The sequence below is a fragment of the Bifidobacterium dentium JCM 1195 = DSM 20436 genome (assembly GCF_001042595.1).
GTDB classification, from domain to species: Bacteria; Actinomycetota; Actinomycetes; order Actinomycetales; family Bifidobacteriaceae; genus Bifidobacterium; species Bifidobacterium dentium.
Map to the genome: position 1 here is coordinate 2,304,940 of NZ_AP012326.1, position 330,730 is coordinate 2,635,669.

Consider the following 330,730-nt stretch of genomic DNA (forward strand, 5'->3'; position numbering starts at 1 on the left):
AATCAAAACGAACAACAGGTGCATCAACATGATAAAAATCTTGTTTGGCATTATCCAAACAGTACAAAGTCACATCTTTTCCATGCCTATATAACGCATTTACAATTACTGATGTCACACGTTGTATGCCACCTAAGCTCAGCGTCTCAGTTGTAAAGAGAATGCGTTTACTCACGCCCTGTCCTCCAAGTCAAGAACATGCCACCTCAGCTACGAAATGACAACTATTAATTCCTCAACGGTTTCAGAAAATTCTTAGGATCCTTTATCTAAAATACCGTATTCTATATGTATATAGAATACTGTCTACTGCTGCTCTACTAATATACATATGTGGGGCAGCAGCAGACATTCAGTATGAGTTCCATATAAATTCTCCGAAATTATGCCGTTAATCTCTCCGGAATAAATCGCGGGTGTAGACTTTGGCTTCCACATCCTTGAGCTCTGCATTCCAACGATTGGCGACAATCACGTCTACCCGTTCTTTAAACGATTCTAGATCATGCGTTACTTCAGAGCCATAAAATTCTGGATCTTCCAATGTAGGCTCATACACCAATACAGTGACACCTTTAGCCTTGACTCTTTTCATCACGCCTTGAATTGACGACTGCCGAAAATTATCAGAGCCCGACTTCATGGTCAATCGATATATACCAACTATAGGTTTCTTCCTGCCAGAAACCAATACACGTTCCATCACTTCCGAAGCAATAAAATCTTTTCGAGTACGATTGGCATCCACAATGGCACCGATGAGATTCTGCGGAACTTTGTCATAATTCGCAAGTAATTGCTTTGTATCTTTCGGGAGACAATATCCACCATAACCAAAACTCGGATTATTGTAGTGTGCCCCAATACGTGGATCCAATCCCACTCCATGAATGATCTCTTCTGCATTCAAGCAACGGGTTTGCGCATATGTGTCTAATTCATTAAAATATGCTACGCGTAATGCAAGATATGTATTGGCAAATAGTTTAATGGCCTCTGCCTCGGTTGGCCCTACAATCAGACGTGGTACGCCCTTCGAACCATCCGGGTTTGAACGATTTCGCTCCTCCTGTGCAGTCCCCTCATCGAGTAATTGCGCAAAATTTTCTGCGGCCGCAATAGCCTGTGAATCATCCGCCGGTGCACCAACAACAATTCGACTTGGATGAAGGTTATCGTACAGAGCCTTCCCCTCACGTAAAAATTCTGGACTAAAAATAATACGATCATCATTACGTGATTTACGCAGATTCATCGTGTAGCCAACGGGTACAGTAGATTTTATGACCACCCAAGCAGCTGAATTTACCTTGCGAACTGCATCAATGGCATTCTCAACACTAGAAGTATCGAAATAATTTTTCATTGGGTCATAATTTGTCGGTGTCGCGATTACCACATAATCTGCGTCTTCATACGCTTCAGATTGATTCAGTGTTGCACGAAAATTAAGAGGGCATTCCCCCGTTGTATTCTTATAAAGAAATTCAGTAATCTTTTCATCTACAATGGGACTCTCACCCCGATTCAATGCTTCCACCTTCGAAGGCACGATATCCACTGCACAAACTTCATTATTTTGAGCGAGCAACAGTGAAACGGACAAACCAACGTAGCCAGTACCAGCAACTGCAATTTTCATCATTGACATCCTTCCGGCGGAAGCAGTTTATATTCTCCAATAATTTACAACGCATTATTACGAATCCATGTCAGCTCATCAATTAGATAAACTGTTCTAGACATATCGCAATATGCGACTATGGCATTACAAAGATATGAGACTTTGTATTGCTCGCAATAGACTTTTCAAGTTAGGATTCATTTTAAAACTATTCATGAAAAGTGCCGCTTCCTCATATCTAGTCAACCCGGATTTGCAAATTTGAGCTTTCGTATACATAAACAGAGAATACGAATCTCTATGTGAAGATAATTCATCAGAATATTTTTTCTCAATTAATGAATACGCCTCAAGTGCCTTATGAACATTTTGGGAGATAGAATCTGCAGAAATATAGCGTTCAACAAGTACTTCGTCAGTGTAAGACAGTTTGTAGTCACGTAGCAAACGAAGCATAAGATCCCAATCCTGGAAACGAGGAATCTTTACATCGAACAAATTATCTTCAAAGAGCTCATGCCTCGCGAGAATCATCTGAGTACTCACAAAATTACGCCCAAGCAAATATTCATACGAAAAATTTGCTTCTATCGCTTGGCGACAGGGTTCATATTCATCTTTGGGCAGCCCCGCAGAATGCATCTTGCATATATCTATCTTCGAATCATGAAGGCTGATATTCTGAAGTTGCCTTTCAAGTTTTCGGGGCATCCAATAATCGTCGCTATCTTGGAACGCAATGTATTCACCATTTGCGTGTCGGATTCCATTGTTACGAGCAGCGCATGCTCCTGCGTTATCCTGCATAATATATTTAATTCGAGAATCCCCAAATGCGGCAACGACTGATTCAGTGCCGTCTGTGGAACCATCATCGACAACTATTACTTCAAAGTCCTTGAATGTCTGTTCTAGGACACTCTTAATGGAATCACCTATAGTATCTGCACGATTGAAAGTAGGAATGACTACGCTTACTTTAGGCATTGGAACTCCTAGCATGAGTAAAACCCATTAAACGATAATGTTTCCCATTCCCCCAAGGGATAACCGAGGTTAGGAGGAAAAGAAAAGTGTTATGTTGAAAGGACATCAGTTGAGCATCAAACATTGAATGTACTGCGATAACTCCCAACAAAAATAACAGAAGCCATTCATCATCAGCAAGCAGTTTCTTTTGAAGGACTGTCAAGAAGAATAAGAGCAACAGTAAAACAATCAATCCATGATCGTATATGATTCTCATATACGATGAATCAATATATAATCCTTTATTCACCAGCACATCTTTTGTTCCTCCTAGGAAAGGCAAACCAAAATGCTGAAGAGCATAAGAGGTATACGTGAGTCTAGAAGAAAAGATTTTATCCATCTCTTTCATAACTGATATATTAGAAAAGAAAATGAATAGTAGAGATATAGACAAGAAAAAAATAGCACAAATTATATAATCATATTGGATAAAGAAATCAATTCCTTTTTTATGAATCAATTTGTCATTATATCGATTAATGATGAAGGAAACAACAAGAACAAGATATATCAAGCAACATCCATTACGGGCATCCGTATAGTAGAATATTACAGTATCACATATCCCCAAAAGAAGATATTCACTAAACCGTATGCTTTTATTGCGTAACCAGATCCAAAGTAACACAATATTAAGAAATATGTACGACAAAAAGGTCACATATGCAAATCCTAATGAGATACGCGTCGTCCCATCAGCTCGTATATTGCTTACATTATCAATTAATCCCAAACTAGAAAGCGTTACAATCAAAATGGTTGTAACTGTTTGAAGTATAACTGTAACTTTTGCGATTTCTGAGAAGGCAACTCTACGTCCGCAAAATAAAAGCATTGAAAATGCGAACAAGTCGTTGTTGCCAAAAAGGAAAGTTTGAAGATTTAAAAAAATTAGAATGACAGCAAATACTAATTCACCTGTCGCATGCTCCCTGACCGTAAAAATCTCATGCAAAAGAAAAAAAACTGGGACAATAGCATACAGTATATTTACATGTCCAAAATATGCCGATAGTGTTGTTGTATTCAAAATAGCAACAATTAACCATATAGCATATCCTGCAAAGAAATAAGGAGCTTCAAAAACTGTAAGACCCTTATTTTCCTTTGCTGTAAGAATTTGCTCATTGTACGGCATCTTTCACCGCCTGCAACCAACCATATTGATCAGATTCCGTCGGTTCAAGTATAGCCCCTTCACCCCATTCATTCCAAGCATTAATCACAGTGAAATCCATGTAATCTTGCCGATTTGAATGAATCAATTGATTCAAATAATCCGCAAATTTTGTGTAGCTCGATCCTTGGGTAATAAAGGCACGCGTTCCTTTTCTTGGAGAATTATCGAAATTGGTAAAAGCAGATCTTACAATTTGTCTCGTTCCATATTTTCGCTGTTTATTTAAAATCCGATTCCACAGATAGTCATAATCCAGACAATCAAGTCTTTTCATTTTTTTATCAATGAAACGATCAGCTTGTTTTAAAAATGAAATCTCGTAATGCGCCGAATACAATGGTTCAAATTCAAATACTGCTTTAGAGTAATCACTAAATGCTTTTGGATTAAATGAACTTATATATTCGATAAGATATATTTTCTCTTCCCCACATCTTTCAAGATACGAATCCCAAAATTCAATCATATTATCAAAATTAGGAATATTCTTTGGAGAATAGACGAAGAACACAGGACGTCCTTGTATTCTCAAATAACGTTCATCTTTAAAAAACGAGATTAAATACCTGATGTGATTTAACCAGTCTTCTTGTCCTCCAAATGTCTGAGGCATCAAGATTTCCTTATTTTTGCCATCCCATGCTCGAGTCCAGGGCTCATTTGCCCAACATAGACAGTACTGTTGTTTAGCTTCTTTATTTGTCAGTAAATCTTCTACTGGTTTTTCCATCAATTTTTTACCATTAAACCAATAATGATAGTATACGAATCCATCAATACCGTATTGCGCAGCAAGACGATGCTGTCTTGTCATCTCTTCCGGATTAGATAGATCGTAATAATGAGAGTTAATCGGTATGAGAGGCTGAGAATGCCCTTCGTATAAAGGCTTTGCCTTTTTTACATTTGTCCATTCTGTAAAGCCTTTCCCCCACCAGCGATCATTTTCAGGAAAAGTATGAAATTGTGGAAGATGAATTGCAAAGGTTTTCATTTCACTCCTTAACCATTTCATTATTTCTCATCAAGACCGACATGCATTGTCCTATACGTTTCAACGGTTCTCGCTTTAACAACCGATTTGTTCGTAAAATTTTCAGTGCAGAAAATTTATTAACATACATCGTCGAAATGAAAGCAGCGACAATATCTTTTTTTTCATAAGGCATGAATTCATTAATTTTGTTATAAAGCAATTCCGCCTGCTTACAACTAGCCCAATATTTTCTTGCGTTTTCTTTTTGATCTCTAATCTTATTAAAGACATTATATCGCTCAGCACCAATGGAATTAGTATCATGTTGCCTATATAAAACTGTTGGAGTATGGATTCCAAGTACATGTCCACAACAAGCTGCGACCAGCAGGGTCCACCAATCATGCATTAGGATTTTCTCGTCAAAAACATTATCGGTCGCTTTAACGATGACTTTCCGTAGCTCAGCATTTCCCATTATTGTGCAACCTGCTGCAACACTAGTCATAAGTAATTCTTGTACAGAATCACTTACCTTCCCTTTTCCTGAACTTTCCAAAAAAGACAAAGCCGTAATTTTAAGATTACTATCCGTAACAGACATGTCAGTATAAACCATTAGAGGGCTTTTTTTACCGTATTTTTTCTCAAGACTACGCAAATATTTAAGGCAAAGCGTCAATTTCTCTGGAAGCCAATAGTCATCTTGATCAGAGAAAGCGAAATATTCATTTTGAGAATATCTCAATATGTCCAAAAAATGACTTTGTGGGGTACCATGCCGTATCCCTGTATCTAAAATTTCTATTCGCGAATCTTGATTAGACCAATTCTCTAAAATATCTATAGTGGCGTCAAAAGATCCATCATCAGAAATGAGCAAATCCCAATCAGAATAGTTTTGATTAACGATAGACTGAATCTGATCATTGAGATAATCGGCTCCATTATACGTTGCCATCAATATATCTACAGTCATTGTTAACCTCTTCACTCTGACTTATCCGAATACATCTATATTTTGAGAATCAGCTGCAAAATAAGCCTTAGTTTTGGAGTTGGCAAGCTTTAGTATCGTAAGATACACCAGTATTCGTCCAACCCATCGGCGTCTGGTCGAGTTTGAGATCTTCCTTGGCCTTGGGTGAGGTGGTCACATCGAAGTCGAATGTTGCATTCTGCCCATAGGCGATGTTCGCAACGGTATAGATCATGCCATTGCCGTTGAGATTACCCTGCTGAGGGTCATCGATCTGGGCACTGCCACCGACGGTAAGGTTAGAGATGGAACCGCCAGCAGGCGCATAGAGCAGCATCTTATCGACGATATGGCCACGCAAATCACCGCCACCGAGAATGTAGGTAGGACCGTTCACGTAATCCTCATAAGACAGAGCATTCTCCAGAGTAACCGTCACATGATAGGTCTGGGAACCGTCCTGATTGCATGAGGTACGGGTAATCTGCGTATTGCGGTGCAGGTACCAGTCCATCTTCGAAGCGTTGAGCTGGTTGAAGTACATGCCGAATTCCGGCTTCTCCTCATCGGAAGGAATACCGTTCGTCAGACCCATATCGGAGAAGGCCTTATTCTCATCCTCATGGAAGCTCACAAAGCTCACATGGCGGCCTTCCGCCATTGGAGAGATGAGCTTGGCTATGGACACAAGCTTGTTGATGCTCAGGTCCTTGAACGTGGCATCCATCACATTGGAAGCCACATACTGGAAGTACTCGTCCTGGTAAGCGGTGTACACATCCTTGTAGATGTCGTTAAGCAGGAACTGGGCCGTATTGTCGCCGGTCAGCAGTGGACCATTCGGAATCTGCACATTGCCATTCAGCTTTACCAACTCCTGAATGAACACCGGATCGATGGCCATCACACCATCCACATTGGTGGAATGGCTGGATTGCTGCCAGATGGTGGCTACGTTCTTCGCCACATTGTTGAAGTCCGGATCCGCCTCCTGGTCTCGAATATCGAAAGAGAACGGGAACACTGCCTTATCGGAATCCGTATAGACCTCGGAATTCTCGCCTTCGAACTCGGTATTCGGGTAGAAGTCACCCATCTGGAACGAACCGTTATTGGTAGTCATGCTGCCCAGCGAGCCGCCCAAACCGCCCGAAGAGCGAGATTCCGAAGTGGTGGCCGCCAGAACCAGATAGGTACGCTGGCCATCCTGGCCTAAGAACTTCGGCAGAATAGAGAGCATCTCGTTGCCTTGGTTCAATTTGTCGGCAATATCGGCAAACTGGTCCAACGCCTGATCGTACGCATTCTTCACCAGCCCGATATGCGGGGTCGGCAGGTTCTTCATCTTCTTATACTGTTGCTGGACTTGTGTGTTCGCCGTGTTCACGGCGTTCTTGAGATCCAGCACCGGTTGCATGTTGATTTGGCCGTTGCCGGCGCTCAAGTCAGAGCTCATCACCGTGGTCAACGTATCGGAAACTTCCGGCAACGTCTTCGAAGCGAGGTCATCCACCACTTCCGTCATGCCCTGCACGGCGCGAATGTCATCACCATACACCGGCACCATGGCTGCCAACTTCCACAGGCCGCCATGCGCGATGGTGCGAGCGGCGCTGGTGTGCTGCTGCATCGGTTTGATGACCTTCTGCAGTGTAGCCGGGTCCATCGTATTCTTGATATCTTTGACCTGCTTCACCGTTTCCACGGCGGCCATCTCGTGGTCTTTAACCTGCAGTGCCTGCTTGTAGAACTTGTAGCCGGTCACACCAAGGGCCGCACCCAAGGCAACGAGCAGTACGAAAATGCCGAGCAACACCCAAGGCCATTTTTTACGCTGATTGGGCCGTGCCGTGGCGTGATTTGCGTTGTGTTTCATGATCGACAACTCCGATTCGTTCGTCTGCAGTTCCTCGTGCGGTTTCGACACCCTATTCGGGAGCCGTCAGTACGCCCCATCGCCGTGTAACACTACGCCCACGGTTTTAATCAAAATGGCGATATCCGTCATTAGAGACCAGTTCTCCACATAGCTCACATCAAGGAATTCGGTCTCCTCCTGCGAAAGATTATTGCGCCCCGAAATCTGCCATGGGCCGGTAATGCCCGGGCGTACCAGCAGACGTGTGGAATACAGGGTAGAGTACTGATCCACCTCATATTGGCGCTGCGGGCGAGGGCCCACCAATGACATATCACCCTTCAACACGTTGATGAACTGAGGGATCTCATCAATGGACGTTTTGCGAATGATCTTACCCACCTTGGTGATGCGTGGGTCATCCTTGGCTTTGAACGCCACGCCAAGCTTCACGCCGGCGGCTTCGGCCACCTCGGCATCATGCTTGTCGGCATCCACACGCATGGAACGCATCTTCAGTACATGGAACGGCTCGCCATACTGGCCAATGCGCTCCTGCTTATAGAATACCGGGCCACCGTCTTCCTTTTTGATGAAAATCGCGGTGACCAGCATAATGATGGAACCCGGAATCAATGCGATCAGCGAGCCAAGAATGTCGAGTGCGCGCTTCATAAAACGAGTCGGCCACGAGTATTGCGGCAGTGAGGCCGACAGAATCAGCAGCGCGGAATTGTTGCGCATATTCACACGGCCGCCGCCGATATCCGCCACGGATGCAGTCACGGCCAATTCCATATTCAATGATTCGACCGCCAAGGAAAGCGTACGCAAGGTTTCGGAATCACGGGTGAGCACATCGGCGATGAGCACGGTACGAGTACCAAGATTACGAGCCGTTTGCGGCAAGTGAGAATTCAATGCCAGCACACGTAGCTTCTTTTCGTTCTCATTCTGCGGCTGGAATGGCACTGGAATCAGGTGTTGTGGAGAATCCGGATCGGATTCCTCACATACCTCTTCCACCGGGCACACCGCAATCGGCATATAGCCGACAGCCACCCCTATTTCGGAGGTGAGCTTGTCAATGGTGTCTCGAATGCCCTGCGGGGATCCGATGATCACCGTCGGATAATTGAATTCGCCTTTACGACGGTTCGCATGCAGCAGTCGGCGCATCAGCCAGCGCTCGACCATGGTGAGCATACCAGCGATGAAAGCGGAAGGCCCCACCAGCCAACGGGGGTATTGTGCATCGAACAGGTACGATAGCGAACACATGGCGAAAAAGTCGAATACCCCCGCGCTCAGCACCTTTGCATACAACGCATAACCTTCACCCATAACATGGCGGGCATAGCCTTGGCACACGGCCAAGCTCAGCAGCCACACCACGCACAGCACCACCAAGGTCCGTGGAACGCCTCCGGAGATCTCCTGCTGCACCGTATGGAGCACGTTCCCACTGATAAGAAACACGAGGCCACAGGCAATAAGCATCATCACAGCATCAAGCACCAATAGCGCGGAATTGTACAGATACCGCCATGCCGGGGCAGGATGCAACTGGGCTTTCGGCTTTCTACTGCCCGCCGCAGCCTCTGGATGATAAGTGCCATCGAAAAAGGTCGGAATGGGTCCCGTCGACATGGTACCGGTGACCTGTCGTCGGACTCGGTTCGCAGAGCCTCCGAATTGGCTAGCTGGCATTACTTCTCCTCTGGCTTCCCCGCCCCCCTCTACCGACCTTGTACGTCAGAAGAGTCGGAGCGTTGACCCTACGGGTGTATGCTTCTCTTCAACTGCCCCATAATACCGCAATTCGCACCCTTGCCCCAATCGCCAGCTGCAGCCGCTCCCGTTGAAAACCCGGGTCACTTCATCAGAAACAGCCATTTAGCGGCAAGGGGGTATCGAGACGCCAACCATACCACTGCGTACGAGATGATAAACGCAACAGCCATGATGCACGCATACAGCGCCCATCCATGCACAGGCAGTGGCGCATACTTCATGAACAGCACTATAGGGTAATGCAACACATACATGCCATACGAACATACGGCCACACTGCGCACAGGCCGATACAGGGTATTCGGAATACGCCTACCGCGCAACGCCCGTACCACGGCAAGGAACAGCATGCACCCACCCAACACCACCGGTGTGAACGCCAAACTGGACTGGAAACCGTCTGCATGCAGATTCGACCATGCGGCGGAAACGCACAATACCGCGAGCGCCGCCACCATACCCGCATACACCGCAACCGGTGCGGTTCGCATGCCGAAGCCTTGACGCACCATGTAGCCGAACACCATATAGAACAGGAATCGCGGTTCCGTAATGCCGAACATATCCAAAGCGCTGACGACCTGGAACGCATTGCCTTGCAATGCCATGATCTGATTCACGCTCGGCAACACCGAGTAGCACACGAACAGGCAGGCCAGTACCGCATAGGCATACGGTTCCAGGCCGCGTTCCCGAACGGCGTGCAGCAGCAACGCCAGCAACGGTACTAGCAGGTACGCGCCTACGATGGCCTGCATGTACCAGAGATGACCCATTGGCGCAGGTCCTATGAACAGCGCCGATTTCACGTAGTCGGCAACGGTCACGCCGCCCGCGCCAATGTATTGCACTATCGCGAGCGCAAGATCGAATATCTCATATGAGACGATCAGCGGCAGCAGATTGCGTTTGAAGAAGATGAGGGTCCGCTCTTTCGTATAGTCACGGTCCAACAGCAGGTAGCCGCTGATCATCAGGAACAGCGGCACGCCCAGCGTGGACAGTCCTATGGCGCAGGAGGCGGCGATCTGGTTGCCGGTGAGACCGGACAGGTCTTGGCCGTTGACCTGCGCAATGGCGGCGCGTAGCGAATGGATGCTCAGTACGCAGAGCAAGGCCAGCGTGCGCAGCACGTCGATGCTTTGCACCCGACTCGTCTCGTTTGCAGCCATTCAAGCTCCTTCATGCAACTTCACGGTCATGATTTACGATAGCGTAGTGACCATTCAACAGCATGACCAGCTTCCGCAGTTCTCCCTGCTTATGTCAGTGTATGCCAATGATTCGCTGCCGCAGGTCGAGAGGGCGATTGCCTCCGCCACGGTCGAGCAGTCGCTGCCGCCTACGCAGATCGTGATCATACGGGATGGCCGGGTGCCGGATGATATCGCACGATTCCTGCAGGGATTGCCCGAAACCGTTGCCGATTGGTTCAGCCGTTCCGGTGTCTCCTTGAGGCCTCGCCCCGAAGTGACCGTGGTGCCGCTGGAAGTCAATCAGGGTCTTGCTCATGCGTTGAATGAAGGTTTGCGGCGCTGCCGTTACGATGTGGTGGCCCGTGCCGATAGCGATGACATCTCCTTGCCTGAACGTTTCGCTACGATGATGCCGTTGTTCGCCGCCGACCGTGCGCCGGCCATCGATATTGCCGGCAGTGCCATTCAGGAGTTCACCGGCGAAGAAAATCGTAACGGTCAGGTGCGTACACTCCCCCGTGAGGGCGCGGAACTGGAACGTTTCGCCCGCATGCAGTCGCCATTGCACCACCCGAGTGTGGTGTTCCGCAAGTCCGTGGTGCTGGCCGCCGGCGGATATCCGGAGCATGTCGGCCGTTTCGAGGATTACATGCTGTGGGAGCAACTCATGCTGCGCCATGCTCGCTTCTACAACGTACCGGAGGCGTTGGTGCTGTACCGCGTGGACGCCGGCGCATACCAGCGTCGTGGCGGTTTGGGCATGTTCCGTGACGAACTGCAATTGCAGCTGAAGTTCCTGCATGACGATTTCGTGAGTCTTCCGCAGTTCCTGCGCAATGTGCTGGTGCGAGCCGTCTACCGGCTGCTGCCGACCAGCTTCAGAAAATCCTGCTATCACCTGCTGGTCGCCGTACGCAACAGGTTGACCGGTAATCGCAAGTAGACTTCTGTAATGTTCAGCCTTCGATTGCCGTGATGCGCCGCGCGATCCGCGGCACGTCGGCGAAGAGTTCGGCGTTGGTTTGCGGATCGGTATGCCAACCGTCATGCCAGCCGCGTTTGAAGCAGTCGACGATTACCCCCCTGTTGCCGGAACGCAGATAGGTGAGCGCCCAGCGACGGACGGTTTTCAGCAGGAATTCGGCGAGTTCCACCGCCGTGAAGTTGCTGCGGGACAGGCGGAACAGCCATAGTTTGTTGCGCACCTCATTGTAGAAGCGTTGGCCCGGATCGGCGTCGCTGGAACCGAACACCTTGGTCTTGTGCACCACCTCACTGGTGGGCACGTAGTAGCCGAGGCCATGCTTGAGCAGGGCCGTGGTGAATTCGAAGTCGTCATTCCACAGAAAATAGGCGCTGCGTGGCAGCTTGTTGAGTCCCACGATCGCACCAGCGTTGATCAGGCAGGAGACGAACGACAGCGAACGTGCCTGGTAGACGCCCTCCCCCGCCATGCCGTCAAGCGTCTTCGCGCCCTTGCGCACCCATGTGCGCGGCCGCGGCTTGTTCATCAGGTGCTCACGGCCGTCGACCCACAGCGCTTTGGACCCAAGTATGGTGGGTAGGGCATGATTCACGTCCAGTGACTCCTGAGCCGCTTGGAGCAGGTTCTCCAGTGCGGTGGGCGTCGGTATGGTGTCATCGTCCATGATCCACACGTAGTGGGCGGTGCCATGGTCGGCGGCGACGGCTTTCGGGTCGACCGCTTCGGCCATGCCCGCGCAGAATCCACCGGCTCCGCCGACATTATGCGGCAGGGCAATCACATCGGCGTCGATCGGATGTTCGCGCGCCACCTGGAGCGCATGGTCGGTGCTGGCGTTGTCGACCACGATCACGCGGTCGGCCGGACGGGTCTGGACCGCAAGGCCATCAAGACATTCGCCCAGCAATTGTTCACGGTTATAAGACACCACCACGGCGGTAACGTTGAATCGCATGGGTTTCATTATACGGTGAGGGAATGCGATGGCCGCATGGATGCGGTGGTCTCATGGCGATGGGCACTTTATATAATGAATCCATGCTGAATATGAATGCTTCCGCAACCGACCATGCCGAGGATTGGGAGACCGTCAATCGTGTGGTCTATCCGATCAAGGATCAGGACCTCACCCTTCCCCTGTATGTCATCGAATGGACCCGCCCGCACCTGACCGACGCAGTGTTCGATCCGCGCGTGGATATGAAGAAGGTCGACTTCGGCGGTCTGAACAAAACCAGCTACCATCATCTGGTCAACGAGGGCATCAACCAGCATTCCAACACCAGCGCACGAGACATCTTCACCGTTGATTCACGTAATGAGCTGACCGTGCAATCCGGCAAACATGTGTCGCTATGCACGTTCTTCAACGCATTCCCGGCCAGCTATTGGAAACGCTGGACCAACATCAGCAAAGTCCGTTTCACGGCCGAAGTGCAGGGCAAGGGCGAAGTGGTATTGTTCAAATCCACCGGTCGCGGACTGTTCTCGCCGGTGAACACCATGCCCGTGGATAGCGAAGACGCTTGCCAAACCGTTGAGGCCATACTCCCCATGACCAACCTGCTCGACGGCGGTTACTTCTGGTTCGACGCGAAAGCCGACGACCAGACCAGCCTCACCGTGTCGAACGCCTGTTGGTCAGTGCCAGGCAGCGAGCGCACGATGCGGCAGCGGACCACGATGTCCATCGCCATCACCACGTTCAATCGCCCTTCCTACTGCCATAACCAACTGAAGACCATTGCGGCCGAGCAGAGCCTGCGCGAACGTCTCGACACCATCTACTGCACCGATCAGGGCACCGATCTGGTCAAGGCCCAGCCCGGCTTCGCCGAAACGGCCGCGGATCTCGGCAGCCAGCTGACCTATCTGCGCCAAGACAATATGGGCGGCTCGGGCGGATTCTCCCGCGGCATGTACGAGACGTTGAAGGCGGGTGCCAGCTCATACACCCTGCTGCTCGACGACGATGCCATCAGCGAGCCGGAAGCCATCCTGCGTTCCATGCAGTTCGCCGACTACACCAAGAAGCCGACCATCGTCGGCGGCGGCATGCTGCATTTGGACAACCGCACCGTACTGTATACGCAGGGAGAGCGCTTCACCCGCAACAATGTGTGGATGGTGCCTTCGCAGGGCCTAGGATACAATCATGATTTCGCCGCGTTCCCCCTACGCGATTCGCCGGAACGTCACCGCCGTATCGACTCCGATTTCAACGGCTGGTGGATGTGTCTGATTCCAACGGCAATCATGCGAGAGATCGGTCTGTCGCTGCCGATCTTCATCAAATTCGACGATACCGAGTATGCGGTGCGCGCCTTGGAGCACGGCTACCATACCGTATGCCTGCCGGGCGTGGCCGTATGGCATCAGGCCTGGCATGACAAGGATCCGTCACGCACATGGGAAGAGTACTTCTTCCAACGCAACCGCTGGATCTGCGGCCTGTTGCACTGCCCGAAGCCCGGCAAGCGGTTCGCATTCGAAATGTTGTACGGCGATGTCAATGTCGGCCTGAAATTCGTCTATTCCGCACTGAAACTACGCCATATGGGCCTGCGGGACATCATGCGCGGACCGCAGTACATCGTCGATTCCATGCCAGGCAAACTCGCCGAAGTGCGCAAGGCCCGCGAAGGTTTCGCCGACACCACCATGGTGAAGGATATCGACGAATTCCCGGAGCCGAAACGTGAGTTCTTCGCCGACCCGACGCCGGATACGCCGAAGAACATCAAGAAGGCCGGCATCAAAGCCATTCTCAAGGCGCTTACCTCGCGTGGTGACGGCACGAAGGACGTTCAGCCGGATATCGCCATTCCGGCCAAGGACGCCATCTGGAAGTCATTCAACGGCATCAATTCCGCCATTGTGACCTCGCCGGACGGCAATACCGCCGCCTGGTGCCGCCGTAACAGCAAGTATTTCCGCAAGCAGATTCGTGAAGGTCTGCGGCTGTCCCATGCGCTGATCACACGTTGGGAACGGCTTTCCGAGGAGTATCGCGAATACGACATGGCCAGCGTGGACGTCTGGAAGAACATCTTCGAAGGCTGATCGCGATGCATTGAGGACTGCGGTTCCAGCGGAATCCGTGACACTCTATCAGGGCGAATCCGTCAACAGGTCCCATCTTGCGTTGATGCAGTCGGATGATGGCGCAATCCTTCGACCAGATCGATGAACGCCTTCTCCTCCTGCTCGACGCAATCGAGCACGGCAGTGCAGAAAGGTATGGGATCGCCGTCCACCTGCCACGATTCGAGACTACGCGCATAGACGCGTCCCGCATCGTGTTTGATCGCCACAGGACGATAGCCGGCCGCCAGCAGCATGTAGTTGAGCAACTGACGGCCGGTCCGACCGTTGCCGTCCATGAAGGGATGGATGTTCTCGAACATCGCATGGAAGGCGGCCGCCTTGAGCAGAGGATGTACGCCGCCGTCACGCAAACCATCGATCAACGCCTGCAGGTCGTCCTGAATGTCCAGCGGGTCGGCGGTCTTGACCTTGGTCGCGGTGATCCTCGCCTGATATCCGTAGGGGCGAAACGCGCCACGGGCGAACGGTTGCAGGTCCAATGCCGTCACTTCATGGATTCGCCGTATCAGGTCCAGATCCAGCTCGCGGCCCTCACCGACGTATCTGCGCACGTAGGCCATGCCGTCGGCGACCCCTCGCGCGGCGAATACGAACCGGGCCGGAGAATCCGAGGGCACGAATTCACCTTCCAATACGAGGGATGTATCCTGGAGCGTCAACGTAGACCCCTCGATGGCGTTCGAATTATAGGTATAACGAACGAGCCAATCGCGGTCGTAATCGGACAGGGCCATGCCCTCGACACCATCCAACGGCTCCAATGAGCGCGCGTGGTCTCGCATCGTCTCGACGCGCTTCAGGCATCCGGAAACTTCCGGGCTGGTTTCAAGATTGAGCAGATCATCAGGAAGACCGTCGATACGATGGCGTAATTGCGTATTGGGCATCATGCCTCCTTCTCCGCATCATTCTACCGATGCATGCCATTCTTTGAACAGCCGGCATCATTGGGAACGGCTTTCCAAGGAGTATCGCGAATACGACATGGCCAGCGTGAACGTCTGGAAGAAAATCTTCGAGAGCTGAATCACAAAGCGCAATGGTTGCAATTCCAACGAAATCCGCAATCACTATCCTTCCCCACCCATGAGGGGACTATCCTGAATCGTGATGGCGTTCCAAAGACGAAATGCCATGTATGAGAAGAAGGAGCAGTATGAAAAAATCACTGGCAACAACCATCGTCGCAGGTGCTCTCGCACTGTCGATGGCCTTCGCAACCGCCGCGTTCGCGGATCCGGCAGGAGCCGTCGATCCACCATCCACCGACTATACCGGCTGGGTGAACGCGAATGGAAACAAATACTGGTTCGACAGCGGAGTCATGGCCCGGAGCAAGGAGATCTTCGATCCGGGAAGCGATGCATGGTACTGGCTTGACGCCGATGGCACCATGGCGCATGACAAAGACGTGTACCAGCATTCCAATGGCGGCAAATGGGTACGCTACGACGCCAATGGCCACATGATCAAGGGCGAGCAATACTCCACCAAGGCCGGCCATGTCGGCTGGTACTATTTCGATCCGATCACCGGAGCCATGGCCAAGGGCATGCGGTACGTGCCGTCAAACGGCGGCAAGTGGGTGTACTACGACTGGATCACCGGCATCATGGCCCACGGCGAGCAGTTCGTGAACTACGACGGGGATCATACCGGCTGGTATCTGTTCGATCAGGTTACCGGCGCGATGTACCACGGCGACACCTACATCCGCTCCAACGGCGGCAAGTGGGTACGCTACGACCGCGTAACCGGCAAGATGGTCAAGGGCCTGCACCATCAGGACGGTTCGTACTACTACTTCGACCAGACCACTGGTGCAATGGCGCACAGCCGCGTATGGGTACCGGAATGGAACGCCTACGCAACATTCGATTCGGTCACCGGACGCCTTGTGAACAATAATTCAAATTCCGGCAACACCGGCGGCAACACCGGCGGAACCGGCAGGAACATTCGCGGCCAGTGGTGCAAATCCAGAGAGCAAGGTACGCAGAAGCTAGACGGAGACGGCACCCCGATCGTCTGCGAATGCCGCAATGGCAACAAACGTCCTCACTGGTACGCCAGGTAGTCCGCAGCTCATCTGCTGACTAGGGAACACGAGTGGAGTTGAATTTTCGACTCCACTTTTTTCTTTGCCTACTTCCAATCGATAAGGAACGAAATCGCGATGCCGAAATAAGAGAATGCCGTCAGCGCGATTACCGTCGCAAACACGGTTCTGTTCCGCGCGCCGGAGACCAGTCGCGGAACCAGCAGGAACAGCAATGGCAGTATCGGCACGAAATAACGATTCTGTATGCCCGAAGCGTATCCGCTGGATTTGCCGGCCCACGCGATCAGCATGGCCGTGCAGGTCGCCGCGAAGTACGCGCAACTCACCAATGCGGGAACGGCGATCTCCTTCCAGCCCTGCAGATGCCGTTGCGAAGCGCCGACGATCACCAGGATGGCGATGGCGAGCAGTACGGGAATGACGACGGCGTTGGCTAACTGCACGGCTTCGGTACCCGCGAAGAACTGTAGGTTGCGGCCGGCGTTGACCAATCGTCCGTCGATTTTCTCCGTATCCACAGTCAACGGTTCGAAGAACGTCTGGAACCAAGAACCAATCAGCGAGAACGGATCGGCCATCATCTGTTTTTTCAGCTGGCTGATCTGCTCGATACTGACATGGCTTGGAGCGGTGGCGATGTGAGCAACCTTGCGGTTCCACATCGCCATGGAGGCGATCGAAGCCATAACAGGCACGACCAGAGCCATCTTCAACGGTATTTTCTTCGCCTTGCCAAGTAGCACGAACACAAAGAACGAAACCAAAATGCAGGTGATTTTGACCTGCCCCAGCATCGCCGCCAGCACCGACAGTATGCCGATATGCAGCCACCCGAACCGAGTGCTTTGATAACAGCACAGCACCACGGCGATGAACAGCAACGATATGCTGTTGATCATCGCATCGGCCGTCGGGAACGTCAATGAGAAGAACGTCATCGGCAGAATGGCCGTGGCAAGAATCGCATATCGAAACTCGCGGGCAAGCCATATCGCCAAGGCGATGATGCCGGAAGTAATCAGCAACGTGGCAATGCTCGATGCCTTGTAATCACCTTGAATAATCAGGCTTGGCAGATACGCGAACGGCGAGTTCACCGCAGTGTTGTTGAACGGCTTGATGATCCCATTGTCATTCTTGACCACCCATTCGGGAAAATCCTGGGACAGCTGCGGCACGATGGTCCCTGCGCGCAACTGTTCCACACGAAGCCAGTGGGCCGTTGAATCATTCTGATATGAGTACTTCCCCGTGGAAATGACGGTCAACCCCGTCACCACGGTCAGTAACCAGTACAGTATGGCACTGACCGCCGCGAGTCTTGGCACGGTTCCACCTGCCGAATTCTCAATCGACGGTTGTTTGCCGGAACCGTGCCGTGCGCTCATAGGGCATGCCTTACTACTAACTCTTCGCGGTAATTATAATCAGGCCGTCTCCCGCTCCACCTGCGAATCATCTAACGGCTCAATTGTCAAGGCTCTGTCGCTGAGGAGCGCATACTCACGATTACGATCGTCACGAATCACAAAGCTGCAGGCGTTGTCATCAAGGGCGACGCCGACGGCGTCCGTGGCTTTCGGATCGCTTGGGCTTGGCGTGCGCAGCGACGTAATCAGACGGAATTCACCGTTATTGAACAGGTTCAACGGCATTTCGAAGTGCACGGTCTGATGGCCGCGCCGTGTCATCCTGAACACCTTGGAACCGGTGTCGTACGTGATGCCGCCGCGGCGAATGTCATGCAGCGCGATGGCCAGGTAGAAGTCTCCCGGCTCGTCATACTGATACTCCACGTCGAATTTGAACGTATCCGCACTGGAGCAGACCTTCGGGGAGATCGCAGTCGTCTTGAGCAATGGGCAACGTTCGTTCAGGCCGTTCGGGTAGCCTCCACGCTCCTCCTGACGCTTGCGTTCGGCTTTCTCCTCGGCTTCCAAGTTGGCCAACGTATACTGCTGCGACACGGTTTCCGGATCGCCGATGGCCTCCACTTCGCCATCTGCGATCATCATGGCGCGGGAGCAGTACTTCTTTACGGAATTCATGTCGTGGGTCACGAGAATGACCGTTTTGGACGGGTCTTTTTTGATTTCGGTGAAGAAGTCATCGCACTTGCGCTGGAACGCCTCATCACCGACCGCGAGCACCTCGTCAAGCACCAGAATGTCGCCTTGGGCCTTGATGGCCACGGAGAACGCCAGACGAACCTGCATGCCGGAGGAATAGTTCTTCAGCTTCTGGTCCATGAATTCCTCAAGCTCCGCGAATTTGACGATGTCGTCATACATCGCATCGACTTCCTCATGGGTGAAGCCGAGCAGGGAACCGTTCAGGTACACGTTCTCACGTCCGGTGAGCTCCGGATTGAAGCCCACGCCAAGTTCGATGAACGGCACCAATTTGCCCGTAACGGTAATCGAACCGTTCTCCGGGTAGTAGATCTGAGAAATCAGTTTCAGCAACGTGGACTTGCCGCCGCCGTTACGGCCGACGATGCCGAAGAACTCGCCCTGATGCACCTCGAAGCTGATGTCTTTGAGCACTTCCTGCTTCTTGTAGCCCTTGATGCCCTTGGTCCAGTTGATGAACGCCTGCTTCAGACCGGTGGCCTGCTCCGTCGGCAGCTTGAAGCATTTGGATACGTGGCTTGCCGAGAGCACCACCGGATTTTTCGTATAGTCGATCTTCTCGATCATTTCCTCATCGGGCATCACATGACCTCCGCGAACTTGCGGCTGTTGCGGCGGAATAGGCAGACGCCAAGCCACAGCAGCACAACGGTAAGGACCAGCGGGAACAGACGAATGCCCCAATTGCCGAACTGATTCCAGATGGTCGGTTGGGTATCGGGGGCGATGAAGTTGTGACGAATATCCTGAATCGTCTGCGCGAACGGGTTCAGCAGCTCCAAACGGGCCAGGTCGGCGAGTATTCCGCCTCGGTTGGTCACATAGGTGAGCGGATAGATGATAGGCATGCCGTAGAACACCAACTGCTGCAGGACTTCCCAAATATGGGCGATATCACGGAAGTACACGTACATGGTCGCCATCAGCAGGGTCAGTGCCAGGGTGATGGCGTACAGCTCGATGATATTCAGCGGCAGCAGCACCACACGCCAGGTGAACTGCACGCGGGCCACGAGCGCGAAAATCAGCACGACCACCAGATTGATGGCGAAGCTGATCAGTGCGCCGATGGTGGCGGACACCACCACGATGTAGTTCGGGAAATGGATCTTACGCAGCAGATCGCCACGGTCCACGACCGAACGCAGGCCGATGTTGGTCGATTCGGTGACGAACTGCCAGGAGCTGATGCCCAGCAGCAGCACCACCGGATAGGTCGGAGTGCCGTCCGACATGCGCAGGAACTTGCCGAACACCACATACATCACGCAGAACATCATCAACGGCTTGAGTACCGACCATGCGATGCCGAGGAACGACCCCTGATAGCGGAGCCTGAAGTCGGTCTTGACCAGACCTTGCAGAACGGTCCATGCATAACCGTATCTGTCTTGAATATTCTTCACCAGCTGTTTCACAAGTTGTATCCTATCAGTGCCCGTTCTTAAGCGACTTTGCGCGGCGGAATGCCCCGCATTTCCTTACATCATCCTGCGTTCCGCATCATGTGCAGGGTGCGTTCGATGCCTTGCCGAATCGGATACTTCGCCTTCCAGCCCAAACCGGCGAGCTTGCCGCCATCCATCAACGCGAGCGTCGCTTTGGAATAGCCTTTGGATTCCACCTCGTCAGGAAGCTCGAAACGAACCTCGACCCCGCAATATTCGGCCACTAGGGCAGCCAGATCGCGCAGTCGGCAGTCGGACGCGGAATCGGCGATGTTGTAGGCCTCACCTGCCTTGCCCTGCATCATGCAATACAGCAGTCCCGTCACGGTATCGCCCACGTAGGCGTAGGAATACCGTTGCGTGCCTTCGCTTTTCAGGATGATGTCTTCGCCGGCAAGCCCCCGATGGATGAATTGCGACAACGCCTTGCTGTCGTCCGCGTGCAACGTGGGACCATACGTGCGCGCGATGCGGGGTATGACCGGACGCACACCATACTGTTCACGGTAGGCCTGGCACAGGGATTCGCCCAAACGCTTGGCCTCCGGATAGCCGGCACGCAACGTATTGGCGTCGATATATCCGCAGTACCGTTCGTCGAACCGTTCGACATCGCCGCGATTCTGTCCGTAGACTTCCACGGATGATGCGAAGACGAAGTCGATGCCGTCGCCATGCCGCGAGGCGTCGTTGCCGCAAGCGTAGTCCAGCAGATTCTTCAGTCCGATGATGTTGGAGGTGATGGTGGCGACCGGTTCCGTGGCATAGGCCCTGGGATGCGTGGTGCTGGCCAGATGCACTACGATATCGGCTGGAAGTTCGGGGCAGGCACCCGGTACGGACACATCCATCTGCGCGACATGGAAATGTTCGCCGCCGACATATGGGAAGCGAGCGCGAATCCGCTCGGCATTCCGCCCGATGGCGATGACATCGCACCGGAAATCCGCTTCCGCATTCTTGCGCATCAATACATCGATGAGGAAAGTGCCGATCATGCCGGTCGCACCGGATACCGCGATGGTCTTGCCGTTCAGTCGGGACCAGTCGATGGGCAGGGCCGCGCAATATGACAGGTCGTCTTGGTAGAGCCGTGATTGCAGACGCTGGTCGGGCAATGCCGTTCCTTTCGATGTTCGGTATGTTATTTCAGCCAGGTGTCCTCATCCGCCGTGATGTAGGCCTTGAACAATTCCAGATCGCCTTTGGTGGTGAGCTTGATGTTCTTGTCCGAACCTTTGGCGAAATGCAGGGTTTCGCCCAAATCGACCATCATGGTATTGATGTAGCTGGAACCGTGGATGCCGATGTTCTCCTTGAACGCCTTGCGATAGGCGGCCAGAAGCTTGCCGTAACGGTAGGCCTGCGGCGTGGAGACGCGGCGAAGCTGTTCGCGCGGCACATACTGTACGGTGGTCGATGGGTCATCCTGATTGATCACGAAGATCTGTTCGTTGTATGGAAGCGAGGTTACGGCATTGCCATACCGTTCGCATACTTGGATCACGTCGGTGAGTACGTCGGCGTCGATCAGCGGTCGGATGCCGTCATGGATGATGACGATGTCTTCCGGATCGAGTTCATGCTCCAGATGTTCCACACCGTTGCAGATGGATTCCTGCACGCTGCCGCCACCGGGCACGATCCACTGGAGCTTGTCGATGTTGAACTGCTTGGCATAGGCGTCAACCATGGTCTGCCAGCCGTCGATGCACACCACCGCGATGGCGTCGACGTCGGGGTGGCGTTGGAAGCTCTCCAGCGTGTAGATGAGCACGGGCTTGTCGAACACGTTGATGAACTGCTTCGGAATATCCTGCCCCATTCGGGTTCCAGAACCGCCCGCTACCACTACCGCTACATTCTTCATGGAGTTCACTCTATACCTCTCGGCGGGCCATGCTGAAATTCATCGTTCGATGTATTCGCGAATGATGTTCGCATCCGCCTCCGCCAAGGCGTGGCGATCGACGTGTTCGAAATGCAGACCGATATCGTCGGGCAAGGAGAAGATGTCGCCATAGGCATGGCTCAGCAGATACATGTGATTCGCCGGAACCGGATACGCACGGTTTTCGAAGTGCATCAGCGGCAGTGGGAAGATGTCGTCGATGGCGCTGATCCATTCGAATCCACTGGGGTGGTCCATATTGTCGTAGGCACGGACGATGCCGCCGCCTCCTGCCGGGAGCAGACCACGCCGGTCTCACGCATCTTGGCCAGCTGGTCGTCAAACGCCTTTGTGATCAGCGTTCCGGCTTCCGAATCGGCGGGAACATATACGTTTTCGTCCCAGGCCGCACGGATGTGCTCATCGGCTTCCGATGCTTCGATGGCGGCCCGTCTATACTCCTGCACCTTCAGGAACGTGTCATGGTCGGGCGTGCGCACCCAATCGAACGGGAACAGGTCCACGAATCCCGGAACACGGGGATCACGCGGGGCGAAACGCACCTGACGGCAATGCACGATGCGATCCCAGACCACGGTGACCTGATAATCCGGATTCGACGCAAGCACCTGCTCAAGACGCTCCAGGTCGTCACGCATGATGCCGAGATCAAGATCGTCATCCCACGGAATGAAACCGTGATGGCGTACCGCACCGAGCAACGTGCCGCCGACCAGCCAGTATTGGGTGATGTCGTTGGCATTGCAGATGTCTGCGAAATCGTTGAGCATCCTGTTCAGCGCCGCCTGCAGCAGACCGATGTCGCCTTCCGCCTTCGGCAGGTCGAGAAAGAAGCGTTTGCGTGCGTCCAGACTGGTTTCGTCCGGTCTACGGTACTGTGCCCAGAAACGAATGTCGGCCTTCGACTTTTCGGCTATCTGCATCCGATGCACGGTGTCGACCAGGTTGCGAGTGTCCTCACCCAAGCCGCGGACACCGTATATGACGTCACGAAGTTCACACAGCATCGATTCCTGCTGTTTCAGCGCCTCGCCAAGACTGTTGTTCTCCCTTTCCAAATCATCGACCCTATCCATGAGCCTTTGCATGGAACGTTCTGATGGCCAAAAGAGCTTTTCGCGCATTCGTCTCACTACAGATGCCATAATCGTTCCTTACTTCGCACGGGCCGGTAAAGAAAAATACTACCGCATGCACCCCTATCGGGGCACATGCGGCATACTGTCAATAGCCTGTGAGATCAGTCCATCTTCAGGTAGTGCTTCCAATACGCCACCGAAGTCAATTCGGCGCGCGCATCGGCGTATTCCTTACGCAAACGTTCAATGTTGGCCTTGTAGTACTTAAGATCCCTCGCATAACGCTTCTTGATCTGCGCATAGCGGTTCACATCCTTGGTACGGATAGCCCCCTTGCGGTTATACCAATCCAAGACCACCAACTTGTGCTTACCACGAATGACACCGGCCGGATACAACCAACCCTGCAACGGGATAACGGCATATCCGGAACCGCCCTTCCTGAGGTAACGCTGGTTGTTGTCGGTAATCAGATCCTCCAGACGCTCTTTCAGACTACGCGGCTTGTCGCCGTCGATCAGCTGACGATCGACATCTTCGACACGGAAACCGGACAGCTCCGGATCCTTGTCAGCCTGTTCCTGAAGGGTCTCGAAATCGACGAGTTGCTCCTTGTTGCGATTCGCCGCCATAAAACTCTGTTCGGACTGCCCGGGCTTCTTGATGAACGCCGGCCCCTTCAGGAAATCCTCGAAGGCATCCAAGCACAGCTCCGCATTCTCATACCCGAATTTCTTGAGTTCCAAACGAATGTTGTTATGCAGTTCGCGCATAAAATCAGCATCCGGCGCCATACCGCACGTCGCTTGGGCAATCATGGTGTTGCGCGTGGTCTGATAGCGTTCCACGGCGGCGTTGTAGCGTTCGAAGAACGACATGTGCCACACGCACAGACTGTTCATGGTGATGAAACCGGTCTTGCAACGGATACCGTATTCGGCGTCGTCGCAACGCACGAACACCGGCAGTGGCAAACCGTTCCTCTCGATGACGGAAATCGGAATGCAGCAGTACCACCAAGCGGCATACATGTTATCTTTCTGCCACTTGGTCGGCGTGTACATCTCGTTGTAGATCAGATCATCGAACAGGGTCAAACGCAGACCCGGCTTGCAGCCGGCGAACGTGCCCTGCGGGGTCATGTTGCCGATGTCTTCCCACTGATCCTCACCGATCTCGTAGTTCAGCATGGCACCGCTGATCATGTCTTCGCGATGCTCGTCCTTGAGAATGCGGAGCAAATTGTAAGTGCGCTTGATGCTTTCCGGTGATACCGCGACATCGTCATCCATCAGCAGGATATTGGTGGCCTTCGGATCCTGTTCCATTGCGGTGATCATGCCACGGGTAAAGCCGCCTGCGCCACCGACGTTATCGTTCGGCACCACCGTGACACGGTCGCCGCTGAGCTTGTCGGCATCCAGAGTGCGGCCGTTATCCATTACGTACATGTGGAAATGTTCGGCAATCGGGTCATCGGAGCCGATGATCTGATCCTTGACCAAGCCGATATTGCGTTCTATGAACGCTTCCTTCTTGAACGTGGTGGTGGACAGGACGAGCTCGACATCATTGAGTTCGCCATCGATATCCAGCTCATAGTAGCCATTGCGAATGGCGACGGTTCCTTCGGTCTTAATGAGGAAGCCGATGATGACCATATCATCGGTGACGTTCAGAGCAAGGTCGACGGTCTGCCATTCATCGGACGCCTCCTGCTTGCAGGAAACACCTTCGACGGGAATCGGATCGTGGGCAAAGGCGTCACCCATGGTCTGCTGCACTTCGCAAGCGGCGCCCTTGAGCTCGAGATGCAGGGTGAAGCTGGTCGCACGCGTATAGCGCTTCAGCTTCATCACGGATAGCGAGTTAAAATACGTGCTGAAATCAAAGGTTCCGGCGGTGAACATCTTCCACTCGCCGAGTTGTTCGTCAAAAACGACCGGCTGATCGGAACGGCAGTACAGTGCCGGATAGGCGACAGAGCGAGGATTCGTCTCCAACAGTATGTTCGCGAATTTCATCGAAGTCATACGTCATAGGATACTGGTAGGCCCTGAAGAGCGCATGCGGGGTGTGCATCCCTAAGAATGCACACCCCGCATATCCATGCATCACCCTCGGCCGGTCACCTTGTCGAAATGATGCCAGGCATGCCATTCGGGGACCCAACTGCGACCATGGGCCATCTTGCCGGTGTACTGGTCGAAGTAATACCAGGCACCGTTACGGCGGTCGAGTCCGTGCACCATGATGCCGGTCACCGGGTCGTAACGCACCCACTTGCCGCCGTTCGAGCGGATGTAGGTGTCGCCGTGGTACATCGCGCCGGTGGTCTTATCGAACAGATACCAGCCTGTATGCGCCTTGTCATAGTTCACGAACTGCTCGCCGTGGGCCATGATGCCGGTGATCCAGTCGTAATACACCCACTTGCCGCCGTTGGACGACACATATTTCATGCCCTTGGCCATCTCGCCGGTGACCGGATCGAAGTAGTACCAGCCGACATGATTGGCCTTGGTGGAGTACTGCTCGCCCTTGACCATATGCGAGTTCGCATCGAAACGCACCCACTTGCCGCCCTTGGCACGGTTGGATTCATCCTTCGGGATGAACACGTCCTTGTCGCAGGCGATGGTGCCGTCGGCATCGGCCCAGTACCAAGCGTTGCTGTCCGGATCATAGAAGGCATGACTGCGTGCCATACGCCCGTTGTCGTACCAGTGACGTACGCGGCCATCCATCACCCAGCCGTTCTTCGTTTCGGGAGTCGTCTTCGTACTGATGACCTCCTTGAACGCCTTCAGCGACTGCAGCGGATTGCCATGATCGTCGAACACGGCCTGATTGTCCCAGCCCGAAGCGCTCCACGCATCGTATTCGGTGCTGCTCGGATCATTGTTCTTGGCATAGGAACTTGCCCAGCCAGTGGCCGCATCGTTGGCATAGGCCTTGTTGACGGCCCAATGGTTGGTTCCCGGCACCACGGCAATCCATGCCGGCTCCCAGTAGAAGGCGCCGAGGCCAAGACCCGTGCCGCCGTCGGCGGAAGTGACCGTCTCCAACGTATCGTGGATCACGTCGGCCTGCCCCTGCACGCTTACCTGATACGGATATTTGTTGTTCTTGTCGGTGTTCGGGCCGGAAAGATTGTTCGAGCCGCCGTCACTATCGTTCTCGGTGAACGGATAGCTGAATTCGACGACCGCGAATTCCTTCTTGTACTTTTCGGTGACGACCTGCTCCAGCTTGATGAGCGCACCCATCGGATCCTGGTTGGCATCGGTACCGTCCGATCCGGAGCTCCAGAACGGATAGTACGTGCTGCCGTACACGTCGTAGTCCAGCTTGTATTTCTTGAAGTAGTTCAACGCAAAGTCGGCGGAACCCGAATCCGTGTACATGAAGTGCACGGCCACCTTGGTGCCTTTCGGGGCATACTGGCGAATGGCCTTGGAACCTTCGTTCATCAGGTCCACGAAGTTCTTCCACTCCTGGTCCTTGGCGTTGTCCCAGTAGCTCACCGTCACGCCGCACAGACCGCTGTTCGACTCATTGCCAAGCTGCACCATGCCAAGATCCACGCCGTTGTTCACCATCGTCTGCATCACGTTCTTGGTGAAGTCATACACGTCGGTCTTCAGCTGGCTGAGATTGTGTCCCTTCCATGCTTTCGGCGTACGCCACGAAGAGGCATAGAAATCGTTGTAATGCAGGTCGAGCAGCACTTTCATGCCATACTGCGTGGCTTCCTTGGCCATGCGGGTCACGGTGTCGAGATCGTCGGTGCCGCTGCCGTAGCTGTTGCCGTTCTCATCATATGGATCGTTGAACAAGCGCAGACGCACCCAGTTCACGCCGTTGTCATGCAGGATCTTGAACAGCGATTCCTCTTGGCCGTCGAAGTTCTTGAACCGCACTCCGGCCTTATACAGCGCCTCATAACTGGACACATCGGCACCGCGTATGGTGTCTTCGGTCACCGTAGGCACCTGCTCCACCGAAGCGGTTTGTTGTGCCGCGCCGGTGTCGGCGCCCGTCTTGTACGGATCTTCGGCGGTCGGCACCATGTCGGCATCTTCCGGGTTCGCCGCCGTCAGCTGGCCGAACACCTTCAGCGACTGCAATGGCTGGCCTAGATCATCAAACAGGGCCGCATCATCTTGCTGGCTGGCTCCACCGTTGTCGGCATAGTCGACATAGTCCGCCGCATACTTGCTGGCCCAACCAGTGCCGTATTTATTGGCGGAGTTCCAGTTGTCATCGGCGTTCCACAGGCCGCCCTTCACTGCGATCCAAGTGGCATCGCCATAGAACACGCCGGCGCCGCCGGCATTGTTCTTCGCAGACACCATAGCCTTGTACAGGCTGCGGATATAGTCCGCCTGGCCTTGCGGGCTAAGCGTCTTGCCGCTCTGTTTAAGGTCACTGGCTCCGCTGGTGTTACCCTGCCCATCGCTGTCGTATTCGGTGAACGGATACAGTACGTCAAGCACCGCCATGGATTTGCCGTACTCTTCGGAAATCATCCGGCGGGATTGTGCCAAGCTGTTCAGATCGTCATAGGCTGCATACACTTTGGTGCCGATCACGTCGTAATCGACCTTGTAGTACTTGAGCATGTCGACGTACGTGGTGGTCAGCGTCTGGTCCACCGACGAGCAGCCGACCGCGATCCTGGTGCCGGCATTGTTGGCGCGGATCGCCTTGCTGGCGGCACTGATCAGCTGTGACATGCCCTTCCAATCGTCCTGCCCCAGAAAGCTGCCCTGCAGATCCTTCTTGTTCTCGCTGTCCGCATAGTACGGTGAGCTGATCTCACTGCCGATGGTCACCATGTTCGGCGTTACGCCGGCAGCCTTGAGCTTGGAAAGGGAATCGGCGGTGTAATCGCTCACCTGACTGGTCAGCTTGGCCAGATTCGTAGGCCAGCCCTTCGGCAACTTCTGCACGGTCTTCGACGTGTAGAAATCGGAATACAGGAATTGGATGTTGACGTTCAGGCCATTGGCCTGAGCCGCTTTGGCCGTGGCAATGGCGTTATCGAGCGTCGGATTGCCGCCACCGTACGTGTTGCCGTTGCCGTCCGTAGGATTCACCGCGACCTTCAGCAGCACATAGTTGATTCCCGAGGCCTTCAACAGCTGCATCATGCCGTTGTCATCCAAATTATTGCCGTCGAAATCCTTGAAGGCATAGCCGTTCTTGGCGGTTCGCGCGGCTTTCATGGCCTGATACGAGGTGAGGTTCACACCGCGCACGGTATCGTCCTGCATGGAGGAGACGCCCGCCACCTGTGCGGGCTGATCCTTGACTCCCGTGTCCGTTCCTTCATTCCATGGAGCCGGATACGAAGAGTCCTCCGCAAGAGGGACGATGTCGGATTCGTTCTGCGTGGATTCCTCCAGCAGCTGCCGTTCCTGATCGGCATTCTGTTCGGCTGCCTCAGCACGCAGCTGAGCGCTGGTATGGATGTCATCATCGTTCGATTGCGCATCCTGAGCGAATGCTCCGGTGGGCATGCACATCATTAGAGACACCGTTGTACCAATAAGCGCAACGATAGCCCTTCTTCTTCTCATCTGATTTCCCCTCTGTTTTTTCGCGGCTGCCCCTTGCAGCCTCATTCACGCGGCGGCTTGCCTGCGTTTCGCCAACTGCGGGTAGAACCACTCGTTGACCACTGGTACATAATACAGCAGTGCCGCAAACGCCAGATCAATCGGCAAACGCACCACAAAACTCGTCACAGTCAGCGGGATATGTGGCAACAGGTTGTGCAACACCCCCAAATACATCTGCCACGGCAACACATCATCCTCAACAAGATGCACACATAAAATGGCGAGGCTCGACTGCCCAGTCCAGCTCAGCGCCCTTCCCAAAGCGGGCACATGGTCGAGCAGCTTCGAAATGCCGACCACGCACAACGTTCCCGCGAGGCTGCCGATCACCGCCTGCACCGGGCGGGTGCCGTAGTTGTTGATGGCCATGCTCATGCCTCCGAATCGGACGATGGCGACGACCCAGATCACGCCGGCAACGCCCCACAGCCACGGGAAGCGCTTTACATGGCCCATCAGGTCATACCGTTTCGCCAAGTAGCCGACATATACGAACGCGACCGCGCACATACCCGACTGCAAGCTCCAAGGCAACCACACGTATCGGGCGGAAATATAACCGATCGCAAAGCTGGACACCACCCAGACCGGCGTATACGGCAATTTGGCGAAGGCATGCAGCAACAGATGCGCCCAGAACAAAGCCAACAGGAACCAGATCGCACCGATGCGCAGCTCCACAGGCCATAATGTACGGTCGGAGATGTCACCGCTACCATACAGTACCGCCTCGCCCCAGCGGCGTAGCATGTAAGCCCGGCCTTCATGGTTGACGGTGGCCATGCACGTCACACCGACCAACACCGCCACGCCCGTCACCGCGTATGTGCACAGCAACTGCCTGGCTTCCTTCGCCCAGCGGAAGCTACGTTCCGGATGCATGAAATAGCCGGACAGTATGAAGAACAACGGCATGTGGAAGGAGAAGCAGACCGCCACCACCAGCTGCGCGGTGTGATGAGGGATGAATACGTTCGCCTCAATGGCGCTGTGCCCCAGAATCACGGCAAGAATGGCAATGCCTTTGGCTATGTCGAAGAAACGGATTCGTTGCATAGTGTATTCGGTCTTCTCCCTGCTCGGTCTACCGGTTTAGATTCCCTCACCCTATAGACCGAGCAGCTGGCGCATGGCCCGCCACATCACTTCCTGACCCATGCGATTCGGATGAATGCCGTCGGTATACAGCGCCTGCTGCGGCATGCCGGTGGTGCGGCCGACCGTCTGGAACGCCGAATACAGCGAGGCATACTGCCATCCATGCCGTCTGCAGATCTGCTGCAGTGCCGCATTCTCCTGATTCATGGTCAGGCTCCGAGGATCCGACAACGTATCGATATTCGCGATCACATACACGTTCTGCGAGCCGTAACGAGCTGCGACCCTGTTCAGATACGATTCCGCCGCGGCCGTGAAATCGTTGACGTTCGACAGTCTCAGCCGGTCGTTTGCGCCGAGCATCACGATGGCCGCATCCTCATGGCCGAGCGTATCGTCACCGATGGAGTTGTACGCCGAATACGAGCCCTTGCCCGGAGCGCTGGCGTTGGTCACCGACACGCCTCGAGATTCCAGATAGTGCCTCAGATCGTTGACCGCCATGCGAGATTGCGACGACGGCTCATAATACGTAGTCCCTTCCAGACGGAACAGCTCACGGGAAGTATACGGGTACGTCTCATCGGAGCCGACACCTGCTGCGATGCTATCGCCCAAGATGCGCACCGAATGGTACTTTCCCTGCCGGATACGTGCGCCAAAACCGCCTGCGGAAGCCTGTACGGTATCTTGCGGTATTGCTGCCGAACGGCGGGTATCAAGCGCACCGGTGACGGTATTGAAATAGTAGTTCGCACCATTCACGCTGTGCCAGCCATACAGCATCTTCCCGCTGGGCCAGTCGTAGCACACATGCTTGCCACCAACCCACTGCCAGCCATACCGGACGGCTCCGGTATTGGCGTCCAACAGATACCAGGCTCCGTCAATCGGTTGTTCGCCATACAGCATCCAGCCCATGCGGCGGTCGTAGAACACCCATTTCTGCTGCTTGGCATGGTAGACAAAGCCGTATTTGACCGCACCGGTCGTATCATCGAAGTCATACCAATGACCATTCACCGCATGCTGTCCATGGAGCATCTGACCGGAAACCGGATCATAGCAGACCCACTTGTGCTGGGACGCGTTGTAGTAGAAGCCATGGGTCATGGCACCGGTATGTTCGTCGAAATGGTACCAGCCGGTATGTGCGGCATCATAGTTCACCAGTCGTTCGCCGTATGCCATCTTGCCGGTAATCCAGTCGTAATAGACCCATTTGCCGCCGTTTGAAGGCACGAAGGTCATGCCCTTGGCCATGGCGCCGGTATGGCGGTCGAAGTAATACCATCCGCCATAGCGATAGTCCTCGCCTTTGATCATGTGGCCGTTGGCATCGTAGCGCACCCACTTGCCACCGTTCGAATGCAGGTAGACGTCTTTGTTACGGGCCACGGTGCCATCGCCATCGATCCAGTACCAGTTGCCGTCCTGCCGGTCATAGATTTCCCGGGAGCGGACCATTTCACCGTTCTCGTAGTAATGCTGCCTACCCTGATCCCAACCGTTCTTCGATTCGGCGGATACGGCCGGAACCTGAGTCGTTTCGGCATCGGCCTGCGCGACACTCGCACACAGACCAAGCACACCTATCGACATCGAAAAAAGAACGGCTCCAAGCGCCATTGCCTGTTTGCCATGCATGCCGCACCTCCCAATCATGCGATTTTTTCCGTTATCACTGTACCGCAACAGGTCTTGCGGCAAGACGACGCCGTTGATGGACGCTTTTACCCCAGGCCACCGCCGTTTGGATGCCATAGGCCGCCATGGGTACCAGCAACAGGTAGAACGGCAATGTATAGATGCCCTTGGCCTCCCACAGCACGTAACATAGGAAGCCACCAAGGAATGAGGCGCACAGCAGCACCTGCACGAATACCTTGTCGGCATTGCCTTCCTCATTACGGTTCCTGAACACCGCGCGGGTCAGTGCGATGAGTCCGATGAATGCCAGCAGATACATCACCGTCTGGGCTACGTTCTCATATCGCAGCAGGATGTTCGATCCACGCCCCACCAGCAGGAAGGAGGCCAATCCGGAAAAATGATTCGACGAATCACCAAGCTCGGAATACAGCGACGTCATGAACGTGGGCTCAGCCCATTCCGACGCCAGTTTGGCGGTGAAGAAACGCAGTCCCTCACCCGGATCGCCTAAGAGTTCGGCGAGGCGGCTCTTGACGAAATCCGTGGAAATCTGCGACTGCTGCGCATAATCATTGCCGGTTTTCTCGAATGCGTCCAACGCGAACCTGCTCCACCAACCGGCAGGTACGTTATCCGGCTCCCCCATGCCAAGTGCAATCCAGGAAATCATCGGCATGCCCTTGCCGAAATCCTGTCCGGTCCAATGCTGCACCAAACTGACGGGCAGTTTGGAAATCACAAAGGCCCCGCCTGCGGACACGAAGGCGACAATCAGCTGCCAGAAACGGCGATTGCGCCATACCGCGAAGATCACGGCGAGGATTGCGGCCAGAATCACGATCTGATACGTGGATTTGAACACGATGCCGATGCCGCAGATCAGGAAGCCGGCCACGATCGTGAGCCCGCTGGTCCAGACCTTCTTCATATGGAACGCTTCGGCCACCGCCGCGGCCCCCGCGATGGTGATGAAGAAGCCCACGGCGTTCGGGTATACGAATGCGGCGAACATCAACAACGGCACACAGGTCGCCACCAGCACGGTGAACGCGCCATGGCCCACCGCATCAAGCCCCAGATGGGTGCCGAAACGCCAGAGCACCGCCACCAGAGCGGTGACCGCGAGCGCGCTGACGATCTGGAAGGCGAAGACGTTCTTCGCGCCGAACAGGGCGAACACCAGCAGATACCAGAGCATCGGTCCGCTTTGGAACGGATAGTACGAGAAGTACGTGTATGCGCTCGGGATGCCCCTGTTTACGCATGCCGCCTCAGTGCTGCCATGCGGGCAGAAATCCGGGCTGAACTGGTTCAGGTTTCCCTTGAGAAGGGTATCGGCGGCATCCATCAGGCTTCGGGAATCCGGATATCCGTAGGTGGTCAGACCCAATGAGGTTATCCAGATGATTTGCACGACGGTTACGTAGACCAGCAACGCGACCAGCACCCAACGTTTCGGGAGGCGTGCGATGCCGACCGCCAACAATGCCAGCGCCGCGAACAACGCCACGATTCCCAGCACGAAGGGTATGGAGGGCAGCCCCAGATGGTAGTGCACCCGTTCCGTGACATTGCCAGGTTCCGGCGCGCTTCGTTCGAATATGACGGTGAAGCAGATCGACAGCACCAGCAATACGGCGACGACCGCGGCCTGAAATCCCAGTGCCAGCACCGTCAGCCAGCGAGGCACAGTCCGCCAGAATACCGACTGACGTTCAGATACGGCATGTATGTTCCGCTCGTTCACTCAATCATCCCATCTTGCCCGGAAAATGCGAGAACGGCCCATCATCGGCCGCTTATAGCGATTCTTCAATGATATAGCGCGGGCGCGCCTTCACTTCCAGATAAATCTTGGCGATGTACTCGCCCGTCACGCCCAGCGACAGCAGAATGAAACCGCCCAGAATCCACAGCGAGCACATCATGGAACCCCAACCTGCCACGGCATGCCCGGAAAACACCGAAATCAGCGTGTACACCAGCATGATGACGCCCACGAACACGGAGAATACGCCAAGCCCGGTAATCATGGTCAATGGTTTGGTGGAGAACGACGTAACGCCTTCGATGGCGAAGGAGACCATTTTTTTCAGCGGATACTTCGATTCGCCGGCCACGCGGGTGCCGCGCTTGTAGAACACCTTTGCGGTCTTGAATCCGAGGGATGGCACCAGACCGCGCAGGAACAGATTCGATTCCCTGTACTGCGACAGGGCCTGCAGGGCCGCACGGCTCATCAATCGATAGTCGGCATGGTCGGGAACGGTTTCGGTGCCCAGCCACTTCATCATCGAATAGAAGGCGTGAGCGGTTCCCCGCTTGAATACGGTGTCGGTATCGCGGTTATCGCGTACGCCGTACACGATTTCGGCGCCTTCACGGTAAGCGGCGACCATGCCGTCGACGGCATTCGGATCATCCTGCAAGTCGGCATCCATGGAGACCGCGGCATCGACGTTCAAGTGCAGCGCATGCATCAGCCCCGCGAACAGCGCATTCTGATGCCCTCGATTATGGGCGAGCTTCACCCCGTGGAACATGTCAGGGCACTCGTTATGCAGGGACGTGATCACATCCCATGTCTTGTCAGCGGAGCCGTCATCCACGAAAACGACCGAACTATCGGAAGCGATCTGACCGGCATCCTTCAAATCCTGAAGTTTGCTCTTCAGAACCCCTGCGGTGACGTGCAGTGCGGCCTCCTCGTTGTAGCAGGGAATCACAAACACCATTGCCGGCGCTTCACGCAACCGGGCACACGTATCGTAAGCATTCTCTTCGTTCGTCATGCTTAATAGTGTATGACAGGCGGCCAACCCATGCGCCGGGAATCCCCCTCCCGTTGTCATGCGACCGTTATAGCATGCCCCCTAAGGGAACACAGAGGGGGATTCACCACCAATGCATAAACGAACATTGATCATGGCCGGATTCATCGCCGTCACAGTACTTCAGGGAATCAGCTATCCCGCAATCGCACTGGCCGATGCCCCGACCGCAACGCAATCATACTCAACATCACAACCGGCCGGAGAGACCCAGTCCTCAAGTAGCACCGAGAACGATGCCACTTCGGACGCATCACATGACGCGGCCTCTTCCCAAACCCCCATGTCAAGCCCGAAGACGGCCCAGTCCGGCGCCACCGCACAGTCCGGAACCGAAGCGCAGTCGGATGCCGAAGCGCAGTCGGATGCCGAAGCGCAGTCCGAGGAGGCTTCCGGCAAATCGGTCGATCCCGGTACGACGGCCGACCCGAACAAGACGACCGAGCCCGCTCAGCCATCCGAGCCGGCCAAACCGGAAAACGGCTGGGATCAGAACAAGCAGCACTACTACGAGAACGGCGTCATGGCCGTCAGCAAGGATGTGTTCATCCCCAACGACCCGAACAACCGCAAGGAAGGCATATGGGTTCGTTTTGATCAGAGCGGCAACCTGGTCAAGGGCGAGAACTACCACAACGGCGGCTGGTACTACTTCGATACGACCACCGGCGCCATGGTCAAGGGCGTCAAACACATCTCCTCCAATGGCGGCAAGTGGGTGTATTACGACGTGGTGACCGGCAGGATGGCCCACGGCGAAGCCTATCTGCACTACGACAAGGAACATACCGGCTGGTACTACTTCGATCAGTACACCGGCAAGATGGCCCATGATTTCGTATACATCCGACAGACCAACAAGTGGGTGTACTACGACAAGATCACCGGCAAAATGCAGTACGGCGAGCGCTACATCAACGGCGGCTGGTACTACATGAAGCCGGTCACCGGCGCTCTGGCCAAGGGCAGAACCTGGATGGCGAGCGGCAACAAGTGGGTGTATTACGACAAGATCACCGGCCGCATGGTTCACGGCGGTGCCATCATCGACGGTCACCACTACTTCTTCGACCCGTACACCGGCGCGCAGTACAGCAAGCAGCAGATCGCCAATCGCCTGGCATCATACGCACGCACCTATTCCAGCCAGCACCCCGATTGCCCGGGCGCATTGGCGGCGAACGGCGGCCTCATCTGCCCGTTCGGCCCGTGCATGTCGTTTGTCTGGTACGTCTTCCATGCCGCAGGCCTGGACGTATTCCTTTGCGATGGAGCCAAGACCGGTTGGCCTCACCACAACTTCGACTGGTACAACTCCCGCGGCCGCGTCAGCAGCACCCCGCAGGTGGGCGATGTCGCCTTCTGGAAGTTCAGCGACTCCTGGGCCAGCAATTACAGCGCCAGCCATGCCGGCATCGTAATCGAGGTGAACGGCGGCAATGTGGTGATCGTCGACGCAGCCTACGGCAACATCGGCGTACGTTCGGCTTACAGCGGCGCACGCTACGCCCATCCGTATTACGACGAGTGATCTTCCGGATCCGGTCCCGTAACCGATTCGCATGGACCTTCACATATCACAATAAGGCGGTGGCATATGAAACGAGGCGTTCGCGCCTGCACATTGGCAATGACCGTGGTTCTGTCGCTCTCCCTAACGGCATGCTCCACCCATGGCAGTGAGGCATCGCGAACGCCCTCCCCCACCTCCACTCCGACGACGTTGGATGACACCAAAACCGATGCGTCGGTCGCCACGAGTTTCTCCAAAGTCGTACCAGACAAGACGTTGGCCTCCTGCCTTGCGTCCATTCTCGACGCATCCGGCAAGGCCTTCCCCTCAACCAAGGCCGCACAACTCACATCCTTGGCCTTCACGCAGTACGCAACCCAATACCAGCCTTGCGGCAAAAGCGATCTCAAGCACGTCACCACGCTGGAGGGGCTGCAACGTTTCACCGGTGTCACCGACTTGGATCTCAGCGAATTCAGCGCGTTGAAGAGCATCACGCCGGTCGAATCAATGGCCTCGCTGACGCAGATCAATCTGCAGGACACCGCCATCTCCGACATTTCATCGCTTGCCAAGCTCACATCCCTGAACAACGTTTCCCTGCCGGACCACGCCTGCGATCTGCAAGCCCTCGCCGACCTGCCGCTGACCGCAGTGAACCTGCAGTGCCCGACCGCCGACATCACGCCGTTGGACGGCAAGAAGGCACAGATCTATGTTCCCGAAGCATTCGACCGCAATGCGGCGGTGGCATCGGCGCAGACCGGCAACATCATCGGCATCAGTCAGGAAGACGGATCATTCGAAATCCTCCAGCTGGGCGATGACGGTACGGTGACGTCCCAGAAAATCTGAGCTTTCCGTAGCTTCTCAGCCGCGACCGGTAATCGTATCGAACGTGTGCCATTCCTCCCATTCCGGCACCCACGTGCGGCCATGGGCCATGGCACCGGTGGTTTCATCGAAGTAATACCACGCACCGTTCTGCTTATGCAGTCCCTTGACCATCTTGCCGGTGGAACGGTCGTAGCGCACCCATTTGCCACCGTTCGAACGCAGATAGACGTCCCCGTACACCATGGCTCCGGTGGTCTTGTCGAACAGATACCAGCCGGTATGCGTCTTGTCGTAATTCAGGTAGACCTCGCCATGGGCCATCTTGCCGGTGATGACGTCGTAATAGACCTTTTTGCCGCCGTTGGAGGAGATGTACTTGACGCCTTTGGCCATGGCCCCGGTGGTCGTGTCGAAATAGTACCAGCCGCCATAGCGGTAATCCTCGCCCTTGACCATATGGCCGTTGGAGTCATAGCGAACCCATTTGCCACCGTTCGAACGCAGATAGACATCTTTGTTGCACGCCATGACCCCGTTCGAGTCAATCCAATACCAGGCGTTGCTGTCGGGGTCGAAGATCTCCTTGCCGCGAGCATAGGTGCCGTCGGCATCCTGCCAGTATTTCTGACCGTTGCGCGTAACCCAATGGGCCGCAGGGTTCACGTATTCCCTGTTGCCGAACGCATTCATGTCGACGTTGCCGCTGATGCCGTTCACATGGCCGACGCTCGTATATTGCCAGCCACGATTGTTCGCCGAATAGGAGAAGTTGGTGCGGGGACCGTAACTGGCCACCCACTTGGCCTTGGACCGAATGTTGCCATGGTTGAGCGGACCGTTCAGATAGCTCGTATACGAGTACACGCCCAGATTGTTGTACCCGGCCGCCTGCAGACGACCCCACCACGCATTCACGATGCCGTTATATACATTCGGATCGGTCGGTACCTGATGGCCCGTCCACGTCCATTGTTCCAAATCGTAATATACCGGGAAGGACAGGTCGTTCGGCGAAACGCCGGCCTTCTTGAGCAGTCCGACCAGATCATTGCCCTCTGCGGTGGCCGTGGCCGCATCATACGAATATGAATACGTGTATATGCCGAAGGGGATGCCAAGCCGCTTGCATTCGCTGATATTGCGCAGCGCCGTCTTGTCGAATCCGTTATCCCAACCGTAGGAGATGCGGATGATCGCACCCTCCACGCCATCGGCCTTCGCCTTGGCCCAGTCGATGTTGCCCTGCCATTGCGAAACGTCGATCACGCCCTTCGCCTGCTGCACGAACAGATTGCCACCTGATTCGAAGAACGCCTTCGTATTGTTGTAGGAGCCCCAATACGCACCGTATTCGTTCGACGTGAATTGCGCCGGCGTCACCTTGCCGTCAGTGTCCGTCGAGGATTGTTCCTGCGATTGCTCCGCAGAGGCATCGGCTTCGTCGACCGCCTCCTTCACATCGGCGGCGGCAACCGGAATGAAGGTCTCCCCGTCGGTTTTCGCCAACGGATCGGGAGCCTGCTCTTCGGTACCGACCAGTTCCGGATCGGTCACCGTTTCGCCGGTCTCGACGTCTTTGACGTCACCTTCGGCGGTGACCGCCAGATTCTCGGATACCACGGTGGCACTGTCCGGAATGCTTTCACTCACCGAATCCGGCAATTGCGCCTGCGGATTATCAGGCATGACGGTCTGCGACGACTCGTCCTGATCAGCCTGAACGACATCGGCATTCGCATCGTTGCCGGCAACGGCATCAACCGAATGGTCCATCAGCGCACTGGCCGGAACAGCGCCCATCAACATCAAGGCCACGGCGGCAAACGCAGCCGCCACCATTGAAAAGGCTTTCTTCAGTGAATTCACCGGCAGATCCTCTCTCCACACTCATCCCTGCAGGTCTCTTTTCATTCAACCATCTCGCATCGTTTTCCGCATCACATCTTCACTCCATCCACAGCATCACCGCATAATCCGGCCGTCGCACGGCCCCATCGCGATGATTTTGAGGCTCGTCGGCTATGCTCTACGATGTGAACTTCACGATTCATGAAAAGCGGAACCTCCACACAGTGAAGCCACACCATACCAAAGGGGAAGTTGTGAACAGGAAGCGGCCAATGCGTATACCGATTGCGGTGGCGGCCGCCGTCGCCATCATCGTATCAATCGTCTCCGGCTGCGGGAACGCCGCGAAATCCGCGGAGCCGACCACGCAATCCTCGGCACAGCGCATATCCGTGACCCTGCCGTCATACTATGCCGAAAACATGGTCTTCCAACGTGGCAAGCCACTGGTCATCCAAGGCACCGCCACCGCTGCAAACGATGACTCCGGCAGCGATGCCATCGACCAATCCAAACTGTCCGCAACGCTCACGCAAGGCAAGACGACCGTCTCCGCAGCCGTGACCGTCAGGAACAGCGGGGCGTTCACTTGCACGATGAAATCGTTGCAGGGCGGGCTCAAACCATACCGTCTCACCATCGCATACAACGGCGAGACCGTGTTCAGCCTGGCGAAAGTGTATGTGGGAGACGTGTTCGTAGCGGCCGGACAGTCGAATATGGAACTCAACTACACGCAGTACTACTCGTCCGGTGACGACTCCAACTGGAATTGGGGCGGCGGACTCATCTCGCGCGGCGATCTGCCGAAACTGCTCACCGATGCGAACGTGCATTTCGTGGTGGCCGACCATAACGTCGACAACACCGACTTCCCGCTGATCGACGCCAACAAGACCTCCGGCTGGCTTACTGCGGATAGCACCAATTCGCAACATCTCAGTTACCTGGCACAGCAGTTCGCAATGCAGTTGCGCGCCAAAAGAACCAACATACCGATCGGCATCATCCAGACCTCATGGGGTGGTACCGCAATCAGCCGCCACGTACAGGGCGGCGACATCTACGCGAACCACATCGCGCCGCTGACCGGCTTCCGCGTGGCGGGCGTGCTGTGGTATCAAGGCTGCAATGACGCCTCGACGCTCAGCACCTCCCTGGACTACGAATCGCAGATGACCGCGCTGATCAACCAGTATCGCAAGGTGTTCGACGAAAGCACCCTGCCCTTCCTGTATGTGCAACTTGCGCGATGGTCAGGCTATCAATACACGCAGAACGTGCGTCAGGGGCAGTTGCGTACGCTTGACAACGCGAATCTGCGCAACAGTGCGAACGTGGCCATGACGGTTTCCATCGACACCGACAAGGGCACATCGAAAGTGATTCATCCGCTCGGCAAAGACATTCTCGGCGCACGCATGGCCGCACAGTACGAAGCGATGGTCGCCGGCAAGAGCGTACCGTCCGGACCGATCATCGAATCGGCGACACGCAGCGCCGACAAGTCCGCCATCACCCTGTCATTCAAGGACGGCACCGCCGACAAGCTGCAGTCCATGAAGCCGAATTATGCTAAAAGCGCCATGGCAAGCGTACCGGACTATGCCAAAACCCCGAATGCCACGCCACTGGACGGCATTGCGAACGTGGCCTCCCCCACCGGCGATGCACTGCAAGGCTTCGAAGTGGCCGACAACAGCGGCAACTGGACGTCGGCCACGGCCACGATCAAAGGCAATCAGGTGTCGCTCACCTCCACCACGGCAGCCATGGCCGACATGACGCAGGTGCGCTATCTGTGGAGCGGCAATCCCGACTGCTCGAGCATCCTCTACAACGGCGACACCCTCCCGGCCAGCCCGTTCACGGTCGCGGTGCGCAATTAGTCCGTAATTAGTCATTTGCCGCACTCCCATCGGTTTTGCGGCGAGGAAAATGCTCCTAGTATGTCGCAAGGGGAGCATTGCGCCGTTTGTTGTGCGCGAACAGGTCCGTAACCGTATAGAGAGGCACCAATGAAGAAAAGCATCGCAGCAATCGCAGTCGCGGGCATGCTGACAATCGGCATGGTTTCGCTGCCGTCCGCAGCCATGGCAGACGAAATCGGCACCTCCGGAGCGACCACGGAAATCGGCCCGAACATGACCACCTGCGACACGGACAGGCTCTGCGACACGTTGCAGCATGTGCATCAGACCGGCCAGCAGCTCAAGACCGACCTCGACACCGCCAAGCAGCATGCCGAGCAATTGCATCAGAATGCGCATGATGACGCCGATGCGTTGCGCCAGTACAGCGAGCAGGCTTGGAAGAACTATCAGGAAGATCGCGAAGACATCAAGACCGCGCTCGATGGTGCCTCCAAACGCGGTCAGGAGGTGCACGATACCCTGCATCAGGATGCGCAGGATACGCAGGCCCATCTCAACCAGCTGCATACCGATCTGCAGGAAGATCACGCCGCATTGAAAACCCAGCATGATTCGCTCGTCGCCGCACGCCAGGAATGGCACAAGTCGTTCATTCAGGCGCTGAAGGATACGCAGAATGGCTTGTCCGGAACCGGTACCACGTCCGGAGCCAACTCCGCCGCAAGCAACGGCACAGCGGTTCAGACGGTTTCCGGCAACGATTCCGTCACCACCGCACCAAGCTCCGCCGCCGGCAACGGCAGCACGGCCAAGTCCGGCACCGCCGCGAGCGCGTCATCCGCGAATCAGACCAGCGCGGTCTCCGGTGCCGTGACCAAGTCGGAGTACAGCCAGTTGGCGCAGACCGGTATCGGCATCTCCGTTGCCTGTGCGATCATCCTCGCGCTGAGCGGCCTTGCCTACGCCGTCAAGATGTTCGTGCAGTACAAGCGCGAAACCGCCGAGTAATCCAAGCGATCCGGACATTTCGGCGGCCATGCACCAACCCGCCCCATTGCCTTGCGAATACGTTGCAATGATGATAGCCCGATTGTTCTGTTGTACAGGCCGAGACGGTAACATGCTTCATATGCTGCGGCGATCGGAGTAGGAAGGTACTTGCGGAGCCTGCGGCACACAGCCTAACAGCGTAGTGGCACAGAAGGGTGATATGGCAGCACGGCACAGCAAAAAGCATGGCAGGCACAAAGCTCGGCATGCCGTTCCCAGCTCGAAGCCTGCCATCATCAAATCCATGTTCGTGCCCAAGGACCGCTTCTATACGGCAGTGATGCAAGGCGTGCACGACAGCATGGAACGGGAACGCAAACGCACGAGACAAGCCATGCACACGGCTGTGGCCGCCTTGGCGATTATCGTGCTCATCGGCAGCATCTGTTTTGGATGGATGGGAGCGCGCGCATCGCTACGAACGCACGAGCTGGTCCGAGTATCCACCTGTCAACAAGCCGTCATCGATATGAACAACTCATATTTCAAGGCCTCCCAGCTCAAAACGCAGGTGGATTCCGCTTTCACCAGCATGGATGCCAACTACAATCTTGACCAATTGTCGAATCTGTATGGCGAAAAAGTTGACATTCCAAGCACACTGCAGTGCTCCAACAACCCTTCCAACACCGCCGATACCGCCACAAAAGCCAAGGCTGCCTACGACAAACAGGCAACGGCATTTCAAAATGCGTTGAAGAAAACGCAATAGCAAGGCCGATTTCGCCATCCGTGAACTTCCGTCAATCCGATCGAGCCAAGCAATCCGGTCAATCCAAGCAATCCGGTCAATCCAAGCAATCCAATCGGTCTAAGCAACGGGGCGAGGATCACTGGAGACCCTACGCGGAACCGACGCGGCGGAAGACTCGATCGCGATGGGTTCGGTGCGACGCAACGAGATATTGGAAGATGACTGTACGGAACGCGCCTCGCGGGAAGAGGTGGCCGCATCAGCCTGCACAGGCGGAAAAGCGCCGGTTACGGGGCGAACCCGACCGGTCGCCGTAGGAATGAAACTGGGTGGAAGCGGCTGCGTGGCGGCAGTGTCTTCAGAAGAATCCTGAGAGACGGTCCGCATGGAAACTCGAGAAGCCATCGCGGCAAGGGAATCGCGCGTATCCGGCTCCTGCTGCAGGCGATCATACTCCGTCATCACGCCTCCCCTCATTGACTCACCTCTCACTGTACCGAGGGTAACGCAGCCATAATGACTTCCACATTACGAATGCGCGATATGCGCAACTCCCTTACTCAACAGCAACTTAAGCGTTCACAGTGAACGAAATCGAATCATCGTCCCTCCGAAAAACGACCTTGGACCGGTAGGATTTCAGATATGGCTGAAAGTTCCCATCCGCCCGCAGACCATTCGGCCCATTATCTTTTTCTCATCGTCGGCGCCCCGCTGGCCGCCTTCCTCATCGCGGCATCACGCGCATTCGAGACGCATGGCCTGACCATTCCGCTGGTTCGCATCACGACCGGCATCGCGGGACTGATACTGCAAGCCATCCCGTTCATGATGCTGGGGGCGTTGATGTCGGCGGCCGTCACCACATTCGTCAGCGAATCGCTGATCCGCCGCCATATTCCACACTCGACATTCGGCGGCCTCGCAATCGGCCTGCTCACAGGATTATGCCTGCCAGTATGCGACTGCATGGTAGTGCCCACCTTCGCAAGCATCGTACGCAAACGCATGCCATTGCCCTGCGCAGTCACGTTTCTGACCGCCGTACCGGTCACGAATCCCATAGCGATATGGTCCACCTGGTATGCGTTTCCCGACAAACCATGGATGGTGCTCTGGCGAACGGGACTGGGCATGATAATAGCCGTGACGGTCGGCGCATCGTTCGCGCTATGCCCGCCGAAAGGCTCCGCCACCGCCACGAATTACGCGAATCGCACGGATTACGCGGATTATGCGATAAAGAATCGCACCGCATGCACGCGGCATGCAGATGACGCCTGCTGCAGCACCGGCCTCGGCGACGATGCCCGTAAGATGACGGACGACCCGCCGATCATCCGTTTTCTACGCTGCACACACCACGATTTTCTACACATGATGCCAATCCTGCTGTTCAGCGCCATCATCGCCTCCCTGGCGCGCACATATATACGTCCATCGGCAAACGGTCTCAACACATCCACACTGGCAAGCATCCTCGCGATCATCCTGGCGATGGGGCTGGCGTTTCTCTGCTCACTATGCTCATCCTCCGACGCCGTGATCGCCTCGAGCATGGTAGGCGTACTACCGCAATCGGCATTGATCGCATTCCTGACATTCGGCCCGGTGCTGGATCTGAAGAACACGCTGATGCTCATTTCGGCATGCCGGCCACGTTTCGTCATCAGATTCATCGGCACGTTCGCCATTGCCTGCTTCACCGCCGTCTGCATCGCGCAGCATTGGATGCCCGGAGCCTGACATGCGCAGCCGGCCATCACTCCCCAATCGAATCGAAGGACTCTGCTTTGCGACGCTCGCATCGGCCATCGCATACAGCGTGGCCAGCGGCGCATACGTTTCGCTGGCCACGCCACGTTCGAAACCGTATCTGATCATCGCCGTCATCGCATTGTCGATTCTGGCTGCCGCCGCATGGCTGGGCCTGTTCCATGCCACCGAACGGTCGGCATTCCGCTGGCTGGTCGCGTTGATCATCCCGGCACTGCTAATCACCATACCGTTCCAGCAGGCGGGCGGCAGCACCGGTTTCGACATCTACGCAGGCGGACGGGCCATCGCCATTCCCCGCAACGTGTATGCGGCGGACGGCGCACGGCATCTGCACGGATTGGATGACACCCGTAGAACCATCACCGTACGCAACGACGAATTCGGCTCATGGTTCGAACACATCGACCACAATCCGCAATCCTACGTCGGTTACCGTATCCGCATCACCGGTTTCGTCAGCAAACCGTCCACGCTCGGCACCGACGAATTCCAGATCTCCCGCCAGTTCATGAGCTGCTGCATCTTGGACATGACACCATTCGGATTCACCGCCGTCACCACAACAGCCGCCAAACTGCACGAATATGACTGGGTGACCATCGACGCCACGATCGAACAGGGCACGTACGGCACCAGTGGGCATGAACGGCAGGGTCTGATATTGCAGGTCTCCTCATTGCGGCAGGCCGCGAATGCCCCTACCGGCTATTTTTACTGGCAATGAGTCCGGAGGATGGCCCCTCACTCAGACTTATGCTTCGACTCGTTATCTTTGACGTTCCAATCCCTAATCGCATTGAATGCGCAATATCCGGAGACGAACACCAGACATAGGGAGAGAATGATCGTCGCATAGGAGAACAATGTTCCATCCTCGTTTGCTTCGATTACGGACTGAACCAGCCAAATAATGCAGGAAGCACTGGTAATCGCATAGAGACGTGCGCGGCCGGAGGTGGTGAGTTTCATCATGGTTTCCTTTTTCAAGATATGCGTTCTTCCGAAAGCCGATGTTTTTTCAGGACGTTGCAGGACAGGCGAGATATGGGAAAGTCGGATCCGCCTTGCACACGGACGGATCCGACAGATTCTTCGGCACTATGACTTCAGCTCTTCTTGCGCTTCGACATGATGTCGACCGCGACGGCTCCCAGGAGCACCAGACCCTTGATGGTCTTCACGATTGCGGTATCGACACCCATGATGGACAGACCCTGGTTGATGACGCCCATCACGAAGGCGCCGACAACGGCACCGGGGATGGTGCCGATGCCACCGGTTACCGCAGTACCGCCAATGAAGCAGGCCGCGATGGCGTCCATCTCGAATTCCATACCGGCCTGCGCGGTCGCGGAAGCCAGTCTGGAGAGCATGCACACTGCCGCGACCGCGGATAGGAAGCCCATATGAACGAACAGGGTGAAATCCACACGCTTGGTATTGATGCCGGACAGCTCAGCCGCCTTACGATTGCCACCGACCGCATACACATGACGACCGAACACGGTCTTGGTCAAGATGAAGTTGTAAATCAACACCAGTACGCCGACGATGACGAGCATAACCGGAGTGCCACCCTGGTCCGCATTTCCGGAGGAGGAAAGCAGGTAGGTGACGAAGCCGATGGCAAGAGCCGCGATGACGATCTTGATGATGGTCAGGCTCATCGGTTCGGCCACAAGACCGACCCTCTCCGCACGAGCGCGTTTGCGCAATTGGCTCCACGCGAACGCCGCAATGCACAGGATGCCCAAGACGATGGTCAGACCATCAAACGGCCCCCACCATCCGAGTACGTTCGGCAGGTAATTACGTGCGATGCCACGGAAGGATTCAGAGGTGATCGGCACGGATTCGCCGACGATGACGGTGGCGAGGCCTCGGAAAATCAGCATGCCGGCCAATGTGGTGATGAAGCCCGGAATACCGACATAGGCGACCCAGAAACCCTGCCAGACGCCGACGATGAGGCCCACGGCAAGGGAGATGACGATGGCCAGACCCCAATTGACCCCCTGTCGTTCCATCAGCAACGCACAGACGCCGCCGATGAAAGCCACGAGCGAACCGACCGAAAGATCGATGTGGGTCGCAATAATGACCATTACCATGCCTATGGCCAGAATGATCACATATGCGTTCTGTTGAATCAGCGATACGAAACTGTTCGGTTTAAGCAGGACGCCACCTGTCAGAATCTGGAATACGATGACGATAACGAGCAATGCCCCTACAATGCCGTATTGTCGTGCGTTGTTGGCGATGGTGGCGAGCAGGCCGCCGGTTTTGTTCTTCGTCGCTGCTGGTGTCGCGGTCCTTGCGCTCATCGTGCAGCCACCTCCCTTTCTTTGGTCATGCCCCGCATGAGATACTCCTGTGTGAATCCTTGTTTTCCGACGTTATCGGTCACAACGCCTTGGCTGACCGTGTAAATGCGGTCGCAGATGCCAATCAGCTCGGGCAATTCTGATGAAATGACGATTATCGCCTTGCCGGCATCGGCCAACTGGTCGATGATTTCGTAGATTTCGTATTTCGCACCGACGTCGATGCCTCGCGTAGGCTCGTCGAGAATCAGGATGTCGGGATCTGCGATCACCCATTTCGCGAGCACTACTTTCTGTTGGTTTCCACCTGAGAGAGTGGATACCTGGACGTCGATGTCATGGCATTTGATGTTGAAATCCCTGCGGTACTGGCTGACTTCCTTACGTTCGATGTTGTCATCCATGATGCCGTGTCTGCTCAGCTTCCGCAGCGATGCGAGGGATGCGTTCTCTCGGATGTTCTGCAGAAGGTTGAGTCCGTACACCTTGCGATCCTCAGTGGCATATGCCAGTCCTGCATCAATCGCCGACTGGACGTCGGACAGGTCCGTTCTCTTGCCTTTGATGTAGATCTCACCGGAAATGTTGGAACCGTAGGAGCGGCCGAACACGCTCATGGCAAGTTCAGTACGGCCTGCGCCCATGAGTCCGGCCAATCCGACGATTTCGCCGGCATGCACGGAAATATTCGCATGATCGACAATGACGCGGTGTGGATCGAGCGGGTGGTGAACCGTCCAATTCTCCAGCCTCAGATATTCCTCACCTGGAATATTCGAGGTGTGGTCCGGGTAAAGATTGGTGAGTTCACGGCCGACCATCTTGCGGATAAGTTCGTCCTGGTCGAGCGGCGTCTCCTTGGTGACGTACATTTGACCGACGGTCGATCCGTCTCGGATGACGGTCACATTGTCGGCGACTGCCGCGACCTCGTTGAGCTTGTGCGTGATGATGATGCTGGTTACGCCCTGTTCATCACGTAATTGCCGTACCAGATCCAGCAGGTGCGCGGAATCCTCATCATTCAATGCCGCGGTCGGTTCATCGAGAATCAGGAGTTTCACGTTCTTGGATAGCGCCTTGGCAATCTCCACCAATTGCTGTTTCCCCACGCCGATATCCGCGATCCTGGAGTCGGGATCTTCCGGCAGTCCGACTCGTTCCAGCAGGCGGGCAGCCTGCGCACGGGTCTCGTCCCAGTCGATTACTCCGCCCTTGGCCCGTTCGTTGCCGATGAAGATGTTCTCGGCGATGGACTGGAATGGACTCAATGCGAGTTCCTGATGGATGATCACGATTCCGTCCGCTTCGGAATCATTGACGGTACGGTATTTGCATTCCTTGCCGTCGAACATGATTCTGCCGCCGTAACTGCCGTAGGGATACACTCCGGAGAGAACGTTCATTAGTGTCGATTTCCCGGCACCGTTCTCACCGCAGATGGCATGTATCTCTCCACGTTCGACGGAAAGATTCACATCGGTAAGGGCCTTAACCGGTCCAAACGTCTTGGTGATGCTTTCCATTGTCAGAATGGTGTCTCTTTCAGACATGTCACCACTTCCTCATAATGATTTGGATGGGTGTGCGGCCGCATGCTCGATGGGCCGCACTTCCCTTATTGGTTGGCCGGTCACTTGGTCAGCTCGTCGAAACGCTCTTGGGTGATGTATTCGGCCTTGACCAAATCGGACAGGTTATCCTTGGTGATGCTCTGTGGATCGAGCAGCTTGGACGGCACGTCGATGGTATTGTTGTTGAACTTGCCGTTGATGCCGGAAACATCCTTGCCTTCGGCGATTTCGATGATCATGTCGTATACCGCATCGGCCAGCTTGTTGACGTCCTTGAATACGGTTTCGCCCTGCTTGCCCTTGGAGATGTTCGCCACGGCGATCTCCATGGCATCCTGACCGGTGATATACGGCCAGGAATCCGTGCCGGGCTCCATGTCAGGACGCTTGGATTCGATGGCGTTGATTACGCCTTGGGTGATGCCGTCATAAGGAGAAAGCACCGCATCAAGCTTCTCGCCATGCGCATAGGTGGAATCCAGAATGGATTCCATGTCCTTCTGGGCCTGTTCAGTCTTCCAGGATTGCACGGAAATGGATTGCCAGTCATCAACCTTGAAATCCTTCGTCACACCTTGACCGTGGTTGGAAGGAGAGACCAGCGCCCCGGATGCGAAGTAGGGCTGAAGAAGCTCCCATGCCCCCTTGAAGAAGTATTTCGCGTTGTTGTCGTCTGGGGATCCGGTGAACAGTTCGATATTGAACGGACCTTTGGCGCCATCCTTCAGGCCCAGCTTCTCAATCAAATAGGTGGCCTCGAGCACGCCGACCTGTTCAAGCTGGAAAGTGGCGTAGTAGTCCACGGCTTTGGTGTTCATGATGAGGCGGTCGTAGGCGATGACCTTCGCGCCCGCATCGTGGGCTTTTTCAACCGCCGGGCCAACCGCGGTGCCGTCTTTGGAAGCGACCACGACGAGCTTCGCGTTATTGTTGACCATGTTCTCGATATCCGCGTTCTGCTGAGCCGGCTTGTCATCGGCGAACGACAGGATGACTTTGTACCCGGCCTTTTCGAGCTTGGTTTTCAGGTTGTTGCCGTCCTTGTTCCATCGCTCTTCGGATTTCGTAGGCATCGAGATGCCGATGGTGTCACCCTTGGCGATGGCATCATCCGAGCTGCCCGTCGACTGCCCTCCTCGAGCACCGCCGCACGCGGCCAAGCCAGCGCACATCGCTACACCCGCCAACAGTGCCACGACCTTCTTCGTGAATCTCATAGAGTCTCCTTCGACATTACGGGCGGGCCACTTCGCCCGTCCATATCCGTGGACTTTTCCGCGGATTCCCTAAGCATACATGATTGCGTTCAGTTGTCAAACTCAATATAAAGGTTTCAGAAATCTTGAGTTCGTTTGTTGAATTTAGCTAGTTGGCGCCGAATCACCTGTCAAACAGCCGGAACAGCGTCTTTCGGTTTCCTCGAAAAGCGCCAATTCATTACTACGGACACCGCCATGCGTTAAGCTAGCTTTCATGGCAAGACGAACGAACGGATCGCAAACATCTTTGCGCAGAGCGAACAAAGCGAATTTATTGGAGTCCATTCATAAATTCGGCGCGATGACGCAAATCGAACTTGCCGAAATCACCGGACTATCGACGGGAACCGTCTCCACCCAAGTGCATCAGTTGGTGGAAGAAGGCAAACTGGAAACCCATAACACCATACGCAACGGGCGTAGGGCAACGCTGGTCGCCCTGTCACACGATCAGGGATTGGGAGTCGGCCTGTCCATCACCCGACGTGATCTGTTCCTAGTCATCATCGACTACTCAAAAGACATCATTGCGGAGCACAGACTGCCGCTCCCGCCGAAACACAAAGCCGACACGACGCTGGAGCGAGCGATTCGGCTCATCAACGAAACACTCGAGAACGCAGGAACAGATGCCGGTGAAATCGTAGGCATCGGCGTCGCACTGGGAGCGCCCGTTGATTTTCACGCCCAAACGGCCGCAATACCGGGCATTCTTCCCGGCTGGGACGGCATTGACATCCACACTCCCCTGACCACGGCGTTCCACGTGCCGGTTATGGTCGATAATGACGCAAACGCAGCCGCCATCTGCGAAGCCAGGATGGGCGTCGCATTGGGCAAGCAGAATTTTGTGTATATCGGCACCAACGATGGCGTCGGATCAGGCATCATGGTCAATGGGGACATCATGCATGGCGTAACCGGACTTGCGGGTGAAATCGGCCACATCCAAGTGGACCCGCTGGGCAGCATATGTTCCTGCGGAAACCGCGGTTGCCTCAACACCATCGTCGACGAGGCACGTCTCGTCTCGTTGCTTAGCGTCACGCACGGCAACATGACCATGGAAGATCTGGTGCAGACAGCCAATGCCGGTGACCCAGGCTGTCGTCGCGTCATTGCGGACGCCGCAGTACGCATCGGAACCGTTGCCAGCGATTTATGCATCTCCGTGGATCCGGAAATGGTCGTCGTCGGAGGCAGTCTCGCCATGTCCGGAGACACATTCATTGAGCCATTTTCCGAAACATTGCAACGACTATTATTCCCAAACGCACTTACCCCAATCCAAGTTCTTGCAGCACAATACCCAGATAGCGGTTCGGCCCTCGGTGCTGCCATAATGGTCATCGAACTTGCTGAAAAGAAGAAGCTGCTTCAAGGCTGAAGCAGAGTCGACAGGGAGAATTGATGAAAGACACCACACCGTTGTTGGAGATTCGGGACGTTTCCATGCGCTTTGAATTCGTCGAAGCCCTCAAATCCGTCAACCTGACAATCGGTCATCAGGAAGTCGTCGCTCTTGTCGGAGACAACGGAGCAGGCAAGTCAACACTGGTGAAAATCATCGCAGGCCTCTATCAGCCATCCACCGGAAGCTTGCGCGTCCGCGGCCAGGAAACGAGAATCAGCGACATCCGCAACGCCAACGCCCTAGGCATAGCATCGGTCTTCCAAGACAATGAGTTTTGCGAGAATCTTAGCGTCGCGGCCAATCTTTTCCTCGGCAAGGAACTTCGTACCAACTATGGAATTCGCGATGAGAACTCCATGCACGTGAGAGCCCGAGCCGTTCTCAACACCCTATCGTCCTCCATTCAAGTCAGTAGACCAATATCCAGTCTTTCCATGGGACAACGACGGACCGTCGCAATCGCAAAGACACTACTCAATAACCCCGATCTCATTCTGCTTGACGAGCCGACCGATTCACTATCCATCATCCAAACAGCTGAGGTGCTGGAATACATCAAACGACTGCGCACAGAAGGGCGGTCGGTCGTCATGGTATGCCATGACCTACCGGACGTATTCGCCATTGCAGATCGCATTGCGGTATTACGCCAAGGGCGGATCATTGCAGTCCACAACGCCAGCGAAACCAGCTACGAACAGATTCTTGCGGAGATAGCCGGCATCCCGAACGTAGATGATCATGAAGATACCGATGTCGAAAGGCCACTACCGCATGGCGATTGCAACCCAAGAAGAGGACTGATCAAACGTCGGACCGAGCAAAGTGGACTACCCGCATAAGGCCGAATACCCATCAGCCACAGCACCATAATTCATTGCCGTTAACGTATGAGACGAAGGGGTTGCCGACGAGCAGGCCTCAGATCCACTCCGGTTCTCCTCACCGCACGGCGTGGCCGTCGCACCATACGTGCCGTATGGTCCAGTCTTCCGGATCGAGTAGCAGAACATCCGCCGCATAGCCTGGCGCAAGCAGGCCGAGTGGTCGCCCAGTAACACGGTTCGGCTTGTCGTAACCGAATGCCCTGGCCGGAGTCAATGTGGCCGCTTCGACGGCATCCGGTGCGCTGATGCCCAATCTCAGCACGGCACGCTGCACAGCCTGCTCCAGCACCAGGGTCGAGCCGGCGATGGCATCATTGGACATCAGTCGCGCATGCCCATCGACGACATCCACATCCAACGCTCCGAGTAGATAACGACCGTCCGGACAGCCGGTGGCAGCCATGGCGTCGGTGACGAAGGCAATGCGATGCGGCGCGAAGCCGAACCCGAGCTTCACCATCGGATCGCTCACATGGAAGCCGTCGTTGATCAACTCGATGGTGACCCGCGGATCCTCCACAGCCGCTGGAATGGGACCGGGCCTTCGGTGATGCAATCCATTCATGGCGTTGAACATATGCGTCATGATGCCTGCACCGGCGGCGAAGCCTTGACGCGCAGTCTCATAATCGGCGTCGCAATGGCCGATTGCCGGAACCACGCCGGCATCGGCGAATCGACGGATCGCGCTGATGCCGTGGGGCAGCTCCGGAGCGATGGTGATCTGCCTCAGGCAGCCATCCGCGGCCCGCAGTATGTCATCCACCAAGCCATCGACGGGATCGCACAGGCACTCCGGATTATGGGCACCCTTGCGCGACGCCGCAAGGAACGGTCCTTCGAGATGCACGCCGAGAATGTCGGAGCGCATGTCCGTCTGCCCGCGGATTGTGCGTAGATTGTCACAGATCGTATCAAACGGGTTGGTGATCAGGCTGAGCACCTGCCGCGTGGTGCCGTGCGACAGGTGGCCCGCACGCGCGAGTTCGATTCCTTCCGCACCATCGTCAAACGATGTACCCCATGCGCCATGGGCGTGGATATCCACGTACCCTGGAGTCATGATGGCGCCAGAGGCGTCCATGACCGCAGTGTCCGGAATGTTGAGATTACGGCAAGCGGTTTCACAATCATCGTCAGAGGTGCCCACTGCGACAAGCGATTCGCCATCCGACACGACCCAAGCATGATCCCGCACCCCTCGGGCGTCGACTTTCCGCGCATTGCGAATGGCGAACGGTTCACCGTCTCGAAGAAAGGAACGCGCAATCCGCCGTGCGAAGTCCTGTCTCTGCCTTGGCTGCTCCATGTCTGACGCTCCTTGCATTGAGGGAAGGGACCTCTCATCATGCGCAGGAAAGGGTCCCTGACGGGTGGCCGGTTCAGTCCTGATGTTCCGCCGGCTGGCTCATGGGTATAAGCGTACCGGCAGTGGTCCTTGCGGCGCAGTCGGCTTGCGGCGTCGATGGTAGCGTCGATGGTGACGTGACGCTACTCAAGTCCCTTGCGCTCCTTGACAAGGATTACGGAACAATACATGGCTACGCAGAAGTTTATTATGCAAGTCACCGCTGGTGCCAACTGTATGAATCGCTGGTTGTAAAAGTCAAAAACATCAGAGTCCAAGAGGTTTGCGCATATATCGAAAAACAGGTTTGAAGTGAGCGTCAGTGCGGCACTTGCAAAAAACAGTATCCAGATGATGGATAATCGTAATATGAAAATCTCCTTGCTCTTTGGACAAACATTTTTTGAAAACAACAAGAAAATCCAAGAAATTACGGTGAATACAACACCGACCAAATAAAGCAGGCCAGGAATTTCGTCATACATGGTGCTATCCTCACTCCAGTTGCGGGTTATCTCGCTTATTGATGTTCTAGAAGACTCAAGGTTGTATGGTGTTTTGAGATTGCCGTACTTGGCGTGGCAGTCAAATTGGCCTTCCACGTCGAAGGCACCGGATGTTCCCGTACACCTACACTCAGTATAGGGGCATCAACGTTATATGAGACTCTACTAAGCTGTGGGTGGTACGCGATTGGGCATCCTGACTTCACCCCACCCAAAACGCCACCGATATCGGCATCTCACAAGGCACTCCAGGCACCGGATGGCAATGCGACGCATGGCCTAGATCGGTTGGAATCGTTGGAAGAGCCGTTTTTTAGTATAAGAAAAGGGTTTTCAGATTGCTCTGAAAACCCTGCCGGCGGAAAATACGAGATTCCCTAACAACTATCCTCAAACCCAGTAATAGCAAGGCTTTCAGCAATTACTGGATTGATTGTAGCACTCTATTTGTCACTCTAAGCGCCTATCGGGGGCACCTGATTTACACTTTTACACATTTACTCTTTTTACTCTTTATGGCATTGAAAAGAGCAATAAAACGTTGGGATTCCAACGTTCTTGCTTACACTTTTACTCTTTTCAAGGTTGTCTATAACATGCATTTTTTGCTCAAAAGCCTCAAAATCTAATAATTTCAAAGGTTATGAGGTCCGTTACACATACTTTCCCCCGACTTTCGACGCCGGATCCAACCAAAATCAGATGCAAGCAGATATGAGCCGGGGACCGTTCCTAGGCAACCCAAAAGCAGACCGGAGCGAAGCGGAGGGCTTTTGGGGCGGCAGCATCTTACCCTTCATACGCCCATAGCGGTTGATCCATATGCGAACCATGAACTCACGAACCCCAAACGAGCGAGTCTGGTATCGCTCGTATTCCGTGGAGTCACGAGCAGAAGAATGCAATGAACATGGTCAGCGCAACGGCGGGAAGGACTTGCCAAGCGTTTCGCACGGCCCAGACGAAATGGCGAAATGCCTGGAACACAATGGCCACGCGCTTGGCAAGATTCGTGCCTCCATGACGAGGACCGCCAAGCAGTACGCATGGAGGGCACTTAAGCGCAAAATATCTGACGGGCCATAATGACCCATCAGATATTCCAATTCGACCCCAATCACATTAACTGCAAAAATAAACATTGCATATGAAAGCAGTACAACACTCAAAAGAGATTGATATCAACTGCGTGATTATCTCGCAGTTGATAATTTCGTAGAGGCGGCAACACGATCAGGCAGTCCGTATCCCGCCAAAAATGAGTTCTGAACCGGAGAACAGCCAATTTGAAAATCGTTCACCGCCCAAGAACAAGACTATCGACCTACAAACCCATAACATGTTTCTTGGCACCGTTCCGCCATGAGGCAATAGATTCAGCATCAGGTACACTCCGCCACCTCCAATCATCAACACAAAGGTTTTATTTAAGCCGGTGGCTCTATACGCAGGTCGACAACGTGAAGAACGTTGATTTTCTGCGGTTTGTTTATTTAAGACAGCACCAATACCACGAGCAGAAGAATGCAAGCATGGTCAGCGTGACAGCGGAAGGGACTTGTATAAATTCAAGCAGAATTGCTTCTGCAAAAGGCATGCGAGATTCTCGAACCATCATCAAATAGGTAGGATAAGCATGAGTCTATCGCGAATGAATTGAGGCTTTATGAGAAGCAAGGAGAACGGCACTCTGAACGAGTCGGATTTGTTCGGTGACGCTAATTCCGATTTGATGAGCAACCTTAAGAAGATAACGGATTGGAAAAAGACTCATGGAAAAGGGAATGAAGGACCTTTCCTTGTGCTTTACGACTCGAAAATGCCAATAGACATCAAACAGGCAGTCAACAGGCTCAACGCCTTCACATACGACAATCTTCCTATGGACGAAATCGGATTTTCCACTGAGCTGTTCGAATCATTAGAAGACCTAGATGACTACATTCCCATCGAAGATGGCGATTCCGATGAAGATGAAGAACCAATCCAACTGGACAATTTTCCTTTAGCCCTATCTAGCGCAATTTGCGATCTTGATGAACGTGAATACAAAATATTCAACGAGCGTTTCCTCATGGAAGAACCACGCTCATTCAAAGCCATCGGAGGAGATCTGGGAATAACTAGGGAAAGAATCCGGCAAATAGAGAAAAACCTTCGAGACAGGATGCAACCCGTATTTGATGAGTTCTCCATTGATGAAAAGCTGTCCTCCTTGTTCACAAACGACAAAAAATTCATACGTTCATCGAGACTGGACACTGTTTTTCCCGAGTTTGAAAAGTATCTTCCAAATTCAACAACTCCTGTCAAATGGGTGTTACGTAACTATTGCAGGTTCACATATGAGGAAAAAGACGGTTGGCTGGCCACGCCATCGATTCTGGAAGCAAAACGATTGTTCAAAGACAAACTGGGCAGACAGGCAAGTCGGCATGGCGTCCTCAACAAGGATGTTCTGCCTGCTTTTGAAACATATGACAATGAGCTCGCCGACATTATCGACTGGGCCAAGTATTGCGGAATTACTTTCTACAAGGACCATTTAATTTTGTGTAGCAACATCGGAGAATATGCCGAAGCTGTTCTGGAGATAGAAAATCAACCTATGTCAACCGAGGAACTGCAAGCAATCGTGGATCCAAACACTAGCGCGAAAGGGTTTCGGCAAAAACTCTACAAGTCGCGTTCCGTCATACGGACTGATGTCAGAATGTGGGGTTTGCGCGACTGGGGTCTTGATGAATATAACAGCATCGAGCAAACGATCACCGATATGCTGAACGCTCATGATGGGTCGATGCAATATGACGCGCTAATCGATGAACTACTTGATAGATACTCCGTTTCTAAAAGCAGTTTATGGGCCAAACTGAACGAAGGACCTTTCTCCGTACGAGAGAATGTCGTGTCCTTGGGAAGACCTTCGGATGGCGCGAAGTCCTCTGTCGACCCATATTCCACCGCAAAGCTTTTCAGGCTAGACAAGGGATGGGCATTTAGATTCACCGTCACACAAAGACTTAAGGGTGGAAGCGGATTCTATGCGACTAAGGCAATAGCCAACATACTTCACATGAAATCTGGTGATGTCAAGCACCTTTCTTCCCCCATTGGACTTCAAAGAATCGCTTGGACAAGTAGCGTCATAACTATTGGAACAATCAGGCGATTCATTGTAGAGGGGGTAGTAAACGTAGGGCAGGAAGCATTCTGTCTCTTCAACGATGACGAATCATTCAGTATCATCCCCATGCGCGCTGTAGGCAAAAGCGATATACGCGGTGCCTTAGCGCTAGCCTGCCTGCCGGCGACAGACGACGTCGATCTTGCTCGTCATTATCTTGCTTCGGCAATAGGACTCCCTTCAAACGCCACATTCAGGGACCTTATCCAGAAATATAAGGAGCGCGGCGATTCGGACATCTCGCAGTGCTTAGCCACATATTCTGAATAGAATCAGGCGATTCAATCTCTTATTGACGAAGTCTCTGAACGTTGATTAGCTTCAGCGGTTTCAAGGGCACTTGCCCCGAAGAACGGATTGTTGAACATGCCATTAGCGTTCTAAATGCTACTGGCGCATTGAGGGCCACAGACATCTTCTCGGAGAAATCCACACAGCCCTTTATTAGGCGATTACTTGTAATCCATTAAACTAAGCTACGGATTTATAAGCCAATCGGAGGAGTCAGCCATGGCCGTCAGTGTCGATGAAGTTTTCGACCGCATCATCGAGGAGTCGGTGGACAAGCGCCAGCAGGGCACGAAATGGGAACGCGCCGTGCAATGGTTCCTCACCCAGGATCCGGCGTGGAAGGACCAGTTCGATCATGTGTGGATGTGGGATGACGCGCCCACGAATCCTGACAGGCAGGACACCGGCATCGACTTGGTCGCGCAGGACATGGACGGCGAGTATTGGGCCATCCAGGCGAAATGCTATTCGAACACGCTGTCGGACAAGGACGTGTCCACGTTCTTCATGGCGTCGATGGCCGACACCCGCTACAGGCATTTCATCATCGCGGACACAGCGCCCGCGGTGAGCCACAACCTCGAGACGTACATCACGGACCACAAGGACCGTGACATCACGCGCATCGACCTGGAATGGATCCGCAACGCGAACATCGACTGGAGCCCCTTCACCGGCGACGCTGCTGACACGCGCAAGGTGTTCGAACCGCGCGACTACCAGCGCGAGGCCATCGACGCGATCAAAACGGAGCTGAAGGATCATGACCGGGCGCTGGCAGTCATGGCGTGCGGCACCGGCAAGACTCTCACCTCGCTGCGTTTGTCGGAGGAACTGTGCCCGGGAGGCACTGTCCTGTTCCTCGCACCGTCCATCAGCCTCGTGTCCCAGACCATGCGCGGCTGGGTCGACCAGGTGCGCGGGCGGATCAACCCGTACGTCGTATGCTCTGACGGCAAGGCGTCCAAGCTCAAGAACGACGAGAGCTACGGCCAGCTTTCCGACATCCCGTATCCCGCCACCACGAACGCGGACACCATCGCCTCCCGCTTCCACAAGCGCGACGACGCGTTGAACGTGGTGTTCTCCACCTACCAGTCCATCGACGTGGTCGCTCGCGCCCAACAGCTCGGCCTGCCCGATTTCGACCTGATCGTATGCGACGAGGCGCACCGCACCACCGGCGTGGTCAACGGCGAGGGTGCGTTCCAGAAGGTCCACGACAACGATTTCATCCACGCCGCCAAACGCGTATATATGACCGCCACACCGCGCATCTACGACACGAGCGCGAAGAAGAAGGCCGACGTGATGGGAGCCGTCGCCATCGCCAGCATAGACGACGAGAAGACGTACGGTCGCCTGTGCTACACGCTCGGTTTCGGCAAGGCCGTGGAGAAGGGCATCCTGACCGACTACAAGATCGTGGTCATGAACGTCGGCGAGGACATGCTTCCCGCCACCATGCAGCAGCACCTCGATTCGGCCGTGGAAATCAAGATGGACGACCAGGCCAAGTTCATCGGCATCTGGAAGGCCCTGTTCGACCGCACCCACGCGAGCGGCCTCAAGGCCGTCGGCAGGCACGCGCAGGTCGACATGGGCGACGCGAAGCGACTGCTGCGCCACGCGATCGCGTTCGCGTCGAGCATCAAGGCGTCGAAACAGCTCAGCTCGGAGTTCCAGAACGTGATCAATGCGTACACCGTCGCATTGGGCGAGGAGAACAAGGAGGAGCGCGACGCGCTCATGGACGCGGCCGGCAACATCACGTTCGACGTGGACCACGTGGACGGCGGCATGGACGCCCTGACCCGCGCGGACAAGCTCGCCAGGCTCGCCGACGACGACGGCGCATGCCATATCCTGTCGAACGCACGCTGCCTGGCCGAGGGCATCGACGTGCCCGCATTGGACGCGATCATCTACCTGAGCAGCCGCAAGAGCCGCACCGACATCATCCAGTCCGTCGGACGCGTCATGCGCAAGGCCCCGGGCAAGGAATACGGCTACATCATCCTGCCGATCTTCGTGCCCAAGGGCACCGGACCCCGCCGTGTCGTTGGCGAGCAGTCCGGAATACCAGGTCGTCTGGCAGGTCGTCAACGCGCTGCGCGGCCACGACGAACGCCTCGAGGCGAAGATCAACGCCGCCGCCCTGGGAGACACCGACGCGCTGAGCCATATCGTCGAGGTCGAGATCCTCGACGACAGCCGCGTCAACGAGCGCAGGAAGAAGACGCGCAAGCCGCATATCGGCGACGGCGAGGCCCCCACGGATTCCGGTTCCGGTGACGGGCCGGACGATGGCGACGAGGAAGCCACGCAGGGCGAGCTGAACATCGACAGCCTGCAACGGCTCGCACAGTCCATCCAGGCGCAGATCGTGCGCAAGTGCGGCACGAAGGTGTACTGGGGCGAATGGACCCGCGACGTGGCCGACGTGGCCCAGGCCCGAGCGGAGGCCATCGCGCCGATCAAATAGATAAGAACCGCGAAACGCGGCGGCATGGCACGGTACAGCGTCTTCAGCTCGCCTGGGCCGAAATCCACGAATTGGAAGCGGACGGCGGGCTTGCGGACTTGGATGTGGACGGGGTTCGAAGTGAGCAGCGTCGTGCCGTCTTGGTCCAATTCCCGCTCGCACGCGTCTCTGAAGATCTCGCGCAGCAGCACATACGCCTTGTGCTTGACGGAAGCCCCCTCGCCGGCCTTGCCCACCCTCATGGAGTCGGCCCACCTCTCGACGTCCCGTGGGCCGATGCTTCCCATCGACTTGTCGCCTAGGACGGGCAACAGATAATCGTCCAAGTATTGCAGGTACTTCTCGCGCGTGGTCGGCGCTATCCGCTGTCCGTTCGGTTTTCTGCGATTCTGTACAAAGTCGAGCGCATACTCGCGGAACGTTATGGTCGAACTTAGTTCCTTGGTCTTCTCGATTCGGGGCGGTTCCCAGCTTCCCAGCTTGATGAGCCGTTCCTGTTCCGCCAGCCATGCCTCGGCCATCGCGGTATAGTCCGCATCGAAATTCTTCGTATAGTGCCTCGGCAGGTCAGGCCACTTGGAATAGGCCCATGCCGGTGGCTGATAGCGGGCCTGCACGTACTTATGCCCGTCACGTGCGGAACGCACCAGAATCGAACCGAATTTTCGCCTTCCGCTCATCGGATCGTCCTTCCAGGAAGCATAGGCATGGCTGCCGAAGCGGACACATTCACGCCACCGCACTTTCGCGAACTTGAAAAATGTAAGGAATCCCAATGATTCCAACGGTTGGGAAGGATTTTGGAAGGTGCTCTTCCCTCTAGAGAGAGGAACAAGTGTAAAAGTGTAAGCAAAAACGTTGGAATTCCAATGTTTGTTACTCTTTTCAGCATGTAAAAAGAGTAAACAAGTGTAAATAAGTGTAAACATGAAGCATCACGTTCTCCAACGAAGATGTGGATGCGGGAGGCGTCAGATGCACATGTCCCCGGACTGGGATGAGAGAACATGCCGGAGTTCCTTTCGACGATAGAGTGACACACCGATTTGGTCCGTCATGTGTGTCACCTAATGTGTCATCGATATCGGCGTATCCAACGTCATTCGAAGGCATCACACGGCAAAACGGCATATGGGCCAAACTGGTTGGAATCGCTGAAAAGAAGCCATTTCCAGGCATGAAAAAGGGCTTTCAGATTGCTCTGAAAGCCCTACCGGCGGAGAATACGAGATTCGAACTCGTGAGGCTGTTACACCAACACGCTTTCCAAGCGTGCGCCATAGACCACTAGGCGAATTCTCCAATTATGCAACGCTCTGCAATGGTCACCTGCAAAACGCAACTTGATTAGGATACAACGCATTGTCTCAACCTCAAAATCGGCGTGTCGCGCCGCGTGGAGGGTGAACAGTCAAGCAGGATAACGCGACTTGCTGGCAACTTCGGCATCGCACCAATCAGGCATGAAGAGGCTCAACGCCGTACAGACATCCTACAGACAGGCCCATAGCCCCGAACATAGGAAATTCAGCGTATACAGGCCCTCAGACGGCCGATAATGCCCAACATGAGGAAGAAGGCGTCCGATGTCGACTTACGCCTGAGATAACTGAACAATGATGCTACGGGGACGACCGTCGGCAGATAGCCGATAGCCAGACATTGGATTTGTGGACGCGCCGACGTGGAATTCCTGCCTGGGCCTCGGGAAAGCACAATCAGACCGCGTTGTGATAAAAGCCGCAGAAGACCCCGATGACCGACGACAGGAGAACGCGAAAAAGAATCTTCCCGGGGCGGCCAGTCCGTCCAAGGGGATCCCGTCAGGAACGGGATAAAAAAGGTGGGGTTTCCCGGAGCGTCGGCTCCACGGGAAACCCCGACAAGAACGTTTGCGGCGGCGTGTTACTCTCCCACACCCTGCCGGGTGCAGTACCATCACCGTGCCAGGCCTTAGCTTCCGGGTTCGGAAAGGGACCGGGCGTCACACCTGGGCCATGGCCACCGCAAAAACCACCATCAACGGCCCGGACCCCCAAACGGGGACCCCGACCGGCCAAAAGGAAAACCACCCACGCGCCGCCACCGGCGCGTGCCGTGACGGTCCGGGAACCGGACAGCGGACGCGAACACCGTTTCGTGACCACAGGAACAACGCTCCTTGTCGCCAACAATCCCGCAGCAGCAAAGACGCGGACCCACCCCCACACAAGAGGGGAATGGGCTGCTATGTCGCCGTCGCCCGTTAGTACCGGTCGGCTCCACCCCTCGCGGGGCTTCCACCTCCGGCCTATCAAACACGTGTTCCACATGCGGGCTTCAGGACCCCGAAGGGCCCAAGGAATCCTAATCTCGGAGCAGGCTTCCCGCTTAGATGCTTTCAGCGGTTATCCCTCCCGAACGTAGCCAACCGGCCGTGCCGCTGGCGCGACAACCGGCATACCAGAGGTTCGTCCACCCAGGTCCTCTCGTACTATGGGCAGGCCTCCCCAGGATTCCAACGAGCGCAGAGGATAGAGACCAAACTGTCTCACGACGTTCTGAACCCAGCTCGCGTGCCGCTTTAATCGGCGAACAGCCGAACCCTTGGGACCTGCTCCAGCCCCAGGATGCGACGAGCCGACATCGAGGTGCCAAACCATCCCGTCGATATGGACTCTTGGGAATGATCAGCCTGTTATCCCCGGGGTACCTTTTATCCGTTGAGCGATGCCGCGCCCGTGCGCCGGCACCGGATCACTATCTCCGACTTTCGTCCCTGCTCGGACCGCCGTCCTCGCAGTCAAGCCCGCTTGTGCGATTGCACTCGACACCCGATTGCCAACCGGGCTGAGCGGACCTTTGAGCGCCTCCGTTACTCTTTGGGAGGCAACCGCCCCAGTTAAACTACCCGCCAGGCACTGTCCCTGAACGGGATGACCGTTCGAGGTGAGACGTCAAACGAGAACAGAGCGGTATTTCACCTTGCGGCTCCGCGCGGGCTGGCGCCCGCGCCTCGAAGCCTCCCGCCTATGCTACACAATCCGCGACTGACGCCAATACCAAGGTATAGTAAAGGTCCCGGGGTCTTTTCGTCCTTCTGCGCTTAACGAGCATCTTTACTCGTACTGCAATTTCGCCGAGCTCCTGGTCGAGACAGCGGGGAAGTCGTTACGCCATTCGTGCAGGTCGGAACTTACCCGACAAGGAATTTCGCTACCTTAGGATGGTTATAGTTACCACCGCCGTTTACCGGGGCTTGAATTCACCGCTTCACCCCCGAAGGGGCTGACGGATCCTCTTAACCTTCCGGCACCGGGCAGGCGTCAGTGCATATACAGCGGCTTACGCCTTCGCATGCACCTGTGTTTTTGGTAAACAGTCGCTACCCCCTGGTCTGTGCCACCCCCACACGCTCCCGGAGCATGTCCGTTCACCCGCGGGGGTCTCCCTTATGCCGAAGGCACGGGAGCGGTTTGCCGAGTTCCTTGACCAGGATTCGCTCGATCGCCTTGGTATTCTCTACCTGACCACCAGTGTCGGTTTGGGGTACGGGCGGCAACGCGCCTGACGCCGGGGCTTTTCTCGACGGCCTGGACCACCGGATATCGAGCCGAAACGGCTCCCATCATCGCACCTCGCCATACACGCCGCACGGATTTGCCTATGCGACTGGCTGCGTGCTTGACCACGGAAAACCACCTCCGCGGCCGGCTCCCATTCCGTGTCACCCCTGCGCTCACCTACCACGGCTACGCTCCCAACGCCACGCGCCGGACCCCACCCGAAGGAGGGGAACGGCCCGCGACGGAGGTTAGTACTCACCGCCTCGGTCCTGTCGGTTCGCTGCCGGTACGGGAATATCCACCCGTTCATCCATTCGACTACGCCTGTCGGCCTCGCCTTAGGACCCGACTCACCCGGGGACGACGAACGTGGCCCCGGAACCCTTGGTCATCCGGCGGACGGGATCCTCACCCGTCTCTCGCTACTCATGTCTGCATTCTCACTCCCGCAAAGTCCACGGCCGGCTCACGCCGCCGCTTCGCCCCTTGCAGGACGCTCTCCTACCCGGCGCGCATACACGCGCCGCCGCGTCTTCGGTGGTGTGCTTGAGCCCCGCTACATTGTCGGCGCGGGACCACTAGACCAGTGAGCTGTTACGCACTCTTTCAAGGATGGCTGCTTCTGAGCCAACCTCCTGGCTGTCTATGCGGCCCCACATCCTTTCCCACTTAGCACACGCTTGGGGACCTTGGACGACGGTCTGGGCTGTCTCCCTCTCGACGACGGAGCTTATCCCCCGCCGACTCACTGCCGGCATACACATCAACGGTATTCGGAGTTCGGCTGCTGTTGGTACCCCACAAGGGCCCGCAAGCATCCGGTAGCTCTACCCCCGCGATGCAATAAGCCGACGCTGCACCTAAATGCATTTCGGAGAGAACCAGCTATCACGGAATTTGATTGGCCTTTCACCCCTAGCCCCAGGTCATCCCCCCGGTTTTCAACCCAGGTGGGTTCGGTCCTCCACGCGGTCTTACCCGCGCTTCAACCTGCCCAGGGCTAGATCATCCCGCTTCGGGTCCAGGACACGCGACTCTAAAACGCCCTGTTCGGACTCGCCTTCGCTACGGCTGCCCCACGACGGGTTAGCCTCGCCACGCATCACTGACTCGCAGACTCATTTTTCGATAGGCACGCCGTCACCCCGCAAGGAGGCTCCGACGGATCGTAGGCGCACGGTTTCAGGAACTCTTTCACTCCCCTCCCGGGGTGCTTTTCACCTTTCCCTCACGGTACTGGTACGCTATCGGTCAGACAGGTATGCTTAGACTTACACCACGGTCGGTGCGGATTCACGCGGGATTCCACGAGGCCCGCGCTACTTGGGACACGCGATCGGAAGACGGCAAGCGTCCAGGTACGGGGCTGGCACCCTCTGCGGCCAGGCCTTCAAGCCTGTTCCCCTGGCAAGCCGTTTTATGACTCCCGCCCGGTCCGTCGGAACCGGGACACGCGCTCCCTCAACACCGCGCACGCAACCCCCGACGGGTATCACGCGCACGCGGTTTGGTCTGATCCGCTTTCGCTCGCCACTACTCACGGAGTATCCCTTCCTGCAGGTACTGAGATGTTTCACTTCCCTGCGTACCCCCCGCAGAAGCCTGCGGTGCCGGCCCATGACGGCCGGCGGGTTGCCCCATTCGGAAATCCTCGGATCGAAGCCATGCTGGAGGCTCCCCGAGGCTTATCGCATCCTCAAACGTCCTTCGTCGGTACTGTCTGCCAAGGCATCCACCATGCGCCCTTGCGGGCGACACAGCCAACGGCCGTGCCATCCCGCGGCTTTCCTGATAGCAAGATTGCCAGACGACAAATCATCGCACTGTTCAAATGATCACAAAACGATCGATCTCGAAACCAAACTCAAAAAGAAGAGTTTGGCGAAATCGCGATAAGCAAAGGGAAACACCATGTTTCCCTTGCTCGCGTCCACTATCCAGTTCTCAAACCGCCACGCGCCACACGTTCCGCCACGCGTCCAACGGACGCCGGCCACCCCGCATGGGCATCGAACCGCACCACAATCCAAGACTGTGGGGTGGCGGTCCGGGAACCCAAAAGCACACCCATACCACTCCCGGACGGGACAGGCCCGTCCAAGCCAACGATCTCTTCCACACCAGCATCCCCACACGGGCCGTGGAACCGTTCCACGCGCATGGGGCACACACCGGACACGAACCGCGTCCTGAACTCTCCGTAGAAAGGAGGTGATCCAGCCGCACCTTCCGGTACGGCTACCTTGTTACGACTTAGTCCCAATCACGAGCCTCACCTTAGACGGCTCCATCCCACAGAAGGGTTAGGCCACCGGCTTCGGGTGCTGCCCACTTTCATGACTTGACGGGCGGTGTGTACAAGGCCCGGGAACGCATTCACCGCGGCGTTGCTGATCCGCGATTACTAGCGACTCCGCCTTCATGGAGTCGGGTTGCAGACTCCAATCCGAACTGAGACCGGTTTTCAGGGATCCGCTCCATGTCGCCATGTCGCATCCCGCTGTACCGGCCATTGTAGCATGCGTGAAGCCCTGGACGTAAGGGGCATGATGATCTGACGTCATCCCCACCTTCCTCCGAGTTGACCCCGGCGGTCCCCCGTGAGTTCCCACCATGACGTGCTGGCAACACAGGGCGAGGGTTGCGCTCGTTGCGGGACTTAACCCAACATCTCACGACACGAGCTGACGACGACCATGCACCACCTGTGAACCCGCCCCGAAGGGAGGCCGTATCTCTACGGCCGTCGGGAACATGTCAAGCCCAGGTAAGGTTCTTCGCGTTGCATCGAATTAATCCGCATGCTCCGCCGCTTGTGCGGGCCCCCGTCAATTTCTTTGAGTTTTAGCCTTGCGGCCGTACTCCCCAGGCGGGATGCTTAACGCGTTAGCTCCGACACGGAACCCGTGGAACGGGCCCCACATCCAGCATCCACCGTTTACGGCGTGGACTACCAGGGTATCTAATCCTGTTCGCTCCCCACGCTTTCGCTCCTCAGCGTCAGTGACGGCCCAGAGACCTGCCTTCGCCATTGGTGTTCTTCCCGATATCTACACATTCCACCGTTACACCGGGAATTCCAGTCTCCCCTACCGCACTCCAGCCCGCCCGTACCCGGCGCAGACCCACCGTTAAGCGATGGGCTTTCACACCGGACGCGACGAACCGCCTACGAGCCCTTTACGCCCAATAATTCCGGATAACGCTTGCACCCTACGTATTACCGCGGCTGCTGGCACGTAGTTAGCCGGTGCTTATTCGAAGGGTACACTCACCCCGAAGGGCTTGCTCCCGATCAAAAGCGGTTTACAACCCGAAGGCCTCCATCCCGCACGCGGCGTCGCTGCATCAGGCTTGCGCCCATTGTGCAATATTCCCCACTGCTGCCTCCCGTAGGAGTCTGGGCCGTATCTCAGTCCCAATGTGGCCGGTCGCCCTCTCAGGCCGGCTACCCGTCGAAGCCATGGTGGGCCGTTACCCCGCCATCAAGCTGATAGGACGCGACCCCATCCCATACCGATGGAACCTTTCCCGGAAGGACATGCATCCAACCGGAGCATCCGGCATTACCACCCGTTTCCAGGAGCTATTCCGGTGTATGGGGCAGGTCGGTCACGCATTACTCACCCGTTCGCCACTCTCACCCGGAGGCGAACCCCCGGGATCCCGTTCGACTTGCATGTGTTAAGCACGCCGCCAGCGTTCATCCTGAGCCAGAATCGAACCCTCCACGAAAAAACCATGAAGAGAACCGAAAACGACTCTCACAAGAAAATTGACGATCGCCTTATAAGGAAAGGCGCATCGCACGAAAACCCCACCGTCCTTCAAGGCCTCCCGGCCACTCGCCGAAACACGGCGAGCCGACGATGGACTGGCAATCATTGACTATAAAGAAGTAGTACAGATACGCTCTTGAGTTCTCAAACCACCACCGCACCGCACGGGCCCCCGGCACCGGCCGGAAGGCGCCGCCGTCGGGCAGCAAGGAAGAAACTTACACGCATCCGCCCCCGCACGCAAATCCGCCCCGCACCACCACCCACACACCCAACACCACGGCGTGTCGCGGAGTTGCCATCCCGCTCTCAGCCACGCATCCTCACGGCGGCTTCCTCACCGAAGACGAACGGCAATACGTAAAAGACGATGCCGTGGCAACCATCCGATCGTGCAATCGCACAATCGTGACGACAACGACGGAACAACTGTCCAATCACATGAAAAGGGGGATGCGACACTACGCCTCATCCGGACCGACCACCTTGAACAGGCACCGCCGAAGGCCGGCATCAGCTGTGATCAGGCCTTCTCAAACTACGATTCTCAGGAAGTATTCAGACTTCATGCAGGGGTATAACAGTATTGCGCAAGAAAACATACACGTAGCATGACCATCATGTTAGTACGGGACGCAACGTGCGCTTTGAGTCTGCCTTGCTGAAGTGCGCGTCCCGGCCAACGTCGACGTCGGCATGCCGCCGGCGCAACAACACAGAGAACTGGAGAAGTACCGCATGTTCGTTCTCAAGAACGCATGGGCCGCGCTCGGACGCTGCAAGTGGCGTACGGCGCTTATCGCCCTCATAGCACTGCTGGTGTCGTTCTCGGCAGCCGTGGACCTGACGGTCCTACGCTCCGACGACACCGCCAATAATGAAACATATCAGTCGCAAAAGGCTTCGGCGGTGATTCGGCCAAACGCGCAAACCAAAGCCAAACGTGACGGTGCCGACTCCAGCTATACCGACAACTACCTGACTTGGGCCAAGTACAGCGAATACGCAACCGCCGTACAGAACAAAAGCCTGACCTTCGAATACACGCTTGCCACTTCGGTACCGGTGAGGCAGAGCAAGTCGCTGACTGCGATTTCGGCAAAAACCGACACCAGCGAAGACAAGACCGGCGGCAATCTGACGCTGCAGGCCTTCTACACTTTGGATGCGGCGAAACTCAACGAATACGGTACCTACAAGGTGACCGAAGGCAAGCATCTGAGCTATAAGACCCAGGGCGACGGCGCACTGATCTCTCAGGCATTGGCCAAAAAGAACAACCTCAAGGTCGGCGACACCATCACCGTCGGCAATCCGACCAACGCATCCGAAACCTACACGTTCACCGTTCGCGGCATCTACGAATACACCGGAGAGGCACCGTCCGGCTTCGGTTCCGACGCCAAATACGCCAAGGACAATCGCGAAAACGTGATCTATACCTCGTATCTCACATTCGCCAAGGACGGCCTGGACACCACGGATGCCACAGGTTGGGCCAAGCCGGACCTGAACATCATCTTCACGCTGAGCAATCCGAGCGACTACAACACCTTCGGCAAGCTGGTGAAGAAGGCCAAGCTCGACACCAAGACGTATGAGATCACCTCACCGTCGCTGACCGCATACAAGCAATCCATCGCAAAGCTGGATTCCGCCGCCTCCACGGCACGTAAGGCGTTGCCGGCAACGCTGATCGGCGGTGGACTGGTGCTGCTTGCGCTGATTCTCTGGGCCGCAATCGCCGGCCGTCGAGACGAAATCGGCATGGCCATGGTGACGGGCGTATCCAAGGGACGTCTGGGATGGCAGTTCATGCTGGAAACCTTCATGATGACCGTTCCCGCTTGGGCGATCGGTTTGATTGCGGGCGCATTGCTCGCCAAACCACTGGGCACCGCTTGGGCAGGCGGTCATGCCGTGGCGATCACATCCGCTTCGGTATGGAACGTAATCTGGTGCGGCTTGGGCGCATGCCTGGTATTGGGCATCATCGCGCTGATTCGCGTACTGTGCTTCAACCTGAATCAACTGTTTGAAAACCGCTCGGAGGTGAAGGCATGAGCGACAAGGACAACGAACTCAACGAGAGGCCCGATGAAACCGTGACCGAAGCGGAAACGACCGAAGCGGTCGAAACGTCGGATGCAGCCGTCGAATCAACCACTGAGGCAGGCACCGACGCCACGACCGATGTCGATGCGGCATCCATCGATTTCGATGTCATCTATGATGACGATGAAGACGAAACCGACGCCGCGGCCGATACCGAATCCTCCGAAACCGTGGACGTACCGTCAGCAGCGGAGCAGAACGACGAGACGGCCGACGCTGACATCGTCAAAGACAATGCGAATCGTGTCAACGAGACGCTGGCGTTGCACAAGTCCGACGACATCGAATCACTGGATGCGCGTGCAACCGCGGCATCTGATTCCGCAACGAGCGTGTCTTCACGACTGAACCGTGAAATCAAGCGCACCAGGAAGAAGGACGCCTTCTTCCTGAAGTCGAATCCGACGTTCGCGCTCAACCATGTGACGGTGACGCACCGTAAGACGGGGCGTAACATTCTCGATGACCTGTCATTGGCGTTCCAAGCCGGTGCAACCCACGCCGTGCTGGTGGATGCCGAAGACAACGAACAGCATCAGGCGCTGCTCGCCACGATGGTGGGCATGATTCGTCCGGATCGCGGCAATGTGATGAACAAAAGCGCCAATCTGAACGAAGTGGAGCCGCTGGACGTGCTTGGGCATCGCATCGGCTTCATTCCGCAACGTTTCGCCGTGCGCGGTGAGCTCGACGCGGAAAGCAACATCCTCTATGCGATGGACGCTTCGAACCGCAATTTCCTCAAGCCGAAGCCGGTGATCGCGCGAGAGCTACTCAAACGAGTGGGATTCACCGAGGCGACCTCCGGACTGCCGATCGGTAAGCTGAGCGAACTCGATCAGCGCCGCGTGGCAATAGCGCGTGCCCTGTGCTGCGAAGCCGAGGTGATCGTCGCCGACGAGCCGACCGTCGGTCTGGATCGCGACGAAGCCGCCGAAGTGCTGGCGTTGCTGAGCAAGTTCAAGCGTGATGCGGATCGCAAACGCGCCATCATCGTGGTGACCGTCAATCCAGAGGTCGCCGATGCGATGGAGCATAGCGTAGAACTCGAGTAAACGCCTGTCCGGCCTTATATGGCGAACAGATATGGATAATCCCGGGTATGAGATGTTGAAAACCGTTGGGCGATCAACATCTCATACCCGGGATTATCCATATCGGATGCCTTGGTAACGCCGGATGGCCTCGCATCGGATGGCCTCAGCAAAAGACGAATCCGCCCCATGCGAGACGGATAGACGCCTATTCGACGACCCGCATGTGGTATTGAGCGGCCAGAGGCCTGACGTCCAGGATGCCATAGCGTTCGAGCAGATGCAGCCACTCACGCTTGTTGGCTTCACCGAAACGGGCGGCTTTGCGGGTGTAGGCCTCGGCGGTGAGGAATTTCGGCGGAATCGACTTGCTGTTGTACTTGTCGGCCACCATCACGACCTCTTGCTCGAGATTCATCGGCACATAGTCGTCCGGCGGAAGCGGAAGATTCTGTGCGACTACGGCTTCCTTGGTGAGGCCGACGCCGGTATGGTTGCGAGCGAACTGGGCGATGGATTCGTCCACGCCCTCATTCAGCAGATATTCGTAGCCTTTCAGCCCATGCTGTACATAGTGCGGCCCGTCGAATTTGAGCGGTTCACCGTCGGAACCGTCCTGCTTGAGCAGAAAGTACGTGCCGATATCATGCAACAGGCCGCCAATCACCACCATATGCTCGTCGATCAGACGCGGCGGCACCATGCCACCGGTGATGCCGTCGGTTGGCGGCACGGCTGGAATGTGGAGCATACCGAACGATTCGGAGCCCGAGATGGCAGGGACGTCAGCACCCCCATCCGGTTTGGTGCCGCCGATCTCACCTGGCTCGTCGGAAGTCAGCGCCAAGCCAAAATCGCCGGTCTTCTCAGGCACATCCGCAGGCAGGGTGCATCGACGCATGAACAGGGCGTTCTGACGACGGGCCATGCGGCGGGCGATGTCGGCCACGACCACGCAATGACCATGAATCAGGTCATAGGCGGCCTGCGACTGCGCGATTTTCTTATGCAACTCATCCACTTGGGCGAGCGTAGGGATATATCCGGTTGTCATAGGGCTCATCTTAGCGTCCGAACGCTCAGCCGCTCCGATTACGCTACGAATCCAAATCGAAAGTCAGCCCCTGCACAAACCGGTCGGGAACCGGTCGGAGCCGAGCCGCATCGAGCGAACGGTCCGAAGACATTCCGCATCAGATGGAACGGATACGGAATTCACCGGTGCGATTGGAGGCGACAATCATCCGGTCGTTCTCAAGACGGGTCCAGCCGTCTTCAGCACGCTGTTCGAAACCGGAGCTGGCCACGACCACGCCCTTCAGCCGGGCAGCGGATTCGGCGGGGACGGCACCGCCACCGGGAACCTGGGTGTCCTCATCAAGCGCACGGTAACGCAGTACGCGGTAATCATGGGCCTGCTCGCCGCGACCGTACTGGTCGTAAATCTCGACGATGCGCTTGGAAGTGACCTCACGACCTGACGCGCACAAGGCGATGAACTGATCCTGGCTCTGAATCATGCAGTTGTAGCTTGACTTCGGATAGCTCTTGCGCAACTCACGTACGGCCTGGGCCACAGCCTCGTCAAGCGCGAAGCCAAAGCCGATGTATTGCAGGATCACGGCGAAGAAAATGGCCGAATCGGAACGGCCGCCGGTGGACTGCACGATGTTCGGGTCAACCGGGAAGGAACGGTTGGTGATGATGTTACGCCCCTGATCATCGGAGATGTCACCGTTGTGGATGAAGCTCAAGCCGTTGGCGTAGAACGGCTGCTGATTCTCGAGAATCAGCGGCAGATTCGAGCTGGCCAGACGCAGATGCCACAGGCCGCCTCGGGCCGGGGTGCCGGCAAGCTCGTCGAAAATCGAGTCATGACGGGCGGCAATCGTGTTCTTGTAGATCGCGGTACCGGTTTCCGGAGAAGGCGCGCCACCGTCACGACGGTACGGGGATTCCTCCGGAACGGTGACCAAGGCGGCTCCCCAGCCGTCATTATGCACCTCACTGAGATCACGGAATTCGCGTACGGCCTGCATGCCGAGCACACCATTGAGACTGGTGTTGCTGCCTGCGGTCGCGAATCCAAGTAATCTGCACATGGTTAGAACCATACCGACCTCACATTTCGACGCGCGTACACTGCTATCAGCATTCCTTATAGCGGGCGGAAATGCAACGAACCGCTACGGGCGGTGAAATGCGGCGGTCAGACGCGCTTGAGACGGGGAGGACGCTCGGTGGCGAGGAACAACGGCTGGATTTCGACCAGCGGATTATAGGGGGCGAGCCCGAACCATTTGACCGGAGACCCGGCCAACCGGCGAATCGCATACTTGATCTGCAAAGACACCGCGCCACGTTGCGACACCTTCGATTCGGGCATCAGCGCCTTATGAATCAGCACATAACGAATCGGGCCGATATTGACATCGGCGTCCAGCTTCGGATAACGGCTTTCCTGAGTCGGCAGATCACCCGATTTCAACATGTCGTTCATAATCTGATGAATGTAGGCCGGCAAGGACTGCGCAACCTTGAATCCCAGCCGGATACGCACCCGGAACAGAAAATCCGTACCGAAATTCTCAACCGAATATTCGCGGGTAAACGGCTCGTCGGCGGTTTCCACGGAAACGGCCCACCATGCACGGGCACGCTTCGGATGATCGGCGAAAATCGAGAAGAAGATGTCGGTATCGACACGTTTCGTTTCCGGATCGGATGTCAGATAGACGATGTTGTCGGCGAAATACGGCACGGTATCGTCGTCATGCAGCTGCCGCAGCACCGGCAGGCAGTCGGCGGGCTGCATGTGCCGGCGTTGCGTACGCTCCAGCTTCGTACCCTCGTTCCACGTATACATGATCGTCAGAATCGCCAGCGTGAGCAGCATGGTGAACCAACCGCCGCGCAGGAACTTTGCCATGGAAGCGAAGAAGAACATGAACTGGATGGCCAGAAACAGCACGGTGAACACGATGGCGCCGAACCGTCTGCCGGCATGCCAGATGTAGACGGCCAACAGAATCGTGGTGGTGATCATCGTGATGGTCAACGCCAGACCGTAGGCGGCTGAAATATGCTCGGAATCGCGGAAAATCGCCAACACGATCAGCGTAGCCGCACAAAGCACCCCATTGACGACCGGAATGTAGAGCTGGCCGCGCGTACGGGCCGGATAGCGCACCTGCAGATGGGGCATCCAGTTGAGGCGGGTGGCTTCCGACACCATGGTGTAGGCGCCGGTGATCAGGGCCTGCGAGGCGATCACGCCGGCAGCGACGGACAGTATCACGGCAATGTACCGTACGGACGGGGTCATCATCTCGAAGAACGGGTTCAGACCGTGCATGCGCCGGTAGGCGGAATCGTCCCAATGATCGAGCATCCACGCTCCCTGGCCGAAGTAGCACAGTACCAGTGCGATCTTGATGAACGGCCAAGTGCAGTAGATGTTGCCGCGGCCAACATGGCCCATGTCGGAATACAGCGCCTCGGCACCGGTGGTCGACAGGAACACGGTGCCCATCACGGCGATGCCGGCCACGTTGTGGTGGCTGAACAGGAAGCGGACGCCATACACCGGGTTGAGCGCGGCGAAAACGCTCCAGTCGTTGCTCAGATTCATGAGCCCCACGACGGCCAGGAACGAGAACCATATCATCACCACGGAGCCGAAAGTACGGCCTATGCGCTCGGTGCCGTGCGATTGCACGGAAAACAGCACCACGATGATCACGACGGTGATCATCAGCGTAAGTTCCTTGTTCTCCGTCATCACATGTTCCAGCGCAGGCAACGTTTCCAAGCCTTCCACGGCGGAACTGATCGATACCGCGGGAGTCAGCACGGAATCGGCGAGGAACGCCGCGCCACCGAGCATGGCGGGAATCGCAAGCCATGCACCGTATTTGCGAATCAGCGAATACAGCGCGAAAATGCCGCCTTCGCCCTTGTTGTCGATACGCATGGCGATCAGCACGTACTTGACGGTGGTGATGAGCGTGATCGACCAGAACACCAGCGACAGCACGCCGAGCACGGCTTCGCGATCGGCGTTGGCCAAGCCGCCCTGACCGTTGAGGAAGGTCTGCATGGTATACAGCGGCGAAGTGCCGATATCGCCATATACCACGCCAAGTGCGACCACTGCCATGGAAAAGGTGATTTTGTCGGGGCCGGACTGCAGTCTGCTCCACCAGCGGCCCAGACGGCCTCTACTGGCCGCCTCATCGAGCTTGGCGGCTTCCTGCTGCTTTTCCTCGTGCTGTTTGATGAGCTCCTGGCGCTCTTCTTTGGTCAGGACCTTGTGCGAGACCTTGGGCGCCTGCGTATAGGCCGCTGCGTGGAGCAACGGTTTCTCTTCGTCTGGCTCGTTCGCCATAACGCTTCCTCCAAGTGGCGGGCCTTCCAACCCACTCCCCAAAATAACACGCAAGGCGGCACACTAGGAGCGCCGTGGGCGGTTGTCAAATCCTCAGGCCCGATTCAGCCGTCGACAATCATGTTCGACGTGTGCTCAGCACCATGGCGGCTCTCTCAAAACCCTTAGATTCCATACACTTTGCGCGTAGTCTCACGAGTGGCGCGCGCAATTTCAGCCAATGGCTTATCAAGATAGTTGGCGAGCGCCTGCAGGGTGTACGGAATCATATATGGCGCGTTGGTGCGGCCACGATAGGGCATGGGGCTCAGGTAGGGCGCGTCCGTTTCGACCATGACGTGGTCAAGGCCGACGAGTTTGACCGATTCGCGGATGCCATCATTGCCTTTGTAGCTGGATGTGCCGGAAAGGCTCAGGTACCAGCCGTTTTCACGCGCGATCTCACCCATTTCGGCGTCGCCGGAGTAGCTGTGGAATACGGTGCGTTCCGGAGCGCCATCGGCGAGCAAGGTTTCGATGACCTCCTTGTGGGAATCGCGGTCGTGGATCTGCATGGGCAGTCCCAATTCCTTGGCGAGTGCGATATGTGCGCGGAAGGCCTCGCGTTGAAGTTCCTTGGCGGCTTCGCCGGTACGAAACAGGTCCATGCCGGTTTCGCCGATGGCGACCACCTGCTTCGGGTAGGTGACGGCGAGCCGGTGCACTTCGGCCATGGCGTCATCGAAATTGACGTCATGCCACGGTTTGTATTTGAGCGGCAGTCCGTCGGGGCCAGGTACGCCGCGGTGTCCATGGAGCACGGATTCGTTGGGGTGGATGGCGATGGCCGCATGCACGACATCGGGATGTTCGCGGGCCATGTCGATGGCGGTCATGAGGTTGGGCAGTTCGCAGCCGCAGTCGATGACACCTTCCACGCCGACCGCCTGTGCTTGGGACAGCAATTCGTCGACACTGTAGACGGGCACTTCGGGTTGGCCCTTTTCTGCGGCTTCATGGCTCATGGCTCGGGAGAAGGGCACGACGGAGGCCACATGCGTGTGATTGTCGATGACGTGCGCGTCGTCGGGAAGGGGCTGTGGGGCCGGGGCCCAGCTACGGTCGCGATGGTGTTTGCTCATAGGACCTAGATTAGTCCCACCAGCAGTCGTTGTAGTCGAGACCGGTAAGAAGTTCCACTGTGTTGCGGATCTCCGGTTTTACGTCGGTCTTGGCCCCGCCATGCTGCAGGCGGTGGATTTCCATGAGCAGCATGTTGTCGGTTTCCTTGCTGAGGCTCATGCGCTGCGATTCGACCCATCCGATGGTCATGGCGATGGCGAACCAGCCGAGCAGTATCGCGCCGATGCCGATGCGGGCTGACGCGGGTTGCGTATCGAGTCGGGAATCGAAGCCGGTGGCGGCCAGCACGAGGCCCGTGCCGATGGAGAGCAGGCCGCTGCACAGCTGGCGTACAAAGGTCTGTGCGCCAAGGAATGTGGCCGAACGATAACGTTTGGTGACGATTTGGTCCACGTCCGCTATATAGGGGAAGACCTGCCATGGCAGGTAGCCGCATAGCGATTTGAAGGAGAAGAACCAGACCGCTCCGATGATGGTGAACGCCGTCCATGCGGCGCGTGACATCGTGCCTGAAAGCATCCAGCTGGCAAACATCCAGGCCACGCCGATCAGGCATCCGGCGAAGTTGATGGCGTACAGCCTGCGTGGACCGATCCTGATGATCGCCCAGCCGAAGACCGGCATAAGCGGCAGTGAGATCACGGCGCAGGTGAGCAGCATCGAGGCGAACGCGGCCGTGACGCCCCAATCGTAGATCGCGAAGAACAGGAACAGCTGGCCGAAGATGTCCATTGACACCATCACCATGACGTAAACCGTGAGATGACGCCGAAATTCCGCGATACGCAGCGTGGAAGCGTATTCACGCAGCATGACGGACATGCGATGCAGCCAGACCTGCGTGACGTGACGGGCCGGACGGATAATCGGACCGGCGGCGATCGTGGCCGAGTCTCCATCGGAATCCTCATATATGCCGAACCCTGCCTGCCGTGGCGACATCTCCCACGTGGAACGCCAGCAGATGAAAACCGCCAAGGCGAACATGGAAGTGACCGCGAACGCAAATCCCATGTATCCGCCGGGATGGTCCTCCCCCACCGCCGAGAGCACGATGCCTCCAAGCAACGGGATCAACGTGCCGGACGCGGTGGAGAGGAACAGCCGTACGGTGGACAGCGTAGTGCGTTCGCTGAAATCGGCGGTCATCTCGCCGGGCAACGTGCTATACGATGTGCCGAACAGCTGCGCCAGCATGACCCACACCACGTACACCAGGCAGTACAGGAACGTCGGAAGTCCGGGAATCCACAGCAGGCAGCCCACAAGCACCGCCGGAGCCACGAAGGCGAGCACCAGGCGCCGGCGGCCGAACCGCCTGCCGATGCGGAACCGGTAGAGGTTGTCGCACAGCACGCCGAAACCGAGCGCGGCGAAAGCGCTCAGAATGGCGCTCATGCCGATCACGCTTTGCGTCAGGCCGATGTCCATGCCGCAGAAGCGATTCCAGAACAATGCCAGATAGGTGGCGACGAGCGCACCCTGCCCGCCGCCGTAAAGGTCTCCCATACCGTAGCCGATGGCCGATATGGCAGTGACCTTGCGTGGTTGATGCGATTCCTGCATGGATACCGCCCGTTGCCTATGCCGTCATTTGATGGTGATGATGCTGAACGACCAGGCGGGCGCGAGATATGCGCCGTCCGTCAGATCGACGGCGGCTTCGACCGGTTTGGTCGGCGATGCCTTGCCGATGTCGCCGGCATACGGATCGTCACCTTCCAACACCGTGGCCGTCGCGGCGGCGCTCTCAGCGGGAATGCCGAGTTCGGCGAGAATCTGACTGATGTCGAACATCGCCGGTTCGGACATCGCGTTGACGATACGCAGATAGGTCTCGCCTTCGCCCTCGTTCCGTGCGACGGTAACGGTGCGCCTCGGCTCGTCCCGGACCTCTTCCCCGCAGGCGATGGGTTCTCCATCGATGTACAGCTTCATGGACTGTCCGCGGTCGGAGATCTCGATATGCACCTGCCATGTGGTGCCTGGTCGCACCTCGTTCATGGAGACTTCGGTACCGGCGAGCGCGTAGCCGGTACCGTCGCGTACCACCTGTACGCTGTGGCCGCGGCCGAGGGAGACGATGTTGTGATTCTTGCCGTCGACGTCGCCGCTGATCAGTTGCATGCCCCAGCGGCCTTCGTAGTAGACGACGGTGGCGTCGATGGAGTAGTCGTCCGCGCTGAGATCGAGACCGGTGTCGATGCGGCGGGCGTCGTAGTGTACGTCGCCGAGTTCGATCCGCTTGCCGGAAGCCGTGGTGACGGTCAGATCCTTCAGATCGGCTTTGGCGTTGCCGTCGATGAGTAGCCTCACCGTGTTCGGCAGGTCACGGCGCAGCGTGGTGGGTCCTTCGACCGCGACCGGCCATGCCGTGTCGGCCGTGGTGGTGGCGTACATCCGCTGCACCCAGTAGCTGTATGGCAGGTAGACGCGTTCGTTGTCGAAGTAGATCAGGTCCGGATTCCAGCTGTGATGTCCGTTTTTGGCGAACAGCGGGGCGTAGGAGGACATGACCACCGCGTCGCCGTTCAATTCCATGCGTCCCATGAATGCCGCCTCGGACAGGCCGTTGATCAGCTGTGTGTTCCAGGATCCGTATTCCCCGAGATAGATTTTCGGGCCTCTGCGGTCCGCGTCGTCGTAATGGTCGAGGTTGTGGAACCACCAGCTGGATGACTGGTAGGAGTGTTCGTCGACGATCGGTACGCCGGCCTCGCGCGCGTATTTCCAGCCTTCCTCATAGTCCTGACCGCTTGGGGCCGGCCCGACGGTGCCAACGACGACGATGTCGGGATATGCGGCCTTGATCGCGTCGAAGATCTGCTGGAAACGATTCTTGAACACCGGGTCGATGAGGTCTTCGTTGCCGATGCCGAGGTATTCGAGGCCGAATGGCTCGGGATGTCCCATGGCGGCGCGCTTTGCGCCCCATTCGGTGGTGACGTCGCCGTTGCAGAATTCGATGAGGTGCAGCACTTCATCAATGTAGGACGGCATGTCTTTCTGCGCGATCGGCACCGGTCCTTGGCTGGTGTTCTGGCAGCTCACGCCGGCGGGCAGTACCGGCAACGGCTTTGCGCCGATGGTTTCGCACAGGCACAGGTATTCGTAGTAGCCGATGCGGAATGACTGGTGGTAGCCCCATAGGTTGAAGTTATGCGGGCGATGCTCCACTTCGCCGATGGTGCGGTCCCAGTGGTACATGTTGTCCATGCCGAGACCGTGCGTGATGCAACCGCCCGGGAATCTCATGAATCGCGGATGCAGGTCGGCGAGCGCCTCCACCAGGTCGGGGCGGAAGTGTTTGAGACCCTGGTAGGTGGTGCGTGGTTCGAGCGTGACGAAGTCAAGGTCGATGGTGCCCGGTTGGGTGAATGTCAGGCGTAGCGTGCCCTGCGTGGCGGCTCCCGAGGCGACGAGGGACGTTTCGATCCTGTTCCAGACGGTGTTGTCGATGGTGACGGAAGTTTCAGCGAGCACGTTGCCGTCATCGCCAAGCAGAGCGATGGTGACGGGCATGGAGGCGCCAGCTTCGACGCGCATCCAGGCAGAGCAGTCATAGGTTTCGCCGGTGCGGAAGACCATGCCGTCCCAGCCGACGTTTTCCAACGCGACGGGTGCCTGCTCAACTTCGATTGAGGCGTAATGCGGGTTTTCGCATGCCACCGGATCGTCGGTCAGTACGTCGAAGGCGGCGAATGAGCCTTCCGGCACGACTTTGCGCCAGAAACTGTAGTTGCTCCAGTCGGCGGCATCGGCGCGATTGTATTCGAAAGCGCCATTCTGTACGAGGTCGGCGTTCAGGCCGCCGTCGCCGGAGTAGCTGATGTCTTCGAAGAAAATGCCCCACAGGTCGGTGCTGATGTTGCGTACGCCTGCCTTGTTCAGGATTGCGGTGAGCTTGTCCATGTTCTTGTTCCTTTTCTCAGAGGGGACGGATGGCGAACCAGAGTGCGCCGTGGGCAGGGATGGTCCCGCGGATCACGCGGTCTTCCCCCTCGCCTTCGATGCGTATGTCGGATGGGGTTCCGGGAGCGTCTGCCCACAGGTCGGCAAGTGTCCAGTCGCGATTCCGGTCGGCGATGCCGACGAAGCTTTGCAGTTGGATGTTGCCTTTGAGCTCATAGGGTTCGTCGCCGGTCCAGAAGATCGCTCCATAATGGCTGCCCGGATGTGCGCAAGGCGTGCCGTCGGCCCATTTGACCGCGTCGGCGGTCCATACGATGAGGTCGCCGATATAGCTGTCTTCGACGTTCCATTCGGAAAACAGCCGTTCGCGCACAATCTCACGGTTGTTGGCGGAACCGGCCGTCACTTCACGCAATGCGGGATTGGTGAGCAGTGCAATCGTGTCATCATCGCTGGTAGGCAGATCGCCGCCGACCATCAATGGCGAACGGCCCATGCACCACAATGTCAGCAGCGTCTTCTGCTCATCGAGCGTCAGCCGTGACTGCCGGTCGTCGCCGCGTTCGGCACGCAATCCGATATGACCGAGCGGCAGCATGTCGGCATCGGCCCAATGGCCGGTCCGTTGCAGCGGTGCCCAACGTGCCAGGCGAGGGAATTGCTGGAAAATGTCTTCCCACCGATCCCACAGATCGTCGGAAATGCGCCACATCTGCGCAACGTCTCGCAGAAAATCGACATGCGTGCTGGCCACCCAACCGCCCGGCGACAGCGAGAGCGTGATCCGGCGGCCATACCGCTTTTCCGCCTTCGCGATGGCATTATGGTAGGCCTCGATCTCTTCCGGGAAGAATGGCGTCTGCATGTCATCGACCTTCAGAAAATCCAAGCCCCATGAGGCGAACAGGTCGACTTGCGCGTCATACCAAGCCTGAGCGCCGGCATCACCACGCTTCAGACCGTAGTTGTCGTGGTTCCACACGCAGTTGTGCTCGGTGTCGGCGACATCCCGCGCGGTGAGATCGGTGTCTTTCACCGGCAGATTTTCGTGTACGGCCTGACGCGGAATGCCTCGCATCACATGCACGCCGAGTTTCAGACCAAGCTCATGCACCGCATCGGCGAGCGGGCCGAACCCTTTGCCTTCGGCGGAGCTCGGGAAACGACGTTCGTCGGGCAACTGCCGGCCGTATTCATCGATGCATAGTGGCGTACCGTCGGAATATCCGTGGGCGTGGGCGTTGGGATCGAACCAACCGGCGTCGATTACCAGCGTGTCCCAGCCGGCGGCCTTCAGATGTTCCGCCATGAATCGCGCGTTGGCGAGCACCTCGTCTTCGGTGATGGTGGTGCCGTAGGAATCCCAGCTGTTCCAGCCCATTGGTGGTCGCCAGGCCTTCAGCGATGTGTCAGGCAGTGTCGTCATCGAGCCGCTCCTTTGTTTGTCCGATCTGTGCGATCGCTCGGCATACGTTCCGTATTCCATGGTCGCAATCGTCGGTCCTTCCCGACAATCACTATATGTAACGGTACATATTCTAATAAGGTTTCAGCATCGCACAACTTGCGCAACCATTCGGTGAGTCTGCTGATTTTTCAGCATTTTTCAGATAAGAAACTCCGATTTTACAGCAACGAAAATATATAATATCGTTACATATAATCAGTAGTTCATTCATCGAGGAGGCCATCTATGGCAACCAGCAAGCCGACGCTGCGCGACGTAGCCGCCGCGGCCGGGGTCTCCCCCATGACCGCCTCGAATGCGCTGCGCGGCAAAACGGGCGTCAAGGAATCGACACGGGCTAAAGTGCTCGCTGCGGCGAAAAAGCTGGATTACCGCATCAATCTGACCGCCAGCATGCTGAAATCCGGCCGCAGCAACATCATCCATGTCATCGTCAACGAATTCGACTCACCGTTCTATTCGAAACTCACGCAGGCACTGAGCAACGAAATCGTGGCACGCGGGCTCACGCCGTTCATCGAACAGACGCGCTATTCCGCCGACGCCGCCGCGCACGCGCTGACCAGCAATCCGTTCTCCGGACAATTATTCGACGGTGAGATCCTGCATGCCACCGGCCTAGGTACGAATCTGCCACTCGCCAAGCTGAACGGCGGCAGGCCGTTCGTACTGGTGGACGCCTGCGAGGAGACACCGACCGTCGATGCCGTGAACTTTCCCAACGAGGAGGCCGAACGCGCGGCGGCCCAGCATCTGATCGACCATGGATGCCGCAAAATCGCAATCGTGGGCCATGCCTTTACCAAACGCGCCGACCTGGCCCACGCGCAGAACGCGTTTCTGCTGCGTCTCCGCGGCGCGTGCAACGCACTGCTGGACGCAGGATTGCCATATGACGAAACCACCGTTTTCGAAGCGGGCAGCGCCGAAGACGGCATCGCCGCAGGGCATGCGATTGCGCAGCAGATTCTGGCGACGCGCGGAAACGCCGACGTCGGAGAAGGGGCCGACCCGCCATTCGACGGCGTATGCTGCGCGAATGATTTCGCCGCGTTCGGCGTAATCCGGGGTCTTGCCGATCATGGCATCCGCGTACCGCAAGACGTGCAGGTGATCGGATTCGACGGCGTGACCAGCGGATCGTACGCCACGCCTTCGCTGAGCACCATCGAGGTGGATCTCAATCAGCTTGCCAAGTTCGCGCTTGACATGATCGCCGAACGCGTCGAACGCCGAGGAGAAGAGGACGCCGAACCGTTACCGCCAAGCCGAGCCACAATCGGATACCAACTGGTGGAACGCGAATCCACCGCGCCTCACCTCCTCTAAACACCTTCCCCTGATTCTCGAGCCATCTTCCCCTGACGGGGAAGGCCACAGACAAAGGAACACCCATGAACACCACCACAGAAGCCTACATTTTCGTGCATTTCATCGGCGACGAGAAAACGCCGACCGATGAACAGCTGTATTTCGCGCTGAGTCGCGACGGCGTGCACTGGCAGGATCTTCGCCCCGCCGGCAAACCGGCATTGCAATGGCTGAACGGCGAACAGGGTGTGCGCGACCCGCACATCACACGCGACCCGCGCGGTGGGTTCCATATCGTGGCCACCGATCTGAGCATCTATTATCGCGGCGGCTGGGGGCCGAACGACGGCGCGACCACGAACGGCTCGACCGGTCTGGTGATCTGGGACTCCCCCGATCTTGTGCACTGGAGCGAACCGCGCCTAGTGGATGTCGCCTCCAAGATTCCGGGGGCCGGCATGGCTTGGGCACCGGAAGCCAATTGGGATCCGGTCCGCGAACAGTGGATCGTGTTCTGGTCCACCCAATGCAACATCGAGGAACCAGACAATCCGCTGGCTAACGAGTTGGGCGACCCGACGAACGTGTATTACGCGACCACGCGCGATTTCGTCACGTTTTCCGATCCGGTCAAATGGATCGACCGCAAGAACGTCATCATCGACTCGACCATGCTGCTCGACGATGATGGCTGGTGGTATCGCGCATCCAAGGATTCGGAAATCACCATCGAACGCACGCGCAACCCGTACGCGGTAACCTACGAGGTGTTGCGCACCGACGATCCGAATGAATGGTCATATGTGGGCACGCTCACCGACATCTTCGGCAATGGGCGTTACTCCATGCACTATCTGGAAGGTCCGGAACTGTTCCGCTACAACGATGCGGACATACATGAAGTGGCCGGAAGGAACATGCCGTTCGGCCTGATGTGCGATCAGTACGCGGAAGCCAAGGGTTATCTGTCGTTCCGCACCGCTTCGCTCGCCTCGCACGATCCCGCCGATTGGCAGCGTGCCGACGATATCGATTTCGGCACTTTGAAGAAGCGTCACGGTGCGATTCTGCCGATTACATCCGCCGAATATGACGCCGTGCAGGCCGCCTTCAGCCTATAAGGATTGGAATGTGACGCTCGTCCGGGCATGGACCGGACGGCTGGGCCGTGCACGATTCGCCCTGAAAGGTCCTCAGGCGAATCGTGCACGGAGGCCATGGGATGAGAACCTCGATCCATAGCCCCCTAAGTGGAATATTCCTATTTGGAAGATATCGATTCACGTGATTCCAAGGAAAAACGAATGCACGATTGCCCGGAACGGTCATTCCGGACAATCGTGCACGACAACAAATCTGAGTGATGCCTTATCTGCGTGCCTTACTCATACATAGCCTGCTGTACATCATCATCGTCAATGTTATCTGCGTTGTACCAGAAGCACCCCGAATCGATGACCTTGTCGATCTTTTCACCGTTGAGGCTCTTGACCGCGTTCTCGATGGTCTTGTACCCGATCTGATACGGATTCTGCGACACGGAACCGCTAATCACCCCATCACGAATGTACTGTTGCTGCGCCTTGCCGGAATCCACACCTACGAGCAGCACCTTATGCCCTGACTTCAAGGCAGATTCGACAGGAGTGGCGGCTCCCACAACGGTGGCTTCATTCGTCGCGAAAATAGCGTCGAGATCCGGATTCGCTTGCAGAATGGCACTGGCAATGTCTTGAGCTTTCGCCTGATCGGCATTGCTGTACTGCACCTCACCGACCATCTCCATATCTGGAGCATTCTTCTTCATATAATCCAAAAAGCCGTCACGGCGTTCCGTGGATGTAGCGTCGGTCTGGCTGTGCGCAATCACAGCATACTTGCCTTTGCCATTCAACAGTGCAATCAGATTCTCAGCAGCGACCTTGCCGACTTCCCTATTGCTGGTTTTCACCGTGGAGGTGATGGCATCAGCATTCGTTTCAAACGCGGTGTCGAAGGCGAACAAAGGAATGCTGGCACTCTTCGCGCTTTGCACGGCCGGCGTAAGGGCGGCTTCATCGAGTGGAGCGATGGCCACGGCATCCGGTGACTTATTGATCGCATTCTGCACCATATCGGCCTGCTTATCCACCTGACTGTCATTGTCTGGACCATTGAAGGTGACCGTCGCACCATACTTCGCCGCCGCATCGTCTGCGCCCTGGTGCACCGAAACCCAGAAGCTTTGCGAAAAGCCCTTGGCCACCATTGCAATCTCATAATTCTTGGATTCGCTGCCATTGGACTGCCCAGCGCCGCAGGCACTGAGAGGAGCAACGGTGAAAGCGGCGACCGCAGCCAAAGCGATATACTTACTCTTCTTCATTGAAGTCTCCTTGTAGTTGTCAGGATGAATCTGTTTGATAATCGTTGTTCAGTTATGAATACCGTGTAGACAGCACTGTCATGAGTGCCGTGAACTTGACCGATCATTTGGCCTTTTTGGCATTGTGCTGCCGATAGATGTCGACCAGGACTGCGGCGATGACCACAATGCCGAGGAACACCTTCTGCCATGGGTCAGGCACGGACATGATTTGCAGACCATTGTTGATCGTGGTGATAATCAACGCACCGATTACGGTACCCGTAATGGAGGCCCGTCCACCGGCAAGAGAGGCACCGCCGATGACAGCTGCCGCGATGGCGTACATCTCATATCCGGAGCCAGTAGCTGGCTGAGCCGCAGACAGACGCGAAGTCATCACCACGCCGGACAGGCCGGTAAAGCAACCCGCCAGAACGTAGACGGCCCACTTCCAACGACGTACGTTCACGCCGGACATACGGGTGGCTTCTTCGTTGGAACCCATGGATAGTGCGTACCGGCCCAGTCGGGTCTTGTTCAGCACAATCCACGAAATCACAGCTACGGCGAGGAAGATCCACACTGCATTGGGAATTCCCAAAATCTGCGTGCCGCGTGCGATTTGGTCGAAGCCAACTTCATCAGTGGTATATACGGGCTTGGAACCGGACAAAATCAGTGCGACGCCTTGCGCAACCAGCATCATCGCCAATGTCGCAATCATGGGCTGAACGCCAAAACCCGCAATGAGCAGACCGTTGATCCAACCAAGCACCGCACCGGAAAGGATGCCGGCCAATACCGCCAACCAGATGGGCAGATGGAATGCCGTCATGCACATGGCAGTGATGACGCCCGTCATGGCCATGCCCAGGCCAGGAGTGATATCGATGCCACCCGTGGCGATGGTGAATGTCACACCAAGCGCCTGAATGCCCGTCACCGCGGAAGCCAGTAGCAGCGCCACGATATTGCCCATGCGCATGAAGTGTGGATCGGCGATGGAAAATCCGATGAGGAGCACAATCCATGTAGCGAAAATCAGCAACTGCTGCAACGAATTGGAGTTGAACCGCTTGCGCAAAGAGTTCTTCGCCATATCGAGGGTTTCATTGGTCGACGTCATTTTGACTCCTTTGTCTATTTACGGAATGTGGTGGCGAGCTCCATGATGTTTTCCTGAGTCGCCTCGCTATGGTCAAGTTCGCCGGTGATGGATCCGTTGCACATCACCAGGATGCGGTCGGAGACTCGAAGCAATTCCTCGAGCTCGGACGAAATCACGATGATGGCATGACCATCGTGCGCGAGTTCATCCAGAAGTTCATAGATTTCCTGTTTAGCTCCCACGTCGATGCCTCGGGTCGGCTCGTCGAAGATCAGTACGTCGCAATCGCGCGCAAGCCATTTTGCAATGACCACTTTCTGCTGATTGCCGCCGGACAGGTTTTTCACCAACTGTTTTGAGCTCGGGGTTTTGATACTCAACGCATCGATATATTGCTTCGATGTCCTTGCGATTGCCGTATCTCGGATCCAGCCAATCGCATTGACATAGTTCTTCAGCGAGGCGAGCGCAACATTGTCATCAATCGTTTTGTCGAGAACCAGACCATACTGTTTGCGATCTTCAGACAGATACGCTATTCCGGCTTCCACCGCATCGGATGGTCTGCGTATGTCAACGGTCTTGCCGCCAACCATCACCTGTCCTGCGCTACGGGAGTCAGCCCCGATAATGGCACGAGCCAGTTCGGTTCGCCCGGCGCCAGCCAAACCACCAAATCCTAGGATTTCTCCAGGATAGACATCGAATGATGCATCCTTGACCATCGCATTCGTGATGTTTCGCACGCTCATCGCGGCAGGTGCGCCTTCGACTCGAGCCGACGGACGGGAGTAGGCAGTGATGTCTCGGCCGACCATGAGCTTGACAATTTCATCTCTGCTGGTCTCCTCCGTCTTGACTTCTTTGACGAAGCGCCCATCGCGGAATACGGTGATGCGGTTCGATATGCGCATCAGCTCCTCCATACGATGCGAGATATAGATCACCGCAGTCGTTGGAGAGACGAAATCGTGAATGAGCTTGAACAGTGCATCTACCTCGCGATCGGTTAGGGCCGCCGTCGGCTCGTCCATCACCAAAAGCTGGGAATCAAAAGAAATCGCCTTGGCGATTTCCACCATCTGCTGGCTGGCTACCGGCAGATCGCGCACCAACACTTTGGAACTGAAAGTCACGCCGATGGATTTAAGCAGCTCGTCCGCTTTGGCAGCAGCCTGTTCCTCGGAGAGGAATACGCCTGTCTTGCCCATCGGTTCACGCCCGAGGAAAATGTTCTGGGCCACTGTGAGGTCCGGCACCAGATTGAGCTCCTGATGTATCAGACTGACGCCTTTGGATTGTGCATCGGCAGGCCCATCCGGCTGGTAAGGTTGGCCTTTGAAGGTAATCGTACCCCCGTTTGCCTTGTGGACTCCTCCGATGATTTTCATCAGCGTCGATTTTCCAGCACCGTTCTCACCCATCAGAGCATGGACTTCGCCGGGGCGGATCTTCAATGACACTCCATCAAGTGCAAGGACTCCAGGAAACTTCTTGGTGACGTTGGACACTTCCAACAGCAAAGAAGTCCGGTCAGTAGTGGAATCGATCATATTTGCTCCAGATTTGATATGGTCGGCGCAGGAGCCCTGCGCTTCCGCACCGACCAATTACCGATTGGATATAGAATGCATCAGTCGGTCAGCTTGGCCTGGCTCGGCGGAAGCACCAGCTTGCCAAGCACGCCGAACTTCGTCGCACCGCATGCCGCCGGAATGTTGTCGGCGATGCTGCGCTTCGTGGAGAAGGCGATCGTAGCAAACTTGATAGCCTCCTTATACTGCGGCGGAATGCCGATGACGTCGGAAGTTTCCAACTTGACGCCTTCTGGCAGGCGTTCGGCGATCATCGTCATCAATGTAGCGTTACGCACGCCACCGCCGGAAGCGATCAAGCGATCAACGCCCAAGCCCGTCGGGAGAATGAATTCACTGAACGCACGGGCGATGGCCTCGGCGCTGAACGCGGTGATGGTGGCCAGCTTATCCTCACTAGACAGGTTGGCGTACTTATCGAGCATCGACTGGGTGTACTCGGCACCGAAATCGAGACGCCACGCGCATCTTGGAATCTCGCGTTTGAAGAACGGATGCTCGAGCATCTCGGCAAGCATCTCCTCATTGACGGTGCCCTGTGCGGCGACTTCGCCGTTGGCGTCATATTCCTTGCCATACAGTACGCGCATGGCCTGATCGATCATGACATTGCCCGGACCGCAATCGAATGCGCGCATCTTGGAACGATCAGCGCAGGCGACATGGCAGTTAGAGATGCCTCCGATGTTCAGAGTCGCGGTTGGCTTGTCGTTGCGGAACAGCACATAGTCAAAGTATTGCATCAGCGGAGCGCCCGTACCCTGCAACGTATGGTCTACGCTACGGAACTGCGTTACGACTGGGGCATCGGTCAGCACGGAAACCACACCCGGTTCACCGATTTGCAGACCACAGGGATATCCGTATTTGGTCCACATCTCGTAGAATGGAGAGGATGCATCGTACTGCTTCATCTGATCATGTTCCGGCGGTTCCTGGTAAATGGTCTGGCCGTCGTACCCGATGACGTCGATATCCTTGCCGGTGAGGTTATGCTTCTTCATCAATTCAGAAGCAGCTTGCGCGAACACTGCGCCACATACATAGTTCAGACGGGTCAGTTTGAAAATACCTAGGGTATCGTCAAATGCCGCAAGCACCTGCTGTTGAATGTCTTCCGGCCAGTCGATGGACAAGGCATCGATATACTTCGGCGGCAGAACACTGCCGTCTTCAGCCTGATTGATCTCAATAAGTACGGCGTCGACACCGTCAAATGAGGATCCGCTGTTCAGACCGATTGCATATGCCATGGTTGTACTCCTTTGTTGATAATTGATATGCTAAACGTTTATTTTCTCAGCATGGCAAACGTTGTACCGCCTAATGCCGATGAGAAGAGGAGAACCCGCCTCCGCCAATCGATGGCGTCAGCCCACAGTTCATCCCACACGAAGAATTCGTCGAATCAACTGGATTACCGAACTGCAACTTCGCAGTCGAAATCCTTCGACACTATCGAAAAACCTTGGTTGTTATCAACTGCTCCTCTCTGTGTTTTCATTCCAATTCACACACGAACGGCGCTCAATCAGCCTTACCGGAATGATGAGGTTTTGCCCGGCCAACGCATTGCCACGAATGGCATCCACCACGAAACGGCCTGCCTGTCGGCCAATCTCATCCATATTCTGCGAAATGACCGTCAGCGGAGGAGTGAGCATAGGAGCCCAGTCGAAATCATCCATGGCGATCAACGAGATATCGCGACCGATATGGAAGCCGTTCTCCTGCAAAGCACGGAAAGACCCCATTGCCATCATCGTGTTCAGAGCGAATACCGCATCGCAACGGGATGAACCGTCGCTCTCCTGAAGTTTGCGAGACATGTTTTCGTAAGCGGACTCAGGGTTGTTGTCGCACTCCACCACCGTCACATCAGCTCCGCAACGTTCGGCGGCTTCACGAAGACCTGTGATACGAGCCTTGCAGGTAGGCCAGGAAGACGGATAAGAGACCGCCGCAATATTCTTGTGCCCCAAACTCCCCAAGTAATCACCGGCGATTTTTCCCGCCTGTCGATTGTCGCTTCCGACAAAAGGCCATTCTCCAGCCACTGCCGAAGGGGAATCCACAAAAACAACCGGCACATGGAACGATTCTATGATCTTCAAAGCGGATTTACTCAAGGCATACGTTGCCACAATTGCCGCAGGGCGCTGCTCGAACAGTAGGCGCAAGGACTGTTCTTCAGACTCACCCATTCCCGCACGGTCCTTCAACATGTCGCTGACCACGGCATAGTATCCATATTCACGCAGGGTGCTATCAATCACCTGAGCAAGCATGGAGTAGTACTGGTTTCGGCCGCTTGCAGTAAGAATGCCAACGGTGTGGCTGTTCCTCTTACGCAGACCGGCAGCCATTTCATTACGCACGTAACCCAGCTCGGAAGCCGCGCGCTCCACACGTGCCCGCGTGGATGCGGCCACTCCGCTTTCGCCGCGAAGGGCACGCGACGCAACATACACGGAAACGCCGGCGGCAGCACCCACATCTTTGAGTGTCGGCCTCGTATTCATCGCTCGCTCCTTTGCTAAACGTTTGTGATGATTCCAAGATATCACAAACGTTTAGCATGCACTATCAGCGTGTCGTTTCGGATTTCTCGTGATTCATTGCACATATTCCGTCGTTCAGCAACTTTGCGATGACGAATTTCCGGCGAACGGCTCTTCTGCCCACCGCTGATTCCCTCTTTGTTGGGTCACAAAAACACTTCTCCGATGCAACAACACTCGTTCACCATGGCAAGGAGTGATCCGAACAGGCTTTCTTCCGATAGGAATGGCACCGGGACGCACTGCCGGTCGAACCAATGGCAGACACATGGGTTATGGAGAGCGCACGATTCGCCCTGAAAGGTCCTCAGGCGAATCGTGCACGGAGGCCATATGTTAGGGGGTATATATTCAGGTCTTTTGCCATCTTGCATGGCCGATTTCCCTATCATTAAGCCCTCCATCTCACATATGAAAAACATGATTCCCCAAAATGTCGATTCTGGGAAATCATGCATGCATCCTGTCTCCTATGTATGCCGAATGGCGAAGATTCGGGCCGAAGGACACTCGGTGGTAGCCGCGGTCAGACGAACGGTTTCCGGATCGAGCCGTTCAATGGTCCACGGCTTGGTTTCGGGTGCATGATCGGGATTGCCCGGATCGGGGAAAATCTGTTCGATCTCATCACCTTGGGCCAAAGGCATGCAGAGGGATGGGGTGCCGCCTCGACGCCAGATGATGATGTAATCAGTCTGAGGGCCCGTATCCGATGAACCGCCTTCCGTCTCGCTCCGCCAACGGGAGGCGGCTTCCGTATGGCGCAGGCCGGAGGTAAGCCACTCCGCGTTGAAACCAGGCAGACCGGCGGGCCAGAACGGCACAAGGGCGGACTGTTCGGCGAGAATTCGCCGATGCAGGGCGATGGCATCGCGCACCAAGCTCAGTCGCGGTTCGGTCATGCGATCGATGAATCCAGACAGATACAGGCGGCCCATCACGCCAGTCGCCAGCGTGAACACGGCCGTCTCATCGTTCATTTCCTCTTGGGCGTAGCCCCAATTGCCTTGCTGTTCCGGTGGAATCGTCAGCCCTGCCCCGGCCGCAATGGCGGCGTACACCAGCGGATCGCACTGATCGGAAGTCGACTGCAGGTCCAGCCGCGACAGCTGCGCGTAATCGGCGCGCATGGCTCCGGAACCGCAATTCTCGATCATCACATCCGGATGGCGGCGGCGCAAGTCATCAAGCCAATCCAAGTAGGCGCGGCAATGCGCGAGCAGACCTTCACCGGCCGACCCGGCATCGACATCGGTGCCGACCCCGGGAATGGTGTTGTAATCGAATTTGAAGAAGACCGCACCGAAATCGTCGATCAGCCGATCGACGGTACGCGTGACATGCGCACGGGCTTCGGGCGAACGGAAATCAAGCAGATAGCGCCCGGAATCGCACACGCGCACACCATGACGCTGGAAGAAGGCGCTGTCCGGAAGCGTTTTGGCGAGCGGTGATTGCACACCGATCACCTCGGGTTCGAGCCACAATCCCAAACCCATGCCATGCTCGCGAATGATGTCGGCCAATCCCTGCAATCCGACTTCGCCGAAACGATTCGTGGAGGCCCGCCATTCGCCGACCATATCCCACCAGCCGCCGTCGGTGCTGTCATACCAGCCCGCGTCGATGCAGAAGATGTCGGCGCCGACGCCCGCTGCACCTTCGACCAGTGGCAGCTCCTTGTCGATGCGAGGGTCACCGAACAACGTATTCATATAATCGTTGTAAATCACCAAGCCTTGCGTTCGCTCGAATTCCGCGGTACGACCCAGCTCGCGGGCCTTGGCCGCCCGCAGGGCGCGACGTTGCAGCGTCATTTCCGCGACGGCATCCTGCCAGTCACCGGCAACGATGGCGAACGATACCGGCACGGATTCGAAATCGTTGCCTTCGCCTAGATTCGTAAACCACTGATGATCCTGATATTCCGGACCGAACGCGGCGATATGCAGACCCGGATCATCCTCGCCGACCTCCCATTCCCACGGACCGTTGTGCTCGATCTGCCACATCACGGAAAAGTCGCGGACCTTACGGGAACGGTGACGCTTCGATTCCTCAACCTGCACGATGCCCGCCGGTTCATGCATGCCAGTGCTCCATGTGGAGGTGGAGCTCAGTGCGAAACGGGAACTGGATTGACCGGGGTTGATGCGCTGATTACGATCGCGCACACTGGTTTCACGAAGCGGCCGCATATGCCAGTCGTTCTCCACGGCCCAAGCCGCGTCACCCCAGAGCAGGTGGGAACTTTCCACCGTTCCGCCGTTAACGGTCAAGGGCACGGTGAGGTTCATGGAGGAGACCGCCTCGACGGAGAACGGTTCCGGCGAGCGCAACCTGGTGTGGGTTCGTACGGCCGACAGACCCGGATAGGCTTCAAAAACGCTGGTTACGGTCAGACCGGGTTGAGGGGCATCCGTAGCGTTGCCGGGAATCGTTGGCGATGCTTCGATGCCTTGCGCCCGTTCGCAATGCGGGGAAGGGGCAGCGTCTTCGGAAGGGCGGTCCCGTTCCGTGGCAACGGGTTCGAATTCGCGGCCCATCGGCTGAAGCGCATCGTAGGAGGCGAATTGGGTGATTTCCAAACGGTACGGATCGCCGGAATCCTCTGCCGGCTCGCTGGCATGGGCCGAAACGAAACGCAACTTGCCGCCGGCAACGGTGGCTATCAGCGATAGACGGTTGTCTTGCGATCCGGTGTTGGCGGCGCGTACCTCGACGATTGGCCGCGCATCGCGTTCTACCACCGCAACAGCCCCCGATAAGCCCCCTTCCGCGGCGGCCATGCCTCGACCGGCGACATTGGCAAGCCGGACCGGGGAATCCCCCGTAACATCAAACAGCATGGAAATCACGCCATTGCCCCATGCAAGACGACCGTCCGATTGAGGAAGCAGTGGAATCATGTTGCCATCGGCCATAGTGCAGCTCCTTCGCTCTCCAACATTCGTTGGACAATACGCATCGTTTTACGCAATAAAGACTAGCTTACGCAGTGCATGCGAGGGGGCGGTGCGCGTGTGTCCGCTCAACCGAGCATGCAATCCCCCGATATGAGGGCCGTATGGCCAGGCGTCAGCCTCTCTTCAGCCCGACAGCATGACGATCAGAGCGGAAAAGGCTGCCGCGGCACGGCCAACCAAGCCGAACGCTACTCGAATCGCAGATATTCGACGAATCTGACCGGCATCTCCTTGCTCTTGGTGACGTTGCTGAATCCGAGGATCATCTGCTGCTGCGGCAATCCTTTGACAGACTTCCACACCTTCGACTTGGACAGGTCAAACCCTACGGCCTTCTTCACATCCGTAACCGGATTGCCCTTGGCATCGACCAGCGAATCCCTGATCCGTTCCAGTTGCGCCTCGCCCATTATCTCCGCCGGCTTGGTAATGTCACCTCGATTATTGACTTCCGCGAACGTATCGGCATCGGTGACGATCATGTTGATCTGCCCGGCGGAGACCATGGCGAGCAGACGTGCGGAACCGTCCTGCGTATTTTCGGAATCACCGATGGAGATGGACGTGTCCATTTGCACCAGCCGGCTGTCGGAGATTTTCTCCGCCTTGACGAAGTCGGAGCCGAGCCGGTCGAGCTGGTCGGCGTACCCGCCCATATTGATGCCTTCGACGCTCAGTTCGGCGCGTGGCCCCTTGGTGAGGTAGGAAACGCCGAACGCGGCGACGATGACGACCACAACGGCGATAATGACGGCATAGGAAAGAAAGTTTTCCTTGAAATACGGCCATTTTTCAGCCATCGGCAACTCATGTAGCGTCTTCCATTTCGACTGCTTCGCGTACACGTTGGATCGGGAAAGCTCGGCTACGGCCGCCTTCTGCTCGTCGGAAAGTGCATAGTCATCATCATGCCGTCCATCGGCCATATTGATCCTCGTTTTCATCACTGCCATTTACGCATTCTGCGGGCAGTCTACACCATCGCCTTTCGTTTTCGCTGGGGGTATGGACTGCCCGCAGAATTTCGTATGCCGTCCAACGGGATGTTGGCCGTCAAACGTCAGCTGCGCAGGAACACCGCCATCTCGGTTTCGCCACGATTGGCCCATGCGAAATACGGGATCAGCGTGACTTCCGTCGGTTGACGTTGTGCCGGCTGCCACAGTGCGTACAGCGACTTGTCGGCGGCGCCCTGCGAGGACTCACGCCAAGCGGGAATGGTCAGCGTGACCATCGGCAGATCGACCGGTTCCACTTCGCCCAAGCCTCGTTCGTCCTGTGCGGCGGCCTGCGCATGGAAGGTGATTTCGTTGACTTTGACGGCGTCCGGATCGGCGGCGATTGTCTCGGCATCAGCATGTAGCAGATGCAGATTGTCACCATTGTCGGTGCCTTCCGCGCAGTAGGCCAGCGGGCCGCGGATGAAGGCGACCTTGCCTGCGTCTTCGCGTACGAGAGGATTGGCCGCAATCATCCTGACCGGCATGGGGAAGTCGAAATCGATGACGTCACCGTCACGCCAAGTACCGGTGAGGTAGAGGTAGCCGTCACGGATGGTGCGTGTGATGCGAGAATCCTTCTCACCCGCGGCATGGATGGAGTCGGCGGCCGACTCGCCACCGGCCCAGGCAGGCAGGCGAAGGGCCAAGGCAAAGGGCTCCGGAACCTGCCCCTCATCGGAGGAAGGAAGGGTCACGGTGATGGCGCCGGCGCCATTCCAAGGCATACCGGCCCGCACTTCGAGAGAGACATCGGAACCGCCGAGTTTCGCGGACACCACGCCACCCATATACAGGTGCACATACAGCGTGGAGGCATCGTCGGCCACCGTGTAGGCGTACTGTTGCACGCTTTCGACCATGCGGGCGATGTTCGGCGGGCAGCACGCGCAGCCGAACCACTTCTGACGTACCGGCTTAACGTGGAACTTGCGTTCGTCGCGATGGCAGGCTTCGGGCACGACCTCCAACGGATTCACATAGAAGAAGCTTTTGCCATCGAGCGCCATGCCGGCCAGCGTGGTGTTGTACAAGGCCGATTCCATGACGTCCGCATATTCGGATTTCGGCTGAATCTCAAGCATACGGCGCGCAAAGAACGCGAGTGCGATGGCCGCACAGCTTTCCGAGTAGGCGGTGTCGTTCGGCAGATCGTAGTCGAAGGAGAACGCCTCGCCCATATGCGTGGCACCGATGCCGCCGGTGATATACAGTTTCCTGTCGACGATGTTGCGCCAGAGCGTCTCGCAGGATTCCAGCAGTGTTGCTTCACCTGTGATTCTCGCCACGTCGGCCACGCCTGAGTAGAAGTAGGCGGCGCGCACGGCATGACCGAGCGCCTCCGTTTGTTCCGTGACCGGCTTGTCGGCTTGATAGTAGGCGTAGTTCTGTTCACGTGGCTCGTAGTTGCGACCGTCCTCTTCGGCACGGCGGCGATCTTCGAGTGCAAAGTACAGTGGTTGCTGGCCACGCTGCCGTACGAAGTATTCGGCCAGGCCGGCGTAACGGGTCTCGCCGGTTACCGCAGCCAGCTTCACCAGCGCCATCTCGGCGATCTCATGGCCCGGATAGCCGTGCAGCCTGCCTTCTTCCGTACCAAATCGGGAATCGATGTAATCGGCGAAACGGCAGGCCGCATCAAGTAGCTTGCGTTTGCCCGTGGCCTCGTAGTAGGCGACCGCACCTTCGACCAGATGCCCGAAACAGTACAGTTCGTGATGGTCCTTCAGATTGGTGAAGTGGCGGTCCATGCCGTTGAGAATGTAATAGGTGTCAAGGTAGCCGTTGTCCAGCTGCGCCGCGCACACGATGTCGATGGCCGCGTCGGCTGTGGCCTCGAGTTCGGCGTCGGGATGATGGGTCAGCGAGTAGCCGACCGCTTCGATCCACTTGGAGAAGTCGGTGTCTTGGAACACGAATCCATAGAATTTGCCCGGGTCGGGATGGGCCGGGTCTTCCGGCAGCGCCTCGAAGCCTCGGAAGGTGTATTTCGGCGGCACGAAGGCCTTGCCCTGCTCGTGATGCTCGGCATTCTGCGCGGCCGCGGCCTTGAAGTTGTGCATGCAGTAGCTGGGGGCGGCACCGGGAACGTTGTCGTTCAACGCATTCCACTGATATGGAATCACCGCGGTGCGTACGAGCTCCTGCTCGGCGGCCCAGAACGGGTCGGTGACGGTGGCGTCGCGCAGCGCGATTGGATGGCTGTGGCGGTTATGGATGTCGGTCACGAGAGATTGTCCTTCCGTGCGGGGGTTGTCGTACCGGCAGAGCCGGCGTTCTGGTCTTGTCCGATGGGTTCGAGCACATGTACGTCCATGCCGGGCAGTCGGCCCCACGAGTAGACGGCCATCATGGTGGCGAAGATGGGCACGGCCACACCGAATACCATCATCAGGCCGGGCCACATGTAGTATGCCCAGACGGTGATGAGGAAAAGCAGCAGCACCATGAGACTGCAGAGCGGTCGAGCGATTACCATCGACAGCGAAGTGCGTACCACCCATGGCGCCTTCTCGTCGAAATTGACGTGCACGGCCCAGCTGAGGAATGCGAACAGGCCGTAGATCAGGTTGATGACCAGCAGTGCGCCGGAAATCGCGAATCCCACGGTGCCTAGGTCGTTGTGCTGCACGAACCAGTATTCCCAGATGAGGAGCGTCCAGATGAGCAATTGCGGCCATCCGAACAGGTTGGCGGAGCCAAGCTCCTCCAGCCATGCCTGATGGAAGGTGCTCCAGGTACGTTTGACCGTCCATGAGCGGTCGTCGACGTCAAGCAGCCAAGAGCGGAAGGTGGCATACGATGCGGCGACGGAGGGGAACAGGCCTCCGACGATCAGGCCGAGCAATGTATGCGCCACGAAGGCGACGTTGACGACGACGATCATCATGATGATGCGGCAGAGGAATTCGTAGCCAACGGCGAATCGTTTCATGGCACTACCTCGTTGTATCGCAGTTTCGTTGAAATCCCAATATTTCTATCGTTATAACCATATACCATCCCAACTGCACGACGTGCGTAAAGATGGAGAATTCATTCCGGCACCAGGAGAAGATGGGAGCGTTGCCGGCATGAATCCGCCTCGGGAACGGCGGCGACTAGAGGCCGTTGTCCCATGAATCATGCCATGTGAGCGTGGCGCGGCGCTCATGGATGGCAATTGGCAGGGTGACCAACTCGGAATTGCCCAAATCGTCCGGATCCCAGCGGTCGCCGACATACAGAAAACGGCTTGCGTGCCACCGATCATCGCCGTCGAGCGGCACGATGACGTCGCACTGGGACTGATAGGTATGCGATCCCTCCGGCGTGAATGGCCTGAAATCGCTCCAGGGGCCGTGCAGGTTGGTGGCTGTGGCGACCATGTTGTCGTTGCAGTCCCAGCCGGTCAGTTGCGAGCCGAACCAGTAGTAGACTCCATCTTTTTTGATGAGGATCGGACTTTCGTAACCGGCCCAGTAATCGGTGCCACGCAGGCAGATCACGTCTTCGACGATTGCCAGGTAATCGTCGGAAAGACGGTAGATATGAGTGCCGTGCGGACGGTCCTCGCTGATGATGTAACCGGTACCGTCCTCGTCCTGGAAGACGCCGATGTCACGTGATTCGTAGCCACGGAACTGCAGTGCGCTCAGGAATGCGAACGGGCCGGTCGGCGAGTCGGCGACCGCAGTGCCGATATGCGCATACGTGTAGTCATTTTCTCCGTCGACGTGCAGGTACATCACATATGCGCCGGTTTCGGGGCAGCGCATGACCTTCGGCCGTTCGATGATGCGTCCCGGCCCGGTGATCGTCCCCTCCTCGCCGACTTCCAGCACCGTGTCCTCATTCCTCCACTCCACGAAATTCGTGGTGGAATAACAGGCGACGCCCTGAAAAAGATTGCCGTCGTTCTTGATTTCGCCATACGCATACCAGCGGTCGCCGAACCGTTGCACGCCGATGCCATGCAGTTGCGCGACGTTGCCGTCGGTATCCGTGAACAGCTGGACGCCTTGCATTGTTGCCATGATGGATTGTTCTTTCTTGGTGTGGCGGAAATGGGAATCAGATATCGTTGTCGGGGTTGTCGATGCCGTCGATGTCCCTGCGGTGCGGACCGAGCACCATTCCCCCGTCAGTCGCTTCGACGTTGTAGATGATGCCGTGCGAGACGAGTTCGCGGCCGTTTGAATCCTTTCTCGTCATATTGGTGTGCATGAGCAGCATCGACTGTCCGTCGAAAGCGCGGAACACCATGGCATGACCGGCATCGCGGTAATCCAGCGGGGCGAGCTGCTTCCATGGACCGAGCACCCTTCCGGATTCGCTGATGGCCTGAGCCAGAATGTATTGACCTTTGCTATACGAGGTCCATAGGCAGACAAGCGCGCCGGACGGCGTACGGATGGCGTACGGGCCGTCCGTCACGTATCCGCCGGAGCCTTCGGCGATCAGCCGCAAGGCACGATCGGAATCGAAATCGCCATGCCACCCACCTTGCGGAGCATCGCCATCGGACTCATGCCAGACGCCTTCGCTGGCGGCCCACAGGTGCGACGGCTCCGATCGGCCTACGGACAGGTCGGACGCATCCAATCGAATGGCTTCCATCGTGCCGTCGAACAACTGCACCCATTCGTGCGCGTAGATCATCCACGGTGAACCGTCGGAGTCAACGGCCAGCGTGCCGTCCAACGCCATGGTCCCGGTCGGGGTGGTCGGCGATTGTGGATGAACGGGCACGAACGGGCCGGCGGGAGTGTCGGCGACCAGCACGAACACGCCCCGCTTCTCGCCGACGGTACGGTCGCGGCGGTACCAGTCAGGGCCGGCCTCCGGGCGGACCGGCTTGTCGCGACGGGCGTGCAGGGTCACGAACATCCAGTATCGACCCTGCCATTCGTGCACTTCCGGGGCCCATGGCGAATCACAATCGTCATACCAGGCCCCTACCGGCCGGTCGATCACGTCGAACACCGAGACAGGTTCGCTGAAATGCTTCAAATCCGGGCTGGTATACAGCACCACGGACTTGCCGAAACCGTGTTCGGCGGAACGGTATTGGAAATAGTTGGCGTTGTAGAGGTAGTACAGGCCCGTGCGCCTATCGGCGAGCATAAACGGGTCATGAAGGCTGAAGTCATGCATGCTCAGCGGATAATCGTCGTACATGGTTCTCCGAACGTGATGGATGAGGCGGCTGACAGGCCAACCGCTTGTATGAAACGGCCCGCGTGGCAGGGCAGAGAAGCACGCGGGCCGCTTCCGTCAGGCGTGCCTATGGCTCAGCCCTTGACCGCTCCGATCATGACGCCCTTGTTGAAGTACTTCTGCAGGAACGGATAGATGACCAGCAGAGGCAAGGTGGAGACGATGATCACGCCGTACTTGATCTGATCGGCGAGCTGCTGCTGTTGCATCACGTTCTGGCCACCGGAACCTGAGCCGAGCTGGTTGGTCTGGTTGGCGAGCAGGATGTCACGCAGCACGTTCTGCAGTGGCTGCAGTCCGCTTTCGCGAATGTAGATGAGGCCGGTGAAGTAGTCGTTCCAGTGCCCCACGAAGTAGTACAGGCCGATTACCGCGATGATGGCGGAACTGAGCGGCAGCACGATCTTCATGAAATAACCGAACAGGCTCAGACCGTCGATCTGCGCGGCATCATGCAGGTCCTCAGGGATGGAGGTTTCGAAGAACGAGCGTGCGATGATCAGATTCCATACGCTCACCGCGCCCGGCAGAATGAACACAAGCGGATTGTCGAGCAGGCCGAGGGCCTTGAACAGCAGGTAGTTCGGCACCAGGCCGCCTGCGAAGTACATGGTGAACGTGAACAGGAACAGGATTACGCGGCGGGGTTTGAATTCAACGCGCGACAAACCGAAGGCGGCCGGGAGCGTGACGATCAGGTTCAACGCGGTGCCGAACACGGTGTACAGAATGGTGTTGGTGTAGCCGGTCCAGATGCGGGAATCCTGGAACACGCGGATGTAGCCGGCCACGGTGAAGCCTTTGGGCCACACAGTGACGTTGCCCGCGGAAACCTGGGTCTGGTCGGAGAACGAGGCCACGACGATGAACCAGATCGGATAGATGACCACGGCCACGATCGCCACGATGAGCACCCAAATGATGATGTCGACGATCCAGTCGGAGATGCTGCGCTGTTGGCTCATATGCTTGTTCCACGGAATCTCGTCCACGCTGGTCTTCGGCGCGACGGATGGGGAAACGCTTGCGTTAGTCATGTTGTATTCCTCCTTGCGATTCCCGCGAGATCAGAAGATGCTCGTATCGGATACGCGCTTCGAAATCCAATTGGCGATGATCAGGAAGGCGAAGTTGATGACGGTATTGAACAGGCCGATGGCGGTACCGTAACTGAACTGGAACGATTGGATGCCGATTTTGTAGGTGTAGGTGGAGATGACTTCGGAACCCGGCATGTTCATGGCGTTCTGCATCAGCCAGACTTTTTCGAAACCGACGTTGAGCACGGAGCCCATGTTCATGATGAGCAGGATCACGCAGGTCGGCATGATGGTCGGCAGATCGACGTAGCGGATGAGCTGCAGGCGGCCGGCACCGTCCATCTTGGCGGCCTCGTACAGGCTCAGGTCCACGGACGAAAGGGCCGCCAGGTAGATGATGGCATTCCAGCCGACGTGCTGCCAGACTTCGGAAATCCAGTAGATCGGGGCGATCGCGTCAGCGTTGTCAAGCACGCTCTGCGAGCCGAGGAACCGGCCGATCAGACCGGTTTGCGGCGTCAGGAAGATATTGAGCATGGCCACGATCACCACGGTGGAGATGAAGTGCGGCATGTAAGTGATGGTCTGCACGAAACCCTTGATCTTCTGCGAACCGATCTGGTTGATCAGCAGGGCCAGGACGATCGGGGCGAGGAAGCCCAGCACCAGCGTTCCAAGGCTGATCTTGAAGGTGTTGATCATCGTCGATGCGAACATCGGCGAGGTGAAGAATTGGACGAAATATTTGAATCCGACGAACGCACCACCAGTCAGGCCCTTGGACGGCACGAAATCACGGAAGGCCAGCTGGATGCCATACATCGGCACATACGCGAACAGGCCCACGAAAATCATCGCCGGCAGAATCATCAGCCAATTCTGCCAATAGTGCTTGAAATGCCAGCCCAGCCGCTTGAAGAACGGCCATGACCTGCGTACCGCGTTGTTGTCGACCACGCCGTTCTCATCGACGACGGAGACTGCTTTTCTGGACACCGTTTATGCTCCTTTTTCATCTGTGGTGCGAACCGGTGGGGCGGGACGAATTCCGCCCCACCGTCGGAATCGTCTGACTTACTTGACGTACTTGTCGTACGCCTTCTGCCAGATCTCGGTGTTCTGTTCGATGTTGTACTTCTTGAGGTTCTCCTGGAAGGTGTTCCACTGGGAGTCATCCTCGGCGCCGCCTTGGGCGACCCACTTGGACACGACTGGAATCGCGTAGTTGAACAGCGCGGTGTTGTTGTTGGCCACGGTGTTCTGATCGGCTTCGCTCGCACGGACGTAAATCGGCATGAGATCCTTCTCGTGGTCGTAGTTGGCGTACTGTTCCTCATACGGGGCATCGGCCGCGGCGACGTGATCCATGCCGCGATCGCCTTCGACGGTGACGCTGTCCGAAACCCAGCCAGCAAGACGGTCTTCAAATGCCGGGACCTTGGAGGAATCCTGCGCCTCGTGGAACTTATCGGTGACCTTGTAGGAATGTTCGCCGGTCTGCTCGAGATAGCCGTCATCGATGGAACCATACAGCTGCTGGATGGAGTATTTCTCGGAATACAGCAGATCGATGACTTTCAGGCAGGCGTCCTTGTTGGCCGCACTGGCGGACATCGCCATGTGATAGTCCTCGTAGCGGTTGGCATCGCGGGAGCCGTCCCATACGGTGTCGGAGGCGGAGACGCCATCGGCCGACGGAATCGGGATGGAGATATACTGCTTGGCCAGTTCGGAATCGTACGCGCCGAAGGCGGATTCATCCCAGCCGAACACCATGCCGACCTTGGCGGTCTTGCCATCGGACTGGTTGCGCGCATTGTACTTGTCATCCTTCACGGTGACGAAGTCGGACGGAGCCCAGCCATTCTGAATCATCTCATTGTAAAACTCGATGACCTGGCGGAACTGCTCGGTCTGCATCCAGTTGCCGACCTTACCGTTCTTCACGTAGATGCCCTGCTGGGATGGGCCGGAGTTGAAATGGGTGGCGATGCCGGTGGCGTTCATCATCAGCCACGGACTCCACCAGTCGCCGATCTTGCCGGTGGACTGTTCACGTGGGTTGAAGGCGATTTCGTCGGCTTCGCCATTGCCGTTCGGATCCTGGGTCTTGAAGGCCTCCATGACCTTGCGCAGGTCGTCCCAGGTCTTCGGCACTTCGAGGCCGAGCTTGTCGAGCCAGGTCTTATTGATCATGAAATGCTGGCCGGAGGCAAGGAAGCCCTTGGTACGGCTGGACGGCAATACGGTGACCTTGCCGTCGACGGTCACGAATTTCTTGGCGGTCGGCTGCTCCTTGAAGAACGCCTTGACATTTGGCAGCTTGTCGAGGTCGTTGCCCAGCTGTTCGAAGGCGGAGGCGTTGCGGGAGGCATCGTCCGGGTTGAAGGCGCGGATATTCAGATCGGAGATTTCGCCCGCGGCGAGGGAGGCGTTCTTCTGCTGTCCCCACTGGTCGTCGGAGACCTCCTTCCACTGGATGGAGCAATCGCAATCGGCCTCAAGGTCCTTGGCCCACTTCATATCGCTCATCTTGGTCTGATTGGAGTTCTTCACCACCAGAATAGTGACGATCGGCTTGCCATTGGCGTCCGTGGTAGCCTTGGCATTCCCACAGGCCGCAAGCGAGCCCAGCATAGCGAGCGCACACAGTGAGGCACCGACCTTGGTTGCCGTTCCCTTACGTGTCATTTCAGTCCTTTCCCTGATATATCCGATGAAGAGCACCATTTGCTTCATATCGGCCGATCGATGGTAACGCTAACATTCTTGTCAGCGAAGACCTGTCGCATCGCGCTGCGACTCTCATCCTCGAAGAATCGCAACGATTCGATTATGAAACGATAAATTTCGACTGTCAAATCCCGCGACACGCAGGCGAAATCCCTAGATATCGCATGAATTAACGATTTATCAATCTTAAAAATTGCAAAAAATAATCGCAACGATTCGATTTTCTTCCGGATCCTCATTATAGTGAATGACAGCAATACAGCAGTTGCAGCGCAGCACACACAAGAAGGGGTATCCTATGGTCACATTGAAGGATGTGGCGCGGAAGGCCGGAGTCTCCATGTCTACGGCCTCAGCTGCGATCCGAGGCAAAGACATCGTCAAGCCCGACACCACGCAACGGGTGCTCGAGGCAGCCAACACACTCAACTACCGCATCAATCTATCCGCACGTGCACTGCGATCCGGCAAATCGGACATCTTCACCATGATCGTGCCGGATCTGGAAAATCAGTACTACGCGAAGATGGCGAACGCCATGTCCAACGTGCTCACGGCGGATAAAAAACGCCTGGTCGTACAGGTCTCCATGTACGACAGCCAACGGGAACTCGACCAGATCAGGCAGATCGACCCATCCACCTGCGACGGCCTGTTCATCTGCTCCACGCATAACAGCGGCAAAGACATACGATCCGCCGCCGGCGATCTGCCGGTGCTCATGTTCGACGACATGAGCACCGATCCGGAAGCGTGCTATGACTCCATCGAGACGCCTAGCCAGACAGGCATGTATGCGGCGATCAAACATCTGGCCGAACGCGGACGCAAAACCATCGGCATCGTCGGCACCTTGGGGAAAAGCGCCGAAGCGGAACACTCACTGTCCGTCACTCTGAGGCAGACCCGCTACGCCTACGCCTATCAGGCGCTCGGCGCTTACGGACTCAACACCGCCAACGCCTACATCCAATCCGACTGGAGCGTGGAGGCCGGCATCGAAGTGGCACACAAACTGGCCGCAAGCGGCATGCAATACGACGCACTATGCTGCATGAACGACGAACTGGCACTCGGCGTGATGCGCGGCCTCGCGGAATGCGGCGTGAACGTGCCCGATGATGTAGCGGTGATCGGTTTCGATGGCGTGGGCTGCGGGTCGTACACCACGCCGACGCTGTCCACCATCGCCGTGGATTTCGACGGCATGGCGCAAACCGCGGCGACGATGATGCAGCAACAGATCGAACAAGACGCCACCGAACGAAACAATTCCATACCGAAACGCATTATCGTAGGCTTCCAACTGCTCAAACGCGAATCCACCATGGGACGCACGGCCACCACCGGCTTCACCACCAAGACTCGTACATAAGCAACCATGACGGCCGATGAATCGTAGGAAGGCTCGGCGTGAGACGCATAGCCCTGACATACGGACGTTACCGTCGCATCATCATGATGGCGCTTGCCGCGCATGTGACATTCATCGCGCACGCGCCGCCCAGACGACCAATCCGTTCCGAGTCGCAAAAAACAGTACGAAAGAAGGCATACGGTGCTGTATCCACAATCCAATGATTCCCGAATCGTGTTCCCACTTGATGGCGTATGGGACTTCCGCACGGCCGGGGAGGACTCATACCCCGCCGAATGGGCGGACGCTCCCCTGCCCGAGCCGTTGCCGATGGCCGTACCTGGCTCCTACAATGACCAGAACGACGAGCTGAACCTGCGCGCGCACTACGGTTGGGTGGTCTATCAGCGCAGCTTCGCCGTACCCTCGCGCCTGGTCGCCGGACAACGCATGATACTGCGGTTCGACGCGGCCACACACGCGGCCGACGTGTACCTGAACGGTCAGTTGCTTGGCTCGCATTTCGGCGGATTCCTGCCGTTCGAATTCGACGTGACCTCCGCACTGCATGCCGGGGAGAATCTGCTGACCGTCGCCGTCGACAACCGCATTGGGTCCTCGACATTACCTGTCGGCAATGATGCGGGAACCGCCTTCATGGGCTCCGACAATGCCAACGTTCCGGCGGTGGCCGAGGCGAAAAAGCATGCGAGACGGCAGAATCTGCCGAATTTCGATTTCTTCAATTTCGCCGGATTGAATCGCCATGTCGAACTGTATACGACGCCGGCCGACGCGTATATCGCGGATATCGCAATTACGACCGAACGGCTTGACCACATCGCAGGCGACGCATGCACCGCGGCGAACGCCCTGATCGCGTATGACGTGACGTTCGGAGGAGACTTTCCTTCCAACCCGACCGACCCCAACACCCCGATCCAGCCGTCCGATCCGGCAATCAATCATGCGGATTCGTCCGAATCGGCCGAATCGGACATCCAGCGCGCAACGACCTACGGTCGTCAGGTACGCATCTCCATCCTTGACGGCGAAGGAACCGTCGTGGCAGGCGTTACGGCCGACATCGAGCGAAGCGGCGACGGGACGGCGAAGGCGAGCGGCGAAATCGCCATCCGCGATGCGAAACTGTGGAATCCCGGCGCGGCATATCTGTACACCGCGGTAGCGGAACTGCTGCCGGAGGGCGGAGCGGAATCATCATCGCGCATCATCGACGCATATCGGCAGACATTCGGCATACGCACGGTCGAAGTGAGCGGCACAACATTCCTCATCAACGGCAAACCGTTCTATTTCAAGGGATTCGGCAAGCATGAGGACAGCTACTTCCACGGCCGTGGCACCGATGACGTACTCAACGTCAAGGATGTATCCCTGATTCACTGGCTGCACGCGAACTCGTTCCGGACCAGTCACTATCCGTATGCGGAAAGCATGTACGATCTGTGCGACCGCGAAGGCATCGTAATCATCGACGAGGTGCCGGCAGTGGGCATGAGTTGGCTGCAGTATGCGAATCCGCTGGTCGCGGAGCGGCATCGCGAGGCGATTCGAGGCATGATTGCACGCGACAAGAACCACCCGTGCATAGTGATGTGGTCGATCGCCAATGAACCGGGATTGGATGGCGACGGGGAACGTCCGCGGCAGGCGTATGACTACTTTCGTCCGCTGTATGAGCTGGCGCACGCCAGCGACCCGCAGAACAGGCCGGTCACACTGGTATGCTGCCAAAACGACTACACGACCGACATCACCGAACGAACCATGGATGTGGTGTGCATCAACCGCTACTACGGCTGGTACAACCTGAGCGGCGATCTTGATGCGGCCTGCCATGCGCTCAATATCGAACTGGACTTCTGGGAGAACATCGGCAAACCGGTCATGTTCACCGAGTATGGCGCCGACACCATCGAGGGCATTCATGGCACGCATGGCGAAATGTTCAGCGAGGAATTCCAACGCGATTATTATGCGCGCATCAACGCCGAAATCGATAAACGGCCATGGTTCATTGGGGAGCAGCTGTGGAATTTCGCCGATTTCGCGACGTTCCAGGGCATCATTCGCGTGGAAGGCAATCGCAAGGGCATTCTGACGCGCGACCGCCAGCCCAAGATGGCCGCGCATTGGCTACGCGAGCGCTGGGCCGGCATTCCGGACTATGGGTATAAAGGCTGAGAGCTGAGCGGTCGAATTCACCTAGTAGCTGGAGGAATCACCCCGCCAGAGAGGCCTTCAGCGGGGTGATTCCGCCAGTGGCTGGCAAATTTACCCCGCTCAGAGGGGTGCCAATGGGGTGATTCCTCCAGTGACTGGAAGGATTGCCCCGCTAGGGGGCCTTTCAGCGTCCCAATTCACCCAGTCATTGGAAGAAACGGGACGCTGCATGCGTCGGCAACGTACAAATTCACCCAGTAGCTGGATGAATCACCCCGCTCAGGGGGATATCAGCATCCCAAAACATCCAGCGACTGGAAGAAATAGGACGCCAAGACGCCATCTGACGTCCGAATTCCTCCAATCGCTGGCGGATTTACCCCGCTCAGACCTTGATCATGGCGTATTGCGACTCATAGAGGCGGTAATACGCGCCCTTCCGAGCCAGCAGCTCCTCATGGTTGCCGTGCTCGACAATCTGACCGTGGTCGATATAGCAGATCTCGTCCGCATTCTCGATGGTAGACAGGCGATGCGCAATGATGAAGCTCGTACGCCCCTTGAGCAGGTGGTTGAGACCGGCCTGCAACGCCTCCTCGGTGCGCGTATCGATATTCGAAGTGGCCTCGTCAAGGATCAGGATCCGCGGATCGGCGAGTAGTACGCGCGCGAACGCGATAAGCTGACGCTGGCCCGCCGACAACGTCGAACCACGCTCCTCCACCACCGTGTCATATCCATCGGGCAGATCCATGATGAACTCGTGCGCATGCACCGCACGGGCGGCCGCCTCGATCTCGGCATCGGTCGCATCGAGCTTGCCATAGCGGATGTTATCGCGCACATTGCCGGAGAAGATGAACGTATCCTGCAACATCACACCCATCTGACGGCGCAACGACTCCAACGTCACATCACGCACGTCATAGCCGTCAATCGTAACCGAACCTTCCGCAACATCATAGAAGCGTGACAGCAGGTTGATGATCGTGGTTTTGCCGGCACCGGTCGGGCCGACCAGCGCGATCGTACGCCCCGGCTCGACATGCAGATCGACCAGGTTGAGGATGTTACGGCCGTCCGGTTCATAGCGGAAGACCACGTCGTTGAAGTCGACGCGACCTTCGATCTGCGGCAGATCCTTGGCATCCGGCGCATTACGAATCTCCGGCTGGACGTCGAGCGTTTCGAAGATGCGCTCAAGATAGGCGGAACAAGTGATCAGCTGGTTGTAGAAGTTGCCGATGCTGATCACCGGGTTCCAGAAGTTGTTCGCATAGCCGACGAACGCAATGAGCACACCCGTGGTGACGTTCACCGCACCGAAGCCGGTAACGCCCACATAGTAGATGAACGCGATGGTCATGACGGAAATCGTCTGGATGCCCGGCCACATGAGGAACTGGATGTGCACAGCCTTCATCCACGAGGCACGCACATCGTTCTGCTGCTCCTGGAAGGTCTTGAACTGCGCCGCTTCCTGCGCAAAGGTCTGCGTGGTCTTCACACCGGCGATCGACTCGTGGATATATGCGTTGAGATTGCTCTGCTTGTTGGACAGCACCTGATAGGCACGACGCTGAAAATGCTGCAATACCAGCACCCATGCGATCAGGAACGGGAACAGCACAAGGCTGAACAGCGCAAGACGCCAGTCGACCACGAACATGACCACCAACGTGATCAGGAACGTGAACACATCGGAGATCACATTGATCAGACCGGAGCTCAACGTATCCGAAAGCGTGTTCACATAGTTGACCACGCGGATCAGAATCTTGCCGTGAGGCCGCGAATCGAAATAGCTGAACGGCAGGGTCTGGATATGCGTGAAAATGTCGCGGCGCATGTCTTTGAGCATGAGCTGGCCGACCCGCGTGATTTCCACGGTCCGGTAGCGCAGACCCAGTTCGTAGATGACGATCAGCACCGCCAGCAGTGCCGCCAGACCACCGAGTAGCGTGAGATTCTTGGCCGGAATCGCACTGTCGATCATGATTTTCGTCAGATACGGCACGACGACGGCGATGCAGCTCATCATCACGACTACGGCGAGGATGCGGGCCACACGTGCCATATATGGTTTCAGATAGACGCCGATACGAAGGATGTCATGCAGATTGATCTGCTCCTCAAGCTCCTCGTCTTCACGAAATGTGTTGCGTTTTGCCATGATGCTCCTCCTCCCTTACTCTCCGAAGCCTTGCGAACGACCGGCCTGCAGGCCAAGCTGTTTGTGATAGATCTCCCAGTAGCGCCCGTGGGCGGCGACCAGATCCTCGTGCGTGCCGCATTCCACTACGCGACCATGCTCAAGCACCAGAATCAGGTCGGAATCCTTGATTGACGAAATACGATGCGCGATGGTGACGATGGTCTTGCGCTCGTCCATCTCACGCAGATGCTGCTGAATCTCAGCTTCCGTCTCCATGTCAACGGCGCTGGTGGTGTCATCCATGATCAGGATCGACGGATTGTCAGCCAACGCACGCGCAAGGCTCAACCGTTGCTTCTGACCACCTGACAAGCCGACGCCACGCTCGCCGACGACGGTATCGTAGCCTTCCGGCATACTGCGGATGAAATTGTCGGCGCCTGCGATGGTGGCCATGCGGCGAATGTAGCGTTCGTCATATTCGCGTTGTCCGCCAGCGCCGAAGCCGATGTTGCCGCCGATGGTGTCGGAGAACAGGAATGTGTCCTGCGCGACGATGCACACCTGCGAGCGCAGGGTGGCGAGCGGCCAGTCGCGTGCGTCGATGCCGTCGATGAGCACGCGGCCCGCGGTCGGATCGTAGAAGCGGGAGATCAGATTGACGAGCGTGGACTTGCCGGCGCCCGTCTCGCCGAGAATGCCGAGTTTCGCACCGGCCGGAATATGGAAGTCGATGTCTTTGAGAATCGGCGTAGCCGGATCGTCGGGGAAAGCGAAGCTGACGTGCTGGAATTCGATGTCACCGCCGATACGTTCCGGATCGTCCGGAGCCGCCGATTGCGCGATGCCGGTTTCCGGCTCGTTGCCGACCTGATTGACGATTGCCACCGCCTGTTTGACGGTTTCCTTGGCGTCCGGCTTTTCCTGAATGCGTGATTGCGCGGTGAGCAGTTTGCGGATCTTGATGCAGGAGGCGTTGAAACGCTGCCAGTCGTTGATCAGCCAGCCGGACTGGCGCACCGGACCGTCGATCATCCACAGATACGAATTGAATGCGACGAGGTTGCCGAGGGTCATGTAACCCTTGATGACCAGGAAGCCGCCAAGGCCGAGCGTGATGAGCTGCAGCGAGAATCCCAGGCCATCGAGCCATGGCATGTATCGGCGGCTGTTATAGGCGAGGTCCATGTTGCGACGCATGTAGTCATCGTTGTGCCTGTCGAATTTTTCGGTTTCATACGGCTCGCGTACGAACGCCTTGACCACTCGGTTGCCCTCGATGTTCTCTTCGACCATCGAATTCATTTCGGCCAGCGAGTTGCGGATGGCGAAGAACAGCGGATGCGCGTGCGACGATAGGCCGCGCGTGAGGATGAAGATGAACGGCGTGACACAGGCGAGCGCCAACGCCAACCGCCAATCGATGGTGAACATCATGGCGAGCGCGCCGACGAACATGACCACACAGTCAAGCACCTGATAGCTCACCCAGCTCAAGGCGTGGCGGATAGCGTCGGTGTCGGAGGTCATGCGACTCATGATGTCGCCGGTGCGTGTGTGGTTGAAATACGTGAAGTCAAGCTCATGCAGTTTCTCGTACTCGTCGCTGACCAGGCGGAATACGGAGTTCTGTCCGAAACGTTCCATCCACATCTGGTAGCCGTAGCGCGAGGCGACTCGCACGACGGTGAAGACGATCATCATCACGCATAGTCGGGTCAGTTCGTCCACATGGCCTTGTGTGATGACGCGGTCTACGATGAGGCCGGACAGCAGCGGGATGATCAGGGCTATGACGTTGTTGATGCAGAACAGCACCACCGCGCCGGCCACACGCGGAAGGTCGGGTTTGCAGTATGGCAGGATCCATGTGAGGTTGCCTGCCTGTCGGTTGCGATTCGGATCGACGTACATACGTAGCGTTCCTTCGGATTGTTTGCTGGTACTTGGGTTGTGTTTGGGTTATGCGGCCATTCGTTGCCGCAACGATTCACGTCCGTCGTGTTTCGAGCGTCCCGTCACCGGCTCTCTCCGCCGGCCGAAACCCCTGTTCGGATTCGCAAACGCAGTTTATTCTATGCGAACCGTTTTTCAATGCAACACCTCTTATTTGGGCGTGTCGCAATCATAGTGATTCCAATACCTTTACCGTTACATTTTCGATGTGCGAAATACGTCAGAGACCGCACATCGAAGCGCTTCTCCGAGACTTGCGCGATAATGGGCGTCGAACCGATGCGATGCGCCGATGGCAACCATGACGGCGCCGACACCACGTCAACGAAAGGACGGCAATGACGACGAACCTACGTGCAGCATATGCGGAAAAATATGGTTTGACCGATGACATGCTCAAGGATGCGGAAGGCTGGACGGAAGTCGACGGCGATCTCGGAGATCTGTCAGAGGAACGCATCAGAGGCATTCTCGACATGCGTTTCAGTGCGATTGCGGTGGATACTCCACGCTCCGAACTGTGGCACACTCCGGAAAGCATTGATGTGATCGCCGATATCCCGTATCTGCCGGATGGCGGCTACGACAAGGAGACCGGGCAGTGCCGGGGGCATCTGCTCGACCTGTATCTACCGCATGACACGGTGTTGCGCGGAGGCAAATCGCTGCCGGTGTACATCGACATTCATGGCGGCGGCTTCACCTACGGGTACAAGGAGCTCAACCGCAATTTCAACGTGCATCTGGCCGACATGGGCTTCGCCGTGTTTTCATTGAATTACCGGCCCGCGCCACAGACCGATCTCAAGGGACAGCTTGCCGATATCGAAGCGGGCTTACGTTGGATCAGGGCTCATTTGGACGACTATCCGATCAATCCGAATGGCGTGTTCCTGACGGGCGATTCGGCTGGCGGCGCACTGACGCTGCTCACGCTCGCCATCGAGAACAATGCCGAAGCGGCGGCCGCATTCGGCATTGACGAACCTTCCGGCATCGCATTCGCAGGTGCCGCACCGGTGTGCGGTGCATACAGTTCGGCTTCGCTGGAAACGATGGGCTCGAAACTGACCATAGGCTATGATCCGAATCGCCGCATCGGACTGGAACGGATGCTGGGCGTTGAGTTCTTCGAAGGGCTCGAGGCGGCCGATCCGAAGTTCCTCACTGCGGAGGGTCTGGCGTTCAATGTGGACCTGCCTCCACTGTTCATCGTGACCTGCGGCGACGATTTTCTCGAAGCGGACAATCTGGCATTGGCGGCGGCACTCTCGCGCAAGGGAGCCGATTTCGAACTGTTCGATCCGAAGCCGTGCCGCCATGAGACCTTGGGCCACGTGTTCGTCATCGGCATGCCGTGGCTCAGGGAAAGCGTGGAGTGTTTCGAACGGCTACGTGCCTTCTCCTACTCCCGCTGCTAGTACGCTTTGGCGGATTCGCCTCATCACGGGAACCACTCGACTTGCGCATGGCTCCTGTCGGTTGAACAATCATGAAGCCCGTGTACGATCGGCTGAATCTCAACGATCGCACACGGGCTTTCCCGTGAACATCTGCCCGGTATGCAATGGCTCCGGGGATGATGGGCGGTCTTTTAGCGGCGGACCATCTCCTCTTCAATCCGTTCGAGGGACTTGCCCTTGGTTTCGGGAACGAAATGCAGCACGAACGGGATGGACAATGCGGAGAACACGCCGAAGATCGCGAACGGACCACCCACATTGTTACCGAAGGCCGCAAGGAGCATGAGGAAGAACTGGGAGACCACGAAATTGCCAAGCCAGTTGGCGGCGGATCCGAAGGAGCTGCCGATGCCGCGCACGCTGAGCGGGAAGATCTCACCGATGAGCACCCAGGCGATCGGACCCCAGGAGAGCGCGAAGCCAAGGATATAGACGGCAATCAGAACCATGGTCGGCACGGCCAGAGTGGATACATCGCCGGTGAAGTTGAGGATGGCAAGTGCCGCAAGCGAGACGGTCATGACCACGGAGCCGAAGACCAGCAGCTTCTTACGCGGGAACCTGTCCATGATGAGCGTGGCCACGATGGTGGCGGCGAAGTTCACCACACCGATGCCGACCGACACCCAGATGGCGTGATTCTCGGGGAATCCAAAGCCCTTGATGAACACCTGCGGCAGGAAGTAGATCACGGAGTTGATGCCGACAAGCTGCTGGAAGAGCATGATACCGACCGCGGCGATGAGCGCCGGACGTGCGATGCGGAACAGTTCACGCACACCACCCTTGGTGTCTTGCGCTGCGACTTCTTTGATTTCGTCGAGTTCGAGCTGCACTTGGGTCTGGTCAACATCCTTACGGATCAGCGTGAGCACCTTGAAGGCGTTGCGTTCATCGCCCTTGCTCACAAGGTAGCGCGGGGATTCCGGCAGCAGGATGCCGCCGATGAGCAGCAATGCGGCCGGGATGAGTGCGGAGCCGAGCATCCACCGCCAGTCGCGGACGCCTGCGATGTTATGGCCAAGGAAGCCCAGATTGGATGCATAGGCCAGAAGAATGCCGAAGGTGATCATGAGCTGGAAGAGCGTGGAGAGCGATCCACGGCGCTCTTTCGGCGCAAGTTCGGCCAGATAGGCAGGGGTGAGCGCGGAGGCTGCGCCGACGGCGAGGCCGAGGATGATGCGTGCGGCAACCATCATGAGGAATCCGGTGGCGGTGGCGCACATGCCGGAACCGATGAGGAACAGGATGGCGGAGAGAATCAACAGCTTCTTACGTCCGAAACGATCGGAGAGCGTGCCGATCGACAGGGCTCCTACGCAGGAGCCGATGAGCACCGATGAGGTGATGAAGCCGGTCTGCGAGACCGACAGGCCGAAGTCGGATTCGATCAACGGCGAAGCGCCGGAAATGATGCCCGTGTCGAATCCGAACAGCATGCCTCCCAGTGCGCCGAATGTGAAAATGAACGCGCTGTTGAGCGGGAATCGCGTGGAGATGTTGCGACCCACGGCCTCTTCAACCGTTTCGATGGCCTCCTTGGCTTCCAATGGTTCGTGAACTTCTCGAGTTCCGGCGATTGTTGCGGAGCGTTGTATTGACGTCATGATTTACCTTTCATCTTCCTTGACGCTAGGTTCACACAAAAAAAGACCTGGAACAGTACGATTCCCGTACCGATCCAGGTCTTGCCTCGTGTGAGTAGCAACCCTGCCAATAACGTTTGTATTGACCAGTGTAAACCTTGCAGACCCGCGACACTCCGAAAAACAGAAAACGTTTTCCAGCTATTTTTCGCGTTGAACGGGAGTGATTTGAAGCAGTCTCATCCGGTTTGCCTTCCGATGGGACCGCGAATGGCCGATATTATGGGCCAATCCCACCACGACTCGTCGTGGGGATTCGAGCAATCCCTTCATCGCAAGGAGGAACAAGAGTGAAAAAAAGAAAGCCGGCGGAGAGAAGGCCGCCGGCTGAGAGAGAAGAGAGAAGAAGGGTTCAGTTATGGGGTTCGATTGGGAACCTCGCCAACAGCCGTAACCGTTGACATGTTCTATATAACCGCCCGACCCTTGGAAGAACGATGTTTCTACCTGCCAATTTCCTGTGAATCGCGTAATGGGAATGTCATGACGTCCCACCACACGAATCAATGCAAGCGATTTCCAAATCAACGAAATCGCGATTCTTCTCGTTACAATGGGGAACGTCGAGAGAGTGCAGTGCCGCAGGGAGGCTCCCATGTTGGATATCAAACGCGCATTGAAGGCCTCGCCCAAGAAAAGGCGTTCCTCAGAGCCGCTGAAACAACTATGGACGCCTTGGGGCGAACGAATCCGCGATGAATGGCTGTGCGAAAACGCCGGAAACAAGGCGTTCCGCCCAATCGAAGAGGGAGAGCGCAAGCTGGAGGTCGGCCGAACGCCGATTCTTGGCGAGCATCCGCGCCCGACGATGATGAGGAACAACCATACGATGCTCAACGGCATGTGGGATTATGCGATCGTGCCGATTCCCAATGACGAAACCGGCTCGCGCTGGTCGTTCTCCCGTAACAAGGCCACGCCGGCGCTCACCCGGGACGAAGCCGTGGAGCTGGTCAAGGAGGCCGCGATCCCGGAAACGTTCGACGGGAAGATCCTCGTGCCGTTTTCACCGGAATCCGCACTTTCCGGCGTGCACCAGACCATCTACCCCGACGACATGATCTGGTACCGCACCGTCGTGCATCCGGTGGCGCTCGGCAGTGAGGAAACCGTACGGCAGGTCGGCGATGCGAACCGTCTGATCCTGCACTTTGAGGCGGTCGATTGGGTGTGCGCCTGCTATATCAACGGCCAGTTCGCCGGCGTGCATGTCGGCGGCTACCTTCCGTTCGACGTCGATATCTCGGCGTTCATCGACCCTGACGATGTGTTTGAGATCGCATTGTGCGTCTATGATCCGAACGATTCAGGCACGCAACCGCGCGGCAAGCAGAAAATCGAACGCGATGGCATCTGGTATACCGCGCAGAGCGGCATCTGGCAGAGCGTCTGGCTGGAAATCGTGCCGGACGCCTACCTGCGCACGCTCATACTGAAAGGCAGTGCCGATGGCAAGCTGTTCATACGGGCGGAAATCGGCGGTGACCGGCCGAACGCGAAACTGCGAATCGTCGTGACCGAGCCGTCGGATGGTTCGGTCGTTACGGACACCGTACTGCCGGCAGGCGCGCGCAAGGTGCGCACCGAAATCGAGACGAAGGCCGAGCATATGTGGTCTCCCGCGGACCCGCATCTGTACGATGTGACGGCGACGCTGCTGTTCGGCACGACGGCGAAAACGGCAGAGGCTACGACGAAACCGCAATCCGCAGACGTAGTGAAATCGTATTGCGCGTTCCGCACGGTGGAGGTCAAGCCCGACATGAAAGGCGTGGCGAGATTCCATCTCAACGGTAAGCCGGTGTTCCTGAAGGGCGTGCTCGACCAAGGATATTGGCCGGACGGACTGCTGACCGCGCCTTGCGACGACGCGCTGATTCATGACATCACCGCTATGAAAGCATCCGGCTTCAATATGCTGCGCAAGCATATCAAAATCGAATCCGCGCGCTGGTACTACCATTGCGACCGTCTCGGCATGCTCGTATGGCAGGATGCGGTTTCCGGCGGCGGCGAATACAACGCTTGGCAGACCAACAAAAAACCGACGCTACTGCGCTCCAGCTGGAACAGACTCCGCGACGATACCGCACAGCATTTCGACGCGCTCGGCGCCGACGATTCGAATTACCGCCGCGACTGGTCGCGTAGTGCCGACGCGATGGTGCACATGCTATCCGGCCATCCGTCGATCGTGACGTGGGTGCTGTTCAACGAGGGTTGGGGCCAGTTCAATGCGTGTGATGCCGCCGAACGCATCCACGCACTCGATCCGACCCGTCCGATCGACGCGACGAGCGGTTGGTATGACCAGCATTGCGGCGACTATCACAGCGTGCACAACTATTTCCGTCCGCTGGAGGTCTACCCCGACAAAGGGCCGTTACGCGGATACGCGGCGGAATACGAGAAACGGCATAGAAGGCGTCGCCGTGCCGAGCATTACGCGGTGTTGCCGGTAGCGCAGCATGGCGTACGCGCGTTCATGCTCTCGGAATTCGGAGGATTGGCGCAGCTGATTGCCGACCATTCCGCAGTGTCACGAGCCTACGGGTACGGCGAATACGATTCGATTGAGGGTTGGCGATCCGCGGTACGTTCCGTTTTGGCGTCGGCTGCGGCATTGGAATCCAAAGGATTGGCCGGCTACGTATACACGCAGGTTTCCGACGTGGAAGAGGAACTCAACGGGCTGCTGACATACGATCGGCGCGTGGACAAGCTCACGGAATAGGCGGGGTGAGTGTTCCGACCACTCCGAAACGGCACTCTTTGCGCACGATGATTTCGGTGTCGTCGTCGATGCTGTTGCTGTTGTTGTTCATGTTGCTGTTGCCCATGGTCCTTTCATGCATCCCCACCGTTAGATTTGCGTCTGGAATATTCCGGTCCGCCCATCGACATGAACAATATTCCCGACCACGCATCGTCCGCGATTGCAGGACGTAGAGGACGACGGCTTTCACACCGACCGGACCAGAATCGAAACCATCGAGCGGAAAGACCATGCCCCATCCGAAGCAGGAACGGGCGCGGCCATCCATCTAGGCCGACCGATTGCCATACGACATGAAACACGCATGCAGCCAAGACCATACCCACACAGACGAAGAACAAACCCCTATCCGCTTCCAAAGCAAAATCCGCTACAAGGCAGAGTCCCCGAAAAACGACGGCTCTACCGCGTTTTATGGGTCTCCGGGCGGGATGCGCATGCCCCCTATGAGGGCGCATGGATGAGGGCGCGTGTCGACGTCCGCCGTCGCATGCGCGCAGTGCAGAGTAGATGGGTCGGGCCATGCACGATTCGCGGAAAGCGTCGGCTGTGAGGAATCGTGCACGGTCCCGCCCAGCCTCCAGGAACCACTACGCCAAGGAATGGCGGAATCCCAATGGCTCCATCCCCATAAAGAATGGGTGCCTCCGAGGTGGATACCCATTGGGCACGAAAATAACAACACGATCCCGGAAAAGCGAAGTTTTCCGGAATCGTGTTCTCGTCAGAAGAGCGGATCAGGCTTCAATCCGACTCAGCCCTCCAGCTTGGCCTTCTCGGCAGCCAGACGGGCGGCCTCGGCCTCGCGGCGGGCGGTCAGCTCGGCATCGAAGCGGGCGAGTTCTTCCTCAACGGCCTCCGGCGGAATCTTCGCGAAGATCGGATGCGGCTTCGGTACCGGGGTACCGGCCACAATCGGTTCGGAAGCCCATGGATGCACGGTCTCGCCCATCTCGTAGTCACCGGTGATAATCGGGTACATGAAGCCCGGTTTGTCGAGATCCTCAACCTCTTCAAGACGTGGCAACGGCGAGAACGTGCCAGTACCGCCCAGCGCCTCCCACACTTTCTGCGCGGAGTGCGGCAGGAACGGAGCCAGCAGATGGTTGGCATCGGACACGGCCTGGGCGGCGACATGCAGTACGGTGCCGAGACGGGCCGGATTATCCTTGATCTTCCACGGTTCGGTGGCGGAGATGTACTTGTTGATGTCACCGACCACGCGCATTGCTTCGGACAGCGCATTCTTCTGGCGATGGTTCTCGATCAGCGAACCGATGGAGTCGAAGGCACCTGCGGTCTCGGCCAGCAGGGCACGGTCCTCATCGGTCATCGAAGCCTCATCAAGCGCTGGAATCTCACCGAAGTTCTTGTTCATGAGGTTGGCCACACGATTCACCAGATTGCCCCAGGAGGCGGCGAGCTCCTCATTGTTATGGCGCACGAACTCGGCCCAGGTGAAGTCGGAGTCAGAGCTTTCCGGACCTGCCACGGAGATGTAGTAGCGCACGGCGTCAACCGGGTAGCGCGACAGGATGTCCTTCACGTAGATCACGATGCCACGGGAGGACGAGAACTTCTTGCCTTCCATGGTCATGAATTCGGATGCCACGACCTGCTCCGGCATGTTCAGTGGGCCGAGCTTGCCGGTTTCGCCGCCCTTGGAACCCTGACCGTTGTAGGCCAGCATCTCGGACGGCCAGATCTGGGAGTGGAACGTGATGTTGTCTTTGCCCATGAAGTAGTAGCCCGGAGTGGTCGGGGCGTTCCACCAAGCGCGCCACGCGTCCGGCTCGCCCTTGCGGCGGGCCCATTCGATGGATGCGGACAGGTAGCCGATCACGGCATCGAACCACACGTACAGCTTCTTGTTCGGGTTGTCGATCCAGCCGGCGACCGGAATCGGAATGCCCCAGTCGATGTCGCGCGTGATGGCACGCGGCTTGACTTCCTTAAACAGTCCGATGGAGAAGTTGATGACGTTGGTACGCCAGCCTTCGCGGGTCTTGAGCCATGCGAGATTGGCCTCGGCGAGCGCCGGCAGGTCGAGGAAGAAGTGTTCGGTCTCCTCGAAGCGTGGGGTTTCGCCGTTGATCTTGGATACCGGATTGATCAGCTCGTCCGGGTCGAGCTCGTTGCCGCAGGTATCGCACTGATCGCCTCGGGCACCGTCGGAGCCACAGATCGGGCAGGTGCCTTCGATGTAACGGTCCGGCAGGGTACGTCCGGTAGACGGCGAAATGGCGACCTTTTGCGTGCCTTTATAGATATAGCCGTTCTCGAGGCACTGCGTGAACAGTTCCTGCACGACCTTTTCGTGATTGCCGGTCGTGGTACGGGTGAACAGATCGTAGCTCAGGCCCAAATCGCACAGATCCTTGGCGATCACACGGTTGTAGCGGTTGGCGAGTTCCTGCGCACTCACGCCTTCCTTGTCGGCTTCCACCAGGATCGGGGTGCCGTGCTCGTCGGTGCCGGACACCATCAGCACGTCATTGCCCTTCATGCGCTCGTAGCGCGCGTACACGTCGGACGGCACGCCGAAGCCGGCGACATGGCCGATATGACGGGGGCCGTTCGCATACGGCCAAGCAACATTCACCAAAATATGACTCATAAGGCACGATTATCGGCTCAGATAGCGACAGGAAGGCTCTGCAGCGTACCTATGCTCGCATGACGACCACGTCAGTGCGCAATCCCCCTGATTATGCACATTGTTGTATGATGAAACAATCGTTGTCCACATATCCACGGATTTTCGTAAGTCGATGGCGCAGACGCCGGCCATCCGTTACGGTACCGTCATGGATATCGCAATGACGCTTGCCACGGGACCGCTCGCACCGCTGCTGCGCGACGGCGATCTGCCGGGACCGATGAATCTCAACAGATTGGCCGATTTCGGCACACTGTGCAAACTCGACAGTGCCAATGCCTATACGTTGCAGGATTCGACCACGCTGTATGGCCGTGCCACCATCGTCGCGACCGTGATGCCGCGCAATGCCGTAGCCTGCGGCTTCACGGCCGCATGGCTGTGGCTGGGCGGATTGTTTCCGGAAACCATTGACATTCTGTCCTCATCGCATTTCCGCACGTTGCGGCACGGGCGAAAGGTGCGGGTGTTCAATCGCAAGGCACCCCCGGACCATGTCATTCAGGTCGGTCCGGTACGCACGACCACGCCGGTACGCACCGCCTGCGATCTGGCGTTGATCGCCACCGACGAGACGAAAGACGTCATGCATGAAGTGATCTGCATGCTCATGCAGGAATATCGTTTCCGGCCCGACGACTGTCTGCAGGCGCTGCAGCAGAGTCGGCATATCAGGAATGCGTCGCAGGCACGCACCCTGTTTCACGGGATTGCGGGCGGAGCCAATGAGCATCCGACGGCGCAATAAGCGGCATCGAAGTCCGCCGGAGTACCGGCCGGAGCCCAAGCCGAGGGCTCTGGTGGAGCCGCCACGCCCGCCACTCGAATTGACGCCGCTCATCGCCTGCAGTCCGGAAACCGACCCGGAAGTGCTCTGGCATATCGCGCGGGAGTCTCCGTCGCTACGCAAGTGGTTGGTGGCGAATCCGGCGGCCAGTCCGGCGATGCTGGAGTATATCGGGCAGGTCGGCGGCCCAGGCGTAGGCGAAGCGTTATGCATACTGCTCGATTCGCTGGATGGCCGGGCCGACTCCGCCATCAGCCTTTGAGAGCGAGCACTGCGTTGTAGACCTGCTTGCGATTGGCGAGGGAACCGTCGGCCAGCGGATGCTCAGCCACGACCTGCGCAATGGCGTCCTTGATGCGCAGATTGTCTTCCTGCGCACGGTCGATCGACAGTACGGCCAGATCTTCTACGGATAGCGAGGCCGGCGCGGCCGCGTCGGCCTCCTCATCGGAGGCACCGGCGATGACCAGTACCATTTCGCCGCGAGGCGGCTCGTCGATGACGCTTTGGTGGATTTCGGCGATGGTTCCACGGCGGATCTGCTCATAGTCCTTGGTCAGTTCACGGCACAACGCCATGCGCCGATTCGGCCCGAGCACTTCCAGCAGGTCGGCCATGGAGTCGTCGATGCGATGCAGGGTCTCGTAGAACACGATGGTGCGGCGCTCGGACTGCAGTGCGCGCAGATGCTGCACGCGTTCGGCATGTTTGCGTGGCAGGAATCCCTCATAGCAGAAGCGGTCGGTCGGCAAGCCGGACAATGCGAGCGCATCCAGTACGGCAGAGGGGCCGGGCGCGCAGGTGACCGGCAGGCCGCGTTCGATAGCGCGGCGCACGATGGCCAGTCCCGGATCGTTGATGGTCGGCATGCCCGCATCGGAGACGACCAGCACGGTGGCACCGGTTTCGACCTGGTCGAGCAGACCGTCGGCCTTATCCCGCTCGTTATGGTCGTGATAGGCGACCACACGACCGGACACATGGATGCCGAGACGGTTGGCGAGCGCATACAGGCGGCGCGTGTCTTCGGCCGCGACGATGTCGGCTCCTTCCATGAGCGCAATCAGTCGGGCGGAGGCATCGGCGGTATTGCCGATCGGCGTTGCGGCAAGAATCACCGTACCGCGCGGAATGCCGACGCCGTCCACCAACGCATCGAGCGCGCCGGCGGCGGTAATCCGGCCGCCGTCATCCGTCCCGTCCGTGAATTCGGTTGGCTCCTGTGTTGATTGCGCTTGTATGCTCTCCATATCTTCCAGTATCTCCTACTGTGTATCCAAGGGCATGTCTTGCGGGCGAAATGAGGCGACGATGAGTATACAGACGGTCAAGGCGAATGCGCGATACGCCGCACTCCGACGACGGCGGCATCAACGTGACGGCTCCGATGCCTCTCCTGAACCACGTTGGACCGCCTCCAGGCCTTTCGCATGGCTGATGACGATTCTTGTGGCCGCTTTCGGCGGAATCCTGCGCTTTGTGAGACTTGGCTCCCCTCGCGCGGTGGTATTCGACGAAACGTATTACGTCAAAGACGCGTGGACCATGCTGAACACCGGCGAGGCGCGCGATTGGCCGAAACTGGTGACCATCGACGGCGTGGATGTCGAAATCGACCGACTGTTCGCAGCCGGCGACACCGACCGTTGGCTTAATACGGCCGAATATGTGGTGCATCCGCCGGTCGGCAAGTGGATGATCGCGGCCGGGCTGAAACTGTTCGGCGGCGCCGACAATCCCGTCGCCTGGCGTGCGAGCGTTGCCGTTGCCGGTGTCGTCGCCATCGTGCTGATCACCCGCGTGGCCTTGCGCCTGTTCCACAATCTGCCGATTGCGCTGATTGCCGGCCTGCTCATGTCGTTGGACGGTCTCGGCATCGTGATGAGCCGCACCGGCCTGCTCGACAATTTCATCATGGTGTTCGCCTTGGGAGCGTTTTCGCTGATGTTGATGCATCGCGATTGGGCCCGTGCACGGCTGCGACGGCAATATGCGATTGATGCGGCCGCCCGTACGGCACGTTTCAAGCCGGGAAGGCGCGGCTTGATACTGCAACGACGCGGACCGATGATCGCCTTGTCGTGGTACCGCGTAGGTGCGGCCTTCCTGCTCGGCATGGCGACCGGCGTGAAGTGGTCGGGCACATATCTATTCGCTGTGTTCTGCGTAATCTCGGTGCTGTGGGATGCGTGGGAGCGCCGGCGGATCGGCTATCGCGCATGGTTCACGACCGGTTTGGTGAAGGATGGACTCGTGGCGGCCTGCTACATGGTGCCGATCTACGCGCTTACCTATTTGGGCGGATGGCTCAACTGGTTCCTGCATGCCGACTCGTATATGCACGATTGGGCCGCGAATCATCCCGGCGAGGGTGTGACCTGGCTGCCGGAATCGTTGCGTTCCTTTGTGGCCTACCATGCGCAGATGTGGCAATTCCACACCACGCTCGACGCGCCGCACGACTACAAGGCGAACCCGCTTACCTGGCCGTTGCAGGTAAGGCCGACCAGTTTTTATTGGGAGAAGCTGTCCGAGCATCCGGGACTGTGTTCGTTGGCGCCGGATTCGCAATGCGTGGCAGCGATCACGTCGCTCGGCAATCCGCTGATCTGGTGGGCGGGCTCGCTGTGCACGGTGACGGCGATCATCATCGCCATCGCCGGTCTGGTGCGCGGGCGTATTCGTGGCGGCACTACCCGCGAAGATGGTGGCTATTGGCGAATTTGGGCGGTTTTGGCCGGCTTTTTGGGCGGTTGGCTGCCGTGGGCGCAGTATCTGAATCGTACGACGTTCACGTTCTATTCGATTGTGATTCTGCCGTGGATCGTGCTTGCGATCTGTTACGTGCTTGATTGGTTGCACACGCATGCGGAAATCGGCACCTATCGTCTGACCGTCGGACTGGGCCTTATGTTGATCGTACTGGTTTCGGCCTTCTTCTACCCGATCTGGACGGCGATACCGGTGCCTTACGAATTCTGGCTGTCCCATATGTGGTTCAGATCATGGATCTGACCACATATGGGACCCTACGCGGCAAACCGCTCACTTCACCTACCGGCAGTCCACCGGACTACCGGCCCAACGGCTCAGCATATGTGGTTCAGATCATGGATCTGACCACATATGGGACCCTACACGGCAAACCGCTCACCTATACAGAGGCGGAAGGGCGTCGGCGAGACGCATGAAGTCGTGACGGACGAATCGTCTGAAATCATCGGCATACCGCGAACCGGCAACGGGCGTGCCGTATGCTCCAGTGCCGGCGGCATCCGGATCATTGCGCCACGGCAAGTACCACAGTGCGCGGCGAGCGTATTCGTTGGCGAGCGCGGCGGTCAGCAGATACTTCGTCCATGGCGAATCCGACAACGCTGAACCCTCTTCGGCCGCAGCGTCATCATTGGCGCCGATGATGGCGAGATCGTGGGAATCGCAGACGTACGAGTCGGCGAATATTCCCGGAGAACCGACTTCCGTGGCCGCGGCCAGCTTGCCGCGCTCCTTGCCGAGGCGACCGACCAATGTAAGCATCGCAATCAGATCGGCATGGCGGGCCTGCGGATCCTCCGCGCTTTTCTCGGCGGGCGCGATGTCCCAGTAATCGTCGAAGCCGAGCACATCGACATAGTCGTCTCCGGGATAGGCATACAGATAACCGGTCTCCAACGATTCCGGCGTGCTCATATCGATGCGGCTACGGTCGGGCGAGTAGGCGTAGAGCACATTGTGCACATGCTTGACGTCACGCAGGTATTCGATGGTCATGCGCCACAGTTCGACGAACTGTTCGGGCGTGGTGTCGGTCGGACGTGCGGGAGAACCGGTACACCACCAGAACCAGTCGCCGGTATGCTCATGGAACGGGCGGAAGACGATGGGAATCGGTTCGCCGTTCGTGTCCGTGACGGTGGTGAGCGCGGCGGCAATGCGGTCGAGCCAGCCGAGGAACTTCTCATGCGCTTCACCGCCGGGCAGCACCGCTTTGACAGTGCCCTCGGCCATGTTATGGCCGTAACCGCCGAGGGTGAGCGGGTTGGCGGAATGCCAGCTGAGCGTGTTGACGGCGCCCATATTGAAGGCTCGAAGCATTTCGTTTCGGATGGCTTCGGCTCCGAATCCGTCGAGATTGCGGTTCCGGTCCAGCTCGACGCCGCCCAAGTCGTTGCCCCACACAGCCGGGTAGGAACCGGTCACCGCATGCACATCGGAGTCGGTATGCTCGCCGATTACGTTGCTGGTTTCGTTCTGATGGCCGAACATGGCGAATTCGCCCGTTGCGCGGTGCAATGCGTCAAACAGCGCGCGAGTCTTGGCATTGAGATCGTCATCCACCGGCTTTGACTTCATGATGGTGCCTTCTTCGGCCATACCAGCGCTCCTTCGTGTCGCTCCATGTCTTTTACCCCTACTCTACCGGCGTCCGCCCGTGCCCGCCTCCGCCATGCCGGCGATTCGGATTTTCGCCTCTATGGGATTCGGATTCCCCTTTCCTACGATTCGGCTTTTCCCAGAACACCACGGAATGAGGTCGGAACGAGCCCACGCAACACGGTCGAATCACTTATTTATAAAGTTATAAATAACGTGGTATCCTTATGGGGAAACGCAATAACCAACGAACACTGGCCGTAGCCGCGCGCAACGCCGCCCCGCGTATGCCCACGCCCGCAGCCAGAAGCCGCAACGAAGCAGTCTGAAAGGATTCCCATGAAGTACGGCCACTTCGATGATTCCGCCCGCGAGTATGTAATCGAAACTCCGGCAACCCCGCTGCCATGGATCAACTACCTCGGCAACGAGGACTTCTTCTCCCTGATCTCCAATACCGGCGGCGGCTACTCCTTCTACAAGGACGCCAAACTGCGTCGCATCACCCGCTACCGTTACAACAACGTGCCCGGCGACAACGGCGCGCGCAACTACTATCTGAGCCTTATGGACTCCAACGCCGTCAACGCCAAGCCGATTGACACGTGGTCGCCGACCTTCCTGCCATGCAAGACGCCGCTCGACTCCTATAAGTGCCGTCAGGGCATCGGCTACACCGTGTTCGAAGCCGCCAAGCACGGCATCGAATCCAAGCTCACCGCGTTCGTGCCGCTGAAGACCAATGCCGAAGTCAACCGTCTCGACGTGACCAACACCACCGACGCACCGGTCGTGCTCGACGTGACCGGTTCCGTGGAATGGTGCCTGTGGAACGCAGTCGACGACTCCTCCAACTTCCAGCGCAACCTGTCCACCGGCGAAGTGGAGATCGAGAAGCAGGATGACGCCACCCTGATCTACCACAAGACCGAATTCAAGGAACGTCGCAACCATTATGCGTTCTTTGCCGTTAACTCCCCCGTCGTCGGCTTCGACACGAGCCGTGACGAATTCCTCGGCAAGTTCAATGGTTGGGGCACTCCGCAGGTCATCACCGAAGGCCAGGCCCACGATTCCGTGGCCCACGGCTGGTTCCCGATCGCCGCCGACCGCGTACGCCTCGAGCTCAAGCCGGGCGAGACCAAGTCGCTCGTATTCGTGCTGGGCTACATCGAAGTCGCCAAGGAAGACAAGTGGGAGGATCCGAACGATCCGGCCAAGGTAGGCATCATCAACAAGAAGCCGGCGCATGAACTGTTCCGCCGCTTCGCCACCGTCGAGCAGGTAGAGGCAGCCCTGAAGGAGCTCAACACCTACTGGACCGAACTGCTGACCACCTACAGCGTGGAATCCGGCGACGAGAAGCTCGACCGCATGGTCAACATCTGGCACCAGTACCAGTGCATGGTCACCTTCAACATGTCCCGTTCCGCCTCCTATTACGAGTCCGGCATGGGCCGCGGCATGGGCTTCCGCGATTCCAACCAGGATCTGCTCGGCTTCGTGCACCTGATTCCGGGCCGTGCGCGCCAGCGCATCATCGACATCGCCTCCACCCAGATGGAGGATGGTTCCGCGTGGCACCAGTATCAGCCGCTCACCAAGAAGGGCAATGCCGACATCGGCGGTGGCTTCAACGATGACCCGCTGTGGCTCGTGGCCGGCGTGAATGCGTACCTCGCCGAGACCGGCGACGCATCGATTCTGACCGAGCCGGTGCCGTTCAACAACGTGGAAGGCTCCGAAGTGCCGCTGCTCGAGCACCTGCGCCGCTCCGTGAACTTCACCATCACGCACAAGGGACCGCATGGCATCCCGCTGATCGGCCGCGCCGACTGGAACGACTGCCTGAACCTCAACTGCTTCTCCGACACTCCGGGCGAGAGCTTCCAGACCGTGGAGAACAACGACACCGGCGTTGCCGAATCCGTGTTCATCGGCGGCATGTTCGTGCTGTATGGCGGCCAGTATGCCGACATCATCGAACATTACGGTCAGCTCACCGGCATGACCGATGCCGAAATCGCCTCCGAGGCAGCCAATGTGCGCGCCGAAATCGGCCAGGTCTCCGAAGCGGTCAAAACCGCCGGATGGGACGGCGAATGGTTCGTGCGCGCCTACGACGCCTATTCGCGCAAGGTCGGCACGCACGAAGACACCGAAGGCCAGATCTACATCGAACCGCAGGGCATGTGCGTGATGGCCGGCATCGGCCTCGATGACGGCAAGGCCCAGCAGGCCCTGAAGTCCGTGAAGGACAAGCTGACCTGCGATTGGGGTACCGCCATCCTTGCCCCGGCCTATTCCACCTACCGCATCGAGCTGGGCGAAATCTCGTCCTATCCGCGCGGTTATAAGGAGAACGGCGGCATCTTCTGCCATAACAACCCGTGGATCTCCATCGCCAATGCGCTGGCCGACAACAACGAGGAGGCCTTCGCGGTCTACCAGCGCAACTGCCCGGCCTACGTGGAAGACAAGTCCGACATCCGCAAGGTGGAGCCGTACGTCTACTGCCAGATGGTGGCCGGCCCTGAGGCCCCGACCCCGGGCGAAGGCAAGAATTCCTGGCTGACCGGCACCGCCGCATGGACGTTCGTGGACGTGTCCCAGTATCTGCTGGGCGTGCGCCCGACGCTCGACGGTCTGGCTATCGAACCGCATCTGCCGGAACAGTTCACCGACCTGACCGTGACCCGTGTGTTCCGTGGCGTGACCTACCGCATTGCCATGAAGCGCACCGGCGAGCGCACGGTGAGCGTCAATGGCGAGCAGCTTGCAGGCAACGTCGTGCCGGTCCCGACCGACGACACCAAGTTGGTCGAGGTGGCAGTCACCTTCTGATGGCCGAACGGCAGCCAAGTAGCTGCCAAACGGCTGAAACGGGGCGCATGGACGACATCACGTCACCCATGCGCCCCCTTATGAATTGACTTTACGAATAGGATGGATCCATGCAGTATTTCGAACATGAGATTTCCGGCATTGACGGCACCGCCGCCAAGTTCGTCGGATATTGCCTTGGCAACAGCGAAGAAGTCATCCCGGATTACGCACGCCCGTCCGTGCTGGTGATTCCCGGCGGCGGCTATGAGATGACGTCCGACCGTGAGGCCGAGCCGATTGCAATGCAGTTTCTTGCGGCCGGCTACAACGCTTTCGTCCTGCGATATTCCGTGAAACCGTCCGTCTTTCCGGTTGCGCTGTTGGAAGCGGCCGAAGCGATGAAGCAGATTCGCGAACATGCCGCCGAATGGCATGTCGATACGAACGCCATCGCCGTGATCGGTTTTTCCGCAGGCGGCCATCTCGCCGCAAATCTCGCCACTTCCGCCAGTGACGAGGTGATCGCGGCGCACGGCTACGATCCGGATGCGGTGCGTCCGAACGGCCTGATGCTCGCCTACCCGGTGATCACGTCCGGCCCGCTCGCACACCGCGGCAGCTTCGATTCGCTGCTCGGGGAACGCAAGGCCGACCCGGAAGCACTCGAATCCGTATCCATCGAGAAGCATGTCGATGCCAAGACGCCGCCGGTGTTCGTGTGGCATACCGTTCCCGACGACTGCGTACCGTATGAGAACACGCTTATGCTCATCAATGCCTGCAAGCAGGCCGGCGTCAGTGTCGAGGCGCACCTGTTCCCCAGCGGCGGCCATGGCCTGTCGCTCGGTACCGCCGAAACGGCATGGCAGGGTGTCCACGGCATCGAGGAATGCGTGCAGGTGTGGCCGCAGTTGGCTGCCGCGTGGATGCGTAGGACGTTCGCCAAATAGGCTCATAGCGAGCGGCACAGCGTGAGGGTCCCGGCCAATAGGCCGGGACCCTCACGTTTCAGGTGGCTTTTGCCTCGAATGATACCGGGCTATTTCTCACGGCTCGCATACTCCTTTTCGATTGCCTGACGCGCCTTGAACATATCCTTGGTGTTCTTCATGTCGACGTCATAGACCTTCTTGTAACCGAGACCGTCAACCTCTTTCTGCATCTTGCTCCAGATGGAGTTGAACTCGTCATCGCTCTTGGAGAACACTGCCTGCCAGCAGGCGTTCACCACGGCGGTCTTCAGCTGTCCACGGGTGGTGGAGATCACGGAGTCTTCATCCGGAGTGGTGTACGAGGCGCCCGGAATGACCGCGAGTTTGCCACTCTGCTCCAGATACTCCATGGTCGTGCGCGCACCGCCCATATGCTCTTGCCAATCTTTGTCGAGTGCGGTATCACGCTTGGCGAGTTCGGAATCCCACATCTGATAGTTGTACGGCGCGTTGGTTCTCGGATCGATGTCCTTGTTGAGCACGGTGGAGACGTTCAACTGGGATGCGCCGTCGGAGTAACCGCCACCGCCGTACTCCTCCGGAACGTTGACGCTTTCGCCGCCCATGGCCTTGACACCGAAATCGGTAAGTACCGGTTTGCCGTCCTTGATGTCCCAGGTCAGACCCTTTAACCCGGCAGCGCCATTGGTCTGGGAACCCGCAGCTTGGATACCCTCAGGCGAGTAAAGCCAATCAATGAATTTGACCAGACGTTCCTTGTTCTTGGCTTTTTCTCCGACGCCGATGAACGTGGTGGTGCCGTTCGGCTGGGCACCCTTGGATGCGATCTTCATGTCATCGATGCTCAGCATCATGAAACCCTTACCGTCCTTCTTATGGGCGTCCGTGTTATAGGCCGCTTGGCCGAGCCAAGGCCAGAAGGAGAACAGGATCTTGCCTTCCTTGTACTTGGAATACATGGTGTCGTAGTTCTGCGTGGTGGATTCCGGATCAACCAGGCCCATCTGCTCGGCCTTGTTATAGAACTTCAGCGCACGCACGTAAACGCCATTCTCGTCGATCAGCGATTGAGCATCCGTACCGTCGGCATTGCTCATCACGTAACCGGTCCCTTCGGCATAGCCATAGAACGCCGGAAGCTGGAAGCCATTCTGCATGGCCTGATCGTCCCAATCCTTGAACAGACTCAGCGCGTAGACGTCATCGCTGCCGGTCTCTTCGCGCGCCTTGTCCTGCATCTGCTTGAGGACCGGGAGCAGATCCTCAAGCGTGGCAACCTTGGGGTAGCCGATCTCCTTGTAGTAATCCCAACGTACGAACGGGCCGAAAGTCGGTTCGACACCTTCGCTGGACTCGGTCGGAGACAAGGATGATACCGAGGTCGGAATGCCCCACATACCGCTCTCCTGGTTGGCATCCTTCGTCAACTGATCGATGGCCCCCTGATAAGTCTTGAGATACTTGGTGTTTTTGATATACGAACTCAGGTCAGTGACGAGTTTGGACTTGACCACTTTTTCGGCCTGACCGCTGCCAGAGCCGATGATCACAATGTCGCCCAGATTGCCTGCAGCCGCGCGGGTATCGAACAGCGTGTTGCCGCCGCCTGCGACGTTCGGAGCCACGATATTGAGCTTGATGTTGAACTTGTCCTTGATGACCTTGGCGAACCAGCCCTTCTGCTCGCCCTGATAGTTCGCCAGTTGGTCGAACACCTCGACCGTCATCAGCGAATTGTCATCAGCATCGCTTGCGGTGTCACCGCCGCAGGCCGCCATCGTGCATGCCATGGCAAGCACGCCACACGCCGCGACGAGTTTTCTTCCGACACTACGCATCTTCCCTCACCTTGTCCTTTCGTAGCTATTGTCACGAGCATGCAAACGTCCACAATCATGACGATTCCGTCGTAAATCGCGCGTAACCGCCGCGAATGCGCGTATACAAGCAACCCTGCATTTGCTCGTCCTATGGCTTCCTCACCATGCCGTGGACGTTTACGATTTCAGGGTACAAGGCCTTATCCTTCATTGTCGAATCGTTTCGACAATTTTCGACAAAAAAGCTTGCGGCACATTCGATTGCGCCGCCTTCCTTCACGGGCAGAGAAATATCACACGCCTTTCGAAACGTCATGCACCGAACCTCGACTCAAATACTTCACCTCAATCAGCTCCTTTGTCCCCTGCTCGGACATCCGACGCTTCCCCTCGATGATCTCCATCAACACATCCACCGCACGGGCACAGGTGGCGTATGGCCTCAGCGGAATCTCATCAAGCGGTGGATTCATCACTGACGCCTGACCGAAGGCACCCAACTGGATGACGGAGATATCCTTCGGAATGTCATAACCACGCGATTGCAAGGCCGACTTGAGATTCGACATCGCGATTAATCCAACTTGCCCGAGCACCGCAGTTATCCGCGGATCCGAAGCAAAGGCCCTTTCAACCACACATTCCATCTCATCAGCGTCACCGGTATCGATTACATCGCACGTCAGCCGCATACCGGCCTTCTCAGCACAGATCCGCACCGAATCACGCGTACGGATCAGAAAGTTCACGCCCTGCTCGTATGCATGGGAGTTCGCACCGAGAAACAGTACATGACGATGCCCGGCCTTCATCAGTTTTTGTACCGCCATCTCCCCCATCTGCTCGAAATCCAAATCCACCGCATAGACTCCATCCAAATCGTCAGGGCATCCAATCGATGCGACTGGCACCCGGGATGTCTTCGCCGCGCGGGCACGCGGGTCGCTCATAGCAACATCCAACAGCAGTACTCCATCCACCAAACCGGAGTCGGACATGCGCACCAAATCCTCATTCTCATCCTCACCCATCAGCAACAACACGTCATAGCCATAATGGCGCAGGCGACGGGCCACCCCGAAAAAGAACGGCGACCAATCGCCATATGCCGTCTCGTCACTCATCGGAGAACTCAGCGCGACGAGCCGCGTTCTTTCCCCACGCAGCATGCGGGCACCGGCATTGGGAAAATAGTTCAGCTCGCGGGCGGCCTGCATCACCTTGATCTTGGTTTCATTCCGCACCGAACGCTTGCCACTCATCACATACGAAACCGTACTGATGGAGACCCCCGCGCGCACCGCAACATCTTTGATTCCCGCCATCAACACCCCTTATCACGAGATGGTCATCATCCATGATGCCGTAAGCATACTGTCCTACAAAATTTGTAGTCTTGTCTTGCGTAGATTTTCAAGTATTTCGACGGATTTCGGATATAATCAAAAGAATTGACGAATGCGTCATCCGGCAATCTTCGCGCCATTTTGCAAAGGAGGAGGGGCAATGAGCGTTGCAGCGTGGTCTCAGTTTTTGGAAGCCCAATCCGGCTCTGGCCCGGACACCTCCAGCACCAGCATCACCGCACGTGACACCACGTCAAAGAAAACCTTTGAAAAACGCAAGCGCATGAGTCAGGAAGAGCGGCATCTGCAGATTCTGCAGGCCGCAGCCAAGATCATCGCCATCAAAGGGTTCTGGGGTATGTCGCTGCAGGATATCTCAGACGAGCTCGGCATCACCGAAGCCGCACTCTACCACTACATCTCCTCGAAAGACGATCTGCTCAACATGGTGCTTTCCGAAGGCTATGACACTCCGGATGCAGATGAATACAATGCCGTGACCGCTGCGGTGATCGACGCTGACGGACATCGCGTCTACTATTATCCCCGATATTGCCTGAACATCGTTCGCTATAACCTGCAGCGTCCGGAAATGGTGCAACTCTATTCCGTACTCAACGGTGAGGCGCTCAGCCCGGAACACCCGGCACACAGCTTCTTCATCGGCCGCCATATGCGCAACTGGGAAATGATCTGCTCCATGAATTGGATACTGCCGGAGTACGTCGACGAGGAGCGCTTCTACGACCTGTACACGCTTGCCATGAGCGCGATGGACGGTCTGCAGTACCGCTGGCTGGGCGACGATTCAATGAACCTGCTTGAGCAGTGGATTTCGATTTCCGACATCATCTTCCCGCCGAGCGAATGGGCCGGATACACCGATCCGAGCGAATACGAGAGCGCCAGCGCAGGTTGCCTGCTACCGAAGACGCTTTCGGCACGGCAGTAGGCAACCTGCTTGGATGGGTTTCAGCGGCTTGGCTAGAACCTACCCGGAGTGGAGGTGCTGATGAGTTTGAGGTTAACGAATTCGTTGATCCCCAACGCTCCCAGTTCACGCCCATAGCCCGAATTCTTCACACCGCCAAACGGCAGCTCGCAGGAATCAGCACCGACTTCATTGATGTAGGTCATACCGGTTTCCAGAGCGTTAGCCACACGTTCACCCTGTTCAGGATCGGTGGTGAAGACATATGAGCCAAGACCGTACACCGTATCGTTGGCGACTTTCACGGCTTCGGTCTCATCTTTCACACGGTAGAACTGCGCCACCGGTCCGAAGAACTCCTCATACCGCGCCGGAGATTCTTCAGGAATATCCGTAAGAATAGCTGGGCGGAAATAAGCCCCGTCATTCACACCGTCTCCCAATGCCAATGTGGCGCCCGATTCAACGGCCTCGCGCACCTGTTCGGCGAGATGCTTGGCAGCGGCCTTGGAACACAACGGCGCCAACTCAAGCTTTTCGGATGCTTTGGCAAACTTACTGAGGAACTCGTCATACAGAGAATCCACAACAATGAAACGCTTCGCGCCATTGCAGATCTGCCCGCAATTCTCATACCGTCCCCCGATGGCAGCTGCGACGGTGGCATCCATATCATCAGTGCTCAGCAAAATGAACGGATCGGAACCGCCAAGCTCACATACCACCTTCTTCAGCGCAGCCCCCGCTTCAGAGGCGATAGCCACCCCGGCACGCTCGGAACCTGTCAGGCTTATGCCGCGAACACGATGATCTGCAATAACGGCCGCAGACTGTTCGTTGGTGATGTACAGATTGGTGAACGCACCGTTCGGGAAGCCCGCATCCAGGAAGATCCGCTCCATGGCCGCCGAGGATTTCGGGCACAGGGAAGCATGCTTAAGCAGAATGGTGTTGCCGAGCATAAGATTCGGCGCCGCAAATCGGGCAACCTGATAGTACGGGTAGTTCCACGGCATGACACCGAACAACGGGCCTATCGGCAACTTGCGGATTACGGCCGAGCCTTCGGCCTCGCGTTGAATCGGAGCATCTTCAAGGAAGGACTCGCCGTTATCCGCGTAATAACGGTAAATCGCACCGGAAAACTCCACTTCGGCCAAGCATTCTTCGGGAAGCTTGCCCATTTCGTGATGAATGATGTCCGCCAGTTCTTCCTTGCGTTCCTCATACAGATCAGCGACCCTTCGCAGCAACGCGGAACGCTCCGCCTTGCTTGAGGTTCGCCCCCACTGCTCGAACGCAATCTGAGCCCCATCGAGCGCGGTTTCCACCTGCTCGTCGGAATAAGTGGCAAAGGTCTCCTCCACCTCGCCGGTCGCGGGGTTTGTTACCGCATAATGCGACATGACTTGCTCCTTCTGCTATTAGTCGATATCCGATGTAACCCGTTGTGATAGCCACAACGGCACCAGGGAAATGACCACCATGATTACCGCGACCACGGAAACGACCGGGGCCTGATGAGGGCGGAACATGTTGTTCATGATCCAGATCGGCAGCGTGGTGATATCTTGCCCGGCAGTGAACGTCGTCACCACTATTTCGTCGAAACTTAACGCGAACGCCAACAGACCGCCAGCAAACAGTGAGGATTTGATACGAGGGAAAGTGACCAGCCTGAATGTCGTCCAGACACCGGCGCCCAAGTCGGCGGAAGCCTCTTCCGTGTGCTGTCCGAGCTGCCCAAGACGGGCAAACACGTTGTTGTAGACCGTAACGATGGTGAATGTCACATGCGCGACAATCAACGTGAACATCGATAGTTTGATACCCACCATGGTGGTGAAAGCATTATTCAATGCGATACCAGTGACGATGCCCGGCAAAGCGATCGGCAGAATGACCAGCATATTGATTGCGCTTTTGCCGAAGAAGTCGTATCGCTGCAATGCAAGCGCGCACAGCGTGCCAAGAATCAGCGAGACGATGGTGGCGACGATTGCCACGCCGAAGCTGGTCAGCGCCGCACTCAGCAATCCTGCCGAATGGAATGCCCTCCCCCACCATTCGAACGTGACGGAACGCACAGGCCATGCCAAAGTGGCATCGCCATTCACCGAATTGATCAGCACCACAGCCAGTGGCGCGTAGATGAACAGCAGCACAATGCCTGCGGCGATGCCGAACAACACTTTTGTGGATTTCTTCAATTCCATTGCCACACCTCCTGACTACAGACGTTTCAGAGCACCGGTACGGCTGACCAACATGAGATACACGCCGATGATGATGATCGGAATGAGCGCACAGGCGGCAGCCATCGGGGAATTGTTGGCGACGCCGACATCGGTGTAGATGATATTGCCTAGAACCTGTGTTTTTCCTCCTACGATGCCGGCCACAATGTAGTCACCCAACGACAGCGAGAAACTGAAGATGGAACCGGCGACCACACCCGGCACAATCATTGGCAGCAGTACTTTGCGAATGGTAACGCCACTACGTGCACCTAAGTCGCTCGACGCTTCCAACAAGGATTCGGGAACCTGCTCGAACGCCGTGTAGATTGGGGTGATCACGTAGGGAAGCCACAGATAGACCTCCACAAGAATCACCGCGAACAAACCATATCCGGGCGAGTGGCCGCCGAATGGCCGCAAATATCATGTCAAGCACACCCGAACCGGACAACACCGATCTCCAAGCATATGCTTTGACGAGATAGCCAGCCCATAACGGCGTAGAGACGAGTATCACCAACAACTTGCGCACGCGTGGCGACGCCATCCGCGCCATGTAGAAGGCAATCGGGAACGCCAGAACGATGTCGATGACCGTCGCCAACACCGCGATGAACAATGTACGTTCGGTCACCGTAAGGTACAGGCTATCGGTAAACGCCTGGATGAGGTTATCGAAGGTCCAAGTCATCTCCACCGCGCCGGTGTACTCGTTGACTGACCACAGTGCCGTGATGAGCAAGGCAATCAAGGCGACGACGTACACCAACGCCATCCAACCGACCGGCAGAACGAGTAATGCCCAACGATGCAGTGTCGGATGATTGTAGAGGAACGAGGAAACAGGCTTTTTCGCTCGCTGTTTCATGATGGTCAGCCCTTGATTTCCTGCCAGGCCTTGGTCCACTCGGTATAATCGGTGCACTTGACGTCCGTACGACCGTCGATGCACTGCTTGATCGGAGTGTTCCAGTACCAGATCTTCTTCTCGAACTCCTCATCTCCGGCATGATAAACATCGCAGAATTTACCGTCGGAAGCATACTGGCAGGCATTCTTGTTGGCCGGAGCCTCACCGAAGTATTCAGTGGCCTGAGCATTGGCCTTCGGACTATCGATATAATCCAACCACTTATAGGCGCAGGTGGTGTGTTTGGTCTTGGAAGAAATCATCCACGTATCGCTCCATCCGGTAACGCCTTCGGATGGAGTGGTGATACCGAACTTTGAAGAGTCAAGTTGGTTGTACACCACCTGCCAACCGGTGCCAACCACAGTGTCACCGCTCTGGAAGGCCTGGGCAAGCTTAAGAGAATCGGACCAGTACTCGCCAACGTTCTCATTCTGCTCCTTGAGCAGATCAACCGCGGCCTGAAGTTGATCCTCGTCTAGGGCATACGGATTCTTGATCTTCAGTTCAGGCTTATGGGCCATCAGATAGATCGCCGCATCGGCGATGTAGATCGGGGAATCATATGCAGTAACCTTGCCGCTGAATTGGCTGGCTTTGGACTGGTTAAACACCACGTCCCAGGAAGTCGGTTCCTTGGAGAAATCAGACTTGTTGTACATCAGCAAATTCGCGCCGTAACCGTGGGGCACGCCATAGCTCTTGCCGTCCACCGTGTTGAAATCACGGTTCTTCAAGAAACTGTACACATCCTTGTAATTGGGGATGAGATCGGTATTAACAGGCTGCACCAGCCCACTGTTGATCAGTCGTAGTGTAAGGTCGCCTGATGCCGCGACCACATCGTACTTGTCCGATGTCTTGATGAGGTTGTACGCCTCATCACTGGTGCCGTAGGTCTTCGACGTCACCTGACAACCGGTATCCTGCTCGAACTCGGATACCCAATCCACATCCGGATCGTCGGAACCGTCTTCCACGTAGCCCGGCCATGCCAGGATCGAGACTTCACCTTCCGCTTCGCCGAGTTTTTGCACGGCCGTACCGCCATTCGTGCTGCTTCCCGCGCTTGTCGCGCCACAACCCGTCATCGCGATGACACCTGCGGCTGCGAATACCAGGGCCGTGGCCCGCTTGATGATGTGTTTGTTGTTCTTGCTCATGATGCTTCCTCTCTTTCGCATCGATCCACTGCGGAATCAGTGCTCCTCCAGTAGAATCTGATCGTTCTTACGCCATGCGAGTCTGATGTTCTCCCCCCTCTCCGGTACCGTCTCGCCTACAGGACGTACGACCGTGAATGTTTCACGAGTCGCGAGCTTGATAAGAATTCGATATTCCGTACCCAAGTAGATGCAATCAGTCACCTGTCCCTCGACCGTGACCATATCGGGATCGTCGTCAGCATCGACGAAGACGATACGTTCCGGACGTACGGTATAGCTACCGGCAGAGAACCCGTTCGCCATAACAATCGTTTCCGGAATGAAATTCATTGTTCCCACAAAGCTCGCAACAAAACTGTTCGCCGGATGATTGTAGATCTCCGCCGGAGTGCCTATCTGCTGCACGCGACCCTTGTTGAAGACCGCGATTCGGTCGCTCATCACCATGGCCTCCTGTTGATCATGGGTGACGAATACGAAGGTAATGTGCAGGTCTCGCTGCAGTTGCTTGAGCTCCACCTGCATCTGCTGGCGCAGTTTCATATCCAATGCCGACAGCGGCTCGTCAAGCAACAGCACCTTTGGTTCAAGCACCAACGCTCGGGCCAGGGCCACGCGCTGCTGCTGTCCTCCGGAAAGCTCCCTTGGTTTGTTATTCGCTTTGGAATCGAGCTGTACCAGATCGAGCATCTTGTGGGCGCGATCGTAACGTTCCGCATGATCGACCCCATGCACCTTCAGACCGTACGCCACGTTGTCAACGACGCTCATATGCGGGAACAGCGCATAGTCCTGGAACACGGTATTCACGTTGCGCTCGAACGGAGCCTTGTCAGTCACATTCTCCCCGGCGAGTTCAATGGTTCCGCTGGTCGGCTTCTCGAATCCTGCGATGAGACGAAGCGTTGTGGTCTTTCCTGAACCGGAGGGGCCGAGCATGGAGAAAAACTCGCCTTCCCTAATGGACATATCAAGATTGTCAATGGCAAGGAAAGAGCCGAATCTTTTGGTGACGTCAGTAATTGTAATTGCGTCCATTATAAACCTTCCTTTTTATCATTTGAATCATATAGTTTTATATGTTTAAAAAATGTGGCTCGCATATTACATGGAAGAAAACACCATAAACTTCCCGAAATCATTGCTACACTGCTAGATATGAATACACCCCTTGGCCGTATGAGCATCTTTCAACCGCTAGACGAGACCACCAAGGCGGAACTTATCACGGAACGCCTGACTCAGGCCATCGAATCGGGAATGCTGAAAAACGGGGAAAAGCTCCCCGGAGAGAGCGAGATGGCCCACATGTTCGCAGTCTCCCCCATCACCACACGCGAGGCATTGGAACAGCTACGTTCCGAAGATCTGGTGGAGACCAGAAGAGGACGTGACGGCGGAAGTTTCATCACATCAAGTCCGTCACGTAACATCCAGCGTCTGGAATCCAATCTGTTGAGCATGCCTACCATGGAGATCAAGGATCATCGCGCACTATATATCGCACTGGTGTCAAGCTCGGCACGGCTAGCCACCGAAGAGGCGTCCGCACGCGAAAGAAATGCCATTCTGGAAGCCATTCAATCCCTGGTCAATGATCTGGAAACCGCAGGAACGGAAAATGACAACTATCTCACGCATGGTCATCATGAAATGCAGCTGCATATCGAAATCGCAGCGGCAACCACATCACCGCACTTGGTGAATTCCCTGATAGACCTGCAAGACAAACTCAAGCATCTGCTCTGGCTCCGTTTTGCAGACAAAGAGCAAATCGACTTTCTGGCAAAGCAATACAAGTACGCGGCACACCTGCTTTCCACCAATCAGGATCAGCTCTTCGAACGGCGCATCACCGACATCATCAAGGTCGGTTTTTCATGGCTGGTCGAACGTAAACTCGCCCTACAGCAGCAGCACGTCGAAAACACGCTATCGCCGACCACTCCCATTGAGGTGTCCCACCAGATTCACGACCTGTTCAACGTCTACGCAAAGACGCTACATGATTGGGAGATGGAGATCACCAGGCAGACCGCGCACTCCATTATCAACAAGCAAGAGTTCGATTCACTCGCCGAACGCCTCACACATCCCGCCTTGGAACAGGATCGCAGAATCATCGGTGCGGGTCTGATTCCCTCCCCGGATTTTCTGCCCGATGCTCCATGGCACTCCTGTTGGTGGACCTCACGTTGGAATCAAACTAATCAGGCAACAATCCGTCCATTGCGCATTTCCGACAATCCCCAGTCGGCATCGTTCTACAATTTCACTGTCCAAGACTGGTGGACCGGCCCGAAGAACACCGACGGACTGCACATCACCGGTCCATATATCGACTACATCTGCTCCAACGAATTCACCCTGACTCTCAGCCGCCCCTTCTATGTGGACCACCACTTCGCAGGCGTGGCCGGTTTGGACCTCAGCGCCGCCACCTTAGAACATGAAGTATGCGAACAGCTGCTTCGGCTCGACCGTCCCGCCGCACTTATCAGTCATGAACAACGTGTGCTGGCTTCCACCAACACATCATTACTATGCGGTGATCTGGTAGCAGATCTCAACAATACACACGCCAAAGCCACCATCGATTGCGGCGCGCTGGCCCCCTCAAACGCGACTACAAGCAAGAAGCAGGAATCCTTGATCATGCTCATGTTCTGAGTAATGTAGCGGAAGGCTAGTTCCGCCGACACCATGACGCTGGCCTTCCATTTTACCTGTGAATCTCGTAGCATCCCAAGAAAATCAGTACATCCGGACTGCTGTGGGGCCACCGGCCCGATGGCCCCACAGCAGTCCGGGTGGATTCCGCGCATATCAGAACACGTTGCATCTCATATACGCTACCCACTGAAACCGATACAGGATGTCCCGCAGAATCAGTCCTGTGGGTAGGAATCGTCGAAGAAGCGGCGTTCCAGATGCACGATGGTGCGGAATACCTCGGCTTCCGGACCGTCGATGGAGCAGTATTCGTTGACCAGCGCGATGAGATCGCCGACCCATTTGCGGAAATGCGCGCCTTCGTGCAGGTCGACCCATCCCTTGTGTGCCGGGACCTGTTGCACGACCCCGGCGTCGACCGTGCGCTTGGCCCATGCGAGATACAGCCATTCCATGCAGCAGATCGCGGTGATCAGTTCCGGCCAGCTCTTATCGGACAACGTATCGAGGTACGCACCGTAATCTCTGTTCGCCTGGGTCTGTTCGGTGTCGTCATACTCCTGCTGGCTGACGTGGTAGGCCTCGAGGAAATGCTGGAAATACGTGGCCTCGTTGTCCGCGAACCATTGCGACTGGGCGGCGAGCATGTCCTTGGTTTCCTGACGCGGAGCCAACTTGATGAGCCGGGCCATCATGCCGTTGTTGTAGAACTTGAAATCCTGAATCAAATATGATTTCAATATCTCTTCCGGCAGGGTGTCATCCAACAGCTCGTTGACGAAACGCGAGTTGATGGCTTCTCGCCAATCCTCGGTATTCAGCATGTACATCCGGTCGGCGACGGAGTCCGACTCCGCGCCCAACCAAGCGTAGTCGCCGCGCGCCGGCTCCAGCGCTTCGGGTACGTGAATGGTCATGATTTTCCTTTCCTTAGTGATGCCGCCGACGGATGCACCGCCTACGACATGCATAAAGGCACGGGAAACAAGAGAGACGTCCGTGCGCCGGCATTACCCGGTATACGTTCAAACGGTCGAAGCGGATGCTTCCTCTCAGCCTTGCGGCCCCCGTGTCTGTGCCCGATAATACACGGGCATATGCGCCCTTATGCCGGAATTTCACATACCGGCCAGCAGAATCCCATTGCGATCATGTGAACGGGAATGATCAACCTTACGTTGAAAACCGAAGTGGTGCCATCCCCGGTACCCCCAGTAGGGAGCCCAAGAAAACGGCACCACCTCGAAATCAATCCGCCTCTGTACACGCTACGGACGTATCACGCCGCAACCCAAGAAAATCAGTACAGCTCCTTGAAGATCTTGAGCACGCGATCGTAATCGAGCGGCACGAAGCAGTTCTTCATGAGTCGCTCCTGCGTCTTGATCACGCGATCGGCGAATTCCGGCAGATCCTGTTCGGTCACACCGTACTCATGCAGCGCCTTCTTCGGCAACAGCTTGTTGATAAGCGTCTCCAGCGCATCATACACATCGGCCACGTCACAGCAGAGAATGTCGGCGATGAACTGGTTCATCTTAAGGATCTCGCCTTCCGGCTTGATCTCCATATAGTTGCGTAGCACGCCGGTGAACATGGCGTAGTTGGATTCGCCGTGGGGCACATGATATTTTCCGCCCAGCTGATAGCTCAGCGCATGCACGGCAGCGCACCCGCCGGTATCGAAGCTGATGCCCGCATAGTCGGAGGCGATCAGGAAGTCGCGCATCAGTTCGTTGCGCTTGGCGCGGCGCTCCGGCGAACCGGCGGGACCGGCTTCGGCAACGGCCTTATAGCCGGAGATGATCATCTTCATGGCCTCATAGCCGAACATGCGCGTGTATGGCGTGGAGTTCGGCGAAAGCGTGGATTCCACGGAGTGCACGAGCGCGTCGAGCGAGCTGGTGGCGAACACGTGATCGGGCAGTCCGTAGAGCAGCTCCGGCACGAGCACGGCATCGTCGGCGAACATCTCAGGGCCTGCGATTCCGGCCTTGCAACCTAGGCGCGTACGATTGATGGCCGCGATTTCGGTGACCTCCGAACCGGTGCCGCAAGTGGTCGGCACGAGCACGAAGCGTACGGAGCGCTTGAAGTCGGGCAGATGGTCGATTACGTCGTCGATGGAGGCACCACCGGCCACCGCCACGACCTTCGACATGTCCATGACGGCACCGCCGCCGACTGCCACGATGCGGTCATAGTCGAATTTGCCCGCATCCGCGATGAATTCGTCGATCATCACATCGGTCGGCTCCTGCGCGCCGTACTTGTCGACAAGAATCACGTTCGCACCGTTTGCATACGGTTCCAGGAACTGCTTGTAGATCACTTCGATGCTGACCAGCAGGTCCTTCGGTCCGAGTTCGAACGATGCGAAGAATTCCTTGACCGTATCGTAGGTGTAGATGTTGTCGGGTCCGACCGTCAACAGTTTCATGATGCGTCCTTTCCAAAACGTTGGCTGCAACCGCGCCCATTCCGGCGATTGCAGCCAACTCTATGCCTGTTTGCTTGAGGGTTCGTTATCGGCGATTTCGCTCGCCCGCAACGATTGCGTACTTACTTGGCGCTTTCCTCGACGATGATCTCCTTGAGTACCGCCAGCGCTTCGTTCAGCTCGTCATCGGTGATGACCAGCGGCGGCAGCAAGCGGATTACGTTGCCGTTGATGCCGCAGGTCAGCATGATCAGACCTTCTTGGATGGTGCGCTTGGCGATGCGGCCGACCAGCTCCTTATTCGGCTCCATGGTGCCCGGCTTGACGAATTCGACACCGATCATGGCGCCGCGGCCGCGTACTTCGGCCACCGCCGGCACTTCGTCGACCAGCGGACCGAGTACGGATTCGACGACCTCACCGATATGTGCGGCCTTTGCCGGCAGATCCTGCTCCTCCATAATGCCGATTGCCGCAAGAGAAGCGGCGCAGGAAACCGGGTTACCGCCGTAGGTGCCGCCGATGCCGCCGGGCTGCACGGCGTCCATGATCTCGGCGCGACCGGTCACGGCCGCAATCGGCATGCCGCCGCCGAGTGCCTTGGCAGTGGTGATCAGGTCAGGAACGACGCCGTCGTACTCGCAGGCGAACCATTTGCCAGAGCGGCAGAAGCCTGCCTGAATCTCGTCGGAGATGTACAGCACGTCATGCGCGTGAGCCCATTCGGCCAATCCAGACAGGAAGCCTTCGGCCGGCACGATGAAGCCGCCTTCGCCCTGAATCGGTTCGGCGATCACGGCGGCCACGTTGGCGGAGCCGACCAGCAGCTCGATCTTGGCGGCGGCGGCCTTCGCGGCGGCCGCACCGTCCGCACCGAAGTCGTCGCGCAACGGATAGGAGAACGGTACGCGGAAGACGTCGGGGGCGAACGCACCGAAGCCCTGCTTGTACGGCATGGACTTGGTGGTCATGGCCATGGTCAGGTTGGTGCGGCCGTGGAACGCATTCTCCATCACTACGATGGCGGAGCGGCCGGTGTACTTGCGGGCGATCTTGATGGCGTTCTCAACGGCTTCGGCGCCGGAGTTGACCAGTACGCTCTTCTTGGCAAAGTCGCCCGGAGTGTGTTCGTCGAGCTTCTTGCACACCTCGATGTAGTTGGCGTACGGGGTGGTGGCGAAGTTGGTGTGGGTGAGCTTAGCCACTTCCTCCTGCACGGCCGCGACGACTTCCGGCGCGCAGTTGCCGACACCGGTCACGGCGATGCCAGAGGCAAGGTCGATGAAGCGGTTGCCGTCCACGTCGGTGATGGTGGAGCCGCTTGCGGTCTCGGCGAACACCGGCATGCCCTGGCCGACGCCGGCGCTGACATAGCGGGTATGTTCGGCCTTGAGGGCTTCGGACTTCGGGCCCGGAATGGCGGTGACGATCTTGCGTGCTACCTGTGGGACTGACATGATGGCTTCCTTTCGATCCGTTCCTCATCACTGTTGGTTGTCACGTTAGAAAGTTTGCCCATAATTTGTTATAGACGAGTTGTCGAAAATATCGTCAAAATATAGACGAATCCGTTATGATTCGCTGTCGGCCGGCTAATCTGAAGCCATGGCGATTACCGTACGCAATCTGCTTGAGCAACGCTCCCTCAACTTACGACTGGCTGTGGAAGGTTCCGGCGCGACGCTGGACTCCCCCATCTCATGGGTGCAGGTATCCGAATCAGCCGACCCAACCACATATCTGGAGGGCGGCGAGCTGTTACTGACCACTGGTCTGGTAATGCCGGACGGCACGCCCGACGCGGCTCATCGAGAATATGCCTCCCGTCTTGCGGAGATTGGCGCACGTGGAGTCGGATTCGGTTTGGGCATCCAGCATGAACATGTGCCGCAATGGCTCATCTATCAATGCGAAGCGGTCGGCCTGCCCTTGTTTACAGTGCCATTGGCGACACCGTTCATCGCCATCTCCAAAACTATCGCGCGCGGCATCTCCGATGATACGCATCGCAACGTGGAACGAATGTACCGCAATCAGCAACGGCTGCTCCGTAGCGTGCATTCGCTCGATCCGGTGAGCACGATCATCTCGCGTCTGGCCGAACTGATCGGCGGCTGGACCGCACTGCTCAATCCGGCGGGCGGCATCATTGAATCTTCCCATCACACGCTGCCGGTCGACATGGACTCCTTAAGCGACGTGCTCGCGTTCAGCGTACTCGGCGAGGCGAAGTTCACGGTGGCGAAAGGCTACGACATTGCGATTTTTCATGTGGCCTCTCCCAACCGACAGACACTGGGCTATCTGGTCGCGGGTCGTAAAGGCGAGCGCGGCGCCATCGACCATCCGTTGGTGGCGGAAGCCGCTTCACTGTTGTCTTTGGCCGTGAACAGCGAAGCGGCATCCAATCGTGCGCTCACGCACCTGCGCTCCAGCATGACCAGGCTGTGCCTGGAAGGCGAATCGCAATCGGTGCGTCGTTTCGCGGACGACGTATGGAACGGGCTGCCGGTGCAACCGTTGGCCGTATTGCGCATTATCGGACAGCAGGATGCGTTGGAGGATGCCGGCCGGCTGTTCGAGCCGTTCCGACGTACGGTGGCGAAGAACGACAATCGTGTGGTGTTCGGCATTGTGGACGGCGATATGTGGGCGATCGTGTCGCAATCGAATGCGGCGATGTGGACGCAGCAGCTGACCCGCACGGGTCGACTGACCGTGAGCCAATCCTCAGGTGCGACCTGGATCGATATGCCCCGTGCGCGACATGAGGCATATCAGGCGGGCGCGGAGGCACTGACCAGCGGCAAGGCGCTGGTACAGTACGGCGACGGCGAGGGCGGTGCGACGCTGGAAGGCGTGGTGGAGCCGTCGCTGATGCGTGCGTTCGCGGATCTCAAACTCGCGCCGATTGCGAATCTCACGTTCGACCTATCAACCGGACCGCACACCAAGGCGGGAACGGCACGAACGACGGAAGCCGCACCAGCAACGGAATCGTCAAGCGACGAAACGGATTCAGGCACGCAGGTACGTGCCATCGACGTACTGTGGGCATGGCTGCAAAGCCGCGGCAGGACCGAAGAGGCCGCGCGGATGGCCGGCATGCATCGGCATACGCTGACCAAATATCTGGGAGTCATCGGCAAGGAGCTGGGTGCCGATCTGAACGATCCGGGCACTACCGCGGAACTGTGGTACGCATGCCGGTTCTCACGGTTTGGCGGCACGCTGAAGTGACATTCGGAGCACAACGGCGTTGCACGGCGGCAATCAGCGAATCGGCACTTTCTCCAAGCCATCGACTTCGGTTTCGAAGGCGTAGTAGGCTCCGATCAGGCCGGCGTTGTTGGTGTGGCGGCAACGCTTCACGGACGTGCGGAACGAATCCCATGCTGGAATCTTGTCAAGTGCCGCATTGACCAACGGCAACAGCTGCTGCTCACGGCAGACGCCTCCGCCCAACAGCACGCATTCGGGATCGGCGACCGCGGTAATGTTGAACACGGCAATGGCAAGATAGTCGATCCATTGATCCACGATTTTGCGCACATGCGGGTCATCCAGCTTGTGGAACAACGTCGCCGGCACGATGGACCCGGAAGGCACGTCCAATTCCTCCGCATAGCTTTCGGCCAGCACGATGGTGGACAGATAGTTTTGCAGGGTCTGAAACCCTCCGTTTTCATAATTCGGAATCATCATACCGAGCTCGCCGGCGCGCCAATCCTTGCCGCGTCGAATCTTGCCGTCAAGGAACAGGGCGCCGCCGACGCCGGAATCGATGGTGATCAGCGCGAAATCATCGAGCTTGACGGCATTGCCACTGAGTTTCTCCGCCATCGCAGCACAATTCGCATCGTTTTCCATCCATGTCGGCACCGGATTATCGAGATATTTCTGCAGCTCTTTGCCGATTTCATGCTTATACAGCATGCCAAGCGCGCCAGCGGTGACGGCCAGCTGCCTGTCGATATCGATGAATCCGGGCATGCTCATGGCGATGCCGTCGAGCGGGAAACGTTGGTTGTTGGCGATGTGCGCGAGTGCCCGATAGAAGGATTCCGCACTGTCCACCGGCGTCGCGATAGTGCCGGGGATGCCCATACGGCCGTCTTCGAAGACCACATAACGGGTGAAGAACGTGCCGATTTCGAACGCCAGAATATGCTTCTTCGCCGTCATTTCGTCATCTAACCCGTCTATATTCGCCCAATGGTGCTTCTTCATTGTAGAACCATCCCCGACACTCGCGCACACCCACCTATAGTTTGATGACGTTGACGCCGTACGGCCTGAGTTCGATCGCATCGTCGATGCGGCCGCCCGACAGCAGCTCCTCACCGCCGTTGAGTTCGCTGACGCACAGGCGCTTGTCGGTGTTGCCGTTGTTGATGAGGAACGCATAGCGTGTACCGTCATCGGCGTAGCGCACCGACAGACTCACGTCTTCCGGGGTGCCGATCGACCCCAAGCCCAGTTCGCTCACGATTGATGCCATGAAGGCGTTCATGCCGGTTTCGTCGAGCGGAGTGCCGACGAAGTAGGCCTTGCCGGAGCCGAAATCGTTGACGGTGAGCGCAGAATGGCCTGCGTAGAATTCACTGCCACCATAGGTGGCGAGACGCCTGGCACCCTCACGGTGGATGATGCTTGCCACGATTTCGCCTTTGGCGTCGACCATATCGCCATGCACCTCGATGGTCTCGCTGGGAGCGAGTGCGTCGATTTCCTCGATCCATACGCCCATGAGCTTGCGCAGCTTGCCCGGATAGCCTCCCGGCACCACCAGATCATGCTCGTCATGGATGCCAGCCATATAGCCGGTGATGAAGTTGCCGCCATCGGAGACATAGGCTTCCAGCGTTTCGGCAACGCCCGGCAGCACGGTGATCAGCGCGGGGGCGATGACCAGATCGTACTTCTTGAGCTCATTGAGCGGCATGGTGCTTTCGATCATGTCGACCGGCACGTTGCGGCGCCACAGTGCGCGGTAGAAACGGTGCACTTCGTTCGGATATGAGAAACCGGCGGTCGGGCCGACGCAGCCTTCGAGCGACCAGTAGCTCTGCCAATCGAACATGATGGCGACTTTCGCGTGGATCTCGGAGCCCATGATGCGCTTGCCGATGCGGGCCAGCTCGTCGCCGAGCGCCGCAGTCTCCTTGAACACGCGGGAATCTTCGGTGCCATCGTGCGCGATGACCGCGCCATGGAAGCGTTCGCAGCCGCCGATGGACTGCTTCATCTGGAAGAACTGCACGGTGTCGGCACCATGCGCCACGGCCTGCCAGCTGAGTTTTCGCACTTCACCGGGGCGCTTGACCTTGCAGAACGGGAACCAGTTCTGCTGGTTCGGAGTCTGCTCCATGAGCATGAACGGCTTGTTGCCGCCGATGCCGCGCATGAGGTCGTGGCACATGGCGGTGAAGCTCGACGGAGTGTCCATGCCCGGGTAGTTGTCCCAGCTGACCACGTCCATCTCCTTGGCCCATTCAAAGTAGTCGAGATCCTTGAACGTGCCCATGAGGTTGGTGGTGATCGGCGTGACGGCATCGTATTCACGAATCGCGTCACGTTCGTTCTTGTAGCATGCGAGCTGCGCCTGGCTTTGGAAGCGACGATAGTCCATCTGCAGGCCGGAGACCACGCATTTGGCGTCGCCGATGCCATCGCCATAGCTGACGGGTGGCACCACGTCGGCCCATTCGGTGATGGTGTGGCTCCAGAAGTTGGCGCACCACGCCTGGTTGAGCGCTTCGACGGTGCCATACTTGGCCTTGAGCCATGCACGGAAGGATTCCGCACACTGGTCGCAATAGCACAGGCCGCCGCCTCCGCCGTATTCGTTGCACACATGCCAGTTCACCAGACCCGGAGTGCCGGTGTAGCGTTCGGCCACATGTGCGGCGAGCGCGCGGGACGCTTCGCGGAAGTACGGCGAGGTCGGGCAGAAGTTGTGTCGGCCTCCGAACACGTGGCGAGTGCCGTTCTGTTCGGTGCGGATTACTTCAGGGTGCAGGCGCACCATCCAGCCGGGCAGGGCCGCGGTGCCGGTGGCCATCACGATGTTGAAATCGTGTTTGACGAGCAGCGCAACGATCTTGTCGAGCATGGTGAAGTCGTAGCGGTCTTCGGCCGGCTGCAGCAGCGCCCACGAGAACACGTTGATGGTGACTTCGTTGATATGGGCGTCTTCGAGCATTTCGATGTCATGCTCCCAAGTCTCCTCCGGCCACTGTTCCGGGTTCCAATCGCCGCCGAACAGGAAGTGGTCATAAATCGGCTTCATCTGGTTCTCCTTCTTCAGACTGAATCTTGTATGTGTTCACTTGGCAACAGCTGCCGTTACTCATCGGCGACGCCACTGCCTGCCTGATAGTGCACTTCGTTGAAATCGACGACGCCGTCACCATGCGCATAGACGCCAAGCAGGATTCCGGTGAATCCTCCGGCGTTGGTGAAGCTCAGCACTTTGCCGGGAGCATTGCCGAGCGTGGTTTCGTCGGAAGCAGTGCCGACGGCGAAAGTGTAGCCGTAATCGTCACCTCGGACGATCAGTCGTACCGGTCCGCCCGCTGGCACATGCACACCACCGACCCGTGATATCAGACCCGCATTGTGTACGGTTGCATCGATCGCGACGGTATCGGCTTCGGCGGCATGCACTGCGATGGTCATATAGTGGTTGGCATTCGCGTAAATCGCGATGCCGGCCGTTCCGGAGACAAGTTGCGTCGGATCGGCGATGGTCGCCGTGAATGCACAACGGAAATCGGTCTGCCGTGTGCCGATCATCGGCGCTCCCACCTCCAAACCGAAATCCTGCCGCGCGGCCGTGACGGTGATATGCGAGCCCGCATCGTTCATCGTAAAGCGATGCGCCTTGTCGATGCTCGGTGTGATCCATGCGATCTCATGCTCCAGGGCCTCGCCGCAACCGTCGAGAGGGCAATCGTAGGACTGGTCGGCAAGATCGGGCCAACCGTCCTTCCACGTGAACCACACTCCATACGGCTCACGGCCAAGCCAGCCTTGGGCAGGATACTCGTCGTTGTTGCGCGTGCCATGGAACACCATCAAGGTTCGATCGGCATCGAAATGGGCGCAATCGCAGTGGCCGATGGCCTGCAGGGTCAAATGTGTGCTGCGGTTGGTGATTAGCGGATTGCCCGGATACATCTCGTACGGCCCAGTCGGACTGGACGAGCGGGCGATGTTCTCCATGTGCCCGGATTCCGTGCCGCCTTCGGCCCACATAAGATAGTATGTGCCACCGCGCTTGTACATGTGCGGGCCTTCCGGATTCGATCCGGTGATGCCCCCGCAGATGCGCTGACGTTTGGTCAGCACGGTTCCTGTGGCGACATCGATGCGTGACAGATAGATTCCCGCGGGTTCGCGTTCACCGTCGTCATCCGGCTCGGAACCTTCGTTGCCGCAGATGTAGACCGAACCGTCGTCATCAAAGAACAGACTGGGATCGATGCCCGGCCATCCCTCCACCCAGATCGGATCGGACCATCCGTTATGCGGATCGTCGGTGGTGAGGATCATGTTGCCTTTGTTGACGTTGGTGACGATCAGATAGTATCGGCCGTCATGGTAGCGCAACGTCGGCGCGTAGATGCCTTGGCTGTTGCCCATGGATTCATAGGGGAACTGGGACTCTCTGTCCATTGCGTTGCCGATACGCCGCCAATGCTCGCCGTCGGCGCTTTCGAACACGGGCAGTCCCGGAAAGAATTCGAAGGAACTGTTGACCATGTAATACGTACCCTGAGGGGTTTCGCAGATGGTCGGATCCGGATGGAAACCTGACGCGATACGCTTGGCTTCGGTTACGTTGAAAAGGGTCATTGCAGGGAACTTTCTTCGTTATGGGTTGTGTTATTGTGCCACCGACATGGTGCGCGCCTCTTGGTAGATGGCTTCGACCTCGGGATCAAAGAAACGGCCGGTTTCGCGGTTGAGGAAGCACATTTCCTTGGTGGAGGTGTCCCATAGGATCGGGCAGGAGCCATTGGTCAGCGCGCAGCGGATGACGGTACGCAGCCACTTGATGTTGCTGTCGTGATCCTTATGGTCGACGGGTTCGGTCAGAAGACCGTACTCGCCGATGATCACGGGAATGCCGTTGTCGATGAAACGTGCCTTCTGTTTGGCGAAGTCGGCTTCGACCGCGGCCACTTCCTCGTCGCTGCCCCACACGTCGACCGGCGTACACCAGTCGCTGTCATGTTCGGCGAGCACGAATTCGGCGGGCGAGTAGTAGTGGATCGACACGATCAGGTGATCGTCGACCGTGTCTTCCGGCAGTCGGAAACGTTCGTCGCAGGTCAGTGCGGTGTCGGTGTTGTAACCGGGGATCAGGAGGAATCGGTCGGCATTGTTGCCGCCGGAGGCGCGCACGATATCGACGAACAGTTGATTCAGCCGGTTGAGCAGTTCGTAGGCGGTGTCCTGATGGGCAGCGTGCGGGAAGCAGATCTCATTGCCGCCTTCGAAAATCAGATGATGATCGTAATCACGGAATCGTTCCGCAATCTGATGCCATAGTGCGGAGAAGCGCGAGCAGACACCCGGATAGTCCTCGCTGGCGGTACGGATCCATCCGAACGGGCCGTTGCCGCCGTCGTGATGCACGTCGACGATCACGTTCAATCCGGCCTCGTAACTCCAGTCGACGGCTTCCTGCACGGCAGCCATCCATACCGGATCGACGTTGCCGGTGTACGGGTCCTGCCAATCCTTCCACGTGACGGGAATGCGGATGGTGTCGAAACCCGCTTCCTTGACGAAGAAGGCGCAGTCGCGGGTGAACGGCTTGTTGAACCACAGTCGCTGCTGGTCTTCGGGCGTCCACACTCCCCCGGTAGTGATTGTCTTGTTGCGTTCGTCGTTCAGCGGAACCGGGTCGAAGGTGTTGCCCAGATTCCAGCCAAGTCCGAGGCCGCGCACAAACTCAAGTGCCGTGGTCATTCGTATTCCTCTCTGGTACTGCTGACGCTCTCGTCGGGTGCAAGACCTTGGTGGGTCTTCCACCCGACGAGAGTCATATGGATTCGGTTATGTTGCCTACTTCAACGCCACCGTTTCGCCGGCAATATTGAAGTTGACGTCGAGCGTTTGGCCGTCTTGGAACGTGATCGTGAAGGTCACGTCGCCGTCGGTCACTGAACCGTCGTCGAAGAAGGCCGGCAGCACGGTCAGCGTACCGCTTGCACGGTCGGCGGAATCGTAGTGCACGCTAAACGATCCGCTGTTCTGCAGGTACTGCCACCAGCCGGAGTTCGGTCCGACGCGATTACCGTTTTCGGTCGCGGTGATGTTTTTCAGCTCGACACCGTTGAAGGCCATCGGAATCGTCAGACCTTCACTCTTGGTGCCGGTCACGGTTCCGGTGGCGTTCACGGCCGGAGTACCGGAATGCACTACGTACTCGTGCCAGTCGGCACCTGCGGAGAACCTCAGCGTCAGGTCGGCGATGATGCCGTAACCACCCTTGGCCTCGTACATCTTGGCTAGATAGCCCTGCTTGAGCGTGATTGTGGCGCTGGCTTCATCGTAGGTGTAGTCGGAGCCTTCAGTCAGTCCCTCGATGCCCTTGAATTCGTTGCCGTTCAAGGTCAGCGGCAACTTGACGTCGCCGGTCGGATCCTCTTCGAGATACAAGGTGTCCAGTCCGGTTGCATAGGAAGAACGGCCGTTGATGCTCGCTTCGAGCATCTTGCCGGCAAGGGGCTTCTTCCACTGGTAGCTGGTGCGGTCGATGCCCGAACCGTTATCCCAGAACATATAGGAGAAGCCGTTCTCGTTGGCCATTGTGCCCATGTACTCGTAGTATTTGAGCTCCTCGCCCGCCTGTAGCGCGCCGTCGGAGGAAGAATCATAGGCCAGCAGACCGTATTCGCCGATTACCAGACCGATGCCGTTCTCGGTGAAGTACTGATTCATGCGGTCGGCGAAGGAATCGATGACGTTGCGCGGGGTGCGCTCGTCGCCGTAGATGGATTCGTCGAAACCGGTGCGACCGAGATTGGCGCTGTACACCCATTCGCTGTAGTAGTGCACGGTGGCGATGACGTTCGCATCGTTCTTGAGATCCTTGTGGATGAAGTCGACCGTCGCCTGCAGTTTGGCGGTGTCGTCATGTGCGGTGCCGAGTGTCGGAATTACGATCATGCGTTGCTCGTTGCCTGCGGTGGCGCGGATGATGTCGTATGCCGCCTTGCTGACGGCATTGAGCTTGGCCTGCGCGTCGCCATCCGCGAACTGCGGTTCGTTGATGGTCTCGAAGCATACGGACAGTGGTTCATCGGCGAAATAGGAGGCGACCTGTTTCCAATAGTCGCTGAACTCCTGGTATTCGGCGGCGGAGGTGTCGCCGTTCCAGTTCTTCAGCCAGATCCAGGAATCGTGATGGATGTTGATCATCACGTACAGGCCTTCATCCACGGCCCAATCCACGACTTCCTTGTATCGCCTCAGCCAATCCGCGTTGATGACGTAACGGTATTCGCCGTCCTTCGCATCCTTGTTTTCGCTGGAACGATGGTAGACGGTCATCGGAACTCGAATACTCGTGTAGCCTTTCTCCTTGACGGAATGGATGAGCTCGCGGGTCACCTTCGGATTGCCCCAGGCCTCTTCACCCTTGTCTTCGGCACTCAGATCGGTGTTGACGCCATCGAAGGAATTGCCCAGATTCCAGCCGGCGCCCATGGCCTTGGCATATTCGGTGGAAGACAACGTGGCAACTTGCTCGTAGGTAATGGTCACGTCGGAGGCAAGCTGATATTCCTTACCGTTCACGGCAATCGCCGAGGTGACGCCTTGGACTGTGGCGGTGTGCTGCGCAGCGGATGCCTGCCGTTGCGGAACAGCGTACATGCAGCCTGCAATCATGGCGACGGTTCCCAGCACGGCAATCGTACGGCGTACGGCAAGACGGCCGTTCTCCCACTTGCAGGAGATGCCGACACCTGCAAGACCCACCGCAATCAGTGCGATCGCATACACCGCGGAGCCTGTGCTGCCAAGGATTCCGGCACTTTTCTTAACGGCCTTGTTGTCGGTTGTTTTGCGCTGCGTATCCGTCGATACGGTTGCGGCGGTGTTGTCTGTGATCTGCTCCTTGGTTTTGCCGGAAGTGGACCCCTCCTTGATGTGGATGGTCAGAGCCTTACCGTCCTGCTGCGCGACCGCGGATGCGCCGGATTGCAGTCCGCTCACCTGCCATGCGTAGCTGGCTGCGGCGCCATCCGCGAGAATCTCTTGCGGCACGGTGGTGACACCGGTTGCCTTGACGATGGTTTCACTACCGTTGTTGGTGATGGTCAGCCGGTATTCGCCGGCGGCAACCCGTTCGGCGTTGATGGTCACCGCGGCATGCTGCTCGGCGGCCAAAGCGGGTGTCGTCATGCCAGCCATCATGAGAAGCACGGCGAACATTGCCGTGACCACGGTCAGCAGCGCACCCATGCGCCGCTGGCGGCCGTTCCTTCCCATGACTTGCGGCACAACTTCGTGCCTCGTATGCAACAACACTATTTTTCCCTTTCTGATAGGCACCGGCCAGCCACCGCCCTACAAACACCGGAGCACAGGCCTCTTCGACAGCTGGTTGGTACACTTTCATCGACACTGTTGTGTCAACGTGGGTTGGATGGCGAGGAGTTCGTAGGCCACGCATCTAACACAATGCATCAAGAGCGTGCGGACACACCTTTTGTCCGCACGCTCTTGTCATTCATTTACGGCATGCACGGCGTATGCGATCACACGTGCAACGGATCGGTGCCCGGACGTGCCAACACCGGCAGGGTATGGTAGTCGTACTGCTCGGTGTACCACTTGCCCGGCTCGTATGCGGTGTCGGTGATGATGTTGGTCCACGCCTGGCCGGTGCCGTCGTCCGGCACGTAGAAGCGGGCCACGCCATCCTCGCGGAACACTGGGGCGACCAGCAGGTCGTCGCCCAGCATGTACTGGGTGTCGATATCCTCGCAGGTCGGGTCATCCGGGAATTCGAGCACCATGGCACGCATCATCGGAACGCCGGTCTCGTGCGTCTCCTGAGCCATCTTGAGCAGATACGGCTTGAGCTGCAGCTTGAGCTCGGTGAACTCGCGGGCCACATCGACGGCCTCGTCACCGTACAGCCACGGCACCTTGTAGGCGGTGGAGCCGTGGTAACGGGAGTGGGAGCTGAGCAGGCCGAACTGCGTCCAACGCTTGTACAGGTCCGGGCTCGCCTGGTCCTCGAAACCGGCGATATCGTGGCTCCAGTAGCCGAAGCCGGACATGCCGAAGCTCAGGCCGGCACGCAGGGATTCCGCCATGGACGGGTAGTTGGAGGAGCAGTCGCCGCCCCAGTGCACCGGGAACTGCTGGCCGCCCACGGTTGCGGAGCGGGCGAACAGAATGGCCTCATCGGCGCCCTTGGTCTCGACGAGCACATCGTAGACGGCCTTGTTGTACAGGTAGGTGTAGTAGTTATGCATCAGCTCCGGATCGGAACCGTCATAATACTTGACGCCTTCGGTCGGGATGCGCTCACCGAAATCGGTCTTGAAGCAGTCGACGCCCATGGCCACGAGCTTCTTCAGGTAGCCCTGATACCACTTGGTGGCCTCCGGGTTGGTGAAGTCGACGATGGCCATGCCGGCCTGCCACCTGTCCCACTGCCACACGGAGCCGTCTTCGTTCTTGATGAAGTAGCCGTTCTTGGCGCCTTCCTCGAACAGCGGGGACTTCTGGCCGATGTAGGAGTTGATCCACACGCAGATCTTCAGGCCGCGATCATGCAGCTTCTTGAGCAGACCTTCCGGATCCGGGAACTTGGACTTGTCCCAGTCGAAGTTGCACCATTCGAGTTCCTTCATCCAACGGCAGTCGAAGTGGAACACGGACAGCGGGATGTTGCGCTCGGCCATGCCGTCGACGAACTCAAGCACGGTCTTCTCATCGTAGTCGGTGGTGAAGGAGGTGGACAGCCACAGGCCGTAGCTCCAGTCCGGAACCAGCGGGGCCTTGCCGGTCAGGTCGGTGTAGGTGTTGAGAATCGCCTTGAGATTCTCACCGCCGACGACGGAGTAGCTCATTTCCTCGCCCGGCACGGAGAACTGCACGCGGGAGACCTTTTCGGAGCCGACTTCGAAGCTGACCTTGCCCGGATTGTCGACGAACAGGCCGTACTTCCTGTTGGACAGGTAGAACGGGATGTTCTTGTAGGCCTGCTCGGTGCCGGTGCCGCCGTCCTCGTTCCAGATGTCGACGGTCTGGCCGTTCTTGATGAAGTTGGTGAAGCGTTCGCCAAGGCCGTAGATCTTCTCGCCCACACCGAGGTCGAGCTGTTCGGAGACGTGCAACTGGCCTTCCGGGTCGGTGACGAGGCCCTTGGCACGCCAGCCGGAATGCGCGATGACCTTGCCGTCGTACAGGTACTTGAAGTCGATGGTCTCGCCCTTGGCGATCTCGAGTGTCAGACGGCCGGAGGTGAAGGTCCACTTGTCGTCGGTTTCGTCGATTTCGACATCCGGATCGGTTTCGTTCAAGCCGAACTTCGGGCAGTTGCTGCGATCCTTCTTGAAGTTGATCAGCTTGGTGGTGATCACGTCTTCGCGAGGCGACGTCACCTCGATGGTCAGAATGCCGCCGTCGAGGGTCATGCCGGCGTTGTAGATCGGAGAACCGAACGGGCAGAACAGAGTGAGCTTCTTCGGCTCGATGTTGGCGGTGTAGATGTTTGCCGCATACTTGACGCTGAAGCCATCCTTGACGAGCCAGCCGCCGTTGAGGAACTTCATACATTGCTCCTTTGCATTAGTGGGATTCCGCTTTGGAGGATCGGTCCGCGACCCATCCTCCAAAGACGTTCGTTATTTCATTTTACTTTATTTATAAGTTTATAGATAAGCGTTATGCGACACGTCCGGAGAGACGGATATCTTCCACGGATTCTCCCACGAACACGCTTGCCTCCGGCGCCAGAGCGTAGGCTCCGGATTCGTTGGACCAGTAACGCAACGCCTTAGCGGCAGGCATCGCCACGGTGACTTCGCGGAACTCCCCTGCGTCCAGCTCGACCTTGGCGAATCCCTTGAGTTCCTTGGCCGGGCGGTCCTCGCCGGTGCCTTCAAGACCGAGATACACCTGAGCGACCGCCTTACCGGCGCAATCCCCAATGTTCTCGACGGTGAAGGTGACGCGGATCTCGTCATCCACCTGGCGTACGTCAAGATCGCGGAATGCAAAGTCGGTGTAGCTCAGGCCATGTCCGAACGGGAAGAGCACCGGAACCTGCCTGGTGTCGAAGTAACGGTAGCCCACATAGATGTCTTCCGCATAGTCGACGTGGCCTTCGAGTCCGAAGGTGCCGATCCTGTGCGCAGGTTCGTCGGCCAGCGCGATCGGGAAGGTCTCCGGCAGATGGCCGCTCGGATTTACGCGACCGAACAGCACCTCAGCCAGCGCGGCGCCGGATTCGCAACCCGCATACCAGTTCCACACGATGGCCTTGGCCTTGTCGGCCCACGGCATCTCGATCGGGGAGCCGGCCACGAAAGCGAGAATCGTATTCGGAGCGGCTTCGAGCAACGCTTCGATCAACTCGTCCTGACCGTACGGCAGATGCATGTCGGTGCGGTCGCGCCCTTCGAGATCATGCTCGTGGTCAAGACCGCCGATGAACAGCACCGAATCACCGGCAGCCGCGTATTCGCGCGCCTTGGCCACGGCCTCTTCGCGCAGTTCGCGTGCGTGCAGCTCGTCCTTGGCGTCGGAACCCTTGGAATTCTCGAGGCTTTCCTCCTGCCAGGATTCGTCCTGATTCACCTGCTTGGCGTCATAGCCGAGCACATACTCGATGTCGACGTTGCCGCCGAGTTCGCCGTTGAGCCCCAGCAGAGGCGAAATCTCATGCAGCGCCTTGATCACGGCCGAACCGCCGCCGTTGGAGTGAATGCGATCGGCGTTCGCGCCGATCACCAGCAGACGGGTCATACCGCGCTCGTCAAGCGGCAACAGGTTTTCGTCATTCTTCAACAGCACGATGGATTCGCGGGCGATCTCCAATGCCTTCGCGGCATGGTCGATGGTGGCGTAACGTCCCGGCTTGCGGGTCGCACGGGCGTCGCCCAGCATGTGCAACGCATCCATGACGGCGATCACGCGTTCGACTTTCACATCGACGTCGCTTTCCTTGACCTCGCCGTTCTCGACGGCTTTCTTCAGCGGATTCGCGAAATAGTAATCATCGAAGTTCGGCGTCACCGACATCTCAACGTCCATGCCGACCTCGGCACTGGCCTTGGTGTCACGCACCGCGCTCCAATCGGAGACGACGAAGCCGTCGAAACCGTATTCGTCACGCAGAATGTCGTCAAGCAGTTGCTTGTGTTCGCAGCATTTGGTGCCGTTGACGAGATTGTAGGCGCCCATGACGGAGAGCACGCCGCCATCGTGCACCGCCGCCTCGAAAGCCGGCAGGTAGATCTCGCGCAATGCCCGCTCGCTTACGGTCTCGTCAACGTCAAGCCGGTCGGTCTCCTGGCTGTTGACCGCGTAATGCTTCGCGCAAGCGGCCACGTCGGATTCCTGCACACCCTGAATGTAGGCCACGCCCTGCGTGGCGGTCAGTACCGGATCCTCGCTCATGTACTCGAAATTGCGACCGCACAGCGGGCTACGCTTGATATTGATGGACGGTCCGAGAATCACGTCCTTGCCGCGGCCGCGCGCTTCCTCGCCAAGTACCTCACCGGTCGCGCGGGCCAGATCGGGATTCCATGTGGAGGCGACGGCGGAACCGGACGGCAGGTAGGTCACATAGTCACGGGTGTTGTACAGCGGCGCCCAGTTGTCGTTATGCAGCTCTGCCCGCACGCCCATCGGGCCGTCGTCCATCTTGAGTGATGGGATGCCCAGTCGTTCGGCGCAGCCATTCCTGAACAGGCCGGCGGCGTGCACGATGGCGATCTTTTCGTCCAACGTGAGTTTGGCGGTCAGGTCCCTGGCCTTGGTCTTGTTGGCTTCGGTAATTACGGTCATGTCTTCTTCTTTCTTCGCTCCCGTCAGCGGGAGGTTGGCTGAAAGTGGTCGCTACGTTGTTCTTCTCGTCAACCGACGGTTATCTTGAATCCGATCGGCAGGCCTTGCTGATCGGGTTCCCTTGGCAGCGGTGAGATCTCCAGAGCCTCATCGCCGCGTTTGAAGCGCACCGGTCCCGCCCCCAGCTGTTCCACCGATTCGACGATGCCGTTGAATGGCGGTTTGACGCCGTCGTGATACGCGGCGAACGTCGACATTGCAAGTGTTTCACATGATGTTTCACAACTATCCGCAATGTCATTGGGATGCAGGCAGAATGCGTAGATTGCGCCGTTCTTCGTAGTGAATCGCCAATCCGCGGCGGTCCATTCGGTCGGCTTCTGATCGGCGAACATGCCGTCGGCCTGCTTCGTAGGCCCTTCCTGCGTGAGCCTCCATGGTCGGGTGCCGTAGATGCCCTCACCGTTCGTGCGCAACCAATCGCCGATGCCGAGCAACAGCTCACGATCATGGTCGGCGATCGAACCGTCCGCACGAGGACCTACGTTCAGCAGCAGATTACCGTTCTTCGATACCGCGTCGACCAACGCGACGATCAGCTCGGCAAGCGTCTTGTACTCCAGCGAGTTCGTGTAGCACCACGAATTACGGGCGATTGCGGTATCCGTCTGCCAGACGAACGGCGTGGCATCGGCAAAACCTCCGCGTTCCACGTCGACGATGCCCGCGCCCCAGGCGAGACCGTCGTACTTATAGCAGATCGAAACGTTCCGCCCCCACTCGACGCCACGATTGTAGTAGAAGGCGGCAAGCTTCCTCATGTAGGGTCTGAACGATTCGTGTTGCACCCACCAATCGAAATACAGCAGTTCCGGCCGGTAGTCGTCGATGATCTCGCAGACGCGCAGCAGCCAGTCCTCCAGATATTCGGCGGTCGGCGTGGGAGTGCTGTGAATGTCGAATTCGTTCGGTTCGGGCATGGCCGGCCAATAGAAATCGCCCTTCTGCAACGGCTCCTTGATATCGGAGTCGAAGTCCTTGCCATGGCCCATGAACCACCAGTGCTCGGCGCGATGGTTCGACGTGGCAAAATGCAGGCCGTGGGCATGCGTGGCGTCACGCAACTCCCCCAGCACGTCGCGATGCGGACCGGTTTCGAAGGTGTTCCAATGCGACAATTCGCTACGGTACATCTGATAGCCGTCATGATGCTCGGAGACCGGGAAGTAGTAGCGCGCACCTGCGGCGGCGAACAGGTCGAGCCACTCGTTCGCATCGAACCGTTCGGCGGTGAACATCGGAATGAAATCCCGATAGCCGAACTTGTTCTGTGAACCATAGGTGTTCACGTGGTGTTCGAATTCCGGGTAGCCCTCGATGTACATGTTGCGCGAATACCATTCGTTGCGGTATTCGGGAACGCTGTAGAGACCCCAGTGCGTGAAGATGCCGAATTTGGCATCGGTGAACCATGCCGGGGCCGGAGCCTGGCTCAACGACTCCCAGGTGTCGGCGTAGGGCCCGGAGGCGATGACCGCCTCGACGGTGCTCAGATCAATCATCGAACGTGGTCCTGTTCCAATCGAAGCCCACGGCCTGACACCATGCGCGGGCGATGATCATCGCACCACGCTCGTACGGATGCACACGATCCTGGCTGGCCAAGCATCCGTGCAACTGGGTGAGCCAATGGTCCACGGCCGCCTGCGTATCGACGAAAATCGCGCCATGACGTTCGGCCACACGCTTGGACGCGGCCGCGAATTCCTCAACCTTGGCGCGCATGGCATCCTGTGGGTTCGGCTCGAACATGAACGGACGCATGACGATGATCCCCTTAAGATTCGGTGCATCCTGTTTCACGCGTTCAATAAGCTCATCATAGATACGCTCGTAAGTTTCCACGGTGTTGAGGCGAGCCTGCCACAGCGGACCGTCGAAATAACGCCAGGCGTCATTCACGCCGATCATGATGGACACATAGTCCGGATTCATGTCGATGACGTCACTCTGCCAGCGTTCGGACATGTCGACGATATCGTTGCCGTTGATGCCTTCGTTGATGGTGCACAATGCCTTATCCGGATATACGGCCGTAAGAAGATTATGCAATGTGTTGACATACCCATGCCCATATCCCCAGCCTCCGGGGATAGCAGTACGGTCGCGGTCGGCGTCCGTGATGGAATCGCCTACGAAAACAATGCGTGAGTGCTTTTCGAAAATCAACTTTGATTCCTTTGGTGTCATACGGCGTTGTAACAGCGCTCGGTTCATATGAACGGTCGGATTGATGGGTTGGTATGTAAAGAAAGGCGGGGCGCCAGATACCGGTTCAGCACATCTGGCGCCCCGCCTCTTTCAGTTATTTAGATTACGTGGTGGGGACTAACGCCTCATCACTCGGAGGAGGAATCGGAGCTGGAGGACTTCTCCTTGTTCTGATACTCCTTCAGGATGTTCTTACGGGCCTTGTCCTGATCCTTGGCGTTCTTCATGTCGACCTTCAGCACGGAATCGATGTCCAGACCGTTGACGGTCTTGATCATCTCGCTGAAGATCTTCTCGCATTCGGACTCGGAGCTGGCGAAGGACGCCTTCCAAGAGGAGTTGACGATCTCGGTCTTGATGGAGCCACGCAACGTGGAGATCTGGGAGTTCTCCTCCGGCTGGACATAGCTGGAGCCAGCACCGACGAGCAGCATATCGTTGTTCTCCAGGTACTCCATGGTGGTGGAGGCACCCATATGCTCCTGCCAATCCTTGTTCAGCGGGTTCTGGTTGGCCTTCTCGATCTCGCTTGGCCACATGACCGGGTTGTAGGTGTAACCGGTATCCGGATCAATGTCGTTCACGGTCACGGTGGTGAAGTTCAGAGCGGAAATACCGTCGGAGTAGGAGCCGCCGCCCCACTCTTCCGGCACGTTCTTGGATTCGCCGGAAAGCACCGCGGAACCGAATTCGGTCAGAACCGGCTTGCCGTCCTTGATCTCCCAGTTCAGACCCTTCGGGCCAGCGGAGCCACCGGTCTGGTTGGAGGAAGCATAGACGCCTTCCGGAGAGTACAGCCAGTTGATGAACTTGACCAGGCGCTGCTTGTTCTTGGCCTTGGAGCCCAGAGCAATCATGGTCTTATCGCCACGAGGAGCGGCGCCGTATGAGAAGATCTTCATGTCCTTGAGCGGAGCCAGCATGAAGCCCTTGCCCTCAGCCTTGTTGGCGTTGGTGTTGTAGGCTGCCTGTCCAAGCCACGGCCAGAAGGAGAAGAGCACCTTGCCGTTCTTGTACTTGGAGTTCATGGTGTCGTAGTTCTGGGTAGTGGATTCAGGATCGACGATGCCGGCACGGTTGGCGGCATTGAAGAACTTGATCACGCGCTCGTAGATGCCACCTTCCTTGGTGATGGACTCGAAGTCGGAGCCGTCACCCTTGGCCAGCACGAAGCCGACTTCGTCAAAGCCGTAGAAGCAGGTCGGCTGCTTGGCGTTGTTCATCATGTTGCCGTCCCAGTCCTTGAACAGAGACATGGCATAGATGTCATCGGAGCCGGACTCTTCGCGAGCCTTGTCCTGCATCTGCTTGAGTACCGGGATGAGGTCCTCGAGAGTGTCGATCTCCGGATAACCGATTTCCTTGTACAGATCCCAACGCAGGTACGGGCCGAAGGTCGGTTCGAGGCCTTCGGACGGCTGGTCGGGAGTCAGGGTGTCGACCACGGATGCCGGAACGCCCCACACACCGGACTTCTGACCGATCTGTTCGTTGACGTAATCGGTGGCATCCTTGTACTTGTTGATGTACTTCATGCCCTTGAGGTACGGGGTCATGTCCTCGATCAGGCCGGACTTAACCAGCTTGGCGCCCTTACCGGTGTCATAGCCGTAGATCACGATGTCGCCCAGATTGCCCGCAGCCGCGCGGGTATCGAACAGGGTGCTGCCGCCGCCTGCGACGTTCGGAGCCACGATATTGAGCTTGATGTTGAACTTGTCCTTGATGATCTTGGCGAACCAGCCCTTCTGCTCGCCCTGATAGTTCGCCAGACCGTCAAAGACCTCAACGGTCATCAGGGAGTTATCATCCTTTTCGGCGGCCGTGGTGCTGCCGGACCCTCCGCAGGCGGAGAGCGACATCATTGCTGCAAGCGTCACTGCCGCAGCAATGGTTACCTTCTTTTTGAGGGACATTGCGTCCTTCCTTTCTCTATTTCCTTTTATTTTGCAGGGATGGGAATTGAGATTGCGGGGCCGGTCCGACCGGCAGATCTCGCCGGCCCACAATGGCTATAGGGAGTACCGAACCGTTACGAATCAGCCCTTGACAGCACCGAGCATCATGCCCTTGACGAAGAAGCGCTGGAAGAACGGATAGACGAACAGAATCGGGAGCACCACGATTACGGAAACCGTCATACGGATCGAGGTAGGCGTCTGCTGCGTTGCGAGAGCCGCTACGTTCATGGCACTACCTGCACTCGCTCGCACCGAAGCGGCCAGTGCATTTGCTTGGTTGATGTAGGTGTAAAGCACGTACTGCAGGGAGTAGAGCTTGGAATCCGTCATGTAGATCAGGGTGTCCTGGAAGGAGTTCCACTGGCCGACGGCGGAGAAGATGCCGACGGTCGCCAGAATCGGGGCCATCATCGGCAACACGATCTTCCAGAAGATCGTCAGCGTGCCGGCACCGTCCATTTCCGCCGCTTCCTGCAGGGAGGCGGGGATGGACTCGACGAAGGTCTTCACCAGGATGATGTTGAACGGCTGCACGATGGCCGGCAGGATGTAGACCCAGAAGTTGTTGGTCAGATGCAGGTTCTTCATGGTGATGAACATCGGGATCAGGCCTGCGTTGAAGTACATGGTGATCACGATGAAGCGGTACCAGAACTTGCGGTGCCACATCTTCTCTTGGGTGAACATGAAGCCGAGGAACGCGCTGGCGATCACGGTGAGCACGGTGCCGATGACGGTACGAGCCACGGAGATGAAGGCCGAGGTGGTCAGGCCGCTCAGTGCGAAGACCTGCTTGTAGTTCTCCCAATGGATGCCCTGCGGCCACCAGTTGACCTGACCTGCCGCGGAGGCGTTGTTGCTGGAAATCGAGTTGATGATCAGGTAGTAGAACGGGTAGACGCAGATGAATGCGAACACGAGGAAGAACAGGATGTTGAAGACATTGTAGACTTCCTCACCCTTGGTGCGCCTCATAGCCGGTGCGATACCCTGCTTGATTTTCTTTGCCATGATTGCTTCCTTACTCTTTCCTCATCAGACGATCGATACGCCACGGGTACGCTTGGACAGCCAGTTCACAACAATCAGCAGGCCTACGCTGACCAGCGACTTCAGCATGGAGATTGCGGTTGCATACGACAGGGAGTTGTTGCCCATACCGACGTTGTACACGTACAGGTCAAGGACCTGGATGTGCTTGGTGTTGAAGGCGTTCTGGAACACGAAGTACTGATCCATGCCGTTGTTCAGGAAGTTGGAGATCGACAGCATCAACAGCACGAAGTAGGTCGGCAGCAACTGCGGGATCGTGACGTGGACGATCTGCTGGAAGCGGTTCGCACCATCCACCTGGGCGGCTTCATACAGTTCCGGGTCAATGCCTGCGATGCCGGCGAGGTACATGATGGAGCCCCAACCAAGGCCCTTCCACAGGCCCCACAGCAACATCTTCAGCCAAGTGTGCGAATCGGAATCAAGGAACTTAATCGGCTCGCTGATGATGTGCAAGTTCTGCAGCATCTCGTTGAGCATGCCGGTGGTGGAGAACATGGCGAAGGCCACTGCGTAGACCAGAACCCAGGAGATGAAGTTCGGCAGCGTGGTCAGCGTCTGGATAAGGTTCCTGAACCACTTGGCGCGAATCTCGTTCAATGCGATGGCGAAGAACAACGGGAAGAACGAGGTGAGGATGTTCAGGCCGGACATGGCGAAGGTGTTGATGAGCACCTGGCCGATGGTCTGAAGCTGCGCCGGGTTCTGCACCATCATCTTGAACCATTGCAGACCGACGAATTCGCTCTGGGACAGCGGAATCGGCGGCTGATAATCATAGAATGCGTAAACCCAGCCGAACAGCGGGAGGTAGCTGAACAGCACGGACAGAATCAAAAATGGCGAAATCAACAGGAACAACTTAAATCCATGGCGCTTCCTGTCGCTTTGCTGTTGGCTCAGCTTCTCGGCCTTGCGCACGGCTCGCCGTGTTTTTTTATCGGAAAGCGTCATAGCACCTGAACCACTGCCATCAGCAGATGTCACCACACTCTCCATTCCCTCTTGCGACTGCATCATTCCTCCTTTGGTTCGGCGATGCATCCGATGGCTCCTTCAGGAACGCAACACTTCCTTGATGCCGTCCCATCTGGTAACCTTCTTATTTATTGCTTAATAAATAAGCTGTTAGGAGCTATAGTATATTCGTCTTACTAACTTGTCAATTCAGCGCGTTCAACGGCGAGTATGCTTGGAATATCAACGAAAACGGAGGTCCAATGCACTACAATCCCAATAGCCCCGTATGGCAGTTCGTCTCGCTCTGCCTGCGGTATTTCATCCTCAACCTGTTCTTCCTGATCTCCATCATCCCGATCGTAACCATCGGACCGGCCCGAGCCGCACTGTACAGCACCGTGTTTGCCTTCAGCGACAATGACGACATCAACCTCGGCCGCGAATACATCCGACGCTTCAAACGCGAATTCAAGCGCGGCATCGGCTCTTCCATCATCTTCGTGGTGCTGATTGCCGCCATCGTGTTCGCCATCGTGTTCTGGAACGCGCTCGACACCAACGCCGCCTACATAACGCTTCCGATCCTCATCATCTTCGGCGTGCTCACGTTCCTGACCTTCGAATACTACTATCCGCTTCAGGCTCGCTATGAGAACACCTTCCGGCAGACGCTGCGCAACTCCTTCATGATGCCTTGGGCCTGTTTCGGATACACGCTCGGCATCCTCGCCATCGACGTGGCCGCGGGCGCGATCTTCGCATTCACGCCGTATCTGCGATTCCTATTCATCCTGCTCGGCTTCGCATGGCTGGCCTATGCTAAGTCACTGCTCTATCTGCGGGCGTTCCAGCGTGTCAGCGGCGACCCGAACACGCCGCGAGAAAAGCCTGATTACTCGTTGCCCAGCGCCTCCATCCAATAACCCGTATCTGCGCACCCCCCGAACGCACGGAACGCGACCGCCTGCCCTCTTCACGATTGTGTAAGGCCCTCATTAGCGAGAACCGCACCGCTGCTCAACAACCAGGACCTCAAACACGCGTGTTAGAGGTCCTGATTTGCGAAGAACCCTGCGGTACTCGCAGATCAGGGCCCCAAACACCCGGATTAAAGTCCGCAAGCTGCGAGTACACCCCGTCTACTCAACACAAAACGCCACTGAGCACAACCCAGTGGCGTTTCGATCCTCGCCCCATCCGGTTCGGAAACGACGGTTCCGAACCGGGCAGTCCTACGACAGCATCACCCTGCCTTCCGAAGCGGCCACGACCTCCCCGAATCCCAGACGTGCGGTGAACGCTCGGCCGTCCGAGCTGGAAACCTCCACGCCATTGGCCGTCTTTCGAGCCGAGAACGCCACGGAGGAACCGTCCACCTCGGTCACCACGGCCTCGGCAGCATCGGTGCCATCGAGGAACACGGAGACCAGCGCATCCTTGCCATATTCGTAATCCGGAGTCTTGGCCCCCGGCTTGGTAACCAGCACGCTGCCCTCGCGCACCCACAACGGAATGGTGTCGAAGCCATGCCGCTCATTGCGCCACACACCATGCTCGGAAGCCACCTTCTCGCCGGTGAACCAGTTGGTCCACACGCCAGCAGGCAGGTAATACTCCACATCACCGGAGTAGGTGAACACCGGAGCCACCAACAGGTTCGGGCCGAACATGTATTGGCGGTCGAGCGTACGACAGGTCGGATCGTCCGGAAACTCCACGAACATGGAGCGCATGACCGGAGTGCCGTTCAGATGCGGCTGCAGGCCGGTCTGGAACAGATACGGCATGAGCGAAAGCTTGAGCTTGGTGAACGTGCGGGCCACATCGACGGCGGTCTGTCCGGGCGCATTCACCACACCGTTCTTCTCATCCTCCTCGTCGAACAACCACGGCACACGATACACGGTTGATCCGTGCATGCGTGAGTGCGATCCCAGCAGGCCGAACGCCACCCAGCGCTTGTAGACCGCCGGATCCGGACGGGCTCCTTCGAAACCGCCGATGTCATGGCTCCAGAAGCCAAATCCGGAACTGGTGATCGACAGACCCGCACGCAAGGTCTGCGCCATGCCATTGAACGTCGATTCGCAGTCGCCGCCCCAATGCACCGGCTGCTGCTGGCCGCCGACGGTCGCGGAGCGGGCGAACAGGCACGCCTTACCCTTGCCGTACGTCTCCTCAATGGCTTCGAATACCGCCTGGTTGTACAGCTGGGTGTACCAGTTGTGCATGGACAACTTCGGAGAGCCGTCGTACCAGACCACATCGCGCGGGATTCGCTCGCCGAAATCGGTCTTGATGGCGTCCACACCTTGACGCAGCAACGCCTTGACCTTGCCTTTGAACCAATCACGGGCCTCGGGATTGGTGAAGTCCACCAGACCCATGCCGGCCTGCCAGAAGTCGGTCTGCCACACCTCGCCGTTGGCTTTCTTGACCAGATAGCCCTTATCCTTACCTTCCTTGAACATGGAGCCGCGCTGACCGATATACGGGTTGATCCACGCGCAGATATGCAGGCCCTTATCCTCATGCAACCGCTTGAGCGTGGATTCGATGTCACCGAAGAAACGCTTGTCCCATTCGAAGTCGGTCCAATGGAATTCGCGCATCCAGTAGCAGTCATAGTGGAAGGCGCTCAGCGGAATGTCTCGCTCGGCCATGCCATCGATGAAGGAGTTGATGGTCTTCTCGTCGTACTTGGTGGTGAACGAGGTGGTCAACCACAGGCCATAGCTCCATGCGGGAACATTGGCGGGGCGTCCGACCAGTGCGGTGTAACGGTCGAGAATCTGCTTCGGCGTCGGACCGTAGATCACACAGAAGTCGATGGTCTCCCCCGGTACCGAGAACTGTACGGCCTCGGTATTTTCGGAGCCGACTTCGAACGACACATGCCCGCGATTATTCACCAGCACACCGTATCCGTTGGAGGTCATGTAGAACGGAATGTCCTTGTACCCCTGTTCGGAGGCGGTGCCGCCGTCTTCGTTCCAGATGTCGATGGTCTGGCCGTTCTTCACATATGTACCGAACCGTTCGCCAAAGCCATAGACGTTCTCTCCCACTCCAAGACGGAGCTGAATCGCCGTGAACACGTCGGATTCATCGTATGCGGAGCCGTCCATGGTCACACCGAATTCACCGACCGGCTGGGCGGTCACGTTGGACAGGCCGTTCAGTGCGAAACGTCCCAAGGACTTGCCCGACGACTGGGTGAGCTCCTTGCCGTCCCTGCCGAGAAAGGTCAGATTCCAGGGGGAGCCTTTGACCACTTTTGCCGTCAATCCACCCGACGTGAGCGAAATGCTCGCGCCATCCTGGCCCACTTCGCCGTCACCGTCGCCTTCGGCCGCCGTTCGTACATAATCCCGATCGCCTGCATCGTCAGCGTTCAAAGGGAATCCCGGATAATCGGTCGCTCCCTGCCAGTGACCGGCGACCACACGAATCACACCTTCCGCCGGGGCAGTGACATCGATGTTGAATGTGGGAAGATTCAACGTATCGTAACGTCCGTGGACTACGGAAGTCGGAGCCAACACATTCAGACTTTCCTTGTCTTCGCCGACGTTCAGCTCATATGCCTCTCGCGCGTACAGTGCGTTGACGCCGTCTCGAATCATCCAGTATCCATTGGTGAACTTCATTGTCGCTACTCCTGATATAGGTTCCCGGCTCCGAACAAGGAAATGAGGAAGGATTCGGAGCCGGGATTGATTTGCTGAAATTACGATTTTCCGCTACTTGACGGCCCCTGCGGTGATGCCGCGGGACAGCGTGCGCTGGAAGATCAGGTAGAAGATGAGCGTCGGCACGATGCTGATGAGCGATGCGGCGGCGGTCGTCGTCACGTCCATCAGACGGTCGCCGGTCAGCGAGCTGACGGCAATCGGGATGGTCTGCGTCGAATTGTCGATCAGGAACGCCATCGGAATCATGTACTCGTTCCATGTCCAGATGAAGAAGAAGACAAGCATGACGCTGAGCGTCGGCTTGGAAATCGGGAACACGATCTTGCGGAAGATGGTCCAGCGGCTGGCACCGTCGATGGTCGCCGCCTCAAGAATCGACTTGGGGAACGTACCGTAGACCGATGACAGCAGGTATGTGCCGAACGCGCTCTGGATGACGGTGAAGATGATTACAATCGCCCATGGCGAGTTGTACAGGCCGATTTTCTTGAACATGATGTACAGCGGGTACAGCATGGCTTCCTGCGGCAGCATGTTGGCAAGCATGATGAGCAGCACGATCCAGCGGCGGCCCTTGACTCGGCCGATACCGAGGGCGAAGGCGTTGAACATCGACAGCACCACGGCAAGCACGGCGACCAGACCGGAGGTCCAGATGCTGTTCCACAGCTTCTCGGGATAGTTGACGCGATTCCAGAACTTCATCAGGCCATCGGCGCTGAATTCCTGCGGCCAGGACAGCGGACCGGACGAGTTGTAATCCGCGGTGGTCTTGAACGCATTGAGCAACAGCACGATGAACGGGAAGAGCATCACCAGGCCGCCTATGATGAGCAGGGCGAGAACCACCCAATCTCCAGCGGTGCGATTCTTCCTGACATGCACGGGAATGTTGGTTGCGGAAGTCATGATCTCACTCCTCGTCTTCCTTCGCGACCTTCTCCTGAAGGTTCGTGAACATTACGGCCACGATGATGATGACGACGGTCAGTGCGGTCGCGATCGCGGCACCGTAGCCGACTTGCTGGGATTGGAAGAACTGCACGTAGGAGTAGTACGACGGCACGATGGTGCTGGTTCCCGGGCCGCCTTTGGTCAGCATGTAGACGGGTCCGAACACTTTGAGTGCGGCAATGGTGCAGGTCAGCGCCACCACGAAGATCTCCGGCTTGATGGCCGGCAGGGTGATGGCCAGAAAGCGTTGCCACCAGTTGGCGCCGTCGAGGCTCGCCGCCTCGTAGAGTTCCGGATCGACGCGTTGCAGGCCGGACATGAAGATGACCAGCGGGTAGCCGATCTGAATCCAGATCATGATGAGCATCAGAAAGATCAGCGCCGTATCCGGTTTGCCGAGCCAATCATGCTGCAGTCCGCCCAGACCGATGGCTTTGAACAATGCATTCAACGCGCCATTCTCCGGCCGGAATATCCAACCCATCACCAGGGACGCGACCGCAATCGGCAGCAGCTGCGGGAAGTAGTAGACGGCGCGCATGGCGGAAGCGGTTTTCGGACCGAATTTCTTCTGCACCACGTCGAACACCAGCGACGAAAGGATCAGACCGATCAGAATCGGAATCACCACCATGGCGATGATCATCCAGATCGAGTTACGGAACGACACCCAGAACGTGGTATCCTTCACCAGTCTCGCCCAGTTGGTCAATCCTGTGGATTTCGGCGGTCTGATGCCTCGATAGTTGGTGAAGCTGAGATAGATGTTCCAGATGGCCGGCACGATGATGATCCACAGCAGCATCAGGAAGCCGGGAAGCAGGTAGAGCCAGAATCGGCTTGACGGATTGCCCGGAATACGGGACATCTCCTTTTCGCGCGCGGTCGGTTGCTGGCCGTGCGGTCGGTTGTGTTTTGCATGAGCGTTCATAACGTAGATCACTTCCCATGATTCGCATCCCGGTAATGATCCGGACCCCTATGTCCGGTGGCGATGCAGTTGGGTTAACGGTGCGCCGACGTCATCCGGTCGGCGCACCGACGATATTCAGTTATTTATCGGATTTCCGAAGGCCTTAGGACTTGACGCCTGCGGCTTCCACACCCTTGTTGTAGTTGCTTTCCAGTTGCTTAAGCACATCCTTCACGTCGGCGGTGCCGTTGACCAGCTCCTGCAACGCGGAGTTCAGCTCGTCGTAGAAGGTGGAGGTCGGCCAATCCGGGTAGAAGCCGAGGGCGTTCTTCTCAAGCACGCTGTTGAAGGACGTGATGAGTTCCTTGGTCTTTTCGTCGGTGATCTTGTCCGGGTCGGCGGCAATCGGCAGACCGCCGGAATTGCCCATGAGATTCTGAACTTCGTCGCTCAGCGTGATGTCGATGAACTGCGCGGCGAGATCCTTCTTCTTGGAATTCTCCGGAATGACCCAGATGTTGCCGGAAGAACCCACGACCTTATCGGTGTTCGGGAAGGTGGAGAAGGTCCAGTTGGCGTTCTTCATGTCGCTCTGGAAACGGCCGAACCACCAAGTGCCGGAGAAGAACATCGGATAGGTGCCATTCATGAAGGACTGACCGGCGTCCTCGGCCTTGATGCCGGTGCAATCCTTGGAAATGTATCCCTTGTCGACCCAGTCCTTGATGGTCTGGGTGGCGTAGGTGGTCGCTTCGCCCTGCCAGTCGACGTCGCCATCGTACATCTCATAGGCTTTGACGAACTTGTCGTTTGCCTTGGACAGCACCAACTGCCACCACAAATGTTGCAACGGGTATTCCGCGGCACCTTCGGAGAGCGGGGTCACCCCGTTATCCACGAACTTCTGCATGGCGGACTTCAGCTCGTCCAAGGTTTTCGGAATCTCGATGCCGTACTTGTCGAACATGTCCTTGTTGTAGTACATCACGACATCTTCGCCATAGTTCGTAATGCCATACCAGTCGCCGGAACCCATAACGCCCTTGTCGTCGTACTTGCCGGTGTCGGCCAGGGTGCCGCTGACTTTCTTATCCCACTTGTATTTGCTGACGTAATCGTTCAGATTGGTGAGCAGGCCCTGGCTGGCCAGCAGGCCGGCGGTGGCGTTGCCCTTGTTGTACTCCATGACATCCGGAGCTTCATCGGAATTAAGGATCTGGGCCGCATTCTGGCGAATCTGCTCGAAGGACTTCTTTTCGAATTCGACCTTGACGCCGGTTTTCTTTTCGAAGATTTCCATGGCCTTGGCCCAAGCTTTGCCTTGGGCCCCGTTATCTTCTTCATAATGCCAGATTTTGATGGTCTTCGGATTGCTCTCCTGTGCGCCGTCATCGCCGCCACAGCCGGCAAGACCCAGTGTTCCGAACATGGTCGCCACTGCCAATCCGGCGGCGACAAGTTTACGGGTGGACTTCATTGTTTCTCCTTTTCAGCGCCTTTACTGAAATGAGTTTCGAAATATATTCGAGGGACTCATTACCCATAAACTAAAAGATTTCCACCTTCTTTTCAATTTGTTTCGACATTTTTTCGATAAGTCATCATATTGTCGTAAACATTGGGAGAGACTACAAGATGTTGCACGGCCCCATCGTGCCGCGGGCAACATATTTTCCCGGCAACAGCTCAACGGCACCGACGTCATGACGACGATACTCGAGAATCTCCATCATGGTGTCGACCGCACGAGAACATACCACATTCGGCTCCATCGGCATCTCATCAACCGCTTGCGGCAATTGCTGCAATCCGTACGTGCAAGCAGCCATCACCGAAATGTCTTGCGGAACTACCAGATTACGCTCATGCAGCGCAATCAACAGGTTGTTGACATGCGTGGCATTGGTCTGGCACACAATCGCCGTGATTTCAGGATCTTGAGCGAATGCGGAATCCAGCAGCAACCGTACATCAGCCATGCCATAGCCCGTGGATGGCATGAACGACACTTTCATATTCAGATCGTCGCCCCGTTTAACGACCGCATCGCGGAAGCGAATCAGGTAGTTCGAACCATCTTCGTAGGCGAATCCGCTGTTGCCGACAATCAGTACATGCGTATGCCCCAATGCAGAAGCCTTTTCCATGGCCTCGCGCCCCATCCGCTCGAAATCAAGATCCACGGAATACACCGCCTCGGAATTCGAAGGGTATCCGACGCAGACCACCGGCACATCAAGCATGGCAGCCACCTCGGCACGCGAATCGGTCATCAGCACGTCGAGCAACAGGATGCCGTCGACCATGCCGCTCCGCGCGATGCGGGTCAGTTCCCGATCGCCATATTCGTGCATCAGCAGCAGAATGTCATAGCCGTACCTTTTGGCACGGGTGGCGAGCGCAAAGAAGAAAATCGCGTAATTCGAGTAATCCGTATACTCATGCAGCGGCGAGCTCAACGCCAATACCTTGGTCCATCCGCCGTGTATGGCACGAGTCTGGCCACTCGTGCGATAGCCCAGTTCGCGGGCGGCCCGCAAGACTTTCAGTCTTGTCTCCTCCTTGACGGAGCGCTTGCCACTCATCACATACGAGACCGTGCTGATCGACACCCCGGCCCGAGCCGCTACGTCTTTGATGCCAGCCATGTCGGTCTCCTGCAACTGTCCGTTGAATCCGCCCGTAGGTTTTTATAGTATGCCAGTCTATCGTTCGACGTTCATCGCAATGCGATTCACTCACAGCTTCAGCCCGTCAGCCGAATTGGGCCTACCGAACACCCGCTTCAGCGGAGTTTCGACTAGACTATCCGCACGAAGGCCGCTGAGTCATACTCAGCGGCCTTCGCTCAAGTCAACCGACGAATCATGCCAAGAATCAGGCGATGCCCTCACCGCGGCTGGCGGAAATGCCGGTCACCGATCGGCTCGAATGGCGTGTGCGGCTCGAGCTGATACCAGTAGGCCACTGACGCGACATCGTCCTGCCGTTCGAAATTGCCGGCCTCCTCAGTGCCGATCTGCTGCCATTCAACGCGCAAATCGGAATCGAAATAGATCGGATCGGGGATATGCCAACGGTATAGACCGCGCGTCACCGGCGTATTGATGTCCCAGTAGGCGCTTTCCCGATTCGCGGCGAGTTGCTGCGAATAGAACGGGAACCCCAGATATGGCCCGGTAAACGTCCGTTCGCTCATATGTCCGTTGTCATCGAAGTCGGCGAAGCTCCATGCGCCGCCGAAATAGTCTTCCGCACCAGTGCTGCACCAGGTCGGATATTGGCTGTCGCCATCGATATACATCTTGAACTCGCCCTCGCCCCACCAACGGCTTTCGAGCGCGGTGAGCGCCAGGTAGGTGCCGATATAGGCGCCACGGCCGCGCACGCCGTCGAGCACCACATAATCGCGTGCAAGTTCCGTAACCCGCTCACGACGCCACTGTGCATGGAAGCGCATGGCATCGGCCGGCAGCTCGTCGTATTCCGTGTAGTCGATCTGGTAGAAGAAGGCCGGCACGTCCTCGTTGTGGTCGTTGCGCAACACGATACGCGCATGTTCGAACGGCATGGTGAAGTAGCAGTTGAAGCCACGGTTGGGCACCACCATGACCGGGATGGAGTTGATGCGGCAGGCCTGCGCGTGGCCGCAGCAGAAAAAGTCACCGATCGGGCATTGCACGGACGGCGACTCCTCACCATCCCAATAGCATTCGAAGATGAGATTGCGCAGCACATTCGGGCCTGTCGGCGACGTCCGATCGGTGACGGTCATCCAGATGTGACGAATCACGCCAGGACCGTCGACGTCCATCAGCGTTACGGCATCGCCGGCGCGAACGGTCTGGATGCACGGACTGCCTTTGCGAGAAGGGCCAAGTTTGCTGGCCGCCGTCGCGGCCATGCCCTTGCCGCCGGTCGGATTTTCCGCGTTCACGCAACGGGTGCGACCGTGGTTCGCGGCGAGCGCCAATGCGTCCAATGCATTATGCCCGAAGCCTGCGGAACCGAAGCCGATAGTGGTCGGATCTGTCATGATTGCTCCTTTGAAGGGGTTGGCGCATCATATGCCGTTATCAGCTGCATTGCAGCTCCTCCGCATATGGTGCGCCAGTTATGTTTCCTGCAGTCATCGCCTTACTTGACCGCGCCTGCGGTAATGCCCTGCGACAGCTTACGTTGGAAGATGATGAAGAAGATGATGGTCGGGATGATGCTCAGCAGCGATGCCGAGGCCAATGTGGTCGCCTCCATTGTACGCTGCCCCTGCAGGGTGGCAAGTGCCAGCGGGATGGTCTGCACGTCATCGCCCATGAGGAAGGCCATCGGAATCATGTATTCATTCCAAGTCCACACGAAGAAGAACACGAACAACACACTGATGGTCGACCAGGAGATGGGCAATACCACCTTTCGTAGAATCTGCCATCTGGAGGCGCCATCGATTGCGGCCGCTTCCAGAATGGCCTGCGGGAACGTGCCGTACACGGAGGAAAGCAGATACGTTCCGTAGGCGCTCTGAATGATGGTGAAGATGATGATGATCGCCAGTTTGGTGTTGTACAGGCCCGCCTGCTTGAACATGGTATACAGCGGATAGAGCAGCGCTTCCTGCGGCATCATGTTGGCGAGCATGATGGCCAGTACGATCCATGTGTTGCCTTTGACTTTGCCGATGCCCAGCGCGAAGGAGTTGAGCACGGACAACACCACAGCGGCCACGGCCACGACCAGCGAGATGACGAGGCTGTTCCAGAATTTGAGCGGGAACTTCGTGGTGGTCCAGAAGGAAACGATGCCTTCCATGGTGAAGTGCTTCGGTAGGGAGAGCGGGCCGGTGGCATTGTAGTCGGCGGAGGTCTTGAAAGCGTTGACGGTCAGGACCAGCAGCGGGAACAGTACCAGCAGAGCAGCCACGATCAGCAGGATCAGCGTGATCCAGTCTCCGGTTGAGCGAACATGTTGTGTTTTCTTTGAGGCCTTGCGCGCGGCCGCCGCGGACATGGTTTGGGTCATGATTCCACCTTTGCTTTCAGACGAGTTCCTTTTCGACGCGCTTCTGCACGATCGTGAACACGATGGAGAACACGATGATGACCGCAGTCAGCGCAGTGGAGATCGCAGCACCGTAGCCGACTTGCTGCACTTGGAAGAATTGGTTGTAGGAGTAGTACGACGACACTGTGCATGGAGACCCTCCTTGAACGAGCCGTTGCAGTTGCCAGTCGACGTCGACCATTGTTGAAACGTTTCGATTACGCTTATGAAATTATGCCGGGTGAATCACACCGAAAACTCCGCCGTTTTACCGCGAAGCCACCTTCAGGGCCCTTTCGCCGGGACTGATCTCGGCAACGGAACCGCGAAGCTTCACCGCGGGAGCCTCAAGCTCGACATCACCCTTGATCTTGACGCCTTGCTCAATCGCCGAGACCAAAAGCCCCATGGCCTGCAAGCACAACTTCTCTGGCATGACCGGCATCTCGGTAATCGGACGCGACATCAATTCGCCGTCGAAATACGTGCCGCATGACAGCACCGAAACATCCTCCGGCACCGATAGCCCTGCGACCGACAGTTCCTGCAGTACCCGGTTGAGCACATTGGCGTTAGCCTGATTGATTATCGCCGTCGGACGATCCTCATCAGCAAAGGTCTCTCGCACAAAGCGAATCGCGTCGAAACGGTCATCCTCATATCGCGAGGATTCAACAACCGTCATGCCGCGTTCCTTCGCACGCGACAGCATGCTTTCGCGAAAAATCACGACATAACCGGAACGACGCTCATAATCGGCCTCGTTGTTGCGCAGGAACGCAACCTTACGGTGGCCTTTGTCGAATAGAAAATCCACCGCCTTGCGCCCGGCCTCGGCGAAATCGATGTCGACGCAGGCACAACCCTCATGCGCCTGCGGGTAGCCGATGGCTATACAGGGTTTGGAGAAATCGCCGGATGAGGCCGCGCGCTCGTCATCCTGCTCGACATCGAGCAGCACCACGCCATCAACCAAATTGCTTTGCGTCACACGACGGATGTCGTTCACCGCGTCCGGTCCGGTCAGCAGCAACACATCATAACCGGCATTCCTCGCCGCCCACGCGGTATGCAGGAAGTAGGCGTTGTATTTGGCCTGATTGATGTCGCCACGAATCGGCGCACTTAATGCGATGACCTGTGAACGTATGCCACGCATCTTGCGAGCGCTGGCGTCCGGGGTGTATCCAAGCTTCTCCACCGCCGCCATGACCTTGTCGGACGTCTTGGCGGAAATCGAACGTTTGCCGGAAAGCGCATACGAGACGGTGCTGACGGACACCCCCGCTTCACGGGCCACATCCTTGATGCCTGCCATCGTCATCGCCTCCTTCGGCTTCCCTGCGTTCTCGACATCGTCTTTCGCGTCCTTCAGCGCTGCAATGCGTTGCATCGACGCTAGTCGTCACCGGCGAAACCCCTCGATCTCACTAATCGAATCGTTTCGTCGAAACGTTTCAATAATCATACCCCACACAGAAAATATGTCAAACGTTTCGACACGCTGAAGGCGGCGCCTTCTTGCGACTACAAGACCACCATCTGCGAGCAGCAGGCCTCTCCTCGACAGCGACGGCCCCAAAACGTCGATTTAGAGGCCATAGCCGTCGAGTAGTCGCAAGATACTCGCAACCCACGGACGCAACCACCCGCATCAGCAGGCAGATTCGAACCTGACGAACGGAAAAAAGACCCCTTCAGCGGACGAGACTCATGAATCAGGCCACAGTCGCCGACATACACGGACGGTTCCCACCCGGTGTTTGCTGGCGTGACATCTGCCGACCAAACGGATGCCCTCCGGTCGGGTTCGCTGGCAGAAGTCGGACGACCGCCAACAAGTTTCCGATGCGCCTGCAGACTACCGGAATCATGCTGATTGAGCAGAGCCATAGCCACCGTAAGCATTGACGGATTGTGCAGATTTGCCACCCTTCGCCCTCCGCTCGGTCTCGCCCTAGAGCCCCACTGGTAGGCTTTAGCCTTGGTTCGTATACCCGTATGCCTACATATTCACAGAGAGAACTCCATGGGAATCATCAACTTCTTCATCAATCTGCTCAAGGACCCGCGCACTGCGATTGCCAGCTGGATCGCCATGGGCGTCGCCCCGACGCTTGGATTCATCTTCCTCATCGTCTTTATCGAGACGGGCGTGGTGTTCTTCCCCTTCCTTCCGGGCGACTCGTTGCTGTTCGCAGCCGGTTTCTTCGCCGCACCCGACGCCAAGACCGGCGTCGCCGCCCTGCCGTTGTTCGCGCTGCTGCCGGTTGTCTGGTGCGCACCGATCATCGGCGATCAGTGCAACTACTGGATCGGCCATTTCTTCGGTCGCCGCATCATCGAATCCGGCAAAGTCAAGGCCATGACGCCGGAACGCATCGCCAAAACAGAAGCCATGATCGATAAGTGGGGCCCGCTGGCCGTGTTCCTCGGCCGCTTCTTCCCGTTCATCCGCACGTTCATGCCGTTCATTTCCGGCATTTCCGGCATGCGCTGGAGCCGTTTCACGCCGTTCTCCGTGCTCGGCGGTCTGTGCTGGTCCACCCTGTTCACATTGCTTGGCTACTTCTTCGGCGGCATTCCGGCGGTGCAGAAGCACTTCGAACTGGTGATCGTCGCAATTCTCGTACTGTCGCTGATTCCGACGATCGTAGGCCTGCTCAAGGCCAAGTTCGGCAAGAAGGCTCCGGCTACCGAAGCCTGACAGGCATAATCATTCCCAGCCATTGTTTCGGGTGGGCGGCGAATCGGGAGATTTTGCCGCCCGCCCGAAAGGCATCGCAACACGCGAACGTACAGAATTGCGTTCGTACACACTTCGTACTAAAGTTCTGAGAGTTGCCCTGCGAAGCAAGGTAACATCCAAGGGGCTGTAGCTCAGTTGGTAGAGCGCTTCGTTCGCATCGAAGAGGTCGCGGTTTCGACTACCGTCAGCTCCACGAAAGCCCGCTGCATTCATTCCACCGCAGCGGGCTTTTTGATTTGTTTTCCGTCTTTTTTCAACGTTCAGCATAAAGCTGGCCTGTCATAAAAGCCAAAGGGCATGCTCGTAAATCACCCTCCTTAAGCCGCGCAACGAAGCACCACAGAAAGAAGCAGCCAAGGCGGCCTCCCAACGCCACATTCGCTCACAATAGCCATTTAACGGGGTCATTTTTGGCGATTTATATGACTTCGACCCCGTTAAAACTGATTTCTTGCCTCAAGAATACCGGTTCTCTCAATATATCGCTTGAAAATCGACTAAAATGGCGTTTAACAGTGCTATTGTTGACAATCTATATGACTTTGACCCCGTTAGACGGCTCTTCCAGTATGAAGGAGTGGCAATGGAGACGTATCGCAGGGAGCATTACTTGACCCAGCTTCGCCCATTCTATGATGATTCAGACCTCATCAAAGTGATTACCGGCATCCGCCGATGTGGCAAATCCAGCCTAATGAACACCGTCATGGACGAGCTTCTCAAGCTCAAGGTCCCGAAAAACAACATCATCTACATCAACTTGGATCGCAGGGAGCACCGCACCGTCACGACGCCAGAGAAACTTGACCGTGTCATCGAACGAGCCGTAAGGGGCGCAAGCGACGGATTGCGATATCTGTTCATCGATGAAGTACAGAACGTCAAAGGCTTCGAAACCGTCATCAACGGATGGCGAGAGGAAGGAGACTGCTCTATCTTCATGACTGGCTCAAATTCCTATCTACTGTCCGGCGAGCTCGCTACCAAGCTCACAGGCCGATATATCGAACTGGAAATGTTCACCCTTTCCTTCCACGAGTATCTTGGCATGCGCAACTTCTTGAATAAGCCAGCAATTCCGACATCACAGGCATTCCGCGACTACTTGACCTACGGTGGATTTCCGAAGTCATTGGAGTATGACGACCCCGACGCGAAGGCGGCCTATATTCAGGACGTTATCGGGCAAATCTTCGATAAGGACATCACTGCACGAAAGACGGTACGCAATCGCGACACATTCGCACGTGTGCAGGATTACCTCATCAATAACTGCGCCGCCCCCACGAATCTCACCGGTATCATAAAATATTTGAAGAACAGCGAAAACGTTACTCTCAAACGTGAGACACTCGCCACCTACATACGGTTGCTAAAGAACGCGAAAATCCTATACAAATGCCCGCGTTTCGACTTACGATCCCGCAAGTCACTGAGAGGCGGAGAGAAGTACTACCTCGCCGACCCGGGTATACGATTCGCCCGCAATACTGATGCAAGAATCAGCTACGGACCCTCGCTGGAGAATGCACTATATACACATCTAAAGTCGAAGGGGTACGACGTGAGTGTCGGCACGATAGGAAAGCTCGAATGTGACTTCATCATCAGGAAACGCGATCAGTATGCATATATCCAGGTGTCAATGAGTATCCAAGATCCAACCGTCGAGGAGCGTGAGTACCGTCCGTTTGGCAAACTCGCCGACGGCTACCCGAAATACCTGTTCACATTGGACCCACTGCCTCTACAACGTGATGGCGTACGTCATCTCAACCTCATGGAATTTTTGCAAAACGACGGCGACATCAACTTTGGCTAAGCACCGGCAGCGAGTATGACTTCATAAGGAAATTTGTACGACAATCACACCTTATGAGTGAAACGACTCCTTAGGGTTGCTTGACGACGAAGAGCAGGGCCTCGGAATCCAAAGGTTCGCACGCAACACCATCATCAGTTACAGGCTGACATTGACCCCCATCGGAATAACATAGGAAAGGGACTCGAGTTGGTCTCCATCAATCCGCTTCATAAGAACATCCACCACTGTTCGCGCCAGCAAATCATACGATTGGGCAACAGTAAGCAGTGGCGGGAACACGGCCTGCGCAAGAAATGTACCGTCGTAGCCAAATATGAATAAATCATCCGGAACCTGCATTCCCCGCGCAAGCGCCTGTCTCTGAATCGCCGCAGCCACAGGGTCGGCGGAAAATACTCCATCGAGTCCAGGATATGAATTGAGAATCTCGTCAGCAGTATTCAGATACGTTGAAAACTCAAATTGATTCAGTTGCAGTTCCTGAGTAATACAGGTAATGCCATGCTCACGCATCCGCTTCGCGAAAATCTCATGCCGCATGTTCGATGGAGTCTTCACCTGCCCCGACGCGACCAGCTGCACCACTTTATGGCATCCACGATCAATAAATGCTTGCGCGGCAATCTCGCCACCCTGAACATGATCAGAAGCCACAACTGGAATGTCATCAGCCAGATTACGGTCCAACGCCACAATCGGAGCATTGATATCGGAATAGTTGATATCAACAGAATGGGAACCGATAATAATTCCGTCGACTTTATTAGCAGTCAACATATCGATGTATTTTCGTTCTTTTTGTGATGAATGCATGGTGTTACACAGAATCATCTTGTATCCGCGAGTATCTAATGCATCCTCGATCCTTGCGGTTATCGTAGAGAAGAATGGATGTTCCACATCAGGAATCACCAGACCAACCAGACTCGTCTTGCTGGTGTACAAACTTCGCGCTATCTGATTGGGTTGATAATGTAATTCCTCAATGGCCGCCTGTATGGCGGCCTTGGTCTTTTCCGACATATAGCCACGATTGTTGAGATAACGTGACACCGTATTTTTGGAGACCCCTGCGGTCTGCGCAACATCCGTAATCGTCGGCATGACATTCCTCCCTCACATATGCGGCAGTGCACGGAATCAATATGGCTTCATATTATTCTGTACACTGCCGTTCTCAATCGTCAATGTCGAGAATCAGACCGCATCCAAGCCATATCCTTTGACATCGACCAGTACCGCATCCCCATTTTTCGCGTACATGGAAATACCGTTGTGTTCATTGTCAGCAAAGACATTCATCGAGTGAACGACACGTCCTCCATCAACGAAAATCTCCATCGAACTCTGATCACTGAGCAGTATTACGTCGAGTTTCTCTTTTCCTTGGACAGAAAGCGGACTTCGCGATGTACCTTTACTCCATTCATCGGCCTTGTCACGATTCACACTCATACGCGCATGGGCCAGATCGAAGTCGACCACCAACGCCCGATCATCATGTTGGCGTAGATTCAAGTGAATGGAAGTTGCATCGGTTTGCATCAAATCGATGGAGAAACCCAGCTCGTAAGCCACTCCATCACCGACCCTTAACGTCGTTGATTCTTCGCCAAGACGAATTGTCGGCGGCAGCACCGCCATCTCGCTACGCAACGTACTGATTTCATCAACAGGCATGATGGAAAGCGTTAAGTTGTCATTCATACGTACCTCACGTGGAACGGCGAACGACCCACACCAACCTTCTCGCCAGGTCGGCCCCCAATCCTTCCAAAATGGCATCCAGTCCCATCCATTGGCCCAGCCGACCATGATACGGCGACCATTCCCATCTTGGAATGTCTGCGGAGCGTAGAAATCAAACCCCCAATCAGCTTCTCCCGTCACGGTATAGGTGAAGCTCCCCGTCCCGTAATCGAAATCGCCTACGAAATAGACGGTGGTTCGTTCTCCGATACCCATCGGCGAACATAGGAAGACCCATTTGTCTCCTAGCGGGAAGAAGTCCGGGCACTCCCACATGAAGCCCCACTCACCTCGGGATTCGAATAACACATTAAAGAATTCCCAATGCAACAGATCTTTCGAACGATACAGCAACGCCTGAGCCCTACCGTCGCGTTGAGCACCGCAAACCAGATAGTACAAGCCTTCATGTTCCCAAACTTTCGGATCACGAAAGAAGTCGTGCGGAACCCCTTCCGGAGGTTCTATGACAGGGTTTCCCTCGCACTTGCTAAAGTGCACCCCGTCTACGCTCACTGCCACGTTCTGCGTCTGCTCAAATCCATTGCCATTATTAGCTGTGCCAGTGTATACCAAGTATAAATCGCCATCTTTTTCGATTGCACTACCGGAAAAACAGCCTCCCTGAGGATGGTCGTCATAAATCTCACTGGGAGCAAGAGCCACAGGCAAATGTTCCCAATGCAACAGATCATCACTGACGGCATGCCCCCAATGCATCTGTGACCAGAATCCACTATAGGGATTGAATTGATAGAAGAAATGGTATTTACCCTTATAATAAATCAGCCCATTAGGATCATTAATCCAACCGCAGGGTCCCATGAAATGGTATCGTTGACGCATTGCCGTTTTCGCCACTTCAGATGCCTGTTGCTCGATAACGTGTTGTGCCCGATCAATCGCAGACTGCATGGTTTCTTTACTCATTGTTCTCTCTCCGCATCAAATGCATCACGAAGTTTTTTGGCGAATTCCGTGTTCAGCTTGGACTCACGACGAGCCTTGTCCTCCTTGATTCGGAATTGCGTATCGCGACGAGGCTCGTAGTCCTTCCATCTCTTCTGATAAGTATCGCGTGCAGCTTGTTGTTCTTCGGTAAGTTGCGGTAGAACCAGTTTACGCTCAGGAAGTTGCGGAACTACGGGCAAACGATCCTCGACCGGTGCAATGGTGATCCGGCTTGCCGTCGGCAAAATCTGATACCAGTAGGCCGTAGAACTCCAATCATCGGACAACTGATTGGCATGACCATGCTCGATAGTCACCTTCAGATGCTTTTCAAAGCGCACCGGATCAGTGATATGCCAACGATATGAAACTTGGAATCCATCAGTATCCCCTTCATGGACGATAGTGCCGAAGAATGGATACGCATTGCGCTGCATACCCCAGGCATGGTTGAAATAATCCTCAGTACCGGTGCCGTTCAAACTCGGATATTCCTCACCATCGATGAAGAACATATCGTTGCCTTCTCCCCACCAACTTCCTTGGAAGTGCTTGACCGTGAGATTACAGCCAACGTAGTGGCCTGTCCCCTCGACATCCAACACCGTATAGTTGTTCTCTCCTTTGAAGTTCGTGACGTTATTGACTTCCGGCGAATTGACCTGCAATTCCGGTCCCCAGCCATTGCATGGGTTTTCGCGATGCCATGCCGCATGGAAGTAAGCGGTATCCTCCGGTAGAGGCTCGCCGTACATTTCATAGTCGATGTTGAAGTACAGAATGAACGGCAACTCGTTATCATTGACGATTTCAATCTTCGCCTTCTTATTGAAAGGCATCGGGAAATAGCATGATACGGAGCAGGGTGCACCAAACTTTCCTGCTTCCTCCGGCTTGAGCGATACATTAAACGGCAGTGAGGAGAAGTTGCCAGGGTAGCTGTTGCCTATGCAGAAGAAATCTCCGAACGGCACCAACACGCTTGGGGTGTCTTGGTCATCCCATGTGATCTTGATAAGCGCCTTGCGGTAATAGAAAGGATCGTAGGCGTCCCAGATTACACCGAGTGCCGGGTGAATCTCCATCACCGGAGCCGCCGAAGCGTTTAATTCCGGGTCAAGGATACTCGGTGCCACCACCTTGCGACATGAAGAGGTCATCCACATATGGGTGATGCAACCCGGACCTTCGATTTCTCCCAAGGTAATGCTCTCTCCCGCAGGAATCTCCCAGTAATCCTGGTTCTTTCCCCGCTGGTCCCAACTGGCCAACCTACCGTTACGAGCATGCTTCACCTTAGTGAGGTCCTTGAAAAGACCAGTGATTTCACTCATGATTATCTCCTTCGATATTGTTTATTTTTAAATTCATTGCTGATTTCTCAGCCCTTGACGGCACCAGCTACCATGCCACCTACGATCTTTTTCTGGAACAATCCATAAAAGACGAGCTCTGGAATGATGATCATCACGCTTGAGGCAACAATGCCTCCATAATCAACCGTGTACGTGCCCTTAAAGAAGGATGCTCCCATGGATAGGGTGTAATCATTTTGACTACGCAACATCACCGATGCAAACGGGTATTCATTCCAGATATACAGCACATTGAAAATCACCACAGTGGCAATCACCGGTTTGGTCATCGGCAGAATTACCTTGATCATTAAGTCCCATATCGAACATCCATCAATAATCGCCGCTTCGTCAATCTCTACCGGCAGAGCCTTCAGATAACCGACAAAAAGCAACGTGTTGAAGGAAATCGATGACGCAACATACGGAAACACCAGCGCCCACTGTTCTCTCAGGCCAAAGAACAAATTAATCTTATAGACAGGGAACAGCAGAATGAACGGTGAGACGCTCAGTCCTGCAATCAGGAACGCATAGATGGCCTTCGTTAGATTGGGTCGCCTATAGGTCATGCGAGCCAAGGCGAATGAGCTTAGGAAAGTAATGACCAGTTCAATGACGATTGAGACCGCGCATACAATGAACGTATTGGCATACAGCCTCGGATAGTTCAAGGTATGGAGTGCATTGCGATAGTTGCTCCAATTCAAGGTCTTTGGCCAAGCCAGTGGATTCGATATGATTTCGGAATTCGTCTTAAACGACATCATGAGCATCCACAGGAACGGGAACACCATGAGTATGGTGACCAATGCCATCACGGTGTGGAGCACCATCTTCGTCTTTTTGGACATCATGGCTATCAGCCCCTTTCCCTACTGAAAAGGAAGTACAGACCGGTGATCCCTAGGGAAATCAGGAATGTTACCGTGGCAACGGACATACCGTAGCCATAGTCGCTACTCTGGAACGTTACCGAATAACTGTAGGTGACCAGAGTCTCAGACATATGGTTCGGCCCTCCTCCCGTAGTTTGCTGTACAATTTCGAAAATCTTGAATATTCCAGTGATAATGAGTACTACGACCGTGGAAATGGTCGGTCTCATCATGGGAATAATAACGTGCCAGACACGCTGTCGAGCGTTGGCCCCGTCGACTCTCACTGCCTCAAGCACTTCCTCGGGAATCATCTTGAGACCGGCGATGAAGATGGTAGTAAGGTACCCGAGCTGCTGCCAGAAATAGATGACGGAAATGCTGTAAGGGGAAAGAACAGTACCGCCAATCCACTGCCGGGCTAGGGAACCGGCTCCGATCGCTCTGAGTACGCCATTGATGACACCGATTTTGGGATCAAGAATATATACCCAAATAATGCCGACGATGATTGGGGCGATGATTGCCGGGGAGAATATCAGCGCTTTGGAAGTATCGACAAGCTTGAGTTTATTGTTCAGCAACAGTGCCAGCAGGAAGGACAGAACGAGGAGCAGCACCGACGCCACCACAAAGATGACCACTGTGTTCTGCAACGATTTCCAAAAGACCTTGTCGCGGAAAAGCCTGATGTAATTCGTCAAACCGTTGAAACGCGCTTTTCCTATGCCGGAATATTTGGTGAAACTATAACCAATGGCGATGATTATCGGCAACACAATGAATACCGTGTACGCCAGAAGTGTCGGGATTAGGAACCCTATCTTGTAACGTGTTTTGCTCAACCAGTGCATATTAACAACTTCCTGCCACGTAATTTCAAGTACCGCCGGGCAGTGAATAATCACCGTCGTTCATTTCTCTGCCCGGCAGATGCATGCAATGTTGGGGAGTACAAGGGTTACTTGCTGTTCTCGAGAGTGTCATCCATCTTGGCAAGCGCCTCCTGAGGGGAGTAGGTCCCTTGCATTACGCCAAACAGGCCGTCATACAGAGACTGCTGTACACTCGATGGCACTGTCAGATCCGGTGCGGAAACCGGTGACTTGTAACCGTTGGACAAGGCATCAACCATCGCGGACATCGAATATTTATCCGCGCTCGGGGTTAGTCCCTCGTATGAAGTCGCAGGGAACATAGAGTTTTCATACGAGAGTTCGGCGGCTTCCCTGCTGTAATAGAACTTAAGGAATGAGTATGTAGCGGCCTTGACATCATCATTGTCGTTTACGGTGGCACTTACCGCAATCGGTGCGGAGGGAACTTTCATATCAAGTTTTTGGCTGTATTTCGTGTCGGCAAAGGTCGGCCCCCACCAAAAACCAACCTTATCTCCAAGATTCTTATCAAATTCAGTGCAATCCCATTGTCCGCTGCCAAACATGGCGGCCTTGCCCTCATCAAACTGTTGCTTAGCATCGAAATATTCGATGGTCGACATGTTTTCCGGGAATGCACCGGCATTCGAGAGTCCCTGAATCTTGGTAAACGCCTTAATCAGGTCATCGTTGTCAAACTTCTGTTTGCCGTCAAGAATATCCTGAATGAAATCTGGCCATCCGTACCTTGCCAGCCATAAGTTGAATTCCCACATGGCGAAGGAACTGTTCTTGCTGCCAATGGCAAGCGGAGTAACGCCACTGTTCTTAAGCTTGGCGACCATTTCCAGAAATTCATCATATGTGGTGTCGTCGGTGGGATATGCGACCCCTGCCTTATCAAACAGGTCTTTGTTATAGAAGATACCCTGTATGTTACTTTGATACGGAAGTCCATACTGGACACCGGAATCATCTTGGAAAGCTGCCTCGGAGCCATTCAAAGCGGCTTTTACGTCGGCATTCTGGTCGAGAAAGTCTTTCAAATCCAGCAGTACGCCGGATTCATTGAATTCAGTAACCTGACTGCCTTCTACCCAAAACACTTGAGGAAGCGTTCCGTCAGAGGCCTCCAACTTCATATTTTTATTATGGGATTCGGTGTCTGCCGCTTCGAATTCGACTTTGTACTTACCTTTGTTTGCCTTGTTAAAAGCTTCTACAATCGCATTGGTCGCTGGTTCCTGCTTGGCGGGATTAGCGACGTTAATACCAAACTTAATCACCGTGGCGCCGCTATCATCCTTCGTGGAATTCGACGTTTCGCCGCATCCGGACAACATGCCCATCATCATTACGGTCGCCGCTGTTGCTGACACCGCCGTCATCAACACATTTCTCTTCATGACGCTTCCTCGCTTTCATGGACCCGTAAGGTTTCATCCTTTCCATGCCAGGGAATACCAAATATTTGATATTTCAACCGGTTAACATAATTTGCAGCACAAAACCACGTTGAACTGCCCTGTAAATTATATTTTCCCGTCGACCAACGTGAGAATTACCTCACATGCAATCGATTTGGTTATCCTGACATGGACCACCATACACGTCATAGCTCGATATGTCAACCGATTAACATATCGAATGACATTACTTCGAAAAGAGGCGAGCTTCAAGCTCCTTAAAGCTGTTTCTCTCTGAATGGTACGATATTCTACCTAGTGGGATAAATGAGTCCAACACAAATCAGAGAACTCGGAGGCCGGATTCACGCACCGACGCGCTGACGCACATAGGCATCAAGTACGTCGGCGGTGATGCCGTCATATCCCTTGATCGATGCGAATTGCGGGCCGTTCGAATTGTCGAGCTGCATGAAACCGGTCTGGCCGATCGTGGTGGCACCGGAGGCGACGGCGGAACGCAGGCCGCTCATCGAGTCCTCAATCGCAATGCAATATCGCATATCCTCCGGCGCGATGCCGAGACGCCGACCCGCCTCCAAATACGGTTCCGGCGACGGTTTCTTCGCAACGTCATCATCGCCGCACACGAATCCGGCAAACACTCCGGCCGGCGCCTGATCGACCAGATTCTGCGCAAGATGACGAGGCGACGTCGTCACCAACATTGACGGCACACCTGCGGCAGCCAACGAACACAGCACATCCTCGACACCGGCGATCCAGGGAATCCTTTCGAATTCCTTCTGCGCGACATAATCAATCATGCCTTTGCCGATCTCCTCGATCGACAGCTGACAGCCATGCTCCACCATACGGCGCGCCACGTCCGGCACAGGCGTACCGGAACCCTGCCAGGCCAAGTCCTCATCCCAGTAGCCGCCATGTTCGGCCGCGATCTTCAGCTCGCCCTCGTGCCAATACGGTTCGGAATCAATCAGCGTGCCATCCATGTCCCAGAACACGGCCTTCAGCAGCAGCCCGTTATCGCCCGCACCATTCGAAACAGTCATGACATTCCCTCCTTAATACCATGACTATTTCAGCAGACCAGCGCGACCATGCCGCCGTGAGCCCAACGTAGCCGAAGACAGTAACGCCTCATCAAGGGCCCAATACGGAATCGTTCCGCAGGATTTGCCACCCTGCGGAACGATTCCGCGTCAATTACGCTGCGACTACTCTTCAGCGTCGTCGTTCTTTTCCGCGTCGCCTTGCTCCTGCTCGGCTTTCGCGGCATCCTCCGCCTTCCAGCGGGCAATGCAACGTTCCACACGTTTGTACCCAATGATTTTCGGATCAAGCCCGGCCTCGCGGAAAATCGCCGCAGGTGAACCACCTTCGGCATATCGCCTCATGCAGTCGTCACGGAATTCCTTCGAATAGCAAATACGATACTGGGTGACCGATTCCACGGCATCCAGAGTCCCGAGATATTTCCGGGTCTTGGCAGTGAACGCAACTCTTGGCACTGTTCGCTCCTAACTCCTCGTTCCACACACCGTAAGGTCGCCCATCCCCGAATCTCCTTCGGGAAATCGAACTATATTCTACGAATCAATCGACTCATCGTAAGAAAAACAGCCGAAATACGGATAAACACTATTATTTCTCACAATAACGACATCATGTCAAATAGTAGGGGTTATTTTGGCCCACTATATAACAAAACTGGGCATCACCCCGTCAGGCATGCCCAGTTTTGAATGTTTTCCGAAAATCTGCTGTCAACTTTAACGAATTCCCCAAATCACCATGGATTTGGACTCCTCGCCTTCACCCGATCCGCTCCGTCCGGATGGCAATTCGCGTGTATTGACATGAATCTGCCGCCGCCACATGCGAGCCCTGCGAGAACGTTCGATTTCCACGATGCCACCGTCCGCGTCAGCCGCGAATACGCTGGAGCCGGCCGGCTTGCGCAACCGCTCCACCTGTCGGCGCAGTTCACGATTCTCCTCTTCAAGTTCGAGGATTCGCGTGATTCCAGCCAGATTGATGCCCTCTTCCTGACTGAGTTGCTGCGCCTGCACAAGGCGGAATACGTCCCGCAACGAGTATCGACGTGCACCGCCTCCCGTACGCTGCGGCACGACCAGCCCGAGGCGATCGTACTGCCGTAGCGTCTGCGGATGCACATTCGCCAGCTCGGCGGCACGGCCGACCGTGAACACCGGCAGTTCGATGTCGAAGCCGACTTCATCGGCACCGTCCAGATCAGCCCTGCCGGCCACAATCGCGATGGCACACATCTCATACAGCTGGCGAACCTGCTGCTCCACGCGTGACCGTGCCATGATACTCAGCGCTCCTTGGCGAGCTCATCGGCGAAGTCACCGCACGCCTTGTCGAACTCCTTCGCAGCGCGCTTGACCGCAAGGCCCGGCCTGTCGGGAATGCGTATTTCCACACGACCGATCAGATCACCGTCGCCGCGCGGATTGGCTACGCCCTTGCCGGAAAGGCGCACTTCGGTACCGCTCGAAGAGCCGGCCGGCACCTTGAAAGTGACTTCGTTGCCGTCGATGTCTTTGGCGCTCACCTTCGCACCGGCGACAGCCTGTCCGACCGTAATCAGCAAGGCCATGATGATGTCACGCTTGCGCATGGTGAACTTCGGATCCTCGGCGACGGAAATCTGCAGATACAGATCGCCGTTCTTGCCGCCGTTGCGCCCAGGCTTGCCCTTGCCGGCAAGACGGATTTTCTGACCATCCTTCACACCGGCGGGGATATGCGTCTTGAACTTCTTGCCACCGGCACTCAGGGATACCGTCGCCCCCTTGACCGCCTGACGGAAGGTCAGGTTGATCTTGGAATTACGATCCTCGCCATCCTCAGGCTGCACGGCCTGTTCGTAGGCGCCGTAAGGGCTACCCGCGCCAGCGCCATACGCTCCTGCGCCCTGGCCCGCGGCTCCGCCGAACATCGAGAAGATGTCGTTGAGATTCGGATTGCCGCCGTTGGTCTGGAAACGGATGCGCGACCCGTTGCCTCCCATGCCGGTACCGCCGAACATCGATCCGAAGATGTCGGAGAAACCGCTCGCGTCGAAGCCGCCCGCACCGGAGCCGCCGGCGAAACGCGCGCCACCCATGCCGAACTGGCGGATGGCGTCATACTTCTGGCGGCTTTCCTTGTTGTTCAGCACGTCGTACGCCTCGGAAATGTCCTTGAACTTTTCCTCGGCTTCCTTGGTCTTGTTCAGGTCAGGATGATACTTGCGCGCCAGCTTGCGGTATGCCTTGGTGATCTCGTCGTCGGTGGCCTCCTTGGAGACACCGAGGACCTTGTAGAAGTCTTTGCTCAGCCATTCATTCTCAGCCATGATGTGCCTCCTTTCGTGAGGTAGCTGACTTTAGCCCTGCGGGGAAGCCACGACCACACGGGCCGCGCGAATCACACGGTCGCCGATGCGGTAGCCGGCTTCCACCACGGTATCGACGGTTTCCTTCTCGGCGGTCGGATCCGGCTTGTGCAGAATCGCATCGTGCTTGGTCGGATCGAAGTCCTCGCCTTTTTCGCCGAACTTCTCGACGCCGAACTTCTCGAAAGCCTTGTCGATCTTTGCGGATACGGCCTTGAAGGAGTCGTCCATCTCGCTATGCTCGCGGATGCGGTCGATGTCGTCAAGAGCCGGCAGCAACGCAGTAAGTACGTCGATGATGCCGTGCTGACGGAAGCGATCCTGCTCCTTCTGCGCACGATTGCGGAAGTTGATGAATTCCGCACGCTCACGCTGGAGAGCCTCAAGATATTCCGCGGCTTCCTTCTTGGCCTGGCCCAGCGGGGTCAGGGTGTCGTCGGCAGCGGCGTCTTCGGCGTTTGCAGCGGTGGCGGAACCCTCAGCCTGTGCCGAGTCGGCCGCCGTATCGGCAGCGGCCGACTCGGGGGCACCGGCAGCGGCGTCATCCGCCGCCGGGCCGGTGCCGGAGGGAGCGGTCTGCCCGGACAGGTTGTCCATATCAGGCAGATCGTTCAGATACTCGTCCTTGTTGAAGTCGGACATGATTACTTGTTGTCCTTGTCGTCATCGTCCACGACTTCGGCGTCAACAACGTCATCGTCAGCGGTACCTGCGGCACCGGCAGCGCCCGCTCCGGCCGCACCCGCGGCGTCGGCGGCACCCTGCTGGGCGTAGAGGGCCTGACCGATCTTCTGGGCGGAGGTCATCAGCTCGCTCTGGGCGGTCTTGATCTTCTCGATGTCCTCACCCTTCAGGGCTTCCTTGAGCTCGTTGACCTTGTCGGTGACTTCCTTGGCCACGTCGTCGGAGAGCTTGTCCTTGTTATCGTTGACGAGCTTCTCGGTCTGGTAGGCGAAGGATTCGGCTTGGTTACGGGTCTCGGCATCCTCCTTGCGCTTCTTGTCTTCGGCCTCGTGGGCTTCGGCCTCCTTGACCATGCGATCGATCTCATCCTTCGGCAGGCCGGAGCCGCCGGTGATGGTCATGGACTGTTCCTTGCCAGTGCCCTTGTCCTTGGCGGACACGTGCACGATACCGTTGGCGTCGATGTCGAAGGTAACTTCGATCTGCGGGACGCCACGCGGCGCCGGCGCGATACCGGTCAGTTCGAAGGTGCCCAGCGGCTTGTTATCGCGAGCGAACTCACGTTCGCCCTGATAGACCTGGATGAGCACGGACGGCTGATTGTCTTCCGCGGTGGAGAAGACTTCCGAGCGCTTGGTCGGGATGGCGGTGTTGCGATCGATGAGCTTGGTCATGATGCCACCCTTGGTTTCGATGCCGAGGGACAGCGGGGTCACGTCGATGAGCAGCACGTCCTTACGGTCGCCCTTGATGACGCCGGACTGTACGGCAGCGCCGACGGCCACGACCTCATCCGGGTTCACGGACTGATTGGCTTCCTTACCGCCGGTGAGCTCCTTGACCAGCTCCTTGACGGCCGGCATACGAGTGGAGCCGCCGACGAGGACCACATGGTCGATGTCGCTCACACCAATGCCGGCGTCGGCCAGCACGTTGTTGAACGGAGTGCGGCAACGGCCCAGCAGATCGGAGGTCATTTCCTCGAAGTGGGCGCGGGTCAGGGTCTCGTCCAGATGCACCGGAGTGCCGTCAGGGGTCATGGCCAGATACTGCATGGAAATGCTGGTGCTGGTCGAGGAGCTCAGCTCCTTCTTGGCCTGCTCGGCGGCTTCCTTCAGACGCTGCAGAGCGATCTTGTCCTTGCTCAGGTCAACGCCATACTTGTTCTTGACTTCGCCGACGAGCCAGTCGATGATCTTCTGATCCCAGTCGTCGCCGCCCAGGTGATTGTCGCCGTTGGTGGCCTGCACCTGAATGGTGGAGAAGCCGTCATCGTCCTTGCCGATTTCCAGCAGGGACACATCGAAGGTGCCGCCACCCAGATCGAAAACCAGGATGCGCTCGTCTTCCTTGCCCTTTTCAAGACCGTAGGCCAGTGCGGCTGCGGTCGGCTCGTTGATGATACGCAGCACGTTCAGGCCAGCGATGGTGCCGGCGTCCTTGGTCGCCTGACGCTGGGCGTCGTTGAAGTATGCCGGGCAGGTGATCACGGCGTCGGTGACCGGCTCGCCCAGGTAGGCTTCGGCGTCGCGCTTGAGCTTCATCAGCACCTGTGCGGAAATCTCCTGCGGAGTCCACTTCTTGCCGTCGATCTCAACGGTCCAGTCAGTGCCCATGTGGCGCTTGACGGAGCTGATGGTGCGATCGACGTTGGTCACGGCCTGACGCTTGGCGACCTCGCCGACCAGAATCTCGCCGGACTTGCTGAATGCCACGACCGACGGAGTGGTGCGAGCGCCCTCGGCGTTCACGATAACGGTGGGCTGGCCACCTTCAAGAGTTGCGATGCAGGAATTGGTAGTACCCAAATCGATGCCAACTGCGCGTCCCATAACTTATCTCCTTTGCAGATTAGGTTCGCTATACGTTCTTTCGTTCTTCGCTCGAGTTCCGGATTGCCGTCTCTCGTGCTTTCCAAAACTTGAGCCTACACCACTCAACTTTTGAACGCAACTTTTTATTCCCGAATCCACAAAAATTCTTGAGCCACCTTCGCTCAACTTTGTCAATCCCCTCAATCTACCGACGCCCACACCCGCCTCACCGTCGGCAGATTGAAAAACAACCCAAACTACCGACCCTGACGACCACCTCACCGTCGGCAGATTGAAAAACAACCCAAACTACCGACGCTTAGAGGGCACTAAGCGTCGGTAGTTTGGGAAAAGGATGGACGACCCGAATCAGCGGGTGATCTTCACGGTCTTGATGATCATCGCAATGGCGGCCAACATGGCCACGGCGATCGCGACGACGGCCACCGCGGTACCGGTCTCACCGAGCGGCGAGCCGTCGGCCTTCGGATTGTTGTTGACCTTGCCGGAAGCGATCACACCGTTCTTGTCGGCATTCTTGTCGGAAGAACCGGCGGCCGGAGCCTGGAAGTCGACGGTCACGCTCTTGCCGGACTGGCGTCCGGTGACGGTAAGCGTATATTCGTTGCCTTCGGCCACCTTGTCGAGTGCGATCGCGGTGGTCTGCGCGGTCTTGACTCGCACACCGGAGAGCGGAGTGGTGGAGTCGGAAGCGGCGATCACATTACCCGATTTGTCCTTCAGCTCATAGCTGAGTACGGCATCACCGTTGAAGCCCGTCGCGTCGGCGGCATACGAGCCGTTTTCGGTGGCGACCTTGACTTCGGCGTTGTCGGACAATGCCTTCTGCTGGTCGGTGGTGGTGGCCAGGCCGAGCGCGCCGGCGATGGTGTAGAAGTTGTCGGTCTGATCGGTCAAGCCGATCACACGCTGGGCGCCCGGACCAGATGCCGCTATGCGCAGCTGGGTGCCGGTGTGTTCCATGTCACCACCGTTGTAGCCGCCTTCCTCATCGCGGGAGTCCTCCTGAGCGGTGCCGTAGGAGACGACCATGTTGTTGCCGTCGGCGGTCTTGAGCACGGTGGAGAGCGCATAGGCCGGCTGAGCGTTGAGAATCTGCGAGGTGTGGGCGTGGTCGGCGGTGACGATCACGAGCGTGTCGGAAAGATCAACGTTCTGCAGCACGTAGGAGATGGCCTGATCGAAGTCATCGGTCTCACCGATCTGTCCACAGGCGTTGCCGGCATGATCCTGCTTGTCGATCGAAGCGCCCTCGATCTGCAGGAAGAAACCGTTGGATTGGCTGGCCGGATTGGCATTGAGCAGTTCGAGTGCCTTCTTGGACATGTCCTTGAGCGAGGAGCCCTGGTTGCCGAGCCACTGATCGTTCACGGTGCACACGGTCGGATTGGCGTCCTTGGACGGATCCTTGGCGGTCGCCTTCGACGCGTTGAACTTGGTCGGCATATTGCCATCGCTCATCAGCGCGAGTACCGGCTGGCCCTCCTTGTATTCAAGCGCGTTCATGGCCGCCGGATCGTTTTCGACGGCCTGGTAGCCCATCTCCTTGGCCTGTTCCCACACGGTCTTACCCGCATATTCGCCGCCCTGTACGGTCTGGCGGAAGTACTTGGAACCGCCGCCGATAGTCACGTCGGCGCGGGTGTCGAGCAGCTGCTCGGAGATGGAGCCGATGCCGCCGTTCTCCTTAAGCTGGTTCACGAGGCAACGCTTCGCAGCATCATTAGAGGAACCATCGGTCTTGCCCTGCGGACCGTAGCAGCCACGCTCGGAGGAATGTGATTCCAGTACGGCCGGAGTGGCGTCCTGGATTTCCGCGGTGGTCACGTTGCCGGTCGCCTTGCCTGCAGCCTTGGCGAGTTCGAACAGATTGAGCTGTGGATTGCCATACACGTCGACATCCACCGCGTTGTTGTAGGTCTTGGTACCGGTTGCCCAAGCAGAACCGGATGCGGAGGAGTCGGTGACTGCGGTAATCTTGCCGGGATTCGAATTGGCGTTCAGATTGCCCTTACCGTCCTTGCCGACGGCGCTGTCGGAGCTGTTGGAACCGAGCGAGAAGGTCGTGTACTGTCCGGTGCCGGCTTCCACGTCGTCGAGCGCACCGGGCTGACCTACCGCGTCAAGACCGTCGAAATGGCCGTTGACACCCTTGAGATAGTTGCGCGCCACGGTGATTTCGGAGTCGCCCATGCCGTCGCCGATGAACAGGACGACATTCTTGGCGGACTTGTTGCCGATTGCTGCGATGCGTTGTGCGCCGCCGTGCTGGGCCAGTTCGGCCACGGATTTGCCATTCGGACTGTAGGTGGATGCGCTGTCAGCGAGCGCCGGTACGGCGAGCGCGCCGAGCGTGGCGACGGAGGCGAACGCCGCGATGGCGCCCTGAAGAGCCTTGTGCTTGCCCATGTGTTCTTCTTTCTTCTGCACGCGGAACCTTTCCGCGCCTTGATGTTGCGGAATCTTGCGTTTCCATCACCCACGCTAAGCATGCAAAACCAACGCAGTTCAATTCGCACCCTAACGGCAGATGAATTCTGAGCCTGCCAAAGTGAATAATTTCCCTACCATCACAAAACGGGTCTGTGACTCCCCTGTTATGAGGAAGTCGCAGACCCGTTGACTCGCTTATATGATATCGACCGCTGATTCATCGCATATGGCGGATGCCCCCTAGCATGCTTATCAGCTACGCAACAGAATCTCCTCCAAGACGCCGTTTACCGCGTCGGGCATGCCGTATGCGACGAACGGTTCCTTGCTGAAGCGTGGTTTGCCGTCAAGCGTGCGCAAGGTGCCAACCGCTCGGACGCCTTGTTCTCGGATTGCCTGTAACGCATGCTCTTTGGTGATATACGGCATCTGTGCATGTAGCAGCGCATCAAGTACATCCTTGTCAATCGGATTATCCGCGACGGACAAACCTTTTGGAACGATGACACTCAGCCGAGCAGTTGAAGGCACGTCATGTACGGCGATGGACAGGCTCAGCGTCTGTTCATCGTACGCAATCTCAGCCGTCTCGCAGGCGATGCCGTTGATGGTAATCTGCAGTTCGCCGGTCCCAACCGGCGAGACGCCACGGAACACAATCGTCCAATCGCGTCGTTCCGGCACGGATTCGACGGCTCCGTCAACCGGTGAAATCTCGAGCCTACTGCCGCCTGATCCGGTAGCGTCACCATCCTTGGCACTATCAGCAATGTCGGCACGCCAATCGAACGTCATCATCGTGTCCGCGATGTGCGCACGTCTCGCGCAGGATACGATTCCGTCATCCTCACGCAACGTGAAAGTTCCGTCCGCACCGGGGAAAACCAGCACGTGCAGGACCGAGGGATTGCGAAGGTCGTTGACATCGTCACCGGTTGCAAGTTCCTGCAACGGAATGATGCCACCCGCTTTAGCGAACACAGGTGTGCGGTCAAGCGCGCGCCACACTTCAAGTCGCCGCCCGGACGCGTTATCGGAGACATAGCGCCGTCCATCGAAGAAGTCGTACCATTCACCTTGCGGCAACCATGCTTCAGTCCTGCCACGCTGTGCCGTCGGATCGTCATCGGTCACGATGGGTGCCACCAGCAGTTCGGTACCGAATCGGAATTCGTCTGGCACTTCGTAGGCTTGCGGATTGTTCGGTTCGCTCCAATACATCGGTTCGACCAGCGGCCGTCCGTCAAGCGCCGCACGATAGTTCATCGTGTACAAGTACGGCAGCAGCATATGGCGCAGTCTCAGTGAGGCGACCATGGCCGCATGCACATCGCCGGAAAAATTCCATGGCTCCTTGCCGGTGAACGGCGAGCTGCTTGAATGCAGGCGGTTAATCGGGCTGAATGTGCCCAACTGGTACCAACGGGCCTCTAGATGTTCATTACGGTAGCCACACATATGCCCACCGATGTCATGACTCCACCAGCCATAGCCGATGTTCGATGCGGTCGCGGTGAAATATGGCTGGAATTGCAATGACTCCCATGTGACGATGGTGTCGCCGGAGAAGCCTACCGGATAGCGATGCGAACCGGGACCGGCGTAACGGGAGAAGGTCAATGGCCAGCGGCCGTCGCGCCCGGAATCCAGATAGTGCATGTGATTGAGTACCCACAGCGGGTCAAGTCCCGGCTGTCGGGTCACACCGCCCTGTTGCCAGTCGAGCCACCAGAAGTCGACGCCCTCATCTTCCATACGGTGATGCATGTCAAGATATGCATCGACGAAGTCCGGATTGGTCAGGTCGAATTCCGCAGCCTCCCCGGTCGTGGGGTCAATGCCGACACGTTTGGCGACCGTTTCGTAATCGTCTTCGTACGCACGTATGCCGTCGCGCGGATGCACGTTCAATGTGGCCTTCAGCCCGCGTTCGTGCAGACTGCGTAGAAATGCACAATGATCCGGGAATAGCTGACTGTTCCACGAGTAGCCGGTCCAGCCGGAACCATATTTCGGATTCACGTCATCGACACGATGCCAATCCATATCGATGACCGACGTGGTGAACGGGATACCCTCATTCTTGAAACGATCCATCAGTTCCAGGTATTCCGTCTGCGTGTAACGGTAGTAGCGACTCCACCAGTTGCCAAGCGCATAGCGCGGCAGCAACGGGGTCGGTCCAGCCAGCGTATAGAAGTCCTGCACAGCTTCGATGTAACGACGCCCGTATCCGAAGAAATAGATGTCGGTTTCCGCATGATCTCTTGGCCTAACCCAAGTGCCGAGCGGATTCGTCTTGCCGTCGACTTCATCGGCCTCGACGATGACGTTCGATCCGGAATCATCGATCACAGCCCAACCGTCACGTGAGAGTACACCGTCATCCAACGCGATTTCGCCATCAGCCTCGTCAAGTGTACGCGCGGTACCTTTGAGATTGTGCAGAGGCGCATCGCCGTAATGCCAAGTATTGAACTGAGTATCGGAGACGCCTTTGACGACGATGCTCAGCCCTTCCTTGCTGAACGGTTTGCCGTCGTAGGTCAGGTAGAGTGCAGGGGTATCGACGATGAGCAGCCCGTTACGATGCGTTACGGTGAATTCCGGATCGGCTCCAAAGTCGCGATTGACGGCCATCTGCGTCAACCGATCCTCAAACTCGCCTGAATCGGACCATTCGAGCCGAATGAGGGATTCGGTGAGGATGCCGATCCTCCAATGCTTGCCCTGTAGGACTGTCGCGTCGCGCATGCACGGTCGTGCATTGCGTACATAGTCGATGAATACGTTGCTTGTCATGGTGTTTCCCACTTTACTTGCCACTGCCAGTCGCGATGCCGGCGATGAACTGCTTCTGGAAGATCATGTAGACAATGATTACCGGCACGATGGCCAGCGAGGTGGCCGCGAACAGTCCGCCGTAATCAGTGCCGTACTGGCCGTTAAAGGCCTTCAATCCGACAGCGAGCAGCTGCTTTTTCTCATCAGTGATCATAAGGAACGGCCACAGGTAGTCTTCCCAGTTCCACAGGAACGTGAATATCGCCAATGCTGCGATGGTATTGTGGCTCATCGGCAGGATGATGCTGTGGAAGATTCTGGTTTCGGAAGCACCGTCGAGTTTGGCGGCTTCGATCAGCTCATCGGAGATGCCGGAGATGGATTGGCGGAACAGGAAGATGCCGAACGCGCTTATCATGCCGGGCAACACGAGGGACGTGTAGGTGTCTTGCAAACCCCAGTTGGTGAACATCTCGTACTGCGGGATGATGGTTACGGCCCATGGGATCATCATGGTGCTCATGACGACGCCGAAGAGCAGGTTACGGCCACGGAAGCGCATTTTGGAAAACACGTAGCCGAGCACGGCACTGGTATAAATCGCAATGCCGGTTTTCAGACCCGCTACGACCAGAGAGTTGATGAACAAGCGCAGGAAATTGAATTTTTCCTGGATACTCACATAGTTGGCAAGTGTGGATGGCTTGGGGAACAGCCCTCCGGTCACCTTGACGATCTCGCTGTTCGGTGCAAATGACGAGATAAACATCCAGATGAAAGGAACGATGGTGATCAGGGCGACGGCGAACAATAACGCCGTGAGGATGATGCCGCCGATTCTGCGATTTTTCATGCCAGGTCCTCCGAATCTCCCGAAATCTTGAACATGATGAGGGTCAGCACGCCGGTAAAGAGGAAGAGGATGACCGCCTGCGCCGACGCGACTCCGAAGTTATATTTCTGGAATGCCTGATCGAAGATGAGATAGCTGATGGTGTAGGTCGATGTTCCCGGCCCGCCTTCGGTCATGACGAGAATCTGCACATATGCCTGCAGATAGCTGATAAGCGACGTGATGACGATGAATAAGGTGGTCGATTTAAGCAGTGGCAGAGTGATTTTAAAGAAGACCTGCACCGAATTGGCTCCATCGATGGCGGCGGCCTCATAGACATCGCGCGGCAGATTCATCAGGCCGGCCAAGTACAGGACGGTAGCATAACCGAAATCCTTCCAGATGGTCATGATGATGATTGCGGGCATGGCCCACTTGGTGTCATGCAGCCAATTGATATCGAGCCCGGTGATTTTATCCACCATGCCGAACTGCGGATCGAACATCCACATCCACACGAAAGAAACCGCAACGAGTGGGGTAATGGTCGGCATATAGAACAAACCACGCAACGTATCCTTGCATCTGACGAGTTTGGCGCTCAGCAGCAACGCCAGCCCAAGACCCAATACGATGCGAAAAACGGTGGATATTCCTGCGAACACTGCCGTGTTCCACATAGAACTCCAGAAAAGCTTGTCGGTCAGAATCTGTTTGAAGTTATCGAAACCGACCCAGTCATAGGTGCCAACCAGAGGATTCCAGTCATGCAGGCTGCCTGCGAACGCCTTGATGATCGGATAGGCCAGGAATACGGCGAAGTAGACCACCAAGAAGGTGACCGCCATGTTGCGTAGGGTGAAAATCCTTGACAGTAGAGATTCACCGTTCTTGTTCTTCATTGAATCTCGCCTCTTTATTGAGTTGGATCAGGTCGGCATGTCGGCGCGCCATGCCGACCTATGCCGTTTGTGAGAAAAGACAGCCGCGGCGCGGAGGAGATGAAACCGTGCCGCGGCCATGGGTTGGATGGGGGGAATGGAGAGGAAGCGGACTGTCGACGGTTACTTGTGCTCGTCGAAGTAGGTGTATTTGCTTTCCATCGACGTGAAATCGGAACTCTTCATGTCGGTATCCATCTGAGTCTGTGCTTCCTTAAGCGCCTTATCGATGGACATGCCATTCTGGAAGACGTTCTGGAAGGCGGTGGTGCCGCTGGATTCGACGGTGGACGGTGCCGGTCCCGGCCAGATCAGGCGATCGACGCGCGGTTGGATGGCGGCCATGATCGGCTTGGCGAGGATGTCTTCGTCCTTCTGAAGGGTGACCTTAGCGGGGAAGGAGTTAAGTTCGTCGACCGCCTCGCGGATGTAATCGTCGTTGGCGAGCAGGTATTTGATGAAGTCCTGAGCAACGGCTTGCTGTTCCTTGGTCTGGTTCTTGTTGATGCCTGGGGTGGATTCACCGTTGTAGCGATCGTAGGCGAACGGGGTGCCCTCGGAGAAGGTCGGAGTGGCGAAGACACCGTAATCGATGTCCGGGTACTTCTCCTTGAGAGTGCCTTCCATGTGCCCCCATGCGTAAATCATGGCGGACTGTCCGTTGCCGAAACTTTGGGTGTAGTCATTGCCGAAATCGACGGATCCGACCTTGTACTTGTCATACAGGTCCTTGAGGAACTGCATATTCTCCTTGGTCACGTCATTGTCGTAGTTGGCTTTCTTGCCATCGGAGCTGAACAGCAACTCACCCTTTTGATAGTTCAGGCCCTGATAGATGGCGCTGTAGGCGTCGCCGTTGAAATTGAAGCCGGCTTGGGTCATTTTGCCGCCGTCGGTCTTGGTGAGCTTCTGGGCGACTTGGATAAACTCGTCCCATGTGGTAGGGATGTCGGCATCGGTCAGTCCGGCTTCCTTCCATAGGGTCTTGTTGTAATAGATGTTGCCGGTGTTGATGACGGAGTCGACGTATTTGACCTTACCGTTTTCATCCTCATGCACGGAGGCGGTGGAGTAGTCGGTTTCCAGTGCCTTGGTATCGATGTCGTAATCGGCCGCGTACGGGCGAATCAAAGCGTCGTAGGAGTTGTGAATATTGAAGACCGCCGGACCGTTTTTGCCCTTCAAGGCCAGCGGCAACTTGGTCCAGTAATCATCCCAGGAAACGTTCACCGTCCTGATGGTGACGTTCGGATAGATTTTCATGTAGGATTCGATCATCTTGTAGACCGGATCGGTCCCCTTGGACCCCCAACTCCAGTATTCGATCTGAATCGGCTTGCCGTCGTTGACCAGATGGTTGGGGTCATAGGTGATGGTCTTGCCCATGACGTCGAGCCCCTTGTCAGCCTTGGTATCGGTGGTACCAGAACCGGTGGTGCCGCTGCCGCATGCCGCCAGCCCAACGATGCTCATAGCCGCCACTGCTGCCGCAATGCTCTTTTTGAACCTCATGTCTCTCCTTACGTCTTCGTAGGCCTTCATTTGCCCTAGCGGACAGGCAACAGCATACGACAAGGGTTTCATATTGGCAATTCAGTTTTTTATAAATGTAACCGGTTTCATTTGAAACCCTTTTCATTGCAACAATGTGAGCGTGAACATATGATAATCACACGGCGTATCGCACTGAAACCCTTTTCATTCTTTTTCACTTGTGCAACAATAGAGAGACAAATGCGATGCTAGGCTGAAACAAGCATCACGAATCATTCGGAGGCACCATGAAGGCGAGTATCGGCGACGTAGCACTCAAAGCCGGCGTATCCAACGCGACGGTGTCGCGCACCTTCGCGCACCCTGAGCAGGTATCCGAAGCAACTCGCATCAAAGTGCAGGCCGCAGCCGATGCGTTGAATTTCAGCATCTCCCGATCGGCGGGAATCCTCAAATCAGGACGCACCTACCGTGTCGCATTGCTAATCGGCAGTCATGCCATCGAATGGTTCACGGCAGAGATTATCGCCGGACTCAACGACGTCTTACGCGACGCCGGCTACGATCTCGTCATCTACCCCATCGAAGGGGCCGAGGCACGCGATGCATTCTTCGAAGAGCTGCCCGTCCGCAACAACGCAGATGCCGTGTTCGTATCCTCTTTCGGCATCAGCCCAGACGAAGTGAAGCGTCTCGGCACCGCCAAAATACCGATTGTCGGAGTCAACACCACCAGCGAGGGCTTCGATGCGACTGTTGGCATCGACGACAAGGAAGGCATTAAGCTCATCGTGCGGCATCTCGCCAAACTAGGGCATCGCAATCTTCTGTACCTCTATGAGAGCTTCTCATCTACGCTCGGTTTCAGTTCATACAACCGCATCACTGGATTTCAAGAAGCCTGCGGCACCATCGATGGCATGAATGCGCGCACACTGGCCGTACAGAAGAACGACAACATCATCGATGCCGCGATCTCCGAAATGATGGCGCAGGACAATCCGCCCACTGCCCTATGCTTCCATCAGGATTCGCAGGCTATCCCGCTGTTCTTCCGTCTTCAACGAAGCGGGCTATCCATCCCATTGGATATTTCCGTGACAGGTTTCGATGACAGCGCGTTCGCCGAAGAAGCCCAATTAACCACCGTCCGGCAACGGCCGCATGATATGGCCGTCGCAGCCGCAAGGAAAGCGCTGGATCTGATTGAAGGACGACCCGTCTCCAAACCGTTCGAGACGTTCCCGGTTCAACTACAGGTACGCGGCTCGACCGCAAAGCCACGAACTACGCCTTTACTGTAGATACGGTTGTTTCACAGACGGATGCCCGACCTCGCTAACCGATCTTGGCGCAGGTCTTCTGACCGGCATTGACCGAAACTATGCGCGGGAACCATGAGCCGCACGAGTGGCTTTGACGGCCACGAAGAAGCTGCGGACCAATAACACGCACAGATAGGCCGCGAACATGATGGCTCCGGCACGCGGCGAGACCGCCCCGGCGACCCATGTGCCGAAAGGTGTGGTCAGCGCAGCTATGACGCCGATGATCAGCCCGGCCTTGATGTGCACCAACTTACGTTTCATATTCGCCACACTGGTGGTGATCGAGTTCGGGAACATGGCAAGCAGCGAAGTACCGCGCGCGATCAGATCGGATGCCCCGAACAGTATCGACAATGCCGGCACGGCCAGTGCGCCGCCGCCGATACCCAGCAACCCGGCCAAGGTGCCGATGACCACGCCCAACAGCACCAGCCCGACGCCCGTCGCCACACTCATGGAGATCCGTTGGTCCCGCGACGGCGTAAAAATCACCTGATTGACGGTTACGAATACCAGAAACACCACGAACACCCACCGCAGTACGAGTTCCGGCAACCGCGACAACAGCCAGCTACCAAACTGTCCGCCGGCGAACATGCCAACGAACAGCAGCACGGCCGCGACCCAGTCGACGTTGCCATTGTGCGCGTAGGAGATCACGCCGGAAATCGACGTCGGTACGATCGCCAGCATGGAGGTCGCCGCCGCGTGGCGTTGCGACAGTCCGAGCCACACCAGTGCGGGCACGATCACCGTACCGCCGCCGATGCCGAACATGCCGGACAACAGGCCGACGATCATGCCGACAATCACCAGCACCATCATGCCGTGAGGCGATTCATCCAGCCCACTCGGATTCGGCCCGAATAGGCGATCCGCCTTCGTGTCAGCCTGACCTATGCTCGCCGCGCTTTGTTCGCCCCCACTCAGTTCAGGCTCCACACGGCTCTTTCCCGCATCACCTTGCATGGCATTCTCCTTCTTCGCCTGATACTACCCAACCGACTTCAGCACAAGCGTCCGCCAACGTTGCATCGATACCCGCGGCGGCACTACCTTCGCACGCCAGACGAATGATGGCCATCCGCAACGAGTCCGGCCTTAACCGGGCGTCCACGCTTCCGTAATCGTCCAAGCCACACGAGCATACATCCGAACAGACACACCAGCAGTCCAACCATACAAGCTGCCACAGCGGTCATTTCCCAAGGCTCGTCATACTGCGTCATATCAGATGCTTTCGGATTCGGAATCCTATGCCCGCGCACAAGAAGTCGATGTGAGTTGATGCCGTACGGAGTGCAAGTGATCAGTGTCGCATAGTCGGCTCCAGATTCGATGTTGAGTTCGCCGATTTCGTTCGGCAGCACTACTGAAATCTGGTCGATTTTATACGTGTAGGTTTCGTCGAGCACGTGGAAGGCGAACGTGTCGCCTTTTTCGAGTTCGTCCAGTCCGGTCAGCAGTCGCGCGGACGGTAGTCCGGTATGTCCGGAGATCACCGCATGCGTTGTCCCTCCGCCGATTGGCAGTGACGACCCAGCCAGATGTCCGGCGGCGATCTGCAGTACGCCGTCGCTAGTGCCGTGGTAGATGGGCAGTTTGACTTTGATGCGTGGAATCGTGACGTACCCCATGATGCCGGTACCGGTCACATCGAGAGTTTCGCTGTAGAGCTTTTTCTGCTCGGCGGTCATATGCCATCGGTCGCCGTTCGTAGCCAACTTCTCGTTGTATTCACGCGCCTCGCCGAGCATCGTCTGTTTTTCGGTACCTGACAAATCTTCGGTTTGTTCCACGTAGGCAGCCACCGCATACGATTGGTGCATACGATTCCACCAATCGCTGAATGTCGGGTATGCAATCAGGCACAATGCGCCGATCATGAACACGGCAGAGATGACGATGAGCACGTCGAACAGTCGGCTCGGCTTTCTCGGGAGTTTCGTTTCCGCACCGGCACCGGCAGGAGTATCGTCATCAGCGAAGTCGCCGGTAGCACCAGCCGGATCGCCGGCGACGGGTCGTGCTGTTCCAGCCATGGTTTCGGACGCGGTCTCAAGCGAGGACCAGTCCTCATCCTGAGATTTCCGTCTTGTCATCGTCCACTACCTTTCGCGGAATCCTCCGCTGAATCTTTCGCCCGGGTCCGACTAATCGGCCAATCCGGTCACGCAGTCTAAGGCACTACTTGTCGCCGGCCATATCCGAGCGTTTTCCATCCCGCGTTCCGCGCACGCCTCGCGCCAATAGCAATAGGATAATGCCTCCGCCAAGCGATGCCACGGCAATCCGTGCTACTTGTTCGATGTTGGAGCCGGTATGGGGCGGCTGCTGCGGAGTATGTGAGTTAGTGATGGTGGTCGTTTTATTTTCTTGGTCGACGCTCATGGTGTAGCTATCCGGCACGTCGGTTTCGACGATTACCCACGTATGACCGTCTGTCAACCCATTCCACTGGTGTTTCCAGCCGTTAGAGGCGTTAAGTGTCACGGTTTCGTAGGTTTCACCGTCGCGAAGCAGCGTCACAGTCACTTCGTCGGGGCGTTTGCCATCGGAATTGTTGCGGTCGTTCCACACTTTGCGGACTTCGCGCTGGATGGTTGCGGGTGAGTTCATGGAGCATTCGGCTTTCGGCTCGATATTCAATGCGCGTTTGCCACCAGTAAGGCCATTTTCAGGTACGGCGATAAGCATGTTGGCGGATTCGCAACGGTATTCGTCATTTTCCACAGCGCCCGCAATTATCAGGTACAGGCCATCTTCAACATTGGAGAAAGTGAGGTTGCCTGTGGTGTTGGTGATGCCGGTCTGGGTTGCTTCCGGCTTGTTGAGTGCGATGAGTCCGGCGAGCGTATTGGCTGCGTCACGATATACTTTGGCGTCTTTGTCGGTCAGCGTCGACCAGTCGAACGGGTAGGTGATGGAATTGGTGAAAGGTGCAATCGGCTTGAAATTGGCACCGGATGAGACTTTGCCGACCTTATACAGGCTGATGTCGGCGTCGGCGATGGTGGTGCCGGACTCGCTACTGTTATGCGAGTAAGCGATGGCGATGCTGCCACTGGCGGAGTCTGTGGCATCCGCGACGGCATCGCAGGTACTGAAGGCACAGACTGCGGCGATTCCGGCCGCAAGCGCGCAACATGCGGCAATCATGCGATTGACGATTGTACGTTCCTTCATTGTTGTTCCTCTTCTGGTACGTTTCAGTGCCTGTCCCCCAACTTTGCACGGGCAGAAGTCTATTGCTCCTTACGAGTAAGGAGCCGGGCTGAACTCTCAAAAGAGGCAGTTTACAAGGGATAAGAGGCAGTCCAGCCCGACATGCGTGAATTAAGTTATTGTTCAGTTATTGCGATTTGCGACTGCTGTCCGTCCAGACCTGTTACGTGAATCTGGACGGACGACAGCCTATTCAGTTATCTGGAATTTGGGGATTTCGCAATCAGACTGTCGCACACGGCGACAGTCCGACCATGCCGGTCAGGCGTTGCGGCGACGCAGAGCCATCACCAGGATCGCACCAGCCAGCATGAACACGGCGATACCGGCCACGTACAGCAGCACAGTGCCCATGCCACCAGTGGAGGGGAGGTTGGAGCCCGGCATATCGACAAGGGCGTTGGTCAAACCCTTCGAATTCGTCAAGGTCACTGTCGGAACAGTTTCGTTAAGCTTGTGTTCAGCCTTAATCTCAATCGTCGTGTCAGCAACCGTGTTGTAGCCTTCCGGAGTCTTGGTTTCGGAAAGGACATACTTACCAGCGTCGAGACCGCTAATGTTGAACTTACCCTTTTGTCCATCTTCGGAACGGGAAGTGATTTCAGTCTGAGCGCTGGTAGCTTCATCAGCATCGTCAGAGACAGCCGGACGATAAGCATTCTTGGTGGAATCCCAGATGAGCTTCACGGCATCGCCCTTGCTACCAGTCTTCGTATCATCATATTTGTACAGGGTGAATCCTGCGCCAGCGAGCTCGTTACCAGCCTCATTCTTGCCAGCGTACTTGGTGTTATCAATCTTGAAGGAGTAGACGTACACGTCGTTACCCGGGGTGTGACCCGTATCGCCTTCACCACCAACATTCGGATTGTTGGAGTAGTCAAGGGAAACACCGTTCTTGTTGGTAGTGGTCGCGCCATCGGTGTTGGTGACTGCAGCATCATTATTCAAGTGAGCAGCATACTCAACTGCCACGGTAATCTCCTGGGTACCGAGTGCTTCAGCGGAAAAGCCAGTGACCTTCTTTAAGTCAGCAATGGTCAGAGTCCAAGCCTTAGAACCGTCCGTAGCACCAAGAACTGCAACTGGATCAGTCTTAGTGTAACCATTATCAGCCAAAGTCAGCGTAGTATCACCATACTTGACCTTGACGGAATTGATTTTCTCGAAAGTAATGCTCTTGCTCATCGTGTCGTTAAATACGACCTTGTAGGACTCATAAGCCTTGAAGTTGGCATCACCCGGAATGGTAGCCGCCAAACGGAAGTTGAAAGACTCGCCAACGGCATGATCAGCGGTGTTGCCCCAACCCTCCTGATCCTGCGATTCGGTATCCTTGTCACCTGTCTCATCTTGGACTTCCTTCTTCACAGTCGGAGTCTTAGACTTCGGATCGACAGTCACATCACCAACAACCTGCATGATATAGGCGCTGTAGGCATCGTTATTGCCAAGAGCTTCACCAGTTTTTTCGTCAACGATGAGGTAATAACCAGCCTCGGTGACAGTGCCAGTGTAAGCGGTCTTACCAGCGTTCTGAATCAGAGGAGTCTTGGTGTCAGCCAGATGAGCGGCCTGACCGGTCTTGCTGGCAAGCGCATTAGAGAAGGATTCTGCAGTCATAGTACCAGTGTTGGTTGTCAATTTTTCAGCAACCTTGGCAGCGGTCTTGTCTGCATCAGAAGTGAGACTCGCCCAGTTGTACAGTGCGGTTTTACCAGCTTCGCTGACACCGGATCCCCACTCAATGTTGCTGAGGCACGAGGGGTAACACCATCCTGTTCATTCTGGCTTTCCTTCAGGTCACCCTTGAACACCTGATAAGCGTTGAAAGTGTGTTTATCGTTCTTCTCATTTACCGTGATGGTGTAGCTCCCGGTTGTCACTGCCATGGCGGCGGAGGCACCGGCGAAACCGGCGACTGCCATCGCTGCGGTGGCTGCCACAGCTACGAGGCCCTTAAGAATCTTGTTCATGTTTCTTCCTTTTCCTAATTTCGGTTGTTTCTTCATTGAATTGTGGTAATCCCAAGGGGATTGAGGTCTCTATGTCTGACCGTCCTCCCCCTTGTCTCGCCAAGGTGATCATTGCTGCCGCTCTTTTGCCTCGAGGGCCAGGAGGCCAGCCATGATCGCAACCACCGCCGCGAGCAAGCCCGCAGCGTAAATCTTCATATCCCCGCCACCGCCGGCTTCCGGCAGAATCACGCTCGGAGTATTGGCGATATTGCCGCCGTCGACACTCAAGCTCACAGAGCCACTATTCGGCCCGATGGTGAATGTAGTGACCGCATTGGTGAGGTTGAATCCATCAGGAGCCTTAGTCTCAATAAGCTGGTATTCGCCCCAAGGTAATCCAGTGACGTTAAACTCGCCTTTCCCGGATGCAGTGTCGTGGAATGAATCCGTTCCGCAGTTTTCCGTGCAATCAGCAATGGCATGTTCAACACCGTTCGGCAACTTCTCATACTGCGAAATAGCAACGTTCCATGCGGAAAGCTGAGTGAGTTTCCATTCAGAGCCACCAAGCTTGGTGTCCGACGCTTCAGAAGAGACCTTGTTCCATGTAACAGAACCTGTCTTACGCGTATTGGCAATCAGAGCTGTAGCCCCGGAAGTCACACCGCTCGGATTCGTCCAAGTCACCTGACCGTTGGCAACAGTAAACCTATAGGTTTCGTTGCTCTTATCATAGCCCTCAGGAGCCGTCGTCTCCGTCAACTCGTAGTCGCCATCAGTCACATCTTCAATCTTGAACTCACCAGGATTGGAGTTGACATCACAACGGTGACCATCATTAGAGCAATCGACGGTATTATCCGACGAGGCGAGCATCGGAACTGCGGACTTCGCCAGTAAATAAGTAACTGGTTCTAGTTGCTGATTAGATTCGTCTGCCACCGAGACAACTGCGATTCTCGATTCATTACTTTGCGAAGCAATGGAACATCCGCTAGGCAAATCACTGCTCGCGGTTCCACCACCCTGAATTCCGACGTACAATGTGTTGGTCTGCGTGCCACTGAACTTAATCTCTGAACCTGCCTTGGCATCAGGCCAAATTCGATTATTACCAGCATTAGTCCAATTCGACCCACCGATAACCTTGAATCGCCAACTCGAACCTGCTTGAGAAAGAGGGATGGAAACAGAATAGTAGTTGCTATTGCAGCTGGAAATACTCATTTCCTCGAAATACTGTGTACTCCCTGTAGAATCCCAGTAAGCGAGATAATAAGACGACCAAGTCCTCCAAGACTTCGGGAAATACACCATGGCCTTCAGCTCTTGCACCTGCACCTGAAATGTGTTCGTCTTATCGCCAGCCGAAACCGTGATAGCGGCAATGCCTGCTTGTAACGCGTTAATTGTTACTGACTTGGCACGAATAGCCCCATCAGAAGTGGAAGTCGCACTGTCGGCAGTCAACGATGCCACAGCGAAATCCTTGACTTTCCAAACTGGCGTCACCGAATCTGGCGTCACCGTAGCGGTCAGCGTAATCGAGCCACCCTGCGTCAGCGAAATCATGTCTCCGTTTGCGACTGTTTCCCCGCTTTCATTTGTCACGCTAAGAGTGGCTACTTCAGGATCGGTCACCGTAACGGTGATGCTTCCACAAACACTTGCATCTGAAGTGGAGCACGCTCTAATGGTTGTCTTACCTTTAGTCAACGCAGTGATTGTGCCAGCAGTAACCGATGCGACGTCTGGCGCAGTCGAACTCCACGTCACGCTTTGCGGCGTACCTTCTGGAAGGACAGTTGCGGCAACCGTCTGAGTGGTACTGGATTCCATGGAAACATCAGCACCGCCATTGACGGTAACTTTTGTCACCTTGACACGATTGTCGTCAATCGTCCAAGTCTTGTTCGCATCGCTACCGGAAGTCGCCTTCAACTGCCAGGTCGAACCGGTAAGCGTTGCGGAATCCTGTTCGGCATCGGTCTTCTTCCATTCCACGGCAGTGCCGGATGCTTTGTTGACGATTCCGGTATTCAAATGCAACAGTCTGCTGTCATTGTCCGTAATTTCAATACCCGCGCTGTTATATACCTTGTCGATGATGCTGTAGGTACCACCTGCTTCGCCTGCAACGATGCGATAGATATTGGTGTTCTGAACGTAGCCTTCGATGGTGCCAGTTTCCTTGATGTAATACGTGGAATTCGGATTAAGATCGGTCATCGGTTCAATCACGCCTACGGTAGAATCCGCATCATTGGCGATGTTGTCACCGACCGTAGTCAAAGGCTTGACAGTAGGATCAGCGCTCGTTGCAGCACTCAGGGAACCATAAACCGCCCATGTGGTGCCTGCTTTCAGTTTATTGCCGTCACTGTCGACCTTGTTCCACTTGATGCGCACGCCCTGCGGATTATAGGATGCGGCCCACGGGAAGTTATGACGTTCCTGATCCATGTCGATGATGGAGGCGGTCTTGGCGAGAGTTCCATTCATCGTCGCTTGGGTCGGGTTGTACATCATGAAGTCCTGACCGACATACACACGACCATTGGTGGTGACGTGCGACTCGAAGCTGCCGTTCGGTACCATAATGCTGCCGAGCATGGCGGCTGCAGGGTCATCAGTGACAGATGAGCCGGACATCGAAGTCTCCTGCGTATACCAATCGTTCGCGCTGTCCGCATGCAGTTTGGTGAGATTCACGTTGCTTGCATTCTGTGTGGTGCCACCCATAATGGTGACGGAAGACGCGTCGGCGAAGTTCCACATAATCTTCTGCGCAACCTTGGAATACAGCGCCGACTCAGTCTGACTGTCCGAACCAGTGACATAGCCATTCGAAATTTCGTACACATTGCCATCGGAAATGTCGGAACTCGCGGTGCCGCCATACCAGAAACGCCAACCAGTACGCATGACAATCGGAGTATTCGCTCCAGTCGTATCATCGACGACGTTGATTAGGATGGAAGCGTTCTCTGGAATGTTACGAAACCAGAAATCCAAACCTTTGTCATTGTTGACATTCAGCAGGCTGGCGCTGACCTCGAAAATCTGCAGGGAAGAAGTACCGTCGCCGGTGAAGGTGAGCAGCCTCTCGGAATCTTGAGCGAAATCCATGCTGGCCTTGTAGGTGGAGAAGGACGTCTCAGCACCACGTCCAGCGGCCCATGTCTGTTTGCCGTTGTTCTTCTCTGTTTCGTTCTTCGCGAACGCGTCGTATTTATCGTAATCGTATTTCTTACGTACGTATTCGCTCTGAGCAGGAGCGAAGCCGGAAACGACGGTGCCATTGGACGTCCAGCTTTTCTGTGTTGCGGAATCGTTCGTGACCTTGGTGCCATAGGTATCGATGGAATTGCCCTGACCGTCCTTCACAGTGCTGAAGTCCTTGATGTTCCACTGCGCGTCGGAATCATCCGTATTGCTGTAGCCGTACTGGTAGATCGAACGTAACTTGATGGTGTCATCGTTATTGGCTGTACCCCACACTTTGGTACGCGAACCGGCAAGCTTGGTGCTGAAGTTCGACCATTCATTGTTACGCCGTACCTGCAGAATGCCACCGCCTTGGGTACTGGTACCGGTGATGGTGGACGGCCAAGCCTGCACAATACTTTGTACAGAATTATCAAAGGCGGAATGCGTTCCCTCCACGGCAAGAATGGTGGAGCCATTCGCAGGCTGATACTGGGCGCCGAATGCCACGGTACCGATGGTGAAGAAACCTTTCTGGGCGCGCTGCATATAGCGTCCCCGCACAAAGGTCTGACCTTCCATTTCAGCGGCCCAGGAACCGTCGATGGAGTCCGCAGTGAGGCTTTGCCTATCGCCGTCCTTGGGCTTGCCGACGTAGAAATCGCGACCGACGAATGTGGCGAGCCCGGTATCGACGTCGTTCACCGACGTTCCGTTATCGCCCATGGAGATGTTGCTGGGCACAAAAATCGCACCGTCAGCGAGAGTATTGTCGGCTTTGGCGCTGCACACAGGAATGAGCGCGGTGAGGGCCACGGTAGCCATCATGGAGACGGCGAGAATGGCGGCGGTCAGGGCATGGGCACGCGAAGCGGCACTGGCTTCCTTCATGCGCATGCCTGAGCAGTGTCGCAGTCCAGCGCCAATGACACCGTTCGTAAGTAGTTGCCTCATCTCGTCCCCTTCGAACATCCTTCCTCACCCACCTTTGAGTAGGAAATGACATCCTTTGCAGTTCGCTTCTTCTCTCTCAAGACGGCAGCTACGCCACCCGATTTACTGACGTATCCTATGGATACAGGAAATAACGGTAACCTTTACAGTCATGAAAATCTATGAAACAAAAAATCCTCTACCCCCCCCCAGCAAGATATTTTTTATTAGTTGAATTTACTTAAGGGGTTCATCACCACCAGAAAAGACATTGTGCCAACGTTTTCAAAAAGCGCCCTCGACCACCAAAGGGGTTGATTGTTTCTCATGCGCCCATCCACCCCCGGCGTGTCACGCGACACCTACCTGCAAAACGTTTCATTCTTTTGCAGAAAACATCCCCCTAGTACAACCGTGCATCACACCCTTTACCACCCGATGCACCCTTGGCAAGATGGTGTTCCAATCGACGTCAACGCCATTGACCCATGTCAAAGTACCAGATATAAGAGAAATGCAAGGTCGCGAAATCCGTAACCTTCACTCCCACGCAATGCCTTCAGCAAACCGGAGACAACCCGAGCGGACATAAGTGCCAAAGCCTAAAATCGCAAGATTTACCACGAAACGGGGCCTGTCCCATGCCAGTCCCGCAAAACGTCAACTTAAGACCAACCTAGCTCTGATTGCCACCATACACGGAATCGGTGCCGCGCAGCACCAATTGGGCGCGAACCACTTCATGCGGGGTTTCCACGCTCTCGCCTGCGATGAGCTTCATGGCCTTATGCGCGGCAAGACGCCCCATGGCAAACGGATCCTGACGCATGGTGGTCAAGTTCACCGTATCGGCGTACGGCGAATCATCGAATCCGATAATCGAAAAGTCACGTGGCGTACGATGCCCATAACGATCAAGCTTCAGTACCAATGGGATGGCCATCATATCGGTCTGACAGCAAATCGCGTCGGGAAACTCGTCCAGCGCCAGCAATGCCGTCAGCGCCGAATCCGCAAATGTCTTGCCACGCGGAACGGCAAGCACCTGCCATGTGAACTGATGCGTGGCCTCGGCCATCTTGCAGGCGCGAACGAAGCCCTGCCCTCGGGCGTCAATGGAGGAATTGATCGAATCAATCGCCTCGGAGCACACGTATATCAGGTTTTTGTGTCCCAGACTGATCAGATGCTGTGCGGCGGTGAACATACCGGCCTCGTCATCGATACTGATGCTTGCGTCAAAACCGGCCGCGGAGGGAGTATTGATACCGATGATCGGCACATGAATCCGCTTGAGCTGCTCGACTTCCTGCGGCTCGATGGCGAACGATGCCACGAACACGGCGTCGACGTTACGGCGTACCGGCAGGTTGGTGAAGAAATCACGGCGGTTCTCGGCCGTATCGATGTGCTGGAACAAGGAAATGTCGTAGCCGGCTTCATGCATCACGGCATTGATGCCCGCAAACACTTCGGTGTTGAACCAGCTGGTGATCTCCTCGTTCATGAGCAAGGCCACACGGTACGTCTGCCCGGATTTCAGCGAGGTCGCGGAACGGGAAATGTTGAAGTCCAACTTATCGGCCGTTTCCAGTACCTTGCGCCTGGTGCGCTCGGAAACGAGCTCGGGACGCGTGAACGCGCGAGAGACTGTCGAAATCGATACTCCCGCGGCTTTGGCCACCTCACGAATGCCAGCCTTATCCATGTCGGCCCCTTTGCGACTTGCGGCACTGCCGCCACGCCCGTCATGGACGCATGATGGCGACGATGCCCCTCTTGATACTGATTCCATCATACTGCGAACGTTGTCAAAAACGAACCAGCATTCTTGCAATCCTTACGAATCGAAATCTCATACGGATCATGCCGCCAACGCACACACCAGCAGCAAGACCGGGTATAACGCATAGAACACCCACTTGTCCCACGCATGCCTATAGCCGAGTTTGCCGTTATGGAAATGAGTGAACAGCACACCGAAACCCGGAGCAATCATCATCACCGCACCGAACAGGCCGGCAGTGAGCATCATCGTGTTCTCATATTTGCGCATGAGGGTGAAAATCAACACGAAACCAAGCGTCACCGCTCCTAGGCTCATCAGGTGCTGACGCAATCCGACGCGCAACAGCAAGTCCCAGAGCAGACCGATCAGCACCATCACGACGGAAAGAATCCAACGCATAGCGCCCTGATGGCGTTCAGCAATCCAATCCATCAAGGCAAGCACCGCCAATGCTATGAACAGACCAAACACGGGATTCTGCGAACCCAAGTCGAACGCACGCCCCGACGTGGCCATGTCATACGGCACTTCGCAGACCAACGCCAGCACGAACAGCTCCATGCCATATATCACCCGGCTATGCGTGTGCTCATACCCTCGCACCAGCAGCCAAGCGTACATCGGCACCGCACACCACGACACCACTTCGCATAGCACCATCGCGGTCAACGAACCCATATCGTTCGTGTTCGAGCCGAACAGCAACGGCACGAGCGTGGTACTTGCCGCGGAAAGGAACAGGAAGAAACCGCCGATCGTCTTGAGTCCGAACGTGGTCAGGCCACGTCCGCGGCGCCGCCTGCGCGAGCCGCCGAAACCGATCTGCTCGGTGCTATCGTTTCCTTCGCCGTGCTCGGCGTATCCTTCCATGACCATCCTCCTCAGGTGTTCAGCACGTAGTCAAGCAACCCGTCATAGTCCGCTCCTGTGAACGAACATACCGCATGACGCGAAACGACCGGATCATGCGTCGGTGATATTTCCGTACGGAAATACGCGCCGTCGATGCCGGCCGCGGCTGCGCCGATGATGTCGTTGGTCTCGTCGTTGCCGACCATGAGTGACCGTTCGGCGGTGACGAGCTCGCGGTCGAGCGCTGACATGTACAAGTCGCGCGCGGGCTTGCGCATGCCCTCCTCGCTGGAGATGATCACATCGTCAAGCACATCGGCAAGCCCCGTCATCTCCAACTCAGGTCGGGTATAGCAAGATTGCGCATTGCTCAGCAGCACCACTCCCACGCCTGCTTCCCGCAGTCGCCCGATCATATCGAGCGCACCTTGGTAGAGTCGGATCATGCCGGTACTGCCCTGACGGAACGCCCAAGCCGCCTGTGCCGCCGCCTGCGGGAGTGGCAGAATCCGTTCAACCTCGTCGGCTTGGTCGATGAGCAGCGAACGATAGACCGGGAGAATATCGAACTCCCTCCAATCGTCCCGCACGGTACTGCGATTGGCTTGGCGCAGCATCTCACCCGCCTCGAGTCGCGCAAAGCGGCCACGCAACGCTTCCACCGATTCGTATTCGACGCCGAATCCCCGCAACTTCTCATACAACGCCTGCCAGGCGGTTTCGGACCGTTCGTCGGTGCGAATATCGATCAGCGTTCCATACAGATCGAAGAACACCACTTGATAACGTGGCCCCCTTGTCATCAACGCCGCATCGTTCATAATCCGTCCTTTCGTCATGGAGACCATTTCAGCGGAGCTGCCAGATTGCAAACGTATGCGGCGGCACCACGATATAGTCACCATCACCTGCATCGATCGTGACGCCCATCTGGCCGGAACTCAGCACGGCGCACCACTGCTTGTTGCTCCACCCGTCTCCCGCAACCGCGATGTCCGCGACATTGATGGCGATCGGCGTATCCTCGGGATTGGCGAAAACCGCATACCCGTTGACACGGAATACCAGCTCGTCCCCCGGCGTGGTGACGATGCTGCGTTGCGCATCGAACCAGTCGGGATTCTCCTTGCGCAATGCGATCAGACGGGCATAATAGTCAATCATGTCGCGCATCTGGTAGGCATGATTCCAGTCGAGCCAGTTGAGTTCGTGGGAGGAATCATAGGAATCCTCATTGCCATATTTGGTGCGTGCGAACTCTTCGCCGGAGAGCATGAACGGCAGACCTGCGGAGGTCAATATGATGCCGGCCGCCATACGATTCGCCGCCATGATGCGCCGTACCGCGACGCGCTCCTCTTCATTCAAGGGACGCGCGTCGTAGATACCGGAGGTGACGGCCGCTCTGGCAACGGCAGATGACTCGACCCTGTCGGAGCCATTTGAGGCAGCCACGGCTGCCGCGGCCTCACCGCGTATGCTCGCACACAGCTTGTCCCACAACGTCAGATCGTCATGCGCCGAAACGTACTGCACGATCTGCCCTGCCTCACCCTCCGGCCGCGGCGAGGTACGCCACGCATTCACCGCTTGGCGAATCTTGCGCGCGGTGGCATGCTCGCCGCCGTTCACGAAGCCCGGACGGTTCGAATAGAACACATGGCCTTTGATGGTGTCGCGCGTAGTGTCGCAGAAGTGCCCGATACGCTTGTCCAGCAATCGTAGGCCTTTCTTGTCGGCCAGCACGGTACCCGGCAACGGCGCGGATGCTCCGGCAGCCCACGGTTCGCCGTACATGATGATGTCCCTGCCACGCTCCGGAATCTCATCCAAGGCGGCACGCACGGCGTTCATGGTGTCGACGTCGATCAGCCCCATCAGATCGAACCGGAACCCGTCGATGTGGTATTCGCGCGCCCAGTATGTCACGGATTCCACTACGAAACGGCGAAACATCGCGCGTTCGGTGGCCATGTCGCAACCGCAGCTGGAACCGTTGGCAAGCGCCCCGTTCGGTTTGCGGCGCAGGAAGTATTCCGGCACGGACCGCTCGAACCAGTTGTCGGGTGAGAACATGTGGTTATAGACCACATCCATGATCACTTTGAAGCCGGCGTCATGCAACGCCTGCACCATCTGCTTGCACTCACGGATGCGCACGGCCCCGTCATACGGATTGGTCGCGTACGAGCCTTCCGGAACGTTGTAGTTAACCGGATCATAACCCCAGTTATAACGATTGCAGGTGGTTTCGTCTACGGAACCATAGTCGTGCAACGGCATCAACTGCACCGCCGTGACGCCGAGTCGTTTCAGATAGGCGATACCCGTCGGAAAATCGGGATGGCCGTCCAAGGAAGTGTCGGCATCGGTGAAGGCAAGATACTTGCCGCGATGGGATTCCGGAAAACCGCCCGCCGGATCATTGCTGAAGTCTCCGACGTGCGTCTCCCACACGATCGTCTGCGACAGCGGTATTTCAGGCATATGGTCATGATCCCACCCCTCGGGGTCGGTGCGGGGCAGGTCGACCACCATGCTGCGCCGGCCGTTCACGCCGGCCGCACGAGCCCATGGATCCGCGACACGATCGATCGATCCGCATTCACGGTGAATCAAAAAATCGTAGTAGACGCCATGCTTGTTGTCCGCAAAATCATAGACCCATGAACCATCCGTCTGCGGACGCATCGGGTATTGCCCAATCAACGCGTCGCCGCGTTCACCCATGGAGCCGTGTGTAAACAGCCTCAGCGTCACCTTATCGGCCGCAGGCGCCCAGAGAGCGAACTGGGTGCCGGCAGGCGAAACCACGGCACCCAGTTGCCGTTCCAGACACAGCGGGAACGGTTCGGCGACGCTCGTATTCGGCTGTTCGTAGCTGGTTACGAGCGTCATTACATCATCCCTTCACGGAACCCGCCATGGATTCCTGGTAGAAGCGCTGCATCAAGATGAACAGGATGGCGATCGGAATGGAGATCACGACCGCAGCCGCCGCGAAGCGGGCATACCAGTTCTGGATGTATTCCTTCTGCAGCATGAGCCACAGGCCCAATGCCACGGTGTAGTTGGACTGCGTGCGGCAGATCACCTTGGCCATGACGAAGTCGAGCCACGGACCCAAGAAGCCGATGATGGCCTGATAGACGATCATGGGCTTGCAGATCGGGATGATGATCTTGTAGAACACCTGGAACCGGGTGCAGCCGTCAAGCAGCGCAGCCTCGTCAAGCGAGGTCGGAATGGTGTCCATATAGCCCTTCATCACGTAGAAGCCCGCGCCGGTACCGGCCGAGTAGACCAGAATCAGGGCGACGATCGTCATGTTGCCATCGGCCAGGCCCATGGCCTTGAGAATGAAGTAGATGGCGGTGACGGCCATGATGCTCGGGAACATGCCCAAAATCAGCACGACGTTCATGAAGGTCTTACGCACGCGGAAACGCATGCGGCTCATGCAGTACGCCACGGACAAGACGAAGATCACCGAGATGACGCAGGTGAAGCACGCGATGATGAACGTGGTCGTGAACATCTTCGGGAAGTTCAGCACGTTACGGTCGGTGAACAGCACCTTATAGTTCTCGAGCGTCCATTCCTTCGGGAAGAAGCTGCTGGTATACGGTGCGGTGTTCTTATTGAACGATTCCGCGAACACCCACACGATCGGAACGAGCCAGATGACCGCCAGTACCGCCAGGAACAGATGGGCCGCGATGTCGCCGACGATGCGGCGCTTCTTCTGGTCGTGCAAAAGGCCGTGGCTTTCGACTTCGGCTACGGAGTGCTTGTTGCTCATCGGAATGCCTCCTCATTCTTGTAGGAGCCGGAATTGCGGTAGGTGATCAGCGAGACCACGGCCAGCACGACGAAGGTCATGATGCCGATGACGGCACCCAGGTTGTAGTCCTGCTTGTCGACGGTCAGCTTGTACAGCCAGGTGATCAACAGGTCGGTCTTGCCGGCGGAGTCGCCCAGCGGCGTCGGATCGCCGGCGGACAACAGGTAGATCACGTTGAAGTTGTTCACGTTGCCGGTGAAGGTGGTGATCAGGTACGGAGTGAGCACGAAGATGATATATGGCATGGTAATCTTCGTGAAGATCTGCCACCAGTTGGCGCCGTCGATCTTTGCGGCCTCGTACTGGTCGGCCGGAATGTTCTGCAGAATGCCGGTAATCTGCATGATGGTGTACGGGATACCGACCCACAGATTGATGACGATGACGGTGACGCGGGCCCACGTGGCGTTCGTGAAGAACGGCAGTGGATCAGTAATCCAGCCCCATGTCTGCAACATGCGATTGACCGCGCCCTGCGGCTGGAGCATGGTGTGCATGACCAGCAAGGACACGAATTGCGGCACGGCGATCGACATGGAGAAGCATGCACGCCAGAAGCCCTTGCCGCGAGTGGTCTTGCGGTTGATGATCATGGCCACGAACATGCCGAGGAAGAAGTTCAGGAACGTGGCGAAGAACGCCCACACCAAGGTCCAGATCAGCACTCGGACGAACAGTCCGGCATTGACGGTGCCGCCGCTGTTGGAGAATACGGTGGCGAAGTTCTTCAGGCCGACCCAATCGAAAAGAACCAGATTCTTATGGTCATAGCTGGTGAATGCCATGGAGATCATGAAGATCAACGGCAGCACGGTGAAGACCGCAATACCCAGCGTAGGCAGGAACATCAGCAACAGGTGCGCCTTGGCGTCGAGCAATTCATGCACATCGTCCATGAAGCTCGGGGCCTTGCCGTTCTCCTGCATCTGGACCTGGGACTTGTAGGCAGCGCGCACGGATAGGATCCACAGCCCTACGAAGGCGACGCAAATCACGATGGAGCACACGCCATACAGCAGGATGACCACGGAACGATCAGGTTCGACGTACTCCCAGAAGCCGTCAACGAGCTTCTTGCCGCCCTTGTTTTCTCCTAGGCTCGGAATCTTGGACAGGTATCCGATGCCGCTGGTGAACAGGTACACAAAGAATGCGACTTCCAAAGCCAGCATGGCAATGCCCTTGACATACTGCTTGCGAACGATGTTGCCCAGACCGAACACGATTGCGGAAAGCCTAGTGAATACATCACCTTTGGTCAATGCCGCCTTTACCGTATATGGCGATGGGGGAACGTAATCAGCGCCTTGCTTCCGGCGGCGCTTCATCTCCCGGGGGGAAAGAGTTATTGCTGTCATTTCGACCGCCTCTCTATTGGGAACGAACCATCTCACGCATGGAAGCGGATCCGCTCTGCCGTGCTTCATTGCGTGAAAGATTCGCGCTTACATAAAAAGGCCTTGCTTTCCGGACAAGGGGAAGGAGAATTGAAAACCTTGCCCGGGAATGCAAAGCGTAAAGGAGGAGTGAGTCATGGTGCCGAAATCATAGGAGGCATCATGACTCGCAATGCGTCCAGTGTGGTCGGTGGTCGGCGAATGCATCGCCGACCACCGCAATATTCAGTTATTGTTGTCTGCCATCACCGATTCACTCGGCGATGGTGCCCTTGGCCTGGGTGACCCAATCCTGGTACTTGGAAGCGGCGTTGTCCTTGGTGATTTCCTTGTTGACCAGAGCCTTGCCGAAGGTCTCGGCCGGAGTCCACCAGTCGTTCATGCCGGCCAGACCGGACTGCAGGATTGCGGTGTTGGCCATGGTATCGGCCTGGGCCTGAGCCGCGATATCATCCTTGGTGAGATCGGCCAAGGACTTGTCGGTCGGCGGGATGGAACGCATCTCGTAATGCAGCTTCTGGGATTCGGTGGAGCCAAGGTAGGCTGCGAACTGAGCGGCGGCCTTGGTGTTCTTGGCGTTCGGATTGTAGGCGACGGCCTTGGTGGCCGCGAAGGACTTCATCTGCTTCTTCTGGCCGTTCACGGTGAAGGTCGGCAGCTGGGTGGCGGCGTAGTTGTCGCCCAGGGCTTCCTTGACGTCTTTGGCGGACCAGGTGCCGGAGAAGAGCACGTCGGCGGAGCCGTCCTTGATGGCGGCCAGACCGGAGGCGCCATCATCGTTGCTGAAGTTCGGGTTGGCAACCACGTCGACCAGGTAGGAAGTGATGTCGGCGCCATCCTTCGGGAAGACCATGCCGGCCTTCTCGTCGTTGCCGGACTTGCCGAACAGGGTCAGACCATCGAAGAAGCCGTTGATGTACCAGGAATTGGACATCGGGAAGGTGACCTTGGCCTTGGCGAGCATGGCGTCGAAGTCCTTGGCCTCGTCCGCGGTGATCTTGGACTTGTTGTAGTACATGAACCAGGTGTTGTCGGTGTACGGCACGCCGTAGAGCTTGCCGTCGGTGCCGGTGACGGAGTTGATTTCCAGATCGCCGTTCTGTTCCTTGACCTGCTTCTCGGCGTCGGTGCCCAGCTGTCCGATGCCACCCCGTTCGATGAGGGTGCCCAACTGATCGGAAGCGAACATGTAGACATCCGCGGCGGAAGCCGGATCGGTGGCGACGTTCTTGGAAGCGTCGCCCTCGGAGACGACATCGTTCTTCCACGTGATCTTGTATTCCGGGTGAGCCTTGGCGAAGTTCTCTTCGACCTTACCCAGCCAATTGGAGTCCTTGGCCTGATCTTCCTGCGGAGCCCACACGCTCAGCGTGATGGCTTCGGTGCCCGAAGAGCCCGAGGAGCCGTTGCTTCCGGAGCCGCACGCCGCAAGCGGTACCAGCATGGAGACAGCAGCCGTCAGTCCGATTGCCTTCTTCCAATCGATCTTCATTGATCTTCCTTTCCTCACATAACCTGTGTTCCCTCAACACAGCCAGTATCAAGCGTTCGCTCAAGCTCTGCATACGTTCACATCATCGTTTCACGGATAATTGCTGTCCGTCCTTGGAGCCACCGGGAGTGCATCAGTGATTGTCACTATACCACATTTCTGCCAACGTTTGCAATTTGCGGTAGGATATTTTCATCGTCATCAGGCAAGCCGTATCTTTCCAAGGAGACACATCACCATGGATTCCCGCCCGACGCACTCCAGGCCGGCATGGCTCGATACCGCCGTGTTCTACGAGATCTATCCTCAATCCTTTGCCGACGCGAACGGCGATGGCATCGGCGACATCGACGGAATCACCGCCCGTCTGGATTACATTCAGGACCTTGGATGCAATGCGATTTGGCTGAATCCCTGCTTCGATTCCCCCTTCAAAGATGCCGGCTATGATGTGCGCGACTACCGACTCGTATCCCCCCGATACGGTACGAACGCCGATCTGATCGCACTGTTTCACGAGGTACACGAACGCGGCATGCACATCCTGCTCGACCTGGTCCCCGGTCACACCAGCGAAGAGCACGCATGGTTCCGTCGTAGCGCCGAAGCCGATCACAACGAGTATTCCGATCGATACATCTGGACGGATTCGTGGATCGCAGGCGGCGACGGGCTGCCGTTCATCGGCGGCGAATCACCGCGCAACGGCACCTACATCCTGAATTTCTTCAAATGCCAGCCAGCCCTCAACTACGGGTTCGCCCATCCAAAACATGCTTGGCAGCAACCCGCCCTGGGACCGGACGCACTCACCACCGCCGACGCGATGGTCGACATCATGCGTTTCTGGCTGTCCCGCGGCGCCGATGGCTTCCGCGTGGACATGGCTGACAGTCTCGTCAAGCATGACGATGACGGCAAGCCCTATACGATCCGCACCTGGCAGTACATGTTCTCGAAGATTCGCCCGGAATTTCCCGAAGTCGCGTTCGTATCGGAATGGGGACGTCCATGCGAAAGCCTTGAAGCGGGATTCGACATGGATTTCTATCTGGACTGGCGCTGGGACGGCATTCCGAACGGGTACAACATGTTGTTGCGCAACGTTGACGACCCCTTGAGCCGCGATGGCGACCTGAGCTATTTCAACGCGGATTCTGAGACGCCGATCGCCTCGTTTCTGGAGCAATATGAGCCGCAGCTGCGCGATGCGGAACGGCTGGGAGGCACGTTTAATTTCATCACCTGCAATCATGACACCGCACGCATCGCACCGCGATTGAGCGAACGCGAGATCGCCCTGGCCTACTGCACGCTGTTCGCCATGCCAGGCACGCCGTTCCTGTATTACGGCGATGAAATCGGCATGCGATATCTGCCCCTGACCACCCTGGAAGGGGGTTACGTACGCACTGGCTCACGCACGCCGATGCAGTGGAGCGCAGCAAGTTTGGCTGGGTTGAAGGCCGGAGCTATCGCGCACACGGATGACGAGACCTCCGCCTACCTGCCGGTCGACCCATCCGCCGATGCGCCGACCGTCGCCGAATCGCGAACACGAGATGATTCGCTATGGCGCATCGTGCACGACATGCTCCATCTCAGAAACGAAACCGAGGCACTCCATGCAAGGGGGACGTTCACGGCATTGAGTCGTGGGCGATTGTTCGCATTCGCGCGGTCGTCGGGGCCGCAAAGGGTGATTATCGCCGTCAATCCAAGCCGGCACAGCGAACGTTTGCAGTTGCCGGAAGGCGATTTTACCGAAATCTTCCATATCGGCGATATCGATGTCTCCGGCAACTCTCTGAACATGAGCCTGCAAAGCTTCGCAATCCTACGAGACTAAGTATGCTTCATATTGCAAACGTTCGTCATAACAACCGCGACAAATCAATATGCCAGCCATAGCACAGTCATCATAAACCTATATATCGCAACCATTTTCGACAGCACAACATACGTTGAAAACGATAGCATACTATGGTACAGTAATCGTCATAACGCCTGCCGGCGGCATCGCAGCCTGCCGGCACTCACATAGACAGCGTCGTTGCACAGCATGTAGGCGGACGCATACGAAAGGGAGACTGAATCAGCATGACAGCATCAACGCAGCACACCGAAAGCGCCGAGCGTATCGCGCGCCCGCTTATCCAGCTGGCCAAAATCAACGGCATCTCCACCTCGTATATCGACCAGCTCGGCACCTATGTTGAGATCCGCGACGAAGTGCTTGTTTCCGTGCTGGCCGCACTGGGTGTGGACGCATCCACCGAGCAAGCCATCACCGATTCATACGCCGAGGCCAGGCAGCGCATTGCCGATACGCTCATACCGCCGACCGTGGTGAAGTTCATCGGCAGACCGACCACCATCCCCATTCATAACAAGGGCAACGATGTGACGTTGCGTCTTATGCTGGAAGACGGTACGCAATACGCCGAAAACCTGTGCATGCACCTGATGCCGCAAAATGACGGCTCACTGCAGCTGAATCTGCCTGACGACATTCCCGTCGGCTACCATACCCTACGCGTAAACGCAGGTGAGATGCACGGCGAGGCGACGCTGATCTGCGCATCGACCCGCATCGAATTGCCGAAAGCCGTTGCCGAAAAGCAGCGTTGGGGTTGGATGACGCAGCTGTATTCCGTACGTTCCGCCGAATCGTGGGGCGTAGGCGATTACGGCGATCTGCGAAGACTGCTGAAAGACGCCGCGGAGAAGTCGCACGCCGACTTCATGCTGATCAATCCGATCCATGCGACCGCACCGATCGAGCCACTTGAGCCTTCGCCGTATCTGCCGGAATCCCGTCGATTCCTCAACGTCACCTATATTCGGCCGCAGGATATCGAGGAGTATGCCAATCTCGATGAAGTCGACCTGGCCGAGGTCGAACGTCTGCATGCCGAAGTGTCGCCGGCCAACGACGACCCGAATCCGATGGACATCAATACCGCATGGTGGCATAAGCGCAAGGCCCTGCAACGCATATATGCAGTACCGCGTTCCGCCAGGCGCCAATCGGCATTCGAGGCGTTCAAGGAGGCGTCAGGCCCGGATCTGCGCGCATTCGCCGCATGGTCGGTGGCATTTGAGGTATGGGGTGCCCCATGGGAGAGCTCTTGGTTCGGCGAGACGAACCGTGATTCACCCGAGGTGGCCACGTTAATGCACGAACACGCCGACCTGATGGATTTCGAATGCTGGCTGCAGTGGATCGCCGCCGAACAGGTGACTGCCGCGCAGAGCACCGCACGCGAATCCGGCATGGCGCTGGGCCTGGTGCAGGATATGGCCGTGGGCGTGCACGCATTGGGCGCCGACGTGTGGTGGAATCCGGAACGTTTTGCCGTCGGTAGCGTGACCGTAGGTTGCCCGCCCGACTTCTACAACCAACAGGGTCAGGATTGGGGCCAGCCGCCGTTCAATCCGAATTATCTGGAGAAAACCGGTTACGGCGTATATCGCGACATGGTGCACAACATGTTCTCTCGTGCAGGTGCGGTACGCATCGACCATGTGCTGGGCCTGTTCCGCCTGTGGTGGATTCCGCAGGGCGAAGGCGCGAAGGGCGGTGCGTATGTTACGTATGATTACGAGGCGATGATAGCGATCCTTACCATCGAAGCCACGCGCGCGAACGGTTTGGTGATTGGCGAGGACCTGGGCACCGTACCGGACTACGTCCGCACCGTACTTGCCGATCATGGGCTGCTTGGCTGCATGGTGGAATGGTTCGCGCGCGTGGATGACTCCCCCAACGCCGGTGATCCTTATGCCGATCCCGCCACGTACCGCAAGTATGCGTTGGCATCCGTCACCACACACGACCTGCCGCCGACCGCCGGCTATCTCGAATTCGAACACGTGAAGCTACGCGAGCAATTGCATTTGCTATCGGGTCCGGTCGAGGAGTTCCGGGCTTCCGCGGCTGCGGAACGCCAGGCCATGCTCGACCGACTGGTGGAAAGCGGATTGGTCACGCCGGACGTCGCCGCCGATGTGGACGGGCATATCCAGGAGATCGTAGAGGCAATGCACAGGATGCTGCTCAGCTCGCCGTCCGTGCTCTTGCAGGCCGCGCTGGTCGATGGCGTGGGTGAAACCCGTTCACAGAACCAACCGGGCACTTCCAGCGAATACTCCAACTGGCGCGTGCCGCTGGCCGGCCCCGATGGCAAGGTCATCCACACCGATGAGGTGTTCGACCTGCCACGCGTTCAATCTCTTGCCGCCATCATGAACGGCGGCAAGTAGGATGCATTCCATCGCAGTGCCGGACCGGTGAGACATGTCTCACCGGTCCGGCACTGCGATTGCTTGGATGAACAGGTCCATGAAACCGACACCGCAATCGGATGCCACATCACTCAGCCAAGCAGCATCCAGACCGACGTGTCCTGCGGGAGTTCACCGTCATCGGTCAACAAACCGGATTCGGCTATGACCACGCCGCCTTCCGGCAGCTCGACCGATACGGCTCCGAAATTCGTGACGGATACGAATCGACGGCCCTTCGTGGCGGGACGGGAATACGCAACCACCGCATCTCCCATATCAAGCAACTCGGCAGACGTATCGCCGGTAGCCGTCAGCACGGTCTGACGCAATTTCAGCAGTTTGCGGTACAGCGCCAGCATCGAATCATCATCAGCAATCTGAACGTCGGCGGCGAAATCCTTGAACCAAACCGGCTGCGGCAGATGTGCATCGGCAACGGCGGAACCGTCCGCATGCGAGACCGGTCCGAAACCGAACGTCGCGCCGGCGATGAAATCATCATTCCATGGAGCCGGCTCACCACAATCGTCGGCGTTCCACGGCAACGGCACACGGCATCCGTCACGACCTTTGTCGGTGAAGTTGCGGCGGGTGTTGCGTGGCGTGGGATCCTCAAGACGATCCCACGGAATGTTCGCCACTTCGAACAAGCCCAGTTCCTCGCCCTGATACACATACACGGATCCCGGCAGACCGATTTCCATCAGCGCGGCGGCACGAGCACGGCGGGTGCCCACCTCACGATCCTCCGGGTAGGTGCCGCCGTCACGCAGCAGCCAATCATGCGCGAGCTGATGGAACGGTGCGCCCTTGACCTGTGGCAGACCGTAGCGGGACGGGCTGCGTGGCACGTCGTGGTTGTTCATGACCCACGTGGTGGTGGATCCATTGGTCTCGGTGGCCGCTTTCAGGCCATCCTCGATGGCGCCGCGGAATTCATCGGCGAACCAGCCCGCTTCGGCGAATTCAAAGTTGAACACTTGTCCAAGCTCGTCGGTGGAGGCATACATATGCTGAGATTCGGCGCGTACCCAGGCCTCGCCTACTGCGAAACGCGGCGGATCATACTCGTTGAACACGTCACGCCATTCACGATAGATCTCATGCACTTCAGGACGATCCCACAGAGGACTCAGACCATGTTCCGGCGGCAGTTGCTTCTGCACCGCCATCGGGTCCATGTCGGCGAGCGGCACGGAATCGAGATCCTTCGCCAAGCCGTGCGCCACGTCGATACGGAAGCCATCCGTACCGTGATCGGACCAGAATCGCAGGGTCTTCTTGAATTCCTCATGTACGTCCGGATTCTTCCAGTTGAGGTCCGGCTGCTCCTTCGCGAACAGGTGCAGGTACCACTGTCCATCCTCCACCTGCTGCCAAGCCGGGCCGCCGAACAGCGACTGCCAGTCATTCGGAGGCAGTTCACCGTTCTCGCCACGACCCTCACGGAAAATGTAACGGTCACGTGCGGCCGATTCCCGACCTGCGGCGAGCGCTTCGAGAAACATCTCATGTTTGTCCGCCGTGTGGTTCGGTACGATATCGACGATTACCTTGATACCGGCCCGATGCGCGGCCGCAGCCATCGCATCGAAGTCATCCATGGTACCGAGGCGCGGATCCACGTTGCGATAGTCGATCACGTCGTAGCCGCCGTCGGCCAGATCGGATGGATAGAACGGCGACAGCCAGATCGCATCGACGCCCAGCTCCTGCAGATAATCCATCTTTTCGGTGATACCGGCGATGTCGCCCAATCCGTCGCCGTTCACATCCTTGAAACTGCGCGGATAAATCTGGTAGACCACCGCCTGCTTCCACCAATCGTCACGCTGATTGTTTGCAGTCATACATGACCCCTTTCTCACTGCGATCTGCTTATGAAAACGATACCATCAATCGTTTGCCGCACAGGTGCGGATCTCCCGCATCCTAGAGGCGACAACGATTGCCAGACTGTTCGAGTAGACTTGCGCCCATGAGGTTTCTTTCACCCGATTCCGGCTTTATGCGTGGCCTGAGCGACGCCGTCGACGCGATGTGGATCAACATCCTGATGATCGTCACCAGCATTCCGATCATCACCATCGGTGCGGCCTTGGCCGCCGGCCATGACACGGCCCGTAAGTCGTTGGCCGGGGAGGGCACGGTGACGCGCAATTATTTCGCCGCGTTCCGCTCGAATTTCATCAAGACGACCGGCTACTGGCTGATCTTCGGCGTCACCGGCGCGGTCAGCGTCTACTCGTGGATCGTGCTGCAGATCACACCGCTGCTGATTCCGAAATTCGCATTGAGCATCGTATGGATCATCGGATTCGAGTGGATTTGGGCATTGCAGGCGCGTTTTGAGAACTCGTTCTGGCGCACGTTGGGCAATGCGTTCGTTTTCGGCGTGAGCAACATCGGGCATACCTTGGCTTTGGCCGCCATCGATGCGGTGTTTGTGGCGTTGCTGGCAGGCAGTTGGTTCTACATGCCACAGGGCCTGTTTCTGCTGCTGATCCTCGGCTATGGCACCATGATCATGTTGCATACCCCGATCCTCGAGCACATATTCAGGCGCTACGTCCCCTCCCCCATTCAATAACGATCGTGGCGCGGAGCTCATGATCCACCTTGTACAACAATCCGGATGTCTCATGAGCTCCGCGCCACGATCGGTCGGATTCGAAATCAGCCCTTCACCGCACCGGCCATCACGCCTTTGACGATATGCTTCTGGCAGATGAGGTAGAACACGATGATCGGAATGATCGCCATGACCAGACATGCCATCATCGCGCCCATATCCACCGAACCGTAGCCGCCTTTCAGGTACTGGATGGCCACGGAGATGGTCTTGTACTTGCCTAGGTCAAGGGTCAGGTACGGCAGTAGGTAGTCATTCCAGATCCACATGGCCTGAAGAATCGCGACCGATACGATTGAGGGCTTCATAATCGGCACGACGATCTGGAAGAAGATGCGCGGTACGGAGGCGCCGTCGATCATCGCGGATTCCTCCAAGGACTGCGGAATGCCTTTGACCACGCCCGTAAAGATGAACACGGCCAGACCGGCACCGAAACCCAGATACACGAAGCACAGGCCCCACGGGGTGTTGAGCTTCAACATGTCAGCGAGTTTGGACAGGGTGAACATGACCATCTGGAACGGCACGATCATGTTGAACAGGAACAGCGTGTACAGGAGCTTGGCGGCCCAATTATTCACACGCACGATCCACCATGCGCACATCGACGTGCATACCAGAATCAACGTGACGGAACCGACCGTGATCAGCAGGGTCCAGCCAAAGCTTGCGAAGAAATTCGTGGTTTCAATGCCACGCGTATAGTTTTCAAGCCCGACGAACGCCTTGCCCGTCGGAATGGAGAACGCATTGCGCGAAATATATGCCTTCTGCTTGAAGGAGTTGATGAGCACCAATACGATCGGGAACACCCATGCCAGCGAGATGACCGCGAACAGCACGGTCCACAGTCCACCATGTTTGACCTTGTCTCCGGAGATCATGCCTCCACCTCCCTGGAAGTCGTGAGTTTGTTCTGAATGATTGCGACCACCGCCACCAAGACGAAGAACAGCACGGCCTTGGCCTGGCCGACGCCTTCCCAACCCATGCGCCCGTAGAAGGTGCGTGTGATGTTCATGGCCAAGCCCTCGGACATGTTCGACGGAGCGCCGTTGGTCAACGCAAGGTTCTGATCATAAAGCTTGAACCCGTTGGTTACGCACAGGAACGAGCAGACGGTGATCGATGGCATCATCAGCGGAATGATGATCCTGAACATGGTCTGCGATCCGGTCGCCCCGTCAACGGCGGCGGCTTCAAGCACGTCAGTCGGCAGGGACTGCATGCCTGCGATATAGATGATCATCATGTAGCCGATCTGCTGCCAACATACCAGGATGACCAAGCCCCAAAATCCGTATGTGGCGCTGTATGTCAGTGCGCGGCCCCAATGGGCGAGGATGCCGTTGAGCAGCAGCATCCAGATATAGCCCAGGATGATGCCGCCGATGAGGTTCGGCATGAAGAACACGGAACGAAAGATGTTTGAACCCTTGATGGCTTTGGTGAGCATATACGCGATGGCGAATGCGGCCACGTTGATCACGATGGTCGTCACGATGGTCAGCGCCACGGAAAAGCCGAGCGCATGCAAAAATTCCTTATCCGCGAATGCCTTTTGATAGTTTTTGAGCCCCACGAACTCCGCGTCGGTAACAGTGGTGAATTTGCAGAAGCTCAAATATATACCCATGATGAACGGGATCACGAACCCGATGATGAACGCAGCGAACGTAGGTAACGCGAATAGCGCCCACCATTTCCGTATCGCCTTGCCGGTCATGCTGATCATGCGTGCCTGCTTTCTTCCTCCTGATTCCGCACTCACGTCAACGTGTCGCGGAATCCCTTTGCAATCATTGGCCTGAGGTGGAAACGTCACTGCTCTGTTCGGTCTCATTTCAGGCGCTCATTGGCCATGATAAACGTCATGACACTAAATGTCAAACGTTGTCATTTTTGCCTACTTTAACTCATAGATTCAGCAACGTTGTCATATCAGTAGAAGTATTCAATATATTGAAATCTCAAAGATTTTGGATTATCAAATTTTTTTGCAAACGTTTGTAAGCCGGCTTTTGCAAAACCTTGCAATACAGTATGCTGAACACTAAAGAGGTCAGTATATGAAAAGCAGTATTCAAGATGTGGCGCAACTTGCGCATGTATCCATTTCGACGGTCTCGCGCTCGTTCACGCGCCCCGATCTGGTATCGGCAACCACCCGCGAGAAGGTGATGAAAGCGGCCGACGAGCTGAACTCCTCCATCTCCCGCTCAGCGGCGGCGCTGAAGACCGGCCGTGCACTGCGCATCGCGGTGTTGGTCTCCGGCAGACTCAATCTGTGGTTCAGCTCATCCATCATCGAAGGTCTGAACCAGGTCTTCCACGACGAGGGCTACGACATCTCCATCTACCAGATGTCCAGCATCGAAGAACGCCGCGAATTCTTCGACATGTTGCCGGTCCGCCGCAACGTCGATGCCGTAATCGTCATCTCCTTCGACATCGACAGCAGCGAAATCAAACAGCTCAAATCCGTAAACGTGCCAATTATCGGCATCAACTCGATCCAGCCGGAGGAACGCGGATTCGACGCGGCAGTGCGCATCGACGACAAGCAAGGCTCCGAGCTCGCCGCACGTCATCTGATGACGCTCGGGCACAACGACATCGCCTACATCCGCACCGACCGCGATGTGACGTTGCACTTCAGCGTGCAGGGCCGTTTCGAATCATTCATGGCATGCTGCGCAACCAACGGCATCACGCCGCGCGTACTCGTCACCGACGAAGGCAAGAACAACATCAGCAAGGTCGTCACGCAGCTGCTGAGCCTCGACCACATGCCGACGGCCATTGCCTGCCAGGAGGACGGCATCGCGGTGCCTCTCCTGTTCCAACTGGAACGCAATGGCTTCACCGTGCCGAATGACATTTCCATCATCGGCTATGACGACAGCACCTACGCACGCGACCTCGGCCTGACCACCGTCCGTCAAGAGCCTGTCAAGATGGCGCAGGAAGCCGCACGGATGACATTGAGCCTCATCGAAAAGCAGCCGCTTGCGGAACCGTTCACGACGTTCCCCGCGCAGTTGATCGTGCGCTCCACCACCGCACGCCTGCACCGATAGACAATCCACCTAAGCGGAATACGACGTCGCCGCGGAAGCGTCGGCAGGCGTTTGAAGACAACAACAAGGCCGCCACCACACGTTTGCACAATGTGGTGGCGGCCTTGTTGTCTTCACATCCGGCCGCGGCACATAAAGGAGGAAAGGAAATGCCTGCCGCGGCACAATATTCAGTTGTATTCAGTCATGGCGAACCCAACCGTTCGACCGGGTCCGCATGCCCTCTCAGTGGGCCGCATCGTATTCGGTCTTCCAACCATCCACGAACGCAGTCTTGACGGCATTCCAGTCACCGGTGCCCTGAGCGTATTCAAGGAGGGCGGAGCCAAGCTTGTTCTTCCACTCCTCGGACGGCATCATGGTGAAGTTCCAAGAAACGGCGGTCTTGCCGGAGTTCTGGTCCTCAACGGCGGCCTGGGTGAGCGGATTGTCGCTCTTGACGTCGCTGAAGGTCTTGAACGGCGTGGTCAGGCCCATGTCGGAGGAAATGGACTCAATGCCGTCCTTGTCGGTGATGACCCACTTCAGGAAGTCCTTGGTGGCCTTCTTGTCGGCGTCGGAAGCCTTGTCGTTGATGCACCAGTAGTTTTCGGAACCAGTGACCAAGCCCTGCTTTTCCTCACCTTTGACGCCGATATAGATCGGAAGCATGCCGAGGGAATCGGCCTTCATGCCATTCTTGTTGAGATCGGACCACGCCCAGGTACCGTTCTGGTAGAAGGCGGCCTCGCCCAGGGAGAATTCGGAGGTGGCGTCGTCACCGGTCTTAGAACTCAACTGAGTCGGCTCGGTGGTGGAATCCTTAAGGTACAGGTCGAAGATCTGCTTGTATTGCGGCAGATAGGTGCCCTTGATGGTCTCCGGTTGCTCGGTGATCTTGTCTTGCTTGAACTCGTAATACAGCGGCAGGTTGGCCAGATGGGTCTTGAAGCGCCAATCTGAGCTGGAATCGAAACCGGCGGAAGTGAAGGCTCCCTTGATGCCGAGCTCGTCCTTCTTGGCCTGCATGTCATCGGCAACGGCCTTCAGGGTGTCGAAGTTGTCGATGTCGTCGACGCTCTTGATCTTGGCGCCGTCAGTGGCGATGTACTTGTTGAGGATGTCCTTGTTGTAGATGATGCCGTAGGTCTCCATGGCATACGGAACGCCGACGACCTTGTCTCCGTCTTTGAGGGCGACGGACTGGTCGATGAGCTCCTTATACGGCTCGGTATCGGACATGTCGGCGGTGTAGGACTTCCAATTCTGGTAGCCGACCGGACCGTTGACCTGGAACAGGGTCGGGGCTTCGCTCTTGGCGATTTCAGACTTCAGGGTCTGCTCGTAGGTGCCCGACGCCGCGGTCTGGACCTTGACTTCGACGCCGGTCTTCTTGGTGTACTTCTTGGCCAGTGCCTGCCAGGCGTCATTGGCTTCCGGCTTGAAGTTCAAGTAGTAGACCTTGCCTTTGCCATCACTGGAGCTGGAATCCGAGCCACACGCGGCAAGCGTGCCGACGGACATTGCAGCAATGGCGATCATGCCTACCGCCGCCTTGATAGTGCGATTCATCATCGAACCTTTCTCTTCCATTCCTAGCTTCCAGACATCCCGCTGGAAACATGTCTTTCTCGAAGTTGCGTCTTCACGACTCCGGCAACCACCATTGTGCCGCATTTCTCGGTTTTTTGCAAACGTAAGCAAATCAAGCCTTGCAATTCATCATTTTATGACTTTTCAGATATTTGAAATCTCTTTATTTGCAACACTTTTCTGACATATCTTGTGATGAAATCGTTTGCGACACACCTTGTTCGCAGACCATCATTCTCCGGCTTTTCCACACATTTGGTTCAATCAAAGGTCATCCTTCGGCCTGGGAATCCGGCGATAAGCAAACGAATGCATAGCTATGTGAAGCACATCATCGGGCGTCAAGCACGCATCATACACCGACAGGCAAGCCATCGGCAGAACGGACGACAACGAAAACCCGTACGGCATACATACCGTACGGGCGTACCTACGACGTCTCCCTTTCCCGGCCCATAGAAAACATCCTCGGGGCAACCGTTTTGAAAGTGAGCAAAGACCTTTTGTCTCGCGTATTTCAGCAGTTCCAACGCTCTATGACATTGTCACCCTTGTACTGGCTCAGGATGCAGTAATGCGCGGTATCGAGCCGCAGCAGACGGGCGAAATGCGGGTCGACGCCCAACCATTGCGAAGTAAGGATGCGCAGAATATGCGCATGAGCCACCAGCAGCACATCGTGGCCGACGTTCAGCAACGGCAATACCCGTTCGATGGCGTCCCGGGTACGCGCGGCGGCCTCCTCCACGTCCTCGCCCGGACCGTTATGCACGGGAACCTGCTCGCCGGACGGCAATGTCTCAATCCAATCGCCTTCAAGTCCGGGGTTCAGCGAGCGCGGACCATCCCGCCATACGTCCCAGGCGAAACCGCTAGCCTCGCTGACCTGCTGGCGTGTGCGCCCCTCGGCGCGACCGTAATCCCATTCGGCGATCTCGGGCAGGATCCTGTAATCGCCGTAACCGGCGAGCGCCGCGGTCTGGCGGGCACGGCGAAGCGGACTTGCGAACATGCAGCCTGGATCGAAACCGTTCGGGAAGGCCGAACGCAAACGCTCTCCCGCGGATTCGGCCTGTAGTCGACCGGTGTCGGTCAATGGAATATCAGTGCGTCCGGTATGCTGACCGGATTCGCTCCACACCGTCTGTCCGTGGCGCAACAGCACCAAGCGTCCGGGCGCAACAACGGAAGCGTCCTTGCTTCCAACATGATTTTCAGTCATATCCCTACTCTAACCGACCCCGCCCATGAACCCCTGCACTTGCTCCCTCGTGTCTTCGGAAATCGCAACATCATTCCGCTACGCGCTTCGCCCATCCGGATTGGCAGGAAAGCACGTCGATCACGCATTACTATGGAACCATGAGTGAAACGCCAGATCTGGAATCTACAGCGGACCGTGTGGTAGCGGCCCTGCGCAACATTGACGGGAAAGTGAACGCCAAGCGCGATCAGAGACTGAACGATCCCGATTCCTTCGGTGACAAAATCTTCAAGTTCGCCATGCCTACGCTGGTCGGACTGGCGTTCGGCAAGGTGTTCGAGATGGCGTGGAAGCAGAGCGTTGGCCGCAAGGCGACCCTTCCCGACGGCACCACCGACGCACGCAAGGACGCCATCCTCGGCATCGCCTTCGCCGTCATTTCCGCAGCCTTGGGCGCACTGGTCTCGCAACTGTCCGACCGCGGTTCCAAGGCCATCGTCAACCATCGCCACGCCAAGCGCAGGTAGCACGATCATCACCGATCGTCCGACTTGCCCTCCGGGAAGATGATTTTGTATACGAAGAAGTAGATCACCATGGACACGCCTCCGGTGATGAACGTGACCAGCAGATTGTATACGGCTGGATCGAACCGTGCCTGCGCCAACGGCAGCCACAGGCCGTTGATGGCGTTGCAGAACAATGAGATCAGCACCCATGCGATGAAGTACCACAGTATCTGATATGCCACGTTGCCATGTGATTTGAACGTCACGTTGCGTTGCAGCGGGAAGTTGACGCACTGCGCCACGAATGATCCGATCTCATAGCTCAGGAAATATCCAAGGCCACCGCCGATCACCACTTCCCCGGCCGCATTGCGCGCCACCTCATAGCCAAGCACATTCCACGAGTAGTCGATGCCTGCGAACGATATCGGAATATGCGGCCACATGAATGCCGTGGAGGCCAGCCCCTCGCCAAACAGATACGGCAGGAACGTGAACAACGCATATTGCAGCACGGTGACCGCCAGACTGAACAGATAGAACACGCCTATCTGCCAGACCCATTTTGCGGCCTTCGGATGATTCCTCGCAAAGGTTCGCCAAGGATTGACCGCCATTATCTCACCTCGATTCGAGCCGTGGCCTCACCGTACGGACTGCTTGCCTTCACGCTGAGGATTCCCGTCTCGCAAGGCCTGATGATGGCCATCGCCTCGCCGTAGTAGGTGTCGGCGGTATCGCTGCGATAGCTACGCTCGTAGTATGGGCAGGCGCTGCCAAAACCCAGGATTTCGCCGTTTTCCACTTCGATATGCACGTCACCTCGCAGTAATGGTTTGACGGTTCCCGCAACGTCGGCATACATGAACCGCACATATGCGAGCCCGTCACCGAGCGCGATGCGCTCCGCTTCCGGCACGGCATGCAATCTCGTTTCCTTGCCTGCCGTGGCCAGTGATGTTCTCGCGATTTCCACGCCGTCGGCGTCATACGCCACCGCCGTCAGACTGCCCGGCCTGTAGACGGCCGTGAATGTCACGCGAGCGTCACGTCCGACACGAGCCGACCCGATTTCACGTCCGTTCAGCAAGAGTTTCACCCTGGCGGCACGCGCATATACCTCCACTTGCGTGCGTTCACCTTCCTGACCGTCCCACGACCAACTTTCGACCGCATTGGTCATCTTCCAGGCGGACGGCGAATGTTCACGGCCAAGACCGACCGGCACCACGCCGATCGCAATCGGTTTCAGACCGAATGCGACCTGAGTGTATGAAGCCTCCGCCAAAGGCTTGCCGGTCAGGTCGAATCGACCGGCGCCCGCACTCACCCAGCCAAGTGATCCGTCGAAGTTCTTGGCATATTCCGCATACTCCTGCGAGCCGATACCGACTTCCCCGAGATAATCCATACCGGACCATACGAAATCACCGATCAGCCGCGGATTGCTCTGCGCCAAATCCCAGAATCGCGCCGCATCCGAGCAGAAGGTTTCCGAGCCGACGATCACGCGATCCGGATATCTGTTCAGGTCATGCCTGTATCGGCGGATGCCGTAGTTGTATCCGGCAACGTCCATCACGGCGAACGCGCCGCGCGTCTTCCAATCGCAAGGAGGCAAGGTCGCGCCGAACTTCATGAAGTCGGCTCCCATGATGCCTGCGAGCCGATTGAAGAATTCGCTGCCGACCGCCTTCTTCTTGCCGGAATGTTCGATTTCCTTCATCGCTTTTTCGTCGGTATACACGCCAAGTCCCATGGATGACAGGAAATTGAAGAAGATATTGACGCCGCAGGTCACTGGTCTGGTCGCATCGAGCCCATGCAGATATTGCGTCATGGCGTCGGTCAGAGCGATACCTCGCGGCTGCGCGGTTTCCGACACCTCATTGCCGATCGAATACATGATCACGCTCGGATGGTTATAGTCCTTGGCCACCAGATCGGCCAGATCATCACGATAGTTCGCCTCCACTTCGGTGCCGTAGTCGTAGCGGGTCTTGTGGATGTACCAGCCGTCCACATACTCGTCGAGCATCAACATGCCCAGTCGGTCACAGGCGTCAAGCAACGCCTTGGAACAAGGATTGTGCGCGGAACGGATGGCATTGTAACCGCCGCCTTTCAGCAACGCCACCTTGCGTTCCTCGGCGGCCGGATATGCGCATGCGCCCAGCAGTCCGTTGTCATGGTGGATGCAGCAACCACGCAGGATCACACGTTCGCCATTGATACGGAATCCCCGTCGCGCATCACATTCCACCGTACGCACGCCGAAGACCTCACGTTGCTCGTCATCGCCGAACCGCACCACACAGGTGTAGAGATTCGGCTCATCGGTGTTCCACAGGCGAACATCGGGAATCACGCATTCCTCATGCATGAGATTGCCTCGCCCATCGAGCCAATCCGACAACGCCTTGAATTGCGCCATGGACCTGCCGTCGGCATCGAGAACGCTCACATATACGACTCCCGGATGGCTGGTGCGTACGTCGACCGCGATGCGTCCGGTACGGTAATCGACCGTCGTTATGCGCACGCCGTCGGGCATGATATGTCGCTCCGGCATGACACATAGCCATACCGGACGATAGATGCCGGTACCGGAATACCAGCGACAGTTCGGCTGGTCGCTGTTATGCGCTTCGACCGTCAACACGTTGTCGCCTTCGGCTATGTACTCGCTCAGATCCGCATAGAAGCCGGAATAGCCATAATCATGGGAGGCGATCAGCCTACCGTTCAATCGTATGCGGGCATTACGGTAGACACCTTCGAACTCGAGCAGGGTGAGATCACCGGAAGATCTGCGAATGTCGGCGGAAGAGAAATGCTTGGTGTACAGGTAGTCGCGAGCGCTGTACCAGCCGCTGTTCACTCCGGATGGGCTGTCGGCGCTTTTCGGATCCCACTGCATGGCGTCGTGGGGAATGGTCACCGGCACTTCCTCGGCCTCGGATGCGGCCGGACGGCACGTCCAGCCGGTATTGAATGGGATTCTGTTCATGATGGTGCTTTCAAAGACGTTCACGAAGGAAGGTCGTCATTCGGGCGCAAGAACGATCGTGGCGCCCCTTCGCCCGAACGACGTCTGACAAATGGCGGAAGGCTGGCAGCCTACTTACGTTTACGCATGAACGACGACACCATGAGCATCAGCACGGTGACTGCGGTCAGCACGGTCACCGTCATGACCGGATCGAACAGGCTCTGGTCGCCGAACATGTTCAGATTCATGAAATGGCCGACGAACGTATACATGCATTCCATGACGAACGCACACCATGCGATCATGCCTATCGCCGGCGTTACGGCAATCAGCCAGTCATTGTCAAGCGGTATGGTCGCGGCCTGCGCAAGCACGACCAACACAAGCGGTGCGATGACCCACACGTTGTATGAGCCGGCGGCAACGGCATACATGGCGTAGGCAACCAGTGAGACGATGGCCATCACACCGGCGGCGAGCCCTAGGTAAAAGCCGATAGTTCTGTCGGAGAACATGGATAGAGTTCTGCTATTCATGATGATTCCTCACTTTCCCGTCGCGGTTTCGGATTCGACCTTGACCGTTTCCCGCGCATTCTTGCCTCGACGTCCGGAACGCCACATCATGCAGGCGCAGCCAAGCGTCATCAACGCAAACGCCGCATCCACACCGAAGATCGCGTAACGCCACCAAGGGGTGACTTTGACCACTTTGGCGTTGGCATCCAACCCGTTGATCAGGCTGGTACGAGTCAGCGCATAGTGGAAGTTCTTCATTGAGGTGCGCAGATAGCCGAGCATATCGCCGTCGTCATTGTCTTCGATCTGCTTCTTGATGCCTGCGGCCGCGGTATTGCCCGGATCGATGCAGTAGGTGGTCACGCCTGCCGCCAATGATGACGGGAAATGCGACTTGTAGGAGCCGCCGGCCACGCCGTCGGTTTCGATCATGCCCTTAAAGCCCCATTCGTTGCGGATCACCTGAGTGGTCAGCGCGGTGCTGGCTGAGGACCAGACCACACCGAGCCTGTTGAACGACATCATCAAAGCGGTGGCGTTCTCGTTGCTGACGATGCCTTCCACGCCCTTGAGCGCACCCTCGCGGAATGCCTGCTCGTTGAAGAACATGTTCAGACCTTCGCGATACAGCTCCTGATCATTGCCTGCAACATGCTTGACACCCTGTGCGAAGCCTTTCTTCTGAGCAGCTGAAAGTTCCACGAGGTTGTCAAGGTAGACCATGATGCTGTCTTCGGACCAGTATTCGCCATTGCGCCCGCCGAACGGAGTGCGGTGCAGATTGCCGCCACCACCCCATCCGACCGGGGTCTTGGCATACAGGGCTTCCTCACCGACCAGTTCGCCACGACGTTGCATGCATCCGTAATCCCAAGTGCTGGCGAGCACATTGGTCGCCGGATACAGGGTGACGTCACGGGCGTCACCGTACTCTTTGGCGTAGGTATTGCCGCCGACGCTGGCGGTACCGTCACCAGCCGCATACGCCGGTCGGTTCACGGAAGCCGCTTCGGCCGTGCCGAACAAATCGGAAAGCTGGGTGGTCATCTCATCGATGGTCATTTCGTCAAGATATTTGTTCCAGGTCTCGTCATCGTTGTAATCGACGTCTTTCATCATCACGAACGTCAGACCATTGTCGGCTCCCTGCGTGTAGTCGCTGACGGACTTGGAATCCTTGGACTGCCGATACAGATCACCCTTAAGCAGTTCGATCATCTTGCCGGTAGCGGTCATCTTGACCGGTTCGGTCGGGAAGGTGCCTTTCCAATCGGAACGGGTCAGATAGGTGACGGCACCATCCTTCCAATAGTTCGCGTCGGCATCCTCGAACCGGTTGGTGACCCGTTCGCCCGCATCGGATTTGGCATAGGTCTTGGTGTCGACGTCGTCATACGACCACCGGTAGGTTTTGGCCGCATCCCCTTCCACCGGCTTGCCATCGAAGTCGGTCATACCAGTGGCGTTTTCGGCCGCAAGTACATTATTCAAAGCATCATGCGCATTGTCGCCAATGGTGAAATAGTAGTCACCGGCGCTCAGAATATAGCCCTTGGCCTTGGTATAGTCATAGCTGGCCAACAGGTAGCGGTCCACCGTAACGTCCACGGTTTCGGAAGCACCCGGCTGCAATGTCTTGGTACGGCCTTGGCCGGCAAGCTGGATGGCGGATTTCTCGACCAGATTCTTCCGCTCATATTCGCCATACGGGGTCTGCGCATACAGTTCCACTACAGAGGCACCCGCAATATCACCGGTGTTCTTCACCGTTACCTTGGCGGTGAATTCATCCTTGTCACGGTCGTAGCTCACACCGTCGAGCGTCTGTTCAAAAGTGGTGTAGCTCAGACCGTACCCAAACGGATAACTGACTTCGTCCGCATAGTTCCATGCCGAGGCACCATGTGAAGCTCCGACCGAGCTGGCCGCTCCGCTGCCCGGATTCGTCACGGCGTCCGCGTAGCGGGTCTCATAGTATTTATAGCCGACATAGATGTTCTCGGACTGTACGGTCACATTATCGATATTGACCGGCTTATCGCTGACTGCGGCGTTCACTTCATCGACGTTCGTCCATTGGTTTGAGTTCTGGCTGGAAGTGTGCGCGGCCGGCGACGACATGGAATCGACGGCATACGTGTCGGTCAAACGGCCCGAAGGATTGGCCTTGCCCACCAACAGATTGGCCACTCCTTCGAAACCACGCTGCCCTGGATTGCCGATCCACATGCAGGCATCCACACCGTAGTCATCAAGCCAGCCGACCTCCATCGGAAAGGCGGAATTGAGCAGCACGATGGTCTTGGAGAACTTGCCGGAATCCTTGATCATCCGCAGCAGGTCCTTCTCGTCCTGATGCAGACTCAGAGCACTGATGCCCTCCGGATCCTTCATCATCATCTCCTTGTCTTCACCGCCTTCACGGGCAAGCATGACGATGGCGACATCGTGGTAATCGTCCTGCCAGCTGGCCTTGAGCTGATCGGTATAGAACGATGCCGGCTCCTCGCCAAGCACCGGGGCGTCATTCAACGCGCCATTCGAACGTGGATCGCCGGAAACCTGCAGGTTGTTGCTGGCCACACGCTTGGTATCGCTCTTCGAATAGGCGTCAAACAGAGTGTTGTTCACCGAGAAACCGGCATGTTCCAGTGCGGATTTCAGATCAATCACATATTTGCCGGTGTCGGCGGCACTGTTGGCGCCACCCGGGCTGTAGACCGGCTGCACCACGGCGTGGCCGAACAACGTGACATGTTTGTCTGAGGCAAGCGGCAGCGTGCCGTCGTTGTTGCGCAACAGCACCGAACCCTCCTCCTGCTCAAGCACGGACTCGCCGTACGCGTCGGCGATGAGCTTCTGTAGATTTTCGGCATTCAAGTCGCCATATTCGCTGGCGTAGTACGTAGTGTTTCCGCCGCCTTCACCGGCGACGATTCTCGTGCTGGATGTTCCCAGCGCGGAGTTGATCGTTCCCGCATACATGTACGAGCATTGCGTCCCACAGATGCCAAGCACCAGCAATGTGCCTGTCACCGATGTGAGCCCTCGCCACAGCAGACCGGAATTCCCTTTCATCTCGACTCCTTCGTTGTCACATGTTGATATCGACATCAATGTCAATTCCATGGTGTGCGGCACGGTCACCCCCTACCTTCCCGGATGGCGTAACTGGTCATTCCCAGGGGCATAACTGGCTCTTTCGCCATTCGACCCGAGCATGTGACGTTTCCTATAATGGAATCCGTCGCAATGAGGAGGCATGAACACCGTGAGGATCGCAATCATCGACGATGACGCCGACGAACGCAAGACCCTGCAGGCATCGTTCGAACGGCTTGCGCAGGAGAGCGGATCCGCAATTGTCATCGTCGAATTTGCCGGCGCCGATGATTTTCTTGACGGCTACGACCACTCCTTCGACCTGGTCTGCATGGATATCGACATGCCCGGCACCGACGGCATGTCCGCCGCACAACGCCTACGTCAGATGGACGCCGACGTTCCACTGGTATTCGTCACCAACATGGCGCAGATGGCGATTCATGGCTATGCCGTACATGCGTTGGATTTCATACTCAAACCCATCAACTACTACTCCTTCTCCATCAAAATGCGCGGTATTCTGACACTGATCGGCAATCGTCGTAGGAAATCGCTCGTTTTCCCGACGACGGACGGTTTTCTACGCATTTCATCCGACAATCTCTACTATGTGGAAGTGCGTGGGCACCATCTGTCCTTCCACACCACACAAGACGTCATCCGGCAACGTGACTCCCTACGCAACTGGGAAGCCAAACTGGAGGGATTGCCGTTCGAACGCTGCAATAACAGCTATCTGGTCAATCTCAAGCAGGTCACGGCCGTGGCCAAGGACTCCGTGCAGGTCGGAGGCGACTGGCTGCCAATCAGCCGAACCAAAAAGAAACCGTTTATGAACGCACTCACCGAATACATGGGAGGCACCAGCGTATGATCGACCACGCCTGGCTGCAGGTTTCCTACATGGCACAGATCATCGTGGCCTGCCTACTGTTCATGATTCCGGTCGCAAAACGACGTCGTTTCTCCGCACGATTCGCTTCATGCACCATTGTTCTGCTAATGATCGCCTATATGTTCGGCGCCGCCGTCACGGTACCCGACAACCTGCTGTTGGCCATACTGTATTGGCCTGCATTCGCGGTCATATGCCTTCCCGCAGTGGCGTTGTGTCTGCAGGCGGGATTGTCGGAAGTACTCTACTGCACCATCTGTGCGAACGCCACGCAGCATGCGGCCAACGAATGCTATCTGGCGCTCAGCATCGCACTCGGACGCACAACGCCGGATCTGCCCACGCTCCTCAACGGACTGTTGACCACGGTGATCTATATCGCCATCTACGGCGCGTTCTTCATCATGTTTGCACGCAAACTCGCAGTGCATGGACATTATCGGGTGAATCGCAATGACCTGTTCCCCATGGCCTGCATTCTGCTGTTCGTGTGGGTATTGGGCGTGTTGTGCCATGATGATGTCTCACTCCATGGCGTGGTCTACCACATCAGTGACGCATTATGCTGCTTTTACATCATGTGGGCTCAGCGCAGCAATCATGACAAGGCCGAACTGCAGCGCGAACTCGACGGCGTACGATACACGCTGCTGCAGCAACAGAAGCAGTATACGGTCAGCCAGGAGACGATTGACATCATCAATCGTAAGTGCCACGACCTGAAACATCAGATTCGCACGCTGCAGACCATGCAGGAAAGCCCGGAGCGTGACGCATACTTCGCCGAAGCCGAACGGGCGATCATGATCTACGACACCCGCATCGACACAGGCAACAAGGCCCTCAATACCGTACTGATGGAAAAAGGCCTGTACTGTCAATCTCACGATATTCAACTCACCTGCATGCCGAGCGGCGATTCACTGGACTTCATGCAGGTCGCGGATATCTATGCACTGTTCGGCAACGCGCTCGACAATGCCATCAACGCCACCATGGAACTGAATGACCCATCCAAGAGGGTAATCAACGTACGCTTCTCATCACAAGGCAACCTGATGCTGATTCAGATTCAGAACTATCATCAGCGTCGGCTGCGTTTTCGTAATGGCCTGCCCATTACGACGCATCAGGATGCCACCCGACACGGATTCGGCATGAAAAGCATGCTGCACACGGTCGAACAGTACGGCGGCACCATGCAGGTGGATAATACCGACAGTGTGTTCACGTTGCGGATCCTGCTGCCGAAGAATCCGGAATCCTCTACCGGCTGAACCAAGGCATCCTTGCGTAATCCTGCAAAACGGACGAAAATGGGTGACATGAGCAATCTTCTTCACAATGCCACTGTTGACACTCTGCTGGAACGTCGTTCCATCCGCAAATTCAAGTCGAAGCCGCTGGGGGATGATGTAATCGAAACCCTTGAAACCGTTGCACAGCATGCGGCGAGCAGCCAGTTCCTCAATGACTGGTCCGCAATCCGCGTGACCGATCCCGCAGCCAAGAAGCGTCTCGCCGAAATCGGCGGACAGCCGTATATCGCCACCGCGCCACTGCTGTATGTGTTCGTACTTGACGAACACCGCAATGCCGCAATCGCTTCCACAAAGGGCGTAGATACCACTTCCGACACGTTTACGCTGAATGGCAGTTACCGCTACTCACAGGCCCAGAACGATGCCGTACTGGCCCTGCATGCGATGGAAACGGCCGCATACTCACTCGGCCTTGGCTGCGTGATTCTCGGCTCGCTGCTGAATGACGTTCCGGCGCTGATCGATCTGCTGAATCTGCCGGAATACACGTACCCCGTGTTGGGCCTTGCCATCGGCAAGCCGGATCAGGATCCCGACGTCAAGCCTCGCATGCCACGTACGATGCAATTCTTTGAGAACGAGTATCCGGAGAGCGACGAAAGCGTGCTGTCCGGCTTGGCTGAGTTTGACGAGAAAGTGCACCGGTATTACGACTTGCGCAACACCGACCGTCCGGTTGATGCATTCAGCGATCAGATTGCGTCCAACGCAGTCGATGAAGGCGTGAACGGTAAGACCGTGGCCCCGAACGCCAAACGTCAGGGCTTCCGCTTGGACCGCTAGGCTTCACTGCCTCAAGCTCTCGGGCTTGTGTCCTATACTTTTTGCCATCATGATGATTGTCCTGTTCGGTTTTCGCCGGACAGGACGCATGTTTTTTAACGACGAATCAGCTATGCGCCTTCCATTGTCGACGATTTGCTGAAGCGCGGATTGCTCCGAAATCGGATTTGAACGACTATTTTCTGCGGGGCTTGTAGCCTTTCTTGCGGGAATGGGGCTTGAGCTGTTGGTTGAATGGCACATATGTGTAGTTGGATCGTGGATCGCGATGCGTCAGATGCCATGTTCCGCAGAATTCGCAACGATATACCCATAGCTCGGTGCCGCGTTCACGCCAACTTTGGTCGGCAGCTTGCTGAGCCGTTGCTTTGTCGTGATACATGATCTTGTTCGACTCGGTGCAACGTTTGGGTACGAAATAGTGCATAAGCATTCAGTGTATCCATGCATTCAGATATGCAGGGACCGCAGGAGCGGTGTTTTTCTCTTGGTTTGTATCGGGATACGCAAAGGACTTCCCGGGGACCCTCTCTGGAACCCGGTCGGGGAAGACCCGTGCGGGAGTACCGGGGCCGATGAATCCCCGGAAACAAAAAAGGTGGGGTTTCCCGGAGCGTCGGCTCCACGGGAAACCCCGACAAGAACGTTTGCGGCGGCGTGTTACTCTCCCACACCCTGCCGGGTGCAGTACCATCACCGTGCCAGGCCTTAGCTTCCGGGTTCGGAAAGGGACCGGGCGTCACACCTGGGCCATGGCCACCGCAAAAACCACCATCAACGGCCCGGACCCCCAAACGGGGACCCCGACCGGCCAAAAGGAAAACCACCCACGCGCCGCCACCGGCGCGTGCCGTGACGGTCCGGGAACCGGACAGCGGACGCGAACACCGTTTCGTGACCACAGGAACAACGCTCCTTGTCGCCAACAATCCCGCAGCAGCAAAGACGCGGACCCACCCCCACACAAGAGGGGAATGGGCTGCTATGTCGCCGTCGCCCGTTAGTACCGGTCGGCTCCACCCCTCGCGGGGCTTCCACCTCCGGCCTATCAAACACGTGTTCCACATGCGGGCTTCAGGACCCCGAAGGGCCCAAGGAATCCTAATCTCGGAGCAGGCTTCCCGCTTAGATGCTTTCAGCGGTTATCCCTCCCGAACGTAGCCAACCGGCCGTGCCGCTGGCGCGACAACCGGCATACCAGAGGTTCGTCCACCCAGGTCCTCTCGTACTATGGGCAGGCCTCCCCAGGATTCCAACGAGCGCAGAGGATAGAGACCAAACTGTCTCACGACGTTCTGAACCCAGCTCGCGTGCCGCTTTAATCGGCGAACAGCCGAACCCTTGGGACCTGCTCCAGCCCCAGGATGCGGACGAGCCGACATCGAGGTGCCAAACCATCCCGTCGATATGGACTCTTGGGAATGATCAGCCTGTTATCCCCGGGGTACCTTTTATCCGTTGAGCGATGCCGCGCCCGTGCGCCGGCACCGGATCACTATCTCCGACTTTCGTCCCTGCTCGGACCGCCGTCCTCGCAGTCAAGCCCGCTTGTGCGATTGCACTCGACACCCGATTGCCAACCGGGCTGAGCGGACCTTTGAGCGCCTCCGTTACTCTTTGGGAGGCAACCGCCCCAGTTAAACTACCCGCCAGGCACTGTCCCTGAACGGGATGACCGTTCGAGGTGAGACGTCAAACGAGAACAGAGCGGTATTTCACCTTGCGGCTCCGCGCGGGCTGGCGCCCGCGCCTCGAAGCCTCCCGCCTATGCTACACAATCCGCGACTGACGCCAATACCAAGGTATAGTAAAGGTCCCGGGGTCTTTTCGTCCTTCTGCGCTTAACGAGCATCTTTACTCGTACTGCAATTTCGCCGAGCTCCTGGTCGAGACAGCGGGGAAGTCGTTACGCCATTCGTGCAGGTCGGAACTTACCCGACAAGGAATTTCGCTACCTTAGGATGGTTATAGTTACCACCGCCGTTTACCGGGGCTTGAATTCACCGCTTCACCCCCGAAGGGGCTGACGGATCCTCTTAACCTTCCGGCACCGGGCAGGCGTCAGTGCATATACAGCGGCTTACGCCTTCGCATGCACCTGTGTTTTTGGTAAACAGTCGCTACCCCCTGGTCTGTGCCACCCCCACACGCTCCCGGAGCATGTCCGTTCACCCGCGGGGGTCTCCCTTATGCCGAAGGCACGGGAGCGGTTTGCCGAGTTCCTTGACCAGGATTCGCTCGATCGCCTTGGTATTCTCTACCTGACCACCAGTGTCGGTTTGGGGTACGGGCGGCAACGCGCCTGACGCCGGGGCTTTTCTCGACGGCCTGGACCACCGGATATCGAGCCGAAACGGCTCCCATCATCGCACCTCGCCATACACGCCGCACGGATTTGCCTATGCGACTGGCTGCGTGCTTGACCACGGAAAACCACCTCCGCGGCCGGCTCCCATTCCGTGTCACCCCTGCGCTCACCTACCACGGCTACGCTCCCAACGCCACGCGCCGGACCCCACCCGAAGGAGGGGAACGGCCCGCGACGGAGGTTAGTACTCACCGCCTCGGTCCTGTCGGTTCGCTGCCGGTACGGGAATATCCACCCGTTCATCCATTCGACTACGCCTGTCGGCCTCGCCTTAGGACCCGACTCACCCGGGGACGACGAACGTGGCCCCGGAACCCTTGGTCATCCGGCGGACGGGATCCTCACCCGTCTCTCGCTACTCATGTCTGCATTCTCACTCCCGCAAAGTCCACGGCCGGCTCACGCCGCCGCTTCGCCCCTTGCAGGACGCTCTCCTACCCGGCGCGCATACACGCGCCGCCGCGTCTTCGGTGGTGTGCTTGAGCCCCGCTACATTGTCGGCGCGGGACCACTAGACCAGTGAGCTGTTACGCACTCTTTCAAGGATGGCTGCTTCTGAGCCAACCTCCTGGCTGTCTATGCGGCCCCACATCCTTTCCCACTTAGCACACGCTTGGGGACCTTGGACGACGGTCTGGGCTGTCTCCCTCTCGACGACGGAGCTTATCCCCCGCCGACTCACTGCCGGCATACACATCAACGGTATTCGGAGTTCGGCTGCTGTTGGTACCCCACAAGGGCCCGCAAGCATCCGGTAGCTCTACCCCCGCGATGCAATAAGCCGACGCTGCACCTAAATGCATTTCGGAGAGAACCAGCTATCACGGAATTTGATTGGCCTTTCACCCCTAGCCCCAGGTCATCCCCCCGGTTTTCAACCCAGGTGGGTTCGGTCCTCCACGCGGTCTTACCCGCGCTTCAACCTGCCCAGGGCTAGATCATCCCGCTTCGGGTCCAGGACACGCGACTCTAAAACGCCCTGTTCGGACTCGCCTTCGCTACGGCTGCCCCACGACGGGTTAGCCTCGCCACGCATCACTGACTCGCAGACTCATTTTTCGATAGGCACGCCGTCACCCCGCAAGGAGGCTCCGACGGATCGTAGGCGCACGGTTTCAGGAACTCTTTCACTCCCCTCCCGGGGTGCTTTTCACCTTTCCCTCACGGTACTGGTACGCTATCGGTCAGACAGGTATGCTTAGACTTACACCACGGTCGGTGCGGATTCACGCGGGATTCCACGAGGCCCGCGCTACTTGGGACACGCGATCGGAAGACGGCAAGCGTCCAGGTACGGGGCTGGCACCCTCTGCGGCCAGGCCTTCAAGCCTGTTCCCCTGGCAAGCCGTTTTATGACTCCCGCCCGGTCCGTCGGAACCGGGACACGCGCTCCCTCAACACCGCGCACGCAACCCCCGACGGGTATCACGCGCACGCGGTTTGGTCTGATCCGCTTTCGCTCGCCACTACTCACGGAGTATCCCTTCCTGCAGGTACTGAGATGTTTCACTTCCCTGCGTACCCCCCGCAGAAGCCTGCGGTGCCGGCCCATGACGGCCGGCGGGTTGCCCCATTCGGAAATCCTCGGATCGAAGCCATGCTGGAGGCTCCCCGAGGCTTATCGCATCCTCAAACGTCCTTCGTCGGTACTGTCTGCCAAGGCATCCACCATGCGCCCTTGCGGGCGACACAGCCAACGGCCGTGCCATCCCGCGGCTTTCCTGATAGCAAGATTGCCAGACGACAAATCATCGCACTGTTCAAATGATCACAAAACGATCGATCTCGAAACCAAACTCAAAAAGAAGAGTTTGGCGAAATCGCGATAAGCAAAGGGAAACACCATGTTTCCCTTGCTCGCGTCCACTATCCAGTTCTCAAACCGCCACGCGCCACACGTTCCGCCACGCGTCCAACGGACGCCGGCCACCCCGCATGGGCATCGAACCGCACCACAATCCAAGACTGTGGGGTGGCGGTCCGGGAACCCAAAAGCACACCCATACCACTCCCGGACGGGACAGGCCCGTCCAAGCCAACGATCTCTTCCACACCAGCATCCCCACACGGGCCGTGGAACCGTTCCACGCGCATGGGGCACACACCGGACACGAACCGCGTCCTGAACTCTCCGTAGAAAGGAGGTGATCCAGCCGCACCTTCCGGTACGGCTACCTTGTTACGACTTAGTCCCAATCACGAGCCTCACCTTAGACGGCTCCATCCCACAGAAGGGTTAGGCCACCGGCTTCGGGTGCTGCCCACTTTCATGACTTGACGGGCGGTGTGTACAAGGCCCGGGAACGCATTCACCGCGGCGTTGCTGATCCGCGATTACTAGCGACTCCGCCTTCATGGAGTCGGGTTGCAGACTCCAATCCGAACTGAGACCGGTTTTCAGGGATCCGCTCCATGTCGCCATGTCGCATCCCGCTGTACCGGCCATTGTAGCATGCGTGAAGCCCTGGACGTAAGGGGCATGATGATCTGACGTCATCCCCACCTTCCTCCGAGTTGACCCCGGCGGTCCCCCGTGAGTTCCCACCATGACGTGCTGGCAACACAGGGCGAGGGTTGCGCTCGTTGCGGGACTTAACCCAACATCTCACGACACGAGCTGACGACGACCATGCACCACCTGTGAACCCGCCCCGAAGGGAGGCCGTATCTCTACGGCCGTCGGGAACATGTCAAGCCCAGGTAAGGTTCTTCGCGTTGCATCGAATTAATCCGCATGCTCCGCCGCTTGTGCGGGCCCCCGTCAATTTCTTTGAGTTTTAGCCTTGCGGCCGTACTCCCCAGGCGGGATGCTTAACGCGTTAGCTCCGACACGGAACCCGTGGAACGGGCCCCACATCCAGCATCCACCGTTTACGGCGTGGACTACCAGGGTATCTAATCCTGTTCGCTCCCCACGCTTTCGCTCCTCAGCGTCAGTGACGGCCCAGAGACCTGCCTTCGCCATTGGTGTTCTTCCCGATATCTACACATTCCACCGTTACACCGGGAATTCCAGTCTCCCCTACCGCACTCCAGCCCGCCCGTACCCGGCGCAGACCCACCGTTAAGCGATGGGCTTTCACACCGGACGCGACGAACCGCCTACGAGCCCTTTACGCCCAATAATTCCGGATAACGCTTGCACCCTACGTATTACCGCGGCTGCTGGCACGTAGTTAGCCGGTGCTTATTCGAAGGGTACACTCACCCCGAAGGGCTTGCTCCCGATCAAAAGCGGTTTACAACCCGAAGGCCTCCATCCCGCACGCGGCGTCGCTGCATCAGGCTTGCGCCCATTGTGCAATATTCCCCACTGCTGCCTCCCGTAGGAGTCTGGGCCGTATCTCAGTCCCAATGTGGCCGGTCGCCCTCTCAGGCCGGCTACCCGTCGAAGCCATGGTGGGCCGTTACCCCGCCATCAAGCTGATAGGACGCGACCCCATCCCATACCGATGGAACCTTTCCCGGAAGGACATGCATCCAACCGGAGCATCCGGCATTACCACCCGTTTCCAGGAGCTATTCCGGTGTATGGGGCAGGTCGGTCACGCATTACTCACCCGTTCGCCACTCTCACCCGGAGGCGAACCCCCGGGATCCCGTTCGACTTGCATGTGTTAAGCACGCCGCCAGCGTTCATCCTGAGCCAGAATCGAACCCTCCACGAAAAAACCATGAAGAGAACCGAAAACGACTCTCACAAGAAAATTGACGATCGCCTTATAAGGAAAGGCGCATCGCACGAAAACCCCACCGTCCTTCAAGGCCTCCCGGCCACTCGCCGAAACACGGCGAGCCGACGATGGACTGGCAATCATTGACTATAAAGAAGTAGTACAGATACGCTCTTGAGTTCTCAAACCACCACCGCACCGCACGGGCCCCCGGCACCGGCCGGAAGGCGCCGCCGTCGGGCAGCAAGGAAGAAACTTACACGCATCCGCCCCCGCACGCAAATCCGCCCCGCACCACCACCCACACACCCAACACCACGGCGTGTCGCAACCACACAACAAGAACCAACCACCCAATACAGGAAACCCAGCGGTGGTATGTATTGGGTATGAGCAAGAAAATCGCAGTACTGACAGGCGCGGGTATTTCCACATCCGCAGGCATTCCCGACTTCCGTGGTCCGGACGGCGTTTGGACCAAGCATCCTGAGCAGATGAACGTCTACGACATCGACGCATTCCTCGCCAATGAGGAAGACCGCGAATATTCCTGGCGCTGGCAAAAAGAATCGCCAGTGTGGAACGCACAACCAGGCGAGGCGCACAAGGCGTTGGTCAAACTGGAACAGGCGGGCATGCTGACGCTTCTGGCCACGCAAAACTTTGATGCCCTACACGAGAAGGCCGGCAATAGCGACAACGTCATCGTGAATCTGCACGGCACCATCGGCACATCGCACTGCATGAAATGCCATGCCAAGTACGACACCGCCGACATCATGGCGAATCTTGACAACGAGCCAGACCCACACTGTCACCGCAAACTACCGTACAGTGGCAATATGCCTTGCAACGGCCTTATCAAAACCGATGTGGTCTACTTCGGCGAGGCGTTGCCGGACGGAGCCATGGAAAAGTCATATCGACTGGCTACGCAGGCCGACGAACTATGGGTCATCGGCTCCACTCTGGAAGTGATGCCAGCGGCCAGCATCGTGCCGGTAGCCGCACAGGCAGGCGTGCCGATCACCATCATGAACATGGGGCACACGCAGTATGACCGCTTGGCCGACCGCCTGATCCGTGACGACATCGCGGTGGCGCTACCTCGCCTCGTCGACGAAACCATCACGGCAGAGCGCAACAGGCAGTAACTCGAGCAAATCGCAGAACATCACGTTTGAGCACCATCCCACGACCCTACGCACAAAGCACGGTAGCGAATGTACCAAACACCCCCTAACTCGCCATCTGGCAGTCGTGTGAGCACTCCTGCCCGAATCGCCAAAGGCCACACTGGAAGTATGGCCATTTTTCAGTATCGGCAACGAGAGAATCTTCGAGCGTGCTCACACGACTGCCAGATGGCGAGTTAGAGGGTATTTTGCTCGGCTCTCTACACGTTGGTGGTCCCGATCCGCAGACGGATCGGGGCCACCAACGTAATACCCGGCGAATTCGCCGAACCACGAGCCTCAACGATCAGTAGATGCGTTTGGGCTGGAAACCGGCTTCCTTCAACGCCTCAAGAATGCGGTCGATGTGGTCGGGACCATTGGTCTCGACGGTCACGCCCAATGACACCGCATTGGTGTAGTGACCGGATGCCTTGAACTGGTCATGGTCCAACGCGATGACGTTGGCGCGCTCCTTGGCCAGTAGCGTGGCCACCTTGACGAGCTGGCCCGGGGTATCCGGCAGCTCGACCTCGAAATTCATGATGCGGCCGCGGGCGATCATGCCCTTCTGAATCACGGCGCCCATGGTCACAGTATCGATATTGCCACCCGACATGATCGGCACGACCACATGAGGCCCCTCAGCTGAGGCGAATTTGCGCGAGCGCAGATTTAGATGCTCCAACGCAGCCAGTGACACGGCACCGGCTGCTTCGACGACAAGTTTGTGCTTTTCGAGCATCAGCAGAATCATCTCGTTGATGTCGCGTTCGGAAACGGTGACGATGTCATCGAGGAACTCGTTAAGCAATGCGAACGGCAGGTCGCCCGGACGCTTTACCGCGACGCCTTCCGCGGAAGTGACCACCTGGTCGGCGGACATCACACGACCGGCCGCCAGCGAATTCTTGTAGGCCGGAGAGCCTTCCGGGATGGCGCCAATCACGCGCACTTCCGGTTTGAAGGTCTTGACGGCGAGCGCAACGCCCGCACCCAGACCACCGCCGCCGAGCGGCACGACGATGTCAGTGACGTTCGGTACGTCCTCAAGAATCTCAAGGGCGATGGTACCTTGGCCGCAAATCACTTCGTAATCGTCGAACGGCGGCACGAAAATCATGCCCTGCTCTTCGGAGAGCTTGGCGGCATATGCCGCCGCCTCGTCGAACACATCACCGTGCAGCACCACATCGGCACCGTATGCCTTGGTGGCGTCAACCTTAAGCGGCGGAGTGATGGTCGGCATGCAGATGGTGGCCTTGGCCCCACGCTCACGGGCCGCATAGGCCACACCTTGGGCGTGATTGCCTGCGGACGCGGTGACGATGCCTCGAGCCAGCTCCTCGTCGGTCAGGGAGGCGATCTTGTTGTAGGCGCCGCGGATCTTGAACGATCCGGTGACCTGAAGATTCTCAGGCTTGAGCAGAATCTCATGTCCGGTCATTTCGGACAACGTCGGAGACGGAATGATTTCCGTATGGCGTGCGGTGCCCGCGAGTCGTTCGGCGGCCAGTTTCAGTTCAGCTGCGTGATCGCGCTGCAATGCTTTGAGAACCTCTTTTTGTTCCATGAGCGCAATTGTAGGCGGACGTCTGCCGAAGTTGCGGGTCATGGGCCGGCATATGAGTGACGTTGCGTCATACCCCCCGCCAGTGGATGCCGGATGAATAAGAACACCCGGGAGGTTCCGTGATGAACCTGCCGGGTGACTTTGCAGAGAGTTATAGGGAAAGATCGATCAGAGCTGAATCACGACTCCCTCCCAACGAGCAAGCTCGCCGCGAGCGATCGACTTCACACTACGCATAGCATCATAGGTGCTCAGCAGTACTTGTGATTCGTTTATGCCGCCCGCAAGCAGGTCGGCGACTTGTGTTGGAACGTCGGACGACTTGTCAGAGACATTGACGATTACGAGAATCGTGTCGTCACCGCTGGTGCGGGTGAAGGCATACACCTGGTCATCGTCGGCGTCCAGTAGATTCCATTCGCCGGTTGCGATGGTCGCGTTGTTGTGGCGCATGGCGATGAGCTTCTTGTAGAAGCTGTACACGGACTCCGGGTCGTCGAACTCTTCGGCGGCGTTGATTTCCGCACGGTTCGGATTGACGCTGATCCACGGCTCGGTCGCGGCGTCAGCGGCGGTGAAACCGGCATATTTGGACGCATCCCACTGCATCGGCGTGCGTGCGTTGTCGCGGCCGATTAATGCGAGGGCCGCCATCATGGATTCAGACGATTGGCATTTGGCTTCCTCCACGCGCTGACGGTAGGCGTTGATTGCCTCCAGATCGCGATACTGGCCAAGTTCGGTGAAGTGGGCGTTGGTCATGCCCAGTTCCTCGCCTTCGTAGATGTATGGGGTGCCACGGTGCATATGCAGCAGCATGCCGAACGCCTTGGCGCTCAGTTCGCGTGATTCACGGTCGGAGTCGTTGCCCCAGCGGGACACGACGCGTGGCTGATCGTGGTTGCAGAAGAACAGGCTGGCCCAGCCGGCGTTTTTTACGGCAGCCTGCTGGTCGGTCATACGGGCTCGCAGGTTCCTGACCTCGAACGGTACGACATCCCATTTGGAGACCGCCTGATCCACGCCGACGTGGTCGAACAGGAACAGCATGTCGAGTTCGCCGTTCTTTGGATCGGTGATGTGCTCGTTGCGAGCCGGGGTGACGCCCGGAGCTTCGCCCACGTTCATGAAACCTTCACGGCCCTCGAAGACCTCGCGGCGCATTTCGGCGAGGAATTCATCGATGCGCGGACCGTCGGAGCAGAACGGGAACGGGCTGGAGTAGCCTTCCTCACCGACTGGATTATCGGCGATTTCGGAGCCTTCCTCACCGGGTAGTTTGCCGTTGGCGTCGATGGTTTTGGAGATCTGCGTGATCACATCCATGCGGAAGCCGTCGATGCCGCGATCCATCCACCAGTTCATCATCTTGTAGACGGCCTTGCGAACCTCCGGATTCTCCCAGTTGAGGTCGGGCTGCTTCTTGGAATACTGGTGGAGGAAGTATTCGCCGCGCTTCGGATCGTACTGCCATGCGGAACCGCCGAAGTAGGAGCCCCACTGGTTCGGTTCGGCTCCCGGCGTGCCTGGCTCGTGCCCCGGCTTGGCGGGACGCCACCAGTACCAGTCGGCATGTGGGTCGCTCTTGTCTCGCGAAGCCTGGAACCAAGCATGCTCGTCGGAGGTGTGGTTGACGACCAGATCCATGATGACCTTCAGCCCGCGCTTATGGGCTTCGGCGAGCAGCTCGTCCATATCTTCCAATGTGCCGAACAGCGGATCGATGTCCTGATAGTCGGAGATGTCGTAGCCGTTGTCGTCCTGCGGGGATTTGAAGACCGGGGACAGCCACAGCACATCCACGCCGAGGTCGGCGAGATAATCGAGCCGGCCGGTGATGCCCTTCAGGTCGCCGATGCCATCGCCGTTGGTGTCTTGGAAGGAGCGCGGATAGATTTGGTAGACCACCGCGTTCGCCCACCAGGGGTTCGGGGTGGCGCCGTTGGAACGGACGGCGTCGGGAAGGGTGGAACGATTGAAATCAGTCATGTTCGTGAGCTCCTTTGCTACTGTGTCGGGGCAGAATTCCTAACTACTCCATGGTAAGTAAGTCATTTTTTCTTTCTTGCCCACGGCGCGTTTCGCAATGCAGGAAATGAATGTTTTTCAGCGGCAGATATACCAGACGGTGGATTCCGGCGGCACTTGATGCGAATCGGCATTATGGTCATCGTCGGCTCATGAGCACAGCAACATCTTCGCCTCCGACGGCAGCGTGAGCATCGACAAAGGAGCGCGGATTTGGCAGACGTCCGCGTTGAACAGCACCACGTCGGTCTGATATTGGCCGACGAATGCCTGCAAGGCACCTGCCATGGTGCGTTTGCTTGAATCGCTCTCCAACGCTACGGCCAGCAGGAACTGATTCTAGGTGACAAGGAACGTCAGAATGCCCGGCGAGGAGATGGCAGGCAACGCGAGAGGCAACTGGATCAATCGGAAGGCGCGAAGATGACCGGCGCCATCGATGGTGGCGGCCTCCATCAGGTCGCGTGGCATCACGAATAGGCATGCCATGCCCTGATATGCAAAAGCGGGAATCCCCGAAAACGAGGATTCCCGCTCGGCGCTGTGAAGTGTTACTTCACAGCGCCCTGCAACTAAGGACCACGCTTCGCGCGGACTCAGTGTCTACCTCACGGGGCTCCACCTCGCAGCACGACTGCTCGGCTCGCCTACGGAGAGCCCACAGGGCTCTCCGTTTCACGGCTCGTCCCGCTCGGCGCTGTGAAGTGTTACTTCACAGCGCCCCTCATCACGCCGCCGACAACCCACTTCTGGGCGAAGACGTAGACGATGAGCACCGGAGCCATAGCCATCAGGTAGGAGGCGAAGGCCATCGGATAGTTCGAGATGAACTGGCTCTGGAACACGTACTGGGCAAGCGGAATGGTCTGGTTGCTCTGATCGGTCAGGGTGATCAACGGCAGCAGGAAGTCATTCCATGCCCACAGTGCGGTCAGAATCGCAATGGTGGCGTTGATCGGGCCCATCAACGGGAAGATGATCGTCCAGAAAATGCGCCAGGTCGAAGCGCCGTCGATGCGCGCCGCCTCTTCCAACGACACCGGAATCGAACGGATGAAGCCAATCGCGATGAACAGGTTGGTGCCGATGCCGAGAATCGTGTACAGCACGATCAGGCCGAGCTGGTTGTCAAGGTGCAGCGAACCCATCTCCTTGGCGATCGGCAGCATGATCACGGTGAACGGCACGAACATCATCGCCAGGAAGAAGTAATACAGGAAGCGGAAGAATCGCTTATCCATATTTCTTGCGACCGCGTACGCCACGAAGGTGTTGGTCAGCAGCGTCAGCACCACCGCGCACACGGTGATGATCGCGGAATTGAGCGCGGCTTTCGGATAGTTCACCTTGTTCCATGCATCGGCGAAGTTATGCCATTCCCAGGAGGTCGGCAGGGTGAACGTGCCTGCCTCGCCCGGAGTCTTCAACGCGGTGACCACGGTGAAGTACAGCGGCACCAGCACAGTCAGGCTGAGCACGGCCACGGCCGCGGTGAGCCACCAGTTGATGTTGTGATCCTTGCGGATCTTCTCCGGCTTGCCGGAGGACGCGGCGGTCTTTGCCGCAACAGTTGCGCTAGTCATGATTGCTTCCCCTTACTCTCTCAGACCTTTTCCTTGCCGCTGAAGAACTTCAGCTGCACGAATGCGAGGATTGCCAGCACGATGAAGAACGTGACCGCGTTCGCCATCTGATAGGAGTATTCGCCATTGCCCAAGCCGTTCTGGAAGATCAGGTACGACACGGTTTCGGTCTTGGAATCCGGGCCGCCCTTGGTCAACGCCATGATCTGGTCGAACGCGCCGAGCGAGTTCTTGAGGCTCAGAACCATGTTGATCGTGAAGAAGGGGCCGATCAGCGGGAAGGTGATCTGCCAGAAGTTCTGCCAAGCGTTCACGCCGTCGATGGACGCCGCTTCGTAGATCTCGTTGTCGATGGTCTGCAGACCCGCCAGATACAGCAGGGTGGAGTAGGCCACGCCCTGCCAGATTGACAGGAACACGATCGGGAACCACGCCAGATCAGGATTGGAGATCATCGATGTGGACAGCCAGTCGATATGCAACGCCTGGCCGAGCTCCGGCAGCGGAGTCATGAAGATGTACTTGAACACGTAGCCGATGACCAGCACCGACAGGGTGTACGGAATGAAGAAGATCGCACGGAAGCCGTTCTTGAAGGCGATCCTGGAATTCAGAAGCACCGCCAGGAACATGCCGATGAAGTTCGTGCCGATCGTGATCAGCACCGCGATGAAAATCGTGAACATGTAGGCGTTGCCCACACGCGCATCCTGGAACATCGCGATGTAGTTCTTGAAGCCAATGAACTTGAAATCGCCATAGCCCTGCGAGTTGGTGAACGAATACGCCGCGCCCTGCAGGAACGGCCAGTACAGGAAGATCGCCACCAGAATCGCGGCCGGTATGGTCATCCAGTAGAACGCCGGATCGACCTTGCGCTTGGAGAATTTCGAAACCTTTTTCTTCGCAGGCTTCATTGCAGTATTGCCAGTCATGTCCGTGCCTCCTCTCACCTGAAGTTCCTAGCTTCGATCTTGTCGTATTCGGACTGCATGCTGTTCAGGAATTTGTCTTTGTTTCCCGTCTGGATCAACGTCTGCAGGAAGCCTGCAATGTTGATGCTGGCCGGCACATAGTGGTCGCAGAAGTCGGTCAGCTTACCTGCCTTGTAGAAGCTCAGCACGCCGTTCAACGCGTCATCACCCACGTAGGTGTCCTTGTACGGAGTGAATGCGGACTGCTGCTTGGAGTAGTCCTTCACGTTCTCCTCGCTCATGAGGAAGTCCACGAATTCGCGCGCCTCCTTCTCATGCTTGGTGTGCGCGCCCATGGTCAGCATCACGTCATCGCCGGCGGTGAGCTGCTGCTCCTTGACATTGTCGGTGGCCGGCATCTGCGCGAAGCGGAGGTTGGCCTTCTTGTTGATCAGGCGCACCTGTGGAATCGCATATGTACCCAGCGGCAGAATTGCCGCCTTGCCGCCTGCCAGATCCTGCGTGGCCTGCTGGTAGGTGACGGCCGGATTCTTCTGCGTGTAGTTCTGATAGATCTCAATCAACTCGTCGCTGACCGTGCTCCACAGGTCGGAGAACGTCTTGGAACCATCCTTGAGCTTGCTGTATTCCGACTCCGGCACCAGCGTGGAGTTGAGGGAAGACAGCGGGGCCTGCAGTGTCCACGGATCGGCGGTACTCGCTTCGATAGGCGTGATACCCTTCGCCTTGAACCGCTTGAGCAGTGCGATGAATTCGCTCCAGGTCTGCGGAGGATTGTCGGGGTCCTCGCCGGCAGCCTCCCACACGTCGGCGTTGATGATATAGCCGCTTGCGTTGCCGGCATACGGAATGGCGTACAGACGCTTCTTGGACTGGTCCTCCGTCTGCACCAGGCTCTTGGCGATCTTCACCATGCCCGGATTAAGCTTATCGACGATTTCGTCATCGGTGAAGTCATGGAACACGCCCGCTTCGGCCAGCATGCCGTAATTGATGTCGCCGTTGATGGTGATGACGTCAGGTTCACGGTTTTTCACCAAGCGCGTACGCAAATCGGTGGTTGCGTCGGAGGAATTGTTGACGTTGATCTTGATGTTGGGATGGGTCTTCTCGAATTCGCGGGCCTTCGCCGTGAACCAATCCGCAGCCTCGGCTTTGAATTGGAAGAAATCCAACGTAACGGTTCCCGCGGTGCTGTTGCCGCAGCCGGCGAGGCCGGCCGTAATCGCAACTGCGCATGCAGCGGTGAGCGCACGGTATGCAATCCTCCTGATCTTGCCTACACTGGTTGTGGAATCAGGTTTCATTCTCGACTCCTTGCTACTTCCTTGTTTGCGGCAATCGCGGCATCTTTACCACGCCGCCGTTATCTAGGATGCTAGATGGAGACGGTTTTCATTCCCAGCGCCTGCGTGCCCTCGGCCAGCGGAAACTAAACGTCGAGATTTTGTTATTCTGAGAAAGTAAATCGGCACGAAGGAACGTACACATGGCAGATTCTCCTCTTCCACAGTGGTTCGACGGCTCGAGCTATACCCACAAAGTGGCGGCCAGCATCATGAAATACGGGCCGATCGCACGCATCACGCTAGCGCAGATCCTCGGTCTTTCGCAGGGAGCAATCTCGCGCATCACCAGCGATCTGATTTACGCCGGCGTTGTCGAAGAGACTCCGATGACCGCCGATCAGACGGGCAAATTACCGAGAGGATTCACGACGAAAGAGAACGGCGAGCGTCGTGGCCGTCCGCAGACGGGACTGCGCATCATCACGAATGCACGCACATTCGTGGGCATCAAATTGAACGCCTCGCTCGCTTCCGCCGTGGCCGTGAACGCAGGCGGGCATATCATCACCGGCTGCCACGAGCAAGCGATTGACGATGCCTCGCCGGAAGTCGTGGTGCAGATCATCAAACGGCTGATCACAGACTGCTCCAGCGAGGCCGCAATGGCCGGATGGCCGAAGCCTTGCGCGGCCGGCATTTCGATCGGCGGCCACGTGGTGAATGATTCGGTGGTAACGTTCGCGCCGTTCATGCACTGGTCGCAACCAGTGCATCTTTCGCAGATGGTACATGCGGCCACCGGACTGCCGACCGGCATCTACAACGACATCGATTCGTTGCTGGTGGATGCCTGCTGGTTCGGCTCGGGAGTGGGACTGAGCAGCTTCGCCGTGCTCACGGTCGGGGTGGGCGTGGGCTATTCGCTGGCGCTGAACGGCGAACTGGTGAACTGCCCGGACAAATCCTACGGTCTGGTGGGGCATATTCTGGTTGATCCGGAAGGTCCACGCTGCGTATCCGGCCACAAGGGATGCGCGCAATGTTTGAGCGACGACTCCATCGTGGAGGAATACTCCCATGCCATCGGCCACGTGGTCACATTCGCCGATTTCGCCCGCGACGCCAAAGCGAATGTGCCGCAGGCCACGAAACTCGTGAACCGTACATGCTTCCGGCTGGGAACGCTGGTGGCGACGATCGCGAACATCGCCATGCCGGAGAAAATCATGATTGCAGGCGAATCGTCGTTCATCGCCCAGCTTGGCATCGATGACCTGCGCAACGGCATCAACAACTATCGGCACAGCCAGGCCGCACCGGTGGATTTCGAGATTCCCGACCACGACTGGGCGCTATGGGCCAAGGCCGCAGCCGCTCAGGCCATCCGTCAGTATGTAAGCTAACGTGATTCCCGCTCGAGAGGAGAACCGTAGCGAAAAATGCCGCACCGCAAAATCTCAAGTCGACATACCTGGCTGATGCCGAGCCTGCACGGTGTACTCGTAACGATATGACCGTGCACGCTTGCCATGTGAGGTGCTTATAGCGGGTCGTGCGTCCCGCAACTTCCTTCGAGCCGAATTCCCTAAACCCATACCCTTGGAAAATGGCGGTTTTTATGAGCAGTTCAGACCGTATCGACCTAGGTACCATGCCCGATTCGTCACAAAGTTCCTATTCGCGGATCGTGTTTGCATGAATCGCCGCAACCGAACGGAAGTACCCTCTTGCATCCATGGATATCATGCAAAACGGCTTCCTCCGAATCGAACCGCACTCCATCGATCATCCTCAATCCGACAATCAGCGCGGCGCAATCTTCGAAAGAAGCCGTTAAGCAACTTTAGGCCATCAGATTTCCACGACCTTGAACAGGACGGCCTGAGCGGGGTGGAGGGACGGCGGGCGAATGCCGTAGGTCTCGAGCGCACGGCCGGTCATCTTCACGCCTTCAGGATTCCACCAGCCGAGCGGACTCTGGCCATTGGTGATGTCCTGCTTGATCAGATCGAGACTCACGTCAAGCGGTGACACCTCGTACACCTTGTCCGGATCGAGGCCTGGCAGACGCACCGGTGCGGCTGGGTAGGTCTGCGAAGTGGTCAGTTGCGTGAAGCGGTAGATTGCGGCGGCCTTGTTCGGCATGACGCAACCATCCACGCGTACGGCCGGATCGGCGGCATCGGAATGCACCACCGTATCGACGGCGAACCATTCACGATGCTTTTTGAACTCGGCGACCCATTCGGCAAGCTTGTCGATGTCGGCCTGCGGCTCCTTAAGCAGGTTCCATTCGATGCCCATGTGCCCGAAGAACGCCATGGCCATGCGCAACTCCTGCGAAGTGGCACGGTGCGTGGAATGTGCGGGGGAAGCGCCCACATGTTCACCGATCATCTCCGGAGGCACGAGCAGCGAGGTGTAGCGTTGAATATCGGCGCGTTCCACCGGATCGACACAGTCGGAGCCCCAGATACGGTCGGCCACTTCGAGGATGCCGAGATCCACACGGCCACCGCCAGAGGAGCAGCTTTCGATTTCGAGCCCCGGGTGAGCGGCCTTCAGATCGGTGAAGATCCTATAGACGGCAAGCGTCTGCTCATGCACCGCCGGACGGCCGGAATACGGCGAAACGGCTTCGGTGACGAGCTTGTTGTGATCCCATTTGATGTAATCGATGCCAAGTTCGCCGACGAGCTTGTCCATGGCGCCATACACATAGGCATAGGCGTCGGGATTGGTCAGGTCGACGACCTGCTGGGTGCGCCCCTGCATCGGCAGACGACCGGCGGTGGGCTTCAGGACCCAATCCGGATGCGCGCGGAACATGTCGGAATCGGGGTTGACCATTTCCGGCTCGAACCACAGGCCGAACTCAAGACCCTTGCCGTGCACATAGTCGGCGAGCGCCTTCAGTGACTTGTCGCCGTCAGGCCACACCTCCTGCGAAATCTCCCAGTCGCCGAGGCCGGAAGTGTCATCACGGCGGGAGCCGAACCAACCGTCATCCACCACAAAGCGTTCCACACCACTTTCCACGGCCTTGTCGGCCAGTGCGGTGAGGGTGTCGTAGTCGTGGTTGAAATAGACGGCCTCCCAAGTGTTGAGGATGACCGGACGCGGCTTGGGGGCAATGCCGTGCTTGGCGTTCCAGTCGCGATGCGCGTTGCGGATGAACGAATGGAATCGGGAGGCGACTTCGTTGAGTCCCTCGCCAAAGGATCCACACACCCATGGGGTCGTGTATTCTTCGCCGCCGGCCAGCGTGATTTCACCTCCGAAAAGCATTTCGCCGCCGCCGAGCATACCGGTGGTGTAAGGCAGTCGCTCCGCGGAGAGCACGCTGTTGCCGCTCCATGCGACATGTGCGGAATAGACGTTGCCACGGGTGAATCCAAAGCCGGTTTCGCCGAGGGAAAGCAGCAGGGTCGCATCGAAATCAGGGCGACCGGTCATCGAGACCTTTTCGAAACGACCGACGGTCAGCGGCTGACGTTGCGGCGAGCGCTCACGCAGATGATGGCCGGTGGTGGTGAGGATTTCGGTGGCGTCGGCCGGCACGGGGAAGCCAAGTTCCACCTTGCCGACTTCGAGCAGGCCGTCGCCGGTGTTGATTACGGTAGCCTGCTGGCGTACGAGACCGCTCACGTCGATTTCGCAGGTCCAGATGAGTTTCACACCCTGTTCCACGTCTTCGGCGGTGGCGGTGATGGTCGGCGTCCGCTTTGGTTCGGAGGCTACGTTCCACTGTGGATAGCCGTTCTTCACGGTCATCTCGTAGACGTTGCCGTCTTCCACGGTTTCGGCCTTGATGTCGGTGACGGCGAACTTGCAGAACAGCTCGCGGCCGTCGCGACGGATTTCAAAACGCTTGGCGCCGATCCAGGATTCGGATTGGGTCGGCAGCACGCTCGGCCATGCGGTGTAGTCGAGCGCACCGGAGACGCGTTGCGGACGCAGGGCGTCGTATAGTCCGATCACGGTTTCAGGGGCGGACAGCGGACGACCCCAATACACCAGTCGCGGCAGCTCGCTACCGGGGAACACGATGGCAAGGGCCACGCCGCTGGCCGACTGTTCGGCATAGACGGCGGTCAGTGCAGTACCGTCGGAAGCGGATCCTTGAAACGATTGAATGAGCGTCATTGCAACATCCTTTGATATGCGAGTGATTCCTTATATGACGTTTTCGATGCTACGGCAACCGTTTTTCCTTGACCCACCGCAGCGTGTTTCTTATTTTCGGAAAGTAATTCGAACGTTCGTTACGATTCCATACGGCATTCCGTGGGGACGATTCCTGTCAGCGGATTCGTTTGTCGGTGAAAAAATCCGTGAGGATCCGCGCACATTCCGATTCGTGCATGCCGCCGATGACTTCCGGGACGCTGCCGATATGCGGATCACGGGGAATATCCCAAACCGAGCCGCATGCACCAAGCTTGGCATCCCACGCCCCGAAGACGATGCGGCCGATATGCGTCTGCAAGCAGGCGCCGGCGCACATCGGGCAAGGTTCGAGCGTGACGATAAGCGTGCAATCGGCAAGGTTCCAAGTACCGAGTGCATGCGCGGCCTCAGTCATGGCCTTGACCTCGGCATGGGCCAACGGATCGCGGTCGGCCTCCCGCAGGTTGCGACCCCGGCCGATCACCTGTCCGGCGGCATCCAATACCACGGCCCCGACGGGTACCTCCCCTTCGGCGGCCGCCTCACGTGCCAACCGAAGCGCGACTTCCATACCTGCATCCCATGCCATGCCTCCAGTGTACGAAACACGCACATTAATACCCCTTGGTAGTCTGGATTCGGCGGGGAAATCACGCGCGAAGGAGGCACGTTGGCAGTATTCGAACTCATCCTATGCATTATCGCTGCCGTCGTATTGTCCTCATTCCTCAGCCGCTTTATTCCCAAGGTCTCCACCCCGCTCGTGCAGATCGCATTGGGGGCATTGGCCACGCAAATGCCATTCTTTCCGGACGTCACGCTCGACCCGGAACTGTTCATGGTGTTGTTCATTGCGCCGCTGCTGTATCTCGAGGCGCATGAAATCGACAAACGCGAGCTGCTGCGCTCAGTCAAATTGTCGTTGTCCCTAGCCATCGGATTGGCCATCGCCACCATGGTGGCGGTCGGTTTCGTCCTCCACTCCATATGGCCTTCGATCACTCTCGCCGCGGCCCTTGCACTTGGTGCCGCACTGGGACCTACCGATGCGGTGGCGGTATCGTCTCTTGGCAAGGAGGCCGCACTGACACAGCGTCAGGCTGGCGTGCTGAAGGGTGAATCCCTGTTCAATGACGCTTCCGGCATCGTCGGCTTCCAGTTCGCCATAGCGGCGGCCATCAGCGGAGTCTTTGAAATCGGTCAGTCGGCAACGCAATTCGTCGTGTCGTTCTTTGGTGGAGCCATTTTCGGCCTGGCCATGGGCATGATCGCCGATGTGCTGTTCGAATCGCTGCGTTCCGTCGGTTGGGAGACGACCACCAGCAGAATCCTCATGGAGCTTTTCCTACCGTTCCTGCTGTATCTGGGTGCGGAAGCGGCGCATGTCTCCGGCATTCTCGCAGTCGTCGCCGCCGGTCTGACCATCCGCTTCGACCATACCGGCATCGGACCGAACGTGGCACGCACGAACATCGTATCGTCAAGCGTATGGGGCGTACTGTCGTTCACGCTGAACGGTACCGTGTTCATTCTGCTCGGCATGCTGCTCCCGGATGCGATGAGCGCCAGCTGGGATGATCCGACGGTCAGCAACTGGCGGCTGCTGATGGCCATCCTGACCGTTTCCGCAGTGGTGATCGTCATGCGTTTCCTATGGATTTCGCTCATGCTGCGCGTCGCCCGTGATACGACCACGCACAAGCGTCGCAAGATGACGTTGGCACGTTGGCGATCGGCCGCCGTCATGACGTTCGGCGGACCGAAAGGCACCATCACGCTATCGTTGATGTTCACCATCCCCTACACCGTCAGCAGCGGCGAATGGTTCCCGATGCGTGACGAGCTGATCTTCATCGCGGGTGGCGTAATCGTGGTGACGCTGCTGCTCGCCAACTTCCTGCTGCCGTTGCTCGCGCCGAACCGCAATAAAGACGCTTCCGTGGAGATGAGCGAAATCACCATCGAGGTGCTGCGTCGAACCGTAGAGGAGCTGACGGGGCGAGTCACGCCCGACAATCGCAAGGCCGTGCTCATGATCATCGATTCCTACACGAAGCGCATCACACGGCTTAAGCAGCGCATCGGCGAAACCGACCCGCAGGGCTACATGCAACTGCAGATTGCCGCGCTCAACTGGGAGAAAGAGTATGTGAAGGCGCGATTGGCCGACGTGAAGGCGCATCCGAGCGAGAACAAGGCGGCCAACGACTTGGAAGCCGAAGCCTGCGAACGTCTGCTCGATCAGATCATGAACTCGTTGCGCCATATCGAGACCGCCCATGATTCCGGACGCACCATCTGGCAGCTGAAAGGCCGGTTCAGGGCGCTGCAACGCCGTACGGGCATGTTCGTACGCCGCGTGAACAGCAAGATTCGCCGCACCACGCCGTTGTTCAGCGACGACGAGCTATTCGCCCATACGCGCACCGTGCAGGTGGACGCGATCGAGCACGTGATCGATCGACTGTATGAGGAGATGGGCAAGGATACGTACAACACCGAGCATTGTTCCGGCCTGTTGCTGGATTACCGTCGAGGCGAGGCCGCGCTGCGCGCACGCCCGAATGTGGGCGACAGCGCCGAAGCACAGGCGCAGGCCGAAGAGGTCAAGCGCGAGAGCTACGGCATCGAGCTCGGTGTGATTCAGGACATGTACGAAGCAGGCGACATCACCCGCGCACAGTCCAAGCAGCTGCGCCGCAACGTCTACGTGATGAGCGTCGACGCCGATGCCCAGATCTGAATTCTGCACTACAGCGAGCGAGACGAATCCGAGTCGAAGAATCCACAACGATATCCGAGATTCGCAATTCCCAGAAAGTTCACAGAAAACCTCAGCCATGCACTCAGAAAGGACTGCTTATATAAGAAGCATCAGCAAACAGCAGCTGGTCAGGAGCCACATCAGTTCCCGAAAATTGAACCCTTTCTTCTTCTCTCTCCTTTCTCTCCCCGGTGGCGATCCCACCGGGGTCTTCTTTTTTCCACCGGCAACATTCAGCCATCGCGTCGCGCGCTATATTGAGAGGCATGAACGAAGCACTCGAAGGCAATCTGATCGGACGCGAATCGAATGTGGTACCGGGCCGTTTCGGCGAGCCGTTGCAGGTAGCATATGCGCAGTATTCACCTGGCGGCGGCTGTGCGGCCCCACGGCGGCCACTGTTCCTATGCCTGCATGGCTGGGGCTCGAATGAGGCCGATCTTGCCGATATGATGCGCTACGTCGCCCCATATAACGATTTCGCCTCGCTGCGTGCACCGCTCGTGTTGCAAGAGGCCGGTTCGGGCGAATTCGGCTTCGGCCAGGGCGCCTATTCCTGGTTCCATGATTGCGTACCTTCCGGCGATGATCTGGACCGCGATGCGTTCGCTGCGGCGAGCGCGATTGATGACTGGGTCGCCGAGAACGTTCCCGAAGACCGTACCGTCGTGCCGATTGGCTTTTCGCAGGGAGGCCTGCTTGCGATTCATCTGCTGCGGGTCCACCCGGAACGCTATCTTGCGTCGGTTTCGTTGTCCGGTTTCCTCGCGCCGGGGTCCGTTGCCGGTACCGCGCCCGCCGATGATCGTCTGGCCGCGCTCAACGTACCGGTTTTCTATGGGTACGGCAACAGCGATACCGTGATTCCCAAGCCGGAGATCTTCGCCACCGCCGCCTGGCTGGACGAACACACGTTCCTGACTGCGAAAGGCTACCGTGGCCTCGACCATGCCGTCAGCCTCGATGAGTTCAGCGATCTGCGAGACTGGCTGGCCATGCACGACATCGCACCAGGCGTGCTGTAGTCCGGCGAGGTGGCAGGGCCGCCCCGCGTTATAGCGGCAACGCGCTAGACTGATGGACAGTGTGGTTTTTGCGCGCGAAGAGTGCGCGGTTACGACTTGAAGGAGTTTTGATGCTGCTGTCCGATCGCGACATTCTCGCCGCTCAGGCCGACGGTCATATCTCACTTGATCCGTGGACTCCGGAAATGGTGCAGCCGGCTTCGATCGATGTACGTTTGGACCGCTTCTTCCGCCTGTTCAACAATCATGCGTACACGTATGTCGATCCGGCGGAGAATCAGGGCGAGCTGACCGAACAGTTCGAGGTCGCTGCGGACGAGCCGTGGATCCTACACCCGGGCGAGTTCGCACTGGGCTCCACTTGGGAGTACGTGAAGCTGGATTCGACCGTCGCGGCACGATTGGAAGGCAAGAGCTCTCTGGGTCGCTTGGGCATTCTGACCCATTCCACCGCGGGATTCATCGACCCGGGCTTCGAGGGGCATATCACATTGGAGCTATCCAACGTGTCCACGTTGCCGGTGAAGCTGTGGCCGGGCATGAAAATCGGCCAGATGTGCTTCTTCCGGTTGAGTTCGCCAGCCGAGCACCCATACGGCTCGCAGGGCACCGGCTCGCATTATCAGGGCCAGCGCGGGCCGACACCGAGCCGCTCGTATGTGAATTTTTACAAAGCCGAGATCCAAGACTGATCGGCCTGTGAACCGTTTGGCTTCGTAACCATGGAGGTGCTCGTCGGAATACCCGACGAGCACCTCTTGCTCTGGCCGCTCTTCTCCCCTAGTCAGCCTTCAACCGTCAGCCGACATCCCCTCGTCAGAGGGAACGCTGCGTACCTCCCGGCGTTATCGGCGCATGGCACGCAGTACGCACTTGCGCAGTTCGGAGGCGATGAGCACGATCAGTGCCAGACCGACGCATTCGAGCCATGCTCCGGCACTCAACGGCACGGTGCCGAACGCGGTGTTGAGGAACGGCACATAGATCACCGCCAACTGCAATGCCACGGAAACACCGATCGCGCCCCACAGCCACTTGTTGGCGAACAATCCGACGAATACCGACTGCAGGTGCGAGCGCAAGGCGAGCGCATTGAACATCTGCGCGAACACGAGAATCGTAAAGCCCATCGTACGTGCCTCGATCATCTGCGCCTCATGCCCGACGGCCGCGACGGAACGGTCCGTAAACAGGCCCCCAGCCAGGTGCATGTCCATGCCGATCAGCGTCACGGCGGCCATGATCACGCCGATGAAGATGATGTCGCCCCACATCTCGCCGTCGATCACGCGGTCGGTCAGGCGGCGTGGCTTGCGGGCCATCACGTCGTCGGTGGACGGGTCAACGCCCATGGCGAGTGCCGGAGCCGCGTCGGTGAGCAGGTTAATCCACAGCAGCTGCGTGGCGAGCAACGGCACGGTCACACCTTGCGTACCCGGCTGGGTGATGCCAAGGAATCCGGCGAAGATCACGCCACCGAACACGGTGAACACCTCACCTACGTTGGAACTCAATAGATAGCGTAGGAATTTCCTGATGTTGTCGAAGATTCCACGGCCTTCGCGCACGGCGGCGACGATGGTGCTGAAGTTGTCGTCGGCGAGGATCATCTTTGCGCTCTGCTTGGTCACTTCGGTGCCGGTGATGCCCATGGCGACGCCGATGTCGGCGGTTTTCACGGCCGGAGCGTCATTCACGCCGTCGCCGGTCATGGCCACGATGTTGCCTTGGCGTTGCAGGGACTTCACGATCTTCAACTTGTGTTCCGGCGCCACGCGAGCGTAGACGGAGACTTCCGCCGTCGCCTTGTCGAACGCATCGTCGCCGGGCAGCGCGTCCAGTTGGTCGCCGGTCAACGCCTTGCCGCCCTGTTCGATGATGCCCAAGTCGGTGGCGATGCGAGCCGCGGTGAGCGGATGGTCGCCGGTGATCATGACGGTACGGATGCCGGCCCGATGCGCTTCGGAGACGGAGGCACGCACTTCGGTGCGCGGAGGATCGATGATGCCGACCATGCCCACCCAGATCAGTTCGGACTCCAGCACGTCGCTCTGTTCCGCGATATCGGCGACATGGCCTGCGGCGTTGATCGTTACGCCGGGCACGTCGGCAAGCGATGCCGTACCGAGCGGGCGATAGGCCTGTCCCAGCGTACGATAGGCTTCGCTGGAAAGGCGTTCGACCGTCGCCAGAATCTGTTGACGATCACCTTCCGTGAGTGGACGGACGGCACCGTCGACGGCGATCCTGTTGCAATAGCCAAGCAGCACATCCGGCGCACCTTTCGAAAAGACCGTCAGTCTGCCGGCATCCGCATTATCCTGCGCAACTATCGACATGCGCTTTCGTTCGGAAGTGAACGGGATCTCGCCGACGCGACCGTAGTGCGCATATCTCCGGTCGGCCTTCACCTTGCGTGCACCGACGATCAAGGAAACTTCCGTGGGATCGCCGACGGCTTCCCATATGCCGGATTCTGTGTGTTCCCGCAGGTCGCCGTCATTGGCCAACGCACCGACGCCCAATGTCGCCACCGCTTCCATCTCGATTGCGGCACGTTCCGGCGTTCGTTGGTCCACTATCACCATGCGGCCTTCCGGCGCATAGCCCGTGCCGGTAATCTGCACTTCACCGCTGGGCGTGACCACGCGTTCCACGGTCATCTCGTTGCGGGTGAGCGTTCCGGTCTTGTCGGAGCAGATCACCGATGCGGAGCCAAGTGTTTCCACGGAATGCAGCTTCTTGACGATCGCATGGTGCATGGCCATGCGCTGCACACCGAGGGCGAGCACCACCGTTAGAATCGCGGCCAATCCTTCCGGTACGGCCGCCACGGCCAACGAGACGGCCAGTAGCAGCGAGTCGATCACGTCGTGGATGTCGTTGAATCCTTCGGTGATCGCAAGCGCCACGAGTACGACGGCCGCGATGATGCACACCGCAATGCCCAGAACCTTGGAGACGTAGTTCATCTCCTTCTGCAACGGGCTTTCGTCATCTTCGGTGGCTTGCAACAGGTCGGCTATCTTGCCGACCTGGGTGTTCATGCCGGTACCGGTCACGATGGCACGGCCGGTACCTTGCGTTACGGAGGTGCCGTTGAATACCATGTTGGCGCGGTCGCCGAGAGCCTTCGCCTGTTCGAGCGTATCCGCCTTCTTGCCGACCGCCACGCTTTCGCCGGTCAGGCTGGCTTCCGCGATTCTCAGGGACGCGGCGACGCACAGTCGACCGTCGGCGGAGACGGAGTCGCCTTCGCCGAGCACGATGATGTCGCCCGGCACCACATCGACGGTGTTGATGCGGATGATCCTGCCGTCGCGTAGCACATTGGTCTGCGGCGCGGTCATTTGCGAAAGCGCTTCGACGGCCTGTTCCGCCTTAGATTCCTGAATGTAGCCGAGCACCGCGTTGACGATGAGTATGAGCACGATGACGATGGCGTCGAACGGCAGTATTTCACCGCCTTCCGTTCCGGGTGCCGCATTGGCCCGTTCGATGAACCATGCGATCAGCGAGATGGCGGTGGCGGCCAGCAGCAGGTATACGAGCGGGTCTCGGAATTGAGCCAGGAATTTCTTCCATTTCGGTACAGGAGGTGCGGAGGCGAGTTCGTTCGGCCCGAATTTCGCAAGTCTCCGTTCGGCCTCCGCCTGACTCAGGCCCGTATTCGGATCGACATTGAGCGCATCCGCCACGGCCTGCGCATCGGTCAGTGACGGGTCCACACCGTGAGGCAGAACGTCCTGTATGGCATTGACGTCCATGGGACGTTCGGACTCGCCTGCGACAGAGCGGTGGGACTGAATGGCTTGATCGTTCTTGTGATCAACCATGATGATCTCCTTGGGAGCGCCGCGGAGTAGTCAGTTTCACCTGATACGGCGAAGCTGCGCGGTTGTGGGCGCTACGGCGATTGCCGGCAACGCATTCATGCCATTATTGCACACAGTGACTGTTTCGTAACGAGGCGACGCACCCGCAAATGTCAAGATTCCGCAAATTCGTGAAACATATCGTGAAACAGTTTTGTCATTGTTCTCACAGCCAACGATTACGTTTTCTTCAAGATGAACCGATGATTATACAAAAGAATCAACGATAATCGCATGACTTTCCCCAAGCACCCTGCCTATGATGAAGTCACAACGAAAGATAGAGCACACAGAAACACAACAAGCAACACGGACCGCGGCCGGCGGAAACAAGACAAAGGACAACGGTACGGCCGCGAAGGAAGGAAACATCATGAAGAACAACACTTTCGACCAGATCATCAGCGCCAACCTCGCCTCCATCGACCCGGGCTTCGGCCAGTTCGCCCTCGCCAAGGCCTCCTCTGACCTGTTCAAGAAGGTTCTCAACAAGTAAGGCGCGAATCCCTAACGCGTAAATGGCTAGGGGCCTGCGATTCCAACAGATCGCAGGCCCCTTTGCGTCTGAAGATAATCACACTCGAAAATCACACCGCCTCGGTCTGCATATTACGGTCGGAGGCGCGTACACAAGGACCCCGCATCGCATCGAAGCCGTTGGTCACGACCTCGGAACCTTGTAGCGACCACGAACCCCTGATGCCATCGCATTTCCCGGGGTGCTGGGACAATAGGCAACTATGGCAATGAAAAAAGGACCGACCAAGGGGTCGGGCGGAAAACATCGTAATGCGCTAAGGGGCAAGGGACCGACTCCCAAGGCCGAGAATCGCGTATATCACAAGGCCTATAAGGCCAAAAAAGTCGCCGATCGCCGTAAAATGGCCGATCCGCGACTGGCTGCACGCCGTCGCGTGGCAAAGTTCGCTTCGGAATCCGACGATCTGGTCATCGGTCGTAACGCGGTGCTCGAGGCGCTGCGCTGCGGCGTTCCGGCTTCGACGCTGTATATCGCGGCACGCATCGAACATGATGATCGCACACGCGAAATCGTGCGTCTCGCCGGCATTCACGGCCTGCATCTCATGGAGGCGGACCGTTTGGAGATGGATCGCATCGCACGCTCTTCCAATCATCAGGGCATAGTGATGAAGGCACAGCCGTTCCAGTATTCGTCATTGGCTGAACTCGTGGAACGCGCGGACAAGAAGTCCCGCGCCATGGAAGCCGCAAACTCGGCAGCCGCGCGCATCGCGGCCCGTCCGCTGTTCATCGCGCTCGACGGCGTCACCGACCCGCAGAATCTGGGCGCGGTCATCCGTTCCGCAGCGGCATTCGGTGCCAATGGCGTGATTCTGCCGGAGCGTCGTTCCGCTTCGGTTACGGCCGCCGCCTGGAAGGTGTCCGCCGGCGCGGCCGCGCATATGCCGGTCGCCCGTGTAGTGAATCTGACCAAGGCGATCGAAAGCCTGAAGGAACGCGGTTATTACAGCATCGGTCTTGACGGCGGCGGCGATGCGCTCGTCGGCGAAACCGGTTTTGAAACCGATCCGCTCGTCGTCGTGCTTGGGTCCGAAGGCAATGGCCTGAGCCGTCTGGTGCGCAGCACATGCGACGTCATCGCCGGTATTCCGATGTCGAGCATGGTCGAGTCGCTCAACGCGTCCGTCGCAGCCGGCATCACGCTGTATGCAGTGGCCCGCGCCCGTCGGGAAGCCGCCAACAACTAAATACGATGCATAACGAAAGTGGCTGGGTTACATATGTAGCCCAGCCACTTTCGTATTACAGCTTCAGAACAACGCCTAATGGCTCCACACCGCGGCATCCGGATCATCATCCGGATTATAGCCGTCGTCATCGGGGTCGTTGTAGGTGTATTCGTCATCGATCACGCCGGAGTCGGCTTCTGCGTTCAACGCGTCCACGTCCTTCTGCTCAAGCTTGTACTGCGGCAACACGTTTTCCACATAACTCTGCACCGCTTCGGCCATCGGCACATCATGACCGGCTTTTTCGGCCAGGAACCAACGATGGTCAAGCACTTCATGGAAGAACTGCGCCGGCTCGATCTGCGACCGGTATTCCCGCGGAATCATGCGTACGGTCGGCTCGAACACCTCGCGCATCCAATCGGTCGCCACGATTTCGAGATCCTCCCCTTCACGCCAGGTGGAGGCACGATAGGCGTCCAGATCGTTGAGCAGACGGCTGGCCTGATTCTCCTGCACGTCCAGACCGGTCAGACGCAGCAGCTTGCGATTGGCATAGCCCGCATCGACCACACGCGGACGTACCAGCACACGCTTGCCGTCCTCTGCGGTCTTCATTTCCAGCTCGTCCACGTCAAAGCCGAGTTCATTGAGCTTGTTGACGCGCTTTTCGATCTTCCACATCTCGTCCGGGCCGAAATCATCGGTGTCGGTCAGGGCGCTCCACAGCGAATGATAGCGGTCAACCAGACGATCGCCGATCTCGATCTCGTCCACACCGCTCGGCAACAGCGAACCGGAGGAAAGATCCATCAGTTCGCCGATGATGTTCGTACGGGCCAGATCCACATCGTATTCGCGCTGGCCTTCAGTCAGGTTGATCTGCAGGTCACCGGTTTCAGCGTCGACCAGGAATGCCGAGAAAGCGTCGGCATCGCGCAGGAACAACACGTTCGACAGAGACACGTCGCCCCAGTAGAAGCCCGCTAGGTGCAGACGCACCATCAGTACGGCCAGTGCGTCAATCAGTCGTTCGGCGGTATCGGGACGCAGGTTGCGTGCGAACAACGCACGGTACGGCAGCGAGAACTTCAGATGCTTGGTGACCAAAATGGCCTCCAAAGGCTCACCATCACGGCTATGACGACCCGTCACCACGGCGATCGGCTGCACGGTCGGCAGTTCCAGCTTCTGCAACCGGCGCAGCAGCTCATATTCTCGCTCGGCCACATTGCGGGTGATTTCCTTCATCGCATAAACTTCGTCGCCTACGTGCACGAAACGCACCACGTGCCTCGAGATGCCTCGCGGCAGATTGGCCAGCAGGTCTTCGGGCCAGGTCGCCAGCGGCTTTTCCCACGGCAGGGTGAACATCTTCGGATTCGAGCTTGCGGCGGTGATCTTCAGCGCCTGCGGTTCCGGAGATTGTGCAGCTGGATCCTCGGCCTTCACGGAAGTGGCCTTAAGCACACGGGGATCCATCTGGGGCAGTTCAATAGATTCCATAACTCACCAATCTACCCTTTGACCTACCCACGGGGAGGCCTTCAGCGGCGGGCAGGCAAAAAAGAAGCCCCGCACCTACGCGGGGCTTCTCCAACGAGACAATAAGAGAGGAAGAGAATGTCTCGTTTAATGGTTGACGGAAGTGGAACTTCCGCCAAGTTTATTCAGCCACCCGCCGGAATGCCTTACGAGAAGACTTCCAACGGTTGGTTACTCCTATCTGCTCAGTTCAGGCGCAGCTCGGTCGACGGAGCGAACAGGTGCATCTTGGACGGGTCGATCTTGATCTTGACGGTATCGCCGACCTTCGGAAGAGCACGCGGGTTCACGCGAATCGTGGTGAGCTTGTTCTGATCGGACATCATGGTGGATGCCTCGGTAGAGGAACCATCGGTGAGGATGTTGCCGTAGATGTAGCCATCGGAGCCCAGATCCTCAACGTTCATGACCTTGAGGGAGAAGGCGTTGGCATCATCCGGAGCAGCCAGGGAAGCGTCTTCCGGACGGAAGCCGACGACGATCTGGTTGTTGTCCTCAGCGGTCAGCTTGTTGACGGCCTCAGCCGGCAGATCCACGGTGTCCTCGCCGATCTTCGCCTTGCCGTTGACCACCGGATGGGTGTTGATGTTCATCGACGGGGAGCCGATGAAGCCAGCGACGAAGACATTGGCCGGGCGATCGTACAGCTCGGTCGGAGCACCGACCTGCTGCAGAAGGCCGAGCTTGATGACGGCGATGCGGTCACCCATGGTCAGAGCTTCGGTCTGATCGTGGGTCACGTACAGGGTGGTGACACCCAGCTGGCGCTGCAGGGCAGCGATCTGGGTACGGGTCTGCACGCGGAGCTTGGCGTCGAGGTTGGACAGCGGCTCATCCATGAGGAAGACCTTCGGCTCACGGACGATTGCACGGCCCATGGCCACACGCTGACGCTGACCACCGGACAGAGCCTTCGGCTTACGATCGAGGTACTCGGTCAGGTCGAGGATCTCAGCGGCCTTCTCGACGCGCTTGCGGATCTCTTCCTTCGAGGTGCCGGCGATCTTCAGAGCGAAGCCCATGTTGTCCGCAACGGTCATGTGCGGGTACAGAGCGTAGTTCTGGAACACCATTGCGATGTCGCGATCCTTCGGCTGCATCGTGGTGACATCCTTGCCACCGATGAGGATACGGCCCTTGTTGACCTCTTCGAGGCCCGCGAGCATACGCAGGGTGGTGGACTTGCCGCAGCCAGACGGGCCAACCAGCACAAGGAACTCGCCGTCCTTGATATCCAGGTTCAGATCATCCACCGACGGCTTATCGTTGCCCGGGTAGATACGAGTAACATGGTCGAATACGACTTCTGCCATGATTTGTCATCCTTTCAGAGGCAGGTACGTGCCTCACGATCCGTTGTAAAGGGATTTCTTTCCTGTGCCTCGCCTTGCAGCTTACGACTTCGACAAAGCCACAATTCAAAGCGTTAATTTATGTACTTGGTTTAGCGAAGATCTCTTCGTTGAGCCACGTTCCATAATACACACTTCACCCGATTAGGCAACGCGTGTCGCGCACTCGACACACAGAGCCGGAAAGGGAATTATTCTCTGAATCACGGATTACAGCGTAGTTTTTATCATGCGGACGCGAGACAATGAATGAGGAACCACGAAAGGGAAGGTTTTCAGGCATGCGCAACATACGAATCGGAGTGGTCGAAGACGACCCCGCAAGCTGCCAGCGCGTACTCGACTATCTCAATCGCTATCAAAGCGAGAATGATGAACGATTCACCGTCTCCGTATTCGACGACGGCGCTCGAATCGTCGAGAAGTACACCCCTGTCTATGACATCCTGCTCCTCGACATCGAGATGAAGGAGATGGACGGCATGGAGGCGGCCCAACGCATACGCGAGCGCGACGACCATGTGGTAATCGTGTTCATCACTGCGGCTCCGCAGTATGCCATCAGCGGCTATGAGGTACGTGCGTTGTCATATCTGCTCAAACCCGTACCGTGGTTTGCGTTTTCGCAGGAACTCAAGCGTTCCATCGATGCTCTGCGCCGCAACGGCGACGATTCGATGCTGATCGAGACCGGCAGCGGCCAGATGCGTCTTGAATTGACGGACATCGTATACCTCGAATCGATTCGCCACACGATCGTGATCCACACGCTTGATGGCAAATTGTCGATCAATGGCACGCTCAAAGATATGGAGGCGAAGCTCGCCGACCACCATTTCTTCCGCTCGAATTCCTGCTATCTGGTGAATCTTCGGCACGTCGCCGGCGTGGCCGACCAAGATTGCGTGATGTCGAATGGCGAGCGCCTGCGCGTAAGTCGACCGCGTAAAAAGGCGTTCCTGGCGGCATTGGCCGACTTCATGGGAGGCGGAAGGTGACCGGCGTCGTGTTCGCCATGCCGGCAATGACCGGCATCACCAACGCTTTGCCTGACATTCCCCGCGTATATACGGGAATTTGCGAGTGGCTGGCCTGCATGGTCTATATCGCCGTGCTATATCGTCGCGCATCACCTCGCCGTACGACAATCGCCGCCATGACAGGCTTGGTACTGCTGATTGCGGTGCAGTATTTCGACGGCCTGCTGCCGATCTGGTTTTGGATCGTCGGCATGACGTTGGCGTTCGGATGCATGTATGCGACGATTCTGTTCGGCGCCGGCGCCGGCAAACGTGAAAGCCTGTATATCACGGCCCGCGCCTTCGTGTTGGGAGAGCTGGTCGCGTCGTTGCATTGGCAGATCGTGACTTTTGCCGGCATGCGTGACAACACGTTGGATTTCGATTGGCGGTCGATCCTTTCGCTGACAGGCACTTATGCGATCTGCTTCGGATTGGCTTGGCTAGTGGAACGCGGTAATTTCAGTCAGACCGCACCGACATTGCCGACGACTTCCGCCGCGATTGCGACGGTGGCCATCACCGTGGTCACGTTCGCCATGAGCAACCTGAGTTTCGTTTCGACGAACACCCCATTCTCCGGCTCCGTAGGCCAGGAGGTCTTCTATATCCGCACTTTGGTGGATTTCTGCGGTTTTGCGATTCTGTATGCGCAACAGGAGCAGGTACGGCGCATCGAGGCGAACACGGAGCTCGCATCGATCAACGCGCAGCTGGAAAGCCAGCATCAGGAGTATCTGCAGTCCAAGGAAAATATCGAATCGTTGGGCCGTCTTGCGCATGATCTGAAGCATCAGATCACGGCACTGCGCGCACAGGTCGATCCGGAGCATGCGGCCGTAGGATTCGAACAGTTGGAAAAATCGGTACAGCGATACAGTGCGCAGCAGCATACCGGCAATCCCGTGCTGGACGTCATCCTGACCACGAAGGAGCGTACTTGCGCCGACCGCGGCATCACGTTCACCGCCGTCGCTGACGGCTCGCTGCTGAACAACATGTCGTCGATGGATATCGCATCACTGTTCGGCAATGCGCTCGACAATGCAATCGAAGCGACGTCGAAACTGCCGAACGCCGACCAACGTCTCATCAAACTGGCGCTATATGCGCAGAATCAATTCACAGTGATACGTATCGAGAATTATTACGATTCCCGACTCAAGAAGGATGCGGACGGCAACCTGCGCACCACGAAGCGAGACGACCGACACAGACATGGTTTCGGCGTGAAGTCGATCCGGCACATTGCACAGCAGTATGGCGGCGAGGTGACGATCCGCACCGAAGACCACTGGTTCGTGTTGACCGTGCTCATTCCACGCCGCACCGGTCTCATGGCCATGTAACATCACGAGCATCCGGAATCCCGATACGGAACCTCGGGGGTCGACGCGCCGACGTCAGCACCCCTGCCGCGAAGGAACGGCGTAAAACCTCATGAAATAACGGGGGCCAAAGGTTCCGGTCCCGCTGACACGAAATGATGAAAGCCACTATCGTACCGATTGGGGGGGCTTAGTATATGGCACACCGCACGTTCACCGAACAGGAAATCGAATACCTCGAGGCGCTACCTGCGGTCGCGCATGCCAGCGCATCACGAATCGTCTATTCACACGAGTTCCAGCTGTATTGCATGCACCGATACCTCCATGGCGAAAAACCTTCCGTAATCTTCGCCAGCGTCGGCCTGCCATCAAGGCTGATCGGCTATAAACGTATCGAACGTGCCATCAACCGCTGGAAACGAGATTCGAACCTGATGCGGGAAGCCAAGATGCGTCAGGAAACAACGGACTTCTCCGCCGACCTGCGCAACACAATGATTCAAGACAATTACGAGAAGATTCGTATGCTCAATGAACGTCTGACGCTTTTGGAGCGGCAACTCGAAGCTTTGCAAGCGGTCCGGAAAGACGAGAAGCCGTAAAGGCGCTGACGGCGACGGCGAAGCCTATCGGCACGAACAGGTTAATCGGGGCATCTGCAAGCTCCATCACCAGGCAGATGGCCATTAGCGGAGCCTGCTGCGAGGCCGCCAGCAATGCGCACGCGCCCAGTAGCGCATACATGCCGATTGAGTTCGTGTGGAATATCTGCATCCATAGAATGCCAAGCACCGCACCACCGGAAGCGCCCAATGCGATGCCCGGTTGCAGTACGCCGCCAGAGGCGCCGGAACGAATCGTCAGCAATGTGACGATCGCTTTGGCGCCAAAAGACAGTAGCAGAATCGGAATGACGGACAAATCGGCATTACTGGAGAAGCTCAACTGTGCCGTGGCGCGACCGTTACCCATGACCTGCGGCACCCAAATCGCCACGATGGCAGTAAGCGTGCCAGCCAACGGCATCATCCATAGGATCCCGTTACCGGCTGGCTTGTTCTTCTCGGCCCACTGCGAGCCGCGACGGAACAATGCACCGGCCATACCGAGAATCAGGCCCGCAACGAGTGCGAACGCCATATAATCCGGCGTGAACAGGCCCTCGGCCTTGCCGAGTACGTAAAACGTGTGAGTGCCTTTGACGAGCGACGCCACCCATGAGGCGAGTGCGGAACAGGAAAAGGCAAGTGCGACCGTTTCCAACGTCACGTCGGCAAGCAGAATCTCCACCGCGAAGAACGTGCCGGCGAGCGGCGCGTTATAGACGCCGGCCAGACCGGCGGCCGCGGTAATGGCGACCAGCATGCGCGTGTCTTTCGCGTCAAGGCGTACCCAGCGGGCGAAACGCTGGCCGAACATGGCGCCAAGTTCACGTGGGGCGACCTCTCGACCGATCGACATGCCTGTGCCGACGATGAAAATTTGCAGCAGCACGTGCACGACGGTCTGCCAGATCGGCATCTCATCGCCATTCACGGCTTTTTTGACGGATGGCACCTTTGTGCTGCGTGTGCGCAGCAGCCACCAGATGATGGCGGCGACGCTCGCGCCGACGATGACGGAAATCGCACGGCGCAATGGCGGCACGTTAAACGGACCGGATTCATGCGTGCTCTCCACATAGCCAAGCGCAAGACGCTCGATGCCGTACAGCATGAGCGTCAACAGACCGGCGGCCGCGCCGATGGCGACGCCGACGAAGATTACCGCCGCGACCAGTGCCGGGAGCCGGCCGAGTAGCGGTTGTTGCGATTGTCCGACTTTGTTGGATTGTTCCTGCGATTCCGTTGTTTCCGCTGCTTTCACGCCCGGCTTTTGCCGCTCGAGCTCATGTTCCTCATCGGATGCCTGCCGCACTTGTTTCCTCCGTTCGTCTCACTTCCGCAATCGTCGCACCGTCATCCCATTCTCTGCAAATTCTGGATTCACGGGGCATGTGGATTACTTATGCAGCCAATTCACTGAGCCTACGGGCGAAGGCAATTAGTTCAGTATCGCTTCCGGCGGGGCCGACTGCGCAAATACCACATGGAAGACCATCTTCCGTACGAATTGGAATGTTTACGGCAGGCAATCCCGTCAAACCTGCGATGCACGTAAGACGCATCGTCGCAGTTCTCTCATCTTCAATCGAAGTGCCACCAATCGCCGAATCAGTGATTTTCGGGGCAACACTGGAAGTTGAAGGAACCAATAAAACGCTTTGCCCCAATATGGACCGCACATTAGTCTTCCAAAAGTCCATATGTTCGCGGGCGTTCCGGTAGTTTTCGGCCGTCAGCTCGCTGGCCGTTCTGAAGCGAGACTCAATATCAGCACCCAAAGTGTTCCAATGCCGTGCAAGCCAAGTACCATGATTCCGCCACGCCTCGTATCCTTGCACGATTTTGTAGGAAGAAAGCCAGTCTGACAGTCGGTCCGGCCCCTCTCCCTCGAAACGTGGCCCTAGGATGCCATCGAGACGAATTTGTTCTAGACTCACATCCGTTGCATTCCGGGCAGACTCTTCCAGCCGACTGATCCATGCATGCAAACCTGCCGATACATCGATGTTTGTGGATGACATCAACTCTTCAGACCAGATAACTTTCCCAGATAGTGCTGATTCCACACCAGATTCCTGTGTTATCAGGACCTTTGCGACCTTCTCCAGCAAATCAGGGGTTCTGGTCATCCATCCCACGGTATCGAATGACTGGGAGAGCGGAAGAACGCCTTCCATCGGAACCGAACCGCATGTGGTTCGAATCCCCCATAAGTGTTGATAAGAGGAAGGCACACGCACCGAACCTCCCGTATCGCTTCCCAAACCTATATCAACTTGGCCTAAAGCGGTGGCGGAAGCGGACCCCGATGAAGATCCTCCAGAAATCCGGCCCGGAGCCTGCGGATTCGGCGGAGTCCCATAATGGGCATTCGTACCGGCAAGGGAATAGGCAAACTCATCCGTCCTTGAAATGCCTAGCACATCAGCGCCCGCATCAAGCAGACGCTGAACAGGCCAGGAATTATGCTGTTGCGGAATCCCTTCCGCCAGAAAGGCCTCACTTCCAGCCCCTATGGCATATCCTTCCACACCATAGAGATCCTTCACCGCCACACTTAATCCTCGTAGGGGCAAATCCGTCGAAGATTCAGTGCGAGCCCCTTGCTTCAGAGGGCTACCGACTACTCGCCAGATTCGGGAATCCATGGCAGGAACGGGGTAAGTAAGGTGAGCCGACACAATCTTCCATGAGCCGTCAATCAACTGCCACACCTGCGTTTGCGTTACAACACCGCCAGAATCTTTATCAAACGTGGCAACAACAGTCGCGGCACAGTTCGCAAGCATACGGTATGAACGGGAACGCAGAACCCGACTTGGTGCCGTTCCACGTTGCGCACGATATTCGGTAATCTGCTGATGTCCATTCAGCAAACCTGCATTATCGGCACGAGTCACAGGCAATCCGGACGGATCGTCCGCGAATAATTCCGCAAGAATGTCCGTCGCATTACGCATCAACGCATCCTCATATCGCTCCACCGCATCCATGAGTTCCCGAGGAACATCCCTCTGGCTGTGACATATCATGCGTGCTCCAACTCCTTCTCCGTCTTACCGTGAATCAGCTCGGAAATCTCCCTACGATATCGGTTGAATGCAACGGATGTGTTATCTCTTGGATCTTCCAGTTCGATGCTCTCAATCTTCTTGATGTTTCCAGCGACACCACTGGCAGCGCCATCGGCCATGACCACAACTCTATCGGCAAGATATACCGCTTCTTCGATGCTATGTGTCACAAATACCACCGTGATGCCTAACTCCTTCTGGATCTTCGATAGTTGGTTCTGCAATTGTTCACGGGTCAAAGCATCCAACGCGCCAAAAGGCTCATCCATCAACATCACGGCAGGAGTGTTCGCCAGTACTCGTGCAATCGCCACGCGCTGTTGCATACCACCGGACAGCTCCTTAGGAAATTTCTTGGCGAAAAGCTTGAGTCCGACCAGATTAATGTACTTATCGACCAGCCTTTCCACTTCAGGGCGTGGATATCCCGCCTCCTTGGGGCCATAGGCGATATTCTCCTCGACTGTTAGCCAAGGGAAAAGACCATAATCCTGGAATACGACGCCTCGGTCAGGCCCTGGGCCGGTTACCGGTCGTGTTTCGACCTTAATCTCGCCCTCGGTTATGTTTTCAAAGCCCGCAATCATACGAAGCAGGGTGCTCTTACCGCAACCGGACGGCCCAACAATGGCGACGAATTCGCCGGAGCCGATATGCAGGTCGACATCTTTGACCGCATAGGTTCCGTTGCCATACTGTTTGCCGACCCCTTGGATGTCAATCATGCCGGCATGACGCTGAATGGTTCCAATGCGCATTGTTCACTCTCCTTAACAGTCACTTGGCAGTAGGTAGGATCGGGCGACCGTGCGCCACAAGTTTGACGATCCAGACGATGAGTCGATCGCTGAGAAAACCGAGGATGCCAATGATGAACATGCCGGCGACGATCAAGTCGGTCTTCGAAACGTTCTTGGCCTCCGTAATCATGGCACCCAGACCGACCGTGATACCCGTCATCTCGCCGACGACCAGCAGCGCCCAAGCCAAACCGACCGCGACTCGTAAGCCTCCGATAATGCCTGGCAAAGCGGCCGGAAACACCACTTTCCATAGCGCCTTTCCCTTTGACGTGCCGAGCATTGCAGCCGCCTCCAGAAGACGTTCCGGAACCTGTTCCACAGCGGTGACGGTATTCAGGATGATGGGAAACAGAGCAGCAAGGAAAACGAGGAAAATTGTGGAACGATCTCCAATGCCGATCATGATGAGCGTCAACGGTACCCAAGCCGTGACCGGAATCGGACGAATCAGGTTGATAGTCGGCTCCAACATCGCCGAAGCGATTTTCGAGCGACCCATCAACACACCCAACGGAACACCGATGAGCGCAGCTAGGCCAAAGCCGCTAAACACACGTACCAAACTGGCATACGTATGCTTCCACAACATCGCAGAATACGGATCATCAAAATAACCGCCAAACGCTAAGTCAGCGATGCGCCTCATCACTGTCGTTGGGGAGGGAACCCGCGCCAAGCGGATGTCAAAAGGGAGCGTCCAGCCGTATTTCACACCTTGACTCCACAGAATCACGACGAGAACCGGAACGGGCAACGCAAGCAGTACTTTCGGGACAATCTTTTTGACGCGGGGCATGATCATCGATCCTTTCCGACGAATTGGCTGCTATTACTTGACGAACTGGTCGTCGAGATACTTGGACGCATCTGGCGCAGCCTCGATGGAGCCAATCTCGACCATCTGATTGGCAAGCTCCTTGCACTGCTTTTGATAATCGGCACTGAGATCCCAGTGCAACCACATATTGTCAAGCGCCTTATCGAGGGCGTCAGAGTCAAAAGTGAACTGCTTCATCACTCCTGACTTCCAAGTGGCCTTATCCTTGGACAGCGACTCCGTGGCCTTCTTATGTGCTTCGATGGCGACCTTCACTAAATCGGGATTGCCATCAATCACCTCGCTGCTGGCCGCAAGCGCGATATTGACCTTGCCGATCTCAGTGTTATAGATGGAGTCGATTTCACTCGCTCCGGCAAGTTTGGCAAGGGAGACACCCATTTCTGCGCCCGCGAAGGCGTCAACGTCACCTCTTTCCAAAGCTTCGGACATCTCGGAGTAGCCAATATTCACCATTTCGACATCAGAGTCAGGATCAAGTCCTTCGGATTTGAGGAGCAGACGCAAAGCCATTTCTTGGGAGGAATTTGGTACATATCCGATTTTCTTGTCTTTGAGCTGCTTTACGGAAGTGATATCACTTTGAGCCATGAGTCCAGAGCCTCCATCGGCGCCGCCAGCGATGACCTTAATGCCGCCATCCTGTGCAGCCTGTGAGATGACGGTGGGGACGCCCATCAGGGCGAAGTCCACATCTCCGGAAAGAAGGGCATCTTTCTCGTCGTTAGAGTTGTCCATCGGCACAACTTGAACGTCATAGCCATCGGGAACGTACTTGGACCATTCGTACGCGGCGAACAGGTGTGGCTGGCGTTGGGTAGCTACGCGGATAGTTTTGGAGGATGAATCACCAGCTGCGGAATCGTGGCTTGGCTCTCCGGTGCTGCATCCTGACAGGCCAACGGCTCCGGTGACGGAAAGTGCCACTACAGCCATAATGGATGCGGCTTTTTTCAACATGTTCATATTCATTTTTCTTTCCTTTCCTCTCTTGTTGTCTCTTGTAGTGAAGGAAAAAATCTATTGAATTTCGTCATCTCATCGTTTCTGTAACAAAATTTACGAAATCTTGAGCAGCGGATCCCTCAAAATGCGAGAGAAGAATCCGCGAATGCACCCCTCGCACTAGATCGACAGCTTGAGAGACGTCAAAGTCAGCTGCCGCAGACAGATACAGGTAAATGACCTTTGCGGGGAGATGGAATAGTGACGAAAGCAAGCTGACGGAGTAATCGACGCTACGGCGTAGCGCCTCGTCGAGATCCTCATGCAAGCCAAGGGCCAAGAGTCTGCCATGCGCGTAGCCAAATGGTCCCTTCCGTTCGCCAAACAGCGCATCCGCTTGCTGTTGCGGAATGACGGAAAGGGTTAATGTCGCGCGAAGAGGTGCCTCTAGTGCAGTCAGAGACACTTCTCCGTCGCCTTGAGCGTAATGCGGGTCCCCCACGAAGAATTTCGCACCTTCAACCTGGATGGGTAGAAAGAGTACGCTACCTTCGGTCATGTCATTGACGTCAATATTTCCCCCGAAATCATATGGGGGAATTGAGCACAGATGTGCGTCCGTATCCGGAGCAACACCCATAATGCCGATGAAAGGATGCAAAGGGAAGCTTGGATAACTGCAGTTGTCCAACGCCTGGTCGTGGAAGTCCATGCCTTCAGGGACTAGTTGCCCGTATGCTTCGCCATGCACAGAGATTACTTTGCACAGTGTGCCGTAGTCACCTTCCAATGCGGTGTCTGTCATCACTCCACGGCCATGCCGGGTTGAGATGACTCCATACGGAGCGCGTCGTTCCAACTTTTCAACGGTAACCATGAGCAGGTCTCCGGGGCGAGCTCCGACAACTTCGATTGGTCCGGTGATTACGTGCGAACCATCCGTCATATTTCGTGTTTTGCATGCTGGGATAGCAACGGTATCGTCGAGCAATTCGCTACGATCAAGACCGTAGGCGCCGAAATAAGTGATTGGATCCGAGCCCTGATCCGGCATGATGCCTTCGTGGCTGACAGTATCTATCACGATGCTTTCACCTGATTCTATGGTCAGCACCGGCCGGTCGGAACGAGAAGGGAGAACACCCCAAAACGTGTTCTGCACGGATGCGGGAACATAGCGGTCGGACAGCCTCGCTGCCTCATCGGGCCCTAGCCCTTGCAACAGCGGTCCGAAAGCCTTCGTATCCTTCATTCCCTACACCACCTTTTGGTATGACCAATTTCATATTGAGGTAAGAATAAACTGGCGATATGTCAGTTTCCCATATGGAAATAGTCGGTTACTCACTTGTAACAAAAGGGCAACACTGACCAGACCAATCCGCTATCTGCTGAGTAGATTGGTATGTCCATTGTGCCAAAATAGCAATATGCGAACCGAGCAAGCAGATACAAACACTTCTAGAAACTCCATGCAGGCCTCAATACCGCCGCTCGCATTGGTTAGTCGAAATATCAGCGCGCAAATAGCCGACCATCTGGAGAACCTCATCATGACCGGCACTCTGGTTCCGGGAACACGGCTGCCTACCGAACGTAGCCTCGCAGAGGAATTCAAAGTATCTCGGACTTCCGTGCGCGAAGCGTTGTCCGAACTGGAATCGAAACATCTTATTGAACGGGTTCAGGGACGCGGTAGTACCATTCTGGACCCCATGTCGAACACTAGGAAACTGGCCACGATGCTGGAGGCCTCAGACATGGAGCTTCAGAATGCCACGGAATTGCGAGAATCGGTCGAACCTCACATCGCCGCCTTGGCAGCCGAACGAGCCTTACCAACTCATGTTGCGGCCTTGGAAAGTATTCTCGAAAAAGAGACCGACGAATCTCTCAGTCAAGAAAAATCGATGAAACTCGACATCCAATTCCACCTACTGCTCGCCCATGCCACTGGCAACAAACTACTGCTCACAGTGCTGCAGTTCGCCTTCAAGTGCACCGAACATGTCCGCGAACGTTCCCACCAGACCGCCACCGGCAGACGGATCTCTCATCTGGGACACCAGTTGATCTTCGAGGCGGTTACCGCACACAACACTGAGGGTGCCGAACACGCTATGAAAAGACACCTTGCCGACGTACACGACGTCAGCGCCCTTGCCAGCTGAAAAAACTTCCGCCCGCGTTCCCACGGAAAAACCTGACATGCGGCAGAATAGCAGCATAAGAGTAACGCAAAGCAGCAAGGAGCGAACCATGACCGTACCACAACGGGTGTTGGACATCATGAATTCCGGTGAAGTGTATGCCTTCGACGATCCGGAGATCCTGCAGGCGCAGGCTGATCAGATGGAGTTGCTATACGAGTTCAACGCCAGTCGACCGAGCGAGCCGGAACATCGCCGCGCCATCGCGGAAAAACTGCTTGGCGGGTACGAGGAGGGCGCGTGGATCGAGCCGCCGCTGCATGCCAACTGGGGTTGCAACACGTATTTCGGACGTAACGCATATGCAAATTTCAATCTCACGCTTGTCGATGATGGCGAAGTACACATCGGAGAGAAGGTGATGATCGGTCCGAACGTAACCATCACCACCACCGGCCACCCGATTCGTCCGGACCTGCGCGAGCGAGCGACGCAGTATTCGCTGCCGGTCACCATCGGCCGCAACGTATGGATCGGTGCGAACGTGACCATACTGCCGGGTGTGACGATTGGCGAGAATTCAGTGATCGGCGCATGTTCGCTCGTCACCAGGGACATCCCCGCAAACGTGGTGGCGTATGGCCAACCGTGCAAGGTGGTGCGTGAAATCGGCGAACATGACGACGTCTACTATTGGCACGACCGCAAGATCAATCCGCCGTTCGACGTACTGCCGGAGTAGTCAAATCGACGTTGAGCCTACGCACATCAGGCAACCTTTACGCAACGAAATTTCTCGAATCGGAAACCGTTTCGTCATATTCGGATTTTCCCGTTAGCAATTCGGTGATAGCTCTTTTGTGTCAGTGTTTTCCCGATACAAAAGAGAGGTGTTTCATGGGAGACGATACGATGATGCCGATTTCGGCGAACGTACGGGCCGTGCCACGTTCCGGTATCCGCGACGTGTTCGACCGTGTGATTGGAATCGACGACGTAATCTCACTGTGCGTAGGCGAACCCAGCAGAACAGCCGCCCCTCATGTCGTGGAGGCCGCGGCCGAAGCAGCTCGGGAGGGCAAGACTCGGTATAGCAATATCCTCGGCATTTCGGAATTTCGCAAGGCCGCGGCGGACTATTCACGCCGCGTAAAAGGGCTTGACTACGATCCGGAAACCGAAATCCAAGCCGTGGACGGTGCCACCATCGGCCTGTTTCTGGCCATCAACACAGTGGTAGCTCCCGGCGACGAAGTGATCGTGCCATCACCGTATTTCGCATCATATAAATCGTCCATCATGATGTGCGGAGGCGTAGCCGTTCCCGTCGCACTGCGTCCGGAAAACGGCATGCACCTCAACGCCGCTGACATTGAGGCGGCCGTGACCGACCGAACGCGCGCCATCATCATCAACTCACCCGGCAATCCGAGTGGCGCCGTCACCACAGCCGAAGAGCTGGCACAGGTTGCCGAAGTTTGCAAGAAACACAATATTTGGGCGATTTCCGACGAAGTCTACCATTCGATCGTCTACAGCGATGGCAAGGATGGCCGACCTGCCACCGCACCATCCATTGCGGCGGTGCCGGGTATGAAGGCACGCACCATCGTCGTCGAGAGCCTGTCCAAAACGTACGCCATGACAGGATGGCGCATCGGTTATCTTCTGGCACCAACATGCATCATCGAGCAGACCAGCAAAATCGCAGAAATGGTGCATTCCTCCGTCAATTCGGTATCCCAGTATGCCGGCGTGGCCGCAATGACCGGCCCGCAGGAACTGGTCGAAGACATGCGCCAGGAGTATTTCGTCAAACGCCAGATTGTCGTCGACGAGCTGGCCGGTTGTTCCAAACTCAGTCTGATCGAGCCGGAGGGCGCGTTCTACGCGTTCATCGATGTGCGAGCTACCGGCTTGGATTCCGACGATTTTTCCCGCGGACTGTTGCAGGACAAGCACGTCGCCGTGGTGCCCGGCGAGGCATTCGGCGAGGAGGGACGCGGTTTTGTGCGGTTATCGTACGCCGGCGATGCGGATGAGTTGCGTGAGGGACTGCGTCGTATGCGCGATTTTGCGGAGAGGAATCGCTGACGCCGTCAGGTGCATGCCAATCCCTCGTCGCGTTCACCCACTTTGTTGTGTATGTTTACGATTTGTATAATCGTAAACATACACAACAAAATCATACGATGAAACGGCGGCACCTATGCGATTCGTGGGCAGAATAGACGAACTCAAAGCGCTGGAAGCACTGTATGCCAAGGATGCGTTCCAACTAGCCGTGATTTACGGTAGACGCCGCGTGGGTAAAACTGCGCTGATATCACAATTCTGCGCCAACAAGCGAGCGCTCATGTTTACCGCACGAGAGCAGAGCGACGCGGAAAACCTACACGACTTCTCGCAGACTGTGTACTCGTTTTTCAATCTTCCGCAATCCACCGGCACATTCGGTAGCTGGCAGGATGCGCTAAGTTTTGTGGCGGAACAGGCATCACTCAATCACACGGAACCATTCGTATTCGTATTCGACGAGTTCCCGTACGCGGCGCTATCGCAAAAGTCGCTGCCGTCAACGCTGCAAATCGCCATTGATCACCAATTCGCCGCAACGAACGTGACCATGATTTTGTGCGGCAGCAACGAAGGATTCATGGAAAGCGAGGTGCTCGGTAGCAAAAGTCCGCTGTTCGGCCGGCGCAACGCACAGATACGCCTGCAACCATTCGATTTGTTCGACGCCGCTGAGATGATGCCGCATGACGCCTCTTGGGAAGACAGAATCAACTATTATGCAGCCTTGGGTGGTACCCCCTATTACCTTCAGCAACTTAATGAAGGCGAGTCTCTTGCACAGAATCTGGAGCGGCTATGCTTCACCACTTCAGGCATCCTCTACTCCGAACCGGAAATGCTGATGCGCCAAGAGCTCCGTGAGCCGGCGGTATACAACAGCATTCTGAACGCGCTTGGTGCTGGGAAAAACACGCCGACGCTGATTGGCGATCAAGCTGGCATCGATCGAACCTCCGTAAGCGTCTACTTGAAAACGTTGGCTCAGTTGGGGATCGTGATACGTGCAGTACCGTTCGGGCAAAATCCTGCGACTTCGAAAAAAGGATTGTGGCAATTCAAAGACCCGCTCTTCGCCTACTGGTACCGTTTCGTCGGTCCAACCGTCGGGCTGGTGGAACGCGGACTCTCTCAATCCGCCGCCATCCACGGTACGCAGGGCGGTGCGTTCAGTACGTTCGTCGGGCAGCAGTTCGAGGAGATGTGCGTGCAGTGGGTGGTTCGCCGATGCCGCAATGGCGAGCTTGATTTCCTACCGACAGAAATCGGCAAATGGTGGGGCAACGACCCGGTCGCACGTGAGCAGACAGATATAGACATCGTTATGGAGGATTCCATCAACGGACGCATGCTGCTTGGCGAATGCAAGTGGCGCAATACCGTGAATGAAGCCGAAGCGGTGGCAACGTTGCGAGGGCGTGCCGGCTTGGTTCCAGGCAAAGCAAGCAAGCAGTTCATGCTGTTCACCAAGCATCCGGCGAACAAGACGATTCAGCGTCAGGCGAGCGCTGACGCTTCACTGACACTGGTGGATGCGGAGACGATGTTTTTCCAGCAGTGATACCACATAAGGAAACCCGCCCGGAAAATCCGGGCGGGCAGGAAGGAAGGAAGAAAGGAATTCAGAATAGGGCTACTTGGCGGCCTCCTCGCGCTTGGCCGTCTCCTTGGACTCGCTTTTCGGCATGACCCAGAACTTGAGCAACGGATAGCTCACGACCACGGCAAGCAAGGTGTTGACCACGGAGGCGATGGTGCCCGCGACGCCGGCATTCATACCCCATCCCTGGCACAGACCGGTTATATAGCCCGGCAGTACAAGATTCACGACCACGATGATCACGGCGAGAATCACATACTTCCAAGCGGCGTCCCTGAAGCTGGAGTCGGACTTGAACACCCACTTCATCTGTACGAAGAAGTTCACCACCTGCGCGAGCACCTCAGCGAGCAGGAAGGTCAAAAATCCGCCCAAACCGTTGCCTTTGGTATCGTAGTTGAAAATCAGGAAGTGGAACGGCTGCGTGAGTCCCATGCCGGAAATGAAGATGGCGGTACCGATCCACGTCACCACAAAACGAGTGATGGTGGAGATGTTCGACAACACGTTGAACAGGATGAACTCCCAGATGTTCGGATGATCCTTGATCCACCGGCGGATCGGGCCGACCTTTTCGGCAGGCTGCATCGCGTTGTTGTCAGTCATTGTTCAGCTCCTTTGCGGTGCGCTTGTTGGCGGATTGGTTGCGGAAGTAGCCGGCGATCACGCCACCCAATCCGCGGAAAGTATGGCCGTTGGCGATTTTTACGATGGCGTCGACCATCGCCGAATCGATTCTGCCCTGGGTCATCTTGCTCATGGCACGCGGTGGCATGTTCAGCACGAACAAGGTGTTGAGATCCGGAGAACCGGTCTTCTGCCTGATTTTTGCTTCCTGCTTGGTGAGCGTTTTGGCGATGGTGCGCGCGACGAAACCCTTGGAGCCCGCCCAAGACATGATCGGATCATTCACACCGAACGTCATCGGCTTGCCCGGGGCGATTACCTCATGACCGAACAGAACCGCCATCTCCGTATCGGTCACATCCTTGACATGACCGGTCAGATAACCGCCAAGCGCAGGATTTGCCGGGGTGACCCCCATGTCGCCCACAACGGCATATGCGACGGACAGTGGCAGATGTTCGGCGTTATCGCCGACCAACAGCGTCCATGTGCCGGATTCCGTCCGCCATACGTTGGCCGCAACGTCGAAATGACGGAAGGTGTAACGGTCGAACGGAATGGTGACCTTCTTGCTTTCATGCGCGTCAAGCCACACTTTGACGAAACCCTTGAGTTCGCGATCCGGACGCAACACGCCTCCCTGCGGTCCGCGCACGTAGAGCTGTGCAACGGTTGCACCGGCGATATCGGAATCGTTGGTGACGGTGAACGTCACACCATTATCGTCCACGCTGAGATCGGAGAACGTGAAATCGCTGTAGCTCAGACCATAACCGAACGGGAAACGCACTGGAACATCGGCGGTCTCGTAATAGCGGTAACCGACAAACGGACCCTCGCGGTAGATTGCATCACGTCCGATCGCCGGATACCAGCCGGCGCTCGGGCAATCACCGTATACGAGCGGCCATGTTTCGGCCAGGTGACCGGAAGGATTGACCTCGCCGGTAAGTGCACGCACGGTCGCAGAGGCTCCTGCCTGTCCGGAAAGGCCGACATACAGTACGGCGACAACGTCATCCATCCAGGGCAATTCGACCGGAGAACCGGCGACGAGCACCACCACAATCGGCTTGCCCGTTCCCTTTAGGGCGGCAATCAAGTCATTCTGCACCTGCGGAATCGCCATGGTGGAACGGTCAAGACCTTCGGATTCACTACGCTCGTCGAGACCGATCACGGCAAGCACCACATCCACACTGTCTTTGCCGGCGAGCGCGATGGCGTCTTCAATAAGTCCTCGATCAATCGCACCCTGGCGGTCATAGCCTGGTTCATAGCCGGCAAGATACAGACCCTCTGCGTTCTTGACTTCCTCAAGAATGTTTTCTTCCCTAGTGGCGTTCACCTTGGAGGAGCCGGAGCCTTGATAGCGCGCAGTGGCGGCCATATCGCCGATGACGGCCACGCGGGTGCCCGGTTTGAGCGGAAGGGCCGCATTGTCGTTCTTGAGCAGCACGCTTGCGTTTTCGGCGACTTTGCGGGCCACTTCGTGATGTGCGACGGCAATATCGTCTTTGAGCAGGTCATCACGCCCAACGCCGACCAGTTTGGTGGCAACCGCGATTTTGGCGACTTCCGCCGCACGGGCGTTAAGATCCGCTTCGGACAGTGTTCCGGCTCTGACGGCACCTTCCAGTTCTCGCACGGAAGTGAAGCCCGGAGACGGCATTTCCAGCGACCCACCGGCCTTGACTGCTGCGACCGCGGAGTTGGAACCGCCCCAGTCGGAAACGACCATACCGTCGAATCCCCATTCGTCGCGTAGAATCTCCTGTAGCAGATGCTTGTTTTCGTGCGCATAGACGCCGTTGATCTCGTTGTAGGAGGTCATGATGGTCATCGGCCTGGCTTCGCGCACTGCGATTTCGAAGCCGGTCAGGTACAGTTCACGCATGGTACGCTCGTCGATTACGGAATTGCTGGCCTGGCGGCGGAGTTCCTGACTATTGACGGCGAAGTGCTTCGGGCATGCGGAAACGCCGTTACTTTGGATGCCTCGAATCAGGCCCGCCGCCATACGACCGGCGACGACCGGATCTTCGGAGTAATACTCGAAATTACGACCGCACAACGGGTTGCGTTTAATGTTCATGCCCGGACCGAGCAGTACGTTTACGTCAAGATCGTGCGCTTCCTTGCCGAGCGCTTCGCCCATTTCCTCGGCGAGTGCCGGATCCCAGGAATTGGCCACGGTGCCAGCGGTCGGGAAGCAGGTGGCCGGCTTGGATGCCCCGATGCCGAGATGATCGCCTTCGCCGAGTTGTCGACGTACACCGTGAGGGCCATCGCTCATTACAAAGCTGGGGATGCCGGCCCTGCTGTTGCCTCGTGAATCCCATTCCGACCCACCGGAAAGCATCGCAGCCTTTTCGACAACCGAAAGTTCTTCGAGTTCCATTGGTTCTCCCTTGCACTAACTCGTACGCAAACCGCCTGGCTCTCTCCCGAGCCATGCCGCTCTTCGCGAATCCTTTCTGCTGCACCGCATACGAAATCCGCCGCTAGTTTGATTGAACCAGCCGCCGGCAGCCTGCGAAGCCCGTATTACACAACCTGTCGTTTTACCCGCACAATCAGTCTGCGGACTGCACCCACTGCCCTGGAACGCCGTTGTCGAGGACGTGCCTTTCACGTGCAATCACAAAGGCGACGCCCACGTTTGTCGTGAAGCGTCGCCATGGGGCAGTTGGTTGTAAGTCTTGGCTAGGGGGATGGCGATGGCTACTTGGCCGCTGCCGCCTTACGTCGGCTGAGGAAACGCTTGATAGCAAGTGTTCCGAGACCTACCAGAGTGACGCCCAGCACCACGTCGACCACGATCATGGTCACCTTCCAACCCGGCATCGGATCGGCTGGCTCGCCGTCCGCGTAGCGCCAGCTGTTGACCGCCGTGTAGAGGATGTTGTGCGTAGCCGCACGCATGGCCTTAACGGAGGTGGCGCTGTGGTCGGTGATGTGATTGGTGGTTTCGGTGGTGGCCAGCATTGCGTCGGTGCCGCCACGGATCGCCTGATCGGCTGTCTGATAGGAGTAGTTGGAGCCGGAGAAGTAGTCGGTTTCCACGAAGCCCCTGAAACCCCACTCGCCGCGTAGGACGGTCTGGTTGAGTCCGGTGTGGGCGCTGGAATATGTGTTGCCGATGTAGTTGAACGATCCCATCACGGCCTGGGCGTCGCCGTCGGCCTTGATTACGGTTTCGAACGGCTTCAGGTACAGTTCGCGGATGGACTGCTCGTTGGCCCAAGTGCATAGCTGGCCGTTGCGTTGGGTTTCCTGCTCGTTCAGCGCGAAGTGCTTGATGAACGCGTATACGCCACGGTCGGCGGCACCGAGCACCTGCTCGCCGGACAGGTCGCCCGACAGGGTCGGATCCTCGGAGAAGTATTCGAAGTTGCGGCCTGCAAACGGTGAGCGATGCAGGTTCACGGATGGCGCATACCAACCGGAGACTTGCATTTCGTGAGCCATGTCGCCGATGGTTTCACCATATTCACGGGCCAAGTCCTTGTTCCAGGAGCAGGCAAGCACGATATTGGACGGCAGGCCGATGGAGCTCACGCCGGTGAAGTTGTCCTTCAGGGCTGCCGGACCATCCACATCGGACAGACGCACCTTGCCGATCGACTTGATGGCCGCATTCTGATAGCCAGCGTTGGCGATGAGGTTGTCCATGTCATCGAAGGTGAGCTGATCGAGCAACCGGTCCCACTTGGCGTCGTTGTAGTCGACGCCACGCAAGTCGACAAGTCGCAGACCGTTCCTTGCACCGGTAGTTGGCATGTCGTCGGAGTCATTGTCGAACTTGGTCGGATCGTAGTTGCCGACATTGTAGAAGGTGGACTTATCCTTATCCGACATGGAGTAGTTGACCGGGCCTGCCAGCGCCTCCTTCGCGTTGGCGAAGTGGTCGGTGCGGCTCAGATAGTTGAGCCCGCCGTTCGCATCGTCGAACACGTTGGTGGCTACGATGGCATCGCCGTTGTGAGTGTTGTCTTCGCTGTTGTAGGTGATGGTCGAAGCCACGTTCACGGTCTTTTCGTCAACGATGCTGTGCGAGTCGGTACGTACGGAGATTCGGTAATCTCCTGATTCCAGCACATAGGATTTGGCGTTCCGGTAATCGTATGACGCCATATCGTCATCGTCGAATTCGATGGAGACGGTTTCGGATTCACCAGGTTCGAGTTCCTTGGTTTTTTCGAAGGAAACCAGGTTCGCGCTGGCTTTTTCGATGCCACCATTAGTGTATGGAGGATTGTAGTAGACTTCAACCACGTCTTTGCCGGCAACATCACCGGTATTGGTGACCGTCACATCGAAACTGATCGTGCCGGATTCCGCATCGTACGCGACGCTCCCCATCTTCTCATCAAAGCTGGTGTAGCTCAGCCCGTAGCCAAACGGATACTGTACCACGGAATCGTAGTCGATCAGGCCTTCGTCCGCTGCGGTCTCGTAGTACCGGTAGCCGACATAGATGCCTTCGTTGTAATTCACGAAGTGCGGAAAACGCACGCCGCGAGCGGAGTCGACCTCGAATTCCTTGACGTTGTCATATTCGAAATTGCCGAAGTTGTTCCACGTCGGATTGGCGGTCAGGTCGGTCAGGAACGTGTCCGCGGTACGTCCGGATGGATTGGTCTTGCCGGCAAGCACTTCACCGAGTGCCTCGAATCCGGCCTGTCCCGGATGCGGCACCCAAAGCACGGACTTGATTTGCGGATAGTCCTTCGCGAAGTTCAACTCGAAGGCGTTGGCGCCGTTGTATACCAGCACAACCTTCTCGAAGTTCTTCGTAACCAAGTCGATCATGTCTTTCTCGGACTGACTGAGTTCCAGATAATGCGTACCCTTTGGAAAGTCCTCGTAATCCTTGGAATTGTCGTTGTAGGTTACGCCATCGGCCTTCATATCGGTCGGCAGGTCGAGCCCTTCGCCTCCCACACGTCCGATAACTACCATTGCGGTGTCGGAGAAGTTCTTCGCATTGCCGATGAGTTCGTCGGCATAGGTGCCAGCCGCCGGTTCGGGGAGGGTCCAGTCGGCTGAGGTCACGGCGATGACGCCGCGGGTGGTGGAATAGTCGGTATAGAACTTGGTCAGTTCTTCGTTGGTCTTGAAGCCGGCATCATGCAGACCATCAAGCAACGTCGTGGTGTCATAGGCGTCGGACAGCGCACCGGAACCCGTACCGCCATAGATCGGGTTGGTGGACGCCCAGCCGAATACATTGATGTTGCCGGCATCGTTCATCGGCAGCATGCCATCATTGTTCTGCAGTAGGGTGATACCCTCTCGTTCGATGTCTACGGCGAGCTTGTTGGTTTTGTCGATGGTTTCCTGCGTCAGCTCATGCTTGGTAGCGGTGGCCATGGTCAACATGTTGTTAAGCGGACCGGTCAGGGCCATGGAGATCGATACGATTGCCGCAGTCGCTACAACGACCCAGCTGGTCGAACGCACCAACTTACGCATGCCTTGATTCGTTACGGTTTTCTTGTTGATCGCGATGGTCACGATGATGCCGAGCACCAGCGCCACGGCAACAGCTATGAGTTGCGGTGTGATGGATTGAATTACCGCGATGACGTCATCCATGTTGATTTCCAGCATGGCGATTCCTTCCTAGGTTTCTCTGTTCCCACACCTTCCGCCACAGTGCGGACGGCTTGATGGCTCCATTGTCTGGAAAATGGAAATCGCAAACCAATCTGAAAATCATACGAATCATCATGCAAAAATCAGATACATTTTCTCGCAAGTCCATCTAACTCAATATTTTCAAGCGTTGCCAGCTTTTCTTGATCGGCCACGGTTCAGGCATTTCAACAAAAAGCCCGGATAACCTGTCGTTATCCGGGCATAATCTGCAATGCTTCTTAAGCTTCCTCATGCAGTCATCTCATCCCATACGCACCAAACCGCGTATGAGATCAGCGGACAGATCACCGCCGAAGTAATCACATCGGTCGGAAAATGCAAGCCGAGAAGGAGTCGCGAGCAGGCGACCACGAAAACAAGCGCTACGGCACCGATTGCCGATCTGCGATGGAACACTCTCACTCGATCCCATTCAGCGTCTGAGAAGCGTTTACAGGCCCAATTGCGTACTGTCAGAATCATCATGACGGATACGATGACCGCCGCGGCCGTATGTCCACTTGGAAAGCTGGGATCGCCCGGCAATAGGCCTGATCCGATAGAGGTCACGGGACGAGGTCTTTCGACAACCCACTTGATGCCGGTCACATACAGTATTGGCGTGGCCGATACCACGATGTCTCTGATGACGATTCTTTTGTCGCCGGTGATGCGCATATCGATGGCCGCCAGAATGACCAACAACATGATGCACCCTATGGTGGAAAACATGTACGCCAGTACCGTCGAGCAATCATGTAAATATTCCGGCCATGTGGACAGTGCCTGCAGCACGCGTGTCTCACGCGTGGTTACGATTACCGAATTCCGCAGTGTAATGCCGATCATCGGTACGAGGCCACACAGTATGGCCGTTGCGATCACTACAGCGGCGGTCCTATTCTTCGTATGCATACCACGAATGGTAACCGCATATCTGCCCTCCGTTTACCTTGGATGGCAGATTCCACCAATTCTCCCACGCCAATGTAGCAGGGGTGCCTGTTGGTGGTGGATACGAAAAATCCCCGGCCGGGCGAAAGCCCGCCGGGGATCCAACAAGAACGTTTGCGGCGGCGTGTTACTCTCCCACACCCTGCCGGGTGCAGTACCATCACCGTGCCAGGCCTTAGCTTCCGGGTTCGGAAAGGGACCGGGCGTCACACCTGGGCCATGGCCACCGCAAAAACCACCATCAACGGCCCGGACCCCCAAACGGGGACCCCGACCGGCCAAAAGGAAAACCACCCACGCGCCGCCACCGGCGCGTGCCGTGACGGTCCGGGAACCGGACAGCGGACGCGAACACCGTTTCGTGACCACAGGAACAACGCTCCTTGTCGCCAACAATCCCGCAGCAGCAAAGACGCGGACCCACCCCCACACAAGAGGGGAATGGGCTGCTATGTCGCCGTCGCCCGTTAGTACCGGTCGGCTCCACCCCTCGCGGGGCTTCCACCTCCGGCCTATCAAACACGTGTTCCACATGCGGGCTTCAGGACCCCGAAGGGCCCAAGGAATCCTAATCTCGGAGCAGGCTTCCCGCTTAGATGCTTTCAGCGGTTATCCCTCCCGAACGTAGCCAACCGGCCGTGCCGCTGGCGCGACAACCGGCATACCAGAGGTTCGTCCACCCAGGTCCTCTCGTACTATGGGCAGGCCTCCCCAGGATTCCAACGAGCGCAGAGGATAGAGACCAAACTGTCTCACGACGTTCTGAACCCAGCTCGCGTGCCGCTTTAATCGGCGAACAGCCGAACCCTTGGGACCTGCTCCAGCCCCAGGATGCGACGAGCCGACATCGAGGTGCCAAACCATCCCGTCGATATGGACTCTTGGGAATGATCAGCCTGTTATCCCCGGGGTACCTTTTATCCGTTGAGCGATGCCGCGCCCGTGCGCCGGCACCGGATCACTATCTCCGACTTTCGTCCCTGCTCGGACCGCCGTCCTCGCAGTCAAGCCCGCTTGTGCGATTGCACTCGACACCCGATTGCCAACCGGGCTGAGCGGACCTTTGAGCGCCTCCGTTACTCTTTGGGAGGCAACCGCCCCAGTTAAACTACCCGCCAGGCACTGTCCCTGAACGGGATGACCGTTCGAGGTGAGACGTCAAACGAGAACAGAGCGGTATTTCACCTTGCGGCTCCGCGCGGGCTGGCGCCCGCGCCTCGAAGCCTCCCGCCTATGCTACACAATCCGCGACTGACGCCAATACCAAGGTATAGTAAAGGTCCCGGGGTCTTTTCGTCCTTCTGCGCTTAACGAGCATCTTTACTCGTACTGCAATTTCGCCGAGCTCCTGGTCGAGACAGCGGGGAAGTCGTTACGCCATTCGTGCAGGTCGGAACTTACCCGACAAGGAATTTCGCTACCTTAGGATGGTTATAGTTACCACCGCCGTTTACCGGGGCTTGAATTCACCGCTTCACCCCCGAAGGGGCTGACGGATCCTCTTAACCTTCCGGCACCGGGCAGGCGTCAGTGCATATACAGCGGCTTACGCCTTCGCATGCACCTGTGTTTTTGGTAAACAGTCGCTACCCCCTGGTCTGTGCCACCCCCACACGCTCCCGGAGCATGTCCGTTCACCCGCGGGGGTCTCCCTTATGCCGAAGGCACGGGAGCGGTTTGCCGAGTTCCTTGACCAGGATTCGCTCGATCGCCTTGGTATTCTCTACCTGACCACCAGTGTCGGTTTGGGGTACGGGCGGCAACGCGCCTGACGCCGGGGCTTTTCTCGACGGCCTGGACCACCGGATATCGAGCCGAAACGGCTCCCATCATCGCACCTCGCCATACACGCCGCACGGATTTGCCTATGCGACTGGCTGCGTGCTTGACCACGGAAAACCACCTCCGCGGCCGGCTCCCATTCCGTGTCACCCCTGCGCTCACCTACCACGGCTACGCTCCCAACGCCACGCGCCGGACCCCACCCGAAGGAGGGGAACGGCCCGCGACGGAGGTTAGTACTCACCGCCTCGGTCCTGTCGGTTCGCTGCCGGTACGGGAATATCCACCCGTTCATCCATTCGACTACGCCTGTCGGCCTCGCCTTAGGACCCGACTCACCCGGGGACGACGAACGTGGCCCCGGAACCCTTGGTCATCCGGCGGACGGGATCCTCACCCGTCTCTCGCTACTCATGTCTGCATTCTCACTCCCGCAAAGTCCACGGCCGGCTCACGCCGCCGCTTCGCCCCTTGCAGGACGCTCTCCTACCCGGCGCGCATACACGCGCCGCCGCGTCTTCGGTGGTGTGCTTGAGCCCCGCTACATTGTCGGCGCGGGACCACTAGACCAGTGAGCTGTTACGCACTCTTTCAAGGATGGCTGCTTCTGAGCCAACCTCCTGGCTGTCTATGCGGCCCCACATCCTTTCCCACTTAGCACACGCTTGGGGACCTTGGACGACGGTCTGGGCTGTCTCCCTCTCGACGACGGAGCTTATCCCCCGCCGACTCACTGCCGGCATACACATCAACGGTATTCGGAGTTCGGCTGCTGTTGGTACCCCACAAGGGCCCGCAAGCATCCGGTAGCTCTACCCCCGCGATGCAATAAGCCGACGCTGCACCTAAATGCATTTCGGAGAGAACCAGCTATCACGGAATTTGATTGGCCTTTCACCCCTAGCCCCAGGTCATCCCCCCGGTTTTCAACCCAGGTGGGTTCGGTCCTCCACGCGGTCTTACCCGCGCTTCAACCTGCCCAGGGCTAGATCATCCCGCTTCGGGTCCAGGACACGCGACTCTAAAACGCCCTGTTCGGACTCGCCTTCGCTACGGCTGCCCCACGACGGGTTAGCCTCGCCACGCATCACTGACTCGCAGACTCATTTTTCGATAGGCACGCCGTCACCCCGCAAGGAGGCTCCGACGGATCGTAGGCGCACGGTTTCAGGAACTCTTTCACTCCCCTCCCGGGGTGCTTTTCACCTTTCCCTCACGGTACTGGTACGCTATCGGTCAGACAGGTATGCTTAGACTTACACCACGGTCGGTGCGGATTCACGCGGGATTCCACGAGGCCCGCGCTACTTGGGACACGCGATCGGAAGACGGCAAGCGTCCAGGTACGGGGCTGGCACCCTCTGCGGCCAGGCCTTCAAGCCTGTTCCCCTGGCAAGCCGTTTTATGACTCCCGCCCGGTCCGTCGGAACCGGGACACGCGCTCCCTCAACACCGCGCACGCAACCCCCGACGGGTATCACGCGCACGCGGTTTGGTCTGATCCGCTTTCGCTCGCCACTACTCACGGAGTATCCCTTCCTGCAGGTACTGAGATGTTTCACTTCCCTGCGTACCCCCCGCAGAAGCCTGCGGTGCCGGCCCATGACGGCCGGCGGGTTGCCCCATTCGGAAATCCTCGGATCGAAGCCATGCTGGAGGCTCCCCGAGGCTTATCGCATCCTCAAACGTCCTTCGTCGGTACTGTCTGCCAAGGCATCCACCATGCGCCCTTGCGGGCGACACAGCCAACGGCCGTGCCATCCCGCGGCTTTCCTGATAGCAAGATTGCCAGACGACAAATCATCGCACTGTTCAAATGATCACAAAACGATCGATCTCGAAACCAAACTCAAAAAGAAGAGTTTGGCGAAATCGCGATAAGCAAAGGGAAACACCATGTTTCCCTTGCTCGCGTCCACTATCCAGTTCTCAAACCGCCACGCGCCACACGTTCCGCCACGCGTCCAACGGACGCCGGCCACCCCGCATGGGCATCGAACCGCACCACAATCCAAGACTGTGGGGTGGCGGTCCGGGAACCCAAAAGCACACCCATACCACTCCCGGACGGGACAGGCCCGTCCAAGCCAACGATCTCTTCCACACCAGCATCCCCACACGGGCCGTGGAACCGTTCCACGCGCATGGGGCACACACCGGACACGAACCGCGTCCTGAACTCTCCGTAGAAAGGAGGTGATCCAGCCGCACCTTCCGGTACGGCTACCTTGTTACGACTTAGTCCCAATCACGAGCCTCACCTTAGACGGCTCCATCCCACAGAAGGGTTAGGCCACCGGCTTCGGGTGCTGCCCACTTTCATGACTTGACGGGCGGTGTGTACAAGGCCCGGGAACGCATTCACCGCGGCGTTGCTGATCCGCGATTACTAGCGACTCCGCCTTCATGGAGTCGGGTTGCAGACTCCAATCCGAACTGAGACCGGTTTTCAGGGATCCGCTCCATGTCGCCATGTCGCATCCCGCTGTACCGGCCATTGTAGCATGCGTGAAGCCCTGGACGTAAGGGGCATGATGATCTGACGTCATCCCCACCTTCCTCCGAGTTGACCCCGGCGGTCCCCCGTGAGTTCCCACCATGACGTGCTGGCAACACAGGGCGAGGGTTGCGCTCGTTGCGGGACTTAACCCAACATCTCACGACACGAGCTGACGACGACCATGCACCACCTGTGAACCCGCCCCGAAGGGAGGCCGTATCTCTACGGCCGTCGGGAACATGTCAAGCCCAGGTAAGGTTCTTCGCGTTGCATCGAATTAATCCGCATGCTCCGCCGCTTGTGCGGGCCCCCGTCAATTTCTTTGAGTTTTAGCCTTGCGGCCGTACTCCCCAGGCGGGATGCTTAACGCGTTAGCTCCGACACGGAACCCGTGGAACGGGCCCCACATCCAGCATCCACCGTTTACGGCGTGGACTACCAGGGTATCTAATCCTGTTCGCTCCCCACGCTTTCGCTCCTCAGCGTCAGTGACGGCCCAGAGACCTGCCTTCGCCATTGGTGTTCTTCCCGATATCTACACATTCCACCGTTACACCGGGAATTCCAGTCTCCCCTACCGCACTCCAGCCCGCCCGTACCCGGCGCAGACCCACCGTTAAGCGATGGGCTTTCACACCGGACGCGACGAACCGCCTACGAGCCCTTTACGCCCAATAATTCCGGATAACGCTTGCACCCTACGTATTACCGCGGCTGCTGGCACGTAGTTAGCCGGTGCTTATTCGAAGGGTACACTCACCCCGAAGGGCTTGCTCCCGATCAAAAGCGGTTTACAACCCGAAGGCCTCCATCCCGCACGCGGCGTCGCTGCATCAGGCTTGCGCCCATTGTGCAATATTCCCCACTGCTGCCTCCCGTAGGAGTCTGGGCCGTATCTCAGTCCCAATGTGGCCGGTCGCCCTCTCAGGCCGGCTACCCGTCGAAGCCATGGTGGGCCGTTACCCCGCCATCAAGCTGATAGGACGCGACCCCATCCCATACCGATGGAACCTTTCCCGGAAGGACATGCATCCAACCGGAGCATCCGGCATTACCACCCGTTTCCAGGAGCTATTCCGGTGTATGGGGCAGGTCGGTCACGCATTACTCACCCGTTCGCCACTCTCACCCGGAGGCGAACCCCCGGGATCCCGTTCGACTTGCATGTGTTAAGCACGCCGCCAGCGTTCATCCTGAGCCAGAATCGAACCCTCCACGAAAAAACCATGAAGAGAACCGAAAACGACTCTCACAAGAAAATTGACGATCGCCTTATAAGGAAAGGCGCATCGCACGAAAACCCCACCGTCCTTCAAGGCCTCCCGGCCACTCGCCGAAACACGGCGAGCCGACGATGGACTGGCAATCATTGACTATAAAGAAGTAGTACAGATACGCTCTTGAGTTCTCAAACCACCACCGCACCAGCAGACCGCCCCGAACCATGGGAGCCGGGCCGCCGTGCTGAGCAGCAAGAGATAAACATACACGGGAACCCGCGCCCGCGCAACCCCGCAGGCACGGAAGGACCCGGAACCGTTGCAAACACACGCCTCCCCCGGCGTGTCGAAAACCCGGGAAAACCATCCGGAAATCACCGACACCACCAGAATAGCCCCCGCAAAACTACGTCCAGATGAACACCATCCGAACAACAAACGGCGTGTCGCACACATCGTAAGGCAAAACGCCAAAGCCAACCGACGCCAATCGCAAACGAAAGCGATAGACCCATAAGCGCCGCGAAGCCCGAAACGAGCCTTTTCCGATTACACAAGGCGCAAGGGCAGCGAACGAAGAAACTTCCGATATGAAAAAGCCGGAAGCAACTGCACGAACAGCTGACTTCCGGCTTGATCATTCACTGATCATTCAGTTATGGGATACAGAAACGAGATTACTCGGCCTTATCGGGTTCGACCGTAGCCACGGTCTTCCTGCGGGCCATGTAGCGCTTGATGGTCAGAGCCTCGAGCGCAAGGGCCAGCACCGCGGTCACGCCCCAAGCCACATACATGGCGGTCCTCCAGACCGGGGTCGCAACCTTCGGCTCGCCATCCGCATACTGCCAGCTGTTGGCTGCGGTGTACAGGATGTTGTGAGCAGCCTGACGCATTGCCTTCACGGAAGTCGCGGACTTGTCGGTGATGTGGTTGGTGATCTTAGTGGTGGCAAGCATCGCATCGTTGCCCGCACGCACTTCCTGATCAGCGTTCTGGTAGCCATAACCGCCGAAGTAATCAGTCAGGACGAAGCCCTTGAAACCCCACTCGTCGCGTAGGACGGTCTTCAACAGAGCGGCATCGCCACCGGCATAAGTGTTACCGATGTAGTTGAAGGCGCTCATGACGGCCTGTGCACCGCCTTCCTTCACACTCATCTCGAACGGCTTGAGATAGATCTCACGCATGGCCTGCTCGTTGGACCAGGTGCAGAGCATCTCAGTACGCTTAGTCTCCTGATCATTCATGGCGAAGTGCTTCATGAAGGAGTACACACCCTTTTCCTTGGCGCCGGCAATCTGATTGGACGCCATGGCACCGGAGAGCAGGGCATCTTCCGAGAAGTACTCGAAGGTACGACCGGAGAAGGCATTGCGATGGATGTTCATAGCCGGCGCATACCAACCAGCCACATGCATGTCATGAGCCATGTCTCCAATCATCTCTCCGAACTGCTTGGCCAAATCCTTGTTCCAGGTGCAGGCGAATGCAGTGGAGGCAGGAAAACCGATGGAACCGACGCCGGTGAAGTTGTTGTTCAGCGATGCCGGGCCGTCAGCGTCGGTCAGTTGGACCTTGCCGACGGACTTCACAGCCTGAGTACCATAGCCGCCGTTGGCGATGAGGTTGTCCATATCATCGAAGGTGAGCTGGTCAAGAAGCTTGTCCCAATCGGCATCGTCATAGTCCTTGCCATACATATCGGCTAGCTTCAGACCATTCTTGGCGCCGGTGGTCGGCATTTCGTCGGAATCGTCGTCGAACTTGGTCGGATCGTAATTCGAATTGTTGTAGAAGGTCTCCTTGGCCTTGTCAGACATTTCGAAATTGGTCGGAGCCGCAGTGGCTTCCTTGTAGTTCGCGAAGTGGTTCGCACGACTCAGGTAGGTCACATCGCCCGCGACGTCATCGAACTGGTTCGTGGCCACGGTCTGGTCACCGCTATGCGTGTTTGAATCGGAATCATAGGTGATGGTGTCATCCACGGTGACCTTCTGATCGGCGATCACGGTATGCGAGTCGGACTGGATGGAGATGTCGTAGTCGCCCTTCTCCAGCACGTATGCCTTCGCGTCCTTGTAGTCATAGGAGGCCATGTCGTCATCATCGAATTCGACCTTCACCGTCTCGGAGGCACCAGGCTTGAGTTCCTTGGTCTTCTCGAACGCCACCAGGTTCGTGCTGGCCTTCTCGATGCCGCCATCGGTGTATGGCGGGTTGTAGTAGACCTCGACCACGTCCTTGCCGGCCTTGTCGCCGGTGTTGGTCACGGTCACGTCCACGGTGACCTTGCCATCCTTATAGGTCACATCATTGAGCTTCTGCTCGAACGAGGTGTACGACAGACCATAGCCGAACGGGAACGCGACCATGGAATCATAATCGATGGCCCCCTCGGCCGCAGCGGTCTCATAGAACTTATAGCCCACATAGATGCCCTCGGAATAATTCACGAAAGCCGGGATGGCAGTGATGTCATCGCCAGTGAAGCCCTTATACTTTGCGGCCTTGTCCGCCATGTTGGTGTACTCGAACTTGCCGAAGTTGTTGTACGACACGGAAGTGGCCAGGTCCTTGAGGAAGGTATCGGAGGTCTTTCCGGAAGGATTGGTTTTGCCGGCGAGCACGTCGCCCAAGGCGGAGAAGCCGGTCTGACCTGCCGGCGGACACCATACCACGGACTTGATCTGCGGATAGTTGGACAGGAAGTCAAACTGGAAGGTGTTGGCACCGTTGTAGACAAGCGTGACCTTATCGAAGTTCTTGGTGACCAGGTCGATCATGTCGCGCTCGGTCTGGGAAAGCTGCAGGAAGCTTTCACCATCCTTAAAGTCCTCATAATCCTTGGAATTGTTGGTATAGGTGATACCGTCAGCCTTCATGTTCGTGGGAAGATCGGCACCCTCGCCGCCGACGCGGGTGATGGTGATGACGGCTTCATCGGAAAAGCTCTTGGCGTCGGAGATCAGCTTGTCGGAATACTGCTTGGCCGGAACCTCAGGCAGGGTCCAGTCCTGCGCCCACATGCCGACTTCCGGACGATCCGAACGATAATCGGTGTACAGCTTGGACAATTCGGAATTGGTCTCGATTCCGGCTTCCTTCATGCCATCGAGCAGGGAGGTGGTGGCATACTGCTTGCTCATCGAACCGGAGCCGGTGCCGCCATAGACCGGATTGGTGGAGCCCCAGCCGAACACGTTGACCTTCTTGTTGGACAACGGCAGGTTGGAGTCGTCGTTCTTGAGCAGGGTAATCGCTTCCGACTGCACCTCCTTGGCCAGCTCGTTGGCCTTGGATACCGTGGTGTCGGAAAGCTCGTACTTGGTGATGGTCGCATTGTTCAGCAATGTCGACAACGGACCGGACATCATCATGGACACGGCGACGACGATGCCGACCAGTGCCACGATCCAAGATTCGGAATGGATGATTTTACGGGTTGCGATTTCCTTGACCGTCTTCCTGTTGACGGCGAAGGTGATGATCAGCGCGAGCACGAACAACACGCCAATCGCAATCAGATACGGCGTCAGTGAACCGAGAACGTTCATGACGTCAGCCATGTTGATCTGCAGCATGGTATGTCTCCTCCTTGATTCTCATAACCAAACGACATGCAGCCTCGATACCGTTGTCGAAGCCAAGCGACTACACGGCACTGCCCCGCGCCGCTGCGTCACCAAGAAGTGAGGACACCTCTTCATGCCGATGTTTTGATTTCATCAAACCCCGTCCGAAAAGGGTCAGTCATTCTCCCAGCCTGTCGATTCGCGTGCATAATCTGCATGTATTCCGTGCATGATTTGCATGGAAAATACACCCTTTCAGCGCGTGAGAGACAAGAATAAGATGCCGCAAAGTACGATGGTTGCCATGAGCGACTTAAGCGCATTGAATCTGGAAGAGGGCAGCCTCGTAGGCGGCTATACGCTGATCGCCCGACTTGGCTCGGGCGCGATGGGATCGGTATGGCGTGTGCGGGACGATGGCGGTCACCAGTATGCGATGAAGATTCTGCGCGACTCCCTGACCGAAGACGGCACCTCGGCGGAGGCCTCCCGCGATCAGATAACGGCCCGCGAACGACTGCGTCGTGAGGCGATGTCGCTGCAGAAAGTACGTCATCCCGGAGTATGCGGCATCGTCGACATGGAACTCGACGACGCCTTGGCATTCATCGTCACTGAGCTGATCGAGGGGAAGAACCTGCGCGAGGACGTACGCATCAACGGCCGTTACGTCGGCGATGATCTGGAGCGACTGTCCCGCAAGCTCATCGCAGCAGTGAAGGCGGTGCATGCGGCCGGCATCGTGCACCGCGACATCAAACCGACGAACGTGATGGTATCCACCACCGGCCCGGTATTGGTGGATTTCGGCATCGCCATGGGCGAGGGTGAAAGCCATGTGACCCGCACTGGCCTGGTGATGGGTACACCGGGCTTCATCGCGCCGGAAATCATTGACGGTACCGAATCGGATGAGATGACCGACTGGTGGTCGGTGGCGTCGGTATTGGCGTTCGCCGCGACCGGCGAGCCGGTATTCGGTACGAAACCGATGATGGCGGTGCTGGAACGTGCGGCCGCCGGTAATGCGAACTTGTCCGGATTGCCTGCCGGCACCATGGCAGCGCTTCGATCGGCGCTCGATCCGGACCGCTCGAAGCGCTGCACACCGGATGCGTTGCTGCAGGCGATTGCGTTGGATGCACTCAACCCGCTGGTTTGGCAACAGGCACAACAGTCTGCACAAACCCCGCCCGCAGGTGACGCGACGGAGATGATGCCCCCTTTTGATGAATCCGCCCAAGGAGACGTCTCCAACCCGCGCGCATTATGGTATTTGCAGGACGACGTCGGAGGAGAAGACGCCATCGGTACGCAGACCATGCCGCGAATCGGAGAGGCCACGCAGGTCATCGCCGCCGACACGGACGCACCTACCAGGACGCTTGGAACCATGGATGCAGGCACCGACGTCATACCGACACAAGGTGGCACGCGACCACTTCCGCGGACTTTGCGGGGCGAACAAACGCAAACGATGCCGACCATGCCGATGCAGGATGCCTGGAATCCGCAAATCGCACCGACGCAGGTTGACCCGACCATCAAACCGGCCTTGCAACGCGTGGTGAATCAATCAACGGCACAGGCCGCACCGCAACCGTTGCCGCCGTCCGTAATTCCGCACGCCGACATCGCGCAAAGCCAACAACTACCGATGCAGCAGCCGTCGCAGCCATACGTAGTCGCCGGCCAGCCATTGCAATTCGCGTCGGCCATACCGCAGAACGCAATCGACCCGAACGCGCCGCAACCGCCGAATCCCGCGGATGTCAAACGCGGTGAATATCTGTCGCGGGGCGTGCTGCCCTGCGCTCTGCTCTCCATACCGGTGGCGATCTGCGCATTGCTCTCCCCCTGGATGGCGCTCGGCGTGGCCTTGGCACTCAGCTGGGTGCTGTTCACCATCGGATGCAATGTAGAGTCACAGCTTGAACGCGAAGGCCGCCGAGGCGGCGAACGACGGAAATCCGATTGGGCCATCCGCGTGGCCAGCCTGCCTTGGCACATGCTCAAAGGCTTTGGCTACGCCTGTGCCCGCATGCTGATCATGGTGATCATCATGGCATTGGGATTGGCGATATCCACGCTTGCCTTGCATCTGCCATATGCGCTGCTCGATGTCGACCTTTTCGGTCTGACCGTTCCCCTGCCGACATTCACCGAGGGACCGCTTTCGCAAAGTGGACTCGTACAGGCGGGATTCGGCGTAATCGGCTGGCTGGTGGCAGCCATCGCGCCGGGCGCGATGGTGATGCGGCTCGGCGCCGGGTCATTACGCGGCGCACGGTAGACGGCCGAGCATTATCGGGCGAACGCCCTCGAAACCGTGCGACGTACCGCTCCGAATCTCCCTTACGTATCGATAAGGTCTCGCCGTTACTATGGTGCACAGCAACATGGTGCCGCAATCACTGGGAAAGGAATGGGATGGCCCAGAGCAACAAGAACGCGCAGAAGCGCGAGAGCCGCGCCGAGCGGAGGGCCGCCGAAGCCGCGGCCATCAAGGCGCGTGCCGAACAGGCGGAAAAGGAACGCAAGCAGCAGACGATGATCGGCGCCATCGTGGTGGCGGTATTGGTGATTCTCGTCGCCATCGGCGCGTTCACCGTCTATCACAACATACACAAGACAAGCGATGCGCAGGATGAGCTCACGGTCGAGCAGGCCTATGACAAACTGCAGGAAGTCAAGAACACGCCGACTTTGGTCGACAAGAAGGGCGGCCTGCTGATTTCCAAGAACGGTTACGGCAAATCCGTGGAAGGCGCGCCGACCATCGCTATCTATATGGACTTCCTGTGCCCCGGTTGCGGCAATCTGCATCGTCAGTTGGATGAGGATCTGCAGAAAATGATCGATGCGGGTCAGATTAACCTGGATCTGCATTTCATGGCGTTCATGGACCGCTGGTCCACCGACGAATATTCCAGCCGTGCAGCCAACGCCGCCATGTATCTGGCCGAGCATGACAGCAATCCGGAGCATCTGATCTCCTTCTTGGAGAAGATGTATGCCGAAGATTTCCAGCCGGAGGAAGGCTCGAACTACAAGTCGGTGAGCGACGCCAAGATCAAGAAGCAGATGATTGCGGCCGGCGTTTCCAAGGATGTCGCCGACAAGGCGTTCAACCGCGAATATCAGGATTGGCTCGACGCCATTGACACGTATACGCCGAAGCGTTCCGAATTGTGGAATGTGAGCGGCAACTACAAGGGCAGCATGACCACGCCTACGGTGACCATCAACGGCAAGTTCTGGGATATGAACCAGCTGTCGACCGCCAAGATGACCACCGCTGAAGGCCTGCTCGAAGCCATCGGACTCAAGGCGGATCAGGTCGGCGTCGTCGGCGACATGCCGTCCATCGGTTCCAAGAAAGGTCCGATTTCCGTCACCACCGGCGAGTAGTGACCAGCCACCAGCGCGCCCTAAGGCGCACAAGTCGAGTTGACTGCTTTGGGTGCGCTGGTTATGCTATTCAAGCGTTCCACTTTTCGAAAATCCATTTCGGCAGGTGACAACAAGCCTCCTTAGCTCAGATGGCCAGAGCGGCCGCCTTGTAAGCGGCAGGTCGTCGGTTCGATCCCGACAGGAGGCTCGAACCCGATTTCTCTCGGGAATAATTCTTACCATGGGTAAGTAATCCAGAAGCCTTCCCCCAACTTGTGGCTTCTGGAAATCGGGCGAGGCGTCCCCCAACCTGTCTCGCCCGATATAGGGGGCAGGACATCCCCTTCTCTCCTGCCCCCTTTTTCTTTTACTAATCCCCGAAAATGTGGCGGTATGGCCAATGCGCCGGAAAAACCGGTCTCCCATTCTGCACCGACCATTAGAATGGCGACGTTATATGCCTGTATCGGAAAGAGGAGCTATGGCGAGAAGATGGACCCCTCAGAGGTTTGTGATGCTACGCCGTGTACGTGTTGTCATCTGCGTCACGACGGTCACCCTCGCTTCGGTGCTGGCATTCGGAGTAGGGGCACGCAAGACGGTGGCGTTGACGGTGAACGGCGAGACCACCACCGTGACCACGTATGCGATGAGCGTTGACCGTCTGTTGCAGGAACAGCAGGTGAAGGTGAAGACCCACGATCTGGTGGAATCCACATCATCCGGCACCCTGCAAAACCATTCCGTCGTGACGGTACGCAGCGCCTATCAGACCACCGTCACCATCGACGGCCAAGAAGTGCCGTTCTGGACGGTGGCGACCAGCGCCGATCAGCTGCTTGGATTCTTCGAGGCGAACGAAGCGGAGGCGTCGAAGATCACCGTCAACATCGATAACGTTTACAACAAGCTCACCGGAGGCCTGGTCATCAATCAGAACGGCCCGGTTACCGTCATCGCCGACGGTAAAAGTTCCGTATCGCCCAACGGCAAGCTGCCGGCGGCCTCCATTCTCGATTCCAAAGGAATCATCCTGAACAAAGAGGATCGCGTCAGCGTCGAAAAAGACAATGGCGAGACCATTCTGCGCGTGCAACGCGTAACGCATGACGAGCAGACACGTACGAAAACCGTGCCGCACGGCACCCAGACCATCATCGACGCGAGTCTGCAGCCCGGCGAAGCCGTGGTAAGGCAGGAAGGCGAGGATGGCGAAATCCAGCAGACCTATGACGTCACCTATGTGGACGGCGTTGAGGAAAGCGAAAAGCTGATCAACGAGGTGACCACAAAAATCGCCATCGATCAGATCATCGCCGTCGGTCCGGAAAAGACCGAGAGCTCCGATGCCGACAATGCCGACAACGGCCAAGCCGATTCCGGAAGCAACGACAGTGATTCGAGCAAGTCCGACAAGAAAGACGAGTCGGACAAGAAAGATTCGGATTCGACCGACAAGAAGAACGATTCCTCCGAGAAGAACGATTCGACGTCCACTCCAACCACTGAGCCAACGCAAACACCGACCCCAACGCCGACGCCGACACAGCAACAGCAACAGACACAGACGACAACGAACCCTTCGGACGGCTGTCGACTCTACCATCCATCGGCCGCCCAGGCACAGACCTATGCGGCCGGCGCGGCAGCCCAGTATGGCTGGACCGGACAGCATTGGACCAATCTGGTCAAACTATGGAATCGTGAATCCAGCTGGCTGTGGTATTCGGAGAACGCGTCATCCGGAGCGTACGGCATTCCGCAATCCCTGCCAGGCAGCAAGATGGCCTCTTTCGGCGCGAACTGGCGTGATGACGCAGCCGTGCAGATCGATTGGGGCCTGAATTACATTGCGCAACGCTACGGCAATCCGACGAAGGCCCGGGAGCATTCCGAACAATATGGCTGGTACTGATGGAAAACGGAAACAACGAACACATGACTGAACACACGACCAATAACGCCATGCAGGGCCATCTGCTGGGAGCCGCTGACATTCGCCGCATTGCCGACGAGGCCGGCATAAGCCCCACCAAGAAATTCGGGCAGAATTTCGTCATCGACCCCGGTACCGTACGTCGCATCGTGCGCGAAGCTGCAGTGACGGCCGACGATCATGTGCTGGAGGTCGGGCCGGGTCTCGGCTCGCTGACCTTGGCGATTCTGGAAACCGGCGCGTCAATGACCGCCGTGGAGATCGACCCGTCATTGGCCGAGCGTCTGCCGAACACCATCGCCGAATTCATGCCGGATGCCGTGGAACGCTTCCGTGTGATCAATCGTGACGCATTGACCGTCTCACCGGAGAACCTGCCGGATTTCAGCGGCGACGATACCTTCACGTTGGTGGCCAACCTGCCGTATAACGTGGCCACGCCGATTCTGCTCACCTTGTTGGAACGATTTGACAATCTGCATTCCTTCCTGGTGATGGTGCAAAAGGAGGTGGCCGACCGTCTGGCCGCGAAACCGGGGTCGAAGATCTACGGCACCCCAAGCGTGAAGCTCGCCTGGTACGGTACGGCCGAACGTGCGGGCATCATCGGTCGTAACGTGTTCTGGCCGGCACCGAACGTGGATTCCGCATTGGTATTGTTCAAGCGTTACGAAGGCGGGCATACGCCAGCCGCCGATAGCGCCGATGGCCCGGCGGCAAAGCGTGAGACGGTATTCCGCCTGATTGACGCCGCCTTCGGCCAGCGCAGAAAGACCTTACATGCCGCGTTGAGAAGATTCGTGCCCGATGAGGCGTTCGATATGGCCGGCATCGACCCGACCCGTCGTGGCGAAACGCTCACCATCGACGAATTCGTAGCGTTGGCGCGGGCACTTGACGCCATTCCCGGCGAGGTGAACGCAGCATGACCGCCCTGCCTTCAGCCGTGAGCGTCGACTGCCCGGCGAAAACCAATCTGACCTTGCATGTGGGCGCGCCTCGCGCCGAATGGAATGGCCGCCACGAGCTCGACACCATCTATTGCGCAGTCGGCGTATACGATACCGTCACTGTCGCACGTAAAGCGCCAGGAACCGGGTTCTCGCTCAATCTCGAAGGCGCGCATCTGGGTGACCTGGCATCATCCGGCAGCGATATGCGCCGTAATCATGCCGTACTCGCCCTGTTCGCCCTGGCCGAAGCCAGCGGCAATGAACCGGATGTGGCGTTGAGCATCGACAAGCGCATTCCGGTCGGGGCCGGACTTGCCGGCGGTTCTGCCGATGCGGCTGCCACATTGCTGGCGTTGAACAAGCTGTGGAATCTTGATTGGCCGCTGGCCCGACTCCAACAGGTCGCCGCCACCTTGGGCGCCGATATGCCGTTCTGCCTATCGGGAGGGTATGCGCATGGCACAGGATTCGGCGAACGGATCGAGGAACTGCCATCGGACGGTGATACCGTACGCGATCTGACCGACCGAGGTTTTGCCGGACGCTTGCTGGTGGGCGCCTATCGTGCGGAATTACGCACGCCGGAAGTATATGCGACATTCGATCGGATCGGCGCCGAAGAAGGTGATGACAATCATCTGCAGCAGGCTGCGATCTCACTGCATCCCCGTAGCGGGCAGGCCATCGAAGTGGCGCTTGAGGCTGGTGCAAGCCACGCATTCGTCTCGGGCTCGGGACCGTCCGTCATCGCTTTCGTACCGGATGACAGGACATCCGAATCCGTAAGTCTCGCATGGCGGGAGCGGCACGCGGTCGACCGCATCATCGCGGCCCAGGCACCGGCCGTCCCGATTGTGCATATCATTGCGTGACAGTAAGGTTGGTACCAATTGACGTTGGAAAAAGGAACTCGCAAATGACTCAAGCTATCGACGAGCGCGAAGCACGCAAACAGTATGTACGCCGCCGTCAGAAGGTGGTGTTCTCCATCATCGGCGCCATCATGGCCGTGGTCATGGTGATCTCCCTGTTGTTCTTCTTCCACGTCGGTGGCCTGGGCACCGTCAAAACGGCCACGGTGCAACCGAATTACGGCCAACAGGTGCCCTGTGCGGTGAACGAGCAGGACGGTTCCAAAGGCAAGTATGTGGAGAACCGCAACATTACGGTCCGCGTGCTTAACGGCACGAAATTCATCGGCTTCGCCAAAGCGGTCAGCGGCGCGCTGGAAAATCGCGAGTTCAATACCCAGACACCTGACAACTACACCAGTTCCAAGGTGGAACGCACGATAATCTTCTTCGGTAAGAACGCCATCAATCAGGCATATACGGTGAATAGCAACTTCACCGATGCCATGATGGTCATGGACGATCGCACCGACCAACTGATCGACATCGTGGTGGGAGCCACCTTCGATAATCTGCAGGACACCAAGAAGGTGCCGGCCGCAGGCAAGCAGATCGAGAGCTTCGAAGGCTGCGTGGCCGCGGATACGATGACGGATCTGCCGAAGGCCGATCAACACGATCCGGTGAACCCACCGGAGGGCTGAGTGCCAACCGCGGCGTGAAATGAATGCCCGCCTTCCCGATCAGGGGAAGGCGGGCATTCATTTCACTGTTCGGCGTACCAACGATTCAGTTCGGCCACAGCGACATCATGCTCGACCGGACCGTTATCAAGACGGTATTCAAGCATGTGCTTGTAGGCCCTGCCTACCATCGGACCAGGTTCGATGCCCAACAGCTGCATGATCTCGTCACCATTGAGATCCGGCCTGATTGCGTCGAAATCCTCCTTTTTCTTAAGGTCCCGTACACGCTGTTCCATCTCATCCATGGCCGACGAGAAAATCATGGCCTTGCGGCGGTTCTGTGTGGTCGCATCGGCACGTGTCAGACGATTCAGACGCTCATAAAGCGGGCCGGCGTCCTTGACGTAGCGTCGTACCGCGGAATCGGTCCACGGCTCCTCCACATACCCATGGAAGCGTAGATGCAGATTGACCAACTCGCTGACGTCTTCGATCATATGATGGTCGAAACGTAGGGCTTTCAGACGTTTGCGCGTCATTTTCGCGCCGACGGCATCATGATGATGGAAGCTCACCTTGCCGCCCGGTTCGAAACGTCGGGTCTTCGGCTTGCCGATGTCGTGCATGAGCGCCGCCAGACGCAAGGTAAGGTCCGGGGCCGGCACCGGACCGTCGGGGCCGGTTTCCAACGCCACTGCACGGTCAACGACGATCATGGTGTGCTCGAATACATCCTTATGGCGATGATGTTCGTCGATCTCCAGCTGCAACGCCGGGATTTCCGGAAAGACGATGTCGGCAAGACCGGAATCGACCAACGCCTCGATACCCGCACGCGGACGATCTGACAACAGCAGTTTCGTCAGCTCGTCGCGAACACGTTCCGCGGAGACGATGTCGATGCGTTCGACCATGTCTGAGAGTGCCTCGGCGGTTTCCGGCTCGATGCGGAAGCCGAGTTGCGCCACGAAACGCACCGCGCGCATCATACGCAGCGGATCGTCATCGAATGACTGACGGGGATTGACCGGCGTACGCAGCACACCCTTGACCAAGTCGTTCGCGCCGCCGAACGGATCGACGAATTCCAGATCCGGCACACGCAACGCCATCGCGTTCACCGTGAAATCACGACGGGACAGGTCTCCCTCCAACGTGTCGCCATAATTGACTTCCGGTTTGCGTGAATCCGGATCATAGGTATCGGAACGATAGGTGGTGACCTCCACCTTCACCTCGATGCCGTCCTCACGGCGGCGCATTGCGCCCAGCGTGCCGAACTTGCGGCCCATGTCCCAGAATCCGTCACGGCCAAAACGTCGCAGGATGTGCTCGAATTGTTCGGGACGCGCCGACGTACAGAAATCAAGATCATGTGATTTGCGGTGCAGCAGCAGGTCACGCACAGGACCTCCCACCAATGCCAATTCATAACCCTCTTCGGCAAACATACGCCCTAATTCAATGGCTTCAGGCCATACTTCGAAGTTCACGCCATCCCTTTCCGGCAACCACAAGTCCCTGTGTACTTTCTGCGTACCAGCATAGCGTGGGCGCGGTATGGGCTCCCGTGAAGCAGAATGCAACTTCACGCGAATACGACCCTGGCACACCGAGACGCGATGGGAAATCCAACGGACTGATGCCGAGACCGGCATTCGGTCACGCATGCATTTCCCCATTCCCCGCATGCCAGCATCTTGTCGCCGGCTTGCGTAGGTTTCGCAACACTGCCTCTAGGAATAAGGTGTCGGGTTTCTGTTTTCAACATTGGGTGAGTATGGTTAAAACCATGATTACGCCCGCAGACCTTGCACGCATGCTTGCCCATGCTGCGGACGAGCATACCCAAAATCCGATGGAACCGGACGAATTGCTCTACACGTCACAGTCCGTTTCCTTGGAACGGCAGACCATCATCACGCCCAGCACGCCCACACCGGCGATGATGCCGCAGCGACGGACCGGCGACGGACCGACCACCTTCGCCTCGCTGGATGCGCAGGAACTCCCGGTGGTGCGAGAATACTCCGCAGGCGGACTGGTCTTCGATGACCGTGGGCGCGTGGCCATCATCGCCAGACATTCGCGCAGCGGACATTTGGAGTGGTGTCTGCCGAAGGGCCATATCGAAAAAGGCGAGACCCCGCAGCAGACCGCAGTGCGCGAAGTGCATGAGGAGACCGGAATCCTAGGCGAAGTGGTCGATTCCATCGCCACCATCGACTATTGGTTCACCGGTACCAGCCAGCGCGTGCATAAGCTCGTGCACCATTTTGCGCTGCGCCAAATCGGCGGTGAACTGACGGTGGAAGGCGACCCCGACCATGAGGCCGAGGATGCCATCTGGGTGGATTTCAATGATTTGGATGACGTGCTGAGCTATCCGAACGAACGGAAGATCGCATGGCTGTACGCAAGGAAACTCAACAGACAGGCTTAATGGTGAATCACTCCGCATATCGGAACGTTTCGCGTGCCCTGCGCGCGCTATCGGCAATCCTCGCCATGGTGCTGACCATGGCGTTACTGCTGTTATACGTTCCCACGCATACGGCCTTCGCCGAGGACGGGCAACAGGATACGCTGACCATCGACTCCTCGACGGCGGTGATGACGGATTCCTCCGGATACCACGTGACGGCCACGGTGACCAACACCACTGACCATGACCTGCCTGAGGGCACGCTCACGTTGGCGTTGAACGCCTTTTACACGTTCGTGTCGCGCAATGACATTCAGGAATGGTCCGAAGGCACCGCGCGCATCCCCACGCCGAATATCGTCGGACAGGTACAGGTGCCCGCCCTGCAGCCGGGCGCATCGGCAAGCGTCTCCATCGACGCGGATGCCACGCAGCAATCGTTGCAGGCCATCAACACGTGGGGCCCGAAGCCCGTTCTGCTCAGCTATCAGGCCGACAACACACCAATCGATGAAGTGCACACGTTCGTGACCCGTTCCGGCACCGGACTCAATACGCCCTCCACCCCGGCGATGAACATCACCGTGGTCCAGCCACTTTCATCGGACGGGTGGACCACGGACACCAATGTGCTGGAACAGCTGGTCGATAAGGGAGGTCTCAAGTCGGGTACCGTAGCGAAAATCGTGACGCTCGGCAAGGATGACGCCAAACCCAAGGAGCTGGAGCAGGTCATCGCCAAGCATGACGGCCTGCAGACAATCGCCGATCCCACCTATCTCCAAGCCATGACGATGCCAACGCAAGTGGACGGCATCATGCAACCGGCATCGTTCGACATCACCGCATATTCGGCCATGGACAATGCGGAAGGCTACAGCAGGGCCGGTGTGAAACGATCCTCCTGGAATGCCAAAAAGGCCGTTTCAACCTATCGTTCGGCATTGGGAGATGCACGTGCGCAGGCTCGCATCTATGCTTGGCAAGGAACGGGCAATTGGACCAGTAAGGCACTGACGCAGGCCAAACAGCAGGGATACGATACGGTCATCGCCACTCACGACTTCGATGAAAGCGACGCCGCCACCGTGGAAACCGGCAAAACCGTAGTTTCCACCGATGCAGGCGATGTCACGGTACTGTCGGCGCAAAATGTGTTGACCGATCTGGCGCAAGGCAAGGCAACCAGCACACAGGCCGAGGCCGACGGCGAAGGCTCCTCAGCAGGCAGACTGGCCCGTTTCGCCGCACAAAGCGCGTTCTACCAGATGGAACAGCCGTATTCGGACCGTAACCTTTTGGTCTGCCTGTCCGCCAACGGCAATCCTGCCGATGTGGACGCCCTGATGTCCGTCATCGAACAATCCTCTTGGCTGAATATCACCGACCTCAACACGTTGGCCGACGCCGACGCACATCTGACCGGTGACGATGCGACCGCAGCGGTACCCGACACCGACGGTTTGAGTGCCGACAGGCGCACCGGCATCGAGCAGACGCTGAACACCCTGACCGACACGTTCAATGACGTCGCCAGATTCAATGCGTTCATCCTGACGGATGATGACAAACTCAACGACAACGACGCTATCGTCGAATGGCGCAAGCAACTCGTCCGCGCGCAATCCACGCTGGCCCTGCATGCCTTGAGCAACGACTCCGCTCACAGCGACACGATGGTCAAGGGCGCCCAACAGCTCGCTTCGCTACTGACCGACGGCGTGGCCATTACTCCGACGGACAACGTGACCGTGGTGAGCGAAACGGCGAAAATGCCGGTGACCATCAGCAACAGCCACCCTTACCCGGTGACGGTAAAGGTTTCATCGAGGACCAATTCCATGGAAATCGTCACGTCGCGCATGGATACCGTGGAGGTGCCGGCCCATGGCGAAGCCCAGGTCGCGTTCACCATTCGCGTGGCCACTTCCGGCAACGCCGACGCCACACTGTCTCTGATGGACCGACAGGGCACCGTGTTCGGTGCGGTGCAGACTACGCATATCACCAGCGCCCTGCAGATTAGCGACAAAAGCGGTTTCGTAATCATCGGCATTGCCGTACTGCTTGCAGCGCTGGGCCTTTGGCGACAATTCAACCGTAAGAAGGATCCCGACGAATGAGTTCTTCCGTTGGCCGTAATTCACTGATCATGGCCTCCGGCACCGCGGCTTCCCGCGTGACCGGGCAGATTCGCACCATTTTGCTGGCGTGGGCGCTTGGCACCACCGGCTACGCCGCGAACGCCTACCAAGCCGGATCGATGATTCCGCAGGTCATCTACACGCTGGTTTCCGGTGGCATCTTCAACGCGGTACTCGTACCTCAGATCGTGCGCACGCTGAAGGACAAGGACGCTGAGACCAAACTCAACAAGCTGATCACGTTGTCCATCACCATGCTGCTCGGCGTGACGCTGCTGATGGCCGTCTGCACACCGTTGCTGACGAAGCTGTATGTGAACGGCGGTCCGGACACGATGGCTCTCGCCAACGCATTTACGTTATGGTGCATGCCGCAGATTTTCTTCTATGGCCTTTATACGGTGATCGGGCAGATTCTGGCGGCCAAGGACCATTTCGTCACCTACGCATGGAGCTCGGTGGGTGCGAATGTCATCAGCTGCATCGGCTTCGGCGCGTTCATCGCGCTGTTCGGCCGCGCTTCGGAACAGCCCGTCGGTTTCTGGTCCTCCGATAAGATTTTGCTTACCGCCGGTACATGGACGATCGGCGTAGCATTCCAAGCGTTGATCCTGTTCGTTCCGTTGACTCGTATCGGATTGCGATACCGCCCGAAATTCGGCATTCGCGGCATCGGATTGCGTTCGATGGGACCGGTGGCCGCCTGGAGTCTTGGCATCGTAGGCGTCGATCAGATCGTCAACGTGATCCTTACGCGCATCGCCACCAGCGCCCCATATCGCGCCCATCAGCTTTATGGCATGAATCAGCTCGATGTCGCCGGCAACGCGACCTATCAGAACGCCTATACGATCTACATGCTGCCTTACTCACTGATCGCGGTATCGATCGCTACTGCCATCTTCCCGAAGATTTCCAAGGCCGTTGCAGACGGCAATATCGGTGAGGCCCGCAACGATCTGAGCTCCGCATTGCGCAATCTCAACCTCATCATGTGCTTTCTGGCGACGGCATTCATCGTGCTACCGCTGCCGATCGTGCTTGCGCTGCTGCCTTCCGTATCCGTACGTGAGGCATTGCTGATCAGCGCACCGTTGATGGCATTGGGCATCGGCCTGCCCTATGCCAGCTCATACCTAGTGATCCAGCGCACATTCTACGCCTTCGAAGACGGCAAACATCCGTTCATCTTCATGGCGATCACCATGGGCTTTCAAGCACTCGCCCTGATCGTCGGAGCCGCATTGCTGCCTCCCACGCAATGGATCGTTCTGATCGGCGCGGTCATTACGGTGAGTTTCATCCTCCCCTACCCTCTGCTGATGCGCATGCTGCGAACCCGTTTCGCCGGCAATATCGATGGCTCGCGTATTCTGTGCGCCTATGCCAAGGCAACATTGGCGGAAATCGTCGCGGCGGCCGTCGGCCTGCTGTGCCGTAACGCCGTCTATACGCTGGTCGGCGCGCATATCGGACGGGATGATGGTTCCATGAACTGGGGGCAGGCCGTACTTGCGGCGATACTGCTGACCATCATCATCACCGTGGTCTATCTGGCCGTGCTGTGGGCGTTGCGTTCCGAGGAACTGACCTCTGTCATCGCCATGGTGACAAGCCGTATTCCGGGAATGCACACGACCAGCCCGAACGGTAGAATATCCCCAGTGCCGGCAACTGGCAGCACTCGAACGAACACACCTATTACAGAGCCGAAGGAACCTATGAAACCTCAGCTGGGAGATACCGTCAGCAACCGTTATGTGCTGGTCTCGCCGCTTCGCGAAGAAACGGGTCTACAGGTATGGAAAGCCAGCGACCACGTGCTCGCACGAGACTGCCAGCTTTTCATCGTCAATAGCAAGAAGGCGCTGGCCGACGTCAATGCGGCCGCCTCCATGCTGGCCATCTCGCATGATTCGCATTTCACGCCGGTGCTGCAACTGCAGCATGTCGATGACGTCGCTCTGGTGATCACACAGCTTGATTCCGGCATCTCACTTAGCGATTACCTGTCCAGTCCCGCAGTGCAGCCATTGAGCTATGAAGCGATGCGATCCATACTGGGCGAAGTGCTGGAGGCTCTGCGTGTATTGCAGCAGAACAATCTCACGCATTTCTCCATCAGCACCGACACCGTGCGTCTGACTCGCAACGGCGTGCAGATTGCCGACGCTCCCGTCAGCATCATGCTCGCCGACATGTCCCGCGTCCAATCCGCGGATGGCAGGGAGCAGCTTGCGATTCGCCAAATCGCCGCACTGCTGTATGCCATGCTGACCCGTAAGCCGTCGACGCTTGCCACTGATTTCAATCTATCGGCGCTGTCACAGGACACTCCCATGGAATTCCGCGTCATCTGCAAGCGCGGCCTTGAGTTGCAGGAAGAGGACGGAGTCCCGACCATTCCGATGGCAACGCTTGCCGAGCTGGATGCGTTGCTCGACCACTATCAGCCGCTGCAGGCGCTGACGGGATCCGACATCGCGTTGCCTTCCACGGATTCGCAGTGTTCCATCGTCAACGTTCCGGTGTTGCAGATCCTCGACGAAGACACCATTGCACTGCCGGATAAGCTGGTCAGTTCCGGCAGTATCCCCGAACTGAATTTCGAAGCTCCGGAACCACACACCGATCTGTCTGACAGCAAGGAGGCCATCGCCAAGGGCATGGCCGCGACCAGCGGTGCCGTCAAAGCGCTATGGGCCAACAGCAAAGCCGTACTCAGCGAAGAGGACATCGACGGCGTAGTGGATGACGCCGCGACCCAATTCTCATTCCCCATCACGGTGACCGCCGATTCCATATCAGATGACACCGATGCGGAATCCCAATTGGAAAAGACCGGGCGCATTCCGGTCATCGGCGCCGACGGTCAGATCATTCAACCCGGCGAGGAATCCCAACGCGCATTGGAAGCCGAACGTGCCGCCATTGACGCGGCCTACGCAGCCGGCAACGCACCGGTACCACCAAGTTTCGCACCGAAGAATCCGCCGACTGAAGATGATTCCTCCGACGTGGCGGATGCCACATTGTTCGGCAAGGTCAAGACCAAGGTCGTGGCCATCATCATCGCCGTCATCGTTGTGGCAGTAGCCTTGGGATTCGCCATCCACGGACTGACCAAGAACACTTCCACGGGCACTTCCGCCGGCACTTCCGCAAGCGCCTGGCCGGAGATGAATCTTGACGATGTCCCGTTCGGCACCGAGACTATGCAGCCCTCCGATGACTCCAGCTCGGCGGCGGACGCCGACGCCAGCCCCTCCGCTACGAAGAAGGCCACCAAGCAGGCGGAAGATAAGGTCATTACCACTGATAAGAAGACCAAGAAGGTACCGGACCCGAAGCAGCCGGAGAACAACACCCCGTATGAGATCGACAATCGTCAGTTCGTGTCCAATCCCGACGGGCAACAGGGCTACGGCTACTATGTGCATCTGAGTCAACCGCATGATGTCTACCGTCTGGTCATCAAGATCCGCTCTTCGGGCGGTCAGGGCTATGTGCGTGTCAATACCACGTCGAACCCCACTCAAGGTGAGCAGGTGGCACAGTTCGAGTTCGATGCCAGCGGCACCACCGATGTGAAGTTCGATAGGACCGTGAACACGCAGGACATCCTGCTGTGGGTGCCTTTGGACAGTCTGCCGGGCAACCAGCTGTATATCGACAGCTTCCAAGTGTTCTAAGCGCCGTACTTCTTGTTGGCGTTCCTCCAGGCCCCATATCATTCGTTCTTCGTCGAATGATACGGGGCCTTCGCATGTTTTCGTTCGCATGGCGGTGCGGAACGTTACCGCATTCGTTACATGACACTCGTTAGTATGTGACCTCGTGAACCAAGAGAACACCGTTGAAATCACTACCGAAAACGCTTCGGAACATACTCCGGAGACCACCCGCCACGAACATGTGCGCAATGTCGCAGACCTGTTCGTCGAATGCCTAGTCAACGAAGGCGTACACGTCATTTATGGCATTCCCGGCGAAGAGAACATCCCGCTGATGGAAGCCCTGGAACGCGATGGACGCATACGTTTCGTATTGACCCGCCATGAGCAGGGAGCGGGCTTCATGGCCTCCACGCAAGGCCATCTCACCGGCAAACCGGGCGTCTGCATGGCCACGCTCGGACCGGGCGCATTGAATCTCACCCTGCCGGTGGCGCAAGCCAACGCCAGCACCATTCCGATGGTCGCCATCTGCGCACAGGGCAATGTGAGCCGTCTATACAAGGAATCACATCAGATCGTGGATCTGGTGTCGGTGTTCCGCCCACTGACGCAATGGACCAGTATGATCGCCACACCAAGTTCGGTGCCGGAAATCATCCGTAAGGCCTTCTCCGTAGCACAGCGGAAACGCCCCGGTGCAACCTGTCTGATTCTGCCCGAAGACGTGGCCGAGATGCCCGTTCCAGCCGGAATCAGGCCACTGCCGTTGCCGGATACTATGCATATCCGCCCGACGGACGGTACCATCGCCCGCGCGGCTGACATCATCAGTCAGGCGCAGCATCCGATCATTCTGGCCGGTAACGGCGTGGCCCGCGCTCATGCTGAGAATCGTCTGCTGGCACTGGCCGAACAGCTGAATGTGCCGGTGGCCACCACCTTCGAAGGCAAGGGCGTGATTTCGGATCATATTCCGAACGCACTTGGCGTAGTCGGTTTCATGAAACATGATTATGAAAATTTTGCTTTTGATGAAGCTGATTTAATTATCTCTGTCGGCTTTTCCATTCAACAGTTCGACCCAAAGAAAATTAACCCAAATGATGATAAGACTATCATTCATATCAATACCTTTATTGAAGATACCGATGCGCACTATTCAACCGCATTGAATATCATGGGTGACATCGACCAGACTTTAGAGGCGTTGATCACCCGTCTTCAAGTGAAAGGCATTCGCTTCGACGAATCGCACCCGTTGATTCACGAGTTGTTGAATTCGGAATTCCGCTCGTATGCAAGCGATGATTCTTTCCCGATGAAACCGCAACGTATCGTATATGACACCCGTCGCGCCATGGCGGATGACGATATCACGCTGGTAGACACCGGCGCATTGAAGATGTGGATGGCCCGCCTGTACCCGACGTACTATTCCAACACCTGCGTGATCGACAATTCGTTGTCTACCATGGCATGGACATTGCCCGGCGCCGTGGCCGCATCACTGGAAAATCCTGGCCGACCAGTATTGGCGGTAATGGGCGACGGCAGTTTCCTGATGAACGTGCAGGAAATAGAGACGTCCGTTCGCGTAGGCGCGCGTATGGTGGTGCTGGTGTGGGTCGACAAGGCCTATGGCCTGATCAAATGGAAGATGAACATTCACAATGGCTCGTACGAGGATGTCGATTTCGATGATCCGGATGTGCTGGAGTTGGCCCATAGTTTTGGAGCGCGTGGTCATGTGATAGAGGCGGCCGACGAGCTCTACCCCACCCTATGCGAGGCGTTAAAGAACCAGTCCGGCGTCGACATCATCGCCTGCCCTGTCGATTACAGTGAGAACATGAAGCTCATCGAAAAACTCGGCGAAGTCGATTTCGGCAACTGATTTTCACTGAGGTGCCAACGATATGATGCTGGCTGTTTCACGTGAAACAGCCAGCATCCATCATGTTCACTCCCTCTTCCAACCTTCATGATGACCGGTTATCGCAAAATACGATAACGGGTGGAATACGCCCTGAGCTCATACGGCATGGCTCGGCGGAAGTGCTCGTATGGTGGGACCATGAGCGATTTGCGAGATGTAGTTATTATCGGATCCGGCCCGGCAGGATACACTGCAGCCATCTATCTAGGCCGTGCGGGATACAGACCACTGGTCATCGCCGGGGCACTGACTCCCGGCGGACAGCTGGTCAACACCACTGAGGTGGAAAATTTCCCGGGATTTCCCGATGGCATTCTCGGCCCCGATCTTATGGACAACATGAGGAAACAGGCCGAAAAGTTCGGCGCCGAAATCATCTGGGACGATGTCGTATCCGTTACCGTCGATGTCGAATCCGATACGAAGACCGTAACCCTTGACCAAGGCGACATATATCAGACCAGGGCCGTGGTAGTAGCCACCGGTTCCCAGTATCGCAAACTCGGCGTACCAGGCGAATCCGAATTCTCCGGCAAGGGTGTCTCCTACTGCGCAACCTGCGATGGATTCTTCTTCCGAGATAAGCCGATTGTTGTAATAGGTGGCGGAGATAGCGCCTTCGAAGAAGCCGATTTCCTATCCCGTTTTGGATCCTCCGTTACGCTGATTCATCGCCGTGATTCGTTCCGTGCCTCTCAAATTATGGTCGAGCGAGCCAAGAACAATCCGAAGATTGATTTCATTCTTAATTCCGTAATTGAAGAGATTAATGGAAATGATAATGGAGTTAATTCAATTTCTATACGTAACTTGAAAAACGAATCTGTGGAAGTTATTTCTGCAAATGGGGTTTTTGTCGCTATTGGACACACTCCCGCCACTACTTTCCTTGATGGTGTGGTAAATCGTGATGAGGCCGGATATATCCAGGTGGAAGGTGCCAGTACCAGAACCAGCGCTCCGGGAATTTTCGCCGCCGGCGACTGCGTCGATAGTGTTTATCGCCAGGCCATCAGCGCCGCCGGAATGGGTTGCCGCGCCGCTCTCGACGCCCAATCCTATCTGCAGTAGTCTGCCCGGTTTTCTGCCGCATTCCCGCAGCAAGTCCCGTATTACGCGCTTGTTTTTGTCATGTGTCCACAGAGGGGGAGGTGTGGCATATCCTATTTAAGACCGTAGAGACTCGGCCTGAGCGGCCCGGAGTGCGCCGTAATAGGATATGTCATTCCCTCCCACGGACATATCAATCACTGCTGCTGCATGAGCAGATCGACGATTCGGTTCATGTCGTCTTCGGATTTGAACACGATTTCGATGCGGCCATGCTTCTTGGATCCCTTGATTGACACCTTGGTACCGAAACGTTGTTCAAGACCCATTTGCACCGGAGTACCAGCCCAGGGATTCAGCTTATTCGCCTTGGGTTTCTTCGGCTGATCGCTTTCGGAAACCTTCATCGACACGATTTCCTCGGTGCTACGCACCGACAATCCTTCGGAAATAATGCGAGTCGCCAGCTGTTCCATGTCAGATTCGGCAGGCAGGCCCAACAATGCGCGGGCATGTCCGGCGGAAAGCAGTCCCGAAGCGACTTTTTTCTGTACGACCGCCGGCAGATGCAGCAACCGCAGGGTATTGGCAATCTGCGGGCGTGACTTCGAAACGGATTTGGAAAGCTGCGCCTGCGTTAAACCGAAATCATCGATCATCTGCTGATATGCGGCCGCCTCTTCCAATGGATTCAATGCAACACGATGCAGATTCTCCAGCAAGGCATCGCGCAGCATATCGTCATCCGCAGTGGTTTTGACGATTGCCGGTATCGTCTTCAGACCGGCAATCTGCGAAGCACGCCAACGACGCTCGCCCATGATGAGCTCGTACATGCTGTCCATGCGGGCCTCGAACATATTATGGGCCTCAGACGCATTCTTTGCGCTCTCCTGCGCCTGTTCACGCTGTTCCTTACGTGCGGCCTCGATCTGCTCGCTTGGGCGCTTACGCACAACGATTGGCTGAAGCACGCCGACTTCCTGAATGGAGTCAGCCAACTCACGCAAATCATCCTCATCAAAGATGGTGCGTGGCTGATGCAGATTCGGACCAACGTCACTGAGCCGTAATTCAACAAGATAGCCGCCTTGAACCGGCAACAATTCCGGCTCTTCGTTCTTCTTGTCAGATGATTCGGTTTCACGTGAAACACTTGTTTGTTTTTCAACCGACTGTTGCGACGATTCCACCCCCAGACCGGAACTACCGAAGAACATATCCGCAGGATGGGCGGTTTCATTCAAGGTAATGGAAGGCATTGCATTCCGTCGACTTGAAGTTTTTTTCGCAGTTTCACGTGAAACACTCTTTTTGCCGGACTGTTTCATGCCATGCACGGCATCGACGGAGGCCTGTGCAGTAGCAACGGAAGTCTTGCTATCCTGCGGTTTCTCGGCAGCGGCTTGAGGTTCCTGCACAACATCTTCGTGCTTCTGGCTCTCCCCCGGCAAAGCGGGGAATAACGCTCCAAGACCCTTGCCCAAACGCGACTTCGTAGCCATAATCAGTTCTCGTTTCTTCTCGCATCAATAGCCTGCAGCACCGTCGGGGAACGACGTGCGATTTCCAATGCAGCCTCGCAATAGGAAATCGCTCCCATACCTTTCGGATCGTAGGCGATCACACTCTGATTGAAACTCGGAGCTTCGGAGATTTTCACCGTACGCGGAATGGTGGTGTCAAGCACGATGGTCGGATAGTGCTTTTTGACTTCCTCATGCACTTCACGGCTCAACAGCGTACGCTTATCAAACATCGTGACCAGCATGGTGGATACCAGCAGGGCGGGATTGAAATGCTCCTGCACCAAACCGATGGTGTTAATCAGTTGTCCAAGTCCCTCCAGTGCGTAATACTCCGCCTGAATTGGGATCAACATCTCCGTAACCGCGCACATGGCATTGATGACCAACAGTCCCAAACTCGGAGGGCAGTCGATGATCACATAATCATAGTGCTGTTCGCTGGTGTTCAGAAATTCATCGACCGCACGTTTGAGCAACACATTACGGTCAGCCATATCGGCGACTTCCAGCTCGGCACCACTCAGATCGATGGAGGCCGGCACCACGTCGAGCAATTCACAATCAGGACAGGTCTGCTTGACTTCGGCAATGCTCATACGCCCTTCAAGCACGTCATACACGGAAGGTTCCCCCGAGGTATGCCGCGCTCCAAGAGCGGTGGAAGCGTTCCCTTGCGGATCCATATCAATCAGTAATACTCGGGCACCATACTGTGCCAGCGCGGAGGAAACGTTCACCGCGGTCGTCGTTTTGCCGACGCCACCTTTCTGATTGGCTACGGCAATCATGCGAGTACGTTCCGGCTTAGGGAACGTCACCTTCTGCAGAGCACGATATCGCGATGATTCATCAGCTATCTGTGCGCCTAACGGGGAGGAGCTTCCTCCGAAAATACGTTTAATGGTATCCGTGGCGGATTCCATAGACGTCAGGTTGTCTGGTCCTTCAGGTCCAGTCATGAACTAGCCCTCCTCGATTACTTACAGTATGTTCAAGTTTCTTCATTTGGGTGGACATGTAGTACATTGTGCGCAAATGTGGATAACTGTGTATAGCTGGTGGATAACCTACGTGGCGCTTAAAAGAATATCCACAGGATAAACGTTGCAATATAGCGAAATTTTTTCATCCCAAATCATGACGTCTGCAAGTGTGGACAAAGTGGATAACTTCGCCAAATTGTGGATAACTTATCTTTTGTCAACCAGCAGAATATGCGTTGACTCCAGTCCCGGCCCCACCTCGGCATCAACCACCCGAGGACGGACTCCCCCGCTCTTGGCGATCTCCTTCGAGGCCTTATCGATCTCATCTTGTGCGGATTGTCCTTTCAGGGCGACTAGACGACCTCCCGTCTCAAGCAAGGGCAACGTCCATCCGGAAAGTTTGGTCATGGGCGCTACGGCACGGCAGGTCACCACGGCAAACGGATGACTTGTGGCAATTGGATTACCATCCAGGTCGAGTACGGGAGTGGTATGCGATATTGCTCCCCTGTTCTTCCTGCTGGTTTTGGAACCGCGGATGGCATCAATCATTGCATTGGCGCGTGACCGCACCACCGTGACATTGTCAAGGCCCATGTCGTTGACGCATTCATTGAGCCATTCGACGCGACGTTCCATGGGCTCCACCAGCGTGAACCGATGATCCGACAGACATGCGGCCGCGACGATTCCAGGGAATCCACCGCCACTACCAATATCAGCCACCGTCTTGAATTGCCTGCGTACCGTTGCTTCACGTACAAATGGCACAATCGCCGCAGAATTCAGGATATGTCGTTCCCAGATAATACCGACGTCACGCGGTCCGATAAGTCCGCGGGGCTCTCCCTCCTGTGCTAGTTTGTCATGAAAGATACGCAACTTCACAAGCGCATCCCCAAGTACTTCTTCCAAAATCGGCGAATCATCAAGTTCGTCAGTCACTTCAGTCATGCTCTCTATCCTATAACCACAGGGATATCAACCACCTCCATAAATAACATGACGGCAGTGTTATAGTAGAGAGAGGGAGGGCGATGTTCTTTCGTGACAGTCTAAGACGCAACTGGAATATTGGCCTTCGAAGCTGTCACACATAAAAAACGCCGCACAATGGCGGCGTTATGTTTCACGTGAAACGAATCAGATTTCGACGATATCTTCGAAATCATCCTCTTCGGTGGTCGTTCCGGCAGATCCCGACTTGAGGTACACCGTCACATAACGATGCGGCTCTTCACCGTGGGAGCGGGACTTCAGTCCTTCCTCACGAACTACATCATGCACGATCTTGCGCTCAAAAGAATTCATCGGCTTAAGATCCACCGGCTCACCGGTTTCACGCGCTTCGTCGATGGCGTCCAATGCGATATCATGCAGACGCTGACGCTTATGCTTAAGATAGCCGTCAACGTCCACGATGAGGTGAGACCGTTCGCCAGTCTTCTGCTGAACCGCCAAACGGGTGAGCTGCTGCAAGGCATCCACCACTTCCCCATTGCGGCCAATCAGATGCTTGATATCAGTGTCATCATCGGCAACAATCTGTACGGTCGGGCGATTGTTGCGTACGCCCATCTCAATATCGCCTTCATAGTCGACGATATCCAGCAATTCTTCAAGATAATCGGCAGCGATATCAGCTTCTTCATTGAGCTGATCGATGGTCTTTTCATCATCTTGCGCCATGGTTGTGTACTCCTTTGAGCGGGGTGTCTGTTCTCAGTCTAAGTCCTGTTTATCACTTCGGTAATAACCCTGAAGGAAGGGCGTGTCCCGTGTTTCACGTGAAACACGGGACACCTTGCTCACTTCTTTTTCTTCTTGCGAGATGGCTGCTGCCGCTGATACCCGTTCTTCGTTTTGCTCTCGGCTGCGATCTTGGCCTTCTCCAACTCCTCTTCTTCGAGAGATGGAAGGCCGGCCTTGACGCGGCGGGCATTCTCATGTTCGTGATCACGAACGGTCTTGGCTTCCGCCGCCGGGGAACCCGGAGTCGGGAAGGCGTAGACCTGCCATAGTGAACGACAAAGGTTCAGAATGTTGTTGGCAAGCCAGTACACCAGCACAGCGAACGGCATGGTGGCACCAGAGAAGATGTACATGATCGGGAACATCCAAAGCATCATCTTCTGCATCATCTCGGTCTGCTTGGTTTGCGGACCATTCTGAGGCATGTTGCGCTTCATGTTGTTGTACTGCATGAACCACAGGCAGAAGCACATCAGCGCCACGAAGATGGCGATGACGACCTTACCGCCGATGTTGGCCGTCATGAAGTTATCGGTGACATTGGTATTGAACACCGTGGTCTTGGTGAACTGCAACGCGGTGGCCTGATCAAAAGCGCCCAGCGCGGCACGTTTGCCGCGGGCGATGTATGGAATGGCCGACAGCGTGTAGAACATGCACATGAATATAGGGCCCTGAATCAGCATCGGCAGACACGAGCCCATCGGGTTCGCGTCGTTGTCCTGATACAGCTTCATCATTTCACGCTGCATGGCCTCTTTGCTGGCCTGATCGTTTTTGCCCTTGTATTTGTTCTGGATGCGCGCCATCTTCGGCTGGATTTCCTGCATTTTGCGCATCGACTTCATGGTCTTGTAGTACAGCGGGAACACGCACGCATGCACCACGAGCACCAGGAAGATGATGGATAGCACCCACGAGAAGCCGACCGGGTGCATACCCAACAGAGTCAGAAACTTATGGAAAATGGCCATGATCTGCGTCATGAGCCACTCGATTGGCGTCAGGAGCTTATACAACCAGCCCCAGAAACCGCTATCGAGGAGAAATTGATTTTGATTCAGCATTGCAGGCCCGTCTCCTTATCGTCTGCGGCCAGTGGTGTGAGTCGTGGCTCTTCATGAGCCTTTGACCACGAAAATCTATAGCAAATGGAATAGCGCTGCGGAACATCGTCGATTCCCCCGCGACTCCAAGGCCTGCAGCGCAGGATACGCAAAAAGGCAAGAAGGCCGCCTCTGAGGCAGCCAAAACGTGTCACAGCCTGAATCGCGTAATTGGAACAACTTGGATAGTATCTGCAACAGGGCGGGGTTTTCGCGGAAATGTGACGCTGATACCAACGTATGGCACGAATCATCCAATCACCGCTACGCCCCATCCTCGTCATTGATGTGCTGCCTTACGGCTTATCGCCTCGAAGCAGGCTGCCATCTGATGATCCAAGGATGAAAAATCGGCATGCGCCGCGCTAGGCTTCGCACGCAAAACGATGTCGCAGGATTCAGGCAGTAAGAATTCGTGCTTTCGCGCGAGCACACGGAAACGACGTTTGACGGTATTACGCGTTACTGCGTTACCGACAGCCTTGGAAACGGCCAGACCGACACGTCGGCCACTCCTCGCCGTGGAATCGGATATGAAGACATCGTCATGCATTGCATAATGTACGACGATGTCTTCACGCGATACCCTACGACGGCGTTTGAGCACCGCGACGAAATCGCGATGGCTTTTCAGCCGTTCCACCGCTATGCCACTAAATACAATCAGGCAGCGAGGGACTTGCGGCCCTTGGCGCGGCGACGATTGATCAGAGCGCGACCTGCGCGGGTGCGCATGCGATGGCGGAAACCGTGCTTCATGTGACGACGACGGTTGTTCGGCTGGAATGTCCTCTTCATAATTAATGCTCCCGGTGTTTTAGCCATGCCAAGGCACGGCTCCTCATGAGTCAAGCTCTACTAAATTACTCTGACCCCTGAACACAGTCAAAATCATGCGTCGTCCTTCACTGGATAAGCGGGGAATCTCCCCCGTGCAATATCCACAAAATCGTTGGAACAACGCCGAATTCCCCACGAAAGTTATCCACAAACTACACTTATGTTATTCACATTTCAGACGTTTCAACACGCTAGACGGTGGATAACTTGGGGAAAAAAGAGTAAAAAGAAACAGTTGCACATCCGTAGGCCTTCTATTGGGAAAGGGAATCC

At 57.0% G+C, this 330,730-nt stretch carries 228 protein-coding genes, 3 tRNA genes, 9 rRNA genes, 2 pseudogenes and 1 riboswitch (1 of these 243 cut by a window edge); of the genes and pseudogenes, 69 read left to right on the top strand and 173 right to left on the bottom strand.

The genetic code is table 11. The features are described 5' to 3' along the window. The 9 genes from BBDE_RS11240 to BBDE_RS09735 all read right to left on the bottom strand — a co-directional run. On the bottom strand, window positions 1–175 hold the start of the coding sequence (locus tag BBDE_RS11240; RefSeq protein WP_012902527.1) for a glycosyltransferase. It extends 932 nt beyond the left edge of the window; only the first 175 of its 1,107 coding nucleotides appear in the window; it begins with the start codon at window positions 173–175; its stop codon lies beyond the left edge, outside the window. A 216-nt stretch (window positions 176–391) separates the two neighbouring features. Further along, on the bottom strand, window positions 392–1,642 hold the full coding sequence (locus BBDE_RS09700) for a nucleotide sugar dehydrogenase (RefSeq protein WP_033489388.1): 1,251 nt from the start codon (window positions 1,640–1,642) through the stop codon (window positions 392–394). Window positions 1,643–1,768: 126 nt separating this feature from the next. Beyond that, window positions 1,769–2,611 (bottom strand): glycosyltransferase family 2 protein, encoded by an 843-nt coding sequence (locus tag BBDE_RS09705; RefSeq protein WP_003838561.1) that lies wholly within the window; start codon window positions 2,609–2,611, stop codon window positions 1,769–1,771. Beyond that, window positions 2,604–3,794, bottom strand: coding sequence for a hypothetical protein (locus tag BBDE_RS09710; protein ID WP_003838560.1), 1,191 nt, complete (start codon window positions 3,792–3,794; stop codon window positions 2,604–2,606). Before BBDE_RS09710 ends, BBDE_RS09705 begins: the two co-directional genes overlap by 8 nt. Continuing rightward, the gene (locus BBDE_RS09715) at window positions 3,781–4,830 is read right to left on the bottom strand and encodes a glycosyltransferase WbsX family protein (RefSeq protein WP_012902529.1); all 1,050 of its coding nucleotides are present in this window, start codon (window positions 4,828–4,830) and stop codon (window positions 3,781–3,783) included. Before BBDE_RS09715 ends, BBDE_RS09710 begins: the two co-directional genes overlap by 14 nt. Window position 4,831: 1 nt before the next feature. Beyond that, window positions 4,832–5,791, bottom strand: coding sequence for a glycosyltransferase family 2 protein (locus BBDE_RS09720; RefSeq protein ID WP_003838558.1), 960 nt, complete (start codon window positions 5,789–5,791; stop codon window positions 4,832–4,834). 67 nt (window positions 5,792–5,858) lie between these two features. Next, a complete protein-coding gene (locus tag BBDE_RS09725; RefSeq protein ID WP_012902530.1) occupies window positions 5,859–7,667 on the bottom strand; it encodes a DUF4012 domain-containing protein in 1,809 nt (602 codons plus the stop codon). Window positions 7,668–7,733: 66 nt separating this feature from the next. Beyond that, window positions 7,734–9,359: a sugar transferase gene (locus BBDE_RS09730; protein ID WP_012902531.1), complete on the bottom strand. Its 1,626-nt coding sequence runs from the start codon at window positions 9,357–9,359 to the stop codon at window positions 7,734–7,736. A gap of 164 nt (window positions 9,360–9,523) precedes the next feature. Then, window positions 9,524–10,615 carry an acyltransferase gene (locus BBDE_RS09735; RefSeq protein WP_003838551.1) on the bottom strand — a complete coding sequence of 364 codons (1,092 nt, stop codon included), beginning with the start codon at window positions 10,613–10,615 and terminating at the stop codon, window positions 9,524–9,526. A 28-nt stretch (window positions 10,616–10,643) separates the two neighbouring features. On the opposite strand from BBDE_RS09735, the gene BBDE_RS09740 reads away from it, so the two are divergent. Beyond that, on the top strand, window positions 10,644–11,582 hold the full coding sequence (locus BBDE_RS09740; protein WP_003838549.1) for a glycosyltransferase: 939 nt from the start codon (window positions 10,644–10,646) through the stop codon (window positions 11,580–11,582). Window positions 11,583–11,595: 13 nt separating this feature from the next. Here BBDE_RS09740 and BBDE_RS09745 read toward each other — a convergent pair whose 3' ends face one another. Continuing rightward, the gene (locus BBDE_RS09745) at window positions 11,596–12,579 is read right to left on the bottom strand and encodes a glycosyltransferase (protein ID WP_012902532.1); all 984 of its coding nucleotides are present in this window, start codon (window positions 12,577–12,579) and stop codon (window positions 11,596–11,598) included. 53 nt (window positions 12,580–12,632) lie between these two features. Between BBDE_RS09745 and BBDE_RS09750 the strand changes: the two genes are divergently transcribed. Next, window positions 12,633–14,687 (top strand): glycosyltransferase, encoded by a 2,055-nt coding sequence (locus BBDE_RS09750; protein WP_003838546.1) that lies wholly within the window; start codon window positions 12,633–12,635, stop codon window positions 14,685–14,687. Window positions 14,688–14,749: 62 nt separating this feature from the next. Here BBDE_RS09750 and BBDE_RS09755 read toward each other — a convergent pair whose 3' ends face one another. Next, window positions 14,750–15,622, bottom strand: coding sequence for a Fic family protein (locus BBDE_RS09755; RefSeq protein WP_003838543.1), 873 nt, complete (start codon window positions 15,620–15,622; stop codon window positions 14,750–14,752). A gap of 266 nt (window positions 15,623–15,888) precedes the next feature. On the opposite strand from BBDE_RS09755, the gene BBDE_RS09760 reads away from it, so the two are divergent. Next, complete coding sequence (locus tag BBDE_RS09760; RefSeq protein ID WP_003838541.1) at window positions 15,889–16,809, top strand: hypothetical protein; 921 nt, start codon at window positions 15,889–15,891, stop codon at window positions 16,807–16,809. Window positions 16,810–16,877: 68 nt separating this feature from the next. Here the strand turns inward: BBDE_RS09760 and BBDE_RS09765 are convergent, their stop codons facing one another. The 13 genes from BBDE_RS09765 to BBDE_RS09820 all read right to left on the bottom strand — a co-directional run bounded on the left by BBDE_RS09765 (window position 16,878) and on the right by BBDE_RS09820 (window position 34,535). Then, complete coding sequence (locus tag BBDE_RS09765) at window positions 16,878–18,182, bottom strand: DUF2142 domain-containing protein (RefSeq protein WP_003838539.1); 1,305 nt, start codon at window positions 18,180–18,182, stop codon at window positions 16,878–16,880. Between the two features lie 39 nt (window positions 18,183–18,221). After that, entirely contained in the window at window positions 18,222–19,508 is a 1,287-nt protein-coding gene (locus BBDE_RS09770) for an ABC transporter ATP-binding protein (protein ID WP_003838536.1), read from the bottom strand. Continuing rightward, window positions 19,508–20,344 carry an ABC transporter permease gene (locus BBDE_RS09775; protein ID WP_003838535.1) on the bottom strand — a complete coding sequence of 279 codons (837 nt, stop codon included), beginning with the start codon at window positions 20,342–20,344 and terminating at the stop codon, window positions 19,508–19,510. The genes BBDE_RS09770 and BBDE_RS09775 overlap by 1 nt, the downstream gene beginning before the upstream one ends. 68 nt (window positions 20,345–20,412) lie before the next feature. Then, the gene (locus tag BBDE_RS09780) at window positions 20,413–21,492 is read right to left on the bottom strand and encodes an NAD-dependent epimerase/dehydratase family protein (protein ID WP_003838533.1); all 1,080 of its coding nucleotides are present in this window, start codon (window positions 21,490–21,492) and stop codon (window positions 20,413–20,415) included. A 26-nt stretch (window positions 21,493–21,518) separates the two neighbouring features. Continuing rightward, the gene (locus tag BBDE_RS09785) at window positions 21,519–22,199 is read right to left on the bottom strand and encodes an IspD/TarI family cytidylyltransferase (RefSeq protein ID WP_012902537.1); all 681 of its coding nucleotides are present in this window, start codon (window positions 22,197–22,199) and stop codon (window positions 21,519–21,521) included. An 84-nt stretch (window positions 22,200–22,283) separates the two neighbouring features. Beyond that, complete coding sequence (locus tag BBDE_RS11620) at window positions 22,284–22,460, bottom strand: hypothetical protein (protein ID WP_228369713.1); 177 nt, start codon at window positions 22,458–22,460, stop codon at window positions 22,284–22,286. Then, window positions 22,460–23,431 (bottom strand): LicD family protein, encoded by a 972-nt coding sequence (locus BBDE_RS09790; RefSeq protein ID WP_012902539.1) that lies wholly within the window; start codon window positions 23,429–23,431, stop codon window positions 22,460–22,462. The genes BBDE_RS11620 and BBDE_RS09790 overlap by 1 nt, the downstream gene beginning before the upstream one ends. Before the next feature lie 95 nt (window positions 23,432–23,526). Beyond that, window positions 23,527–25,398 (bottom strand): glycosyltransferase family protein, encoded by a 1,872-nt coding sequence (locus BBDE_RS09795; protein ID WP_003838529.1) that lies wholly within the window; start codon window positions 25,396–25,398, stop codon window positions 23,527–23,529. Window positions 25,399–25,479: 81 nt separating this feature from the next. Next, window positions 25,480–28,890 carry a glycosyl hydrolase 53 family protein gene (locus BBDE_RS09800; RefSeq protein WP_012902541.1) on the bottom strand — a complete coding sequence of 1,137 codons (3,411 nt, stop codon included), beginning with the start codon at window positions 28,888–28,890 and terminating at the stop codon, window positions 25,480–25,482. Between the two features lie 105 nt (window positions 28,891–28,995). Then, the gene (locus BBDE_RS09805) at window positions 28,996–30,048 is read right to left on the bottom strand and encodes an acyltransferase family protein (RefSeq protein ID WP_003838527.1); all 1,053 of its coding nucleotides are present in this window, start codon (window positions 30,046–30,048) and stop codon (window positions 28,996–28,998) included. A 51-nt stretch (window positions 30,049–30,099) separates the two neighbouring features. Next, window positions 30,100–31,737 carry a GDSL-type esterase/lipase family protein gene (locus tag BBDE_RS09810; RefSeq protein WP_012902542.1) on the bottom strand — a complete coding sequence of 546 codons (1,638 nt, stop codon included), beginning with the start codon at window positions 31,735–31,737 and terminating at the stop codon, window positions 30,100–30,102. A 34-nt stretch (window positions 31,738–31,771) separates the two neighbouring features. Next, window positions 31,772–33,415, bottom strand: coding sequence for a hypothetical protein (locus BBDE_RS09815; protein ID WP_003838523.1), 1,644 nt, complete (start codon window positions 33,413–33,415; stop codon window positions 31,772–31,774). A 127-nt stretch (window positions 33,416–33,542) separates the two neighbouring features. Continuing rightward, window positions 33,543–34,535: a glycosyltransferase family 2 protein gene (locus BBDE_RS09820; protein WP_003838522.1), complete on the bottom strand. Its 993-nt coding sequence runs from the start codon at window positions 34,533–34,535 to the stop codon at window positions 33,543–33,545. Between the two features lie 133 nt (window positions 34,536–34,668). On the opposite strand from BBDE_RS09820, the gene BBDE_RS09825 reads away from it, so the two are divergent. Beyond that, window positions 34,669–36,105 (top strand): CHAP domain-containing protein, encoded by a 1,437-nt coding sequence (locus tag BBDE_RS09825; protein WP_012902545.1) that lies wholly within the window; start codon window positions 34,669–34,671, stop codon window positions 36,103–36,105. A gap of 66 nt (window positions 36,106–36,171) precedes the next feature. Continuing rightward, complete coding sequence (locus tag BBDE_RS09830; RefSeq protein WP_012902546.1) at window positions 36,172–36,942, top strand: internalin; 771 nt, start codon at window positions 36,172–36,174, stop codon at window positions 36,940–36,942. A 15-nt stretch (window positions 36,943–36,957) separates the two neighbouring features. On the opposite strand, the gene BBDE_RS09835 is transcribed toward BBDE_RS09830, so the two are convergent. After that, window positions 36,958–38,763, bottom strand: a complete 1,806-nt coding sequence (locus tag BBDE_RS09835) for a glycoside hydrolase family 25 protein (RefSeq protein ID WP_228369714.1) — start codon at window positions 38,761–38,763, stop codon at window positions 36,958–36,960. Between the two features lie 281 nt (window positions 38,764–39,044). Here BBDE_RS09835 and BBDE_RS09840 point away from each other — a divergent pair, with 281 nt between their 5' ends. From BBDE_RS09840 to BBDE_RS09860, 5 genes are all read left to right on the top strand, one after another. Further along, window positions 39,045–40,661, top strand: a complete 1,617-nt coding sequence (locus tag BBDE_RS09840; protein WP_012902548.1) for a sialate O-acetylesterase — start codon at window positions 39,045–39,047, stop codon at window positions 40,659–40,661. A 129-nt stretch (window positions 40,662–40,790) separates the two neighbouring features. After that, the gene (locus tag BBDE_RS09845) at window positions 40,791–41,654 is read left to right on the top strand and encodes a hypothetical protein (RefSeq protein WP_003838511.1); all 864 of its coding nucleotides are present in this window, start codon (window positions 40,791–40,793) and stop codon (window positions 41,652–41,654) included. Between the two features lie 202 nt (window positions 41,655–41,856). Further along, window positions 41,857–42,408: a hypothetical protein gene (locus tag BBDE_RS09850; protein WP_003838509.1), complete on the top strand. Its 552-nt coding sequence runs from the start codon at window positions 41,857–41,859 to the stop codon at window positions 42,406–42,408. Between the two features lie 627 nt (window positions 42,409–43,035). Next, window positions 43,036–44,136, top strand: a complete 1,101-nt coding sequence (locus BBDE_RS09855; RefSeq protein ID WP_012902550.1) for a permease — start codon at window positions 43,036–43,038, stop codon at window positions 44,134–44,136. Between the two features lies 1 nt (window position 44,137). Next, window positions 44,138–44,893 (top strand): TIGR03943 family putative permease subunit, encoded by a 756-nt coding sequence (locus tag BBDE_RS09860; protein WP_003838505.1) that lies wholly within the window; start codon window positions 44,138–44,140, stop codon window positions 44,891–44,893. 17 nt (window positions 44,894–44,910) lie between these two features. Here BBDE_RS09860 and BBDE_RS09865 read toward each other — a convergent pair whose 3' ends face one another. The 4 genes from BBDE_RS09865 to BBDE_RS09880 form a co-directional block, all read right to left on the bottom strand. After that, the gene (locus BBDE_RS09865) at window positions 44,911–45,141 is read right to left on the bottom strand and encodes a hypothetical protein (protein ID WP_003838504.1); all 231 of its coding nucleotides are present in this window, start codon (window positions 45,139–45,141) and stop codon (window positions 44,911–44,913) included. Window positions 45,142–45,275: 134 nt separating this feature from the next. Then, entirely contained in the window at window positions 45,276–46,496 is a 1,221-nt protein-coding gene (mmsB, locus tag BBDE_RS09870) for a multiple monosaccharide ABC transporter permease (protein ID WP_003838503.1), read from the bottom strand. After that, window positions 46,493–48,049, bottom strand: coding sequence for a sugar ABC transporter ATP-binding protein (locus BBDE_RS09875; RefSeq protein WP_003838500.1), 1,557 nt, complete (start codon window positions 48,047–48,049; stop codon window positions 46,493–46,495). The genes mmsB and BBDE_RS09875 overlap by 4 nt, the downstream gene beginning before the upstream one ends. A gap of 80 nt (window positions 48,050–48,129) precedes the next feature. Further along, on the bottom strand, window positions 48,130–49,287 hold the full coding sequence (locus BBDE_RS09880; RefSeq protein WP_003838499.1) for a substrate-binding domain-containing protein: 1,158 nt from the start codon (window positions 49,285–49,287) through the stop codon (window positions 48,130–48,132). Between the two features lie 256 nt (window positions 49,288–49,543). Between BBDE_RS09880 and BBDE_RS09885 the strand changes: the two genes are divergently transcribed. Both BBDE_RS09885 and BBDE_RS09890 read left to right on the top strand, forming a co-directional pair. Then, window positions 49,544–50,716 carry an ROK family transcriptional regulator gene (locus tag BBDE_RS09885; RefSeq protein WP_012902552.1) on the top strand — a complete coding sequence of 391 codons (1,173 nt, stop codon included), beginning with the start codon at window positions 49,544–49,546 and terminating at the stop codon, window positions 50,714–50,716. A 23-nt stretch (window positions 50,717–50,739) separates the two neighbouring features. Continuing rightward, window positions 50,740–51,585, top strand: a complete 846-nt coding sequence (locus BBDE_RS09890; RefSeq protein WP_003838496.1) for an ATP-binding cassette domain-containing protein — start codon at window positions 50,740–50,742, stop codon at window positions 51,583–51,585. 100 nt (window positions 51,586–51,685) lie between these two features. Here BBDE_RS09890 and nagA read toward each other — a convergent pair whose 3' ends face one another. Then, window positions 51,686–52,957, bottom strand: coding sequence for an N-acetylglucosamine-6-phosphate deacetylase (nagA, locus tag BBDE_RS09895; RefSeq protein WP_033489386.1), 1,272 nt, complete (start codon window positions 52,955–52,957; stop codon window positions 51,686–51,688). Window positions 52,958–53,121: 164 nt separating this feature from the next. After that, a complete protein-coding gene (locus tag BBDE_RS09900) occupies window positions 53,122–53,463 on the bottom strand; it encodes a hypothetical protein (protein ID WP_003838492.1) in 342 nt (113 codons plus the stop codon). Between the two features lie 1,687 nt (window positions 53,464–55,150). Here BBDE_RS09900 and BBDE_RS09905 point away from each other — a divergent pair. Together BBDE_RS09905 and BBDE_RS09910 are read left to right on the top strand one after the other, a co-directional pair. Beyond that, on the top strand, window positions 55,151–56,941 hold the full coding sequence (locus tag BBDE_RS09905) for a sigma factor-like helix-turn-helix DNA-binding protein (RefSeq protein ID WP_003838486.1): 1,791 nt from the start codon (window positions 55,151–55,153) through the stop codon (window positions 56,939–56,941). Between the two features lie 240 nt (window positions 56,942–57,181). Continuing rightward, a complete protein-coding gene (locus tag BBDE_RS09910) occupies window positions 57,182–59,257 on the top strand; it encodes a restriction endonuclease (RefSeq protein ID WP_003838484.1) in 2,076 nt (691 codons plus the stop codon). 489 nt (window positions 59,258–59,746) lie between these two features. Here BBDE_RS09910 and BBDE_RS11725 read toward each other — a convergent pair. From BBDE_RS11725 to BBDE_RS09935, 5 genes and pseudogenes are all read right to left on the bottom strand, one after another. After that, a pseudogene (locus BBDE_RS11725) lies at window positions 59,747–60,376 on the bottom strand (hypothetical protein); the annotation flags it as partial. A gap of 288 nt (window positions 60,377–60,664) precedes the next feature. Further along, window positions 60,665–60,749, bottom strand: a tRNA-Ser gene (locus BBDE_RS09920). A 590-nt stretch (window positions 60,750–61,339) separates the two neighbouring features. Then, window positions 61,340–61,456, bottom strand: a 5S ribosomal RNA gene (gene rrf / locus BBDE_RS09925). 217 nt (window positions 61,457–61,673) lie between these two features. Beyond that, window positions 61,674–64,751, bottom strand: a 23S ribosomal RNA gene (locus tag BBDE_RS09930). Between the two features lie 445 nt (window positions 64,752–65,196). After that, window positions 65,197–66,727: ribosomal RNA gene (locus BBDE_RS09935) — 16S ribosomal RNA — on the bottom strand. Together the 16S, 23S and 5S rRNA genes form the textbook arrangement of a ribosomal RNA operon. Before the next feature lie 782 nt (window positions 66,728–67,509). Here BBDE_RS09935 and BBDE_RS09940 point away from each other — a divergent pair. Continuing rightward, a complete protein-coding gene (locus tag BBDE_RS09940; protein ID WP_171843651.1) occupies window positions 67,510–68,835 on the top strand; it encodes an ABC transporter permease in 1,326 nt (441 codons plus the stop codon). Further along, the gene (locus BBDE_RS09945; RefSeq protein ID WP_003838403.1) at window positions 68,832–69,941 is read left to right on the top strand and encodes an ATP-binding cassette domain-containing protein; all 1,110 of its coding nucleotides are present in this window, start codon (window positions 68,832–68,834) and stop codon (window positions 69,939–69,941) included. Before BBDE_RS09940 ends, BBDE_RS09945 begins: the two co-directional genes overlap by 4 nt. A 187-nt stretch (window positions 69,942–70,128) precedes the next feature. Here BBDE_RS09945 and BBDE_RS09950 read toward each other — a convergent pair whose 3' ends face one another. The 7 genes from BBDE_RS09950 to BBDE_RS09980 form a co-directional block, all read right to left on the bottom strand. Further along, the gene (locus BBDE_RS09950; RefSeq protein ID WP_003838401.1) at window positions 70,129–70,974 is read right to left on the bottom strand and encodes an HD domain-containing protein; all 846 of its coding nucleotides are present in this window, start codon (window positions 70,972–70,974) and stop codon (window positions 70,129–70,131) included. Between the two features lie 139 nt (window positions 70,975–71,113). Continuing rightward, complete coding sequence (locus BBDE_RS09955; protein WP_033489326.1) at window positions 71,114–72,022, bottom strand: class II glutamine amidotransferase; 909 nt, start codon at window positions 72,020–72,022, stop codon at window positions 71,114–71,116. A 107-nt stretch (window positions 72,023–72,129) separates the two neighbouring features. Continuing rightward, complete coding sequence (locus BBDE_RS09960; protein ID WP_003838396.1) at window positions 72,130–74,307, bottom strand: KUP/HAK/KT family potassium transporter; 2,178 nt, start codon at window positions 74,305–74,307, stop codon at window positions 72,130–72,132. Between the two features lie 164 nt (window positions 74,308–74,471). Further along, window positions 74,472–75,428: a TatD family hydrolase gene (locus tag BBDE_RS09965; RefSeq protein WP_012902556.1), complete on the bottom strand. Its 957-nt coding sequence runs from the start codon at window positions 75,426–75,428 to the stop codon at window positions 74,472–74,474. A 10-nt stretch (window positions 75,429–75,438) separates the two neighbouring features. Continuing rightward, window positions 75,439–76,995, bottom strand: a complete 1,557-nt coding sequence (locus tag BBDE_RS09970; RefSeq protein ID WP_003838389.1) for an MFS transporter — start codon at window positions 76,993–76,995, stop codon at window positions 75,439–75,441. Window positions 76,996–77,019: 24 nt separating this feature from the next. After that, a complete protein-coding gene (locus BBDE_RS09975; RefSeq protein ID WP_003838388.1) occupies window positions 77,020–79,341 on the bottom strand; it encodes an alpha-L-arabinofuranosidase C-terminal domain-containing protein in 2,322 nt (773 codons plus the stop codon). A 16-nt stretch (window positions 79,342–79,357) separates the two neighbouring features. Then, on the bottom strand, window positions 79,358–80,722 hold the full coding sequence (locus BBDE_RS09980; protein WP_003838386.1) for a glycoside hydrolase family 27 protein: 1,365 nt from the start codon (window positions 80,720–80,722) through the stop codon (window positions 79,358–79,360). A 312-nt stretch (window positions 80,723–81,034) separates the two neighbouring features. On the opposite strand from BBDE_RS09980, the gene BBDE_RS09985 reads away from it, so the two are divergent. After that, entirely contained in the window at window positions 81,035–82,138 is a 1,104-nt protein-coding gene (locus BBDE_RS09985; RefSeq protein WP_003838381.1) for a LacI family DNA-binding transcriptional regulator, read from the top strand. A gap of 65 nt (window positions 82,139–82,203) precedes the next feature. Then, window positions 82,204–83,241, top strand: coding sequence for an alpha-arabinofuranosidase (locus BBDE_RS09990; RefSeq protein ID WP_003838380.1), 1,038 nt, complete (start codon window positions 82,204–82,206; stop codon window positions 83,239–83,241). Between the two features lie 260 nt (window positions 83,242–83,501). Here BBDE_RS09990 and BBDE_RS09995 read toward each other — a convergent pair whose 3' ends face one another. The 14 genes from BBDE_RS09995 to BBDE_RS10060 all read right to left on the bottom strand — a co-directional run bounded on the left by BBDE_RS09995 (window position 83,502) and on the right by BBDE_RS10060 (window position 102,625). Continuing rightward, on the bottom strand, window positions 83,502–84,461 hold the full coding sequence (locus BBDE_RS09995) for an ABC transporter substrate-binding protein (protein ID WP_228369715.1): 960 nt from the start codon (window positions 84,459–84,461) through the stop codon (window positions 83,502–83,504). Between the two features lie 127 nt (window positions 84,462–84,588). Next, the gene (locus BBDE_RS10000; RefSeq protein ID WP_003838376.1) at window positions 84,589–85,593 is read right to left on the bottom strand and encodes an ABC transporter permease; all 1,005 of its coding nucleotides are present in this window, start codon (window positions 85,591–85,593) and stop codon (window positions 84,589–84,591) included. A gap of 14 nt (window positions 85,594–85,607) precedes the next feature. Then, the gene (locus tag BBDE_RS10005; protein WP_003838373.1) at window positions 85,608–87,128 is read right to left on the bottom strand and encodes a sugar ABC transporter ATP-binding protein; all 1,521 of its coding nucleotides are present in this window, start codon (window positions 87,126–87,128) and stop codon (window positions 85,608–85,610) included. An 80-nt stretch (window positions 87,129–87,208) separates the two neighbouring features. After that, window positions 87,209–88,423 carry an anhydro-N-acetylmuramic acid kinase gene (locus BBDE_RS10010; RefSeq protein WP_003838372.1) on the bottom strand — a complete coding sequence of 405 codons (1,215 nt, stop codon included), beginning with the start codon at window positions 88,421–88,423 and terminating at the stop codon, window positions 87,209–87,211. Window positions 88,424–88,648: 225 nt separating this feature from the next. After that, window positions 88,649–89,692: a LacI family DNA-binding transcriptional regulator gene (locus tag BBDE_RS10015; protein ID WP_003838370.1), complete on the bottom strand. Its 1,044-nt coding sequence runs from the start codon at window positions 89,690–89,692 to the stop codon at window positions 88,649–88,651. Window positions 89,693–90,201: 509 nt separating this feature from the next. Further along, on the bottom strand, window positions 90,202–92,655 hold the full coding sequence (locus BBDE_RS10020; protein ID WP_003838369.1) for a glycoside hydrolase family 36 protein: 2,454 nt from the start codon (window positions 92,653–92,655) through the stop codon (window positions 90,202–90,204). Between the two features lie 230 nt (window positions 92,656–92,885). Further along, window positions 92,886–93,623, bottom strand: coding sequence for a hypothetical protein (locus BBDE_RS10025; RefSeq protein ID WP_012902558.1), 738 nt, complete (start codon window positions 93,621–93,623; stop codon window positions 92,886–92,888). Between the two features lie 134 nt (window positions 93,624–93,757). Further along, the gene (locus BBDE_RS10030) at window positions 93,758–95,914 is read right to left on the bottom strand and encodes a glycoside hydrolase family 127 protein (RefSeq protein WP_187116114.1); all 2,157 of its coding nucleotides are present in this window, start codon (window positions 95,912–95,914) and stop codon (window positions 93,758–93,760) included. A gap of 5 nt (window positions 95,915–95,919) precedes the next feature. Continuing rightward, window positions 95,920–96,630 carry a YesL family protein gene (locus BBDE_RS10035; protein ID WP_003838364.1) on the bottom strand — a complete coding sequence of 237 codons (711 nt, stop codon included), beginning with the start codon at window positions 96,628–96,630 and terminating at the stop codon, window positions 95,920–95,922. A gap of 166 nt (window positions 96,631–96,796) precedes the next feature. Beyond that, entirely contained in the window at window positions 96,797–97,711 is a 915-nt protein-coding gene (locus BBDE_RS10040; protein ID WP_003838363.1) for a family 43 glycosylhydrolase, read from the bottom strand. Between the two features lie 37 nt (window positions 97,712–97,748). Then, window positions 97,749–98,855, bottom strand: coding sequence for a glycoside hydrolase family 43 protein (locus BBDE_RS10045; RefSeq protein WP_003838361.1), 1,107 nt, complete (start codon window positions 98,853–98,855; stop codon window positions 97,749–97,751). A gap of 113 nt (window positions 98,856–98,968) precedes the next feature. Next, window positions 98,969–99,931, bottom strand: a complete 963-nt coding sequence (locus BBDE_RS10050) for a carbohydrate ABC transporter permease (RefSeq protein WP_003843206.1) — start codon at window positions 99,929–99,931, stop codon at window positions 98,969–98,971. A gap of 30 nt (window positions 99,932–99,961) precedes the next feature. Beyond that, window positions 99,962–100,930 (bottom strand): ABC transporter permease, encoded by a 969-nt coding sequence (locus BBDE_RS10055; protein WP_012902560.1) that lies wholly within the window; start codon window positions 100,928–100,930, stop codon window positions 99,962–99,964. 78 nt (window positions 100,931–101,008) lie between these two features. Continuing rightward, the gene (locus BBDE_RS10060; RefSeq protein ID WP_012902561.1) at window positions 101,009–102,625 is read right to left on the bottom strand and encodes a type 2 periplasmic-binding domain-containing protein; all 1,617 of its coding nucleotides are present in this window, start codon (window positions 102,623–102,625) and stop codon (window positions 101,009–101,011) included. Window positions 102,626–102,965: 340 nt separating this feature from the next. On the opposite strand from BBDE_RS10060, the gene BBDE_RS10070 reads away from it, so the two are divergent. Both BBDE_RS10070 and BBDE_RS10075 read left to right on the top strand, forming a co-directional pair. Then, window positions 102,966–104,042, top strand: a complete 1,077-nt coding sequence (locus tag BBDE_RS10070) for a LacI family DNA-binding transcriptional regulator (protein WP_012902562.1) — start codon at window positions 102,966–102,968, stop codon at window positions 104,040–104,042. 183 nt (window positions 104,043–104,225) lie between these two features. Next, a complete protein-coding gene (locus tag BBDE_RS10075; RefSeq protein ID WP_012902563.1) occupies window positions 104,226–106,232 on the top strand; it encodes a glycoside hydrolase family 2 TIM barrel-domain containing protein in 2,007 nt (668 codons plus the stop codon). A 364-nt stretch (window positions 106,233–106,596) separates the two neighbouring features. On the opposite strand, the gene BBDE_RS10080 is transcribed toward BBDE_RS10075, so the two are convergent. Then, entirely contained in the window at window positions 106,597–108,384 is a 1,788-nt protein-coding gene (locus tag BBDE_RS10080) for an ABC transporter ATP-binding protein (protein WP_003838350.1), read from the bottom strand. A 15-nt stretch (window positions 108,385–108,399) separates the two neighbouring features. After that, window positions 108,400–110,280: an ABC transporter ATP-binding protein gene (locus BBDE_RS10085; protein WP_003838349.1), complete on the bottom strand. Its 1,881-nt coding sequence runs from the start codon at window positions 110,278–110,280 to the stop codon at window positions 108,400–108,402. A gap of 380 nt (window positions 110,281–110,660) precedes the next feature. On the opposite strand from BBDE_RS10085, the gene BBDE_RS10090 reads away from it, so the two are divergent. Further along, window positions 110,661–111,743, top strand: a complete 1,083-nt coding sequence (locus BBDE_RS10090) for an alpha/beta hydrolase (protein ID WP_003838347.1) — start codon at window positions 110,661–110,663, stop codon at window positions 111,741–111,743. A 173-nt stretch (window positions 111,744–111,916) separates the two neighbouring features. Here BBDE_RS10090 and BBDE_RS10095 read toward each other — a convergent pair whose 3' ends face one another. Beyond that, complete coding sequence (locus BBDE_RS10095) at window positions 111,917–113,392, bottom strand: sugar porter family MFS transporter (protein ID WP_012902564.1); 1,476 nt, start codon at window positions 113,390–113,392, stop codon at window positions 111,917–111,919. Window positions 113,393–114,026: 634 nt separating this feature from the next. On the opposite strand from BBDE_RS10095, the gene BBDE_RS10100 reads away from it, so the two are divergent. Next, complete coding sequence (locus BBDE_RS10100) at window positions 114,027–116,165, top strand: glycoside hydrolase family 2 protein (RefSeq protein ID WP_012902565.1); 2,139 nt, start codon at window positions 114,027–114,029, stop codon at window positions 116,163–116,165. Between the two features lie 796 nt (window positions 116,166–116,961). Here the strand turns inward: BBDE_RS10100 and metG are convergent. Then, on the bottom strand, window positions 116,962–118,824 hold the full coding sequence (gene metG, locus BBDE_RS10105; RefSeq protein ID WP_003838342.1) for a methionine--tRNA ligase: 1,863 nt from the start codon (window positions 118,822–118,824) through the stop codon (window positions 116,962–116,964). A 154-nt stretch (window positions 118,825–118,978) separates the two neighbouring features. Between metG and BBDE_RS10110 the strand changes: the two genes are divergently transcribed. Together BBDE_RS10110 and BBDE_RS10115 are read left to right on the top strand one after the other, a co-directional pair. Then, window positions 118,979–119,614 (top strand): hypothetical protein, encoded by a 636-nt coding sequence (locus BBDE_RS10110; RefSeq protein ID WP_003838341.1) that lies wholly within the window; start codon window positions 118,979–118,981, stop codon window positions 119,612–119,614. A 52-nt stretch (window positions 119,615–119,666) separates the two neighbouring features. Further along, window positions 119,667–119,915 carry a variant leucine-rich repeat-containing protein gene (locus BBDE_RS10115; RefSeq protein ID WP_033489334.1) on the top strand — a complete coding sequence of 83 codons (249 nt, stop codon included), beginning with the start codon at window positions 119,667–119,669 and terminating at the stop codon, window positions 119,913–119,915. Here the strand turns inward: BBDE_RS10115 and rsmI are convergent. Beyond that, window positions 119,905–120,903 carry a 16S rRNA (cytidine(1402)-2'-O)-methyltransferase gene (rsmI, locus tag BBDE_RS10120; protein ID WP_003838339.1) on the bottom strand — a complete coding sequence of 333 codons (999 nt, stop codon included), beginning with the start codon at window positions 120,901–120,903 and terminating at the stop codon, window positions 119,905–119,907. The two genes, BBDE_RS10115 and rsmI, sit on opposite strands and share 11 nt — an antisense overlap. Before the next feature lie 187 nt (window positions 120,904–121,090). Between rsmI and BBDE_RS10125 the strand changes: the two genes are divergently transcribed. Beyond that, on the top strand, window positions 121,091–122,668 hold the full coding sequence (locus BBDE_RS10125) for a dolichyl-phosphate-mannose--protein mannosyltransferase (protein WP_033489346.1): 1,578 nt from the start codon (window positions 121,091–121,093) through the stop codon (window positions 122,666–122,668). Window positions 122,669–122,803: 135 nt separating this feature from the next. Here the strand turns inward: BBDE_RS10125 and BBDE_RS10130 are convergent, their stop codons facing one another. Then, window positions 122,804–124,027, bottom strand: a complete 1,224-nt coding sequence (locus BBDE_RS10130; protein WP_003838337.1) for a glycoside hydrolase family 26 protein — start codon at window positions 124,025–124,027, stop codon at window positions 122,804–122,806. Window positions 124,028–124,366: 339 nt separating this feature from the next. Here BBDE_RS10130 and BBDE_RS10135 point away from each other — a divergent pair, with 339 nt between their 5' ends. Together BBDE_RS10135 and BBDE_RS10140 are read left to right on the top strand one after the other, a co-directional pair. Next, window positions 124,367–126,871 (top strand): GH36-type glycosyl hydrolase domain-containing protein, encoded by a 2,505-nt coding sequence (locus BBDE_RS10135; RefSeq protein WP_003838332.1) that lies wholly within the window; start codon window positions 124,367–124,369, stop codon window positions 126,869–126,871. A gap of 110 nt (window positions 126,872–126,981) precedes the next feature. Continuing rightward, on the top strand, window positions 126,982–127,803 hold the full coding sequence (locus tag BBDE_RS10140) for an alpha/beta hydrolase (RefSeq protein WP_003838328.1): 822 nt from the start codon (window positions 126,982–126,984) through the stop codon (window positions 127,801–127,803). An 89-nt stretch (window positions 127,804–127,892) separates the two neighbouring features. Here the strand turns inward: BBDE_RS10140 and BBDE_RS10145 are convergent, their stop codons facing one another. Together BBDE_RS10145 and BBDE_RS10150 are read right to left on the bottom strand one after the other, a co-directional pair. Next, on the bottom strand, window positions 127,893–129,644 hold the full coding sequence (locus BBDE_RS10145; RefSeq protein WP_012902570.1) for a type 2 periplasmic-binding domain-containing protein: 1,752 nt from the start codon (window positions 129,642–129,644) through the stop codon (window positions 127,893–127,895). Between the two features lie 275 nt (window positions 129,645–129,919). After that, window positions 129,920–130,951, bottom strand: coding sequence for a LacI family DNA-binding transcriptional regulator (locus BBDE_RS10150; protein ID WP_003838320.1), 1,032 nt, complete (start codon window positions 130,949–130,951; stop codon window positions 129,920–129,922). A 181-nt stretch (window positions 130,952–131,132) separates the two neighbouring features. Here BBDE_RS10150 and BBDE_RS10155 point away from each other — a divergent pair, with 181 nt between their 5' ends. Beyond that, window positions 131,133–131,924 (top strand): TetR/AcrR family transcriptional regulator, encoded by a 792-nt coding sequence (locus tag BBDE_RS10155; RefSeq protein WP_003838318.1) that lies wholly within the window; start codon window positions 131,133–131,135, stop codon window positions 131,922–131,924. Between the two features lie 32 nt (window positions 131,925–131,956). Here the strand turns inward: BBDE_RS10155 and BBDE_RS10160 are convergent, their stop codons facing one another. From BBDE_RS10160 to BBDE_RS10185, 6 genes are read right to left on the bottom strand one after another with little or no spacing between them, the layout of a single operon-like run. After that, a complete protein-coding gene (locus BBDE_RS10160) occupies window positions 131,957–133,309 on the bottom strand; it encodes an NAD-dependent succinate-semialdehyde dehydrogenase (protein WP_003838316.1) in 1,353 nt (450 codons plus the stop codon). An 18-nt stretch (window positions 133,310–133,327) separates the two neighbouring features. After that, window positions 133,328–134,119 carry an ABC transporter permease gene (locus BBDE_RS10165; RefSeq protein ID WP_012902573.1) on the bottom strand — a complete coding sequence of 264 codons (792 nt, stop codon included), beginning with the start codon at window positions 134,117–134,119 and terminating at the stop codon, window positions 133,328–133,330. A gap of 15 nt (window positions 134,120–134,134) precedes the next feature. After that, window positions 134,135–134,518: an ABC transporter permease gene (locus BBDE_RS11495; RefSeq protein WP_197540851.1), complete on the bottom strand. Its 384-nt coding sequence runs from the start codon at window positions 134,516–134,518 to the stop codon at window positions 134,135–134,137. Then, window positions 134,403–135,011 carry an ABC transporter permease gene (locus BBDE_RS10175; protein WP_012902574.1) on the bottom strand — a complete coding sequence of 203 codons (609 nt, stop codon included), beginning with the start codon at window positions 135,009–135,011 and terminating at the stop codon, window positions 134,403–134,405. The genes BBDE_RS11495 and BBDE_RS10175 overlap by 116 nt, the downstream gene beginning before the upstream one ends. Window positions 135,012–135,016: 5 nt before the next feature. Then, window positions 135,017–136,216 carry an ABC transporter substrate-binding protein gene (locus BBDE_RS10180; protein ID WP_012902575.1) on the bottom strand — a complete coding sequence of 400 codons (1,200 nt, stop codon included), beginning with the start codon at window positions 136,214–136,216 and terminating at the stop codon, window positions 135,017–135,019. 36 nt (window positions 136,217–136,252) lie between these two features. After that, the gene (locus BBDE_RS10185) at window positions 136,253–137,257 is read right to left on the bottom strand and encodes an ABC transporter ATP-binding protein (RefSeq protein WP_003838305.1); all 1,005 of its coding nucleotides are present in this window, start codon (window positions 137,255–137,257) and stop codon (window positions 136,253–136,255) included. 141 nt (window positions 137,258–137,398) lie between these two features. On the opposite strand from BBDE_RS10185, the gene BBDE_RS10190 reads away from it, so the two are divergent. Next, on the top strand, window positions 137,399–138,889 hold the full coding sequence (locus BBDE_RS10190) for a GntR family transcriptional regulator (protein ID WP_003838303.1): 1,491 nt from the start codon (window positions 137,399–137,401) through the stop codon (window positions 138,887–138,889). Window positions 138,890–139,107: 218 nt separating this feature from the next. Here BBDE_RS10190 and BBDE_RS10195 read toward each other — a convergent pair whose 3' ends face one another. The 3 genes from BBDE_RS10195 to gabT form a co-directional block, all read right to left on the bottom strand. Continuing rightward, window positions 139,108–139,809, bottom strand: coding sequence for a TenA family protein (locus BBDE_RS10195; protein WP_003843746.1), 702 nt, complete (start codon window positions 139,807–139,809; stop codon window positions 139,108–139,110). Between the two features lie 61 nt (window positions 139,810–139,870). Further along, window positions 139,871–139,973: riboswitch (TPP riboswitch) on the bottom strand. A 219-nt stretch (window positions 139,974–140,192) separates the two neighbouring features. Then, window positions 140,193–141,332, bottom strand: a complete 1,140-nt coding sequence (locus BBDE_RS10200) for a 4-hydroxybutyrate dehydrogenase (RefSeq protein ID WP_003838301.1) — start codon at window positions 141,330–141,332, stop codon at window positions 140,193–140,195. 122 nt (window positions 141,333–141,454) lie between these two features. Further along, window positions 141,455–142,789, bottom strand: a complete 1,335-nt coding sequence (gene gabT, locus BBDE_RS10205; protein WP_003838299.1) for a 4-aminobutyrate--2-oxoglutarate transaminase — start codon at window positions 142,787–142,789, stop codon at window positions 141,455–141,457. A 148-nt stretch (window positions 142,790–142,937) separates the two neighbouring features. Between gabT and BBDE_RS10210 the strand changes: the two genes are divergently transcribed. Continuing rightward, window positions 142,938–144,572, top strand: coding sequence for a PucR family transcriptional regulator (locus tag BBDE_RS10210; protein WP_003838296.1), 1,635 nt, complete (start codon window positions 142,938–142,940; stop codon window positions 144,570–144,572). 33 nt (window positions 144,573–144,605) lie between these two features. Here BBDE_RS10210 and BBDE_RS10215 read toward each other — a convergent pair whose 3' ends face one another. From BBDE_RS10215 to BBDE_RS10270, 12 genes are all read right to left on the bottom strand, one after another. Continuing rightward, on the bottom strand, window positions 144,606–145,517 hold the full coding sequence (locus BBDE_RS10215; protein ID WP_003843775.1) for an ROK family protein: 912 nt from the start codon (window positions 145,515–145,517) through the stop codon (window positions 144,606–144,608). A gap of 79 nt (window positions 145,518–145,596) precedes the next feature. Next, the gene (locus BBDE_RS10220) at window positions 145,597–147,624 is read right to left on the bottom strand and encodes a beta-galactosidase (protein WP_003838292.1); all 2,028 of its coding nucleotides are present in this window, start codon (window positions 147,622–147,624) and stop codon (window positions 145,597–145,599) included. A gap of 56 nt (window positions 147,625–147,680) precedes the next feature. Further along, window positions 147,681–149,192, bottom strand: coding sequence for a glycoside hydrolase family 43 protein (locus BBDE_RS10225; protein ID WP_003838290.1), 1,512 nt, complete (start codon window positions 149,190–149,192; stop codon window positions 147,681–147,683). A gap of 30 nt (window positions 149,193–149,222) precedes the next feature. After that, on the bottom strand, window positions 149,223–150,314 hold the full coding sequence (locus tag BBDE_RS10230; protein ID WP_003838288.1) for a glycoside hydrolase family 5 protein: 1,092 nt from the start codon (window positions 150,312–150,314) through the stop codon (window positions 149,223–149,225). Window positions 150,315–150,410: 96 nt separating this feature from the next. Next, window positions 150,411–152,855, bottom strand: a complete 2,445-nt coding sequence (locus tag BBDE_RS10235) for a cellulase family glycosylhydrolase (protein ID WP_012902576.1) — start codon at window positions 152,853–152,855, stop codon at window positions 150,411–150,413. Window positions 152,856–153,112: 257 nt separating this feature from the next. Beyond that, window positions 153,113–155,143 carry an alpha-xylosidase gene (yicI, locus tag BBDE_RS10240; RefSeq protein WP_003838285.1) on the bottom strand — a complete coding sequence of 677 codons (2,031 nt, stop codon included), beginning with the start codon at window positions 155,141–155,143 and terminating at the stop codon, window positions 153,113–153,115. Between the two features lie 112 nt (window positions 155,144–155,255). Then, the gene (locus BBDE_RS10245; protein WP_003838283.1) at window positions 155,256–157,385 is read right to left on the bottom strand and encodes a beta-glucosidase family protein; all 2,130 of its coding nucleotides are present in this window, start codon (window positions 157,383–157,385) and stop codon (window positions 155,256–155,258) included. A 68-nt stretch (window positions 157,386–157,453) separates the two neighbouring features. Further along, complete coding sequence (locus BBDE_RS10250; protein WP_003838282.1) at window positions 157,454–158,947, bottom strand: alpha-L-fucosidase; 1,494 nt, start codon at window positions 158,945–158,947, stop codon at window positions 157,454–157,456. Beyond that, window positions 158,940–159,614 (bottom strand): SGNH/GDSL hydrolase family protein, encoded by a 675-nt coding sequence (locus tag BBDE_RS10255; RefSeq protein ID WP_003843733.1) that lies wholly within the window; start codon window positions 159,612–159,614, stop codon window positions 158,940–158,942. Before BBDE_RS10255 ends, BBDE_RS10250 begins: the two co-directional genes overlap by 8 nt. Window positions 159,615–159,784: 170 nt before the next feature. Beyond that, window positions 159,785–161,572, bottom strand: a complete 1,788-nt coding sequence (locus tag BBDE_RS10260; RefSeq protein WP_012902578.1) for a type 2 periplasmic-binding domain-containing protein — start codon at window positions 161,570–161,572, stop codon at window positions 159,785–159,787. A gap of 123 nt (window positions 161,573–161,695) precedes the next feature. Then, complete coding sequence (locus BBDE_RS10265) at window positions 161,696–162,628, bottom strand: carbohydrate ABC transporter permease (RefSeq protein WP_003838278.1); 933 nt, start codon at window positions 162,626–162,628, stop codon at window positions 161,696–161,698. A 24-nt stretch (window positions 162,629–162,652) separates the two neighbouring features. Further along, window positions 162,653–163,690, bottom strand: coding sequence for an ABC transporter permease (locus BBDE_RS10270; protein WP_003838277.1), 1,038 nt, complete (start codon window positions 163,688–163,690; stop codon window positions 162,653–162,655). 200 nt (window positions 163,691–163,890) lie between these two features. Here BBDE_RS10270 and BBDE_RS10275 point away from each other — a divergent pair, with 200 nt between their 5' ends. Next, window positions 163,891–164,553 carry a YesL family protein gene (locus tag BBDE_RS10275; protein WP_003838275.1) on the top strand — a complete coding sequence of 221 codons (663 nt, stop codon included), beginning with the start codon at window positions 163,891–163,893 and terminating at the stop codon, window positions 164,551–164,553. Window positions 164,554–164,862: 309 nt separating this feature from the next. Here BBDE_RS10275 and yicI (BBDE_RS10280) read toward each other — a convergent pair whose 3' ends face one another. The 9 genes and pseudogenes from yicI (BBDE_RS10280) to BBDE_RS10320 form a co-directional block, all read right to left on the bottom strand. Next, window positions 164,863–167,280 carry an alpha-xylosidase gene (gene yicI, locus BBDE_RS10280; protein WP_003838274.1) on the bottom strand — a complete coding sequence of 806 codons (2,418 nt, stop codon included), beginning with the start codon at window positions 167,278–167,280 and terminating at the stop codon, window positions 164,863–164,865. 93 nt (window positions 167,281–167,373) lie between these two features. Beyond that, window positions 167,374–168,234 (bottom strand): carbohydrate ABC transporter permease, encoded by an 861-nt coding sequence (locus tag BBDE_RS10285; RefSeq protein WP_003838273.1) that lies wholly within the window; start codon window positions 168,232–168,234, stop codon window positions 167,374–167,376. Window positions 168,235–168,238: 4 nt separating this feature from the next. After that, window positions 168,239–169,210 (bottom strand): carbohydrate ABC transporter permease, encoded by a 972-nt coding sequence (locus BBDE_RS10290; protein ID WP_003838271.1) that lies wholly within the window; start codon window positions 169,208–169,210, stop codon window positions 168,239–168,241. Between the two features lie 145 nt (window positions 169,211–169,355). Then, the gene (locus tag BBDE_RS10295; protein ID WP_003838270.1) at window positions 169,356–170,669 is read right to left on the bottom strand and encodes an ABC transporter substrate-binding protein; all 1,314 of its coding nucleotides are present in this window, start codon (window positions 170,667–170,669) and stop codon (window positions 169,356–169,358) included. Window positions 170,670–170,820: 151 nt separating this feature from the next. Continuing rightward, window positions 170,821–171,840, bottom strand: a complete 1,020-nt coding sequence (locus BBDE_RS10300) for a LacI family DNA-binding transcriptional regulator (protein ID WP_012902581.1) — start codon at window positions 171,838–171,840, stop codon at window positions 170,821–170,823. A gap of 242 nt (window positions 171,841–172,082) precedes the next feature. Then, entirely contained in the window at window positions 172,083–173,228 is a 1,146-nt protein-coding gene (locus BBDE_RS10305) for a glycoside hydrolase family 172 protein (RefSeq protein ID WP_012902582.1), read from the bottom strand. Window positions 173,229–173,329: 101 nt separating this feature from the next. Then, window positions 173,330–174,208: a carbohydrate ABC transporter permease gene (locus BBDE_RS10310; RefSeq protein ID WP_003838261.1), complete on the bottom strand. Its 879-nt coding sequence runs from the start codon at window positions 174,206–174,208 to the stop codon at window positions 173,330–173,332. Window positions 174,209–174,224: 16 nt separating this feature from the next. Beyond that, window positions 174,225–174,389, bottom strand: a pseudogene (locus BBDE_RS10315) (sugar ABC transporter permease); the annotation flags it as partial. A 108-nt stretch (window positions 174,390–174,497) separates the two neighbouring features. Next, on the bottom strand, window positions 174,498–175,622 hold the full coding sequence (locus tag BBDE_RS10320) for a LacI family DNA-binding transcriptional regulator (RefSeq protein WP_003838258.1): 1,125 nt from the start codon (window positions 175,620–175,622) through the stop codon (window positions 174,498–174,500). A gap of 636 nt (window positions 175,623–176,258) precedes the next feature. On the opposite strand from BBDE_RS10320, the gene BBDE_RS10325 reads away from it, so the two are divergent. The 3 genes from BBDE_RS10325 to BBDE_RS10335 all read left to right on the top strand — a co-directional run bounded on the left by BBDE_RS10325 (window position 176,259) and on the right by BBDE_RS10335 (window position 178,800). Continuing rightward, window positions 176,259–176,936 carry a DedA family protein gene (locus BBDE_RS10325; RefSeq protein ID WP_012902584.1) on the top strand — a complete coding sequence of 226 codons (678 nt, stop codon included), beginning with the start codon at window positions 176,259–176,261 and terminating at the stop codon, window positions 176,934–176,936. Between the two features lie 162 nt (window positions 176,937–177,098). Continuing rightward, window positions 177,099–177,171, top strand: a tRNA-Ala gene (locus BBDE_RS10330). 390 nt (window positions 177,172–177,561) lie between these two features. Beyond that, a complete protein-coding gene (locus BBDE_RS10335; protein ID WP_187116113.1) occupies window positions 177,562–178,800 on the top strand; it encodes an ATP-binding protein in 1,239 nt (412 codons plus the stop codon). Window positions 178,801–178,938: 138 nt separating this feature from the next. On the opposite strand, the gene BBDE_RS10340 is transcribed toward BBDE_RS10335, so the two are convergent. The 17 genes from BBDE_RS10340 to BBDE_RS10420 form a co-directional block, all read right to left on the bottom strand. Further along, window positions 178,939–179,907, bottom strand: a complete 969-nt coding sequence (locus BBDE_RS10340; protein WP_003838253.1) for a LacI family DNA-binding transcriptional regulator — start codon at window positions 179,905–179,907, stop codon at window positions 178,939–178,941. Between the two features lie 93 nt (window positions 179,908–180,000). Next, a complete protein-coding gene (locus BBDE_RS10345) occupies window positions 180,001–181,482 on the bottom strand; it encodes a glycoside hydrolase family 32 protein (RefSeq protein WP_003838252.1) in 1,482 nt (493 codons plus the stop codon). Next, window positions 181,479–182,837, bottom strand: coding sequence for a glycoside hydrolase family 172 protein (locus BBDE_RS10350; protein WP_003838250.1), 1,359 nt, complete (start codon window positions 182,835–182,837; stop codon window positions 181,479–181,481). The genes BBDE_RS10345 and BBDE_RS10350 overlap by 4 nt, the downstream gene beginning before the upstream one ends. 47 nt (window positions 182,838–182,884) lie before the next feature. Then, window positions 182,885–183,715, bottom strand: a complete 831-nt coding sequence (locus BBDE_RS10355) for a carbohydrate ABC transporter permease (protein ID WP_003838248.1) — start codon at window positions 183,713–183,715, stop codon at window positions 182,885–182,887. A 5-nt stretch (window positions 183,716–183,720) separates the two neighbouring features. Continuing rightward, window positions 183,721–184,644, bottom strand: a complete 924-nt coding sequence (locus BBDE_RS10360; RefSeq protein WP_228369719.1) for a carbohydrate ABC transporter permease — start codon at window positions 184,642–184,644, stop codon at window positions 183,721–183,723. A gap of 53 nt (window positions 184,645–184,697) precedes the next feature. Then, window positions 184,698–186,020 carry an ABC transporter substrate-binding protein gene (locus BBDE_RS10365; RefSeq protein WP_003838246.1) on the bottom strand — a complete coding sequence of 441 codons (1,323 nt, stop codon included), beginning with the start codon at window positions 186,018–186,020 and terminating at the stop codon, window positions 184,698–184,700. 365 nt (window positions 186,021–186,385) lie between these two features. Continuing rightward, window positions 186,386–187,093, bottom strand: coding sequence for an HAD family hydrolase (locus BBDE_RS10370; RefSeq protein ID WP_003838243.1), 708 nt, complete (start codon window positions 187,091–187,093; stop codon window positions 186,386–186,388). A 165-nt stretch (window positions 187,094–187,258) separates the two neighbouring features. Continuing rightward, on the bottom strand, window positions 187,259–187,552 hold the full coding sequence (locus BBDE_RS10375) for a hypothetical protein (RefSeq protein ID WP_003838241.1): 294 nt from the start codon (window positions 187,550–187,552) through the stop codon (window positions 187,259–187,261). 261 nt (window positions 187,553–187,813) lie between these two features. Further along, a complete protein-coding gene (locus BBDE_RS10380; RefSeq protein ID WP_003838240.1) occupies window positions 187,814–188,377 on the bottom strand; it encodes a heat shock protein transcriptional repressor HspR in 564 nt (187 codons plus the stop codon). A gap of 5 nt (window positions 188,378–188,382) precedes the next feature. After that, window positions 188,383–189,408 (bottom strand): DnaJ C-terminal domain-containing protein, encoded by a 1,026-nt coding sequence (locus tag BBDE_RS10385; protein WP_003838239.1) that lies wholly within the window; start codon window positions 189,406–189,408, stop codon window positions 188,383–188,385. A gap of 30 nt (window positions 189,409–189,438) precedes the next feature. Then, window positions 189,439–190,089 carry a nucleotide exchange factor GrpE gene (gene grpE / locus BBDE_RS10390; RefSeq protein WP_003838238.1) on the bottom strand — a complete coding sequence of 217 codons (651 nt, stop codon included), beginning with the start codon at window positions 190,087–190,089 and terminating at the stop codon, window positions 189,439–189,441. A 2-nt stretch (window positions 190,090–190,091) separates the two neighbouring features. Next, window positions 190,092–191,963 (bottom strand): molecular chaperone DnaK, encoded by a 1,872-nt coding sequence (dnaK, locus tag BBDE_RS10395; protein WP_003838236.1) that lies wholly within the window; start codon window positions 191,961–191,963, stop codon window positions 190,092–190,094. A gap of 351 nt (window positions 191,964–192,314) precedes the next feature. After that, a complete protein-coding gene (phoA, locus tag BBDE_RS10400; protein ID WP_033489339.1) occupies window positions 192,315–194,375 on the bottom strand; it encodes an alkaline phosphatase in 2,061 nt (686 codons plus the stop codon). Window positions 194,376–194,651: 276 nt separating this feature from the next. Continuing rightward, window positions 194,652–197,201 (bottom strand): glycoside hydrolase family 31 protein, encoded by a 2,550-nt coding sequence (locus tag BBDE_RS10405; RefSeq protein ID WP_033489340.1) that lies wholly within the window; start codon window positions 197,199–197,201, stop codon window positions 194,652–194,654. Window positions 197,202–197,214: 13 nt separating this feature from the next. After that, window positions 197,215–198,036, bottom strand: coding sequence for a carbohydrate ABC transporter permease (locus tag BBDE_RS10410; RefSeq protein WP_003838230.1), 822 nt, complete (start codon window positions 198,034–198,036; stop codon window positions 197,215–197,217). After that, on the bottom strand, window positions 198,033–198,920 hold the full coding sequence (locus BBDE_RS10415) for a carbohydrate ABC transporter permease (protein ID WP_003838229.1): 888 nt from the start codon (window positions 198,918–198,920) through the stop codon (window positions 198,033–198,035). Before BBDE_RS10415 ends, BBDE_RS10410 begins: the two co-directional genes overlap by 4 nt. A gap of 162 nt (window positions 198,921–199,082) precedes the next feature. Beyond that, entirely contained in the window at window positions 199,083–200,471 is a 1,389-nt protein-coding gene (locus BBDE_RS10420) for an extracellular solute-binding protein (protein ID WP_033489342.1), read from the bottom strand. Between the two features lie 269 nt (window positions 200,472–200,740). Here BBDE_RS10420 and BBDE_RS10425 point away from each other — a divergent pair, with 269 nt between their 5' ends. Continuing rightward, a complete protein-coding gene (locus BBDE_RS10425) occupies window positions 200,741–201,757 on the top strand; it encodes a LacI family DNA-binding transcriptional regulator (RefSeq protein WP_003838226.1) in 1,017 nt (338 codons plus the stop codon). Window positions 201,758–201,835: 78 nt separating this feature from the next. On the opposite strand, the gene BBDE_RS10430 is transcribed toward BBDE_RS10425, so the two are convergent. From BBDE_RS10430 to BBDE_RS10490, 13 genes are all read right to left on the bottom strand, one after another. Then, entirely contained in the window at window positions 201,836–202,750 is a 915-nt protein-coding gene (locus BBDE_RS10430; RefSeq protein WP_003838225.1) for a sulfite exporter TauE/SafE family protein, read from the bottom strand. An 83-nt stretch (window positions 202,751–202,833) separates the two neighbouring features. Next, on the bottom strand, window positions 202,834–203,883 hold the full coding sequence (locus BBDE_RS10435) for a class C sortase (protein WP_003838224.1): 1,050 nt from the start codon (window positions 203,881–203,883) through the stop codon (window positions 202,834–202,836). Window positions 203,884–203,968: 85 nt separating this feature from the next. Further along, window positions 203,969–204,967, bottom strand: coding sequence for a Cna B-type domain-containing protein (locus tag BBDE_RS10440; RefSeq protein WP_003838222.1), 999 nt, complete (start codon window positions 204,965–204,967; stop codon window positions 203,969–203,971). Window positions 204,968–205,267: 300 nt separating this feature from the next. Further along, the gene (locus BBDE_RS10445; protein ID WP_012902594.1) at window positions 205,268–206,629 is read right to left on the bottom strand and encodes an isopeptide-forming domain-containing fimbrial protein; all 1,362 of its coding nucleotides are present in this window, start codon (window positions 206,627–206,629) and stop codon (window positions 205,268–205,270) included. A 17-nt stretch (window positions 206,630–206,646) separates the two neighbouring features. Continuing rightward, the gene (locus BBDE_RS10450; RefSeq protein WP_003838219.1) at window positions 206,647–206,982 is read right to left on the bottom strand and encodes a hypothetical protein; all 336 of its coding nucleotides are present in this window, start codon (window positions 206,980–206,982) and stop codon (window positions 206,647–206,649) included. Between the two features lie 108 nt (window positions 206,983–207,090). Then, entirely contained in the window at window positions 207,091–211,062 is a 3,972-nt protein-coding gene (locus tag BBDE_RS10455; RefSeq protein WP_230454336.1) for a SpaA isopeptide-forming pilin-related protein, read from the bottom strand. Between the two features lie 718 nt (window positions 211,063–211,780). Beyond that, complete coding sequence (locus BBDE_RS10460) at window positions 211,781–212,812, bottom strand: LacI family DNA-binding transcriptional regulator (RefSeq protein WP_003838214.1); 1,032 nt, start codon at window positions 212,810–212,812, stop codon at window positions 211,781–211,783. A 156-nt stretch (window positions 212,813–212,968) separates the two neighbouring features. Continuing rightward, on the bottom strand, window positions 212,969–213,769 hold the full coding sequence (locus tag BBDE_RS10465) for a TraX family protein (RefSeq protein ID WP_003838213.1): 801 nt from the start codon (window positions 213,767–213,769) through the stop codon (window positions 212,969–212,971). Window positions 213,770–213,774: 5 nt separating this feature from the next. Further along, window positions 213,775–214,593 (bottom strand): HAD family hydrolase, encoded by an 819-nt coding sequence (locus BBDE_RS10470; protein ID WP_003838211.1) that lies wholly within the window; start codon window positions 214,591–214,593, stop codon window positions 213,775–213,777. A 1-nt stretch (window position 214,594) separates the two neighbouring features. Then, window positions 214,595–216,643 carry an alpha-amylase family glycosyl hydrolase gene (locus BBDE_RS10475; RefSeq protein WP_003838209.1) on the bottom strand — a complete coding sequence of 683 codons (2,049 nt, stop codon included), beginning with the start codon at window positions 216,641–216,643 and terminating at the stop codon, window positions 214,595–214,597. Between the two features lie 4 nt (window positions 216,644–216,647). Further along, window positions 216,648–217,547 carry a sugar ABC transporter permease gene (locus tag BBDE_RS10480; protein WP_003838207.1) on the bottom strand — a complete coding sequence of 300 codons (900 nt, stop codon included), beginning with the start codon at window positions 217,545–217,547 and terminating at the stop codon, window positions 216,648–216,650. Next, on the bottom strand, window positions 217,544–218,917 hold the full coding sequence (locus BBDE_RS10485; protein ID WP_003844333.1) for a carbohydrate ABC transporter permease: 1,374 nt from the start codon (window positions 218,915–218,917) through the stop codon (window positions 217,544–217,546). The genes BBDE_RS10480 and BBDE_RS10485 overlap by 4 nt, the downstream gene beginning before the upstream one ends. A gap of 322 nt (window positions 218,918–219,239) precedes the next feature. Next, window positions 219,240–220,478 (bottom strand): extracellular solute-binding protein, encoded by a 1,239-nt coding sequence (locus tag BBDE_RS10490; protein ID WP_003838202.1) that lies wholly within the window; start codon window positions 220,476–220,478, stop codon window positions 219,240–219,242. Window positions 220,479–220,716: 238 nt separating this feature from the next. Here BBDE_RS10490 and BBDE_RS10495 point away from each other — a divergent pair, with 238 nt between their 5' ends. Together BBDE_RS10495 and malQ are read left to right on the top strand one after the other, a co-directional pair. Beyond that, a complete protein-coding gene (locus BBDE_RS10495) occupies window positions 220,717–222,327 on the top strand; it encodes an alpha-amylase family glycosyl hydrolase (RefSeq protein ID WP_003838199.1) in 1,611 nt (536 codons plus the stop codon). A gap of 251 nt (window positions 222,328–222,578) precedes the next feature. Beyond that, window positions 222,579–224,744 carry a 4-alpha-glucanotransferase gene (gene malQ, locus BBDE_RS10500; RefSeq protein WP_003838195.1) on the top strand — a complete coding sequence of 722 codons (2,166 nt, stop codon included), beginning with the start codon at window positions 222,579–222,581 and terminating at the stop codon, window positions 224,742–224,744. A 113-nt stretch (window positions 224,745–224,857) separates the two neighbouring features. Here the strand turns inward: malQ and BBDE_RS10505 are convergent, their stop codons facing one another. Continuing rightward, entirely contained in the window at window positions 224,858–226,618 is a 1,761-nt protein-coding gene (locus BBDE_RS10505) for a glycoside hydrolase family 13 protein (RefSeq protein WP_003838194.1), read from the bottom strand. Between the two features lie 128 nt (window positions 226,619–226,746). Here BBDE_RS10505 and BBDE_RS10510 point away from each other — a divergent pair, with 128 nt between their 5' ends. After that, window positions 226,747–227,358, top strand: coding sequence for a YesL family protein (locus BBDE_RS10510; RefSeq protein WP_003838193.1), 612 nt, complete (start codon window positions 226,747–226,749; stop codon window positions 227,356–227,358). A gap of 86 nt (window positions 227,359–227,444) precedes the next feature. Here BBDE_RS10510 and BBDE_RS10515 read toward each other — a convergent pair whose 3' ends face one another. Together BBDE_RS10515 and BBDE_RS10520 are read right to left on the bottom strand one after the other, a co-directional pair. Then, the gene (locus BBDE_RS10515; RefSeq protein ID WP_003838192.1) at window positions 227,445–228,287 is read right to left on the bottom strand and encodes a carbohydrate ABC transporter permease; all 843 of its coding nucleotides are present in this window, start codon (window positions 228,285–228,287) and stop codon (window positions 227,445–227,447) included. Further along, window positions 228,284–229,138, bottom strand: a complete 855-nt coding sequence (locus BBDE_RS10520) for a carbohydrate ABC transporter permease (protein WP_003838190.1) — start codon at window positions 229,136–229,138, stop codon at window positions 228,284–228,286. Before BBDE_RS10520 ends, BBDE_RS10515 begins: the two co-directional genes overlap by 4 nt. Before the next feature lie 334 nt (window positions 229,139–229,472). On the opposite strand from BBDE_RS10520, the gene BBDE_RS10525 reads away from it, so the two are divergent. Beyond that, a complete protein-coding gene (locus BBDE_RS10525; protein WP_003838185.1) occupies window positions 229,473–230,483 on the top strand; it encodes a LacI family DNA-binding transcriptional regulator in 1,011 nt (336 codons plus the stop codon). Between the two features lie 225 nt (window positions 230,484–230,708). Here BBDE_RS10525 and BBDE_RS10530 read toward each other — a convergent pair whose 3' ends face one another. Further along, window positions 230,709–232,055 (bottom strand): ABC transporter substrate-binding protein, encoded by a 1,347-nt coding sequence (locus BBDE_RS10530; protein WP_003838183.1) that lies wholly within the window; start codon window positions 232,053–232,055, stop codon window positions 230,709–230,711. A gap of 517 nt (window positions 232,056–232,572) precedes the next feature. Then, window positions 232,573–233,277, bottom strand: coding sequence for a histidine phosphatase family protein (locus tag BBDE_RS10535; protein ID WP_003838180.1), 705 nt, complete (start codon window positions 233,275–233,277; stop codon window positions 232,573–232,575). Window positions 233,278–233,417: 140 nt separating this feature from the next. Here BBDE_RS10535 and BBDE_RS10540 point away from each other — a divergent pair, with 140 nt between their 5' ends. Continuing rightward, window positions 233,418–233,786 carry a DUF4235 domain-containing protein gene (locus BBDE_RS10540; RefSeq protein WP_003838179.1) on the top strand — a complete coding sequence of 123 codons (369 nt, stop codon included), beginning with the start codon at window positions 233,418–233,420 and terminating at the stop codon, window positions 233,784–233,786. Between the two features lie 8 nt (window positions 233,787–233,794). On the opposite strand, the gene BBDE_RS10545 is transcribed toward BBDE_RS10540, so the two are convergent. The 4 genes from BBDE_RS10545 to BBDE_RS10560 all read right to left on the bottom strand — a co-directional run bounded on the left by BBDE_RS10545 (window position 233,795) and on the right by BBDE_RS10560 (window position 240,356). Continuing rightward, complete coding sequence (locus BBDE_RS10545) at window positions 233,795–234,385, bottom strand: hypothetical protein (protein ID WP_003838177.1); 591 nt, start codon at window positions 234,383–234,385, stop codon at window positions 233,795–233,797. Continuing rightward, complete coding sequence (locus BBDE_RS10550; RefSeq protein WP_033489348.1) at window positions 234,385–236,778, bottom strand: glycoside hydrolase family 2 protein; 2,394 nt, start codon at window positions 236,776–236,778, stop codon at window positions 234,385–234,387. The genes BBDE_RS10545 and BBDE_RS10550 overlap by 1 nt, the downstream gene beginning before the upstream one ends. 110 nt (window positions 236,779–236,888) lie before the next feature. Then, window positions 236,889–237,296 (bottom strand): hypothetical protein, encoded by a 408-nt coding sequence (locus BBDE_RS10555; protein WP_012902601.1) that lies wholly within the window; start codon window positions 237,294–237,296, stop codon window positions 236,889–236,891. Between the two features lie 9 nt (window positions 237,297–237,305). Continuing rightward, the gene (locus tag BBDE_RS10560) at window positions 237,306–240,356 is read right to left on the bottom strand and encodes a glycoside hydrolase family 3 C-terminal domain-containing protein (RefSeq protein WP_228369720.1); all 3,051 of its coding nucleotides are present in this window, start codon (window positions 240,354–240,356) and stop codon (window positions 237,306–237,308) included. A gap of 184 nt (window positions 240,357–240,540) precedes the next feature. Here BBDE_RS10560 and BBDE_RS10565 point away from each other — a divergent pair, with 184 nt between their 5' ends. From BBDE_RS10565 to BBDE_RS10575, 3 genes are read left to right on the top strand one after another with little or no spacing between them, the layout of a single operon-like run. Then, entirely contained in the window at window positions 240,541–241,257 is a 717-nt protein-coding gene (locus BBDE_RS10565) for a LytR/AlgR family response regulator transcription factor (protein WP_003838171.1), read from the top strand. After that, window positions 241,254–242,555, top strand: a complete 1,302-nt coding sequence (locus BBDE_RS10570; RefSeq protein WP_003838169.1) for an ATP-binding protein — start codon at window positions 241,254–241,256, stop codon at window positions 242,553–242,555. Before BBDE_RS10565 ends, BBDE_RS10570 begins: the two co-directional genes overlap by 4 nt. Window positions 242,556–242,603: 48 nt before the next feature. Continuing rightward, window positions 242,604–243,383 (top strand): nitroreductase family protein, encoded by a 780-nt coding sequence (locus BBDE_RS10575; protein WP_033489350.1) that lies wholly within the window; start codon window positions 242,604–242,606, stop codon window positions 243,381–243,383. A 175-nt stretch (window positions 243,384–243,558) separates the two neighbouring features. Here the strand turns inward: BBDE_RS10575 and BBDE_RS10580 are convergent, their stop codons facing one another. The 4 genes from BBDE_RS10580 to BBDE_RS10595 all read right to left on the bottom strand — a co-directional run bounded on the left by BBDE_RS10580 (window position 243,559) and on the right by BBDE_RS10595 (window position 249,419). Continuing rightward, window positions 243,559–243,810, bottom strand: a complete 252-nt coding sequence (locus BBDE_RS10580; RefSeq protein ID WP_012902603.1) for a hypothetical protein — start codon at window positions 243,808–243,810, stop codon at window positions 243,559–243,561. A gap of 220 nt (window positions 243,811–244,030) precedes the next feature. Then, window positions 244,031–244,147: ribosomal RNA gene (gene rrf, locus BBDE_RS10585) — 5S ribosomal RNA — on the bottom strand. A 217-nt stretch (window positions 244,148–244,364) separates the two neighbouring features. Beyond that, a 23S ribosomal RNA gene (locus tag BBDE_RS10590) occupies window positions 244,365–247,443 on the bottom strand. 445 nt (window positions 247,444–247,888) lie between these two features. Then, window positions 247,889–249,419 (bottom strand): 16S ribosomal RNA (locus BBDE_RS10595). A 395-nt stretch (window positions 249,420–249,814) separates the two neighbouring features. Here BBDE_RS10595 and BBDE_RS10600 point away from each other — a divergent pair. Further along, window positions 249,815–250,579, top strand: coding sequence for a Sir2 family NAD-dependent protein deacetylase (locus BBDE_RS10600; protein WP_003838480.1), 765 nt, complete (start codon window positions 249,815–249,817; stop codon window positions 250,577–250,579). A gap of 328 nt (window positions 250,580–250,907) precedes the next feature. Here the strand turns inward: BBDE_RS10600 and ilvA are convergent, their stop codons facing one another. From ilvA to BBDE_RS10630, 7 genes are all read right to left on the bottom strand, one after another. Next, on the bottom strand, window positions 250,908–252,173 hold the full coding sequence (ilvA, locus tag BBDE_RS10605) for a threonine ammonia-lyase (protein ID WP_003838478.1): 1,266 nt from the start codon (window positions 252,171–252,173) through the stop codon (window positions 250,908–250,910). Between the two features lie 168 nt (window positions 252,174–252,341). Continuing rightward, window positions 252,342–254,162, bottom strand: a complete 1,821-nt coding sequence (locus BBDE_RS10610; protein WP_003838476.1) for a glycoside hydrolase family 13 protein — start codon at window positions 254,160–254,162, stop codon at window positions 252,342–252,344. 189 nt (window positions 254,163–254,351) lie between these two features. Then, the gene (locus BBDE_RS11460) at window positions 254,352–254,489 is read right to left on the bottom strand and encodes a hypothetical protein (protein WP_003838474.1); all 138 of its coding nucleotides are present in this window, start codon (window positions 254,487–254,489) and stop codon (window positions 254,352–254,354) included. Window positions 254,490–254,540: 51 nt separating this feature from the next. Then, a complete protein-coding gene (locus tag BBDE_RS11465) occupies window positions 254,541–254,672 on the bottom strand; it encodes an ABC transporter permease subunit (protein ID WP_167555761.1) in 132 nt (43 codons plus the stop codon). Between the two features lie 236 nt (window positions 254,673–254,908). Next, the gene (locus BBDE_RS10620; protein ID WP_003838472.1) at window positions 254,909–255,784 is read right to left on the bottom strand and encodes a carbohydrate ABC transporter permease; all 876 of its coding nucleotides are present in this window, start codon (window positions 255,782–255,784) and stop codon (window positions 254,909–254,911) included. Window positions 255,785–255,804: 20 nt separating this feature from the next. Beyond that, the gene (locus BBDE_RS10625; protein ID WP_012902605.1) at window positions 255,805–256,719 is read right to left on the bottom strand and encodes a carbohydrate ABC transporter permease; all 915 of its coding nucleotides are present in this window, start codon (window positions 256,717–256,719) and stop codon (window positions 255,805–255,807) included. Window positions 256,720–256,733: 14 nt separating this feature from the next. Beyond that, a complete protein-coding gene (locus BBDE_RS10630) occupies window positions 256,734–258,026 on the bottom strand; it encodes an ABC transporter substrate-binding protein (protein WP_003838468.1) in 1,293 nt (430 codons plus the stop codon). Window positions 258,027–258,208: 182 nt separating this feature from the next. Between BBDE_RS10630 and BBDE_RS10635 the strand changes: the two genes are divergently transcribed. After that, window positions 258,209–259,411: an ROK family protein gene (locus tag BBDE_RS10635; protein WP_003838466.1), complete on the top strand. Its 1,203-nt coding sequence runs from the start codon at window positions 258,209–258,211 to the stop codon at window positions 259,409–259,411. Window positions 259,412–259,859: 448 nt separating this feature from the next. On the opposite strand, the gene BBDE_RS10640 is transcribed toward BBDE_RS10635, so the two are convergent. Both BBDE_RS10640 and BBDE_RS10645 read right to left on the bottom strand, forming a co-directional pair. Next, window positions 259,860–262,154 (bottom strand): alpha-galactosidase, encoded by a 2,295-nt coding sequence (locus BBDE_RS10640; protein ID WP_003838462.1) that lies wholly within the window; start codon window positions 262,152–262,154, stop codon window positions 259,860–259,862. Between the two features lie 157 nt (window positions 262,155–262,311). Then, window positions 262,312–262,767, bottom strand: a complete 456-nt coding sequence (locus BBDE_RS10645; RefSeq protein ID WP_003838461.1) for a nucleoside deaminase — start codon at window positions 262,765–262,767, stop codon at window positions 262,312–262,314. Between the two features lie 81 nt (window positions 262,768–262,848). Between BBDE_RS10645 and BBDE_RS10650 the strand changes: the two genes are divergently transcribed. The 3 genes from BBDE_RS10650 (at window position 262,849) to dcd (ending at window position 266,659) form a co-directional block, all read left to right on the top strand. Beyond that, entirely contained in the window at window positions 262,849–264,921 is a 2,073-nt protein-coding gene (locus BBDE_RS10650; protein ID WP_003838459.1) for a Na+/H+ antiporter, read from the top strand. 287 nt (window positions 264,922–265,208) lie between these two features. After that, window positions 265,209–265,967 carry an alpha/beta hydrolase gene (locus BBDE_RS10655; RefSeq protein WP_003838458.1) on the top strand — a complete coding sequence of 253 codons (759 nt, stop codon included), beginning with the start codon at window positions 265,209–265,211 and terminating at the stop codon, window positions 265,965–265,967. Window positions 265,968–266,077: 110 nt separating this feature from the next. Continuing rightward, the gene (gene dcd, locus BBDE_RS10660; RefSeq protein WP_003838455.1) at window positions 266,078–266,659 is read left to right on the top strand and encodes a dCTP deaminase; all 582 of its coding nucleotides are present in this window, start codon (window positions 266,078–266,080) and stop codon (window positions 266,657–266,659) included. A gap of 153 nt (window positions 266,660–266,812) precedes the next feature. Here the strand turns inward: dcd and BBDE_RS10665 are convergent, their stop codons facing one another. Next, the gene (locus tag BBDE_RS10665) at window positions 266,813–269,803 is read right to left on the bottom strand and encodes a cation-translocating P-type ATPase (protein WP_003838452.1); all 2,991 of its coding nucleotides are present in this window, start codon (window positions 269,801–269,803) and stop codon (window positions 266,813–266,815) included. Between the two features lie 412 nt (window positions 269,804–270,215). Between BBDE_RS10665 and BBDE_RS11650 the strand changes: the two genes are divergently transcribed. Next, complete coding sequence (locus BBDE_RS11650) at window positions 270,216–270,338, top strand: hypothetical protein (protein WP_003843072.1); 123 nt, start codon at window positions 270,216–270,218, stop codon at window positions 270,336–270,338. A gap of 244 nt (window positions 270,339–270,582) precedes the next feature. Continuing rightward, entirely contained in the window at window positions 270,583–271,572 is a 990-nt protein-coding gene (gene rlmB / locus BBDE_RS10670; protein ID WP_003838445.1) for a 23S rRNA (guanosine(2251)-2'-O)-methyltransferase RlmB, read from the top strand. A gap of 75 nt (window positions 271,573–271,647) precedes the next feature. On the opposite strand, the gene BBDE_RS10675 is transcribed toward rlmB, so the two are convergent. Continuing rightward, complete coding sequence (locus tag BBDE_RS10675; protein ID WP_003838443.1) at window positions 271,648–273,060, bottom strand: DUF4032 domain-containing protein; 1,413 nt, start codon at window positions 273,058–273,060, stop codon at window positions 271,648–271,650. 224 nt (window positions 273,061–273,284) lie between these two features. After that, window positions 273,285–274,412, bottom strand: coding sequence for an ABC transporter ATP-binding protein (locus BBDE_RS10680; protein ID WP_012902611.1), 1,128 nt, complete (start codon window positions 274,410–274,412; stop codon window positions 273,285–273,287). Between the two features lie 320 nt (window positions 274,413–274,732). On the opposite strand from BBDE_RS10680, the gene BBDE_RS10685 reads away from it, so the two are divergent. From BBDE_RS10685 to BBDE_RS10695, 3 genes are all read left to right on the top strand, one after another. After that, window positions 274,733–275,449 carry a LytR/AlgR family response regulator transcription factor gene (locus BBDE_RS10685; protein WP_012902612.1) on the top strand — a complete coding sequence of 239 codons (717 nt, stop codon included), beginning with the start codon at window positions 274,733–274,735 and terminating at the stop codon, window positions 275,447–275,449. A gap of 26 nt (window positions 275,450–275,475) precedes the next feature. After that, complete coding sequence (locus BBDE_RS10690) at window positions 275,476–276,819, top strand: sensor histidine kinase (RefSeq protein ID WP_187116115.1); 1,344 nt, start codon at window positions 275,476–275,478, stop codon at window positions 276,817–276,819. 176 nt (window positions 276,820–276,995) lie between these two features. Further along, on the top strand, window positions 276,996–277,403 hold the full coding sequence (locus tag BBDE_RS10695) for an HTH domain-containing protein (RefSeq protein WP_003843065.1): 408 nt from the start codon (window positions 276,996–276,998) through the stop codon (window positions 277,401–277,403). Here the strand turns inward: BBDE_RS10695 and BBDE_RS10700 are convergent. The 6 genes from BBDE_RS10700 to BBDE_RS10725 all read right to left on the bottom strand — a co-directional run bounded on the left by BBDE_RS10700 (window position 277,330) and on the right by BBDE_RS10725 (window position 284,318). Beyond that, a complete protein-coding gene (locus BBDE_RS10700) occupies window positions 277,330–278,718 on the bottom strand; it encodes a chloride channel protein (RefSeq protein ID WP_003838437.1) in 1,389 nt (462 codons plus the stop codon). The two genes, BBDE_RS10695 and BBDE_RS10700, sit on opposite strands and share 74 nt — an antisense overlap. An 88-nt stretch (window positions 278,719–278,806) precedes the next feature. Further along, the gene (locus tag BBDE_RS10925; protein ID WP_012902613.1) at window positions 278,807–280,438 is read right to left on the bottom strand and encodes an AtzH-like domain-containing protein; all 1,632 of its coding nucleotides are present in this window, start codon (window positions 280,436–280,438) and stop codon (window positions 278,807–278,809) included. Next, window positions 280,435–281,238, bottom strand: coding sequence for an ABC transporter ATP-binding protein (locus BBDE_RS10710; protein ID WP_003838434.1), 804 nt, complete (start codon window positions 281,236–281,238; stop codon window positions 280,435–280,437). The genes BBDE_RS10925 and BBDE_RS10710 overlap by 4 nt, the downstream gene beginning before the upstream one ends. Window positions 281,239–281,257: 19 nt before the next feature. Beyond that, window positions 281,258–282,079, bottom strand: coding sequence for an ABC transporter permease (locus BBDE_RS10715; protein ID WP_228369721.1), 822 nt, complete (start codon window positions 282,077–282,079; stop codon window positions 281,258–281,260). 33 nt (window positions 282,080–282,112) lie between these two features. Then, window positions 282,113–283,093, bottom strand: a complete 981-nt coding sequence (locus BBDE_RS10720) for an ABC transporter substrate-binding protein (protein ID WP_003838427.1) — start codon at window positions 283,091–283,093, stop codon at window positions 282,113–282,115. Between the two features lie 61 nt (window positions 283,094–283,154). Continuing rightward, window positions 283,155–284,318 carry an acetamidase/formamidase family protein gene (locus tag BBDE_RS10725; protein WP_003838424.1) on the bottom strand — a complete coding sequence of 388 codons (1,164 nt, stop codon included), beginning with the start codon at window positions 284,316–284,318 and terminating at the stop codon, window positions 283,155–283,157. Between the two features lie 178 nt (window positions 284,319–284,496). Here BBDE_RS10725 and BBDE_RS10730 point away from each other — a divergent pair, with 178 nt between their 5' ends. From BBDE_RS10730 to BBDE_RS10745, 4 genes are all read left to right on the top strand, one after another. Continuing rightward, the gene (locus tag BBDE_RS10730; protein WP_012902614.1) at window positions 284,497–285,237 is read left to right on the top strand and encodes a FadR/GntR family transcriptional regulator; all 741 of its coding nucleotides are present in this window, start codon (window positions 284,497–284,499) and stop codon (window positions 285,235–285,237) included. Between the two features lie 88 nt (window positions 285,238–285,325). Continuing rightward, window positions 285,326–285,958 (top strand): sugar O-acetyltransferase, encoded by a 633-nt coding sequence (locus tag BBDE_RS10735; RefSeq protein WP_012902615.1) that lies wholly within the window; start codon window positions 285,326–285,328, stop codon window positions 285,956–285,958. Between the two features lie 155 nt (window positions 285,959–286,113). After that, window positions 286,114–287,310: a pyridoxal phosphate-dependent aminotransferase gene (locus BBDE_RS10740; protein WP_003838419.1), complete on the top strand. Its 1,197-nt coding sequence runs from the start codon at window positions 286,114–286,116 to the stop codon at window positions 287,308–287,310. Between the two features lie 115 nt (window positions 287,311–287,425). Continuing rightward, entirely contained in the window at window positions 287,426–288,853 is a 1,428-nt protein-coding gene (locus BBDE_RS10745) for an ATP-binding protein (protein ID WP_003838418.1), read from the top strand. A gap of 72 nt (window positions 288,854–288,925) precedes the next feature. On the opposite strand, the gene BBDE_RS10750 is transcribed toward BBDE_RS10745, so the two are convergent. The 8 genes from BBDE_RS10750 to BBDE_RS10785 form a co-directional block, all read right to left on the bottom strand. Beyond that, on the bottom strand, window positions 288,926–289,498 hold the full coding sequence (locus tag BBDE_RS10750; protein WP_003838416.1) for a GtrA family protein: 573 nt from the start codon (window positions 289,496–289,498) through the stop codon (window positions 288,926–288,928). Then, window positions 289,491–291,920, bottom strand: coding sequence for a beta-glucosidase GluB (gluB, locus tag BBDE_RS10755; RefSeq protein WP_003838414.1), 2,430 nt, complete (start codon window positions 291,918–291,920; stop codon window positions 289,491–289,493). The genes BBDE_RS10750 and gluB overlap by 8 nt, the downstream gene beginning before the upstream one ends. Window positions 291,921–292,243: 323 nt before the next feature. Then, window positions 292,244–295,135, bottom strand: a complete 2,892-nt coding sequence (locus BBDE_RS10760) for a glycoside hydrolase family 3 protein (RefSeq protein WP_003838412.1) — start codon at window positions 295,133–295,135, stop codon at window positions 292,244–292,246. Between the two features lie 276 nt (window positions 295,136–295,411). Then, window positions 295,412–296,077 carry a phosphatase PAP2 family protein gene (locus BBDE_RS10765; protein ID WP_003838409.1) on the bottom strand — a complete coding sequence of 222 codons (666 nt, stop codon included), beginning with the start codon at window positions 296,075–296,077 and terminating at the stop codon, window positions 295,412–295,414. Window positions 296,078–296,230: 153 nt separating this feature from the next. Continuing rightward, a 5S ribosomal RNA gene (gene rrf / locus BBDE_RS10770) occupies window positions 296,231–296,347 on the bottom strand. A gap of 217 nt (window positions 296,348–296,564) precedes the next feature. Then, window positions 296,565–299,642 (bottom strand): 23S ribosomal RNA (locus tag BBDE_RS10775). 445 nt (window positions 299,643–300,087) lie between these two features. Then, window positions 300,088–301,618 (bottom strand): 16S ribosomal RNA (locus BBDE_RS10780). 677 nt (window positions 301,619–302,295) lie between these two features. Next, on the bottom strand, window positions 302,296–305,202 hold the full coding sequence (locus BBDE_RS10785; RefSeq protein WP_003838159.1) for a glycoside hydrolase family 3 N-terminal domain-containing protein: 2,907 nt from the start codon (window positions 305,200–305,202) through the stop codon (window positions 302,296–302,298). Window positions 305,203–305,488: 286 nt separating this feature from the next. Between BBDE_RS10785 and BBDE_RS10790 the strand changes: the two genes are divergently transcribed. The 7 genes from BBDE_RS10790 to BBDE_RS10820 all read left to right on the top strand — a co-directional run bounded on the left by BBDE_RS10790 (window position 305,489) and on the right by BBDE_RS10820 (window position 313,030). Then, entirely contained in the window at window positions 305,489–307,486 is a 1,998-nt protein-coding gene (locus BBDE_RS10790; RefSeq protein ID WP_228369773.1) for a serine/threonine-protein kinase, read from the top strand. 137 nt (window positions 307,487–307,623) lie between these two features. Next, window positions 307,624–308,604 carry a DsbA family protein gene (locus tag BBDE_RS10795; protein ID WP_003838155.1) on the top strand — a complete coding sequence of 327 codons (981 nt, stop codon included), beginning with the start codon at window positions 307,624–307,626 and terminating at the stop codon, window positions 308,602–308,604. 116 nt (window positions 308,605–308,720) lie between these two features. Continuing rightward, window positions 308,721–308,794 (top strand) — tRNA-Thr (locus BBDE_RS10800). 273 nt (window positions 308,795–309,067) lie between these two features. Then, on the top strand, window positions 309,068–310,501 hold the full coding sequence (locus tag BBDE_RS10805; RefSeq protein WP_003838152.1) for an aggregation-promoting factor C-terminal-like domain-containing protein: 1,434 nt from the start codon (window positions 309,068–309,070) through the stop codon (window positions 310,499–310,501). After that, window positions 310,501–311,451 carry a 16S rRNA (adenine(1518)-N(6)/adenine(1519)-N(6))-dimethyltransferase RsmA gene (rsmA, locus tag BBDE_RS10810; protein ID WP_003838150.1) on the top strand — a complete coding sequence of 317 codons (951 nt, stop codon included), beginning with the start codon at window positions 310,501–310,503 and terminating at the stop codon, window positions 311,449–311,451. The genes BBDE_RS10805 and rsmA overlap by 1 nt, the downstream gene beginning before the upstream one ends. Next, window positions 311,448–312,347, top strand: coding sequence for a 4-(cytidine 5'-diphospho)-2-C-methyl-D-erythritol kinase (locus BBDE_RS10815; protein WP_003838147.1), 900 nt, complete (start codon window positions 311,448–311,450; stop codon window positions 312,345–312,347). Before rsmA ends, BBDE_RS10815 begins: the two co-directional genes overlap by 4 nt. Before the next feature lie 44 nt (window positions 312,348–312,391). Continuing rightward, window positions 312,392–313,030, top strand: a complete 639-nt coding sequence (locus BBDE_RS10820; protein ID WP_003838146.1) for a LytR C-terminal domain-containing protein — start codon at window positions 312,392–312,394, stop codon at window positions 313,028–313,030. Window positions 313,031–313,092: 62 nt separating this feature from the next. Here BBDE_RS10820 and BBDE_RS10825 read toward each other — a convergent pair whose 3' ends face one another. Beyond that, entirely contained in the window at window positions 313,093–314,505 is a 1,413-nt protein-coding gene (locus tag BBDE_RS10825) for a CCA tRNA nucleotidyltransferase (protein ID WP_033489552.1), read from the bottom strand. A 299-nt stretch (window positions 314,506–314,804) separates the two neighbouring features. On the opposite strand from BBDE_RS10825, the gene BBDE_RS10830 reads away from it, so the two are divergent. The 5 genes from BBDE_RS10830 (at window position 314,805) to trxB (ending at window position 324,265) form a co-directional block, all read left to right on the top strand. Continuing rightward, entirely contained in the window at window positions 314,805–315,455 is a 651-nt protein-coding gene (locus BBDE_RS10830) for an NUDIX hydrolase (RefSeq protein WP_003844443.1), read from the top strand. Further along, complete coding sequence (locus tag BBDE_RS10835; protein ID WP_012902623.1) at window positions 315,455–317,560, top strand: DUF6049 family protein; 2,106 nt, start codon at window positions 315,455–315,457, stop codon at window positions 317,558–317,560. The genes BBDE_RS10830 and BBDE_RS10835 overlap by 1 nt, the downstream gene beginning before the upstream one ends. Beyond that, on the top strand, window positions 317,557–321,273 hold the full coding sequence (locus BBDE_RS10840; RefSeq protein ID WP_012902624.1) for a murein biosynthesis integral membrane protein MurJ: 3,717 nt from the start codon (window positions 317,557–317,559) through the stop codon (window positions 321,271–321,273). Before BBDE_RS10835 ends, BBDE_RS10840 begins: the two co-directional genes overlap by 4 nt. Before the next feature lie 169 nt (window positions 321,274–321,442). Further along, window positions 321,443–323,152: an acetolactate synthase large subunit gene (locus BBDE_RS10845; RefSeq protein ID WP_228369774.1), complete on the top strand. Its 1,710-nt coding sequence runs from the start codon at window positions 321,443–321,445 to the stop codon at window positions 323,150–323,152. 180 nt (window positions 323,153–323,332) lie between these two features. Beyond that, window positions 323,333–324,265, top strand: a complete 933-nt coding sequence (trxB, locus tag BBDE_RS10850; RefSeq protein WP_003838136.1) for a thioredoxin-disulfide reductase — start codon at window positions 323,333–323,335, stop codon at window positions 324,263–324,265. Between the two features lie 176 nt (window positions 324,266–324,441). Here the strand turns inward: trxB and BBDE_RS10855 are convergent, their stop codons facing one another. The 8 genes from BBDE_RS10855 to rpmH all read right to left on the bottom strand — a co-directional run bounded on the left by BBDE_RS10855 (window position 324,442) and on the right by rpmH (window position 330,415). Continuing rightward, window positions 324,442–325,749, bottom strand: a complete 1,308-nt coding sequence (locus BBDE_RS10855; RefSeq protein ID WP_003838135.1) for a ParB/RepB/Spo0J family partition protein — start codon at window positions 325,747–325,749, stop codon at window positions 324,442–324,444. A gap of 2 nt (window positions 325,750–325,751) precedes the next feature. After that, a complete protein-coding gene (locus BBDE_RS10860; protein ID WP_012902626.1) occupies window positions 325,752–326,696 on the bottom strand; it encodes a ParA family protein in 945 nt (314 codons plus the stop codon). Window positions 326,697–326,963: 267 nt separating this feature from the next. Beyond that, window positions 326,964–327,713 carry a 16S rRNA (guanine(527)-N(7))-methyltransferase RsmG gene (gene rsmG / locus BBDE_RS10865; protein WP_003838129.1) on the bottom strand — a complete coding sequence of 250 codons (750 nt, stop codon included), beginning with the start codon at window positions 327,711–327,713 and terminating at the stop codon, window positions 326,964–326,966. 189 nt (window positions 327,714–327,902) lie between these two features. After that, window positions 327,903–328,448: a Jag family protein gene (locus BBDE_RS10870; RefSeq protein ID WP_003838128.1), complete on the bottom strand. Its 546-nt coding sequence runs from the start codon at window positions 328,446–328,448 to the stop codon at window positions 327,903–327,905. Window positions 328,449–328,567: 119 nt separating this feature from the next. Then, the gene (gene yidC / locus BBDE_RS10875; RefSeq protein ID WP_003838126.1) at window positions 328,568–329,578 is read right to left on the bottom strand and encodes a membrane protein insertase YidC; all 1,011 of its coding nucleotides are present in this window, start codon (window positions 329,576–329,578) and stop codon (window positions 328,568–328,570) included. Continuing rightward, the gene (gene yidD, locus BBDE_RS11285) at window positions 329,572–329,871 is read right to left on the bottom strand and encodes a membrane protein insertion efficiency factor YidD (RefSeq protein ID WP_074696013.1); all 300 of its coding nucleotides are present in this window, start codon (window positions 329,869–329,871) and stop codon (window positions 329,572–329,574) included. The genes yidC and yidD overlap by 7 nt, the downstream gene beginning before the upstream one ends. A gap of 26 nt (window positions 329,872–329,897) precedes the next feature. Continuing rightward, window positions 329,898–330,260 (bottom strand): ribonuclease P protein component, encoded by a 363-nt coding sequence (gene rnpA, locus BBDE_RS10880; RefSeq protein ID WP_003838122.1) that lies wholly within the window; start codon window positions 330,258–330,260, stop codon window positions 329,898–329,900. Between the two features lie 20 nt (window positions 330,261–330,280). Then, window positions 330,281–330,415, bottom strand: coding sequence for a 50S ribosomal protein L34 (rpmH, locus tag BBDE_RS11290; protein WP_003843024.1), 135 nt, complete (start codon window positions 330,413–330,415; stop codon window positions 330,281–330,283). Window positions 330,416–330,730 lie beyond the last annotated feature (315 nt).

Bases quoted from the DNA above. Each gene is read 5' to 3' on its own strand.
- rpmH (WP_003843024.1), bottom strand. From the start codon at position 330,415: ATGAAGAGGACATTCCAGCCGAACAACCGTCGTCGTCACATGAAGCAC.
- BBDE_RS10490 (WP_003838202.1), bottom strand. From the start codon at position 220,478: ATGAAGATCGATTGGAAGAAGGCAATCGGACTGACGGCTGCTGTCTCC.
- BBDE_RS10685 (WP_012902612.1), top strand. From the start codon at position 274,733: ATGCGCAACATACGAATCGGAGTGGTCGAAGACGACCCCGCAAGCTGC.
- BBDE_RS10015 (WP_003838370.1), bottom strand. From the start codon at position 89,692: ATGAATACGAGGCCGACACTCAAAGATGTGGGTGCTGCCGCCGGCGTT.
- BBDE_RS10325 (WP_012902584.1), top strand. From the start codon at position 176,259: ATGGGAATCATCAACTTCTTCATCAATCTGCTCAAGGACCCGCGCACT.
- BBDE_RS10365 (WP_003838246.1), bottom strand. From the start codon at position 186,020: ATGAAGAGAAATGTGTTGATGACGGCGGTGTCAGCAACAGCGGCGACC.
- BBDE_RS11465 (WP_167555761.1), bottom strand. From the start codon at position 254,672: ATGCCACGCGACCTGATGGAGGCCGCCACCATCGATGGCGCCGGTCAT.
- ilvA (WP_003838478.1), bottom strand. From the start codon at position 252,173: ATGGAACAAAAAGAGGTTCTCAAAGCATTGCAGCGCGATCACGCAGCT.
- BBDE_RS10840 (WP_012902624.1), top strand. From the start codon at position 317,557: ATGAGTTCTTCCGTTGGCCGTAATTCACTGATCATGGCCTCCGGCACC.
- BBDE_RS09905 (WP_003838486.1), top strand. From the start codon at position 55,151: ATGAGAAGCAAGGAGAACGGCACTCTGAACGAGTCGGATTTGTTCGGT.
- BBDE_RS09805 (WP_003838527.1), bottom strand. From the start codon at position 30,048: ATGCAACGAATCCGTTTCTTCGACATAGCCAAAGGCATTGCCATTCTT.
- BBDE_RS10550 (WP_033489348.1), bottom strand. From the start codon at position 236,778: ATGAACAGAATCCCATTCAATACCGGCTGGACGTGCCGTCCGGCCGCA.
- gabT (WP_003838299.1), bottom strand. From the start codon at position 142,789: ATGTCAGTCCCACAGGTAGCACGCAAGATCGTCACCGCCATTCCGGGC.
- BBDE_RS10345 (WP_003838252.1), bottom strand. From the start codon at position 181,482: ATGAGTAAAGAAACCATGCAGTCTGCGATTGATCGGGCACAACACGTT.
- BBDE_RS09825 (WP_012902545.1), top strand. From the start codon at position 34,669: ATGGCCGGATTCATCGCCGTCACAGTACTTCAGGGAATCAGCTATCCC.
- BBDE_RS09890 (WP_003838496.1), top strand. From the start codon at position 50,740: ATGAAAGACACCACACCGTTGTTGGAGATTCGGGACGTTTCCATGCGC.
- BBDE_RS09820 (WP_003838522.1), bottom strand. From the start codon at position 34,535: ATGACGAACGAAGAGAATGCTTACGATACGTGTGCCCGGTTGCGTGAA.
- BBDE_RS09785 (WP_012902537.1), bottom strand. From the start codon at position 22,199: ATGGGGCAGGATATTCCGAAGCAGTTCATCAACGTGTTCGACAAGCCC.
- BBDE_RS10290 (WP_003838271.1), bottom strand. From the start codon at position 169,210: ATGAACGCTCATGCAAAACACAACCGACCGCACGGCCAGCAACCGACC.
- BBDE_RS09835 (WP_228369714.1), bottom strand. From the start codon at position 38,763: ATGGTGGCGGCTGCGTTTGCCGCCGTGGCCTTGATGTTGATGGGCGCT.
- BBDE_RS10530 (WP_003838183.1), bottom strand. From the start codon at position 232,055: ATGGAAGAGAAAGGTTCGATGATGAATCGCACTATCAAGGCGGCGGTA.
- BBDE_RS09745 (WP_012902532.1), bottom strand. From the start codon at position 12,579: ATGCGATTCAACGTTACCGCCGTGGTGGTGTCTTATAACCGTGAACAA.
- yidC (WP_003838126.1), bottom strand. From the start codon at position 329,578: ATGCTGAATCAAAATCAATTTCTCCTCGATAGCGGTTTCTGGGGCTGG.
- BBDE_RS10095 (WP_012902564.1), bottom strand. From the start codon at position 113,392: ATGACGTCAATACAACGCTCCGCAACAATCGCCGGAACTCGAGAAGTT.
- BBDE_RS09960 (WP_003838396.1), bottom strand. From the start codon at position 74,307: ATGGCGAACGAGCCAGACGAAGAGAAACCGTTGCTCCACGCAGCGGCC.
- BBDE_RS10620 (WP_003838472.1), bottom strand. From the start codon at position 255,784: ATGACTAGCGCAACTGTTGCGGCAAAGACCGCCGCGTCCTCCGGCAAG.
- BBDE_RS10485 (WP_003844333.1), bottom strand. From the start codon at position 218,917: ATGAAGCGCCGCCGGAAGCAAGGCGCTGATTACGTTCCCCCATCGCCA.
- BBDE_RS10080 (WP_003838350.1), bottom strand. From the start codon at position 108,384: ATGGCAAAACGCAACACATTTCGTGAAGACGAGGAGCTTGAGGAGCAG.
- BBDE_RS10125 (WP_033489346.1), top strand. From the start codon at position 121,091: ATGACGATTCTTGTGGCCGCTTTCGGCGGAATCCTGCGCTTTGTGAGA.
- BBDE_RS10835 (WP_012902623.1), top strand. From the start codon at position 315,455: ATGGTGAATCACTCCGCATATCGGAACGTTTCGCGTGCCCTGCGCGCG.
- BBDE_RS10855 (WP_003838135.1), bottom strand. From the start codon at position 325,749: ATGGCTACGAAGTCGCGTTTGGGCAAGGGTCTTGGAGCGTTATTCCCC.
- dcd (WP_003838455.1), top strand. From the start codon at position 266,078: ATGCTGCTGTCCGATCGCGACATTCTCGCCGCTCAGGCCGACGGTCAT.
- BBDE_RS10285 (WP_003838273.1), bottom strand. From the start codon at position 168,234: ATGACTTCCGCAACCAACATTCCCGTGCATGTCAGGAAGAATCGCACC.
- BBDE_RS10540 (WP_003838179.1), top strand. From the start codon at position 233,418: ATGAGTGAAACGCCAGATCTGGAATCTACAGCGGACCGTGTGGTAGCG.
- BBDE_RS10100 (WP_012902565.1), top strand. From the start codon at position 114,027: ATGTTGGATATCAAACGCGCATTGAAGGCCTCGCCCAAGAAAAGGCGT.
- BBDE_RS10035 (WP_003838364.1), bottom strand. From the start codon at position 96,630: ATGAAACGATTCGCCGTTGGCTACGAATTCCTCTGCCGCATCATCATG.
- BBDE_RS10420 (WP_033489342.1), bottom strand. From the start codon at position 200,471: ATGAGGTTCAAAAAGAGCATTGCGGCAGCAGTGGCGGCTATGAGCATC.
- grpE (WP_003838238.1), bottom strand. From the start codon at position 190,089: ATGTCCGACTTCAACAAGGACGAGTATCTGAACGATCTGCCTGATATG.
- BBDE_RS10175 (WP_012902574.1), bottom strand. From the start codon at position 135,011: ATGAAACAGCGAGCGAAAAAGCCTGTTTCCTCGTTCCTCTACAATCAT.
- BBDE_RS09760 (WP_003838541.1), top strand. From the start codon at position 15,889: ATGAAAAAATCACTGGCAACAACCATCGTCGCAGGTGCTCTCGCACTG.
- BBDE_RS10655 (WP_003838458.1), top strand. From the start codon at position 265,209: ATGAACGAAGCACTCGAAGGCAATCTGATCGGACGCGAATCGAATGTG.
- BBDE_RS10005 (WP_003838373.1), bottom strand. From the start codon at position 87,128: ATGATCGATTCCACTACTGACCGGACTTCTTTGCTGTTGGAAGTGTCC.
- BBDE_RS10275 (WP_003838275.1), top strand. From the start codon at position 163,891: ATGCACTACAATCCCAATAGCCCCGTATGGCAGTTCGTCTCGCTCTGC.
- BBDE_RS10355 (WP_003838248.1), bottom strand. From the start codon at position 183,715: ATGATGTCCAAAAAGACGAAGATGGTGCTCCACACCGTGATGGCATTG.
- BBDE_RS10220 (WP_003838292.1), bottom strand. From the start codon at position 147,624: ATGAAGCCGATTTATGACCACTTCCTGTTCGGCGGCGATTGGAACCCG.
- BBDE_RS09875 (WP_003838500.1), bottom strand. From the start codon at position 48,049: ATGTCTGAAAGAGACACCATTCTGACAATGGAAAGCATCACCAAGACG.
- BBDE_RS09845 (WP_003838511.1), top strand. From the start codon at position 40,791: ATGAAGAAAAGCATCGCAGCAATCGCAGTCGCGGGCATGCTGACAATC.
- BBDE_RS09720 (WP_003838558.1), bottom strand. From the start codon at position 5,791: ATGACTGTAGATATATTGATGGCAACGTATAATGGAGCCGATTATCTC.
- rsmG (WP_003838129.1), bottom strand. From the start codon at position 327,713: ATGACTGAAGTGACTGACGAACTTGATGATTCGCCGATTTTGGAAGAA.
- BBDE_RS10340 (WP_003838253.1), bottom strand. From the start codon at position 179,907: ATGCCGACGATTACGGATGTTGCGCAGACCGCAGGGGTCTCCAAAAAT.
- BBDE_RS10460 (WP_003838214.1), bottom strand. From the start codon at position 212,812: ATGGATAAGGCTGGCATTCGTGAGGTGGCCAAAGCCGCGGGAGTATCG.
- BBDE_RS09790 (WP_012902539.1), bottom strand. From the start codon at position 23,431: ATGGCATCTGTAGTGAGACGAATGCGCGAAAAGCTCTTTTGGCCATCA.
- yidD (WP_074696013.1), bottom strand. From the start codon at position 329,871: ATGATTCGTGCCATACGTTGGTATCAGCGTCACATTTCCGCGAAAACC.
- BBDE_RS10160 (WP_003838316.1), bottom strand. From the start codon at position 133,309: ATGTCGCATTATGCGGTAACAAACCCCGCGACCGGCGAGGTGGAGGAG.
- BBDE_RS10405 (WP_033489340.1), bottom strand. From the start codon at position 197,201: ATGACAAGCAACGTATTCATCGACTATGTACGCAATGCACGACCGTGC.
- BBDE_RS10510 (WP_003838193.1), top strand. From the start codon at position 226,747: ATGAGGTTTCTTTCACCCGATTCCGGCTTTATGCGTGGCCTGAGCGAC.
- BBDE_RS10020 (WP_003838369.1), bottom strand. From the start codon at position 92,655: ATGGCCGATGGCAACATGATTCCACTGCTTCCTCAATCGGACGGTCGT.
- BBDE_RS09900 (WP_003838492.1), bottom strand. From the start codon at position 53,463: ATGTATGACGAAATTCCTGGCCTGCTTTATTTGGTCGGTGTTGTATTC.
- BBDE_RS09750 (WP_003838546.1), top strand. From the start codon at position 12,633: ATGGCGATGGGCACTTTATATAATGAATCCATGCTGAATATGAATGCT.
- BBDE_RS10665 (WP_003838452.1), bottom strand. From the start codon at position 269,803: ATGGTTGATCACAAGAACGATCAAGCCATTCAGTCCCACCGCTCTGTC.
- BBDE_RS10760 (WP_003838412.1), bottom strand. From the start codon at position 295,135: ATGCTGGAAATCAACATGGATGACGTCATCGCGGTAATTCAATCCATC.
- BBDE_RS09980 (WP_003838386.1), bottom strand. From the start codon at position 80,722: ATGGGCTGGAACAGCTGGGATTCCTACGGCACCACCATCACCGAAGAC.
- BBDE_RS10045 (WP_003838361.1), bottom strand. From the start codon at position 98,855: ATGTACGACGATTATCCGCTGAGCATGCATGACTTCAGCCTTCATGAC.
- BBDE_RS10385 (WP_003838239.1), bottom strand. From the start codon at position 189,408: ATGGCTGAGAATGAATGGCTGAGCAAAGACTTCTACAAGGTCCTCGGT.
- BBDE_RS09860 (WP_003838505.1), top strand. From the start codon at position 44,138: ATGCGCAGCCGGCCATCACTCCCCAATCGAATCGAAGGACTCTGCTTT.
- BBDE_RS09950 (WP_003838401.1), bottom strand. From the start codon at position 70,974: ATGACAACCGGATATATCCCTACGCTCGCCCAAGTGGATGAGTTGCAT.
- BBDE_RS10430 (WP_003838225.1), bottom strand. From the start codon at position 202,750: ATGCAAGGTGATGCGGGAAAGAGCCGTGTGGAGCCTGAACTGAGTGGG.
- BBDE_RS10135 (WP_003838332.1), top strand. From the start codon at position 124,367: ATGAAGTACGGCCACTTCGATGATTCCGCCCGCGAGTATGTAATCGAA.
- BBDE_RS10820 (WP_003838146.1), top strand. From the start codon at position 312,392: ATGACTCAAGCTATCGACGAGCGCGAAGCACGCAAACAGTATGTACGC.
- BBDE_RS09810 (WP_012902542.1), bottom strand. From the start codon at position 31,737: ATGCATGGCAAACAGGCAATGGCGCTTGGAGCCGTTCTTTTTTCGATG.
- BBDE_RS10155 (WP_003838318.1), top strand. From the start codon at position 131,133: ATGAGCGTTGCAGCGTGGTCTCAGTTTTTGGAAGCCCAATCCGGCTCT.
- BBDE_RS10520 (WP_003838190.1), bottom strand. From the start codon at position 229,138: ATGATCAGCATGACCGGCAAGGCGATACGGAAATGGTGGGCGCTATTC.
- metG (WP_003838342.1), bottom strand. From the start codon at position 118,824: ATGAGTCATATTTTGGTGAATGTTGCTTGGCCGTATGCGAACGGCCCC.
- BBDE_RS11460 (WP_003838474.1), bottom strand. From the start codon at position 254,489: ATGGCAGGTGCCTTGCAGGCATTCGTCGGCCAATATCAGACCGACGTG.
- BBDE_RS10580 (WP_012902603.1), bottom strand. From the start codon at position 243,810: ATGCACTATTTCGTACCCAAACGTTGCACCGAGTCGAACAAGATCATG.
- BBDE_RS10785 (WP_003838159.1), bottom strand. From the start codon at position 305,202: ATGCTGCAGATCAACATGGCTGACGTCATGAACGTTCTCGGTTCACTG.
- BBDE_RS09855 (WP_012902550.1), top strand. From the start codon at position 43,036: ATGGCTGAAAGTTCCCATCCGCCCGCAGACCATTCGGCCCATTATCTT.
- BBDE_RS10640 (WP_003838462.1), bottom strand. From the start codon at position 262,154: ATGACGCTCATTCAATCGTTTCAAGGATCCGCTTCCGACGGTACTGCA.
- BBDE_RS10060 (WP_012902561.1), bottom strand. From the start codon at position 102,625: ATGACACGTAAGGGAACGGCAACCAAGGTCGGTGCCTCACTGTGTGCG.
- BBDE_RS10305 (WP_012902582.1), bottom strand. From the start codon at position 173,228: ATGACAGATCCGACCACTATCGGCTTCGGTTCCGCAGGCTTCGGGCAT.
- BBDE_RS09755 (WP_003838543.1), bottom strand. From the start codon at position 15,622: ATGATGCCCAATACGCAATTACGCCATCGTATCGACGGTCTTCCTGAT.
- BBDE_RS10560 (WP_228369720.1), bottom strand. From the start codon at position 240,356: ATGAAAGGGAATTCCGGTCTGCTGTGGCGAGGGCTCACATCGGTGACA.
- BBDE_RS10645 (WP_003838461.1), bottom strand. From the start codon at position 262,767: ATGGCATGGGATGCAGGTATGGAAGTCGCGCTTCGGTTGGCACGTGAG.
- BBDE_RS10140 (WP_003838328.1), top strand. From the start codon at position 126,982: ATGCAGTATTTCGAACATGAGATTTCCGGCATTGACGGCACCGCCGCC.
- BBDE_RS10860 (WP_012902626.1), bottom strand. From the start codon at position 326,696: ATGGAATCCGCCACGGATACCATTAAACGTATTTTCGGAGGAAGCTCC.
- BBDE_RS10025 (WP_012902558.1), bottom strand. From the start codon at position 93,623: ATGGCCGATGGACGGCATGATGATGACTATGCACTTTCCGACGAGCAG.
- BBDE_RS10320 (WP_003838258.1), bottom strand. From the start codon at position 175,622: ATGCAACGCATTGCAGCGCTGAAGGACGCGAAAGACGATGTCGAGAAC.
- BBDE_RS10555 (WP_012902601.1), bottom strand. From the start codon at position 237,296: ATGAATAGCAGAACTCTATCCATGTTCTCCGACAGAACTATCGGCTTT.
- BBDE_RS10190 (WP_003838303.1), top strand. From the start codon at position 137,399: ATGAGCATCTTTCAACCGCTAGACGAGACCACCAAGGCGGAACTTATC.
- BBDE_RS10600 (WP_003838480.1), top strand. From the start codon at position 249,815: ATGAGCAAGAAAATCGCAGTACTGACAGGCGCGGGTATTTCCACATCC.
- BBDE_RS10470 (WP_003838211.1), bottom strand. From the start codon at position 214,593: ATGGTCTCCATGACGAAAGGACGGATTATGAACGATGCGGCGTTGATG.
- BBDE_RS10680 (WP_012902611.1), bottom strand. From the start codon at position 274,412: ATGGCAGAAGTCGTATTCGACCATGTTACTCGTATCTACCCGGGCAAC.
- BBDE_RS09770 (WP_003838536.1), bottom strand. From the start codon at position 19,508: ATGCCCGATGAGGAAATGATCGAGAAGATCGACTATACGAAAAATCCG.
- BBDE_RS10040 (WP_003838363.1), bottom strand. From the start codon at position 97,711: ATGGCAACAATGCAAGGCGTCCAGCTGTTCACGGATACCGACGGCAAC.
- BBDE_RS10745 (WP_003838418.1), top strand. From the start codon at position 287,426: ATGCGATTCGTGGGCAGAATAGACGAACTCAAAGCGCTGGAAGCACTG.
- BBDE_RS10090 (WP_003838347.1), top strand. From the start codon at position 110,661: ATGACGACGAACCTACGTGCAGCATATGCGGAAAAATATGGTTTGACC.
- BBDE_RS10740 (WP_003838419.1), top strand. From the start codon at position 286,114: ATGGGAGACGATACGATGATGCCGATTTCGGCGAACGTACGGGCCGTG.
- BBDE_RS10010 (WP_003838372.1), bottom strand. From the start codon at position 88,423: ATGGCATATGCAATCGGTCTGAACAGCGGATCCTCATTTGACGGTGTC.
- BBDE_RS10150 (WP_003838320.1), bottom strand. From the start codon at position 130,951: ATGGCGGGAATCAAAGATGTTGCGGTGCGCGCGGGGGTCTCCATCAGT.
- BBDE_RS10465 (WP_003838213.1), bottom strand. From the start codon at position 213,769: ATGGTCATGGAAGGATACGCCGAGCACGGCGAAGGAAACGATAGCACC.
- malQ (WP_003838195.1), top strand. From the start codon at position 222,579: ATGACAGCATCAACGCAGCACACCGAAAGCGCCGAGCGTATCGCGCGC.
- BBDE_RS10310 (WP_003838261.1), bottom strand. From the start codon at position 174,208: ATGACCCAAACCATGTCCGCGGCGGCCGCGCGCAAGGCCTCAAAGAAA.
- BBDE_RS10790 (WP_228369773.1), top strand. From the start codon at position 305,489: ATGGTTGCCATGAGCGACTTAAGCGCATTGAATCTGGAAGAGGGCAGC.
- BBDE_RS09795 (WP_003838529.1), bottom strand. From the start codon at position 25,398: ATGACTTCGATGAAATTCGCGAACATACTGTTGGAGACGAATCCTCGC.
- BBDE_RS10085 (WP_003838349.1), bottom strand. From the start codon at position 110,280: ATGTACGTCGATCCGAATCGCAACCGACAGGCAGGCAACCTCACATGG.
- BBDE_RS10625 (WP_012902605.1), bottom strand. From the start codon at position 256,719: ATGACTGGCAATACTGCAATGAAGCCTGCGAAGAAAAAGGTTTCGAAA.
- BBDE_RS10720 (WP_003838427.1), bottom strand. From the start codon at position 283,093: ATGAATATGAACATGTTGAAAAAAGCCGCATCCATTATGGCTGTAGTG.
- BBDE_RS10215 (WP_003843775.1), bottom strand. From the start codon at position 145,517: ATGACGGCGAAGAAGCATATTCTGGCGTTCGAAATCGGCACGTTCTTC.
- BBDE_RS09910 (WP_003838484.1), top strand. From the start codon at position 57,182: ATGGCCGTCAGTGTCGATGAAGTTTTCGACCGCATCATCGAGGAGTCG.
- BBDE_RS11650 (WP_003843072.1), top strand. From the start codon at position 270,216: ATGAAGAACAACACTTTCGACCAGATCATCAGCGCCAACCTCGCCTCC.
- BBDE_RS09800 (WP_012902541.1), bottom strand. From the start codon at position 28,890: ATGCCCACCGGAGCATTCGCTCAGGATGCGCAATCGAACGATGATGAC.
- BBDE_RS10165 (WP_012902573.1), bottom strand. From the start codon at position 134,119: ATGGAATTGAAGAAATCCACAAAAGTGTTGTTCGGCATCGCCGCAGGC.
- BBDE_RS10830 (WP_003844443.1), top strand. From the start codon at position 314,805: ATGATTACGCCCGCAGACCTTGCACGCATGCTTGCCCATGCTGCGGAC.
- BBDE_RS09735 (WP_003838551.1), bottom strand. From the start codon at position 10,615: ATGGCTGCAAACGAGACGAGTCGGGTGCAAAGCATCGACGTGCTGCGC.
- BBDE_RS10130 (WP_003838337.1), bottom strand. From the start codon at position 124,027: ATGGCCGAAGAAGGCACCATCATGAAGTCAAAGCCGGTGGATGACGAT.
- BBDE_RS10610 (WP_003838476.1), bottom strand. From the start codon at position 254,162: ATGACTGATTTCAATCGTTCCACCCTTCCCGACGCCGTCCGTTCCAAC.
- BBDE_RS10350 (WP_003838250.1), bottom strand. From the start codon at position 182,837: ATGAGTGAAATCACTGGTCTTTTCAAGGACCTCACTAAGGTGAAGCAT.
- BBDE_RS10730 (WP_012902614.1), top strand. From the start codon at position 284,497: ATGCGAACCGAGCAAGCAGATACAAACACTTCTAGAAACTCCATGCAG.
- BBDE_RS10715 (WP_228369721.1), bottom strand. From the start codon at position 282,079: ATGCCCCGCGTCAAAAAGATTGTCCCGAAAGTACTGCTTGCGTTGCCC.
- BBDE_RS10435 (WP_003838224.1), bottom strand. From the start codon at position 203,883: ATGACAAGACGGAAATCTCAGGATGAGGACTGGTCCTCGCTTGAGACC.
- BBDE_RS09865 (WP_003838504.1), bottom strand. From the start codon at position 45,141: ATGATGAAACTCACCACCTCCGGCCGCGCACGTCTCTATGCGATTACC.
- BBDE_RS09885 (WP_012902552.1), top strand. From the start codon at position 49,544: ATGGCAAGACGAACGAACGGATCGCAAACATCTTTGCGCAGAGCGAAC.
- dnaK (WP_003838236.1), bottom strand. From the start codon at position 191,963: ATGGGACGCGCAGTTGGCATCGATTTGGGTACTACCAATTCCTGCATC.
- mmsB (WP_003838503.1), bottom strand. From the start codon at position 46,496: ATGAGCGCAAGGACCGCGACACCAGCAGCGACGAAGAACAAAACCGGC.
- BBDE_RS09840 (WP_012902548.1), top strand. From the start codon at position 39,045: ATGCGTATACCGATTGCGGTGGCGGCCGCCGTCGCCATCATCGTATCA.
- BBDE_RS09740 (WP_003838549.1), top strand. From the start codon at position 10,644: ATGATTTACGATAGCGTAGTGACCATTCAACAGCATGACCAGCTTCCG.
- BBDE_RS10545 (WP_003838177.1), bottom strand. From the start codon at position 234,385: ATGGCGGTCAATCCTTGGCGAACCTTTGCGAGGAATCATCCGAAGGCC.
- BBDE_RS09710 (WP_003838560.1), bottom strand. From the start codon at position 3,794: ATGCCGTACAATGAGCAAATTCTTACAGCAAAGGAAAATAAGGGTCTT.
- BBDE_RS09725 (WP_012902530.1), bottom strand. From the start codon at position 7,667: ATGAAACACAACGCAAATCACGCCACGGCACGGCCCAATCAGCGTAAA.
- rlmB (WP_003838445.1), top strand. From the start codon at position 270,583: ATGGCAATGAAAAAAGGACCGACCAAGGGGTCGGGCGGAAAACATCGT.
- BBDE_RS09965 (WP_012902556.1), bottom strand. From the start codon at position 75,428: ATGAGCAAACACCATCGCGACCGTAGCTGGGCCCCGGCCCCACAGCCC.
- BBDE_RS09850 (WP_003838509.1), top strand. From the start codon at position 41,857: ATGGCAGCACGGCACAGCAAAAAGCATGGCAGGCACAAAGCTCGGCAT.
- BBDE_RS10925 (WP_012902613.1), bottom strand. From the start codon at position 280,438: ATGATATGTCACAGCCAGAGGGATGTTCCTCGGGAACTCATGGATGCG.
- BBDE_RS10630 (WP_003838468.1), bottom strand. From the start codon at position 258,026: ATGAAACCTGATTCCACAACCAGTGTAGGCAAGATCAGGAGGATTGCA.
- BBDE_RS10110 (WP_003838341.1), top strand. From the start codon at position 118,979: ATGGCGCAGACGCCGGCCATCCGTTACGGTACCGTCATGGATATCGCA.
- BBDE_RS10370 (WP_003838243.1), bottom strand. From the start codon at position 187,093: ATGACTGTTTCGAATGGTGCGGGCGATAACGGGCTGCTGCTGAAGGCC.
- phoA (WP_033489339.1), bottom strand. From the start codon at position 194,375: ATGGGCAAGCACAAGGCTCTTCAGGGCGCCATCGCGGCGTTCGCCTCC.
- BBDE_RS10795 (WP_003838155.1), top strand. From the start codon at position 307,624: ATGGCCCAGAGCAACAAGAACGCGCAGAAGCGCGAGAGCCGCGCCGAG.
- BBDE_RS10445 (WP_012902594.1), bottom strand. From the start codon at position 206,629: ATGACTGCAGAATCCTTCTCTAATGCGCTTGCCAGCAAGACCGGTCAG.
- BBDE_RS10750 (WP_003838416.1), bottom strand. From the start codon at position 289,498: ATGACTGACAACAACGCGATGCAGCCTGCCGAAAAGGTCGGCCCGATC.
- BBDE_RS10570 (WP_003838169.1), top strand. From the start codon at position 241,254: ATGATCGACCACGCCTGGCTGCAGGTTTCCTACATGGCACAGATCATC.
- BBDE_RS09705 (WP_003838561.1), bottom strand. From the start codon at position 2,611: ATGCCTAAAGTAAGCGTAGTCATTCCTACTTTCAATCGTGCAGATACT.
- BBDE_RS09985 (WP_003838381.1), top strand. From the start codon at position 81,035: ATGGCAACCAGCAAGCCGACGCTGCGCGACGTAGCCGCCGCGGCCGGG.
- BBDE_RS09880 (WP_003838499.1), bottom strand. From the start codon at position 49,287: ATGAGATTCACGAAGAAGGTCGTGGCACTGTTGGCGGGTGTAGCGATG.
- BBDE_RS09990 (WP_003838380.1), top strand. From the start codon at position 82,204: ATGAACACCACCACAGAAGCCTACATTTTCGTGCATTTCATCGGCGAC.
- BBDE_RS10210 (WP_003838296.1), top strand. From the start codon at position 142,938: ATGGCGATTACCGTACGCAATCTGCTTGAGCAACGCTCCCTCAACTTA.
- BBDE_RS10230 (WP_003838288.1), bottom strand. From the start codon at position 150,314: ATGACCACGGCACTTGAGTTTGTGCGCGGCCTCGGACTTGGCTGGAAT.
- BBDE_RS10690 (WP_187116115.1), top strand. From the start codon at position 275,476: ATGACCGGCATCACCAACGCTTTGCCTGACATTCCCCGCGTATATACG.
- BBDE_RS10575 (WP_033489350.1), top strand. From the start codon at position 242,604: ATGAGCAATCTTCTTCACAATGCCACTGTTGACACTCTGCTGGAACGT.
- BBDE_RS10425 (WP_003838226.1), top strand. From the start codon at position 200,741: ATGAAGGCGAGTATCGGCGACGTAGCACTCAAAGCCGGCGTATCCAAC.
- BBDE_RS09730 (WP_012902531.1), bottom strand. From the start codon at position 9,359: ATGCCAGCTAGCCAATTCGGAGGCTCTGCGAACCGAGTCCGACGACAG.
- BBDE_RS10070 (WP_012902562.1), top strand. From the start codon at position 102,966: ATGGTCACATTGAAGGATGTGGCGCGGAAGGCCGGAGTCTCCATGTCT.
- BBDE_RS10415 (WP_003838229.1), bottom strand. From the start codon at position 198,920: ATGAAGAACAAGAACGGTGAATCTCTACTGTCAAGGATTTTCACCCTA.
- BBDE_RS10695 (WP_003843065.1), top strand. From the start codon at position 276,996: ATGGCACACCGCACGTTCACCGAACAGGAAATCGAATACCTCGAGGCG.
- BBDE_RS10250 (WP_003838282.1), bottom strand. From the start codon at position 158,947: ATGATTGATCTGAGCACCGTCGAGGCGGTCATCGCCTCCGGGCCCTAC.
- BBDE_RS10185 (WP_003838305.1), bottom strand. From the start codon at position 137,257: ATGGACGCAATTACAATTACTGACGTCACCAAAAGATTCGGCTCTTTC.
- BBDE_RS10480 (WP_003838207.1), bottom strand. From the start codon at position 217,547: ATGAGCAACAAGCACTCCGTAGCCGAAGTCGAAAGCCACGGCCTTTTG.
- BBDE_RS09715 (WP_012902529.1), bottom strand. From the start codon at position 4,830: ATGAAAACCTTTGCAATTCATCTTCCACAATTTCATACTTTTCCTGAA.
- BBDE_RS10725 (WP_003838424.1), bottom strand. From the start codon at position 284,318: ATGAAGGATACGAAGGCTTTCGGACCGCTGTTGCAAGGGCTAGGGCCC.
- BBDE_RS09970 (WP_003838389.1), bottom strand. From the start codon at position 76,995: ATGCAGGAATCGCATCAACCACGCAAGGTCACTGCCATATCGGCCATC.
- BBDE_RS09765 (WP_003838539.1), bottom strand. From the start codon at position 18,182: ATGAGCGCACGGCACGGTTCCGGCAAACAACCGTCGATTGAGAATTCG.
- BBDE_RS10505 (WP_003838194.1), bottom strand. From the start codon at position 226,618: ATGACTGCAAACAATCAGCGTGACGATTGGTGGAAGCAGGCGGTGGTC.
- BBDE_RS10145 (WP_012902570.1), bottom strand. From the start codon at position 129,644: ATGCGTAGTGTCGGAAGAAAACTCGTCGCGGCGTGTGGCGTGCTTGCC.
- BBDE_RS10765 (WP_003838409.1), bottom strand. From the start codon at position 296,077: ATGCATACGAAGAATAGGACCGCCGCTGTAGTGATCGCAACGGCCATA.
- BBDE_RS10565 (WP_003838171.1), top strand. From the start codon at position 240,541: ATGAACACCGTGAGGATCGCAATCATCGACGATGACGCCGACGAACGC.
- BBDE_RS10260 (WP_012902578.1), bottom strand. From the start codon at position 161,572: ATGTCCCTCAAAAAGAAGGTAACCATTGCTGCGGCAGTGACGCTTGCA.
- BBDE_RS10265 (WP_003838278.1), bottom strand. From the start codon at position 162,628: ATGGCAAAGAAAATCAAGCAGGGTATCGCACCGGCTATGAGGCGCACC.
- nagA (WP_033489386.1), bottom strand. From the start codon at position 52,957: ATGCAAGGAGCGTCAGACATGGAGCAGCCAAGGCAGAGACAGGACTTC.
- BBDE_RS10300 (WP_012902581.1), bottom strand. From the start codon at position 171,840: ATGGCTGGCATCAAAGACGTAGCGGCTCGGGCCGGGGTGTCGATCAGC.
- BBDE_RS10710 (WP_003838434.1), bottom strand. From the start codon at position 281,238: ATGCGCATTGGAACCATTCAGCGTCATGCCGGCATGATTGACATCCAA.
- yicI (WP_003838285.1), bottom strand. From the start codon at position 155,143: ATGAAGTTCCTCAACGGCGGCTGGCTCGTCAAGGATGGCTTCAGCGTC.
- BBDE_RS10180 (WP_012902575.1), bottom strand. From the start codon at position 136,216: ATGAGCAAGAACAACAAACACATCATCAAGCGGGCCACGGCCCTGGTA.
- BBDE_RS09700 (WP_033489388.1), bottom strand. From the start codon at position 1,642: ATGAAAATTGCAGTTGCTGGTACTGGCTACGTTGGTTTGTCCGTTTCA.
- BBDE_RS10805 (WP_003838152.1), top strand. From the start codon at position 309,068: ATGGCGAGAAGATGGACCCCTCAGAGGTTTGTGATGCTACGCCGTGTA.
- BBDE_RS10870 (WP_003838128.1), bottom strand. From the start codon at position 328,448: ATGGCGCAAGATGATGAAAAGACCATCGATCAGCTCAATGAAGAAGCT.
- BBDE_RS09945 (WP_003838403.1), top strand. From the start codon at position 68,832: ATGAGCGACAAGGACAACGAACTCAACGAGAGGCCCGATGAAACCGTG.
- rsmA (WP_003838150.1), top strand. From the start codon at position 310,501: ATGGAAAACGGAAACAACGAACACATGACTGAACACACGACCAATAAC.
- BBDE_RS10000 (WP_003838376.1), bottom strand. From the start codon at position 85,593: ATGACGTCGACCAATGAAACCCTCGATATGGCGAAGAACTCTTTGCGC.
- BBDE_RS10735 (WP_012902615.1), top strand. From the start codon at position 285,326: ATGACCGTACCACAACGGGTGTTGGACATCATGAATTCCGGTGAAGTG.
- BBDE_RS10450 (WP_003838219.1), bottom strand. From the start codon at position 206,982: ATGAACAAGATTCTTAAGGGCCTCGTAGCTGTGGCAGCCACCGCAGCG.
- BBDE_RS09940 (WP_171843651.1), top strand. From the start codon at position 67,510: ATGTTCGTTCTCAAGAACGCATGGGCCGCGCTCGGACGCTGCAAGTGG.
- BBDE_RS09975 (WP_003838388.1), bottom strand. From the start codon at position 79,341: ATGGACAAGCTCACCGCAATCCTGAACAAGGCAGGCGTACGCAACATC.
- BBDE_RS10270 (WP_003838277.1), bottom strand. From the start codon at position 163,690: ATGATGCAGTCGCAAGAGGGAATGGAGAGTGTGGTGACATCTGCTGAT.
- yicI (WP_003838274.1), bottom strand. From the start codon at position 167,280: ATGAAGTTCACCAATGGATACTGGATGATTCGAGACGGCGTCAACGCA.
- BBDE_RS09830 (WP_012902546.1), top strand. From the start codon at position 36,172: ATGAAACGAGGCGTTCGCGCCTGCACATTGGCAATGACCGTGGTTCTG.
- BBDE_RS10380 (WP_003838240.1), bottom strand. From the start codon at position 188,377: ATGGCACGGTCACGCGTGGAGCAGCAGGTTCGCCAGCTGTATGAGATG.
- BBDE_RS10515 (WP_003838192.1), bottom strand. From the start codon at position 228,287: ATGATCTCCGGAGACAAGGTCAAACATGGTGGACTGTGGACCGTGCTG.
- BBDE_RS10455 (WP_230454336.1), bottom strand. From the start codon at position 211,062: ATGAAGGAAGCCAGTGCCGCTTCGCGTGCCCATGCCCTGACCGCCGCC.
- BBDE_RS10335 (WP_187116113.1), top strand. From the start codon at position 177,562: ATGGAGACGTATCGCAGGGAGCATTACTTGACCCAGCTTCGCCCATTC.
- BBDE_RS09955 (WP_033489326.1), bottom strand. From the start codon at position 72,022: ATGTGCAGATTACTTGGATTCGCGACCGCAGGCAGCAACACCAGTCTC.
- BBDE_RS10195 (WP_003843746.1), bottom strand. From the start codon at position 139,809: ATGACCATTCACGTACCCGAAGCGCTGGAGCCGGCGCGCGGCGACTAC.
- BBDE_RS10245 (WP_003838283.1), bottom strand. From the start codon at position 157,385: ATGACCGTAATTACCGAAGCCAACAAGACCAAGGCCAGGGACCTGACC.
- BBDE_RS10295 (WP_003838270.1), bottom strand. From the start codon at position 170,669: ATGAAGTCCACCCGTAAACTTGTCGCCGCCGGATTGGCAGTGGCGACC.
- BBDE_RS10635 (WP_003838466.1), top strand. From the start codon at position 258,209: ATGGCAGATTCTCCTCTTCCACAGTGGTTCGACGGCTCGAGCTATACC.
- BBDE_RS10410 (WP_003838230.1), bottom strand. From the start codon at position 198,036: ATGAAAAATCGCAGAATCGGCGGCATCATCCTCACGGCGTTATTGTTC.
- rsmI (WP_003838339.1), bottom strand. From the start codon at position 120,903: ATGGAGAGCATACAAGCGCAATCAACACAGGAGCCAACCGAATTCACG.
- BBDE_RS10200 (WP_003838301.1), bottom strand. From the start codon at position 141,332: ATGAAACTGTTGACGGTCGGACCCGACAACATCTACACCTACGATACG.
- BBDE_RS10495 (WP_003838199.1), top strand. From the start codon at position 220,717: ATGGATTCCCGCCCGACGCACTCCAGGCCGGCATGGCTCGATACCGCC.
- BBDE_RS10475 (WP_003838209.1), bottom strand. From the start codon at position 216,643: ATGACGCTCGTAACCAGCTACGAACAGCCGAATACGAGCGTCGCCGAA.
- trxB (WP_003838136.1), top strand. From the start codon at position 323,333: ATGAGCGATTTGCGAGATGTAGTTATTATCGGATCCGGCCCGGCAGGA.
- BBDE_RS11620 (WP_228369713.1), bottom strand. From the start codon at position 22,460: ATGCACTTCGAAAACCGTGCGTATCCGGTTCCGGCGAATCACATGTAT.
- BBDE_RS10815 (WP_003838147.1), top strand. From the start codon at position 311,448: ATGACCGCCCTGCCTTCAGCCGTGAGCGTCGACTGCCCGGCGAAAACC.
- BBDE_RS10440 (WP_003838222.1), bottom strand. From the start codon at position 204,967: ATGAAGGAACGTACAATCGTCAATCGCATGATTGCCGCATGTTGCGCG.
- gluB (WP_003838414.1), bottom strand. From the start codon at position 291,920: ATGGAACTCGAAGAACTTTCGGTTGTCGAAAAGGCTGCGATGCTTTCC.
- BBDE_RS10050 (WP_003843206.1), bottom strand. From the start codon at position 99,931: ATGACTAACGCAAGCGTTTCCCCATCCGTCGCGCCGAAGACCAGCGTG.
- BBDE_RS10535 (WP_003838180.1), bottom strand. From the start codon at position 233,277: ATGACTGAAAATCATGTTGGAAGCAAGGACGCTTCCGTTGTTGCGCCC.
- BBDE_RS10225 (WP_003838290.1), bottom strand. From the start codon at position 149,192: ATGACCCTTTTCAACGTAACCGAAGCCAAGCGTATCGCGTCAGGTTTC.
- BBDE_RS10525 (WP_003838185.1), top strand. From the start codon at position 229,473: ATGAAAAGCAGTATTCAAGATGTGGCGCAACTTGCGCATGTATCCATT.
- BBDE_RS10675 (WP_003838443.1), bottom strand. From the start codon at position 273,060: ATGGAATCTATTGAACTGCCCCAGATGGATCCCCGTGTGCTTAAGGCC.